The sequence below is a fragment of the Bradyrhizobium sp. PSBB068 genome (assembly GCA_016839165.1).
Lineage (GTDB): Bacteria > Pseudomonadota > Alphaproteobacteria > Rhizobiales > Xanthobacteraceae > Bradyrhizobium.
Genome location: CP069300.1, coordinates 2,453,162 through 2,914,534 on the forward strand (window position 1 = coordinate 2,453,162; position 461,373 = coordinate 2,914,534).

At 63.8% G+C, this 461,373-nt stretch carries 407 protein-coding genes, 1 tRNA gene and 4 pseudogenes (2 of these 412 only partly in view); 239 read left to right on the forward strand and 173 right to left on the reverse strand.

Features of this window, described 5'->3' with window-relative positions; translation table 11 throughout:
- Positions 1–576, reverse strand: partial view of a serine hydrolase gene (locus JQ507_11300; GenBank protein QRI72011.1) — the start only. Its footprint begins 627 nt before the window's first position; only the first 576 of its 1,203 coding nucleotides appear in the window; the start codon lies at positions 574–576; its stop codon lies beyond the left edge, outside the window.
- A gap of 233 nt (positions 577–809) precedes the next feature.
- Between JQ507_11300 and JQ507_11305 the strand changes: the two genes are divergently transcribed.
- On the forward strand, positions 810–1,484 hold the full coding sequence (locus JQ507_11305; GenBank protein QRI72012.1) for a response regulator transcription factor: 675 nt from the start codon (positions 810–812) through the stop codon (positions 1,482–1,484).
- A gap of 97 nt (positions 1,485–1,581) precedes the next feature.
- Here JQ507_11305 and JQ507_11310 read toward each other — a convergent pair.
- Positions 1,582–2,538, reverse strand: a pseudogene (locus JQ507_11310) (IS30 family transposase).
- Between the two features lie 387 nt (positions 2,539–2,925).
- Between JQ507_11310 and JQ507_11315 the strand changes: the two are divergent.
- From JQ507_11315 to JQ507_11360, 10 genes are all read left to right on the forward strand, one after another.
- Entirely contained in the window at positions 2,926–4,503 is a 1,578-nt protein-coding gene (locus tag JQ507_11315; GenBank protein QRI72013.1) for a gamma-glutamyltransferase family protein, read from the forward strand.
- 172 nt (positions 4,504–4,675) lie between these two features.
- Positions 4,676–6,343, forward strand: coding sequence for an amidohydrolase (locus JQ507_11320; GenBank protein ID QRI72014.1), 1,668 nt, complete (start codon positions 4,676–4,678; stop codon positions 6,341–6,343).
- Entirely contained in the window at positions 6,343–7,431 is a 1,089-nt protein-coding gene (locus JQ507_11325; GenBank protein QRI72015.1) for a GTP-binding protein, read from the forward strand. Before JQ507_11320 ends, JQ507_11325 begins: the two co-directional genes overlap by 1 nt.
- 131 nt (positions 7,432–7,562) lie before the next feature.
- The gene (locus tag JQ507_11330; protein ID QRI73295.1) at positions 7,563–8,786 is read left to right on the forward strand and encodes an ABC transporter substrate-binding protein; all 1,224 of its coding nucleotides are present in this window, start codon (positions 7,563–7,565) and stop codon (positions 8,784–8,786) included.
- Between the two features lies 1 nt (position 8,787).
- A complete protein-coding gene (locus JQ507_11335) occupies positions 8,788–9,519 on the forward strand; it encodes an ABC transporter ATP-binding protein (protein QRI72016.1) in 732 nt (243 codons plus the stop codon).
- Positions 9,506–10,204, forward strand: coding sequence for an ABC transporter ATP-binding protein (locus tag JQ507_11340; protein ID QRI72017.1), 699 nt, complete (start codon positions 9,506–9,508; stop codon positions 10,202–10,204). The genes JQ507_11335 and JQ507_11340 overlap by 14 nt, the downstream gene beginning before the upstream one ends.
- A 30-nt stretch (positions 10,205–10,234) precedes the next feature.
- On the forward strand, positions 10,235–11,101 hold the full coding sequence (locus JQ507_11345) for a branched-chain amino acid ABC transporter permease (protein ID QRI72018.1): 867 nt from the start codon (positions 10,235–10,237) through the stop codon (positions 11,099–11,101).
- A complete protein-coding gene (locus tag JQ507_11350) occupies positions 11,098–12,126 on the forward strand; it encodes a branched-chain amino acid ABC transporter permease (GenBank protein ID QRI72019.1) in 1,029 nt (342 codons plus the stop codon). The genes JQ507_11345 and JQ507_11350 overlap by 4 nt, the downstream gene beginning before the upstream one ends.
- Before the next feature lie 65 nt (positions 12,127–12,191).
- The gene (locus JQ507_11355; protein QRI72020.1) at positions 12,192–14,198 is read left to right on the forward strand and encodes a tyramine oxidase; all 2,007 of its coding nucleotides are present in this window, start codon (positions 12,192–12,194) and stop codon (positions 14,196–14,198) included.
- Positions 14,195–14,512, forward strand: coding sequence for a hypothetical protein (locus JQ507_11360; GenBank protein QRI72021.1), 318 nt, complete (start codon positions 14,195–14,197; stop codon positions 14,510–14,512). The genes JQ507_11355 and JQ507_11360 overlap by 4 nt, the downstream gene beginning before the upstream one ends.
- Here JQ507_11360 and JQ507_11365 read toward each other — a convergent pair.
- Genes JQ507_11365 through JQ507_11375 form a run of 3 tightly spaced genes read right to left on the reverse strand, consistent with a single transcriptional unit; the run spans position 14,498 to position 17,787 of the window.
- Positions 14,498–15,850 carry an aminotransferase class III-fold pyridoxal phosphate-dependent enzyme gene (locus tag JQ507_11365; protein ID QRI72022.1) on the reverse strand — a complete coding sequence of 451 codons (1,353 nt, stop codon included), beginning with the start codon at positions 15,848–15,850 and terminating at the stop codon, positions 14,498–14,500. The genes JQ507_11360 and JQ507_11365 overlap by 15 nt on opposite strands.
- 12 nt (positions 15,851–15,862) lie before the next feature.
- Positions 15,863–16,528, reverse strand: a complete 666-nt coding sequence (locus tag JQ507_11370; GenBank protein ID QRI72023.1) for an HAD-IA family hydrolase — start codon at positions 16,526–16,528, stop codon at positions 15,863–15,865.
- Complete coding sequence (locus JQ507_11375; GenBank protein ID QRI72024.1) at positions 16,525–17,787, reverse strand: Tm-1-like ATP-binding domain-containing protein; 1,263 nt, start codon at positions 17,785–17,787, stop codon at positions 16,525–16,527. Before JQ507_11375 ends, JQ507_11370 begins: the two co-directional genes overlap by 4 nt.
- 214 nt (positions 17,788–18,001) lie before the next feature.
- On the opposite strand from JQ507_11375, the gene JQ507_11380 reads away from it, so the two are divergent.
- The 5 genes from JQ507_11380 (at position 18,002) to JQ507_11400 (ending at position 22,836) form a co-directional block, all read left to right on the forward strand.
- Positions 18,002–19,486, forward strand: coding sequence for an aldehyde dehydrogenase (locus tag JQ507_11380; GenBank protein QRI72025.1), 1,485 nt, complete (start codon positions 18,002–18,004; stop codon positions 19,484–19,486).
- Positions 19,483–20,871: an aminotransferase class III-fold pyridoxal phosphate-dependent enzyme gene (locus JQ507_11385; GenBank protein QRI72026.1), complete on the forward strand. Its 1,389-nt coding sequence runs from the start codon at positions 19,483–19,485 to the stop codon at positions 20,869–20,871. Before JQ507_11380 ends, JQ507_11385 begins: the two co-directional genes overlap by 4 nt.
- The gene (locus JQ507_11390; GenBank protein ID QRI72027.1) at positions 20,871–21,668 is read left to right on the forward strand and encodes an SDR family oxidoreductase; all 798 of its coding nucleotides are present in this window, start codon (positions 20,871–20,873) and stop codon (positions 21,666–21,668) included. Before JQ507_11385 ends, JQ507_11390 begins: the two co-directional genes overlap by 1 nt.
- Positions 21,669–21,721: 53 nt before the next feature.
- The gene (locus JQ507_11395) at positions 21,722–22,492 is read left to right on the forward strand and encodes an SDR family oxidoreductase (protein ID QRI72028.1); all 771 of its coding nucleotides are present in this window, start codon (positions 21,722–21,724) and stop codon (positions 22,490–22,492) included.
- Between the two features lie 83 nt (positions 22,493–22,575).
- The gene (locus tag JQ507_11400; protein QRI72029.1) at positions 22,576–22,836 is read left to right on the forward strand and encodes a hypothetical protein; all 261 of its coding nucleotides are present in this window, start codon (positions 22,576–22,578) and stop codon (positions 22,834–22,836) included.
- A 66-nt stretch (positions 22,837–22,902) separates the two neighbouring features.
- On the opposite strand, the gene JQ507_11405 is transcribed toward JQ507_11400, so the two are convergent.
- Positions 22,903–23,274, reverse strand: a complete 372-nt coding sequence (locus JQ507_11405; GenBank protein ID QRI72030.1) for a hypothetical protein — start codon at positions 23,272–23,274, stop codon at positions 22,903–22,905.
- A 172-nt stretch (positions 23,275–23,446) separates the two neighbouring features.
- Here JQ507_11405 and JQ507_11410 point away from each other — a divergent pair, with 172 nt between their 5' ends.
- From JQ507_11410 to JQ507_11420, 3 genes are all read left to right on the forward strand, one after another.
- Entirely contained in the window at positions 23,447–24,163 is a 717-nt protein-coding gene (locus tag JQ507_11410) for a hypothetical protein (GenBank protein QRI72031.1), read from the forward strand.
- A gap of 171 nt (positions 24,164–24,334) precedes the next feature.
- Positions 24,335–24,892, forward strand: a complete 558-nt coding sequence (locus tag JQ507_11415; GenBank protein ID QRI73296.1) for a hypothetical protein — start codon at positions 24,335–24,337, stop codon at positions 24,890–24,892.
- Positions 24,893–25,395: 503 nt separating this feature from the next.
- Entirely contained in the window at positions 25,396–30,195 is a 4,800-nt protein-coding gene (locus tag JQ507_11420; GenBank protein ID QRI72032.1) for a VCBS domain-containing protein, read from the forward strand.
- An 84-nt stretch (positions 30,196–30,279) separates the two neighbouring features.
- Here the strand turns inward: JQ507_11420 and JQ507_11425 are convergent, their stop codons facing one another.
- From JQ507_11425 to JQ507_11445, 5 genes are all read right to left on the reverse strand, one after another.
- The gene (locus JQ507_11425; protein QRI72033.1) at positions 30,280–31,293 is read right to left on the reverse strand and encodes a transglutaminase-like cysteine peptidase; all 1,014 of its coding nucleotides are present in this window, start codon (positions 31,291–31,293) and stop codon (positions 30,280–30,282) included.
- Between the two features lie 220 nt (positions 31,294–31,513).
- Positions 31,514–32,764, reverse strand: a complete 1,251-nt coding sequence (locus JQ507_11430) for an HlyD family type I secretion periplasmic adaptor subunit (protein QRI72034.1) — start codon at positions 32,762–32,764, stop codon at positions 31,514–31,516.
- 12 nt (positions 32,765–32,776) lie between these two features.
- Entirely contained in the window at positions 32,777–34,930 is a 2,154-nt protein-coding gene (locus JQ507_11435) for a type I secretion system permease/ATPase (protein ID QRI72035.1), read from the reverse strand.
- A gap of 262 nt (positions 34,931–35,192) precedes the next feature.
- Complete coding sequence (locus tag JQ507_11440; protein QRI73297.1) at positions 35,193–36,911, reverse strand: TolC family outer membrane protein; 1,719 nt, start codon at positions 36,909–36,911, stop codon at positions 35,193–35,195.
- Between the two features lie 587 nt (positions 36,912–37,498).
- A complete protein-coding gene (locus JQ507_11445) occupies positions 37,499–38,035 on the reverse strand; it encodes an NYN domain-containing protein (GenBank protein ID QRI72036.1) in 537 nt (178 codons plus the stop codon).
- 855 nt (positions 38,036–38,890) lie between these two features.
- On the opposite strand from JQ507_11445, the gene JQ507_11450 reads away from it, so the two are divergent.
- Positions 38,891–39,184, forward strand: a complete 294-nt coding sequence (locus tag JQ507_11450) for a hypothetical protein (GenBank protein ID QRI72037.1) — start codon at positions 38,891–38,893, stop codon at positions 39,182–39,184.
- A 211-nt stretch (positions 39,185–39,395) separates the two neighbouring features.
- On the opposite strand, the gene JQ507_11455 is transcribed toward JQ507_11450, so the two are convergent.
- Positions 39,396–39,662, reverse strand: coding sequence for a hypothetical protein (locus JQ507_11455; GenBank protein ID QRI72038.1), 267 nt, complete (start codon positions 39,660–39,662; stop codon positions 39,396–39,398).
- A gap of 320 nt (positions 39,663–39,982) precedes the next feature.
- Here JQ507_11455 and dinB point away from each other — a divergent pair, with 320 nt between their 5' ends.
- From dinB to JQ507_11485, 6 genes are all read left to right on the forward strand, one after another.
- Positions 39,983–41,230 carry a DNA polymerase IV gene (gene dinB, locus JQ507_11460; protein ID QRI72039.1) on the forward strand — a complete coding sequence of 416 codons (1,248 nt, stop codon included), beginning with the start codon at positions 39,983–39,985 and terminating at the stop codon, positions 41,228–41,230.
- Between the two features lie 114 nt (positions 41,231–41,344).
- Positions 41,345–41,554: a hypothetical protein gene (locus tag JQ507_11465; GenBank protein ID QRI72040.1), complete on the forward strand. Its 210-nt coding sequence runs from the start codon at positions 41,345–41,347 to the stop codon at positions 41,552–41,554.
- Between the two features lie 406 nt (positions 41,555–41,960).
- Positions 41,961–42,296 carry a hypothetical protein gene (locus JQ507_11470; protein ID QRI72041.1) on the forward strand — a complete coding sequence of 112 codons (336 nt, stop codon included), beginning with the start codon at positions 41,961–41,963 and terminating at the stop codon, positions 42,294–42,296.
- Between the two features lie 424 nt (positions 42,297–42,720).
- The gene (locus JQ507_11475) at positions 42,721–42,939 is read left to right on the forward strand and encodes a hypothetical protein (protein QRI72042.1); all 219 of its coding nucleotides are present in this window, start codon (positions 42,721–42,723) and stop codon (positions 42,937–42,939) included.
- A 679-nt stretch (positions 42,940–43,618) separates the two neighbouring features.
- A complete protein-coding gene (locus JQ507_11480; GenBank protein QRI72043.1) occupies positions 43,619–44,401 on the forward strand; it encodes a hypothetical protein in 783 nt (260 codons plus the stop codon).
- A gap of 510 nt (positions 44,402–44,911) precedes the next feature.
- The gene (locus JQ507_11485) at positions 44,912–45,118 is read left to right on the forward strand and encodes a hypothetical protein (protein QRI72044.1); all 207 of its coding nucleotides are present in this window, start codon (positions 44,912–44,914) and stop codon (positions 45,116–45,118) included.
- A gap of 231 nt (positions 45,119–45,349) precedes the next feature.
- On the opposite strand, the gene JQ507_11490 is transcribed toward JQ507_11485, so the two are convergent.
- Positions 45,350–45,538, reverse strand: a complete 189-nt coding sequence (locus JQ507_11490) for a hypothetical protein (GenBank protein QRI72045.1) — start codon at positions 45,536–45,538, stop codon at positions 45,350–45,352.
- A gap of 425 nt (positions 45,539–45,963) precedes the next feature.
- Positions 45,964–46,083 (reverse strand): annotated as a pseudogene (locus JQ507_11495) (hypothetical protein).
- A gap of 546 nt (positions 46,084–46,629) precedes the next feature.
- On the opposite strand from JQ507_11495, the gene JQ507_11500 reads away from it, so the two are divergent.
- Positions 46,630–49,404, forward strand: coding sequence for a hypothetical protein (locus JQ507_11500; GenBank protein QRI72046.1), 2,775 nt, complete (start codon positions 46,630–46,632; stop codon positions 49,402–49,404).
- A gap of 133 nt (positions 49,405–49,537) precedes the next feature.
- On the opposite strand, the gene JQ507_11505 is transcribed toward JQ507_11500, so the two are convergent.
- Positions 49,538–50,920: a polysaccharide biosynthesis/export family protein gene (locus tag JQ507_11505; GenBank protein QRI72047.1), complete on the reverse strand. Its 1,383-nt coding sequence runs from the start codon at positions 50,918–50,920 to the stop codon at positions 49,538–49,540.
- A 643-nt stretch (positions 50,921–51,563) separates the two neighbouring features.
- Between JQ507_11505 and JQ507_11510 the strand changes: the two genes are divergently transcribed.
- The 5 genes from JQ507_11510 (at position 51,564) to JQ507_11530 (ending at position 58,651) form a co-directional block, all read left to right on the forward strand.
- Positions 51,564–52,637 carry a hypothetical protein gene (locus tag JQ507_11510; GenBank protein ID QRI72048.1) on the forward strand — a complete coding sequence of 358 codons (1,074 nt, stop codon included), beginning with the start codon at positions 51,564–51,566 and terminating at the stop codon, positions 52,635–52,637.
- Positions 52,638–52,761: 124 nt separating this feature from the next.
- The gene (locus JQ507_11515) at positions 52,762–54,105 is read left to right on the forward strand and encodes an O-antigen ligase family protein (protein QRI72049.1); all 1,344 of its coding nucleotides are present in this window, start codon (positions 52,762–52,764) and stop codon (positions 54,103–54,105) included.
- 507 nt (positions 54,106–54,612) lie between these two features.
- Complete coding sequence (locus JQ507_11520) at positions 54,613–55,377, forward strand: FkbM family methyltransferase (protein QRI72050.1); 765 nt, start codon at positions 54,613–54,615, stop codon at positions 55,375–55,377.
- A 303-nt stretch (positions 55,378–55,680) separates the two neighbouring features.
- Complete coding sequence (locus JQ507_11525) at positions 55,681–56,904, forward strand: glycosyltransferase (protein ID QRI72051.1); 1,224 nt, start codon at positions 55,681–55,683, stop codon at positions 56,902–56,904.
- A gap of 292 nt (positions 56,905–57,196) precedes the next feature.
- Positions 57,197–58,651 (forward strand): oligosaccharide flippase family protein, encoded by a 1,455-nt coding sequence (locus JQ507_11530; GenBank protein QRI72052.1) that lies wholly within the window; start codon positions 57,197–57,199, stop codon positions 58,649–58,651.
- Positions 58,652–58,718: 67 nt separating this feature from the next.
- Here the strand turns inward: JQ507_11530 and JQ507_11535 are convergent, their stop codons facing one another.
- Positions 58,719–59,981: a beta-lactamase family protein gene (locus JQ507_11535; GenBank protein QRI72053.1), complete on the reverse strand. Its 1,263-nt coding sequence runs from the start codon at positions 59,979–59,981 to the stop codon at positions 58,719–58,721.
- 423 nt (positions 59,982–60,404) lie between these two features.
- Between JQ507_11535 and JQ507_11540 the strand changes: the two genes are divergently transcribed.
- The 3 genes from JQ507_11540 (at position 60,405) to JQ507_11550 (ending at position 63,859) form a co-directional block, all read left to right on the forward strand.
- The gene (locus JQ507_11540; GenBank protein ID QRI72054.1) at positions 60,405–61,292 is read left to right on the forward strand and encodes a hypothetical protein; all 888 of its coding nucleotides are present in this window, start codon (positions 60,405–60,407) and stop codon (positions 61,290–61,292) included.
- A 150-nt stretch (positions 61,293–61,442) separates the two neighbouring features.
- Entirely contained in the window at positions 61,443–62,600 is a 1,158-nt protein-coding gene (locus JQ507_11545) for a glycosyltransferase family 4 protein (protein ID QRI72055.1), read from the forward strand.
- Positions 62,601–62,950: 350 nt separating this feature from the next.
- Complete coding sequence (locus JQ507_11550; GenBank protein QRI72056.1) at positions 62,951–63,859, forward strand: heparin lyase I family protein; 909 nt, start codon at positions 62,951–62,953, stop codon at positions 63,857–63,859.
- Between the two features lie 195 nt (positions 63,860–64,054).
- Here JQ507_11550 and JQ507_11555 read toward each other — a convergent pair whose 3' ends face one another.
- From JQ507_11555 to JQ507_11565, 3 genes are all read right to left on the reverse strand, one after another.
- Positions 64,055–65,314, reverse strand: a complete 1,260-nt coding sequence (locus JQ507_11555; GenBank protein ID QRI72057.1) for a glycosyltransferase family 4 protein — start codon at positions 65,312–65,314, stop codon at positions 64,055–64,057.
- A complete protein-coding gene (locus JQ507_11560; GenBank protein QRI72058.1) occupies positions 65,295–66,557 on the reverse strand; it encodes a nucleotide sugar dehydrogenase in 1,263 nt (420 codons plus the stop codon). Before JQ507_11560 ends, JQ507_11555 begins: the two co-directional genes overlap by 20 nt.
- Positions 66,558–66,936: 379 nt before the next feature.
- Positions 66,937–68,697, reverse strand: coding sequence for a hypothetical protein (locus tag JQ507_11565; protein ID QRI72059.1), 1,761 nt, complete (start codon positions 68,695–68,697; stop codon positions 66,937–66,939).
- Positions 68,698–69,384: 687 nt separating this feature from the next.
- On the opposite strand from JQ507_11565, the gene JQ507_11570 reads away from it, so the two are divergent.
- The 7 genes from JQ507_11570 (at position 69,385) to JQ507_11600 (ending at position 76,473) form a co-directional block, all read left to right on the forward strand.
- A complete protein-coding gene (locus tag JQ507_11570) occupies positions 69,385–70,533 on the forward strand; it encodes a Gfo/Idh/MocA family oxidoreductase (GenBank protein QRI72060.1) in 1,149 nt (382 codons plus the stop codon).
- Positions 70,520–71,179, forward strand: coding sequence for a sugar transferase (locus JQ507_11575; protein QRI72061.1), 660 nt, complete (start codon positions 70,520–70,522; stop codon positions 71,177–71,179). Before JQ507_11570 ends, JQ507_11575 begins: the two co-directional genes overlap by 14 nt.
- Positions 71,180–71,196: 17 nt before the next feature.
- Positions 71,197–72,384, forward strand: coding sequence for a DegT/DnrJ/EryC1/StrS family aminotransferase (locus JQ507_11580; protein QRI72062.1), 1,188 nt, complete (start codon positions 71,197–71,199; stop codon positions 72,382–72,384).
- A 2-nt stretch (positions 72,385–72,386) separates the two neighbouring features.
- Entirely contained in the window at positions 72,387–73,145 is a 759-nt protein-coding gene (locus JQ507_11585) for a hypothetical protein (protein ID QRI72063.1), read from the forward strand.
- Between the two features lie 94 nt (positions 73,146–73,239).
- Positions 73,240–74,157 (forward strand): glycosyltransferase family 4 protein, encoded by a 918-nt coding sequence (locus JQ507_11590; protein ID QRI72064.1) that lies wholly within the window; start codon positions 73,240–73,242, stop codon positions 74,155–74,157.
- Positions 74,158–74,278: 121 nt separating this feature from the next.
- The gene (locus tag JQ507_11595) at positions 74,279–75,259 is read left to right on the forward strand and encodes a polysaccharide deacetylase family protein (GenBank protein QRI73298.1); all 981 of its coding nucleotides are present in this window, start codon (positions 74,279–74,281) and stop codon (positions 75,257–75,259) included.
- Positions 75,260–75,321: 62 nt separating this feature from the next.
- Positions 75,322–76,473 (forward strand): glycosyltransferase, encoded by a 1,152-nt coding sequence (locus JQ507_11600; GenBank protein QRI72065.1) that lies wholly within the window; start codon positions 75,322–75,324, stop codon positions 76,471–76,473.
- Between the two features lie 27 nt (positions 76,474–76,500).
- On the opposite strand, the gene asnB (JQ507_11605) is transcribed toward JQ507_11600, so the two are convergent.
- Together asnB (JQ507_11605) and JQ507_11610 are read right to left on the reverse strand one after the other, a co-directional pair.
- The gene (gene asnB / locus JQ507_11605; protein ID QRI73299.1) at positions 76,501–78,414 is read right to left on the reverse strand and encodes an asparagine synthase (glutamine-hydrolyzing); all 1,914 of its coding nucleotides are present in this window, start codon (positions 78,412–78,414) and stop codon (positions 76,501–76,503) included.
- A 191-nt stretch (positions 78,415–78,605) separates the two neighbouring features.
- Positions 78,606–78,980, reverse strand: a complete 375-nt coding sequence (locus JQ507_11610; protein ID QRI72066.1) for a hypothetical protein — start codon at positions 78,978–78,980, stop codon at positions 78,606–78,608.
- A 278-nt stretch (positions 78,981–79,258) separates the two neighbouring features.
- On the opposite strand from JQ507_11610, the gene JQ507_11615 reads away from it, so the two are divergent.
- The 4 genes from JQ507_11615 to asnB (JQ507_11630) all read left to right on the forward strand — a co-directional run bounded on the left by JQ507_11615 (position 79,259) and on the right by asnB (JQ507_11630) (position 87,909).
- Positions 79,259–81,061 carry a heparin lyase I family protein gene (locus JQ507_11615; GenBank protein QRI72067.1) on the forward strand — a complete coding sequence of 601 codons (1,803 nt, stop codon included), beginning with the start codon at positions 79,259–79,261 and terminating at the stop codon, positions 81,059–81,061.
- Between the two features lie 500 nt (positions 81,062–81,561).
- Positions 81,562–84,312 carry a type I secretion system permease/ATPase gene (locus tag JQ507_11620; GenBank protein QRI72068.1) on the forward strand — a complete coding sequence of 917 codons (2,751 nt, stop codon included), beginning with the start codon at positions 81,562–81,564 and terminating at the stop codon, positions 84,310–84,312.
- Entirely contained in the window at positions 84,299–85,723 is a 1,425-nt protein-coding gene (locus JQ507_11625) for an HlyD family type I secretion periplasmic adaptor subunit (protein ID QRI72069.1), read from the forward strand. Before JQ507_11620 ends, JQ507_11625 begins: the two co-directional genes overlap by 14 nt.
- Before the next feature lie 518 nt (positions 85,724–86,241).
- Positions 86,242–87,909 carry an asparagine synthase B gene (gene asnB / locus JQ507_11630; protein QRI72070.1) on the forward strand — a complete coding sequence of 556 codons (1,668 nt, stop codon included), beginning with the start codon at positions 86,242–86,244 and terminating at the stop codon, positions 87,907–87,909.
- Between the two features lie 46 nt (positions 87,910–87,955).
- Here the strand turns inward: asnB (JQ507_11630) and JQ507_11635 are convergent, their stop codons facing one another.
- A complete protein-coding gene (locus JQ507_11635; GenBank protein ID QRI72071.1) occupies positions 87,956–89,122 on the reverse strand; it encodes a GNAT family N-acetyltransferase in 1,167 nt (388 codons plus the stop codon).
- 1,540 nt (positions 89,123–90,662) lie between these two features.
- Here JQ507_11635 and JQ507_11640 point away from each other — a divergent pair.
- Positions 90,663–91,922, forward strand: coding sequence for a heparin lyase I family protein (locus JQ507_11640; protein ID QRI72072.1), 1,260 nt, complete (start codon positions 90,663–90,665; stop codon positions 91,920–91,922).
- Positions 91,923–93,033: 1,111 nt separating this feature from the next.
- Here JQ507_11640 and galE read toward each other — a convergent pair.
- Both galE and JQ507_11650 read right to left on the reverse strand, forming a co-directional pair.
- Complete coding sequence (gene galE / locus JQ507_11645) at positions 93,034–94,044, reverse strand: UDP-glucose 4-epimerase GalE (GenBank protein QRI72073.1); 1,011 nt, start codon at positions 94,042–94,044, stop codon at positions 93,034–93,036.
- Between the two features lie 200 nt (positions 94,045–94,244).
- Positions 94,245–95,165 (reverse strand): response regulator transcription factor, encoded by a 921-nt coding sequence (locus JQ507_11650; protein QRI72074.1) that lies wholly within the window; start codon positions 95,163–95,165, stop codon positions 94,245–94,247.
- A gap of 517 nt (positions 95,166–95,682) precedes the next feature.
- Between JQ507_11650 and JQ507_11655 the strand changes: the two genes are divergently transcribed.
- The 5 genes from JQ507_11655 to JQ507_11675 all read left to right on the forward strand — a co-directional run bounded on the left by JQ507_11655 (position 95,683) and on the right by JQ507_11675 (position 101,951).
- Positions 95,683–96,288, forward strand: a complete 606-nt coding sequence (locus tag JQ507_11655) for a response regulator transcription factor (GenBank protein QRI73300.1) — start codon at positions 95,683–95,685, stop codon at positions 96,286–96,288.
- 337 nt (positions 96,289–96,625) lie between these two features.
- Positions 96,626–97,426 (forward strand): 4'-phosphopantetheinyl transferase superfamily protein, encoded by an 801-nt coding sequence (locus tag JQ507_11660; protein ID QRI72075.1) that lies wholly within the window; start codon positions 96,626–96,628, stop codon positions 97,424–97,426.
- Between the two features lie 148 nt (positions 97,427–97,574).
- On the forward strand, positions 97,575–98,576 hold the full coding sequence (locus JQ507_11665; protein QRI72076.1) for a thioesterase: 1,002 nt from the start codon (positions 97,575–97,577) through the stop codon (positions 98,574–98,576).
- 26 nt (positions 98,577–98,602) lie between these two features.
- A complete protein-coding gene (locus tag JQ507_11670; protein ID QRI72077.1) occupies positions 98,603–100,594 on the forward strand; it encodes a non-ribosomal peptide synthetase in 1,992 nt (663 codons plus the stop codon).
- Between the two features lie 187 nt (positions 100,595–100,781).
- Positions 100,782–101,951, forward strand: a complete 1,170-nt coding sequence (locus tag JQ507_11675) for an acyl-CoA dehydrogenase family protein (GenBank protein ID QRI73301.1) — start codon at positions 100,782–100,784, stop codon at positions 101,949–101,951.
- Positions 101,952–102,060: 109 nt separating this feature from the next.
- Here the strand turns inward: JQ507_11675 and JQ507_11680 are convergent, their stop codons facing one another.
- Positions 102,061–102,294 carry a hypothetical protein gene (locus JQ507_11680; GenBank protein QRI72078.1) on the reverse strand — a complete coding sequence of 78 codons (234 nt, stop codon included), beginning with the start codon at positions 102,292–102,294 and terminating at the stop codon, positions 102,061–102,063.
- A 655-nt stretch (positions 102,295–102,949) separates the two neighbouring features.
- Here JQ507_11680 and JQ507_11685 point away from each other — a divergent pair.
- The 5 genes from JQ507_11685 to JQ507_11705 are packed head-to-tail and all read left to right on the forward strand — an operon-like array spanning position 102,950 to position 108,105.
- Complete coding sequence (locus tag JQ507_11685) at positions 102,950–103,900, forward strand: oxidoreductase (GenBank protein QRI72079.1); 951 nt, start codon at positions 102,950–102,952, stop codon at positions 103,898–103,900.
- 18 nt (positions 103,901–103,918) lie between these two features.
- Positions 103,919–105,259 carry a Rieske 2Fe-2S domain-containing protein gene (locus tag JQ507_11690; protein ID QRI72080.1) on the forward strand — a complete coding sequence of 447 codons (1,341 nt, stop codon included), beginning with the start codon at positions 103,919–103,921 and terminating at the stop codon, positions 105,257–105,259.
- A complete protein-coding gene (locus tag JQ507_11695; GenBank protein QRI72081.1) occupies positions 105,256–105,732 on the forward strand; it encodes an aromatic-ring-hydroxylating dioxygenase subunit beta in 477 nt (158 codons plus the stop codon). The genes JQ507_11690 and JQ507_11695 overlap by 4 nt, the downstream gene beginning before the upstream one ends.
- Before the next feature lie 7 nt (positions 105,733–105,739).
- Positions 105,740–107,356 carry an ATP-dependent acyl-CoA ligase gene (locus JQ507_11700; GenBank protein QRI72082.1) on the forward strand — a complete coding sequence of 539 codons (1,617 nt, stop codon included), beginning with the start codon at positions 105,740–105,742 and terminating at the stop codon, positions 107,354–107,356.
- Positions 107,357–107,376: 20 nt separating this feature from the next.
- A complete protein-coding gene (locus tag JQ507_11705) occupies positions 107,377–108,105 on the forward strand; it encodes an SDR family oxidoreductase (GenBank protein ID QRI72083.1) in 729 nt (242 codons plus the stop codon).
- 1 nt (position 108,106) lies between these two features.
- Here JQ507_11705 and JQ507_11710 read toward each other — a convergent pair whose 3' ends face one another.
- The 4 genes from JQ507_11710 to JQ507_11725 are packed head-to-tail and all read right to left on the reverse strand — an operon-like array spanning position 108,107 to position 112,832.
- Positions 108,107–108,589: a winged helix-turn-helix transcriptional regulator gene (locus tag JQ507_11710; protein QRI72084.1), complete on the reverse strand. Its 483-nt coding sequence runs from the start codon at positions 108,587–108,589 to the stop codon at positions 108,107–108,109.
- On the reverse strand, positions 108,589–109,086 hold the full coding sequence (locus tag JQ507_11715) for a MarR family transcriptional regulator (GenBank protein ID QRI72085.1): 498 nt from the start codon (positions 109,084–109,086) through the stop codon (positions 108,589–108,591). Before JQ507_11715 ends, JQ507_11710 begins: the two co-directional genes overlap by 1 nt.
- Positions 109,083–110,648 carry an indolepyruvate oxidoreductase subunit beta family protein gene (locus JQ507_11720; GenBank protein ID QRI72086.1) on the reverse strand — a complete coding sequence of 522 codons (1,566 nt, stop codon included), beginning with the start codon at positions 110,646–110,648 and terminating at the stop codon, positions 109,083–109,085. The genes JQ507_11715 and JQ507_11720 overlap by 4 nt, the downstream gene beginning before the upstream one ends.
- Before the next feature lie 24 nt (positions 110,649–110,672).
- Entirely contained in the window at positions 110,673–112,832 is a 2,160-nt protein-coding gene (locus tag JQ507_11725) for an indolepyruvate ferredoxin oxidoreductase subunit alpha (GenBank protein ID QRI72087.1), read from the reverse strand.
- Positions 112,833–113,264: 432 nt separating this feature from the next.
- Between JQ507_11725 and JQ507_11730 the strand changes: the two genes are divergently transcribed.
- Genes JQ507_11730 through JQ507_11745 form a run of 4 tightly spaced genes read left to right on the forward strand, consistent with a single transcriptional unit; the run spans position 113,265 to position 116,459 of the window.
- Complete coding sequence (locus JQ507_11730) at positions 113,265–114,371, forward strand: cupin domain-containing protein (GenBank protein ID QRI72088.1); 1,107 nt, start codon at positions 113,265–113,267, stop codon at positions 114,369–114,371.
- Between the two features lie 44 nt (positions 114,372–114,415).
- Entirely contained in the window at positions 114,416–115,324 is a 909-nt protein-coding gene (locus tag JQ507_11735) for a fumarylacetoacetate hydrolase family protein (GenBank protein ID QRI72089.1), read from the forward strand.
- Positions 115,324–115,755: an acyl-CoA thioesterase gene (locus tag JQ507_11740; protein ID QRI72090.1), complete on the forward strand. Its 432-nt coding sequence runs from the start codon at positions 115,324–115,326 to the stop codon at positions 115,753–115,755. The genes JQ507_11735 and JQ507_11740 overlap by 1 nt, the downstream gene beginning before the upstream one ends.
- Positions 115,752–116,459: a hypothetical protein gene (locus tag JQ507_11745; GenBank protein QRI72091.1), complete on the forward strand. Its 708-nt coding sequence runs from the start codon at positions 115,752–115,754 to the stop codon at positions 116,457–116,459. The genes JQ507_11740 and JQ507_11745 overlap by 4 nt, the downstream gene beginning before the upstream one ends.
- Positions 116,460–116,710: 251 nt before the next feature.
- On the opposite strand, the gene JQ507_11750 is transcribed toward JQ507_11745, so the two are convergent.
- Positions 116,711–117,343, reverse strand: a complete 633-nt coding sequence (locus JQ507_11750; protein ID QRI72092.1) for a TetR/AcrR family transcriptional regulator — start codon at positions 117,341–117,343, stop codon at positions 116,711–116,713.
- Between the two features lie 121 nt (positions 117,344–117,464).
- Here JQ507_11750 and JQ507_11755 point away from each other — a divergent pair, with 121 nt between their 5' ends.
- A complete protein-coding gene (locus JQ507_11755; GenBank protein QRI72093.1) occupies positions 117,465–118,439 on the forward strand; it encodes an SDR family NAD(P)-dependent oxidoreductase in 975 nt (324 codons plus the stop codon).
- 221 nt (positions 118,440–118,660) lie between these two features.
- On the opposite strand, the gene JQ507_11760 is transcribed toward JQ507_11755, so the two are convergent.
- Both JQ507_11760 and JQ507_11765 read right to left on the reverse strand, forming a co-directional pair.
- The gene (locus tag JQ507_11760) at positions 118,661–119,404 is read right to left on the reverse strand and encodes an L-2-amino-thiazoline-4-carboxylic acid hydrolase (protein QRI72094.1); all 744 of its coding nucleotides are present in this window, start codon (positions 119,402–119,404) and stop codon (positions 118,661–118,663) included.
- Positions 119,405–119,451: 47 nt separating this feature from the next.
- Complete coding sequence (locus tag JQ507_11765; protein QRI72095.1) at positions 119,452–119,844, reverse strand: RidA family protein; 393 nt, start codon at positions 119,842–119,844, stop codon at positions 119,452–119,454.
- A gap of 128 nt (positions 119,845–119,972) precedes the next feature.
- On the opposite strand from JQ507_11765, the gene JQ507_11770 reads away from it, so the two are divergent.
- Positions 119,973–120,587: a LysR family transcriptional regulator gene (locus JQ507_11770; protein ID QRI72096.1), complete on the forward strand. Its 615-nt coding sequence runs from the start codon at positions 119,973–119,975 to the stop codon at positions 120,585–120,587.
- A gap of 130 nt (positions 120,588–120,717) precedes the next feature.
- On the opposite strand, the gene JQ507_11775 is transcribed toward JQ507_11770, so the two are convergent.
- From JQ507_11775 to JQ507_11790, 4 genes are read right to left on the reverse strand one after another with little or no spacing between them, the layout of a single operon-like run.
- On the reverse strand, positions 120,718–121,431 hold the full coding sequence (locus tag JQ507_11775; GenBank protein QRI72097.1) for an ABC transporter ATP-binding protein: 714 nt from the start codon (positions 121,429–121,431) through the stop codon (positions 120,718–120,720).
- Positions 121,428–123,197, reverse strand: a complete 1,770-nt coding sequence (locus JQ507_11780; GenBank protein ID QRI72098.1) for a branched-chain amino acid ABC transporter ATP-binding protein/permease — start codon at positions 123,195–123,197, stop codon at positions 121,428–121,430. The genes JQ507_11775 and JQ507_11780 overlap by 4 nt, the downstream gene beginning before the upstream one ends.
- Positions 123,194–124,237, reverse strand: coding sequence for a branched-chain amino acid ABC transporter permease (locus tag JQ507_11785; GenBank protein QRI72099.1), 1,044 nt, complete (start codon positions 124,235–124,237; stop codon positions 123,194–123,196). The genes JQ507_11780 and JQ507_11785 overlap by 4 nt, the downstream gene beginning before the upstream one ends.
- Positions 124,238–124,280: 43 nt before the next feature.
- Positions 124,281–125,432, reverse strand: coding sequence for an ABC transporter substrate-binding protein (locus tag JQ507_11790; GenBank protein ID QRI72100.1), 1,152 nt, complete (start codon positions 125,430–125,432; stop codon positions 124,281–124,283).
- A 223-nt stretch (positions 125,433–125,655) separates the two neighbouring features.
- On the opposite strand from JQ507_11790, the gene JQ507_11795 reads away from it, so the two are divergent.
- The 7 genes from JQ507_11795 to JQ507_11825 all read left to right on the forward strand — a co-directional run bounded on the left by JQ507_11795 (position 125,656) and on the right by JQ507_11825 (position 131,763).
- The gene (locus tag JQ507_11795; GenBank protein QRI72101.1) at positions 125,656–125,976 is read left to right on the forward strand and encodes a hypothetical protein; all 321 of its coding nucleotides are present in this window, start codon (positions 125,656–125,658) and stop codon (positions 125,974–125,976) included.
- A gap of 81 nt (positions 125,977–126,057) precedes the next feature.
- Positions 126,058–126,840, forward strand: a complete 783-nt coding sequence (locus tag JQ507_11800) for a hypothetical protein (protein ID QRI72102.1) — start codon at positions 126,058–126,060, stop codon at positions 126,838–126,840.
- A gap of 29 nt (positions 126,841–126,869) precedes the next feature.
- Entirely contained in the window at positions 126,870–127,295 is a 426-nt protein-coding gene (locus tag JQ507_11805) for an organic hydroperoxide resistance protein (protein ID QRI73302.1), read from the forward strand.
- Positions 127,296–127,319: 24 nt separating this feature from the next.
- On the forward strand, positions 127,320–128,498 hold the full coding sequence (locus JQ507_11810; GenBank protein ID QRI72103.1) for a thiolase family protein: 1,179 nt from the start codon (positions 127,320–127,322) through the stop codon (positions 128,496–128,498).
- The gene (locus JQ507_11815) at positions 128,495–129,736 is read left to right on the forward strand and encodes an SDR family NAD(P)-dependent oxidoreductase (GenBank protein ID QRI72104.1); all 1,242 of its coding nucleotides are present in this window, start codon (positions 128,495–128,497) and stop codon (positions 129,734–129,736) included. Before JQ507_11810 ends, JQ507_11815 begins: the two co-directional genes overlap by 4 nt.
- A gap of 29 nt (positions 129,737–129,765) precedes the next feature.
- Positions 129,766–130,548 carry a cyclase family protein gene (locus JQ507_11820; protein QRI72105.1) on the forward strand — a complete coding sequence of 261 codons (783 nt, stop codon included), beginning with the start codon at positions 129,766–129,768 and terminating at the stop codon, positions 130,546–130,548.
- Between the two features lie 57 nt (positions 130,549–130,605).
- Positions 130,606–131,763 (forward strand): ABC transporter substrate-binding protein, encoded by a 1,158-nt coding sequence (locus JQ507_11825; protein ID QRI72106.1) that lies wholly within the window; start codon positions 130,606–130,608, stop codon positions 131,761–131,763.
- A gap of 58 nt (positions 131,764–131,821) precedes the next feature.
- Here JQ507_11825 and JQ507_11830 read toward each other — a convergent pair whose 3' ends face one another.
- From JQ507_11830 to JQ507_11845, 4 genes are all read right to left on the reverse strand, one after another.
- On the reverse strand, positions 131,822–132,328 hold the full coding sequence (locus JQ507_11830) for a MarR family transcriptional regulator (protein QRI72107.1): 507 nt from the start codon (positions 132,326–132,328) through the stop codon (positions 131,822–131,824).
- A gap of 313 nt (positions 132,329–132,641) precedes the next feature.
- Positions 132,642–133,982: an LLM class flavin-dependent oxidoreductase gene (locus tag JQ507_11835; protein QRI72108.1), complete on the reverse strand. Its 1,341-nt coding sequence runs from the start codon at positions 133,980–133,982 to the stop codon at positions 132,642–132,644.
- Positions 133,983–134,007: 25 nt separating this feature from the next.
- Positions 134,008–134,832 carry a methyltransferase domain-containing protein gene (locus JQ507_11840; protein ID QRI72109.1) on the reverse strand — a complete coding sequence of 275 codons (825 nt, stop codon included), beginning with the start codon at positions 134,830–134,832 and terminating at the stop codon, positions 134,008–134,010.
- A gap of 18 nt (positions 134,833–134,850) precedes the next feature.
- Positions 134,851–135,222, reverse strand: coding sequence for a hypothetical protein (locus tag JQ507_11845; protein ID QRI72110.1), 372 nt, complete (start codon positions 135,220–135,222; stop codon positions 134,851–134,853).
- On the opposite strand from JQ507_11845, the gene JQ507_11850 reads away from it, so the two are divergent.
- From JQ507_11850 to JQ507_11870, 5 genes are all read left to right on the forward strand, one after another.
- Complete coding sequence (locus JQ507_11850) at positions 135,221–136,657, forward strand: SidA/IucD/PvdA family monooxygenase (protein ID QRI72111.1); 1,437 nt, start codon at positions 135,221–135,223, stop codon at positions 136,655–136,657. The two genes, JQ507_11845 and JQ507_11850, sit on opposite strands and share 2 nt — an antisense overlap.
- A gap of 93 nt (positions 136,658–136,750) precedes the next feature.
- The gene (locus JQ507_11855) at positions 136,751–137,680 is read left to right on the forward strand and encodes a TauD/TfdA family dioxygenase (protein ID QRI72112.1); all 930 of its coding nucleotides are present in this window, start codon (positions 136,751–136,753) and stop codon (positions 137,678–137,680) included.
- 24 nt (positions 137,681–137,704) lie between these two features.
- Positions 137,705–138,760, forward strand: a complete 1,056-nt coding sequence (locus JQ507_11860) for an ABC transporter substrate-binding protein (GenBank protein ID QRI72113.1) — start codon at positions 137,705–137,707, stop codon at positions 138,758–138,760.
- On the forward strand, positions 138,757–139,617 hold the full coding sequence (locus JQ507_11865; GenBank protein QRI72114.1) for an ABC transporter ATP-binding protein: 861 nt from the start codon (positions 138,757–138,759) through the stop codon (positions 139,615–139,617). Before JQ507_11860 ends, JQ507_11865 begins: the two co-directional genes overlap by 4 nt.
- The gene (locus tag JQ507_11870) at positions 139,610–140,476 is read left to right on the forward strand and encodes an ABC transporter permease (GenBank protein ID QRI72115.1); all 867 of its coding nucleotides are present in this window, start codon (positions 139,610–139,612) and stop codon (positions 140,474–140,476) included. Before JQ507_11865 ends, JQ507_11870 begins: the two co-directional genes overlap by 8 nt.
- 3 nt (positions 140,477–140,479) lie before the next feature.
- Here JQ507_11870 and JQ507_11875 read toward each other — a convergent pair whose 3' ends face one another.
- The 6 genes from JQ507_11875 to JQ507_11900 are packed head-to-tail and all read right to left on the reverse strand — an operon-like array spanning position 140,480 to position 145,868.
- Positions 140,480–141,427, reverse strand: coding sequence for a serine acetyltransferase (locus JQ507_11875; protein QRI72116.1), 948 nt, complete (start codon positions 141,425–141,427; stop codon positions 140,480–140,482).
- 17 nt (positions 141,428–141,444) lie between these two features.
- Positions 141,445–142,017, reverse strand: a complete 573-nt coding sequence (locus JQ507_11880) for a flavin reductase family protein (protein ID QRI72117.1) — start codon at positions 142,015–142,017, stop codon at positions 141,445–141,447.
- Positions 142,018–142,053: 36 nt separating this feature from the next.
- Positions 142,054–143,283, reverse strand: a complete 1,230-nt coding sequence (locus JQ507_11885) for an acyl-CoA dehydrogenase family protein (protein ID QRI72118.1) — start codon at positions 143,281–143,283, stop codon at positions 142,054–142,056.
- Positions 143,284–143,320: 37 nt separating this feature from the next.
- Positions 143,321–144,322 (reverse strand): NrtA/SsuA/CpmA family ABC transporter substrate-binding protein, encoded by a 1,002-nt coding sequence (locus JQ507_11890; GenBank protein ID QRI72119.1) that lies wholly within the window; start codon positions 144,320–144,322, stop codon positions 143,321–143,323.
- A gap of 17 nt (positions 144,323–144,339) precedes the next feature.
- A complete protein-coding gene (locus JQ507_11895; GenBank protein QRI72120.1) occupies positions 144,340–145,065 on the reverse strand; it encodes an ABC transporter ATP-binding protein in 726 nt (241 codons plus the stop codon).
- Entirely contained in the window at positions 145,062–145,868 is an 807-nt protein-coding gene (locus tag JQ507_11900) for an ABC transporter permease subunit (protein QRI73303.1), read from the reverse strand. The genes JQ507_11895 and JQ507_11900 overlap by 4 nt, the downstream gene beginning before the upstream one ends.
- A 363-nt stretch (positions 145,869–146,231) precedes the next feature.
- Between JQ507_11900 and JQ507_11905 the strand changes: the two genes are divergently transcribed.
- Positions 146,232–147,323, forward strand: coding sequence for an LLM class flavin-dependent oxidoreductase (locus JQ507_11905; GenBank protein ID QRI72121.1), 1,092 nt, complete (start codon positions 146,232–146,234; stop codon positions 147,321–147,323).
- Positions 147,324–147,328: 5 nt separating this feature from the next.
- Here JQ507_11905 and JQ507_11910 read toward each other — a convergent pair whose 3' ends face one another.
- Positions 147,329–148,666 (reverse strand): LLM class flavin-dependent oxidoreductase, encoded by a 1,338-nt coding sequence (locus tag JQ507_11910; GenBank protein ID QRI73304.1) that lies wholly within the window; start codon positions 148,664–148,666, stop codon positions 147,329–147,331.
- 311 nt (positions 148,667–148,977) lie between these two features.
- Here JQ507_11910 and JQ507_11915 point away from each other — a divergent pair, with 311 nt between their 5' ends.
- Genes JQ507_11915 through JQ507_11940 form a run of 6 tightly spaced genes read left to right on the forward strand, consistent with a single transcriptional unit; the run spans position 148,978 to position 154,380 of the window.
- Positions 148,978–150,606 (forward strand): FAD-binding protein, encoded by a 1,629-nt coding sequence (locus JQ507_11915; protein QRI72122.1) that lies wholly within the window; start codon positions 148,978–148,980, stop codon positions 150,604–150,606.
- Positions 150,603–150,923: a ferredoxin family protein gene (locus tag JQ507_11920; GenBank protein ID QRI72123.1), complete on the forward strand. Its 321-nt coding sequence runs from the start codon at positions 150,603–150,605 to the stop codon at positions 150,921–150,923. Before JQ507_11915 ends, JQ507_11920 begins: the two co-directional genes overlap by 4 nt.
- Before the next feature lie 45 nt (positions 150,924–150,968).
- Positions 150,969–152,090 carry a methionine ABC transporter ATP-binding protein gene (locus JQ507_11925; protein ID QRI72124.1) on the forward strand — a complete coding sequence of 374 codons (1,122 nt, stop codon included), beginning with the start codon at positions 150,969–150,971 and terminating at the stop codon, positions 152,088–152,090.
- Entirely contained in the window at positions 152,080–152,745 is a 666-nt protein-coding gene (locus tag JQ507_11930) for an ABC transporter permease (protein QRI72125.1), read from the forward strand. Before JQ507_11925 ends, JQ507_11930 begins: the two co-directional genes overlap by 11 nt.
- Before the next feature lie 47 nt (positions 152,746–152,792).
- Complete coding sequence (locus tag JQ507_11935) at positions 152,793–153,575, forward strand: MetQ/NlpA family ABC transporter substrate-binding protein (GenBank protein QRI72126.1); 783 nt, start codon at positions 152,793–152,795, stop codon at positions 153,573–153,575.
- Positions 153,576–153,603: 28 nt separating this feature from the next.
- Entirely contained in the window at positions 153,604–154,380 is a 777-nt protein-coding gene (locus JQ507_11940) for a MetQ/NlpA family ABC transporter substrate-binding protein (GenBank protein QRI72127.1), read from the forward strand.
- A 38-nt stretch (positions 154,381–154,418) separates the two neighbouring features.
- Here the strand turns inward: JQ507_11940 and JQ507_11945 are convergent, their stop codons facing one another.
- On the reverse strand, positions 154,419–155,822 hold the full coding sequence (locus JQ507_11945; GenBank protein ID QRI72128.1) for an LLM class flavin-dependent oxidoreductase: 1,404 nt from the start codon (positions 155,820–155,822) through the stop codon (positions 154,419–154,421).
- Between the two features lie 416 nt (positions 155,823–156,238).
- Between JQ507_11945 and JQ507_11950 the strand changes: the two genes are divergently transcribed.
- Positions 156,239–157,561 (forward strand): PLP-dependent transferase, encoded by a 1,323-nt coding sequence (locus JQ507_11950; protein QRI72129.1) that lies wholly within the window; start codon positions 156,239–156,241, stop codon positions 157,559–157,561.
- Between the two features lie 33 nt (positions 157,562–157,594).
- Positions 157,595–158,422 carry a MetQ/NlpA family ABC transporter substrate-binding protein gene (locus tag JQ507_11955; GenBank protein ID QRI72130.1) on the forward strand — a complete coding sequence of 276 codons (828 nt, stop codon included), beginning with the start codon at positions 157,595–157,597 and terminating at the stop codon, positions 158,420–158,422.
- Here the strand turns inward: JQ507_11955 and JQ507_11960 are convergent.
- On the reverse strand, positions 158,419–159,804 hold the full coding sequence (locus tag JQ507_11960; GenBank protein QRI72131.1) for an FAD-dependent oxidoreductase: 1,386 nt from the start codon (positions 159,802–159,804) through the stop codon (positions 158,419–158,421). The two genes, JQ507_11955 and JQ507_11960, sit on opposite strands and share 4 nt — an antisense overlap.
- A gap of 1,308 nt (positions 159,805–161,112) precedes the next feature.
- Here JQ507_11960 and JQ507_11965 point away from each other — a divergent pair.
- Positions 161,113–161,307 carry a hypothetical protein gene (locus tag JQ507_11965; GenBank protein ID QRI72132.1) on the forward strand — a complete coding sequence of 65 codons (195 nt, stop codon included), beginning with the start codon at positions 161,113–161,115 and terminating at the stop codon, positions 161,305–161,307.
- 349 nt (positions 161,308–161,656) lie between these two features.
- On the opposite strand, the gene JQ507_11970 is transcribed toward JQ507_11965, so the two are convergent.
- A complete protein-coding gene (locus JQ507_11970; GenBank protein QRI72133.1) occupies positions 161,657–162,565 on the reverse strand; it encodes a LysR family transcriptional regulator in 909 nt (302 codons plus the stop codon).
- Positions 162,566–162,837: 272 nt separating this feature from the next.
- Between JQ507_11970 and JQ507_11975 the strand changes: the two genes are divergently transcribed.
- From JQ507_11975 to JQ507_12015, 9 genes are read left to right on the forward strand one after another with little or no spacing between them, the layout of a single operon-like run.
- Entirely contained in the window at positions 162,838–163,872 is a 1,035-nt protein-coding gene (locus tag JQ507_11975; GenBank protein QRI72134.1) for an ABC transporter substrate-binding protein, read from the forward strand.
- A gap of 27 nt (positions 163,873–163,899) precedes the next feature.
- Entirely contained in the window at positions 163,900–164,940 is a 1,041-nt protein-coding gene (locus tag JQ507_11980) for an ABC transporter ATP-binding protein (protein ID QRI72135.1), read from the forward strand.
- Positions 164,937–165,812: an ABC transporter permease gene (locus JQ507_11985; protein QRI72136.1), complete on the forward strand. Its 876-nt coding sequence runs from the start codon at positions 164,937–164,939 to the stop codon at positions 165,810–165,812. The genes JQ507_11980 and JQ507_11985 overlap by 4 nt, the downstream gene beginning before the upstream one ends.
- On the forward strand, positions 165,809–166,615 hold the full coding sequence (locus tag JQ507_11990; GenBank protein QRI72137.1) for an ABC transporter permease: 807 nt from the start codon (positions 165,809–165,811) through the stop codon (positions 166,613–166,615). The genes JQ507_11985 and JQ507_11990 overlap by 4 nt, the downstream gene beginning before the upstream one ends.
- Before the next feature lie 8 nt (positions 166,616–166,623).
- On the forward strand, positions 166,624–167,760 hold the full coding sequence (locus tag JQ507_11995; GenBank protein ID QRI72138.1) for an FAD-binding oxidoreductase: 1,137 nt from the start codon (positions 166,624–166,626) through the stop codon (positions 167,758–167,760).
- A 22-nt stretch (positions 167,761–167,782) separates the two neighbouring features.
- Positions 167,783–168,079 (forward strand): (2Fe-2S)-binding protein, encoded by a 297-nt coding sequence (locus tag JQ507_12000; GenBank protein ID QRI72139.1) that lies wholly within the window; start codon positions 167,783–167,785, stop codon positions 168,077–168,079.
- Positions 168,076–169,494, forward strand: a complete 1,419-nt coding sequence (locus tag JQ507_12005; protein ID QRI72140.1) for an FAD-dependent oxidoreductase — start codon at positions 168,076–168,078, stop codon at positions 169,492–169,494. The genes JQ507_12000 and JQ507_12005 overlap by 4 nt, the downstream gene beginning before the upstream one ends.
- On the forward strand, positions 169,491–170,612 hold the full coding sequence (locus tag JQ507_12010; GenBank protein ID QRI72141.1) for an FAD-binding oxidoreductase: 1,122 nt from the start codon (positions 169,491–169,493) through the stop codon (positions 170,610–170,612). Before JQ507_12005 ends, JQ507_12010 begins: the two co-directional genes overlap by 4 nt.
- A 12-nt stretch (positions 170,613–170,624) precedes the next feature.
- Positions 170,625–170,972, forward strand: a complete 348-nt coding sequence (locus tag JQ507_12015; protein ID QRI72142.1) for a RidA family protein — start codon at positions 170,625–170,627, stop codon at positions 170,970–170,972.
- A 142-nt stretch (positions 170,973–171,114) separates the two neighbouring features.
- Here JQ507_12015 and JQ507_12020 read toward each other — a convergent pair whose 3' ends face one another.
- The 21 genes from JQ507_12020 to JQ507_12120 all read right to left on the reverse strand — a co-directional run bounded on the left by JQ507_12020 (position 171,115) and on the right by JQ507_12120 (position 195,413).
- Positions 171,115–173,487: a xanthine dehydrogenase family protein gene (locus JQ507_12020; GenBank protein QRI72143.1), complete on the reverse strand. Its 2,373-nt coding sequence runs from the start codon at positions 173,485–173,487 to the stop codon at positions 171,115–171,117.
- A 15-nt stretch (positions 173,488–173,502) separates the two neighbouring features.
- The gene (locus tag JQ507_12025; protein QRI72144.1) at positions 173,503–173,961 is read right to left on the reverse strand and encodes a (2Fe-2S)-binding protein; all 459 of its coding nucleotides are present in this window, start codon (positions 173,959–173,961) and stop codon (positions 173,503–173,505) included.
- Between the two features lie 16 nt (positions 173,962–173,977).
- A complete protein-coding gene (locus tag JQ507_12030; protein ID QRI73305.1) occupies positions 173,978–174,865 on the reverse strand; it encodes an FAD binding domain-containing protein in 888 nt (295 codons plus the stop codon).
- Positions 174,865–175,878: an ABC transporter permease gene (locus tag JQ507_12035; GenBank protein QRI72145.1), complete on the reverse strand. Its 1,014-nt coding sequence runs from the start codon at positions 175,876–175,878 to the stop codon at positions 174,865–174,867. The genes JQ507_12030 and JQ507_12035 overlap by 1 nt, the downstream gene beginning before the upstream one ends.
- Complete coding sequence (locus tag JQ507_12040; protein ID QRI72146.1) at positions 175,871–176,887, reverse strand: ABC transporter permease; 1,017 nt, start codon at positions 176,885–176,887, stop codon at positions 175,871–175,873. The genes JQ507_12035 and JQ507_12040 overlap by 8 nt, the downstream gene beginning before the upstream one ends.
- Complete coding sequence (locus tag JQ507_12045; GenBank protein ID QRI72147.1) at positions 176,884–178,422, reverse strand: sugar ABC transporter ATP-binding protein; 1,539 nt, start codon at positions 178,420–178,422, stop codon at positions 176,884–176,886. Before JQ507_12045 ends, JQ507_12040 begins: the two co-directional genes overlap by 4 nt.
- 60 nt (positions 178,423–178,482) lie before the next feature.
- Positions 178,483–179,589 (reverse strand): TMAO reductase system periplasmic protein TorT, encoded by a 1,107-nt coding sequence (gene torT, locus JQ507_12050; protein ID QRI72148.1) that lies wholly within the window; start codon positions 179,587–179,589, stop codon positions 178,483–178,485.
- A gap of 96 nt (positions 179,590–179,685) precedes the next feature.
- Entirely contained in the window at positions 179,686–181,647 is a 1,962-nt protein-coding gene (locus tag JQ507_12055) for a hydantoinase B/oxoprolinase family protein (protein ID QRI72149.1), read from the reverse strand.
- 3 nt (positions 181,648–181,650) lie between these two features.
- On the reverse strand, positions 181,651–183,675 hold the full coding sequence (locus tag JQ507_12060) for a hydantoinase/oxoprolinase family protein (GenBank protein QRI73306.1): 2,025 nt from the start codon (positions 183,673–183,675) through the stop codon (positions 181,651–181,653).
- Positions 183,676–184,065: 390 nt separating this feature from the next.
- On the reverse strand, positions 184,066–185,025 hold the full coding sequence (locus tag JQ507_12065; protein QRI72150.1) for a helix-turn-helix domain-containing protein: 960 nt from the start codon (positions 185,023–185,025) through the stop codon (positions 184,066–184,068).
- Positions 185,026–185,131: 106 nt separating this feature from the next.
- Positions 185,132–186,097, reverse strand: a complete 966-nt coding sequence (locus JQ507_12070) for a LysR family transcriptional regulator (protein QRI72151.1) — start codon at positions 186,095–186,097, stop codon at positions 185,132–185,134.
- Positions 186,098–186,305: 208 nt separating this feature from the next.
- Positions 186,306–187,283: a biotin-dependent carboxyltransferase gene (locus JQ507_12075; GenBank protein QRI72152.1), complete on the reverse strand. Its 978-nt coding sequence runs from the start codon at positions 187,281–187,283 to the stop codon at positions 186,306–186,308.
- Positions 187,273–188,148 carry an allophanate hydrolase subunit 1 gene (locus tag JQ507_12080; protein QRI72153.1) on the reverse strand — a complete coding sequence of 292 codons (876 nt, stop codon included), beginning with the start codon at positions 188,146–188,148 and terminating at the stop codon, positions 187,273–187,275. Before JQ507_12080 ends, JQ507_12075 begins: the two co-directional genes overlap by 11 nt.
- Before the next feature lie 43 nt (positions 188,149–188,191).
- Positions 188,192–189,592, reverse strand: a complete 1,401-nt coding sequence (locus JQ507_12085) for an acetyl-CoA carboxylase biotin carboxylase subunit (GenBank protein ID QRI72154.1) — start codon at positions 189,590–189,592, stop codon at positions 188,192–188,194.
- 12 nt (positions 189,593–189,604) lie between these two features.
- Complete coding sequence (locus tag JQ507_12090) at positions 189,605–189,847, reverse strand: biotin carboxyl carrier domain-containing protein (protein QRI72155.1); 243 nt, start codon at positions 189,845–189,847, stop codon at positions 189,605–189,607.
- A 41-nt stretch (positions 189,848–189,888) separates the two neighbouring features.
- Positions 189,889–190,617, reverse strand: coding sequence for a 5-oxoprolinase subunit PxpA (gene pxpA / locus JQ507_12095; protein QRI72156.1), 729 nt, complete (start codon positions 190,615–190,617; stop codon positions 189,889–189,891).
- Between the two features lie 91 nt (positions 190,618–190,708).
- Positions 190,709–191,890, reverse strand: a complete 1,182-nt coding sequence (locus JQ507_12100; protein ID QRI73307.1) for an ABC transporter substrate-binding protein — start codon at positions 191,888–191,890, stop codon at positions 190,709–190,711.
- Between the two features lie 37 nt (positions 191,891–191,927).
- Positions 191,928–193,001, reverse strand: a complete 1,074-nt coding sequence (locus JQ507_12105; GenBank protein ID QRI72157.1) for a branched-chain amino acid ABC transporter permease — start codon at positions 192,999–193,001, stop codon at positions 191,928–191,930.
- Between the two features lie 3 nt (positions 193,002–193,004).
- The gene (locus JQ507_12110; GenBank protein QRI73308.1) at positions 193,005–193,910 is read right to left on the reverse strand and encodes a branched-chain amino acid ABC transporter permease; all 906 of its coding nucleotides are present in this window, start codon (positions 193,908–193,910) and stop codon (positions 193,005–193,007) included.
- Positions 193,911–193,920: 10 nt separating this feature from the next.
- Positions 193,921–194,643, reverse strand: coding sequence for an ABC transporter ATP-binding protein (locus JQ507_12115; GenBank protein ID QRI72158.1), 723 nt, complete (start codon positions 194,641–194,643; stop codon positions 193,921–193,923).
- A complete protein-coding gene (locus JQ507_12120; protein ID QRI72159.1) occupies positions 194,640–195,413 on the reverse strand; it encodes an ABC transporter ATP-binding protein in 774 nt (257 codons plus the stop codon). The genes JQ507_12115 and JQ507_12120 overlap by 4 nt, the downstream gene beginning before the upstream one ends.
- A 100-nt stretch (positions 195,414–195,513) precedes the next feature.
- Here JQ507_12120 and JQ507_12125 point away from each other — a divergent pair, with 100 nt between their 5' ends.
- Positions 195,514–196,434, forward strand: a complete 921-nt coding sequence (locus JQ507_12125) for a LysR family transcriptional regulator (GenBank protein ID QRI72160.1) — start codon at positions 195,514–195,516, stop codon at positions 196,432–196,434.
- Here the strand turns inward: JQ507_12125 and JQ507_12130 are convergent, their stop codons facing one another.
- Positions 196,435–197,292 (reverse strand): LysR family transcriptional regulator, encoded by an 858-nt coding sequence (locus tag JQ507_12130; GenBank protein ID QRI72161.1) that lies wholly within the window; start codon positions 197,290–197,292, stop codon positions 196,435–196,437. It lies immediately after the preceding gene.
- A gap of 138 nt (positions 197,293–197,430) precedes the next feature.
- On the opposite strand from JQ507_12130, the gene JQ507_12135 reads away from it, so the two are divergent.
- From JQ507_12135 to dusA, 7 genes are all read left to right on the forward strand, one after another.
- Positions 197,431–198,615: an ABC transporter ATP-binding protein gene (locus JQ507_12135; protein ID QRI72162.1), complete on the forward strand. Its 1,185-nt coding sequence runs from the start codon at positions 197,431–197,433 to the stop codon at positions 198,613–198,615.
- Between the two features lies 1 nt (position 198,616).
- Positions 198,617–199,555 (forward strand): sugar ABC transporter permease, encoded by a 939-nt coding sequence (locus tag JQ507_12140; protein ID QRI72163.1) that lies wholly within the window; start codon positions 198,617–198,619, stop codon positions 199,553–199,555.
- 161 nt (positions 199,556–199,716) lie between these two features.
- Entirely contained in the window at positions 199,717–200,532 is an 816-nt protein-coding gene (locus JQ507_12145; GenBank protein QRI73309.1) for a carbohydrate ABC transporter permease, read from the forward strand.
- Between the two features lie 112 nt (positions 200,533–200,644).
- Positions 200,645–201,910, forward strand: coding sequence for an extracellular solute-binding protein (locus tag JQ507_12150; protein ID QRI72164.1), 1,266 nt, complete (start codon positions 200,645–200,647; stop codon positions 201,908–201,910).
- A 69-nt stretch (positions 201,911–201,979) separates the two neighbouring features.
- Complete coding sequence (locus JQ507_12155) at positions 201,980–202,825, forward strand: phosphodiesterase (protein QRI72165.1); 846 nt, start codon at positions 201,980–201,982, stop codon at positions 202,823–202,825.
- The gene (locus JQ507_12160; GenBank protein ID QRI72166.1) at positions 202,822–203,592 is read left to right on the forward strand and encodes an HAD hydrolase-like protein; all 771 of its coding nucleotides are present in this window, start codon (positions 202,822–202,824) and stop codon (positions 203,590–203,592) included. The genes JQ507_12155 and JQ507_12160 overlap by 4 nt, the downstream gene beginning before the upstream one ends.
- 287 nt (positions 203,593–203,879) lie before the next feature.
- Complete coding sequence (gene dusA, locus JQ507_12165; GenBank protein ID QRI73310.1) at positions 203,880–204,839, forward strand: tRNA dihydrouridine(20/20a) synthase DusA; 960 nt, start codon at positions 203,880–203,882, stop codon at positions 204,837–204,839.
- A 9-nt stretch (positions 204,840–204,848) separates the two neighbouring features.
- On the opposite strand, the gene JQ507_12170 is transcribed toward dusA, so the two are convergent.
- The 5 genes from JQ507_12170 to JQ507_12190 form a co-directional block, all read right to left on the reverse strand.
- Positions 204,849–205,745, reverse strand: coding sequence for a LysR family transcriptional regulator (locus JQ507_12170; protein QRI73311.1), 897 nt, complete (start codon positions 205,743–205,745; stop codon positions 204,849–204,851).
- 189 nt (positions 205,746–205,934) lie between these two features.
- The gene (locus tag JQ507_12175) at positions 205,935–207,113 is read right to left on the reverse strand and encodes a mandelate racemase (GenBank protein QRI72167.1); all 1,179 of its coding nucleotides are present in this window, start codon (positions 207,111–207,113) and stop codon (positions 205,935–205,937) included.
- A 64-nt stretch (positions 207,114–207,177) separates the two neighbouring features.
- A complete protein-coding gene (locus tag JQ507_12180) occupies positions 207,178–208,047 on the reverse strand; it encodes an intradiol ring-cleavage dioxygenase (GenBank protein QRI72168.1) in 870 nt (289 codons plus the stop codon).
- A 71-nt stretch (positions 208,048–208,118) separates the two neighbouring features.
- Entirely contained in the window at positions 208,119–208,643 is a 525-nt protein-coding gene (locus JQ507_12185; protein ID QRI72169.1) for a flavin reductase family protein, read from the reverse strand.
- On the reverse strand, positions 208,640–209,206 hold the full coding sequence (locus JQ507_12190; protein ID QRI73312.1) for an FAD synthetase: 567 nt from the start codon (positions 209,204–209,206) through the stop codon (positions 208,640–208,642). Before JQ507_12190 ends, JQ507_12185 begins: the two co-directional genes overlap by 4 nt.
- Before the next feature lie 314 nt (positions 209,207–209,520).
- On the opposite strand from JQ507_12190, the gene JQ507_12195 reads away from it, so the two are divergent.
- Together JQ507_12195 and catC are read left to right on the forward strand one after the other, a co-directional pair.
- Positions 209,521–211,098 (forward strand): Pyoverdin chromophore biosynthetic protein pvcC, encoded by a 1,578-nt coding sequence (locus JQ507_12195; GenBank protein QRI72170.1) that lies wholly within the window; start codon positions 209,521–209,523, stop codon positions 211,096–211,098.
- 89 nt (positions 211,099–211,187) lie between these two features.
- Positions 211,188–211,478 carry a muconolactone Delta-isomerase gene (catC, locus tag JQ507_12200; GenBank protein ID QRI73313.1) on the forward strand — a complete coding sequence of 97 codons (291 nt, stop codon included), beginning with the start codon at positions 211,188–211,190 and terminating at the stop codon, positions 211,476–211,478.
- A gap of 39 nt (positions 211,479–211,517) precedes the next feature.
- Here catC and JQ507_12205 read toward each other — a convergent pair whose 3' ends face one another.
- The 5 genes from JQ507_12205 to JQ507_12225 form a co-directional block, all read right to left on the reverse strand.
- Entirely contained in the window at positions 211,518–212,108 is a 591-nt protein-coding gene (locus tag JQ507_12205; protein ID QRI72171.1) for a TIGR02281 family clan AA aspartic protease, read from the reverse strand.
- A gap of 25 nt (positions 212,109–212,133) precedes the next feature.
- A complete protein-coding gene (locus tag JQ507_12210) occupies positions 212,134–212,337 on the reverse strand; it encodes a DUF1289 domain-containing protein (protein QRI72172.1) in 204 nt (67 codons plus the stop codon).
- 154 nt (positions 212,338–212,491) lie between these two features.
- On the reverse strand, positions 212,492–214,096 hold the full coding sequence (locus JQ507_12215; GenBank protein ID QRI72173.1) for a two-component sensor histidine kinase: 1,605 nt from the start codon (positions 214,094–214,096) through the stop codon (positions 212,492–212,494).
- Positions 214,097–214,254: 158 nt separating this feature from the next.
- On the reverse strand, positions 214,255–215,697 hold the full coding sequence (locus JQ507_12220; protein QRI72174.1) for an L-lactate permease: 1,443 nt from the start codon (positions 215,695–215,697) through the stop codon (positions 214,255–214,257).
- A 160-nt stretch (positions 215,698–215,857) separates the two neighbouring features.
- Complete coding sequence (locus JQ507_12225; protein QRI72175.1) at positions 215,858–216,730, reverse strand: NAD(P)-dependent oxidoreductase; 873 nt, start codon at positions 216,728–216,730, stop codon at positions 215,858–215,860.
- Between the two features lie 202 nt (positions 216,731–216,932).
- On the opposite strand from JQ507_12225, the gene JQ507_12230 reads away from it, so the two are divergent.
- The 5 genes from JQ507_12230 to JQ507_12250 all read left to right on the forward strand — a co-directional run bounded on the left by JQ507_12230 (position 216,933) and on the right by JQ507_12250 (position 221,769).
- Positions 216,933–217,370, forward strand: coding sequence for a VOC family protein (locus tag JQ507_12230; GenBank protein ID QRI72176.1), 438 nt, complete (start codon positions 216,933–216,935; stop codon positions 217,368–217,370).
- A gap of 109 nt (positions 217,371–217,479) precedes the next feature.
- The gene (locus tag JQ507_12235; protein ID QRI72177.1) at positions 217,480–218,613 is read left to right on the forward strand and encodes an Mrp/NBP35 family ATP-binding protein; all 1,134 of its coding nucleotides are present in this window, start codon (positions 217,480–217,482) and stop codon (positions 218,611–218,613) included.
- 189 nt (positions 218,614–218,802) lie between these two features.
- Positions 218,803–219,036: a hypothetical protein gene (locus JQ507_12240; GenBank protein ID QRI72178.1), complete on the forward strand. Its 234-nt coding sequence runs from the start codon at positions 218,803–218,805 to the stop codon at positions 219,034–219,036.
- A 308-nt stretch (positions 219,037–219,344) separates the two neighbouring features.
- The gene (locus JQ507_12245) at positions 219,345–220,433 is read left to right on the forward strand and encodes a TRAP transporter substrate-binding protein (GenBank protein ID QRI72179.1); all 1,089 of its coding nucleotides are present in this window, start codon (positions 219,345–219,347) and stop codon (positions 220,431–220,433) included.
- A 247-nt stretch (positions 220,434–220,680) separates the two neighbouring features.
- Positions 220,681–221,769 carry a TRAP transporter substrate-binding protein gene (locus JQ507_12250; protein QRI72180.1) on the forward strand — a complete coding sequence of 363 codons (1,089 nt, stop codon included), beginning with the start codon at positions 220,681–220,683 and terminating at the stop codon, positions 221,767–221,769.
- 65 nt (positions 221,770–221,834) lie between these two features.
- Here JQ507_12250 and JQ507_12255 read toward each other — a convergent pair whose 3' ends face one another.
- The 6 genes from JQ507_12255 to JQ507_12280 all read right to left on the reverse strand — a co-directional run bounded on the left by JQ507_12255 (position 221,835) and on the right by JQ507_12280 (position 228,935).
- A complete protein-coding gene (locus JQ507_12255) occupies positions 221,835–222,137 on the reverse strand; it encodes a hypothetical protein (protein QRI72181.1) in 303 nt (100 codons plus the stop codon).
- Positions 222,138–222,207: 70 nt separating this feature from the next.
- Complete coding sequence (locus tag JQ507_12260) at positions 222,208–222,540, reverse strand: hypothetical protein (GenBank protein ID QRI72182.1); 333 nt, start codon at positions 222,538–222,540, stop codon at positions 222,208–222,210.
- A 61-nt stretch (positions 222,541–222,601) separates the two neighbouring features.
- Positions 222,602–222,802: a hypothetical protein gene (locus tag JQ507_12265; GenBank protein ID QRI72183.1), complete on the reverse strand. Its 201-nt coding sequence runs from the start codon at positions 222,800–222,802 to the stop codon at positions 222,602–222,604.
- Between the two features lie 39 nt (positions 222,803–222,841).
- A complete protein-coding gene (locus JQ507_12270) occupies positions 222,842–224,404 on the reverse strand; it encodes an efflux transporter outer membrane subunit (protein QRI72184.1) in 1,563 nt (520 codons plus the stop codon).
- 33 nt (positions 224,405–224,437) lie between these two features.
- Positions 224,438–227,686: an efflux RND transporter permease subunit gene (locus tag JQ507_12275; GenBank protein QRI72185.1), complete on the reverse strand. Its 3,249-nt coding sequence runs from the start codon at positions 227,684–227,686 to the stop codon at positions 224,438–224,440.
- 58 nt (positions 227,687–227,744) lie between these two features.
- Complete coding sequence (locus tag JQ507_12280; GenBank protein QRI72186.1) at positions 227,745–228,935, reverse strand: efflux RND transporter periplasmic adaptor subunit; 1,191 nt, start codon at positions 228,933–228,935, stop codon at positions 227,745–227,747.
- 403 nt (positions 228,936–229,338) lie between these two features.
- Between JQ507_12280 and JQ507_12285 the strand changes: the two genes are divergently transcribed.
- Together JQ507_12285 and JQ507_12290 are read left to right on the forward strand one after the other, a co-directional pair.
- Complete coding sequence (locus tag JQ507_12285) at positions 229,339–230,013, forward strand: response regulator transcription factor (protein ID QRI72187.1); 675 nt, start codon at positions 229,339–229,341, stop codon at positions 230,011–230,013.
- A gap of 2 nt (positions 230,014–230,015) precedes the next feature.
- Positions 230,016–231,350, forward strand: a complete 1,335-nt coding sequence (locus tag JQ507_12290) for a HAMP domain-containing histidine kinase (protein ID QRI72188.1) — start codon at positions 230,016–230,018, stop codon at positions 231,348–231,350.
- A gap of 52 nt (positions 231,351–231,402) precedes the next feature.
- Here the strand turns inward: JQ507_12290 and JQ507_12295 are convergent, their stop codons facing one another.
- The 6 genes from JQ507_12295 to JQ507_12320 form a co-directional block, all read right to left on the reverse strand.
- Positions 231,403–232,692, reverse strand: a complete 1,290-nt coding sequence (locus JQ507_12295) for a M20/M25/M40 family metallo-hydrolase (GenBank protein ID QRI72189.1) — start codon at positions 232,690–232,692, stop codon at positions 231,403–231,405.
- 120 nt (positions 232,693–232,812) lie between these two features.
- Positions 232,813–234,417, reverse strand: a complete 1,605-nt coding sequence (locus JQ507_12300) for a TRAP transporter large permease subunit (GenBank protein ID QRI72190.1) — start codon at positions 234,415–234,417, stop codon at positions 232,813–232,815.
- Positions 234,414–234,953: a TRAP transporter small permease subunit gene (locus tag JQ507_12305; protein QRI72191.1), complete on the reverse strand. Its 540-nt coding sequence runs from the start codon at positions 234,951–234,953 to the stop codon at positions 234,414–234,416. Before JQ507_12305 ends, JQ507_12300 begins: the two co-directional genes overlap by 4 nt.
- A 346-nt stretch (positions 234,954–235,299) precedes the next feature.
- The gene (moaA, locus tag JQ507_12310) at positions 235,300–236,334 is read right to left on the reverse strand and encodes a GTP 3',8-cyclase MoaA (protein QRI72192.1); all 1,035 of its coding nucleotides are present in this window, start codon (positions 236,332–236,334) and stop codon (positions 235,300–235,302) included.
- A 243-nt stretch (positions 236,335–236,577) separates the two neighbouring features.
- On the reverse strand, positions 236,578–237,042 hold the full coding sequence (locus JQ507_12315) for a hypothetical protein (protein ID QRI72193.1): 465 nt from the start codon (positions 237,040–237,042) through the stop codon (positions 236,578–236,580).
- 160 nt (positions 237,043–237,202) lie between these two features.
- Positions 237,203–237,883 carry an HAD hydrolase-like protein gene (locus JQ507_12320; GenBank protein ID QRI72194.1) on the reverse strand — a complete coding sequence of 227 codons (681 nt, stop codon included), beginning with the start codon at positions 237,881–237,883 and terminating at the stop codon, positions 237,203–237,205.
- 208 nt (positions 237,884–238,091) lie between these two features.
- Between JQ507_12320 and rpiA the strand changes: the two genes are divergently transcribed.
- The 4 genes from rpiA to JQ507_12340 all read left to right on the forward strand — a co-directional run bounded on the left by rpiA (position 238,092) and on the right by JQ507_12340 (position 241,354).
- Positions 238,092–238,790, forward strand: coding sequence for a ribose-5-phosphate isomerase RpiA (gene rpiA, locus JQ507_12325; protein ID QRI72195.1), 699 nt, complete (start codon positions 238,092–238,094; stop codon positions 238,788–238,790).
- 23 nt (positions 238,791–238,813) lie between these two features.
- Positions 238,814–239,347, forward strand: a complete 534-nt coding sequence (locus tag JQ507_12330; GenBank protein ID QRI72196.1) for a DUF2059 domain-containing protein — start codon at positions 238,814–238,816, stop codon at positions 239,345–239,347.
- A 65-nt stretch (positions 239,348–239,412) separates the two neighbouring features.
- A complete protein-coding gene (gor, locus tag JQ507_12335; protein ID QRI72197.1) occupies positions 239,413–240,798 on the forward strand; it encodes a glutathione-disulfide reductase in 1,386 nt (461 codons plus the stop codon).
- Between the two features lie 364 nt (positions 240,799–241,162).
- Positions 241,163–241,354 (forward strand): DUF2934 domain-containing protein, encoded by a 192-nt coding sequence (locus JQ507_12340; protein ID QRI72198.1) that lies wholly within the window; start codon positions 241,163–241,165, stop codon positions 241,352–241,354.
- Positions 241,355–241,424: 70 nt separating this feature from the next.
- Here the strand turns inward: JQ507_12340 and pstB are convergent, their stop codons facing one another.
- Positions 241,425–242,219, reverse strand: coding sequence for a phosphate ABC transporter ATP-binding protein (gene pstB, locus JQ507_12345; GenBank protein QRI73314.1), 795 nt, complete (start codon positions 242,217–242,219; stop codon positions 241,425–241,427).
- A 201-nt stretch (positions 242,220–242,420) separates the two neighbouring features.
- Here pstB and JQ507_12350 point away from each other — a divergent pair, with 201 nt between their 5' ends.
- Positions 242,421–242,774 carry a cupin domain-containing protein gene (locus JQ507_12350; GenBank protein QRI72199.1) on the forward strand — a complete coding sequence of 118 codons (354 nt, stop codon included), beginning with the start codon at positions 242,421–242,423 and terminating at the stop codon, positions 242,772–242,774.
- A gap of 77 nt (positions 242,775–242,851) precedes the next feature.
- Here JQ507_12350 and JQ507_12355 read toward each other — a convergent pair whose 3' ends face one another.
- The 3 genes from JQ507_12355 to JQ507_12365 form a co-directional block, all read right to left on the reverse strand.
- Positions 242,852–243,406, reverse strand: coding sequence for a hypothetical protein (locus JQ507_12355; protein ID QRI72200.1), 555 nt, complete (start codon positions 243,404–243,406; stop codon positions 242,852–242,854).
- Between the two features lie 72 nt (positions 243,407–243,478).
- A complete protein-coding gene (locus JQ507_12360; GenBank protein QRI72201.1) occupies positions 243,479–244,189 on the reverse strand; it encodes a hypothetical protein in 711 nt (236 codons plus the stop codon).
- A gap of 1,084 nt (positions 244,190–245,273) precedes the next feature.
- Entirely contained in the window at positions 245,274–246,200 is a 927-nt protein-coding gene (locus JQ507_12365; GenBank protein ID QRI72202.1) for an alpha/beta fold hydrolase, read from the reverse strand.
- A gap of 151 nt (positions 246,201–246,351) precedes the next feature.
- Between JQ507_12365 and JQ507_12370 the strand changes: the two genes are divergently transcribed.
- The 4 genes from JQ507_12370 to JQ507_12385 all read left to right on the forward strand — a co-directional run bounded on the left by JQ507_12370 (position 246,352) and on the right by JQ507_12385 (position 251,120).
- Positions 246,352–247,740: a 3-deoxy-7-phosphoheptulonate synthase class II gene (locus tag JQ507_12370; protein ID QRI72203.1), complete on the forward strand. Its 1,389-nt coding sequence runs from the start codon at positions 246,352–246,354 to the stop codon at positions 247,738–247,740.
- Between the two features lie 42 nt (positions 247,741–247,782).
- Positions 247,783–248,136: a diacylglycerol kinase gene (locus JQ507_12375; GenBank protein QRI72204.1), complete on the forward strand. Its 354-nt coding sequence runs from the start codon at positions 247,783–247,785 to the stop codon at positions 248,134–248,136.
- A 2-nt stretch (positions 248,137–248,138) separates the two neighbouring features.
- Positions 248,139–249,284 (forward strand): FAD-dependent oxidoreductase, encoded by a 1,146-nt coding sequence (locus JQ507_12380; GenBank protein ID QRI72205.1) that lies wholly within the window; start codon positions 248,139–248,141, stop codon positions 249,282–249,284.
- An 84-nt stretch (positions 249,285–249,368) separates the two neighbouring features.
- The gene (locus JQ507_12385) at positions 249,369–251,120 is read left to right on the forward strand and encodes an NAD+ synthase (protein QRI72206.1); all 1,752 of its coding nucleotides are present in this window, start codon (positions 249,369–249,371) and stop codon (positions 251,118–251,120) included.
- A 3-nt stretch (positions 251,121–251,123) separates the two neighbouring features.
- Here JQ507_12385 and JQ507_12390 read toward each other — a convergent pair whose 3' ends face one another.
- The gene (locus tag JQ507_12390) at positions 251,124–252,290 is read right to left on the reverse strand and encodes a DUF2865 domain-containing protein (GenBank protein ID QRI72207.1); all 1,167 of its coding nucleotides are present in this window, start codon (positions 252,288–252,290) and stop codon (positions 251,124–251,126) included.
- 139 nt (positions 252,291–252,429) lie between these two features.
- Complete coding sequence (locus tag JQ507_12395; GenBank protein ID QRI72208.1) at positions 252,430–252,738, reverse strand: hypothetical protein; 309 nt, start codon at positions 252,736–252,738, stop codon at positions 252,430–252,432.
- 295 nt (positions 252,739–253,033) lie between these two features.
- Between JQ507_12395 and JQ507_12400 the strand changes: the two genes are divergently transcribed.
- The 4 genes from JQ507_12400 to JQ507_12415 all read left to right on the forward strand — a co-directional run bounded on the left by JQ507_12400 (position 253,034) and on the right by JQ507_12415 (position 257,047).
- Positions 253,034–254,449, forward strand: a complete 1,416-nt coding sequence (locus tag JQ507_12400) for a cysteine--tRNA ligase (protein QRI72209.1) — start codon at positions 253,034–253,036, stop codon at positions 254,447–254,449.
- Entirely contained in the window at positions 254,446–254,952 is a 507-nt protein-coding gene (locus JQ507_12405) for a GNAT family N-acetyltransferase (protein QRI72210.1), read from the forward strand. Before JQ507_12400 ends, JQ507_12405 begins: the two co-directional genes overlap by 4 nt.
- On the forward strand, positions 254,949–256,547 hold the full coding sequence (locus tag JQ507_12410; protein QRI72211.1) for a citramalate synthase: 1,599 nt from the start codon (positions 254,949–254,951) through the stop codon (positions 256,545–256,547). Before JQ507_12405 ends, JQ507_12410 begins: the two co-directional genes overlap by 4 nt.
- Before the next feature lie 122 nt (positions 256,548–256,669).
- Positions 256,670–257,047, forward strand: a complete 378-nt coding sequence (locus tag JQ507_12415) for a VOC family protein (protein ID QRI72212.1) — start codon at positions 256,670–256,672, stop codon at positions 257,045–257,047.
- Positions 257,048–257,208: 161 nt separating this feature from the next.
- Here JQ507_12415 and JQ507_12420 read toward each other — a convergent pair whose 3' ends face one another.
- Positions 257,209–257,814 (reverse strand): TIGR00730 family Rossman fold protein, encoded by a 606-nt coding sequence (locus tag JQ507_12420; GenBank protein ID QRI72213.1) that lies wholly within the window; start codon positions 257,812–257,814, stop codon positions 257,209–257,211.
- Positions 257,815–258,048: 234 nt separating this feature from the next.
- Here JQ507_12420 and JQ507_12425 point away from each other — a divergent pair, with 234 nt between their 5' ends.
- The 5 genes from JQ507_12425 to JQ507_12445 all read left to right on the forward strand — a co-directional run bounded on the left by JQ507_12425 (position 258,049) and on the right by JQ507_12445 (position 264,306).
- Positions 258,049–260,016, forward strand: coding sequence for an ABC transporter ATP-binding protein/permease (locus JQ507_12425; GenBank protein QRI72214.1), 1,968 nt, complete (start codon positions 258,049–258,051; stop codon positions 260,014–260,016).
- Positions 260,017–260,069: 53 nt separating this feature from the next.
- Positions 260,070–260,768, forward strand: a complete 699-nt coding sequence (locus tag JQ507_12430) for a phosphatidylserine decarboxylase (GenBank protein ID QRI72215.1) — start codon at positions 260,070–260,072, stop codon at positions 260,766–260,768.
- A 77-nt stretch (positions 260,769–260,845) separates the two neighbouring features.
- Positions 260,846–261,727, forward strand: a complete 882-nt coding sequence (pssA, locus tag JQ507_12435) for a CDP-diacylglycerol--serine O-phosphatidyltransferase (protein QRI72216.1) — start codon at positions 260,846–260,848, stop codon at positions 261,725–261,727.
- 239 nt (positions 261,728–261,966) lie between these two features.
- A complete protein-coding gene (locus tag JQ507_12440) occupies positions 261,967–263,295 on the forward strand; it encodes an IS1182 family transposase (GenBank protein QRI72217.1) in 1,329 nt (442 codons plus the stop codon).
- Between the two features lie 291 nt (positions 263,296–263,586).
- Complete coding sequence (locus JQ507_12445; protein ID QRI72218.1) at positions 263,587–264,306, forward strand: RraA family protein; 720 nt, start codon at positions 263,587–263,589, stop codon at positions 264,304–264,306.
- A gap of 60 nt (positions 264,307–264,366) precedes the next feature.
- On the opposite strand, the gene JQ507_12450 is transcribed toward JQ507_12445, so the two are convergent.
- Positions 264,367–264,987: a TerC family protein gene (locus tag JQ507_12450; GenBank protein ID QRI72219.1), complete on the reverse strand. Its 621-nt coding sequence runs from the start codon at positions 264,985–264,987 to the stop codon at positions 264,367–264,369.
- A gap of 172 nt (positions 264,988–265,159) precedes the next feature.
- Positions 265,160–265,452, reverse strand: a pseudogene (locus JQ507_12455) (hypothetical protein).
- A 292-nt stretch (positions 265,453–265,744) separates the two neighbouring features.
- Here JQ507_12455 and JQ507_12460 point away from each other — a divergent pair.
- On the forward strand, positions 265,745–266,572 hold the full coding sequence (locus JQ507_12460; GenBank protein QRI72220.1) for an SDR family NAD(P)-dependent oxidoreductase: 828 nt from the start codon (positions 265,745–265,747) through the stop codon (positions 266,570–266,572).
- Here JQ507_12460 and JQ507_12465 read toward each other — a convergent pair.
- Positions 266,550–267,992 carry a PLP-dependent aminotransferase family protein gene (locus tag JQ507_12465; GenBank protein QRI72221.1) on the reverse strand — a complete coding sequence of 481 codons (1,443 nt, stop codon included), beginning with the start codon at positions 267,990–267,992 and terminating at the stop codon, positions 266,550–266,552. The two genes, JQ507_12460 and JQ507_12465, sit on opposite strands and share 23 nt — an antisense overlap.
- 89 nt (positions 267,993–268,081) lie before the next feature.
- Here JQ507_12465 and JQ507_12470 point away from each other — a divergent pair, with 89 nt between their 5' ends.
- Together JQ507_12470 and JQ507_12475 are read left to right on the forward strand one after the other, a co-directional pair.
- Positions 268,082–268,504, forward strand: a complete 423-nt coding sequence (locus JQ507_12470) for a cupin domain-containing protein (protein ID QRI72222.1) — start codon at positions 268,082–268,084, stop codon at positions 268,502–268,504.
- Complete coding sequence (locus JQ507_12475; GenBank protein ID QRI72223.1) at positions 268,501–268,968, forward strand: carboxymuconolactone decarboxylase family protein; 468 nt, start codon at positions 268,501–268,503, stop codon at positions 268,966–268,968. Before JQ507_12470 ends, JQ507_12475 begins: the two co-directional genes overlap by 4 nt.
- A gap of 49 nt (positions 268,969–269,017) precedes the next feature.
- Here the strand turns inward: JQ507_12475 and JQ507_12480 are convergent, their stop codons facing one another.
- The 6 genes from JQ507_12480 to JQ507_12505 all read right to left on the reverse strand — a co-directional run bounded on the left by JQ507_12480 (position 269,018) and on the right by JQ507_12505 (position 274,400).
- Positions 269,018–269,878 carry a DMT family transporter gene (locus JQ507_12480; protein QRI72224.1) on the reverse strand — a complete coding sequence of 287 codons (861 nt, stop codon included), beginning with the start codon at positions 269,876–269,878 and terminating at the stop codon, positions 269,018–269,020.
- Between the two features lie 68 nt (positions 269,879–269,946).
- The gene (locus tag JQ507_12485; protein QRI72225.1) at positions 269,947–270,561 is read right to left on the reverse strand and encodes a TetR/AcrR family transcriptional regulator; all 615 of its coding nucleotides are present in this window, start codon (positions 270,559–270,561) and stop codon (positions 269,947–269,949) included.
- 245 nt (positions 270,562–270,806) lie between these two features.
- Positions 270,807–271,355 carry a GrpB family protein gene (locus JQ507_12490; GenBank protein QRI72226.1) on the reverse strand — a complete coding sequence of 183 codons (549 nt, stop codon included), beginning with the start codon at positions 271,353–271,355 and terminating at the stop codon, positions 270,807–270,809.
- 58 nt (positions 271,356–271,413) lie between these two features.
- The gene (locus JQ507_12495) at positions 271,414–272,010 is read right to left on the reverse strand and encodes a DUF2889 domain-containing protein (protein QRI72227.1); all 597 of its coding nucleotides are present in this window, start codon (positions 272,008–272,010) and stop codon (positions 271,414–271,416) included.
- Positions 272,011–272,116: 106 nt separating this feature from the next.
- A complete protein-coding gene (locus JQ507_12500) occupies positions 272,117–273,673 on the reverse strand; it encodes a long-chain fatty acid--CoA ligase (protein QRI72228.1) in 1,557 nt (518 codons plus the stop codon).
- Positions 273,603–274,400 carry a TetR family transcriptional regulator gene (locus JQ507_12505; GenBank protein QRI72229.1) on the reverse strand — a complete coding sequence of 266 codons (798 nt, stop codon included), beginning with the start codon at positions 274,398–274,400 and terminating at the stop codon, positions 273,603–273,605. Before JQ507_12505 ends, JQ507_12500 begins: the two co-directional genes overlap by 71 nt.
- A gap of 110 nt (positions 274,401–274,510) precedes the next feature.
- Here JQ507_12505 and JQ507_12510 point away from each other — a divergent pair, with 110 nt between their 5' ends.
- Genes JQ507_12510 through JQ507_12530 form a run of 5 tightly spaced genes read left to right on the forward strand, consistent with a single transcriptional unit; the run spans position 274,511 to position 278,533 of the window.
- On the forward strand, positions 274,511–275,695 hold the full coding sequence (locus JQ507_12510; GenBank protein ID QRI72230.1) for a lipid-transfer protein: 1,185 nt from the start codon (positions 274,511–274,513) through the stop codon (positions 275,693–275,695).
- Between the two features lie 8 nt (positions 275,696–275,703).
- Positions 275,704–276,135, forward strand: coding sequence for a MaoC family dehydratase N-terminal domain-containing protein (locus JQ507_12515; protein QRI72231.1), 432 nt, complete (start codon positions 275,704–275,706; stop codon positions 276,133–276,135).
- Positions 276,132–276,539, forward strand: coding sequence for a MaoC family dehydratase (locus JQ507_12520; GenBank protein QRI72232.1), 408 nt, complete (start codon positions 276,132–276,134; stop codon positions 276,537–276,539). Before JQ507_12515 ends, JQ507_12520 begins: the two co-directional genes overlap by 4 nt.
- An 8-nt stretch (positions 276,540–276,547) precedes the next feature.
- A complete protein-coding gene (locus tag JQ507_12525; protein ID QRI72233.1) occupies positions 276,548–277,375 on the forward strand; it encodes an SDR family oxidoreductase in 828 nt (275 codons plus the stop codon).
- A gap of 12 nt (positions 277,376–277,387) precedes the next feature.
- Complete coding sequence (locus tag JQ507_12530; protein QRI72234.1) at positions 277,388–278,533, forward strand: acyl-CoA dehydrogenase family protein; 1,146 nt, start codon at positions 277,388–277,390, stop codon at positions 278,531–278,533.
- 23 nt (positions 278,534–278,556) lie between these two features.
- On the opposite strand, the gene JQ507_12535 is transcribed toward JQ507_12530, so the two are convergent.
- Complete coding sequence (locus JQ507_12535) at positions 278,557–280,047, reverse strand: PAS domain-containing protein (protein ID QRI72235.1); 1,491 nt, start codon at positions 280,045–280,047, stop codon at positions 278,557–278,559.
- Positions 280,048–280,904: 857 nt separating this feature from the next.
- Here JQ507_12535 and JQ507_12540 point away from each other — a divergent pair.
- Both JQ507_12540 and JQ507_12545 read left to right on the forward strand, forming a co-directional pair.
- Positions 280,905–282,560, forward strand: a complete 1,656-nt coding sequence (locus JQ507_12540; GenBank protein QRI72236.1) for a thiamine pyrophosphate-binding protein — start codon at positions 280,905–280,907, stop codon at positions 282,558–282,560.
- Between the two features lie 62 nt (positions 282,561–282,622).
- Positions 282,623–283,894: an FAD-dependent oxidoreductase gene (locus JQ507_12545; protein QRI72237.1), complete on the forward strand. Its 1,272-nt coding sequence runs from the start codon at positions 282,623–282,625 to the stop codon at positions 283,892–283,894.
- Positions 283,895–283,903: 9 nt separating this feature from the next.
- Here JQ507_12545 and JQ507_12550 read toward each other — a convergent pair whose 3' ends face one another.
- From JQ507_12550 to JQ507_12560, 3 genes are all read right to left on the reverse strand, one after another.
- Positions 283,904–284,137, reverse strand: a complete 234-nt coding sequence (locus JQ507_12550; GenBank protein QRI72238.1) for a hypothetical protein — start codon at positions 284,135–284,137, stop codon at positions 283,904–283,906.
- 225 nt (positions 284,138–284,362) lie between these two features.
- Entirely contained in the window at positions 284,363–284,557 is a 195-nt protein-coding gene (locus JQ507_12555) for a hypothetical protein (protein ID QRI72239.1), read from the reverse strand.
- A 746-nt stretch (positions 284,558–285,303) separates the two neighbouring features.
- Positions 285,304–286,191: an alpha/beta fold hydrolase gene (locus tag JQ507_12560; protein QRI72240.1), complete on the reverse strand. Its 888-nt coding sequence runs from the start codon at positions 286,189–286,191 to the stop codon at positions 285,304–285,306.
- Between the two features lie 124 nt (positions 286,192–286,315).
- Here JQ507_12560 and JQ507_12565 point away from each other — a divergent pair, with 124 nt between their 5' ends.
- Entirely contained in the window at positions 286,316–286,978 is a 663-nt protein-coding gene (locus tag JQ507_12565) for an enoyl-CoA hydratase/isomerase family protein (protein QRI72241.1), read from the forward strand.
- A gap of 27 nt (positions 286,979–287,005) precedes the next feature.
- Here JQ507_12565 and JQ507_12570 read toward each other — a convergent pair whose 3' ends face one another.
- A complete protein-coding gene (locus JQ507_12570) occupies positions 287,006–287,983 on the reverse strand; it encodes an NADPH:quinone oxidoreductase family protein (GenBank protein ID QRI72242.1) in 978 nt (325 codons plus the stop codon).
- A 274-nt stretch (positions 287,984–288,257) separates the two neighbouring features.
- Here JQ507_12570 and JQ507_12575 point away from each other — a divergent pair, with 274 nt between their 5' ends.
- The 7 genes from JQ507_12575 (at position 288,258) to JQ507_12605 (ending at position 296,765) form a co-directional block, all read left to right on the forward strand.
- A complete protein-coding gene (locus JQ507_12575; GenBank protein ID QRI72243.1) occupies positions 288,258–289,031 on the forward strand; it encodes a MotA/TolQ/ExbB proton channel family protein in 774 nt (257 codons plus the stop codon).
- A gap of 44 nt (positions 289,032–289,075) precedes the next feature.
- Positions 289,076–289,906 carry a flagellar motor protein MotB gene (locus tag JQ507_12580; GenBank protein QRI72244.1) on the forward strand — a complete coding sequence of 277 codons (831 nt, stop codon included), beginning with the start codon at positions 289,076–289,078 and terminating at the stop codon, positions 289,904–289,906.
- Between the two features lie 113 nt (positions 289,907–290,019).
- Positions 290,020–291,924, forward strand: coding sequence for a potassium transporter Kup (locus JQ507_12585; protein QRI72245.1), 1,905 nt, complete (start codon positions 290,020–290,022; stop codon positions 291,922–291,924).
- Between the two features lie 154 nt (positions 291,925–292,078).
- Positions 292,079–294,004: a potassium transporter Kup gene (locus JQ507_12590; GenBank protein QRI72246.1), complete on the forward strand. Its 1,926-nt coding sequence runs from the start codon at positions 292,079–292,081 to the stop codon at positions 294,002–294,004.
- A 137-nt stretch (positions 294,005–294,141) separates the two neighbouring features.
- Entirely contained in the window at positions 294,142–294,471 is a 330-nt protein-coding gene (locus JQ507_12595; GenBank protein QRI72247.1) for a rhodanese-like domain-containing protein, read from the forward strand.
- An 8-nt stretch (positions 294,472–294,479) separates the two neighbouring features.
- Positions 294,480–295,649: an aminotransferase gene (locus tag JQ507_12600; protein ID QRI72248.1), complete on the forward strand. Its 1,170-nt coding sequence runs from the start codon at positions 294,480–294,482 to the stop codon at positions 295,647–295,649.
- 6 nt (positions 295,650–295,655) lie between these two features.
- Positions 295,656–296,765, forward strand: a complete 1,110-nt coding sequence (locus JQ507_12605) for a polyamine ABC transporter substrate-binding protein (protein ID QRI72249.1) — start codon at positions 295,656–295,658, stop codon at positions 296,763–296,765.
- A gap of 30 nt (positions 296,766–296,795) precedes the next feature.
- On the opposite strand, the gene JQ507_12610 is transcribed toward JQ507_12605, so the two are convergent.
- The 7 genes from JQ507_12610 to JQ507_12640 all read right to left on the reverse strand — a co-directional run bounded on the left by JQ507_12610 (position 296,796) and on the right by JQ507_12640 (position 302,613).
- The gene (locus JQ507_12610) at positions 296,796–297,731 is read right to left on the reverse strand and encodes a lipid A biosynthesis lauroyl acyltransferase (GenBank protein ID QRI72250.1); all 936 of its coding nucleotides are present in this window, start codon (positions 297,729–297,731) and stop codon (positions 296,796–296,798) included.
- Positions 297,732–297,748: 17 nt separating this feature from the next.
- Positions 297,749–299,026, reverse strand: a complete 1,278-nt coding sequence (locus tag JQ507_12615) for a beta-ketoacyl-ACP synthase (GenBank protein ID QRI72251.1) — start codon at positions 299,024–299,026, stop codon at positions 297,749–297,751.
- Between the two features lie 117 nt (positions 299,027–299,143).
- Complete coding sequence (locus JQ507_12620) at positions 299,144–300,328, reverse strand: beta-ketoacyl-ACP synthase (GenBank protein QRI72252.1); 1,185 nt, start codon at positions 300,326–300,328, stop codon at positions 299,144–299,146.
- A complete protein-coding gene (locus JQ507_12625) occupies positions 300,321–300,797 on the reverse strand; it encodes a beta-hydroxyacyl-ACP dehydratase (GenBank protein ID QRI72253.1) in 477 nt (158 codons plus the stop codon). Before JQ507_12625 ends, JQ507_12620 begins: the two co-directional genes overlap by 8 nt.
- A 9-nt stretch (positions 300,798–300,806) precedes the next feature.
- Complete coding sequence (locus tag JQ507_12630; GenBank protein ID QRI72254.1) at positions 300,807–301,106, reverse strand: acyl carrier protein; 300 nt, start codon at positions 301,104–301,106, stop codon at positions 300,807–300,809.
- 182 nt (positions 301,107–301,288) lie between these two features.
- Complete coding sequence (locus tag JQ507_12635) at positions 301,289–301,645, reverse strand: hypothetical protein (protein QRI73315.1); 357 nt, start codon at positions 301,643–301,645, stop codon at positions 301,289–301,291.
- Positions 301,646–301,731: 86 nt separating this feature from the next.
- Entirely contained in the window at positions 301,732–302,613 is an 882-nt protein-coding gene (locus tag JQ507_12640; protein ID QRI72255.1) for a potassium transporter, read from the reverse strand.
- Positions 302,614–302,700: 87 nt separating this feature from the next.
- Between JQ507_12640 and JQ507_12645 the strand changes: the two genes are divergently transcribed.
- Positions 302,701–303,327: a chromosome partitioning protein ParB gene (locus tag JQ507_12645; GenBank protein ID QRI72256.1), complete on the forward strand. Its 627-nt coding sequence runs from the start codon at positions 302,701–302,703 to the stop codon at positions 303,325–303,327.
- On the opposite strand, the gene JQ507_12650 is transcribed toward JQ507_12645, so the two are convergent.
- From JQ507_12650 to JQ507_12660, 3 genes are all read right to left on the reverse strand, one after another.
- Complete coding sequence (locus tag JQ507_12650) at positions 303,288–303,800, reverse strand: MgtC/SapB family protein (GenBank protein ID QRI72257.1); 513 nt, start codon at positions 303,798–303,800, stop codon at positions 303,288–303,290. The genes JQ507_12645 and JQ507_12650 overlap by 40 nt on opposite strands.
- A gap of 8 nt (positions 303,801–303,808) precedes the next feature.
- Positions 303,809–304,387, reverse strand: a complete 579-nt coding sequence (locus JQ507_12655; GenBank protein ID QRI72258.1) for a peroxidase-related enzyme — start codon at positions 304,385–304,387, stop codon at positions 303,809–303,811.
- 98 nt (positions 304,388–304,485) lie between these two features.
- Positions 304,486–306,330, reverse strand: coding sequence for an ATP-binding protein (locus tag JQ507_12660; GenBank protein ID QRI72259.1), 1,845 nt, complete (start codon positions 306,328–306,330; stop codon positions 304,486–304,488).
- 279 nt (positions 306,331–306,609) lie between these two features.
- Between JQ507_12660 and JQ507_12665 the strand changes: the two genes are divergently transcribed.
- From JQ507_12665 to ggt, 9 genes are all read left to right on the forward strand, one after another.
- The gene (locus JQ507_12665) at positions 306,610–308,520 is read left to right on the forward strand and encodes an EAL domain-containing protein (protein ID QRI72260.1); all 1,911 of its coding nucleotides are present in this window, start codon (positions 306,610–306,612) and stop codon (positions 308,518–308,520) included.
- Positions 308,521–308,604: 84 nt separating this feature from the next.
- Positions 308,605–308,793 (forward strand): hypothetical protein, encoded by a 189-nt coding sequence (locus tag JQ507_12670; protein QRI72261.1) that lies wholly within the window; start codon positions 308,605–308,607, stop codon positions 308,791–308,793.
- Positions 308,794–308,945: 152 nt separating this feature from the next.
- Positions 308,946–309,914, forward strand: a complete 969-nt coding sequence (locus tag JQ507_12675) for a catechol 2,3-dioxygenase (protein QRI72262.1) — start codon at positions 308,946–308,948, stop codon at positions 309,912–309,914.
- 89 nt (positions 309,915–310,003) lie between these two features.
- Entirely contained in the window at positions 310,004–310,474 is a 471-nt protein-coding gene (locus JQ507_12680) for a DUF1801 domain-containing protein (GenBank protein ID QRI72263.1), read from the forward strand.
- A gap of 222 nt (positions 310,475–310,696) precedes the next feature.
- The gene (gene soxC, locus JQ507_12685; GenBank protein ID QRI72264.1) at positions 310,697–311,974 is read left to right on the forward strand and encodes a sulfite dehydrogenase; all 1,278 of its coding nucleotides are present in this window, start codon (positions 310,697–310,699) and stop codon (positions 311,972–311,974) included.
- Complete coding sequence (locus JQ507_12690) at positions 311,961–312,500, forward strand: cytochrome c (GenBank protein QRI72265.1); 540 nt, start codon at positions 311,961–311,963, stop codon at positions 312,498–312,500. The genes soxC and JQ507_12690 overlap by 14 nt, the downstream gene beginning before the upstream one ends.
- 133 nt (positions 312,501–312,633) lie before the next feature.
- On the forward strand, positions 312,634–312,945 hold the full coding sequence (locus JQ507_12695; GenBank protein ID QRI72266.1) for a BA14K family protein: 312 nt from the start codon (positions 312,634–312,636) through the stop codon (positions 312,943–312,945).
- 148 nt (positions 312,946–313,093) lie between these two features.
- Positions 313,094–314,593, forward strand: a complete 1,500-nt coding sequence (locus JQ507_12700) for an amino acid permease (GenBank protein ID QRI73316.1) — start codon at positions 313,094–313,096, stop codon at positions 314,591–314,593.
- 85 nt (positions 314,594–314,678) lie between these two features.
- Complete coding sequence (gene ggt / locus JQ507_12705; protein QRI72267.1) at positions 314,679–316,415, forward strand: gamma-glutamyltransferase; 1,737 nt, start codon at positions 314,679–314,681, stop codon at positions 316,413–316,415.
- 61 nt (positions 316,416–316,476) lie between these two features.
- On the opposite strand, the gene JQ507_12710 is transcribed toward ggt, so the two are convergent.
- Complete coding sequence (locus JQ507_12710) at positions 316,477–316,827, reverse strand: hypothetical protein (protein ID QRI72268.1); 351 nt, start codon at positions 316,825–316,827, stop codon at positions 316,477–316,479.
- Positions 316,828–317,381: 554 nt separating this feature from the next.
- Between JQ507_12710 and JQ507_12715 the strand changes: the two genes are divergently transcribed.
- From JQ507_12715 to JQ507_12725, 3 genes are all read left to right on the forward strand, one after another.
- Positions 317,382–319,877, forward strand: coding sequence for a penicillin-binding protein 1A (locus JQ507_12715; protein ID QRI72269.1), 2,496 nt, complete (start codon positions 317,382–317,384; stop codon positions 319,875–319,877).
- Between the two features lie 157 nt (positions 319,878–320,034).
- Positions 320,035–320,108 (forward strand) — tRNA-Gln (locus tag JQ507_12720).
- A gap of 46 nt (positions 320,109–320,154) precedes the next feature.
- Complete coding sequence (locus tag JQ507_12725; GenBank protein ID QRI72270.1) at positions 320,155–320,430, forward strand: hypothetical protein; 276 nt, start codon at positions 320,155–320,157, stop codon at positions 320,428–320,430.
- Between the two features lie 363 nt (positions 320,431–320,793).
- Here JQ507_12725 and JQ507_12730 read toward each other — a convergent pair whose 3' ends face one another.
- Positions 320,794–322,680: a hypothetical protein gene (locus JQ507_12730; GenBank protein QRI73317.1), complete on the reverse strand. Its 1,887-nt coding sequence runs from the start codon at positions 322,678–322,680 to the stop codon at positions 320,794–320,796.
- Between the two features lie 697 nt (positions 322,681–323,377).
- Here JQ507_12730 and JQ507_12735 point away from each other — a divergent pair.
- Positions 323,378–324,943, forward strand: a complete 1,566-nt coding sequence (locus JQ507_12735) for a hypothetical protein (GenBank protein QRI72271.1) — start codon at positions 323,378–323,380, stop codon at positions 324,941–324,943.
- A gap of 207 nt (positions 324,944–325,150) precedes the next feature.
- Here JQ507_12735 and JQ507_12740 read toward each other — a convergent pair whose 3' ends face one another.
- Together JQ507_12740 and JQ507_12745 are read right to left on the reverse strand one after the other, a co-directional pair.
- The gene (locus tag JQ507_12740) at positions 325,151–326,035 is read right to left on the reverse strand and encodes a tail fiber protein (GenBank protein QRI72272.1); all 885 of its coding nucleotides are present in this window, start codon (positions 326,033–326,035) and stop codon (positions 325,151–325,153) included.
- Between the two features lie 122 nt (positions 326,036–326,157).
- On the reverse strand, positions 326,158–328,548 hold the full coding sequence (locus tag JQ507_12745) for a hypothetical protein (protein QRI72273.1): 2,391 nt from the start codon (positions 328,546–328,548) through the stop codon (positions 326,158–326,160).
- 1,529 nt (positions 328,549–330,077) lie between these two features.
- On the opposite strand from JQ507_12745, the gene JQ507_12750 reads away from it, so the two are divergent.
- Together JQ507_12750 and JQ507_12755 are read left to right on the forward strand one after the other, a co-directional pair.
- A complete protein-coding gene (locus JQ507_12750) occupies positions 330,078–330,677 on the forward strand; it encodes a transposase (GenBank protein QRI72274.1) in 600 nt (199 codons plus the stop codon).
- Between the two features lie 32 nt (positions 330,678–330,709).
- Positions 330,710–331,210: a hypothetical protein gene (locus tag JQ507_12755; GenBank protein QRI72275.1), complete on the forward strand. Its 501-nt coding sequence runs from the start codon at positions 330,710–330,712 to the stop codon at positions 331,208–331,210.
- Between the two features lie 327 nt (positions 331,211–331,537).
- Here JQ507_12755 and JQ507_12760 read toward each other — a convergent pair whose 3' ends face one another.
- Together JQ507_12760 and JQ507_12765 are read right to left on the reverse strand one after the other, a co-directional pair.
- Complete coding sequence (locus tag JQ507_12760; GenBank protein ID QRI72276.1) at positions 331,538–331,795, reverse strand: hypothetical protein; 258 nt, start codon at positions 331,793–331,795, stop codon at positions 331,538–331,540.
- 4 nt (positions 331,796–331,799) lie between these two features.
- The gene (locus JQ507_12765) at positions 331,800–332,504 is read right to left on the reverse strand and encodes a recombinase family protein (GenBank protein QRI72277.1); all 705 of its coding nucleotides are present in this window, start codon (positions 332,502–332,504) and stop codon (positions 331,800–331,802) included.
- Between the two features lie 243 nt (positions 332,505–332,747).
- On the opposite strand from JQ507_12765, the gene JQ507_12770 reads away from it, so the two are divergent.
- The 4 genes from JQ507_12770 to JQ507_12785 all read left to right on the forward strand — a co-directional run bounded on the left by JQ507_12770 (position 332,748) and on the right by JQ507_12785 (position 337,015).
- The gene (locus JQ507_12770) at positions 332,748–334,127 is read left to right on the forward strand and encodes a putative DNA binding domain-containing protein (protein ID QRI72278.1); all 1,380 of its coding nucleotides are present in this window, start codon (positions 332,748–332,750) and stop codon (positions 334,125–334,127) included.
- Between the two features lie 52 nt (positions 334,128–334,179).
- The gene (locus JQ507_12775) at positions 334,180–335,559 is read left to right on the forward strand and encodes a hypothetical protein (protein QRI72279.1); all 1,380 of its coding nucleotides are present in this window, start codon (positions 334,180–334,182) and stop codon (positions 335,557–335,559) included.
- A gap of 10 nt (positions 335,560–335,569) precedes the next feature.
- On the forward strand, positions 335,570–336,319 hold the full coding sequence (locus tag JQ507_12780) for a hypothetical protein (GenBank protein ID QRI72280.1): 750 nt from the start codon (positions 335,570–335,572) through the stop codon (positions 336,317–336,319).
- A gap of 111 nt (positions 336,320–336,430) precedes the next feature.
- The gene (locus JQ507_12785; GenBank protein ID QRI72281.1) at positions 336,431–337,015 is read left to right on the forward strand and encodes a hypothetical protein; all 585 of its coding nucleotides are present in this window, start codon (positions 336,431–336,433) and stop codon (positions 337,013–337,015) included.
- Here the strand turns inward: JQ507_12785 and JQ507_12790 are convergent.
- Positions 336,993–338,330, reverse strand: coding sequence for a tyrosine-type recombinase/integrase (locus JQ507_12790; protein ID QRI72282.1), 1,338 nt, complete (start codon positions 338,328–338,330; stop codon positions 336,993–336,995). The genes JQ507_12785 and JQ507_12790 overlap by 23 nt on opposite strands.
- Positions 338,331–338,621: 291 nt before the next feature.
- Between JQ507_12790 and JQ507_12795 the strand changes: the two genes are divergently transcribed.
- On the forward strand, positions 338,622–339,029 hold the full coding sequence (locus JQ507_12795) for a GNAT family N-acetyltransferase (GenBank protein QRI72283.1): 408 nt from the start codon (positions 338,622–338,624) through the stop codon (positions 339,027–339,029).
- A 21-nt stretch (positions 339,030–339,050) separates the two neighbouring features.
- Here JQ507_12795 and JQ507_12800 read toward each other — a convergent pair whose 3' ends face one another.
- From JQ507_12800 to JQ507_12810, 3 genes are read right to left on the reverse strand one after another with little or no spacing between them, the layout of a single operon-like run.
- Positions 339,051–339,611 carry an invasion associated locus B family protein gene (locus JQ507_12800; GenBank protein ID QRI72284.1) on the reverse strand — a complete coding sequence of 187 codons (561 nt, stop codon included), beginning with the start codon at positions 339,609–339,611 and terminating at the stop codon, positions 339,051–339,053.
- A 57-nt stretch (positions 339,612–339,668) separates the two neighbouring features.
- Entirely contained in the window at positions 339,669–342,815 is a 3,147-nt protein-coding gene (locus JQ507_12805) for a multidrug efflux RND transporter permease subunit (protein QRI72285.1), read from the reverse strand.
- A complete protein-coding gene (locus JQ507_12810; GenBank protein ID QRI72286.1) occupies positions 342,812–343,984 on the reverse strand; it encodes an efflux RND transporter periplasmic adaptor subunit in 1,173 nt (390 codons plus the stop codon). Before JQ507_12810 ends, JQ507_12805 begins: the two co-directional genes overlap by 4 nt.
- 182 nt (positions 343,985–344,166) lie before the next feature.
- Here JQ507_12810 and JQ507_12815 point away from each other — a divergent pair, with 182 nt between their 5' ends.
- Positions 344,167–344,628, forward strand: a complete 462-nt coding sequence (locus tag JQ507_12815; GenBank protein QRI72287.1) for a MarR family transcriptional regulator — start codon at positions 344,167–344,169, stop codon at positions 344,626–344,628.
- Positions 344,629–344,755: 127 nt separating this feature from the next.
- Entirely contained in the window at positions 344,756–344,995 is a 240-nt protein-coding gene (locus JQ507_12820) for a hypothetical protein (GenBank protein ID QRI72288.1), read from the forward strand.
- A gap of 93 nt (positions 344,996–345,088) precedes the next feature.
- On the opposite strand, the gene JQ507_12825 is transcribed toward JQ507_12820, so the two are convergent.
- Positions 345,089–345,334 (reverse strand): hypothetical protein, encoded by a 246-nt coding sequence (locus JQ507_12825; protein ID QRI73654.1) that lies wholly within the window; start codon positions 345,332–345,334, stop codon positions 345,089–345,091.
- Here JQ507_12825 and JQ507_12830 point away from each other — a divergent pair.
- From JQ507_12830 to JQ507_12850, 5 genes are read left to right on the forward strand one after another with little or no spacing between them, the layout of a single operon-like run.
- Positions 345,255–347,807: a TonB-dependent receptor gene (locus tag JQ507_12830; GenBank protein QRI72289.1), complete on the forward strand. Its 2,553-nt coding sequence runs from the start codon at positions 345,255–345,257 to the stop codon at positions 347,805–347,807. The two genes, JQ507_12825 and JQ507_12830, sit on opposite strands and share 80 nt — an antisense overlap.
- Positions 347,808–347,827: 20 nt before the next feature.
- Positions 347,828–348,517 carry a Fe2+-dependent dioxygenase gene (locus JQ507_12835; GenBank protein ID QRI72290.1) on the forward strand — a complete coding sequence of 230 codons (690 nt, stop codon included), beginning with the start codon at positions 347,828–347,830 and terminating at the stop codon, positions 348,515–348,517.
- A 3-nt stretch (positions 348,518–348,520) separates the two neighbouring features.
- Positions 348,521–349,564 (forward strand): tonB-system energizer ExbB, encoded by a 1,044-nt coding sequence (gene exbB / locus JQ507_12840; protein QRI72291.1) that lies wholly within the window; start codon positions 348,521–348,523, stop codon positions 349,562–349,564.
- 3 nt (positions 349,565–349,567) lie between these two features.
- Entirely contained in the window at positions 349,568–350,032 is a 465-nt protein-coding gene (exbD, locus tag JQ507_12845; GenBank protein ID QRI72292.1) for a TonB system transport protein ExbD, read from the forward strand.
- A gap of 12 nt (positions 350,033–350,044) precedes the next feature.
- Positions 350,045–350,839 carry a TonB family protein gene (locus JQ507_12850; protein QRI72293.1) on the forward strand — a complete coding sequence of 265 codons (795 nt, stop codon included), beginning with the start codon at positions 350,045–350,047 and terminating at the stop codon, positions 350,837–350,839.
- 47 nt (positions 350,840–350,886) lie between these two features.
- On the opposite strand, the gene JQ507_12855 is transcribed toward JQ507_12850, so the two are convergent.
- Complete coding sequence (locus tag JQ507_12855) at positions 350,887–351,642, reverse strand: MBL fold metallo-hydrolase (protein QRI72294.1); 756 nt, start codon at positions 351,640–351,642, stop codon at positions 350,887–350,889.
- Between the two features lie 48 nt (positions 351,643–351,690).
- Complete coding sequence (locus tag JQ507_12860) at positions 351,691–352,680, reverse strand: DMT family transporter (GenBank protein ID QRI72295.1); 990 nt, start codon at positions 352,678–352,680, stop codon at positions 351,691–351,693.
- A 76-nt stretch (positions 352,681–352,756) separates the two neighbouring features.
- Between JQ507_12860 and ftrA the strand changes: the two genes are divergently transcribed.
- Positions 352,757–353,818 (forward strand): transcriptional regulator FtrA, encoded by a 1,062-nt coding sequence (gene ftrA, locus JQ507_12865; GenBank protein QRI72296.1) that lies wholly within the window; start codon positions 352,757–352,759, stop codon positions 353,816–353,818.
- 27 nt (positions 353,819–353,845) lie between these two features.
- On the opposite strand, the gene JQ507_12870 is transcribed toward ftrA, so the two are convergent.
- From JQ507_12870 to JQ507_12885, 4 genes are all read right to left on the reverse strand, one after another.
- Positions 353,846–355,081, reverse strand: a complete 1,236-nt coding sequence (locus JQ507_12870; GenBank protein ID QRI72297.1) for an ABC transporter substrate-binding protein — start codon at positions 355,079–355,081, stop codon at positions 353,846–353,848.
- A gap of 197 nt (positions 355,082–355,278) precedes the next feature.
- Complete coding sequence (locus JQ507_12875; GenBank protein QRI73318.1) at positions 355,279–355,686, reverse strand: hypothetical protein; 408 nt, start codon at positions 355,684–355,686, stop codon at positions 355,279–355,281.
- Positions 355,687–355,788: 102 nt separating this feature from the next.
- Entirely contained in the window at positions 355,789–356,469 is a 681-nt protein-coding gene (locus JQ507_12880; GenBank protein QRI72298.1) for a site-2 protease family protein, read from the reverse strand.
- An 86-nt stretch (positions 356,470–356,555) separates the two neighbouring features.
- On the reverse strand, positions 356,556–357,470 hold the full coding sequence (locus JQ507_12885; GenBank protein ID QRI72299.1) for a DMT family transporter: 915 nt from the start codon (positions 357,468–357,470) through the stop codon (positions 356,556–356,558).
- 93 nt (positions 357,471–357,563) lie between these two features.
- Here JQ507_12885 and JQ507_12890 point away from each other — a divergent pair, with 93 nt between their 5' ends.
- Positions 357,564–358,427 (forward strand): LysR family transcriptional regulator, encoded by an 864-nt coding sequence (locus tag JQ507_12890; GenBank protein QRI72300.1) that lies wholly within the window; start codon positions 357,564–357,566, stop codon positions 358,425–358,427.
- Here the strand turns inward: JQ507_12890 and JQ507_12895 are convergent.
- The 4 genes from JQ507_12895 to JQ507_12910 all read right to left on the reverse strand — a co-directional run bounded on the left by JQ507_12895 (position 358,424) and on the right by JQ507_12910 (position 363,131).
- Entirely contained in the window at positions 358,424–359,170 is a 747-nt protein-coding gene (locus tag JQ507_12895) for an SDR family oxidoreductase (GenBank protein ID QRI72301.1), read from the reverse strand. The genes JQ507_12890 and JQ507_12895 overlap by 4 nt on opposite strands.
- Before the next feature lie 22 nt (positions 359,171–359,192).
- Positions 359,193–359,924, reverse strand: coding sequence for an SDR family oxidoreductase (locus JQ507_12900; protein ID QRI72302.1), 732 nt, complete (start codon positions 359,922–359,924; stop codon positions 359,193–359,195).
- Positions 359,925–360,052: 128 nt separating this feature from the next.
- Positions 360,053–361,891, reverse strand: a complete 1,839-nt coding sequence (locus JQ507_12905) for a dihydroxy-acid dehydratase family protein (GenBank protein QRI72303.1) — start codon at positions 361,889–361,891, stop codon at positions 360,053–360,055.
- A 211-nt stretch (positions 361,892–362,102) separates the two neighbouring features.
- Positions 362,103–363,131, reverse strand: coding sequence for a LacI family DNA-binding transcriptional regulator (locus JQ507_12910; GenBank protein ID QRI72304.1), 1,029 nt, complete (start codon positions 363,129–363,131; stop codon positions 362,103–362,105).
- Positions 363,132–363,337: 206 nt separating this feature from the next.
- Here JQ507_12910 and ugpC point away from each other — a divergent pair, with 206 nt between their 5' ends.
- From ugpC to JQ507_12985, 15 genes are all read left to right on the forward strand, one after another.
- A complete protein-coding gene (gene ugpC / locus JQ507_12915) occupies positions 363,338–364,405 on the forward strand; it encodes a sn-glycerol-3-phosphate ABC transporter ATP-binding protein UgpC (protein QRI72305.1) in 1,068 nt (355 codons plus the stop codon).
- A 119-nt stretch (positions 364,406–364,524) separates the two neighbouring features.
- Complete coding sequence (locus JQ507_12920) at positions 364,525–365,847, forward strand: ABC transporter substrate-binding protein (protein QRI72306.1); 1,323 nt, start codon at positions 364,525–364,527, stop codon at positions 365,845–365,847.
- Positions 365,848–365,954: 107 nt separating this feature from the next.
- Positions 365,955–366,914 (forward strand): sugar ABC transporter permease, encoded by a 960-nt coding sequence (locus JQ507_12925; protein QRI72307.1) that lies wholly within the window; start codon positions 365,955–365,957, stop codon positions 366,912–366,914.
- Positions 366,907–367,812: a carbohydrate ABC transporter permease gene (locus JQ507_12930; protein QRI72308.1), complete on the forward strand. Its 906-nt coding sequence runs from the start codon at positions 366,907–366,909 to the stop codon at positions 367,810–367,812. The genes JQ507_12925 and JQ507_12930 overlap by 8 nt, the downstream gene beginning before the upstream one ends.
- A gap of 45 nt (positions 367,813–367,857) precedes the next feature.
- A complete protein-coding gene (locus JQ507_12935) occupies positions 367,858–368,844 on the forward strand; it encodes an SDR family oxidoreductase (protein ID QRI72309.1) in 987 nt (328 codons plus the stop codon).
- 24 nt (positions 368,845–368,868) lie between these two features.
- Complete coding sequence (locus tag JQ507_12940) at positions 368,869–369,825, forward strand: sugar kinase (GenBank protein ID QRI72310.1); 957 nt, start codon at positions 368,869–368,871, stop codon at positions 369,823–369,825.
- Positions 369,822–370,472 (forward strand): bifunctional 4-hydroxy-2-oxoglutarate aldolase/2-dehydro-3-deoxy-phosphogluconate aldolase, encoded by a 651-nt coding sequence (gene eda, locus JQ507_12945; protein QRI72311.1) that lies wholly within the window; start codon positions 369,822–369,824, stop codon positions 370,470–370,472. The genes JQ507_12940 and eda overlap by 4 nt, the downstream gene beginning before the upstream one ends.
- A 44-nt stretch (positions 370,473–370,516) precedes the next feature.
- On the forward strand, positions 370,517–371,689 hold the full coding sequence (locus tag JQ507_12950; protein ID QRI72312.1) for an acetyl-CoA acetyltransferase: 1,173 nt from the start codon (positions 370,517–370,519) through the stop codon (positions 371,687–371,689).
- Positions 371,690–371,707: 18 nt separating this feature from the next.
- Positions 371,708–373,243, forward strand: a complete 1,536-nt coding sequence (locus JQ507_12955; GenBank protein QRI72313.1) for an AMP-binding protein — start codon at positions 371,708–371,710, stop codon at positions 373,241–373,243.
- An 82-nt stretch (positions 373,244–373,325) separates the two neighbouring features.
- Positions 373,326–373,526, forward strand: coding sequence for a hypothetical protein (locus tag JQ507_12960; protein QRI73319.1), 201 nt, complete (start codon positions 373,326–373,328; stop codon positions 373,524–373,526).
- 131 nt (positions 373,527–373,657) lie between these two features.
- A complete protein-coding gene (locus JQ507_12965; GenBank protein ID QRI72314.1) occupies positions 373,658–374,857 on the forward strand; it encodes a CoA transferase in 1,200 nt (399 codons plus the stop codon).
- Between the two features lie 11 nt (positions 374,858–374,868).
- Positions 374,869–376,035 (forward strand): acyl-CoA/acyl-ACP dehydrogenase, encoded by a 1,167-nt coding sequence (locus JQ507_12970; protein QRI72315.1) that lies wholly within the window; start codon positions 374,869–374,871, stop codon positions 376,033–376,035.
- A 141-nt stretch (positions 376,036–376,176) separates the two neighbouring features.
- On the forward strand, positions 376,177–377,313 hold the full coding sequence (locus JQ507_12975) for a thiolase family protein (GenBank protein QRI72316.1): 1,137 nt from the start codon (positions 376,177–376,179) through the stop codon (positions 377,311–377,313).
- Positions 377,310–377,669, forward strand: coding sequence for an OB-fold domain-containing protein (locus JQ507_12980; protein QRI72317.1), 360 nt, complete (start codon positions 377,310–377,312; stop codon positions 377,667–377,669). Before JQ507_12975 ends, JQ507_12980 begins: the two co-directional genes overlap by 4 nt.
- Before the next feature lie 417 nt (positions 377,670–378,086).
- Positions 378,087–378,614 carry a carboxymuconolactone decarboxylase family protein gene (locus JQ507_12985; protein ID QRI72318.1) on the forward strand — a complete coding sequence of 176 codons (528 nt, stop codon included), beginning with the start codon at positions 378,087–378,089 and terminating at the stop codon, positions 378,612–378,614.
- 49 nt (positions 378,615–378,663) lie between these two features.
- Here the strand turns inward: JQ507_12985 and glsA are convergent, their stop codons facing one another.
- Together glsA and JQ507_12995 are read right to left on the reverse strand one after the other, a co-directional pair.
- Positions 378,664–380,523 (reverse strand): glutaminase A, encoded by a 1,860-nt coding sequence (gene glsA / locus JQ507_12990; GenBank protein QRI72319.1) that lies wholly within the window; start codon positions 380,521–380,523, stop codon positions 378,664–378,666.
- A 282-nt stretch (positions 380,524–380,805) separates the two neighbouring features.
- Complete coding sequence (locus JQ507_12995; GenBank protein QRI72320.1) at positions 380,806–381,027, reverse strand: acetyl-CoA carboxylase biotin carboxyl carrier protein subunit; 222 nt, start codon at positions 381,025–381,027, stop codon at positions 380,806–380,808.
- A gap of 130 nt (positions 381,028–381,157) precedes the next feature.
- On the opposite strand from JQ507_12995, the gene JQ507_13000 reads away from it, so the two are divergent.
- Together JQ507_13000 and JQ507_13005 are read left to right on the forward strand one after the other, a co-directional pair.
- The gene (locus JQ507_13000) at positions 381,158–382,132 is read left to right on the forward strand and encodes an IclR family transcriptional regulator (protein QRI72321.1); all 975 of its coding nucleotides are present in this window, start codon (positions 381,158–381,160) and stop codon (positions 382,130–382,132) included.
- Complete coding sequence (locus tag JQ507_13005; protein ID QRI72322.1) at positions 382,062–383,621, forward strand: methylmalonyl-CoA carboxyltransferase; 1,560 nt, start codon at positions 382,062–382,064, stop codon at positions 383,619–383,621. Before JQ507_13000 ends, JQ507_13005 begins: the two co-directional genes overlap by 71 nt.
- A gap of 9 nt (positions 383,622–383,630) precedes the next feature.
- Here the strand turns inward: JQ507_13005 and JQ507_13010 are convergent, their stop codons facing one another.
- Positions 383,631–384,794: a patatin-like phospholipase family protein gene (locus JQ507_13010; GenBank protein ID QRI72323.1), complete on the reverse strand. Its 1,164-nt coding sequence runs from the start codon at positions 384,792–384,794 to the stop codon at positions 383,631–383,633.
- Positions 384,795–385,054: 260 nt separating this feature from the next.
- On the opposite strand from JQ507_13010, the gene JQ507_13015 reads away from it, so the two are divergent.
- Positions 385,055–385,840 carry an acetoacetate decarboxylase gene (locus tag JQ507_13015; GenBank protein ID QRI72324.1) on the forward strand — a complete coding sequence of 262 codons (786 nt, stop codon included), beginning with the start codon at positions 385,055–385,057 and terminating at the stop codon, positions 385,838–385,840.
- Between the two features lie 16 nt (positions 385,841–385,856).
- Here JQ507_13015 and JQ507_13020 read toward each other — a convergent pair whose 3' ends face one another.
- The 4 genes from JQ507_13020 to JQ507_13035 all read right to left on the reverse strand — a co-directional run bounded on the left by JQ507_13020 (position 385,857) and on the right by JQ507_13035 (position 389,895).
- Positions 385,857–387,161, reverse strand: a complete 1,305-nt coding sequence (locus JQ507_13020; protein ID QRI72325.1) for an MFS transporter — start codon at positions 387,159–387,161, stop codon at positions 385,857–385,859.
- 218 nt (positions 387,162–387,379) lie between these two features.
- Positions 387,380–388,576, reverse strand: a complete 1,197-nt coding sequence (locus tag JQ507_13025; GenBank protein QRI72326.1) for an acetyl-CoA C-acyltransferase — start codon at positions 388,574–388,576, stop codon at positions 387,380–387,382.
- A 529-nt stretch (positions 388,577–389,105) separates the two neighbouring features.
- A complete protein-coding gene (locus JQ507_13030; GenBank protein QRI72327.1) occupies positions 389,106–389,615 on the reverse strand; it encodes a ParB N-terminal domain-containing protein in 510 nt (169 codons plus the stop codon).
- A 112-nt stretch (positions 389,616–389,727) separates the two neighbouring features.
- Positions 389,728–389,895: a hypothetical protein gene (locus tag JQ507_13035; protein ID QRI72328.1), complete on the reverse strand. Its 168-nt coding sequence runs from the start codon at positions 389,893–389,895 to the stop codon at positions 389,728–389,730.
- A gap of 265 nt (positions 389,896–390,160) precedes the next feature.
- On the opposite strand from JQ507_13035, the gene JQ507_13040 reads away from it, so the two are divergent.
- A complete protein-coding gene (locus tag JQ507_13040) occupies positions 390,161–391,420 on the forward strand; it encodes an MFS transporter (protein ID QRI72329.1) in 1,260 nt (419 codons plus the stop codon).
- 254 nt (positions 391,421–391,674) lie between these two features.
- On the opposite strand, the gene JQ507_13045 is transcribed toward JQ507_13040, so the two are convergent.
- The gene (locus JQ507_13045; protein QRI72330.1) at positions 391,675–393,954 is read right to left on the reverse strand and encodes an FdhF/YdeP family oxidoreductase; all 2,280 of its coding nucleotides are present in this window, start codon (positions 393,952–393,954) and stop codon (positions 391,675–391,677) included.
- Positions 393,955–394,357: 403 nt separating this feature from the next.
- Between JQ507_13045 and JQ507_13050 the strand changes: the two genes are divergently transcribed.
- Complete coding sequence (locus tag JQ507_13050; protein QRI72331.1) at positions 394,358–395,941, forward strand: hypothetical protein; 1,584 nt, start codon at positions 394,358–394,360, stop codon at positions 395,939–395,941.
- A gap of 72 nt (positions 395,942–396,013) precedes the next feature.
- On the opposite strand, the gene JQ507_13055 is transcribed toward JQ507_13050, so the two are convergent.
- On the reverse strand, positions 396,014–396,784 hold the full coding sequence (locus JQ507_13055; GenBank protein ID QRI72332.1) for an enoyl-CoA hydratase/isomerase family protein: 771 nt from the start codon (positions 396,782–396,784) through the stop codon (positions 396,014–396,016).
- 130 nt (positions 396,785–396,914) lie between these two features.
- On the opposite strand from JQ507_13055, the gene JQ507_13060 reads away from it, so the two are divergent.
- Both JQ507_13060 and JQ507_13065 read left to right on the forward strand, forming a co-directional pair.
- Positions 396,915–397,466, forward strand: coding sequence for a PaaI family thioesterase (locus tag JQ507_13060; protein QRI72333.1), 552 nt, complete (start codon positions 396,915–396,917; stop codon positions 397,464–397,466).
- Between the two features lie 60 nt (positions 397,467–397,526).
- Positions 397,527–398,138: a TetR/AcrR family transcriptional regulator gene (locus JQ507_13065; GenBank protein QRI72334.1), complete on the forward strand. Its 612-nt coding sequence runs from the start codon at positions 397,527–397,529 to the stop codon at positions 398,136–398,138.
- Positions 398,139–398,174: 36 nt separating this feature from the next.
- Here the strand turns inward: JQ507_13065 and JQ507_13070 are convergent, their stop codons facing one another.
- Both JQ507_13070 and JQ507_13075 read right to left on the reverse strand, forming a co-directional pair.
- Complete coding sequence (locus JQ507_13070; GenBank protein ID QRI72335.1) at positions 398,175–399,467, reverse strand: IS4 family transposase; 1,293 nt, start codon at positions 399,465–399,467, stop codon at positions 398,175–398,177.
- Positions 399,468–399,667: 200 nt separating this feature from the next.
- Positions 399,668–400,582, reverse strand: a complete 915-nt coding sequence (locus tag JQ507_13075) for a LysR family transcriptional regulator (protein ID QRI72336.1) — start codon at positions 400,580–400,582, stop codon at positions 399,668–399,670.
- A 119-nt stretch (positions 400,583–400,701) separates the two neighbouring features.
- Between JQ507_13075 and JQ507_13080 the strand changes: the two genes are divergently transcribed.
- The 9 genes from JQ507_13080 (at position 400,702) to JQ507_13120 (ending at position 410,789) form a co-directional block, all read left to right on the forward strand.
- Positions 400,702–402,198: a CoA-acylating methylmalonate-semialdehyde dehydrogenase gene (locus JQ507_13080; GenBank protein QRI72337.1), complete on the forward strand. Its 1,497-nt coding sequence runs from the start codon at positions 400,702–400,704 to the stop codon at positions 402,196–402,198.
- A gap of 184 nt (positions 402,199–402,382) precedes the next feature.
- Positions 402,383–403,528, forward strand: a complete 1,146-nt coding sequence (locus tag JQ507_13085; protein QRI72338.1) for an isobutyryl-CoA dehydrogenase — start codon at positions 402,383–402,385, stop codon at positions 403,526–403,528.
- Positions 403,525–404,604 carry an enoyl-CoA hydratase/isomerase family protein gene (locus tag JQ507_13090; protein ID QRI72339.1) on the forward strand — a complete coding sequence of 360 codons (1,080 nt, stop codon included), beginning with the start codon at positions 403,525–403,527 and terminating at the stop codon, positions 404,602–404,604. The genes JQ507_13085 and JQ507_13090 overlap by 4 nt, the downstream gene beginning before the upstream one ends.
- Before the next feature lie 25 nt (positions 404,605–404,629).
- Complete coding sequence (gene mmsB, locus JQ507_13095) at positions 404,630–405,517, forward strand: 3-hydroxyisobutyrate dehydrogenase (GenBank protein ID QRI72340.1); 888 nt, start codon at positions 404,630–404,632, stop codon at positions 405,515–405,517.
- Between the two features lie 101 nt (positions 405,518–405,618).
- Positions 405,619–407,343, forward strand: a complete 1,725-nt coding sequence (locus tag JQ507_13100; protein QRI72341.1) for an AMP-binding protein — start codon at positions 405,619–405,621, stop codon at positions 407,341–407,343.
- 11 nt (positions 407,344–407,354) lie between these two features.
- Positions 407,355–407,834 (forward strand): MaoC family dehydratase, encoded by a 480-nt coding sequence (locus tag JQ507_13105; protein ID QRI72342.1) that lies wholly within the window; start codon positions 407,355–407,357, stop codon positions 407,832–407,834.
- A gap of 244 nt (positions 407,835–408,078) precedes the next feature.
- Positions 408,079–408,225 carry a hypothetical protein gene (locus tag JQ507_13110; GenBank protein QRI72343.1) on the forward strand — a complete coding sequence of 49 codons (147 nt, stop codon included), beginning with the start codon at positions 408,079–408,081 and terminating at the stop codon, positions 408,223–408,225.
- Positions 408,226–408,491: 266 nt separating this feature from the next.
- Positions 408,492–409,409 (forward strand): SDR family NAD(P)-dependent oxidoreductase, encoded by a 918-nt coding sequence (locus tag JQ507_13115; protein ID QRI72344.1) that lies wholly within the window; start codon positions 408,492–408,494, stop codon positions 409,407–409,409.
- A gap of 138 nt (positions 409,410–409,547) precedes the next feature.
- Positions 409,548–410,789, forward strand: a complete 1,242-nt coding sequence (locus JQ507_13120; GenBank protein ID QRI72345.1) for a TIGR03862 family flavoprotein — start codon at positions 409,548–409,550, stop codon at positions 410,787–410,789.
- 87 nt (positions 410,790–410,876) lie between these two features.
- On the opposite strand, the gene JQ507_13125 is transcribed toward JQ507_13120, so the two are convergent.
- On the reverse strand, positions 410,877–412,094 hold the full coding sequence (locus JQ507_13125) for an MFS transporter (protein ID QRI72346.1): 1,218 nt from the start codon (positions 412,092–412,094) through the stop codon (positions 410,877–410,879).
- Positions 412,095–412,187: 93 nt separating this feature from the next.
- Between JQ507_13125 and JQ507_13130 the strand changes: the two genes are divergently transcribed.
- On the forward strand, positions 412,188–413,090 hold the full coding sequence (locus tag JQ507_13130) for a LysR family transcriptional regulator (GenBank protein ID QRI72347.1): 903 nt from the start codon (positions 412,188–412,190) through the stop codon (positions 413,088–413,090).
- Here the strand turns inward: JQ507_13130 and JQ507_13135 are convergent.
- The 3 genes from JQ507_13135 to JQ507_13145 form a co-directional block, all read right to left on the reverse strand.
- Positions 413,087–414,166: an alanine racemase gene (locus JQ507_13135; GenBank protein ID QRI72348.1), complete on the reverse strand. Its 1,080-nt coding sequence runs from the start codon at positions 414,164–414,166 to the stop codon at positions 413,087–413,089. The genes JQ507_13130 and JQ507_13135 overlap by 4 nt on opposite strands.
- Before the next feature lie 112 nt (positions 414,167–414,278).
- Complete coding sequence (locus JQ507_13140; protein ID QRI72349.1) at positions 414,279–416,096, reverse strand: ABC-F family ATP-binding cassette domain-containing protein; 1,818 nt, start codon at positions 416,094–416,096, stop codon at positions 414,279–414,281.
- Positions 416,097–416,100: 4 nt separating this feature from the next.
- Entirely contained in the window at positions 416,101–416,601 is a 501-nt protein-coding gene (locus JQ507_13145; GenBank protein QRI72350.1) for a YaiI/YqxD family protein, read from the reverse strand.
- Positions 416,602–416,735: 134 nt separating this feature from the next.
- Here JQ507_13145 and JQ507_13150 point away from each other — a divergent pair, with 134 nt between their 5' ends.
- Both JQ507_13150 and JQ507_13155 read left to right on the forward strand, forming a co-directional pair.
- On the forward strand, positions 416,736–417,539 hold the full coding sequence (locus JQ507_13150; protein QRI72351.1) for a hypothetical protein: 804 nt from the start codon (positions 416,736–416,738) through the stop codon (positions 417,537–417,539).
- Positions 417,540–418,148 carry a 2-hydroxychromene-2-carboxylate isomerase gene (locus JQ507_13155; GenBank protein ID QRI72352.1) on the forward strand — a complete coding sequence of 203 codons (609 nt, stop codon included), beginning with the start codon at positions 417,540–417,542 and terminating at the stop codon, positions 418,146–418,148.
- A 191-nt stretch (positions 418,149–418,339) separates the two neighbouring features.
- Here JQ507_13155 and JQ507_13160 read toward each other — a convergent pair whose 3' ends face one another.
- The gene (locus tag JQ507_13160; GenBank protein ID QRI72353.1) at positions 418,340–420,712 is read right to left on the reverse strand and encodes a xanthine dehydrogenase family protein molybdopterin-binding subunit; all 2,373 of its coding nucleotides are present in this window, start codon (positions 420,710–420,712) and stop codon (positions 418,340–418,342) included.
- Positions 420,713–420,919: 207 nt separating this feature from the next.
- Here JQ507_13160 and JQ507_13165 point away from each other — a divergent pair, with 207 nt between their 5' ends.
- Complete coding sequence (locus tag JQ507_13165) at positions 420,920–421,966, forward strand: Ppx/GppA family phosphatase (protein QRI72354.1); 1,047 nt, start codon at positions 420,920–420,922, stop codon at positions 421,964–421,966.
- 33 nt (positions 421,967–421,999) lie between these two features.
- The gene (locus tag JQ507_13170) at positions 422,000–422,701 is read left to right on the forward strand and encodes an RlmE family RNA methyltransferase (GenBank protein QRI72355.1); all 702 of its coding nucleotides are present in this window, start codon (positions 422,000–422,002) and stop codon (positions 422,699–422,701) included.
- 75 nt (positions 422,702–422,776) lie between these two features.
- Here the strand turns inward: JQ507_13170 and JQ507_13175 are convergent, their stop codons facing one another.
- Complete coding sequence (locus tag JQ507_13175) at positions 422,777–424,264, reverse strand: DHA2 family efflux MFS transporter permease subunit (GenBank protein ID QRI72356.1); 1,488 nt, start codon at positions 424,262–424,264, stop codon at positions 422,777–422,779.
- Positions 424,265–424,501: 237 nt separating this feature from the next.
- Between JQ507_13175 and JQ507_13180 the strand changes: the two genes are divergently transcribed.
- The 4 genes from JQ507_13180 (at position 424,502) to JQ507_13195 (ending at position 428,138) form a co-directional block, all read left to right on the forward strand.
- Positions 424,502–424,753 (forward strand): hypothetical protein, encoded by a 252-nt coding sequence (locus JQ507_13180; GenBank protein ID QRI72357.1) that lies wholly within the window; start codon positions 424,502–424,504, stop codon positions 424,751–424,753.
- A gap of 181 nt (positions 424,754–424,934) precedes the next feature.
- Positions 424,935–426,425 carry an IMP dehydrogenase gene (gene guaB / locus JQ507_13185; GenBank protein QRI72358.1) on the forward strand — a complete coding sequence of 497 codons (1,491 nt, stop codon included), beginning with the start codon at positions 424,935–424,937 and terminating at the stop codon, positions 426,423–426,425.
- Between the two features lie 293 nt (positions 426,426–426,718).
- A complete protein-coding gene (locus tag JQ507_13190; protein ID QRI72359.1) occupies positions 426,719–427,741 on the forward strand; it encodes an NADP-dependent oxidoreductase in 1,023 nt (340 codons plus the stop codon).
- 142 nt (positions 427,742–427,883) lie between these two features.
- Positions 427,884–428,138, forward strand: coding sequence for a hypothetical protein (locus tag JQ507_13195; GenBank protein ID QRI72360.1), 255 nt, complete (start codon positions 427,884–427,886; stop codon positions 428,136–428,138).
- 9 nt (positions 428,139–428,147) lie between these two features.
- Here JQ507_13195 and JQ507_13200 read toward each other — a convergent pair whose 3' ends face one another.
- On the reverse strand, positions 428,148–428,987 hold the full coding sequence (locus tag JQ507_13200; GenBank protein QRI72361.1) for a metallophosphoesterase: 840 nt from the start codon (positions 428,985–428,987) through the stop codon (positions 428,148–428,150).
- A 492-nt stretch (positions 428,988–429,479) separates the two neighbouring features.
- Here JQ507_13200 and JQ507_13205 point away from each other — a divergent pair, with 492 nt between their 5' ends.
- Together JQ507_13205 and JQ507_13210 are read left to right on the forward strand one after the other, a co-directional pair.
- Positions 429,480–429,890 (forward strand): MAPEG family protein, encoded by a 411-nt coding sequence (locus tag JQ507_13205; GenBank protein QRI73320.1) that lies wholly within the window; start codon positions 429,480–429,482, stop codon positions 429,888–429,890.
- A gap of 22 nt (positions 429,891–429,912) precedes the next feature.
- Positions 429,913–431,211, forward strand: a complete 1,299-nt coding sequence (locus JQ507_13210; GenBank protein QRI72362.1) for an RsmB/NOP family class I SAM-dependent RNA methyltransferase — start codon at positions 429,913–429,915, stop codon at positions 431,209–431,211.
- Positions 431,212–431,320: 109 nt separating this feature from the next.
- On the opposite strand, the gene JQ507_13215 is transcribed toward JQ507_13210, so the two are convergent.
- Entirely contained in the window at positions 431,321–432,571 is a 1,251-nt protein-coding gene (locus tag JQ507_13215; GenBank protein ID QRI72363.1) for an MFS transporter, read from the reverse strand.
- A gap of 113 nt (positions 432,572–432,684) precedes the next feature.
- On the opposite strand from JQ507_13215, the gene JQ507_13220 reads away from it, so the two are divergent.
- A complete protein-coding gene (locus JQ507_13220; GenBank protein ID QRI72364.1) occupies positions 432,685–433,137 on the forward strand; it encodes a helix-turn-helix transcriptional regulator in 453 nt (150 codons plus the stop codon).
- Between the two features lie 136 nt (positions 433,138–433,273).
- On the opposite strand, the gene JQ507_13225 is transcribed toward JQ507_13220, so the two are convergent.
- Complete coding sequence (locus JQ507_13225; GenBank protein QRI72365.1) at positions 433,274–433,645, reverse strand: nuclear transport factor 2 family protein; 372 nt, start codon at positions 433,643–433,645, stop codon at positions 433,274–433,276.
- A 138-nt stretch (positions 433,646–433,783) separates the two neighbouring features.
- Between JQ507_13225 and guaA the strand changes: the two genes are divergently transcribed.
- The 3 genes from guaA to JQ507_13240 all read left to right on the forward strand — a co-directional run bounded on the left by guaA (position 433,784) and on the right by JQ507_13240 (position 437,850).
- Entirely contained in the window at positions 433,784–435,382 is a 1,599-nt protein-coding gene (guaA, locus tag JQ507_13230; protein ID QRI73321.1) for a glutamine-hydrolyzing GMP synthase, read from the forward strand.
- 61 nt (positions 435,383–435,443) lie between these two features.
- Complete coding sequence (locus JQ507_13235; GenBank protein QRI72366.1) at positions 435,444–437,096, forward strand: RNA-directed DNA polymerase; 1,653 nt, start codon at positions 435,444–435,446, stop codon at positions 437,094–437,096.
- Entirely contained in the window at positions 437,029–437,850 is an 822-nt protein-coding gene (locus JQ507_13240) for a hypothetical protein (GenBank protein QRI72367.1), read from the forward strand. Before JQ507_13235 ends, JQ507_13240 begins: the two co-directional genes overlap by 68 nt.
- Positions 437,851–437,947: 97 nt before the next feature.
- Here JQ507_13240 and JQ507_13245 read toward each other — a convergent pair whose 3' ends face one another.
- Positions 437,948–438,511, reverse strand: a complete 564-nt coding sequence (locus JQ507_13245) for a TetR/AcrR family transcriptional regulator (GenBank protein ID QRI72368.1) — start codon at positions 438,509–438,511, stop codon at positions 437,948–437,950.
- Between the two features lie 114 nt (positions 438,512–438,625).
- On the opposite strand from JQ507_13245, the gene JQ507_13250 reads away from it, so the two are divergent.
- Entirely contained in the window at positions 438,626–439,282 is a 657-nt protein-coding gene (locus JQ507_13250; protein ID QRI72369.1) for a glutathione S-transferase, read from the forward strand.
- A 758-nt stretch (positions 439,283–440,040) separates the two neighbouring features.
- Here JQ507_13250 and JQ507_13255 read toward each other — a convergent pair.
- The 3 genes from JQ507_13255 to JQ507_13265 are packed head-to-tail and all read right to left on the reverse strand — an operon-like array spanning position 440,041 to position 443,140.
- Entirely contained in the window at positions 440,041–440,694 is a 654-nt protein-coding gene (locus JQ507_13255) for a hypothetical protein (GenBank protein ID QRI72370.1), read from the reverse strand.
- Positions 440,695–440,748: 54 nt separating this feature from the next.
- On the reverse strand, positions 440,749–441,960 hold the full coding sequence (locus JQ507_13260) for an ABC transporter substrate-binding protein (protein ID QRI72371.1): 1,212 nt from the start codon (positions 441,958–441,960) through the stop codon (positions 440,749–440,751).
- Between the two features lie 40 nt (positions 441,961–442,000).
- Entirely contained in the window at positions 442,001–443,140 is a 1,140-nt protein-coding gene (locus JQ507_13265; protein QRI72372.1) for an acyl-CoA dehydrogenase family protein, read from the reverse strand.
- Between the two features lie 81 nt (positions 443,141–443,221).
- Here JQ507_13265 and JQ507_13270 point away from each other — a divergent pair, with 81 nt between their 5' ends.
- Genes JQ507_13270 through JQ507_13285 form a run of 4 tightly spaced genes read left to right on the forward strand, consistent with a single transcriptional unit; the run spans position 443,222 to position 448,404 of the window.
- Complete coding sequence (locus JQ507_13270) at positions 443,222–444,088, forward strand: FadR family transcriptional regulator (GenBank protein QRI72373.1); 867 nt, start codon at positions 443,222–443,224, stop codon at positions 444,086–444,088.
- 43 nt (positions 444,089–444,131) lie between these two features.
- Positions 444,132–444,953 carry an enoyl-CoA hydratase/isomerase family protein gene (locus JQ507_13275; GenBank protein ID QRI72374.1) on the forward strand — a complete coding sequence of 274 codons (822 nt, stop codon included), beginning with the start codon at positions 444,132–444,134 and terminating at the stop codon, positions 444,951–444,953.
- 9 nt (positions 444,954–444,962) lie between these two features.
- The gene (locus JQ507_13280) at positions 444,963–447,200 is read left to right on the forward strand and encodes an acyl-CoA dehydrogenase (protein QRI72375.1); all 2,238 of its coding nucleotides are present in this window, start codon (positions 444,963–444,965) and stop codon (positions 447,198–447,200) included.
- Between the two features lie 10 nt (positions 447,201–447,210).
- Complete coding sequence (locus JQ507_13285) at positions 447,211–448,404, forward strand: CoA transferase (protein QRI72376.1); 1,194 nt, start codon at positions 447,211–447,213, stop codon at positions 448,402–448,404.
- 6 nt (positions 448,405–448,410) lie between these two features.
- On the opposite strand, the gene JQ507_13290 is transcribed toward JQ507_13285, so the two are convergent.
- Complete coding sequence (locus tag JQ507_13290; protein QRI72377.1) at positions 448,411–448,905, reverse strand: MarR family transcriptional regulator; 495 nt, start codon at positions 448,903–448,905, stop codon at positions 448,411–448,413.
- 196 nt (positions 448,906–449,101) lie between these two features.
- On the opposite strand from JQ507_13290, the gene JQ507_13295 reads away from it, so the two are divergent.
- From JQ507_13295 to JQ507_13320, 6 genes and pseudogenes are all read left to right on the forward strand, one after another.
- The gene (locus tag JQ507_13295; GenBank protein QRI72378.1) at positions 449,102–449,425 is read left to right on the forward strand and encodes a hypothetical protein; all 324 of its coding nucleotides are present in this window, start codon (positions 449,102–449,104) and stop codon (positions 449,423–449,425) included.
- 12 nt (positions 449,426–449,437) lie between these two features.
- Positions 449,438–450,757 carry a Rieske 2Fe-2S domain-containing protein gene (locus JQ507_13300; GenBank protein ID QRI72379.1) on the forward strand — a complete coding sequence of 440 codons (1,320 nt, stop codon included), beginning with the start codon at positions 449,438–449,440 and terminating at the stop codon, positions 450,755–450,757.
- Positions 450,754–451,719, forward strand: a complete 966-nt coding sequence (locus JQ507_13305; protein ID QRI72380.1) for an oxidoreductase — start codon at positions 450,754–450,756, stop codon at positions 451,717–451,719. The genes JQ507_13300 and JQ507_13305 overlap by 4 nt, the downstream gene beginning before the upstream one ends.
- Before the next feature lie 29 nt (positions 451,720–451,748).
- The gene (locus JQ507_13310; GenBank protein ID QRI72381.1) at positions 451,749–452,972 is read left to right on the forward strand and encodes an ABC transporter substrate-binding protein; all 1,224 of its coding nucleotides are present in this window, start codon (positions 451,749–451,751) and stop codon (positions 452,970–452,972) included.
- 54 nt (positions 452,973–453,026) lie between these two features.
- The gene (locus JQ507_13315) at positions 453,027–454,322 is read left to right on the forward strand and encodes a CoA transferase (GenBank protein ID QRI72382.1); all 1,296 of its coding nucleotides are present in this window, start codon (positions 453,027–453,029) and stop codon (positions 454,320–454,322) included.
- A pseudogene (locus tag JQ507_13320) lies at positions 454,319–454,873 on the forward strand (acetyl-CoA acetyltransferase). The gene JQ507_13315 and the pseudogene JQ507_13320 overlap by 4 nt, the downstream one beginning before the upstream one ends.
- 205 nt (positions 454,874–455,078) lie before the next feature.
- Here the strand turns inward: JQ507_13320 and JQ507_13325 are convergent.
- Positions 455,079–457,943 (reverse strand): winged helix-turn-helix domain-containing protein, encoded by a 2,865-nt coding sequence (locus JQ507_13325; GenBank protein ID QRI72383.1) that lies wholly within the window; start codon positions 457,941–457,943, stop codon positions 455,079–455,081.
- Between the two features lie 77 nt (positions 457,944–458,020).
- Positions 458,021–458,452, reverse strand: a complete 432-nt coding sequence (locus JQ507_13330) for a hypothetical protein (protein ID QRI72384.1) — start codon at positions 458,450–458,452, stop codon at positions 458,021–458,023.
- A gap of 200 nt (positions 458,453–458,652) precedes the next feature.
- Here JQ507_13330 and JQ507_13335 point away from each other — a divergent pair, with 200 nt between their 5' ends.
- The 5 genes in view from JQ507_13335 to JQ507_13355 are tightly spaced (at most 60 nt apart) and all read left to right on the forward strand, a layout consistent with a single transcriptional unit that may run on beyond the window.
- Positions 458,653–459,477 (forward strand): alpha/beta hydrolase, encoded by an 825-nt coding sequence (locus JQ507_13335; protein QRI72385.1) that lies wholly within the window; start codon positions 458,653–458,655, stop codon positions 459,475–459,477.
- A 22-nt stretch (positions 459,478–459,499) separates the two neighbouring features.
- Positions 459,500–460,009 (forward strand): hypothetical protein, encoded by a 510-nt coding sequence (locus tag JQ507_13340; protein QRI72386.1) that lies wholly within the window; start codon positions 459,500–459,502, stop codon positions 460,007–460,009.
- Between the two features lie 60 nt (positions 460,010–460,069).
- Positions 460,070–460,720 carry a hydrolase gene (locus JQ507_13345; protein QRI73322.1) on the forward strand — a complete coding sequence of 217 codons (651 nt, stop codon included), beginning with the start codon at positions 460,070–460,072 and terminating at the stop codon, positions 460,718–460,720.
- A 27-nt stretch (positions 460,721–460,747) separates the two neighbouring features.
- The gene (locus JQ507_13350; GenBank protein ID QRI72387.1) at positions 460,748–461,032 is read left to right on the forward strand and encodes a XapX domain-containing protein; all 285 of its coding nucleotides are present in this window, start codon (positions 460,748–460,750) and stop codon (positions 461,030–461,032) included.
- Positions 460,930–461,373, forward strand: the 5' end (the start) of a protein-coding gene (locus tag JQ507_13355; protein QRI72388.1) for an amidohydrolase. Its footprint extends 1,533 nt past the window's final position; the window shows 444 of its 1,977 coding nt (coding positions 1–444); it begins with the start codon at positions 460,930–460,932; its stop codon lies beyond the right edge, outside the window. Before JQ507_13350 ends, JQ507_13355 begins: the two co-directional genes overlap by 103 nt.

A 461,373-nucleotide genomic window follows, 5' to 3' on the forward strand; every position in this document is an offset into this window, starting at 1 on the left:
CGGCTCCCAGCCGGTGGAGCGGCGGTAGTTCACGACGTCACCGTCGCGCGCCATGTAATCCTCTTCGAACCGGATGCCGACGCTCATGTCGAGCAGATGCCGCACCGTGCAGCTGCCGCCATAGACCGATCCTTCCATCTCCGGGATATAGCGCGTCACCGGCGCGTCGGGATCGAGCATGCCGCGATCGGCCAGGATGCCGCCAAGCGTTCCGGCGACCGATTTGCTGACGGAGAAAATGAGGTGCGGGGTGTCAGGTGTCAGGCCATGCGCGTACCATTCGAACACGACCTGTCCGCGATGCGACACCACGATGCCGTCGGTATGGCTGGCGCGCAGCGCCTGACCGACGCCGATCGTCTCGCTGCGCGGGTCAGCGAAGCCGATGTCGTCGAGATGGCGGGGCGCAAAGGACAGCGGCGCCGGCGTCTGGGCGCGCGCGATGTTTGCGGTGGGCAGCAGCTCGCGAACGTTGCGAAATCCCCACTCGCTGAACGGATGCTGACGCCAGTTGGCGAGCGTGACTTGTTGGTCGGCCGCCGAGGGGAAGGCGGCCATGATGCGACGCGAATTCATTCTTGATCCAGCAATGATATCGGAAGATGTCTGAAGGTTCCGCATGCGCCGCGCCGCTCGCAATCAACCGGATGGTGGAGGGGCCGTCGGGTTACTCCGGCGTAACCGTTTCGAGGATTGTGCGTGGTGCCGGTTTGGCCCGCAAATTGCTTGACTACGCCCTGCGTCTGCCCCAGCGTGCCGGGCATGCGACGCGCAGACGTTCGCCATCGGGAAACATCGGGAGGTAGGTCATGATCGCGCTTCTGGGCCGACCGGATCCGGCGACCACGCAGGCCATTCAGTTCGCGCGAGGCATTCTCGAGGGTTCCGCGACCGCGTTCTACGAGGTCGACGGTAATTTGACCCTCAACCGCTTCGTGCTGAGCAGCAACGTCCCGCCGAGCTTCCACGATCAGTATCTGGCCGGCATGAACCGGCTCGATCCGCTGCATCCGCGCTCTGCCAGCAACCGGCCGATCGCCAGGCTGAGCATCGCCCTCGACCAATGCGCCTCCCAGGAGGCTGCGACCTATCGCGCCTTCGCCGGCCAGTGCGGCGTCGCCGACATGATCGAGTTCTTCTTCCGCCGCAACGACCGCATCGTCGCCGGAATGAGCGTGCTCTGGGCGCCGGGCTGTGCGATCCCCGACGGCAGCATGCATATTGCCGAGAAGATCCACGACTATCTCGAGTTCAACCTGACCAGTCGCCTGTCATCCAGTTCCGATGAGCCGGCGCGTTACGGCCTGACCTCGCGCGAGATGGAAGTCGTCGAGCTCCTTGGCTGCGGCCGGACCAATCGCGAGATCGGCGAGTGCCTGAACATCGGGCTCGCGACGGTGAAGACGCACCTGATCCATATCTTCGAGAAGCTCGGCGTCGAGACCCGCTCGGCCGTGGTGGCGATGATGTCGCGGCCGCATTGAGGGGCGCGGGCTGTAGATTGTAAGTCCGTGGCCTTCCAGCACGTCGTCCCGGCGCAGGCCGGGAGGTGGATTCACACTCGAAGTGCAACACTTGAGCAGCAAAGACCTCTGCCGGGGTCCTGAAGTCAAGGCATTTGCGCGGGGTGTTGTTGTAGGCGGCGATGGACTTGCGCAGGCGGCGGGTTGGCAGCTTTTCGAGGTCGGTGTTGCGCGGGATGAAGCGGCGCATGCGGCCGATGGCGTTCTCGATGCCCCCTTTTTGCCAGGGGGCGTGGGGATCGCAGAAGTACGTCTTGATCAAGAGGCTTTGCAAGGCAAGGTGAGATGCGAACTCGGTGCCGTTGTCGAAGGTGACGGTCTGGCGGATCGGCTGTGGCAGGACCTCGAACAGGCGTACGAGATGGTGAGCGACGCCGGAGGCGAGCTTGCTTGCGAGGGGGACGCCGAGCAACAGGCGGGAGGTGCGCTCATGCACGGCCAGGATCTGCTGACCGTATTTGGAGAACATCATGAGGTCGGCCTCCCAATGGCCCGGGGTCTTGCGATCGGCGACCTCGACGGGGCGCAGATCCAGCGAAACACGGCCTTCGATGAAGCTTGCGGGACTGCCGCCCCGCTTGCCGCGGCGACCGCGCTTGCTCTTGCCGCGCGGCAGGTAGCGCCGCCAGCTGAAGTCCGAGGTGCGGGTGAGCTGGGCATAAATGAAGCGGTAGATGCTCTCATAGGAGATCACCTTGCGGCCGTGCTCGCGAGCCAGCCGGCCGGCGACCTGCTCGGGCGACCAGCCCCGGCCAAGACGTTCCAACACCGCACGGCGCAGGCCGGCCTCCCGTTCGAGGCGAGAGCCCGTCCAGCGCCGCGCTCGCATCTGTTGCTGGGCATAGCTGGGCTTGTAGCCGACCTGAACGCCAGAATTACGGTTCAGCTCCCGAGAGATCGTTGATGGCGGGCGATCCAAAGCTGCCGCGATTTGCCGGATCGAGCTGCCACCGGCCGAAAGCCTGGCAATCTCGCATCGCTCCTCCAGGGAGAGCTGCTTGTAAGTCCGCCCCATGGCAACACCTCCAGTTGGAAGTGTTGCACTTCGTTTGTGAACTCAGGGGACCCATTGCCACCGTTGCTGATTGAGGCGCGTTGCTGGACTGACGAGTCCCGTTCACAACACCTGCTGCGGCGTATGGGTCCCGGCCTGCGCCGGGACGACGGCGAGTGTGTTGCCGATCTGTGAGTCAAAATAGGAATTATTGACGGTGCGGCGCCTGTAGGATGGGGTGCCCGTCCTACAACTCCGTTACGGGTGCCGATCGAGTCGCCTCCACCCGATCCACCGTTAGGTGGATTGCCGCTACGGCACGCCCGAGACGAAATTTCTCCGTAGGACCGGTGTCGTTTTCGACAATGTTGGCGAGCGGCTGCCGCTCGCAACATCAGAGGAAGCGACATGCGTGATTTCATGGCCATCGGCCGTTCGGTGGCGGTTGCGGAGCGCGGCATGGCCGCGACCTCGCATCCGCAGGCAACGCTTGCCGCGGTCGAGATGCTGAAGGCCGGCGGCAATGCCGTCGATGCCGCGGTGGCGGCGGTCGCGGTGCAGGGCGTGGTCGAGCCGCAGATGACCGGGATCGGCGGCGACTGCTTCGCACTCTATTCGCCGAAGGCCGGCGCGCCGATCGCGCTCAACGGTTCCGGCCGCACACCTGCCGGCACCGACGCCGGAAAATATTCCGGAAGCGGCGCCCGCGACATTCCGCCGACCGCGCCCGAGGCTGTGACCGTGCCCGGCGCGATCGATGCATGGTGCCGGCTGGTCGCCGATCACGGCAGCAAGCCGCTGGAGGAGATCTTCCGGCCGGCGATCGCGGCTGCCGAGCAGGGCTTCTGCGTCACGCCGCGCGTTGCCGAGGATTGGCGCCGCTTCCGGGCGCGGATCGAGATCGACGGCAACGCGGCGGCCCAGTTCCTTCCCGGCGGCAAGGTGCCTGAGGTTGGCGACATCCGTACGCAACCTGCGCTCGGCCGGACCCTGCGCCGGATCGCGCAGCACGGCCGCGACGCGTTCTACGCGGGCGAGGCCGCCGACGAGATGGTGAATATCTTGCGTGGCCTCGGCGGCGCCCACCACGGCGACGATTTCGCGGCGCACGCCTCGGATTATGTGCAGCCGATCTCGGCGCGCTACCATGACCATGACGTCGTCGAGTGTCCGCCGAACGGGCAGGGCCTCGCCGCGCTGATGATCCTGCGCACGCTCGCAGGCTTCGATGTCGGCGCCCTCGCGCAAGTCGATCGCATTCATCTGCTCGCCGAAGCGACCAAGGCGGCCTACCGCGCGCGCGACGCCTTCTTTTGCGATCCCGGCACCAGCAAGGTCGATCCGGCTGCATTCCTCGCCGAGGACCATATCGGCCTGATCCGCAGCAAGATCGACATGAGCCGTGCGTCCGCGCCCGCGACCTGGGACGATATCGAGCACCGCGACACCGTCTATGTCACGGTGGTCGATCGCGACCTCAACGCCGTCTCGCTGATCAACTCGCTGTTCTATCCGTTCGGCAGCGGCATCTACGCGCCGAAATCGGGTATCCTGCTGCACAACCGCGGCTGGAGCTTCCGCGCGAGGCCCGGGCACCTCAATTCACTCGGACCCCGCAAGCGTCCGATGCACACGATCATCCCCGGCCTGGTACGCAAGGACGGCAAGACCGTGATGTCGTTCGGGGTGATGGGCGGGCACTACCAGGCCGCGGGCCATGCCAATCTGCTGTCGAACGTCTTCGACCTGAAGATGGACATCCAGGCGGCGGCCGAGGCGCCGCGCTCCTTTGCCTTCGACGGCGCGCTGTCGTTGGAGACCACGATATCACCCGATATCCGCGACGAGCTGCGCGCCCGTGGCCACGATGCGCGATTCTCCGAGGAGCCGATCGGCGGCTGCCAGGCGATCCGCATCGACCATGCGCGCGGTGTCCTGCTCGGCGCCTCAGACCATCGCAAGGACGGTCTGGCGCTGGGATTCTAGAGCGCCGCCGCTTCCCCGCATTGCGGGAGGCGGCGAGCATCCACCGGACGGTGGATTGTTCCAAATGCCGACATGCCGAACGGTTGGCGTCACGCTGGTGTCGTGCGCGGTTCGGCCGCTGTGCACCGCACAGTGAGCGCTCCAGGCTTTCCCAATCGAGAAGTTGATCCGCATGACCAGGACATTCGCCGACACGGTCTTCCGCAACGGTCGGATCTACACGTCGAACCGAGGGCAGCCTTGGGTGGCCTGCGCGGCGGTCAAGGCCGGCCGGTTCATCGCGGTCGGCGAGGAGCGCGACGTCGCATCGCTGATCGGCGAGGGGACCGCAACCGTCGATCTCGGCGGGCGGATGGCGATGCCGGGAATCGTCGACATCCACAATCACATCATGATGGGCGGGCAGGCCGATCTCTACGAGCTGCGCTTCTCCAACGCCGACAGCGTGCCGAGGATCGCCGAGACCCTGCATAAGGCGGCCTCGGCTGCTGCGCCCGGCGCCTGGATCGTCGGCGGCCAGTTCGGCAACAATCTGCTGAACGAGATGAACACCGCGGAATCCTGCGCGCTGCTCGACGCGGCATGCCTCGGCCATCCCGTCGTGTTGCGCGACGACACCTATCACAATCGCTGGGCGAGCTCGGCGGCGCTGCGGCTTGCCGGCGTGCAGGCCGATACCGACGATCCGACCGACGGCGAGATCGGCCGCGACCTCAAGACCGGGACGCTGACCGGGATCATGATCGAGGCCGCCTCGGGCCTGGTCGAGCGGGCGCTGGCGGCGTCCGGTCACTACACGCCGGAGATGGACCGCGCCGCGGTGGCGCGCTCGATCTCGGTGCTGAACTCTTACGGTGTCACCGCTTTCATCGACGCCGCCAGCATGCAGCCGATCATGGCGGCGCTGAAGGGCCTCGACGATCGGGGCGAGCTCACCGCCTGGGCGGTCTGCGCGATGCCGGTGGTTGAGCCGGGCTTCATGTTCGGCAAGGCCGGCGAGGAGCTGTTTGCGCTGCGCGAAGACTATCGCGGCGCGCATGTGAAGCCGGACTACGTCAAGGTGTTCCTCGACGGCGTGCCGGGTGCCAAGACTGCCGCCTTCCATGAGCCCTATCTGGCCGATCCCGTGCGTGGCTGCTGTTTCCGCGGCGCGACGATGCTGACCGTGCCGGACCTGATCCGCTGGCTCGGGCGATGCGAGAAGCTCGGCCTTGCCGCCAAGATCCATTGCGCTGGAGATGCCGCGGTGACGCAGGCGCTCGATGCCATCGATGTCGTGCGCAGCTTCAACGGCCCGACCAACCTGATTCACCAGATCGCTCATGCGAGCTACATCGCGCCTGACGACATCAGGCGCTTCGCCGAGCTCGGCGTTGCCGCCGACCTGTCACCGATCATCTGGTATCCGACCATCTTCCTTGAGGCGCACAAGGCCGCGATGGGCGAGGAGCGGGCGCAGCGCTTCTGGCCGAACAAGGATTTGAAGGAGGCCGGCGCGCTGATGGCCGGCGGCTCGGACTGGCCTGTCATCCCGATCCCCGATCCCTGGCAAGGCATCGAGGGCATGGTGACACGGCAAAACCCGACCGGGGACTTTCCCGGCAAGTCGCTGTGGGCGGAGCAGGCGCTCGATCTCAAGACCGTGATCGACATCTACACCATCGATGCCGCGCGCGCGGCCGGCCTTGGCCAGTCGATCGGCTCGATCGAGGTCGGCAAGTCGGCCGACCTGATCGTGCTCGACCAGATGATCTTCGACGTCCCGCCGGATCAGCTCGCCGACACGCGGGTCGAGATGACCTTCTTCGAAGGCCGCAGGGTCTACGAACGGGGCGAGTGATGACAGCATCGGATCATATCCCGGTCACGGTGCTGACCGGCTTCCTCGGCAGCGGCAAGACCACGGTGCTGAACCATCTGCTGCGCCAGAAGGAACTCAATGGCGTCGTCGCCATCATCAACGAGTTCGGCGAGGTGGCGCTGGATCACCTGCTGGTCGAGAGCAGCGAGGACAGGCTGGCGCTGCTCGACAATGGCTGCATCTGCTGTTCAGTGCGCGAGGATCTGATCGAGACGTTGGCCGATCTCGCCGCGCGCCGCGCTGCCGGTACGATCCCGCCGTTTCACCGCGTGCTGGTCGAGACCACCGGGCTCGCCGATCCCGTGCCGGTGCTGCACACGCTGATGACCGCGCCCGATATTCTCAGTCGCTACCGGATCGACGGCGTGGTCGCGACCGTCGATGCCGTCAACGGCGTACACACCCTTGCCGCGCATGGCGAGGCGATCAGGCAGGTTGCGGTCGCCGACCGGTTGCTGGTGACCAAGATCGATCTTGCCGCCGATGACGCTTTGGCGCGGCTCGACGCGCAACTCGCGGCGATCAATCCGGTCGCCGCGCGCCACCAGATCCGCAATGGAATGGTCGATCCGGCGAAGGTCCTCGACGCCGGGCTGTTCGATCCGTCGGCCCGGTCCGGCGACGTGGTGCGCTGGTTCGATCTGGCAGCGCAGGCGGCGAACGAACCGCATCATCGCGCCGATCACGATTGCCATGGGGCAGATTGCGGCCATCACAGCCATCACGCGCACGATGCCGGCGTGTCGTCCTACAGCCTGATCATCGACGAGCCGATCGGGCGCGAGGCATTCGCGCGCTGGCTCGATTATGTCGCGGCGCTCAAGGGTGAGGACCTGCTACGCTTCAAGGCGCTCGTGCATGTCGCCGAGCAGCCGGATGCGCCCATGGTGGTGCATGGCGTGCAGCATGTGTTCCATCCGCCGATCACGCTTGCCGGCTGGCCTTCAGCCGACCGGCGCTCGCGGCTTGTCTTCATCGTGCGCGGCATCCCGCGCCAGATCATCGAGAACACCTTGTGCAAGTTTGCCGCGGTGAGCCGTGCGGCGATTCAACGATCTGCGGCTTGAGACGAGACGTAGTTCAGACAATTGTTTCAGGGGAGAGGGACATGACCGAGAATTCAAAGACGACAGCGTCCGGCCGGCTCGACCGGCGCACGCTGCTGAAGGCGGCCGGCGCCACCGGACTGGCGTCGGCGATGAACGTGCCGCTGGTGAACATCGCGCGGGCCGCCGGCAACACCCTCAAGATCGGCTGGGTCGGGTGCCTCTCGGGCGTCCGCGCGCAGTTCGCCGAACCCGATCCCTGGATCCACGAGCGCATCAAGGCGCGGCTGAAGGACGGCCTGAAGATCGGCGGCAAGACCTATCAGGTCGAGCTGGTGTTCAAGGACAATCAATCCGATCCGAACCGCTCGTCGGTGATCGCGAGTGAATTGGTGCTGCGTGAAAAGTGCGACTTGATCCTGATCGAGGACGGCGACGCCCAGCCGCCGGTGCAGGAGCTCGCCGACGCGCGCGGCATTCCGACGATCTCGACCCAGGTGCCGTGGCAGGGCTGGATGTTCCCGCGCAAGTCGACGCCGGACAAGGGCTTTCCCTACAGCTATCACTTCTTCTGGGGAGCCGACGACGTCGCCAGGAACTTCCTCGGCATGTGGCAGTCGGTCGAGACCAACAAGAAGGTCGGCACGCTCTACATCGACAATCCGCCGGGCCAGGCATTCTCCGATCCGAAGCTCGGGCTGCCGGCCGGCATCTCGGGGGCCGGCTATCAGGAATTCTCGGCCGGCAAATTCCAGATCGCGACCGACGATTTCACCAACCAGATTGCGCTGTTCAAGAACAACGGCGTCGACATCGTCTCCGGCTTCACCTTCAGCAATCACTGGGTGACGCTGTGGAACCAGGCCGCGCAGGCCGGCTTCAAGCCGCAGATCTGCACGGTGGCGGCGGCCTTCCTGTTCCCGGCCGCGGTGAACGCGCTCGGCGATCGCGGCGACGGCATGTCGACCGAGGTGTGGTGGACGCCGGCCTATCCGTTCAAGTCGTCGCTGACCGGCCAGAGCGCTGCCGAACTCGCTGCCGAGTGGGAGAAGACCACCGGCAAGCAGTGGACCCAGCCGATCGGCTATGCCCACGCGCTGTGGGAGGTCGGCCTCGCGGCGCTGCAGAACAGCGATCCGAAGGACAAGAACTCGCTGCGCGATGCGATCGCCGGCCTCGACATGGAGACCGTGGTCGGTCGGGTCAAGTTCAAGGACAGCCCGATCAAGAATGTCGCGGTGACCTCGCTGTCGGGCGGGCAATGGCGCAAGACCAAGGGCGGAAAGTCGAAATACGAGCTCCTGATCGTGCACAACGGCACCGCGCCGTTCATCCCGAAGCAGGCCGATCTCCAGCTGCTCTCCAAGCTGGCCTGAGATGGCACCGCTTCTGCGCGTCAGCGGGCTGTCGAAGCGCTTCGGCGAGATCGTGGTCGCCGACGCCGTCAGCTTCGAGCTGGCGCGCGGCGAATGCCTTGGCGTGATCGGCCCGAACGGCGCCGGCAAGAGCTCGCTGCTCAACCTGGTCGTCGGCCTGCTCACGGCCGACGGCGGTTCGATCATGCTGGATGACAAGGAGATCACAGGGCTGCCGCCGCACCAAAGGGCACGAATGGGGCTCGGGCGCGCGTTCCAGATCCCGCAGCCGTTTCCGCATCTGTCGGTCTATGAGAACGCGCTGGTCGCCGCATCCTACGGCGCCGGCCTGTACGGCGAGGCGGCATCGAGCTGGACCATGGAAGTGCTGCAGCGGACCGGGCTCGACGCCAAGGCCGACAAGCTCGCCGGCGCCTTGCCGCTGATCGACCGCAAGCGGCTGGAATTCGCCAAGGCGCTGGCCTCGAAGCCGAAGCTGATTCTGCTCGACGAGATCGCCGCCGGTCTCACCGAGCCCGAGGTCGAGCGACTCGTTGCCATCATTAAGTCGGTCAAGGCCGATCACGCCATGATCTGGATCGAACACATTCCGCATGCGCTGCGCGCGGTGTCGGATCGTATCTTGGTGCTCGATTTCGGCCGCAAGGTGCTCGAGGGGCCGCCGGCGGAGGTGATGGACAGCGCCGTGGTACGCGAGATCTACATGGGATTGAAGGCCGATGGCGTTGCTTGATGTGAACGGCCTCGAGATATTCTACGGCGATCTCCAGGCCGTGTTCGACATGAACTTCACCGTCGCCGACGGCGAGGCGGTGGCGCTGGTCGGCGCCAACGGCGCCGGCAAGTCAACCTTCTTGAAGGCACTGGTCGGGCTCAACGAGGAGCGGCGCGGGGCCGTGCATTTCGACGGTATCGACATCTCGCAGGTGCCGGCCGAGCAGGTGTCGCGGCTCGGGCTCATCATGGTGCCCGAGGGCCGCCTGCTGTTCGACTCGCTGACCATCGAGGAGAACCTGCTGATGGGCAGCGTCAACCGTCGCAAGGGCAGCTGGACCCTGCGGCGGGTGTTCGACCTGTTCCCGATCCTGGAAGAGCGGCGGCGGATGTTTCCGGGTCAGCTCTCCGGCGGCCAGCAGCAGATGGCGGCGATCGGTCGCGCGCTGATGTCGAATCCGCGGCTCTTGCTGTGCGACGAGATATCTCTCGGGCTTGCTCCCGTCGTGGTCGAGCAGATCTATCGCTCGTTCGCCGACATCCGCCGCGAGGGCACCGCGGTCGTGCTGGTCGAGCAGGACGTCAAGCGCGCGCTCGCGACCTCCGAGCGGATCTATTGCCTGTTGAAGGGGCGGGTGTCGTTGACTGGCCCGGCGCAGGGGTTGCAGCCGGAGCAGCTGACGCACGCCTATTTCGGAAACTAGCCAGGAAACTAGCCAAGGTTGGCAACCAACATGATCTGGGTTGAGACATTGATCAACGGGGCCCTGCTGGGCGGGCTCTACGCGCTGCTCGGCATCGGGCTCGCGCTGGTGTTCGGCGTGATGCGCGTCGTCAACATCGCGCATGGCGAATTCATGGTGCTGAGCGCGTTCTGCGCCGTGCTGCTGTCCAACCTGTTTCCGCAGGTGTCGCCGCTGCTGATGCTGATCCCGGTGATCGCGCTGTCCTTTGCAGTCGGATGGCTGTACCAGGCCGCCATCGTCAACCGGGTCGTGACATCGCCCGATCCGCTGTCGCCGCTGCTGCTGACCTTTGGCGTCTCGGTGATCCTGCGCAACGTGATGGTCGAGGTCTTCGGCGCCGACGTGCGCAGCCTGCAGGTCGGCGAGCTCTCGCGCGCCAGCCTCGAAATCGCCGGCCTCAACATCGGCATCATGCCGCTGCTGACCCTGGTGCTTGCGGCGTTGTTGTTCATGGCGTTGCAACTGGTGCTGCGCCACACCGAGTTCGGCCGCATCGTGCGCGCCACCGCCGACCGCCGCGACATCGTCCGGCTGTCCGGGGTCAAGCCGGACCGGGTCTATAACTACGTCATGGGCCTGTCGCTCGCACTCGGCGCGATCGGCGGCGTCTTGCTCGCGGTGCGCTCGAGCTTCACGCCGTTCTCGGGCGCCGAGCGGCTCTTGATCGCCTTCGAGGTCGTGGTGCTCGGCGGGCTCGGCTCGTTCTGGGGCGCGCTGCTCGGCGGCATCGCACTCGGCATGGCGCAGCTGATCGGGCTGAAGATCGATCCGAATGCCGGGCTGCTCTACGCGCACCTGCTGTTCTTCATCATGCTGCTGATCCGCCCGTCGGGTCTCGTGTCGAGCAGGGTGTGATGCCGATGCCGACACGGACACTTCTCCTGACCTCTACCGTAGTGCTCGTCGCACTCATTGCCGGTGCGCCCTTCGTGCTGAACGAGGGCTTCCTGCGGCTCGCGACCGAGTGCCTGCTGCTGCTGACCATGGCGCAGATGTGGAACCTGCTGGCGGGCTATGCCGGGCTGGTCTCGCTCGGCCACCAGGTGTTCATCGCCTTCGGTGCCTATGCGCTGTTCCTGACCTCGGGCTGGCTCGAGGTGACCCCGATCTGGGTGCTGCCGGTGGCGCCGCTGGTGGCCGCGGCCGTCGCCGCGATCATCGCCTTTCCGCTGTTCCGGCTGCGCGACGCCTATTTCTCGATCGCGATGTGGGTGTTCGCCGAGATCATCGGCGCGTTCACCATGAAGTCGCAGGCGGTCGGCGGCACCTCCGGCGTGCCGCTCGCCACCAGCAAGCTGATCGATTTCGACTGGTTCGAGCCGACGATGTTCTGGCTCGCCGGCGGCCTGACGCTGGTCACCATCGCGGCGCTCTACAAGATGATGACCTCGAGCTTCGGGCTCGGGCTGATGAGCGTTCGCGACAACGATCTTGCCGCGATGAGCGTCGGCGTCGACGTCCGCCACAACCGCTTCATCGCCTTCGTGCTGTCGGCGGCCGGATGCGGGCTGGCCGGTGCGCTCAGCTTCATGGGCAATCTGTTCATCGCGCCGCTGGCGGCGTTCGACGTCAACTGGTCGGTCTATATGATGTTCATCGTGATCATCGGCGGTATCGGCACGCTCGAAGGCCCGATTCTCGGCGTCATCATTTTCTTCGGTTTGCGCGAGTTGATGACCGGGCCGCTTGGCCTGTCCGGCGGCTGGTATCTGGTCGGCCTCGGCATCATTGCAGTCGTCGTGATGATCGTGGCGCCGCGCGGCATCTGGCCGGCGCTGCGCGACCGCCTCGGCGTGCGGCTGCTCGATGTCCATCGCGCCGCGCCGCGCCCGGCCAGAGCGACCATCCCGCCGGTCGTGTCGGAACGGGTTACCGGATGAGGCAGGCCTTCACGCCGTCACCATTGCTTGTATTCTGGTCGTTCTGGCTTTGAGTGGAGGGCGTGATGGCTCTGATATTCCGGCGTGGCGGATGGGCATTGGCAGGCCTGGTTGCGGCGACACTGGTGACGCCGGCAAAGGCCGAGCGCAGGATGTGGCCGCAGGCCGCCGCGACACACCCGATGGATGGGCTGACGACGGACGAAATCCGATCGGTCTCCGAAATCCTCCGCGGCGCCGGCAGGCTCGACGATGCGGCGCGCGTCGTCTCGATGACGGTCGAAGAGGATCCCAAGGACGAGGTACGGGCGTGGAAGCCCGGACAGCCCTTCGCACGCCGGGCGCACGCGACCCTGCTGAGCAGCGGGCACCTCTACGAGGCGCATATCGACCTCGCCGGGCGCAGCCTGGTCGGCTGGGATGAGGTCAGCGATCATGAGGCAGCGCTGACCATCGACGAGTTGATGTCCGCAGGCGATCTGCCGAAGCAGGACCCGCGCTGGATCGCCGCGATGGCCAAGCGCGGCATCACCGACTTCAAGAATGTGCTGTGCCTGCCGCTGACGGTCGGGCCGGTGAGCGACCCGGCCCTGAAGGGCCGCCGCCTGCTCAACGTGCCCTGCGTCGACACCACGGGCGCCGGCAACAATCTCTGGGGCAAGCCGATCGAGAACCTGGTCGCCCAGGTCGATCTCAAGAGCAGGACCGTGCTGTCGGTGACCGATCTTGGCGTGGTGGCGCCGCCGCCGCTGACGCCATCGCACGCCTACGCCGACTCCGGAAAATACCGCAAGCCGCCGAAGCCGATCGAGATCATGGCGCCCGAGGGCAGCAACGTGAAGGTGGAGGGCGGCCAGGTCCACTGGGACAATTGGTCGTTCCATGTCCGTCTTGAGCCGCGTGTCGGCGCGGTGCTGTCGCTGATCCGCTATGACGACCACGGCTCGTTGCGCGACATCGCCTATCAGATCTCCGCGAGCGAGATGTTCGTGCCCTATATGGATCCGGCACCGACCTGGTCGTTTCGCGCCTATATGGACATCGGCGAATACGGCTTTGGCGTGCTCTCCAGTGAATTGCAGCGCGGCGTGGATTGTCCCGAGGGCGCACACTATCTTGATCTGACAATATCGGACACCAAGGGCGCGCCTGTCGTCTCCAAGGGCGCGGTCTGCATCTTCGAACGCCCGACCGGCGATCCGATCTGGCGCCACAGCGAGCTGCTCAACAACACCGCCGAGGTGCGGCCGAACAACGAGCTGGTGGTGCGGATGGCGCCGGTGGTCGGCAACTACGACTACCTGGTTGACTACGTGTTCGACCGTGCCGGCAATATCGATGTCCGGCTCGGCGCCTACGGCATCGACGCGACCAAGGGCGTGGCGAGCAAGACTCTGAGCGATCCGACGGCCGCGCAGGATACCGCCTACGGAACGCTGGTGGACGAGCGATTGCTGGCGGTCAATCACGATCACTACATGACGTTCCGGATCGACATGGACGTCGACGGTACCGCGAACCGACTGGTCGAGGATCGCTTCAGCGTCCGCCGGCTCGACGAGGGCCAACGCAAGAGCCTGTGGCAGGTCGACACCAAACCGGTCGCGACCGAAGGGCCGGTCACGACGCCGCTGAGCGCCGCGCAATTCAGGATCGAGAGCACGGGCAAGACTAACAAACAGGGCTACCGCACCAGCTATCAGCTGATGCCCGGCCATTCCGACGTCTCGCTGCTCGCCAAGGACGATCCGATCCAGTTGCGCGCCGGCTTCAGCGCCTACACGCTATGGACCTCGGCCTACGCCAGGGACGAGCGCTACGCCGCCGGCATGTATCCGAACGAGAACCCCGACGTCGATGGACTGCCGAAATGGACCTCGGCAAAGAGGCCGATCGAGGATCGCGACCTCGTGCTGTGGTACACGGTCGGCTTCCGTCACGTGCCGCGTGCCGAGGATTGGCCTGTCATGCCCGGCCTCTGGCATGGCTTCCGGCTGCGCCCGTTCAACTTCTTCGATCGCAATCCCGCGCTCGACGTGCCGCCGATTGTGAACGCCAGGGAGAGCAAATGAGAGGCCACGCGCATCGCCTGGGCGCGATGGCCGGCGCGCTGCTGGCGTTGCTGGCCGCCCAGTCGGCCGTGCGCAGTGCGGTGGCCGAAAGCGGCGCTGATGATGCGTCCTTGCTCTATCTGAGCAGCGGCGACTGGGAGCGGCAATCCACGCCGCGCAAGGTCGCGCTCGCTGCCGACTTCATGCGGATCTTCTGCACCGATCAAAGGATGTCGGCGGCATCGCTCGCCGACTGCCTCGACCGCGACAAAGCCGACGGCACGCCGTTCGAGCGCGCCATGGCCTGCGTCAGCGCGCTGTCAGCCGGCCGCTGAGAGGCCGGCGTCGATCCCGTCAGCGATCGCCTTGACGTCCAGTGAGGTGAGGATGAGGGGAGGGGACAGGATGAGGTTGTTGCCGGAGACACGCAGCATCACGCCGGCTTCGTAGGCGGCACCCGCGACCTTCGCCATGGTTTTCTTGTCGGCCGGCTTCTTGCTGTCGCGATCGGCGACCAGCTCGAGCGCGGCCATCAGACCCTTGCCCCTGACGTCGCCGACCAGAGCGTGCTTGGCCTTGAGCGCGGCCAGCGCCTGCGCAAGATCCTTACCGCGCGCGGCGGCATTCTCGTCGAGCTTGAGGCGGCGGGTCTCGGCGAGCGCCGCAATGCCTGCAGCGCAGCCGACCGGATGGCCCGAATAGGTATAGCCATGGCCGATCGAGCCGAATGTCGTCGTGTCGGCCTCGAAGGCATCCGCAACGGCTTCGCCGATCAGCGTCGCGCCGAGCGGGAAGTAGCCCGAGGTGATCGCCTTGGCCATCGTCATCATGTCGGGCTTCACGCCCCACAGCCGCGAGCCGGACCACGCGCCGGTGCGTCCAAAACCGGTGACGACCTCGTCCGCGATCATCAGGATGCCGTGACGGTCACAGATCTCGCGCACGAGCTTCATGAAACTGTCCGGTGGCACGATCACGCCGCCGGCTCCCAGCACCGGCTCCATGATGAAGGCCGCGATGGTGTCGGCGCCCTGGAACGCGATCTCCTCCTCCATCGCCGCCGCGCAGAGCTGCGCGAGCTTTGCGGGGTCGGTTTCGTTGAAGGGATTGCGATAGGTCGACGGCGCCGGGATGTGGAACACGCCGGGCAGCATCGGCTCATAGTTGCGGCGGAAGTTGGCGTTGCCGTTGACGGATGCGCCGCCGAAATGGGTGCCGTGATAGCCCTTCTTCAGCGCCAGGAATTTGGTGCGGTCGGCCTGGCCCTTGATCTTCCAGTATTGCCGGGAAAGCCGCAGCGCAGTCTCGACCGAGTCAGATCCGCCCGAGGTGAAGAAGGCGCGTACCATGCCTTCCGGCTTGAACCATTCGGTGAGCTCGTAGGCGAGCTCGATCGAGGGACCGCTGGAGGTGCCGCGGAATCCCGAATAGTACGGCAGCGCGCCGAGCTGTTCGGTGATTGCCTGCTTGATCGGATCGCAGCTGTAGCCGAGGTTGACGTTCCACAGGCCACCGACGGCATCGATCACGGTCTTGCCGTCGATGTCGGTGACGTGGACGCCTTCGCCCTTCATCACGATCCGTGGCGGCTGCGCCCGCATCTCGGCGGGGTGGGCCATCGGGTGCCAGATCGGCTTGGCGTTGTTCTCAACCAGGAAGTTTCTGTCGCGCATGATCGTTCTCTGTTACTCGAATTGCAGCCCGAAATGCCGCAGCGCCTCGCTGTAGGACGCAGCCGGGTTGCGTACGTCGAACAGCACCGTGCGCATGTTGCAGGCCGCGGCGCCCGCGATGTTGCGGCGCTGGTCGTCGACGAAGACGCAATTGTCTGCCTCCAGGGCCAGTTCGTCCAGCACGGTTTGGTAGGCGCGAGGGTCCGGTTTCAGGATCCCGGTATGGGTCGCGTCGACGATGGCATCGAAGCGCTCCAAAATGGAAAGCCGGGTGCGGAAATCGGCACCGTAGAACAGGTCGAGTTCGTTGGAGAGGATGGCGAGCCGTAACCCGGCGTCGGCGGCGAGATTGATCGCGCGCGCCGCCTCGGGGCGGATCACGGTTTCGGGATCGGCGCCGCGTGCGCGTTTCACGAAGGTTTCCATGTCGTGCCAGTCTTCTCCGACCATCCGCCCGACCTCGCGGCTGCGGGTCAGCCAGTAGTCGCGCTCGGAAATCTCGCCGCGCTGCATCGACGTCCAGAGCGGATCGCTGTCGGGCGCGAACGGGCCGAGCCATTTCAGCGTGCATGGTGCGAGCCCGAGTGCGCGCTCGGTCAGGTCGTGGGTCTCGAACAGGGTCTTGGAGATGACGCCCCCGAAGTCGAGCACCAGTGCCTGGGCAAGCGGCCGTGTCATGCGGCCACCGTCGCGCGGCCCGCCGGGACGATGCCGGCCGCGACCCATCGATCGAAGATCGCAAGCACCGTTTCGTTGAATGCCGTGCTGTTGATGTGGTCCTTGATCTCGTGCAGCTCGACCGGTGGCCGGACCGCCGACCGCATGGCGTCGACAAAGGCGGCGAGGGCGTCGGGGTCGTGCAGGGCCTCGCCCTCACGGTCCCATTGCTGGATGCCGCCGGCCGGCAGCACGAAGGCGACCGGCGCGCTGGCGCGGGACAGTTTGTCGGCGATCGCGCCCGCGATCCGGCGGCGATCGTCGGCGCCCGAGGTCGCAGACGCGAGCAGCCGGTTATGCGCGTGGAACGGACGATCCGACAATTCGCTCGGGACCCCAAGCCATGCCGGGAAATCCACCATGTCGATCGCGCCGGGAGCGACGATCTGCGGAATACCCGCTTTGCCTGCATTCTCCAGCCGGTCTGCACCGGAATTGACCACCGAGCCCGTCAGCTGATTGGCGACTTCCTGCAGACTGAGATCCAGCACCGCGGCGAAGCCGCCTTGAGCTGCGATCGACTCCATCGCGCGGCCGCCCATGCCGGTGGTGTGGAAGACGACGACCTCGTAGCCGCGCTGTTCGAGCTGCGGCTTCAGCTCCACCATGTAGCGCAGGCAGCTCTTGCCGAGCGAGGTGATCGCGACCAGCGGCCGATCCTTGCGCGGCTTGATCGCGCTCTTCGCTGCGCCGACGATGGCGCCGCAGGCCTGCGACAGCACCGCTGTGCAGGTGCCGTTGAGGCCGTAGAGCCCGCCGGCCCACAGGATCATCATCAGATCGGCGGCGATGCGCTCGGGCGGGATCAGGTGCGAAAATGCGACCGTCGAGACGATCAGCTTCGGCAGGCCGAGCGGCAGCGCCTGCGCGACGTCGAGCGCAAGGTCGGTGCCCATCGTGCCGCCGATCGCGATCACGCCGTCGATGGCGTCGCGCGCCGCGAGCTCGCGTGCGAGATTTGCGGCGCCAGTCGCCATCAGCGACATCGCGGAGTTTTCGTCGCCGCTCGATGCGATCGCAGCGATCGTGGTCTCGGCGGCGGCCGCCACCGCGTGCTTGTCATGTGCGGGCTGGTACGGCGGATCGCCGAGCACGCTGATGTCCATCATGATCGTTCTGCCGCCGGCGCGCGCGATGCACTCGCTCATGAACAGCAATTCGTCGGCCTTGGTGTCTCCAGTACCGATCAGAAGGATGCGGGGCTGCGTGATCTCGGACATGACCTTCGGCTCGCCGGCTGGCGTAGGGATGGTGACAACCGGTTTGCATAGCGCAGGCGGAGCGCTCGGCCATCGTGGGATCACGCTATGGGGATGGGCCCGGCGGCGACATCCACCTATCGGTTGATTGCTGGCAAAGCCTTGATTTGGCGAGGATTGCACCATGTAAGCAGGCCCACCGAGGGGGCTGCTCCGCCAGCACACAACGAGCCGCATGCAGCAAGCCCAGATCGATCGATTGAGGTCGGCCGCCATTCCGGTCCAGCAACTCTTTGTCGGCGGCCGACCAGAGCCGGCGCTCAGCGAGCAGCGGCTCGACGTCGTGTCGCCGATCGATGGCGAAGTGCTGACCACGATCGTCGACGGCAACGCCGCCGATATCGACCGCGCGGTGAAGCAGGCGCGGCTGGTGTTCGAACAAGGAAGCTGGTCGCGCGCGGCGCCCGCGCAGCGCAAGAAGGTGCTGCTGCGGTTCGCCGAGCTGATCGAGCAGCACGCGCTCGAGATCGCGGTGCTCGGGGTGCGCGACAACGGCACCGAGATCGGCATGGCCTACAAGGCCGAGCCGCTGTCGGCGGCCGGCAGCATCCGTTACTACGCCGAGGCGATCGACAAGGTGTATGGCGAGATCGCACCGACCTCAGGTGACGTGCTTGGCCTCGTGCATCGCGAGCCGCTCGGCGTGGTCGGCGTGATCGTGCCATGGAATTTCCCGCTGATGATCGGGGCGTGGAAGATCGGCCCCGCGCTTGCCGCCGGAAATTCGGTCGTGGTCAAGCCGCCGGAGCTCGCCTCGCTGACGCTGCTGCGGCTCGCCGAGCTGGCGGCGGAGGCGGGCTTGCCGGACGGCGTGCTCAACGTCGTCACCGGTCGCGGCGCATCGGCTGGCGAGGCGCTGGCGCTGCATATGGATGTCGATGCGTTGGCGTTCACCGGCTCGGGTGCGGTCGGCCGGCGTCTGCTGGAATGTTCGGCGCGGTCGAACCTGAAGCGCGTTCACCTCGAGCTCGGCGGCAAGTCGCCCAATATCGTCTTCGCCGACGTGCCTGATATCAGGCATGCGGCCAAGGTCTCGGCCAACGGCATCTTCCGCAACTCGGGTCAGGTCTGCGTGGCCGGCTCGCGGCTGCTGGTGCAGTCTGCGATCTATGACCGCTTCATGGCCGAGCTGCTCGACGCCACCGCCGGGCTCCGCGTCGGTGATCCCCTCGATCTGACCTCCGATATCGGCGCCGTCGCGAGCAAGGCGCAGCTACGCAAGAATCTCGACGCCGTCGCCCGCGCCGAAGCGCAGGGCGCGAAGCGGCTGATCGGCGGCGAGCAGATCCGCGTCGACAGCGGCGGCAATTTCATGGCGCCTGCGATCTTCGCCGAAGTGACGCCGGCGATGGAGGTGTGGCGCGAGGAAGTATTCGGGCCGGTGCTGTCGGTCACGCGGTTCGACGGCGAGGAAGATGCTGTCGCGTTGGCCAATGCGACGCCCTACGGGCTTGCATCGGCGGTGTGGACGGGCGCTCTGTCGACCGCGCATCGCATGGTGCGCGCGGTGAGGGCGGGCGTCGTTCACGTCAACGCCTATGGCGGCGCTGACATCACGGTGCCGCTCGGCGGCTTCAAGCAATCCGGCTTCGGACGCGACAAGTCGCTGCACGCGCTCGACGCCTATACCGACCTCAAGACCGCCTGGATCGCGCTATGACATCTCTGGCTGCCGAACGCGCCGGCGTTCTGAACCGATTGCTCGATGCCGAGCAGGAACGCTTTCGCACGCTGCACCCGCGATCGGCAGCGGCATGGCAGGAAGGCCGTCAGCATTACCTCTATGGCGGTCCGTCGCACTGGATGCGGCGCTGGGCCGGCGGCTTCCCGGTCTATGCCGCGGAGGCGCAGGGCGCGCATATCAGGGATATCGACGGCCGCGACTACATCGATTTCTGCCTCGGCGACACCGGCGGCATGTGCGGGCACGCGCCGGAGGCAGTGACGGAAGCCGCGCTCGCGCAGCTCAAGCGTGGCGCGACCATGATGCTGCCGACCGAGGATAGTCTCTGGGTCGGCGCCGAGCTGTCGCGCCGCTTCGGTCCGAAATACTGGACCCTGACGACGTCGGCGACCGATGCCAACCGCGCGGCGATCCGCCTCTCGCGCATGATTACCGGCCGGCGCAAGGTGCTGGTGTTCTCCGGCTGCTATCATGGCGGCGTCGAGGAGGCACATGTCGAGATCCGCGATGGTCGGGTCGGCCTGCGCAATATGATCCATCCCAACGGCATCGATCATGACGCCGTGAGCCGGGTGGTCGAGTTCAACGACGTCGCGGCACTCGAGGCGGCACTGGCGCAGGGCGACGTCGCCTGCGTGCTGACCGAGCCGCTGATGACGAATTTCGGCATGATCCCGGTCGATCCTGGTTTTCACGAGACGTTGCGCGACCTGACCTGGCGCGCTGGCACTGTCCTCATCATCGACGAGACCCACACGCTGTCCTGCGGACCGGGCGGTTACACGGCGAGCCACGGGCTCGAGCCCGACATCTTCGTCGCCGGCAAGGCGATCGCGGGCGGCATCCCCGCCGGCGTGTTCGGCCTCAGCCAGCAAATCGCCGAGCGGCTTTGGAAGCTCGTGCCCCACGTCAATCCGCGCCAGCGCCAGTCTGCGCATCTCGGCTTCGGCGGCACGCTCGCCGGCAACGCGTTGACGGTCGCCACCATGCGTGCGGTGCTTGAGAAGGTGCTGACATCGGCGAATTACGCGCGGATGATCGGAACCGCGACCTGGCTTGCGCAGGAAGCGCGCCGGCTGATCGAGGCGGCAGGTCTACCCTGGCATGTCACGCAGATCGGCGCGCGCGCCGAGATCATGTTCATGCCGCAGCCGCCGCGCAGCGGCGCCGACGTCATTGCCGGCCGGCAGCCAGATCTCGAGACCCTGCTGCATGCGTTCTACATGAACGAAGGCATTCTGGTGACGCCGTTCCACACCATGCTGCTGATGTGTCCGGCAACGTCGGCGCGGGACGTCGACAAGCACACCGCGGTGTTCGCGCAGTTCATTGAGTTGCTGCGCAAAGCGGGAGCCATCTGATGCAGTCACGTCCGTTCAGCCTTGACGGCCGGGTCGCCATCGTCACCGGCGGGGGCAGGGGGATCGGCGCCGCCATCGTGACGCGGCTCGCGCAGGCCGGTGCGACCGTGGTGATCGCCAACCGCACGGCTGACGTGGCCGAGGCGCTGGCGCGCGGGCTGGCGGCCGATGGACGGACGGCGCATTGCGTTCCGTTCGAGAGGCTCGATCGCAGCAGCCTGCGTGCAATGGTCGACGATATCGCCGCCAGATACGGCCGGCTCGATATCGTCGTGCACAATGCCGGCGGCTGTCCGTGGGCCTCGCTGGACGAACTCGATGAGGCCAAGCTCGACGAGACACTGAGGCTCAACCTGAGCGCCGGCATCTGGCTCGCCCAGGCCGCAATTCCGCACATGCGCGCCAACGGTTTTGGACGCATCCTCGTTACGTCCTCGGTATCGGCGCGCGTCACGATGGGCGGCGGCGCCCATTACTCGGCGGCGAAGGCCGGCGTCAACGCGTTTATCCGCGGTGCCGCTTTCGAGCTGGCCCGCGACGGCATCACGGTCAATGGCGTCGAAGCCGGCTTCATCGAGAAGCCGGGCCGCGGCACGATGAGCGCACCGGAAAACAAGGCCAAACTCGAGCGCTTCATTCCGATGGGACGCATGGGGAGCGCGGACGACATCGCTTGCGCGATGCTCTACCTCGCTTCGACCGAGGCCAGATACGTCACCGGACAGACCATCGTCGTTGACGGCGGCTCGACGCTGCCGGAGACCGGGTTTGCCGTCGAACGGCAGTGGGGAATCTAGATGAGCATGATCGTTTCGGAGAACCGGTTTCCACTTTTCCGGATCATGCCCTGATGCCGCGGCTGGACGGAAAGACGGCGCTGGTGACGGGCGCAGCCACCGGGATCGGCCGCGCCACGGCTTCGCTGCTGGCGTTGAGCGGCGCCCGGGTCGTGCTGTTCGGCCTCGGTGACGCCGAGCTTCAGGCGGCCGCCGCGGAGTGCGGCGGGCAGGCGGTCGACGGTGATGTCACGCGGGCGGACGATGTTGCCAAAGCCGTGGCTGCGTGCGGCGCCTGGCTCGACATCGTCGTCAACGCCGCCGGCCTGATCGTGCCGGATCAGCCCGCAAGCGTCTCCGACGAGGTCTGGGCCAGGACGCTCGATGTCAACCTTACCGGCACGATGCGCGTCTGCCGCGCATCCCTGCCGCTGCTCAGCCAGCGCGGCGGCGCGATCGTGAACATCGCCTCGGTGGCCGCGTTCAACGCCAGTCCGGATAGTGCAAGCTACGCTGCCAGCAAGGCGGCGGTCGTAGCCTACACGCGCTCGCTTGCCTACGCCCACGGCGCCGACGGCATCCGCGCCAACGCCGTGGCGCCCGGCTGGGTGCGGACGCCGATGAGCGCTTATGAAATGCAACTGCTCGCGGACCAGAACGGCACCACCGCCGAGACCGAGTTTCGCAGTGTCGAACGGCGGATCGCGCTCGGGCGAATGGCCGAGCCCGCCGAGATCGCGGCATGCTGCCTGTTCCTCGCCTCCGACGAGGCATCGTTCGTCACCGGGGCGGTCCTAGTCGCCGACGGCGGCGGCCGCTCGCCGACGCAGAACCGTGCGGTCTAGGCGGCACAGTCTAGCCGGCACCTTGATAAGGATTGGCGGATTTGGCACTCTCGCGCCGTCACGTCGTTCGATCGAGGGGCGTTATGAGCAAGTCATTTTCCGTGATCATTGCTGCGGCCGCTTCAATCGTCGTCCTGTCTTCGACGGCGGCCCGATGCGGCGACTATCCGTTTGGTGATCCGCCATACCGGCTGGACTACGTGCAGGAGCCGCAGATCGAGCAGGGCTGCTGGAAGTGGAACTGGCAACTCTACCAGTGGCAGGATTACTGCCCGGTCTACGTCCATCCGAAGGCGTATATGTACTCGCGATCGTCGCGCGTCGTGCTCCACACCAAGGGGTGAGGAACGACTTCGCGACTTGAAGAGCTCTGCGTCACGCCAATCGAAGCGACGCAGAGCGCGTGCGCCTTACGAGCGCGCGATGCTGCAGGCGACCCGGTGCTTGCCGAAATTGAGCAGCGCATTCTCCTGGAAGCCGTCCAGCCAGATGCCGCGGCCGGCATAGCGATAACCGACGCCCATCGGAACGAGCCGCACATGCACGCCGCCGCGGCCGGTGAGCAGCGAGGCCGTGACCACTTCGCCCTCGACCGACACTGCGCGCGGGCACAGCGGATAATGATGGCCGTTGTCACAGGTGAAGACGATCTCGGTGCAGGTGCCGACCGGTGCTTTCGTCACCAGGCCGAGGTCCGCGGCCGCTGCCGGCCGGGAATTGCCTGACAGCGTTGCACCCAAGGCCAAAATGCCTGCAACCATGTAGCCAAACCGAATACGCATCAGCGCCCCCTCGTTCAGCGATAGGCAAAGTAATTGAGCAAAAAATCTCGGGCTAAATGAGCAAAGAAAACCTCGAAGGTCAAACCTCTCCAGCCGGAGCGAGCGGCGGATAGGGCGCGATGGCTTGGGGATTGCGCGTTGGGTGTTGCAAGTTTGCTGCAGTGGAACGGAATTGCGCTGGAGACTGTCCGGCTGCGACAACGTGCCTTTGCTGGCCACAATTGGCTTGCAAGTGGTGAGGGGTATTTCAGTCGTTTTCGCAGCGACTGCTTCACGCGCCGGGCCGTATCGCATCGCGAACGGATTGCTGCGAACGTCGGGGGTGGGAATGAACTTCCGTGGTGCCATTGTAGGTTCGCTATTCACCTTGATGATCGTCCCCGCGTCGTCGCCGATGGCTGTCGCGCAGACGCCATCTCCGCAACCGGTCGATGGCCGGACGGCGGCGGCTCAGCCCGCGCAAGCGGAACAGCTGTTCTCCGGCCCGAGCTTTCGCAAGGGCTTGTGGCGCTTCATCCGGACGCTCGACGTCGTCAAGAGCGCGAACAGGAATTTCAGGTACCGGGTGGTCAATGCGGAAACGACGCGCTGCGTCGACCCGACCTTCGCCATGAAGGCCACCTTCTCGCCAGAACCGGTCGGAAGCTGCGTCTCTGACAAGCCTGAGAAGATCGGCAATCAATACACCTTCGGGCACCGCTGCGACTACATGGGCGCGGTCAGCACCGTGATCACCGTGCGCAGCGACGAGGCGTATACCGAGCTGAACGAGGTCAGCATCGGCGAGCATCCAAGGACCGATATGGTGGTCGCGACGAGGATCGGCGACTGCGATGATGGCGGCGCCGCCAACTCCGATAAATCAGCCACAGGGCGTCTGCAGCACTAGCTCGTGATCGCCTGCCTCGCGCTGGTCGAGCATTTGGCTGCGAAGATCCCCGACCAAAAGGGCGAGCATTTACTCGACCTTAACGCGAGTTGTTCTGGAATGAAGTGAGGTTGGGCGTGGTTCAAGTGAAGTCACGCGATGCGCAGCGTACAGCCGATCGGGGTTCAACGAATGACTTCGCGTGAAGGCTTCGGGCAGTCGAAGGTCTTCGCCTGCGTGCTTGGCGCCGCGATCGCGCTTTCAGTGTCCGTGCTCGGCTCCCATCGCGCTGTGGCAGATGAGAGCTTCCGCGGGCCAACCTTCCGAAAAGGGATGTGGCGCTTCGTGCGGACGCTGGAGCTCGTCTCGCCCACGAATGTCCGGCAGAAGCTGCTCGAGCGTGAGATGCTGCGCTGTGTCGACCCGACCCAGTCGATGAAGGCGACTTTCTCGTCGCCCTCGATCGGAGACTGCCATTCGTCGAGGCCGGAGAAGATCAGTAACCGATACGTCTTCTCCAATCGCTGCGACTACATGGGGCCGGTCAGCACCGTCATAACGGTTCTGAGCGACGAGGCGTATACCGAGGTCAACGAACTCCACGGCCAGGCGCCGAGGATGGAGCGGGTGGTCGCCCGCCGGATCAGCGATTGCCACGAGGATCGGGCACAGCTCGGCCAGCCGGCCACCGGACCGCGCCAGGTCTTGCACGATGTGGAGCAGGAGACGACAGACGGCGAGCCGTTCTAGGTGGTGTTCAGGCGTGGGTGGCTTGCTGCCGACGCGCCTGTTCGACGGACGGGTGGCGCGACCAGCCGGATGGTTGGCAGAGGCGCCGACGTACAGTCAGGTAACACGTTGAGATAAATGCTGATTTTGGTGTCGAGGTTGGCGAGCCGCCGGCACTTGGCATTCGACCGTGGTTGCCGAGGGGACCGGTTGTTGTGGAGCTTGCGCGGCCGCCGCGCCGAAACAGATGCAAATCAAAACGGCGGCACACGCCTGAACAATCACGCGCATCGACCGCTCCAAATCGCCGATCAGGATGAACAGAGCCGGGCAAATACTGCCTTGCGACCAAGTCGCGGGCTAAGCCGTTGTTCTTGCAGCTGCGGCCTGTCCGATCTTTACTACAGTCGCAGCGAAAGCATTGATTAACCAAATACATTTCTTGACCGAGGGGAGGGTTAACAATAGCCTAAAGCTTAATTTTTCTACAATTTTTCCTTTAATCGTATTTTGCGGAGTTGATAATGCAGGGTTCGTTTCAGGTCGCTCAGGCTACCGGCACCGGCAATTCCACCAATTCAGCTCCCGTACGAATTTACACACTGACGAAGCCGCTGACCGATCAGGCGGTCGTCATCAATCTTGGCTACGACCAGAAGGTGAAGGTCGACTTCTCGGCGATCGCCAAGGAGAAGATCACGCTGGTTCATGTCGGCGACAAGCTGATCATCCTGTTCGACAACCAGTCGACCATCACGGTTGAGCCGTTCTTCGACTCCCGCGCGGATGGGAACGTCACGATCGAGATGGCGCCCGGTCGCGACGTCTCGGTGCAGGAGTTTGCAGGTCTGTTTCCGATCGGCACCGACTCCTCCGTGCTGCCGGCGGCCGACAATGGCGGCAACTCGAACGGCAACGCGCAGGCGAGCGGCGCGAATTTCAGCCCGTTTACGATTGATGCGCTGGATCCCGTGGGGACCAACGTATTGGCTGGGCCGGAACCGCTGCCGAATTTTGTGACCCCGCCGCAGACTGGGCCCTTCGTGCTGCAGCAACCGGCCGTGGTTGCGCCGACGATCGTGGTCAATTCGATCGCCAGTCTCACGCTGAGTGAGGCAAACCTGACGGCGGCGACCAACGGCGTCGATGGCTCGACACACAACCTGGCGCTGACGCATGTGACGGGCAACTTTGCCGTCGACTTCGCCGACAAGGCGGGCAGCACGGGCATTAGCTCGGTGAGCTACGCGCTCTCCATTCCTGCCAACGGCACGCTATCCGGCCTGATCGATTCACAGTCGCACCAGAACGATGTGCTGGTGCAGGTCAACGCCACGACGATCGAAGGGCACGTCGGTAGCGCGACCGGTGCGCTGGCTTTCACGATTTCAGTGAATCCGGCGACGGGTGTGGTGACTTTCACCGAGGACCGTGCGGTCGACAATAATGCGGGACCCGTCAGCTTGGCGGCCGGAACTGTGACGCTGACGCAGACGGTCGTGGACAGTGACGGTGGCAAGGCGTCTGCAAGCGTCGATCTAGGGCCGAAGCTGTCGATCAGCGACGATCATCCGACGGCGAGCCCGGACACCGCGACGGCGCAGGACGGCGGCCCGGCAGTGACGGTGCTGACCGGTAACGTCGCGAGCGTGATAGGGAACGATTTGTCGGGCGCCGATACGCCGATCAACGTCACGGCGGTGGTTGCGACCAGCAACGGCAATCTTGCCGGCACGGTCGGAACGGCGCTGACCGGCGAGTTCGGCAAGCTAACGCTGAACGCGGACGGCACCTTTAGCTACACGGCGAACCACAACGTGCTGGTCGGCTCGAAGGACGTGTTCACCTACACGGTCACGGACGATGACGGCACGACGTCGAGCACGACGCTGACGATCACGATCGCAGCGGGTCAGGGCCCGGTGGCGGGCGGCGATTCCTCGCTGTCGGTGAACGAGAGCGCGCTGGCGCCGAACGGCTCGGGCGCGCATCTGACCCCGGACGGCGCGACGACGCAGGTGTCGTTCACGGCGGGGGCGGACGACCTCCATGTGACGCTGAACGCAAGCGCGCTGACCACGCTGCTGGCCGGCTTCCCCAATCTGGTCTGGACCACCGCGGCCGGCGGCCAGGAGATCGTCGGCACGCAGAACGGCGTCACGGTGGTGAAGTTCGACATCACGGCGGGTGCGACGATTGCGGCCGGGACCACCGGCCAGGTGACGGTGACGGAGACGCTGCTTGCGGCGATCCAGGGCGAAGGCTCGAAGTCGCCGGACCTCGGCACGCTGAACGTGGTGGCGACCGACACGCTGAACGGCGGCTCGGTGACCGACCACATCACCGCCAACGTGGTCGACGATCATCCGACGGCGAACCCGGACACTGCGACGGCGCAGGACGGCGGTCCGGCGGTGACGGTGCTGACCGGCAACGTCGCGAGCGTGATGGCGAACGATGTGTCGGGCGCGGATACGCCGATCAACGTCACGGCGGTGGTTGCGACCAGCAACGGCAATCTTGCCGGCACGGTCGGAACGGCGCTGACCGGCGAGTTCGGCAAGCTGACGCTGAACGCGGACGGCACCTTCAGCTACACGGCGAACCACAACGTGCTGGTCGGCTCGAAGGACGTGTTCACCTACACGATCACGGACGATGACGGCACGACGTCGAGCACGACGCTGACGATCACGATCGCAGCGGGTCAGGGCCCGGTGGCGGGCAGCGATTCCTCGCTGTCGGTGAACGAGAGCGCGCTGGCGCCGAACGGCTCGGGCGTGCATCTGACCCCGGACGTCGCGACGACCCAGGTGTCGTTCACGGCCGGGGCGGACGACCTCCATGTGACACTGAACGCGAGCGCGCTGACGACGCTGCTGGCCGGCTTCCCCAACCTGGTGTGGACCACCGCGGCCGGCGGCCAGGAGATCGTCGGCACGCAGAACGGCGTCACGGTGGTGAAGTTCGACATCACGGCGGGTGCGACGATTGCGGCCGGGACCTCCGGCCAGGTGACGGTGACGGAGACGCTGCTTGCGGCGATCCAGGGTGAAGGCTCGAAGTCGCCGGACCTCGGCACGCTGAACGTGGTGGCGACCGACACGCTGAACGGCGGCTCGGTGACCGACCACATCACCGCCAACGTGGTCGACGATCATCCGACGGCGAACCCGGACACTGCGACGGCGCAGGACGGCGGTCCGGCGGTGACGGTGCTGACCGGCAACGTCGCGAGCGTGATGGCGAACGATGTGTCGGGCGCGGATACGCCGATCAACGTCACGGCGGTGGTTGCGACCAGCAACGGCAATCTTGCCGGCACGGTCGGAACGGCGCTGACCGGCGAGTTCGGCAAGCTGACGCTGAACGCGGACGGCACCTTCAGCTACACGGCGAACCACAACGTGCTGGTCGGCTCGAAGGACGTGTTCACCTACACGATCACGGACGATGACGGCACGACGTCGAGCACGACGCTGACGATCACGATCGCAGCGGGCCAGGTCCCGGTGGCGGGCAGCGATTCCTCGCTGTCGGTGAACGAGAGCGCGCTGGCGCCGAACGGCTCGGGCGCGCATCTGACCCCGGACGTCGCGACGACCCAGGTGTCGTTCACGGCCGGGGCGGACGACCTCCATGTGACGCTGAACGCAAGCGCGCTGACGACGCTGCTGGCCGGCTTCCCCAACCTGGTGTGGACCACCGCGGCCGGCGGCCAGGAGATCGTCGGCACGCAGAACGGCGTCACGGTGGTGAAGTTCGACATCACGGCGGGTGCGACGATTGCGGCCGGGACCACCGGCCAGGTGACGGTGACGGAGACGCTGGTTGCGGCGATCCAGGGCGAAGGCTCGAAGTCGCCGGACCTCGGCACGCTGAACGTGGTGGCGACCGACACGCTGAACGGCGGCTCGGTGACCGACCACATCACCGCCAATGTGGTCGACGACAAGCCGATCTGGACGTCGGCAGACCACGGAGTGATCGCCAATGTGGCGGGCATCAGCGTAACGGGAGGTCTGCAATTCGTAACTGGCGCGGATGGTCTGGGATTGATCTATTTCACGGGCGTATCCACGGATCCGCTACATCCTACTGCGACGACGATCCAATCGGGGGGATTTGCGGTCTCGGAGTATGTTGACGCAAATGGCGTCCTTCACGGTGTCGCCAATGGGGCGGAAGTCTTCAAGGTCGTGCTCGATCCGACAACGTCGACTTACACGTTCTACCTGGAGCATGCGCTCGATTCATATACGCCGCTGGCCGTCAATCCGGCCAAGCTAGGTGGTTCCGGGCCGGTTTGGTATGCCACATTGGCAGACACGAGCGGCAATCCCGTCACCATATTGACGGGCTACCACACAACCCCATTTTTCGACGTCAATAGCTGGTTCAACGAAACCCACGACACGCTGAATTTTTTCCAGCTGAGCCAGGACACCGTCAAGGCAAGTTCGACAGGCGAGGGTGTCCACAGCAACGTCTTCGACGCCGGCGACTTCATGCGCTTCGATTTTGGAAGTGTCGGTGACAACAGCCATGGCGATACCTGGATCTACGGTACAGCATTTGGTGCTCCGGCCGTTGCAACGGGAAATCAGATCTCATTCTCCGTCAAAACCCTTGGCGGTGGTCCGTCCATTATCGATTATGTCGTGCACAGCATCGATGGCACGGTGACTCACGGCGTTTACAATTCGTCGACCGATGGGGCCGGCTTTACGGCGAACGGACACGGAAATATCGACTACGTGGAAATGTATGAAGTTTGCGGCAAGTCCAAGATTCTGTTGGCTGGAATTACGGAGCTCGTCAACAATGGTCAAACCGACGTTCCCTTCACTGTGGGCGTCAAAGACGGCGACGGAGATATCGCTTCGGGGTCCTTCGATGTGAACGTGAACGGCGGAACGACTCTTTCGGGGACCGCCGGCAACGATGTCATCGTCGCCGGAGCGACCAATGAAACGCTTACTGGTAACGGTGGCAACGACAAGTTCGTTCTCAATCTCGCCGCCCACTTTACCATTAGTGATTTCAACAGCGGCGACTTGGTCCTCCTCGACGTGAGCGGTCTAAGCCTCCCGGCGGGCGCCTCAAATCCTCTTACGGCGAGCCAGTTCACGACATCGGCAGCCACGGGCGGGACCGAGAACAACGCGACCGCCTGGAACGAGAGTGGAAGCGCGAACAAGTTCTTCTTCAACAATGCGACGCATGAGCTCTGGTACTCGGCAAATGGCACGGGCTCCGACAAGGTGGACCTCGCACATCTGAGCACGGGCGTGCCGGCGGCCGCGAACATTCACATTTTCTAGGCGAGGCCTGCAGCAAAAGCGAAAATCCGCGGAGACTACTCCGCGGATTTTTTTCGCGATCGGATTTGCGTTGCTCGCGCGCCGCTACATCAGCACGGGCAGGAAGCCCGGGAGCGGGTCTGCGGCCTCGATCGGCTCCGCACCGCTCCATTCGCCGTCAGCCGCGTTGGCGGCCGCCGGCGCGGCATCGAACTCGTCGTTGAGCGGGAGCCGCTTGGCGTAGGGCGCCGCAAGCAGCTGGACGCCGCGCTCGTTGATCGCAAACATCGGCGTGAAGTTGGCGACCTCGCCGTTGTCGACCAGTTCGGAGCGGCGGCTGTCCAGGATCAGCCAATGGCCGTCCAGGCGCGCCGCCAGCACGGCATGATCCTGGCGGATGGCACGATCGCGGCCCAGCACCAGGCGCAGCTCTTCGCGCGGAACGCCGGCTTCGATCAGCGCGATGTATTTCGCGATCGCGTAGTCTTCGCAATCGCCCTTGCCGGTGGCAAAGGTGGCGAGCGGCGCGGTCCAGCGATCGGCTTCGCCAAACTGTGCAAAGTCGCTCACATAGCGGATCGCCTGGTTGACCGCGCGGTTGGCCTCGTCCAGCCGCTCGCGTCCGGACTTGGCCTTGACCGCCTTGATCAGGCGAAGGAATTGCGCGGCATTGGGCGGACAGGTGGTCGCGTTCTCGCGGCATTGCTCGCGGACGGTCTGCTCCCTGGCGAGGTCGGCCTCGAGGCCGCGCCATTTGCGCCACACGCCGTTCTCCGGTGCGCGAAAGCTGAACAGGCCGAACGGCTCGGTGCCATCAGGCGCAGGTGGATTCGCCGCCGGCAACGCGTCACTCGCCGTGTTGAGGGGCGTGAGCGAGGCGGTGCGAATGGCGTTCGGGCCACGGCCGCGCTGCAGGTCGAGCTTGGCCAGGACGTCGGTGATGGTGAAGAAGGTGGCGGGCGGGCGGTTCGATGCGGCATCCGAGGCCGGCGCGAGCTCGCTGGCGGGGGTGCCGAGAGAAAGCTCGTCCGCAGCAAATGCGGACGGTACGACGCAAAGGCTCAATGAAAATGCAGCCACGGCCATGACCGCTGACGAAGCAAACTTCAGCGACTTCATATGACGCCCCAAATGTCGGGGACCGTCAACGTCCGTGCGTCGATCTGCGTCCCCGCTGTTATCGGGACGCAGACTGGCGCTTTGGCGGCTTAAGCTGAGTTAAGTGGAGCGGGCCGTACCCTGGATTGTCGGGAAGGCGGTCAATCCGGGGTTTGCCGGTTCGTTCGAACTTGAACGACCTGATGTCACGATCGGTTAACCACGTACCTTGAGGCTCCGATCAGCGTTCGCGCAGGGCTTCATCACGCAGCAGGCGGGCGGGCTTCATGATGTAGTCCAGCACGGATTTCTCGCCGGTCAGCACTTCGACCGTGGTCACCATGCCCGGAATGATCGGCAGCGGATGCTGCTCGGTGCCGAGGTGGTTCTTCTCGGTGCGCACCATGACCCGATAGAAGGTCTCGTGACGTTCGCTCTGCTCCGCCTTGTCGTCGACGATGGTGTCGGCGCTGATGCGCTCGACCTTGCCCTTCAGCGATCCATAGACCGAGGAATCATAGGCGCTGATCTTCACCACCGCGTCCTGGTTCGGACGGATAAAGGCGATGTCCTGCGGACGAATCCGGCCTTCGACCAGCAGCGTGTCGTCCAGCGGCACGATATCCATGAGATTGGCGCCGGGCGCCACGACGGCGCCGATGGTGCTGACGTTCAGCTTGTTGACGATGCCGTGGACCGGCGCCTTCAGGTCGGTGCGGCGCACCCTGTCCTGGGCGGACTTGATGTTCTCGTCGAGCACGGCGAGGTCGCCGCGCGATTTGGCGAGATCCTCGTCGGCCTGGGAACGGAACGACGTGGTGATGGTCGCGATCTTCGACTGCGCCTCGGCCAACTGGCCCTTCATCTCGGTCGCCTGCCGGTCAAGCCGCAGCATCTCGATCTCGGGCACCACCTTCTGCTCGTAAAGCTTCCGCGTCAGGGTCTGCTCGCGTTCAAGCAGCTTAAGGGAGCCGGTGAGGCGAGTGACCTGTTGATTGAGGACGTCGATGTCCTGCGCGACCTTCTGAGACCGCATTTTGAACACGCTGGCCTCGGTCGCGACCGCGGCAGGAACCATTTTGTCGAGATCGTCCGGAAAGGCGATCTCGGTCCGTCCGCGTGCCTCGGCCTCGAGGCGGGCCACCCGCGCCGCCATCGCCGCACGGCGTTCGCGGATTTCGCCGAACTCGGAGGCGAATTTCGTGTCGTCGATGCGCATCAGGGACTGGCCCTGCTGGACGATGTCACCCTCCCGGATCAGGATGTCGCCGACGATGCCACCTTCGAGCGATTGGACGACCTGCATTTGCCGCGACGGCACGACGCGGCCGTTGCCGCGCTTGACCTCGTCCAGCACGGCAAAATGAGCCCAGATCAGGAACGTCGCGAGCAGCGCGCAGGACGTCCACAACAGCAAGCGGGAGGTGCGGGGCGTGCGCAGCAGCGCCGCAGACCGGATATCATTTGCAAACGCAAAATCGGAAGACGGCATAATACTCGCTCGCTATGCGGATTTCGGCTGGATCGTGTTCTCCGGCGCCGGAGCCGTCGACGCCGGCTTGCCCTGGAGAAGGGCGAGCACCTTGTCGCGCGGACCGTCGGCCACCAGGCGGCCGTTGTCGAACAGCAGCAGTCGATCGACCATATTCAGCAATGACAGACGATGGGTCGAGATGATGATGGTCATGCGCTCGTCGCGCAGCCCTTTGAGTCGCTCGAGGAATTCCTGCTCGCTGCGAATATCGAAGTGGGCGGTCGGCTCGTCGAGGAAGAGCACGCGCGGCTTTCGGATCAGCACGCGCGCCAGTCCGATCGCCTGCTTCTGGCCGCCCGACAGACTGCGGCCGCCTTCCGAGATCGGCATGTCGTAGCCCATCGGATGGCCGGCGATGAAGCTCTCGACACCCGAGAGCCGCGCGGCGAGCAGGATTTCCTCGTCGGTCGCTTCCGGCTTGCCGAGGGCGATGTTGTCGCGCAGCTTGCCGTAGAACAGGTCGGTGTCCTGCATCGCAAAGCCGATGCCGGCGCGCAGGTCCGCAGGATCGTATTGGCGCGAGTCGACGCCGTCGACCAGGATGCGGCCTTCCTTCGGCTCGTAGAATCCGAGCAGCAACCTGCCGACCGTGGTCTTGCCGGACCCAATCCGGCCGATGATGCCGACTCTTTCTCCGGCCTGGATCTTGAAGCTGACCTTTTCGAGCGCGTTGCCCGGCGCTTTGGGGTAGGCGAACGTCACGTTCTCGAACGCGACGTTGCCGTCGTCGATCCGTCTAGCGACATAGGATCGGGTCGGCGATCGTTCCCGCTCGATCGACATGATGCGGTCGATTGCCTTGAGCGACGTCAGCGTCTGCGTTCCCTTGGTGATCACGGACGCGATGCCGGCGATCGGCGCCAGGACGCGGCCGGCCAGCATGTTTGCGGCGACCAGCGCGCCGACGCTCAGCTTGCCGTCGAGGATCAGGAAGATGCCGACGACGACGAGCAGCAGGCTCGTGATCTGCTGGGCGGTGCTCGCGCTGGTCAGCGACATCGACGACCAGAAGTGAACGTCCTCTCCGGATCTGGCGGTCGCCGCGACCGAACGCTCCCACAAGGTCTGCATCCGCGCCTCGGCGCCGGTTGCGCGGACGGTTTCCAGGCTGGACAGCGACTCGACGAGCACGCCGTGCCGGGCGGCGGATTCGGCCTGCAGGCGCTTCATCGCGCGATCGAGCGGGCGCTGCAGCAGGAAGCCGACCAGCATGACGAGCGGGAGCATGATCAGCGGGATCCAGGCCAGCGGTCCGGCGATCATGAACAGCACCCCGACGAACAGGATGGCAAACAGCAGGTCAGTCGCCGAAACCACGCTTCCGGACGTGAAGAATTCGCGCACCGAGTCGAAGTCGCGGAGCTGGTTGGCCACGATGCCGACCGAGCTCGGCCGCTGCGCCATCTTCACCGACATCACATGCTCGAAGATGTTGGCAGCGAGCACGACGTCGATGGTCTTGCCGGTCACGTCTATCATGCGGCTGCGGACCATGCGGAAGATGAAATCGAACACGATGCCGAGCCCCATGCCGATCGAGAGGGCGATCAGGGAGGGGATTGCCCCGTTGGGGATGACGCGGTCGTAGACGCTCATCGTAAACAGCGGCATCGCCAGAGCGAGGACGTTGGTCAGAAGGGCGGCGATCGCGATGTGCCCATAGCTGCGCCAATGCGCCTTCACCACCGACCAGAACCAATGGTTCCTGGGAATGTCGCCTGCGGCGGCGGTGCGCGCATCGGCCTGTGCTGCGCTTCTCACCAGGAACGCGTAGCCGGTGTAGTCGGCGGCAAGCGAAGCGATGTCGGTGGCGCGTGGGGCGTTCGGCGTCGTCGGATCGACGATCCTGATCGTCTTGCCCGCTGCGTCCACGCCGAGAAGGATAAGCGCGGAGCCGTTCTTTAGAATCAGGACGGCCGGCAGGACCAGGGCGGGAATGTCGGAAATGTCGCGCTTGATGGCCTCGGTCTCCAGACCCGCGCGTCTTGCCGCGCGATCGTAGAGCGAAACGGACAGACGCCCGTCCGTGATCGGAAGTCCGCCGAGCAGCGCCTCGCGGCTCACGGCGCGGCCATGATGAGCCGCAAGATAAGTCAACGATGCGGTGAGGGGATCGTCGCCCATTGCGGGCCGTCGACTTGTCGCGGCAGGTTTTGAAATTGGGTCATCCGGCGAGGGGCGGACGGCGTCTGCCGCCGCGCTGGGGATTCGAAATGACAACTGAAACCTCGACAACCAAAATGGAAATGCAGCAATCGCATTCGATGATTTCGGGGGTAGGCTACAACAAATGGCGAACAAAATCAGCGAAACATGCTTTAAGTATTAATACGGGAATCGAAAGGGCCCCGTTCGGGGCCCTTCGTCCTGATCCTGGTTGGCGGATCTATTGCACCGAACTCGGGAAGGCCGACAGCAGCCAGTGGGGCTTCGTCGACGCATAGGAACTCGCATTCGCCGCGTCCGACGGGTCCGCGTAAATGACATTCGGGCCGTCCGCAGCGCTCTTTTGCTGCTGCATCCATTCCGAGGAGCCGGGCACGGAAGCGATCGTGGTCGAGCCGGTGAACCGGTCAGCGAAACCGACATCCTTCGGCTGGGCCGCCGCATAGCCCTCCTTGTAGCCCCTGGCAGGGCGAACCGAGCCGGCCGGCGCCGGAACGGCGACATGCACCGGCTCAGGGCCGGTTTGCGGCAGGTTCACGCGAAGGGTCGGGAACGAGTAGCGCGGCAGGCCGATCGACAGCATGTCGGTGGGTGCCGCGTCGACCGGCGGCGGAGCCTTCAGATACTCGATCAAGGTGCCCATCGCGGCGAGCAGCTGGTAGTCGGCGAAAACGACGACGCTGCGCGCGGAGGTGAGCGAGACCGACGCGTTGAAGAACTGGTTCTGCGCGTTCAAGAGATCGATCAGGGAGCGCTGGCCGAGCTCGTATTCCTTCTGGAAGGCCGCGATGGTCTTGCGGTCCGCTTCGAGCTGCCGCGTCAGGGCCGCGATGCGCGTGGCCGTAATCGTACGGGCATTCCACGCCTTGTCGATCGATTCATAGGCATCACGCTGCAAGCGCGCGTGGCGCATGGTGGCTTCGGTATAGCGCTCGGCCTTCTCCGACCTGTTCCAGGCATCCTGGCCGCCGCGGAAGATGTCCCAGGACATCACCACCTTGCCACTATAGTCCTCGTGCGTAATGGCGGGAGTTCCGGTGGCCGCCACGTAGGGGAAGGAGTTGTCGTAGTGGGTCGCCCGTCCCTCGAGATAGAATTTCGGGCCAAACGTTCCGTCGGTCGCCTTGAATGCGTGCTTGGCGGCGTCGGCGTCGGACTGCGCCGCTGCAATCGTCGAATTGAACCGCAGCGTGGTCGCCAGCGCTTCGTCGCGGCTGTGTGGCAAGCCGCCGAGCGGGGCGGGGAAGCGAAGGTTGGTCGGCTCGAGACCGACGACCTTGCGGTACTTCGCCCTCGCGTCATCGAGGCTGCGCTGGAATTCGGCGAGGGCCGCGCGGGCGCTCTCGACGCGCTCGCGGGCCTGCTCGAGGTCGCCTTCGCCGGACCGGCCGCCCGAGAAGCGGGAGTTGACGTTCGCGAAGATTTTTTCGTGGTTGGCGACGTTCTGCTGGGCGAGGCTCACGAGCCGCATGTAGCGCACGACGTCCATGTAACCTTCGGCGGCGTCGAGGGCCAGCAGCTCGGTTCTTTCCTTGACGCGGGAGGCCGCAGCATTCACCCGCGCGGTCTGGCGCCAGACGTCATAGATCGAGGAGAAGCCGTCCCAGAGCAGCTGACGCACGACCACCGATTCCTGGCTGCCATTGCGCCACGGTCCCGAACCCACCGTCGGTGCCGACTGAATGGACGGGGTGATGAAGCCCGGCGGTTGATCGAATTTTTCCGGTCCATAGCTGGCGTCGATGCGCACCTGCGGCAGCAGCGTGCTCTGAGTCTGTCTCAGCTCGCTTTCCGTCGCGCGCCGGTTGGCAGACGCTTCACCCACGCCGGGATTGGTCAGCATTGCCTGGCGCAACGCATCGTTGATGGAGAAAAGCTCGGCATTTGCTGGCGTCGCCGCCAGGCAGAGGCACGCAATCACCGTGTACGCCGACCTCATAATTCCGTCCCTACTCAAAAAAAATATTACGTATAATCTGGATGACGCTAACAGCGGACGGTTCCGCAACCTATGATATTTCGGCCACACCGTCGCCTTAAGTGGGGCAGAGCGATCGGGCGCCGGTGACCGGAACACCGAGCATTTTTATTAAAATTCAACGGTTTATTCGCGCTCCAGGGATCGTTTCGGTTGGTGCCGGCGAGCGACAACGTCGGTCGGAACAATCAAGATCGGTTAAATTCGCCCTAACGGCCAGCCACCACCTCCTGCTGGCGGCAGGTTGCCAGGTAGGTTGCAACGAAGGGCGTCGCCTCGGCATCGGGTTGCGCGCCTGCGAGGTGGCTGGTCAACCCGTAGAGCGACTTGCTGGAAAAATAGAACCGGAAGATCTCGGCCCGTGGACTCGTCCAACCTGGTCGCAAAGATCGATGCAGCAGTACGGCGGGCGGCCGCAGTTGCGTCGCCCGAGAATACCGATGTCTCCGCGCGGCCTGCGCAACTCGGTGATCTACGGACGCGGCCGGCCGCGTCGCGCGCTCTGCCAGCGCGAGCCCCGCGGGCGACGCCGGAAGGCGCTGGCGACCTCACTCCGGCGCAATCGGATGAGCCGGTCGCTCGATCGACGGCCTGAGGCTGTCGAGATCGACGAACACGTCAGCGTGCCTGCGAAGCTCATCGGCGATCATGGGAGGTTTCGTTCGAATGCTGGAAACGACGGTGACGCGTACGCCCATCCGCCTGACGGCCTCGACGACGGCTCGCAAGTCACCATCGCCGGAGAACAGGAACGCATGGTCGATGCGGTGCGCGATTTCCAACGCGTCGATCGCGAGCTCGATACCGATGCTGCGCTTCATACGCCGCCGCCCGTCGCCGTCGTCATGCTGCTTGGCCGACTTTCGTCGGACCGCGTATCCGTTGTAGTCGAGCCAATCCACCAGCGGCCGAAGGCTGCTGAACTCGTCGTCGTCCCTCACGACAGTGTAGAAATAGGCGCGGACGATTTGGCCATGCCTGCCGAACTCCACGAGCAGTCGTCGGAAGTCGACCTCGAAGCCGAGGCTCTTGACGGTGGTGTGGAGATTCGCACCGTCGATGAAGAGTGCAATACGATCGGTCATCTCAAGTCCCCATGAGGCCCGGATCAGCTGTTGTACGTTTTGGTTCTAAAATTCCTCGAGCGCATGATGGGGGAGCGCTCTCATCGAAATGGCCGATCCTAGAACATGGAACCCGTGGGGACGAAGCGGAAATTTTTGACAGCGCCGATACGTTCTGTCCCGGCACATGTCGATCCGATGGCGGCGGGCCGATTTTCACTAAGGGCAACCCGATCGTGCGCGTGTTGATAAGACGCCGGTCGATGCGGCGGGGCCGCACGCCACCTGCAAAAGCACGACGGCTTGCGACGAGGAATTTCCTGCTATCGCCTCGGTCGGCACGGCTGCACCGACTACATCCGCGTGGCTCGGATAGCGCACGCAACGGTGCGGCGGGCGGCTGACGAACTGTCGAGCCGCTGCCCACAAGGTGATCATTGCGCCACGAACAAGACTACATCTAAATTGATTGCCGCGTACCGGCGCTATTTCGCGCCGATGCAATATTTCGAGATACCACTTTTTTGCACACACGATTTTTGCGGATGCGAGCTTCGGATCGCTCGTCTTGGACGGCCACCGACAGCAACAGGAGCCGATGGCGCGGTGATCACGCCGCGCTCATGGCGACGGCTGTGGGGGCGGGGTGCGCGCGCGACGGCAGGCTTGCGGTGACCGACGTGCGCGCGATGCCGGGTCGCCCTTGCGCTCTGCGGCCTGCTGTCTTGTTGTGAGGCCGCTCGCCAAGCCGTTGAAGGGGAGGCGGAACAGGCAACGGCAACGGCGTCCGAAACGGTCAGCCTGAACGGCGCGCTCGCGGAATGCCGCAGCGGCTTTCCGGATCAGATCGCGCAAGCGGTGGCGCGGGCCTCGTGCATGATCAAGGCGATCGGCCGCGTCCGGCCGCTGTTGCAGTTTCCCGAATGGCTCGATCGGGAAGACGCGCTGCGCAAGTCGTTGGCCGAGCAGGTTCAAGCAAGAACGATGTCCCTGCTCGAGCGAAACGTCCAGATCCAGAAGCTTCATTCGCAGTTCCTCGACGAAGAGCGCAGCAGGTTATCAACTGCGCCGGCCGACGCGAGCAAGCCGCCGGCGGCGGTCACGCAATGGCGACAATTCAACCCGGAGGGGTGTGGCCGGCTCGGAGGCGACGCCGCGACCTGTTATTGAAAAGTGCGATTTTCGGCGATTGCCGGGTGGCACCCATCGGTCCGAGTCGATGATGATCGACAGCGAGGGTCAGAAAGCATGCAGTCAAGCGGCAACTCGCTTCAGGTGAGCAACGAGACGGGGCCAGGCGTGAATGCCAGGCGCAGCGATTACCTTCGGCCCTGGCTGCCGCTCCTGCTCGCTGCCACTGCCTATCGTCCGCCCGCGCGGCTTAGAGAAATTCCCGAAGCCTGGAGAGCTCGATCACATGCTCGGGCGATAGCACATCGGGCACGAGGGGAGGCTGCGACCTGGTCCGGATCTCGTAGAGGTGTCGGGTCTTCTCCGGTTTGCCCATGAAGTCCCGGATGCATTGGTCGAGCGTTCCGTTGACGATCATATAGGGCGCGCGATCCTCTCGCCTGGAATTGCCGAGAGAAGGCCATTTGTAGAGGTAGGCCGCGGCCTGGAAGTCCACCTGATGAGAGTGGTCGGTCATGACAGGATATCTACCCGAAAAAGCGCGTTCGTCAAAGCAAGCCCGGCCGTTGGGTGCGACGCGATGCGCGAGCCGTGCGTCGTCGCGCTTGGACGCCGCGCGATCTGCAGCAGGCAACTCCTTCGACATCGCGCGAGCCGAGACGTGTCGAAATGGAGCGTGCGCCGACACCCGCTGACGAAACGGCTTCGCTTGGGACGCGAGCGCCCGCGATAAATTCCGGCTTGATCGGGCTTTAAGTATGTTCTTGTTTTGTTCTTACAGCTGTCGTAGAGTCCAGGGACCGGCAATCTTGCTCGGGTCAGGGTTGACGGATCGAGATGGCAGAAGCGGCCACCATCCTTCACGCCGACCTGGACGCGTTTTACGCGTCGGTCGAGCAGCTGCTCGAACCGTCGCTGCAAGGCAAGCCGATCGCGGTCGGTGGCGGAGTTGTGCTTGCAGCATCCTATGAGGCCAAGGCTTTCGGGGTGCACGGCGGCATGTCGGGACGGGAAGCTCGCCGGCTCTGCCCGCAGCTCATTTTCGTCGGTGGCCACTTCAGCGATTACCAACGGCTGGGTGACGCGGCCATCAAGGTGATCGGCGACTTCACGCCGCTTGTCGAGCGCATCTCGATCGACGAGGCGTTTGCCGACGTTGCCGGCTGCACGCATCTGTTCGGAGCGCCCGCCGAAATAGCCGCGGCGATCCGGCGGCGCGTGCGCACCGAGCTCGGCCTTGCGATCTCGGTCGGCGTCGCCCGCACCAAGCACCTCGCGAAGATCGCCTCCCAGGTCGCCAAGCCCGATGGACTTGTCGTCGTTGATCCCGACGCCGAGCTCGGCTTCCTGCATGAATTGCCGGTCGAATTGATGTGGGGAGTAGGGCCCGTCACCAGGACGCGGCTGGACGCGATCGGCGTCGCGACGATCGGCCAGCTCGCCGAATTGTCGGAGCGGACGCTGACCCGGCTGCTGGGTCCTGCGGCGGGCGAGAAGCTGGCTGCGCTGGCCTGGAATCGCGATCCGCGACAACTCAAACCGCATCGGCGCGCACGCTCGGCAGGAGCACAATCGGCGCTTGGCCGCAAGCCCGCGAGCGAACACGTCATCCGGCCGACGCTGCTTCATCTCGCCGACCGCGTCGCCACGCGGCTGCGGGCAAAATCCCGGCCCGGACGAACCGTGACGGTGCGCGTGCGTTTCGCCGACCTGAAGTCGGTGACGCGCTCGATGACGCTCGATGCGCCGGTGTGCACGACAGTGATCCTGGCCCGGCTTGCAGAGAGGCTGGTGCGCACAGCGCTTGCCGATCACCCCGGCGAGAAGTTCATTTCGCTGCTGGCGATTTCGGTGTCGCATCTCGAGGAGCATTGGGACCTTGCGCTCGAGCTGCCGCTCGGATTGGCCGATGAAGCGCTGCGCCCTGGAAGCCCGGCAGGGATGGCGCGCTGGGCGGCGGACCGTGCCATCGACAAGGTCCGCGACCGCTTTGGCTGGGATGTGATCGGATACGGTTCGGCAGCGCTGGAGGTCGTTCGCTCGGTGCCCGACGACTTTCGCAAGCTGGCCGAGAAGGATCTTTAGCTCTCCGTCGAATCACCGGTTCGTCATCGCATTAAGAAACGGCAATTTGGAATCGCGGGCTTGTGAGTGGCGGCCGGGCGCGCCCGGCCTATCCTCGGGATGCGGAGGACAGCCATGAAGTTCAGCGCCGAACTGATCCAGACGATGCGCGATGCGCTAGACACGGTGATGGCAAGCGTGCCGGCCGATCAATCTGTGTTCGGTCTCAAGGCGGCCGTCGCCGAGTGCATCTTGCGGACGGCGGCTCACGGCCAGACATCGTTCGACGGGCTCGTGACGTCAGCATCCGATCGACTTCAGTCGATCATTGCGATGCTGACCTAGGGCATGATGAATCTTGGATCGAATCGCTGTGGTGGCCACGTGTTCGCTTCATCTCTTCCCGTCGGGGACAGGTCGATTTGCGAAGCGCCTACGATGAACCGATGCCGTCCCTGGCGATCCTGGTGAGAGCTTCGTATCCGGACGGCGTCAGGTGCAGGAGGTCGCTCTTGTAGTTGGCACACGGCGTGGTCCGCCCGCATGCGATGTTGGAGGCATCGATCGTCCTGATTCCGAGTTCCCGGCTTCTTCGGCTTAGTTCGGAATTGACCGATCCAATATTCTCGGCTGCGCCGCCGGCGCGCCGGTTGAGTATTCCTCGCGGCTGATCTCGTTTTCGGGTGTTAGGCTGGGACGCGGAGAGACGTATCCGATCTACATCGGGTCGGACTCATCGGTCCGCGGCCTGATGGTGAACTCAGCAGCCTGCAAAAGCGTGCTGTCGATCGACGGAGACAGAACCTTCTACAAGAACTTGCGTCTCAAGCCCTATCATCCGACCAATTTTGAGGCGCGGCTCATTCCGATTTGCCGGCCAATTCGGGACCATCAAGGCATGGTGAGGTTGTCCCTGACAAGCCAGAATGTTCCCATGAGCGATGTCACGCATCATAGCTCGGGGGACGAGAACGACGAAGGCTTCATCGAAGTTGCCGATCTCGTCGTCGAGCGAGGCTACGACCTCGTGACTTACACGACCACGCGGCCCGCCGATCCGGCTTCGATCAAATGGATGCCCGATTGAGGCGCGATTTGATGAGGCGGTCGACCCGTTCGAACTGCTATTTGAGTCTTGACCGAACCTGAGCCCGCCCGTGTCGCCACGACGAGCATTGCTCGCTATACTCCGGGCCTTAGCCGATCAATGGTTTGCCGCGCCGCTAAAGCGCGATGAAATTGGGTTGAATCGTCATCGGGCTTTAGCTCCTTGTTTGAGCATGATCTTTTCGGAAAACCGCTTCGCACTTTTCCGGATCATGCTCTAGGCGCCCGCGTTGAAAGTCGATGGATAAGTCGATCAGCCGCTTTGGCTGACAATGTCCTTCCGCTGTAGAATCATGCTGATTCGAAAGCGGTCTTCATATGACATTCCGAGCCCTCCACATTGGCCATGACGCCTACAAGCTCGAGGCCGCAACGGCCGCTCGTCGGCGCGGCTGGTGGCGACAATGACGTCGGGCTATTGGGAATTCCGCTCCAAGGGCGGCACGTTTCGGATCGTGCCGCTCAATGGCCGATTTCACTTCTTCTTTGAGGAGGAGGATTTCGGGTCCTATCACTCGGCGGTGGCTGCGCTCGAAGGCCTCCTCGGAGGTTATTCCCATTATCCGGCGACTCGCGGCCTGCCGTTTGAAGTCCCCGAGTGGACGTTTGTTAGGATGGGATGAAGACGGTTATGGCTACGGGCTTCCGGGTCATTTGATTGCGCGGTGTGTTGACACGCGACGATCCCGTAGGACACGACTACAGAAGGCTCAGGATGTCGTGTGCCGGGTGAGCCTGTCGCCGGCGCGGCCGCCCGCGAGTGCGAGGTACGGACCGAGAGTTTCCGTTCCGGGCCGTTAAACGGATCTATCGCTTTTCATAGGTGACTCAGCCCGTTTGCCTCGCTCGATGAAGCGCTCTCGAAGGCGGAGGCATGCACGCGGGGACGACGCGATCTTGCACCGGGGCGCGCCCGTTCAGCCAGAGAACCTGACCTACCGCCTGCGGCAAAGCGCAGGCCTATCATGCTCGGCGAAGTAACGACCCATGCGACCGGATCGCAGTCGATGCCTGGCGCATGCTCTTGGAGCACAAGCAGACTTGCACGAAGTTGGAGCGGACCAAGTTAAGGAACTCTTCCAGGCGATGATGACCGAGCCGGCAGAGCCGTTCAGTGTCGGACTAATGCCCCTTGCAGTCCACGCGGGCTCAAGCGCATCGGACCGCTTCCCTGCTTGCCTAAGCTGCAGTAGGCTATCCGCCCTCTCATTTGCGCATTTTAATGGACTGCTCAGTCGGGGCTGTTGATGCCCTTGGCTCTGTTCTTAGTCGGATCATATTGTGTTTGTTTCGGAGCACCAAATGGACTCCACGCTGGATAACAAGGTTGCGGAAGCGCCGCTCGCGAGCTTGGAGGAGCAGCTTTCGAACCTCGCGCGCGAAGCGGGAGTCAGCCCCTCGAGTCCAACGACCAGTGTGAAAGAGCCTCGCGCGCTGCGGGCAATGATTCATCGATTGAGAGATCGGCGGTACCCGGTCTCAGTCGGTTTGGTGTTGCTGGCATCCATTGCGGGCGGAATTTGGTGGTGGTCCTCGGTTGGTACAGCAGTCGTACCCTCCTCAAACCCCACACCTCTCACACAGGTCCCGCCGAAAGACGTTGCGCCAACTGCCGTCGTGGTTTCCCCCGATCTGGCACAGCAGCTCCAACCGATGGAGCGCGATCTTGCCTCCTTGAGGCAAGCGGTTGAACAGCTACAGCTGAGGCAAGAACAACTGGCCCGCGACAATGATAGCCTGGCAAGACAACTCGCGGCAGGGCGAGCGGAAATAGCGCGCAACAACAATGCTATCGACCAGATCAAGACTGTCCAAATTCAGATGGCGCAGGAAAGCAAGACCGTCACCGAGCGGCTCAGCGCAAGCCAGGAACAACTGGCCCGTCTGATCGCGAACGCTTCAGCGCCAATGGTGGCGCCCGAAGAGCCTGGGCAGACGTCAGACCAACCAAACGTAACCTTCGACGTACCCGTGCCGCGTCCGCGGCCGACCAATGTTGCCCAGACGCACAAGCCAATACGCTCCCCGGCGCGGCCGCATGCGAACAAACCACAACCTGCGGCATGGCCGTGGTCAGCGCGCTGATCTGCGCCGCCGCCGCCGCTTCATGAAGCACCAGACTGCCGTGTCGCCGTCGACCTGGATCGCGAAGTAAGCTCCGTTCTGGTGGGAGTGCGAATAGCCCGTCGGAGAACAAGCGGAAGCCGCTGCCGGAAAGCAGCACGATATCGGTTAACTGAATTCCAGTTCTGAACCGCCTGAATGCCATCTCTGCGGGAGATGCGGCATTGCTTCCTGGTCCAATCTTTGCCAACGCCGCCATACATCTCGTCCTGGGCCGCGCTGCTCGATTGTGCGTCAAGGAATTGTCTCCCTGACGTCATCCAGAGTCGTAGCCGGCAATGCTATTTTGCTGGCGTGTCGTTGCCTTGGCCGCCATGGCGGCGCGTCGCGATCAGCCGCAGGAGTAGCTTATGGGCACGCGCCTTGCAGTGTGAGCGCTACTGGGATTTTCAGTGTCCCAGTTCAGGAATAGGCCGTCACCCGGTGTGCATTTTTTTGAGACCGGTGGCTCGATCAATTAGGAGATAATCTTTGAACCACACGCCGCCGCTAACGGCCAGATTCCTCGTTCGAAGAGGAACCACTGACTGGATGGTTTACGACAGAGAACTCAAGGGGCCAGCGCAGCTCGAAAAATACGGCAGCTTCGCTGAGAAGCTGACCAAGGAGCGGGCGGAACTCGTGAAGCAATCATTGACGGACGCGCTCCCGACCAATGCGCCCAATCCTCGCCGGTGATGGACCATTGTTGAACAAAGAAGGAACAAATGACATCCGTGTTACCTAATAAGGTATAGGAACAGAGTTGGGCAACGTGAACAAGGTGCGGCGAAGTAACGGCGCATCGGTGAGGGAAAACTTCGGCCGCAGCGGAATTCAACTTCGGTAGCAGGGCATTGAGCGAGGCATCGCTTGGCGGCTGCGACGGAACGACCCGGGAATGGCGGTCTGGCGCAGGAAGCAGCCTCTTCAGATCGCCTTTGAGGTGCCAAGTACGAGGGCATCCGCCCTCAGCCTCTGGATCGCCGTCTGTTCTTCCGTGAGGCGCCTTTCGACGAACTGCCGCTCCTCTTCGGTCAGGTTGCCATTGAGCAATCGGCGATAGCGCTGGACGTTGTTGCCGTAGACTTTCAGGCGCATCAACTGCTCGTCGGTCATCTTGATCTCCATGCGGGACCGGAAATAGGTGAGAGCCTTTCGGTCGTGATTCTAAAACCGAAAGGGTTCCCGCAATATCAAGTGGACGTCTTGGTCCGCTTCTTGCGGTACGATCAAAGTCGGGCAATGAACAATTTACTTCCGCTGCAATGAAGCGAGCACCGAATAATTACTCTGCTTTGCAAGAGGCCGGCCAGAAATTCCGAGGTACGCTGTCGAACACGGAGTTTGGTTAAGGCTATGGCAGAGCCGCCCGACATCGCGATGAACTCCAGCAACCACCATTTGCCTTCCTAACATGCCGTTCTGGATACCATCTCATGCGCATCCCTTCCTGTAGAAGCTCACGCCATTAAGGCCGATCGCGGCATCGCGGCTCAGATACGGATTGGCCGGCGGCAAGCCGGCACTGAATGCCCATCTGATCAGCTGCGCCGGTAGTCGTCCTCGATGCGGATGATGTCGTCCTCGGCGAGATAGATGCCGGTCTTCACCTCGATCAGTTCGAGTTGGATCTTGCCGGGATTTTCGAGCCGGTGCGCTGCGCGGCGCTTCTCGCGTGAGGTGATGCTCCGGCTATTGCGGCGTCAGGTCGCGGCAGGCAGGCATACTCCGGAAGGAGTAGGTGGGCTCCTCCATGGGGGGAAATAGCGCGCGCGGGCGAACTGCACGAAACTACGACGAAATTTCGGATCGGCGAAGGCAGAGCCCGATGGGTAAAGTGATCGTAGCAGTGGCACGGACCGCAAAGGGCGGGTTACGCCCGTCACGTTGTAATGGCGGCGCCGGTGCTCACGAACATACCGCGGTTTAGCGTGGATGCGCTGGCGCAAGCTGCGGCGTCTCGTCAGTTACGGCGAGAGCGACAGCCGGAGCCGCAAGTGACGATGAATGCCAGCACGATCGGCCCCGCGGAGGCTTACTCGAGGGCGCGCCGAGGTAGGGCACCCAATGTCGCACCTCGCCAGATCGCGTCGCCATACGAAAGGTGATTGCGGATGGATCGGACGGTTCTCCTCGACAATGAAGTAGGCCCTCCCTGCGAAACCGCGGGCGCGTCGCCGCGACGCCTGCTCAGGGGAGCACGGCCCGTGCTCTTGTGGACGACGACCGTCGCCGTGTTCGCAACCGCGTGGGCACCCGTTGCGACACTGGCGGAGACCGATCCCGTGCGTCTTGCGGCGGATACGCGGCAAGCCGTGGCTCTTCGCGATCTCAATTCTGCTGCAGCGGCGGAGGACGGCGAGTCCAAAGCCGCGCCGCGGGACGGAGGCGATAACAAACGGTCGGTGCTGATCGTGCAGGGAGCGAGCGCCCAGAGTGGGCTTGCCTCGGAGGAACCCAATTGGGGTGAGAGCCTGTCCTGCGATCTCTCAACTGCAAGGCTCGATATCGGCCTGTTGCAGCGGATCGAGCTGGAGCGCGGGCGGGCGGAGATGTTGGAGCAGGGTCTTGCCGCGGCTCGTCACGACCTCGAAGTCCAGACTGCCTTGGCCACGAAGGCCGTCGAAAATGCTGCCCTAGTGAAGCAGGACGTACAGGGTATCGCGGAGCTGCAGGATGCGCTGCAACGCGCGCGTGAGAGGGCAGGAACGCTGGAACAGGATCTCGCGGCGGCGCGGCGCGATCTCAAGATCCGGACTGCGCCGGCGGCACAAACAGGAGAGGAAGAATCGCGGCCGGAGCCAGCCAGGGAGGGCGGCGCAGCCGAGACAAGACAACCGCCCGCAATGGCCGGCATGCCGGCAGGCGGCTTTTCGTTGACGCGCAGTGCAATCCTGGCCTACGAGGCCCAAGCCCGCGCGTTTGGAGGAGAGCTTGTCGAACTCGGACAAGCTGCTGCGAGCGATACCGGGTTGCCTCGCTACCCGGAGCGGTTCGCAAGTCTCGAGCAGGATCTCGCGGTCGCGCGAGGTGAACTCGAGACACAGACCACAGTTGCGGCTAAAGCGAGCGAGGAGGCGTCCCGCCTCAGGCAATCGGGGGAGAGAGACGCAGCCGACTTGCAGCAGGAACGCGAGCAATCTGCGCGGCTGCAGCGGGATATAGCGACGGCGCGGCGTGATCTGGAGATCCAGACAGCACTGGCAACGAAAGCGAGCGAGGAAGCGTCCCGGCTGAAGGCAGCGGGAGAGAGCGGCGCAGCACAGCTGGAGGTATCCCTGCAGCGGGAACGCGACCGGTCTGCGCGGCTAGATCAGGATCTCGCGGCGACGCGGCGTGATCTGGAGATTCAGACTGCGCTTGCGACGAAAGCCGCGGGTGAGAGCGGAACGCCGGACCTGCGAAAGGAGGAAGAGAGGTCCGCCCAGCTGGAGCAGGATCTCGCTGCGACACGGCGTGATCTGGCGACCCAGACTGCGTTGGCGGCAAGGGCGGGCGAGGAAGTCTCGCGTCAGAAGCTGTCGATGGAAGCTGTGGCTGTCGATCTGAGGCAATCGCGCGCAAAGGCCGACGCGCTCGCACAGGAGCTCTCTCAGGCGCGTAGTTCGATCTACGCACACGAGGCGCAGGCCCTCAAGGCTGGCGAAGAAGTGGCGGAGCTGAGGCGGGCGGCTGAAGGCAGCGCGACCTCAGCTCACAAAGCCTCGCCGGACGAGCTCAGCCAATTGGCTCGGCTGGAGCAGGATCTTGCAGCGGCCCGCAATGATGTCGAGGCCCAGGCCGCACTGGCGGCGAAGGCAAGCGACGAAGCAGCTCGATTGAAACGGGAGAGGGAGAACGGCGCGGCAGAGGCGCAGAACCTGCTGCAAGCGGCACGTCAGCGCGCTGACCGGCTGGAGCAGGATCTGGTGGCCGCGCGACGTGATGCCGAGAGCAAGACCGCGCTGGTGACGCAGGCAAGCCAGGAAGCCACCCGGCTGCAAGTCGCAGGCAAGAGCACTGCCGCAGACCTGCAAAAAGAGCGCGAGCGATCCGCACGGCTGGAGCAGGATTTGGCGACGGCACGACGCGATGTCGAGAGTAAGACCGCGCTGGTGACGCAAGCAGGCGAGCAAACATCCCGACTGCAAGCAGCAGGCAAGAGCGCCGCTGCTGACCTGCAAAAGGAGCGCGAGCGATCCGCGCGGCTGGAGCAGGATCTGGCGGCAGCGCGGCGCGACGTCGAGTCCAAGACTGCGCTGGTAACCAAAGCAGCCGAGGATCTGTCCCGGCTGACATCGGCAGGGAAGAGCGGCCTGGCGGATCTGCAAAAGGAGCGTGAGCGGTCCGAGCGGCTGGAACAGGACCTCGCGGCAGCGCGTCGCGAGAGTGAAGCCCAGACGGCGAGGGCCGCAAAGGCAAGCCAGGAAGTCTTGCAGCAGAAACAGATAGTAGAAGCCGGTGCTGCCGAGTTGAGGCAGTTGCGCGCCGAAAGCGCTGACGTAAAGGCGCAGAACCTCTTCCTGTCGCGGAGCGCGATCCAGGCGTATGAGGCGCAGGGGCGCAAAGGACTTGGCGCTGCGCCAGACGTCTTGACGACCGGCTCGCCCGGCCCGGACAAGTCCACCTCGATCGGAGCGGCCGCCACTCCGGTAGCAGAGCCGGCACCCCTGGCGCCTGCACGCGCCGTCGCTCAGCCTGCTTCCGAGCAAGTGGCGGACGCTGCAGGGTTGGTCGCGCGCGCGAGTTTCCTACTCCGGCAGGGCGATGTCGGTGCGGCGCGGCTTGTGCTTGAGCGCGCCGTCGAGATGGGCAGCGCCCAGGCGAGCTTCGCGCTGGCGGAAACCTACGATCCGCTGGTTCTCGCGAAATGGGGAACCTACGGCACGCGCGGCGATGCGAGCAAAGCGAGAACCTTGTACGCCAAGGCAGATGCCGCAGGAATCAAGGAAGCGAAAACTCGGCTGGACGCACTGCATCGCTTACAGACACACGCCAATTAAAGCATGATCCGGAAACGTGCGAAGCGGTTTTCCGAAAAGATCATGCTCAAACGATGAACTACAGCGCGATGGCGATTCAACCCAATCTCATCGCGCTTTAGTCTCGCGGGCTTGACCGACCGGGCCGACCTCATCACCTGGTGCCGGCCGAAGCCGCATCAGCTTCGGTCACGGCAGTTCGGCCCGTCGCCGATGAGGGACTCAAACCGCTTAGCTTTCGGGAAGGGACGTCCGGAAGGTCCTGGTATCGCAAGGAAACCTCGACGGTGTCGCCTGGTTGCAACTCGGTGTCCTCGCTCGCGGCAATCTGTTCCGGCCCGTTCTCACCCTTTCTGAAAATGGTAATGTCCGGCTTGCTGCCCGCGCCTCGCACGAGCTGCGATCGAACCATCGCAGTGTACTGAATCTTCTCACCCACGGCCTGCAGTCTCTCGCGAACCTGGTTAAGCCTCAAGCTCGTGTCCTGCAGCTCACGTAGCAGGTCAAGTCGCCGCTGATCATCGAGCTTTGTCAGCCTTCTGACCAGATCATCCTGCTGCTTCTTGACTTGCAGCAGCTGTGCTGAAGTCTGCAACTTCCTGGTTGACGACAGTAAGACCGCCCGACGTGCATCCGTGACGCGCGGGCTGGTCAAGGTTCCTCTGGCGAACATGTCTTGCGCTTTTTGCAGTTCGTCCTGGTCCGACTGAAATCCTTCTTCTTCCCTTTTCTGTTGCTCGGACAGCACGCGTACTTCATCGTCTCCCTGCCGAACACCGCGCTGGATGAAGTCCTTCTCCTGCTGATAGTCACTCTGCTTAACCTTCAAATACTCAGTTTCGGCATTGAAGATTTCTGAAATCGCCGATCGAGCTATCGGCGAGTCCTTCGCAGCATTTGGAACGATCTGGGGCGCCTCTCCGAGTTCCGTCTTGATACGCCACAGGCGCGCCTGCTCTTTGGCGAGTTCAGTCCAAAGCGACCCGTACTCGGCCCTCAGGTCCGCCAGATCAAGATACGGATTGTTCATTCTGACATGCATGATGTCGTAACCGCTCGCCACAGCTATGAGTTGGCGTGCGGTGATGGCCGGAAGGTAAGGGTACTGGCCAGGCTTCGATACGTCGCCATTGATGTATATCGGCCTGTAGTCCGCTACGGTCGCCGTGATTTCATCTGCATCGATCACGATGACACTTTCGCGCCCTTCAGGACTTCTCTGCCGAAACACCTTGTTCGCCAGTGCGGCGCCGATCTTGGTTCGGATCTGCGGCAAGCTCAGGCCCGCTACCTGAAGCACACCGACGAGCGGCAGTGCAATATTCCCGTCCGTCTGGACAGCTGCACGGGATCGCAACTCCGGCACGCCAGCCGCCGCGACCTCCAGGACGTCTCCGACATTGACGAGATACTCGGCCTTTGCTTGTGCCACCGAAATCGTCAAGCCGAGGACCGCCAAGCCCCATTTGATGTAACCGCCGAGGCCGTTGCCGATGATACTGGCTCTGAAACACTTGCGCGGTGCGTAGTTCGGCATGACGGCAACTTTCTCTACGACCTGGTCATCAGGGTGAAACGCTCGGAATCCGCGGCGTACCAACATGTCAACATCGCTGACGCTCGGGTCACCATCGAGACGGCCGGATCGGCAAAACGGAGGTTCTTTCCCTCAATTGCTGGGAAACAGGGCTACCCGCCCATTTCTCGATTGATCGGCCCTGTTGATCGACAATTTGAAGTTGCATCGGACCCACTGGGATGTGCGAACGAGTGGATTGCCGCTCGAATTTAGTCCGGTAGTGCCGCGGCTCAATGGACCATCGTAATTACCCATTTATTGCCTTTCCCAACCTGTGACCCGGAATGTACTGATTCAGTGGGAAATGAGCGGTTGGATCGTAGCGTCCATGAACGAAGCGTTCTTGATCAATTTGCCGGCCTCCGCCAACCCTCCGGCGTGTCCGGTCTATGGCCGTTTGGCGAATTCAGCGGATACCGGCACATTTCGCGGCCACCATCTGTCAAAAGTTGGTGCGGCGACCACACGTCAATCTGCTGTGCTTTCCGCTGACCGTGCGTCCTTCGGTGAGTGCCCTTGGGCCATTTGACCTCACCTCTGCAGCAGAATTCAAATTATCAACGCTGGTACGAAGATGTTGCAGAATACAACGGATAATTGGGTGAATCGGGAGAATCCGCCGCCGCCGGAATTTCGTCCTACGCCGGTCATTTCCCTGCTGGCGGTGGTAACCTTCGTACGGCGACGCCTGTTGACCATAGGGCTGGGATGTTGCGCAGCGCTTGGCGTTGCCATGCTCTACCTCGTCATGGCGGTACCCACGTTTACTGCCAAGGCGCAACTTATCGTAGACTCGAAGGCGACGCCCGGAGACGTAGCGGCAGTCGCAACGATCGTTGAAAGTCAGATCGGAATCATAAAGTCTGAGAGCATTGCGAGCGCCGTGATCGAGAAGCTCGGTCTCGCAGAGAGCCCGGAATTTGCGGGCGGTCAGGGTAACAGCATTCTATCCGTATCGCGTCTGCTCGGCTGGACCAGACCGGAAGGCTCAGGTAGCGCGATGCGCTACGCCGTTGAATCGTTCGGACAAAGGCTTTCCGCCAAGCGCGTGGGCCCTACCTATCTCGTCGAACTCACCTTCGATTCCAGAGATCCTGATCGGGCAGCGCAGATCCTGAACGCCGTCGCGGAAAAGTATATTACTCATCAAATGGACCAGGGCGGCTCGTTGCAAGACGAGACGTGGGTCCGGGATCGACTGAACGGATTGAGCATACAAGCGTCAGCTGCGCAAAAGGCACTCGAGGACTTCAGAAGCAGAAAAGATGCTTCGGATTCCGCTGTCAGTATGGACAGACTGGTCGCTGCTGCGGAATCATCCAAAAGCGCTTATGATAGTTTTCGCCACATGCTGCGCAGGCTGGAGGCTACGCGACAACAGTCAACGCCAGTGTTTGCCGCGAGTCTCATTACGCAGGCTTTGCCTCCCCTGAGGGCCGCTTCGCCAAAGCCTAAGAGTGTGCTTGGAATAGCGATCGTTGGCGGGCTGCTTCTTGGCCTCGCCTTCGCCGTGGCGCAGGATCTGATCGATGGCCACATGCGCTTCGGTGCGTGGGACCTCTTGCGCGCACACGATGATAGAGCCGAGTGGCCTGTCTCGGACACAGTTCGACCGGATCATCAATCTGAAACATCGGCAAAGACCAGGCCGGTACGTCTTACCGGTTCGGGGTGAGCGTGGAGTTGCCGTTTTCAACGCTCGGGACAATTTGGTTTCGACGGCGGTCGGGTAGGCGCCATCGGGCGATCAGCAGTCGCGCGCTCGAGTTCGGTTGCGCCGGAGGGCAAGGAGCCGGCCCGTGACCAACGTTGCGGTAAGATATGGCGGCCGAACGCCCTACCATCGGGCGCAGGCGGATTCGCTCGGCCAAAGTGCAAAATGGCTCTTTCTGGCGATCGTTTTCATATTGCCGTTTCAACGCGTGCCGTTCGTCAATACGAACCTGCTCGGCATACAAGGCTGCAAGCCCTTCAACCTGCTGTCGGCGGGAGTCTTGGTCTATCTGCTATTCCAAGTCCCGCTCCTGTCAGCGAGCGACAGGATCGAGCGGACGTCCATTCGCGTTCTTTTGCTATACTTCGTCACCTTTGCCATCGCTTTCGCTAGATCAATCCCAAATGCCCCTCTGCTTCATGATCGCCTCCCGGACGTGTTTCCAGAGTCCTATCTGGATTACATCATGTCCTATGGCATGGTTCCGGCGTTCTACATTTTGCCGTTTCTGTTCATTTTGAAGCGATGTCGTTCATTTTCTGAGATTGAGACAGTCGTCGACGCAATCTGCGTTTCAATTCTGCTCTTGTCGGCTAGTTTCATCCTCGTCGCTCTCATGAATCCATCTGCCGCACTTTCAGGGCGCGCCTCCGTCAACGCGCTATGCGAATCCTACTTCGGCATCCACTACAATACGATGGGCACGATATACATCTGCACGGCGCCTTTGTTGCTGTACAAAGCGCTTACTCGCAGCTCACTCTGGATAGTGCCCGTCGCCTTGTCGCTTTTGGGGCTCCTTCTGCTCTCGTCGCGTAGCGCGCTTCTGACCGTTGTCGGCACTTATGTTCTGATCCTGCTTTACAAGCGCAAATTCGCCGTCCTGGCGGTCGGCGCGGCGATGGTTGCCATCGCATCCGTGCTCTGGATCGCGCCAACTGTGGTCGCCATCTTTTCCATTGGTTTCGACGGGTCCTCGGAGGTGTCGGCTGATGAATTGCTCACTGGCCGCGTAGATTTCATTTGGATACCGCTGCTCAATGAGTGGACGAGTGATCTCGGCCTGTTTCTGTTCGGCGCGGGACGGTCCGGAATAATAACCAGCGAAGCTTGGTACTCGGGGACGCTGATACAGGCTACTCATGCGCACAACGCGATTATCGATTTCTTTCTCGACTGCGGAGCGATCGCTACCGGCATTCTTCTGGTTCTTATGTGCGTCGGGATATCGACCGCTTGGCGCGTCGGCCGACGGTTGCATAACGACCTGTATTGGGCCTTGTTTGCGTGCATCGTCGGCTATGGAATAAGCATGTTCACTGAGCGGGAGGTATTTCCATCGTTCGAGAACATGTACCTGTTCCTTCTCATCGCGATGATGGTCAATCTGGCACGCTTATCCTCGCGCGCAGGCCATACCTCGGCATGAGCTGCTGACCATCGCAATCTCTACTGTTACCACGCCGACGCTGATGCAATAGCGGGGGCGTGGACCATCTGCGCGATTGTTGCCGTGGCTCGTGCCGCAAACGCGGCCGCAAGCCAGTGGGGGTAACTCCAGTTCCCCATACCTGAACGAAGTGGCGTTCTTGAAACGGAGCGATTGAGCCCGCTTAATGGGGATATTTCACCGTGTTGAGTTCTCGTGTTTTGATGGATTCCAAATGACTATGTTCGGGCGGGAGATAGCGGTTCGCAACAGCTCGATCGAAGTCTGGAGCCAGCGTGCCCGTGACGAGGAGACCGTGCCGACCCGCTTCGTCGGTCGCCCCGGTTGTAAGCCCAATGCGATCCGCCAAACGTCGCCGTCTCACGAATTCATCGCGCACGGCGATAGGTCCTACGCTTCGGATGGAGTTCCGTCCGAGTGCGGGCAGAAGGGCTTCGATGGAATGCACCGTCGCTTGATCAAGCCGGGCGAGCAGGGAGCGCTCCGATGATGGGCTCGCTCAAGCGTATCACGCAGCGCCTGCTCATCGGCGCGCTCGGGTTTGAAAACTATCTCTTCTTCGTTGCCCAAATGCGCATCGCCACGATCAAGGCGTTCCGTTATGAAGCCGACTTCCTGTACTTTCTTAGCATGGTGCCGGACGACGGCGTGATCCTTGATATCGGCGCCAATATCGGAGTGACGGCTTACTTCCTGGCGGCCGCGAAGCCTGGCTCCCGCGTTCATGCGTTCGAGCCGGGGCCTGAGAACTTCAAGAGTCTGACGCGCGTGGTCGCGCGGCACACGCTCGCGAACGTGACAGTTCACGAGTGCGGCCTGGGCCGTCAGGCTGCGGAGCTTCCCATGATCATGCCCGTGATCGGCGGTATTAAACGTCACGCACTATGTCAGGTCGACGACGGGCATTCCGAATACAAGGATGGCATCCGCTTCCGGATCAAGATAGAGGCGCTGGATGGCGTTCCGGACCTCAAGACGCGCACGGACGTGCACGCGATCAAGATCGATGTCGAGGAGTTCGAGGCCGAGGTCCTGAAAGGAGGCATGGAGCTGATACGGCGCTGCCGGCCGCTGATCTTCTGCGAGATATGGAAGCCCAAGAACCGCGATGAGATTCGTACGCTGTTCGAAGGCGAGCGCTATCGGATGTACGGTTATGAGCACGGCGTGCTCAAGCCTGCAGGCTCTGGTATCAAGAACTTCACGGGAAATTTCTTCATTATCCCCGACGAATGTCCGCTGCCCCAATAGAGGTCGCGCCACCGTTCCGATGCCCGGCATGTACTGTGCCGGCTATGCGTGAGCCGCCGGTTGCAGCCTGTTCTGGCGTGCGCCGGCCGTCGATGCCAAAGTACTACTCACGAAGAGCAACGGAGCGAGGCGGAACGTTTCCATTGGGAGCGTCACCCGCCGTTGCGCCGGACTGCCAAATGAGCTCAAATCGGCTTGAAAAGCTCGGCTCCACTGGATGGATGAAGGGGCCGAGCCAATGGTCTGGTCGCATCATGCTGCGCCTGAGTCCGCTCTACTGCAGTCGAAAGTCAATGAATTGTCGTGACGCGCATCCTGGTCGTAACGCATAAGCCGCTCGCAAGCCTAACCAATGGCCATGACCTCCGCGTGTGGCACTTGTGTCGCGAACTGGCGAAGCAGCATGAACTCTACCTTTTGACGGTGAACCTTGGTTCGACGGATGAATCGAGCGGCGGTCTGGTCGGCTTGTCCGATGTGTTCCAAGAGATCGTTGAAACGCCGAAGTTTCCGACTCACAGGCCCTCGCTGAAGCGGCACTTCCGTCGAAATGACTCGGACTATTACTCGCTTTCCTATCCCCATCACCTTTCAGCGATCACCAAATCCATCGCTGACTTCTGCGAAGAGCACAGTATCACTCATATGATCGTCTTCTGCCTGGTGCTTGCGGAGTTCGTCCGTCCGTTCTCGAGCGATAAGAAGATACTCTTTGATCTCATCGACAGTGAAGTTCTAACGCTGACCAGACAGATACAGTTCTTTCCGCCGTGGCCCGCGCAACTGCGATCGCGCCTGGACGCGCACGTGATGCGCGCGCGCCGTGCAAGGGCGGAGGCCTGTTTGCCCCATTGGTTCAATCATGTCACAACGGTCAATGAAGCAGATTCCGATACCGTATGCAGGCTGTCTGGCAGATCTGCGAACGTCAGCACCGTGCCGAACGGGGTCTCGCCCGACCTGGCAGAGACATTTGAGTCAAATGCGCGTGTCGCCAAGCGGAGGGGAGTGGCATTCTGGGGCAATCTTGCCTTCAAGCCGAACCGCGACGCGGTTCGTTTTTTCTACCAGGACGTCTATCGACCGTACCTGGCTCCAGCTGGAATTGAGTGGTGCGTAGTGGGCAAAGATGCGGAAGGGTGGCTTCTGGAGGCTGCAAGGCGAGACGACGGTATTCGCCTCACTGGGTTTGTCGACGATATCTGTTCAGTGCTCGCTGAGTATCCGATAATGGTAAATCCAATGCGAATTGGCAGTGGATTGAAGAACAAGGTACTTGAGGCATTTGCCATGGGGTTGGCCGTGGTTTCAACGGGAGTAGGCATCGAGGCGCTTGGCAAGGCGCGCGAAGGCGTCGACTACGTGCGCGCCGACGATCCCGAGAAAGTCGCGACTGCGATCAAGTTGCTCATTGAAGACGAAGGCCGTCGACACTCCATGATCCAGAGCGCCCGAAAGGTGATGCTGGAGCATTATACCTGGAGCAGGGTCGCTCGTGACCTCGATGCGCTCGTGGGCTCATTGTGAGTGCCGCGACAGGTTCGTCCATGATTTACAGGTTCGTCCATGATTTGATGTCGGTTGGCGCTGCCGTCTGACGAGGTGCACTCAAACTGGTCTTGCGAGACTGATGAGAAGTGGTTCGAGAGAGGTGCACTGTGAGCAAGCTCATTGTCATCAAGTCCTTGTTCGCTTGATCCGTTGTTTTTCAGTCCTGCGGTTCCGGAGTTCGTCGGTGAGTTATGATCGCTTTTTTGCAAGCTATGCGGGCCGCCGTTCGAGCGTTCGGCGGTCGATGCTATCGCGAGGTCGCTGATCCATGGCATCGATACTGCGTCAAGGAATTGCACTCTCGGCTGCGCAATACACCGAACAGGTGATCATGCTATTGACGCCGGTCGTTCTGGTGCGAACGATTGGTCCAACAGCGTTCGGTGAATACCGGCTGTTCTGGCTACTCGTAACGACGGTGGCCCTGTTGTTCTCCTTCAACATGCCCCGCAGCCTGCTTTTCTTCTTTGTTCGGCTGGGTCCGGAGGCGCGGCGGGTTTACGTCGGGCAGACGGTCTTGTTCCTGCTGGCCACAACGATGATTGCGGTGCTACTGGTTTTTGCCTTCGGTTTTGCCCTTCCATCGGGTATGAGAGATCTGCTGCAGGCTCACGGAGCGCTACTAGCGATTTTTCTATTCGTCTGGAATCTGGGCTTATTGTTGGACGTGTTGCCCAACGCCGTAGGGCAGATCCGCTGGCAGGCGCAAGCCATCCTGGCTTCATCCGTGCTGAGGGCCGCGCTGATCATTTCAGCGGCCGTCGTGTTCCATCGATTTGAAGAGGTGCTCATCGCAGCCTTGATTGCCGCTGCCGTGCGCGTAGGGCTTCTGGCTGTCTTTATCGTACGGCATTGCGGTATCCGACTGTTTCCGATCGAGAAAGAGCAGTTGCGCGTACAGCTTCGCTACGCCCTCCCGTTCGGTGTGGCCGGTCTGCTGTGGAGCGTACGGAAGCAGGCGGAACTATGGATTGTCGCAGCGATGTTTTCATCAGGCATGTTCGGCATCTTTTCAATAGCGACGACGTTGCTCATGCCGTTCGAAGTGTTGAGAGGTGGGCTGGGGAATCTGCTCCTGCCAAAGATGAGTCATTTCCATTCATTGGGTCGCCACGAAGAGCTGTTGCGCCTGAACAACCAAGGCAACGTTATCATCAGTGCGGTCATGTTCCCCGCCATCGCGGCATTGTTCGTCTTTGCCGACGAAGTCATTCAGTTGCTGTTTACGAAGGAGTACGTGAGTGGCTCTCCCGTGCTGCGGATCTATCTGATTCAAACGTTGATCTCGACTGAGATCACCACGCTGCTCAACGTGTTCGGACAGGGCTCGGCCAACATGCGTTATGAAGCTGCGATCCTGCCCTTTGCCCTGTTAACGAGCCTGGCCGGCGTCTGGTATTACGGTTTGCCGGGGGCGGCGATCGGGTCGGTACTAACAACCTTCGTTGTGTATGTGTTCTTTCTGAGAAGACTTTCCCAGGTGATGAGCATTCCGATCGCAAAGTTGCAGGATTGGAAGAACCTTGGGCTGATTTTGGTTGCATCGGTGTTGGCGGCAATGCTGGTGCGGCTTTCGGTTGATTTGCTGCAGCCGCCGGTTCCGGTTGCTGCGCTGGTTGGGCCGGCCGCGGTTCTGGTGTGTTATGCGGCTATGTTGTTTGTGACCGGATACTATCGGACCCTGGCGGAGGTTCGGCGAGAATGGGGAGTTCTCGGCGCGTGACGCAACGCGATCGCGGAAGAAGCCGGCGCGAGTTGGTAGAGCTCCATGGCGGGACGATGGTCATTCGTCAGTGCGCCATCGGCCAATCGTATTCGGCTGCAATGCTCCGCATGATTTCGTTAGCCAGCTGGCCGCCTTGATCTCCGTTCGTCATGATAACAGCGCCATCTCCGTTTTCGAACATGGTCATCAAACTGACGAACCCATCGTTGACGCCCGCATGCAGGAACCGTCGATGCGGTGCGACCCCAACAACGATGGGACCAAGTCCATAGTTGCCAAGGCCGGGCGTGAGCATTTGGAGAGTCATGGCCTGGGACAGCACGGACGTATCTCGGCCGCTCCAGGCGCGGACCACGCCCAGCGCGAATTGCGCAACGTCCGTTGGCGTCGTCCACAACCCTGCGGCAGCCAGTTCGGGATAGATATGCGGGCCTCCCGGCACCGGCGCTCCCGCCGCTCGGTAGGGCGTTGCGGCCAGTGGAGCGTCATTTATGGGTAGCGGTTGGAGAAAGCTGCTGTGCGTCATTCCGAACGGCTTGAGGACAAGCTCGTCAAGTAGTTTTGGGAACGGTGTCCCGGTTACGTCGATGAGCAGTTGTTGCACGATCGTGTACCCGCCGCTGGAGTACTCGAATTTTGTTCCGGGCTCGTGATCCACGACAATGGGGGCGGTGTTTACAGGCGCCGTTCCGCCGCTCGTCAGCGTCGCTGTGGGCTGGCCCGTCCGTCGCGCAAGGAAGTTTGGTTCGCGCTCATAGTACGACGCGCCATTGAGAACGTCGACGAGCGATGGAATTGGTGCGCCTACGGGATATCCCGGAAAGTAGGGGACAGTTATGCCAGCCGAATGGTTCAGCAGTCTTCGAAGTGTGACCTGGGTTCGATCAGTGAACGAGTTAACGGGAATCTTCCAGCTTTTAAGGGAGCGATTGACGTCGCCATCGAGATCGAGAGTTCCGGCCTGAGCTAACGCGAGCGCTGCTACAGCGGTAACGACTTTGCTGATTGAGGCTGCCTGGAACAGCGTTTCAGGAAGCACAGGCGGACCACCAATGGTGGCAACCCCGAACCCGCGGGCCTCGATGACGCCGTCATGAACCACGGCGATGCTGACGCCGGGAACGTGCAGTTCGTCCATCCGATCTGCAAGTTTCATCGGAGACTCGCTTGCGGTGGCAGCCCGCAGTCCATTCACGATACGCTGCAGGCGCTGCTCGAAGTCGCCGGTGCGCCCTGGGAGTGCGCCGTCTCGTGCGAGCGAAGCCGGGAGGGTTGCGATGCTTGCTGCGATGACGAGCAAGGCGATGCGGCCGACGTTGGGAATCATCGACGTGGAGCTCCACGGGCGGCCAATGGATTGGGCCAGGCGAGCATATCTAGCAAGAACACGGTACCCCGGGTAGGGATGGCGTCAACCGTTGAAACCGCCGCCGCTGCCGGCGCACTCTGCTGCCCGTGCGCGCCTACAATCCGTGCCAAGCCAAGATCTCCTCCAGACGATTGCTGAGCTCCCAAAGCTCCCCTGGTCGGGGCACATTTGGAGCCGGCCGGTCTGGATTCCAGCAGCGATCGAGAATGGGTAATCCGAAAGGGTCGAGCCGCGTATCGATGCAAAAGATTATGCTTGTGGGCATGGCGACGCGGCGAAACTCGAGCTCTTGCGGATTGTTGACGACCAGGAGAAGTGGACGTTCAATCGATAGAATTCGAGCGACCCTGAGAGAAGCGAGCCGGGCGGAGGGTACAATACATGGCGGTTCTGATGCGCTTCTCCGGAGATCTTGGGGGCGGCGTGACTTTGAATGCAAGGGACTTTCTGACGGAAGGTGATGTCTTTACGCAGACACAGGAAGCAGCGTTCTTCGCCTCAATTCGTCTGCGCAATGGCACCTACAAGACCACCGATCATCATCGCCTCGATGATCTCAATGAGATGGTTATCGGTGAGTGGAAGAAACTCGGCAGCAAGCCGAGCCAGATCATGGACGTAGGCGTATCGTCGGGGATTTCGTCGCTCGAATGGGCGGATGCTCTGACGCGTGCCGGCGTCGAGGCGAAGATCCTGGCGAGCGATCTGTGCATGCGCGGGAGCCTTTTGCGCCTGTTGCCGGGATATGATGTTCTTCTCGATCGTGATGGCAGGGTGCTTCAGCACATCGTCGCCAATCGTCCGGTGCGCTGGTATCTGAATGGTCCGCGGGACTTTCTGAAGGGCACCGGATTCGTGGTTGCCGCGCTCAACGCACTTGCAGGCGCGCTCCTGCCTCTCGCCAACGCGAGGGGGGAGGCGAAGGACATACTCCTGGTGAACCCGCATGCCCGCGACGACGCACGTCTGAGCTTTGCCGACGATGACATTCTGGCGCCGAACCCGGCGCAACTGCGCCGCCGGTTCAACGCGATCCGCGTGTCAAATCTGCTCAATCATGGTTATTTCAACGATGCGCAGTTGCTCGGCGCTGTCGGCAATCTCAGGGATCGCCTAGTCGGTGCCGGCTCGTTCCTCATCGTGAATCGAACACTCGCAGACGGCACCAATCACGGCACGCTCTTCCGGCTCAACGACGCGAACGAATTCGAGGCGGTGGCCAGGCTACGGGAGGGGAGTGAGATTGAAAGTATCGTGTTGGCAGCTTGACGCGAGACGATCGAACTTCTTGATGAAGGCAAGGCTCGCTCTTTGGCTGCACAAACTGAGAAGCCATACACCTTGCGTTCACGGGCAATGCCGCGTTCATGTCGCCGAGCTTCTTTTCATGGAACGGGCCCATTAAGAACGGGGTGTTGAGTGCGTATTCTCTCGATGGACTTTTCCATTCCTTATCTGATGAGAGATGAGAACTATCCGATTGGCGGGTGGGCGATCGAGCTCGCAGTGTGGCTTCGCGCGCTTGAGAACGCCGGCCATGACACTGCTGTGCTCACCTGGAAGGGCGCGCTGGAGCACGTGGGTTCGGGACAGCAAATCAAGCTTATCGAAACTTACGATCCCGCCCGCGGCATTCGGGTCGCGAAGTATTTCTATTCATATATTCCGAAAGTATTGGCGGCTGCCCGCAGCTATCGCCCGGATGTTCTGGTGCAAGGCGTATGTGGGATACATACTGCCATGATGGCGTTCGTGGCGGACCAACTAAGGGTGCCGTTCGTTTATCGCGTTGTAAGCGACATAGATGTCGACGAGCGATGTAAGGCTCTCCTTCCATCCTATGAATGGATATCCTATTCGTGGGCCAGGCATCGCACCGCCGGGTTTCTCTGTCAGAATGAGTATCAGCGCGGAAAGTTGGCAGCGCTCTTTCCGGGCAAGCCAGTGCACGTTCTCCACAATCCGTTTGCTGTAGCAGAGGATGCGGCTGCCCCTCTGCCGCGCACGAAGCGTGGATACGTTGCCTGGCTCGGTGTCTTCCGCTATCCGAAGAACTTGCCTCTGCTGTTCCGGATTGCTCAGGCCCTGCCGGCCGTCAACTTCCGCGTGGCGGGGATGACGTCACCGAACACTGATCAATCGACGCTGGACGCCGTGAATGGTTTGCGTCAGCTGCCGAACGTTGAATTGGTTGGCTATGTCAGGCGAGCGGACGTCCAGCGCTTTCTGTCAGAAGCAACGATGCTCCTCTGTACGTCGGATTTCGAGGGATTCTCGAACGCGTTTCTGGAGGCGCTCGCCGTAGGTGCCCCCATCGTGACGCGTCGGCATGTTGATCCGGACTCGATTGTCGAGCGTCATATGCTGGGTGCATCGGTCGAAGACGAGTTGGAGCTTTCCAATTCCGTGAGTGCGATTTGGAATATGGACGCGGGTGAATACGACGCACTCAGCCGGCGATGTCAGATCTACGTCAAGGCCAATCACTCCCCGGCGGTAAAGACGCACGAGTTGATGGCGGCTTTGACGCCTCTTGTCGCCGGGTCAAAAGGCTCGGGCGCGACTGTTCTGAACTGAGCGGCTCGCTCGTTGCGCATCCAGATTGGGGACGAGTAAACCAGGACGCCGTGCGGTGAGCCGTTCAGCTGAATCCGGCCGGCGGTTCTGCGTCCGGCGTCAACAAGCGCCACAGGGGCCTTATCGGCACAACAGCCATCGAACGCTCTGGTGGCATGGTCCGCTAGCAGGCATGTGCGCTTAGCTGCGCTTCTGGGCGCAGCGATCATTTCTTTGGAACTCGCGCCCGGCGGTAGTCCTTATTTTCCGTCGATTGAATCCGGTGAAAAATTGCGTCGAGAATTGAATAGGTTACCTTTGGATGTGACGACGTGCATTTTATGACAGTAGCTGGTCGAATAGGGATAGCAATGAAGATAGTCTTGCCCTTCATCTTTGCGCTGACTGGGAGTGTGGCAAATATCGCTGGTGGATCGACGGCGCTTGGCGCCGATGCTAGTGATCAGAGGAAGCTGTTGGCTGAGGGGCCGTCCGCCGCTATTGACACTGTTGCTGGCGCCAACGGGAGTACGGCTAGTACAAGAACAGCTGCTCCGTCGATCACGTCGTTCTCCGGCAAGCCGCGAACCCGCTTTCAGATCGGCGAGGATGCCTACGGCGTTCACGTTGCTGACCAGAGCTACAGTCTGACCAATCCTGCTCCTCAAACCCTGCGCTTCGAGGTCCACAAGGGCGACTATGCCTGGTACGACAGCGCGTCTGTCGATCGTGCCGAGATCAATTCCGCGGTGACCTATCCTGCCGGCACGCCCATCACGCTTACCTACCAGTTCATGGTGGAGGCGAACGGCAGCAACGGAGCGTTCGTGAACAGCGCGACCGGCTGGTTCATCGTCGGACAGTGGCACAACGACGACGACGCCTCGGGTGTGGGAACCTCACCTCCGGTCGCGCTGAATATGCAAGGCGATCACCTGCAGGTGCTCGTACGCTACTGTCCGCCCGGCAAGAGCCCGAGCAACGGTGCGGGCTTCGTCGTCACCAAGACGCTCTGGACCGACCCGACCCCGGTCGTGACCGGCCAGTATCACGACGTGAAAGTGCAGGCCCGATTCTCGAATGATGCCACTGGTTACCTGAAAGTCTGGATCGATGCGGCACCGGTCGTGAACTACAGCGGACCGCTAGGCTATGGGGTCGGCACCAATTGGGGATACGGAATTTATCGGTCGTCGGCGCCCGAGATTGCTGCCGTCAATTATCGGCGTTTGACGATAACGAGCGGCTCGTTAACGCCCATATCGTCAGGGCAGCCATGACCCGCGCTGCGCAGCGTCACTGCGGCTCAGCTCCCGAGCCCGGACCGATGTGGCCTGCCGAGCGGAGCCGGTCTGCCAGTCGCCTTGGCGTACCCGCGCAAAGCGGCCACTTCGGCGATACTCAGGTGGTCTGAACTATGGGCATTCTGCGACGGGGATCACGCGTCAGCTGAAGCGCGGAGAGAACAAGTTTCCCTATTTGCCCCTCAGCTTGAATACCTTTTCATAAGCGGCCAGAAGCTTCGTCGATGCGTGATGCCAGGCGAGTTCGCCATTAATTCTGCTCTGACCGAATGCGCCCATGGCTTCGCGCCGCGCCGGATCTTCCAAAAGCTCCAGTATTTTATCGCCGAACTCGGCGGTGTCCGCATTCTGGACATACAACGATGCCTCTCCTGCGGAAAAGCGGCCTTCCGTGAGATCAAACTGGACGATGGGCTTGCCCAACGTCATGTACTCCATGATTTTGTGCATCGTCGATTTGTCGTTCATCGAACTGGGGCGGTCCGGATTTACACAGACGTCCGCCGTCGACAGAATTGTGAATAGCGTATCGTCATCGACCCGGCCCGTGAACGTGACCACATCGTCCAGTTCTAGCGCCACTGCGAGCTTCTTGAGCTCCTCCAATTCGCGTCCGCCTCCGACGATCACGAACTGGATATCATCGCGGTTCCGAATGCTGCGGATGTGCTTGATTGAATCCAGCAGCAGGTCGAGCCCCTCCTGTCTCGCGATAACACCGACATATCCGACGAGATACTTGCGCCCCTTCTTCCAGGCGGGGTCGGGTGGAAGCGAGCGAACGCGGGAAACATTCGGAGCGGAGCGGACAACGAACACGCGATCGGGGCTCATTCGGCCCCGCTCGATCGCAATCGAGCGATACGATTGGTTGGTCGCGATCGATACGTCCGCCAATGCGAACGTAACGCGTTCAAGCAGAACCATGACGCGCCAAAGAAAACCACGACGTCCAAATTTCGCCTCGTAGAGCTCAGGATTGACGTCGTGCTGATCGAAAACAAAGGACTTTCCGAACAGAAACTTATGAAATGCACCAACCAGGAAGATGAGATCGGGCGGATTGCACGCATGGATCACATCAAATCCGCGCGTGGCCAGAATTCTCACGCTCAACACGAATTCCCAGAACAGCGCCACGCTGTACTCGACCGCATAACCCAGCACCCCACGGCCTTCTTCAGGCATCCAGTGGCGATAGACTGCGATTCCCTCGAGCATCTCGAACGAGGCCGTTGCGCCCGGTCCCTTGGGACAGATCACGGACACCTCGTAGCCATGCCGCGCCAACGTGCTCGCTTCCGACCATACCCGGCCGTCGAACGGTACTGGAAGATTTTCGACGATAATCAGCACTCGGCCACAAACCGAGCCAACGCTCGCCAATTCGGATTCGCGCGTAACGGCGTCGTCACGAGAGAGTGTTGACATCAATTACCCGCTTTGCATTCAGCGCCATTTGTTTCGCCCACCCTCTGGTATCAATGACAAGGTCGAACAGCTCCGATTCAGCGGTCGATTTCGGGATCAGCAGTTTGCGGAGCGCGGGCAAATTGGAGAACGCGTAGCCAAGGTTCTGCCCCAGCAGTTTCGATGGCTCGACATGTGGATCGTAGATCGACAGGCCGATATGCAAGCGGAGGAATTTGCGAGCCAGGTCGATATTGGGGCTCTCGCGAAGATCGTCGCTGTTCTCCTTGAACGCGAGCCCCAGCATAAGCACCCGTCCGCCGGGTTGAACCGCCTTTAGGCAATTCTCAAACAGGAAATTCTTGTGCTCATCGTTCGACCTGAGTACCGAGTCCACGAGCCAGGTATGCGCGCCAACGTCGCTTGCGATGTACTGGAGCGCGCGAACGTCCTTTGGCAAGCATGAACCGCCGAATGCGCCGCCCGGCCTCAAATAGTAGGGTGAGATGTTGAGCTTGGTGTCAGAAACGAAAATCTTGTGAACGGTGGTCGCGCTAATGCCGAGCTTGTCGCAAACGCGACCGACTTCGTTGGCAAAGGCAATCTTGACTGCGTGAAACGAATTGTCGACGAATTTGGTCATCTCCGCCGTACGATAGGTCGTGTAGAACACCGGCACCGCGATGTTCGCGTTCAATTCGTCGAGGACCGTGCACCGTTCCCCGTCTCTCGTTCCGATCACGATCTTCGGTGGATTGAAGAAATCCTCTATCGCCACCGACTCGCGCAAGAATTCGGGATTGTAGACGACCTCGATGAGGTCGATCCTGCCGTTCAACGTGCTCTCGAAGATCGGAAGGACCAGATCCTCGATTGTGCCGGGCCGCATGGTGGAACGAAATACGACGGTTAACGTCGTCGTGCGCGTGGGCCCGATGAGGTCCGCGATCTGATGGGAGACTTCAGCGACAAAGCTCATGTTGTGGGATCCGTCCGGCGCGCTTGGCGTTCCCACGCACACTATTGCCAATGTGCAGCTGTCGAGCTGCCCGCTCGCGTCCTTCGTTGCACTCAGCAAGCGCTTTCTGACGGCGGACTCCACAAGTTGATCGAGGCCGGGTTCCGTGATTGGCGATTTCCCCGAGTTGACGATCGCGACCTTTTCATCGCTGATGTCGACGCCGATGACTTCGTGGCCTTGCCTGGCGAGGCAGGCGGCTGTCGTCATGCCCACGTAACCCAGTCCGAACACGGCTATTTTCATTTTTATCCATCACGCTGACCAGGTTGCGTTGGCAACACCGGCGGCTGCTTAGGGGTTGGCTGCAAGGTCGACGGTTTCGTTCAGGGGTGGTCTGCGAACCCGCGCCCTGGATGGGTGTCAGGCATCCGCAATTCCCTCCAAAGTGCGCGAGGTCTCTAACTTGGGATCACAATAACGAGGACTTCAAACCTGTGCCCAATTGTATGCGTTTAGGCCGGCGGAGCGCCTACTTTTTCGGGCTACCTATTCCGATTGCGGCAGGAGAAGGCGGACCGGAAAGGCTTCGTCATGATTGCGATGGAAGTTGATTGATTGTGAGCATCGCTGAGCGATCAGCCGGCCCGGAGCGGCTGGATAGGTCTCTTTGGTTCGTCTCCGGCTAGGCGCGAATGCGAAGCAGGTAGCCGTAATTGTCACGAAGTTCGGATAGATATCGCCGAATGGCCACCCCGAACCGGTATCGGATCGGTTCTGAAGCCGGCGAGGCATCCAGCTGTTCGTGATAAACGCACCGTATGTCCGCAGAGCCGCCGGGAGGGACATCAATCATCAGTCGAACATGTCCATCGATGTATTCGTACGCGACCATGCCTTGGTTGACTTGGACGCCCTTCAAGTAAGCGGCCTGCGGTTCTTGTTTCATGATCCAGACCCGTCGCGTCATCGCCCCGCTGTTCTCGAAGAGGAGTCGTTCGGCCAGCATCTTTACGACGGTTGCGTTGCCGTTGGATTGAATGCTGTAGCTGTGGCAAACGGCATCCTCGAGCGGGCGCCAGCGGAGTTTCCATCGCAAGGATGCGAGCTGCCGGAGAAATGCCGCCAGTTCGCTACCGTGGCCGCGGAGAAGGTCGTGATGCCCGGCAATAAAGCACGGCTTGCCCAGGAGTCCGTCAAACGCGAAGTTTTCGACGCCGTGGTGCATGTATCGTCGGGTATAAATTGGGAAGCTCCCATACCTGACGATGGCAACACTCCAGAGATCTGCGAGTGTCGTTTCGTTCAGCGCGTCATCGGCTGGTGCGACCTCTGTGTTAACGGCCGCGACGAAGCCATTTCGCTTGAGCGCCGAGGCCGCCTCAGGCGAGAATGCCCCTTGCGGGAAAACCATCACGTTTTCGTGGTCGAGCGCAGTCCTGTCGCGAAGGGCCTGCATCCGAAGTCGCGCGGTCTTCAGCTTTCGGTCGAGCTCCTCAGGTGAGCGGGCTGCAAATTCACCACGTGTGTGATCGCAGCCGTGCACGCAGACGGACAGTTTCCCACTGCTTTTCTGGAAGGCGGCAACAGTGTCGCGATTTGTTCGTCGCCAGTTCCATGGAATAAAGGCGATGGTCGTTGCGAATGTCAGTTTGTCAGCCAGCTGCAGCAGTTCGCTAAAATCGAGGAGACCGTACCGTGGCCACAGAGGCGGATCGTCAATGATCAGGCAAGCGCTTGTCTCTGCGGTCGTCGCGCAAACGCCGCGGAACGCCCACTTCAGATACATGACAATTGGTACCGCGCCGGCGAAGCATTTCTTCACATCAAAATACGTTGCGGTGCGTTCGTGAATGTCCACCATCGCCGGGGAAGAGCCGGCAAAGAAGCGGACACCGGAATATGTGAACCCGACAAACAGGTCGCCCTCGGGAGCACCCACGATGCTCTGCACGTTGCCATTATGAATGACGAGCGCGGTATCGGCGGCGGCGCGCTCCACTTGGATCTGTAGTCCCGACATTGGGCCGCAGATTTCGGGAAGAGCATCGGTGACCGATACGGTCATTGGGGACTGGCCAGAGCCGCGGATCTCCGCCTCGGGGTCTCCAGTGATCTGGCGCAACAGAGCCCTGCAGGGATCTGCGGCTTGAAATCCATAAACGAAGATCGAACTGGCCGCTGCCAGCCAGGCCGGAAGCGCCTCTGTCTTGCAGCGCTGCAGGACTTGGGCGAGACAGGGCGCGGAAGCGAGGATAGAGAACTGCGGATGGCCTGCTGTCAGCGCGGCTGCATGGTTACCGTCCGCTTCGGCGACTGTCAGCGCCGTCCATGGAATTTCAAAGAAATCGAGAATTGCCGCCAGGTTGCAATCATTGGGCGATGGTACGTCGCCGCGGAGCAGGAGTGCGATCGAGGAGCCTTTGTCCATAGCGTCAATGTTCATCCGGGGGGCCTCATCTCTTGGTAAGGCCGTCAGGCCTTCCGGAGATCATTCGTGCCCCCGCGCTTCTGCAGCAGTTTTGAGGAGTCCTATACGAAGGGGCGCCACGTTTCCACCGAAGGACAGATGCGCAATGGTCGCTCCGGCCAACTAATCCGCGGTAGGCGATAGGACGACCTTGTCATGATCCGATCTGGCCCCTCGTGGTGGGGCGATTTGTGAATCCCGACGTGAGCGTGGATTTTCATTCGCAGCGCTGACATTTGGCGCGAGCCCTGCCTCGGGCACAAGACGATCCCCCGGGGTGCCGCAGACGAATCAGGACGTCAGGCATTCCCGCAGGCCTGATGCGAGGACGGCCAGGTGCTGTTGATCTCTGTCCGAACTCGCCAGCCGGCATTGAAAGCCGAAAAGGCGATGCATTACAACGCGGTGCGCCAACTCTTTGACGCACCCGGTCCGGCCATTGCGCAACGTGCGAAGCTCTCCGGCTCCCGCTGCAAGGGCGGGGGTACCCCCGATGGGCGTGGGTCATAATCCGTGTTCTACAGCGGCGCGCGCGCTCAACCGGCTATCCTGCTCGAACGCACGCTAAGGCCTTCAAACAGGGAGCCATCATGGCGAGATAACCGTGCTCGTAAGGATACTGACGTTCACCATTGCTTTCCTCTGGCGTGATCGTGGCAAAACATGTCGAAACAATTATTTTCCAAACTCGTTCATACTCACAACCAGGCCGCCGGCGCGGAAATTTTGACCGCAAAAGCCGAGCCATCGCTCGCAGTCATCGGTTGCGGCTACTGGGGCGCAAAGCACATCCGCGTTGGCCACGATATCGGCGCAAGAGTGTCGATGGCCGTCGACATGGGCTCTGACAGGCTGGAATACATCAAGTCACAGTATCCCTCTGTCGCTGTTGCGCGTGATATCGACGCGATCCTGAATAACTCTTCCATCGACGGCGTGATTATCGCCACCCCCGCCGTGACGCACTTTGAGATGGCGCGGGCCGCGCTCCAGGCCGGAAAGCACGTGCTCGTCGAGAAGCCGTTGGCCATGACGAGCGCGCATTGTCGCGAACTGATTGCGATAGCCGAGGAGCGGGAGCGTGTGCTGATGGTTGGGCACACGTTCGAGTATCACCCGGCGGTGAGTGTCATGCGTCAAATGATCCGGAGCGGCTCTCTCGGCGAACTCTACTACATCGACTCGCGGCGCCTGAATCTCGGTCTCTACCGGCCCGATGCCAACGTCCTGTGGGACTTGGCGCCACACGACCTTTCCATCATCTTCTTCCTGCTCGAGGAAGCCGCGCAGAACATCGGCGCCTGGGGCTGCGCGCACGTCTTGCCGGAAGTTGAGGATGTTGTTTACGCAAAGTTGGGCTTCAAGAGCGGACCGACCGCCCATGTGCACGTTTCGTGGTTGGACCCCGTCAAGGTGCGCCAGGTCACGGTCGTCGGAAGCGATGCGATGCTGGTGTTCGACGACGTGGAGCCGTCGGAGAAGGTGCGCGTCTATCAGAAGCGCTTCAGGCCGCGGATCAACGGCGACTCGTACGCCGACTTCCAGTCAGCCTATCATCATGGCGACGTACATATCCCCGCGATATCGAGCAGCGAGCCGCTAAAGCTCGAGTTGCTCGATTTTGTCAACGCGATCAAGACTGGCGCACAGCCCGTTGCGAGCGGTGCACATGGCCTGCGGGTTGTCGAAGCGCTCGAAGCTGCATCGGAGTGTCTACGGCTCAACCAGGAGCACCGTGTCGGCGCGACACATCAACCGGCGTTTTTGCGGCGGAACGCGTCGGCGGGGGCCGCCGAAATTGTCGTTGGATGAAGCCGTGCGATGGAAGGCGATCCCGCGGGAATTCGTTAAGCGGGTGCTGGACATTGCGGTCAGCATCACCGCGATCCTGATACTCGCCCCTGTACTTGTCGCGGTCTGGGTGGCGATCCGCCTCGACAGTCCCGGGCCGGCGTTCTTTTGCCAACGCCGGGTCGGGCTGGGCGAGAAGCGGTTCAATTGCTTCAAGTTCCGGACGCTACGTCATGAGGCCGACGAGAACGTCCATCGCGACGCCATTCGGCGGGCTTGGGCGAAGGAGGTTCTCTCGAACGACCCCAATGCCCCCTACAAGCTGACAGATGATCCCCGAGTGACGCGTGTGGGGCGGTTGCTGAGGCGAACCAGTATCGACGAGCTACCGCAACTCCTCAACGTACTGCGAGGCGAAATGAGCATTGTCGGTCCACGGCCAGCGATTCCCTATGAACTTGAGTACTTCCGCGAATGGCATCACAGACGTCATCTCGTGAAGCCCGGCATCACCGGACTTTGTCAGGTTCGTGGCCGCGGTCGACTCTGCCCGGAGGCGATGCTCGAGATGGATGTCGAATATGCGATGAACTGGACCCTGTGGACCGACCTGAAGTTAATTGCTCTGACAGTTCCCGCGGTGCTGCGGGGCCACGGCGCTCGATAGGTTCTCAAGTAACAGAGATGGAATCTGGTGAGGTGCGAATAATGAAAATTCCGTTCGTAGATCTCAAGGCACAATATGCGACGCTGAAGGATGAGGTAGCCGACGCAATTCGGGGCGTGCTCGAGTCCGCGCAATTCATCGGTGGCGAGGCAGTTGCTTCGTTCGAAAGAGACTTTGCCGCGTATTGCCAGGTGCCCTATGCGCGCGGCGTGGCAAGCGGAACGGACGCGATTCATCTGGCGCTGCGGGCCTTGGGTGTTGGCCATGGTGACGAGGTGATTACGACCGCTCATACTTTCATCGCCACCGCCGCCGCCATCGTAGCGACGGGAGCGCAGCCGGTTTTCGTCGATATCGATCCCGATACCCACACGATCGATCCGAGGATGATCGAGCGGGCCCTGACAAGCCGCACGAAGGCGATCGTTGCAGTTCACCTCTTTGGCCAGCCCGCGGACATGGGTCCGATCAAGGACCTCGCACGACGGCGCGGTCTGTTTGTAATTGAAGACGCTGCCCAGGCGCATGGAGCCGAGTATCAGGGGATCCGAACCGGGGCGCTCGGCGATGTCGCCTGTTTTTCGTTTTACCCGGGGAAGAATCTCGGAGCATACGGTGATGGAGGAGCGGTCACCACCAACAGCGCAGCGATCGCCGAGCGGATCGAACGATTGCGCGACCATGGTCGAACCACGCACTACAACCACGCCGAGGTCGGGTTCAACAGCCGGCTCGATGCTCTTCAGGCCGCAGTTCTGCAAGTCAAGCTCCGGCGTCTGGATGAGTGGAACGACCACCGGCGGCGTGCTGCGGAATGGTACACTGCGGAGTTGACGCACGCGAGCGTCGGGACGCCGTTCGTCCGAAAGGGATCCACCCACGTCTACCATTTGTACGTGATCACGACCAACGAGCGGGACGCAATGCGCAATAGGCTCGACGAGGTCGGCGTGGCGAGCGGAATCCACTATCCGTTGCCGCTCCACCTACAGCCTGCGTTTGCTTATCTCGGCTACAAGCAGGGCGATTTGCCGTGCTGCGAAGCGATGGCTGCGCAATCATTGTCTCTTCCCATGTTCCCGGAGCTCACGCGCGACCAGGTGCGCGATATCACTGCGATTGTGCGTGCTGTTGCCGATCGGAAAAGCCATAGGGAACCGCAGCGGAAGCCCGTCGCGATGCACGCGGATGGCGGGAAGGTGTGACGATGAACCGAATTAGTGCACGGGCGGTGGTCGAGACCGAGGCGATCGGTGCGGACGTGACGATCGCAGAGTTCGCCGTGGTGCGGTCTGATGTTACGATCGGCAATAGGGTTGTCATTCATCCGCATGTCGTGATCGAGAGTGGGGTGAGAGTAGGGGACAACGTCGAGATTTTCCCGGGTGCCTATATCGGAAAAGTACCCAAGGGGGCCGGCGCGTTGTCGCGGGCCCCGCAGTTTGAAGCATGGATCGATATCGGCGCCGATTGTTCGATTGGACCGCACGCAGTTATCTTCTACGACGTCTCGCTCGGCGCGGGGACCCTGATCGGTGACGGTGCCTCGATCCGTGAACAGTCGCGCATAGGCTCGAAGACGATTGTCGGGCGTTACGTTACGGTCAATTACAACACGCAGATCGGCGATCGCGTACGGGTGCAGGATCATACCTGGCTGGCCGGCAATATGACGATTGAAGACGACGTGTTCATATCGGGCTGCGTCGGCACTTCGAACGACAACGCGATCGGCAGGAACGGTTACGACGGTTCGCCGATGCTTGGGCCCACTATCGCGCGTGGCGCGGCGATCGGCGTGGGTGCCAATCTCCTGCCGGGCGTCAGAGTCGGGATCGGCGCTATGGTCGGCGCCGGCGCCGTAGTGACAAAGGACGTTCCTGACGGTGTGCTCGTGACGGGCGTCCCTGCGGAGATCCGACGAAAGCTCAACGGGGGTGGCAGCAAAGACCAAGTGACTCGATGACGGTTCGTGCCAAAGCGTCGAGGGAGCAATCGTGAGGATCCTCTGTGTCACCAACATGTATCCGAGCCCGGAGAGGCCGGGATCCGGCGCTTTCGTGTATCAGCAAGTACAGCAGCTGCGCCGGTTCGGGCACTCGGTCGACGTTGTCAATATCGTCGGTTCGCAGTCCAAGCTGAACTATCTGAAGGGCATCTTTGACGTCATCCGAAGGACGAGTGCGACGCGATACGACATCGTCCACGCGCACTATGGTTACTCGGCCTATCCCGCAATGTTTCGGTTGCGGGCGCCACTCGTCATCACGCTGCACGGGACCGACGTGCTCGGGAATATCTTCGAGCGGCTGGCCACGCGGGTCGTGTCGCATTTCGCCGATGCCATTATCGTCGTGTCTGAGGAGATGCGGAAGCGGATTCCCGGAATCGTGATTCCCTGCGGGGTCAACCTTGGCGCATTCAAGCCGTACGATCGCGACGAAGCGCGCGCGCGGCTGCGATGGCCTAAAGACAAATTTATCGTCCTGTTTCCGTTTGATCCGACACGCCCTGAGAAGAGATATGATCTGGCGCGGGCGTCGGTCGACCGGCTGGTGCAGAATGGCGTCGACGCGGAGTTGATGACGGTCATCAACGTGCCGAACGAAGAGATGCCCTGGTACTACAGCGGGGCAAACGCCCTGCTTCTGAGCTCAGACTATGAAGGGTCACCGACTTCAATCAAGGAAGCTCTTGCGTGCAATCTTCCGGTGGTGTCGACCAGGGTCGGTGACGTCCACGAACAGTTAAATGGCATCGCGGGAACGTGGATATGTCCACCGGATGCCGCCACGATAGCGCGCAGCCTTCGAGCGGCGTTTGACTGGTCGCAGAACGGCGAGTTTCAGGGGCGTGCGGCGGTGGCGAAATACGACCAGGCGCTGACCGTGGAACGAATTGTCGGGGTATACACCGACGTCCTCTCGAACTTCAGGGCAAGAGGGGTAGGCCGGCGTTTGCTGCGGAGCGGAGGATAGCAATGGGCGTCGTGGAGAAAGCGCCGTCGCAAGCGGCATGGTTTCGGCTAGCGGAGAGGCGCCAGTCCCGCTTTTACGGTGAGTTAGAGTGAAGCAGGCTCTTGCGGACAGCATGATCGAAATGGCCCGTCGGTCCGGCCTGTTGCCGGCCTTCCGCAAGATCTTTGCGGGCCGGGCGGCTATCGTCATGTTCCACGAGATCCAGCAAGATAGCCGCTCGGAATTGATGACAGGGACGTCAGTCGGCCTCTTTGAATATTCGCTCAATTGGCTGCGGCAAGAAGGATGGGAGATTGTCAGTCTTGAAGCATGCATCGAGCGGTTGGCTACGAATGCCGGGACGGGCCGCTATGCGGTGCTTACCTTTGACGATGGCTATCGAGACAATGTCGTGACCGCGCTTCCAATTCTGGAGCGATACAACGCTCCGTTCACGATCTACGTTCCCACTGGCGCTCTGAAACGGACGTTGCAGGCGTGGTGGCTGGGTTTGCGCGAAATGTTTCGTTCTGGAGACACAGTGACGATCGACGCGATGGACATGCGATTCCATTGCCCCCGGTTGCGCGAAAAGATGTCGGGTCTGAATGAGGTTACGGATTGGATTCATCAAGATTATCGCCGGATCGCAATGCTTGCCCCGACGTTCAGCAAGGCGGGCTTGTCATTGTCGGCCCTGAATGAGGCGTACTTTCTGGATGAGCGCGAGCTTCAAAGCCTGGCGCGGCATCCTCTCGTGTCGATTGGCGGGCACACTGACTCGCATGCCGCCCTATCGTGCCTGGATATTCAGTCCGCACGGGCCGAAATGGCAGATAACCGCTCCTATCTGGAGCGATTGCTGCAGCGTCCGGTGCGGCACTTTGCTTATCCCTACGGTGACTCCAAAGCATGTGGCCCCAGGGAAGCGCAGCTTGCAAGGGACATCGGGTTTTCAACCGCAGTGACAACCCGGCACGGGCAGTTGTCTGGTCTCAAGTCAGATCATTTTGCGCTTCCTCGTCTCGGCGTCGGGGGGCAATTCGATACGACGGCCAGGTTCGAGGCGCGGATCAGCGGCGTCCAGTCGGCCGCTCACATGCTGCTGGGGTCCCAACGTTGAATGTAGCGCTGAATCACTCACCGCGAGGTGGACTGAAGCAGTTCACTCGAGAGGGCGCTGAGATGCGCATACTGCATGTTATCGAACGTCTTGCCCCGGGAGGGAAAGAACGACAAGTCGTAGAACTGCTGAAGGGGCTTGCCGCTCACCGTGACGTAAGGTCATTCGTAGCTGTTGTGGACCAGGACGAGGTTAACCTCGAGATTGACCGCGAACACGCGGAAGTCATTCAGCTCAATCGGAGAGGCAAGAAGGATTGGCGCCTTTTCAAGACGTTGTACGAGCTCGTCTCCGACCTGAAGATAGATATCATCCACTCGTGGGGCTCGATGAGCTCCGTCTATGCGACGCCGGTTGCCAAGGTGTGCGGTACGGCCTTCGTAAATGGGTTTGTGCGAGACGCGCCCTCGCATATGTCGCTGTGGAGAAAAGGCTACCTGAGAGTCAAGCTGACGATCCCGTTTTCGGACGTCGTTGTTGCCAATTCTCGTGCGGGGCTGGCTGCCTACGGTATTCCCGAGCGCAAAGGTCTCTGCATCTACAACGGATTCAGTCCTGAAAGGGTGTCCGGCCTAAAGGATAAGACCGAGCTTCGCAGCACTCTGGAGATTGTGACGCCCCACATTGTCGGGATGGTCGCCAACTTCACGCCCAGAAAGGACTATGAAACCTTCGTCGAGATGGCACGCCGGGTCTGCGATCTAAGGGACGACGTCACCTTCTTGGCCATCGGTAGCGGTGAAACGCTGCAGCGGGTGCGCGATAGCATCCCGACTGAACATTCGCTGCGCATCAAGCTTCTGGGGCGGCGGAACGACGTCGAGAGCATTGCCAATCTCTTCACTGTTGGTGTTCTCACCACCAATAGCCGTTTACACGGAGAGGGAATTTCCAACGCGATAACCGAATGCATGGCGTTGGGTAAGCCGGTTGTGGCAACAAACGATGGGGGCACTTCTGAATTGGTCCTGGACGGTCAGACCGGATATCTTGTGCCGAGCCATGACGTCGGCGCCTTGACCGATCGCGTGCTCGAACTCCTCGGCAACGCTGAACTCGCCGATCAATTGGGTGCCGCAGGACGCCGGCGCGTCGAGACGGAATTCTCGCTGGACGCGATGTGTAGCGCGTATCTCTGCCTTTACCGGAAACTGGCGGGCAGGAGAGCGCGCGCGACATGGCAAGGTGGGACTACGAGCGATGTAGTCGATTGATCGTTTGGACCGGTTTTCCGGGGGCGTTCAAATCGGCTCCCGAACGGAATGCCTCGCTCGAGTTTCCAGACTTGACGGCCTGAAGGCTCGCAGGAATAGCTCCAGGTTTGCCAGAGACCAAAGCACCTTTTCGTGGTTTTGACGGCGGGCGAGATGCTCGTTGACCAGCTGCCGCAAGACATCCCTGTTGCAGAACGATGCCACACGCGCGCCATCACTGACCAGCAGATCGGAGATAAATTCGCGATAGGGACCGCGAAACCACTCCTCAATTGGCACGCGAAAGCCGATCTTCTTGCGCGTCAGAATCCCCGGTGGAAGAGTGTGCTGCATCGCTGCTCGCAGGACTGACTTGCCGCCGCTGCGACCGACCAGGAAATTGTCCGGAAACCGCGCGACAAGTTTGGCGAGACTGGTGTCCATGAACGGCATCCTGCCCTCAATTGAACCTGCCATCATCATTCGGTCAGCGCGTTCGAGGAGGTTGTCGGGTAACCACGACGTCTGATCGAAGAACAGCGTGCGCCGCACATTCGACCCGATGCCGATCGAAAACGGATGGGAATCCGGCAGCGCTACGGGCAGGGGACGTCCGATAATCCGGTTCCTTTCGCCAAGGGAAACTCCGCCGAACCAGAGTTGCATCCGGCTCGGCCAATCCCGCTCGCCCGCCGCGGTCGTCACGATCTTGGCGCGGCGCATATCGTACGGCAGCGCGCGCATTGCGGGCGATATGATGCGGTCATGAATCGCCTGGGGAACCAGTCGCTGGTAGAGCTCGATCCATTGTTCGGCACGGTGCTTGGGATAGCCGCCCAGAAGTTCGTCTGCGCCTTCTCCGGTAAGGACCATTTTCACCTTGCTCGCCGCCATATGCGACAGCATCATAACCGGAATATCGGCCGGTTCGGCCGCAGGTGCGCCGCGACGCAGAATTGCGGTCGGCCAGCTCTTCAAGAAGTCGTGCGGCTCCAGCACGATTTCCTCGTGATCGGTGTCAAATTGACGGGCGATGGTACGGGCGTGATCAAGCTCCGAGTAGCTGGCTTCACGAAAGCCGACTGAGAAGGTGCGCACGCGCTCAGAGCTATGGCGGACCATGGCCGCGACAACCGCAGATGAGTCGATGCCGCCGGACAAGTAGGCTCCGAACGCAACGTCACTGCGCATGCGAATGCGCACGGCATCGTCGAACGTCGCCTTGAACATCCGGACTGCCTCGTTGAAGTCCGTGATGTCGGGCTCTGCCGACGCTAGCGGTGGTATGAAATACCGGGTGATGTTTGTCCGGCCTTCGCGCCATACCAGGTGGCAGCCGGGGGGAAGCTTGCGCACGGCTTGAAAGAATGTCCTGGGGCCGGGCACATATCGATTGAGGAGATAATGCTCGACGGCATGCGGGTCGATCGAGGTATTCATGCCCGGGAATTGGAGGAGCGGCTCGATCTCCGATGCGAACAATAGGCCTGCGTTCTCGGCTATGAACAGCGGCTTCTTGCCGAACGGGTCGCGCGCCAGGACGAGCTGTTGGGCCCTCGCATCCCACAATCCGAAAGCGAACATGCCGCGGAAGCGTTTGATCGAATCGACCCCCCAAGCGCGGTAGGCTTCGATCAGAACTTCGGTATCGGAGGATGTGCGAAAGGTGTGACCGAGCGAGTTAAGCTCCTCGCGCAGCTCGATGTAGTTATAGAGCTCTCCGTTGAAGACGAGCCCGATCGAGCCGTCGGCGCTCCACATCGGCTGGGCTCCGCCCTCGAGATCGATGATCGAGAGACGCCTGTGCCCCAAGCTGACTTGATAGCGCTGGTCGGCAGTGTCGCTCTGCCGGTAACCCGCGCCGTCAGGGCCCCTATGCTTCATCAGGTTGGTGAGGCGGACAAGAGTGTCGTAGTCTTGCCGGTGCTCTCCCCGGAGTACCCAGCCAAAAATCCCGCACATGACTCCTGCCAGTTTCTTCCGTGCTGACAGTGCTGGAGCCACGGACGACCATCAAGGAGGAAGGCGGATTAATCCTTCCAGGGTTGCGTCATCGTGTCCTCTCGACTTCCTCGAGAGGCGTGCGCGCGCCCTGGGTGAAATTGCCAGGGGTCGCTGTGCGGTCGGGCGCCGACGGCTGAAGCTTGTTCGGTTCAGCAGCTGATGGTGCAGACAGCTTGGTGGCCCGTTGAAAATGTGCCCACCGAAAGCGTCAGTGCGCCGTATGAGATCGGTGCATGCCCAATCGGTGTCCGCGGCCATTCAAGAATCCTCGCGCGGCGCTCATGGGTGTCGAGGATGATCTTGACGTAGGAGAACCTGTCCACGGCAGCGATCGAGTTGATTGCCTCAATGGGCGCAGTTCGCGACCGCTCCGTTATCCGTAATTCTCCGTACTCGATCGCTGCGTTGCTTGCCGCGCGACCTCGATCATTCGTGATGGCGAGCGCCAACATTGACGCTATCGGTTGAAAACTTTTTTGCGCCCCTACGGCGACGGCGCTGAATTCGACAGCGACGGCAAGCATATGCTCCAGGCGCTGTTGTTTGGACGCTTCAAACTACAGCCAAGCTGGGTAACTCTTTTTTGCCATACTCCCTGATTAACCAGCGGGCTCTGCAGTTGGGGATGGGCGATTCGCACTGCATCGGAATGTGCACGCAGTAGATCCTGTGAGGCATCGAAATCCGCTCGTGGCGCAAGGCGTTGCGAGTGCGTGGTATGTCGCGCGCCTTCGCGCCGCGGCCGTAAATTCCCTTGTAAGCGTCAAAGAGAAGCAATCTCTGCGACCGATGGAGGCCTGAATTGGATACGACCGGGACAATCACATCGTTTTCTTCCGCACCGATGACAAGGTTCAATATCGGTGGTGACAGCTACGGAGTTCAGGATGCGAGCACGAGCTATGCCCTGACCAATCCCGACCCGCAAACCCTGCGCTTCGAAGTGCAGCAGGGCGATCATGCCTGGTACGATGACTCATCTGTCGATCGCTCCGAGGTGTCGGGCGCGACCAACATTCCGGGCAGCACGCCCATTGCGTTGAATTATCAGTTCATGGTGGAGCCGAATGGCCCTAACGGGACATTTGTGAATACGGCAACCGGCTGGTTCATCGTTGGACAAATGCACAATGATGACTGGGCCAGCGGAGTAGGCACCTCGCCGCCGTTCGCGATCCAGCTGGATGGCAATCATCTACAGGTTGTCGCCAGATATGTCGCCCCTGGTCTCGATCCCAGCAATGGCGCCGGCAACGTGCAGATGCTCACGCTCTGGACCGACCCCAATCCGATTCAGGCGGGCGTGTATAACAACATTCAGATCCAGGCCGATGTCTCGAACACCGGTGGCGGGTATTTGAAGGTCTCGATCAACGGGACCCAGGTCGTGAATTACAATGGCCCGTTGGGCTATGGCGTCGACACCAATTGGGAATACGGAATCTATCGGTCGTCGGCCCCCGAGACCGTTGCCGTCGATTACCGAAACATGACGCTACTGACGGGGGCGGCGGCCACTGCCTCGTCACCGTCGACGACGCCGACGCAGCCGACCACGCCGACCACCCCCACCGTCGCGCCGACGGTGACACAGGCCTCCGCTTCGCCGGGGACCGGAACCGAGCATGTCGGCGATGTTGTCACCTTTACGCTCGCTTTTAGCGAAGCCGTGACCGTCGCAGGTACGCCGACGCTGTCGCTCAACGATGGCGCAGGAGCCACCTATGTTGGCGGCTCCGGGACAAATACGCTCACCTTCCAGACGAAAGTCGCGTCGACTGATACGAATACTTCGGCACTTGCGATCACCGGGGTCAATCTTGCGAGCGGTGCGAGCATCAAGGATTCCGGGGGGCTTGCCGCTGATCTCTCGGGCGCGGTGAAGACATTCTCCGGTCTGCAGATCTCGAACACGCCGATCATGCCAACGCAGCCAACCACACCGACGACGCCGACAACTCCGACGACGCCGGTGGTGACCGCGCCGGTGCTCTCCATCGCGGACCACGCGCTCTGGGTGGCTGGCAGGGGCGGCCACGTCAGCCTGGGGACGACGGTGTCGACGACCGATCCCAACGACAGCGTCAGTCTGAACATCAAAGGGCTGCCGAGATATGAGACGATCACGACCGGCGATGGCACCACGTTCAGGGGCAGCAACATCACTCTGAGCGCAGCGCAGGTTGCCAGCGGACTGACGCTGACGTCGCACTACAGGGGCAGTCAACATCCGGTCGCGAACCTCACACTGACTGCGACCGCGAAGGACCCGGTTACCGGCGCAGTGGCTTCCTCGGCGACACAGACCATCAAAGTCACGGATCCGCTGCCGTCTACCGGCACCGGGAGCACGGCACACCACGGCCATGGGCTGCACCACCACCTAGGGTCAGGCCGCAGCACGCTGGCAGCTACCGTGCCGCAGACAACCTCTTCGGCGAATTACGAAACGGCCAAAGGGTCCCAAGCAAACCACAGCTTCGCGCTGCTGAACCAATATTTGGCTGGTGGCTCCGGTCGGGTCGACGGCGGTCAGATCGCGGAAGCCGTGTCGAACGGTGCCGCCTGGACGCAGAACGCGTTCCTGACGAAGCCGCATCACTAACGTACTGCCGCACCCGGGCACTGGACGCCCGGGTGCGGCACCGCCAATTTTGGGGACGCCGCACGGCAAAATTGGTCGGTCGGTAGCCGCGAAGGGGAGATCGAAAAACCAATCCACAACGGACGGTTGCCGGCCGTCGTCGTTTGGCGGACAATCGCCGAAGGGATTCCGATTCGATACTTCATTGAGAGCGTAAAACGCCTGAGTTCAGGTCAGTTTTCGGGCACAACTTGCGTGTGTATGAATCCACAATTCGAAAGTTTTTTCGCCATTTTTGCTCGTTAACCAACCTGCTCAGCCTGTCGGGGGGGCAATTCAAAATATCCCGTCGCGCTGAAATCTCCTCGCGGTTCGAGGCCTTAACGCTCTGATGATTGCTTGCGCCGTTTTGGCTGCGAGCACGCGTATGTCGCGTATCTTCGGATAGGCGTCATTGGAATTCCATGTGCATGCAAAGGACCACAAACGCTGGCGGTAGCCGCGAGGGGTAGAGTAACGAAATGGCGATCCAGAACGGAAATGCCCACGCAGCTCCAGATCTGGGGCTTCGAGCGCTGGCTCTGTTCCTGCGCTTTCATGGCGTGAACACCGAGCCTGATCAACTCCGCGATCACTGCGGAGAGGATGGGATAGGCATCCGCGCAATGCTGCGTTGTGCGCGCGAATTTGGGGTCAAAGTCCGCGCGACGACGATGGATTGGTCGCGGCTGACGGGCATCCAGCTGCCTGGAATCGCCTCGCTCCGTGACGGCGGATTTTTGCTTCTAGGAAAAATCGAGGATCAGGTTGCGCTTGTGCTGCACCCGACCTCGTCGCATCCGCGACGAATGACGCGCGCGGAATTTGAAGCGATCTGGGATGGCGGTTTGATCTCGCCTGGCTCACCGAGCTTCGCTCATCTCGCACTTCATGCAATTGGCGACATCCGCGCGCGCGGCGTTGAGCTGGGTAGCAGCCTGTTGCGCCGCGCGGGCGACGTGCTGGTCGGGGCCCGCGACGGCCTGGTGCGGATCCGCGATACAATCTCGACGAAGGCGCCCGGCGCCCTGATGTGGGCGCGCTTTGTTGCTCGCGGCGATACTGCCGACGAGGCCGCGGATATCGGATCTCCGGCTGCAGACGTCGGTTTCGAAGACGGCGATGAATCCGGGCTGATTGCGCTCGCGATCTTGCTGCGTTGCCATGGAATCGCTGCCGATCCCGGCCAAATCCACCACCGGGTGGGGGCGACGCGCCTCGGCGTTACCGAAATCCTGCGCTGTGCCAAAGAGTTTGGGCTCAAGGCAAAGGTGCAGAGGACGAACTGGAACAGGCTTGCGGTCACGCCGCTGCCGGGAATTGCGCTGCTGCGCGACGGCAGCTTCCTGATCCTCGGCAAGGTTATCGACGACAAGCTTCTCATTCAGCGCCCGCTGTCTCCGCGCCCCGAATCCATCACCCAGGCGCAACTCGAGGCGATCTGGGACGGCGGCATCATTCTGATGGCCCGGCGTACCAGCCTGACCGATCTCGCGCGGCGTTTCGATATCTCCTGGTTCGTGGGCGCCATGCAGAAGTATCGCCGCCTGCTCGGCGAGGTGCTGGCGGCGTCGTTCTTCCTTCAGATATTCGCCGTTGTCTCACCGCTGTTCTTCCAGGTGGTCATCGACAAGGTGCTCGTGCACCGAAGCATGAGCACGCTCGACGTTCTGGTCATCGGCCTTGTCGTGCTGACGGTGCTCGAGGCCGTTCTCGAGACGCTGCGCGTCTATGTGTTCGCGCATACGACAAACCGTATCGACGTCGAGCTCGGGGCCAGACTGTTCCGTCACCTGATGGCACTGCCGATTGCCTATTTTCAGACCCGCCGCGTCGGCGATTCGGTGGCCCGGGTCCGCGAGCTGGAGAACATCCGCCAGTTCCTGACAAGCTCGGCGCTCACGCTGGTCATCGACCTTCTCTTCACGGTCGTCTTCCTTGTCGTGATGTTCTATTACTCGACGACGTTGACCTGGATCGTGCTCGCGTCCTTCCCGTTCTACATCGGTATCTCCGCGGGAGCCACGCCGCTGTTCCGCGCGCGCCTCGATGAGAAATTCAATCGCGGCTCCGAGAACCAAGCCTTCCTGGTCGAGAGCGTGACCGGCGTTGAGACGCTCAAGGCGATGGCGGTCGAGCCCCAGATGCAGCGCCGCTGGGAGGAGCAACTCGCCGGCTATGTGGCCGCAAGCTTCCGCGTGCTCAGCCTGAACAACACGGCGAGCCAGGCGGTCCAGATGATCAACAAGCTGGTCATCGCTGCGACCCTTTACTTCGGCGCCCGGTTGGTCATCAGCGGCGACCTGACCGTCGGCGAGCTCGTCGCGTTCAACATGCTTGCGGCGCGCGTGAGCACGCCGGTGCTGCGCCTCGCACAGGTCTGGCAGGACTTTCACCAGGCGCGTGTCTCGATCGATCGCCTCGGCGACATCCTGAACACCATTCCAGAGCCGAGCTTCACCCCGGCCCGCGCCGCTCTGCCGCCGATCCGCGGCCACGTGAAGTTCGAGCACGCGACCTTCCGCTACCGCATCGACGGGCCCGAGGTGCTGCATGACGTGTCGTTCAGCGTGGAGCCGGGCCAGGTCATCGGCATCGTGGGCTCGTCTGGCTCAGGCAAGAGCACCATCACCAAGCTGATCCAGCGTCTCTATGTTCCGGAGAGCGGACGCGTCCTGGTCGATGGCGTCGATCTCGCAATGGTCGACCTGAGCTGGCTGCGGCGCCAGATCGGCGTCGTGCTGCAGGAAAATGTGCTTTTCAATTGCACGATTCGCGACAATATCGCATTGGCTGATCCGGCCATGCCGATGGAGCGCGTTATCGAGGCGGCAATGCTGGCCGGTGCACACGACTTCATCCTGGAATTGCCCGAGGGTTACGACACCGTCGTGGGCGAGCGCGGCAGCAGCCTGTCTGGCGGACAGCGCCAGCGTATTGCAATCGCGCGCGCACTGATCACCGATCCGCGCATCCTGATCCTCGACGAGGCGACCAGCGCACTGGATTACGAAAGTGAACGCGCGATCCAGCAGAACATGAGGCGGATTTCCGCCGGAAGGACCGTGTTCGTCATCGCTCATCGGCTGTCGACGGTCCGCAATGCGAGCCGGATCATCACGCTGGAGCATGGCCGCATCGTCGAAGACGGCAGCCACGATGAACTGATCCGCAGCAACGGGCGTTACGCGAACCTTCACTATCTCCAGGCCGGTATTCATGACCTCCGCTAGCCGCAATGTTGTCTCGTTTCCGAGGCGCGAGCCTCGCCGTCGCCAGCACGAAATCGCGTTCTTGCCGGCGGCGCTTGAGATCACTGAAACGCCGCCGTCGCCGGTCGGCCGCGCGATAGGGGCGACCATCATCGCGGCGTTCTGCATCGCGCTGGTATGGGCGACGCTTGGCAGTGTCGACATCGTCGCCACCGCGACCGGCAAGATCGTGCCGGGCGGGCGCACCAAGCTGATCCAGCCGTTCGAGACGGGCGTTGTCCGCGCCATCCAGGTCCGCGACGGCCAGACCGTGAAGGCCGGCGACGTTCTGATCGAACTCGACCCGACGATGACGGAAGCCGATCAGGAGCGCCAAAAAGGCGATCTGCTTGCGGCCGAGCTCGAGGTCGCGCGATTGCAGGCCGCGCTCGCAGCCGATCCGCTCGCCGCCTTCCGTGCTCCGCCCAACGCCAGCCCCGCCGAGATCGAGATGCATCGCCAGTTCTTGATCAGCCAGCGCGCCGAGCAAGATGCCAAGCTTTCCGAAATCGAACGACAGCAAGGTCAGAAGGAGGCGGAGCGGGCAACCACGTCGGCAAGCGTTGCCAAGCTGGAAGCAACAATCCCCGTGCTGCAGGAACGGGTCGATATCCGCAAGGGCCTCGTCGAAAAGGCACTGGCCTCCAAGGTTGTCTACCTCTCCGAATATCAGGACCTGGTTGCCATGCAGCAGGATCTCGTGCTGCAAAAGAGCCGGTTGCGCGAAGCCGACGCGGCGATGGCGCTGCTGAAGGAAACAAGGGACAAGACTGTCGCGGAGTACCGCCGCGCGACCTACGATGCACTTGCAAAGGCCGAGCAGAAGGTTGCGAGCGCGGCGCAGGAGGTGGTCAAGGCGGATCGGCGCACGAAGCTGCAGCGTTTGACCGCGCCTGTCGATGGCGTCGTGCAGCAGCTTGCCGTTCACACGGTGGGCGGCGTGGTGACGCCGGCTCAGGCGCTCGCAGTAGTGGTCCCGAGCGAGAGCCAGCTCGAGATCGAGGCCATGCTCTCCAACCGCGATATCGGATTCGTCCATCCGGGGCAGGCGGCGGAGATCAAGGTCGATACCTTCAACTTCACGCGCTACGGACTGCTTCACGGTGACGTGCTCAGCGTGTCGACGGATGCCATTGCGCGCGACAGGACGCAGGGGTCGAACGACCGCGCGTCAGGCGCCACGCTGAGCAGCAGCGAGCCGAAAGGTCAGGAGCTCGAATATGCCGCGCGCGTTTCACTCGACCGGACTCACATGCAAGTGGAGGACAAGGTCGTCAAGCTCGGTCCGGGCATGGCGGTGACGGTCGAGATCAAGACCGGTACGCGCAGGATCATCAGCTACCTGCTTTCGCCGCTGGCGAGATACAAGCAGGAAGCGCTGCGGGAACGGTAGGAAGCCGTCTTTCTTCGGCGCGCCCTCGGAGCACCGCAACTGGCGCCACGCGGGCCCAAAAGGCGATGTTGGAAAGGCCGGGATCGATCGTATCACGATCCCGGTCGGGCATCAGCGCAGAGGGTGGCGCAGCCCTAAGGCAACAGCTGTTGGGATCGCCGCTGAACGGCTGGCGTAGCGCGCTTTGGCCTGCGGATGATCGAGTCAAGGCCCGATCCGCCGTCCAGCGGATCACTGGATCGGTTGGGCGCCCGCCTGACGTGCGGACACGGCACGAGGCCGCCGCCAACAATCTCGACGCCGGGACGTTCGTCAGCTGCGCCCGTCGCGCACCGGTCCCGCCGTCGATCCGAGGGCGCAACACGGGGCCTATCCCGGAGCCTCTCAACGCATTCTGGTTACTTCGGATTGTGCGCTGTTCAGCTGGCGAATTCAATGTCACTGTTTAGGCATTGCGGTTCAAGGCGAGCGCTGATTGTCGTGACGTAGATCAGCCGGCATACGGAAGGGTTATCACCTTGTGCGGCTTCGTCGGCATATTCGAATTTACGGAATCGTTTGAATCGGCACGCAGCCGCGCGCTGGAGATGGCAAAGACGGTTAGACACCGCGGGCCGGACTGGAGTGGCGTCTATTCCAGCGAACGCGCAATGCTCGCGCACGAACGCCTTTCCATCGTCGATGTTGAGCACGGCGCCCAGCCCCTTCTCGACGTTACCGCGGGTCGGGCGTTGGCTGTGAACGGAGAGATCTACAATCATGTCGCATTGCGCGACGCCCTGAACCGGCCGCACGCCTGGAAAACGAAGTCGGACTGCGAGATTATCCTGTATCTCTATGACGAGTACGGACCAGCCTTGTGCAATATGCTGAGTGGCATTTTTGCGTTCGCTCTCTTCGACGAACGTACCGGCGACTTCTTCGTCGCCCGAGACCACCTCGGAATAGTGCCGCTTTATATTGGATGGAGCGAGGACGGCGCAACATACGTCGCCAGCGAAATGAAAGCTCTCGATCGCGTGTGCGAGACGATTCAGGAGTTTGCGCCGGGACACTACTATAACGGCAAAACCCGCGAATTCGTCAGGTGGTATGATCCGGAATGGGCGCATGCATTGCCAACCAGGAAGGTGGTGTTGCACGAGCTTCGGACTTCGCTCGAAGCCGCAGTCAAGCAGCAGATGATGTGCGATGTGCCTTACGGGGTACTTATTTCTGGTGGGCTCGACTCGTCCCTCATCGCAGCCCTCGCAGCACGGCACCGCTTCAAGCGGATCGAGTCTGGGGAGACCGAGGAGGCCTGGTGGCCAAGATTGCACTCGTTCTCCGTGGGTTTGGAAAATTCACCCGACATGATGTATGCGCGAAAGGTGGCGGCTCACATCGACACCGTCCATCATGAAATTGTTTTCACCGTACAGGACGGACTGGACGCGTTGCCCGATGTCATCCGGCACCTGGAAACCTTCGATGTCACCACCATTCGTGCCGGCACGCCGATGTATTTGATGGCGCGCAAGATCAAGGCGATGGGCATCAAGATGGTGTTGTCTGGCGAAGGCGCTGACGAGGTATTCGGCGGGTATCTCTACTTCCATATGGCGCCATCGGCAGAGGAATTCCACGAGGAGACTGTTCGAAAGCTCTTTGCGCTGAGCAGGTACGATTGCTGTCGCGCGAACAAGGCGACGGCTGCTTGGGGAGTCGAAGCCCGTGTGCCCTTCCTGGACAAGGAATTCCTGGATTACGCAATGTCGATCGACCCTGCCGAAAAAATGTGCCCCGGTGCGAAGATCGAAAAGGGCATATTGCGGGAAGCTTTTGCCGACCTGTTGCCGCAGGAGATCTTGTGGCGTCAAAAGGAACAGTTTTCAGACGGAGTGGGGTACAGCTGGATTGAGTGCTTGCGGAATCACGCCGAGAGCAAAGTCTCGGATCAGATGCTCGCAGAGGCGGGGAGGCGGTTTCCGCTGCAAACGCCGACCTCGAAGGAAGGATACTTCTATCGGACCATATTCGACGGCATTTTCAAGAATCCGACAGCCTGCCTGACTGTCCCCGTCGGTCCCTCGATCGCGTGTTCCTCGCCGACCGCATTTCTCTGGTCTCAGCAGTTTGCGAGTATGGATGATCCGTCTGGAAGGGCCGTGAAAGGCGTGCACATTCAGGCCATTGATACCATGTGAGCAGTTTGCGTGTCCGGTGGTTCGGCAGGCGGCAGCGGCCGATAGCTCAATTTGCATTTGCTGATCCGAATAGCCGCAGCTTCTTTCTTGGGAGGTTCGTCGCGATCGTTCGCAGCGTCCGTTTGGCTTCGCGGAGCTTCGCCTCGATATGGCGTTCCGGACCGTCCCTGCTTATTGCGACCCACTTCATCGCATACTCGCTATTCGCCAGATGTGCCTTGTGCCCGGCGCCACCAGCCAGGAAGTCGTAGCCGCGCTCCCCGCGTGAGATACTCTCCTCGATAGCCAGCACATGGCTCACCAGCCCGGGCTTGAGGCGGCCATCGCTCTCATAGAGAAAGCCGCTTTGGTAGTTCAGGACGCGGCCGTCATGCACGAAATTGTAGACGACCCCGATGGTCTGGCCGCCAACCAACGTCCGCGAGATGCGGACCGCTCCTGTGGGAACTCCGCGCGCGATTAACTCCTCATGGAACGGACGAAAGCCCGGATTGGCGAAAGCCCCCTTGCGTCCCCATCGCGATCGATGAAAGTCGCTCAGTAGATCGAACGCAGCCAGGGCGTCCGTTGTTGTCTCCATGATCCGGAATTCAAGGGGACCTCGTTCGGCATACAGCCTCATTGCACGGCTCACCGCCTGGCGAGTGCTGCGGCCGAGCGTGGCCCGGTAATCCTTCTTCTGCTGACGGGCCTTGGCGTAATCAACCCATAAGGCCGTATCGGCCTGCTTCACCTCGCTGACGAGCCCGGCCCGGCCGGCGGCGCCGCAAGCGGCCAACTCGAGATCTGCATCAATTCCGGAAAGCACCAACTGATCCGCGCGGCGCAAGCGGGAGGTCAGCGCGTCGAGACCTGCCGGAATAATGGTGTCCGGTTGCTCCGCGAGAATACTGTTGCACTCGATGAACAATCGGTCAAAACGGGTATCTCCGGATTCATTGAGCAGCCAACGTGCCCGCGCATGCGGCCCAAGGCTCCAGACTCTCCGCCGGCAGATGATCGCCAACCCAACGATCTTGCCCGACGATCGTGCGACGAGAACGTGCGGTTGCGTGCCATCCGGAATATGCCGCAGCCAAGTGCCGATCCAGAGCCAGGACAAAAAGAACGAGTGAGTGGCCCGAGCTTCAAGCTCCTTCCACGCGGTCTCAAGCCAGGCAACGTTCTCGAGGGCCTCTAGGCTGACATCGGTGACCGCATCGGGCATGCTCATTCCCGTTCAACGCCGGAAGGCTGCAAATGCGCGTTGATGGACGAACAAGGATCGTGCTGCATTGATCGCAAGTAGTGCCATGATGGGTGGTCCGGCCTGGTCACACACGTCCTTGTGGCGGCCTCGCCGTATGGCGTCTCTGACCGTCGCCTCGGCGGAGGCGGATGGCGGAATTATATCTGGAATTCGACCCCTGTGCGGACCCTTACTGATTACCTACGGTGGCTTCACGCGACTTGATTGCCTTTAGCACGACCGCGCTGAGTTGGTGCTGTGATCGGCCCCGGGCTCTCGGCGGGCGCCAGAGCTCCCGCCCGGCGCCTGATGGGGCAATTCCAGGCCGGTTTCCGCCGCTTAATTGGGCATCAGTCCCGGCGAGGACAGCTTTCCGCTTAGGTGCGCACCTGCCTCGGCGTGTCGAGCGAGCCTTATCAACGCCTCCTTGGCGGCGCACGGGGCCAGTCCCGCGGCCTCGTTCCGCAGCTCTCTAGCCCGCTCTGCGAGTCGCGCTTCGAGGGTGTCCCTCAGAACAACGTGTCGGCGTAATTGTCCCATGCGTTTTCCCTCGTCGGGGCCCCACCCGGAACTTTGGATCCCAAGCATTAATCGTGCGTAAAGATTCCCCTGAAGGGGGTGTCTGGGCCGCCAAGACGGCGCGAAGAGGGCGCCAAATAGGACAAATTGCGAATTGCTGGCGAAGGCAACCTTTGTGGAATGGCCCAAGGGGACATCGAGATTCGCTCGGCGACCCGAGCCGGCGGTCATTCCGGGACGGGAAGTTGTCGTTTTCCACCGGTTAGAGCGCCACCCGCGCCTGTGGTGACCTGCGATGTGCGTCGGACGGTCTGGTTCGTCACAGAGAGTGTGTCGATCTCGCAACGTCTCAATAGTTCCGCTGTGCACCTGACGTGTTTGGGCTTCAATGCGTTGCGAATTCATTGTCTAATGACGTCGGACCTTCGGCGGCGATTTTTATTTCCAAGACGTTTATTTTAGATCGGGTCTAAGAGGTCGCTGTCAGCGCCAGCGGCCTCTTCGTTTTGCTTCATTGGATTGCGAGGACCCATCCGATGCCGATACAGGTGTGGGCTATTGCCGCTTCGATCGGCTGGACCGCTGTCGTGGGTACGTTGCTTCTCCACATGATTTTCAGCCCCGGCTAATTTGACGAAGCTGCGATGTGGTGCCGGCCGAGCGATATGGAGCCTCTTCGCCAATCGCGGAATTTCAGCGGTAGCGCCAGGCATATGAGGGCAGGCATGTGGTCGTCGGCGCCGCCGGTTGGCCTCTTCTAATTGTCGCCATGCCAGCTCATTTTTTTCGCCATACTCTCTCATTAACGAATCAAGTCCAGGCGGTCGGGGGCAATCCCGCTGCATCGGAATGTTCGCGGTCGAGGACTGCGATGGCATCCGAAGTTCGTTCGCAGCGCCGAGCGTAGCGAACGCGTACTGTGTCGCGTGCCATCGCGACGTGTGTCAGTGGAATTCCCTTGTAAGCGTCAAAGAGAAGCAATCTCTGCGACCGATGGAGGCCTGAATTGGATACGACCGGGACAATCACATCGTTTTCTTCCGCACCGATGACAAGGTTCAATATCGGTGGTGACAGCTACGGAGTTCAGGATGCGAGCACGAGCTATGCCCTGACCAATCCTGACTCGCAAACCCTGCGCTTCGAAGTGCAGCAGGGCGATAATGCCTGGTACGACAGCTCATCTGTCGATCGCTCCGAGGTTTCAGCTGCCGACAACATTCCCGGCAGCACGCCTATCGCCTTGAATTATCAGTTCATGGTGGAGCCGAATGGCCCTAACGGGTCGTTTGTGAATACGGCAACTGGCTGGTTCATCGTCGGGCAAATGCACAATGATGACAATGCCAGTGGTGTGGGCACCTCGCCGCCGTTCGCGATCCAGCTGGATGGCAATCATCTGCAGGTTGTCGCCAGATATGTCGCCCCTGGTCTCGATCCCAGCAATGGCGCCGGCAACGTGCAGATGCTCACGCTCTGGACCGACCCCAATCCGATTCAGGCGGGCGTGTATAACAACGTTCAGATCCAGGCCGATGTCTCGAACACCGGTGGCGGGTATTTGAAGGTCTCGATCAACGGGACCCAGGTCGTGGATTACAGCGGCCCGTTGGGATATGGGGTCGGCACCAATTGGGAATACGGAATTTATCGGTCGACGGCACCCGAGACCGTTGCCGTCGATTACCGAAACATGACGCTAGTGACGGGGGCGGCGGCCACTGCCTCGTCGTCGTCGCCGCCGACGCTGCCGACCACGCCGACTGACCCGACCACCACGACCACCACGACCACGGTCACCACCCCAACTACGGTCACCAGCCCGACCATCGTCTCGCAGACGGGTACACAGGACACCACTTCGCCGGCGGCCGCGACAGTCGCCCCGGCGGCGACCGCCACAACGACCGACCCGAGTGTCCTGGGCGCCATGGGAGGCGCCATGGGACTCGCCATGGGACTGGCGCCGACATCGCCGTCCAGTTGGTCGCCGCAAGCGGCTGCCCCAGACACAGGAAGTTGGGCAGGGCTGGATTTTTCGCGTTTTGGATTTGACACCAGCACGCTGGCCACCGCCGCGCCGCAGGTGCCCACTTGGTGGGGAGATCAGGGCACGGCCGCCGCGTCTCAGGCAGACAACAGCTTTGCGCTGCTGAACCAGTATCTGGCCGGTAGCTCCGGTGGGGGCGATGGCGGCATGATTGCAGTTGCCATGAGTGGCTCGGCTTGGACGCAGAACCCGGTCCTGACCAAGCCTCAGAGCTAAAGCGCTCCCGGGCCGCGCGGGGTTCGTCCGGGCCAGGCCTGTCCTCGTCAGGCCTGTCCTCGTCAGGCCTGGCCTCCCTGCACGACAGCCTGGGCGAGCAGGCGGTATTCGGTGTGACGGATTCGCATGCAAAATCCGCGCTCATGGCTTTGGAGCCAGGCGTGATCTTCCGCGAACTGCGAGCCGCCGCGATAGTCGGCCGGTCGCACGTTGTCCTGGCAAAGCATTGGTCGTTGATCTTCTCGACGTAGCTCCGGTCATCCGGGAGACCGCTTCGAGTATATTGCGATATCGAGTCCGGCGATCTGATGCTCGACGCAGCTATAGAGAGGCGAGCGTGCTCGCCGAGGGCTGGGAGCACAACGTTTGCCGGCAACTTTTTCGAGCGCCGTCGTGCCGCGTTGTTGGACGTGTTCAGCGCAGATCTTCGATTACCAAAATGAGTACCGCATATTAGGTCCAGCAAAACTTCCCGAAAGCGGTCAAACCTCGCTGTTGACCTTGAGACCTGTGAGCATTGCTGGAGAGCCCTGTGGGTCGGTTGACTATCATCGCGCTTGCGCTCGCCATCGCGGGGCTTCTGAGCGGCGGCATCTATTCGGTGTCGAGTTCGGGCCTCAGCACCGCAATCGTCATCAATCGCTTCACCGGTGCGGCGTGGTCTTGCAGCGTCACTTGCGAACCCATCGAGACACGGCGGAATTCAAAATGACTCACTTTCCCTTGACGCGCTCATGGTTTGCGTCGCCAAACATGCGGGATTGATTTCGCGTTTGCGAAAAAGCTCATTCTTAGCCCGATCAAGAAGCAGGTTATGGCTCGGGCCGATCGTCAGAAGGGCATAGCCGCGCCTGCGGCGGTCGCTGGCTCATTTTGCTACCGGACGGGCACTTCCCGAACACTTTGTTTGCGGCCACTGGCGACCTCCGTAAGGGGCCGGCGACGGCCGGTCAGTCCTTCGACAGGACCGGTGACCGGGTTTCCCCAACCAGGGCCGCTGACCGCGCGCCGCGGCTCGCACGGGACCCGCGGCCTACCAGTCGCTGCAACGCGCCAGGAGGAGGCGGAGACCTACCGAACTCTGGCTGACCCGCTGGTTGGCTCTCGCCGTCTAGCTGCTGCGATAGCCACTCGGATTCTGCGCTTGCCAGCGCCAATGATCTGCACACATTTGGGTGAGCGATCGCTTGGATGTCCAACCCAGCAGATTCTTTGCGAGCGTCGGGTCCGCGTAGCAGGTTGCGACATCACCGACCCTGCGTTGGTCAATCACATACGGAACCGGACGGCCGCTCACGGCCTCAAAGGTTTTGACGACCTCCAGGACACTGCTGCCGTTTCCTGTTCCGAGATTGACGGTCAGAACGCCGGGCTGTTTCAGCTCGCTCAAGGCGCTCAGATGTCCGGATGCAAGATCGACGACATGAATGAAGTCGCGGATGCCGGTGCCATCCGGAGTATCGTAGTCATTTCCCCAAACGTGCAGCTTCTCACGTCGCCCGATGGCCACTTGCGCCACAAGTGGCAACAAGTTGTTGGGTACGCCGAGAGGATCTTCTCCGATAAGTCCGCTTTCGTGCGCGCCAACCGGATTGAAGTAGCGCAGGATGGCGATCCGCCAGTCGCCGTCGGATCCATGGAGATCTCTCAATATCTCTTCGACAAAATACTTGGTGCGGCCGTACGGATTTATGGCTCCTACAGGATGCTTCTCGTCCAGCGGCAGGTACGCGGGCGTGCCGTAAACCGTTGCGGACGAACTGAAGACCAGCGTTTTCACATCGGCGCGCGACATCGCCGACACCAGCCGCATCGTCCCGACGACGTTGTTTTCGTAATACGTCATGGGTTGAGTGCTGGACTCGCCGACCGCCTTGAGCCCGGCGAGGTGAATGACCGCGGTCACGCCGTGCGTGCGCAGGATCTCGTAGATCGCCTCCTCATTGCAGATATCGACATGCCGGAACACGAGCGATCGCCCGCAGATGGTCTGTACTCGATCGAGAGATGCGCGATTGCTGTTGCAGAGATTGTCGACCGCAACGACATCCAGCCCGGAATCGAGCAGGGCGACCGCGATATGGGACCCGATATAGCCGGCACCTCCGGTCAACAGGATCATTCTGATTCCATTCCGCATCTGCGCGGTCAATTCGCACCGCGGGCGAAAATCATTCCGGCAAGCCTTCGCAATGGCCGCAAGTCGTGCGGCCAGCACCGATGGCACTGACCGCCGTGTGTGATGGCACCGCACCCGTCAAGATGGCACAGCTTCCAGCTCGAGATCCGGCCGAGCGTCCCGCTGAGCAACCAGATTAACGGCTATTTTCGCAGTCGGATCGCGCCATCGGCCTTCGAGCCAATATCGTTGCGGACGTGACCGTTTGTGAGAGGCACTTCGAAGTAGTTTACCGTATGGTCGATTGCACCGAGCGGCCCGCGCCGGCCTGTCCTCGCGATTTTAGGAAGCTCTCTCTTCGGTGGGAGGAGGCGCTCGGTTGCGTCGGCGGTCGGGTGCGCCGTCCTGTTGGTTGGCCAGGTTGCGGGTCGATGGTTCAACCCCCAGATCGCCGCCTGTGTTCTGTTTTGAACACGAATCTTGCGAAGGATCGCCTTGATGTGAACCTTCACCGTGGCTTCAGCGATATTGATCTTGCGTGCGATGCACTTGTTGGAATCGCCCTCGATCAGGCACTGGAGAATTGAGATTTCTCGCGGCGAAAGCTGTTGTGCGAGCCTGCTATCGGAGTTTGCGACGGCATCACTATCGTCGACGCGTGCAAAGGCATCGTCCGCATCGCGCCTTTCGACATCGAGAGCCGACGCCAGGAAGTCGGTCGGAAACACTGTCCCGCCCATCATGACCAGCTCGATGGACTTGATGAATGCATCGCAGTTCATCACATCGATGAAATAGCCGGTGGCGCCGGCCCGGAATGCAGCCGTCAAGTCGCTCAGACAATAGTGATCTGTGACAACGGCAACGCGTCCGTCCGCGTGACTGCGCTTGAAACACTCGATTTGCTCGATCGCAGCGCCGAAATCGCCGCCGCTGTGAACAAGCAGGAACAGCGCCGGACAGACCGGAGCATCCCCGACATTCTCTTTGCCAGGCAAATCGCCCACATCGGCTATTGAGGGAAACACTTGAAAATTTTCGGAATTCAGAATTCTAGCGAGACCTTCCTTCCGAAGACTATTTTCACCACCAAGAACAATAGGAAAAGAATATTGTCGTCTCATGGAACTCTCCTGGACGCAAAAAAATACACAATAGGCTCGTCGGTTAACCCGACTCGCTTCTTCATTGGCTTGCCAAGCCAAAACGGCGACGCATTGAAATTGCTTCTTCAGGTTCCGGTCGCTCGACCAAAATCTGGGGCGAAAAAAGCCCTGAGCATGCGTCAAAAGATTGACTAATATTAAATGCTAATCCCCAATATCCCTATATACTATTGGTTATAGATGTTATGTCGTCCGGCGTATTGAAGCCCGTATTTTGACGGGCGTGATTTTTCGCACACTCGTCGAACGGCATTCGCTTTGAGTGAGATAGATTTTGATACGATTTAAGATTGCATGGAACTCCGGATCGTAAATTCGGCGTGCTCGCGACAACAAGATCCTGCTGCAAAGCCCCGATCAAAATAGCCTGCGAGTGATATTGCCGGGCGCGCCGAGCCGAACTGGAGGGACTGAGGATTGGCCAAAAATGCATTTCAGTCGTGTGGTAATTGCTAGCAGATATCCAGTTTTTTTGTTGGGTCTGAACTGCCTGCTAGAAGCAGAACGTGACTTCGGGGTTGCAGCTCGATGCACCGATAGCGCGAGCTGTTTCAAGGCAATTCGGGCCCTTGTACCCGACATTGCCATTTTGGACATATCGATGCCTGACATTTTTGGGCAGGCTTTGCTCGATATCGCAAATTCCCGGACCCCAGCTGTTCGGCTCGTGTTCCTCGCAACGTCCGTTGAGGATCGCGACCTCACCATGATGGCGGAAGTGGGCGCCTTTGGCGTGATCCGGCATGACGAGGAGCCTCAAGCTCTTCTGCAGACATTGCGGCAGGTCGCGGACGGCCAGAGAATGCTGCGTGCACCCTCGAGCAAGGTAGCCATCCCTTCCGGGCAGCCCGCGATCGCGGAAAGGCACCTTGCCGCGCTGACGGACCGCGAGCGTCAGATCATGCGCCTGGTATCGGAGGGATTATCAAACAAGGAGATTGGCCGTCGTTTGAAGGTAACTGACGGCACAATCAAGGTTCATCTCCACCACATTTTTCGCAAGCTTGAGATCGGTAACAGGACAACTCTCGCGGCGCTCGCTGTCTCATCCGCTGCGCCAGGCGGCCCCCCAACCGATTAACGCGCAAGCCTTGGACCGAGGACAATATCAACCGACGCGACGCTCGGGTGCGCAGTGTATTGGTCGCGCCGTGACGGGAAGCGTCTCGAGGGTGATTTGCCCTGGCGAGACAGTGCGCGAACTCGATCAGCGGAACAGTCAGGCGGGAAGCTAAAGCTGACGAATGTCAGCGTGCCTAGGTCTTTTGATGTAGCCCATTCATACATCTAAATAGCCAACACGCCTCCTTGTTTTCGCGCTTACGTGATTGCTTAATCGAGGAAATCCGCGTCAATGGGCGCTGCTCCAGAATGAATGCTCCGATGCGCATGAGCGCTCCTCCGATCGGAATCCACGTATGACGTCTGACTGCTGTCCCGAGCTCGACCTCATCCGATTTTCTCGCGCGGGCAGGGACGGTGGTCCTCGGTCGGGGTCTCGATCGCTGCAGCTCGCCGGATTCGGCGCCAGTCAGGCCCGTGTTGAGCAAGCACCGTTCTTTCCGACCCTTTTCGATAGGGCAGTCGAGCCGAAGGCCGAGATCACGATCCCGGTTCTCGAAGATGATGGTTTGGAGGTTGTCGCATACGAGCTCGATGTGGAGCAGGCTGTCATTGACGACATGGACGTCTTCCTCAGCGAAGCGGAACGTCGGCGCGCGGAGCGATTGAAGTCGGACCGGCAGCGCCGCCGATTTGTTGCTTCCCGCGGACAGCTGCGCCGGATCCTCGCTTCCAGACTGGGAATCTCGCCGTCCGATGTCGAACTGGAATATGGACAGCAGGGTAAGCCTCACCTCTCACACCGCATGCCTTCTCGCAACCTGCGCTTCAGCGTCTCTCGATCCCAAGACGTGGCGGTGATCGCCCTCTCGACCGGGCAGGAGGTCGGAGTGGACATCGAGGCAGTTCTCCCCATCCCCGAAGCGGACGATATAGCCGCGCTGTGCTTTTCCGCCTCCGACTACGAGTCTTATGCCGCCCTCGGCCCGGACGACCGGCTGGAAGGCTTCTTCCGGCGCTGGACCCGGCTGGAGGCTATCTCCAAGGGCCTGGGATTCGGCTTGGGATACCCCGGCTCTTCGGACGAGGAGGATTGGGTTGTCCGAAGCTTCGTACCTAAAACGGGGTATCTCGGGTGTGTGGTTGTCCGGAAATGAATGGTCGTTCGGACCGGAGTTTCCGCGATGTAATCATTCACCGAGGATAGCGAGCGGCTCGACCAATTGTTGGAGAGTACGCCAGCTCAACCCAACCACGATTGTTCGAGATACCTCGCGGTCCCAGTCGAGAACACGGGAATAGCCTATGCAAGCGCACGTGACGCAGTTTTCGGAACTGCTCGCAGACCTCGCGGTCAAGGACATCAAGGTCTGGGTCGAGGGCGATCGGCTGCGGTGCAGCGCCCCGGCTGGCGCGATGACGGCGGAGCTTCGCGATCAATTGAAGGGGCGCAAGGGTGAGATTATCGCCTTTCTGAACATGGCCACCGCCGCGGCCACGCAACAGCCTGCAATCATTCCCTTGCAGCCGCGCGGAACACGCACACCGATCTACGCTGTGCCGGGGCATGTCGGCGCACCCTTCTCGTTCTCGGACCTGTCGAAGCACCTGGGCGGCGATCAACCGTTCTACGCACTTCAACCGCCTGGCTTCGACGGGCAGAGCGAGCCGATGGACCGCGTCGAAGATATTGCCGAGTACTTCGCTCGCCAGATCGTTCAGCATCAGCCGGTCGGTCCGTACATCATCGCTGGATACTGCTCCGGCGGTCCAACAGCCTTCGAGTTGGCCAAAATCCTCGCAGAACGCGGAGCGGAAGTTTCGTGGGTCGCTCTCTTTGGTCCTCTTCACCCCGTCACCCATCAGGAATGGCTGCGCTTGCTGTACTTCACTGCCTGGGGGACGATCCGATCGGTCCGGAGATCGAGTGCGAAGTTGCCGACATTTGGCGCTCGTCTCCGATATTTCGGCAGTCGCCTTCGCGAGCGCGCCCTCGTGCCCCTGGTTCGCAAGGAGCCTGTCACGACGGATCCGGTGCTGGCCAGCAGAGCTCTGCTCAAATCCACGGCGATGGCGGCATTTCGGCGATACACTCCCACACCGTACTCAGGTCGAGTCTGCATATTCCTTCCGAACAAGGCCTGGTTGCGATCGGGCGCAGCGCCTCATCGATGGCGGCTCGTGGCGCCCGATGCCGAATTTTATTTCGGCCCCGACGACTGCGACGAAGTCTCCATGCTGGAAGAGCCTGACGCTCCTGCCGTCGCAGAGCTCTATCGCCGGGCAACTCGGAAGCTCGGAGATTGACGTGATCCGTTTTCCAAACTTGCGGGATGGGAGCACATTTCATGAATGAAGTCCTACCGATCGTGGCGGAGAGCGTGGCGCTTCCTCCTCTCCAAGATGCCGATCATCGGGCGCTGGTCGTCGAGTACAACGCCACCTCGGCGCGCTACCCATCGGACAGGACAATCATCGATCTCTTCCATGATCAAGTGACGCTCAGTCCCGATGCCGAAGCGATCCGCTTCGGCGATGCAATGCTGACATACCGGCAGCTCGACGAACGCTCCAACCAGATGGCCGCGCATCTGGCCTCAAAGGGTGCGGGGCCGGGTCGGATCATTGTTGTCTTCATGGAACACTCCATCGAAGTCGTTGTCGCGATCCTGGGCGTTCTCAAGGCGGGTGCAGCCTATGTGCCGATTGATGCAGCGACGCCGAACGGGCGTATAGCTACAATCCTGAAGGACATTTCCAGCGGGACCGGCGGGCAGACGCCGGTGGCGATCACTCAGGCGCATCTGCAATCTGCCATCTCGCCGAATCTTGCCGATGTTTTCGTGCTCGATGCCGATTTCGGCTCGATTTTGAATCAGCCGGCCTCGGCCCGGCCGTCCGCCGCCACGTCGGACGGCGTCGCCTACATCATCTTCACCTCAGGCTCGACCGGCACTCCCAAGGGCGTCGAAATCGAGCACCGCAGCCTCGTGAACTACATCTGGTGGGCCGCGCGGGTGTACAGTTCAGGCCAACCGCTCGCTTGGCCACTTTTCTCATCTCTTGCTTTCGATCTGACCGTCACGACCCTCTTTGCGCCGCTCATCACGGGCGGCCGGATCGTGGTCTATCTTGGCGATCCGGGCGTGAAGAACATGGTCGTGCTCAAGGTGGTCGACGACAATGCCGTCGATATCATCAAGCTGACACCGGCGCATCTCGCCATGATCCGCGATCGCAATCTTGAGGCCACGAGACTACGCAAGTTCATCGTAGGCGGCGAGGACTTCAAGACCGAGTTGGCTCGCGATATCACGAAAGCGATCCCTCATCCCGTTGAGATCTACAACGAGTACGGACCAACCGAAGCCACAGTGGGCTGCATGATTCATCGGTTTGACGTGGACCGGGATCGCTCCGCATCGGTGCCGATTGGCGTTCCGGCCGCCAATGCGGGAATTTACGTCCTCAACAAGGAATATCAGCCGACCGGCCCCAACGTCGTCGGTGAGATGTTCATCGCCGGTGATGGTCTCGCGAGAGGTTACTTTAATCGCCCGGATCTGACCGAGGAGCGTTTCCGCACGGCTACAGATCCCAGAGATGGCTTTTCGAGGCTACGGCTGTACAAGACCGGCGATCTTGCCCGCTGGAACGCGGAAGGGCGCTTGGAATTTCTCGGCCGCGCGGATCATCAGGTGAAGGTCGGTGGCACGCGGATCGAGCTGGGCGAGATCGAAGCGCGGCTTCTCAAGCAGCCTCACGTTCAGGATTGTGCCGTCGTTGCCATCTCCACTCCGGTGGAAAATACCGAAGAAGGCGCAATCACCCGACTTGTAGCCTACTATGTCTCCTCGAAGCCTCTGACGGTGGCGGAGCTGCGCGCCTACCTTGCCGAAGAACTCCTGGAGTCCATGATTCCGACGCACTTTGTCTGCCTCGAGCGGATGCCGCTCACGTCCAACGGCAAGATCGACCGCTCCTCGCTTCCCGAGCCGACGGCGGACAGCATTCAGCCGGCACACGAGTTCGCTGCCCCGTCAACAGAGACCGAGAAGACTCTCGCCGCCCTGTGGTGCAGTCTGCTCAAGGTCAAGTCGATTGGACGTCACGACAACTTCTTCGACCTGGGCGGGGAGTCCCTCCTGGTCGTGAGAGCGGTGGCGCGCATGCGAAAGATGTTCGGCGTCGACGTGCAGCTTCGCAACCTGTTCGAGCGCCCGACCGTGGCCGAACTGGCGGAAGTGATCGACGGGATGCGCTGGGTGGCCGATTCCAGGGCTTCTTCACTTTCGGGCGGGCCGCGCGAGGAAATCGAACTCTAAGGCATGATCCGGAAAAGTGCGAAGCGGTTTTCCGAAAAGATCATGCCTAAGCAAGAATCCAAAGCGCGATGACGGTTCAACCTGATCTCATCGCGCTTTGATCGATTGGATGGGCCGCAATGGTCTTAAGCGCGCCGATGCGGCTCGGACCTCGAGCGTTGGACTGATAGCGGAGCGGGCTAAGATGATGGACAAAGCTTGGGTAGCGGCGCAAGGACCGGAGCTGCCTTGGGCGGCGGCGGAATATGAGCTCTTACGGGACCAGGTCCGGCGCTTTGTCGAGGAGGAAATCAAGCCCTGTGCAGATCGCTGGGAAGAGGAGGGCGGCGTTCCGCGTCCGGTCCTGCGCCGCATGGGCGAACTTGGCTTCTTTGGTATCCGCTATCCCGCCGAGTACGGTGGCGCCGAGATGGACGCGGTCGCATCGACGGTCTTCGCAGAGGAACTTGGGCGCTCGACCTTTGGCGGCGCCGCAGACGCAATGCTGGTCCATGCCGATATGGCTTCCAGTTACGTCTTTCACGATGGGACAAAATCCCAACGGGCTCGCTGGATGCCGGGCATTGTGAGCGGTGAGGTCATCACCGCGATTGCAATCACGGAGCCGGACGCAGGCTCGGACGTGAAGGCCATCCGCACCCGCGCGCGCCGAGACGGCGACTCCTACGTGCTCGATGGCACAAAGCTGTACATCACGAACGGCGTCTATGCGGACCTCTACTGTGTTGCCGCCACGACTGATCCCTCGGCAGGTAGCAACGGGATCACGATGTTCCTCGTCGAGAAGGGCACGCCAGGCTTCAGCGTAGCTCGCGAGCTGGACAAGCTCGGCTGGCGCTCCTCCGATACGGCCGAGCTCGTCTTCGACGGTTGCCGCATTCCTGCCGAGAACGTGCTCGGCGCGGAGGGACAAGGCTTCTACTCCATCATGCGCAACTTGCAGAACGAGCGCCTTGTCCTTGCCGCACTGGCGATCGGGATGGCCGAGGCGGCGATCGACATGACCCTCACATACCTGAAAACGCGCCGCGCGTTCGGGAGTGTCCTTTGGGACATGCAGGCGATCCGTCATCGTCTTGCGATGCTTTCTGCGAAGGTAGAGGCAAGTCGCGCGTTTCTCTATGCCACCGCTTGGCGCATGGCGGCGGACGACGATTGCCTGCGTGAGATATCGATGTTGAAGGCCATCTGCGGCGAGCTCGTCAACGAGGTGGCGTATGCGTGCGTCCAGTTCCACGGAGCCATGGGCGTCATGCGGGAGAGTGCGATTGAGCGCATATCGCGCGACGCCCGCGTCCTCTCCATTGCCGGGGGCGCGACGGAGGTGATGCTGGAGGTGGTCGCCTCCATGTCGTGAGCCTGACGCGGGTTCGCACTGCCTACAGCAGGGCTTCTGACCCAACAGGTGTCTAAATTAGCTGATCAATCAACCTGACATCCCAGGTGACGTCTGCGGCGTGGCGGTCCTAGATGTCGCCGAGCCACCGGCCGATTTCTCTTGATCCGACGACGCGTTTTGGCTGGTGCGGGTTGATTGTTCCGGCCGAAAGGCTCTTGACACGGTGGTCCTGCGCCAACGTCCTGGTGAACTGCTTTGCTTCCTGTTCGGATTTGAAAGTCGCAGTCCTGCGCGCATTCCTGTCGGGTGGAGCGTCGCGTTGATCAACGAAGGAGACATACCAGACGTGGTCTTGCGTCATGTGGCGACCTCCAGATAGAGTCTGGGTGCGAAAACAAGCTGTGCCAACCTAAGCGAGCCGGAGGCCGGGTTCGCGGACAGGGGAGGAAAATACGGCTTCCGTCCGAGGTGTCCCTAAGGGTCTTTCTAAGTAATTCTTCTGAGCAGTAGGTTTCAGGTCGTCCGGTGCAAGATGATGTGAGGTCCGACTGACTACAGCCTCCACGCCGATGGCCTCCTTTGTCGTACTGCTGGGTGGATGGTCCGAGCGCTGCCTCGGTTCTGGGTGATCGGCGGTGCGCTGACTGCTGACACGTCAATGCAATGAATGTCAGCCTTTCGAAGCGTGCTTGTCGGAAAAGCGGAAGCGATATTCATCCGGAATTCGCGCGTCCACTCCCATTCTCCAAATTACAAAGTCGGCGGCGTCCACGACGTGCCGGCACGCATGGTCGATCGCCTTGGTGGACGACCGGCCTCGACTTCGACAGTCTCCAACTCGGCCGGTTTGCCGGCCCGCGGTGCGATAACCCGCACGGTCGGCGGCCGGCTTGCCGTCCGTGGCGGATCACGCCCTCAAGCCGCGCGCCCCTACGGCAAGATCGGGATTCTGACGATTGACAGCCAATTATTACATGTATAAAAATATGCAAATTCATATAATATGAGATGCCCGAATGGACGCGCATCCGCTGAAGCTCAGAGTGCAGTCGGTCGTTGCGGAGACGCCGGTCATTCGCAGCGTTGTGTTCGGCGTGGAGGGCGGTGCCGTGCCGCAATGGCAAGCGGGCGCCCACATCCGCGTGTTGCTGCCGGGCGGAGGAGACCGGCCGTATTCGCTGATGGCGCTGCCGGACTTGCCCACGGGCGCCGTTGCGCTGGGGGTGCTGCGCGAAGAGGCGTCGACCGGTGGGTCGCAGTTCATGCATGCCCTTCAGGTCGGCGACGTCGTCAGCGCGACCGCGCCGGTCAACAATTTCGCGCTTCATGAGGGAACCGCACCGGCGTTGCTGTTTGCCGGCGGCATCGGCATCACGCCGATCCTATCGATGGCGGCCGAGCTGAAGGCGCAGGGAACGCGCTATCGCCTGCATTATGCTGGGCGAATGCCGGGGTTGCTGGCGTTCCTGCCGCAATTGCAGGCGATGTGTTCAGACGGTTTGGCGGTTCACTACGACAGCGACGAGTCCCGTCTCGATATCCCGGCAGCGCTTGGCGATGCGCCGGCGGACGCTCATGTCTATGTCTGCGGACCGGCCGGCCTGATTGACGCGGTGAAGGCGGCGGCCCTCGCCAGGGGCATTCCGGCAGACCGCATCCATTTCGAGCTGTTCAAGGCGCAGCAGCCCGGCATCCCGAACGCACCGTTCGAGGTCGAGCTCAGGTCGACCGGGCAGGTCGTGACGGTCGCGGCCGATCAGAGCATCATCCAGGCGCTGGAAGCGGCCGGGTTCGACGTGCTCTACGACTGCCAGCGCGGTGATTGCGGCATCTGCCAGTGCGGCGTGATCGCGGGCGTGCCCGATCATCGCGACGTCATTCTCAGCGACGACGAGAAAGCGTCCAACAAGGTCATGCAGATTTGCGTGTCGCGTGCGAAATCGGAACGGCTGGTGTTGGATCTCTGAGCGGAGGCAAGGGGCGCCATGACGAAATACGGAAAGAATGCCCGCGCGATCGGCGGGCTGGTGCGCGAGGCCGAGGTGCATCGCGACGTCTATGTCGATCCCGAGATCTTCGATCTCGAGATGGAGCATCTGTTTCCCAACAGCTGGATCTATGTCGGGCATGGCAGCCAGCTTTCGAAGGCGGGCGATTTCATCACCGCCAATGTCGGCCGGCAGCCGGTGGTGGCGAGCCGCCATACCGACGGCTCGATCCACCTGTTCTACAATCGCTGTCCGCACAAGGGCGTCAAGATCGCCTCCGAGCCGTGCGGCAACACCGGAAAGTTCTTCCGCTGCCCCTATCATGCCTGGTCGTTCAAGACCGACGGCTCGCTGCTGGCGATCCCGCTGAAGAAGGGCTACGAGGGCACCGGCTTCACCGACACAAAGGCGAATGACGGGCTGTCGCGGATCAGGAATGTCGTCGTCTACCGCGATTTCATTTTCGCACGCCTGAGCGAAACCGGCGTCGCCTTCGAAGACTATTTCGGCGAAAGCCTCTCGACCATCGACAACATGGTCGACCGCTCGCCGGAGGGGAAGCTCGCCGTCGAGGCCGCGCCGATCCGCTACATGCACACCTGCAATTGGAAGATGCTGGTCGAGAACCAGACCGACACCTGCCATCCGATGGTGGCGCATGAGAGTTCGGCCGGCACCGCCATCAAGGTCTGGCAGCGCGAGCAAGGCGACTCCAAGGAAACGCCGATGGCGGTGCAGCTCTATGGGCCGTTCATGAGCCCGTACGAGTTCTACGAGCAGAGCGGCATCCGGATCTGGCCCAACGGCCATGGCCATACCGGCGTCGCCAACTCCATCCATTCGAACTATTCTGACATCGAGGGCTATCTCGGACAGATGGTCGCGGCCTATGGCGAGAAGCGGGCCCACGAGATTCTCGGCGAGGTCCGGCACAACACGGTCTATTTCCCGAACATCATGGTCAAGGGCGCGGTGCAAATCCTGCGCAACTTCATCCCGATCGCAGTGGACCGGACGCTGGTCGAGAGCTGGGTCTATCGCCTGGTCGGCGCGCCCGACAAGCTCTACGAGCGCGCGCTGATGTACAACCGCTTCATCAACGCGCCGACCTCGATCGTCGGGCACGACGATCTCGAAATGTATGAGCGCGCGCAGGAAGGGTTGAAAACCAACGGCAATCAGTGGGTCAATCTGCGCCGGCTCTACGAGAGCGGCGAGGAGGCTGATGTCACCGCGGTCATCAACGGCACGTCGGAGCGCCAGATGCGGAACCAGTTTCATGCCTGGGCCAAGTTCATGACCATGGACATGGTCGAGCCCGTTGAGGCCGCGGAATGATCAGCGAACAGACCATCACCGATTTCATCTATCGGGAAGCCGAGCTGCTCGACACGATGCAGTGGCAGGCCTGGCTCGACCTGTTTCACCCCGAGGGGCGCTACTGGATGCCGCTGGAATGGCAGCAGCAGGATCCTGTGTTGCAGCCCTCGCTGATGTACGAAGACCTGCTGCTGATGAAAGTGCGTATCGAGCGGCTGGCCGGCGAGCGCACCTTCAGTCAGAAGCCGAAGAGCCGCTGCCATCATCTGCTGCAGGCGCCGCAGATCGTGGCCTGCGATCCGGCGGCCGGCTTGTTCAAGGCACGGACGTCCTTTCTCTACACTGAGACGCGCGGCGACGCGCTGGAACGCTTTTCGGGATGGGCGTCGCACGATCTCGTGCAAATCGGCGACGGCCTCAAGATCAGGCTCAAGCGCATCGATCTCGTGAATTTCGACGCGCCGTTCGGCAATATCCAGCTTTTCATGTGAGTGCGTCTTGACCACAGCGACCACAGTCTATGCCCGCTTCCGCGAGACCGCGCTCCGCCGCGGCGAAGCCGGTTTTCTCAACGTGCTGCCCGAGACCGCGGACATCTACGGCATCGCGGCCGAAGAGATTTCGTATGGCGCCATGCTCGAGCGGGTCGAGCGCTGGCGCGCGGCGTTTGCGAGCCGCGGCTATGGTGCGGGCCATCGGGTCGGGCTTCTGCTGCAGAACCGGCCGGTCTTCATCGAGCTGTGGTTCGCGTTGAACGCGCTCGGCGTCTCCGTGGTGCCGATCAACCCCGATCTGCGGGTCAGCGAGCTCGAATACATCATCGCGCATTCCGAGATGAATGCCGCCTTCGTCCTCGCCAAACGGCGCGAGGAGGTCGAGACCGCGGCGCGCCAGGCCGGCCGGCCGATTCCGGTTGTGACGGATGACGGCGATGTTCCGGCCCCGTTCGGCGGCGCGCGGCCGGCGAACGCCGGCGACGGCGCGAGCCAATGCGCGCTGCTCTATACGTCGGGGACGACGGGCCAGCCCAAGGGCTGCGTGCTCACCAACACCTATTTCCTGTATTCCGGAGACTGGTATCGCGACGTCGGTGGGCTGATCGATCTCGGGCGCGACGGCGAGCGCATGATCACGCCGTTGCCGCTGTTCCACATGAATGCGATGGCGGTGTCGGTCATGGCGATGCTGTCGGTCGGCGGCAGCCTGACGATGCTCGACCGCTTCCATCCACGCAGCTGGTGGCAATCGGTGCGCGACAGCCGGGCGACCTGCCTGCATTATCTCGGCGTCATGCCCTCGATGCTGATGAGCGCGCCGCCGAGCAATGAAGATCGCGCGCACACCGTACGGTTCGGCTTCGGCGCCGGCGTCGACAAGCTGCTGCACGCGCCGTTCGAGGAACGCTTCGGCTTCCCGCTGCTCGAGGCCTGGGCGATGACCGAGACCGGAAGCGGCGGCGTGATCGCCGCCAATGCCGAGCCGCGCAAGGTCGGCACCAGCTGTTTCGGCCGGCCGGCGCCCGAGGTCGAGGTGCGGATCGTCGACGACGGCGACAACGATGCGGCGGTGGGAGCGCCGGGCGAGCTCCTGGTGCGGCGGGCAGGGGCCGATCCCCGCTACGGCTTCTTCAGGGAGTACCTGAAGAACCCGGAGGCCACCGCCGAGGCCTGGCAGGGCGGCTGGCTGCATACCGGCGATATCGTGTCGCGCGATGCGGATGGCGATCTGCATTTCGTCGATCGCAAGAAGAACGTGATCCGCCGCTCCGGCGAGAACATTGCCGCGGTCGAGGTCGAATCCGTTCTCAACCGTCTTCCCGCGATCCGACAGGCCGCGGTCGCCGCGACGCCCGACCAGGTGCGCGGCGACGAGGTCGCGGCGGTCATCATCGCGGAGCAGCCGGGCGCGGACCGCGCACTCGCCGAGGAGATCGTGCGCTGGAGCCTGGAGCAGATGGCCTATTACAAGGCGCCGGGCTGGATCTGTTTCGTCGAAGAACTGCCGCTGACCGCGACCGAGAAGATCCAGCGCGGCGGATTGAAGGATGTCGTCGCGAAGCTGATGCGCGAGGGCGCGTTCTTCGACCTTCGCGACCTCAAGCGGCGGCAGGAATGACGCATGGCAGGGAGCCGATCATGAGCCAGACCCGCACCACATTGATCACCGGAGGCAATTCCGGGATCGGGGAGGCACTGGCGAAGAAGCTCGTCGGCGAAGGACAGCGGGTGGTCTCGGTCGGGCTCGAGAAGCCCGCGTGGACGCACGGTCTGCTCACCGCCTATCGCGCGGACCTCGCCAGCCTGGCGGAGACGCGGGCCATCGCCGAGGAGATCTGCCGGGATCATGCGGTCGACTGCCTCGTGCACAATGCCGGCATCATCCTGCCGAACCTTTTGCCCGATGCGAAGCCGGAGGACATCCTGACGCTGGCGCAGTTGCACCTGGGCGCACCGATGCTACTGACCCAGGCGGCGATGGAGGGGATGCGGTCGCGGCGGTTCGGCCGGATCGTGTTCGTGAGCTCGCGCGCCGCGATGGGCGCGGTTACGCGCTCGGCCTATTCGGCGACCAAGGCCGGCGTGCACGGCATGGCGCGGACCTGGGCGCTGGAGCTGGCGTCGAGTGGGATCACGGTCAACGTGGTCGCGCCGGGCCCGATCCTGACCGACAATTTCTGGGGCATCGTCCCGAAAGGCTCCGAGCAGCAGGACAGGATGGCGCACAACGTTCCGGTCGGGCGGCTCGGCACCCGCGAGGACGTCGCGCATGCGATCAGCTTCTTCCTCGACGAGCGCTCGGACTTCGTCACCGGCCAGGTGCTCTATGTCTGCGGCGGCACCAGCCTCGTCGGCCTCGGCCCCTGAATCAGATCTGGTTCTGGCGGATGTTCTCGACCATCTTGGCCAGCACGCGGGCGCAGACCTCGATCTCGTCGGGGTCGATACCGACGGTCAGGCGGTCGTAATTGTTCTCCATGATCGGCCAGATCTTGCGCAGCAGGGCCTCGCCGTCCGCCGTCAATCCGACGACGCGGCGGCGCTGGTCTTCTTCCGCGATCTCGCGCTTGACGAGGCCCGATGTCACCATCGACTCGACCATGCGGCTCGCGGTCGACTGCTCGGTCACGGCCAGCACGGCGATCTCGTTGACGGTCAGGGTCTTGTAGATGAACAGCACCGACAGCGTGCGGAACACGACGTTGTTGATGTTGTGCTCGCTGAGATCGCGGTTCTGATCCAGGTTCCAGCGATTGGCGAGCCGGTTGAACAGATAGGGAATGTAGCTTTGCAGCTGGTCCCGCGTCCGCGGTGGACCGGATTTCCATCTGCTCCTGGAGTCTTTGGCCATTATGTCTTGCGACCCTGCTTCTTGCCTTCGCTGCCGAGTTTCGAGGAGAGCGACCGCAGCATCGACAGTGCCGCCTCCAGCTCCCGCGCTGGGATGCCTTCGAGCCGTTCGCTCAGGTGCCTCTTATGCACGTCGGCGGCCTTCCTGAACAGGGCCGCGCCCTTCGGCGTCAGGCGCACGATGAACGAGCGGCGGTCCTCGCTCGACATTTCCTTGCTGATCAGGTCATCAGCCAGCAGGCGCTGCACCAGGCCCGAGACGTTGCCACCGGACACTTTCAGGTTCTGCGACAATTGCCCAAGCGCGAGGCCATCTGGGTAACGATCGAGTTGCGCCAGCACGTCGAATTTTGCCAGCGACAAGCCGAACTCCGAGCTCAGCATGGAATTCAGCGACGAAAACAGCTCGCCATGCAGCGACAGCAGTTGCAGCCAAAGCCGGGTTTCGACCTGGCCGAAGATGGGAGCCGTGCTCTCCTTGAGGGCCGACGACGTCATGCGAAGCTCTTGATGGTCTGGATCACGCCGTCGAGTTCCTTGCCGGCGCTGTCCTTCAGCGCGGCTTCGCGCAGCCGGCGCGCCCAGTCGGCGGCATCGTCGCGCGGCGCGACCAGCTTGATCGCGGCCAGCGTCTTGTCGAATTTCGACAGGCCGCGGCTGTGGGTGTCGGAATAGCCCTTGACCAGGCGCCGGCATTGCAGGATCTCGACGCCCAATTGATAGTTCGCTTGCACGGCCTCTGTCGCGGCCTTGAGCCATTCGTCCCGGTGCGCCGTCTCGACGGCGTGGCGCAGCGAGCGGCGGCGCATGCCGCGCAGTCCGCCGACGACATAGAGCGCGACGAACCAGGGCAGCGAGTAGGTCTTGACCCGGCGTCCCTTGTTGACGCGGCGGTCGAGCCAGCCGAGCAGACGCGGCCTGGCGCTGAGCCAGCGGCCAAATCCCGCCGGCAGCATGCCCATCACCTCTTCCATGCGGGGGTGCATGAACTCGGTGGTCTGCAGCACCTGGTCCCCGGACAAGTCGAGCTCGCCCTCGATCCGCGCGCGGCGGGCCGATCGGGTCTTGAGGTCGGCCACGCGGATGACGTCGTCATAGGTCATGGCGTTGGCGAGATATTTTGCGGCGGCCTGGGTGAAGGCAAAATTTCGCCCGGCGCCGCCGGCGTTGCGATCGGCGGCGTGCAGCGTGCCGAGGATGTCGAGATATTCGCCGCCATAGGCGACGTCCTGGAAATCGACGACTTTCTTCAGCCCGGCGCGGCCGATGGCGTGTGCGGCCGCGGGCAGTTCCTGCGTCAGCCGGGCGGCGAGGCCGGCAAGACGGGGATCCAGAGCAGCCGGAGAGGAGGGCGTCTTGGCAGCCTCCGATTGTGGGGGTGCCGTCGGCTCCGGAGACTTCGACTGTACCCGGTCAAAGGCCGCGTCGAACGCGCGGATGCTGGCCTGCGCGCCTTTCTCACCGGCGCGGATCACGTCGAGATAGCTCTCGCGGCTGAAGCTCAGCACGCCGGCGCCTGCAAGCGCGCCGAACATGGCGGCCGAGATCACGCTGCCGTTGGCGATCGCCAGCGCATTCATGTCGAAGATGATCTCGGTCTTGGCGGCAATCCCGATGGCGCCGATCACTGCGCCCTGGTCGGCGATGCCGTTGCCCGGCGCGATCTTCTCGCCGATCGCAAAGGTCCGGTGATTGGAGGCGATCAGCGTGGTGCGGTCCGGCGTCACCAGGCCGCGCAGGATCGAGCGGCCGGCCTCCATGAACTCCGCCGCCATCACCACGTCGACGTCGCCGGGCGTCGGCATCAGCGACAGGATCGGCTTGCGGCCGTCGAGCGGCGGCATCGCCTCGATGTAGTAGATCGTGGCGCCGGTGCGCTGGGCGACGCCGGGCACCGAGGTCGATTGCGCGACCCAGCCATGGTTCTCGGCGAGCTGGACGATCCAGTCGGTGAGGACGCCGCCGCCCTGGCCGCCCATCGCGACGATCGCGATCGAGATCGGCCGCTCGGTCGCATCACCCGCGGCAGGAAGCGCCAACTGGACCGTTTCGTCTCTCATGCCCAGTCTCTCATGCCCAAAATCTCATGCCAAGGCCTCGAACTCCGGCCGCCGGCGATCGCGCCGCCGTTGCAGCCAGCCGATCACGGCCATCGCGACCTTTGATTTGAACCTGTCCCAGCCGGTCGGATTGTGAATGACGTCGGCGCGATAGAACGAGGGACACAGCACGGCCGCGTCCGCGACCTCGCCGCAATTGCCGCAGCCGACGCAGGAATTGTCGATTGCCGCAACGGGATCGTCGCGCAGGGGATCGTCGAGTTGCTTGACCGAGAGCGAGGGGCAGCCGGAGAGGCGGATGCAGGCGTGGTCGCCGGTGCAGACATCCTCGTCGACGCCGAACCGTTCCTTGACGGTGCGAACCCCGTCCTTGATCGCCTGGCTGATCTGCGGCTTCACGCGGCGCTGCTTATTCAGCATGCATTCGGAGGAGGCGACGATGACCTTCGGCCCTTGCTCCCTGGTCGTCAGCGCCTCCTTCAGCGTGTCGCGCATCCGGCCGACATCGTAGGTGCGATCGATCTGCCGCACCCACTGGCCGCCGATGCCCTTCACGGCCTGCACGATCGAGTTGTTGGTGTTGCGCCGCTTGCTCACCGCGCGCGACGACAGGATGTCCTGACCGCCGGTCGCCGAGGTGTAGTAATTGTCGACGATGACGAACACGCCGTCATGCTTGTTGAACACGGCGTTGCCGATGCCGCTGGTCAGCCCGTTGTGCCAGAAGCCGCCGTCGCCCATCACGGCGATCGAGCGCTTGTCGGCCTTGACGTTGAAGGCCGAGGTCGAGGCCGGGCCGAGGCCGAAGCCCATCGTCGTCGCGCCGATGTTGAAGGGCGGCAGGATCGAGAACAAATGACAGCCGATGTCGGCGGAGACATGGTGCTCACCGAGCTCGCTCTCGACCAGCTTCATGGCGGCGAAGATCGGCCGCTCCGGACAGCCGGTGCAAAGCCCGGGCGGCCGCGCCGGCACGACCTGCTTCAGCTTCTCGACCTCGGGATGGCTGAGCACGGAGCTCGCGTCCGGCGCCGGCGGCCGGTTGCCGAGCAGCCGCGGCTCGGTCTTCTCGAGGAATTCTCTGATACCCCCGAGCAGCACCTGCGCGGTGTAATCGCCGCCCATCGGCAGCACGTCCTTGCCATGGACGCGGGCCTGGATATCGCGGCGGCGCAGCACCGTGTTGATCGCCTGCTCCAGATATTCCGGCTGGCCTTCCTCGACGATCAGCACGGCGTCCTTGTCGAGGCAGAACTCGGCGACCTCGGTGTCGATCACCGGGTAGGTGACGTTCATGACGTAAAGCGGAATCTGGGTGTTGCCATAGGCATCCGACAGCCCGAGATATTGCAGCGCGCGGATGACGTTGTTGTACATCCCGCCCTGCATGATGATGCCGACCTTGCCCTGCTTCGGCCCCATCCATTCATTCAGCTTGTTGTCCCTGACGAAGTTGATGGCCGCGGGCAGCCGTGTCTTGATCTTCTCCTGCTCATGCTCGTAGGCCGCCGGCGGCAGCACGATGCGGCCGACGTCGCGCTTCGGATTGTTCAGGGCGTCCTTGATGGTGTGGGCCGGCTTGACATTGTCCTTGCAGGCAAAGCTTCCATGCATGTGGCAGGCGCGGACGCGCACCTCCAGCATGACAGGGGTGTTCGAGACTTCCGAGAGCTCAAAGCCCTTCTCGATCAGATTGACGATGCATTCATGGTCAGGGCGCGGATCGAGTAGCCAGATCTGCGATTTCATCGCAAAGGCATGGGTGCGCTCCTGCATGATCGAGGAGCCTTCGCCGTAATCCTCGCCGACGATGATCATGGTGCCGCCAGTGACGCCGCCGGACGCGAGATTGGCGAGGGCATCGGAGGCGACATTGGTGCCGACCGTCGATTTCCACGCCACCGCACCGCGCAGCGGATACATCACCGAGGCCGACAGCATCGCCGCCGCCGCCGCTTCATTGGCGGAGCTCTGGAACACGACGCCGAGATCGTCGAGCACGTCCTTGGCGTCGGCCAGCACGTCCATCAGATGCGAGATCGGCGAGCCCTGATAGCCGCCGACATAGGCGACGCCGGATTGCAGCAGCGCCTTGGTGATGGCGAGGATGCCTTCGCCGCGGAAGGTGTCGCCGTCGCCGAGCCGGAGATCCTCGACTTCACGAGCAAAAGACCGTTCAGCCATTGCACCCTCCAGAAATATGCGATAGCATACGTTTACATGTAAAGTAAGTCAACGCTGCGAGTGCCGTCGGACTTTGCGGATCGTCTGCTCCGGACGGCGATGATGAGCCAGCGACAGGGTAGGGCCAATGCTGAAGCTGCCGCGCTTTAGAGCCGCCGCCGTCCAGGCGAGCTTCACATCAATTCCAGCCAGGGTGGAATGATGGGGCGCGTCGGTCCATCGGCACCACGACACGCGAACCCTCCTCACCGTCGTCCTGGCGAAGGCCAGGACCCATTACCACGAAAGCTCATCGTTGTGCGACGCTGGGGCCACGATCCCGTTCACAATCGAATGCGGTGGTTATGGGTCCTGGCTTTCGCCAGGACGACAGCGGGGATGTGGCGACGGGACTGCATGAGACAGGACGTCACGAGATAGGAGTCGGACAGCATGGGCGAGAACATCATCGGCCGGGCCAATGTCGAGGATACTCCGGAGCTCAAGGCCTACTACAAGGACCTCGAGAAGTTCGAGGCCGGCGCGCTGTGGACGGTCGCCAACAAGATCGAGCCGTGGCAGCCGCAGTCGGCGTCCGTTCCCGTGCTCTGGCGCTACGGCGATCTGCGTGAGCACGTGCTGCGCTCGGTGGAACTGGTCTCGCCGGAGAAGGCGGGACGGCGCGTGATCTACCTCAACAATCCGGGTCGCCGCGATGTGTCGGCCGCGGTCGGCTGGCTCTATTCGGGCTTGCAGGTCATGCACCCCGGCGAGGTGGCCTCCGCCCATGCACACTCGGCCTCTGCGCTGCGCTTCATCATGGAAGGAGCGGGCGCCTACACTATTGTCGATGGCCACAAGATGACGCTCGGCGCGCGGGATTTCGTGCTGACGCCGAACGGCACCTGGCATGAGCATGGCGTCGAGGCGAACGGCTCGGTCTGCATCTGGCAGGATGGGCTCGACATTCCGCTCGTCAATGCGCTGGAGGCCAATTTCTTCGTCGTGCACCCGAAGATCCAGCAGGAGGAGTCCGGCTATCCGGTCGACGACATGACCAAGACCTGGGGCAATCCCGGCCTTCGGCCGGCGGGCTCGCGCTGGTCGAACGGCTATTCGCCGATGTTCAAATATGAGTGGGAGCCGACCTACGAGTCGCTGCTGAAATATGCCGCCGCGACCGGAGGATCGCCCTATGACGGCATCCTGATGAACTACGTCAATCCGATCACCGGCGGCCATGTGATGCAGACCATCGGCGCCAGCATGCAGATGCTGCGGCCGGGCGAGAAGTCCAGGTCGCATCGCCACACCGGAAGCTTCGTCTACCAGGTCGCCAAGGGGCACGGCTATTCCGTGATCGGCGGTCAGCGGTTCGAGTGGCAGGAGCGCGACATCTTCTGCGTTCCGTCCTGGGCCTGGCATGAGCACGGCAACGCCTCGGAAAGCGAGGACGCCTGCCTGTTCTGCTTCAACGATCTGCCCGTGATCGAGGGGCTAGGCCTCTACCGGGAAGAGGCCTATGGCGACAATGCCGGCCATCAGCCGGTCGCGGCCTGACATTCTTGCGCAGAACTCAACCCGCATAACCGGATCAAGCTTTCATGCGTCTTGTCACCTACACCTTGGGCTCCAGCGGCGCCCGCCTCGGGGTCGTCGTCAACGGATTGGTCGTCGATGTCGCGCGCCTCGGCGCGTCACGCGGCGTTGCCTGGCCGGCCGACATGCTGTCCTTCATCGATAACGCCGTCACGCTGCTGCCGGCGTTGAAGCAATGCCTGGACAACGCCAACGGCAGCCTGCCGGCCGGTGCAGCCGTTCCGATCGAGGATGTGAAGCTGCAGGCGCCGATCCCGCGCCCGCGCAAGAACATCTTCGGCATCGGGCTCAACTACCGGGCGCATGTCGCGGAGTCCGCCAAGAGTCTCGATACCGACAAGGATCTGCCGAAGCAGCCGGTCGTGTTCTCCAAGCCGCCGACCTCCGTGATCGGGCCGGGCGCGGCGATCCAGCACAATGCCGGCATGACCCAGCAGCTCGACTGGGAGGTCGAGCTCGCCGTCATCATCGGCAAGACCGCGACCCGCATCCCGGTCGAGAAGGCGATGGATCACGTGTTCGGCTATTCGGTCATGATCGACATTTCCGCGCGCGACAATCGCCGTGCCGGGCAGTGGATCTTCTCCAAGGGCATGGACACCTACGCGCCGTTCGGCCCCTGCATCGTGACCGCGGACGAGATTCCCGATCCGCATGATCTCAGGCTCTGGCTGACCAAGAACGGCGTCATAAAGCAGGACTCCAACACCAAATACATGATCTTCGACATTCCGGCTTTGATCGCCGACATCTCGTCCGGCATGACGCTCGAGCCGGGCGACATCATCGCGACCGGAACGCCCGAAGGCGTCGGCGCCGGCATGAGCCCGCAGGAATGGCTGTGGCCCGGCGACGTCGTCGAGGCCGGCGTCGATGGCGTTGGCGTCATCCGGCACCCGGTCGTCGCGATCTGATGACGTCGTTCTCGTTCGATCGCGAGTTGAGGTTCGGCGACTGTGATCCGTCGGGGATCGCTTATTTTCCGTCCTACCTCAACATTCTCAACGGCGTGGTCGAGGAGTTCTGGTCGACCATCGGGTTCTGCTGGCCGGAGCTGATCACGATCCGGAAGATCGGGACGCCGACGGTGCATCTGACTTGCGACTTTTCACGGCCGTCGAAGTTCGGCGACCGCCTGACATTCGGCCTGCGCATCGTCAAGATCGGCCGTGCGTCGCTGCATCTGTCGCATGTGGTCACGGGCGCAGATGGCCTGCGCTGGCGCGCCCGCCAGATCCTCGCGGCCACGTCGCTGGTCGATCATCACGCGATTCCGTGGCCCGACGACGTTCGCGCCGCGCTCATGTCGCATCTGCAGGCCGGCGCGGAGGCGGCGGCATCATGATCTCGCTGTTCATGACGTTCTCCGATCCGACAGGCGATCGGCGAATTGATGCGGACGATCTCGCGGCCGCGGCTGCCGTGGTGGGGTCGGTTCCGGGGATGGCGGAGGGCCTGCTGTTCACGCCGCTGGAGCAATCGGTCGATCATCCCTACAAGGCCGACGGGGCCGGGCCGGTCTTTGCGCTGTTGCTACGCTTTCCGAACCTGTTTGCGTGCGAGGCCGCGATCGATCGCGGCGGCGTGCTCGCTGCTCTTGCGGCGGCTCGCGGGTTGCCGAGCCTTGCCGGATTGGACGTGACGCACCAGGCGATGGTGACGCGCGCCTTTCCGGTCGACGACGCCGCGCATGCGAGCGGCACGGTGACGCCGTGCAGCTATCTGGTGCATTATCCCGGGCCGGCCGACGACATGAATGCCTGGAACTTGCATTATTTGGAGCATCATCCGTCGATCATGCGGACCTTCCCGGACGTGCGCCAGATCGAGATCTACACGCGCATCGATTGGGTCGATCGGTTGCCGTCGCAGCGGGTCGAGTACATGCAGCGCAACAGGCTGATGTTCGACAGCCCGCAGGCCCTTGCGCGCGCGTTGGGCTCCGACGTGATCAAGCGGATGCGCGCCGACTTCGTCCAGTTTCCGCCGTTCGCGGGCGGCAACAAGCATTTTCCGATGCTGACGAGGGTGGTGCGGCCCATCGCATGATGGCATCGAGGCTGGTTGCGAGCCGCGCTGGAGATGCGCTCTTTGACTTAGGCCGTGAACCATAAATCTGCCAACGCACGGCTTGCCAAAGTCCGCTATGCCTCGATAGCAGACCAAATTCTGCAGCTCAGCTAAATGACGCGAAGGGCCACAAGCGGAAGTGAAGTGACACGCAATCCACTCTGTGACGCTGGCCGACATTGTTCAATCAGTGCCGGATGAAATCTGATCGATATCCGCACCATCAAGCCTCAACGTTCGGGCGCCGCACTTCCATGCCGCACAAGGAGGACAAGATCGGCTGCTTCCTCGGCGTCTTTTAGGAGCGTCTTGCGCGGCGTGCCTATCAGCGCACGCATGGTAAGGCCACGAGCAATATCCGTGACTTGGATCGCGCGTTCGGCCGCAGGAAAGTCGGACGGGATTTCGCCCGCGCTGATCGCGTCCCGGAAACGATCTTGCACCAGCGCCTTGCCGCCCGCGGCCGCCTTTTGCAGGAACTTCCGGACCTCATCATCATCCACAAGCGGCGCGACGCAAATAAGAAGGCAGCCCCGGGCGGACCCCTTCTCGGTCGCACTTTCGACGGCATACCTAAGAAAGCCCGCGATCGAGTCGTGAAGATTCTGTGGCGAGTGGAGCGCGTTAGCAGCGCGAGCGCCCTTTGCCTCGGCATACGCCTTAAGGACACGCAAGAATATCGCCCGCTTGTCGCCGAAGACGGCATACAGGCTCGGCCGTCCCACGCCCATCCCGGCGACGAGATCGTCGATGGTCACGCCGTCATAGCCCTTCGACCAGAACACTTGCGTCGCCTTTTTCAGCGCGTCGATCTCGTTGAAGCTGCGCGGACGTCCCCGTGGCTTGGTGGTATTCTGAAACATATAGTTCAAAAATCTTTGACTGCGACCTTTGGTTCGGCAATATATAACTAAATAGTTCAAAAATGACAAGGCGGCCTTAACTCGGGGCTCCTTCGACTCCAACCCTTTCAAGGAGATGCCCATGAAACGTTCGATCGCTCTCGTCACCGGCGCCACGTCCGGGCTCGGTTATGCGGCGGCCCGGTTGCTCGCCGCCAAGGGCTACAGCGAGGTCATTGTCACCGGGCGCAGCCTGGCCCAGATCAAGGATACGGCCGCTCAGCTCGCGGTGGAGACCAAAAGGCCGGTCTTCACGCCGCTGGAGCTTGATCTGAACGACCCGGTCAACGTTCACTCCGCGGTCGCCGCGCTAGTCAAGCAAGGCAGGCCGGTTGATTTCCTACTGCTCAATGCCGGTATGGTTCCTGGCAAGGCGCGCGTGATCACTGCGGCGGGCATCGAGGCTTCTCAGGCCCCGCTCATTGGCCATCATCAACTGACCGTTGGGTTGCTCAATGCCAACTTGCTGAGTCCCGACGCCCGGATCGTCATCGCGGGTGCAGAACCTGCCCGCGGGGGCGTACCCATGTTCAAATACACCGATCTGCCTGCCTTTGCAGCCGAGTACAACCGGGGTGACAAAACCGCAGCTGTTGAAGCCCTGATCCGCAACGGGCCGAACGTGAGGTATGTGCCCAACAATGCGTATGCCGACGCGAAGCTCATTGTTGCTTGGTGGGTCGCTGCGCTGGCACGCCGGCTACCCTCCGGCACGGCCGTGTACGCTGTCTCGCCCGGTGCGGCGAACGCCACCAACGTGGCGCGAAACGCTGGCCCGTTGTTGAAGTATATGATGATTCCAATCGTGAACCTCATTCCCGGCATGAATCAGACGCCGGAGACAGCGGCCAGTCGCTTCATCCAGGCATCGGAGTTCGGAACCGACGCGTCGGGGCTATTCTTTGCCTCAGCCAAAGGGAAGTTCTCAGGTCCAATCGAGGTGCAGAGTGAGCCACACCTCCACGATCGCGCCAGCCAGGAAGCCGCGTGGCAAGCCGTCGTCAAGGTCTCCGGCGCCGACTTGTCTCGCCCCGCATCCTTAAGCGCGGTGTCCTGACGGAGCGCCAGTCGCGGCTGAACGGATACCTGTAACCAAAAACAGCACGCAATCGCGCGGCTACGATACAGCCCCGACAACCTACGCCAGAAAGACATCAGCAAATCGAGAGAGGCGATGTCGCCGTCGCTGTTGCTGCGCGATGAACAGTCACCGCCTTGTAGGTGACTGATTTCCGCTTTGGGTCATTCGCGACTGGGGCGAGCCGGCAGCGGGTCCGGTCACGTCCGCTGCGCCGCCGAAAGCGGAAGGCAATTCAGAGCATTAGCGACGTCGTGACGGGGGCGAAGCCGCGAGAATCGAAAATTGCAGTGGCTCGCGCCGCCGGCCAATGTCTGCGTTCTTTCCAGGCGGATGCCGCGCGTCGCATAGGCGTCGAAATCAAGCCCGCAAATGTTCGGCAGGATTTCCTTGTCTCCATGGCGAGCCGCGAATTTGCAAAAGCCGCAAGCCTTGTAATTGATGCCGAATTCAAACTCGTCGCCCGGGCCCGGTTCGACGAAATCGTAGACAAAATCTTCCGGAAACTCCTTCTGGTGGCTTTCCGCCGCGCTTTCTATCGCCTGTTCGCGCAGCAAGGCCTGATTCTCGGGCGACATGAATTGACGCCCTGAGGCAAGGCGCTCCGCCTCAGGCTCGGTGAGCAATTGCGCCTTGTAGGTCTCCCGTTCGATTTCGCCGATCACGGAAACCGGCACGCCGTGCCGGCGGAGCACCCGGCTGATGGCCATGAAGCCCGTGAGGCGCATGAAGAAATCGGTCATCCGACTTGCGGTGCCGCCGACATAGGGCATTTGGGTGAGCATGATCTGGAATTCGTCCGTCGCTTCCTGTCGAATTCGATCGATCTCGGTCAGATGCTCGCGCTCGCACAACATCGCTTCGGCAAGGTCGAGGCGATGGCGCATGGCGGCCTCCATCGCGCCGCGATGCTGCTCGTAAAACGGATGGATGATCTCAGTCATTTGACACCTGACATAGTTGGATATTCGCGACGTCGAGGAAGCTGGTTTCACTCGGCGGCGATCGCCTCGATCTCCAGCAACCATTTGCTGTCGACGGTCTCGGCGATGATGACCGTCAGCGCGGGCTGATGCTCGCCGAGCATTTTGCGACGAATGGTGCGGTTGGCCACGAGCTGATCCCGATCGGTCAGGAACGTGGTGATCTTGACCAGATGCTCGACGCCAAGGCCTGCGGCGGCGAGCACTTCCATCACATTGCGCCAGGCTTGCTCGCATTGGGCTTCAAAGTCCTCGGGCACGGTGCCGTCTGATCTCTCGGGCACCTGGCCGCTGATGAAGAGCAGGCGGCGGTGCTGGGTCAGTTCGAGTCCCATGCAGTACCCGCCGGCGGGAGGGTGGACCGTTGCGGGATTGTGGCTGACGATGTGAGTTGAGGGCATAGCGCGTCTCCGGTTTGCGGCGTGACCGTATCCGGCGGTGTCGCCGCGGCACAAAGCATGTTTGCTGCGGTTCAGCGCAAGAAAATCTATTGCAAGGCCACCGCCTGTCGGTGTCAAACTCCCGCGCGATGACCTACGCCCTTCCACCCCTCAACGCGCTCCGCGCCTTCGAGGCCGCCGCGCGGCACCTCAGCTTCAAACTGGCCGCGCACGAGCTGCACGTGACGCCTGCCGCCGTGGGGCAGCAGGTGAAAGCGCTGGAGGCGCGCCTCGGCGTGCAGTTGTTCGAGCGGTTGCACAAGCAGCTGATCCTGACCGCGGCCGGGCAGGCCTATTTGCCCGGGGTCTCCGACGGCTTTCGCCATATCGCGGATGCGACCTCGCAATTGAAACCGGCAGCTGCGGTGCTGCTGCAATTGGGGGTCCATGGCAGCTTCGACCTGCGCCGCCTCAAACTGGCGGAGTTTCGCGGCGCGCATCTCGACATCGGCTTGCAGGTGCTGCAGCCCGCCGGCTTGCACGAGTTGGCGGAGGGCAAGGTCGACCTGCTGATCGCCCGCGGCCTTGGCCACCATCCGGGTCATCGCTGCGACCGGCTCAACCAGGGATCCGGCTTGGGTGATTGGCTGATTGCGCCTGAAGGCACCGCAGATTGTCCCGAGATCGTCAGCTTCCGCGAATGGCTGCGCGCCGTGCTGGTCGAGAAGCCGCTCGCAAACCGCCGCCCTCGTCTGGTCGGATAGCGGACCTGCGCTGCGATGGTGGTAGTACACCCCTGATTTGCCCGACGTGTCAAGTCGATTTCGTAAAAAACGAATTCGTCCCCGGCACCCGCCGGCGACTGTGCATGGGGTTGTTTTCGATATTTTTGTGTCAGTGCCCGCCGAGGTAGGCCGTGATCAGCCGGGGATCGTGGATCAGGTCCTTGGCAGGGCCGGACTGCACGATCTCGCCGGTCTCCAGCACGTAGCCGTAATCGGCGGTCTCGAGCGCGGCGCGGGCGTTCTGCTCGACCAGCAGGATCGACACGCCGAGGTCGCGGAGCGAGGCGATGGTGCGGAAGATCTCGCGCACGATCAGCGGCGCGAGGCCGAGGCTGGGCTCGTCGAGCATCAGCAGCGCGGGCTTTGCCATCAGCGCGCGTCCCAGCGCGAGCATCTGGCGCTCGCCGCCGGAGAGCGTGCCGGCGGCCTGGCGTTGTCGCTCCTTCAGGCGGGGAAAGCGATCATAGACCTCGTCGAGCGTCTTCTGCACGCCGGAGCGGTCGCGCAGGCTGTAGGAGCCGAGCAGGAGGTTGTCGGCAACCGACATGTCGGAGAACAGCTCGCGCTTCTCCGGAACCAGGCAGAGCCGGCGCTCGACGCGATCCTCGACGGACATCTTCCGGATGTCGCTGCCGCGGAACACCATGCTGCCGCGCGATGCGAGCAGGCCGATCGCGGCCATCAGCAGCGTGGTCTTGCCGGCGCCGTTCGGGCCGATCACGGTGACGATCTGTCCTTCGTCGACCGACAGCGAGACGTTGCGAACGGCCTCGACGTTGTCGTAGCAGACGGTGACGCCGGTCATGGACAACATCTGGCTCACGCGACGCCTCCGAGATAGGCCTCTTGCACCCGCTCGTCGCTGCGGATCGCGCTCGGGACGCCCTCGCAGAGCTTGGAGCCGAAGTCGAGCACCACGATGCGGTCGACCAGCGACATCACGAACTCCATGTCGTGCTCGACGATCAGGATGGTCAGGTGATCCGCCCGCAGCGAGCGGAGCAGCTCCGCCAGTCGCAGCTTTTCCTGGCGGCGCAGGCCGGCCGCCGGCTCGTCCAGCACAAGGAGCGCGGGATCGGCGGCGAGGGCGCGCGCGATCTCCAGGATGCGCTGGTTGCCGAGCGGAAGATTGCCCGCGAGCTCGAATGGCTTGTCGCCGAGCCCGACGCGCTCGAGCTGCAGCAGCGCTTCGTGCCGGACGCTGGCTTCCTCGCGCCGATTGAGACGAAACGCGCCGGCGAACAGGCCGCTGCTGGTTCGGCTGTAGGTGCCGAGCATGACGTTCTCCAGCAGGCTCATGCGCGGCCGCAGCTTGACATGCTGGAAGGTCCGGGCGACGCCGGCCCTGGCGATGCGGGACTGCGGATCGCGCGCGATCGAGCGTCCGGCGAAGGAGATCTCGCCCTTGCTGACCCGCAGCGCGCCGGTCAGGCAGTTGAACATCGTGCTCTTGCCGGCGCCGTTCGGGCCGATCACGGCGAGGATTTCGCCTGATCTCACCTCGAAGCTGACATTGTTGACCGCAATGAGGCCGCCGAACCGGCGCTCGGCGCCATCGACCTTCAGAAGCAGCTCGCCCGGTGTCGGCTGCGGACGGCGCGGCAGCGGCGGCGCGGGCTGCGGCCGCTCGCGCCTGATCTTCGGCAGATAGCGTGCGATCGAGGGCACGATGCCCTGCCGCGCCCATTGCAGGAACAGGATGAACAGTGCCGAGAAGGCGACGATCTCGAGTTGCCCGGACGCGCCCTTGGCGATCAGCGGCAGATAATCCTGCACGCTGTTCTTGAGCAGCGTGACGATGGCGGCGCCGACGACCCCGCCGAGCAGGCTGCCGGCGCCGCCGACCATCGTCATCATCAGATATTCGATGCCCATGCCGGCATCGAACGGACCCGGGCTGATGAAGCGGCTCATATGCGCGTAGAGCCAGCCGGAGAGCGAGGCCAGGAATGCCGCGATCACGAAGGTCACGAGCTTGATCCGGAACGCGTTGATGCCGAGGCTCTCGACCAGCGTGTTGCCGCCGCGCAGCGCCCGCATGGCGCGGCCGAGCCGCGAGTCCAGGAGATTGTAGCCGAGCAGGAGCACCAGGGCGACGATGCCCCAGATCAGGTAATAGATCTGTGCGCTGGAGACCAGCGCGAACGAGCCGAGGCTGATCGGCGGGATCGACGAGATGCCGTTGAAGCGGCCGAGCCCATCGACATTGCCGAACAGGAAGCCGATCGCAAGGCCCCATGCCACGGTCGACAGCGACAGGAAATGGCCCTGCAGGCGCAAGGTGACGACGCCGAGGATGGTCGCGACACCGCAGGTCAGGACCACGCCAAGCAGCAGGCCGAGCCAGGGCGATTGCCCGTTCAGGGCCGAGACCCATGCCGTCGCATAGGCCGCGATGCCGACGAACGCGGCCTGTCCGAACGACACGATGCCGCCGACGCCGGTGAGCAGCGCAAGGCCAATGGCGACCAGCGAATAGATGCCGATATAATTCATCAGCGTGACGCTGAACGGGCTCAGGACAAAGGGTGCGAGTGCGAGGCACGCCAGTGCCGCTGCCGCCGCGAGCCTAACGTGAACGCGCGTCATTCCTCGATCTCCTCCTCGGAATGCAGCGAGGCGAGGGATCGCCAGATCAGGATCGGGATCAGCAGCGAGAACACGATCACGTCTTTCAGCGCGCTGCTCTGGAACGACGCGAAGCTTTCGAGTATGCCGACCCCCACCGCACCGATCGCGGCGCCGGGATAGCTGGTCATGCCGCCGACGATGGCGCCGACGAACGCCTTGAGGCCGATCAGGAAGCCGGAATCGTAGAACACGGTATTGACCGGCGCGATCAGGATCCCGGATACGCCGGCCATCAGCGAGCCCAGCAGATAGGCGATGGTGCCGGCCCGCGCCGGCCGGATCCCCATCAGACGCGAGCCGGTGCGGTTCACCGCGGTGGCGCGCAGCGATTTGCCGACCAGCGTGAAGTCGAAGAACAGATAGAGCAGGCCGCTGAACACCAGCGCGGCGATCACGATCAGCATGGTCTGGCCCGAAATCAGGACGCCGGCGAACTCGGTGGAGAACGACGTCAGCGGCTCGGTCCGGACGCCTTCCGGGCCGAAGAACAGCAGGCCGAGACCAACCAGCGCGAAATGCAGCGCCACGGAGACCGTCAGCAGCAGCAGCACCGTGCCGTCGGCGATCGGGCGGAACACGATCCGGTCGAGGAGAGGGGCGATCGGCGTGATCAGCATCAACGCGAGTACCAGCCGGACGGCGAGCGGCGGGTCCATGCGCATGGTGAGCCAGGCGATGCCGACTACTGCTGAGGGAATGGCGAGATAGAACAGCAATGCGCGCGGCAGCAGGCGGCTGTCGCCGCTCCGAATGAGCGAAATGATCTCGATCAGGGTCGCAAGGCACGCCAGCACCACGACCAGCGCACCGGTCCCCGGAAAACGCTTGGCATCGAGGGCCGCAAGCGTCAGTGCGGTGAAGGCGGCGATGTCGCCGAACGGAATGAAGATGACCCGCGTCACCGTGAAGATGAGCACAGTGCCGATCGCCACCAGCGCGTAGACTGCACCGGTGGCGATCCCGTCGATTGCAAGGATGGCCGCGATATCGCTCGTCATGGAGACGCCGTTCCCCCGTTCTGGCTGCCGGCCATCTTTTTGCCTACGGCGCGTACTTCCAGGCGCCGCCGGTCAGGCGGACCACGACCAGCGAGCGCTCGTCGACGCCGGTCACCGCGCCGGGCTTGAAGTTGTAGACGGCATGCACGCCGGGCAGCTCCTTGGTGCTGAGGATGGAATCGCGCAGCGCGGTGCGGAATTCCGCGGTGCCGGGTTTTGCGGTCTTCAGCGCCCGCTCGGCGGCGTTGGCGAAGATCAGCCAGGCGTCGAAGGAGTAGGCGGAGAACCCGTCGGTGGTCGGAATGTTGTGGGTCTTCTGGTAGACCGCGCGGAAGTCGAGCGCGATCTTCTTGGCGAAGTGCTCATCCGGAAGCTGCTCGGCCACGATCACGGGGCCGGCGGAGACCTGGATGCCCTCGGCGGCCTTGCCGCCCACGGTGACGAAGTCCGGATTGATCAGCGCCACGGTGCCGTAGGTATTGCCCTTGAAGCCGCGTTCGGAGAGCGTGATGAGCGGCAGGGCGCCCTGCGTGCCGGAGCCACCGATCAGCACCGCGTCGGGACGTGCGGCCATGACCTTCAGGATCTGCGCGGTCACCGAGGTATCGGTGCGCGCATAGCGCTCGTTGGTCTGCACCTTGATGTCGTCGACGGGCTCGGCGGCCTTGGCGCCGTTGTAGACGAGATCGCCCCAGGCATCGGAGAAACCGATATAGCCGATGTTCTTCATGCCGTCGCGCTTCATCCGGTCCGCGACGATCTTGACGAGCAGCGAAGCCGGCTGCGGCACCGCGACGACCCATTGCTCCGGCGAGTCCGGAAGCTTGCCGAGAGGCGAGATCGCGATCATCGGCACCTTCAATTCGCTGGCGACGGCGGCCATCGCGATGGTCGAGGGGGTCGTTGCGGTGCCGATCAGGAGGTCGACCTTCTCTTCCTCGACCAGCTTGCGCGCGTTGCGCGTCGCGGCCGACGGGTCGGAGCCGTCGTCGAGCTGGATCAGGCGGATGGTCTCGTCGTTGATCGTCTTCTTGTATTCATAGGCGGCATTGATGCCGCGCCCATAGGGGATGCCGATCGACGCGCCGTTGCCGCTCAGCGAGGTGACGAAGCCGATCGTGATATCGGCCTGCGCCGCCGGTGCCGCGAAGACGCCGGCGACGAGTGCGAGTAAACCCAGGGTCTTCTGCCGCATTTGCGTTGTCCTCCGTTGATGCTGGGTGCGAATGTCTGCAAGCCGGGCAGGTAGCCGAGCCGCGAACGAACCGATTGAAGGCATTGCTGTAGCGCCAGACGCCGGGCGCGCCGAGAGGGAATTTCGCTCGGCCGGGCGTCAGCGGCCATGGCGAGGCGTGCCGCTCAAATAGCGGGCGGGGCGATTGCAGTCCGCGGGCATCTGTCGAAGCAAAGGAAGACGAATGCCACAGCCGCGCTGCGCGACCGGCGATGCTGCTGCCGGCCATTGCGGCCCGACGCTAGTCCACGCGATTGAGTTTCTCAAAATCGGTGCCCTGCAACATCATCGACATGACCACCGGCAGCGGCCGATGGTCGATTACTTAAAGCCTAAAGTATTCTCAGTGGCGTCGTCAACACGTGTCACGGGGCTGTCAGAAAAAAATGTTGCTGCATACAATTTCGTCCGCGCGCGCCATTTCCTTCATTGCTTTGTCCCGAAAAACAGGCCTCCCGGCTGCGGTGGAGCGGTCGCCTCGGCGGGCTCCGCCGCGCGCATTTGACGCGTCAATTAGTTTATGGTTGAAATATCTGCGTCGGCAGGCCGACGGCCGATGCTCCTGTCACCGTCGAGGAGAAGGGCGATGCGCATCTTCTGGCAGAGTTTCGTCGATGCGAGCGTGAACGCGCCCTATATGGCGCGGCTGTCGGAGTATCTCAACAACATCGCCGCACCCGGCACCACGGTTCAGGTCGAGGGCATTTCACCGCCGGATCGCGAATTCGGCCGGCTCGCCGAACTGCGCTGCGCGGTCCAGGCCATCGACAACGGCATCGCGGCGGAAGAGAGCGGGTTCGACGCCTTCGTGATGGGCCACTTCCAGGATCCCGGGCTTTACGAGCTCCGCTCGACGCTCGACATCCCCGTGGTCGGGACCGGCGAGGCGACGTTGCTTGCGGCCTCGCAACTCGGCCGGCGCCTCGGCCTCGTGACGCTCGATCCGGTCTTCGAGGTCTGGCACTACGAGCAGGCCGAACGCTACGGCCTCGGTGATCGCGTCGTCCACGTGACCGGCCTCGGTTGCAAGCCGGAGGATTTCGCAGCTGCGTTCGCGGGCGATCAGGCGGCTCATGCCCGGATGATCGAGGATTTTCTGGCCTGCGCCTTGCCGCTGGTGGAGCGCGGCGCCGACGTGGTGATCCCCGCCGGCGTGCTGCCAGGACTATTGATCGGGCGGGAGCGCGGCCTGAAGGTCGGCCACGCACCGGTCGTGAACTGTGCTGCGGTGGCATTGAAGAGCGCCGAGATGTGGGTGCAGCTCAGGCAGCTCAACGGCACCGAGCCGAGCCGCGGGCCGAGCTTCAAGCGCGCCAGTGCGCTCGCCCGCGACGATTTCCGGGCGATGCTCGCGCGCAACAAGCGCTAACGCCGATCAGTTCTGGAGAACGAGCCATGATGAGACCCGAGAAGATCCTCTACGAGACCGAGGTGACCGCTATGGGCGGCCGCGACGGCAAGGCCGCAAGTGCCGACGGCCTGCTGTCGGTGTCGCTGTCCGTGCCGAAATCGCTGGGCGGACCCGGCGGCGAGGGGACCAACCCGGAGCAGCTCTTTGCGGCTGGCTATGCCGCGTGCTTTCTCGGCGCGGTCAAGCTCGTGGCGCGCACCAGGAAGATCACGCCCTCGGCCGAGACGTCCGTCGTCGCGAGGGTTGCGATGGGACCGGTTCCTGTCGGCTATGCGCTCTCGGTCGAACTGAAGGTCAGTCTGCCCGGCGTCGAGAAGGCGGTGGCGGAGGAGATCGTCGCAGGCGCGCACGAGCGCTGCCCCTATTCGAATGCAACTCGTGGCAATATCGACGTGAAGCTGACGGTGATCTGAGACGGCAGGCAAGGCAGGCGGCTGGTGACAAATTCGCTGCGCACACCGTATGACGGCATCGTGATGGCGGCTCCCGTCACGATCCCCTATGCGCGCTATTCCATCGAGAGCGCGCAATGGTGGATCGGACGCGCGCTGAGTGCGCTGGTCGCGAAGGCCGGCATCAAGACATCCGACATCGACGGCCTCTGTGTGTCCAGCTTCACCATGGGGCTCGACAGCGGGATCGGACTGACGCAGCATTTCGGGCTGTGCGTCAGATGGCTCGACACCATCCCACTCGGCGGCGCCAGCGCCATCGCGGCATTGCGGAAGGCGGCGCGCGCGGTGCAGGTGCGCGATGCCGACATCGTGGCTTGCGTCGCCGGCGATACCAATCACGTCGATTCCTTCCGCCTGACGCTCGAGAATTTCTCGCGCTTCAACCAGGACGCGGTTTATCCTTATGGCGCAGGCGGCGCCAATGCGAGCTTCGCGCTGATCGCGCGCAACTATATGCGGACCTATGGCGTTACGCGGGAGGACGTCGGCCGGATCGCGGTCGCTCAGCGCGCCAATGCGCTGCGCAACCCGCATGCGCTGATGAAGACGCCGTTGACGATCGAGCAGTATCTGGCGGCGCGTCCGATTTCCGATCCCATTCATCTGTTCGATTGCGTGATGCCCTGCGCCGGGGCCGAGGCCTTCCTCGTGATGCGGGACGAGACCGCGGCATCGCTCGGCCTGCCGGCCGCGCGATTGCTGTCGACCATCGAACGGCACAACGCCTTCGCCGACGATCCGATGCAGGTGCGCGGCGGCTGGGCGATGGATATCAGCGAGCTCTACGCGATGGCCGGTGTGAAGCCTGACGATCTCGATGTCGTGCAGACCTATGATGACTATCCGGTCATCACGATGATGCAGTTCGAGGATCTCGGATTCTGCAACAAGGGTGAGGGCGCGGCCTTCGTGCGTCAGCACGATCTGACTGTTGACGGCGACTTCCCGCACAACACCTCCGGCGGTCAGCTCTCTGCCGGGCAGGCCGGCGCCGCCGGCGCCTATCTCGGGCTGGTCGAAGGCTTGCGTCAGGTGCTAGGCGAAGCCGGTCCGACGCAGGTCAAGGATGCAAGGCTCGCTCTCGCCTCCGGCTTCGGTATGATCAACTATGACCGTGGCCTGGCCTCCGGTGCCGCGATCTTTGCGGGGCCTGCGCGATGATCGATCCGATTGAGCCACCCCGGCGCAAGAACCCGCTGCTGCGGATGCGGCTTCCCGCGTCGCCGCCGCGGCCGCGCAGCCGGACGTCGCACGGGTTCACGCGCGCTGCCGCCGAAGGACGCTTCATGCTGCAGCGCTGCGAGGCTTGCGGCGCCTTCGCCTATCCGGCGCGCGAGGCATGTCCCGCCTGCCTGTCGGCTGATCTGACCTTCGTCGATGCGCCGCGCCGCGGTGTGCTGCTGGCCGAAACCACGGCCCGGGTACCAAGCGACGTCTATTTCCGCGAGCGGGCGCCCTGGCGCATCGGTCTCGTCAAGATGGATTGCGGTCCGACCATGGTGGCGCATCTGCATGCCGACTGTGCCGAGGGCGCGCCCGTGCTGATGTCGTTTCAGCTCGACAAGAGCGGCCAGGCAGTGGCTTTTGCCCGACCCGAGGAGGAGACGCTCAACATGGCAGACGACCGGCAGTGGCGGGAAATGACGGCCGATCCGAAATTCCGCCGCGTGCTCGTGACCAACGGCCGCAGTCTGATCGGCCAGGAGGCCGTTGCGGCGCTGAAGGCCGCGGGCGCGAAGACGGTGTTCGTCGGCGTTTCCGAACCATGGCGACCTTTCGCAGGCGAACAGCTGTTGCGCGGGCAGGCGGGGATCGAGATCGTGACGCTCGACGCGGCCGACGAAAAGTCAACGACTGACCTCGCGGCCGACATTGGCGGCAAGGTCGACATCCTCATCAACACGACGGAATATGTGCGGCCCGGTGGCCTTCTCGACCGCAGGGGCACGGGCATCGCGCGGGATGAGATCGACCAGGCCTATCTCGGCTTCATCAACCTTGCGCAGGCCTTCGGTCCCGCGATGCGGATGCGGGGAGCCGATGGCATCAACAGCAGCGCCGCCTGGGTCAATATCCTGTCGGTCTATGCGCTGGCGAACTGGCCCGCTTTCGGCGCCTACTCGGCGTCGCAAGCCGCCTGCCTTTCGCTGTCGCACTGTCTTCGCGCGGAGCTTCGGCCCGGCGGCGTCAAGGTGATGAACCTGTTCACGGGACCGGTCGATACCGAGTGGTTCCAGACCGTGCCGCCGCCCAAGGTCGCGCCGCGCGCCGTTGCGCAGGCGATCGTGTCCGGGCTCAGGGGTGGGCTCGAGGAGATCTATGTCGGGGACGTCGCCGAGGAGATCAGGCAGCGTCTTGCCGCCAATCCGAAAGCGCTCGAGCGCGAGCTCGATAGATAAAATCAGGATTTCAACGGGAGGACGTCACAATGCAAGGCAAGAATCTCCTGGAGCTCGCAGGTGCGATTTCGTCAGGCGCGGTGCGGGTCGTCGATCTGACCTTCACGCTCAGTCCGGATTTCCCGGTCATTGTTCTGCCGCCGGAATTTGGCCAGGCGGCTCCGGTCCGGATCCAGGAGATATCGCGCTATGACGGTCGCGGTCCGGCCTGGTACTGGAACAATGTGACGTTCGGCGAGCACACCGGCACGCATTTCGACGCGCCGATCCACTGGTTCACCGGGAAGGACCTGCCGAACAATTCGGTCGACACGATGCCTGCCAAGGACATGATCGCGCCGGCTTGCGTGATCGACTGCTCGGCGGGCGCGGCGCAGGATCCGGATTTCCTGCTCACCGTGCCGCTCGTCGAGGCCTGGGAGGCGAAGCACGGACGGATTCCCGCGCGGCACTGGGTGCTGTTGCGGACCGACTGGTCGAAGAAGGGCTGGCGCGACTACGCCAACCTCAGGGATGACGGCGCACACACGCCGGGGCCGAATCCGGCCGTCATGAAATGGTTGGTGGAGGAGCGCGGCATCATCGGCTTCGGCACCGAGACGATCGGTACCGACGCAGGGCAGGCCGGCCATTTCGAGCCGCCTTATCCGGCGCATCACTTCCTGCATGGCGCCGGCCGGTATGGCCTGCAGTGCCTCTGCAACCTCGATCAGCTTCCTCCCACCGGTGCCGTCATCGTGGCGTCGCCCCTGAAGATCCAGAACGGCTCCGGCAGCCCGCTGCGCGTGATCGCATTGGTTTCCGCGAGCTGAAGCGAGCGGATGGCGCTTGCCCGAAACAAGAAACGCAAATCAAGAAGGACAGGTGCCATGATCTCGATGAAGACCCTGCTGGCCTTGGCCGCGTTGCTTGTCGCCGTTCCGCAGGCCGGGCAGGCCGAGATCCTCGTCGGCTTCGTCACCGGCCTGAGCGGGCCGGTGTCGTCGATCGGGATTCCCAATGCAAAGGGGATCGCGGCCGGCGAGGCCTATGTCGGCGAAGTCGGCGGTGAGAAGCTCCGCGTCATTCAGCTCGACGACGCCTCCGATCCCACGGCGTCGGCGCGCAACGCGCGCAAGCTCGTCGAACAGGAGAAGGTCGACATCCTGATCGGCACGTCCGGCGCGCCGCAGACGCTGGCGATGGCGACCGCCGCGATCGAGCTGAAGATTCCGATGATCGCCGTGTCGCCGATCGCGCCGGTGCCATCAGGCGAAGGCGGGCCCTGGGTGGTGCAGACGCCACAACCGACGCCGCTTCTGGTCCAGGGCATCGTCGATCACATGAAGGCGCGGGGGTTGAAGACCGTTGCGTTCATCGGCTTCTCCGACGCCTTCGGCGACCTGATGTACGACTCGCTGTCGCAAAGCGCCAAGGCGGCCGACATCAAGGTCATCGCCAACGAGCGCTACGCCCGGTCGGATTCGTCGGTGACCGCCCAGGTGCTGCGCGCGTTGGCGGCGCGGCCCGACGCCATCATGCTCGGCGGCACGGGCACGCCGGGTGCCTTGCCGGTGATCGCTCTGTCCGAACGCGGATACAAGGGGCCGCTCTACGGCAACCACGGGCTCATCAGCGCCGACTTCCTGCGGCTCGCCGGCAAGGCCGCCAACGGAATCATCTGCCCGACCGGGCCGGTGACCGCGGCGGAGCAGCTTCCGGCCGGCAATCCGATCCAGAAGGTTGCGCTGGATTTCCGCACCGCCTTCGAGAAGGCGAATGGCGAGGCGCCGACCGACTCGTTCTCGTCCTATGCCTTCGACGGCTGGCTGGTGTTCGTCGATGCGGCCAAGCGCGCGATGGCAACGGGCGCCAAGCCGGGCTCGTCGGAATTCCGCGCCGCGCTTCGCCAGGCGCTGTTCACCACCAAGGAGCTGGCCGGGACGCAGGGCGTCTACACTTACACGCCGGCGGATCGACACGGCGTCGATGCTCGCGCGCGGATCCTGGTTCAGATCGAGGACGGAAAGTACAGGCTGCTGCCCTGATTGAACTGCGGGAGTGTGTCGGAGGGCGTTCGGCTGTGGTGTGAATTACAGTGCCGGCTTACGGCTTCTGCATCGCGTCCCTGACGGCGCCCTTGAGCTCGTCGAGCTCGCGGGTCAGGCCATCGAGCCGGTCGGCCGGAACCCTTGCCAGCAGCTCGGCCAGCCACGAGCCATGGCTCTTGGCCATGCGCCTGAAGGCTTTGCGGCCTTCGACGGTCATGCAAACGATCTGCACGCGCCGGTCGAGGTTTGAAGGCGTGCGGGTGATGAAGCCGTCCTCGACCAGCCGATCAACGATCGGCGTCAGGTTTCCCGCAGAGACCATCAGCCGCTTCGGCAGCTCTCCCAGCACCAATCCGCTCGGCTCGCGGTCAAGCTGGGCCAGGACGTCGAAGCGCGGCATCGTGAAGTCGAATTCCTCGCGGAACCGGCGCCGCAGCTCGCCCTCGATCAGGGTCGTGCAGGCGAGCAGCCGAAGCCAAAGCCGTGTCTGAGCCCTGTACTCGGCCTCCTGATCACCTCCGTTCCTGGGTGAAACAGGCGGGGACTCCTTCGCGACTGCCAAATCAAATCTCCTGCAGCACCCGGCCCGTTGAAGGTGACGGTCTCGATGACGCCCGGAAGATAGTTCGTGCCAAAAGTAAATTCAAGGCTCGTTCAGGGGGCACGGATCGGCGTCGGGGTGTAGGGATTTTGCGGCGGGTTTCGTGCCGGAAGGCAATCTCCGCAATATTCCGATGAATGCTCCGGCGATCTCCGGCAGGTACGGATGTTTTATGTTTAAAATAAAAGGCGAATGTCGCTGTCTACGACGCCGGGTGCTGGACCCGGCGCGGAGATGATCGCCGCCCGCGGCGCGGGCGGCTCAGGGGACGCGATCAGGCGATCGCCTGGATGGCGTTGGAGTAAAGGCTCGCCGGTCGGGTCAAGCCGTAATGGTCGCGCAGCGTCGTGCCCTCGTAGTCGTGGCGGAACAGGCCCCGCTTGCGCAGGATCGGCACGACCTGCTCGGCGAAGAGATCGAAGCCGCCGGGTAGCCAGGGCGGCATGACATTGAAGCCGTCGGCCGCGCCGTTCTCGAACCAGGTCTGGATGTTGTCGGCGATCTTCTCCGGCGGGCCCGCGATCACCCAATGGCCGCGCGCGCCGGCGAGGCGCTGCACCAGCTGGCGAATCGTCGGCTTCTCGCGATCGACGATATCGACCACCAGCTTGAACCGGCTGGCGACGCCGCGGGCGCTGTCGGTGTCGATCAGATGGCGGGGGAAGGGGCCGTCGAGGTCGAAACCGGAGAGATCGAGGCCAATCATCTGGCGAAGCTGGGCCAGCGAATATTCCGGCTGGATCAGTTCGTTGAACTCGTCCTGCAGCCGATCTGCCTCGAGCTGTGAACTGGCGATGAACGGGCTGATGCCGGGCAGGATCTTGATCTGATCGCGACCACGGTCGAATGCACGGGCCTGACGCTTGATGTCGGTGTAGAACTCCTGCGCGCTCGACAGGGTCTGGTGGGCGGTGAAGATCGCTTCCGCAAAGCGCGCCGCGAAGGCGCGGCCGTCGTCGGACGAGCCGGCTTGCACATAGACCGGTCGTCCCTGCGGCGTTCGCGAAACGTTGAGCGGGCCGCGGACGCGAAAGTGCTTTCCGACGTGGTTGATGGCATGGATCCTGGCGGTGTCGGCGAAGACGCCGGACGCGGGATCATTGACCAGCGCATCGTCTTCCCAGCTGTCCCACAGCCGCGTGATGACGTCGAGATATTCGCGCGCCCGCTCGTAACGCTCGTGATGCGGCGGATGTTCGGGCAGCCCGAAATTCTGCGCTGCCTGCGGCGAGCTCGTCGTGACGATGTTCCAGCCGGCGCGGCCGCGGCTGAGGTGATCCAGCGAGGCGAACAGGCGCGCCAGATTGTAGGGTTCGGTATAGGTCGTCGATGCCGTCGCGATCAGGCCGATGCGCTTGGTGGCGGATGCGATCGCGGTGAGCAGGGTGATCGGCTCGAGCCGGAACCGCGCGGCGTGCCGGACATTCTCGGCCAGTGCCGGGCCGTCGGCGAAGAACACCGCGTCGAACTTGTGCGCCTCGGCGCGTTGCGCGAGCTCCTGATAATAGGTGACGTCGAGCAGGCGGCTTGGGGTCGAGGCCTTGTACCGCCAGGCCGCCTCGTGGTGGCCGTCCGGATAGATGAAGAAGTTGAGAGAAAGCTGTCGTTTGCTCATGGCGGCACTCGCGGGGGATGATCGGTCAGTTGGCGGTCGGCGCCTTGCGCACGAACGCGAAGCGAAGGTAGCGCTCGAGCGACAGGCCTTCCGGTGTACGCTTGTCCTCGACAAGCCGGGCGAACGCCTGCCGCACCAAGCTGCGTTCGGCCGGAGAGAAGGCTTCGAGAAAGTTTCCGAAGGCGCTTGCTTCCGACCAGCGCAGCAGCGAGTCGGCATTGTCATGGATGTCGACCAGCGCGCGCAGTTCGCTGCGGTAGTCAGTGAAGCCGTTGGCCGCGAACAGCGCGCTGAGCTCCTCGTCGGTCGATCCGAGCACGGGGTTGGAATCCTGACGGCGATCGCCAAGACCTGCTTCGGCGATGGCCTGGCTGAGCAGCACGCGGGATTGATGCGGCCGGGATGGATCCTGCACGTTCAGTCCAAGGCGGCCGCCCGGCTTCAGCACGCGATGGATTTCCTGCAGGGCGGCGTCTTTGTCGGCAATCCAGTGAAACACGCTGTTGAGATAGACCGCGTCGAACTGGGCGTCAGCGAAGCGTGAGAGTTCCTCCGCACGGCCGGTGTCGAACTGGAGATTGTCGGCCTGCCGCAGCCGAGCGATCTCGATACGGCCGGCAAGCGGATCGATGCCGATCACGCGGCCGTCCGGGCCGACCAGTCCGGCGACGAATTCCGCGAGCCGCCCGGTGCCGGTTCCGATGTCGAGCACATGCTCGCCGGACCGGATCGCCAGCGGCCCGATCAGGAACTTGCCGTGACGGAACTGAACCAATCCAGCTTCATCATAGGAGCGGGCGAGCTCCGGTGTGTCGTGCTCAAGGCTGATGGCGCCTGCGGATTGCGGCATTCGATCCGTCCATTTGCTTCACGGCAAAGCGCCGACATTCGGCGCGAGCGTTGCCGCGGACTCTACGTCGGCGCCTGTGAAATGAATTTGCGTTGTTGCGCGAACGCCGAGCATGAACCTTACGAGGAGATCGCCGATCGGAGACGAGTGCGCTCGCAATGACGGCGAAAGCGGCGGCGTGAGGCCGCTACGCACGTCGATTGCTCGATTTTGCGCGTTGCAAAGCGCGCGAGACGATCGACCGGATCGCGATCGTCGCAAATATTCCCGCAGGCGCGTCGCGGACGAAGCGAACATTGCTCGCCGTCGAAAACAAAGCTGGATTCCTTTCATTGACTGAACCTCGATCGCTTTTACGATTTGCAACGTCAAAGCGAGGTTCTGCACCATGCCGCAATCCGATCCCGACAGCGTTGCCCGCGAGGCGCTTCGCCTGATCGGTCCCGATCCGCAAAACTGGGTACCCGAGCGCGAGGGGATCGATCACAACGTGGTCGTGGTTGGCGGCGGGCAATCCGGCTCCGCCTTTGCCTTTGCGCTTCGGCGCGCCGGGATCGGCAAGGTTTCGGTGATCGATGCCGCGGCGGACGGCACCAAAGCAGGCGTCTGGCTGACCAGCGCGCGCATGCACAAGCTGCGGACGCCGAAGTCGTTGCCGGGACCGGAGCTCGGCTTGCCGGGGCTCGGCTTCCAGGCCTGGTACGAAGCGCGCCATGGAGCGGCCGCCTATGACGCGCTCGATCGCATCCCGCGGCTCGATTGGGCGGCCTATCTCGACTGGTACCGCAAGGTTACCGGTGGTGCGGTTCGCTACGGCACGCGGCTGGTTCGCATCGAACCGGCGGACGGGCATTTGCGACTGCACCTGGAGCGGAACGGGGCGGCTGTGATCGAGAGCACGCGGAAGCTGGTGCTCGCGACCGGCTTCGCCGGTAGCGGCGGCGCGTCCGTGCCGGAGGTCCTCCAAGAGCTGCCGAAACGGTTCTACGCGCATACTTCCGAGGCGATCGACTTCAGGAGCCTGCGCGGCCGCTCCATCGCCGTGATCGGCAGCGCCGCATCGGCGTTCGATGCGGCGGCGGTTGCGCTCGAGGCAGGCGCGAGGGATGTGCATCTGTTCGCGCGGCGCGAGACCTTGGCCTCATTGCCGGTGATCCGGATCCGCGGCTACCCAGGTGCCTATGACAATTACGGCGCGCTGCCGGACGCCGTGCGCTGGCACCAGGCGATCCGGTTCCGGCAAGCCGGCTCGACCCCGCCGCCGGATGCGATCTCGCGCGCGGTGTCCTTCCCTAATTTCCATCTGCACCTCGGGGCGCCCTGGACCTCGGCACGATTGCAGGGCGTACGTCCGGTCGCGGAAACGCCGCATGGTGAATTCGGCTTCGACTTTGCGATCGCGGGCACCGGCTATGCGGTGAGCCTCGGCGCGCAAGCCGAGCTGCGCGACTTCGCCGACGACATCCTGTTGTGGCGCGATCGTTTTGCGCCGCCCGCGGACCAGCGCGACGAGACGCTGGCGGCCTATCCCTATCTCGGGTCCGGGCATGAATATCTGGAGAAGGTGCCGGGGCGCGCGCCGTACCTCAGGGATATCCACGTCTTCAATCCGGCGGCGTTCGTCAGCTTCGGCCTCCCGGTTGGCGATGTGCCGAGCTTCAAGCGCGATATTCCGGCGATCGTTGCCCGCATCAGCCGCGATCTGTTCCTGGCGGATCTCGCCTCCCATGAAGCCCGCATCAGCGGAACGATAGCCGAGGATTTCGCGCCGGAGCTCTATGCGTCGGCGGTCTGGCGGCCGCCGGAGCACGTCGCGGCCGAGTAAGACGCACGACAGCGTCATCAGTCTCCGCCGTCGCTCCCGCGACCGGCGCACGGCGGAGCTTTGTTCTGGGGATCGCAAGGTGAGAACGGGATCATGAGCAGCACCACGACCATCGACAACGCCATTCCGCGCGCCGACATCATCAAGCGGGCGGCCCGGCTTGGCGCCGAGATCAAGAACATCAGGCTGTCGGGCGATTTGTCCGACGAGGTCGTCCGCGCGATCAACCAGGTGCTGCTCGAGCACAAGGTGATTTTCTTCCGGGATCAAGGCCACCTCGACGACGCGGAGCAGGAGCGCTTTGCGGTGCGGCTCGGCAAGCTCGTGCCGCATCCGACGGTCGGCGCGATCAACGGTACGTCGTCAATCCTGGAACTGGATTCGGGTCGTGGCGGCGGCCGCGCCGACCAGTGGCACACCGATGTGACGTTCGTTGACGCCTATCCGAAAATCTCGGTGCTGCGCGGCGTCGTGATCCCGCCCTATGGCGGCGACACCGTGTGGTCGAACACGGCAGCGGCCTATCTGGACCTGCCGGCGCCGCTGCGCAAGCTCGCCGACGAGCTCTGGGCGGTGCACAGCAATGCCTATGATTATGCCGTCAAGTCGCGTGCCACCGAGGCGGACAGGAAGCATTTCGACGAGGTGTTCACCGGCACGATCTACGAGACCGAGCATCCGGTGGTGCGGGTCCATCCCGAGACCGGCGAGCGTACGCTCGTGCTCGGCAATTTCGTGCAGCGGTTCGTCGGCCTGCCGAAATATGACGGCCAGAAGCTGTTCGATCTATTCCAGTCGCACATTACCGCACCCGAGAACACCGTGCGCTGGAACTGGCAGACCGGGGACGTCGCGATCTGGGACAACCGCGCGACGCAGCACTACGCAGTCAATGACTACGGCGATCAGCATCGCGTGGTCCGCCGCGCCACCATCGATGGCGACGTGCCGCTCAGCGTCGACGGCCGTCGCAGCGTGACCCGCATCAAGTCGTCGAAGCCGCAGGCCGCGAAAGCCGCCTGAGCATCTCATCGATTGGAGCAGCAGATGAACGCCATCATTCGATTTGTTCGCGCGCGGCGCGCCGCCGCGCGCCGGGTTGCGCGGCTCCTGCTCGCAGGCGCCTTCGCAGTGGGCCTCGCAGCGCCGGCCCTCGCCGAGCCGCCGCTCGAGAAGACCGAGATCCGCTATCAGGGCTGGGCCGGGCAGGTGACGTTCACCGAGCTCGCGGAAGACCTCGGCTATCTTGCGCCGCTCAAGCTGAAATGGGTCGGCAACACCATCAGCGGTCCGCAGGACATCCAGACCGTTGTCACCGGCGATACCGACATCGGCGGCGCCTTCTATGGCGCCATCCTCAAGCTGATCGCGGCGAAAGCGCCGATCAAGGCGGTGGTCGGCTACTACGGCTCCGACGCCAACACCTATTACGCCTACTTCGTGAAGGACGACAGCCCGATCAAGGGCGCGCGCGACCTGATCGGCAAGAAGGTCGCCGTGAACACGCTCGGCGCCCATCTCGAATTCGTGCTGCGCGAATATCTCGCGCGCAACGGGCTCAGCGCCGGCGAGGCGAAGCAGGTCACGCTGGTCGCGATTCCGCCGGTTTCCGGCGAGCAGGCATTGCGGCAGGGCCAGGTCGAGGTCAGCGCGCTCAGCGGCGTGCTGCGCGACAAGGCGCTGGAACGCGGCGGGATCCGTTCGCTGTTCAACGATACCGACCTGTTCGGCCAGTTCACCGGCGGCGCGTATGTGCTGCGGGACAGGTTCATCAAAGACAACCCCAATGCCGCGCGGAAACTGGTCGAGGGCATCTCGCGCGCCATTGAGTGGGCGCAGACCACGCCGCCGGAGCAGGTGCGGGCGCGCTTCGAGAGGATCATCGCGGAGCGCAAGCGCAACGAGGATGCCTCCTCGATCAAGTACTGGAAGAGCACCGGCGTCGCGTCTAAGGGCGGGGTGATCTCGGATGCCGAACTGCAGGTCTGGATCGACTGGCTGGTCAAGGACGGTCTGCTCAAGCCGGGGCAGATCAAGGCCTCGGACACCTACACCAACGAGTTCAACTATTACCGTCCCGGCAAGACGGCGGAGGCACGATGAGCGCGGTCAAGATCCGCTTCGAGCAGGTCCGCAAGGAGTTCGTGACGCGCGGTGAGGGCGGTCGCCCCGCGGGCCGCTTCACCGCGCTGGAAGACATCACGCTCGACGTTCGTTCCGGCGAATTCCTGGCCCTGGTCGGCCCGAGCGGCTGCGGAAAATCGACCTTGCTCGATCTGCTCGGCGGCCTGACGACACCGACCAGCGGCCGCATCCAGCTCGACGGCCGCCCGATTACGGGGCCCGGCCGCGATCGCGGCATCGTGTTCCAGCAATATGCGCTGTTCCCCTGGCGCACCGCTGCGCAGAACGTCGAGTTCGGGCTCGACATCGCGGGCCTCAAGGCCAGGCAGCGGCACGAGATTGCGGAGCATTTTCTCGACCTCGTCGGCCTGTCCGGCTTTGCCGACCGCTATCCGCACGAGCTCTCCGGCGGCATGAAGCAGCGCGTCGCGATCGCACGCAGCCTCGCCTACGATCCGGAAGTGCTGCTGATGGACGAGCCGTTCGCGGCACTAGACGCCCAGACCCGCGAGACGCTGCAGGGCGAACTGCTGCGGATCTGGCGCGCGACCGGCAAGACCATCGTCTTCATCACCCACGGCATCGACGAAGCCGTCGTGCTCGGCCAGCGGGTCGCGGTGATGACGTCGCGCCCGGGCCGGATCAAGCAGGTCATCGACATTCCCGAGGTGCTGCGCAGCGAGGCCGAAGACGTCAGGGCGTTGCCGGAATTCGGTGAGGTGCGGCACGAAGTCTGGAGCCTGCTCCGCGAAGAGGTGCAGAAGGCGCAACAACTGGCTGGCGGGGTCGCCGCGCGTCGCCTCGAGCGCGAGGTGAAAGAGGTTGCCCATGTCTAGCCTTGAGATCTCGCCGTTGCTCGGACCGGCGCGCGGGCGCGGCGAGCCGCTGTCCGCTGCGCGGAGACGGGCACCGGTCGTGAAGGGCCTCCGCACCGTGCTACGGAAATCGGCCGGCCTTGGCCGCCGCTCATTGCTGCTGGTCATGCTGCTCGCGCTGTGGGAGGCGGCGCCGAGGCTCGCCCTGATCGATCCGGTATTCCTGCCGCCGTTCTCGGAGGTGATCTCTGCCGGCTGGCAGCTCGCGCAGACCGGCGAGCTCTATGACGACGTATCGGCCAGCCTGCTCCGTGCCCTGGGCGGGTTTCTGATCTCGGTTGTCTTGATCGTGCCGCTTGGCCTTGCGGTCGGCTGGTACACCCGCCTCGGCGATCTGCTGAACCAGTTCATCGAGATCTGCCGCAACACCGCGCCGCTGGCACTGCTGCCGGTGTTCATTCTGCTGCTCGGGATCGGCGAGCTCTCCAAGATCACGATGGTGATCTACAGCTGCGCCTGGCCGCTGCTGCTCAACACCATCGCGGCGGTGAAGCAGGTCGATCCGCTCCTGATCAAGTCGGCGCGAACGATGGGCGCGTCTCCGCAGCAGCTGTTCCGCAAGGTGATCCTGCCGGCGGCGCTGCCCACCATCTTCGTCGGCATCCGCCTCGCCAGCGCTTCGGCGATGCTCGTCCTTGTCGCGTCCGAAATGGTCGGCGCCAAGGCCGGCCTCGGCTATCTCATCATCAACAGCCAATACAGCTTCCTGATCCCGCAGATGTATTTCGGCATCCTCGGGATCACCGTGATCGGCCTCGTGTTCAACGCCGTGCTCGAGGCGCTGGAACGGCGCTTCATGCGGTGGAAGCCCGCGGCGTAAGCGTCAGCCCGGCCTATTGCGGACGGTGGCCTGGGTGACCACGCTGTTCGGTGGCACGTCCTTGGTCAGCCAGACATTGCCGCCGATGGTGGAGCCCCGGCCGATCGTGATGCGGCCGAGGATGGTGGCGCCGGCGTAGATGACGACGTCATCCTCCACGATCGGATGGCGGGCGTCACCCTTGATGACGCTGCCTTCGTCGTCGGTTGGAAAATGCCGCGCGCCGAGGGTGACGGCCTGATAGATGCGGACATTGTTGCCGATGATGGCGGTTTCCCCGATCACGACCCCGGTGCCGTGATCGATGAAGAAGCCGGAGCCGACGCTGGCGCCCGGATGGATGTCGATCCCGGTTCGCGCATGGGCGATCTCCGACATCAGGCGGGCGATCAGCCGTGCCCCGAGGCGATACAGCAGATGTGCCAGGCGATGGTGGATGACCGCGGTCATGCCGGGATAGCCGATCAGGATCTCCGGAAAGTTCCGTGCGGCAGGATCACCGACGAAGGCCGCGCGCAGATCGTTGATCAGAAGCCCTCGGACATCAGGCAGTTGCGATGCAAAGGCACGCGTCAGCTCGACGGCCTCCTCGCGTTCGAAACCCGGTTCGAGCTCGTCGCCGACGAACAGCGCACCGCGATGGATCTCCGCGCTGAGCGAATCCAGCGCGATGCTCAACTTGTTGCCGACGAAATAGTCGATGTTCTCGCCGTCGAGGTCCGATTGGCCGTAATGCCGCGGAAACAGAGCTTCGGTGAGACCGTCGAGGATCGCCTCGAGCGTATCGCGCGATGGCGCGCGCCGTGCCTCGCCGTCTTGCCGGATGCTGTGGGTCTGTTCCCTGGAGACCCGCAACTCGGCCACGATGCGGTCGAGCTGCCAGCGGCCCGGTGGCGTTCCTGCCGCACCGATCGGTGAGAGTGGGGACTGCGGAGGGGTTTCGCGCTTCATGGTGAGCTCTCCTTGTCCTATCGGACATGCGCCAGGGGAATGCTGACCTCGGCCAGAAGATCGAGATCGGCTTCGTGATCGATCTGGACGTACTGTCCGTTCCAGTAGGTGAGCCCGGACAGCCGGTGCGACAGCTCCATGCTGGCGAGGCGGCCCACGATGATGCCATGGGAATGCCGCTCGATGATCTCTTCGACCTGGCATTCGACCATCGCCAGAGAGCGGCTGAGCAGCGGCACGCCCGACGAGCCATGACTCCAGTCGATGCCTTCGAAGCGCTCCCGGCCCGTCAGCCGGCCGTTGCTGAAGCGCTCCGCCAGCACCTGCTGGTCGGAGCCCAGGATATTGACGCCGAACAGCCGGTGACGCGCGATCGGGGCAAAGGACGACGCCTGGCGGTTGATGCTCACCAACAGCCGTGGCGGCGCCGCGCTGAGCGAGGTCAGCGAGGTGACGGTCATGCCCGTGATGTCTTCGCCGAGGCCGGCGGTGATGATGCAAACGCCGCCGGCAAGGCGGCGCATGATCAGACGGAACTGGCGCTCGATCTCGTCATCGGCGTCGACGAGATGGATATCCGGCTTGCTCATCAGGTTTCTCCCTTTCTCGCTGCACCGGACAGTCGTTCAGAAGAAGCCCTTCGCCGGCAGTGGCGTGCCGCTGATCTCGAATTGGCCGATCGAGCGGGCCTTGAAAGTGTTCGGATTGTGCGAGGCGAGCGTGCGTGCGTTGCGCCAATGTCGGTCGAAATTGGTCGCCTTCTTGGTGGCCGAGGCGCCGCCGACATCGAACAGCAGGCTGCCGCTCCGGATCGCGAATTCGTCCGCGACGATCTTGGCCTTGGCGGACAGCAGTGCCGCCCGGTGGGCGGCATCGCCGGCATTGGCATCGCCGGCGTCGAACGCATCGGTCGCGACGTCGAGCGCTTCCGCCGCCGCCAGCACGACGGTTTCGGCCGCGAACGCGCCGCTCGCGATCTGGCCGACGGTTTGTTGCAGCAGCGGGTCGTCGACCGGCGTTTCGCTCGGTGCGTAGTAGAAGGTCCGCTTGCGGGAGCGCACCAGCGCCGCGGCGTCACGCAGGATCGCGCGCGAAATGCCGGCATTGATGGCGGTCAGGAACAACTGCGCGAACGTGTTCGAGTAGGGGATGCCGTAGCCGGCGTCGGGCGCATCGAACACCACCTCCTGGCGCTTGACGCGCACATTGCGGAAATGGCTGGTGCCGGTCGCGGTCAGCCGCTGGCCGAGGCCATCCCAATCGTCGACCAGCTCGATGCCTTCGCGATTGACGGGAATGAGCACCGCCGCATTGGTGGCTGAGGCATCTGCCGTGCGCACCAGGACGTAGTCCGAGTAGAGCGTGCCGGTGCTGTAATATTTGGTGCCGTTGAGCAGATAGTCGTCGCCATCCGCCGTCAGCGTCGTGTTCGGCGTGACGTTTCCGACTTTCGGCGTGTCGAGTTCGGTGGCCGCGAGGCCGATGATCGCGCCGTCGGCGACAGCTTTCTGCCACTGCCGGTGCTGGTCGTTCTTCGGCTGGCGCACCAGGCGTTCCACCACGCTGAAATGGTTGCGCAGGATGTGCGCGACATTGGCGTCGGCCTCGCCGAGGCGGATCACGACCTCGAACAGCGCGCGGATCGACACGCCCGCGCCGCCGGCCTCGATCGGAAGCCGCAGCGCGCCGAGCCGCGCCTTGCGGATCAGGTCGACCTCCGCGAAGGGCAGCACACGCTCGCGCTCGCGCTCGCCGGCGCCCTCGGCAATGCGGCCGAGCAGTGCGTCGATGTCAGGCGAATGACTGTGAAGCAGGTCGGATGACGCCAGCGCGGCGGCGGGGACAGGTTTGTTCATTGGTTTCACCCAAAGCGACGTTGGTTGACGATTTCGATCAGAGCTGCGCGAGATGGTCGGTGACCTTGACCGGTTCGGGCAACACCTTGCGTGCCACCAGCCAGTCGGCCGCCCGCTGCAACTCGGACAGGAATTTTTCGTCGTTGACCGGGAAGTAGCGATACTTGCGATCCAGCGCGACGAACTGGTCGCGGACCTGGTCGCTGTATTTGCCGGCCTTCTGCGCGATGTATTCGGCGGCCTTGCTGTTGTCGGAAATCCACTTGCCCTCGGCGCGGAAGGCGTCGTTGACGGCGCGCACCAGCGCGGGGTTCTCGGTCGCGAACTTCCTGGTGGTCAGGTACGAGGTGTAATCGATCTGGAAATCCAGATCGCGACCCTCGAGGAAGATGTCGTGCGCCTTGTATTCGAGCCGGGCAATGTCGACGCCGGGGCTCCACATCGACCAGGCATCGACCTTGCCGGAGGCCAGCGCCGGCGCGGCGTCCGGCGGATTGAGATAGACGAACTTCACGGCGGCGCGATCGACCTTGTGCTTCTCGAGAGCGGCAACGAGCAGGAACTCGCCGAGGCCGGATCGGTTCACCGCAACCGATTTGCCGACCAGGTCCTCGATCTTGTTGATGCCGGAATCGTCCCTGGCAATGATCGCGGTGGTGCGTGGCTCGTAGACCACGAACTGGGTGAAGACGAGCGGGGAGCCGGCAATGATGGCGGCGAGCGCCGGCGTCGTGCTGCCGCCGAAGCTGAAATCCGCGCTGCCGCCGGTGACCGCCTGCAATGTCGGGGCATGGTTGGGGAACGGACCCAGCCATTCGACCTTGATGCCGTCCTTGGCAAGGAGCTTCTCGAACTCGCCGCGTTCCTTGGCGATCAAATTAAGGCCGCTGAGGCCCCAGGTGAGACGGACGGTGTCGGTGACGCGGCCGGTGGCCGACTGCGCGGCATCCGTGAAGTTGAAGCCGGCGAGGGCGCCGATGCCGAACGCGGCACCGCCGAGGAAACCGCGGCGGGAAGGCTTTGTGATTGAGCGAGACATAGCTGTCCTTCGAAAGTCTAGGCGGGGATGGGGTGAGCGGCGCCGACACCGAGCTCAGCGAGCAGGTCGGTGCGCGCGATCGATGCTCGGCCACGACCGGCCGTGCGATGCTCGAACGCGATCCGGCCGTCGCGCATCACCAGGATGCGGTCAGCGAGCGCGATCGCCTCGTCGACATCGTGAGTCACCAGGAGAACGCCGGGCCGATGGGTGGCGACCAGCTCGCGGACGAGGTCGTGCATGCGGATGCGGGTCAGCGCATCGAGTGCGGCGAAGGGTTCGTCGAGCAGCAGGAGTTCAGGCTCCTGCACCAGCGCGCGGGCCAGGGCGACGCGCTGTGCCTGCCCGCCGGACAGGTTCCGCGGCCAGTCGTCGAGCCGGTCGCCGAGGCCGACTTCGGCGAGCGCCGTCGCGGCGCGATCGCGCGGATTGCTGACCTGCAAGCCGAGCGCAACGTTGCGCCACAGGCTGTCCCACGGCAGCAGTCGGTGCTCCTGGAACACGACCGCGGGCCGCCGGGGCGCTGCGATGCGTCCGCCGTCGACCGGATCGAGTCCGGCGAGCGCGCGCAGCAGCGTGGTCTTGCCGCAACCGCTCTCGCCGAGCAGGGCGACGAACTCGCCGCGCTCGATGCGCAGATTGAGGTTTTCGATCACGATACGATTGCCGTAGGCGCGGCGGAGATTTGTCACCACCACGGCCGGCGAGGCCGCGGTAAGGGCAGGGACGACGTGCAGGGTCATCGCGCGCTCCCGTAGTTCGGATGCCAGGCCAACAGCCGCCGCTCGAGAGTTCGCGCGATGCCGTCCGCGGCAACCCCGATCAGCGCGTAGATGACGATCGTCAGCACGATCACATCGGTGCGCAGGAACTCACGTGCATCCATCGCAAGGAAGCCGATGCCGGATTGGGCACCGATGGTTTCGGCCACCACCAGCGCCAGCCATGCGGTGGCGAGCGCGTAGCGTACGCCGGTCAGGATCGAGGGCAATGCGCCCGGCAGAACGATCCGGCGGATCAGCTCCAGCGTGCCGAGGCCCTGGACCCGGCCGAGCTCGACCAGCTTCGGATCGACCTGCCGGATTCCCAGCGTGGTGTTGATGTAGATCGGAAAGGTGACGCCGAGCGCGACGAGGAAGATCTTTTCGGCTTCACCAACGCCGAGCCAGACGATGACCAGCGGCAGCGCGGCGAGGAATGGAATGGCGCGGATCATCTGGACGCTGCGGTCGATCGCGGCCTCGGCGATCCGCGAGAAGCCGACCAGGGTGCCGAGCGCGAAGCCGACGGTGCCACCGATCGCGAAACCCGCGGCTGCCCGCAACAGGCTGATGCCGAGGTCGTTCAGCAGACTTCCGGAGGCCACCAGCTTGAATGCGGTCCGCACGACTTTGCTCGGGGCCGGCAGCACCTGCGGCGACAGCCATCCGGCCTGTGCCAGGAGCTCCCAGACGACGAGCAGCGCGACCGGTGCAAGCCATGACAGGAGCTGCAAGCCGCGACGGCCGATTTCGAACCGGCGCGCCGGTGCAGAGGCGGCGACAATGTCGTCCCGCGATGTGGTGTCGAAGGCAACCGGCGAAGCGGTTTGTTCGAGGTTGCTCAAGATGAATTCGTCCTGTTTCACCGCTGCGCGCGATCGTCCGTGATCGTGCGTGGCGCATGTCGTCGCTCACGCGATCGGCCTGGTGTTGCCGTCTCGCATGAAGCACTCGTTGATACACTCAAACTGTCCCACGATTTTTTGCCAACAGAAATAGAGCGGTTTTTCAATTGTCGTTCGTTCCGGAGTGTTTCTCGGTTATCCGCATGCAGGACACGGCAAGGAAAATCTTTTGATCCGCGGCTGCTTGATCTCACGTGCTACCCGGCGCGACAACGACGTGAAGAGTCGCAGGAGAGACAGCAAATGACGACACGACCGCTCCGCTTTGGCATCTGGGCGCTGGTGCATGGTTCTCGCGCCGCCTATCAGGATCCCGAAGAGCCCTATGATGCGTCCTGGGAACGCAATCGTGACCTCGTGCTCGCGGCGGAACGGCTCGGCTACGACTCGACGCTGATTGCGCAGCACACGATCAATCCGCATCAGGAAGACCTCGATCAGCTCGAAGCGTGGAGTGCGGCAGCGGCGCTTGCGGCGCTGACCAGCCGGATCGAGATCATCGCGGCAATCAAGCCCTATCTCTATCATCCGGTCGTGCTCGCCAAGCTCGCGCTCGGCATCGAGAACATCAGTCGCGGCCGGTTTGCGATCAATCTGGTCAATGCCTGGAATCGTCCCGAGCTCGACAAGGCCGGCATCGGCTTCGCCGAGCACGACGCCCGCTACGCTTACGGACGCGAGTGGATTACGGTGGTGTCACGCCTGATGCAGGGCGAGCGGCTGACTTACAAGGGCGAGCATTTCGACGTGCAGGATTATGCGCTGCGGCCCTCCAGTCTCTATCGGTCGCGGCCGGTGATCTATGTCGGCGGCGAATCGGAGCCGGCGCGGGCGCTGGTCGCCGATCACGGCGATGTCTGGTTCATCAACGGCCAGCCGCTCGACGATGTCGCCGGCTTGATCGCCGATGTTGCGAGCCGGTCGCGAGCGGGCGCGCCGCTGCGCTTCGGCCTGTCCGCCTTTGTCGTTGCGCGCGAGACACAGGCCGAGGCTCAAGCCGCGTATGAGCGGCTGCTCGCCCTGTCGAAGAAGGATGCGCCGATCAAGGCGATCCAGAAGCAGAACACCGACCCAAAGGTCGTGATGATGCAGACCATGCAGAAGTCGGCGCGGGTCGGCAGCAATGGCGGGACCGCCGCGGGGCTGGTCGGCAGCTACGAGGAAGTGGCGACTCGGATCAAGGCGTTTCACGCTGCCGGCATCGAGTTGTTCATGCTGCAGTTCCAGCCGTTCGAGGCCGAGATGGAGCGCTTTGCAAGGGAGGTCATCCCGCGCGTCCGCGAATGGGCGCCGGTTGCGACCGCCGGCGCTCCGGCCCACGCGGTTGCGCGGTGATTGCGTCAGGCGCTGGCGGAGGCCACCTCCCGACGCGCGAAGCGGCTCACCGGGCGCGGCAATCCTAGATGATCGCGCAGGGTGGTGCCGGCGTAGTCGCGTCGGAACAGCCCGCGCTGTTGCAGGATCGGCACCACTGTGTCGACGAAGACCTCGAGCCCCGTCGGCAGCACGTCCGGCATCAGGTTGAATCCGTCGGCGGCGCCCGCCTTGAACCAGGCCTCGATGTCGTCGGCGATCTGCTCCGGGGTGCCGACGATGATCCGGTGGCCGACGCCGCCGCCGAGTGCGCGCAGCAACTGGCGGACCGTGAGATTGCCGCGCCGGGCCAGCGCCACGGTTCCCTGAAACATGGTGTGATTGGCATTGGCCGGCAGCGGCAGATCCGGCAGCGGCTTGTCGAGCTCGAGAATGGCCGGATCGACCTGCAAAGTGCCGGCAAGCCGGGCAAGGCTGTATTCGATCGGAACCAGCTCCCAGAGCTCATCCTGGCGCCGCTTGGCTTCGGCCTCGGTGCTGCCGATGACGGTGGCGAGTCCCGGCAGGATCACGATGGAATCACCGCTGCGGCCATAAGCTGCGGCGCGCGTCCGCAGATCGCGTGCGTAGGCCGCGCCTTCGTCGATGGTCTGCGCCAGCGTGAACACGGCTTCGGCCTGTGCGGCGGCGAGGTCGCGGCCGTCGCTGGAGCCGCCGGCCTGCACCGTGACCGGGCGTCCCTGCGGCGAACGCGGGACGTTGAGCGGACCGGCGACGCTGTAATGCGCGCCGCGATGCGCGATCGGATGCACTTTCGAAGTGTCGACGAAGCGTGCGGTCGCCTTGTCCCCGACAAAGGCGTCGTCCTCCCAGCTGTCCCACAGCGCATGCACGACCTCGGCGAACTCCTTGGCGCGGTCGTAGCGCGCCTTGTGCTCCAGCACATTGGCGAGGCCGAAATTGCGGCTCGCCGCGGCGTCGGCGGTGGTCACCGCATTCCAGCCGGCCCGGCCGCCGCTCGCCAGATCCAGCGTCGCGAAGCGGCGGGCGATGTTGTAGGGCTCGTTGTAGGTCGTCGACGCGGTCGCGATCAGGCCGATATGGGTCGTGGCCGCCGCGACTGTGGCGAGCACGATGGTCGGCTCCATCGACATGAACGAGCGATAGTCGATGCGGTCGGTGATCGCCGGCGTGTCGGCGAGGAAGATGGCGTCGAGCTTGCCGCGCTCGGCGATTCTCGCCACGCGCACGTAGTGGCCGACGTCAAAGCAGGCGCGGGGATCGCTGTCCGGCAATCGCCACGCCGACGCATAGACGCCGGAATGCAGCAGGTTCACATTGAGGTGGAGTTGACGATGGGACATGGCGGCCATGGGCTTGGATGCTCTCCGTCACGAGATATCGCCCTGGCGCGTAAGAGGAAATGAGCGGCGGCCACCCGCGTGCAAAAAGAAATATTCGCCTCTGTTGAAGTTCCCGGCGCATCGTCGGGTGCCGGAGCTGACGGCAGACATGAAACATCCGTCGTGCGGCAATACAAATCTTCTTCGGCTGCGGATGCCGGGGAAAACTTCGTCCAACTCTGCACAAATATCTGCAATTGCCTGCAGTGCTTGCTCGCGCAACGATGTTGCCGAGATGCGGGCCGCGTTCGAGTCCGCCGGAGACATGAAGCATGACGATCCAGCCCAACCGCGCCGAGCGGGTGCATGCACCGACCGGATCGGTGGAGTTCGACGCCGACGTCCTGGTGCTGGGCGGCGGCCCGGCGGGGACCTGGGCTGCGGTCAGTGCCGCCGAGCGCGGCGCGCGCGTGGTGCTGGCCGACAAGGGCTTTTGCGGCACATCGGGCGCGACCGCCGCGGCCGGAACCGGCGTCTGGTATGTCGATCCCGATCCGGCGCTGCGCGAGGCAGCGATGGCCAACCGCGAGAAGCTCGGCGGTCATCTGCAGGATCGCCGCTGGATGGCGCGCGTGCTTGACCGCACCTATCAGCAAAGCAATCGCCTGGCCGATTGGGGCTATCCCTATCCGGTCGACGACAGCGGCAAGTCGCAGCGCAACTCGCTGCAGGGCCCGGAATATATGCGCCTGATGCGCAAGCGCACCAAGCAGGCCGGCGTCACCATCCTCGATCACAGCCCGGCGCTGGAATTGCTGGTGGACGACGCCGGGGCGGTCGCCGGTGCGAGCGGCGTGCGCCGGCAGAAGGACGATCGCTGGACGGTTCGCGCCAAGGCCGTCGTGATCGCGACCGGCGGCTGCGCATTCCTGAGCAAGACGCTCGGATCGAACGTACTGACCGGCGACGGTTACCTGATGGCCGCGGAGGTCGGTGCCGAGTTCAGCAGCATGGAGTTTTCCAACCCCTATGCGATCTCGGCAGCGTTCGGCTCGGTCACCAAGACGCTGTTCTACGGCTGGGCGACCTTCACTCATGATGACGGCAGCGTCGTTCCCGGCGCGGCGTCGAAGGGCGGACGGTCGGCGATCGCACGCGCGTTGCTTGAGGGGCCGGTCTATGCCCGGCTCGACAAGGCCGATGACGATGTGCAGCGGCAGATGCGCGTCTCGCAGCCGAACTTCTTCCTGCCGTTCGACCGCACCGGCATCGATCCATTCAACGATCGCTTTCCGATCACCTTGCGCCTGGAAGGGACGGTCCGCGGTACCGGCGGTCTGCGCATCGTGGATGACAGCTGCGCCACCAGCGTGGCCGGGCTCTATGCGGCCGGGGACGCGGCGACACGCGAACTGATCTGCGGCGGCTTCACCGGCGGAGGCAGCCATAACGCGGCCTGGGCGATGTCGTCGGGCAGCTGGGCGGGGCAGGGTGCCGCCGACTACGCCCGACAATTCGGTCCGACAGGCCGGCGGAAGCTGTCGCCATCGGGAACGATCGCGTTTCGCAGCCGGTCGCGGCGGGCGTTCGAGCCGGCTGCCTTGGCGAAGGCGGTCCAGAGAGAAGTGTTCCCGTATGAGCTGAACTATTTCCGGGAGGCTTCGCGGCTTGAGGGGGCGCTGGCGCGGCTCGATGGGGCCTGGCTCGACGTCTCGGAGGCGGACGCCGCCTCCAGGGCCGATCTGTTGCGGGCCCGCGAAGGCGCCGCGATGCTGGCAACCGCGCGGCTGATGTATCGCAGCGCGCTGGCGCGCCAGGAAAGCCGCGGCATGCATCGCCGCGACGATTTCCCCGAGCAGGACGATCGCCAGCGGCATTACGTGACGAGCGGCGGCCTCGACGAGGTCTGGACCTCGGTCCGGCCGCATGCGGACGCGGCCTATGCGGAGGCTGCGGAATGATCGAAGTCATCGATGCCGCCAGTTGCACGTCCTGCGACATCTGCGTCAACGTCTGCCCGACCAACGTGTTCGACAAGACCGACGGAGTTCCGGTGATTGCCCGGCAGAGCGATTGCCAGACCTGCTTTCTCTGCGAGCTTTACTGTCCCGAGGATGCGCTCTATGTATCGCCTTTCGCCGATCAGGCCCAGGCGATCGACCTCGTCGCGCTCAGGCAAACCGACGCGATGGGGAGCTATCGGCGGGCTGTCGGCTGGACCGACGGTACGCGGGATCGCCGCGGCGACGACCGCAGTTACCTTCTCTTTGGTCATTGAGTCCGCGACTCCGACCGACCAAAGCCATTCGAATTGGACGACTGAATGAACGTGCATCAATCGCTGACGGCGGTGCAACCCGTCGAGACGCCGCCTATCGCATCTGCTCCGATCGAGCGCGATACGATGGTGCGGTTCGAGTCCGTTTCGAAGATCTATCCGGCCTACCGCGATAAGCCGAGCGTGCAGGCGCTGGCCGGAATCGACTTTGCCATACCGCGCGGATCGATCACCGGCGTGATCGGTCGCTCCGGCGCCGGAAAATCGAGCCTGGTGCGGCTGATCAACGGGCTGGAGAAGCCGTCGGCCGGACGGGTCGTCGTCGACGGCCGCGACATCTCAGGGCTTGCCGGCCGCGAGCTGCGGCTGGCGCAGCGCTCGATCGGCATGATCTTCCAGCATTTCAACCTGCTGTCGTCACGCACGGCGGCGGACAATATCGCCTTGCCGCTCGAGATCGCCGGCTGGTCGAGAGCCGAGATCGCGGCCCGCGTGGAGGAACTGCTGGAGCTCGTCGGCATCGCCGACAAATACGACCGCTATCCGTCCGAACTGTCCGGCGGCCAGAAGCAGCGCATCGGCATCGCCCGTGCGCTGGCGACGCGGCCGAATGTGCTGCTCTCGGATGAGGCGACCTCGGCGCTCGATCCGCAGACCACCCGTGCGATCCTCGACCTGCTTGCCAACATCAATCGCGAGCTCGGCGTGACGATCGTCCTGATCACCCACGAAATGTCGGTGGTGCGGCAGCTTGCCAAGGAGGTCGTGGTGATCGACGCCGGCGAGATTGTCGAGCGCGGCCATGTTGCCGACATCTTCACCCATCCCAGCCATCCGGTCACGCAGGCCTTCCTTTCGGAAGTGGTCGGCGACAGCGTTCCGGTATCGCTGGCGAGCCGCCTGGTGGCACAACCGATCGCCGGCGGACGGGCCGTCATCCGCCTGCAGGTCCGCGGCAGCGATGCCGGCGATACGATTGTTGCGCGGCTGGCGCGCGAGCTGTCGATCGACGTCGCGCTGCTGTCGGCGCGGATCGACGAGATCGGCGGCCAGCACGTCGGTTCGTTGACGATCGGCATTCCCGGCGGCGAGGCCGCGGTCAAGCAGGCCGTGGCCTATCTGTCTCAGCACAACTTCCCGGTGGAGCGGCTCGGCTATGTCGCGTGAACTCATCAATCTGATCATCCAGGCGACCGGCGAGAGCCTGTTCATGGTGTCGGTCGCCGCATTGCTCGCGACCGTCTTCGGTCTGCCGATCGGGATCTTCCTGGCAACCAGCCGCAAGGGGGAGCTGTTCGCGGCGCCCGCCGTCAACAGCATCCTCGGGATGGTTGTGAACGCGACCCGCTCGACGCCGTTCATCATCCTGGTCGTTGCGATCATTCCGTTCACGCGCCTGATCGCGGGCACCTCGATCGGCTCGGGCGCGGCGATCGTGCCGCTGACCATCGCGGCGACGCCGTTCATTGCGCGCCTGGTCGAGGGCGCGATCCGCGAAGTCGATGGCGGCCTGATCGAAACGGCATCGTCGTTCGGCGCCAGTCCGCTGCAGATCGTGTTCAAGGTGTTGATCCCGGAGGCGTTGCCCGGTCTGGTGCTGGCCTTGACGCTCGCGGTCGTCAGCCTGCTCGGCTACTCCGCGATGGTCGGTGCCGTCGGCGGCGGCGGCCTCGGCGATCTCGGCATCCGCTACGGCTATCAGCGCTTCATGCCGGAGATGATGCTGGCCGTCGTCGTGGTGCTGATCGCGCTGGTGCAGACCGTGCAGACCGCCGGCGATTATCTGGCGCGCCGGGTCAATCGCCGGCTGCGTCATCGCTGACGCATCACCACTACGCCACCTGTTTTGCCTATCTCACGGAGACCAAGATGTCGTTTCGTTCTGTTGTCACGCTCGCGAGCGCCCTCGCTGTCTGGTCGGCAGCGGCCGCCGCTGAAACGATCAAGATCGGCGTGACGCCGGGCCCGCACGCCCAGATTCTCGAGGCAGTGAAGCCGATCGCCGCAAAGGGCGGGCTCGACATCCAGCTCATCGAGTTCTCCGACTATGTCGTGCCCAATGCCGCGCTCGATGCCGGCGATATCCAGGCCAATTCGTTCCAGAACCAGCCTTATCTCGACAACCAGAAGGCCGATCGTGGCTACAAGATCGAGTCGGTAGGGCTGACGGTCAACTTTCCGATCGGCGTCTATTCGAAGAAGCACAAGGCCTGGGCCGATATTCCCGATGGCGGCAAGGTCTCGATCCCGAACGATCCGACCAATGGCGGCCGTGTGCTGTTGCTGCTGCGTGACAAGGGCGTGATCAAGCTGAAGGATGGGGTCGGCTTCAAGCCGTCGGTCGTCGACATCACGGAAAATCCCAAGAAGCTCAGATTCGTCGAGGTCGACGCAGCCCAGGCGCCTCGCGCGCTGGACGATGTCGATGCCGCCGCGATCAACACCAACTATGCGACCCAGGCCGGACTCGATCCCGTGAAGGACCCGATCCTGCGTGAGGATCCGAAGGGGCCGTACGTCAATCTGATCGCGGTGCGCAGCACCGACAAGGACAAGCCGTGGGTCAAGACCCTGGTGGACAGCTACCGCTCGCCGGAGGTCAAGGAGTTCGTCCTGACCAAGTTCAAGGGCGCGGTGCTGCCGAGCTGGTAACGGCCGATCCTGCGGCTAGGAGACATTCATGCGCATCTTGCTGGCCGCAATCGCTGCGGCGACTCTCTTGATCGGCCCGGGCAGGGCCGAGACCATCCGGGTCGGCGTGACAGCCGGCCCGCACGCCGAGGTCCTCGACGTCGTGAAGAAGGTGGCCGCCGGCCATGGACTCGATATCAAGGTCGTGGAGTTCACCGACTATGTGATTCCGAACCAGGCCTTGGCGCTGAAAGATATCGAGGCGAATTCGTTCCAGCACGAGCCGTATCTGAAGAACCAGATCTCCAAGACCGGGTGGAAGATCGTCAAGGTCGCCAACACGATTGCGTCGCCACAGGGCGTCTACTCGCTGAAGTACAAGAAGCTCACCGACCTGCCGGAAGGGGCGCGGGTGGCGATCGCCAACGATCCGTCCAACGGCGCGCGGGGCCTGATGATCCTCGCCCTTCACGGGATCATCAAGCTGAAGGATCCGAGTAGCGTCGCTTCGACGATCGCTGACATCACCGACAACCCCAGGAAGCTGCGCTTCGTCGAGCTGGACGCTGCACAGCTGCCGCGGTCGCTGCAGGATGTCGACCTGGTGTCGATCAACAACAACTACGCGGTTCAGGCCGGCCTCAATCCCGCCGCGGATGCCATCGCGCGCGAGGCGGCGGACGGTCCGTGGGTCAACATCATTGCGGTGCGCGAAGAGGACAAGGACAAGCCCTGGGTCAAGCAGCTCGTCGATGCCTATCACTCCGACGAAGTGAAGGCGTTCCTCGACAAGCGCTTCAAGGGCACCTACATCGCGACCTGGTAAGGCGCGGCTGACGAGCCGCCGATGGACTGCCGTGCAATTTACTCGGCGGCGTCGGCGTGGCCGGCCTTGGCGGGCGCGCGGCGATAGCCCGCGCCCGGATGCGTGACGTGAAGCCGCGGCCCGCGTCCGGGGAATAGCTTCTCGCGCAGCGTGCCCTCGCGGTATGCGGTCTTGTAGACGCCGCGCGATTGCAGCTCCGGCACCACCAGATCGACAAATCCATCGAGTGATTCCGGTGCGACCAGACGGAACAGATTGAAGCCGTCGATGTCGGTTTCATCCGCCCAGTTGATCAACTCGTCCGCGACATCCTGGGGTGAACCGACCACGAAGGGCGAACGCGCGCCGATCCGGCTGAGGGTCGCGAGGTCGCCGACCCTGACCGGGCGATCGCTCCGCACCGTGAAATTCTCGACCATCGACTGGATCGCGTTGCTCTCGACATATTGCACGGCCTGGTCGGGGCGATAGGTCGAGAAGTCGATCCCGGTCCAGCCGGAGAGCAGGGCGAGTTGTCCGGTCTGGTCGACATGCGCTGCGTACTCCGCGAGCAGATCGTTGGCCTCCGCACGCGTCGGGGCGACGATGACGGTCGCGCCTGCAAACAAGCGGATATCGTAGGGATCGCGGCCGAATTCCTTTGCCGCATCCCTGATGTCGCGAACGGCGCGGGCGAGGATCGGCCTGGTTTGGCCGTTGAGGAAGATCGCCTCCGCATGTCGCGCCGCGAAGGCGCGACCGCGCTTCGAGGTTCCGGCCTGATACAACAGCGGCGTACGCTGCGGCGACGGCTCCGCCAGATGAATGCCGTCGACCTTGTAGTGACGCCCATCATGCCGGACAGGGTGGATCCTGGACGGGTCCGTGAAGATGCGCGCGGCACGGTCGCGGCGGACGGCGCCGTCCTCCCAGCTGCCTTCCCACAATTGATAGGTCGCCGCGAGGAATTCCTCGGCCGCCTCGTAGCGCTCGTCATGTGCCCGGTTCGCGTCGAGCCCCATTCCGCGTGCGCCGCTGTCGAGATAGCCGGTGACGATGTTCCAGGCGATCCGCCCGCCGGTGAGGTGATCGAGCGTCGAGAAGCGCCGGGCGAACTGGTACGGATGCTCGTAGGTGAGGTTGGACGTGATGCCGAAGCCGAGATGCTTCGTCACCAGCGCCATGGCCGAAACAAGCAGGGTCGGCTCGGCGTTCGGCAGCTGCACTGCATGGCGCAGCGCGGTCTCGGGGCTGTTGTCATAGACGTCATAGACGCCGAACACGTCGGCCAGGAAAATGCCGTCGAGCAGGCCGCGCTCCGCCGTCCTCGCATAGTTCACCCAGTAGTCCAACGAATTGTAGTCGAGCGATGTGTCGCGCGGATGCGACCACAGCCCGGCCCAATTGTGACTCGGGGCCATCATGTTGAAGGCGTTGAAGCGGAGTTCGCGGGATCTGGCCATCGACCTGGTTCGTCTCGTTAAGAAGTTGTCCGTCAGGTCTATCATCTCGGCGGCGCGACTTGATTTTGAAATGCCTGGGGAGCGGGTGAAAATCCTGCTGCGCCTTGGTCAGACGTAGAACGTTTCCTTTCGCGGTTCGGTTCGCGTCGCCCCGCAACGCGTGAATCCGAGCGGAAATCGCGGTTCGCAATGCACCCGCAGGGACGATCTGTGATCGGCCGGCGTCGGTTGCCGTCGCGTCGCACACAAAAAAAATCGATTGCGAGCTCCACGTCGCCCGAAAGATTCCAGATGCGTCATCAGGTTGTGACAGCACGCCCATCGCTATTTTTCCGGACATCTCGACAGCGACAAAGCGGCTGCGCATCCTTTGCCGACTTGTCACGCTGGGATCACGAACTTCAGGAGATTTCGAAATGCCGGTCGAAACCAAGAACGTCGAGACGCTCGCTTTGCACGGCGGTTCCTATCGTTCGGATCCGACAACCGGCGCGGTCGCCGTGCCGATCTACCAGACGACGTCATTCCAGTTCGAGAATGCCGACCACGCATCGCGGCTGTTCGCGCTTGAGGCGATCGGCCAGATCTACACGCGGATCAAGAATCCGACCGCCGATGCGTTCGAGGAGAGGTTGGCGGCGCTCGAGGGCGGTGCTGCGGCGCTGGCCGTCGCATCGGGGCAGACCGCCTCGGCCTTTGCCATTTTCAACATCGCGCAAGCCGGCGACAACATCGTGTCCTCGACTGATCTCTATGGCGGAACCTGGACGTTGCTGTCGCAGACCCTGAAGCAGTTCGGCATAGAAGTCCGCTTCGTCGATCCTGCCGACCCGGAGAATTTCCGCCGTGCCACCGATGCGAAGACCAGGGCCTATTTCGCCGAGACGCTGCCCAACCCGAAGCTCAACGTGTTTCCGATCAAGGAGGTCGCCGACATCGGCCGCTCGCTCGGCGTGCCTCTGATCCTCGACAACACGGCAGCCCCGATCATCGCCCGGCCGTTCGAGCACGGCGCCGCGGTCGTGGTCTATTCGACGACGAAATACATCGGCGGCCACGGCACGTCGATCGGCGGCGCGATCATCGACGGTGGCAATTTCGACTGGGCGGCTCACGCCGAGCGCTTCCCGTTGCTGACCCAGCCGGACGAGGCCTATCACGGCGCGGTCTGGACCGAGGCGGCCAAGCCGTTCGGTCCGATCGCCTATATTCTGCGCGCCCGGGTCAAGCTGCTGCGCGACCTCGGCGCCGCGATCGCGCCGCAAAATGCCTTCCAGTTCATCCAGGGCATCGAGACGTTGCCGCTGCGGATTCGGCAGCACAACGAGAATGCAATCAAGGTTGCCGACTTCCTCGCCAAGCACCCGTCGATCTCGACGGTGATCTTCCCGGGCCTGCAGAGCGGAGAGAACCGGCGCCGCGCCGACGCCTATCTGAAGGGCGGTTACGGCGCGCTGGTCGGCTTCGAGCTCAAGGGCGGTGTCGAGGCCGGTCGCCGCTTCATCGATGCGCTGAAACTGTTCTACCACGTCGCCAATATCGGTGACGCGCGGTCGCTGGCGATCCATCCGGCGTCCACCACTCATCAGCAGCTCAGCGCCCAGGAACAGCTCGCCGCCGGTGTGACGCCCGGCTACGTCAGGCTGTCGGTCGGGATCGAGCATCCCGACGATATCCTGGCCGATCTCATCCAGGCGCTGGCGCAGGCGGATGCAGGCAGCACCCGCAAGGCGGCCTGATCGGAAACTCCAACAAGAAACGGACTTGAGACGATGAAGAGACTTTTGCGTCTGGCGCAGGCGCTCGGCCTGTCGCTGGCCTTGACCGGCGCGGCCTTGACTGAAGCAGCCTTGACTGGAGTAGCCCTGGCCGACGAGCCACTGAAGATCGCGACCAGCGCCGGGCCGGTCGGACAGCTGGCCGCGTTTGCGGCGAAGCTTGCCAAGGACAAGGGGCAGGACGTCAAGATCGTCGAGTTGTCGGATTGGGTGGCGCTCAACGAGGTCGTCAACAGCGGCGATGTCGACGCCAATCTGTTCCAGCATGCGACCTATCTTGCGCTGCAGAACAAGCAACGCGGATTCAACCTGGTGCAGGTCGACAAGGTCGGCGTGATCGCGCCGGTCGGGCTGTTCTCGAAGAAGATCAAGTCGCTCGACGAGATCAAATCCGGCGACAGCGTCGCGATCCCGAATGAGCCGCTGAACGGCGCGCGCGGCCTGATCCTGCTCGAGCGTGCGGGGCTGATCAAGCTGGCGCCCGGCAAGGGCTTTGCGGTGAGCCGGTTCGATATCGTCGACAATCCGAAGAATCTGAAGATCGTCGAGCTCGATCCGGCGCAGACCTATCGCTCGCTCGACGACGTCAGCCTCGCGCTCGTCAACGTCACCTATCTGATCCCGGCGGGCGGTGATCCGAAGTCGGCGCTGATCATCGATCGGACCGTGGACGATGGATTGGTGTTGCGCTTCACGGCACGGCCGGACAAAAAGGACGACCCGCGCCTGAGGGCCTTCATCCAGGTCTTCAACTCGCCTGAGGTCAAGCAGTTCATCGAGGAGAAGCTGCCGGCGTTCATACCGGCCGGCTTCAGCAGCTAGACCTGCTCCAGCTGAGTCCGATGCTCGCCGGTTGCCTCGGCGAGCCGGGCGGCGAGTGCGGCACATTGGTTTCGAATGTCGGGAATCGCAATGATCTCCCAGAACGCGGCGCGCGTCAGCGGACCCACCGCGAACAGGGTGCGCGAAGGCGCGCCGTCGCAGCCGATGATCGCGCAGTTGCGGTCGGTCTCGATCCCGATGCAGAGCGGGTCGACGCGCGCCAGGCCGCGGTCGAACAGGGCGCGTACTGCCGGATTGGGCGTCGCGCGAGGATCCTTGACGATACCGGTGCAATCGACGACGGCGCCGACCTGCGTGCTGACGATCCGCGTATCGCCGCGCCGGCGGTAGTGGACCCGGGCTCCGTCGTCGTTCGGCGCGACGCTGATGACCTTGGCGGCCATCAGGTCGAGCTGTCCGGCATGGATCGCCTGAATCACGCGGGCTTCGACCTCCGGCGCCATCCGATGGCGATGCACATCCCACCAGGCGCGTGCGTGCTCGACGAAGCGGCGCTTGGACGGTGGCGGAAGCTCGTGCCAGAGCCGCTGGGTGTACGGTCGCAGGCCGTCGATCACGCTGCGCCAGTCGCCGCCCTCGGCTACGCTGCGGTCGATGCGGAGGCGAAGCCAGCGCAGCAGGCTGCTGATACTTGCGCCGAATGGGATCTCGGCTTCCTCTATGCGCTGCGCGTCGACGCGCCGGTGTGGTTTTGCGAGCAGGCCGCGCCGCGACATCGCGATGATCGGCCCGCGATGCCCGTCGCGCAGCAGCGACAGGACATAGTCGACCATGGTCAACCCCGTGCCAAGCAGCAGGACGGTGGCATCGGCATCGATCGGCGCGGCCGATGGCGGCGCCCACGGATCGGCATAGCCCGCACGGCTGGCGCGCATGTCGTGCCCGGTCGCGAGGACGACGGTATCGCCCATCAATGACTGGCCATCCGCGAGTGTGACAGTCACGCCGGCATGGCCTTCGCTGATATCGACACAGATGCCGCGCACGATCGACAAGCGTTCGACATCCGCCGGATCGGATGTCTGCTGTTCGAGCAAGCTCGCTATGTAGTCGCCGTAGATGCGCCGGGGCACGAAGCAATAGGGATCCGGGCACAGCGATACATCAAGCTCGCGCGAGGTGAGCCAGCGCCAGAAATGATCCGGTTGGTCCGGCAGCGCGCTCATGTTCGCGACGCGCACATTGAGCAAATGATCGGAATTTCCGGTGTGATAGGCGATGCCGCGGCCGATGTCCGGGCGCTGCTCGATCAGCGTGACGCAAAGACGGCGGATCGGTTGGTGCAGCAACTGGTAGGCCAGCAGGACGCCGCTGGCGCCGCCGCCGATAATGATGACATGTCGGCCATCGGTACGCGTCATGCCGTCGCTCCATCGATCAGCCGGTCACGCCGGACGCGCAATGCCAGCAGTTCACGCTATCTGAACGCATGCCGATACGGGGCGTCAGGATGCGTGGAGTGCTGACGCGCAAGTCTCGACAGAGCCACCCGCTGCACCCAGCGGGGTCGATACGGGGAGAATGCAGTTAGCCGTGCGGACCGAACAGGAAGATCTCGTAGAGGTCGTCGCGCCTCTCGGTTGCATTCGGTCTCGCATGGTTCCGGCGCCACGCTTGGAACCGCTGACCGATGCGACCGAAAATCTGAAGCCAAGAAGATGCTCGCCGCATAGAACCTCCTTCGCGCGCAGTACGCGGCGAAGAATAACACGGCTTTTCCATGCCCGAGAACGAATGTCAGCGGTCATAGCAACTTTGAAAATAACAGTGCGCATTGAGCGTACCTGCAAATCAGTAATTTTATCGACGAAGCCATCGAGAAAAAATCATTCCCCGTTGCAGCCGACGTGGGCAGGTGGTTTGAAACGGGGGGAGGTGCGCTCAGCCCTCAGGCAGCCCGGCGGCGACCATGAGCTGCACCACGTGGTCTGCAGCCGCGAGAAAGGCCGGGCTCGCGTTCTCGCGGGCGATCTTTGCAGCCTGGGCAGGGCATCTTCGTAATGGCCCAACAGCGTGCAGGCCCAGCCGGCGCCGAGCGAAACGGGTGTGGCGTGCGCGGGAACGGAAACCGGCTGCGACAATGTTATTTGGGACACGTCCGAGCGAGCGCTGAGCTCCTACGACTGCCTACTGCAACTTGAAGGAGAAGGGTCACACCATGGACAGCAGACGAACCGATTTTGGAAAGCAGCACAAGCCCGCCGAAAGCTCTCGCGATATTCTCAACGCGGACCTCAGTGAAGAAGAACTATCGAGAGTATCAGGCGGTCGCGTGGGATCGGCGTGCGCCACTGGGGAGCACATCAAGAAAGCCGTCCTCACTTGTTGAGGGCGGAGGCTGACATCCGCTGGGCCGCGGTCTCGGCCCGGTAGAAGCGGCTGCCAAATCCATCGTCGGTCTCAAACTTCTGCAGCGGTTTTGTCCTGTCAAGAAAGAGCGCGAGTCCGTTTCCGTTGGCGGACCCGCGGTTTCGCGTTCGGATACGCCGGACTGGAAGAGAAGAGGCAGGCGGCTAGTCCGGAGACGAGATGTTGCTGTCTGCTTAGTGATGCGGATCACGGCAAGAACGAACCGAGGAGCTCATTCTGCCGACCACCCTTGGAGGGGCGCTCCCTCACTTGGCAAACAGGAGACGAACCTGGATACACACACCAGAAATGACCTCTGCTTGCTTACCGACGAAGAACTTGACGTCGTTACGGGTAGCCAGCAGCTCTACGCACATGAGTTTGCCGGTGCCGTGAACCGTCTGACGGGTCTGCGGCCAGGCGAGCCCTCCATCGTGTCAAACGACCCGATGCTGGGTTCCGTGCCGCTGGGTAGTCTTTTCTTCTATGGATCCACCGAAAACAATTTGCCGTGAGCAGAGACGCCGGCGCATAACGCGATCTCGTTTGCGTGCGGGAGGCGGCTTGGATCACTCCCTCGGCCGAGCTTGGCCCTCTTACATCGCGCTTTCTTGAATGGATGAAGGGAGATCAGCGATGGTCCATACCGCTTCTTGCCGCGCGGCGACCAGACTATTTTCGCGGAAATTGGAGATGCTTTGCCGCCGTGTTCGATCTGCGCTGGCTGGAAGAGCCGAGCCGTGCCGATCGGCCTCGCGAACAGGGGGAAGCACGCGGGGGCGTCCACCCGCTACCAAAGACCACGGTCTTGCACGCCAAACCGCGCCGTTACTCCGGAAGTGCCGAGTGCAATAAAAAATCCTCCTAGTGGAGCAGGCTATCCAATTCGTTGAGCGATCGTCGCACAGTCTCGACCAGGTCCAAAGCCACCGGCGAGGGGCTCCGCTGGGCAGGAAAAACCGCTGCAAACTGGAAGTCGATCCGTGGCAGGAAGCGGCGCACGACAACGCCGCGTGTCGCGAACTCCTGCGCGGTGAAAGGATCACAAAGCGCGACGCCGAGCCCGGACGACACCATGCCGCACATGATTTCCGACAAGGCGGTCTCGACCCGCAGCACGCGACGGATCTCGTCGCGTTGAAAGATCTGGTCGATCAGATGCCGGCCGGCCGATCCGGCCGAGAGTGAGATGAACGTTTCTCCCTCGAAATCGCGAGACTGCAGAACCTCCTTTGCCGCGAGGTGATGACCGGTAGGGAGAACCGCGACGCGTGGCAAGGCCGGGAGACGCATGCTTGGCAAGGCTGAATGGGCGATCGGAAGCTCGGCGAAGCCGATGTCGCACTGATTGTTCAACACCCAATCGATGACGATCGGTGAGATCACGCCGAAGAAGGCAAGGTTGAGGTTGGGTCGCTGCTTGAGGAAATGTCCGGCGAGCCGCGGCAGGTAACCATTCGAGAGCGCCGGCAATGCGGCGATCCGCAGTGTGCCGGTGCGACGGCTGCGGATCTCCTCGGCTGCTGCGGTGATGCGTTCCAGGCCGACGAAGGAGCGTTCGACCTCGGTATAGAGCGCGATGGCGGCGGCGGTCGGCACCAGCCCGGTGCCGCGCCGCTCGAACAACTCCATCTTCAACAGCGCCTGGAAGTCGCGCAGCAACCGGCTCACCGCGGGCTGCGTCACCGCCATCAGCTTCGCCGCTTCAGTGACGCCGCCGGACAGCATCGTCGCCCTGAAGGCCTCGACCTGTCGCGGGTTGATCCGCGGCATCTCGCATCCCTTTCATAACATTCAAGCATACAGATGGTGCCATTATTCATTGGACGATGGAAGGGTTGATTGCGATCTTTTTCATCAGCGCTGGAGACAGCCCGTTTTTTCGGCAGATGGGAGGGATTCAAAGCCCTCTCGCTAATGACGATACCCGTGGAGCAGGGGCCGGAGCCCTGGTCGGACGGAATTGGCGCCGATCGAATGCGGATGGCTCTGGCCGGTGCGGCCCGCCGGCACGTCACCCCATCCCGGAACTGGAGATCGGTCACATGAAGAATCTCAGCCTTCTGACAGCGGTTGGCATCGCGGCACTCACCGCGATCCCGTCGGTCGCCATCGCCCAGCAGAAAACGCTCTACGTCGCCGGCTATGGCGGCTCGTTCGAGAAGACCATCCGCGAACAGGTGATCCCGGGCTTTGAGAAGGAGAATGGCGTCAAGGTCGAATACGTCGCCGGCAACTCGACCGACACGCTGGCAAAGCTCCAGGCCCAGAAGGGCAACCAGCAGATCGACGTTGTCATCGTCGACGACGGCCCGATGTATCAGGCGATCCAGCTCGGCTTCTGTGGCAAGCTCGACGGCCTTCCCGCCGATCTCTACGACACCGCCCGCTTCAAGGATGATCGCGCCGTGGCGATCGGCATCGTCGCGACCGGCCTGATGTACAACACCAAGGCCTTTGCGGAGAAGGGCTGGGCGCCGCCGACCTCCTGGAATGATCTGAAGGATCCGAAATACCAGAAGCAGCTCGTCGTTCCGCCGATCAACAACACCTACGGCCTGGAGGCGTTGCTGATGCTTGCGAAGATGAACGGCGGCAGCGAGGCCAATGTCGATGCCGGTTTCAAGATCTTCAAGAACGACATCAATCCGAACGTGCTCGCCTACGAGCCGTCGCCGGGCAAGATGACTGAGTTGTTCCAGTCCGGCCAGGCCGTCATCGCCGTATGGGGCTCGGGACGCGTGCAGAGCTTCGCCAATACCGGCTTCCCCGTCGACTTCGTCTATCCGAAGGAAGGCGCGGCGACGCTGCTGACCACCGCCTGTCCGATCGCCAAGCCCAACGCCTCGCCGCTCGCCTCGAGCTTCGTCAAGGTGCTGCTCGATCCGAAGATCCAGCTCGTGATGCTGAAGGACTACGGCTATGGGCCGGTGCTGAAATCGCTCGTGATATCGCCGGAACTCGGCAAGATGGCCCCGATCGGCGAGCGTGCGGCGAAGCTTTACAATCCGGACTGGACCGTGATCAACGACAAGCGCGAGGAGTGGACCAAGCGCTGGAATCGCGAGGTCGAGCGCTGATCTGATCGCCGCACCGGAGTCAGTGTTATGGCCTATCTCGAGCTCGATCGTGTCGCCAAGCAGTTCGGCGCGCAGACTGTCGTCGACGACTTCAGTCTCGCCGTCGCGAAGGGGGAGTTCATCTCCTTCCTTGGCCCCTCCGGCTGCGGCAAGACCACGACCCTGCAGATGATCGCAGGCTTCCTCGACCCGACGCGCGGCGCGATCCGGCTCGAGGGCAACGACCTGAACGCCGTGCACCCGGCGAGGCGAGGGCTCGGCATCGTGTTCCAGAGCTATGCGCTGTTTCCGCATATGACCGCGGCGGAGAACGTCGGATTCGGTCTGGAGATGCGGAACGTGGCGCGGACCGAGCGGGCCGAACGGGTCCGTGCCGCGCTCGCGATGGTCGGCCTCGCGGGTTATGAAGAGCGCCATCCGCGCCGCATGTCCGGCGGCCAGCAGCAGCGCGTGGCGCTGGCGCGTGCACTGGTGATCCGGCCGAGCGTGCTGCTGCTCGACGAGCCGCTGTCGAACCTCGACGCCAAGCTGCGCGAGGAGATGCAGATCGAGCTGCGCCAGATCCAGCGCACGCTCGGCACCACGACGATCCTGGTCACCCACGACCAGAACGAGGCCATGTCGCTGTCTGACCGTATCGTCGTGATGAGCCAGGGCCGCATCGAACAGATCGGCACGCCGCAGGAGACCTATGAGCGGCCGGCCTCGGCGTTCGTCTCGCAATTCCTCGGCAAGACCAACGACTTTGCCGCGACGATCGACCGGACCAGCACGCCCGCGCGACTGCTCGCGGGCTCGTGGAGCGCGCCGGCGCCTGCCGGGCTCAGCGGTCCCGTGACGATCAGCATTCGTCCCGAACGGATCGGATTCGGCGACACGGGCCTCTGCGCAAAAATCGTCACGCGCATTTTCCAGGGCAATCACTGGCTGTTCCAGTGCGAGAGCGAATGCGGCCCGGCGATCGTGATCCGCCAGAATGACGGCCAGACCCAGCCTGCCGAAGGCGACGCGGTCCGTCTTGCCTGGCGGCCGGAGGACATGAGTGCGCGCGCCGGAGCTGCTGCATGAGGACGGCTACGGAGCAACCCAGCGCACGCGCACCCTGGGCGCTGACGGCGCCGGCCCTGATGCTGTTCGTCGGCGTGCTCTTGATTCCGCTGGCGATGACCGTGCTGCTGTCGTTCCACGACTGGGGCCAGTACAAGGGCGTCGAGCCGGTCTTCATCCTGAAGAACTGGCACGAGATCGTGAGCGATCCGTACTATGCCGAGATGTTCTGGCGGACCTTTCGCATCGCGATCCTGACCACCTTGCTCACAGCCGTGCTCGGCGCGCCAGAGGCCTACATCCTCAACCGCATGAGTGGGCGCTGGAAGAGCTTCTTTCTGCTCGTCATTCTCGGCCCGCTGTTGATCTCCGTGGTGGCGCGCACGCTCGGCTGGGCGCTGCTGTTCGGCGGCAACAACGGGGTGGTCAACAAGCTGCTGATGTCGCTCGGGCTGATCAGCACACCGATTCCCTTCATGTTCACCGAAACCGGCATGGTCGTCGCGCTTGCGCATGTGATGATGCCATTCATGGTGCTCTCGGTGTGGGCCGCGCTGCAGCGGCTCGATCCACAGATCGAAAACGCCGCGATGTCGCTCGGTGCCGGTTCCCTCACCATCGTTCGCCGCATCATCATGCCGCAGATCATGCCCGGCGTGTTGTCGGGCGCCATCATCGTGTTCTCGCTCTCGGCAAGCGCCTTCGCAACGCCGGCGATCATCGGCGGACGCCGGCTCAAGGTCGCGGCGACGCTCGCCTATGACGAGTTTCTGAACACGCTGAACTGGCCGCTGGGGGCTGCCGTCGCCACGCTGCTGCTGGTCGCGTTGGTGCTGATCGTCGTCGGCAGCAACGCGCTGATCGAGCGCCGCTATGCCGAGGTGTTCCGATGAGACAGAACGGCCCGCTGGCGCTGATCTTCCACGCCATCTTCGTGATCGTGATGGTGGCACCGATCCTCGTCGTCTGCCTCGTCGCCTTCACGCCGGAGGGCTTCCTGTCGCTGCCGACGGGCGGCCTCTCGCTGCGCTGGTTCCGCGCCATCGCGAACTATCCGGAATTCATCCACGCCTTCTGGGTCAGCCTCGGCCTCGGCGCACTGTCCTCGTTCGTGGCGCTGCTGTTCGCGGTGCCGGCGGCGCTCGCGATCGCGCGCTATCGCTTCCGCGGCCGCGATGCGCTCGCGGCGCTGTTCCTGTCGCCGCTGATGATCCCGCATGTCGTGCTCGGCATCGCCTTCCTCCGCTTCTTCACTTCGGTCGGAATGGGCGGCAGCTTCGCGGCGCTGATCATCGCGCATGTCGTCATCGTGTTTCCGTTCGCGCTGCGGCTGACGCTGGCGGCCGCCACCGGCATGGATCTCTCGGTTGAAATGGCGGCGGTCTCGCTTGGCGCCGGCGGTTGGACGCTGTTCCGCCGCGTCACGCTGCCGCTGATCCTGCCCGGCGTGATCAGCGGCTGGGCGCTCGCCTTCATCCAGTCATTCGACGACCTGACCATGACCGTCTTTCTTGCCGCGCCGGGCACCGAGACCTTGCCGGTGCGCATGTTCCTCTACATCCAGGACAACATCGATCCGCTGGTGACGTCGGTGTCGGCCTGCGTGATCGCAATCACCATGACCGCCCTCATTCTGCTCGACCGCTTCTACGGGCTCGACCGCGTGCTCGCCGGCAAGAGCGATACGGGACGATAGGAGAACTCATGTCCGGAGATTATGACGTCGCCATCGTCGGCGGCGGACTGCTCGGCTCCGCCATCGCCTGGGGACTGGGCCGGCTCGGCAAGTCGGTCGCGGTGCTCGACGAGGGCGATATTGCCAAACGCGCATCGCGCGCCAACTTCGCGCTGGTCTGGGTGCAGAGCAAGGGCTTGGGCATGCCGGCCTATACGGTCTGGACGGTTCGGGCGTCGGAGGCGTGGGGCAGGCTCGCCTCGGAGCTGAGGCAGCAGACCGGCCTCGACGTTTGCCTGCAGCAGAACGGCGGCTTTCACCTGACGCTCGGCGAGGACGAGTTCGGGCAGCGCGCCGATCTCGTCAAGCGGATGCACAACCAGGTGGGCGCCGCCGACTACAGGATGCAGATGATGCCGGCGTCCGAGGTGAAGAAGGCGCTGCCGCTGATCGGGCCGGACGTGTCGGGCGGCAGCTATTGTCCACACGACGGCCACGTCAATTCGCTGCGCACGTTTCGTGCGTTCCACACCGGCTTCAAGGCCTTCGGCGTCGATTATTTTCCGGAGCGGCCGGTCTCGGCGATCTCCAAACGTGGCGGCGAATTCCGGCTGACGACGCCGCAAGGCGAGCTGCGTGCCGCCAAGGTCGTGCTGGCCGCGGGCAATGCCAACCAGACGCTCGCGCCGATGGTCGGTCTCCATGCGCCGATGGGCCCGACCCGCGGTCAGATCGTCGTGACCGAGCGCACCATGCCGTTCCTGCCGCACCCGCTGACCACGATCCGCCAGACCGACGAGGGCACCGTGATGATCGGGGACAGCAGGGAGGAGGAACTCGACGATCGCACGCTCAAGCATTCGATCAGCGCGGTGATGGCCGATCGCGCGCAGCGCATGTTTCCGCATCTGGCGCGGCTCAACGTGGTCAGGAGCTGGGCCGGCATCCGCGTCATGCCGCAGGACGGCTTTCCGATCTACGATCAGTCGGAGAGCCATCCCGGCGCCTTCGTGGCCTGCTGCCATTCCGGCGTCACGCTCGCCTCCAATCACGCCTTCGACGTGGCGCGCATGGTTGCCCAGGGCGCGCTTGAGCCCGAACTGGTCGGCGCCTTCTCGGCCCGCCGCTTCGGCGGCAACGGCGCGGCAAACCACAGCGGCTACTAGAGACCTCGAGAAAGAGCATCCCATGTTCAAACGTTCCGACCAGGACCAGCGACCGTTGGTGCAGATTTTCGTGGACGGCGTTGCCGTCGCAGCGCGCCAGGGCGACACCGTCTCCGCGGCCTTGTTGGCCTCCGGACGCGACGTGCGCCGCTCGACCGCGGTCAACGGCACGCCACGTCTGCCCTACTGCATGATGGGCGTGTGCTTCGATTGCCTCGTCACCATCGACGGCGTCGGCAACCGTCAGGGCTGCCTCGTGCCGGTTGCAGCGGACATGCAGATCGAGATTCAGAAGGGCAAGCGGGAGATCGGAAAATGACCAAGGGCCCCAAGCGCGAAGCCTACGATGTTGTAGTGATCGGAGCCGGACCTGCCGGGCTTGCCGCGGCTGTGACGTCTGCCGGAGCCGGCCTGTCGACGCTGCTGCTCGACGAGAATATCGGCCCCGGCGGCCAAGTGTATCGCGCCATCGCCTCGACGCCCGTGACGGAGCGCGGTCAGCTCGGCGCCGATTACTGGGCGGGCGCCGATCTCGTGCAGGCACTGCGCGCGAGCAGCGCCGAGGTCATCCAGCGCGCGACGGTCTGGAGCCTCGATCGCAACCTCGAGATCGGCATCTCGGTCGGCGGCGCCTCGGCCTTCGTCAAGGCTTCTCGCGTGATCCTCGCGACCGGCGCGCTGGAGCGGCCGTTTCCAATTCCCGGCTGGACGCTGCCCGGTGTGATGACCGCCGGCGCGGCGCAGACCATGCTGAAATCGTCGGCGTTGGTGCCGGACGGCCCAACTGTGATCGCGGGGCAGGGGCCGCTGCTGTGGCTGCTGGCAGCACAGATCCTGCGTCTCGGGGGCCGCATCGACTGCATTCTCGACACCACTGCGCGCGGCAATTATCTTGCTGCCCTGCCGCACGCCTTCGGGTTCCTGACCTCGCCCTATTTCGCCAAGGGTCTCGCGATGATGCGCGAGGTGCGGGCGAAGGTCCGGGTGGTATCCGGCGTCACTGAACTCGCTGCAGCCGGCGATGGCCGGCTCGCGAGCGTGAGCTATGTCGCGGGCGGCAAGCGCGAGTCCCTTGCCACGGATCTGCTGCTCTTGCACCAGGGCGTCGTGCCCAACGTCAATCTCGCGATGGCGGCTGGCGCCGAGCATCGCTGGGACGAGCTGCAATTGTGCTGGGCGCCGGTGCTCGATGCCAATGGCGCGTCGTCGGTCCCCGGCATCGCGATCGCGGGTGACGGCGCCGGCATCGGCGGTGCGGGAGCGGCCGAGGTTCGCGGCCGGATTGCGGCGCGCGCTGCCGTGGAGTCGTTGGCGCCGGCCGCTGCCGCCGGATTGCCGCCGATGGCGGCGTTGCGTGCCGATCTCGCCAAGGCCGAACGCGGCCGGGCCTTCCTCGACACGCTGTTTCGCCCGGCGCCGCAGTTCCGGCTTCCCGCGGGCGACACCATCGTGTGCCGTTGCGAGGAGGTGAGCGCGAAGGACATTCTCGACGCGGTAGCGATCGGCGCGACTGGTCCCAATCAGCTCAAGGCCTATCGCCGCACCGGCATGGGGCCGTGTCAGGGCCGGCTTTGCGGCCTCACCGTCACCGAGTTGATGGCGCAGGCGCGTGGCAAGAGCCCGCAGGAGATCGGCTATTATCGGCTGCGCGCGCCGGTCAAGCCGATCACGCTCGCCGAACTCGCCTCCGTCGCGAAGACGGAGGCCGACGTCAAGGCGGTGGTGCGCGGATGACCATAGGCGCGGACGCGATCGTCGTCGGCGGCGGCATCCACGGATGCTCGACCGCGCTGCATCTGTGCCTCGCCGGCATAAAGCCGGTGCTGATCGAAAAAGACTATGCCGGCCGGCATGCCTCGGGCGTCAATGCCGGCGGCGTGCGCCAGCTCGCGCGGCACATTCCCGAGATTCCACTTTCCATCCGTTCGATGGGAATCTGGGAGAGGATCAGCGAGCTTGTCGATGATGATTGCAGTTTCGAGAGCCACGGTCAGGTCCTCGTTGCGGAGAATGACGACGAACTGGCGACTTGCCGCGCGCGCGTTGCGGAGCTCAATGCGCTCGGCTTCACCCACGAGGAACTGATTGGCGTGGCCGAGCTGCGGCGGCTGGTGCCGGCTGTCGCCGACAGCTGTCCCGGCGGTGTGGTCTCGCGCCGCGACGGCGCGGCCAACCCGGCGCAGACGACCACGGCATTTCGCCGCAAGGCCGAGCGGCTCGGTGCCATCGTGCGCGAAGGCGTAGCCGCCACCAACATCCGGCAGAGCGACGGCCTCTGGCATGTCGATGCCGGTGCCGACAGCTACGCCGCTCCTGTGCTGGTCAATGCGGCCGGCGCCTGGGCAGGGCGGATCGCCGCTGATCTTGGCGAGCCGGTGCCGGTCGAGACCGTCGCGCCGATGCTGATGATCACCTCGCGCGTGCCGCATTTCATCGATCCCGTCGTGATCCTGCGCGGCCGCAAGCTGTCGTTCAAACAGTTTTCAAACGGTACCGTGTTGATCGGCGGTGGACATCTGGCGACACCCGACCAGGATCGCAACGAGACGGTGCTGGACTGGAAGGGCCTCGCGATCAGCGCGCGCACGGTGTTCGAGCTGTTTCCGGTGATGCGCGATGCGTCGATCGTGCGGGCCTGGGCCGGCATCGAGGCGAGGACGAAGGACGACCTCCCGGTGTTCGGGCCGAGCGCCCTGCACAAGGGGCTTTATCACCAGTTCGGCTTCTCGCTGCACGGCTTCCAGCTCGGCCCCGGCGCCGGCGCCGTGATGGCGGAGCTGATCACCAACGGTGGCACCCAGACCCGGATCGGCGATCTCGGCATCGATCGCTTCCATCCTTCAACGCTCTAACGAGAGGACATCATGAGCATCACCCGTAACATCCGTACGCCCATCATGCATCGCGCGGTCGAAGCGAACGGCTTCGTTTTTCTGGGAGGGACCATCGCCGACGACACCAGCGTCTCGATGGGCGAGCAGACCCGCAGCATCCTCGGCAAGATCGCAGGCTATTTGAAAGAGGCAGGAACCGACACGACGCGCGTCGTCAGTGCCTCGATCTTCGTCACCGACCTTGCCAAGAAGAAGGAGATGGATCAGGTCTGGACCGAATTCTTTGGCGACAACCTGCCGGCACGCGCCACCGTCGGCGTGGCCGATCTCGGTGGCGGTGCGCTGATAGAGGTCGTGGTGACCGCGCTCAAAGGCTGAGCTGAACGACAGCTTGCTGCTGTCGAGCTGCAAATCCGTCGAAGAAGGCAATCGGGGTCTTGCACCAGGCTATCAGCTTGGCGCAAGGGCCGGTTGGCGATCATTTTTTGCTTAGGTTCAAGCGGTTTGCTGTGGCCCATTCCTATTTGCTGCCTTCGGACTTCCCGTGAGGACGGATCAAATTGTCCGACCATGTCTCGGCAATGTGGGGAAGAGACAGATCGCGCTTCCGCTCGAGCAGAAGCTCGAGGACGCGCGGCGGCGTCAATGGCAGCTCCTGGATGCGTTTTCCGGTGGCGTTTGCGACCGCGCACGCAACGGCCGCTCCGACATTGAGGATCGGCACCTCGCCGGCCCCTTTGGTCCCGAGCGGTCCGATTGACGGCGCGCCCTCGTAGAGGCTGATTTCGACCGGCACGACATCGAGCGCCAGCGGAACGCGATAGGTTTCGAAACCGTTCTGGCAGACCCGGCCGTTGTCGCCGATCGTGACTTCTTCGTGCAACGCATAACCCAGCCCCTGCACGACTCCGCCCTGGATCTGGCCGTGGATCGCGCGCGGGTTCAGCGCGCGGCCGACGTCCTGGACGACGCGATAGCTGAGCACCTCGACATGTCCGGTTTCCGGATCGACGGCGACCTCGCAGTCGTGGACTGCGAAGACGGGGATGTCGATCGCGTCGATGAAATGTCCGGCCACGCAGCCGGGCATCGCCGGCACGCCGGCGCCGGTGAAGGCGCCGGTGCCGGAGACCGGGCCACCCAGCGCTTGGGCGCGGGTCGCGACCTCCGTGACGGTGCGACCGGAGCCCGGCGCGCCGGCGATCTCGATCCGCCCATCGCGCATGACGAGATCATCGGGCGCAGCCTCGATCATCTCGGAAGCGACCTTCAGCAGCTTGGTGCGCACCTCCTGCGCTGCCGACAGGCTCGCCGCGCCGAGCGAGACGGTGGTGCGGCCGCCGCCGACGCCGACGTCATAGCCAGCCGCATCGGTATCGGCCGCGCGGACGATCACATGCTCGGGCGTGATGCCGAGCGTGCTGGCGACGATCTGCGGCAGGCTCTGCATCATCGAGCCGGAGCCGATTTCAACGCCAGACGTGACCAGCGTCGCCGTGCCGTCGGCGTTCATGTTCACCGTCGCGGCCGACGGGCCGACGAACACGAACCAGGTGCCGACGGTGGTCGCGCGTCCATAGAGCCGGCCGTCACTGCGCGCCGGCGGCGGCGCTGCCGCATCGCGCAGCGTATCCATCCGCTCGAGCATCGGGCCGAGCACATTGCCCTCGAACCTTTGGCCGGTGGCGCCGAGATCGCGGTCGCCGAGCACGTTGCGGCGGCGGAAGGCGAGCGGATCCATTCCGATCCGCGCTGCGATCTCGTCGGTGTGCCGCTCGAGTGCAAATGTGTTGTAGACGCCGTTGCAGCATCGGAACGCGCCGTTCGGCGCCGTGTTGGTGTAGACCGCGCGCGAGACCATGCGCACGCTGCCGAGCTTGTAATTGCCGCCAAGCGTGTGCGAAGTCATGGTGGTCAGGAAGATCTGCTCGCCGCCATAGGCGCCGCAATCCATCAGGACGACCGCCTCGCGACCCACGATGTCGCCCTCGCGCGTCACCGCCGAGCGGATGCGGATATCGGCGTTCTCGCGGAACAGGCAGGTGAGCATCTCCTCTTCGCGCGAATTGACGAGACGCACCGGCCGGCCGCTGGCGCGGGCGAGCAGGGCGGCGAACGGTTCAACCGCCAGGTCGAATTTGAGACCGAAGCCGCCGCCGACCGGCGGCACGGTGACGCGGACATGCGACGCCGGCACGCCAAGCAGGCGCGCGGTCGCGTTGCGGACACTCCAGGGAACCTGTGTCGAGGTCTCGATATGGAAGCGCCCGTCTTCATAGCTTGCGACCACCGCACGCGGCTCGAAGGCGACATGGTTCTGCCGGCCGACCCGAAAGCAGCTTTCGACGATCTCGACGTCAGGCCGGGCAAACGCGGCATCGACGTCGCCGCGAACCACGGTCGCTTGCCAGGCGACGTTGCCGCCGCGTGCGCTGCCTTCGAGCAAGACCTCATAGCTGCGCCAGTCCGGATGAATCAGCGGCGCGCCCGATGCAAGTGCATCCGCCATGGTCAGGACGGCTGGGACCGGCTCGATCTCCACCTCGATTGCCGCGAGCGCGGCCTGCGCCTGCGCCAGCGTGACGGCTGCGACCGCGGCGAGCGGTTCGCCGTCGTAGCGGATGACGTCGCGGGCGAAAAGCGGATGATCCGCGATGCCGATCCCGATCATGCCGGGTGCATCGGCCGCCGTCACGATGGCGCGCACCCCCGGCATGCGGGCTGCTCTGGAGGTATCGAGACGAATGATCCGCCCCGCAGGCACGGAGGCGCGCAGCACCGCCGCATGCAGCATGCCCGGCAGATACCGATCGATGGTGTAGCGCGTGCGGCCGCGCAGCTTGTCGGCCGCATCACGCCGGCGCAGATCCATCGTTGCGGAAACGTCGGACATCCCTGCGCCTCCCGATCAAGCCGTGGCCAGGGCGAGCAATGTCGCCTCGACGATGCGTTCATAGCCGGTGCAACGGCAGATGTTCCCGGTCAGCGCCGCCCGTATATCGTCACGGGTTGCATCCGGCCGGGTCGTCAGGAGGTGCGTCAAGGTCACCACCATGCCGGGGAAGCACATGCCGCATTGCACGGCGTCGCTCGCCTCGAGCGCGGCCTGGATGCGGTTCAGCTGGCCCTGCGGCGTAAGGCCTTCGACTGTTCGGGTCTCGCGGCCATCGGCCAGCGCAACGGGCAGCAGGCACGAAGGCGTGGGCTCGCCATCGACCAGCACCATGCAGGCGCCGCAAAAGCCCTCGCGACAGACCGGCTTCGCACCGGTCAGATGCATCTCCTCGCGGAGGACATCGACCAGTGGCGTCGCAGGGGCTGCAGCGGAGATGAGGCGATCGCCGTTCACGGTCAAATTGAATCCCATGTCGATCCCCGCAAGTTCAGGAGCCGAGCGCCGCGATCGCAGCGCGGCGGACGAGGCCGGGCAGCACGCTGACGCGATACCAAGCGGGCGCATCGACGCCGTCGCGGCCGGCGAATTCGTCAGTCAGTTCGGCCGCGGTCCGCGCCGCTTCTAAAGCGTCGAGCGGACGTCCGAGCAGCGCCGCTTCTAGCCGCGGCCATCGTCGCGCGGCTGCTTCGACCGAGCCGACCGCGATCCGCGCGGCCCGGACACGGCTCGCCGCATCGAGGCTGACCGAAAGGCTGACGATGGCGACCGGATAGTCGCCCGACCTGCGCAGCGGCAGCCGGACATGGGCCGTCTTACGCTCGCTTCGGGGCAGGATGATCCGTGTCACCAGGCGACCGGGCACGAGCGTCGAGCGGATCTTGAGGAAATCCGTCAGGCTCAGGTGCTCGCAACCGTCGCGGCCCGAGATCTCGACATCGGCATCGAGACAGAGCAGCGCCGGCACGCAATCCGCCGCGGCGAAGTCCGATGCCGCGAGATTGCCGCCGATCGTCGCCATCGTGCGGATCGCCGGGTTGGCAGAGCGGCCGGCGGCCGCGGCGAGGCCGGCAAAGTCCGGCATGCCGGCCAAGGCTGCCGCAAGCGCCGCGTGCGTGACGGCCGCACCGATCTCGACTGCGTCGCTGTCGATCCGTATTGCGGTCAGCTCGGCGATCCTTCCGATCGCGACATAATGGGGCCTGAGCGGCGCGTGCCGGATCGGAGATCGCATGATCCATGTGCCGCCGGCCAGGGGAGAGCCCGCGGCGCCATAGTCGCTCAGCGCATCGCGTGCGGCGGCGAGCGAGGGTGCGACATAGATCGACGTCGACGCATCGCGCGCCCCGATCCCGTTCTGGATGAGAGTGCCTGACATCATGGGCGCCGCTCCTGCCGCAGGCGATCCAGCAGGACGCCGATGATGACGATCGCGCCGAGCACGACCATCTGGACGTATCCATCGATCCGGGTGAGGTTCATGCCGTTGGACAGAATGGTGATGAACAGGGCGCCGAGCACCGCGGTGCCGACGCCGCCGCGCCCGCCGGCGAGGCTGGTTCCGCCGACCACGGCGCCGGCGATCGCCTGCAGCGACAGCGCGCCGCCGAGATTCGGCTCGCCCGATCCGGTCCGCGCCGTCATCATGATCGCGCCGAGCGCGGCAAGCGCGGAGCACAGCACATAGGTCGCGACCAGAATGCGTTTCACCGGCAGGCCGGCGACCGCTGCAGCGCGCGGATTGGTGCCGATCAGATAGAGCGAGCGGCCGAACACCGTGCGCGCCAGCAGCAAGTGCAGCCCGACGCCGACGGCGAAGGTGATCGCGATCGCCGCCGGCACGCCGAAGATGCTGCCGCTGTAGAAGATCTGCGAGAACGGCGCCGGCACGCCCTGAACCGGCCGTCCGGACGAAAGCGTGGTCGCGATCCCGATCGCGATGTTGTAACTGCCCAGCGTCGCGACGAACGGATTGACCCCGAGCAGCGCGACGACCACGCCGTTGAACAGGCCGCATGCGATGCCGAGCGCGAAGCCGGCCGCGAGCCCCGTGAGCAGCGCGGCGGTCGTGCCATGGCCCGACGCGGTGACGCCTGCCATCGCGAGCGCAGTGCCGACGCTGACCATCGACACCGTCGGGCCAAGGGCGAGATCGAAGCCGCGCGTCAGGATGACCACCGTCTGCGCCATCGCGAACAGCGCCAGGTAGCTGGTCTGTTGTGCGATGTTGAGCAGGTTGGCTGGGTACAGCACGCCATGGTCGACGGCGGCGAAGCCGAGCAACAGCACGGCCAACGCGACCGGAAGCACCGCGCTCCAGAGCCGGCGGCCCAGCGTCAGCTGTGGGCGGTCGGTGTCCTTGGCGGCAACGGTCAATTCGAGGTCAGACACGCGGCGTGCTCCGTCGGCTGAGTTCATCGAGCGCTACGGCGGCAACCATGATGACGCCGAGGAACACCGGCTGAAGCCGCGAGTCGACGTGCAGGAGGTTGAGCGCGTTGCCGAGGATGGTCAGGAACAGTGCGCTGACGGCGACGATCTCGATGCGTCCGACGCCGCCGCGCAGGCTGACGCCGCCGATCACAGCGGCGGCGATCGATTGCAGCATCATTCGGTCGCCGCCGAAGCTGGCTTGTCCGGAACCGACCTGCGCCGTCAGCAGAATGCCGGTCAATGCCGCAAGGACGCTCGAGACGACGTAGGTGCCGACGATATGACGCTGGATCGTTACGCCCGACACCACGGCAGCATCGACATTGCCGCCGATCGCGTAGACGTAACGGCCGAACAGCGTGCGTCGCTGTGCAAACACCATCACCAGGATCACGATCAGCGCGACATGGGCGGCGGTCGGCAGGCCGAACGCCTGGCCGCGACCGAAGCTTTTCACGAAGATCTCGGGCATGCCGTAGACCGGGATGCCGTTTGTGATCATGAGGCCGACGCCGGCGGTCGCGGACATCGTGCCCAGCGTCACCACGAAGCCGGAGACCTTCAGCTTTGCCACGCAGAAGCCATTGATGAGCCCGACCACGACGCCGCAACCGAGCCCGGCCACGATCCCGCTGGCGATGATGAGGACGTTGGCGCCGGGAAAGGCGGCCGCGGTGACCGCCATGGTCTTTGCGGTGACGACGCTTGCCAAAGCGACGACCGCGCCGACCGAAAGATCGAAGCCGCCCGCGATGATAACAAGGGCCTGGCCGCAGGCGACGATTGCCAGCAGCGAAGCGTTGCGCAGGATGTTGAGGACGTTGGTGATGCCGTAGAACTGCGCATCGACGGCCGACATGCCGGCGACCAGCAGCACTAGCAGAGCCGGCAGCAGCCCGATTCGGCCTGCGATCGATTGGAGGCTGATCGCGTCCCGCGGCGCTGTGCCGACCAGGGCCGAGTTCATGCGACCTCCGCGGTGAGATGTTCGCGGAAGAAGCTCGAAAGCACATTCTGCTCGGTTTTTTCAGTACCGGTCAGCTCGGCGGCGATGCGGCCCTGATGCATGACGTAAAGCCGGTTCGACAGCGCCAGCACCTCGGGCAATTCGGAAGACACCACGATCACGGCGGCGCCGGCCTCGACGAGGCGTTTCATGAACTCGTAGACCTCGAGCTTGGCACCGACGTCGATGCCGACGCTCGGCTCGTCGAACAGGAACACGGTCAACTCGCGCGTCAACGCGCGCCCCAGCATCACCTTCTGGCGGTTGCCGCCCGACAGGGCGCCGGCGCTGCGTTCGATGTTCGGCGGCCTGAGCTGCAGCTGCTGCATGATGCCCGCGATGGTCACGCGCTCGGCGGCCTGCCGTATTATGCCGAAGCGGGCGAAGGCCGGCAGGTCGAGCCCGGTCATCGACGCGTTCTCGCGGATCGGACGCGACAGCGCGAGCCCTTCGGCGATCCGGTTGGCAGGGAAGTAGGCGACGCCGCGCTTCAGGCTGTGTCTCGCGGTTGGAGATTCGTAAGGCGCACCGCCGATCCGAATCGTTCCGGTCGACGTGCGCTCGATGCCGTAGATCGCGCGGATCAGCTCCGACTTGCCGCAGCCGACCAGGCCCGCGATGCCGGTGATCTCGCCTGACCGGGCATGGAAATTGACGTCTCTCACGCTGCCATCGGCGAGCGTCAGGTTTTCGACGTCGACCATCACTCGGTCCGGCTGGTGGGCGATGGCGGGGAAGAGCAGGTCGATGGTCCGGCCGGTCATCAGTTCCACCAGCTCGCCATCGGTTGAGGTCGCGGCGTCGAGGGTCCGGATGTGACGGCCGTCGCGCAGCACCGTCACGCGGTCGGCCAGCGCGCGGATTTCGCGCATGCGATGCGAGACGTAGATCAGCCCGACATTCTGGCTCTTCAGGCGCGCGATCAGCTCAAACAGCCGTCCGGTCTCGCGCTCGGTCAATGACGCGGTCGGCTCGTCGAGGATCAAAAGGCGGACACGGCCGAGCAGGGCCTTGGCGATCTCGGCCATCTGCTGATGCGCGCGGGACAGGTCATCGATCCGCCGCGCGGGATCGAGATCGAAACCGAGCTCGTCGATCAGCGCCTTAGCGCGCTTGCGCATCTCGCGCGAATGCAGCACGCCGCCGCGCGTGATCTCGCGGCCGAGAAACAGGTTCTCTTCCACGGTGAGGCTCGGGATCAGCGAGAACTCCTGAAACACCGGACTGATACCGATCTCGCGCGCCCGCTGCGGCGTCAGGCGGTGGATCTCCTCGCCGCCGAAATGGAAGGTGCCTTCGTCGGGTGGAAAGGTGCCCGAGACCACATTGATCAGGGTCGATTTGCCGGCGCCGTTCTCGCCGAACAGGACGTGAAGCTCGCCGGCACGGACATCGAGGTCGACGCGGTCGAGCGCCCGGACGCCGGTGAATCGCTTCGATATCCCGCGCAACTGAAGCAGGGGTGCGGGCGGCTCTGGATCGATCTCGACGTTCATCCGCGTCTCCGTGGCCGTGAGCAGGCAGGCGGGAGCCGGCTCCCGCCCGTATCGATCGGCCTACTTGGCCTTGACCGAATAGACCGGCGTCCAGCTTGCGGGCGCCAGCACGAGATCCATCTGCAATTTCGGCACGGTGGTCTTGTCGATGACGGTGGCCACCGGCTGGACCAGGCTCATGACCGGCTTCTTCTCGATGAGACGCACGGCCTGGTCGATCGCGATCGCGCCTTCGCCGACGGGATATTGCGTTGCGAAGGCGAGGATGTCGCCGCGGTTCAGCGCGTCGAGCATGGCCTGGTTCTCGTAGGACGACACGATCTTCAGGTCGCTGCGGCCGGCCTCGGCAACGGCGCCGATGGCGGCTTCCGCGGTGGGGGCGGTGCCCCAGATCACGTTCATGGCGGGATAGGCCTGCAGCGCGTCCTGGATGAGCTGAAGCTGCGCGGCGACGCCGGAGTCGCCGAACTTTTCAGCCAGGATCTTGGCGTTCGGGTTCTTGGCGATCGCCTTCTTGAAGCCCTCGTTGAACGACTCTGCCCAGCCTGAGCCGGCCGGACCGGGGAACGTAACGATATTGAGCTTATCGCCGGGCTTGGCCTGCGCCAGCAGACCGTCGCCGGTGACCTCGCCCATCGCGACGAAGTCGACATAATTGGCCGCGGGCAGCGCGTTGGGCGGCAGCGGATTGGTGACGCCGACCACCGGCACGCCTTTGGTTTTGGCTTCCTCGAACTTCTTGCTGAGGCCCGCGCCGGAGATGGCGCCGACGATGATCGCATCCGGTCCGCTTGCCATGCAGTCGTCGAACTGCGACAGCTGCTTGGGCAGGTTCTCGTAACCGCCGGCCTCGTAGAGGTTCATGTTGACGTTCATCGCCTCGGCCTGCTTCACGATGCCGTAGGCGACGGCGACCCAGAAGCTGTCCTTCATGTGGGGAAACAGCACGCACAGCTTGTAGGGCTTCTCGGCCTTCGGCAGCGGTGTGTAGTCGGCGGGCTTCGGCGTGCCGGATGACGCATCGTAGACCTTCATCGGAAACCACGGCGTCTCGGTCCCCGCCGCCGCCGGAGTGGCGGCGCCGGCAAGGGCGAGGGCGGCGGCGATGCCGAGCACGGAGCGGATTGGCCACAGCCGGTTGGAAGAAAGGCACGTCGAGATCGTCATAGCGCAATCCTCATGGTTTGAATGAAAGTGAAGGGCGACGGCTTCTCGTCCTTTTCTGCCGCACGGGCCGCGCCGGCGGCGCGGCTGCCGTGACGATCAGCCGGCTTTCCACATCGCGACCGAGCGCCGCTCGAACGCTTCGCGGAACTGGCGGGTGGACTCGGCAAGCAGCGCGCCGGTGCCCCAGTCGAGGATCACCGCGTGGCTGCGGATCACGTCGAACGCGTTGAGCTCACCGCTGCGGTAGCGCTGCGCGACCAACTCCGGATCGAGCCGGACATTGGCGACGCGCTCGGCGCGGATCTTCGTGCGCAGCGCCGCGGTCGCGACCTTGTCGACTTCATAATTGCAGAGTTCGGCGTCGATAGTGTGAACCACGACGCCATAGTCCTTGGCGGCGCGCTCGACCGAGATATAGTCGTCCTTGATGTCCTCGATCACGAGGTTCGGATCGCGCTCTAAGGGATCGCCGAAACCGCCGCCGCCGGCGGTCGGACGCGAAAACAAGTCGCCTTCGCCGATCGGGACGTCCGAGAAGATCGAGCCGAGCCGCTCCTCTGCGGTGCTGCCGGCGCGCTTCAGGGTCAGGCCGTGCGGCATCGACGGCAAGCCGCCCTCGATGCCCCACACGATGGCGCGCTCGCGGTCGCAGATGTAGGAGATCACGGTCTTCTCGGCCTGCAGCATCCGCGACGTCTTCACCACGCCCGCGCCGCCACGCCATTTGCCGGGACCGGGCGAGTCGGTGAGAATCTCGCATTCGGTGGTCAGGATCGGGTTGGCGCGCTCCTGGCCTTCGACCGGCTGCGACATCAATCCGGTGCCGAAGCAAGCGGTCGTGACGTTGCTGCCGTCCTTGCCGTTGCGTCCGCCCCAGCCGCCGGGCAGCCAGTCGTAGAACATGAAGATCGGCTTGTCGGGGCTGCGGGCGTCGAGCCCGCCGGTCAGCAGATATTCGAGGTTGAAGGCGCAGGCGAGCGCGCGCTCGGGCATCAACTTCGACCACATTTCGTAGATCGAGTTCATGATCTTCTCGAACGGCATCAGGAAGCCCGTCACCGCGATCGGCCATTTGGCATCGACGATCGAGCCTTCGGGGGCGATGATGTCGAAGCAGCGGTAGAAGCCGGAATTGAGCGGCAGGTCGGGGAAGAAGGTCTTCATGCCGGCCGCAACCGCCGAGAACGTGGCGCCGAACGCCGAGTTGTAGATCGATCCGATGGTCGGATGGCTGCCGGTGAAGTCGTAGATCGCGCGGTCGCCCTTGATCGTCATCTTGATGCGGATCGGGATCATGCCTTCGCCGCCGGCCGGATCGCGGTCGATATAGTCGACGGTTTCCCATTCGCCGTCAGGAAGCGCTGCGATGCGCTGCCGGGCCGAGCGCTCGACATAGTCCTGCACGGCGGCAAGTCCGGTCTCGACCGTGTCGCGGCCGTATTTGCCGACCAGGCGCAGGATCTCGCGTTCGCAGACCGCAGTGGCTTCGGCCTGCGCCTGGATGTCGCCGATGATCGAGGCCGGGTCACGGGTGTTGGAGGCGATCAGATGCGCAACGTCCTTGCGCAGGCCGTTCTTGTCGAACAGGCGGACCGGTGTGATGCGCAGGCCCTCGCGGAACATCTCGCGGGCGGCGACGTCGAACGATCCCGGCACGCTGCCGCCGACGTCCGACCAGTGTCCGTTGGACTGGCTGAAGGCGATGATCTTGCCGTCGGCGAAGATCGGGCGGATCAGCCGCACGTCGGAGAAGTGCGTGCCGCCGGCATAGGGATCGTTGATCGCAAAGACATCGCCCTCATGCATGTCACCTTCGAAATGGCGCATCACGTCCTTGCAGGTGAAATGCAGCGTGCCGACGTGGACAGCGATATCCTGGTTGCCTTGCGCCGCGCATTCGCCGTTGGCGTCATGCAGCGCGCTGGAGAAGTCGCGGTTGTAGATGACGAACGAGTAGCAGGTCCTTAGGACCTGCTCGCCCATCTGGTCGACGCTGGTGATGAAGGAATTCTTCAGGACCTCGAAGGTCACGGGATCGAGCGGGAGGGCCGTGGCCATGGTTCACTCCTTCACGCGGATGATGATGTTGAGATATTTGTCGACCTCGGCGCTGGCGCCGGGCGGCACGACGGTCGTGGCATCGAGCTGCTCGATGATCGCGGGGCCTTGGAAGGAGAAACCGCAGGGCAGGTCGGCGCGCCGATAGACGGGCGTATCGAGCCCGCTGCCTTCGAACCACACCCTGCGGTGGCCAACCGGCGCGGGGCTAACACCGGTCGGCGCGTGAACGGCAAATTCGGCCTTCGGAACCACACCGACCGCCTTCAGATTGAGGCGGAAGAAGCTCACCGGTGCGCTGTCGCGGCGGAAATTGTATTCGCGCTGGTGCTCGGCGTGGAAGCTCTGCACCAGGTCGGCGATCGCGCCGATCGGCTGCGGCGCGTTCACCGCGAGCGAACGCCACTGGCCGCGATACATCATGTCGATCGAGCGCTGCAGCACGATGTCCTGCTGCGCGACGCCCTCATGGATGAGGCGCGCGAGCGCGGCTTTCTCGAGCTCGGCGAACTGTGCTTCGATCTCGGTCGCGTCGGCGTCGGCGGCGTCGACCATGCAGCTCTGCGAGAAATCGTGCTGCATGTCGACGAGCAGGCATCCGAGCGCGGAGGTCACGCCGGGATTCGGCGGCACGATCACGACGGGAATTGCCAGCTCGCGCGCGACGTCGACCCCGTGCAGGGCGCCGGCGCCGCCGAACGCCACCAGCGCGAAGTCGCGCGGATCGTAGCCACGGCTGATCGAGATCAGCCGCACAGCATCCGACATGTTGGCATTGGCGACCTTGACGATCGCGTCGGCGGCCTCGTGCAGGCCGAGGCCGAACGGTTTTGCAACGCCGTCTTCGACCGCCTGCTCGGCCAATGCGGGGTCGAGCTTGACCTTGCCGCCGGCGAGATCGGTCCCGAGGCGGCCCAGCGTCACATTGGCGTCGGTGTTGGTCGGCTGCGTGTTGCCATTGCCATAGCAGGCCGGTCCCGGGTGGGCGCCGGCCGATTGCGGGCCGTTGCGCAGGGAGCCGGCCGGGTCGGTCCAGGCCAGCGAGCCGCCGCCGGCGCCGATCGTGAGCACCTCGATCGAAGCGAAGCGGATCGGATAGCCGAATTCGATGTGCCAGTCCTTGGTGACGCGCGAGTGGCCTTCATAGGCGAGCGACACGTCGGTGGACGTACCGCCCATGTCGAGGCCGATCGAATTGGGAAAGCCGCAGAGGCCGGCGATATAGCGGCTGGCGATGGCGCCCGCAGCGATACCGGAGCCGGCGAGGCGGGCCGCAAAATCCTTGACGCTCGCCGGCGTCATCACGCCACCGCCGGTGTGCAGCAGCAGGAGATCGCGGGTGTAGCCCTCGCGGGCGAGGCGCTCGCCGAGCCGGCTCGTGTAGTTGACGACGACCGGGCTCACCACGGCGTTGGCAACCGTGGTCGAGAACCGTTCATGCTCGAAGATCTCGGGAAGCACTTGCGAGGAGATCGACACCGGAATGTCGGGCATCTCCGCCAGCAGGATGTCGCGCATGGCGCGCTCATTGGCCCCGTTGAGATAGGCGTTCATGAAGCAGACCGCGACTGCGGCAACGCCACGACGCTTGAGGATGCGCGCCACCGCGCGCGCGGCTTCGACGTCGAGCGGTTCGATCACCTTGCCCCCGGCATCGACGCGCTCGGGCACGGTCAGGCGGTCCCGCCGTGGCACATAGGGCCGCACGACGTCCTTGTAGGTGTCCCAGAGATCTTCCTTGTTGGCGCGCCGGATCTCGATGACGTCGCGGAACCCCTTGGTCGTCACCACGGCGGTGCGGGGCAGTCGGCGCGTAATCAGCGCGTTGGTGGCAACCGTCGTGCCGTGCGAGAACAGCGCCACCCTGGACAGATCGATCCCGGCCTTGGACACGCCGCCCATGATCCCTTCGATCGGATCGCGCGTGGAGGAGGTCTTCTCGATGCGGATGAGACCGGTCGTCTCGTCCATGATGCAGATGTCGGTAAACGTGCCCCCGACGTCGACAGCCACACGAAGGTCCTGCACCATGCGTCTTCCTTTCGAACAAGCGTTTCGCCGATCTTAGGCAGAGCGGCGGCTTGCCTTCTTGACGCTGAGCGCAGGAAGATTTGTGCGAGAGAGCGTACCCGCATGGGGCGGGGCTGTCGCATATCGCCCGCCTCCGCAGGGGCGTACTGCAAAACGTCGAAAACAACCCCATGCAAAGGAGCCGGCGGCGCGCCGGCATTCGCCCGGCTTGACATGTCGGGCAAATCAGTCGTGTTATTCTATTATTCCGAAACTATGCAGGCGGCTTACACCCGCTATGGGACCTGGCCGTAACCATATGCGATGCCCTGCACGGGGGCATACCTGCCCGGACCGGCGGCGGGCCGACCAGGGAACATCACACCGGTGGCGTTATCGATGCCGTCGTCAGGCGTTGGCGGCGCGCGAGGTGGCGCGGGCCTCGCTGGGTGTGCAGCCGAACCGGCTCCGGTAGTTGCGGCTGAATTGCGCCTGGTCGGCAAAGCCCCATTGATAGGCGATTTCCGAGATGCTCTTGCGGCAGCTCGCATCGCGCAGCAGGGCGTCGCACATTGCCAGCCGCTGGTTGCGGATATGGGCGCAGACGGTCAGACCCTCGCCTTCGAAGATCTGGTGCAGATAGCGCAGCGAAATGCCGCAGCCATCAGCGATCATCTGCGGCGTCAGCCGCATGTCGTCGAGGTGGCTACGGATGAACTGCTCGCAGCGCAGCAGATGGCCGTTGCGCACCGAGGAGGAGTGGCCGGTGAGCACGCGGTCGTCGGATTCGATGGCCATCGCAAGCAGCTCGATGAGGTGCTTGCCCATCATCGCGCGAGCCGTCTCGTCCATTTCCTCGATCCGCTCGGCGGAGAGCCGCAACGTGTCGACGAACAGCGCGCCGACGCTGCGGCTGGCGTCGAATTGCAGCGTGGCGAGGCGTTCGGGCCGTGTGATGCGCCCGCGCAGCACAGCGCTCGGGATTTTCAGGCACCACAGCGCCGTCGGATCCTGATGGCTGAATTCGTAGGGCAGGTGGCTGCGCTCGATCAGGAATGCGCCGGGCCTGCAGTGCACCACCTTGCCGTCCTGCTCGAAGCGGATTTCGGCGAGTTCGGGCACCGTGATCAGGAAGGATTCCTCCCGCTCGCTCAGGAGATGCCGCTCATGGCGCTTGTACAGCAGGCCATTGGCGATGTTTCGCGAGACCGAGAGGGGACCCATCGACCAGGCGCCGAGGCGCGCATCGAACTCGCGCCTGCTCGGGAAGCGCAGGTCGAGCGAGTAGTAAGTCTTCGAGACGACCTCCTGCCAGTACTGGCGGCGGCTCTGCAACGGGATGTCGTTGGTCGTGTAGGTGACTTGCATGTCTCACTCCCCGCCGCCGGCTGTGCCTCCGGTCGTCGTGTCCCCGGCCAAAGTTTGGCGAGGACAGCCGGACGGCGTCAAGTCGAATAAAACGGAAACAGATGTTCTAGATTTCGATCGCCTCCTCGGCCTGGTGCCGCTGATCCATGCTGACGGGGGGCCGCCCCGGCCCGACGCCGGCGACCGCGAAGCGCATGAAATCGCGGAACGCCATCGCTGCTTCCGACGGCTTGGTGTCGCGCCGCCAGGCCAGACCGATATCCATGCTGGGCACCTCGTCCTCGATGACGCGGGTCTCGATCCGCTGTCCCTCCAGCGACCAGGGCCGGTAGATCAGGTCGGAGAGGATGGCGATCCCCATGCCGCCTGCGACCATGGAGCGCACGGCTTCGACCGAGGAGGTGCGGAAGATCGTGTTCGGTTCGAGCGAGGCGTTGCTCCAGTAGCGCATCGAGGTGTGCTTGGCCTCGTCGACGGTGAGCATGACGTAGGGATAGGCTGCGATGTCGGCGAGATGGACCCGCTCAGTGCGGGTCAGCGGATGCTCTGGCGCAAGCCACAGGCGGCGCGGCGATCGCAGCAGCGTCTCGCTCGTCAGCATGGCATTGTCGCGCAGGTTCGAGACCAGCATCACAGCGAGATCGAGCGCGCCGTCGACGAGCGCGCGTTCCAGCACGTCGCGCGGCGCCTCGAACAGCTCGATCGTGATGCCGGGAAAGCTGGCCTGGAACCGCTTCTGGTGACGCGGCAGGAAATAGCCCGACACGGTATAGGTGACGCCGATGCGGATCGTGCCGAACAGTGGTCCCGCCGATATCTGCGTGTTGCGCACCGCCTCGGCGACGGCGGCGAGGATCTGACGGCCCTGGGACAGGAAGCGGCTGCCCTCCATCGTTACGGTGACGCCGTTCGGCGCGCGTTCCAGCAGGCGCGCGCAGACGGTCGCCTCGAGCTGCTGAATCGCCGCGGTGACTGCGGATTGCGAGACGTTGAGGTCGATCGCCGCCTGGCTGATGCGCCCGGTCTCGGCGGCGGCGACGAAGTAGCGGATCTGTTTCAGAGAAACGGACATCGCGGTTGTTCCGATGTTGCCTAACTCATGAGCGTGTTTCTCAGCCCAGCGGTATTCTTTGCAACTCTCGTGCCGACAAGCCGAGAGCGCGCGGCGGCGCCGATTCCGGACCTGAGAGGCCGCAACCGACGGCCTGAAGCGCAGGACGTGATCACGCGGTCACCGATCGGTGACCGCGGTCTTGGCGGACAGGGCAGGTTACCGGCGACTATGCCAATGCGCTGTGCAGCCTGCCGAGCAACTCCGAGCGGCTTTTGCGCGCCGCAAGCGCCTCCTTCATATCGACCTTGACGAACTTCACCGGCGTGTTGGGCTGCAGCTGGCCGATTAGGTCCATGTCCGCGGCGATGACGGTCCCGACCATGAAGTAGCCGCCGCCGGAGACTGCATCACGATGCAGCACGATCGGCTCGGTGCCGCCGGGAACCTGGATCGACCCGTAGGGATAGCAGGCATCGGTGATATTGGACGGGTCGGAACCGGCGCCGAACGGCGGTTCGCGTGGAACGAATTCGAGCGGCTTCCCGCCCTTGAAGCGGTAGCCGATCCGGTCCGCCTCCGGTGCGACCTTCCAGGTGTCAGAGAAGAAGCCGTTGCCGGCCGCCTCGGTGATGCGGTGCCAGTAGAGGCCGGGCATCGCGCGCAGTTCCGTCGGCATTCCCGCCGGTTGCCCGCGCAACTCCCTGGCGACGCTGCGTCCGTCCTTGCCTGTCGCGGCGGCATGGCCGATGGGCAATTCGTCGCCGGCCTCGAGCTTGCGGCCCTTGAATCCGCCAAGCGCGCCGAGCGCGTAGGTCGAGCGCGAGCCGAGAACGACGGGCACATCAATACCGCCGGCGACTGCGATGTAGCCGCGTGCGCCCTGCTTGAGGAAATCGAAGGATAAGATCTGGCCGCGCCTCACCTTGAAGCTGGTCCAGGTCTCGCGCGGCTCGCCGTCGAGTTTCGGCGGCAGCTCCGCGCCGGTGATCGCGACGATGGTATCCTCGGTGAATTCAAGCTCCGGTCCCATGAACACGGCTTCGAGCACGGCTGCACCCGCCTCATTACCGACCAGGAGATTGGCGGCCGCGAGCGCGTGACGGTCCATGCCGCCGGAGAGCGGGATGCCGATGTGATAATAGCCCGGACGCCCGAGATCCTGGACGGTGGTCGCTAGACCCGGCTTCAAAACCTTAACGGCCATGGAGAACTCCATCGAGCTTGGCGTTGTAGGCGTCAACGTCGCGGTTGAACTCGGTCAGCGAGAACGAGACGTCGCGGATCACGGGCGCAAAGCGGCCGGCGTCGACGTCGGCGACCGCGGCGTCATAGGCCGCCCGGTCGATCGGCTTCCACTTCACGATGTCGCCCGGTCTGAACAGGCACATGAAGTCGCGCAAATAGCTGATGTTCTGGTTGGGATCGTAGATCGGCATCGGCGTGATGCCGAACATCTGGTAGCCGCCGGCGCCGCGCACCGAGTAGATGCAGCTGAAGCAGCCGCCATGCCCGACGGTGAGTTTCGGCGTGTCGGTACGCGGGCGCAGATATTTCGGGGCCTGAAGCTGCCGCTTGCGCTCGACCATCTGGTAGAGGAAGGGCAGTCCGGCGACGAAGCCGACCATCGAGACGAACCAGGGCGCGCTGGAATGCGCCTTGATGAAGGCGTCGACGCTCTCGAGGCCGTTGATCCGGGCGGCGTACTCGAGATCGGTCCCGTTTGGATCCTGATGACGCTCGCGGAAGCGCATCAGGGTCTCGTGCGTCCAGGGATCATTGTAAAGCACGGGAATCTCGATGATCCGCGTCTTGATCACCGGCTCCGATTTCTCCGATGCGGAATCCAGCCGCTTCAGCTCGGTGAGGAGATCGTCGGGCTTGATCTGGTCGGGATCGAACTTGACCTGATAGGACGCGTTTGCCGGGCAGATCTCGGTGACGCCCTTGATCTTCGCGTCGCGCACCGCATTGGTGATGAAGAGGCTCTTGAAAAAGGCCTCGAGCGACATCGCTTCGCCGACCTCGGCGAAGATGTGCTCGTCGCCGCCGAAGGAAAATCGGGTTTGCATGACTAGCGGCCTCCTGTTGCTGACGGGGCGGATTCTCTTGCCATCATGGCGCGACCTTCACGGTCGATGGCGGTTGAGCGGTGGCAAGGCCGGCGGCATGGGACTCCAGCCACGGTTCGAGCCATGCCGTATGGAAGCGTCCGGCCTTGACGTCGGCGTCGCGCGCCAGCGCCTGGTGCAGGGGCTTTGTCGTGAAAATGCCCTCGACGTTGAGCTCGGCCAGCGCGCGTTCGAGCCGCCTGATGGCGCTCGGCCGATCCTTGTCGTGCACGATCAGCTTGCCGAGCAGGCTGTCGTAGAACGGCGGCACCGTGTAGCCCTGATAGAGCATGCTGTCGAAGCGCACGCCGTCACCACCGGGGACGCACAGCGCGTTCACCGTACCCGGATTGGGCAGGAAATTCCTGGCGGGATCCTCGGCGTTGATGCGAACCTCGATCGAATGGCCGCTGACGCGCACTTCGTCCTGACGGATGCGCAACGGCTCGCCGCCGGCGATTCGGATCATCTCGCGCACGAGGTCGATGCCGGTGACCATTTCCGTGACGGGATGTTCGACCTGAATGCGGGTGTTCATCTCCAGGAAATAGAACTCGCCGGTCCTGTCATCATAGAGATATTCGAGTGTCCCGGCGCCGCGGTAGTTGACCGCCTTGGCGAGCGCCACGGCCGAGGTGCAGAGTTTCTCACGTACGGCCTGGGTGAGCGAGGGTGAGGGGGCCTCTTCCCAGACCTTCTGGCGGCGACGCTGCAGCGAGCATTCGCGCTCGAAGCAATGGATCACGTCGCGTCCATCGCCGAGCACCTGGACCTCGATGTGCCGCGCGCCTTCGACGAGTTTCTCGACATAGAGCCCGCCGTCGCCGAAGGCCGCGAGCGCCTCGGCCTGCGCCTGCGGCATCAGATGATGAAACTCCTCGGCAGACCGCGCGATGCGAATGCCGCGTCCGCCGCCGCCGGCTGCGGCCTTGATCATGACAGGGAAGCCGGTTTTCCCGACCAGCGCGAATGCCGCCTCCGCCGACTCCAGCCGCCCTTCGCTGCCAGGCACCGTCGGCACGCCGGCCGCCGCGGCGGCCTCGCGCGCCGCGACCTTGTCTCCCATCAGGCGGATCGATTGCGCGGTCGGGCCGACGAAGATCAATCCGGCCGCTTCGACGGCGGCTGCGAACTCGGCATTCTCCGCAAGGAAGCCGTAGCCGGGATGGATCGCATCGGCACCGCTGCTCTGTGCCGCGGCGAGGATCGCTGCCTGGTTGAGATAGGATTTCGACGCCTGCGGCGGACCGATATCGACCGCTTCGTCGGCGAGCCGGACCGCGAGCGAGTCCTTGTCGGCCTTGCTGTGGACCTGAACGGTCACAATGCCGAGATCGCGCGCGGCGCGGATGATGCGCACCGCGATCTCGCCGCGATTGGCTATGAGGAGCTTCTTGATCGCCATGGCCGGGTGCGCTCAAACGTCGATTTCGGCGATCGGCTGGCCGGCCATCACGGCATCCTCGTTCTCGGCCAGGAAGCGAACGATCTTGCCGGCAGCGCCGGCCTTCACCTCATTGAATGATTTCATCACCTCGATGAGCCCGATCGTGTCGCTCTCCGCAACGACGTCGCCGTCGTTCTTGTAGACCGGCTTGTCGGGTGCGGGCTTGCGGTAGAAGATGCCCGGGAGTGGCGAGAAGATCTGCTGGGTGGCCATGGTTTCCTCTTTGAGAATCTTTGCTTCGTTGCCGCGACGGCTCAGCGCGCGGTGAGATAGGGGCGGACTGCTTCGCGAACGGCCTCTGCGATGGCGACCGCATTCGGCGTGTCGGAATGAATGCAGATCGAATCGGCGCCGACCATGATGTCATTTCCCGCTACCGTGCGCGTCTTGCCTTCGTTGACGGCCCTTGCGCACCGGCTTGCGGCATCGACCGGATCCTTGGCCTCGTGCTCGCGTGTGATGATCAGGCTGCCGTCGCCATTGTAGTCGAGGTCGGCATAATATTCGGCGACGAAAGCGTGGCCGCGCCGCTCGTAGACCTGCTGGTGCAGCGTTCCCTTCATGCCGAGCAGCGGCACCTTGTAGACGTCGGCGGCGTCAGCCACGGCCTCAGCGATCTCCTCGTTGCGCGCGGCCATGCCGTAGAGCGCGCCATGCGGCTTGATGTGATTGAGCGGCATGCCCTCGGCGTCGAGGAACGCCTTGAGCGCGCCGATCTGATAGAGCAGGCAGTTGCCGAGCTCCTCGCGGCTGATCTTCATCTCGCGGCGGCCAAAGCCCTGCAGATCCGGCAGCGAGGGGTGCGCGCCGACCTTGACGCCGAACTGCTTGGCGAGCTGCACGGTCTTGCGCATGTGATTGAAGTCGGAGGCATGAAAGCCGCACGCGACGTTCGCGACGTCGATATGGGGCATCAATGCCTTGTCGTCGCCCATTTTGTAGAGGCCGTAGGCCTCGCCCATGTCGCAGTTGATCACGACCATCTCCTGATTTCCTTCCAGCAGGCTTTATAAAGGACCGGCGGCGAGGCCGCCCTGCGTGCGTCCAGCGCACCCAGAGCGGCGTGTTGCCGGGTTACTTGGACACCAGATAGTCCAGCGGGATCTTCTCCGAGATCGTCCACTGGTCGATCACCTTCGGCTTGCCGGCCTCGGTGTCGACGATCAGGTAACGGCCCTGGTTCTGGTGGTGGATGTCCTTGGTGAAGGTGCGCGGCCCGAACAGCGTGGGCTCGTTGTTCATCTTCTCGAGTTCGGCCACGACCGCCGCTGCATCGGTCGACTTGGCCCGCTCGACCGCCTTGGCCCAGACGTCGATCAGCACATAGCCCGGATAGACGTACTGGCTGGACGGGTCACCGCCGGTGACCTCCTTGTACTTCTTGTTGAACTCGTTGACCTTGGCGTTCGGATCGTCGCCGTAGACCGAGCCCTGAACCGGAACGTAGAAGTTCGACAGATCCGGAACGGCGTTCATCCAGTAGCTGCCGTCGACGCCCGAGCCGTTGAGGATCATCGACTTGATGCCGGCGGCGCGGATCTGCTTGATGGCGGAGACGGCGCCCGGCATCATCGTGCACAGCATGATGGCGTCGGGTTCCTTCGGCAGGCTCTTGATGCGCGTGATCTGCGAAGCGATCGAGGCGTCGTCGTTCTTGAAGGTGTCGCTGCCGACCAGCTTGGCCTCCTTCAGGCGCGGCAGCATCCAGTCGAAACCGTCGCAGATACCCTTGTTGTAGACGGTCCAGCTGTCGAGCAGCCGATAGAAGCTGCGCGCGTTCTTCTTGGTATACGCCCATTCCGACATCGTCGCGCCCTGCACCGGCGCCAGCACCGAGGCCGAGAACGAGAACGGGCCGACGCCGGGAATTCCGGCCTTGATCGATTCGGCGCAGAGGAAGAACGAAACCTTGCCGGCAGCCTGCGCCTGCAGCGCCGCGGGCGCGCCGAAATCGTAGTCGCAGGACACGATCACGAGGTCGGCGCCCTGGTCGAGCACCGCAAGGCCGGCCTTGGCGCCTTCGGCCTGGTCGGTCTTGGTGTCGGCAAACACCGGCTTGAGCTTCTTGCCGAGCAGGCCGCCGGCCTTGTTGATCTCGTCGATCCGGATCAGCGCCGCGTCCTGCGCCGGCTTGTCATAAGCCTGCATGAATCCGGATGCCGCGGTCGCAAAACCGACCACGATCTCGTCGGCCGCCCGGGCCGGTGCGATCCAGAGCGTGGATGCTCCGGCCAGGATGCCGAGTAATGTCGTCAAGCGCATATGCCACTCCTCCAATTTTGCAAAACGAGCGTTAGTGCAGTTCCTTCAATGCGGTCTGGACCGGCCGGGCCACGCGCCGCTGCAGCGGCCAGCGGCGCCAGGAGAACTCCCGGTTGCGGGTCAACCCGGTCGGCAGGTACATCAGGATCACGATGGTGATGATGCCGATCGCGATCTCCTGGGCGCCGTTCGGCAAGCCGACGGTGTGCCCGCCGAGGCTGATGCCTTTCTCGAGATCGCGGAACAGCTCGATCAGCAGCGAGATCGCGACCACGCCCGAGACCGCGCCGCTGAGGCTGTACATGCCGCCGACCACCAGCATCGACAGCGTGATGAAGGTGGTCCGCAGATAGAATGCGCCGGGATTGACGATGCTCAGGAAGTGCGCGTAGAGCGCGCCGGCGAGCCCGATGATGAAGGCGCTGACGACGAAGGCGATCAGCCGCTCGCGGACGATGTCGATGCCTGAGGCGCTGGCGGCGACTGCCTCGTCGCGGGTAGCGCGCAGCGCCAGTCCCGAGCGCGAGATCGCGTAGAGATAGGCGATCGCGATCGCCGCGGCGCCGCCGATCCATCCGGTCCAGACGTTCATGGTGGGCGGAATGCCGACGATCGAGCCTTGCCCACCCGTCACCGAATCCCAGTTCGAATAGACATTGTTGATGACGCCGAGCAGGCCGAAGGTCGCGATCGAGGCGGCGATGCCCGACAGGCGCATGATGACGCGCCCGACGATCAGGGCAAACAATGCGGCGAATACCCCGGAGATCGGCGTTGCTACCCACATCGGCAGCTGCGCATGAAGCAGCCACGTCGGGAGGCCCTTGAGCGTGATCGATTTCATGACCGGCGGAATCGTGAGCCAGGCGGTCGTGTAGGCGCCGAGGCACATGAAGCTGATATGGCCGAACGACAGCAGGCCCGAATTGCCGACGAAGACGTAGAGACCGACCACCACCATGATGTTGATGAACATCTCGACCACGGTGCGGTTGAACGCCCGGCTGCCGAACTGATAGGAGAGGGCGGCGATGATGAGCAGCGCCACGATCAGCACGATCGGCGTGATGATCGTTTGCCGGATGACGGACGGCCGCTGCGACATCGATCAGACCCTCTGCTTGGCGGATTTCGGTGCGAACAGCCCTTGCGGCCGCACCAGAAGGACGACGATGACGGCGCCGTAGACGAACGCGTCGCGGAACACGCGGGCATCGTGCGGCAGGGTCGCCTGGAACACGACGCTGGCCGCACCGATCAGGAAACCGGCGGCAACGGCGCCGGGAATGCTGCCGAGGCCGCCGATCACGGTCGCGATGAACGCGATCAGCATCACGTTGGCGCCCATGCCGATGTCGGCGGTGCCGGAATTGGTCGCCAGGATCAGGCCGATCGCCGCCGCCAGCATGCCGCTGATGGCGAAGGCCAGCAGGATCACGCCGTTGGCGCGGACCCCGAGCATGCGCGCCATGGTGAAATTATCGGCCGCCGCGCGCATCTCCAGCCCGTAGCGGGTGCGCTTGAGGAACAGGACGAGGATCACCAGCACGGTCAGCGTGATGATGATGGTCACGACCTGCAGCATCGGAATATGCGCGCCGAGGAATTCGACCGGCAGGCCGAGGCTCGGCCACAGCGTGATCGACTTCGGCCGGCTGGAAAACAGCATCAGCAGCAGATGCCGGATGACGAAGCCGAGCGCAAAGGACGCGATCATCATCGTCGCCGGGTTGGCGTTGCGGAAGCGGCGGAAGACGACGATTTCAGACAGGATCGACAGCGCGGCGCCGGTCAGCAGCAGCAGCGGGATCAGGAGATAGAACGGCAGCTGGCCGGCAAACACCACCGCCGCCGCATCGATCGACGGCCACAGCATGGCGAACACGCAAAAGGCGATGAAATCGCCATGGGCGAAGTTGACCAGCCGCATCACGCCGAAGATCAGGGCGATGCCGAGCGCGCCGAGGGCATAGAGGCTGCCGAGGCTCAGCGCGTCGAAGATGATCTGGAGCAGCTCGCGCATCTCAGTGATCTCCGAAGCCGAAATAGCTTTGCTTCAGGCGATCGTCCCGGACCAGGTCGGCGGCGGGGCCCTCGAGCACGATGCGACCGCCGCGGATCAGGACCATCCGCCCGCCCGTCATCATGGCGCGCGTCGAACTCTGCTCGACGATCAGGAGGGTGAGCTTGCGCAGTGCCCGCAGCCGCAGCAGGATCTCGTAGACCTGGTCGATGATCTTCGGCGCGAGGCCGAGCGACGGCTCGTCGATGGCCATGATGCGGGGCGCGGCCATCAGCGCGCGGCCGATCACCAGCATCTGCTGCTGGCCGCCGGAGAGCATGCCCGCCGGGGTGTGGCGGCGCTCGGCCAGCATCGGGAATTCCTGGTAGATCTGATCGAGGTCGTCGGCGATTGTCCTGCGGTCGGCGCGCATACCGGTGCCGACCTTCAGGTTCTCCTCGATCGTCAACGCGCCGAAGACGTTGCGTCCCTCCGGCACCAGCGAGAACCCGCGCCGGGCGATGTCCTCGGGCGCGGCGCCGGCGATCCCTGCGCCATCGATCATGATGGAGCCGGAGCGCGGCGGCACGACGCCTGCGATGGCGCTCAGCAGCGTCGACTTGCCGGCGCCGTTCGGGCCGGTCACGAACAGGATTTCGCCTTCCTCGACCGTCAATGTCACGCCGCGGAGCGCCGTGAGGCGCCCATAGCTTACCGTGATGTCGTCGACGACGAGCGCGGTCATGACGCGACGGCCGCTTCGGCTGCGACCGATGGAAGCAGCTCGTCGCGCTGCGTGCCCATATAGGCATGCCGCACCGCATCGCTGTCGCGGATCTGGGCGGGCGGGCCGACTTCGATGACCTCGCCGGAGTCGAGCACGAAGATGCGTTCGCAGAGTTCGAGCACGAGGCCGATATTGTGCTCGATCAGCAGCACGCCGACATTGAGCTCGACCGCGATGCGGCGGATGATCGCGGCGAGTTCGTGGCTCTCGTGTTCGGACATGCCGGCCGCCGGTTCGTCGAGCAACAGATAGCGCGGCGTGCCCATGATGGCGCGGCCGATCGCGACGCGACGCTCGTCCGTATAGGGCAGCGCGCCGGCGATGGTGTTGGCGAGGTGCGAAATGCCGAGCCAGGCCATGACCCGTTCGGCCTCGCCGATTGCGTCGGGCCGGCTCTGGCCGAGGCCGACGCCGGTCACTTCCAGGTTGTCCACCACAGGCAGGTCGCGGAAAAGTCGGCCTGACTGAAAGGTTCGCGCCACGCCTTTGCGTCGCAGCATGTGCGCTGCAATGCCGTTGAGCGTTTCGCCTTCCAACACGACGGTGCCGGTGCCGACCGGCTGGAATCCGGTCAGTACGTTAATAAGGGTGGTTTTGCCGGCCCCATTGGGGCCGATCAGTCCTGCGATACGCCCCCGCGGCACGGTCAGTGTAACGTTGGACAGCGCTTTCAGGCCTTCGAATTGGACGCTGACACCGCGAGCGACCAACTCCAAACCATCAGACATCATCCCAACGCCTTCTCACCCGGAACCGACGGATTGATTTTTCCGTTCCGTCGCGGGATTGTAAAATTCGAAATATCGTTCACTGATATCGGAATTTTTTATGTCTCTGACGTTTCGTCAGGTCCGGCATTTCATCGCGACGGCAGAGAGCGGCCGCGTTTCGGCGGCTGCGGCGGCTTTGAACGTGACGCAGTCGGCGGTCACCTCGTCGATCAAGGCGCTCGAGGCTGAGCTCGGCCGCAAATTGTTCGATCGCCATTCCAACGGCGTGACGCTGACATTCGACGGCCATGAGTTCCTGCAGCGCGCCCGCGCGATCGAGGCGAGCGTGTCGGATGCGACAAGGGGGCCGCATCGCTGGGGAACGCAGGTCGACGGCACCGTCGACGTGGCGGTGAGCTACACCGTTGCCGGATATTTCCTGCCGCCGCTGCTGACGCGGTTCTGGCGGACCTTTCCGGGCATCACGGTCCGGCTGCACGAGTTTCAACGTGATGCGATCGAGCAGAGCCTGATCAGCGGCAGCGTCGATGCAGCCATCATGTTGATCGCGAACCTGCATGACCGGCACTCGATCCGCTCGCGGCTGCTGCTGCGCTCACCGCGCCGCTTGTGGACCTGCGTCAATCATCCGCTGCTGCGCAAGGACAGCGTCAAGCTGGCGGACCTGGCGAGCGAGCCGTATTTGATGCTGACCGTCGATGAGGCCGAACGCTCCGCGATGCGCTACTGGCAGCACACGACGCACGTTCCGAACGTCATCTTCCGTACCCTTTCGGTTGAGGCGGTTCGCAGCATGGTCGCGACCGGTATGGGAATCACCATCCTTTCGGACATGGTCTACCGTCCCTGGTCGCTCGAAGGTCATCGCATTGATCTGAAGACGCTCGATGACGACGTCCACACCATGGACGTCGGGCTTGCCTGGAAAGGCAAGACGAAGCTGTCCGCGGCCGCTCGCGCGTTCTGCGAATTTGTCGCCCACTCATATCCCGGATCTGATCCGGTCCAATTCGACTAGCTAGATTTGAATGGCCTGAAACGCTCTGACGAGCGGGCTTGCGCGTCCCGTCAGGTGAAAGACGTGTTCGGGATGACTCTGCTCAAAGTCGACCACACGAAGCTTGCGGATGCCGTCCTTGCGGCTTGAGCCGAACTCCCACATGAAGCCGATCCCGAGGCCGTTCGCGACGGCTTCATGGACGCCGTCCCGAGTGTCGAGAACCATGGTCGGCCTTGGTGCCAAGCCACTGCTGCGAAAGCCCCGGTCCACGACCCGCTGTGTAGAAGAGGTCGCGGTTCTGAAAATAAGCGGATGGCGTACCAGTTCGCTGCAGCTCGTTTGCGTGAGCTGGGCCAGCGGGGCGTCCTCTGCGACGATGGCGACCACGTCCTGCTTGACGCAGATTCTGCGCAGGAACCGGCCGTCATCGGGCACGTTGGGCAGCACGCCGACATCGACACGCTGCTCCACGACGGCTGCGATGATGTTGGCCCATGACCCCAGCTCGACCTGAACCTGGACGCCCGGAAATCGGCGGCGGAACTCTCGGATCAGCGCCATGCCGGGCATCGAATTCCCGAGCCCGATCTGAAATGTTCCGATTTCCAAGTTGGCGTGCTGCTTCAGTAGCTTCAGCGCCTCGGTTTCGCAGCGTTCGGATTCCGCCGTCAGCCGATACAACTCCGCGCACAAGGCTGTCGGTGCGATCGCTCGTCCGCGGCGTTCGAACAGCGTAATGTTTGCTTCCCGCTCGATGTCACGCACTGACTGCGTGATCGCCGGCTGCGATAGACCCAGTTTTTTCGCGGCGGCGGAGAAGCTTCCGGTCTCGAGGACCGCATTGAACGCGCGAACCCTCGCGCTCGTCAGCAACATCTCGATTCGTCCTGGATATATCCGACATGCGTCGTTACCCCGCATGCGCAAACATAAGCTTAGGTTATGAATGTAACAGCTTTGTTGCATTGGAGCGCCAGAACCGTCTGCGGAAAAATCGTTGCGACGGAAGCTCACATGGCCGCGATCAGTTTGCGTAATATCGAAAAGGCCTTCGGCCCGACCAAGGTGCTTGGGGACGTTGGCCTCAACGTTGCCGACGGAGAATTCGTATCCCTGGTCGGGCCGTCAGGCTGCGGCAAATCGACCCTGCTGCGCATCATCGCGGGGCTGGAGGATCCGTGCAGCGGAGATGTACTGATCGACGGCAGGAACGTTGCCGGCATCAGGCCGAGCGCCCGCGATCTCGCGATGGTGTTCCAGTCTTATGCCCTCTACCCGCATCTTTCGGTCGAGCGCAACATGATGACGCCGCTGTTGTTGCGCGATCTTTCGCTGCTCGAGCGGCTGCCCTTGCTGGGACGTTTGTCGCCCGCGCGCGGAAGGAAGCTCCGGTCGATCCAAGCAGCCGTCAAAGAGACGGCGCGCACCTTGAAGATCGAGCAATTGCTGCAGCGGAAACCGGGGCAGCTCTCCGGTGGACAGCGGCAACGCGTTGCGCTCGGCCGGGCGATGGTTCGCAAGCCGGTCGCCTTTCTCATGGACGAACCGCTATCCAACCTCGACGCGGCATTGCGGGTCCATATGCGGGCCGAACTGGCCGAGCTTCATCGCGCGCTGGGCGCGACCTTCATCTACGTGACGCACGATCAGGCCGAAGCCCTGACGATGTCGAACCGCATCGCCGTCATGATGGGAGGCAACATTCTGCAGGTTGCAACTCCCGAAGATATCTACGACGAGCCGTGCGATCTCAGGGTGGCGGAGTTCATCGGCAGTCCGAAGATCAACACGCTGCCGGCGACGGCGGACGCCGACGGGCATATCGCCGTGTTCGGTCGGATCCTGCCGCAGCGCCTTGTCGGCACGCCTGGAGCCGTCACGGTGGCAGTGCGGCCCGAACATCTGCGGATCGGCGCCGGCGATTGCGACCAAGGGCTGGACGCCCGGATTATCTATAAGGAAAACCTGGGAGCGGATGTCTTCGTTCATGCCGCTCTCGGCGGCGGGATCACCGATGTCGAGCACCGCGTGATCGTGCGTTCATCACCCGAGACGGCGCGGTCCCTTGCGGTCGGGACGGCAGTGCAGCTGCACCTCGATCCGGCAAGGATTTTGGTGTTCGGCGCCGACAAGGGGCGCCTGCCGCTCCGCGAAACTGCCGCGGTCCGCGATCGGTCTCCGGTCATGGCGGGGGCGTGAGATGGCGTCCACGTCGTCCGCGGCTCGTCATGCAGGCCGGATCTTCGTAGCTCCCGCGTTGGCGCTGATGGTCGTAATCCTGCTGCTGCCGATCGTCGGCGTCGCGCTGCTGTCATTGACGGACTACGGCCTGGGCGGTGACGGCCCGCGCTGGGTCGGCATCGACAACTTCGTCAAGATATTCACTCAGACGCGCTACATGAGCATGTTTGGCGCAACGCTGACCTACGTCTTGACGGTCACGCCGCTATCGATCGGCCTGGGCCTCGGCGCCGCGCTGCTGATCCACTCGCTGCGCTGGGGCGGCGCATTCTACAAGACCGTGTTCTTCCTGCCCGTGATGGCAACGCTCATGGCGATGTCGGTGGTGTGGAGCTTCGCGCTTCACCCCACGCTCGGAATCGTCAACAGCACGCTGGCGTCCTTCTGCGGCGCCGATTGGCTCCATGCCTGGCCATGGTTCGATCGCGGCTGTCGCAGTGGCTTCCCGCTTTGGCTGGGCGATAGATCCTACGCGATCTGGACCGTCTGTTTCGTCGGGGTCTGGCAGGGATTCGGATTCAACATGGTGCTGTTTCTCGCCGGCCTGACCTCGGTGCCGCCCGAGCTCTATCAGGCGGCAGAGATGGACGGCGCGCGGACTGCATGGGACCGATTCCGCCTGGTGACGTGGCCGATGCTGGCGCCGACGACGGTGTTCGTCGTGACCATCACGGTGATCCGCTCGTTCCAGGTCTTCGACATCGTCGAGGGATTTTACGACCAGGGGGCCGGCCCCTCCCGCAGCGCCTACGTCATCCTGTTCGCGATGTTCGAGAAGGGCATCCGCGAGAACCTGATCGGGATCGGCGCGGCCATCGCCGTGATTTTCCTGGCCTTCGTGCTGATCGCGACGACGATTCAGAAATATGTGATCGAGAGGAAGGCGCACTACGCATGACCGTCCATCGCTTCTCCGCAACGGAATGCCTCAAACACGCCCTGCTCATGCTCGGAGCCCTGATCGTCGCGTTGCCGTTCTACGTGATGCTGTCGACGTCGCTGAAGTCGCCGGGCGAGATCGAGCGCAATGAGGGAGGCTTCTTCGGCTCGCAAGCGCCGATGGTCGACGAGTTCTGCGTCAAGCGCAACGAGCCGGGCCGGACGGCGATCGAGCAGGCCACGCGAGCCAATCCGGATCTCGACACGGCGGCCGTCCGCGCCAAGCTCTCGGCTGCGCTGCGCGAGCACTGCACGGAGCGACCGGTGATCTTCAACTACGCATCGGCGTTCAAGGAGGCCCCGCTGCTGCGCTACCTCCTGAACGGCGTCATCGTGACGGCGTCCATCTTTGTTCTCCAGGTCATCATCGCGTTGCCCGCCGCCTACGCCCTGGCCAAGCTCAAATTCTGGGGCAGAGATGCAGTCTTCGGCCTGGTCCTGTTCTGCCTGCTGATTCCCGTGCATGCCATCGCGCTGCCGCTTTACATTATGCTCGCCAAGCTTGGCCTGACAAACAGTTACGCGGCCCTGATCGTGCCCTGGACGATCTCCGTGTTCGGCATCTTCCTGATGCGGCAGTTCTTCATGACGGTGCCCGACGATCTCATCGATGCGGCACGCATGGACGGCATGAGCGAGTTCTCGATCATCTGGAAGGTCATGCTGCCGACGGCGGTACCGGCGCTGCTCGCCTTCGCGATCTTCTCCATCGTCGCGCATTGGAACGACTATTTCTGGCCGAAGGTCGTCGTGACGGGCGATCGCAACCTGTTCACGCCGCCGCTCGGGCTGCACGAATTTCGCGGCGGCGGCGACGGAAGCCTCTACGGACCGATGATGGCCAGTGCCACCGTCATCGTCGCGCCCCTGATCGTCGCATTCCTGCTCGCGCAGCGGCGGTTCATCGAAGGAATTACGCTGTCTGGCATGAAATAGCCCTGCAGCATCGCAATCTCCGCGATCCCGCGGAAGAGAAGAAGGGGAGGTCCGGGCTCGAGCGTCAATCCGGCTGAACCTCCCTTCGACCACCACCATATGGAGAATGACCTTGAAACGCCTTCTCGCCACTGCCGCGCTGCTCGCGCTCGGATTGTCGTCAGGTGCGAACGCCGAAGAAAAGACCGTCGTCGAGTTCGGCTACACCTACTCATATCTGTTCGACGTCACGTTCCAGAAGATACTGCCGAAATTCTACGCGCAGCACCCGGACATCGAGATCAAGATGCGCGCCGCCTACAAGGATTACGAGGACGGCACCAACACGATCCTTCGCGAGGCGGCCTCCGGCGGTCTCCCCGATGTGACGATCCAGGGCCTCAATCGGCAGGCGATCCTGGTCGAGAAGGGGATCGCCAAATCGCTGGAGCCGTATATCGCGAAAGAACCTGATTTCGCCAAGGACGGTTACCACAAGGCGATGCTCGATCTCGGCACCTCGAACGGAGCGGTCTACGGGCTTCCGTTCGCGATTTCGCTGCCGGTCAGCTATTACAACATGGACATGATGGCCAAGGCCGGCATCACCAAGGCCGATCAACTGCCGAAGACATGGGACGATGTGGTGGGTCTCTGCGGCAAGCTGCAGTCGGCCGGCGTGAAGACTCCGCTGTTCTGGACCTGGAACATCACCGGCAACTGGTTCCTGCAAACCCTGATGTGGTCGCAGGGCGATTCGCTCATGAAGAACGGCAGGTTCAATCTCGCCAGCAATGCCGGCCTGACAGCCCTGGAGACGATGAAGAAGATCTTCCGGGGCTGCAACATGCCGAACTATTCGCTCGCTGATGCGCAGAAATCGTTCGCCGCTGGCCAGATCGCGATGTACTTCACCTCGACCTCGGAATTGGGCGCGATCGAACGGTCCAAGGGCGAATGGAAGCTGGTTACCCATGAATTCCCGGGCATCGATGCTGCGGGACCGAAGGGGCTGCCGGCCGGCGGCAATGCGGCGCTGCTGGTCACGACGTCAACTGATGCGAAGAAGGTCGAGGCGTCTTGGAAGTGGCTGAAGTTCATCACGTCAGGCGAAGGTGCGGCTGACGTGGCGCGCACGACCGGCTACATGCCGCCGAACAAGGCTGCGAACGAGCTGATCCTGTCCGATTTCTACAAGCAGAACCCGAACAAGGAGACGGCGGTCCGTCAGCTGCCACTGCTGCGCGAATGGCAGCCCTATCCCGGCGCGAACGGCCTTGCGGTGACGCAGGTCATCTACGACGGCATCGAGTCCATCGTGGTGGGACGCGCCAACGACATGCCGGCCCTGCAGCGCGAGTTGCAGGAGGAGGTCACCGAGCTTCTTGCCAAGAAGTGAAATCGATCGGGGCGGATGCGCGAATGCCGCGTCCGCCCCCCGAACGAAAACCCTATGGAGGCTCTTTCGATGAGCGACCAGGCGCTCGAATTCGTCATACTCACCGACTGCCATTTCGGCCCGCCGGGCCAGAGGTTCTACGGCCTCGATCCGCGAGAGCGCCTGGAAGCGGCCATCGAGGTCGTCAACCGGGATCATGCAAGGGTTGATTTCGTGATCTTCGCGGGCGATCTCACCGACCTCGGGCAACGGGAGGCCTACGAAAATTTTGCCGGTGCCGTTACGAAGCTGCAGGTTCCGCCGATCCTGATGCTCGGCAATCACGACAGGCGGGGTCCGTTCAGGAGCGTGTTCCCGAATGCCGATGACGACGGAAACGGATTCGTCCAGGCGCTGCGCGTCTTCCCGGCCGCAAGCATCTTGACGCTCGATACGCTCGACGAGGATGGGCGTACCCATGTCGGCATCCTGTGCGGACGTCGGTTGGCGTTTCTCGAGCGCGCGCTACGCGAGGCACCTGCGGATCGTCCGCTGCTGTTGTTCCAGCATCATCACAGCGGCAAGGTCGGCTTGCGATCGATGGATCGCTACAATGTGCGCAACGCCGACGAACAATGGGAGACGTTCGAGCGCGCCGGCCGCCGACCGGATGCGATGTTCCACGGCCACATCCATCGGCCTGTTTTCGGGCTGTGGCGGGGCGTGCCCTATCATGTGCAGCGCTCGATCATGCATCAGGTCGGTTTCGACCTCGAGACCGAGGACAAGATTCCCGGCTCGCTCGAGCCGCCCGATTTTGCCCTGGTCCGCGTGTCGGGCGACGGTCTGACCGTCCATCATCGGCAGTTCCTCTACGACGGCCCTTCATATTGGCTGCACGACCGGGCTGCGGTGGAAGGCCGCTTCGTCGAATGAGGGTTCGGCTCGATCACTTCAAGGCCATCCTCTGCGATATCGACGGATGTCTGATTGCGGGAGACACGGCGTTGCCAGGCGCATCCGAACTGGTGTCCCGGTTCGGAGACCGGCTGATCGCGATCTCCAACAATTCGACGGATACGCCGGAAACGCTGGCGGCGCGTCTTGCTCGGCTTGGTCTTGCGTTACCTGCGGATCGGATCGTCCTCGCGGGCGCGACCGCGATCGACGAGATCGCGATGGCGTCACCCGAAGCCAGGCTGGCGCTGATCGGCTCTGCGACGCTGGCCGCTCGAGCCTCGATGAGAGGATTGGTTCTCACCGACCGGGACGCGGATTTCGCGTTGCTGACCCGCGACGTCGACTTCACCTATGAGCGTCTTGAAAGGTTGGTGCGCCTGCTGAGCGCCGGCACCGAACTGATCGTCGCCAACATCGATGCTACTCACCCTGCCGCGGACGGAGGTCTTGTCCCGGAAACAGGAGCTCTCCTCGGTGCCGTCAAAACCTGCTTGCCTGGTCTGAGGTACCGGGCGATCGGAAAGCCGGAGGAGGCGCTGTTCAGAGCTGCGTTGCTGAAGGCGGGCGTTGAATCCTGCGAGGCGATCGTGATCGGCGACAATCCTGAAACCGACGGGGAGGGCGCGCGGCGCCTTGGGATAGCCTTTGCAGGAATTGGCAATGGCTCCGCTCGGAATATTGCCGAGTTGATGCTCAGAAATGACGCGCTTGGAAACGCCCGTGCCAGTGAGCGCGACCTATAGCGTTCGATATGCATAGCAAGTAGGGCAAAGCGGAGTCCGGAAGACGAGCCCGATTGACTGCATTTAACGGAACGGCCCTACGCAACGGTTCCGGGCCTGCGCGAAGGGCAACCAGCTGGTCAACGGCGATGGCAATTCGTGTGCTCTACGTGTGCAATGAGAGGTCAAAACAGGTACAAACGTGTGCAATTTGGGCTAGTTTGGAGTGCACACGTTCGTGCTTCATCCCATTGAAAGTGTAAGGTAAATAATTGGAATCGCAAGACTATCTCTTTTCCGTGGCTCCGATGATGGACTGGACCGACCGGCATTGCAGGGTCTTCCATCGCCTGATGTCGCGGCGGGCGCGGCTCTATACGGAGATGCTGACCACCGGTGCCGTGATCCACGGCGACCGGGCGCGATTGCTCGGCTTCGATGCCAGCGAGCATCCGGTGGCGCTGCAGCTCGGCGGTTCCGATCCGCGCGACCTCGCGACCGCCGCGAAGATCGGCGAGGATTTCGGCTATGACGAGATCAACCTCAATGTCGGCTGCCCGTCGGACCGGGTGAAGGACGGCCGGTTCGGCGCCTGCCTGATGGCGGAGCCTGCGCTGGTCGCCGAAGGCGTTGCGGCGATGAAGCGCGCGGTGAAAATCCCTGTCACTGTGAAATGCCGGATCGGCATCGACGACCAGGATCCGGAAGTCGCTCTCGATACGCTGGCGCGCGGCGTGATTGCCGCAGGCGCGGATGCGCTCGTCGTGCATGCGCGCAAGGCCTGGCTCAACGGGTTGTCGCCGAAGGAGAACCGCGACATCCCGCCGCTCGACTACGATCGCGTCTATCGTCTCAAGGCGGCGTTGCCGCACGTGCCCATCACCATCAACGGCGGCATCAAGAGTATTGCCGAGGCGAAGCAGCATCTGGCGCATGTCGATGGCGTGATGCTGGGGCGGGCAGCCTATCAGGAGCCGTGGCGGCTGCTCACGGTCGATTCCGAGCTGTTCGGTGAAACGCCGCCACATGCGACGATGAAGGACGTGTTCGCGGCGATGCTGCCCTATATCGAGCGGCAACTGGCTGAAGGCACGCGGCTGCATTCGATCACGCGCCATTTCGTCGGCGCCTTCCATGGCGTTCCCGGCGCGCGGGCGTTCCGCAGGCACCTCGCGGAGAACGGCGTGCGGCCGGGCGCCGGTGTCAACGTGCTGCGCGACGCGATCGCGCTGGTTGACGATCGCGCACGCGCAGCCGTGGCGGCCTGACGCGACAAACTACGGCTTGCGCTGACGCCGCACGACCTCCTGTGCGACCTTGAGGAAATTGAACAGGTGCGGCATCCGGTTGTCGCGCCGGTAGTTCAGCGACAGCGCGGTGCCCGGATTGTGTCCCTCATAAGCGCGGTAGGCGACGCCGGGGCGTTCGGCCTGCGAGACTGATTTCGGCACCAACGCAATGCCGACGCCGACCGACACCAGGCTGATCGCGGTCTGATAGTCCTGCGCCAGCACCTGCGATCTCGGAATGAAGCCCTCTTCGAGGCAGATGTTGAGAATGTGGTCGGCGAAGCTCGGGCGCGGCTTGCGCGGGTAGAGCACGAAGGTCTCGGCCTTCAGCGCCGCCAGCCGCGGGACCTGCTGCTCGAGCAAGGGCGAGGTGTCGGACAGCGCGAGGATCAACGGCTCCTGCAGCAGCGGCTCCGATTTCAATTCCTCGTCGTCGAGCGAGGGGCGGGCAACGGCGATATCGATCTCACGCTGGATCACCGCGCGCTTCTGCTCGGCATTGTTCATCGCCGAGAGCGCAAGCTCGACGTCGGGATAGGCCGAACGGAACGCCTTGATCACGTTGGGCAGCACGCCGTAGGTCGCCGATCCGACGAAGGCGACGCGCAGGTGACCCGAAAAGCCTTCGCCGATCCGCTTGATCTCGCGGTGGGTGCGGTCGAGCCGCTCCAGCACGTCGCGGGCACGTTCCAGCAGAACGCTACCGGCCTGGGTCAGCCGGATCTGGCTGCGGCTCCGGTCGATCAGGATGACGCCGAGATCGCTTTCCAGCTGCGCGATCTGCCGGCTCAGCGGCGGCTGGGCGATCGCGAGCCGCGATGCGGCACGGCCGAAATGCAATTCCTCGGCGACCGCGACGAAATAGACCAGTCGCCTGAGATCCATGACATCGTCGCGCTCGGTCACGGGAGCTAGCCGGACGTTCGGCCACGCGCTTCAAGAGAAGCTGCCGGGAAGGCTGGCCGGGTTTGGTGCCGTGTGGTCATCAGCGCGCGTTCGAGACGATGGTTTCTGCGCGAAGACTGGGCGTGGGTCCCCGGATTGTCAATTGTCCGCGGGGACGACGTCATCGGACTAGTCCTCGCGAGCGAAGGCACGGATCTTGTCCTCGTCGACCTCGACGCCGAGACCCGGGCCATCAGGGACGCAGATCTCGAACGCGTCGAATTTGATCGGGTTGACGACCAGGTCCTCCACGAGAATCCGCGGACCGAAATGCTCGGTGCCCCATTCGAGCTTGGGCAGGGTCGCGAAGGCGGCGAGATGCGCGGCCGCGCCGATGCTGCTCTCCAGCAGGCAGCCGCCGTAGAGTTCGAGGCCATGCGCGCCGGCGACCGCGGCCGCACGCTTCATTTCAAACAGGCCACCGCTCTTCACGAGCTTCAGCGAATAGACACTGCCGCAGCCCATCGTCGCGACGCGGGCAATTTCCTCCTTGGTGAAGGCCGCTTCGTCGACCAGCAACGGGATCGAGGTGCGCGCCGCGACCCGCGCCATGGCTTCGAGCTGTAGCGCCGAGACCGGTTGCTCGATCAGGGCGACGTCCAGCTCCTCCAGCGCCGGCAGGAAGCGGATACATTCGGCCTCGGTCCAACCCTGATTGACATCGACGATCAGCCGCACCTCGTCGCCGAGGCCGGCGCGCAGCGCCTGCAGCCGCCTCAGATCGGCCTGGGGCCGGTCGAATCCGAACTTGATCTTGAACTGACGGTGTTCGCGGCGCCGCAGCTTCTCCTTGGCTTCCTCCAACTCCTGGCTGCTGTCACCCGAGGCCAGCGCCCAGATCACCTCCATCCGCTCGCGCACGGCGCCGCCGAGCAGCGCGCTGGCGGGAAGGCCGAGCGTCTTGCCGGCGGCATCAAGCAGGGCGGATTCGATCGCGCCCTTGGCGGCGAAATTGCGGGTCGCGGCCTTGCTCATGCGCAAGCCATTGGCCTCGAAGGCGAGGGCCGGCTGTCCCAGCAGGGCCGGCGCCAGATAATTCGTCACCGCAGCCTTAATCGATTCCACGCTCTCCTCGGCCCAGCGCGGCCCGCCGAGCGTCGAGGCTTCGCCGATCCCCGTGACGCCGTTGTCGAGCAGCACGCGCACCAGCACGTAACCCTGATGCGTGACTTCCGTGTTCGAGAGCTTGTGCCGCCGGCGCGTCGGCGCTTCCACGATGGTGGCGCGGATGCTGCGGATCGCAGTGTCCTTGGCGGCAGCCTGCACGTGCTCCACGGGCTCGGCGATTTCAATCACGGCACGGCTCATATGTCCTCACAGGTCAGATCAGAATGAACCCCGCCAGGCTCTGCCTGGCGGGGCGGAATGCGCATCACTCGGCCGCGACGAGCCGTTCGACGGCCGCCTTCTTGAGCTTGAAGTCGAACTCGAGCACGAGGTCGGTGTCGGCGCCGGCCGGCGCCTTGGCGAACTTGCCGATCAGGCTCTGCTTCACGGCGAACACCGAGTCGTTGTCGAGATATTTGGTCTCGGAATCGTAGATCTGCGAGATCAGCGATTGATAGCCGTCCTTGGAGAGCATGAAGTGGATGTGGCCGGGACGCCAGGGATGGTGACCCATGTACTTCAACAGCTCGCCGCCGGCGCCGTCATAGGGGATCGGGTAGGGCTCGGGGCGCAGCGCCACGAAGGCGTATTCACCGTTGGCATCGGTGGTGAAGCGTCCGCGCAGATTGTAGGCCGGCTGCTCCGGGTCCTGCAGATCGTAGAGCCCGTTCGGCGCATCTTCCCAGACATCGATGGTGACGCCCTCGATCGGCCGTCCTGCGGTGTCGCTGATGCGCCCGCTGACCTTCACGGTCTGCGCGTTGTCGAACGTCTTCTTGATGATCGAGGCGCCCTTCGGCAGCACCGGCGGATTCTCCCGGTAGAACGGCCCGAGCACGGTGGATTCGCTCTCGCCGTCGGTGACCCGGTGGTCGAGCATGTCGACCAGCACCTCGACGCCGAGAATGTCAGCAATCAGGATGAACTCGTTGCGCTTCTCGTCCGAGATGTCGCCGGCGCGGCGCAGGAATTCACAAGCCGCGAACCATTCGGCAAAGGTCAGGTCGACCTCCTTGCAGAACGCGTGCATGTGACGGATCAGGCTGGTCATGATCTGGCGGTTGCGGTCCGGGATATCCGGCGAGAGCGCCGCGATCACGTGGTCGGTGATGGTGTCCTTGTTGACGTTCAGCATGGTCGTTTCCTCCTTTTCTTGCAGTTTGATCAAGCTTGCATTCCCGTTTTCGGGAATTTCGGCTGGTCGATTCACCAGACAAATTCGTAGGCCGCATTCTCCAGCATCGCGGGGGCGGGGTGCGGGTCGGCAAGGCTGCCGAACCGGCCGCGAAAGAACAGCAGCGGTCGCGTGCTCTGCTGCAGTGCCATCTCGCGGACATGGCCGAGGAAGATGGTGTGGTCGCCGGCGATGATCTCGTCGGCGAGATCGGTGACGAAGTACGCCGCCGCGTTGGCGATGACCGGCAGGTCGTTGCGGCGCTCGAACACGTCGCGGAGGTCGAGCTTCGGCTTGCCGGCGAAATGCCAGGCGAGATCCTCCATGCCCTCGGCAAGCACGCTGACCGCGAAGCGGCCGGTGCTCTGGATGTTGCGAAGCATCTTCGCGCTCTTGGCGATCGAGATCGCGACCAGAGGCGGATCGAGCGAGACCGACATGAAGGCATTGGCCGTCATGCCGTGATCGCGTCCCTCGCAATGCGTCGTGATGATGGTGACGCCGGTGCCGAACTGGCCGCAGGCGTTGCGCAGCTCACGCGGATCGATGGTGCTCATTGGTTTGCGACCTCGAATTGGGCCAAACGGGATCGAATGGCGCGCGGCGCGGTCACGATATCCTTCCAGTTCTCCAGCGCCGCCGCGGCGGCCGCAAGACCGGATCGCCGCAGGCTCCGGATCCGGCTGCTGGAGACGATCTCGCCATTGCCGCAGCGCACCGGCGGCAGGATGCGCGTGTTGAAGTGCTGCCGGAGCAGCTGCGCGGTGCCGCCCTTGCAGGACCCGAAGCGGAAATCCTCGCCGACGATCAGTTCGCATGGCCGCAGGAGCTGCAACTCGGCGAGGAAATCGGCCGCGCTGCGGCTGACGTAGATCTGGTTGAAGTCCGCGACGACGACATGGTCGGGCGTAAATGTTGCGATGCGATCGAGCTTCTCGTCGAGCGAGATCAGTGCCTCGGCCTGGCCGAAATACACCTTTGGCGGCGGATCGAAAGTGTAGACCACGGCCGGGACACCGCGGCGCTGCGCTGCCGCAATGGTCTGCCGAAGCAGTTCCTGATGGCCGCGATGGACGCCGTCGAACGCGCCGATGGTGACGACGCTGGCGTCGAGGGCCAATTCCCCATCGCGATGGAAAGCGACAGCGCTGCTGTCAAAACCCTTGCCCATGGTTCGCTCCCTCTGCCGTGCTGTGCATTGTGCATGGTCAGCTGCGGCGCTGCGTCCGCTGGACGATCTTGGCGTCCGGTCGGTGCACCCAAGTCATAGCGCGAGCCGCGGCGGCCGGCGCGGTATGGTGTGATACCTTTCGCCGGCTCCGGGTGAGCGCGTAGCTTTTCCTCCGATGTCACGCCGACCAAGAGCGTGACGGGATTGTCCAGGCCAATGCGGCGACGTCCGCCGGTCGAGCGACACAAGCGGAGGAGAAACCCATGACGACAGCAGCAGCTCTGCGGGCCGACGCGCCTGCGTCGACAACCAGCGTCTATACCGGTGCGGAATTCCTGGACAGCATCCAGGACGGCCGCGAAATCTACATCTATGGCGAGCGCGTCAAGAACGTCACCCAGCATCCCGCGTTCCGCAATTCGGCCCGGATGGTGGCGCGCTGGTACGACCGCTTCCACGAGAAGAAGGATCAGATCGGCGTTCTCACCGATACCGGCTCGGGACAGATCACCCATCCGTTCTTCCTCGGCTCGAAAACGGCCGACGACCTTGTGCGGGGCCGCGATGCGATCGCCGAATTGCAGAAGGTCGCGTATGGCTGGATGGGCCGCTCGCCGGACTACAAGGCGGCATTCCTCGGCACGCTCGGTGCGAATTCGGGCTTCTACGGCGAATATGCCGGCAACGCCAAGAAGTGGTATTCACGAACCCAGGAGCGGCTCGACTTCTGGAATCATGCCATCGTCAATCCGCCGATCGATCGCGATCGCGCCATCGAGGAGGTGCGCGACGTCTTCATGCATGTCGAGAAGGAAACCGACGCGGGCCTGATCGTGTCCGGCGCGAAGGTGGTCGCAACCGGCTCGGCGCTGACGCACTACAATTTCATCGCCCATTACGGCATCCCGATCAAGGACAAGTCGTTCGCGCTGATCTTCACCGCGCCGATGGATGCCAAGGGCATCAAGCTGATCGCGCGCTCGTCCTACGAATTCACGGCGGCCGCGACCGGCTCGCCGTTCGACTATCCATTGTCGAGCCGCTTCGACGAGAACGATTCGATCCTCGTGTTCGACAAGGTGCTGGTGCCCTGGGAGAACGTCTTCATCTATGGCGACGTCGACAAGATCAACCAGTTCTTCCCGGCGTCAGGCTTCATCCCGCGCTTCACGCTGCACGGTGTGACACGGCTTGCCGTCAAGCTCGACTTCATCGCCGGCCTGTTCTCGATGGCGGTGGAGGCGACCGGCTCGAAGGATTTCCGCGGCGTGCAGACCGCGGTCGGCGAGGTCATCGCCTGGCGCAATTTGTTCCACGGCATTGCCGACGCGATGGTGAAATCGCCGATCGCCTGGCAGGGCACCGAGGGCTACAATCTGCCTAACCTGAACTACGGGCTGGCCTATCGTGTGTTCGCGCCGATGGCCTATCCGCGGATCAAGGAATTGATCGAGCGCCATGTCGCGAGCGGCCTGATCTATCTGCCGTCGAGTTCGGCCGACCTCGAGAGCGAGGCGATTCGGCCCTATCTCGACCGCTTCGTGCGCGGCTCCAACGGCTATGCGGCGATCGACCGGATCAAGCTGCTCAAGCTGCTGTGGGACGCGATGGGCTCCGAGTTCGGCGGCCGGCACGAGCTCTACGAGCGCAACTATGCCGGCAATTACGAGAATCTGCGCGTCGAGACGTTGATGGCCGCGAGCGCCACCGGCGATCTCGGCGCCATGCAGGATTTCGTTCGCAACTGCATGAGCGACTACGACGTCTCGGGTTGGACGGCGAAGGACCTCGTCAATCCCGACGACATCAATCTCGTCAGCCGCGGTCTGGTACAGGGCTGACGACAAGGCTGACGATCTGGTAAGACAAATCGATGAGCCGCCGCGATTGCGCGGCGGCTCCATTATTTCTGCAAAGTGAGCCCATCGCCATGCTATTCCACGTCGAAATGGATGTACGGATTCCGCACGACATCGCAGCCGAAAAGGTCGACGCGCTGAAGCAGGCCGAACGCGTCCGCGCCATGGAGCTACAGCGCACGGGGGCATGGCGCCATCTATGGCGGGTGGCCGGACGCTACGCCAATGTCAGCATCTTCGACGTATCGGGCGCGCAGGAGTTGCACGACATCCTGTCCAGCCTGCCGCTGTTTCCCTTCATGGAAATCCAGGTCACGCCGCTGTGCCGGCATCCGTCCTCGATCCGCGACGACGACCGGTAGCACAAGCTTGTATGCGTGACTGAGGTCGGCGCGTGCGTCCTAGTCGATCGCCGTGCGCGGACGCCGGTGGCGGCTCGAGGTGCTGATGCTGCCGGTGACGTCGGGGTAGCCGGTGAGGGACAGCGTGTCGGAGCGGACACCCCAGCTCTCCAGCCGGTCGAGGAAGCTCATGCCGAGCAGGTTGGTCTTCATCTGCCCGCGCTGCACCACCAGCGCCGGCACCGATTTCTCGACCAGCTTGCCGACCGCGAGACGATCGAGCGTCAGCCGCGCCGCCTTGGTGTGGCCGCCGGCGGTCTCCAGGTCGACATTGTAGTCCAGCATGTCGGTCGGCAGCCCGATCGCCTTGGCGGTTTCCCAGGTCAGGACGACAGAGGTCGCCCCGGTGTCGATCACCATCGGCGCGCTGACGCCGTTGATCTTGGCGCGGAACGCGAACTCGCCGCCCTGGCTGCGCGCGATCTGCACCGCGGGGGCGGAGGTGGAGCTGGGGGCTGCGGCGGCGACGGTGCGGCCGAAGATCTGGGTCAGGTTCTCCCTGGCGCGCGCGATCTGATCGGGATCGCCATAGGCGACGACCGCGCCGGCGGTCGCCATCAGCAGCAGGATGACGAGGAGGATGCGGGTCATGCTGCGCCCCCGCTCGCGGCGGCGGTCAGGCGCGCTTCGGGCGCGGCTCCATGCGCTCGAGCCCGGCATCGGCCATGCGCGCCGGCAAAGTCGACATCACCGACAGCCGCTCCGCGCGATCCATCTTGTGCCAGCGCGCGATCTCCGGAAGCGTGCGACCGCAGCCGAAGCAGAGCTTCGTCCTGGGTTCCATCATGCAGACTGCGATACACGGCGTTTCTGAGCTCATGCTGCAACTGTTGAACCGTTTCGGCCGCTGGTGCAAGTCGCTCGAAACGGGATGCGCCATCACGCCCCGGCTCCTTGTCGCGAGCATGGTCTCGGCGCGAACGCCTTGCATTTGTTGGCAACGAAACCCTAGTCACGATTGTCCGCGACATGTTCTACAATCCGGTGCCGGCACTCATGATCGACTTGCGGCGCACACGCTTCCGGTCGGCGCCCATCGTGGGCTCGGCGGGCTCCGGCTGCACCGGCGGCGCTTCTTCCGTCATCGGCGCCAGTGCGCTCATCACCCGTTCCGGCGGCAAGGTCACGATCACCTCGGTACCGATGCGCAGCTTCGATTTCAGCGTGAAGGTGCCGCCATGCATGTCGATCAGGCTCTTCGCGATCGGCAGCCCAAGGCCGGCACCCTGTTCCGCCGACTTGATCGAGTTGGAGCCCTGGCCGAACGAGGCCAGCACGACCGGGATCTCGTCCTCGGCGATGCCGCTGCCGGTGTCCTTGACGCTCAGATATTGCCCGCCCGACGCGGTCCAGCCGACCTTCAGCCAGATCTCGCCGCCCTGCGGCGTGAACTTGATCGAGTTGGAGAGCAGATTGAGCACGACCTGGCGGATGGCGCGCTCGTCGCCCCATATCCTCGGCATGCCGTGCTCGAACACTTCGTGGATGGTGATGCCGCGGCTGGAGGCGCGCAGCTTCAGCAAATGGTGGCAGTCGGCGACAACATGCACCAGCGCCACGGCCTCTTCGTTCAGCTCGTACCGGCCGGCCTCGATGCGCGACAGATCGAGGATCTCGTTGATGAGGTTGAGCAGGTGCACGCCGGAATTATGGATGTCGGCGGAGTATTCCTTATAGACGGGCACCGCATGCGCGCCAAAGATCTCGCTTTTCATCACCTCGGAGAAGCCGAGGATGGCATTGAGCGGCGTGCGCAGTTCATGGCTCATCTGGGCCAGGAAGCGCGACTTGGCGACGTTGGCGGACTCGGCGCGGTGCCGGGCCTCGTCTGATATCGCCTTGGCCTGTTCCAGTTCGCCGATCAGCGCGTCCTTTTCGGCACGGGCCTCCAGGGTCGCAAGCGTGGTCGAATGCAGGCGGTGCGCCAGCAGGGCGAAATAGCCCTCGGCGGCAAGCGCCAGCAGCGCCAGCACGTAATTGTCGAACGCGCCGTTGAGCACGAGGTCGAGCGCGATCCCGACCGTGACCGGAACGGTCGCCGCGAGCGCTGCGATCGGCAGGCTCGCCGCCAGCATGCTGGAGACCGCGATCACCAGCGGCATCAGGAACATCATCAGCGTGTTGGAAGCGAGATCGCGCCCGGCGGGGTGGATCAGGATCGCGGTCCAGCACAGACCGTAGAGCAGGTCGAGCAGCACGAAGCGCGTCCGCCATTTGCGCGTCACCGCGACCGAAGTCGGCTCGGCGAGGAAGCGGGAGCAGTTGCGAATGATCAGGAGATGGACACAGAGGATGCCGACCGTCCAGGCGCCGGCCACGATCGGCTTCATCCAGAGGCCGAACAGCACGCCGGTTGCCACCACGAGCAGCATCACGACATAGGACGCCGAGATCCGGGTCTGGGCGTATTGGCGGAGCAGTTCGGCGTCGAACGCCGGGCGGGTTCCACTGGTTGACGTTAACCGATCCCGCGCCTCACGCACCCGCTGCGCAGCGACGCGCCGGCTGTTCACCGGCGCTGCCACCTGAGGTCCTGCCGGAAGCGCTACAACTTCAGGCTTTTCTGCGGGATTACTCATAAACAACACAAATCCTGCCCGCGTACCGCGCGGGCCTTTTGCATTGTCTATCTGTGACGCCAAATCATTAAGCGATGACTTAAAGAGCTAAAGAAAACCGTTAACCGGAGGTTAAATTAACTTTTGCGCCGGGCTTGCACTGGTGCGCCGATGACGCATCAGTGCACCAGCAACAGCGCTGCGGCGCCGACCAGAATTGCGAGCGGAACCGCACCGAGCGGCCAGCCCCGCAAGTACACGGTGCGCTCAAGGTCGGGCTTCCCGACCAGCGCACAGCCGACTGCGACCCGCACCGGCGACAGCATGGTCAGGGCCGCGGCGGCAGTGTTCTGGATCGCGCCGAGCCAGGGCAGGCTGAGCGCAGCATCCCTTGCGAGCGCGATCTGGGCGGGCATCAGGAGGCCATTGGCGGCGTTGCTGCTGCCGGTCAGAAATCCGAACGCTGCGGCAAACAGCGGTGTTGCGAGAACGGCGAGCGGGCCAAGTCCCGACCTCAGGCCCGTTGCGAGACCATCGGCGAGGCCGGACGTCGCCATCACCTGCGCCATCGCAAGGAAGCAGCCGATGGTCAGGATCGGCTTGCGGCCACGGGTCCATGCGCGTGCGAGCGCAAGCACCGCCGGCCGCCGCATCGCGATCGCCGTGGCGAGGCCGACCACCAGCAGCCATGAGCCTGGATGCAGCAGCGGGAACCAGGCCGGGCCGTCGGCAAAAGGCTTTACCGCGAGCGCAAGGCGGAGCCATTCGTTCACCGGCGTGATCGCACGCGTCGCCATCAGCACCGCGATCAGCGCGACATAGGGCAGTCCGACGCGAAGCGCTGACCGCCATTGCTCGCGATCGGGCCGGCCGTTCATCAGAAATCGTGCGACGATCAGTGGTCCCAGCGCTGCCAGTGCTGCCACCTCCGGACCGAACACCGCATTGGCGGCGACCAGCAATCCGGCCGCCGCGGCCGTGCACAGCGCCTCGCCGACGAAATCGAGCGCCGTGCCGGGGACCTTGGCGAGGGCGGCGATGCGCCAGAACAGACAGAGCCAGGCGATCAGAAGCGGCGCGGTGAGCAGGGCGCTGTGCACGCCGAGGTCGGTCGGCGCAATCCCGGAGAGCTGCGCGCCGACGATCGTACCGTTGGCCATTGCGCCCCACGACACCATCATCTGGCTGAACAGCCCGAACAGGATGGCGTGGAGCGGCGCGAGTCCGATGCCGTTGAGCATCGGCGCAATCGTGACCTGGCCAACGCCGAAGCCGGTCGCCCCCTCTGCGAACGGGCCGATCAGAAAGCACGTGGTGTAGAGCTGTTTGCGACGCCGTTCCGGAGCGACCGGTGCCGGATCGTCTGCCGCGCCATGCTCCGAGATCACCTCGCGGAAGAATAATCCGCCAAGAATGACGGCGCCGACGAGCAACGCCAGCCATCCACCGTGAGCGATCGCGCCGAGCGCATCGCGCGCACCAAACGGATGCGGTGGCGCCACCATTGCGACGATGAGCGAGGTCACGAGACCGAACAGCCCCACCGTGGTGGAGGACGCGCGTCCCGTGGCAATCAGCGCCGCGACGACGACGAACGGGAGCGACCACACCAGGTATTCCAAGGTCGTCTCGCTTTCCTCACGGGCTTCCGGCGTCGACGGCGAGTTTCAAACCGCCGCTACTTCTAGCCGCCAGCAGCCGTCGAGGGTGCGGAATTTGCGAGACGCCGCCGCATGGCAGGTGACCCGCCTGCGCGGGTCACCGTGGCCGCGTGCCGAGGCCTTAGCGCTGCAAGCGAGCGAGCAGGCTCGACGTATCCCAGCGCTTGCCGCCCATCTTCTCGACCTCGGCATAAAACTGGTCGACCAGCGCGGTTGTGGGCAGGGTGGCGCCGTTGCGGCGGGCTTCCGCCAGCGCGATCGAGAGGTCCTTGCGCATCCACTCGACGGCGAAGCCGAAATCGTACTTGCCCTCGTTCATGGTCTTGTAGCGGTTTTCCATCTGCCAGGACTGCGCCGCGCCCTTCGAGATCGTCTCGATCACGGCGGCGACGTCGAGGCCGCTCTTCTTGGCGAAGTGGATGCCCTCGGAGAGGCCCTGCACCAGGCCGGCGATGCAGATCTGGTTGACCATTTTTGTCAGTTGGCCGGCGCCTGCCGGTCCGAGCAATTTGCACATCCGCGCGTAGGCGCCGGTAATGATCGGCTCGGCGCCGGCATAGGCGTCCTCGCTGCCGCCACACATCACCGTCAGCACGCCGTTCTCGGCGCCGGCCTGGCCGCCGGACACCGGCGCATCGACGAACTTGAAGCCGGCCTTGGTGGCGGCGGCATCGAGTTCGCGGGCCACCTCGGCGGAAGCGGTGGTGTGATCGACGAACGTCGCGCCTTTCTTCATGCCGGCGAAGGCGCCGTCGGGGCCGATCGTGACCGAGCGCAGGTCATTGTCGTTGCCGACGCAGCACATCACGAAGTCCTGACCTTCGGCCGCGGCCTTCGGCGTGGCTGCGGTCTTGCCGCCGAACTTGTCGGCCCATTCCTTCGCCTTCGCCGCGGTCCGGTTGTACACGGTGACCTCATGGCCGCCCTTTTTCACGAGGTGTCCCGCCATCGGGAAGCCCATTACGCCGAGACCGAGAAAAGCGACTTTAGCCATGTCTGATACCTTGTGATTTGCCGTGGTGATCGCCCCGCAAGACCGCCGGAAAACGTCGCGCCGGGCAGGGCATTCCGTCCATGGAAGGAGCCGCACCATACCCCCTGCGCAGCGGAGGGCAACGGGTTCGTTGGATGGCAGGCCCCGGTTTTGTGCTAGGATCGGGCTACCTAAGAACCTCACAAAAAAGGGAGTGTCTCGCATGGGCATGAGCGTCGGTGTGCTCGATCATTTCAATATACGGACCCGGAATCTCGCCGCCACGGTGCGGTTCTATGAGGACGTTCTGGGCCTGGAAAAGGGCGCCCGCCCGAACTTCGCGTTCCCCGGTGCGTGGATGTACAGCGAAGGCAAGGCTGTCGTGCATCTGGTCGACATCTCCGCGACCGACGAGGCGCAGAAGCCGGATTCGGGCGTCGTCCATCACGTCGCCTTTGCCAGCCAGGGCTTTGACGGGATGCGGAAGCGGCTGCAGTCCAAGGGTATGGAATTCGACTCACGCCAGGTTCCCGGCGGCGACCTCTGGCAGATCTTCGTGAACGACCCCAACGGGGTCATGATCGAGCTGAATTACGAGGCCGCCAAGGAAGGCGGCGCCGCGGCACCGGCCGAGCGGCGGGACGACGTCGGAGCGAGGTAGCCTTTTGCGCTGCAACGCTCTATTGGGTCGTCTCTTGGGCACGGTCCGGGAAAGTACGAAGCGGTTTTCCGAACAAGACCATGCCCGCTAGAAGCCCAGGAGATGCGCGGTGAGCGTGACGCAGCAACAGGTTCTCGATTGCCTTGCCAAGGTGATGTCGCCCCGCGGCGTCCCCTTGACCAACGCCAATGTGCTGTCGGCGATCACGGTCACCGACGGCAAGGTGTTCTTCTCGATCAACGTCGATGCCGCGGAAGCCCGCGCTTGGGAGAGCGTTCGCGCGCAGGCCGAGAATGCCGTGCGCGCCATGCCCGGCGTCAGCGTCGCGATGATCGCGCTGACCGCGGAGCGCAAGGCGGGCGGCGGCGCGGCACCCGCGCCGCGGCCGGCCGGCGGCGTCCAGCCGGCGTCAGCGCACCGCCATCCGCACCCCCCTGGCGCGCAATCACCGATGGCGCGCCAGGCCGAGATCCCCGGCATCTCCGCCGTCATCGCGGTGGCCTCCGGCAAGGGCGGGGTCGGCAAGTCGACCACGGCGCTCAACCTCGCGCTCGGCCTGCGCGACCTCGGCCTGCGCGTCGGGCTGCTCGATGCCGACATCTACGGCCCGTCGGTGCCGCGGCTGACCGGCATCCGCGAGAAGCCGCAGCTCAACGACGACAAGAAGATGATTCCGCTGGCGCGCTTCGGCCTGTCGATCATGTCGATCGGCTTCCTCGTGGAGGAAGACACCGCGATGATCTGGCGCGGGCCGATGGTGATGTCGGCGATCACCCAGATGCTGCGCGACGTGGCCTGGGGCACGCTCGACGTGCTGGTCGTCGACATGCCGCCGGGCACCGGCGATGCCCAGCTCACGCTGGCGCAGAACGTCCCGCTCAAGGGCGCCGTCATCATCTCGACGCCGCAGGACCTCTCGCTGATCGACGCGCGGCGCGGTCTGGCGATGTTCAAGAAGGTCAACGTGCCGGTGCTCGGCATCGTCGAGAACATGAGCTATTTCCAGTGCCCGCATTGCGGCACGCGCTCGGACATCTTCGGCCATGGCGGCGCCCGCCACGAGGCCGAGAAGCTCGGGGTGCCGTTCCTCGGCGAAATCCCCCTGCACATCGCCATCCGCACCGCCTCCGATTCCGGCAACCCGGTGGTCGAGAGCGAACCGGACGGCCCGCACGCGGCGATCTACCGCGCGATCGGCGGCAAGGTCCGCGAGCAGCTGCAAGGCGTGATCGCCGCCGCCTGAGCCCGCGCTGGTGTTCCGGCGCGCCGCGGCGGGCTTTCTTCACAGGCCTGTCGCCCCGCGGCGATTGCTGAATCGGTTCCGGCCTGTATGTTTGTGCTGCACTGGCCGAATCATACCGTCTTTCGATCAATTGAAGGCGGCCAGGGATGAAGCCGAAACCGCGGGAAGGGTCGTGGAGCGACCATCGACATGGCAGCGTCACGCGAAGCAGACAAAGAGCGCAAGCATCTGACGCGGGAGAAGCGCGAAGAGGCCTCCCGGGTGGCGTTCAACGTTGCGAAGAAGTCCGACTCCATCGGCGAAGCCGCGGCGACGATCGCGAAGATGTATGGTGTCAGCAAGACAACCGCGCAAAGCTGGATCCGGCGTGGGCGGCATTTGGCCGACAAGGCCAAGAAATCGCGGGAGACGACGCGGCGCTGATTGCCACGGTCACCCGGAGGTTGAGAAACAACCGGACGGCCCGCACGCGGCGATTTACCGCGCGGTCGGCGGCAGGGTCCGCGACCAGCGGCAAGGTGTCGGCGCGGCGGCCTGAGCCTGCAATTTCCAGCAGATTCCCGCGTCATCAGACTTTCGTTTAATTGGCGCGGTCATGCCATTGTCGCGTTTCCGTGAGGCCGCCTTCCGTGTTAAAGGGCCGATCAGAGCGCCTCGGCTGGACGTGCTAGCGTCCTGCCGGAGAATTGCTTGCGATCACTGGGAAACGCCCCTCAAGGAGAAGCCTTACGATGAAGCGTCGTGATTTTTTGAAAGTTTCTGCGGCCGGTGCTGCCGCGACGGCGGTTGCCGCGCCGGCGATCGCGCAGTCCTCGCCTGAAATCAAGTGGCGCCTGACCTCGAGCTTCCCGAAGTCGCTGGACACCATCTATGGCGGTGCCGATCAGGTGGCGAAGTATGTCGCCGAAATGACCGACAACAAGTTCCAGATCCAGGTGTTCGCGGCGGGTGAAATCGTCCCCGGGCTGCAGGCGCTGGACGCGACGTCGAACGGCACGGTCGAGATGTGCCACACCGTGTCTTACTACTATGTCGGCAAGGACCCGACCTTTGCGATCTACGCGTCGGTGCCGTTCGGCCTCAACGCGCGCATGCAGAATTCCTGGTGGTACCAGGGCGGCGGCGAGGCGCTCGGCAACGAGTTCTTCAAGAAGTTCGGTGTGATCGGATTCCCCTGCGGCAACACCGGCACCCAGATGGGCGGCTGGTTCCGCAAGGAGATCAAGACCGTCGCCGATCTCTCCGGCCTCAAATTCCGCATCGGCGGCATTGCCGGCCAGGTGCTGCAGAAGGTCGGCGTGGTGCCGCAGCAGCTCGCCGGCGGCGACATCTATCCGGCGCTGGAAAAGGGCACGATCGACGCTGCCGAGTGGGTCGGTCCCTATGACGACGAGAAGCTCGGCTTCCAGAAGGTCGCCAAGTACTACTACTACCCGGGCTTCTGGGAAGGCGGCCCGACCGTGCACGCCTACTGCAACCTCGAAAAGTGGAATGCGCTGCCGAAGAACTACCAGGCGATCCTGACCAACGCGACCGCCAACGCCAACAGCTGGATGGCTGCGCGCTACGACATGCAGAATCCTTCGGCGCTGAAGCGGCTGGTCGCCAGCGGCACGCAGCTGCGTCCGTTCACCAACGAGGTGCTCGAGGCCTGCCTCAAGGCGACCAACGAGCTGTGGGGTGAAATCTCGGCCAAGAACGCCGACTTCAAGAAGTCGATCGATGCCATGCAGGCATACCGTTCCGACCAGTATCTGTGGTGGCAGGTTGCCGAGTACACCTTCGACAGCTTCATGATCCGCTCGCGCACCCGCGGCTGACGGCGTTTCGGGCGTTCGCGAGACGCGAACGCGCCAAAAAGCTTCGACTTAAGTAGCCCGGCCCCCGCAAGGGGGCCGGGTTTTTTGCGTCTGGCATTCGCCCGGGGGATGTTCCATGCTCGCTGCCGAAGCCTCGGCACGAAGGCGGCGCGCGATCGGTCACCGGTCATGACGGCAAAGAAAAGCAGCGCGACGAGCGCAAGCAGTCGACGCTCGGACAACACAATCACACAGGGCGGGATTCAAAATGAAGCGAAGAGATTTCATCAAGGTCACGGGCCTCAGTGTCGCGGGCGCGGCAACAGTCGCAGCTCCCGCGATCGCGCAGTCGATGCCGGAGCTCAAATGGCGGCTGACGACGAGCTGGCCGAAATCGCTCGACACGCTGCATGGCGGTGCGGAGCTGATGGCCAAGGCGGTCGGTGAGGCCACCGACAACAAGTTCCAGATCCAGACCTTTGCCGCCGGCGAGATCGTGCCGGGCCTGCAGGTGCTCGACGCCGTGCAGAACGGCACGGTCGAGATGGGGCACACCGCGCCCTATTATTATTTCGGCAAGGACCCGACCTTCACCTTCGGCTCGTCGGTGCCGTTCGGGCCCAACATGCGCCTCAACCAGGCCTGGTTCATGCTGGGCGGCGGCAAGGAGCTGCTCAACGAGTTCTACAAGAGCTACAACGTCACCTCGCTGCTCGCGGGCAACACCGGCTGCCAGATGGGCGGTTGGTTCCGCAAGGAGATCAACAGCGTCGACGACCTCAAGGGCCTCAAATTCCGGATCGGCGGCTTTGCCGGAAGGGTGATGCAGAAGCTCGGCGCGGTGCCGCAGCAGCTCGCCGGCGGCGACATCTATCCGGCGCTGGAAAAAGGCACCATTGACGCGGCCGAGTGGGTCGGTCCCTACGACGACGAGAAGCTCGGCTTCTACAAGGTCGCGCCGAACTATTACTTCCCCGGCTGGTGGGAGGGCGGCCCGATGCTGGTTGCGATGATCAACCTCGACAAATGGAACGCGCTGCCGAAATACTATCAGCACGTCCTCGAGCAGGCCGGCCATCTCGCCAACAACTGGATGATGGCCCGCTACGATCAGGCCAACCCGGTCGCGCTGAAGAAGCTGCTCGCGGTCGGTACCAAGCTGCGCCCGTTCCCGTCTGCGGTGATGGAGGCCTCCTTCAAGGCCGCCAAGGAGCTGCATGCCGAGGTCGCGGCGGGCAATGCCAACTTCAAGAAGGTCTATGATTCGCTGACGTCGTTCTCCAACAACGGCTATCAGTGGTTCCAGGTCGCTGAAGTCGGTTACGACAATTTCATGGCGCGGCACTCTCAGGTCTGACGCCGCGCCTCTTCAGCGCGTGCAGAGATCCCATCGGGCATTGGCGGCCGACAACGGCGCGGCCGTCAATAACCGAACCCGTCCAGCGAGCTGCACCTCAACCGGTAAGTGTCGCCCCGTCTGGGCGACGACTTCTGCCATGGGACATTGTTGAACAGCGTTCTTACGAATTGCGGTCCGCTCGCCGGGGTGACCTCCAGCGTCACTTTCACAAGCCAGTATCCGATCGTAGCGTAAGGTAGCTCTTCGGCGTGCAGGACTCTCACCGTGCAATCGTCGGGGTTGGTGCGGGACGCCTCGGCGTTCGACAGGGCACCCAGGCACAGCGCTGCCGTCAACGGCACGACGCCCAAGGCAGCGCTTTTCATGGTGCGGTTCCTTCACAAGGCGTTGGCCTGAGGCGGGAGCGGGCGGCTGTCACCGGTGCGATCCCGTCGATCAAAATGGAAACGGGAATGCGCGCACCCGATCGCGGCTCTCGAAGCTCAATCCGGTGGCCGGTCCGGTGCGGTAATGACCGTTGTAGTGCCCCCCGCCGGGGCAGTAGTTCGGATCGAGGCGCGCTTGATCGTCGATCCCATGGCGAGAGCTTCGCTGCCGGTAGCGCGTCTGCCAGCAACGGCAGTCCTGGTCGCAGGCGAGCCGCACTTGAACGGTGCTCGCAGGAGGTTGCGACCACAGCGTTGTGACGTGAACGGGCACAGCGCGGACCTCCGATGCCATGACGGCGATCGCCGCAACGATGAGAAGCAGGGGCGTCGTGCGTTTCATATTGGTCTCATCGGGCCGATCAGCTGATGTCCGGGTGCCAACTCAATTGCCGAAGCATGCGCTACTTCTTCGGCGCTTGCTTTGGCGGCGCTGGTGGAGGCGTTGGTGCGTTGCCCTGCGGAGCCGGAACCACCGGGTTCTTCTGGGCGGTTGGCCCGCCGAGATTGCTCGGCTTTTTCGGGCCGCCGACAGCGCTCTGTGCGGCCGCGGATCCCGCCGAGATCGCAAGCAGGATTGCCGCCAAAGTGAGCATGTTTTTCATTCGCCGACTCCTCCAGTTGGGACCTTGCGTTCCGCCCGGTCAGCGGGCCGCAGGCCGGTTTTCGCTGACCTGCTGCGCGGTGGTGGTGGGCGCGTCCTCGAGGGCGCATTTGCGCCAGTCGTCGGACGCGCAGTTGGTGGGCCAACCGCCGCCGAGCGCCATGAACAGGGCGGCGGTGTCCGACAGACGGGTCGCCTGGGCCTGGACGCGGACCACCGCGGCGTTCAGGTAGACTTGCTGGGCATTGAGCACGACCACCTGGTTGACCTGTCCGAGCGCAAGCTGCTTCTGAATGATGTCGAGACTGGCCTTTGCGGCGAGTTCGGCCTTGACCGCAGCCTGCAACGCGCGGGCGTCGGCCTGCAGGCTTCGCAGGGCGTCGGCGACGTTCTGCATCGCCGTGATGACGGCCTGACGATAGAGCGCGTCGGCCTGGTCCACCGCGGCCTCGGCGGCCTTCTGCTTGTGGTAAAGCGTCAGGCCATCGAAGATCGGCTGGGTCGCGCTCGCCGCGATGGCGTAGAAGCTGGTTCCCGGCGTGAACAATTCGGCCAGGGTGAAGGCGGTGGTTCCGGCATTTCCTGATATCGTGATGTTGGGCAGCCGCGCCGCGATCGCGACGCCGATCTGGGCGTTCGCCGAATGCAGCAGCGCCTCCGCGGCCCTGACGTCCGGACGCTGGCGGATCACCTTGCTCGGCAGGCTCACCGGCAGGTTTGCTGGGAGCGTGAGGCGGTCGAGCGTAAACTTTTGCAGGATCTCGTCAGCCGAGAACTGCCCGGCCAGCGACGTCAGCAGGTCGCGCTGAACCGCGAGCTGCTTTTCGAGCGGCGGCAGCAGCTGCTCGGACTGCGCCAGCGCGGCTTCCTGCGCCAGCACGTCGACCTGGGCGGCGCCGCCTGCGTTGAACTGGTTCTTGACGATCTCCAGAATGCCGCGTTCGATCTTCACGACGCGCTGGATCGCTCCGATCTGGCCGCGGAGCGATGCTTCCTGGATCGCCGCGGTGACGACGTTGGCCGTCAGCGTGAGGTAGGCCGCTTCCAGCTGGAACAGTTGCTGCTCGGAGATCGCATCAAGGCTCTCGACCGCGCGAACATTCTGGCCCCAGATGTCCGGCACGAAACTGACGTTCAGTTGCGCGGTGTGAAGCGAGAATACCGACGGGGACTGGCCGCCCGGGCCCGAACTCGACGCGCCGGAAATCTGCTGCTGGGAGGGCGTGTAGTTTGCACCGATCTGCGGGAAGAACAGCCCGCGCTGGGCCAGCGCGTTGTATTGCGCGATCCTGATCGCCGCTTCGGCCGACTGCAGGGAAGGGTTGTGCTCGACTGACATCTTGATCAGCTCGTCGAGCGGCTTCGACCGGAACGCCGTCCACCACCGCAGCGACACGTCCTCTCCGTTGACGAAATGCTGCTTCGGCACGCTGGGGCCCGCGGTATTGGCGCTGGGGGAAGCGAGCTTCTCGGCCGTAAAGCGTTCGACGTCCGGAGCGGCCGGCGGCGCGAAATTCGGGCCGACGGCGCAGCTCGCCAGCATGAGGGCTCCGGCCGCTACCGCCAGCGCGCGCATGGGGAAGGCGGCTGCGTGGCGAGACATTCTTGCGCTGAGGGCGTGCATGACTGGGCGCCTCTAATGCGCTGCTTCGGGCGGCGCCGCGGCAGCCGTCTCGTCGGGCGAAGCAACGCGCTCGCGCGACAGGAATATCTTGCGCAACGCCGGTGCGACGATCAAGAGCAATAGCGGACCGATGAACATGCCGCCGACTACGACCGTCGCAAGCGGCCGTTGCACCTGACTGCCGATACCATGCGACAGCGCGGCCGGGAACAGGCCTACGCCAGCAGACAGCGCGGTCATCAGCATCGGCCGCATGCGTTGCTCGGCGCCGTTGAACACCGCCTCCGCGATGCTCATGCCCGAGGCCCGCAACTCGCGGAAATAGGTGATGTTGAGGATGCCGTCCATGACCGCGACGCCGAACAGCGAGATGAAGCCGATCGCGGCCGAGATCGAGAAATCGAGCCCGGCGAGGTACAGCGCGATCAGGCCGCCGCCGACCGCGAATGGAATGCCGGCCAGCGCCAGCAGGCTGTCGCGCAGCGAGTTGAACAGGCTGTAGAGCAGCACGAAGATCAGCAGCAGTGTCACCGGCACCACGATCAACAAGCGCGCCTTGGCGGCCTCGAGATTGTCGAACTCGCCGGACCAGATCATCCGGTAACCGGCCGGAAGCTGCACGGCCTCGGCGACGCGCCTCTGCGCCTCCGCCACCGTGCTGCCGAGATCGCGGCCGCGCACGCTGAACTTGATCGGGATATAGCGCTGGCTGCGCTCGCGATAGATGAACGACGCGCCGGTATCGAGCGAGATGTCGGCGAGTTCGCTCAAGGGAATATAGGCGTTGCTGCCGGATGGCGTCTGGTAGGCCACCTTGATCTCGCGCACCTCGTCGATGCTCTGGCGGAACTTCGGATCGAGCCGTACCACCACGCCGAACTGCCGGTCACCCTCGAGCACCGTCGTCGCACTGGTGCCGCCGAGCGCGGCCTGGACCACGGTCGTGACATCGCCGGTATTGAGACCGTAGCGCGCGGTCTTCTCCCTGTTGACCTTGATGTTGAGGTTGGGCTGCCCGACCAGGTGGAAGACGCCGAGGTCGGCAACGCCGCGGATCTTGGCCATCTCCTGCGCGACCTTGCCCGCGAGCTGTTCGAGCACTGCAAGGTTCGGACCTATGATCTTGACTGAGTTCGCACCCTTGACGCCCGAGAGCGCCTCCTCGACGTTGTCCTGGATGTATTGCGAGAAGTTGAAGGTGACGCCGGGCAGTTCCTCGTCGAATTCCTTCTGCAGCTCCTCGGTGAGCTTTTCCTTGGTCAGGCCAGGCGGCCATTGGTCGAACGGCTTGATCGGCGCGAACAGCTCGACATTGGAGAAAGCCGACGCGTCGCTGCCATTGTCGGGACGGCCATGCTGCGACACCACGGTGATGATCTCGGGGTGGCGCAGCAGGATCTCGCGCATCTTGCGCGTCGGCTCGGTACCGGCATCGAGCGACATGGTCGGTGGCATCGAGGCGCGGATCCAGAAATTGCCTTCCTCGAGCGCGGGCAGGAACTCGCTGCCGAGCCGGCTTGCGGCAAGGCCGCTCAGTCCGAGGAAGATGATGCCGGCGGCAACCGCGACCCTCAGATGCGACAGCGACCAGCGCAGCACCGGCGTGTAGGCCTGACGCAGCGACCGCACGATGACGGTCTCGGTCTCTTCGATATGCTTCGGCAGCAGCAGCGAGGCCAGCACCGGCGTCACGGTGAAGGTTGCCAGCAGAGCACCTGCGAGCGCGTAGCCATAGGTGCGCGCCATCGGTCCGAAGATCTGGCCTTCGACGCCCTGCATGGTGAACAGCGGCACGAACGCGGTGACAGTGATGGCTGCGGTGAAGAACACCGCCTTGTCGACCTGCAATGCGCTGACGAAGATCATGCGCAGCCGTTCGGTCCAGCCTGGCGCGGGCTGGCCGCTGGGCGACGTGGTCGGATCGGTCCCCCAATAGCCCTGTGCAAGGTGTTGCAGCACGCGGAGCCGGTTCTCGGGCGCGGACTGGAAGTTGCGGAATATGTTCTCCATCATGATGACGGCGGAATCGACGATGATGCCGAAATCGACCGCACCGAGCGACAGCAGGTTGGCGTCCTCGCCCTGCAGCACCAGGATGATGATGGCGAAGAACAGCGCGAACGGGATGTTGGCGCTGACGATCAGCGCGCTGCGCAGATCGCCGAGGAAGACCCACTGGATCACGAAAACCAGAAGGCAGCCGAACACCAAATTATGCAGCACGGTATGCGTCGTGACGCTGACCAGCGAGGTGCGATCGTAGTAGGGCGCGATCTTGACGCCGGGAGGCAAGGTGCCGTCGCTGTTGATCTTGGTGACTTCCTCCTCGACCTTGGGGACAATGTCGTTGGTGTGCTGCGTGCGTCCCATGACGACGATCGCTGCCGCGACGTCGTCGTCCCTGTCCTTTCCTGCGATGCCGAGCCGCGGCACGTAGCCGACCGACACCTTGGCGACGTCCTTGATCTGGATCGGCAACCCGTTCGACTGGGTCAACACGACGTTCTCGATGTCCCGGACCCGGTAGCCTTTGGTGACGTCGTCTTCGCCGCCGGAATTGATCAGGCCGATGCCGCGGATGTTGACGGATTGCTGGCCGATCGCGATTTCGCGGCCACCGACGTTGATGTTGGCGTTACCGAGCGCGCTGATCAGCTGCGGCACGGTGATGTTGTAAGCCTCGAGCTTCTCGAGGTCGGCATCGACGTTGAACTGCTTGGTCGTGCCGCCCCATGAGTTGATCTGCACCACGCCCGGTATCGTCATCAGCCGGCGGGCGACGACATAGTCCTGCAAGGTCCTGAGGTTGGTCAGGCCGAAATTCGGCGGGCCGACGAGCTGGTAGCGAAAAATCTCGCCGACCAGGCTCGATTGCTGGATTTGCGGGATCTGATTGCCGGGAAGCTGGACGTTCTGCGTGAGGTTGTTGGTGGCCTGCGAGAGCGCGAAATAGTAGTCGACGCCGTATTTGAAGGTGACCCGCACGAACGACAGGCCGTAGAACGAGGTCGAGCGGATGTTGACGACGCCCGGCGTCGAGTACAGCCCGACCTCCATCGGGATCGTATAATACTTCTCCATCTCCTCGGCGGAGAGGCCGGCGGCCTGTGCCGTGATCTCGAGGATGACCGGCGCCGGGTTCGGATAGGCCTCGATGTTCAGCTTGTAGAACGCGGCGATGCCGGCGGCACAAAACACGGCAAGGCTGAGCACGATGACGGCGCTTCGTGTCAGGCCAAACTGGAGGATGCTCTTGATCACTGGACTACTGCACTTGGTCTTGAACGATGGACGGCGCGGTTGATCTCGGCGGCCACGGCTAGCCTGTGGCCGCGTTGGCAAACTTGTTGCTGAGGAACACCGCGCCGGTGGAGGCGATCTTCTCGCCGGCGGCAACGCCGTCGAGGATCTGACGCCAGCCGTCCTGCTCCATTCCGATCTTCACCGACCGTCGATCGAACCGTCGGCCATCAGTCGTGACCCACACTGTCATCGTTCCGTCACCCTCGCGGACGATGGCCTCGAGCGGCACGCTGACCGACATCTTCGGCGGCTCGGTCTCGATGGTGAAGCTCGCGAGCATGCCGGCGCGCAGCTTGTGCTGGGGATCCTCGATCACCGAACGCACCAGCTGGCGGTGCGAGTTCGGATCGATGTTGAGGCCGAGCGTCGTCACCCGGCCGCGAAACACCTCGCCTGGATAGGCCGGCACCCGCACCTCGACCGGCTGGCCGATCCGATAAGATGGCGCGTCGGTTTCGATCACGTTGGCCACCATCCACATCGTCGAGATGTCGGCCAGCGAGTAGGGGGCCGGCGCGTTGCCGGGCTGCACGTAGAGGCCGGGCGCGGCATTGCGCGCGATGATTCGGCCCGAAATCGTGCTTGGAACGACCAGGATGGAGTCGACCTTGCGATCGGCGACGATGCGATCGATCTCGGCATCGGTCTTGCCGAACAAGCGGACTGCGTCTCGTCCGGCCTTGAAATTGCCTTCGGCGGTCTGCTGATCCGACGTGGCCTGATCGACGTCCTTCTGCGCGCCGCCGCCGGTCTTGAGCAGCTGCTTGACCCGCGCGAGCGTTCTCGTCTGCAGCTCGAGCACGCCGGCCGACGCAAGCAGTCCGGATTCGGCCTGAAGCAGGTCCGGGCTGTCGATGGTGAACAGCGCATCGCCCTTCTTCACTTCGTCGCCGACGTTGAAGAACGTATCGACGATCCGTCCCGGATTCGGCGTGAACGCCTGCACCAGCATGTTCTGATTAAAGTCGATCGAGCCGACCGCATTCTTCAGCGTCTTGAAGGAGCGCTGTTCGGCGGGCATGATCTTGAAGTTGGCGGCCTGCTTGTCGGTCAGGACGACATATTGCTGCTCGATGTTGACGTCAGGCGCCGTGTTGGTCGGCGCAGCCGCCTTGACACTCTCGACGCCGCTGGTTCGCACCAGCAGCCATGCGCCCGCCAGCAGTCCAGCCAGCAGGGGCAGCGCAAAGTAACCCGCATACTTCATCCGAAATGACATCGTCCGCCCGATTCGCCGAGATTGGAGAGGCCGCACAAGAACCCGAAACCTAACCGCATCGCGGACAGGAATGTTGGTCTCGACGGGGCCAGGAACCTGTTATCAGGACCAGCTTACGCCAGCCTTACACTGCTTTGCACAAACCTCGCATGCGACTAACGAATTTCCGTTGCAGCATAGGCGGTTTTATCTATTTTTTGTAGGCGCGGGCCGGTCCGCCCATAGAAAAAACATAGCCGGTTTCGCGTGTCTGGGGCGGTCTGCGGACATGCGCGGCATTTGCACGATGCTGGTGCCCGCGAAGTGGTCTGTTCCGGTATTTCGGGAATGGCTGGCCTATTGCAATCGGGTGTGCGAACAGGCGCGCTTTGGTGAAGACAGGAATGCTGCGATGCGCCTTTTGATCGTCGAGGACAATGTCGAGCTCTCGAGACTGCTCGCCAGCGGGTTGATGGCGGCGGGCTATGAGTCCGACATCGTCAACAGCGTCGCCGAAGCGCGCGATGCGCTGCGCAGCGTCAGTTATGCTGCCATGATCCTCGATCTCGGTCTGCCCGACGGCGATGGCCTGTCGGTGCTGTCGGAGCTGCGCCGCAGGAGCGACCCGCTGCCGGTCCTGGTGCTGACAGCGCGCAACGGGCTGCAGGATCGGGTCAATGGCCTGCGCAGCGGCGCGGACGATTATCTGGCGAAGCCGTTCGCGCTGGAGGAGCTGGTGGCGCGGCTCGAAGCCATTCTGCGGCGGCCCGGCCAACTGCTCGGCTCGTCGCTCAAGCTCGCCAATCTTGTCTACGACACCGAGAGCAAGCAGGTGTTCGTCGACGGTGCGCCGCACGTCTTCTCCGCGCGTGAGACATCCGTGCTGGAGATCCTGCTGCGGCGGCAGGGCCGGGTGGTGCCGAAGAAGAACGTCGAGGACCACATCTTCGGTCTGTCGGGCGAGGTCGCCTCGAATGCCGTCGAGGTCTATGTGTCGCGCCTGCGCAAGCTGCTGACCGAGCACCGCGCCAGGGTCATCATCCACACCATTCGCGGCGTCGGCTATTTGATGGCGGAGGAAAAATAGGGGTGTTCCGCTTCACGTCGCTGACCTCGCGGATCGTGTTCCTGCACATCGTGGCGGTCGCGGTCGCTGCGATCTTCCTGCCGCTGCTGCTGCTGTGGCTGTTGAATTCGGAGATCAACCATCTGCATAGCGAGGCGATGCGCGACCAAGCCGCCGATCTCGGCGAGAACCTCGCGGTCGATGCCGCCGGCAAGGTGCAGCTCAACCTGCCGGACAGCCTGAGGGGGCTGTATTCCGACGCGTATGGCCGCTACCGCTACGATATCTACGATGCGGACGATCATCTGCTGTTCTCGTCGCATCGCGAGCCGCCGCGGCCGCCCGCCTCGGCCAACCGGATTTCCGGCGCCAGCGTCACCAAGGTGCTCGGCGGCGAGACGCTGCGCATCCAGGTCGCCGAGGACTTGTCGCATCGCGACGTCATCATCGACGACATCGTCTCCAACTTCTTCCGGCGGGTCGGCTGGATCACCATCCCGATTCTCCTGATTCTGCTTGCGACCGACATCCTGATCTTCCGCCGCGCCGTGGTTCCGCTGTTGCGGGCATCGGAGGAGGCCAGGACCATCGGGCCGGCCAGGACCGGCGTCCGGCTGCCGACGAAGGGGATTCCGAGCGAGATCCTGCCGCTGGTGACCGCTGTCAACCAGGCCTTCGACCGTCTGGAGGAAGGGTTTCATGTGCAGCGCCAGTTCACGGCCGATGCCGCACATCAGCTGCGCACCCCGCTCGCGATCCTGAGGACTCGGATCGAGACGCTGGATGCGAGCAAGGGGACCAGGGAGCTGCATGCCGACATCGAGAGCATGAGCCGTATCGTCAGTCAGCTGCTCGAGATCGCCGAGCTCGATACGCTGGTGCTGGACCCCGGCGAGACCGCGGACCTGCGCGCGGTGTGCGCCGAGGTGGTCGGCTCGATCGCGCCCTACGCGCTGGCGCAGCAGAAGGACATCGCGCTGCGCGGCACCGACGGTCCGGTGCGGGTCAAGGGCAATGCCGAGATGCTGCAGCGGGCGATCTTCAATCTGGCGGAGAACGCCATCAAATACACCGCCGACGCTACGTCAGTCGATGTCGAGGTGCACGAGGACGGCTCGGTGCAGGTGCGCGACTGCGGGCCCGGCATCGCGCCTGCCGAGCAGGGCCTGGTGTTCCAGCGCTTCTGGCGTGGCGATCGGCAGCGCCACCGCACGGATGGTGCGGGGCTCGGACTCTCGATCGTCCGGGGCGTGGTCGACGATCACGACGCGACGATCAAGGTCGAGAACCTGCCATCCGGCGGTGCCCAGTTCACGCTGAGCTTTCATCTCGCCAAGGCCGAGCCGGCGACCGCGTGACCGGCTCACCGGTTTTCGGCGGCAGCCCGGCCGGGTCGCCGACCGTGCCGCTTTACTTCACCTTGCCGTCGGACAGGTCCATGATCATCCGCGTGGTCAGGTACAGGCGCGGCACGATGCTGTTGAGCTGGACGTATTCGGCATCGTTGGAGTGCGCGCCGAAGCCGGACAGGCCCATGCCTTCGACCACGGCCCCCTTGGTCTTGAGGGCGGCAAAGGCGGCGTCGGTGCCGCCGCCGGTGGCCCTTTCGGCGACGTTCATCGACAGGCCCAGTTCCTGATAGATCGCCTTGCCGTGGCCGGCCACGTTGCGCGAGGCGTCGTTGGCTTCGAGCGGCGGGCGGCGCACCTCGAACTTCACGTCCACCTTGGAGTCGGGCAGCAGGCGGTTCTTGATCTTGTCCTGCAGGGCCTTCTCGAGCTCGTCGAAATCCGCGACCTTGAGCGCGCGTGCGTCGGCCTGGGCGGTGGCTTCGGCGGGGATCACGTTGCGGTTGGTGCCGGACTTCGACACCGTCCAGTTCAGCTTCAGGCCCTGCTCGGGCTTGGACAGGTCCTTCATCTGCAGCACCTGGTGCGACAGCTCGTAGAGCGCATTCACGCCGCCCTCGGGCCTGGCGCCTGCGTGCGACGACTTGCCGTGCACCGTGAGATAGGCCGAGCCGATGCCGCTGGTGGCGAGGCGGAGCGTGCCGCTGGCGTCGCTGCCCTCGAACGAGAATACGGCGTCCTGCTCCGCGGCGGTGCGGGTGATGGTTGAGCGCCAGCCGGGCGAGGAGATCTCCTCGTCGCCGTTGATCAGCACCGTGAGCGTGCCGTAGTCCTTGAAGTTCAGCTTCTGCAGCAGCGCCACGGTGTGGATGATGGTGGCGACGCCCTGCTTGTCGTCGGCGATGCCGAGTCCATAGGCCTTGTCGCCGTCGATGCGGAAGGGTTGATCCTTCAGCATGCCCTTGAGATAGACCGTGTCCATGTGCGCGATCAGCATGATCTTCGCGCTGCCCGTGCCCTTGAAGACGGCCCGCACGGCCGGGCCGATCTTCTCGGGCGTGTCGTCGAGGCGATAGATGTCGGTGGTCTGCAGGATGTCCACCGCGCCGCCGAGCTGCTTGAGCTCCGCAGCGATGCGCGCGGCGATCTGGTTGAGGCCGTCGAGGTCCTTGCTGCCGGATTCGATCTGCACGAGGTCGCGCAGGGTGTCGAGCAGCGGCTGCTGCTCCTGCTGTGCCAGCGCGCGAATGTCGGCTGCCGGCGCTGCCTGCGCCGTGGTGGCGGCAAGCGCCAGGCCGAGGGATGCGATGAGCGGGCGGACGAACGAGCGGGTGGAACGCGATTGGGGCATGGGCGGCGATCTGTGGGTTCGAGGACGATCCGGATCCCCGTCTTCACAGGCCGCGCCGCCGCCGTCAACCATCGCGGCCCGCCTCGCGGAAGCGAGGCGCGCCGCAGGGGCTGACGCCGGCTATTGCTTCGGCTGGCCGAAATCGAGCGGCGGCAACTCGATCTGCGGCACCTCGATCTTGACCTTGTTGAGGTCGACGTCGAGCGGCTTGTCGAGCAGGCCGGTGACCACCACCGGGAACGCGATGACAAGCGCCACCATGATCGCCTGCAGCCCGATCCAGGGCATCGCGCCCCAGTAGATGTCCGAGCTCTTCACTTCCTTCGGCGCCACGCCGCGCAGATAGAACAGCGCGAAGCCGAACGGCGGATGCAGGAACGAGGTCTGCATGTTGACGCAGAGCATCACGCCGAACCAGATCAGCGCCGCATCCGGGCCGACCACCGGCGCCAGCACCTTCTGCGCGATCGGGGCGATCATCGGCAGGATGATGAAGGCGATCTCGAAAAAGTCGAGGAAGAACGCCAGGAAGAAGATGAAGATGTTGATGAAGATCAGGAAGCCCCAGACGCCGCCCGGCAGCGAGGTCAGCATGTGCTCCAGCCAAACCCCGCCGGACACACCGAGGAACACCACCGAGAAGCAGGTCGAACCGATCAGGATGAAGGTGACCATGCAGGTGATGCGCATGGTGGTCTCGTAGCCCTGCTTGATCAGGTCGCGCAGGTCAGGGATCTTCACCGCCTCGAGGCAGATCCAGACCACCGCGAGATAGGTGATCGCGAAGGCGAGCCTGAAGATCAGGTTCTCGCTGAACAGCATCGCGATGATGGTGCCGATGCCGCCGGCGATCACGCCTGCTATCAGCACCTTGCGGCCGGTCGCGCTGAAGTCCTTGTGGTGGATCGCAGCGAGCACGATGGCGCCGACCGCACCCATTGCGCCGGCTTCGGTCGGGGTCGCAAGGCCCATCATCATGGTGCCGAGCACGACGAAGATCAGCACCGCTGACGGGATGATGCCGAGCAGGCACTTCTTCCACAGCGCCCAGCCGGTCAAGGTGCGGGCCTCGATCGGCACCGCGGGCACGTGGCTCGGCTTGAAGATGCCGAGCAGGAAGGTGTAGCCGGCGAACAGCAGGATCTGGAACACGGACGGGCCCCAGGCGCCGAGATACATGTCGCCGACCGACTTGCCGAGCTGGTCGGCGAGCACGATCAGCACCAGCGAGGGCGGAACGAGTTGGGTGATGGTGCCGGAGGCGGCGAGCACGCCGGTGATGTAGCGGATGTTGTAGCCGTAGCGGATCATCACCGGCATCGAGATCAGCGCCATGGCGATCACCTGCGCCGCCACCGTGCCGGTGATGGCGCCGAGGATGAAGCCGACGATGATCACGGAATAGCCGAGGCCGCCGCGGATCGGGCCGAACAGCTGGCCCATCGAATCCAGCATGTCCTCGGCCAGCCCGCATCTCTCCAATATCGCGCCCATGAAGGTGAAGAACGGGATCGCGAGCAGCAGCTCGTTGGACAGCACGCTGCCGAAGATGCGGCCCGGAATCGCCTGCAGGAAGTTGAGGTCGAAGAAGCCGAGATAGATCGACAGGAACCCGAACGACAGGCCGACCGCGGCGAGCGTGAACGCCACCGGATAGCCGATCAGCATCGCAACGATCAGGCCGCCGAACATCAGCGGCGGCATCATCTCCAACGTGATCGTCATTGCGTCGGCCTCTCATACTTCGCGTCGATGGTCACATAGCCCTGCAGCGCGGCGATCCGCTTGATCACCTCTGAGACGCCTTGCAACGCAAGCATCACGAAGCCGGACGGGATAACGAACTTGATCGGCCAGCGCAGCAGGCCGCCGGCATTGCCGCTCATCTCGCCGACCGCATAAGCCTGGTAGAAGAACGGCCAGGACAGGTAGGCGAGCAGCAGGCAGGCCGGAATCAGGAAGAACAGCGTGCCGATCAGGTCGAGCCAGAGCTGGCCGCGTTCGGACAGCATCAGATAAAGGATCTCGACGCGGACATGCTCATTGCGCTTGAAGGTGTAGGAGGCGCCGAACATCACGAGGATCGCGAACATGTACCACTGCGCCTCGAGCCAGCCGTTCGAGGAGTAGCTGAACGCGTAGCGGATCATGGCATTGCCGGCGCTGACCAGGCAGGCGATCAGCACGAGCAGGTTGCAGATGGTGCCGATCTTCTCATTGAGGCGGTCGATGGCCTGACTTAGTGCCAACATTGGGCGCATCACGATCTCCGCGGTCGCGCGATCTGCGCACCGAATATCTTTCAAGCATCATCCGGCCGCCGCGCGCATGCGCGCGGAGCACGGCTCACTTTCAGGAGCAGTTGCAAGCGTTCGTCCTCCCCCGAAATCCGCTTCCGCCGTCTTTAGGTGCTCTTGGCTGCCGGATCGTCGGCTGGAGCCGACGGGAGGCAGCGGCCTATCCGGCCGGGCAAGCGTGAAAGCCGGGGCACCAAATCAGCGCCGTGTAGCGCCGTCAATCGGAAAATGGGCAAATTGACGGCACGGCAAACCGTTGTCCCGCCTTGGAAATCGGAGGACGACGCAGGCGTCGGCGCAGGGTTTTGAACTAGCCGCCTGTCACGCTCATGTGGCGGCTGACGCTCGGGCGGTTGTGGCGGCGGTCGATGATGAAATCGTGCCCCTTCGGCTTCAGTCCGATGGCCCGGTCGATCGCCGCCGACAGCAGATCATCGTCCGGCGAGCTGCGCAGCGGCCGGCGCAGGTCGGAGGCGTCCTCATGGCCGAGGCAGGTGTGCAGCGTGCCGGTGCAAGTGATCCGCACCCGGTTGCAGGATTCGCAGAAATTGTGGGTCATCGGCGTGATGAAGCCGAGCTTGCCGCCGGTCTCGGTGACCCGGACATAGCGGGCAGGGCCGCCGGTGTCGTCGGCGAGGTCGGTCAGCGTGTAGTGCTTCTCGAGCCGCGCGCGCAGCAGCGACAGCGGCACATATTGATCGATGCGGCCTTCGCCGATGTCGCCCATCGGCATCACCTCGATCAGCGTCAAGCCCATTGCCTTGCCATGCGCCCATTCCATCAGCGCGGGAATCTCGTCCTCGTTCAAGTTCTTCAGCGCGACCGCGTTGATCTTGACCGCGAGCCCGGCCGATCGCGCCGCCTCGATGCCCGACAGCACCTTGTCGATGTCGCCCCAGCGGGTGATGCTCCGGAATTTTACGGGATCGAGCGTGTCGAGGGAGACGTTGACGCGGCGCACGCCGCAATCGGCCAGCTCCTGCGCGAAGCGCGCGAGCTGCGAGCCGTTGGTGGTCAGCGTCAGTTCGTCGAGCGCGCCCGTCGTCAGATGGCGTGACAGCGAACGCACCAGGCCCATCACATTGCGGCGGACCAGCGGCTCGCCGCCGGTGAGGCGGATCTTGCGCACGCCCTTGGCGACGAAGGCGGAGCAGAGCCGGTCGAGCTCCTCCAGCGTCAAGAGATCGGCCTTCGGCAGGAAGGTCATGTCTTCCGACATGCAATAGAAGCAGCGCAGGTCGCAGCGGTCGGTGACGGAGACACGCAGGTAACGGATGGTCCGGCCGAACGGGTCGGTCATCGGACGGAACAGCGTGTCGGGATGCGCCTGCGTGGATCCGTTCATTCAGCTCGAGCCTTGCAATCTGTCGCTGCGGGCCAAGCCGTGGCCGGCCCGCACGCACAATCTATGCATGTTGGCACAGCGTCACAATGCGTTCCAAGGGATGATCCGCAACCTGCAATGCGAATTGCAAAGTGATAGGCGAGGTAGATCGCGCGATGCATGATCGCAATCGCCGATGTGTCTCGACGAAAACCAAAACCCGGCCTTGGGCCGGGTTCTTTGTGCAGTGCGCAATGCTGCGTGCTAGCGCGTCGGAGCCGCCGCAGCCGGCGGCGCCGCGTCAGGCGCAGCGGCGGGGGCCGCAGCGGCAGCCGGCTTCGGCTTCTTCTTTTTCGGCCGCATCCCCTTGTGCGCGCGCGGCGGCGGGCCGGCGGGCTGCAGCTCGGCGAACACCGGGCTGGGATCGAGCGCGGTGGTGGCCGGGCTCGCGAAGTCGCCCGGCGAGCGGGTCACCGTAACCGGCACCGTCGCCGGTTGGAACTTCGGCATGTTGAAGGTGACGGTGAAGTTGCTCTCCGGCGTCGGGATCGACACGGAGCAGGGCGTTTTGCAGCCCGGTCCGATCGACGTCACGGCGTCGGCGCCTTGCGGATTCGAATCCAGCTGCACCTGCATTGGCGGTGGCGCGGACTTGAACGAATCCAATGAGAAGGAGGAGCAGCCGGCCAGGCTCAGCCCGGCGGCCGCAATTACGATGATACGACGCATGATCCACACTCTACTGCGGCAATCAGCCACAATCCCCGGCCCGACCATAGGAGCGTCGGAACAGAGGCGCAACAGGGCGAGGCCTGTTCGTTAAAGGATGGTTAATGAAAAAATCGCATGGCAAAACATTGCCAAGCGATATCAGTGTGTTGCGAAAAACTTATGTCGCGATGAGGCTGGCGATGGCGTCCGGCAGATCGCGCATATGGCTGATCAGCCGGTCCGGCTTCAGCTCGGTCATCGGGACGTCGGTATAGCCGAAATCGACCCCGATCACCGGGACGTTGGCGCGCCGGGCGACCCCGACGTCGGGGCCGGCATCGCCGACCATGATCGCGCCGGGCAGCCGGCCGCCGGCACGGGCCACCGTCTCGCGCAGGAACGCCGGATCCGGCTTGGCGATCCCGAACGTGTCCTGGCCGCAGATGGCGGCAAAGCGCGGCGTCAGGTCGAGCCTGTCGAGCAACAGCTTCGACAGCCACTCCAGCTTGTTGGTGCAGACCGCCAAGCGATGGCCCTTCGATGCGAGCCGGTCGAGCGCGGCCTCGAGCCCGTCGAACGGACGCGAGCCGTCGGCGATGTGCTCGGCGTAGAAGTCGATGAAATCCCTGGTCAGGCGATCGAGCTCACCGATGCTGACCACGCGGCCTTCCACTTCGAGCCCGCGCTCGAGCAGCTTGCGCGCGCCGGCGCCGATCATGTTGCGGGCGGCTGACAGCGGCACCGGCCGCAGACCTTCGCGGTCGAGCACGTGGTTCAGTGCGCTGATCAGGTCGGGCGCGGTGTCGACCAGCGTGCCGTCGAGATCGAACACGATGATGGGGGGAGAGGCGGCGGACATCACGCATTTCGCTATCGGGCTGCGCACCGCGATGCAAGAGCAGATGCGGCCGGAGAGCGGTTTTCGGCGATTTTGGCCGTGATCGATGCCGTTTCGTCCAGAAGACCGGTCCGGATGGCGCTGTTCCTGCCGGTGAATCGAGGCTAGATATGCGCCCGCTGGGCGGCCGATGGCGTGCCCGGAATCGACAACCGGGGGCTATCGGCACGTGGACATGGACGCACTGAAACGCCAGGCGGCGGCGCGCGCGCTCGAAGAGGTGCGCGACGGCATGAAACTCGGGCTCGGCACCGGGTCGACCGCCAAGCATTTCGTCGAGCTGCTCGGCGAGAAGGTCCGCGCCGGCATGAAGGTGATCGGCGTGCCGACCTCGGAGGCGACCCGGGCGGACGCGATCCGCTGCGGCGTGCCGCTGACCACGCTCGACGAGATCGACCATCTCGACCTCACCATCGACGGCGCCGACGAGATCGACCCCGCGCTCAATCTGATCAAGGGCGGCGGCGGCGCGCTGCTGCGCGAGAAGATCGTGGCCGCCGCCAGTGATCGCATGATCGTGATCGCCGACGACAGCAAATGGGTCGACGTGCTCGGCCGCTTTCCGCTGCCGATCGAGGTGATCCCGTTCGGGCTCGCCGCCACCCAGGCCGCGCTGGCGCGAGCGTTCGGTGAGGCCGGCGTGTCCGGCCAAATGGTCATCCGCAAGGGCAAGGACGGTCACGTTTTTGTCACCGATGGCGGCCACTGGATCGTCGATGCCCATCTCGGCCGGATCGGCGACCCGCCGCGTCTTGCGGGTCTGCTCAGCGTCATTCCGGGCGTGGTCGAACACGGCCTGTTCATCGGGCTTGGCAGCGTCGCCGTTCTGGCCGGCGCGCAGGGAATTCGGGTTGTTGAACGGCGATAGCGCCGCAAGCAAGGAGACTTGGAATGAAGCGTTTTTCGGGACTTTTGTCGGCGGCGGCCCTGGCTGCTGGACTGGCGCTGGCGGCCGCACCGGCCATGGCGCAGCAGCAGCTGCCTCCGATGCCCAAGGTCAAGCAGTCGACGCCCGCGGCGATCGCGGCTGCCAAGGAAATCCTGACCATGAAGAACGTGGCGGTGATGTACTCCGGCGCCGTTCCGGGGATCATCGAGAAGACCAAGACCGGTCTGTTGCAGCAGTACCTGAACTACCAGAAGGATCTCGACGAGGTCGCGGTGATCGTCGCCAAGCAGTTCGCCGGCGGTGAGAAGGAGATCGGCGAGGGCATGGCGCAGATCTACGCCGCCGAGTTCACCGAGCAGGAGCTGAAGGATCTCGTGACGTTCTACAAGACCCCGCTCGGCCAGAAGCTTTTGACCGCGGAGCCCACTGCAATCAACGGCTCGCTGCAATATATGCAGCAATGGGCCCAGCAGTTCGGCGTGATCGTCGCCGGCCAGTTCAAGGCCGAGATGAAGAAGCGCGGCAAGGATATCTAAAGGATATCTAAGCGCGCTTGTCACCTCGCCCCGCTTGCGGGGCGAGGGCGAAGAAAGAGGTTGCCATGGCCGAGTTCGACGTCGACCTGTTTGTCATCGGTGGTGGTTCGGGCGGCGTTCGTGCTGCCCGCATCGCCGCCAATTACGGCGCGAAGGTCATGGTCGCCGAAGAGTACCGGATGGGCGGCACCTGCGTGATCCGCGGCTGCGTGCCGAAGAAGCTGTTCGTGATCGGCAGCCATGTCCACCAGGAGATTGAGGACGCCGCCGGCTTCGGCTGGAACATCGGCCAGATCTCGTTCGACTGGGCAACCCTGGTCGCCAACAAGGACAAGGAGATCGCCCGGCTCGAGGCCGCCTACACCACCAATGTCGAGAAGTCCGGCGCGCGGATCGTAAAGACCCGCGCGGTGCTGGAGGATGCCCACACCATCCGCCTCGCCACCGGCGAGAAGGTGACAGCAAAGTACATCCTGATCGCCACCGGCGGTGCGCCCAACCATGGCCCGGCGGTGCCCGGCATCGAGCATGTGATCTCCTCCAACGAGGCGTTTCATCTCAAGGAGCTGCCGAAGCGGATCGTGATCCAGGGCGGCGGTTACATCGCGCTGGAATTCGCCGGCATCTTCGCCGGCTTCGGCTCCGACGTCACGGTGGTCTACCGCGGCGACAACATCCTGCGCGGCTTCGACGAGGACGTGCGCAAGCATGTCCGCGCCGAGATGGAGAAGCGCGGCATCACCATCATCACCGGCTGCACGGTGACCAAGGTCGACAAGCACGGCCGTGATTTCACGACGCATCTGTCGAGCGGTTCAAGCATCGCCTCCGACCAGGTGATGTTCGCGATCGGCCGCCATCCCAATATCGCAGGTCTCGGGCTCGAAGCTGCCGGCGTCGCCATCAATCCCGCCAATGGCGGCATCCAGGTCGACGGCTGGTCGAAGACCTCGGTCGACAACATCTATGCGGTCGGCGACGTCACCCACCGCGCCAACCTGACCCCGGTCGCGATCCGCGAGGGCCATGCCTTTGCCGACACCGTATTCGGCAAGCGCCCGGTTCAGGTCGATCACGCGACGATCCCGACCGCGGTGTTCTCGCAGCCCGAGGTCGGCACCGTCGGCCTGACGGAGCAAGAGGCGCGGGCGCAGTTTTCCCACGTCGACATCTACAAGACCGATTTCCGCCCGATCAAGGCGACGATGTCCGGCCGCGATACCCGCGTGCTGATGAAGCTCGTGGTCGACGGCGCGAGCGACCGCGTGCTCGGCTGCCACATCGTCGGCGATGCCGCCGCCGAGATCACCCAGGCGGTCGCGATCGCGGTGAAGATGAAGGCGACCAAGGCTGATTTCGACGCCACCATCGCGCTGCATCCGACCGCGTCCGAAGAGCTGGTGACGATGCGCACCCCGACCGCGCGCCACGTCCGCCAGGCGGCGGAGTAGGGCCGCTCGGCCGAGGCACTCTCCCGATGCGGGTTTGCGTGAAGAAAACGCGTCACATCCCGCATTGATGGCTGGGAACTGGGAACGCGCCCTGCCTGACAGCGCAACGCCGCCCGCTTAAAATACCTGCGAGCGGCGCTGTCTCTAGCCCCAGGAGGGTCGTGGCAAAATCCTGATGAGGATAGGTCTGCGGCAAGCGCGCATCGGTTTCATACCTCTGAAGGGGTAGGCTTGCCGCCGCGGCGATTGTGCACAGCATGGGTACGCAATTGGCCGCGCGCCATCTCGCACGCCTTGGAACCTTGCGCTATGCTGGCAGTTCCACTCTCAAACAGTTTGATGTCTCAAATTGAGGGAGCCGCCCATGACAGGTCCCACCGAGCAGGAAATTCGGACCCGCGCCTATGAGCTGTGGAAGGACGCCGGCGAGCCGCCAGGCCAGATGGATCAGCTCTGGTACAAGGCCGAACGGGAACTGCTGGCGCGCAAGGCCGCCAACGGCAACGGTGAAGCGCACGGCGAATTGAACGGCCATCAGCCGACGAGATATCAATAGGCATTGGCACGAGACACACCAGGCGAGTCCCGGATGATGCCGGGGTTCGCGATTTTCGGTTGATGCGCCGTCAACCGAATCTTCCGGTGATGAAGCGCTCGGTCTGCTTGTATTTGGGGCTGACGAAGATGTCGCCCACGGTGCCGAACTCGACGAGTTCCCCGAGATACATGAAGCCGGCGAAGTCGGACACCCGAGCCGCCTGCTGCAAATTGTGCGTCACGATGATGATGGCGTGATCCCGCTTCAGTTCGTCGATCGTCTGCTCGATCTTGGCCGAGGAGATCGGATCGATCGCCGAGCAGGGCTCGTCGAGCAGGAGCACGTCCGGGCCGGTTGCGATGACGCGCGCAATGCTCAGCCGCTGCTGCTGGCCACCCGACAAGTCGAACCCGTAACGCGTCAGATTGTCCTTCACCTCGTCCCACAGCGCGGCGCGGCGCAACGCCTGTTCGACGAGAACGTCCATCTCGGCGTCGCTGACCTTGCGCTGCAGTCTGATGCCGAACGCGATGTTGTCGTAGATGGTGGTCGGAAACGGCGTCGGCTTCTGGAACACCATGCCGATCCGCGCGCGCAACTGATACACATCGATCTTGCTGAGGATGTCCTCGCCGTCGAACAGGATTTCGCCTTCGGCACGCTGACCGGGGTAGAGGTCGTGCATCCGGTTCAGCACGCGCAGCAGCGTCGACTTTCCGCAGCCGGACGGACCCATGAAGGCTGTCACGCGCTTGTCATAGATCGGTGCCGAGACATTGCGGAGCGCCTGGCTGCCGTCCTCGTAGAAGAAATTCAGGTTCTTGATCCTGATCTTCTCGGTGGTCGCGGTCACGGTGGGCTTGCTGTTGACGATCGCGGCCATCGCCTGCCGCGCGGCTGCTTCGCGGTCGGACTCGGAGCCGATCGGTACAAAGTTCGTCGTGTACAGCATCAGCCGTCCCCCTCAGCATTGACATCGGCTATATCGATAGCCGGGGCGGTCCAGCGCGCGTTGATGCTGATCAAGGCGCGGCGCCGGCCTCGATCCACTCCCGCCATTGTCATTCCGAGCCTGGAGGCACCAGTGCACGACCCGATCGATCTCGCCGAAAAGCTGTCCACGTTCTCCGATCACTGGTCGCCGCGCACCGTGGCGCAGTTCAACGCCTGCGACGTCATGGTGGTGAAGGTGCAGGGCGCGTTCGTCTGGCACAAGCACGACGATACCGACGACTTCTTTCTTGTCTTGAAGGGCGTGCTCGACATCGAACTGCGCGACCGCACCGTGACGCTGAAGCCAGGCCAGATGTACATCGTGCCGAAAGGCGTCGAGCACCGCCCCGTCGCGCGGGAGGAGGCGCATCTGTTGCTGATCGAGCCGACCGGGACGGCGAACACGGGTGATGCGGCGACGGCGGCGGCGAGGAAGGTGGTGTGAAGCCTGCAACGCCCACAGGAGCCGAATACTGGAAGGCCGAGAAAGCGGACAAGAATGAGCCCAGCTGCGATTGCTTCCTAATCAGGCAAGAACTCGGAGGCAATTTTCGAGAGCAGCAGAGATAATTTTGCCGCGTCATTGCGTACTGAAACGAGGTCAGAAACCGGTCGCTTCTTTCTGATGTCTCGGGTGCGCACCGCGATGGCTTCGTTTTCCTTCGATCGCCGATGCTTCGCGCCGTTCGGAGCAACGTCAAGCATCCACATATTTCCGATCGGTGTGGCAAAAATCGCGTGAACGAAGTCGTTTCTTCCCTTAGTCGTGCTCTCAACTAAACTGAAAGCTTCTTCGGCGGTTTCTAAAATCGACCGATCGCGGCATTTCGCGCGAAGCACTTCGATCCATACCCTTGCGTTCGTATGGATGCTACTTGACGCTAACATTGTACGCGCTGTTTCTATTGGCAAATCCAAAACATAGTGCAGCGTATGGACGAGCAGATGTTCGCATTGTCCTTGAATCGCGCACAATTCTCCAAGCGCCTGCAGTTCCGAGCCAGCAAGCGGAATGCGAAATGCAGGTGCAAGGCGTTCCCGGCGCGCTATTTTGGCAGATCGCTGCGTTGACCGCATCGAAGGTATTGTCTCCCAATTACCAAATAAGCGGCGTTGCTATTGGCTTACGGACAAACGTCGAGCAGCACATTAGTGCGCCTTAACGAGCGGTATCGGATAGAAGGGGATGATAGCTGCGATAGGGATATCTCGAGCAACATATTTCGCGGCGGGATTTTTCCTCAGGAACTCCGCACGCTCCTCTTCATACCCTTGCTTGTCTCGTTGGCAATCTCCGTCACCACAATTCCAGTGATGGCAGGGACCGCGATTTTGAAGCGTCAAACCGGTTTGGCCCTTATATGGACGCACCACAAAACAGAACTTGGTTAGACGTTCGGCGGTCTCCGCGAATTGATCATTGTACCTCGCAATTCCATACACGAAGAAGTCAGCACGCTGGTCAGCCATATCTTCAAGAGTCTTGTTAATCAGCGAAATCGCGTCAACGGCCACTTTGCCGTGTGGGCCGATGAAGTAATCGGTCACGGTTGGATAGGCTTCCCTCGATTGCTTTCTTAGTTCTCCAGGATCATCGGGGCTGTCGGGCAATACAGGCACTGAGAATGATACTGCAGATGTCACGGTCATATTTTTGGTGGGCGTACTACCTGTGTTCTCCAAAATCGTCTGAAAGGTCCAGTAGCCCGGAAGGTCTTGGGATGCTGCTAGGCCTGTCGCGATGATGAAAGGCCGTTGGACCGCCGTGAACGCTTCGCGGGTCGTGCTGTCAGTTTTAAGCAATGCCCTCCACTGTATGTACCCAACGACGGTTGTGATGATGGCGACGATTGCGAGCACGGCGGTCCATATTACCAACCATCGAGTTAGCCGTAGGTTGGCCTCCGCAATTGCATCAACGGTAGCAACGCTATCCGAGGAGGCACTAGACTGCGAAGACAAGACTTGATTGGAAACCGGAAGAATTCTGCTCTCGTCCGCGGTGTGGGGGCTTGTGTTCTTCGGTTGCGTCGTCGGCCTCAGTTTGCCGCGCCTCTTTCCCATTTCCTTCGCGTCCTCCGCCCCATGCCCCGTGATCATACTCGAAATTTTGCAGACAACCTTCAGCAGTACAGCCGTTCTTCCACATGCGTGGAAATCAGGACGACGCCAGTTCGACAAAATAGAATTGTGCAGATTCTGAAGTGCGACTTATCATCTTTTTGCACCAAAGCACCAAATTCCCTAACCCAAACAAAGCGATCACCCCTGTCCAGTCCGGACGCGGAAAATATTCCGCTTGGCGTTTGACCCAACTCAGATGTTCAATGTGCGCGTCTCACCCGATCGAGGGGCGCTGCGCATCGTCAGGAGTGTTGCGGTGGGATGCGGTGGACGCCGAGGTCACGAGAGACGACGCGTGACGGAAGCGGACGGTGAAGTCGTGTGGTCCTGACGCCCAAGTGGCAGGTGTCTCGTCGCATTGCGCGGTGCGCGTTGCGAAGGCGGTGACAAACAAGCCAAGTCTCGCCGGGGAGAGCACGAAGTAAGCCGTAACCCATCGCGCAGGGAAAGCCGGGTTGTTCCCGGTTACACCTGTGGTCCTACCTCCCGCGTTTTTCACTACGCGGGACCCATGGGTGCGATCGGCACCCGGCTTTCCCTGCGCCCTCTGATTCAGAGCGGCGGAACGAAGAGCAAGGCTCGGGCAAAGATGTCGCGAGAACGCGGATGCGTGGCTCACCAATCGCGCCACATACCGACTGTCGTCCCGGCGCAGGCCGGGACCCACAACCACGAATGGCTGTTGTCACACGATGTCGGAACGACGAGTCCCTTCAACAATGTCTGCTGCGGCGTATGGGTCCCGGCCTGCGCCGGGACGACAATTGCGGGCGTACTCAAATCGATCACATCGCTGGAACGACAGCGGAGCGTGTGGCGCTTACCCCTCCGCCTCGAGCCACTCCGCGGCGCCGCGCCACAGCGCGTCGCGGTGTTCGCTGCGGAAGAAGCCGAAATGACCGATCTTCGGCACGCCGGCGTCCGCGGGGCTGATCGCGATGATCTCGGGCGTGATCGACGTGAAGGCGGAGCACAGCAGTTCGACCGCGGGACGCGTCGCCCAGGTGTCGTCGGTGATGGTGAGGGCGCGGAGCTTGCCCTTGAACTTCGGAAAATTTTCGCGCGCGGCAAGCGCAGGGTCGTCGAGCAGATAGCGCTCGCGCATCACCCAGCTGCGCCATTGCTCGAACACGCCGCGCGGCAGGTCCATGCCGAGGCCGGCCCAGGCGGGCACATAGCCGAGTGTGCGCGCCAATGGCAGGCCGATGCCGTTCATGAAGGCGACGACGCGGTAGCGCTCGGGCGAGGCCACCAGCTTCCAATGCGCGGCCTGCGAAGCGATCAGCAGCGCGCGCGGGATCTCGGCGTTGTTGGGCAACAGCCCGAGTGCCTGGCCGCCGAAGGAGTGGCCGACATAGGCAAACGGCAGGTCGCGGTAGCGCTCGCGCATCCAGCGCACGGCGGCGGTTGCGTCGAGCGCGGCCCAGTCCGCCATCGTGGCCTTGAAGCCGGCCAGCGACTTCGGCTTGTTCAGGCCGGTCGCGGCCATCGGCCTGCTATCGCCGGTGCCGCGGTAGTCGTAGGTGAGGACCGCCGCGCCGCGGCGGGCCAGGTAGCCGGCAAAACCGCGATAGACCTTGCGCGGCACCGCGGTCGCCGAGTTGATCAGGACGGCGTGGCGCTTCTTGGCCCGGGGCAGGAACAGCGTCGCGGCGAGCGGATAGCCGTCCGCCGCCGGCACGACGATGTCGTCGCTAAAAACGTCGTCCAGCGCGGCGGCGGCCACGGCGATTTCCCCGGCATTCATGCTATGCTCTACCAAATGCGAATTCGGATTTTCTTGCAAGGGCTTGACGGAATTGCAGGAATCCTTCTAGCGGGAGACCGGCGCCCTGTGTATAAGCCGGGCTTTCGTATGCCCGCGATTAAGTCGCGGTTTTTGCTCAGGAGTTGACCTCATGTCCGAGCGGTGGACACCCGATAGCTGGCGCGCCAAGAAGGTGCTGCAGGTGCCCGATTATCCCGATGCCAAGGCATTGGCCGATGTCGAGGCCCAGCTGGCGACCTTTCCGCCGCTGGTGTTCGCGGGCGAGGCGCGCAGCCTGAAGAAGGCGCTGGGCCGGGTCGCGGGCGGCGAGGCCTTCCTGCTGCAGGGCGGCGACTGCGCCGAGAGCTTTGCCGAGCACGGCGCCAACAACATCCGCGACTTCTTCCGTGTGCTGCTGCAGATGGCCGTGGTCATGACCTATGCCGGCGCGCTGCCGGTGGTGAAGGTCGGCCGCATCGCCGGGCAGTTCGCCAAACCGCGTTCGTCGCCGACCGAGAAGCAGGGCGACGTCGAGCTGCCGAGCTATCGCGGCGACATCGTCAACGACATCGCCTTCACGCCGGAAGCGCGTGTTCCCGATCCGCAGCGCCAGCTGATGGCCTATCGGCAATCGGCGGCGACGCTGAACCTGCTGCGCGCGTTTGCGACCGGTGGCTTCGCCAATCTCGGCAGCGTTCATCAATGGATGCTCGGCTTCCTGAAGGACTCGCCGCAGTCCCGCCGCTACAAGGAGCTCGCCGACCGCATCTCGGACGCGCTGAACTTCATGCGCGCCTGCGGCCTCGACCTCGAGAGCCATCCGGAGCTCCGCGCCACCGATTTCTACACCAGCCACGAGGCGTTGCTGCTCGGCTACGAGCAGGCGATGACGCGGATCGATTCCACCACCGGCGACTGGTACGCGACATCAGGCCACATGATCTGGATCGGCGACCGCACCCGGCAGCTCGACCACGGCCATGTCGAATATTTCCGCGGCATCAAGAACCCGATCGGCCTGAAATGCGGCCCGTCGCTGAAGCCGGACGAGCTCTTGAAGCTGATCGACGTGCTCAATCCCGACAACGAGCCGGGACGCCTGACGCTGATCAACCGGTTCGGCGCCGACAAGGTCGGCGATCATCTGCCCGGCCTGATCCGCGCCGTGCAGCGCGAGGGCCGCGTCGTGGTCTGGTCGTGCGATCCGATGCACGGCAACACCATCACCTCGACCTCGGGCTACAAGACGCGGCCGTTCGACCGCGTGCTGTCGGAGGTGAAATCGTTCTTCCAGATCCATGCGGCCGAGGGCACCCATGCCGGCGGCGTGCATCTGGAGATGACCGGGCAGGATGTCACCGAATGCATCGGCGGCGCGCGCGCCATCACTGATGAGGATCTCAACGACCGCTATCACACGGTCTGCGATCCCCGTCTCAACGCCGAACAGTCGATCGACATGGCCTTCCTGATCGCCGAGCTCCTGAAGCAGGAGCGCGCCGGCAAGGTCAAGCCGATGCCGGCCGCCGCGGGGTTGTGACTTGGGGCAGGTGACTTGGGTAGCTGACTTGAGGGCAGTGACTTGCTGAGGTTCTGGCGAGCCACCATCAACTCGCGCAACGGGCTGGCATTCGCCATCCGCTCGGAGCAGGCGATCCGCGAGGAGGTCGTGGCGCTGGCGCTGTCGGTGCCGCTGGCCTGGCTGGTCGGCGCCACCGTGATGCGTCGGGTCGAACTGGTCGCGACCGTGGTGCTGGTGCTGGTCATCGAGCTGCTCAACACCGCGATCGAGAAGCTCGCCGACCGCCTGACCATGGATCACGATCCGCAGATCGGGCGGGTCAAGGATATGGGCTCCGCCGCCGTCGGCGTCGCGCTCGCCATGGCCGGCCTGTTCTGGCTGTTCGCCCTCGCCGAGCGCATGGGTGCGTTTTAACCGTGACCGTGAATAAGCCGATCAAGCTTGCGGTGATCGGACGAGGTCTGATCGGGTCGGCGGCTGCGCGACATCTGAGCAAGATGGGCCACGAGGTTGCGCTGATCGGGCCCGGTGAGCCGGCCGATTTTCCGCGCCATGACGGCGTGTTCGGCAGTCACTATGATGAAGGCCGCATCACGCGGACCTACGATCCGCAAGCCTTCTGGCGGCAGATGAACCGCGCGGCGATTGCGCGCTACGGCGAGATTGCTGCGGAAAGCGGTGTCGATTTCTACCGGGAAGCCGGCGCGCTTCACGTCGGCAACAGCGAAACCACCGATGTCGCGTCGGTTGGCCAGGTCTGCGCCGACGAGGCGATCGGGTGTGAGGCCTATCGGGATGCGGCGCTCGCCGAGCGGTTTCCGTTTCTGCAATCAACCTCCGGCATGCTGGGCTATTTCGAGCCGCGCAATGCCGGATATATCAGCCCGCGGCGCCTGGTGCGGGCGCAGGCGATCGCGGCGGAGCACGCGGGCGCGCGGATCATCGACGAAGCTGCGCTCGGGATTTCGGAAACCGCTTCCGGTGTGACGATCCGGACGCGATCGGGCAACCTCGAGGCCGAGCGTGTGCTGGTTGCCGCCGGCGGGCATACCCAATCGCTGCTGGGCCGATCGTTGGGTGTTACGGTCTATGCGCGTACCGCGGCGCTGTTCCGGCTCGATCGGGCGGAAGTCGAACGCCTGGCCGGCATGCCGTCGATGCGCTGTCTCGGGCCGAAGGGCGATAACCCCTATATCCTGCCGCCGATCCCGTATCCGGACGGCCAGACCTGGTTGAAGCTCGGCGGCGATCCGGTCGATCGTCCGCTCGGCAGCGAGGCCGACATCAAGGACTGGTTCCGGTCGGGCGGTTCGGTCGACGTCGCGGATCACCTGCAAGCACAGATCCTCGATCGCATTCGCGACCTCGAGTTCGAGGAGCGCCGCGTCGTGCCCTGCATGACCAGCTTCGGCGACACCGGCTTGCCGCTGATCGGACCGCTGTCGGAGCGGGTCACCGTCGCATTCTGCTGCTACGGCAAGAGCGCGAAATGTTCGGATGAACTGGGCCGGTTGGGTGCTCTGGCGCTGCTCGGCGAGGTGAGGGCGGAGCTTGCACCCTGACGAGGGATGCCAGTGCGATTTCTGCAATCGCACCATGACCGGACGACCATTGAAGTTTGCCCTTGTGCGGGACAACATAAAGCTATGAGCGAACAACAGATCAAGATCACCCTGGCGCAACTCAATCCGACGGTCGGTGACGTCACCGGCAACGCCGCGAAAGCGCGTGCCGCGCGCGAGAAAGCCAAGGCCGACGGCGCCGACCTCGTGGTGTTGTCGGAGCTGTTCCTCGCCGGCTATCCGCCGGAGGACCTGGTGCTCAAGCCGGCGTTCCAGTCGGCCTGCCGCGCGGCGGTCGAGGAGTTGGCGCGCGAGACCAAAGACGGCGGCCCGGCCATGCTGATCGGCACGCCGTGGGTCGAGGACGGCAAGCTCTACAATGCCTGCGCGCTGCTCGACGGCGGACGCATCGCCGCGCTGCGCTTCAAGGCCAATCTGCCGAATTACGGCGTGTTCGACGAGAAGCGGCTGTTCGCGCGCGGCCCCGCGCCGGGCCCGGTGACGGTGCGCGGCGTGCGCATCGGCGTGCCGATCTGCGAGGATATCTGGCTCGAGGAGTCCGAGGACTACGAGAACGTCGTCGAATGTCTGGCCGAGACCGGCGCCGAGATTCTCGTGGTGCCGAACGGCTCGCCCTATGCCCGTGACAAGGCCGATCTCCGTCTGTCGATCGTCGTGGCGCGGGTCACCGAGAGCGGGCTGCCGCTGATCTATTTGAACGAAGTCGGCGGCCAGGACGAGTTGATCTTCGATGGCGCCTCGTTCGCGCTGAATGCCGATCTGTCGGTGGCGGCGCAGCTGCCGGCGTTCGAGGAGAACATCACGACGCTGACCTGGCGTAAGACCGCGGACGGCTGGCGCTGCTCCGGGCCGAGCACGGCGCAACTCGAGGGCGACAAGGCCGATTACGCTGCCTGCGTGCTCGGCCTGCGCGATTATGTCCGCAAGAACGGATTTCCCGGCGTGCTGCTCGGCGTTTCTGGCGGCATCGATTCGGCGCTGTGCGCGGCGATCGCGGTCGATGCTCTCGGCGCCGACAAGGTGCGCGGCGTGATGCTGCCGTTCCGCTACACCGCGCAGGTCTCGCTCGACGATGCCGCCAAGCTCGCCGCCGCGCTCGGCATCCGCTACGAGATCCTGCCGATCGCCGACGCCGTGAACGGCTTCGAGAAGATCCTGGCGCCGGTGTTTGCCGGCATGGAGCGCGACATCACCGAGGAGAATCTGCAGGCGCGCGCCCGCGGCACGCTGTTGATGGCGATCTCCAACAAGACCGGCGCCATGGTGGTGACCACCGGCAACAAGTCGGAGATGTCGGTCGGCTACGCCACGCTGTACGGCGACATGAATGGCGGCTTCAACCCGATCAAGGACATCTACAAGACCGAGGTGTTCCGCCTGTCCAGCCTGCGTAATGGCTGGAAGCCGGATGGTGCGCTCGGCCCGTCGGGTGAGGTGATCCCGGTCAACATCATCATCCGGCCGCCGACCGCGGAGTTGCGCGAGAACCAGACCGATCAGGATTCGCTGCCGCCCTACGACGTGCTGGATGCGATCCTCGAACGTCTCGTGGAGCGCGAGGAGCCGCTTGCGACCATCATCGCAGCCGGCTTCGACCGCGATGTGGTGACCCGCGTCGATCGCCTGCTCAACATCGCCGAATACAAGAGGCGGCAGGCCGCGCCCGGGGTGAAGGTGACGCGGAAGAACTTCGGCCGCGACCGCCGCTATCCGATCACCAACCGCTTCCGCGATTTCGGCAAGGCCTTGCCGGAGCCCGACGAGAAGCTGGTGACGCGCACCTCGCGTGCGTCGGCGGAGGCGTTCGAGGGGTAAATCCTACTGCTTCTTCTGCTGGATGAAGGTCGGGCCGACCGTGCGGATCTGGCCGTCGCTCGCGGGCGCGGCCGGCGCCGTGGTGGCGTCAGCGGCGGCAGGCTGCTGTTGAGCTGTCGCTGCCGGCACGCCCTTCTTGCCGGCGGCAGCCTTGGTCTGGGCGCGCTGCTGCATCTTCCGCGCGCTCTCCTCGGTGACGATGATGTCGCCCTGCTGCGCAGCCGCCGACTGGTCGTCGACCGCCTTCAACGCCTCGGCCCAGCTCTGGCCGGCCGCCCTGCACGAGCAGGACGGATTGAACTCGGTGCGGTACTTGAAGGCGTTCGGCAGCGACGAGTAGGACTGGCCGCTGATCGAGACCGCCTGGTTGATGTCTTCGCCGGGATTACGGTAGGCGAACAGGCTGGCCTCCGCGGCCGGGCACTGCGCCTTGCAGACCTGCTCGTCGGCGGCAAAGCGCGCCTGCGTGGTTGCGAACGAGATCGGGAAATAGGCGCCGTCGCAGGTGCGGACGCAGACGGTGCGGAAGGTGCCGGACTGTCCGGCATATTGCGCGTCGGGCGGGGGCAGCGGATTGCCGGGATTGCCGCCACCGCCGCCGCCGAACAGGTTCTCGATGAAATTGCCGGGGCCGCGCGCAGCCGCCGCGGCGTATTGCGGGCCGCAATTGTTCTGCGCCAGCGCGGTCAAGACCGAGCGGCGCTGGTTCTCGCGGTCGGCGCCGCCGAGGCCGCCGGTGCGCAGCCGCTCGAGATTGGCGGTCATCTGGTCGAGATTGGCGCGCATCTGCTGGATCTGGTTGTTGACCGGACCGCACTGCGCCGAATTGTTGTTGAACAGAGACAAGAACCCGGAGCTGTCGCAGCCCATGCGCCGCGCCTGCGCCGTCACCCGATCGAGCTCGCCCTGCTGCCGGGTTGCCGCATCCTGGTAGCGGCGGATCTGCTCGTCCCGTGCCGGATCGCCGCTGCCGCCGCCGCGATCGATCGCCGCCAGCTGGCCCTCGAGCCGCGCGCACATCGGGTTGGCCTGCGGCGCGCCTTGCGGAGCCGGGCCGGGCGGACCCGGGGGGACCTGCGCCAAGGCATGCGTCGCGGGCAGGGCGATGCCGGCCAGCAGGGCGCAAGTCAAAAACCAGCGGAAGAAGCGAGAACGGGAGCTATTGGGCATATCCGGCCATTAGAACGACGCCGCGCGGCGAGCAACGCCAAGCGCAGGCAAGGCCGTGCAATAGCCTTTTCTCGGGGCAGCGTCACGTCGTTTCCGGGGCGCCGGTGTGGCAATAACCCCGTTTATCCAGCGGCTTGGCTCAGCGCTGGCAGGTGATGGCGACGTATTCGCCGCAGCTATTGCCGGTGCATTTGGCGTTCGCGGCATGCGGAACCGCGCCGGTGATCTCGTCGGGATCGACGCGGCGGTAATTGCTCGCCTGCGCAAAATCGCGTGAGCGGCAGTAGGCGCGGGCGGCGGAGGCGCCGCAACGGTCGCCGCGGGCGATGCACTGGTCGATGCCGTAGCCGTCGGCCTCGTTAGCGATGATGAAAACCCGGCTGTCGGCCAGCGCGGCCGAGGCGACAAGGACAAACGTGCAGGCAATCAATGCTGAAATGGGCCGCATGGTGCACCGATGATATGGCGGGGAATCCGCTGGCCCTCCCGTACGCTCAATTCCTTAATAATGATTAACCATGAAGGCGTTGGCGTGATTTCGGTAGAGGGCGGGCCGCAAATCACCCGAAAACAGCCCCTTGACGCGATAAGGGGGCCGTGAGAGATGGTGGAACCATGAACGGCCACCTCGCCATCTGCAGCATTTGCCGCGAGATTATGAGCTAGCGATTCGCTGGCTGAGGCCGTCTTTTCTCAATCGCCTGAGAATCACCGGACGCCTCGCCGCGAGGAACAGGTGATCCATGGATTTGCGCCTCTACGATACGCTGACCCGGGAGAAGCGGCCCCTCGTGCCGCTCGATGCCAACAATGTCCGCATGTATGCCTGCGGACCGACGGTCTACGACTTCGCCCATATCGGCAACGGCCGCGCGGCCATTGTCTTCGACGTGCTGTTCCGCGTGCTGGGCCATCGCTATGGCGCCGATCACGTCACCTATGTCCGCAACATCACCGACGTCGACGACAAGATCAACGTCCGCGCCGCGCGGGACTATCCCGGCGTGCCGCTGAACGAGGCGATCCGCAAGGTTACCGAGCTGACCTATCAGCAGTACCAGGACGACGTCACGGCGCTCGGCTGCTTGGCCCCGACGGTGCAGCCGCGCGCGACCGAGCACATCCCGGAGATGCGCGCGATCATCGAGAAGCTGGTCGCCGGCGGCTTCGCCTATGTCGCCGAGGATCATGTGCTGTTCTCGCCGCAGGCGATGAACGCGGCCAATTCGGTGCTGCCGCGCTACGGCTCGCTGTCGAAGCGCTCGCTCGACGAGATGATCGCCGGCGCCCGCGTCGACGTCGCGCCCTACAAGCGCGACAACACCGACTTCGTGCTCTGGAAGCCGTCGAAGCCGGGCGAGCCGTCCTGGCCGTCGCCGGCCGGCATTGCGGTCGAGGGCCGGCCAGGCTGGCACATCGAGTGCTCGGCGATGGCCTGGAAGCATCTCGGCGAGAAGTTCGACATTCATGGCGGCGGCATCGATCTGGTGTTCCCGCACCATGAGAACGAGCTCGCCCAGACTTGCTGCGCGTTCCACACCGACCGTATGGCCAATGTCTGGATGCACAACGGCTTCCTGCAGATCGAGAGCGAGAAGATGTCGAAGTCGCTCGGCAACTTCTTCACGATCCGCGATCTCCTGGCCGATTGGCCCGGCGAGGTGCTGCGGCTCAGCATGCTCAAGACGCATTATCGTTCGCCGCTCGACTGGACGCTGAAGAGCGCGGAAGAGAGCGCGAAGACGCTCGACGACTGGTACGCGGTTGCGGCCGATGCCGAGCCCGGCGCGCCGTCGCAGGCCATGGTCGAGGCGCTCTACGACGATCTCAACACGGCGCAGGCGATGGCCGTGCTGCATGGCCTGCGCAGCGCATCGTCGAGCAGCGAGCAGAGTCGCAGGGAATTTGCCGGCTCGCTGCGGTTGCTCGGTTTCCTGTCCGAGAGCGCGGCGGCCTGGGAGGGCCGCAAGCGGCAAGCGAGCGGCGTCGATGCGGCGGCCGTCGAGGCGCTGATCGCCGAGCGCACGGCGGCGCGGGCGCGGAAGGATTTCAAGGAGTCGGACCGGATCCGTGATCAGCTCGCCGCGATGGGGGTGGCGATCAAGGATGGCAAGGACGCCGACGGCAAACCAGTGACCACCTGGGAGGTCGCGCGATGAGCCGCTCCGCACCCGCGTTGCGCCCCTATCTGCCTGATGACGCGCCGTTGCTGGCGGCGATCTTCGCGGCCTCGATCATGGACCTGACCGGCGACGATTACAGCGAGGCGCAGCAGGAAGCTTGGGCGGCGGCTGCCGACGACGAGGCAGCGTTCGGCAAGAAGCTTGCCGGCCAGCTGACGCTGATTGCGACGTTGCAGGGCGCGCCTGTCGGCTTCGCCTCGCTGAAGGGCGCCGATCACATCGACATGCTCTATGTGCATCCGAGTGCGGTCGGGCAGGGTGTCGGTGCCGCGCTGTGCGATGCATTGGAAAAGATCGCAAGCGCCCGCGGCACCAAGATCCTGAAGGTCGATGTCAGCGACACCGCGCTCGAATTCTTCCGCAAGCGCGGCTATGTCGCACAGCAGCGCAATTCGGTCACCATCGGCGACGAGTGGCTCGCCAACACCACGATGCAGAAGACGCTCGACGGCGTCGCCGCGCCCGGAGGGCACGCATGAGCCGCGAGCGCCTCTATCTGTTCGACACCACGCTGCGCGACGGCGCGCAGACCAACGGCGTCGACTTCACGCTGCAGGACAAGCAGGTGATCGCGGGCATGCTCGACGCGCTCGGCATCGACTATGTCGAGGGCGGTTATCCCGGCGCCAATCCGACCGATACCGAGTTCTTCAGCAGGAAGCCCGCGTTCGATCATGCGCGCTTCACCGCGTTCGGCATGACGCGGCGGCCGGGCCGCTCGGCCTCGAACGATCCGGGGCTCGCCGGCATCCTCGAGGCCAAGGCGGACGCGATCTGCTTCGTCGCAAAATCCTCCGCCTACCAGGTCCGGGTTGCGCTCGAGACCACCAATGAGGAGAATCTCGCCTCGATCCGCGACAGCGTCGCGGCCGCCAAGGCGATCGGCCGCGAGGTGATGGTCGACTGCGAGCATTTCTTCGACGGCTACAAGGAGAACCGCGACTATGCGCTCGCCTGCGCGACGGCGGCCTATCAGGCCGGCGCGCGCTGGGTGGTGCTGTGCGACACCAATGGCGGCACCATGCCGCATGAGATCGAAACCATCGTTGCTGATGTCGTCACGCAGGTGCCCGGCGCTCACGTCGGCATCCACGCCCATAACGACACCGAGCAGGCGGTCGCCAACTCGCTCGCCGCGGTGCGTGCCGGCGCGCGGCAGATCCAGGGCACGCTCAATGGCCTTGGTGAGCGCTGCGGCAATGCCAATCTCTGCTCGCTGATCCCGACCCTGAAGCTGAAGCAGGAGTTCGCCGAGAAGTTCGAGATCGGCGTCACCACCGAGAAGATGGCGACGCTGATGAAGGTGTCGCGCACGCTCGACGACATGCTGAACCGCGCGCCGAACCGTCACGCGGCCTATGTCGGCGAGAGCGCTTTCGTGACCAAGACCGGAATCCATGCCTCGGCTGTCATGAAGGATCCGCAGACCTATGAGCATGTGCTTCCGGAGACTGTCGGCAACCACCGCAAGGTGCTGGTCTCGGATCAGGCCGGTCGTTCCAACGTGATGGCCGAGCTCGACCGCGCCGGCATCGTTTACGACAAGACCGACCCGCGGCTGACGCGGCTGGTCGAGGAGTTGAAGGAGCGCGAGGCCGCGGGGTTCGCCTATGAATCCGCCAACGCATCCTTCGATTTGCTGGCGCGCCGCACGCTCGGCAAGGTACCGGAATATTTTAAGGTCGAGCAGTTCGACGTCAATGTCGAGCAGCGCTACAACGCCAACGGCCAGCGTGTGACCGTGGCGCTCGCGGTGGTGAAGGTCGATGTCGACGGCGAGCATCTGATCTCGGCCGCCGAAGGCAATGGCCCGGTCAATGCGCTCGACGTCGCGCTGCGCAAGGACCTCGGCAAGTACCAGAAGTACATCGATGGCCTGAAGCTGATCGACTACCGCGTGCGTATCCTCAATGGCGGCACCGAGGCGGTCACGCGGGTTCTGATCGAAAGCGAGGACGAGACCGGCGAGAGCTGGACCACGGTCGGCGTCTCGCCCAATATCATCGACGCCTCGTTCCAGGCGCTGATGGATTCGGTGTTCTACAAGCTGGTGAAGTCGGGCGCGCCGGCGTGAGTGAACGACAAACAACGCACAGCCGTCATTGCGAGGAGCGATAGCGGCGAAGTAATCCATGCCTCCACGTGCGGCGCGATGGATTGCTTCGTCTCGTTCGCAATGACGAGGGAGAACGGCACATGATCGACCACGTCTCCGTCGGCGTCCGCGATCTCGAGCGCGCGGCGCGGTTCTACGAGCCGACGCTGGCCGCGCTCGGCCTGAACCGTCTCGTCACGCGGCCGGCGACGATCGGCTTCGGCAAGGCCTATCCCGAATTCTGGATCAATCTGCGCGCCACGATGGCGCACGTCGCACATGAGAGCGGCACCCATATCTGCCTGCGTGCGAAGACCACCACTGAAGTCGATGCCTTCCACGCCGCCGCGCTGGCCTCCGGCGGCCTGTCCGATGGCCCGCCCGGCCTGCGTCCGCACGACCGCGTGCGCTACTATGCGGCTTTCGTGCTCGACCCCGACGGCAACCGGATCGAGGCGGTGACGTTTCCGAGCGCGTGAGCGAGGCTGAACCCGTCGTCCTGAGGTGCGAGCCTTGCGGCGCAATTGCGCCGCTGGGCGAGCCTCGAAGGGCGAACGGCCGCCAGCCGGGCCGTGCATGCTTCGAGACGCGCGTTCCGCGCTCCTCAGCATGACGGGAACAATTTAGCGCGTTCGAGCGATCACAGCCGCCGTGCCACTTCGGGGGCCAGCTCCTTCGCGGCGGCCGGCTTGCCGGCTACTGCGGAACGCAGCCGCGGCAGGATGTCGTCGACACGGTCGGCCATCAGGACGTTGATCGGCAATGTCGGGCGGATGAACTCCGTCGTGCGCATATGGCTCAAGAGCGAGAGCAGGGGCTCCCAGAAGTTGTCGATATTGGCGAGCAGGATCGGCTTGGAGTGACGGCCGAGCTGCTGCCAGGTCAGCTGCTCGACCAGTTCCTCCAGCGTGCCGATGCCGCCGGGCAGCGCAACGAACGCATCAGAGTGCTCGAACATCAGGCGCTTGCGCTCGTGCATGTCGGGCGTGACGATCATCTCCTGGACCGAGGTCAGCGCATTCTCGCGCGCCCGCAGGAACTCCGGGATGATGCCGGTCACCGAGCCGCCATGGTCGAGCGTGGACTTTGCGACCGCGCCCATCAGGCCGATCGAGCCGCCGCCATAGACCAGGCGCACGTTGTTTTCGGCAAAGGCCTTGCCGAGCGCGACGGCAGCTTCAACGAAGCGGGGATTGTTACCGGGGCCGGAGCCGCAATAAACACAGACGGTCTTGATTTGGTTCATACGTTCCTTGTGGCACTGCAGCGTAAACAGGGTCAAGACTCCCATATGGGGATTGAGAGCCAAAAAATCCCGTAAATTCCCGCGAATCGCGAACAATTTTCGTCATAAGCCTGTACGCCGCGTTCAAACGATCTATATGACGGGCACAATGGCAAATCGTGGAAAAGATGTGGCAGCGCGCCGGCGCGCCATGACGGCGAGAGCGGGATCCTGATGGTGCCGCCGCAACAGAGGATGACCGCTGGCGGAGAGCCCACGGCCGCGACGACGCCCGCCGAGAAGGGCACGCTGGTCGGGACCCTGGTTCATCTCTGGCCCTACATCTGGCCGGGCGATCGCGCCGATCTGAAGATGCGCGTGATCTGGTCGGTGGTGCTGCTGCTGTTCGCCAAGCTCGCGACGCTGTCGGTGCCGTTCACCTTCAAATGGGCGATCGATGCGCTGAACGGCGCGGGCTCGGCTCCGGTCGAGTCGTCGAACTGGGTGCTGTGGCTGATCGCCTCGCCGGTGCTGATGACGATCAGCTATGGCGCGGTGCGCGTCATCATGGCTGTGCTGACGCAGTGGCGCGACGGCATCTTCGCCCGCGTTGCGATGCATGCGGTGCGGCGGCTCGCCTACATCACCTTCGTCCACATGCACGAGCTGTCGCTGCGCTTCCATCTGGAGCGCAAGACCGGCGGCCTGACTCGCGTGCTGGAGCGCGGCCGCTCCGGCATCGAGACCATCGTGCGGATGGTGATCCTGCAGCTGATCCCGACCATCGTCGAGGTCACGCTGCTGGCGGCGGTCTTGCTCTGGCAGTTCGACTGGCGCTACGTGCTCGCGGTGCTGATCACGGTCGTGGTGTTCATGCACTACACCTACGTCGCGACCGAGTGGCGGATCGAGATCCGCCGCAAGATGAACGATTCCGACACCGAGGCGAACACCAAGGCGATCGACTCGCTGCTCAACTACGAGACGGTGAAGTATTTCGGCGCCGAGGAGCGCGAGGCGAGGCGCTACGACCGCTCGATGGAGCGCTACGAGCAAGCCAGCGTGAAGACCTATACTTCGCTCGCCGTGCTCAACACCGGGCAGGCGATCATCTTCACCGCCGGCCTCACCGCGACCATGCTGATGTGCGCGTTCGGCATCCGCAACGGCACCCACACGGTCGGCGATTTCGTGCTGATCAACTCGATGATGATCCAGCTCTATCAGCCGCTGAACTTCATGGGCATGGTGTATCGCGAGATCAAGCAGGCGATCATCGACATCGAGAAGATGTTCGACGTGCTGGCGCGCGATCCCGAGGTGAAGGACGTGCCGGGCGCCAAGCCGCTCGCGGTGTCCGCCGGCAGCGTGCGCTTCGAGGATGTCCGGTTCGCCTACGAGCCCGATCGGCAAATCTTGAAAGGCTTGAGTTTCGAGGTGCCGGCCGGCAAGACGGTTGCGATCGTCGGTCCGTCCGGTGCCGGCAAGTCGACGATCTCCCGGCTCTTGTTCCGGCTCTACGACGTATCGAGCGGCCGCATCCTGATCGATGGCCAGGACATCAAGACCGTGACCCAGGCCTCGCTGCGACAGGCGATCGGCATGGTGCCGCAGGACACCGTGCTGTTCAACGACACCATCCGCTACAACATCCGCTACGGCCGCTGGGATGCCGGTGACGACGAGGTGGAGGAGGCGGCGCGCCTTGCGCAGATCGACGGCTTCATCCGGATGTCGCCGCAGGGTTACGAGACCCAGGTCGGCGAGCGCGGCCTGAAGCTCTCCGGCGGCGAGAAGCAGCGCGTCGCGATCGCGCGCACCGTCTTGAAGGCACCGCCGATCCTGGTGCTGGACGAGGCGACCTCCGCGCTCGACAGCCACACCGAGGCCGAAATCCAGGGCGCGCTGGAGCGGGTGTCGCGCAACCGCACCTCGCTGGTGATCGCGCACCGGCTGTCGACCATCGTCGGCGCCGATGAGATCATCGTGCTGGACCAGGGCCGGATCGCCGAGCGCGGCACCCACGCGCGGCTTTTGGCCGCCGACGGCCTCTACGCCAGCATGTGGAACCGGCAGCGCGAGGCCGAGGAGGCCCGCGAACGGCTCGCCCAGGTCGATGACGACGGCACGGCGCCGAATCGCCTGCCGCCGGCGGTCACTGAATCCTCACAGGATTCCAGCCCCGTTGCGGGTGAGAAGCCCTTGCCGACCGCCGCGGAATAGTCGATCTAGGGCGTCTCCCGCCAACCGGGGCGGGGAAACCCAAGCGAGTTCTGATGTCGATCGCCAATTCCATCCGCGCGCAGATCCCGCCGATCCACCCCGAGGGCTACCCCTTCATTGGCGGGTTCGCCCTTGCGAGCCTGATCCTGTTCTGGATCTGGACCCCGCTCGGCTGGATCGGGACGCTGCTCACGGTGTGGTGCGCGCTGTTCTTCCGCGATCCCGTGCGGGTGACGCCGCTGCGCGACGGCATCGTGGTGTCGCCGGCCGATGGCCGCGTCTCCATGGTGGTACAGGCGCTGCCGCCGGCCGAGCTCGGCCTTGGCGACAAGCCGCTGCCGCGGGTTTCGGTGTTCATGAGCGTGTTCAACTGCCATGTGAACCGCAGCCCGGTGGCCGGCCGCATCGACCGCATCGCCTACCGGCCGGGGGCCTTCATCAATGCCGAGCTCGACAAGGCGAGCGAGGACAATGAGCGCAATTCGCTGGTCATCTCCAGCTCAAACGGGCGGATCGGCGTGGTCCAGATCGCGGGCCTCGTGGCGCGCCGCATCGTCTGTTTCGTCAAGGAGGGGCAGTCGATCGGTGCCGGCGAGCGTTTCGGCCTGATCCGCTTCGGCTCGCGTCTCGACGTCTATTTGCCCGAGGGCACCAAGGCGCTGGTCTCCGAAGGCCAGACCGCGGTGGCGGGCGAGACGATCCTGGCGGATTTCCGCGGCGCCGATCCGGGCCGCACCTACCGCGCCGATTAACGCTGTTTCGGCCGGTTGATCAGCCGGTTCCCGTGCCGATGGCGGAGCGGGGCCATGCTTGCTATATTTATCGGACCATGACGCCATTCGATAACAATTCCAGCGAGCTTCGCCGCCGCCGGTTCCGCCCGATCCCGGTGCGGATGCTGGTGCCGAACATGATCACGCTGCTGGCGATCTGCGCCGGCCTCACCGCGATCCGGCTGTCGACGGAAGGGCGGATGGAGCTGGCGGTCGCCGCCATCGTGTTCGCCGCCATCCTCGACGGCATCGACGGCCGCGTCGCCCGCATGATCAAGGGCCAGTCGAAATTCGGCGCCGAGCTCGACAGCCTCGCCGACTTCGTCAATTTCGGCGTAGCGCCGGGCCTGATCCTGTATTTCTGGCAGCTGCATGAACTCAACAACGGCGGCTGGATCGCCGCGATGGTGTTTGCGATCTCCGGCGGCCTGCGCCTGGCGCGCTTCAATGCCTCGATCGACGACCCGAACAAGCCGGCCTTCGCTGCCAATTATTTCACCGGCGTGCCGGCGCCGGCCGGTGCGATCACCGTGCTGCTGCCGATCTATCTCGCCTTCCTCGGCGTGCCGATGCCGCCGTCGACGTTGACGGCATTCTACACGCTGCTGATCGCCTTCCTGATGGTGTCGCGGCTGCCGGTGTTCTCCGGCAAGACCGTGAAGATGCGCGTGCCGCCGGAGATGGTGTTGCCGGTGTTCGTGTCGGTGGTGTTCTTCGTCGCGCTGCTGATCGGGTATCCCTGGCACATCCTGTCGGCGGGCTCGGTGGCCTATCTAATCAGCCTGCCCTGGGGCTGGAAGTCCTACCGCGACCAGGAGCGCCAGCTTGCGGCGCAGACGCGAGGTGCCGGCGCGCCGGCACCTGCCGCTGCTGCTCCTTACGTAGCGCCGGTCGCGGATAGCGACGACCATGACGACCGTCCGACCCATCTGCATTAAAGCGCGCCCATTGATTGACCCGTCATCCCCGCGCAAAGGCTTCGCCTTTGTCGCTGGACGTGCGAGCGCAGCGAGCCTCGAAGGATGCACGGTCACCAGCGGGGCCGTCGACCCTTCGAAGGCGGCTGAAGAAGCGGCCACCTCAGAGCGTGTGAATTTTTGTGGCTTGGGCGAAAGATGTAGCGGGAGGGATGGGGGATGTGATTCCCTGCAATCGCTGAATTGCGGGAGAGCGGGAGATGGCTGAAGACCAGCTGTTTGGAGAACTGCCGGAGCAGCCGAAGCCGCAAACTGATGCGGCGCCAGCGGGTTTGCCGCGTCTGCGCGAGCCGCAGCGCGATCAGATTGAACTGCGGGCGGTGGATATCGATAGCCTGATCGGGGAAGATCATCCGGCGCGGGTGATCTGGTGCTATGTCGACGGGCTCGAGCTGCGCGAGCTTGAAGATCGGATCAAGGCGCGGGGCGAGAGGCCGGGTCATCCGGCGACGTCGCCACGGCTTTTGCTGGCACTGTGGCTCTATGCGACCAGCGACGGGGTAGGAAGCGCTCGCGCCCTGGAGCGGCTGTGCGAGAGCCACGATGTCTATCGCTGGCTGTGTGGCGGGGTCTCGGTGAACTACCATACGCTGGCGGACTTCCGGGTCGGATGCGCCGATCTGCTCGATCGGCTGCTCGCCGAACATCTTGCGGCCTTGGCGGAGGTGGGCCTGGTCGACCTCAGCCAGCTGGCGCAGGACGGCGTGCGGATCCGGGCGAGCGCCGGGGCCGCCTCGTTCCGGCGAGAACAGACACTCGATCACCATTTGGAGACCGCGCAGACGATCGTGGCGGAGCTCAAACGCGAGGTCGAGGCGCGCTCCGATGCCAGCAACCAGCGCATCAAGGCGGCCAAGGAGCGAGCGGCGCGTGAGCGCACCGAACGCCTGAAGGCAGCGCAGGCCGCGCTCGCCGAGATCAAGCGGCAGCGCCAGGCGCGCGAAGACAAGCGCAACAACGGCAAGACGCCGAAGGAGCCGCGCGCCTCTACGACGGACCCCGACGCCCGCGTCATGAAGATGGCCGGCGGCGGCTTCCGGCCAGGATACAATGTGCAGGTGGCGAGCGCGGCCGGCGAGCAGATCGTGGCCGGGCTCGACGTGACCAATATTGGTTCCGATCGCGGCCTCATGCAGCCAATGCTAGATCGCTTGCGCGCGCGGACCGGCCGCCTTCCGGGCCGCCATCTCGTTGATGGCGGCTTTGGCAGTGCCGAGGACATCGAGTGGGCGCATGATCAAGGGGTTGAGGTCTATTGTCCGCCCACGCAATCCAAGCACGGTACCGATCCCTACCTGCCGCGGCGCGGCGACGGCCCGGGCGTGTTGGCTTGGCGGGCACGGATGGCAAGCGAGCCGGGCAAGGCCCAGTACAAGCTCCGATCGATCTGCGAGTGCATCCACGCTCGATGGCGCAACTGGGGCCTGCGGCAACTCACCGTACGCGGCCTTGAAAAGGTCCGTGCCGTCGCGCTCTGGTTCGTCCTCACCAACAACGTCTTACAAGGGCATCGGCTCTACAGCGCTTAAACACCACATCGGCCACCCGGCCGCAGCTGCGCAAAAAACCAAACCCACCCGACCTACAGACGTAAAAGGCAAAACCCGAAAGCTTCACAAGCTGTCAGGGTGACGGTGATAGAGTGGGCTTCACTCCCGCAAATATCAGCCATGAGCGTGCCTCGGTTGGGTTCGCCTCTGATCTCGGCTATAGGCTGGGACGGCCCGCTCGAGCATGATCCGGAAAAGTGGAAACCGGTTTTCCGAAGAGATCATGCTCAAACAAAGAAATCCGACGCCAATAATCAGGAGAGAAACGCCGTGACGACATCCGCTTCCGCCCCGCTGCCTGCTTCCGTCCTCGAGGCGTTGGCGCGCTACGACACGCCGACGATCTGCAACGCGATGGAGATCGTGGCGCCCGAGCGGCGTCTGATCGGCTACACCGTGAAGCCGCTGGTCTGCCCGTTCCCGACGCTGCCGCCGATCGTCGGCTATGCGCGCACGGTTGCGATCCGCTCGGTGCTGAAATCCGGGCTCTCGGCCGAGGAGCAGTCGAAGCGCCGCATCGACTATTACGAATATGTCGGCACCGGCTTCGGACCGCGTATCTCCGTCATCCAGGACATCGACGGGCCCGACGTCGGCTACGGCGCGTTCTGGGGCGAGGTGCAGAGCGCCGTGCACAAGGCGCTCGGCTGCCTCGGCGTCATCACCGACGGCTCGATCCGCGACATCCCGCAATGGGCGCCGGGCTTCCAGGCGCTGGCCGGTTCGATCGGCCCGTCGCACGCCTGGGTGCACGCCGAGAGTTTTGGCGGCGAGGTCCGCGTCGCCGGCATGACGGTGCGCTCCGACGACCTGATCCACGCCGACAGCCACGGCGCGATCGTGATCCCCTATGACGTCGCGGCCAAGCTGCCGGAGGCCGCCGAGCTGTGCGGCCGCCGCGAGACCCCGATCCTCGACATCGCGCGCAGCAAGGACTTTTCCCTCGAGAAGCTGAAGGACGCGCTGAAGCGTTCGTCGGAAATCCACTGACGCATCGCGCGTTATCGATATGCGGAGCGGCGGGCCTGAAGACCCGCCGTTTTGCTTTCGTCAGGCCGGCGCGACCTTGGCGATCTCGTTGGCGCCGCGAATGGTCATGTCGACGGCGACATAGAGGATCACGGCGAGGCCGAGATAGGCGATCCAGCGGTGGTTCTGCAGGAGCCGCGCGATGAAGGTGGCGGCCGCGCCCATCATCGCGATCGAGAGCGCAAGGCCGAACACCAGCACGATCGGCTGCTCGCGCGCCGCGCCGGCAACCGCCAGCACGTTGTCGAGCGACATCGAGACGTCGGCGACGATGATCTGGGTCGTGGCCTGCCAGAGCGTCTTGCGCTGGCCGGCCGCGCCGTCGGCTGTGTGTTCGGCCGCGGTCCTGTGCGCGCTGGCGCGCAGCTCCCGCCACATCTTCCAGCACACCCACAGCAAGAGGATGCCGCCGGCCAACAGCAGGCCGACGATCTGCATCAACTGCGTTGTGAGCAGCGCGAACACGATGCGCAACAGCGTCGCGGCGCCGATGCCGATCAGGATCGCCTTGCCGCGTTGCTTTGCCTGCAGGCCGGCCGCGGCAAGGCCGATCACCACGGCATTGTCGCCGGCCAGCACGAGGTCGATGACGACGACTTGCAGCAAAGCGCTGAGCGCGTCGAGTGAGAATAGTTCGGACATGGATCATCCCCCTGAGGTCGGGGAGTGGACCGTTCGACGAAGCCGGATGCGTTCGTCATCCGACGGCAAATCCGCCGCGACGGTGTCGCGTCGCGGGTCGAGGCAGGGCCACTCCAACTGAGTTCCAGTCCGACATCGCAGCTTGTGGCTGCCAGAGGGGCCCGGCCTGGGATTACGGTCGTGATGCTGGACGAAACGCCGCCTGTTCTTCGAAGAACAGCGCCGCTTGGTCCGGCTCGCCGAGGATCGCCGCTGCACACCCCATAAAGGTGAACGCACCGGCGAATCCCACAGCGTGAGGTTCGCCGCGCTTGCGCGCACGCGGATCACGCGCGCCGCAAGCGCGGCCATGGCTGCCTCAGCGAACAACACGAGGCTGAGCGCGGGCAGCACGAGTGCGGGCTCAACCAGACGCAGCGTCAGGACGATCGGCAGCGCTGACAGCACCGCGAACAGCAGGAGCATGCCGAACGGCTCCCGCGAGGGAGTTTTCCGCACGATCCGGTCTGGAATGGTCGAGGACATTCCGATCCTGACTTGGTCGTTCGTGTCGAGACTATCAGAATGCATTCACGTTGACGCGCGGCGCGGCGCCGCGCGACGGCAGGCCGCGCGACAGGCTGTACGCCGGGCGGCCATGGCAGCGCTGTGGGCGGTCCATTTCGGCCGTTCCGGCGCTGGCGGCGCCATGGCAAAGTCCGTGCCGCGCATTTATCTTTGCTGGCAGCACTGGGCGAACGATCGAAGGGCGATTGCGATGAATATGGCAGGCAAGACCGTGCTGATCACCGGTTCCACCGATGGCGTCGGCCGGTACGTGGCGATGAAGCTGGCGGCTGCCGGCGCCCGGGTCCTGATCCATGGCCGCGATACCAAGCGGGCGCAGGCCCTTGCCGACGAGATCAAGCGGGTCAGTGGCCGCGAGCCGATGTTCTATCAGGCCGATCTGTCCTCGCTCGCCGAGGTCCGCGAGTTTGCCCAGCTGGTGCTCGACGACCAGGAGCGCCTCGACGTGCTGGTCAGCAATGCCGGTATCGGCTCGCAGAACGAGGGCCCGGCGCGGCAGACCAGCAAGGATGGCCACGAGCTGCGCTTCGCGGTGAATTACCTCGCCGGCTTCCTGCTTGCGCATCTGCTGTTGCCGCGGCTGAAGGCGAGTGCCCCGGCGCGCATCGTCAACGTCGCCTCGCTCGGCCAGCACCCGATCGATTTCGGCGACGTGATGATCACCAGGAACTACAGCGGCGGCCGCGCCTATGCGCAGAGCAAGCTGTCGCAGATCATGTTCACCATCGATCTCGCCGAGCAGTTGCAGGGCTCCGGCGTCACCGTCAATTCGCTGCATCCGGCGACCTACATGAACACCACGATGGTGCGCGCCAGCGGCGCGACGCCGATCTCGACCGTGGAGCAGGGCGGCGACGCCATCCTGCGCCTGGTCCAGGACGACGACGTCGCCGACAAGAGCGGGCTGTTCTTCGACGGCAAGCGCGAGGCCCGCGCCCATGCGCAGGCCTATGATGCCGAGGCGCGCCAGCGGCTGCGGGCGCTGAGCCTCGCGCTCACGGGCCTGCGGACTTCCTGACCTGGCGCGGGGCTGGCGCGGCTTCGGCGTGGATCGCCTCGAACAGACGCTTGCAGGCAGCAGGAACGCCGCGATCGGGCACGGTCGCAATGCCGAGCAGCAGGCCGGGTTGCGCGCGCTTCGGTGAGAGATACCAGGGCGAGAGCGGGGCAGGCGCCAGCCCGTGCGCCAGCACCTGCCGCGCGATTTCGACATCCCCGGCCTGGTCCGGCAGCGTCAGCATCACAGCAAGTCCCGCGACCCGCACGTCGTTGCTCCACGGACGCAGCGCAGATGTCAGGGCGTCGCGGTTGTCGCAATAGGCTTGCTTGGTGCGTCGGAGGTGGCGGATGTAGTGGCCATCGCGCATGAACTCCGCGGTCGAAAGCTGCACGGCCGGTCCGGGGGCCGGGACGAGGCAGGTCGCGACATCGGCGAACTCCGCGGCCAATGGCTCGGGCGCAACCAGGAAGCCGAGCCGCAGCGTCGGCGAGATGGTCTTGCTGAATGAGCCGAGATGGATCACGCGGCCGGTGCGATCGAGCGAGGCGAGCGCCGGCGCGGCGCGGCCGTCGAGCTGCAACTCGCCGAGATAGTCGTCCTCGATGATCCAGCCGCCGGTCTGCGTGGCCCAGTCGAGCAGCTGCGCGCGGCGCGCCGCCGACAATGGCGGGCCGAGCGGCGCCTGCTGTCCCGGCGTCACGACTGCGAGCGCCGCATCGGGGGCGTGTTTGAGGCCATGGTCGACGTCGATGCCGTTGCCGTCGACGGGGACTGCGACCAGCTCCAGCCGGGCGAGCTCGAGCCCCTTTCGGGTCAATGGAAATCCCGGGTCTTCCATCCATGCGCGGCGGCCTTCGAGGCCGAGCACGCGCAGCGCGAGGCCAAGTCCGCCGCTGAAGCCTGACGTGACGACGATCTGCGCCGGCGAGCATTCCACGCCGCGCGCGATCGCAAGATGCGCCGCGATCTCACGCCGCAGTTCGAGCTCGCCGCGCGGATCGCCATAGCGGCTCACCGCGCTCAGCTCTGCTCGCACGGCGCGCGCGCGGATTCGTGCCAGCAGCTTTGCGGGGAGGGAGTCCTGCGCGGGAACGCCCATCCGGAAGTGTCCCTGGCCGGTCAGGTCATGAAACATCTCCACGACCGATCCGGGAGCGACCGGCGCGTCGGGCTTGGCGGCCTTTCCTGGACGCCTCGCGACGCTGGTGCCATTCGCCTTCGACGACACGATGTGCTGGGTGTCCGACAATCTGTCGTAGGCCGCCCGCACCGTACCGCGGGCGACGCCGAGCTGCGCGGCGAGGTCGAGCCACGACGGCAACCGTGCGCCCGGCACCAGCACGCCATTGTCGATCGCCGTCACGATCGCCTTGCGGATCTGCTCGGAGAGCGGCGTTTTGGCCGAGCGGTCGAGCGCGATGGGAAGCGGCTTTGGCATGGCCCGTGGTACACCAATTCGGTTCATTCTTGGTGCTTCTTTTCAGGCCTCCATGCCCGCATCTATCCGGCAGCAATGGAGGCGATCAGATGAAGATCCTACTGCCGGTTATTCTGGCCTGCGCGGTGCTTGCGACCGCGGCGAGAGCGGAAACGGTGACGCCGAAGTTCGAGCACGTGATCACGAACATTCCCGGCAAGTCGCTGGTCACGGCCGAGGTCGACTTCCCGCCTGGCGATCCGTCGGCGCCGCACCGTCATGCCAAATCCGCCTTCCTGTATGTCTATGTCCTGCAGGGCGCGATCGAGAGCCAGGTCGAGGGCGAGGCCGCGCCGCATGTCTATCGCGCCGGCGACAGCTTCTTCGAGGCGCCCGGCGCGCATCACGTGATCGGACGCAATGCCAGCAGCACCGAGCCCGCGAAGCTGCTTGCCGTCTTCGTCGTCGACAGCAACGACAAGGCGCTGACCGTCTACGACCAGGCAGAGCAAAAGCAAGGGCACAAGCAGTGAGCATGCGCATCGACTACAACAAGGCGGCCCCTGCGGGCATCAAGGCGCTCGGTGGCGTCTATGGCTATCTCACCCAATGCGGACTGTCCGCGCAGCTGATCGAGCTGGTCTATCTGCGCATCTCGCAGATCAACGGCTGCGCCTATTGCCTCGACATGCATACGCGCTCGCTGCGGAAGATGGGCGTCAAGATCGAGAAGCTCGCGCTGCTGCAGGTCTGGCACGAGGCGGAGGCGCTGTTCGACGCCGAGGAGCGCGCGGCGCTGGCCTGGGCCGAAACCGTCACCCGGGTGGCGCAGACCGCGATCCCGGACCAGGACTATCAGGCGGCGCGTGCCGTGTTCAACGAAAAGCAGCTGGTCGACCTGACCATCGCGATCGGCCTGATGAACACCTACAACCGGATCGCGATCGGTTTCCGTAACCCGCCGCAAGCCGTCGTCGAGCATTCCGCCGCGGCGTGAATGCCGACCGGGGCCGAATCCGGCAGTCGCGACAGTGCGGCTTCCGGATTCAAACCGGCCTTGCGCTCGGCCTGAATTGCGTGAGGGCAACGCCGGAAATCGCGAGCAGCCCCCCGACGATCAGCTTCGGGGTCATGCTGTCGCCAAGGAACATGACGCTCGAAATCAGTGCGAACACCGGAAGCAGCAGGCCGAACGGCGCGACGCGGCCCATCGAGCAACGGGCGATCAGCCAGAACCAGAGGCCAAACCCGGCAATTCCTCCGACGAAAATTGTATAGGCGAGTGCCAGCCAGCCACGATGATCCGCCGTGACAAGGCTCGCCGCTTGTCCATGTTCAAGGAGCAACGACATCAACGTGACCTGCGGTACCGTGAGCAGCGAGAACCACCCCATCAACATCAGGGGATCAAAAGGGCCGTAGCGTTTCGTCAGGACGTTCGACACCGCGAACGCGAAGGCTGCCCCGACCACGAGCAGCAACGGAAGGGCGTTTGCCGAGAGCCCAGGCCCTGCTGCCAGCACGACCACACCGACGAATGCAAGCACCACGCCGGCGGAAGCAGTCAGAGACGGCCTCTCCGCAAGCAGTGGCCAAGCCAACAGGACGGTGAACGGCGGAGCGAGTTGATACGCGACGGCCGATAGGCTTCCCGAGCCGAGCCCAAGGCCGACATAGAACAGCCCGAAGTTTAGCCCGCCAAGGAAAACCGAAATAGCTGCGACAGGGCCGAACTGTTGACGTGTCGGCCTTTTGACGAATGGAATAAGCAGTAGCGCGATAGCCAGGAAGCGCAGTGCGAGGAAGAAGAGAGGCGGAAATTCCATGACGCCCACCTTGATGGCCACGAACTGATAGCCCCAGAGCAGGGGAACGAGCACAGCGCAGACGATCTGGATCGCAGACATAGCTTCCTTCTTTCACGACCGATCGGTCTATATATCGGCGCGCCAATAAGAGGCGTCGATGTGTCGACTTACCTGATGAAGCGCTCGAGAAAAGCGTCAACGGTGGCTTGCGAAATGATCCGTGTCGGCGCCGTTTTACCAACCACCCGCAGCCCCTCGACGAAACAGACGAGAATTCGGGCGGCACTTGAAGGTTCGACGCCGTCGGCCAGCTTGCCCGCCATTTTTGCCCGGGAAAGCGCATCTGCCACCCTGGCCTCCATGTCTCTGAAAAAGCCCGCGATGCGACGATCAACGTCGGCATCACGGCCAGCCAGTTCCATGGTGGTGGCTACCAACAGGCATCCGCGTCGGCCATTGGCACCGCTGTTGCGCTCGACATAGCCGGCAAGGTAGGCCCGCAGGCCGGCGACCGGCTCCCTGCGCGGGTCGAATTCGGCGTCCATCCGTGTCAGGGCATCGGCAATGTAGCGATCGAGCGCGCGCAGGAACAGCGAGTGCTTGTCGCCGAATGCGGCGTAGAGACTGCCGCGCGAGAGCTTCGTCGCACGAAGCAGGTCCGGCAGCGCCGTGGCGTGATAGCCGCGCGACCAGAACACATTCATTGCGCGTTCGACGGCGGCTTCGACGTCGAAACTCCGGGGGCGGCCACGGGGCGGCGGTACAGCGATCTGGCGGCTCATTGTTGATATATAGACTAATTGGTCTATAAATTGCAAGGGCGTTGCAAGAGGGAGAGCCCGGCCAACACGGTCACCAGCCCGGCCGCCTGCAGCTTGGCGCCGGCCGTATGTTCGCTCATGCGGACGACTACGTGAGCGCGACGCGGATCAACCCATTGCGATGCATGGCTGCATGGCACGGCGGCTGATCGCGAGGACCCATGTCCGGTGATGAGCGTGCACCCGTGCGGGGGACCACTTGTGCTTCAATCGCGTACCGCTCGGTGCCACGCCCGAGCTTTTGCCGTCGTCTCCTCGACGAACGCGGTTTTTCCGTTTCGATATGCCCCGATGTCGTCCTTTGACGAAGCGGCAAGCTCGCGCTTGATATCTGCGTAGGCGCGGGCTGCCTCGGGGTGTGCGCGAAGATAGTCGCGAAACACCACCAGTGCCTCCCATCGCGGATGCGATAGCTCCATCACATGCATGTGGTGCGTCCAGGGACCTGGCGGCCCCTTGCGGAAGAACAACTCGCGGGGGAGCCATGACGCGTATTCCGGCATGCAGATATAGCCGAGTGCCTCGAGCGGTGTCATGCAGCGCTGCCGGGCCTGTTCAAGGTTAGGGACACCAACCAAGAGGTCGATGATCGGCTTCGACGGGAGGCCTGGAACGGCAGTGCTGCCGACATGCTCAATGGCCAACGCGAATGGCGCGAGTGCCTGCGCGATCCGCGCGCGCTCCTGCGCGAACAGTGCGGGCCAGCTGGGGTCATAGTCGGAGACGACGATCGACCCGGCGCCGTACTTCTCCACGCTCACCTCCTGATCGTCCTTCTCGCAGACTATCACCCGGGCGGCGGCGATGCTTCGCTCAGGACCCCTGCTTCACCTCGATGGGCTTCGTCGCGAACTGCGGAAATGTCTCGGCCACGACGGGGCCGTCCAGCCGCCACGAATAGCAGCCGCCGACGAAGAATGGCGGCTCGGTGGCATCGCGCTGATGATCGAGCGAGTCGCGGCCCTTCGGGTTCTTGCCTGCGGTCGCGGTCTGGAACAGCGTCGTCACCGCGGGACCCAGCAGCTCGGCGAGATGGGTGCAGGTCTCCAGTCTGCCGATCTTGCGGCGCACCAGCTCGCGCCAGCCCTTGCCTATGCGTTCGCCGACCAGCCGCTGCAAAATCCCTTCGACGTCGAGGCAGGACGGGTAGGGCGTCGAGGCCATATTGGTGCCGGTCTCACGGATCGTGAAACTGTCGTCGACCGCGAGACGCAGCCTGATGTCGTGCACGGGATCGTCGGGTTGTTGCAGGCCGCGATGCCTGTCCTGTCGTGCATAGGGCTTGGTGTCGACCAGCCGCGCCTCGACTTCCCACAGCCCGTCGTCGCGGAGATAGCCGAGACATTCGACGGAGCGGCGGTGCATCAGGCGGCGGGGCTTGCCGTCGGCGTTGGTATCAGGTGCGGACATCGGAACTCGCTGGATTGGATCTAGAAACGATCCAATCGGCCGCGTGCCTCGATGTCAACGCATGCTGTCGGCGCGGCCCTATGCAGTGCGTAGGGCGGGTCAGGCGTCAGCTCACCCGCCGCTCGCGGTTCTCCCAATACGGCTTGCGCAGCTCGCGCTTCAGGATCTTGCCGGCGCCGGAGAGCGGCAGCGCCGTTGCGGTGATGTCGACGCTACGCGGGCATTTGTAGCCGGCGATCAACGTGTGGCAGTGCGCCATCAGCTCTTCCGGCGTGGCGCTGGCGCCGCTCTTCATCACCACGACGGCGTGAACCTGCTCGCCCCAGCGCTCGCTCGGAATGCCGATCACGGCGCACTGCGCCACGCTCGGGTGCTGGGCGAGAGCGTTCTCGACTTCGGCCGAATAGACGTTCTCGCCGCCGGAGATGATCATGTCCTTGACCCGGTCGACGACGTAAACGAAGCCGTCCGCATCCATGTAGCCGCCGTCCCCGGTGTGCATCCAGCCGTCGATCACGGCGCGCGCGGTCTCCTCCGGCCGTTCCCGATAGCCCATCATCACCATGTCACCGCGCACCGCGATCTCGCCGACGGTGCCCGTCGGCACGACCTTGTCCTCCGCATCGACGATCTTGACCTCGGCGCCGAGCGTGGCACGGCCGGCGCCGCGATGCCGGCCCTTGGCGCGGCCGTCGCCGATATGCTCCTTCCAGTGCAGCAGGGTTGCGATCGGCGACAGCTCGGTCATGCCGTAGGCTTGCGTGAACTCGACATGCGGCAACGCCTTCATCGCGCGCATCAGCACCGCGTCGCTGATCACCGAGGCGCCGTAGGCGATCCGCTTCAGCGACGACAGGTCGTAATTCGCGAGTGTCGGGTGATCGACGAACATCTGGATCATGGTCGGCACCAGCAGCACGTCGGTGACGCGCTCCTTCTGCACGGCAGCGGCGACGCCGTCGGGCGTAAAGCCCTGGATCACGACATTGGAGCCGCCCGACAACAGCACTGAATACATCGCCGCGCCGTTGGCGAGATGGAACATCGGCGCCGCGTGCAGGTAGATCGTGCTGCTGGGCCACAGGCCTTCGCCGAGGGCGTTGAGCGCATTGGCCATCAGGTTGCCGTGGCTCAGCATCACGCCCTTGGAGCGGCCGGTGGTGCCGCCGGTGTAGAAGATGCCGGCGAGATCGTCGCGGGTGCGCATCGCATCCGGAATCGGTTCGCTGCGCGTGATCAGCGTCTCATAGTTCTCCATGCCTTCAGGCGTTTCGCCCTCGTCGGCATAGATCAGCGTCAGACCGGGGATCGCGTCCGCGAGCGTCGCGCCGACCGCCGCGAACGCCTTGTCGACGAACAGGATCGTGGCGCGGCAGTCGCGCAGCGCGTCCTCGTTCTCGATCGGAGACCAGCGGATGTTGAGCGGCACGATCACGGCGCCGGCCCAGCCGACTGCCAGATAGAGCTCGAGATAGCGGTCGGAGTTCAGCGACAGGATTGCGACGCGGTCGCCATTCGCTGCGCCGAGCGCGCGGATGCCGGAGGCGAGGCGGGCGACGCGGGTGCCGACCTCGCGCCAGTTGCGGCGTCGCTCACCGCAGACGACCGCGAGGCCGTTTGGATTGACCTGCAGCGCGCGCCGCAGCCCGTGTGTGATGTTCACTCTGATTCTCCCTTGGTGTGTTTCCCTTGCGAGGCGGTTTGTCCGCCTTCTCTGCAGCCGGAACGGCTGCTTTCTGCGCTGTCTTGCGCGTTGCCGTCGTGGCAATCCCCTCGGTGAGGCGGATCGCGAATTCCTCGGCGACGGCGCGTCCGGTCATCGCGCCGCCGGGCTGGAACCAGTGTCCGATCCAGTTCAGCGAGCCCGCAATCGCGAACGCCGCGAGCTTCGGATCGCAGTGTTTCACCGAACCGTCCTCGACGCCACCAGCGATATAGTCGCGGAAGGCGCGATCGATCCGCCGCTTGGCGGTCTGCACGATCTTGCGGTTGTTCTCGCTGAGATCGCGGAGGTCGAACCTGACCAGGCTCTTGCCGTAGTCCTCGGTCATCAGCTCGGCATAGCGGACGATCAGCTTGCGCAGCTTGTCGAGCCCCGAGCCGCCGGCGGCCGAGGTCTCGGCGATGCAGTCGTCGACCAGCTCATTGCCGATCGACCAGCATTCGTAGAGGATCTCGTCCTTGCTGCGGAAGTAATTGTAGAGCGCCGGCTTGGTGATGTTGAGCCGTCTGGCGACCTCGTTCAGCGTGGCGCGATGGTAGCCCTGTTCCAGGAACAGCGCGACGGCCGTGCGCAGCACCGCCTCGCGCTTCTCATCGCGGGCGCGGCGCCGGCTCTCGAAGGGCAGCCAGGGGGACTGGCTGGAGGAGGGGATGTGACCGTCGTCCATCTCTTGAAGCCGGTGTCGTGAAGCCGATGCCGCATTGACTTTGCGTGATGTCCCGTATATTACCCATGGGTAATAAATAGTCCAGTGGGTAATTTTAGGGAGGACACGTGATGGCGTCACGCACCTATGTTGCCGGGGTCGGCATGATCCCGTTCGTCAAGCCCGGCGCCAATGCGCCGTATCATGTGATGGGCGCCGAGGCCGCGAAGCTCGCGCTCGCCGACGCCGGCCTCGACTACGGCAAGGTGCAGCAGGCGTATGTCGGCTACGTCTACGGCGACTCCACCTGCGGCCAGCGCGCGCTCTATCCGGTCGGCATGACCGGCATCCCGATCGTCAACGTCAACAACAATTGCTCGACCGGCTCGACCGCGCTGTTCCTGGCGCGGCAGGCGATCGAGTCCGGTGCGGCCGATTGCGTGATGGCGCTCGGCTTCGAGCAGATGAAGCCCGGCGCGCTCGGCGCCGTGTTCACCGACCGCCCCAGCGCGTTCGACGATTTCGACGCTGCGGCCGACAGACTGGTCGATGCGCCCGGCGTGCCGCTGGCGCTGCGCTATTTCGGCGGCGCGGGTCTCAGCCACATGAAGAAATACGGCACGCCGCTCTCGGCGTTCGCGAAAGTCCGCGCCAAGGCGAGCCGCCATGCCAGGAACAATCCGCTGGCGTTGTTCCGCAAGGAGGTCACCGCCGACGACGTGATGAACGACCAGGTGATCTGGCCGGGCGTGATGACGCGGCTGATGGCATGCCCGCCGACCTGCGGCGGCGCCGCCGCGATCCTGGTCTCGGAGAAATTCGCCGACCAGCACGGCCTCAACAAGCAGGTGCGCATCGCGGCGCAGGCGATGACGACCGACACGCCGTCGACCTTCGGCGCCTCCGACATGATGCAGGTGGTCGGCTACGACATGGCGCGCGATGCCGCGAGTAAGGTCTATGAAGCCGCCGGCATCGGACCTGCGGACCTCGACGTGGTCGAGCTGCACGACTGCTTCGCGCATAACGAGCTGATCACCTATGAAGGGCTCGGCCTGTGCGGCGAGGGCGAGGCCGCCAAGTTCATCGACGATGGCGACAACAGCTATGGCGGCCGGATCGTCACCAATCCGTCCGGCGGCCTGCTGTCGAAGGGCCATCCGCTCGGCGCCACCGGGCTTGCGCAATGCTACGAGCTGACCCGGCAGCTGCGCGGCACCGCGGCGGCGACGCAGGTGGAGGGCGCGCGGCTCGGCCTGCAGCACAATCTCGGTCTCGGCGGCGCCTGCGTCGTCACGCTCTACGAACGTGCCTGAGGCCGCCCATGGTCGATCAATCCGCCGTCGGGCGTGCATTCAAGCCGGTGACCGCGCGCGTCGAGCCGGGACGCCTGCGCTTCTTCCTCGATACGCTCGGCGAGACCAACCCGGTCTACCGTAATGGGGCGGCGGCGCCGGTGCCGCCGACCTATCTGTTCTGCCTCGAGATGATGGACGCGCCTGACCCGTTCGAGTTCCTGACCGCACTCGGCATCGATCTCGCCCGGGTGCTGCATGGCGAGCAGCGCTTCGATTATCACGCGCCCGTCGTGGTCGGCGACACCCTGACGTTCCGCCCAAGCGTCACGAGCGTGACCGACAAGAAGGGCGGGGCGATGACGCTGATCGTGGTCGATACACCGGTCACCAACCAGAACGGCGTCCATGTCGCCGATGTCTCGCGCACCATCGTGGTGCGCAATGCGAGGCCGTCATGAGCAGCAGCGTTCCCGCGGTCGGCGATGTCATCGTCCACAAGGAGTTTCCGCCGATCACCCGGCATCGCCTCGCGCTGTATTGCGGCGCTTCCGGCGACCACAACCCGATCCATGTCGACATCGACTTCGCCAAGGCGGCCGGGTTTCCCGACGTGTTCGCGCACGGCATGCTCGTGATGGGTTATCTCGGCCAGGCGCTGACCGATGCGGTCGCCCCCTCGCGGATCCGCTCGTTCTCGACCCGCTTTGCCGCGATCACCCAGCTCGGCGCGCAGCTGACCTGCGAAGGCATGGTGACCGAGTTGATCGAGCAGGGCGGTGAGCAGCGCGCGAAACTCGCGCTCACCACCAAGGACCAGCACGGCGAGATCAAGCTCGCCGGCGAAGCGATCATCGCGCTTTAGGAGAGATCATGTCGAAACTGCAAGGAAAGGTCGCGCTCGTCTCCGGCTCTGGCCGTGGCATCGGGCGGGCGATTGCGCTGAAGCTTGCGAGCGAGGGCGCGCGCGTCGTGGTCAATGACCTCGATGCCGAGCCGGGCAACGCGGTCGTCGCCGAGATCAAGGCCATGGGCGGCGAAGCGATCGCGGTCAATGGCAGCGTGACCGAGGCCGGCTTCGCCGATCGTTTCGTAGGCCGCGCCATCGAGCAGTTCGGCGGCCTCGACATCATCGTCAACAATGCCGGCTACACCTGGGACTCGACGATCCAGAAGATGACCGACGAGCAGTTCCAGGCGATGCTCGACGTCCATCTGGTCGCCCCGTTCCGCATCATGCGCGCGGCATCCGAGCCGATCCGGGTGCTGGCGAAGAAGGAGGCGGAAGCGGGCCGCGAGGTGTTCCGCAAGGTCGTCAACATCTCCTCGATCGCCGGTCTCTACGGCAATGCCGGTCAGGCGAGCTATTCATCCGCAAAGGCGTCGCTGATCGGGCTGACCCGCACCATGTGCAAGGAGTGGGGCCGCTACAAGGTCAACGTCAATTGCGTGGCGTTCGGCCTGATCAACACCCGCCTGACCCAGCCGATCGAGACCCAGCAGAAGACCATCGACGTCGCGGGCCGCGACATCAAGGTCGGGGTGCAGCCGCAGATGCTGGAGGCGATGGGCCGGATGATCCCGCTCGGCCGCGGCGGCACGCCGGAAGAGGCGGCGGACGCGGTCTATCTGTTCTGCAGCCCGGAATCGAACTACATCAGCGGTCAGGTGATCGTCGCCGGCGGCGGTCTGCTCATCTGATACGGGGATAACATGCACTACCGATCGTCCTGGATGACCGAGGAGCTGGACACCTTCCGTGACCAGTTCCGCAAATTCCTCGCCAAGGACCTGGCGCCGCATGCCGAAAAATGGCGCGCGCAGAAGCTGGTCGACCGCTCGGCCTGGCGCGCGCTCGGCGAGATGGGTGCATTGCTGCCGAGCGTGCCCGAGGCCTATGGCGGCCTCGGGACCACCTTCGCCTATGACGCGGCGGTGCTCGATGACCTCGAGAGCACCGTGCCGGAACTGACCACCGGCGTCTCCGTGCACAGCGCGATCGTCGCGCACTACATCCTCAACTACGGCTCGGAAGAGCAGAAGCGGCGCTGGCTGCCCAAGATGGCGTCGGGCGAGATGGTCGGCGCCATCGCGATGACCGAGCCCGGCACCGGCTCAGACCTGCAGGCCGTCAAGACCACGGCGAAGAAGCAGGGCAATGCTTACGTCATCAATGGCCAGAAGACGTTCATCACCAACGGCCAGGCCGCCGATCTCGTGATCGTGGTGGCGCGCACCGGCGCACCCGGCGCCAAGGGCATCTCATTGATCGTCGTCGAAACAGCCGGCGCGGAGGGCTATCGCCGCGGCCGCAACCTCGACAAGATCGGCCTGCACGCCTCCGACACCTCGGAGCTGTTCTTCGACAATGTCACGGTGCCGCCGGAGAACCTGCTCGGCAATGAGGAGGGCAACGGCTTCGCGCAGCTGATGCAGCAATTGCCGCAGGAGCGGCTGTCGCTCGCGATCGGCGCGGTCGCCTCGATGGAGCGCGCGGTCAAGATCACCGCCGACTACACCAAGGCGCGCACCGCGTTCGGCAAGCCGCTGATCGAGTTCCAGAACACCGCCTTCACGCTCGCCGAGCGCAAGACCGAGGCGATGATCGCCCGGGTCTTCGTCGACTGGTGCGTCGAGCGGCTGATCGCCGGCGACCTCGACACGGTCACCGCTTCGATGGCGAAATGGTGGTGCTCGCAGAAGCAGGTCGAGACCGCCGACGAATGCCTGCAGCTGCACGGCGGCTACGGCTACATGCAGGAATACCCGATCTCGCGGATGTTCATCGATTCCCGCATCCAGAAGATCTATGGCGGCACCAACGAGATCATGAAGGTCCTGATCGCGCGCTCGCTGTAGGCAAGCGCGCGATCTCGGCGGCGTTACATCGCCCGCACGTTCTTGAGGAACTTGTCGACCTGGACTTCCAGCTCGGAGGCGTTGCTGGCGACTTCTCCGGAGGCCGCGAGCACGTTCTCGGCGGCCTTGCTGGCATCGTCGATCGCCTTGGTGGTTCCGTTGATGTTCGCGGTGACCTCCTTGGTGGCCGCGGCCTGCTCCTCGACGGCGCTGGCGATCACGGTTGAGATCTCGCTGATCTGGACGATGACCTGCGAGATCGCCTTCAGCGCCGTGGCGGTGTTGCCGGTTGCGGTCTGCATCTCGTTGATCTGTGCCGAGATGTCCTCGGTGGCCTTGCCGGTCTGGTTGGCCAGCGCCTTGACCTCGGATGCGACCACGGCAAAGCCGCGTCCGGCCTCGCCGGCGCGCGCGGACTCGATCGTTGCGTTGAGCGCGAGCAGATTGGTCTGACCGGCGATCTGGTTGATCAGCGCGACGACGTCGCCGATCTTCTGCGCCATGGTCACGAGGCCTGCGACTAACTTGTCGGATTTCTCCGCTTCCTCGACCGCCATGCGGGCGATGCGGCTCGCCTCGGTCACCTGGCGGCTGATTTCGTTGACGGATGAGGAGAGCTCTTCGGAGGCGGACGCTGCACTCGCCGAACGCTGATTGACGAATTCGGCGGTCGTGGTCAGTGATCGGGCGGTGCCCTGCATCTGCGTCGAGGCCGATGACAGCATCCCGGCAAGACCCTTCACGTCCCTCTCGAAATCGTCGGCCAGCTTGATATTGCCGGTCACCACCGACCAGCTCAGCATCGCGCCGGTGTAGTTGCCGCGCTTGTCCATCAGCCCGGAGACCCTGAGGTCGAGCGTTTCCGGGCCGAGCTTGATCTTGGCCGCATGCGGCAGGTTCTTGGGATCGCCGATGATGCGGCGCTGATGCGCCGGGTTCTTGTGGAAGATATCGAACGAGTTGCCGAGGATCTGGTCCGGCCGCACCGGAAGCAGATGCTTCACGGTGTCGAGCGTCTTGAGGCTGGTCTGGTTGATGTAGGTGATGTTGAAGTCGGTGTCGCACATCATGATGTTGATCGGCATGTTGTCGAGCATCTGCAACAGCCGTTCGGTCTGGGTTTCGAGCCGCGCCTTCTCGGTCGCGAGCTCCCAGGTCAGCATCGGCCCCGAGTAGCGGCCGCGCGAATTGGTCATCGCCGTCACAGTGAGATCGAGCGTCTCGCCGCCGATGGTGATGCGGGCCTTGTGCGGCAGGTTCTTCGGATCGGACAATAACCGGCGCTGATGCTGCGGGTTCTTGTGAAAGATATCGATCGACTGACCGATCAGCGCGTCGACCTTCACCGGCAGCACATGCTCGATCTTCTTCAGATTCTGCCGCGTCGACTCGTTGATGTAGGTGATCCTGAAATCGCCCAGCTCGCAGAGCATGATGCTGATCGGCATGTCGTCGAACAGGCGGTAAGAATTGTCTGATGTAACTGCACTTGCAACGCTCTTGATTCCCAGCATCGAGTCCTCCGCAAGTTGAATGGGGTTACGACAGGTCGCACGAAGCCGCACGTCCCGCCGCGGCAGGGTGTGCAATGTGCGCAATGCATGTGCTGATTTTCGATGGAACCGTATGTGATTCGAGTTCGATCAAGAAGCGTATGCAATGTGCCGTGCGCGATGGCACAAGGCTGATTGCGCGATGCACGCGACGAGCGCAGTCGAATTCTGCGAGAAAGGCGACGATCTGCGGCGAAATTCGCGCGAACCAGCCCCGCAGCTGCCGAGCGGTTGCTTGCCGCACCGTAATCGTACGGTAGTGCGCGTGACCCGCACTATGTTCGTCAGCGTGCACATTGGCATTTTCTGCATATGGAAGCAGCCACACGCGCGTTGCAAGACGTCGGCATGGCGCGGCCGCCGAGCGCGTGTTCGATGTTGACGACATCGATCGGCGGATCACTTCACCGCGCACGCCCTGTCAGGCTGGCGCCGCCGCGCGATCACCACGACGCTGTGTCCACCGACGATGGGCCGGCTTCAGAATGCACCGGGAGGTTGTTGTCGGGCAGGGCGCGTTGCGCGATGGAGCCGGTGGCCCGCAGCGTGATATCCGTCCGTATGAGGTCGGCGGCGGGGCTCGGCAACCGGACGCGGTGGTCCTGCGCTCCGGCCGTGCCGCGGCGATCCCTGCGGCGATCGTCTGCTCTGCGGAAATCGACGATGGAATAGCGTTGCCCATTGCCTATCGCATGGCTTGACGTCGCTGCGGCCTCGCGACGCGGCTTCGGCCTTGCACCAAATTTCGGTCTATCATACCCCCGTGGGACGACGATCCGCGCGACGCCAAGGCGCGCCAATGCCCGCAGGGAGCCCTCATGACCAGAAGCAATGCCCGCACCGGAGGCCAGATCCTGATCGACCAGCTGGTCGCGCAGGGCGTGGAGCGCGTCACCTGCGTGCCGGGCGAGAGCTATCTGGCGGCGCTCGATGCGCTGCATGACAGCGCGATCGACGTCATGATCTGCCGCGCCGAGGGTGGCGCGGCGATGATGGCGGAAGCCTACGGCAAGCTCACCGGACGTCCGGGCATCTGCTTCGTCACCCGCGGCCCCGGCTCGACCAATGCCGCGCATGGCGTGCACATCGCGATGCAGGATTCCACCCCGATGATCCTGTTCGTCGGCCAGGTCGATACCGGGATGCGCGAGCGCGAGGCGTTCCAGGAGCTCGACTACAAGGCGGTGTTCGGCACCATGGCGAAATGGGCCGTCGAGATCGATCGTCCCGACCGCATTCCCGAGTTGGTCGCACGTGCCTTCCGCGTCGCGTTGCAGGGGCGGCCCGGTCCGGTGGTGATCTCGCTGCCGGAGAACATGCTGACCGAAACCGCAGCCGTCGCCGACGCGCCGAAGGTCGTGCCCGCGGCCACCTGGCCGGCGCCGGCCGATCTCGAGCGTCTCGGCGCGCTGCTCGCATCGGCCAAGGCGCCGATCGTGGTGCTCGGCGGTTCTGCCTGGACCGCAGAGGCGGCGAAAGGCATTGCGCGCTTTGCCGAGCGTTTTGATCTCCCGGTCGCGACCTCGTTCCGTCGCGCTTCGCTGATCGACGCCGACCACTCGCGCTATGCCGGCGATCTCGGCATCGGCCCGAGCCCGAAGCTCAGGGATCGCATCACCGGTGCCGACGTCATTCTCCTGATCGGCGGCCGCATGTCGGAGATGCCGTCATCGTCCTATACGCTGCTCGACATTCCCACACCGAGCCAGCAGCTGGTCCATGTCCATCCCGGCTCCGAGGAGCTCGGTCGGGTCTACCAGCCGGCGCTGGCGATCCAGGCGACGCCCGCAGCCTTCGCCTCCGCTGTCGAGACCATGAAGCCATCGGCCACGCCGGCCTGGAAGGGCGAGGCGGCGAAGGCGCACACGGATTATCTGGCCTGGACCGACAAGCCGCGCGAGCTGCCGGGCAATTTCCAATACGGCGAGGTCGTGACCTGGCTGCGCGATCGTTTGCCGAAGGATGCGATTGTCTGCAACGGCGCCGGCAATTATGCGGGCTGGATCCATCGCCACCATCGCTTCCACAGTTTCGCGGCCCAGCTCGCGCCGACCTCGGGCTCGATGGGCTATGGCGTGCCGGCGGCTGTGATGGCCAAGCGGCAGCATCCGGATCGCGTCGTCGTCGCGTTCGCCGGCGACGGTTGCTTCCTGATGAACGGGCAGGAGTTCGCCACCGCCGTGCAGTACGACGCGCCGCTGATCGTCGTCGTCATCGATAACGCGCAATATGGCACCATCCGCATGCATCAGGAGCGCGACTATCCCGGCCGCGTCGTCGGCACCCAGCTCAAGAATCCGGATTTTGCACTCTACGCCAAGGCGTTCGGCGGCCATGGCGAGCGGGTCGAGCGCACCGAGGATTTCGCGCCCGCCTTCGAGCGCGCGCTGGCCTCCGGCAAGCCCGCGATCCTGCACTGCCTGGTCGACCAGCGCGCGCTGTCGGTCGGCAAGGATTTTGTGCCACAGGCATGATCCGGAAAAGTGCGTAGCGGTTTTCCGAGCAAGATCATGCCCAAGAGAAAGGCCTCGCGCTAATGGCTCCGTCCACCGGCCGTCACGTCGCGATCATCGGCGCCGGTGCGGTCGGCGTGATCAGTGCCATCGAAGCGCTGCGCACGGGCCATCGCGTCACGCTGATTGATCCCGGCGAGCCCGGCGGTCAGCAGGCCGCGAGCTATGGCAATGCCGGCTGGCTGTCGTCGCATTCGGTGATCCCGCCGGCCGAACCCGGCACCTGGAAGAAGGTGCCGGGTTATTTGATGGACCCGCTCGGGCCGCTCGCGATCCGCTGGTCGTATCTGCCGAAGGCTTTGCCGTGGCTGGTCAAATATCTGCTGTCGAGCTGGACCGAGGCGCAGGTCGAGGCCACCGCGCGGGCGATGCGCAATCTGCTGAAGGACGCTCCGCTGCTGCACCGGCAGCTCGCCGAGGAAGCCGGCGTCCCCGAGTTGATCGAACGGCGCGGCGTGATGCATGTGTTTCCGTCGCGCGCGCCTTTCGACAAGGATCTCGGCTGGCGCATCCGCAAGCGCGTCGGCATCGAATGGCTGGAGCTCGACGAAAACGAGATGCGCCAGCGCGAGCCCGATCTGCATCCGCGCTACAAGTTCGGGGTCGTGGTCGAGGAGGCGGGCCGCTGCCGCGATCCCGGCGCCTATGTCGCGGCGCTCGCTGCGCACGCGATCGCGCACGGTGCCGCGCGCGTGGCTGCCAAGGCAACCGGCCTCAGGCTTGCGGGCGACAGGCTGGTCGCCGTGGTCAGCGAGAGCGGCGAGATCGCCTGCGATGCGGCAGTCGTTGCCGCCGGCGCGCGCTCCAAGCAGCTGACCGCATCGATCGGCGATCGGCTGCCGCTGGAAACCGAGCGCGGCTATCACGTCATGATCGAGAATCCGGAATCCGGACCGCGCAATTCGATGATGGCCTCGGATGCAAAGATGGTCGTCAACTGGACCGACAAGGGCCTGCGCGCCGCCGGCACGGTCGAGATCGCCGGGCTCGACGCCGAGCCGAACTGGCAGCGCGCCGAGATCCTGCGCGAGCATCTGTTCAGCATGTTCCCGAAGCTGCCGCGGGATATCCCGCCATCGCGGATCAAGACCTGGTTCGGCCACCGCCCGAGCATGCCCGACGGGCGTCCTTGCATTGGCCATGCCAGTGCGACGCGCGACGTGGTCTACGCCTTCGGCCACGGCCATGTCGGCCTGGTCGGCTCGGCCCGCACCGGCCGGCTGGTCGCGCAGCTGCTGAGCGGCCAGCCGCCGGAGATTCCGCTAGCACCGTTCGCGCCTGCGCGATTTCTGTAAGAGGAAACCTCAGCTGTCGCCGGCCCAGGCGGTGATCGCCGCCGGCGCGATCACACGCCTTGGCATATGCGGGTTGATCGTGCCGGCGCTGATGTCCTGCGTCTGAACCAGCAGGCTGCGCGCGAATGCCTTGGCATCCTGCTCGGATGCGAAGGTGCGGGTCTGGCGCGCGAAGCGATGGTGCCCGGCGTCGGGATTCCTCATCGCGAACGAGACGTACCAGATGGCCTTGTCCGTCTTCATTGCGCGTCTCTGGCGGCGCTGGTCCGCCCGCGCGAGCGGGACGCGTTGCTGAATGCTGGTTGTGCAAATTGTGCCAAACGAAAGGGTCCTGAAGCGTAACAGATGCCGCCCAAATAGCACCCGGCGGAGAAGTATACCAACACGAAGCCGGACGCGATGGCTCAACCGACGGGCGAAATGACAATGCGCCGCGGTGCCGTTGGTTCCCGCGACCCGCTGCGGCTTTCATGTGCCGTCGCGCAAGCCGTCCTGGCGTGCCGCGGCGATGGCCTTTTCAACCTCCGCCGCGAGCGCCGCGAGATGCTCGGCGAGCTTGGCGAACAGTTCGCGCTTCTGGATGTCCGTGGTGAGGTCGCGGATCAGGGCGCACTCCGCAGCATCGGTGCGAAGCTTTTCAAGATGCGTCAGCATGTCCTGCATTTTCCACCCGCCACCGTTTTCGGCAAACGGTAGGGAGCACGAAGCCCGCCGACAATAACGTGTGATATTTGCCGCCGGCATCCGACGAAGCAGATCCCGCCTTCGTCATTCCGGGGCTCGCCGTAGGCGAGAACCCGGAATCCGTTGGGACGCAGGTTCTGTGGATGAATGGATTCCGGGCTCGCGCCAGGAGGTGCGCCCCGGAATGACGAAGGAATGGATTGGCCTCCTGCCGCTGAGTTGCCCGACGAGGCAATTGAGTGGAAACGCGTCAAGTCCCCACGCGTAAAATATTTCGCTTTATCAGAAGTGCAACTTAGTGTACGGTCTGCTCGTCTCACCCGATCGAGGGGCGCTTCGCGATCGTCACGAACGCGGGTCGAGATGCGGTGGACGCCGAATGCGCAACTGACGAGTGCGCATGAGGCGGACGGTGAAGTCGTGTGGTCCTGACGCCCTCATGGCAGGTGTCTCTTCACATCGCGCGGTGCGCGTGGCGAAGACGGTGACAACAAAGCCTGGTCTCGCCGGGGAGAGCACGTATAAGCCGCAGCCCATCGCGCAGGGAAAGCCGGGTTGTTTCCGGTTACACCTGTGGTCCTACCCCCGAGCTTCTACCCATTTGCTCGGGGCCCATGGGTGCGATCGGCACCCGGCTTTCCCTGCGCCCTCTGCTCAATTGAGGGCGAAACGACGAGCAAAACCTCGGGCAAATCATGTCGCGAGAACGCGGATATTTGTGCGCTTCAGCGCATCGGACCAAAGCTCTTCAGCGCCTCCACGACGATGACTTCGCCAGCTTCCTGCACGAAATGTCCGGCATCGGGCAGTTCGAGCGGCGGCGGACAGTTTCGGATCACCTGCCGCAGCCCGTTCATCACCGGCGGCCCGAGCACCGGGTCCTTCATACCGACCGCCATGAAGCTCTGTCCGCTCCACTGCTGCGACCAGAAGTCCCGCGCGCGCCGGGACAGCGCCGCGCCGCCGGCATCGGGCCGGTCCGGCACCAGGTTGGGAAAGCGTCGGACGCCGGCCTTGTACCGCTGGTCCGGATAGGGGGCGGCATAGGCGGCGGCCTGCTTGTCTGCGAGACCGGGGACTGCGCGCTGCATCAACGCCGCGATGTCCATGTCCGGGCTGCGATTGGAGAAGGCCCGCCACGCAAGAAAGCCCTCGCCGAGCGGCGCGTCGCCGGTGCCGAGCATCGTATTCATCACCAGCAGTCGATCGAAGCGATCCGCCATGTCCATCGGTATCGTTAGTCCGATCAGCCCTCCCCAATCCTGGCACACCAGCATGACGCGGCGCAGGTCGAGCGCCTCGATCAAGGACATCACCGAGGATCGATGGAAATCGAAGGTGTAGACGTCTTCGTCGACGGGCTTGTCGGAGCGGCCGAAGCCGAACAAGTCCGGCGCCAGGACGCGCAAGCCCGCGGCCAGAAACGCCGGGATCATGTTGCGATAGAGGTAGGCCCAGGTCGGCTGGCCGTGCAGACAGAGCGCCACCGGGGCGGTCTTCGGTCCCTCGTCGAGATAGTGCATACGCAGCGCGCCGATCTCCACGTAGCGCGGCGCGAAGGCAAATCCGGGAAGTTCGGCGAAGCGCTCGTCCGGTGTTCGAAGCAGCTGCATGTGTCTCCCTTTCTACTCGACGTTCGGTCGCGTGAGCTTTCCCATGATAGTCTATCATAAGTCATGATGGCCAATCGGAGATGAAATGACTGTCGTCACATCAAGGACCGGCGAAACGCTGCTCTTGACCATCGATCGGCCGCCGGTCAACGCGCTCGATCTCGACGCGATCGCGTCGCTTGAGCAGGCATTTGCCGCGGCTGCCGCGGACGGCCCGGCGAACGGCGTAGTGCTCACCGGCGCCGGTCAGGTGTTCTCGGCGGGGGTCGATACGCGGGCATTTGCGCGCTACGCGCGCGAGCAGCGCCATGCCATGGTGCGCGCGATCACGCGCATGCTCGCGCGCCTGCTGGCGATTCCTGTTCCCGTCGTGGCGGCAGTCAATGGCCATGCGCTAGGCGGCGGCTTCGTGCTCATGCTGGGATGCGACTATCGTCTCGCGGTCGACAGCGCGGCCGCAAAGCTCGGCATGACCGAGGCGCAGGCCGGCATCCCGTTCCCGGTGGGGCCCCTCGAAGTGATGCGCCATGAGCTTTCGCCGGAATTGTTGCGCCGTCTGACGCTGACGAGCGCCGTGCTCGACACGCGCCAGTGCCTCGATCAGCGGATCATTGATGCGGTTTGCGCGGGGGCAGACCTGCAAGCCGGATCGATCGCTGCGGCAAGGAGCCTTGCCGCTCAGCCGGGATTTCGTACGGTGAAGCGGCAAATCCGCGGCCAGCTTGCTGCGCGCCTCGAGGAGTTGGCCTTGAGCGGGCAGGATGCGTTTCTCTCATCGTTCGACTGACCAGACGCAATGCCTGCCGTGGTTCGTCTAGCCGATCCGCACCACCATCTTGCCGAGCGCGGCACGGGTCTGCATCGTCGTGAATGCCGCGCGGAAATCGTCGAACGCGAACACCTTGCCGACAACGGGGGGCAATCGGCCCTCGTTCAGCCACGCCGACAATTGCGTCATCACGCGCGCCTGCGCTTCGGGCTCACGGCGCGCGATCTGGGCGGCGTCGACGCCGATAAGGATACCGCCTTTCAGGAGCGGCAGATTGAACGGCAGAGCGGGGATCTGGCCGGCGGCAAAGCCGACCACGACATGGCGCCCATTCCAGGCGATCGAGCGGAACGCCTGCAGCGAGACCTCGCCGCCGACCGGATCGAAGATCACGTCGGGGCCATGGCCGCCGGTTGCGTCCTTCAGCGCGTCGCGCCATTCGGGCTTGGTGTAGTCGACCACGGCGTCGGCGCCGAAGCTTGCGGCGAAGTTGCGCTTCTCCTCGGTCGAGGCCGCGGCGACGACGCGCGCGCCGAGCAGCTTGCCGACCTGGATCGCGGCGACACCGGTGCCGCCGGCGGCGCCCAGCACCAGCAGCTGCTCGCCGGCTTTGAGCGCGCCGCGCTCGGCGAGCGCATACAATGCTGTGAGATAGTTGGTGCGGAAGGCAGCCGCGGCTTCCATCGACAATCCGTCCGGCATGATCTCGACGGCGGCGGGCGGCACCACGATGTGTTCGGCCAGCGCGCCCGAGCGCGCCGCGCCCATCACCCGCATGCCCGGCGCGATACCGGTGACATCGCTCGCGACCGCATCGACCACGCCTGCGAATTCAGCGCCGGGTGTGAAGGGCAGGGCATCCTTGGTCTGGTAGCGGCCCTCGACCTTCAGCCCATCGACGAAGCCGATGCTCGCGGCGTGGACCCGGACTCGGATCTGTCCGGCGGCGGGGTCAGGGGTTGCGATCTCCTTCAGCCCGATCCGATCGATGGGTGCATATTGCTCGACGACGACCGCCTTCATCCTGTCCTGCTCGCTGGTTGGTTTCCTCTGGCAGAAGCTATCTCATGTCCGTTGTTCTACGGGGAGGCCTTTTGCGCATGGCGCGGCGGCGGTCCGGGCAGAAAGCCAACATCTTCAACGACATCGCGAAATTGCCGGCGTTTACCCGTTGTTATCCCTACCAAATTCGGTAACGCGTCCTTAAGCGCATTAACGTTAGGGTTTTTCCACGCGGCCCGCCCCGGGGCTGCGCGCCGTCCAGGACAGGCGGGTTGCGTTCGCGTTGGAGTTTTTCATGGATATCATGACAGGCGCCGGGCTGCTGGCCGGCATCATCGTCATCGCGGTGATGATGTTCATGGGCGGCGACCTGCACATGTTCATTTCCGAGCATGCCATGATCATCATCTTCGGCGGTTCGATCGCGGCGACGATGATCCGCTTTCCGCTCGGCGTGATGCTGCATGGTCTGCCGCTCGGCGCCAAGTTCGCCTTCACGATGAGCCGGCTGTCGGCGCGCGACCTCGTCGAGGAGCTCGCCCGCATCGCCGAGATCGCCCGCAAGCAGGGCCCGGTCGGCCTGGAAAAGGTCGAGACCGACGAGCCGTTCCTCGCCAAGGGCATCCGCTATGTCGCCGACGGCTACGATCTCGAATTCATCCGCGACAATCTGGAACGCGACCGCGACAATTTCCTGATGCACCTCGACGAGGGCAGCAAGATCTATCGCGCGATCGGCGACTGCGCGCCCGCGTTCGGCATGATCGGCACGCTGATCGGCATGGTGCAGATGTTCGCCAACATGACCGACCCCTCCAAGCTCGGCCCGTTCATGGCGACCGCGTTGCTCGCGACGCTGTACGGCGCGCTGGTCGCCAACCTGTTCTGCCTGCCGATCGCCGACAAGCTGCACGGCAAGCTGCTCGACGAGGAGACCAACCGCACGCTGATCATCGACGGCATCCTGATGATCCGCGATTCCAAGAGCCCGGCGCTGGTGCGCGAGATGCTGCTGGCCTATCTGCCGGAGAAGCATCGCCACGAGGAAGGCGAGCCGGTTCCGGCCTGATCGGCCGGCGCTTTCGGGAAACGCAGCCGGAAAAAAACGCGACAATGGCCAAGAAAAAACGCGGCGACGCTCACGGTGGAGGTCACGGCTGGTTCGTGACCTTCGCGGACCTGATGGGCCTGATGATGAGCTTCTTCGTGATGCTCGTCGCGTTCTCGACCATGGACAACAACAAGCTGAAGATCGTCGCGGGCTCGATGCGCGACGCCTTCGGCGTGCAGACCACTGTGCGCTACTCCGGCATCGTCGAGTCCGACGGCCTGCCGACCCGGCCGAAGCTGAAGAATGTCGAGCACATCTCGCCGGAAGATTCCTCGGCCAATCCGACGCCGGACGAAAAGGAGCGCAGCCAGCTCAACGGCGCGCGGCTGAAGATCGACCGCGAATTCGCGCTCGCCTCCGCTTCGTTGCGGCAGGCGCTGCAGGACATGCCGGAGCTGACCGAGATCTCCAAGAACATCATGTTCGAGGAGACCAAGGAGGGCCTCAACCTCGAGATCGTCGATCAGGACGGCCGCTCGATGTTCGCCGACGGTTCCAGGGAGCCGTATGAGCGCACCCGCCGGCTGATCCAGAAGCTTGCCGCGCCGTTGAAGGCGACGCCGCTGCGGGTCGCGATCGTGGGGCATACAGCCGCAGGCTTCGTGCCGGCGCGCAGCGATTACGACGCCTTCGACCTGTCCGCCGACCGCGCCAACGCGGTGCGGCAGATCCTGGAGCGGGAAGGCCTGCCGCCGTCGCACGTCTTCGCGGTTTCCGGCAAGGCAGACGGCCAGCCGCTGTTTCCCGACGATCCGACGCTGCCGGCGAACCGTCGCGTGACCATCACGTTGATGCGGGAAAATCCGCCACTGCCGCCGGATCTGAAGCCGTAGCCGCAAATACGATGCTACCGTCAAGCTAGCCGTGTTGGTTGGTTGACAGGCGGTACGGAAGCGTCGATAGCCGCGCGGATCAAAATCAACCGACCGGGCGTTCCAACCTCGCTATGGCTGTCAGCGTCTCATCCACCGAGGCCCAGGAGGGGCGCGGCAGAGCCACCTCCAGCTTCTGGGCTCTGACGCTGGGCAGCATCGGGGTGGTGTTCGGCGACATCGGAACTTCGCCGCTCTATGCATTCCGCGAGGCGGTCGGTGGCGCCGCGCACGGCCAGCCGGTCACCCGCATCATGGTGTTGGGGGTGCTCAGCCTGATCCTGTGGGCGCTGTTCACCGTCGTCACCGCCAAATACGTGCTGCTGTTGCTACGCGCCGACAACAACGGCGAAGGCGGCACGCTCTCGCTGATGGCGCTCGGTCAGCGCGCGATCGGGCGGCGCAGCTGGCCGCTGCTCGCGCTCGGTGTGGTCGGCGCCTCGATGTTCATCGGCGATTCCATGATCACGCCGGCGATCTCGGTGCTGTCGGCGGTCGAAGGCCTCAAGCTCGCCACGCCGCATCTCGAGCACTATGTGGTGCCGCTGACGATCCTGATCCTGGTCGTGTTGTTCTCGGTGCAGCGCACCGGCACCGCCCGCGTCGCCTCCGCGTTCGGACCTGTGATGGTGCTGTGGTTCGCCTCGCTCGCGACGATGGGGCTGGCCCACATCATGGACGAGCCCTCGGTGCTGGCGGCGATCAATCCCTATTACGCGCTCCAGTTCCTGCTGACCCACGGCACCGTCGGCCTGGTGACGCTGGGCGCGGTGTTCCTCGCTGTGACCGGCGGCGAGGCGCTGTACGCCGATCTCGGGCATTTCGGCCGCAAGCCGATCCAGTCCGGCTGGCTGTTCTTCGTGCTGCCCTCGCTGTTGCTGAACTATTTCGGGCAGGGCGCGCTGGTGCTGTCCGATCCCGCCGCGATCGAGAACTCGTTCTACCGCATGGTGCCGGAGGTGCTGCTGCTGCCGCTGGTCGGGCTTGCCACTGCGGCGACGGTGATCGCGAGCCAGGCGGTCATCACCGGCGCCTATTCGCTGATCAGCCAAGCGGTGCAGCTCGGGCTGCTGCCGCGCTTCGAGGTCCGCTACACCTCGGAGACCCATGCCGGGCAGATCTATCTGCCGCGCGTCAACCGGCTGCTGCTGATCGGCGTGCTGCTGCTGGTGCTGCTGTTCCGCACCTCGAGCGGGCTCGCCTCGGCCTACGGGATCGCGGTCTCGACCACGATGGTCGCCGACGGCATCATGGGCTTCATCGTGATCTGGAAGCTGTGGAACTGGCGCGTGGCGTCGGCCGCGGCTTTGATCCTGCCGTTCGTGATCGTCGACATGACCTTCTTCAGCGCCAATCTGCTGAAGCTGTTCGAGGGCGCCTGGGTGCCGCTATTGTTCGGCGTCGTGATGGCGACGATGATCTGGACCTGGCGCCGGGGCGCTGCGATCCTGATCGCCAAGACCCGGCGCATCGAGGTGCCGCTGCGCGACCTGATCCACAGTCTGGAGAAGCGGCCGCCGCATATCGTCAAGGGCACCGCGGTGTTCCTGACCAGCGACCCCAGCTTCGTGCCGACCGCGCTGCTGCACAATCTCAAGCACAACAAGGTGCTGCACGAGCACAACGTGATCCTGACCATCGAGACCGCGCCGACGCCGCGCGTCGACATTTCCGAGCGCGTCAACATGGAGAAGGTCAGCGACAAGTTCACCGCGGTGCGGCTGCGCTTCGGCTACATGGAATCGCCGAACGTACCGAAGGCGCTCGCGGTCGCGCGCAAGCTCGGCTGGCAGTTCGACATCATGTCGACCTCCTTCTTCGTGTCGCGCCGTTCGCTGAAGCCGTCGGCGCAGTCCGGCATGCCGCAGTGGCAGGACCACCTGTTCATCGCGATGAGCCGCTCCGCCAACGATGCGACCGACTATTTCCAGATCCCGACCGGCCGGGTGGTTGAAGTCGGTACCCAGGTAACTATTTGAGCAAACAGCGAATTCCGGCGTTGAAAAGCCGTGATCTATGCGTGATACGCATAGTGGAGGCCTGAATCCGTGCTAACCTATGCATTCCTGCCGGGAGTATAGGCCTGCATCCGGGCATTGTGCGGTGCGGCAAAAGACAGAGGCGCAGCTTCCCATGTCATCCGAGAGTGCGATCACCGCGGCGGAAACGCCCGCGGCAAATGGCCATGGCGAGGCGCATTCAACCGCCACCTTCAAGGCGCTGATGCTCGGCAGCATCGGCGTCGTCTATGGCGACATCGGCACCAGCCCGCTGTACGCGCTGCGCGAAGCCGTCGTCGCGGCGGCCGGCGGCGAGGGCGGTGTGACGATTCATGCGGTGCTCGGCGTGGTGTCGCTGATCCTGTGGGCGCTGGTCGTGGTGGTGACGCTGAAATACGTCGTGATCCTCCTGCGCGCCGACAATAATGGCGAGGGCGGGACGCTGGCGCTGATGGCGCTGGCGCAGCGCGCGGCCACTAGAGGGGGCGCTGCCATCGTGCTGCTCGGCATCATCAGCGGCGCGCTGTTCTACGGCGATGCCGTGATCACGCCGGCGCTCTCGGTGCTGTCCGCAATCGAAGGCATCAAGCTCGTCACCTCGACATTCGATCCCTATGTCGTCCCGCTCACGGTCGTGATCCTGGTCGCCCTGTTCGCGGTGCAGTCGCGCGGCACCGCACGCGTCGCGGCCTTCTTCGGCCCGGTGATGTGCGTCTGGTTCGCCGTGATCGCGATCGCGGCGCTGCCGCAGATCGTGCGGCATCCCGAGGTGCTCCACGCGCTCAACCCGATCCTTGCGGTGTCGTTCATGCTGCATCACGGCGTGATCGGTTTCATCACGCTCGGTGCCGTGTTCCTCGCGGTGACCGGTGCGGAGGCGCTCTATGCCGACCTCGGCCATTTCGGCAAACGCCCGATCCAGACCGCTTGGCTGTTCATCGTGCTCCCGTCGCTGGCGCTCAACTATCTCGGGCAGGGTGCGCTCTTGATCGGCGATCCCAAGGGGATCGAGAATCCGTTCTTCCTGATGTTCCCGGATTGGGCGCTGATCCCGATGGTTGCGCTCGCGACCATGGCGACCGTGATCGCGAGCCAGGCGGTCATCACCGGCGCCTATTCGCTGACCCGCCAGGCGATCCAGCTCGGCCTGTTGCCGCGGTTCGAAATCCGCCACACCTCGGAAGCGCATTCCGGCCAGATCTACATGCCGCGCATCAACCGCTTCCTGTTCATCGCGGTCATCGTGCTGGTGCTGATGTTCCGCTCGTCGAGCGCGCTGGCGTCGGCCTACGGCATCTCGGTGACCGGCACCATGGTGGTGACGGCGATGATGGGCTTCGTGGTGATCTGGCGGGTCTGGAAATGGTCACCGATCGCCGCCGCCGCGCTGGTTGCGCCGTTCCTCTTCCTCGACATCACCTTCCTGGCCGCCAACCTGCTCAAGGTGTTCGAGGGCGGTTGGGTACCGCTGGCGCTCGGCGGGGCGATGATCGTGGTGATGTACACCTGGCGGCGCGGCAGCCGGCTGTTGTTCGAGAAGTCGCGCAAGCTTGAATTTCCGCTCGCCGATCTCGTCGCGATGCTCGAGAAGCGGCCGCCGCAGCGCGTGTCCGGCACCGCGGTGTTCCTGACCAGCGATCCCGTCAGCGCGCCGACCGCGCTGATGCACAGCCTCAAGCACTACAAGGTGCTGCACGAGAAGAACGTCATCCTCACCATCGAGACCGCGCCGACGCCGCGCATCGATCCGTCCGAGCGGGTGCGGATGGAGCAGCTGACCGAAACCTTCTCCAAGGTGACGCTGAAATTCGGCTTCATGGAGCAACCCAACGTGCCGAAGACGCTGGCGATCGCCCGCAAGCTCGGCTGGCAGTTCGACATCATGTCGACCTCGTTCTTCCTGTCCCGCCGTGCCCTGAAGCCGGCGGCGCATTCGGGCATGCCAAGCTGGCAGGATCATCTGTTCATCGCGCTGAGCCGGTCCTCGAACGACGCCACCGACTATTTCCAGATCCCGACCGGGCGGGTGGTCGAGGTCGGTACGCAAGTCACGATCTAGGGGGCACGACCCGGCATTTCCGCGCGACATCTAACCCGTTTCGGGCGCTTGATTTTCTCGACGCAAGGGGCGAGTTTGCGGCCCGGACCGGCGAGCCGCGCGACGCTCGCCAATCGGATAGTCGGGAGGATATTTCCGTGGCGGACCACAAGGTGGAAGATTTGTTTCCGGACGAGGTGTCGAAGGGCATAGCGGAGGGCCGCTATCTCCTGGTCGACGTCCGCGAGCCCAATGAGGTTGCCGTCGAGGCCTATCCCGATGGCGCCGTGGTGCCGCTGTCGACGTTCGATCCGGCGGCGATTCCCGATCCGCAAGGCAAGCAGGTGGTGTTCGCATGCCGCTCCGGCAAGCGCTCGGTGACCGCCTCGCTGGCTGCCCAGGCTGCAGGTCTGCCCTATGACAAGCATCTGGCGGGCGGCATCATCGGCTGGAAGGCGGCGGGCCTGCCGACCAAAACGGGCGGCTGATCCCCGACATGACCTCCATGAACAAGGTCTTCGCGGACCTTCCCGTCACCATCTTCGAGGCGATGTCGCAGGCTGCGCGCGACAACAACGCCATCAATCTCGGCCAGGGCTTTCCTGACGATCCCGGACCGGAGGACATCCGCCGGGCCGCCGCGGACGCGTCCATCAACGGCTACAACCAGTATCCGTCGATGATGGGCATCCCCGAGCTCCGTCAGGCGATCGCATCGCATTACGGCCATTGGCACGGGCTCAAGCTCGATCCGATGACCGAGGTGATGGTCACCTCGGGGGGCACCGAGGCGCTGACCTCCTCGATCCTCTCCTTGGTCGAGCCAGGAGACGAGGTGGTGTGCTTCCAGCCGGTCTACGATTCCTATCTGCCGATCATCCGCCAGGCCGGCGGCATTCCGCGCCTGCTGCGGCTCGAGCCGCCGGAGTGGCGGCTGAACGAGGAGATGCTGCGCAGCGTCTTCAACCACAAGACCAAGGCGGTGCTGTTCAACAATCCGCTCAACCCGGCGGCGGTGGTCTATCCTCGCGAGGACCTCGAACTGCTGGCGCGGTACTGCCAGGAGTTCGACGTCGTCGCGATCTGCGACGAGGTCTGGGAGCACGTCGTGTTCGACGGCCGCGAGCACATCCCGCTGATCACGATTCCGGGCATGCGCGATCGCACCATCAAGGTCGGCAGCGCCGGCAAGATCTTCTCGCTGACCGGATGGAAGATCGGCTTCGTCTGCGCCGCGCCGCCGCTGCTGCGCGTCGCTGCGAAGGTACACCAGTTCCTCACCTTCACGACGGCGCCCAATCTGCAGGCGGCGGTGGCGTACGGCCTCGGCAAGCCGGACGACTATTTCCTCGACATGCGCAAGGACATGGCGCGGAGCCGCGACCGTCTCACCAAAGGACTCGAGCGCATCGGCTTTCCGGTGCTGAAGTCGCAGGGGACCTACTTCCTCACCGTCGATCTGTCGCCGCTCGGGCTCAACGAGACCGATGCGGAATTCTGCTGGAGAATTGTAAGGGATTACAAGGTCGCGGCTATTCCGGTGTCGGCGTTTTACGAGCAGGATGCGGTGACGTCGGTGGTGCGGTTCTGTTTCGCCAAGAAGGATTCGACACTCGACACCGCGCTTGAGCGGTTGTCCGACGCCGTTCATCGTCGCAAGAGGTAGACCAGAATGCAGAAGCAGAACCGTCGTCTCGTCGGCCTCGTCGGTACGATCGCCTCGGCTCTGTTGTTCGCGGCGTCCGCCAGTGCGGAGGAGCGCACGGTCAACTTCTACAACTGGTCGAACTACATGGCGCCTGAAGTCCTCGAGGACTTCACGAGGGAAACCGGCATCAAGGTGGTCTACGATACGTTCGACGCCAACGAGACGCTGGAGACGCGACTGCTAGCGGGCAAGTCGGGCTACGACGTCGTGGTGCCGACCGGCTACTTCCTGCAGCGCCAGATCACTGCGAAGGTGTTCCTCAAGCTCGACAAGTCGAAGCTGCCGAACCTCGCCAATGCGTGGCCTGTCGTGACCGGGCAGCTCGCGACCTACGATCCCGGCAACAACTACGGCGCCAACTACATGTGGGGCACCACCGGCATCGGCTACAACGTCAAGATGGCGGAGAAGATCCTCGGGCCTGACGCGAAGATCGACAGCTGGGACATGGTGTTCAAGCCGGAGAACCTCGCCAAGTTCAAGGATTGCGGCATCCACATGCTGGACTCCGCCGACGACATCCTGCCGGCGGCGCTGAGCTATCTCGGCCTCGACCCGAATTCGACCAAGCAGGCTGACCTCGAGAAGGCCGCCGATCTCGTTACCAAGATCCGGCCCTATGTGCGCAAATTCCATTCGTCCGAATATCTCAGCGCATTAGCCTCAGGCGAGATCTGCTTCGTGGTCGGATGGTCCGGCGACATCATGCAGGCGCGCAGTCGGGCCGCGGAAGCCAAGTCCGGCGTCGAGATCGGCTACACGATCCCGAAAGAGGGCGCGCAGATGTTCTTCGACAATCTCGCGATCCCCGCAGATGCCAAGAACGTCGCGGAGGCCTATGAGCTGATCAACTACCTCTATCGTCCAGAGGTCGCGGCGAAGAATTCGAACTTCCTGTCCTACGCCAACGGCAATCTGGCGAGCCAGAAGCTGATCGATCCGAAGATCTTCAACGACAGGAACATCTATCCCGACGAGGCGATGCAGAAGAAGTTGTTCGTGATCACGGCACGCGATCCGGCGACGCAGCGAATCATCAACCGGCTGTGGACGCGCGTGAAGACCGGGAAGTGACGCGCCTTCGCGCGTTCCAATGCGAGGGCGTTACCGCCAGCGCCGGTGCAGCCAGAGCCATTGATCCGGATATTCGCGGACCCAGCCCTCGACGATGTCGGTGATCGCCTGCATCGTGCCCTGGATGTCGATCTGACCGGATGCATCGAACACCGGTTTGACTTCTTCGGTGACCTCGCCGCGGAAGCGGCCGTCGGGCAGGCGGATGATCCGCGTGCCGTGGATCGGGCAGTCGATCTGGCGGCGCAGCCGCGCCAACAGCGGATTCGCGGTGGTCTTGCGGCCGAAGAAGGTGACGGGAACGCCGTTGGTCAGATACTGGTCGACCAGCATCGCGACATGCTGGCCGTTCTTCAGCGCCTGCGCCAGCTTGAGCGGGGCGTCGCGGCCGGCCGGGACCAGCGTGCCCAAATTGACGGCGCGGATGCGCTCGATGGCGCGGTCGGCGGCTTCGATGTTCGGCCGCCTGAACAGGATGGTGGCGTCGAGGCCGTGCGCGGCGGCAGCAATAGGCGAGAGCTCCCAGTTTCCGAGATGCGCGGCGAAGAACAGTGCCGGTTTACCGTCATCGCGCAGTTGGTCGAACAACTGCTTGCTGCGCGCCGAGAATTCGACGCGGCCTGGCTTGTCGGGATTCCGGGGATCATGGTCCCAGATGCGGTCGATATGCGCGAATTCGGCGCCGATGCGTCCGAGGTTGTGCCAGACGCCGGTCAGGATCTCCTCGATTTCCTGCGGCGACTTCTCCGGGAAGGCGGCCGTGAGGTTCTCGCGGCCGATGCGATCCTCGCGCAGCCGCCGGCCGATGAAATGCGCCGCGTGGCCGAAGAACTTTGCGGTCTTCTCCGGATCGAAATAGCGCGTGGTGCGCAAGAGGCCGGTCGTCAGCGCGCCAATGGCAACGTTGGCCACAGGCTTTGCGGCGTCGCGCAGGTGCGCCCTGGTGCGAAGGAGCAGGCGTTTCATCTGATGAGGCGAGGGCGTTACGCCGGCTCGCGCGTCAGGATCAGCGAGGCGTTCTGCCCGCCGAACCCGAACGAGTTCGACATCACGGCGGTCACCTTGGCATCGCGCGCCTTGTTGCCGACCACGTCGAACGGGATCGCGGGATCCGGCACCTCGTAATTGATCGTCGGCGGGATCCGCTGATGCTCGAGCGTGAGCAGCGAGAAGATCGCCTCGACCGCACCGGCGGCGGAGATGGTGTGGCCGACCATCGACTTGTTCGACGACACCGGAATGTTTTTGGTGTGTTCGCCGAACACTGCCGAAGTGGCAAGATATTCCATCTTGTCGTTTTCCGGCGTCGAGGTGCCGTGCGCGTTGATGTGGTCGATCTGCTCAGGCTCCATGCCCGCGTCGGCAAGCGTCTTGCGCACGCAGCCGATCGCCGGCTTGCCGTCGGGCGCCGAGCGGGTGCGGTGGAATGAATCGGTCAGCTCGCCGCAGCCGGCGACGACGCCCAGGATGCGCGCGCCGCGGGCGATCGCGGCATCGTAGCTCTCCAGCACCAGCGCGCCGGCGCCTTCGGCCATCACGAAACCGTCGCGGTTCTTCGAGAACGGCTTGGAGGCGGCCTGCGGCGGGTCGTTCTGGGTCGAGAGGGCCGAGAGCAACGAGAACCGCACCATGGCTTCGGGATTGACCGAGCCGTCGGTGGCGATGCACAGCGTCGCATCGGTTTCGCCGCGGCGGATCGCCTCGACGCCGAGCTGGATCGCGGTCGCGCCGGAGGCGCAGGCCGTCGAGAGCGAGATCGGCGACCCCTTGGTGCCGAAGGTCTCGGCGAGGCTGAGCGCGACCGAGCCGAAGGTGAAGCGACGGTGGAAGTGCGCAAACTTGCCGCCGCTGCAGGTCGCCAGATATTCGATGATGCCAAAGTCCTTGGTCGGAACGTCGCGCGCGACCTCGAGCCGCTGCGGCCATTCGGTCTCGATCGGCGCGACCGCCAGGAACAGCGGGCCGGGGAAGTCGCCCTTGCTGCCGATGCCGGACTGCTCCAGTGCCTCTTCAGCCGCGATCTCGGCCAGACGCTGCGACAGGCTGGTCGAGGAGAAGGGGTCGACGGTGACGAAATCGACGGCGCCGGCCATCGTCGTCTTCATGCTGTCGAGCGGGAAGCGTGTCACGGTCTTGATGCCGGACTCACCTGCGGTGAGGCGCTTCCAATTGTCGGTCTTGCCGCCGCCGAGCGACGTCACGATTCCCATGCCGGTCACGACAACGATCGGTCGGCCGAATTTATCGCGTGGTGCTGTCATGGTGTCCCCGTCGGTGCTTGCGCCGGACTGAAAGCGCAATGAGAGTCATCGCGCCTCAATTGTTCATTTGAGCATGATATTTCCGGAAAACCGCGTCGCACTTTTCCGGAGCATGCTCTACCTGACGGCCTCGACCAGCGCCATGCCTTCGCCCTGCCAGTGGCCGACCCCCAATACGACAATCTGGGTTGGCGCTTCGGTCTTTTCAACCTCCAGCCCGGTCGGGTCGTTGGCCGGGTAGAGCGCGCCGCGCGAGATCGACAGGGCGGCCAGCGCGAGCCCGAGCGGGAACTGGGCCTCCATCGTGTGCCCAAACGTCGTTCCGGTGGCGCGCACCGCAAGGCCGGGATGCTGACCCAGGAACGCGCGCTCCTCGCTGGTCGCAGGCTCAGCGCCGGTCGCACCCGTGATCAGCATGGCGTTGTCGTTGCTGACGCCGAGCTGCGGCCACATCGCCCGCAGCGATTGCGTCACTGCGCCGGGCTGCTTGCGCTTGGCAAGGTCGGCGACCACCTTGGTCAGCTTGGCGTACGGCTTGGCGCCGCGCGCCTCGGCGTGCTCGCGCGACTCCATCACCAGGAATGCGCCGGCCGAGCCGATGGCGAAGCCCGGATGGTTCCTGCGGGCCCAGACCGGGGCGTATTGATCCTTGAGGGCGAAGTCGCCGAACGAATAGAGCATCAAGAGGTCGCCGCGATCGCCGTTATGCGCGGCACCGACCAGCGCGATGTCGCTCTGCCCGGCGCCGATCCGCGCGACCGCGATCCGCGCGGCGTCGATGCTCGAGGCCTCCTCGCCCATGAAGGTGCGCGATGTCCCGCACACGCCGTGAACGATCGCGATGTTGCCGGCGAGCAGATTGGAGAGCTGCGCCAGGAACAGCGTCGGGCGCAGCTCGTTCATCAGTTTTTCGTTGAGCAGGGCGGGCGGCAGCTTGCCCTGCGCATCGGCGTTCATGATCGCCAGGTCGACATTGAGGTCACGCTCGCCGCCGCCGGCTGCGATGATCATGTCCATCCGCGACAGGATTTCCTGATTGCCTTTGACGCCGGCGGAGTCGAGCGCCAGGCCGGCGGCATAGGTGCCGATGCGCTGCCACATTTCCATCTGACGCTGATCGCCCTTCTTCGGGATCTGGGCGTCGAAGCTGACGGGGGCGATCGGATGGATCACGTATGGCGCGAGGCGCTTCTCGTCGGCATTGACGCGCTTGGCGCCTAGCGCCTCCCAATGTGCATCCAGTCCCTCGCCGAGCGAGGAGAGCAGGCCGACGCCGGTGATCCAGACTTCCTTTTCAGCCATTACTCATCGCCTGCTGCGGAAACCCGATCTTGCTGGCCATGGCATCCATGTGCACGCGCAAGTGCGGGCTGGGGAAGGGGATATGACGGAAGGTCAGCTCGGCATTGCATTTGAGCTCCTTGCCGACGCGGACCTTCGCCGAGGTCACGGTGAAGCCTGAACCTTCATGCTCGATCTTGGCGTCGATCGTCAGGGTCGAGCCGGGGCTGACGAAGCCGCGCATCTTGGCTTCCTTGACCATGGCAAGGAAGGGCATGCGCTCGAATTTGGTCAGACCGAGGATCAGCCAGCCCGAGCTCTGCGCCATCGCTTCGGTGAGCAGCACGCCGGGCATGATCGGATAGCCCGGGAAATGCCCCGCGAACACCGAATGGCTGTCGGGCGGGACATCCGCCTCGACGACAATGGTCCTTGCGTCGAGGTTGAGGTCGACGATCCGATCGATCAGCTGAAAAGTCTCAAGCTGCATGACGGGTGATTACGAGGCTGAGCCCGTGCCCGCGTTCTTGGCCGCAACCAGCTCGTCGATGCGGTCGGCGAGATTCTGCAACACGAAGTACTGCTCCGTCGTGGCCTTGCCGTCGTTGACCTCCTGGGTCCACTTCTCGAGCGGCATCTTGATCCCGAAGGCCTTGTCGATAGCAAAGGCGATGTCCAGGAAGTCGAGGCTGTCGATCCCGAGGTCGTCGATCGCGTGGCTCTCCGGCTTGATCGTATCGCGCGGGATGTCGCAGGTCTCCGCGATAATGTTGGCGATCTGCTCGAATGTGGAGGACATCATTAAGCCTTTGATATATTGAAGGTAATTCCGGGTCGGCTCGGAGGAGGCGGGCGCGTTGCCCCGGAATGCCCTATTGCTGCTGCCAGGAGTCGTGTGCCCGTATATCGGAGCAGGGCCGTTAGTTCAATGGAGCTTGGCCGGCCGCGCGAGGACGGTTTTTGGGCACGGTTCCGGCCCGCCTAGCTGCGCGGCATCACCGTAATCTTGGCGCAATCCCGGCGGCCCATCAGCACGCAATCCTGGGTCTTGCGCAAATCGGCGATGCTCATGGCAAGCCAGATGCCGATCGCGGTGAGCGCCACGGTGAAGGCAAAGGCGGCGATGTTGGCGAGCATGCGCTGGCGGAAATCATCCGGCTCCTCGCGCGGCTTCTCGTAGCGGGAGAGGTCGTTGGCGACGGAAACAGGAGCGACGGAAGCCGGGCGGGTCGATCGGATCGGGTCCGCGCGCTTGCCGGGCGGCTGCGCCGAGGTGCGCGGCCGGAATTTGAGCACCACGTGCTCGTCATCCGAGGAAATTGGCCGCTGCGTCTTCACTGCTGTCAGTCCGGTCGCGTCGCCCTCATGTGTAGCATGTTCGGCGCGTTTCACACCTAAAATCTTGATACCCGCAGAGGTGGTATTCATGCTTCGATGGTCTCGTGGAACCGGCTGTAGTCGATCTTGAGACGGCCGTCGTCGGTGGCGCGCAGGATCTCGGCATAGCGATGCCCGAAGCGGATGTCGGAATGCTCGTAGGATTTTCGCGCGTGCACGGTTTGCGCTGCAACGTCGTCATAGCCCGATACGATGAGACCCAGCCCCGCGTTGATGGCTTCCAGGTCTTCCGCGTTGAGGCCGTACAGCGGACTGTCCTTGTCGATCACATGAAACAGGGTCCAGCTCAGTGCCAGGGCCGGGCTCTCGCTGCGCGCGAGCGGCAGCTCGAAGAACCGGCGATAGGCCATGCCTTCCTTGCTGAGGTCGTTCTTGAACAACCATAGCCGCGCGGTGGCGTTGGCGATGATGTTGTGCCGCTCGTTGGCCAAACGGATCATCAGCGTCCGCTCGCCCTCATGATCCGAGATCACCGGGTTGTCGGCGAACAGCAGGCGCGCACTCGGCCGCGAGAAGCGGGCGAAGATCAGCCCGGTCATCAGCGACATCGAAAAGATGCCGGTGAACAGCTCGATGGCGGCGATGAAGTGCCCGTAATGGGTCTGCGGGTGCATGTCGCCGTAGCCGGCGGTCGAGAGTGTTTCGATGCTGAAATAGAGGTAGTCGATATATTGGCCGTCAGGCACGTTGGCGATCGGATGATCGCCGAGCCAGTAGAACAGCGCGAACACGGCGTTGAAGGTGATGAACACCAATGCTGCACCGCCAATAAAGGCGGGCCAGGATGCCGTCATGCAGCGATGGCTGATGTCCGCCCAGAAACTGAGCTCCAGCCCCTCGGTCACGACCTCGCGGTTGCCGAGTCGGACCGTGCGTGCCTTCGCGCGTTCGCTTGCTCTCAAAGCCATCCCGCCGAACCGGCTCTTTCGCCTGCCTGTGACATCATGTCATAATGGAACCCATTCCGGAGTGCCGGTCAAACTGGAGTACAATTCATGGCCCATACGCGCGAGCCTTACGTCAAACCGGTCCCGATCCTGTCGCTGCGACCGACCCAGATGACGGTCGGCATGCAGGAGGTGAAGGAGAAGCGGAAGCGCTGGCGCGAGCACAGCTCGGACAAGAAACGCGCCGAACTGCTGGGCAAGCACATGATCCCGGTCGTCCATGGGCCCGACGATCGCTACTACGTGGTCGATCACCATCACATGGCGCGGGCGCTGCACGAGGAGGGCGTCAAGGACATCCTGGTCACCGTGATCGGTGACCTGACGATGGTCGAGCGCGACGTGTTCTGGGGCGTGATGGACAACAAGCGCTGGGTCTATCCATACAATTCGAAGGGCGAGCGCTGCCACTTCCGCGACATTCCGAAATCGATCAAGGACCTCAAGGACGATCCGTTCCGCAGCCTCGCCGGCGAGATGCGCCGGGCCGGCGGTTTCGCCAAGGACACGACGCCGTTCAGCGAATTCCTGTGGGCCGATTTCCTGCGCCGCCATATCCCGCGCAAGACGGTGGAGAACAATTTCGCCAAGGCGCTGGAGAAAGGTCTGGCGCTCGGCCGCGGCAAGGACGCGGTCTATTTGCCGGGCTGGTGCGGGCCGGCCTCCGACGACTGAGGCGGCACGGCCTCCGAATTGTGCGGATAGTCCTTGCCGCCGAGCGCGTGGTGCAGCCACCGCTCGGTCCGCCTGCCGAATGTCAGCAACAGGAATGCCAGCGCAAGCGCGGTGAGGGCGATCGGCCAGTGCCCGGCGCCGCAGACGATCCCGACGCATGCGGCGAAGAACGCGCACGCGGCACTGGTCAGGCCGTGGACCTGAGAGCGGTCGCCCTGACGCACGATCACGCCGGCGCCGAGGAAGCCGACGCCGGTCAGCACGCCCTGGATCACGCGGCTGACCGCATCGGTAAATTGTCCGGGCTGGACGGCGTGCAGGGCCAGCAGCACCACCGTGGCGGTCGAGAGGCTGACGAGGCCGAGCGTCTTCAGGCCGATCGGCTTGCCGCGCAGGTCGCGGTCGAGCCCGATCGCGCAGCCGGCAAGGGTGGCCGCGCCGAGGCGCAGGATGATCTCGCTCCAGTCTGCCAAGGCGCCCTCTACTTCGGTTGCCGGCCGAGCATGTAGAACTCGGGGTTCGGCCGCATGCCGGTGACGTTGGCAAGCCGGTTGGAGAGCGCGAAGAACGCTGCGACCGCGGCGATGTCCCACACGTCGTCGTCGCTGAAGCCATGGGCGGCGAGCGCGGCGAAGTCCGCCTCCGAGACCTCCTCGGCGGCGCGGCTCACCTTCATGGCGAAATCGAGCATGCCGCGCTGCCGCGGCGTGATGTCGGCCTTGCGGTAGTTGATCGCGATCTGGTCGGCGATCTCCGGGCTCTTGGCGCGGATGCGCAGGATCGCGCCGTGGGCGATCACGCAATATTGGCACTGGTTGGCGGCGCTGGTTGCGACCACGATCATCTCGCGCTCGGCCTTGGAGAGGCCGGAGTCCTTTTCCATCAGCGCATCGTGATAGGCAAAGAAGGCGCGAAACTCGTCGGGCCTGTAGGCCAGAGTGAGGAATACGTTCGGCACGAAGCCGGATTTTTCCTGCACCGCCAGGATGCGGGCGCGGATATCTTCGGGGAGCTTGTCGAGAGCGGGCGTCGGAAAGCGATTTGCGGTCGGCTGCGTCATGAGGTGGTTCCGGCATGCCGCATGGATGCGGCGTCACGGGAAACCATAGAGGATGACGGGTTAGGCGCAAGACGCATCGGCGCCCTGACGGAATGATGCTAGCGCAGCGGCTTCTTTAGCAGCGAGAAGCGATCCGGATCGAGGCCCAGCGACGGCTGCAGCATCGGCGCCTCGGCGGGCGCCATGGTGCGCGGCGCCTGCGGCGGAGCATTGAAGTTGGCATCGCCGCTCGGGCTGTCGCGATGCGAGGTGGCGCCTCGCCAGCGCTCCAGCACGGCGCTCACGAAATGCATGTCATGGCCGGCGGCGACCGACGGCACCGTCGCGATGGTGGCCTCGCCGCGCGGCAGCTGGTGCGGCGGCACCTCCTTGAAGCGCAGCCGGGTCGGCAGCGCGACGCCTTCGCCGAACGCCAGCACTTCGCGGGTGCCGAGCGAGGGCACGAACGACAGCAGATTGGCGGCGGCGTCCGACACCGCCGAGCGCAGCAGCGCCTGGTCGCGGTCGTTGGCAAGCCGCATCGTGAACAGCGTGTTGCATTGGGAGATGATGGTGGCGTCGAGTTCGGCCGGACGCTGGGTGATCAGGCCGAGATAGACGCCGTATTTACGGCCTTCCTTGGCGATGCGCGACACCGCCTTGCGGGTCGGCCCGAAGCCGATATTGCGGTCCGCGGAGGCATAGCGGTGCGCTTCCTCGCAGACGAACAGCATCGGCGAGACGCCATCGCTCCACAGCCCGAAGTCGAATGCCATGCGGCACAACACCGACACCACGGAATCGACGACCTCGGCCGGGAAGCCGGCGAGCTGCATGATGGTCATCGGCTTGCCGTTGGCGGGCAGGCGGAACAGATGGCTGATCACCTCGGCCATGGTATCGCCGCCGACATTGGCATTGTCGAACATGAAGGCGTAGCGCGGATCGTTGCGCACCGCGTCGATGCGCGAGATCAGTTTGTGATAGATGATGCGCGAGGAGCGGTTCTCGAGCTTGCCCATGCGCTCGTCGATCAGCGAGATCAGGTCGACGAGGCGATAGGGCACCGGCGTATCGACGGTGTAGCCGACCTGCTTCGGGTCGACGCGCTTCAGCCCGAGACCAACCCGGTCGGAGTTCTGGTACTGGGTGTAGATCCCCTTCGCCATCGGGATCACTTCGGCGAGGATGTCGAGCTCTTCGGGCACGCCGGGCCGGCCGCCGAACAGCACGTCGACGATCTCCTCGAAGTTGAACAGCCAGAACGGCAGCTTCAGGTTACGCGGATTGAGCACCTGCGCGCGCTCGCCGAAGCAGCGGCCGTATTCGTTGTGGACGTCGAGCAGGAAGATGCGCAAATTCGGCCGCGACTTCAGGATTTCGTTGAGCAGCAGCGACACGCCGGTCGATTTGCCGACGCCGGTCGAGCCGAGCACCGCGAAGTGCTTGGAGAGCATTTCCTCGACGTCGACATAGGCGATGACCGAACGATCCTGCTGCAACGTGCCGACATTTATCTGGTCCGAGCCGCTCGGCGCATAAACCGTACGCAGCTCCTGGTTGGTGATCAGGTCGGTGCTGTCGCCGATGGTCGGATAGTGGGTGACGCCGCGCTGGAATTTCGGACGGTCGCCGCCGAGGATTTCGCCGAGCAAATCGACCGAGGCGGTCGCCATGTATTCGTCGGACGCCGGCAGGTTCTCGCAGGTCACCTCGGTGATCATGGCGACGATGACCGAGCTCGCACAGCGGATGCTGACGAACCGGCCGACGGTCGCGCGCATTTCTGAAAGTTGCATCTGGCCGCCCGCCAGCAGCCCCACCCGAGCCTGCGAGCCGCGCACAGAGATCACACGTCCGAAAGGTGTCACAGTTGCAGCCTGGCTCGTTCTCGAAATCCAAATGTCCGGACCAATATGCCCGCCCGGGATTGGAAAAACCGTTAAATCGCTGGGGTTCGGCATCGGCTAAATCTACACCTTCCCGGTGACGATTTGTTTCTATCGTGCCGTGAGATTGTGCGCGGTCGGGCGCACCGGCGGCGAAATCGTCGCTTTCCGGCACAGCCGCGCTTGTTTCACGATTCATCCGTTAATGCGGCATTCACCATGTCGGAGGAGTGCATCGGCGGCTCCGTAGGTTTACGGAGGTTCGGCGCGAAGTGCTGCGTCGTGGCTCCAGGTATCGTGTAACCGATTGCTAACTGCGACTTGTAACGACCTTTCCATTTGTGCTGCGTAACGATGCCGCGCCCGGGAGAGATCAGCGTGCGCATCGAACACCGCAATTCAGGGAATGCCGATGTCGGCTCGACCAAGGGGCTGGCGTTCTGTGCCGGCCTGCTCGTCGGCAGCCTGCTCGGAAGCGCGACCGCGCAGTGGAGCGAACGCGAGGGCCTGCTGATGGCGGCGTTTGCGATCATGGCCGTGATCGTCTTCCTGCTGCTGAAGCGACATCAGATCTCGGACGAGCGGCTCGCCACCGAGCGTCGCAATCTCATGACCGCCGTGAACAACATTCCGCAGGGGCTCGTGCTCTACGATGCATCGGCGCGCATTATCATCTGCAACCGGCCCTACATCGATATGTTCGGGCTTTCGCCCGATGTGGCGAAGCCGGGCTGCACCATGCAGCGGCTGATCGCGCACCGGCAGGAGACCGGCTCGTTCGACGGCGACGTCGACGAGTTCTGCAACGCCATCATCCGCACTGTGAAGCTCGGCAAGGCGACCCGTCAGCTGACCGAGGCGCCGGGCGGGCGCGCGATCGAGATCGTCAACAAGCCGCTGCCGGGGGGCGGGTGGGTGGCGACCATCGAGGATGTCACCGAACGGACGCGCACCGAGAACAAGATCGCCTACATGGCGCACTATGATGCGCTCACCGATCTGCCCAATCGTGTGCTGTTTCGCCAGCGCCTCGAGCAGGCGCTGAGAGCGATCAGGCCGGATGACCAGCTCGCGGTCATGTATATCGATATCGACGAGTTCAAGGCCGTCAACGACGCGCTCGGCCATCAGATCGGCGACGAACTGCTCAGGGCCATCGCCGATCGTCTGCGCTCCTGCCTCGGGGAAACCGATGTCGCAGCGCGGCTCGGCGGCGACGAGTTTGCCGTGATCCAGACCGCGGTCCGTGATCAGACCCAGACCATGCAGCTGCTGGCCGCGATCTACCAGAGCATTCGCCAGCCGATCGATTGCAGCGGGCACCTGATCACGACCGACGCCAGCATCGGCATCGCGGTTGCGCCTACCGATGGGCTCGACCTCGATCAATTGCTGCGCAACGCCGACCTCGCGCTCTATGGCGCGAAGAGCGACGGCCGCCGCACCTACCGGTTCTTCGAGGCCGGCATGGACGCGCGCGCCAAGGCGCGGCGCAGTCTGGAGCTGGAGCTGCGCCAGGCCATCGTCGACGGCAGCTTCGAGCTGCACTATCAGCCGCTGCTTCACCTCGAGGACGGCAGGGTCAGCTGCTGCGAGGCGCTGCTGCGCTGGCGCCATCCCGAGCGCGGGACCATCTCGCCCGCGGACTTCGTCCCGGTCGCCGAGGATACCGGCCTGATCAACGATCTCGGGCACTGGGTGCTCAACACCGCGTGCCGGGAAGCCGTGAACTGGCCGGATCATATCCATGTTGCGGTCAACGTGTCGCCGATCCAGTTCAAGAGCCAGACGCTGGCGCTCAACGTCGCCGCCGCGCTGGCGGCGTCGGGACTCGCGCCCGCGCGGCTCGAGCTCGAGATCACCGAGGCCGTGCTGATCCGCGACGACGATGCCGCACTCGATATCCTGCATCAGCTGCGCGAGCTCGGCGTGCGCATCGCGCTCGACGATTTCGGCACCGGCTATTCGTCGCTGAGCTATCTGCAGCGCTTTCCGTTCGACAAGATCAAGATCGACCGCGCCTTCATCAAGGATCTTGCCGGAACCGGCGCGTCGTCCACGATCGTCCAGGCCGTCGTGAACATTGCCGCCGCGAGCGACATGACGACGACCGCGGAAGGTGTCGAGACCGAGCAGCAACGCAACATGCTTCGCATTCTCGGCTGCACCGAGATGCAGGGCTACCTGTTCAGCCGGCCGGTGCCGGATGTCGAAATCCGCAGGCTGCTGTCCGCGCATCGCGAGAAGGCCGTCTCGGTGGCCTGACCGCAGCTTCACTATGTGATTGCGGCCACGGAATGCCGCGCGGGTGCCCGCCATCTTGTCGAACCGCAACAAGAGGGCTCGGCCATGTACTATCTCGTGAATGCGCTTCTCGTTCTGGCAATCGCGTTCTTCTTCGTCCTGCCGATGACCGATCGCCGCACGGCGCGGATGAAGCTCTGCATGGTGTGCGCGCTCGCCGTCGCGCTGACCGTGTCGGCGACCATGTCCCGGCCGCGCGGCGGCGCGACGCCGGTGATGGCGGCCAAGGGCTAGATACGGATGCCGGCGCGCAACGCGGGCCGCGATTGTCGGCGCCAACTTAATTTGTTGACGGGACCTAATCCTTTGTACACTAGTACAAATCGATGCGCCGGCGCGAACCCGAGCGGAGCGACGTCGGTGGCCTCGTGTGAGGAGACCGTCCCATGCAGCCGGAACCGATCTTCGATCTTGCTCATCTCGGGCACATGGAGCTGCTGACGCCGAAACCGGACGAGAGCTTGACGTTCTTCGTCGATGTCATGGGCATGACGGTCAGCGGCCGAAAAGGCGACTCGGTCTATCTGCGCGGCTGGGACGATTATGAGCGCTATTCGCTGAAGCTGACTGCATCGAAAACCTCTGGCATGGAACACATGGCGTTCCGGACCCGCAGTCCGCAGGCGCTCGAGCGCCGCGTCGCCGCGCTGAAAGGCTCGGGCTTCGACATCGGCTGGATCGACGGCGACATGGGGCAGGGACCGGCCTTCCGCTGCCGCGATCCCGATGGCCACGTCATCGAGCTCTATTACGAGACGGAATGGTACGAGGCACCGGCCGGGCTAAAGCCTGCGTTGAAGAACCAGGCGCAGCGTTTTCCGGCGCGCGGTGTCAACGTCCGCCGGCTCGACCATCTCAACTGCCTCGCGGTCGACATCAAGGCCAATCGCCTGTTCTTCGAGACCTACCTCGGATGCCGCACCACCGAGCAGATCGTGCTCAACGACGGCACCGAAGCGGCGATGTGGATGACGATGTCGAACAAGAGCTACGACTTCGCCTATACGCGCGACCACTACGGCAAGCGCGGCCGCTTCCATCATGTTACGTATGCCCTGGACAGCCGCGAGGAGATCCTGCGCGCCGCGGATATTTTCCTCGAGCACGGGGTGCATATCGAGACCGGGCCGCACAAGCACGCGATCCAGCAGACCTTCTTCCTCTATGTCTATGAGCCCGGCGGCAACCGTGTCGAGGTCGCCAATGCCGGAGCCCGCCTGATCCTCGCGCCGGACTGGAAGCCGATCGTGTGGACCGAGGAGGAGCGCAAGAAGGGTCAGGCGTGGGGGTTGAAGACGATCGAGTCGTTCCACACCCACGGCACGCCGCCGGTGATCGACACGCACGGTCACTGACGACAATTTGGACGCGCGGTCATATGATCCGGGTCGAGAGGGCGCGCGCTGCGTCGCACGCGATGCGTGAGCCGGTGGGAGCAGGCACCATGGTTGGCAAGACGCCCAGGAAATCGGCGAAGAAAGCAAAGAAGGTGCCAGCGACGCGTGGGGCTGCAAAGCCGCGCCTGCTCGCAGGCGGCAATCCGCAGATCGCGAAGGGCGTTGGTGACGCGCCCGTGCAGGCCTATATCGCGGCGATGCCGGGGTGGAAGAGCGAGGTCGGGCGCAGGCTTGACGCGCTCATCGTGCGCACGATCCCCGGCGTGCACAAGGCGGTGAAGTGGAATTCGCCGCTTTACGGCATCGCAGGCGAAGGCTGGTTTCTCGGCATCCATGTCTTCACGCGCTACATCAAGGTGGCTTTTTTCCGCGGCTCGTCGCTGCGTCCCGTGCCGCCGGGCGAGTCGAAGCAGCAGCATACGCGCTATCTCGACATTCACGAGAACGACGAGCTCGACGAGGCCCAATTCACCGCCTGGGTGAAGCAAGCCAGTCGATTGCCCGGCGAACGGATGTGAGCGGCTGCGCAGGCAGAGGCCGCTGAGCATCGGTCGCCACGCGCGGTCGATCTCCATCGATGTCCCCGCCCTGGTCACCAATGCTGCTCGTCCCCGCATCCGCTCGCTCGAAGCGGTTGTCTGTCGTCGCGCGCCGTCGATGCAGCTCTGCGTGCCGGGCTATTGCCTCGCTCGTCGCGTTTGGTGTTAGGCTGTCCCTCGTAACGTCAGAGGAAAACGTCGATGAGCGAACACACGACGGACAAGCGCGTGCGAGAGGCGTCTCGCAGGCGATTCCTTCAGGCGGGTGCGGCACTGGCCGGAGGCTCCGCAATGGCGGGAGTTGCCGGTTCTCCTGCGCTTGCCGAACAGGGAAAGAATCTTCCGCCCAACGTGCCGGAATGGATGAAAGCGCCCGGCGAGGCGATGGGAAGCCAGCCTTACGGCACGCCCTCGGTTCACGAGAAAGGCGTCGTCAAGAACATCTCGAAGACGCTGCCACAATATATCTCCGCCTCGGGCCGGACGCCGTTGCAGGAGCTCGACGGCATCATTACGCCGAACGGCCTGTTCTATGAGCGTCACCACGGCGGCGTGCCGACCATCGATCCGGCCGAACACCGGCTGATGCTGCACGGCATGGTCGAGCGCCCGCTGGTGTTCACGATGGAGGACATCCGCCGCTTTCCGTCGCAGTCGCGCATCCATTTCCTCGAATGCTCCGGCAACCCGGTCTACACCAAGCCCTACGGGAAGACGGCGTCCGACCTCGTCGGCCTCTTGAGCTGCGCGGAATGGACCGGCGTGCCGCTGAAGACGGTGCTGGATGAGGCCGGCCTGCAGGCCGGCGCCAAGTGGATCGTCGCCGAAGGCGCCGATGTCGCCGCGCTGACGCGCTCGATCCCGATCGAGAAGTGCCTCGACGACGCCATGCTGGTCTACAGCCAGAACGGCGAGCGGCTGCGTCCCCAGCAGGGCTATCCGCTGCGCCTCTTGCTGCCCGGCTTCGAGGGCAACATGAATGTGAAGTGGCTGCGCCGGCTCAAGGTCACGGCCGAGCCGGCCTATTCGCGCGAGGAGACCTCGAAATACACCGACCCGATGCCCGACGGCACGTCGCGTGAATTCACCTTCTATATGGAAGCCAAGTCGATCATCACGCGGCCATCCGGCGGGCAGAAGCTGACCACGAAGGGTTTTCATGAGATCACCGGGATCGCCTGGAGCGGTCACGGCAAGGTCAAGAGCGTCGAGATTTCGCTCGACGAGGGCAAGAGCTGGCAGCAGGCGGAGCTCCAGGAACCGGTCCTGACGCGCGCGCTCACGCGCTTCCGCTTGCCCTGGCACTGGGACGGCACACCAGCGGTGATCCAGAGCCGCGCCATCGACGAGACCGGCTACGTGCAGCCGACGCTGGCGGAATTGGTGGCGGTGCGGGGCCTCAACTCATTCTACCACAACAACGCGATCTGGCCCTGGCGCATCGACGCAAATGGCGAGGTGACCAATGGCCAGGCGTAAGCTCAGTCCCGCGCTGCTGGTCGGCGCGCTTGCGATGCTCGCGGCTGCTGCGCAGGCCGAGGAGCGCTTTGGCATCGGACGTCCGGCAACGCCTGCCGAGATCGCCGGCTGGAACATCGATATCGGCCGCGACGGCTCCAACCTGCCGCCCGGCAGCGGAAGTGTCGAGCGCGGCCGCACCGTGTTCGCCGAGCAATGTGCGGCTTGCCACGGCGACAACGGGCAGGGCAGTGTCGGCGACCGTCTGGTCGGTGGACAGGGCACGCTGGCCAGCCCAAAACCGATCCGCACCGTCGGCAGCTACTGGCCGTATGCCTCGACGTTGTTCGACTACATTCGCCGTGCGATGCCGCAGAATGCGCCGCAGTCGCTGAGCAATGAGGACGTCTACGCGGTCTCCGCCTACATCCTCAGCCTCAACGGCGTCGTCCCCGCCAATGCCGTGCTCGACGCCAAGTCGCTCGCCGCCGTCAAGATGCCGAACCGCGATGGGTTCGTGTCCGACCCGCGGCCCGACGTGCGCTGAGCTGCGAGCCACGGCCGGCTCGCAGCATCGTGAGGCGGTGGCCCCTGTGCCCGGCAAGGCGCCGCCACCATATCGGCTTGGGGCGGCTCGGCCGGCCTTCGACATGTTTTGATTGATCGATGGGAGTGGTCGCATGTCCCGATTGAGGTCGGTTGCAGCCGCCATATTGCTCGCAGGAATGACGTTCTCGCCTGTCATTGCCCAGATTTCCGAGCCGGCCCTGCTCGAGTCACAATACCCCGGACGCAGCGCGCTGAACGGGGGCGCCCTGACGCCATGGGGTGAAGCCCAGCGGGCCGCGCAACACGGCGGCAACCCGGCGAACGCCTATGGCGCCATGCCCGCGGAGCCGCCCGTTGCCTCCTCTTGCACGCGCTACCGTTCATTCGATCCGGCGTCCGGCACTTTCCTCGGACGCGATGGTCGCCGCCATCGCTGCCAATAGGGCGCCGCACCACGCTTGGCAGTGGATAAGCGTGCCGGCTGCTGCCTCGCATGCGAACGACGGTGCCGTGAGCGCGTTATAGTTCCGCCGATCGTGTCGGGTCCCGCCGGACCCGGGCGGCGGAGGGCTATTTGACGTGACAGAGACCCTGGCCGGCTTCTGGGATCGAAAATCGACCTCCGAGCTGTTGCGGGAGGCGGCGCGCGCCGACGGCGACGCGGAGACGCCGGTTTTCAAGCGTTCGCTTTCGGCGCTGCAACTGGTTTCGCTTGGCATCGGCGGCATCATCGGTGCCGGCATCTTCGTGCTGACGGGGCACGCGGCTGCTGCGAATGCCGGTCCCGCGGTTACGCTCTCCTTCATGCTTGGCGCCGTCGCCTGCGCGTTCGCCGGATTGTGCTACGCCGAGATGTCGTCGACCGTACCGATCTGCGGCAGCGCCTATACTTACGCATATGCCACGCTCGGCGAATTGATCGCCTGGATCATCGGCTGGGACCTGATCCTCGAATATGCCGTCGGTGCGATCGCGGTCTCGGTCGGGTGGTCCGGCTATTTCGTCAGCTTCATGCGCGATTTCGGCATCAACCTGCCGCAGCAATTCACCTCGGCGCCGCTCGCCTACGACGTCAACACCGGCACCTGGTCGTCGACCGGGTCGGTCATCAACATCCCGGCGATGGCAATCATTGCTTTCGTCACCACGCTGCTGGTGGTCGGCATTCGCGAGTCCGCGCGCTTCACCGGATTCGTTGTCGTGGTGAAGCTTGTCGTGATCGCATTGTTTCTCGCCACTGCGGCGTCCTCGGTCTCGCTGGCGAACTGGGTGACGGCGAGCAATCCCGACGGCGCGCTGATCCCGCCGAATGCCGGTCCGGGCGTATTCGGCTGGTCTGGCGTGGTCCGCGGCGCGGCGGTGGTTTTCTTCGCCTATATCGGCTTCGATGCGATCTCGACCGCGGCGCAGGAGGCGAAGCGGCCGGAGCGCGACATGCCGATCGGCATCCTCGGCTCGCTCGTGATCTGCGCTGCGCTCTATGTTGCGGTTGGATTCGTGCTGACCGGCATCGTGCCGTATGACCGGCTCAGCGTGCCGGATCCGATCGCGGTCGGCATCGATGCTGTCGGCATCGGCTGGCTCGGTCCCTTCATCAAGCTCGGCATCCTGTTCGGGCTGACGTCGGTGATCCTCATCATGCTGCTGGCGCAGCCGCGGATCTTCCGCGCCATGGCGCATGACGGGTTGTTGCCGGGCTTTGCTGCGAAGATCCATCCGCGCTTCCAGACCCCCTATGTCTCGACCATCTTCGCCGGCACCGTCGCGGCCATTCTCGGCGGGCTGCTGCCGATCGGGCTGGTCGGCGAGCTCGTCTCGATCGGCACGCTGTTCGCATTCACCGTGGTGTCGATCGGAACGCTGGTGCTGCGCGTCCGCGATCCGGAGTTGCCGCGCCCGTTCAAGGCGCCGGCGATCTGGCTGGTGGCGCCGGCTGCCGCGGGAACCTCGCTGTTCCTGATGTTCGGCCTGCCGCTCGACACCTGGATACGGCTCGCGGTGTGGCTTGCGATCGGACTGGTGATCTATGCGGCCTATGGCAGACGCCACAGCCGGCTGCGGGTGGGCGGTGAGGCCAGCGCGGGCCTATAGTGTGCACGCGAGCGGCCTGCTAGGTTCGCGCGCCAAGGTCGCATCATAAGGCCGCGAGAGTCGGCGTAGGTCCCGGGAGGCTTCCATGCAAAATTCAACGTTGCGCGCGCGGAGGATCGTCGCCGCGGTGGTTTCGATCGGCGTCATCGCCGCTGCTCCCGCTCGCGCGGCATCGGTTGCCCCGGTCGCCGCCGAGAACGGCATGGTGGTCTCGGCGCAGCATCTCGCGACGGAGGTTGGCATCGAAGTGTTGAAGCGCGGCGGCAACGCGGTCGACGCGGCGGTTGCCGTCGGTTACGCGCTGGCCGTGGTCTATCCCGCCGCCGGCAATCTCGGTGGTGGCGGGTTCATGACCATCCAGCTGGCCGACGGCCGCAAGACCTTCCTCGATTTCCGGGAGACGGCGCCGAAGGGGGCCACCGCCAACATGTATCTCGACAAGGACGGCAACGTCATCGCCGGGCTGTCGACCAAGGGACATCTCGCCGTCGGCGTGCCGGGCTCGGTGGCCGGCATGGAATATGCGCGCGAGAAATACGGCACGATGAAGCGCGCGGACGTGATTGCGCCGGCCCTGCAACTCGCCGAGGACGGCTTCGTGCTGGATCAGGGTGACGTCAGCATGTTCCAGACCGCGACCAAGGATTTTGAGGACGATCCGGCGTCGGCCGCGATCTTTCTCAACAACGGCAAGCCGTTCCAGGTGGGCGAGCGGCTGGCGCAGCACGAGCTCGCCGAGACGCTGCGCGAGATCAGCAAGCGCGGTACCGACGGCTTCTACAGGGGTTGGGTGGGGGCAGCGATCGTCGCCTCGAACCAGGCCGGCAAGGGCCTGCTCACCCAGGAAGATCTCGACAATTACAAGGTTCGCGAGCTCGCGCCGGTCGAATGCGATTATCGCGGCTACCACGTGGTCTCGGCGCCGCCGCCAAGCTCGGGTGGCGTCGTGATCTGTGAGGTGCTGAACATCCTCGAGGGCTATCCGCTGAAGGAGCTTGGCTACCATTCCGCGCAGGCGGTGCATTACCAGATCGAGGCGATGCGCCATGCTTACGTCGATCGCAACAGCTACCTCGGCGACCCCGACTTCGTGAAGAATCCGCTCGAGCGCCTGCTCGACAAGACCTACGCCGCGAAGGTTCGCGCCGTGATCGACCCGGCCAAGGCCGGCGTGTCCAAGGACATCAAGCCGGGCGTGCCGCCGCACGAAGGCAGCAACACCACGCACTATTCGATCGCCGACAAGGACGGCAACGCGGTGTCGGTCACCTACACCCTCAACGATTGGTTCGGCGCCAAGGTGACCGCGGCCAAGACCGGCGTGCTGCTGAACGACGAGATGGACGACTTCACTGCCAAGATCGGTGTGCCGAATTTGTACGGTCTGGTGCAGGGTGAGGCCAATTCGATCGTCCCGGGCAAGAGGCCGCTGTCCTCGATGAGCCCGACCATCGTCATGAGGGACGGCAAGCCGGTCATGGTGGTGGGCACTCCGGGCGGCAGCCGCATTATCACGGCGGTGCTGCTGACAATGATCAACGCCATTGACTACGGCATGAACGCGCAGGAGGCCGTGGACATGCCGCGCTTCCACCAGCAATGGCTTCCGGAGGCGACCAATCTCGAGGACTTCACGCTGTCTCCGGATACGCGAAAAATCCTGGAAGGCATGGGTCACAAGTTCGGGCCGCCGCAGCCGGCCAACCATCTCGCGGTGATCATCATCGGAGCGCCGTCGCTGGACGGCAAGCCGGTCGGCAGTAACCGCTTCTATGGGGCGAACGATCCGCGCCGCAATTCGGGACTGGCCGGCGGCTACTGATTGCCGTTGGGCAATCGCGCGGCGGTGGCCGGGCAGGGCTGCCGCCCCGATCGAACTTGCCTCAGGCGACGGCGCTTGGCCTGCCGTCGTCATGACCGCTGGTCAAGAGCAGGCGCCGGCGGATCGCATCCTCGACCAGGGCCAGCGATTGCTTGGCTTCGCGTGCCTCGGCCTCGGCGGCCTGGGCACGATATTCGGCCGCATCGAGCTGCTCCTGCTGGGACTCGATACGCCGTCGCGCCTCCTCGAGTGCCCGGGACGCGTCCCTCAGCTTGCGCTCGGTGGCGGCGATGATTTCGAGCTGCGCCTGTTCGGCGGCCTCAGCGCGGGCTTCGCCGGCGCGGGCCCTGTCCTCGATGCTGCGGAACAGATCCGCGGCCTGATAGACGAGGTCCAAGGCCTCGGTGCCCATCGCCGATGTGGGTGGTTTCGGAAATCCAAGGACATTCGGGTCGGCCGTAAAAGGCCGCTTGAATCCGCGCAGTGCCATGCAAGTCAGCCCCTCGCGAGTCGCGTGTAGATCGACAACCTGCGGTAGTTATAGTTAATGGGTGGTTAATCGGATGGGCTCGCCGGCACTGTCCACCGGTTTCTGATGACCCGGTGCCCGGAACGGCAGCCGGGTAGTGCGGGCGACGGGCTGGGCCGGCGCTTTTCTTTCGCAGCGTGCGCTCGGCGCAAGCGCCGCGATCGGGGGGGGCCGCGCAGGTCGGACGAGACAGGCTCGAATCGAGCAGCGCCCGGTGCCGGGATCGATGCAGCCTCCGGAGTACCGCGAGGGCGGCAAGGTCCGCTGATTTGGCCGCGTGTGCGAGCGGCCCTCTATGGCATAAGTTTGACGCCTGGCCCGCTTTAATTCTCCCGTGTTGAATTGCAGGTCGTTGGAGCGACCGATATACCGGGCAGCCTAAGTGGCACGCAGCGCACTCAGAACGAGCGACGTATTCGCCACGGAAAATCTGGTCGATGAAATTTCTGTTGCGGTTCTTCGGGTTCCTGTTCACCGCGGGAACCATCATGTTCCTGGCCGGTCTGGCCGCGGTCGCAGGGCTGTTCTGGCATTTCTCCAAGGACCTGCCCGACTATTCGCAGCTCCAGAACTACGAGCCGCCGGTGATGACCCGCGTGCACGCGGCGGATGGGTCGCTGTTGGGCGAGTTCGCCAAGGAGCGCCGGCTCTATCTGCCGATCCAGGCGGTGCCGAAACTCGTGATCAACGCGTTCCTCGCAGCCGAGGACAAGAACTTCTACGAGCACGGCGGCATCGACTACACCGGCATGGCGCGCGCCGGCGTCTCCTATGTCCAGAACTTCGGTTCCAACCGCCGCCCGCAGGGGGCCTCCACGATCACCCAGCAGGTCGCCAAGAACTTCCTGCTGACCAACGAGGTGTCGTTCACCCGCAAGATCAAGGAAGCCCTGCTGGCGATGCGAATCGAGCGGGCCTATTCCAAGGACAAGATCCTCGAGCTCTATCTCAACGAAATCTACCTCGGCCTCGGCGCCTACGGCATCGCGGCCGCCTCGCTGGTCTATTTCGACAAGTCGGTGAACGAATTGACGGTTGCGGAGGCGGCCTATCTCGCGGCGCTGCCGAAGATGCCGGCCAGCCTGCATCCGGTGCGCAACCGTGCGCGCGCCATCGAGCGGCGCAACTACGTGATCGATCGTCTGCAGGAGAACGGCTGGATCACCGCGGCCGATGCCGACAAGGCGCGCAAGGACCCGCTCGCCGTCACCAACCGCAGCAATGGCGCGCACACCTTCGCCGGCGAATATTTCTCGGAAGAGGTCCGTCGCGACATCTTCGAGCGCTATGGCGAGAAGAAGCTTTATGAGGGCGGCCTGTCGGTGCGCACCACGCTCGACCCCAAGGTCCAGGTGATGGCGCGCAAGGCCATGGTGGCCGGGCTCGTGAACTATGACGAGCAGCAGGGCTATCGCGGCGCGATCCAGAAGCTCGACCTCGCCAGCGACTGGGGCGTGCCGCTCGCCGAGATCAAGTCGCTCTCGGACATCTCGCCGTGGCGGATGGCGGTGGTGCTGGAGAGCAACGACCAGTCGGCGCGGATCGGCTTCCAGCCCGGCCGCGAGCTCGGCGGCGCCATCAGCAAGCAGCGCGAGACCGGCATCGTCACGCTGGAAGGCGTGAAGTGGGCGAGGCTGTTGTCCGGCCCGTACAAGGGCAGGACGCCGACCTCGGTGGCGCAGGTGCTGCAGCCCGGCGACGTGATCTATGCCGATCCGCTGTTCAGCAAGGACGGCAAGGCCGTCGAGGGCCAGTACCGGCTGCGCCAGATCCCCGAACTGTCGGGCGCGATGGTGGCGATGGACCCGCACACCGGCCGTGTGCTGGCGATGGTCGGCGGCTTCTCGTTCGACCAGAGCCAGTTCAACCGCGCGACCCAGGCCTACCGGCAGCCCGGCTCGACCTTCAAGCCGATCGTCTATTCGACGGCGCTCGACAACGGCTATACCGGATCGACCATGATGATCGACGGGCCGATCGAGATCGATCAGGGACAGGGCAACATCTGGCGGCCGGAGAACTTCTCCACCGGCAAGTATCAGGGCCAGGTCACGCTGCGCAACGCGCTCCGCCTGTCGCTCAACACCGTGACCGTGCGCCTCGCGCAGGAAATCGGCATGCCTGTCATCGGCGAATATGCAAAACGCTTTGGCGTCTATGACGAGCTGCCGAACTATCTCGCCTATGCGCTCGGCGCCGGCGAGACCACGGTGATGCGGATGGCAACGGCCTATTCGATGATCGCCAATGGCGGCGTCCGCGTGAAGCCGACCCTGATCGACCGCATCCAGGACCGCTACGGCCACACCATCTTCCGGCACGATCAGCGCGAATGCCGCGGCTGCGACGCGCCGGAAGGCTGGAAGAGCCAGCCCGAGCCGCAGCTGGTCGACCGCCGCGAGCGGGTGCTCGACGCGATGACCGCCTACCAGATCACTTCGCTGATGGAGGGCGTGATTCAGGCCGGTACCGGCACCGCGCTGAAGGAGGTCGGCAAGCCGCTCGCCGGCAAGACCGGCACGTCGAACGAGGCCAAGGACCTCTGGTTCGTCGGCTTCTCGCCGGACCTCGTGGTCGGTCTCTATGTCGGCTACGACAAGCCGCGCTCGCTCGGCCGCAACGCGCAGGCCGGCCACACCGCGGCGCCGATCGCGCGCGACTTCCTGAAGCTCGCGCTGGCCGACAAGCCCGCCACCCCGTTCAAGCAGCCGGTCGGCATCCGGCTGGTCACGGTCGATGCCAAGACCGGCCTGCGCGCCACGCCTGGTCAGAACCGGGGCGTGGTGCTCGAAGCCTTCAAGCCGGGCCAGGCGCCGCCGTTCTATGATCCGACGCTGGTCGCCGGCACCGATGTGATCGATGGGACGCAGCAGCCCATCCCGGCGGACGCGGATCGGGCCGTGATGCGGTCTGGGACGGGCGGGCTGTACTGACCGTGATTTTACGCCGATCCTTCGCCATCAATGCTTGCCAAGCGTGGGACCAAGCGGGTAGAAGGTCGCTCTCGCGCGGGCGCTGATTTGGCAGGCGAACCCGCTGCACCGAGATGTCCAGTCATCCAGCTAAGCTGTTGATACCACGGACAATTCTTGGGGAATGGTGTAACGGTAGCACAACAGACTCTGACTCTGTTTGTCTTGGTTCGAATCCAGGTTCCCCAGCCAGTTTATTGGAAAGCCCATTTCCATCGTGAAATCAGGAGCTTACCGAATGGCCAAGAATCTCTACCCACCTAGCTCAACCACCCCGGTTTCAATCCCCTCCAAGCAGCAACTAGCCGACCTCGCGGCGTTGCTCGGCTTGATGCAGACAGCCTCCAAGCTCAGCCAGGAACTCGACACCATGGCCAATCAAGTCGGTGGGTCAGTGGAGAAGTTGGCCGAGCGCTTTGGGGTGCCGTTCTTTGAGGTCCACCAAGCCTATGCGCAGGAGCAACAGGCTCCGAAGAAGCGCAAGAGCGCCAAGAGCCCACGGGCCAAGCGCTGACTGCCAACAGTCGACCATCAAATAGCCGCTGAAAGGCTACGGACGGCATGGGGTCCTCGGGGTTTTCCGTGCCGCCTTCCCTCTTGCCCGATAGGATTAAGTGCACCTCTGAATGTAATTGGGCGTGGGGCTAGTCGCCTATGATGCCGTTGTTTGACCGAAAAGAGCCGGAAAAGCCCTTACTTGGGCGGCATTCGAGAAGCGCGCTCCAGGCAAGGCGATAATGGTCACCACGACACTACGATGCACAGCGAAGTGTGCATTATTATGTGAAGTGGCACACCATCAATGCATGACGTGGTTAGACCGAAAAGAACCGGCAAAGCCCTCGCTAAGAGGAGCTTCACCGGCTCAAGTCTTCCGTTAGGCAGCTTGGTGCTTCACAAGGAAGCTCTTAGCCCCTCGTCCTTTGCCTGAGACATATTCCACACGAAGCTCCATGAGAGCCCTGCTGGTGGCATGAGTGCCGTCACGGAGCACCGCACGGAGCTTTGAGAACCCAGCAGGCTTCAACGCCAACTCGCGCTGTATGGTGCTCAGAGGAATGCTGTCACCGGGGTCAGCATTGCGCATGAGCGTCAGCAAGGTTTGGTGGGAGCTACCCTCACGAGGCCGCTGCACCTTCGGCCCATCCATCTCGAATGACCACGGCACCACGTCGATACCCGGCATGTCTGCCAGAATATCGGTCAGGATGGCGTCACCCATGTTGTCGGCTGGAAGCACAATGAACACGTCAGCCGGATCACACCCTCCATGCTGGTCAACTACCTTGCGGCATCGGATGCGATTGATGGCCTGGATAATCTCCACCGACATTTGACGCTGCTGCATCAGTCGGCGGACGTTCGTGTATCCGTTCCACGTTGGAGACTTCAACCAAGCATCGTCCTGCACCCCCTGAAGAGCAAAGAACACGTTGGTAGGCCATATCAGGTCGCGATATGGCAGGCCGAACAGCACCGCCGTGTCGTAGTCCTTCCAATCATTGCGTCCGTCTACTGCTCCCCAATGGCCGAAGCCGATACGCTTGAAGGGGTGCTTGAACCTCTCCGCAGCGTGCTCGTAGTCCTTGTGGACGCATACAAACACGGACCTGTCAGCGCCTAACTGAGCTTCAAGGGTCTCCAGTAGGCGTGCATAGCGGGTTGCAAACGTCTTCTCCATTTTCGTCTTGCCGACGCCCTTAGCCCTCGCGACGTGCAGCGTCACGTTCCGGTAGTTGCGAGTACCCGCACAGACGGGTTCGATTCGCGCTCTGCCTTGGAAAAGCTCCCACAGGAAGTTCTGGCTTGCCGTCGCATCCAACACCACGGCACCGGGCACAGCATAGGAGACCGTCAGTGTGGAGGAGTTGAGCGAGTGATCCTTGCCAACGCGAGCATAGTAAGCCCATCGATCCGTTAGAGCCTGGGCGCTTATGAGTGTGTCATCCACCAGCTTGGTGATGTTTCGCTTCGTGTTGCCCTCCCTGATCCGTCGATCGTACTTCACCTTGCGCATGGCCTCTCTCAAGGGCTTCATGGCGGCTAGGGGAGCGCCCAATGCTTCACTGGCCCCGCCATCTTTCCACATGAGCTTCGCAGTGCCGTCGTTGGCCGCTTCGGCTTGGGCCTGACACACTAGCGCATCCTTGAGCGCTTCAATGACCCTGACTTGATCGGGGTAGGCCTTTGCTACGTCAAAGGGCACGCAACCAAGTACGAACTGAAGGTTCTCCAGCGTGACCTTGGTCTCCTCGACCACATTGGCTAACGCCTCATCCACGATAGTGAGAAGGCGCTGGCCTCCCTGCCAGTTAACGAGGCGTGACCATGAGGCACCGCCAAGGCTCTCAGCGGCGTTGATGAACGCTTGGTGCGTCACCACAAGCACGTCAAAGTGGCCGATATCGTTGGCATCCGTTCCGCTACTGGAATGGTGAGCAACCGCGAGCTCCGCACCAGCCATCATGTTGACCTGTGCAGCAAGGTCATTGGCCTGCTTAATCAGACGGGTCACGAGGAGCACACCAACAGGCTTGAGTTTGCCTTGCTCGTCTCGATTGCGCTTCGCCTGCATTGCCGAGTACAGACACGCCCCCTGGGTCTTACCGGACCCGGTAGGGGGCTGAAGGACCTTCCAGCGCGCATCACGTTCACTGATGTTATCTACAATTGACCATTCAAAGACGCTGCCCATGCTCTCCCAAAGAGAGCGTAAGGCCGCCGAGGACGGCATGTTGAGCGTCTGTGTCCAGTGATCGTTCATGGCGGACACGAACTCCAGCGGTGGCACGAGAGCATACTGCTCGTGCATACCGATAACGGTAGTCATGAGTTACTGACCTTGAGGTTTTGGGTTGACGACTGAAGGCACGAGGGCTCGTGAGTGCCGTTGGTGGCCTTGGTCGGCGGTATTGCGATCTGGTGAGGCTTCAAGGGGCTAATGCATCCCTCAAGCTCTTCACCATCCTCTTTAGAGGTTTCAGGGGTGTGTTTATTTGATCTGAGACGACATGGCTTCAGGAGCCTCTGAGGATTCCATGGAGTCGTTTTGAGCCCTTCAGGCTACTACCCAGCCTCCAGCCCTGAAAGCTCACCAGTGAGTCCCGCTACAAGCCTGAGCAGCATTCCGTACGGCACCCTCAGTCATCATCCTTAGGGTTTCTGAGGCCCTTGAGGGTATGGGGAGGTCGTCGCAGAGCATCGACGCCAACCAGCCTCAGAACGTGAATGTCACGGTAACTTGCGCTGACGGCCCAGGGCGGTGCTGATTTTGGGTGATCTGCCCGCTTTGGAGGGCAAAACCGGCACGAGACCCACAATTAGGGATGCCTGCTGGTGACTCAATGCGGCCTCCTGAGGAGCACTCGGATTCTTCTTTCTGCTTTCCGGTTCGTTCCAAGTTGTGCATACTACCAAATGCTATTTTAGGAAGATCATATATTTCCTTATTGGGTGCGATTGTGGAAATTGAAGGACTTCTCAAAGCGTTACCTACGGCTGCAACTAGTCCGTTTGCATTCATTGGATACGTTACGGTCGTCTTGGCTTGGCTATTGATCGCTTGGAGGGTTCAGCGAAATAAGAACCTGCTCGATGCCCTCGAAAAGATCCCGTCGGATCAACGACTATCAGCGCTACGTGCTGAGATGGGTAACATCGACCCTCCAAGCGGATTTACACCGGAACAATGGCTTAAGAGTCGAATCCACACCTACTATTTCTTAGCGTTTCTTGCGCTTTGTTTTTGCCTCACAATGATCGGCATAGTTGCCTATGTGCTGGCGCCCGAAAACCTGAGGGCAAAAACATCTTCGACTATTGATTTGTTCGCAGAGCCTGCGACGCGAGAAATCGACCGGCGTGAAGAATATCGTCTACGATATGTTGCTACGCGACTTGCCGACGGAACCAAAGACATTCGACCATCAATGCCGTATCTCGACAAAGTTGCTGCAAATCAAGAGGTGGTCGGAATCCAATATTGGTACGAGCCATTTAAGTGGGAGTATCCCAGCCTCTCTATAAAGATAGCGAATAATTCGCAATCAACTCTGCTGGTTTCAGAAATCCTCTTTGAGGTCGTTGCTGCTGAGGTTGACCTTACACCCATTCCCGTCATCCACGAGAACTTCTACAACATTGGTCATCTGCAAATCGTCAATGAGGGCTGGGGAAAGATGCTAGATCCTGCCCTTGAAATAGTCGACTGGAAGAAACCCGAGGTTGACCCGCGCGATATCGTTTTCAATTGGCGATTTGGCCTTGTGCAAGATGCTTGCAATGGTGCTAGTCCCGCAATGACGGCAAACATTCCGATCGCCCTGCAAGATGTTGATGACAGAGTGAATGTCGACGTGGAAAGGTTTGTCCCGAAGGATCTACAAGAAGAGCCTCTGATTTGCCTTAGAGGCACGCTCACCTACACAGCAGCTGGCAACAAAGCGCGAATTACGCTTCATTTCAGGAGTCTTGTTTCACGGTTCAATCCCGGACCGGGCGCTCCAGCCCCACCAAGTGCGACTTATGACTTGTTCTTGCCTTCAGGAAAAAGCGGATATGTCGCATCTGTGCCCGTGTCGCAGGAGATAAAGCCAGGCGCCACGGATCATTTTCTAATTCGATTGTCCTCCGACAAATCTGGTAAATTCACGTTGCGCTACCACGCGAGGGTTCTTTCAGATGTTGTCATCGGTGGCGAGACGGTGCAGATCAGCCTTCTGATTCCAAAGAGCGGCGCTTCAAGGGGCGAGTTAGATGCTAAGCACTTTCCGGAATTGCCACCCGCGCTGTGGGGTGGAATCGAACAAGCAAAGACCATCGTTCGAGTAGTTCAAAGTCCTGAAGACAAGTCCGATCTTCGTATATATTTGAACATCCCTTCCGAAAAGGTTGACTCCTGCGATAGCTATTACGATGCAATTATTGGACGATTGAAGGGAGGTCCATTTCCTCCAACTGTGTACCTAGCGCTCGTGGATTCTAAAGGTGTCATGTTTTGCACGTCCGGTACGCGAAATACTGGCTGAAGAAGGTACGGAGGCGGCCGGACCCGAGATGAGCCAAGCCGCCTGTCGCGTTGCCATGCGGATGAGTGCCTTAAGGCTGCTTCCACCAAAAGGCAGCAGCCCTGAGGGTCGCCAGACCGCCCGAACGACCTCCTAGGGAATAGTTGCGATGATCTTGGCTCTTCGCGTCTAACGAAGCTTGAAGAAGCTCGAAGCGTTTCGGGATGCTTATTGCACTCTGATGCAGGTTAGGACCGTTGCGGAATAGGGGCGTGCTTCGTTGGCATCGCCGGACGCTTGCGAAGTCACCGAGAAGGCGTGAACGTGGTTCGCACTGATGCCGCCGCTCTGTGCAGCGAAGTAATGCTGATGGTCCGTGTTAACCGCACTGATCGTAGCTGCGCCCGGAGCGTTGAGGGCGAAGGCGCCGCCACCAGTCCCGGAGCCGCCACCGTTCGCCGCCGCGTTCGAATTGTGCGTGTGCGTGGCGTTCTGGTTCATGGACCCTGTGTAGCCCGAGACATAGTGCGAGTGGTCATTGCTCTCGGAGCCGGTCGTGCCAGAGACACCGTGCGTGTGCGTGAGGTTCGTGGGGTTCTGCTTGTTACCAACGGCTCCAGAAAGCGTGCTGTTGTCACGATGACGGCGGAAGCGAGCCATTAGGCCTGGAAGATTAAACGTGGTGCTTCCATCGCCAGCGCCCCAAGTCGTGCCTATGATGCTGAAGAGATCGGCGTAGGTGGTACGAGACAGCGCTTGGCCGTCGCAAGCCAAGCAGCCAGGAGGCGGATTGGCACCAGCGTAGTCGAAAATCTCACCGATGAACTTCCCGCCAAGGAAAGTCCCTGAGCACGCGATGGTGCCTGCGGCGGAACGGTAGAAGCCCAACGAGGGCTCGCTGGTGAAGGTGAAGGCTGGAGCCGTAGCGGTACCATCATCAATGGATAGATGGCCGCCCTTGGCCGTCGTAAGGGGGCCTGTCGCGCCTGGGAAGGTCTGCTTCAGGGTGAGCTTGATGCCCCTCATGTGGTCGGCACCGTTGGTGACGCTGTCGGTTGGAGCTGGGTTGGTCGGGGAGAGGCTATCTACGAAGTTGAATGTCTCTAGGGCCATATTTCCGGGTTGGATTTCTTAGGTTCTTGATTGCAGCGCTGCTTCCGAGAGCGTTGGTGCGCTGATTGGTGCTTGATGTTGGATTGAGCAGGAAACGAGAGGAGCGGGGTGTACGCCCCGCCTTACTTTCTCGCGGGCTTGGTGCTCCACAGCCCCTTAATGACGTCGTCAGGGAGATGCTTCAGGATGGTCACCCCGTACTGTGGGAACTCCGTCATCATCTGATCGCGGACCTTCATGACGACTTCGGGGGTGTCAGAGCCCCAAAGTGCGCTGAGGTACTTGTGGAAGGCACCGCGCTCCCTGACGCTCTCCATGCTGTCTGAGATGCGGCGGTAGATATCCTCCTCAGCCTTGAGCCTTCGAACGGTGCCAGCGTGATACGCTTGCTCGTTGCGGATAGATTTCTGTCCAGCCTTGGCGTCCTCCAGGATGCTGTCCGCCGCTTCGGCAGCGTCCAGATGCCAGTAGGGGCTCTCAGGCAGCGCGAACGGCTCCGCACTGTTGGACCGGCTCTCCATGGCTGGACCGGTCGGAGCCTCGCTCGTGTCGGCTTCAGGGACCTCACGGAGCTTCTTCAGAGCGTTGGCGGCGCTGATAAGCTCGCTGGCCCTCTTGCCCATCGCAGGGTTACGCACCGCGTCCAGACCGCCAACACCATGGACCATTGGCGAAGCATCAGCTTCAGCTTCCGCTTGCTGCTGTCCAACGATCTTCCTACGAGCAGAGGCCATCAGCAGTGCGGACTTTACCTGCTCGTTAAGAGCGCTGGCGTCGATGCCGGAAGATGCAGGAGCAGGCTTGGCGTCCTGTGCCAGTTGACGGAGCAAGGGCATAGCGTGCTTGGTCGTCTGCTGTTGCTTCTGCCGCTGTAGCTTCTCAACGATCCTTCCAATACCCGGCTCCAGCACGTCGGGCATGAAGGGCTGAGGGGCTTCCGGGGTTGGCCCCCAAGGCTGTGTAGGCGTCGGACTGCTGGCCTGCTCGACCTTCGGACCGGTCGGGCTCTGATTGAGTGCGGTCGGGACACGGACATTGCCGCTGGTGTCACCGAACTTCTCCGCAAACGTCTTGGCAGGCGATGCGAGGCCAAGCGCCTTGTCCAGTGTCTTGAGACCTTTGTAAGCCACGACAGCACTAGCAAGGCCCCCAAGCGCTCCAGGGACGTGTGCAACAACGGCATCCAAGCCCACGCCACCGCTCGCCACCGCACCACCGCCAGCGAGGGCACTAAGCTTTCCTGCCTCCTTGGCGAACGGCCAAACGAGCCGCTTAGCGGCTTGATGCGTGCCACCAACGAACGTCCCGCTGTTCTGGTCGAAGTTGCCCATGTCAGTGAGCTTGCTGAGCGCCGTGGCCTGCCTGACGAGGGACGAGAGTTGTTCGTTGCCTTCCGCGTCTACCGCTGCGAGGTTCTTCTTGCTGAGCGCTTCACCGCGCTTGGCTGCGTCAATGGCGTTCGCCGCCTCTGTAGAGGCGTTGGACACACGCTTGGCAGCATCGCTCAACTCGCGGTTCACGTCCGACACAGCACGAGACGTGGCGTCGAATGACACCTTCGGGTCTGCGAGGTCTGAGCCACCAGCATTCTCAATGATGCGGTTGGCGGCCATCGTCGTATGTTCGTCCGAAGCCTGCCCACGCATCCGTGCGGAGGTTACGGTCTCCTTCGCCGCACGAGGCGCGGAGAATAGGCCACCGCCCAGAGCACCAAGCGCAAGAGCGCCCTTGGTCTCCTGGGCATCCATCGGCTGGTCAGTGCCTCGCTTGGCGAAGCCTTGGGACACGAGGTCCTGAGCGGCGTTGGTGCCGCCTTCGGTCGCCGCAGCCTTGACGACGTTGCCAGCGGCCTGAGCAGCGCCCTTGATGCCAGTCCCGGCGACCTTCGCTGGGTTGACGATGGCGTTGGAGCCCATCTTGTTGAGGGCACCCTGTACGAGCGTAGACTGCAAGCCCGTGAGCTTGTCTTCGGCCGTGGGCTCTGCGTTCGCGTCGCCTGTGCGCGCCTGGGCACGCTTCTCGGCTTCGTTGCCAGCCGTTCGGGCTCCGAAGGTCACTGCGTTGGCGAGGTACTGCCCCACGGGTCCAAAGCGCTTCGTGAGCAACTGGCCCGCAACGTCGAGAGCGAGGCCGGGAGCCTGTTCGACCATGGCGCGGGGAGCCTGCGACCAGTCGAGGCCCAGCGTGTGGTTGTCAGCGCCGTCAGCCGGATACATGAACGCTTCGGAAGCGGACTTATACTTCGGATTGGACTTCGCGGCGGTGCTGTCGAGGACAGCCTTGCCAGTGCTCGGGCTCAGGTAGTCCTTGATGGTCTTACCCACGCCCGACACAACGTCTGAAGTGCCCTGCGAGAGAGCACCCAGCATCGACGTGTCAGGCTTTGTATCGCCAGTCGTCTTGGCGATGTTCTGTGCGTGCCAGTCTTGCACGCCGGTTAGCGCTGATTGCTCATCGGGCGCTTCAACGACCATATGGCGGCCATCGGGTATTTGTATTGCGTAGGTTGGCATTCGTTCGTGTTCTTATTGGTTGGGCCTGGGAAGGTAAGGGGAGTACGTCCCGGCTGGTCTGCCTTGGACCATTTCGAGGGTGAAGCGAAAGGCCGCTGGGGTCTCCTTCATCTTCACTCGATGGTTAGTTGCTACCCAGCAGAATTGCCGAGCAAGGTAGCGGATATCATCAGCGCTCCATCCAGCTTCGAGCACTGCCGTTAGGCGGTCGATATCGAGCATGTCTCGGCACGCAGCGAGGATCGGCTTGTAGTCAGCAGGCACGTTCGGCTTTGTGGAGCGAGTGAGCTTTATGGCTGCTCGTGCAGCCCGTGCGCCCTCATTGGCCTTCCATCGCGCTTCATCAGCCGCTCGCTCCTCTGGACTGTAGTAGCGCCGTTGCGAGGCATCTTGAATGGCTATGCGGTACTTGAGGTCGCCGCCTCTGCCTGTGTATCGGCGTGCATCGGCTTCTATCGCGCTGGCGGTCCATCCCTGTCGGATAGCTTCGCCAAGCGTAAAACGCTCTTGGAGCGAGCGGCACACAGAACGCAGGAATGCAAACTCCTTACGCCTGCCTGCCGCAATAAGTGCAGTCATCTCTCTCGATTTCAGATTAGTGGTGGTATCTGCGCTGGGGCTCTTTGGGCTCGCTGCTTCAGGAAGCGACGGGCGAAGAAGTCGTGGTAGAGCGCCGAGTTAATGATGGCGATGAGGTCTCGTGGCTTCATCGCGTAGAAGGGCTTCTTGAAGTGCTTGCGAGCGAAAAGAGCTAGGTCGGTTTCTCGCCAGCCTGCATCAATGACGCTGGTGAGCTTCTGAAGCTCTACCGGGCTTTCACAGGCCCCATAGAATGCCCTGAAGGCTTTGCAGGTGTCGATGGCTCTGCCTCAGTGTTGCCGTCGCATGGTCTTGGCAACATCGACCATGATGAGGTCGGTGACGTTGTAAGGGGGCACGAAGCCCTCAATGAACTCGTGGAGCGCTCTGCCTTCCCGTATCACTGTTCGGAGCAGGCGGCGCTTTGCGTCGTCTTTGCAGGCTTTGAGGAGCGGAAGAAGCTCCAGAGCGCGTTCGGGCGATATCGTCGTATGCGTTGGGGTCTTCATTTCTGATGGTGGTGGGGGGCTGAAGGATGGCGGAGCACTTTCGGTGCGCGGAAGGGGGCTGCGTAAGCTCCCCTTGCCCTCGTGCTTATCGTCGCCTACTTTTCGGGTGTGACGCGCCGCTGTGAACAGCGCGCCACGAGCGCTAGGCGATTAGATCAGGTAGAGGGCGAGGCTTATCACTAGGCTTCGCCCTTTCCATTTCCACCGTAGACGGCGCGCCTCCCTGTATAGGCGTCCGACTAAATCGCTAACGCGCTGTGCTAATTGAATTTGCGCGGATAACGGCCTTAATCATCGAAGTGCCACGATTTGGCCCACAGGCAGGGAAGGCCCCCCTCCCTCTATAGGTACACTCTGAAACGGTGAACCGCCTGACAACATTGCCGAAAGTTGATCTTTTGGGCGCATTCGTATATACGAGACGAAACACTTAGAGGTCTTATGCGCGAGGAAGATTGCCGGGCTGCTCTGGAGGGAATTAGGTGGTCCAGTGGTCCCGTGTGTCCGCACTGCACCGCATCGGGCACCGCCATTACCTTGATAGGCGGGGCATCCCATCGTCCCGGCCTCTACCTGTGCTCAGAATGCAGACGGCAATTCACCGTCACCGTGGGCACACCGCTAGAGGGTTCTAAGCTTCCCCTTGCTGCCTGGGTTTCGGCGGCACACATGCTCAACAGATTGCCCCATGTCGTGACAGCGCGAGAGATCGAGCAGGCGTTAGGTGTGACGTACAAGACAGCGTGGCACATGGTGCAGAAGCTCTTGGGGGCTGTTGAGAGCTATAGAGGTCCCCTTCCATTCTTCGGTGCCACCGTTAGACAGCGGATTGAACCGCTGCTGCCTAAGAACAGGAACACCAAGAGCGCTTGGGCGCGAAGGCGTGCGAAGATCAATGCGGGCACGTACAAGGCTCCGCGAGTGCCTGTAGCCGTTGGGGCGCTGTCAGCCTTGAAGTTCTCACCGCCACCCAGCAAAGCTCATGTAGAGCGCACGGAGCGCTTCTTGCGATGGGTGCTGAGCAAGAGAGAAAGTAGATGAGTGCTTCTAGACGGCAAACGCCCGTGCCTATCATGACCGATGATGAACAGCGGTACATGGCCTTCGAGGGGCTTGTTCAGTGGGTGTCTAGCTCGATTGCGCAAGGCAAGCGCATTGCCGACGCTACCGCGACTATGAGCCCCTACAGACGCGAAGACTTCAGGTTGTTAGCGGCACAAGTGCGAACAGAGCATCACTACTTTGCCATCGCCGCCTACAAGGTTCTCGAACATCGTGAATGGGTTCGGGGCCTGGGTCTGTGCCCAAATGTGGATTTCTCAATGCTTGACCAATTCTCTGCTTCCGATATCCGCGATCTAAGGAACATGAGGGAGCACGTCGTGGACTACTTTAGGGGCGTCGGCCGCGACAAGCATCGTTGGTGGAAGGAGACGCCGGAGTTCAAAGCGGATGCCAGTGCATCGGCGGGAACCCACATCGGAGGTAGGCTAGACTGGAAGCAGTTTGCACTCGCCGCTGAGGCGCTTCTTCCAGCGTTGCTCGCGGAGCCGATACCTTACCCGCCCCGGTAGCGGTATCAGTTCGGAGGGACCCATTCTCACTGTCAGACGGAAGGAGGGGCCCTTTGCCATTCCGCGACGGCCCCGGGGGACCCAGAGCTTTCACGCGCCGCTTTGGTCGAACAACAACGGCGACTTTAGGTCCCATTTTTGAAGTCGCATTTGGCAAGAAATGGGCCAGTACGGACTGTCGCCAGGGACCCTAGAGGCCTCGAAGAGACAGCCAAGGGAAGCGAAGGGCAGCGAGAGAGCCAAGCGCTGCTTCGGAACGCATGAAGTCTTCATGCTCTCGCTAACGCTATCGGAAATCGGGCTGTTGCTTCCCGACAATGGGCCAAGCTATGCCGCAAGCGAGAGCGCTTGGCATAAAGCCGACACTGCCGCAAATGCCGCAGCGAACATGTTGAGGCGCGCAGCCTTCTTCATTGCGGTTTGGAAAGGCTCAAGCCCGTCGATGCCTTCGTAAGTCGATCTGACGACCGGGAGATTGACGAGCGCTGACGCAGCCCAAAGAATGGCAGCAAGCAATGCGAAGGCAGCACTAAGCCAGCTGAGACATTGAGCGCCGTGCGCTGTGATCCAATGATAGAGGACCATCTAATCACACCGCCCCTGGAATGCGATTGAGCAGCCGTGCCACGGCCGTAACGTGCCAAGAGCCCCCACGAGGCGCATTGATGCCCTGGTTGTTTAGCTCCTCAGTGATGCCACGGACGCTCGTGACGCCAGAGCGCTTGATGCCCTCAACGATGCCCTGAAGGTCCATTGCGCGCTGTGCGGCCTTCTCTTTGATCCTCGCCACTGCTTCAGCGTTGCCGGTCTGCTTGCCCCGGAGAGCGCGCGCGCCGTTGGGGTTGCCCAGCTTCACCCCTCTGGCCTTTACGGCGGCGAGAGCATTCTTGGTTCGCTCGCTAATCATCCCGCCTTCCAACTCCGCTACCGCTGCCATCTGGGTCAGCAGAAAGCGGCCCATCGGCCCAGGGGGGACGCTGGGCAGGTCGCAGAAAACCAAATCGACGCCAGAGTTCACAAGCGACCGCAGGAGGTCCACGTTGCGCGTCAGGCGATCCAGCTTCGCGAAGACGATCTTGGCCCCGATAGCCTTGGCGTGGGAGAGGGCGGCCGCCAGCTTGGGCCGGTCCGACTTCTTGCCGCTCTCGGTTTCCACGTACTCCGCCACCAGCGTCCAACGTCCCCCATTGAGGTAGGCATCGACTGCGGCGCGCTGAGCTTCAATGCCAAGTCCTGAACGACCCTGCCTATCGGTGCTGACCCGGAGGTAGGAGATAAATTTTCCACTGGCCATGGTCCAAACACCCTGAAACACATTTTGCTGTAACCGACGTTACATGAAAATGTGTACAACGCTCATAGGACTTTTTGAATCCCAGGGATTCCGATTTGCATGGCTGGCCTTCAACCGTTCGGGCTGTGGGAATTGGGGAGAGCACTCGCAATGGGTGTGCAATACCCCGCCTTGCACGTCGAATCACTATAATGGGGACCGCAAGCGAATCAGCGGGCAAGTAGAAATCGGTCGGGGTTCTGAATGGAGAAGCGCCAAATTACGAATGACGAAGCGGAGATCATCCTTTCCTACGATGAGAACCACTTCCGCGATTTGAAGGCAAAAGAAATTGCGCCTGCGAAGCTCTCGCGCGCCGTTTCCGCTTTCGCCAACACCGCAGGCGGGGAACTGTTCGTGGGCATTATGGAGCATGACGACGGTACGAGAACCTGGGCCGGATTCGGGGACATAGAAGCGGCAAACGGCTTAGTGCAAGTGCTTGAGGCACTTTCGCCAATGGGCAATCTCTATTCAGCGCAGTTCTTGAGCGCGACAGGTAAGGAGGGACTCGTTCTTCATCTGGCTGTCCGCAAGACGCGCGAGGTCATTAGCGCAACCGACGGCACGGCCTACGTCAGGAGAGGCGCGCAAAACTTGCCCGTCACAGGAGAGGATGCGCTGAAACGTCTCCATCTCGACAAAGGGCTTTCGACGTTTGAGGACGATACCGTTAACGTACCTAGCGACACGATTACCAATTCAGTTACGACGCTTGAGTTTGTCCTGTTACAGGTTCCGAGTGCGGAGCCGGATGCTTGGCTGAAGTCGCAGTTCGTTCTTACGAATGATAAGCCCACCGTCGCTGGAGTGCTGTTGTTTGCGGACGAGCCGCAGGCCGCATTACCGAAACGAAGCGCCATCAAAGTGTTTCGCTATGCCACCAGGGAGGAGGGAGTAGACCGAGAAACGCTCGCATTTGATCCTCTCAGCATAGAAGGTCCGATCTACGATCTAATATCGAAGGCCGTTTCTACAACGAAGGAGATCGTTCAAGGCATCAAACGCGTGGGCGAAGCTGGGTTGGAAGAAGTCAGCTATCCAGACGAGACTCTGCACGAGATCATAACTAACGCTGTGCTCCACCGGGACTACAGCCACCAAACCGATGTTCAAATACGCATCTATGATGATCGAATTGAGGTTGAGAGCCCCGGCCGCTTTCCTGGACACATTACAGCAGCCAATGTCCTTACAGAGCAATTCGCACGCAACCCGAAGCTGGTGCGCCTGATCAACAAATTCCCAGATCCTCCTAATAAGGACGTGGGGGAGGGTCTAAACACTGCTTTCGCGGCTATGCGGCGCATAAGATTGAAGGAACCAGAGATTGCTGAAGGCGCGAACTCAGTGACAGTCTTCATTCGCCATGAGCGCCTATCGTCGCCTGCTTCGATGGTCATGGAATATCTTGAGACCAATCCGACCATTACCAACGAAATCGGGCGCGGCATCACGGGCTTGAGGCGAGACGTCCAGATGAAAGATATCTTCGTCCTATTGAGAAAGAAGGGGGTGCTGGAGCAAGTTCCTGGAAAGCGAGGCCGAGCCACAGCGTGGAGGAAGGTGCAGCCTCCCAGCTAGCGCGCGCATCAATACGGCGGATGATGACGATGGCAGCAGGGAGGCTCGCGAAGTGTCAAATGACAAGCGTTTATTGTTCGGCAGTGATTTTGGTACGGGCGAAAGCGCGCTTCATTTCTTAAGCAACCAGAATTTCCATGAGGCAAGCCTGATCGTTTGGCAGCCCTCGACAGCGTTCGGCGAAGTTCATCCACAGCAGCACGGGCGCGCCGTGGCCTCTTTGGACACTGCAATGCTTCTTTCAGATAGGTTGTCTTCCCTTGCTGATTGGATAAGGCAAGGTCACACGCTCATACTGATCGGACACGCTCCCCTCAAATACAATTTTCAAGACCCGCAGTCAGGCCGTGTCGTTCCTGTGCCGTTAGAAGGGCATCCTCCGCTTGATGAGATTGAATTCAAAAGCGCTGGCGGTACTCGCATCGAGTATTGTGGTCCAGCGTCCGCTTCGAACCTGTTCAAGCCCCACTTACCACTCCTCAAGTACGATGTGGTAATTGGCGGAGAGGGCTTGGCGCCTCTTCTGCGAGTGGCGCTTGGAGGGCGAGGAGAGCCGCAAATTGTTCGTGGCTATCGTCGCTATGGAGGCGGACTTATCGTTTATTTGCCCAAAGTAGTCGTGGGCGCTCAGACCGCTGCCTTCATAGACGATGTTTCGCAGCTTCCTGGAATGCTCGCACCCTCACCGACAGAAGTTCCTCACTGGATTGATCGATATCAATCAACAGGCGATAAGGAGCTATTCGCCAAAGTTGCAGCTTTAACAAGCCGTCTCGAAGAGTTACAGAGCCAGTTGAACGTTCAGCAAGGCCTCATCCAGAGTTCGCGTGACCTGAAGAAGCTGATTTTTGATACCGGCACTGGGTTTGCTGAGGCCGTTGCCGACGCCCTAGAAGAACTTGGATTGTCCGTTGTTGAAGGCCCACACCCTCGTGCAGACCTCCTCGCATCGGACGGAGCGCGATATGCGGCTGTCGAGGCTAAGGGTATCGAGGGCACAACGAAGGAGAAGGATGTCCGAGAGGTTGCCCAGTGGATGGCCGAAGTGGATAGCGCTCTGGCGGACGACGGTGACGACAACGACCCTGACTTGGCTCGGTACGTAACGCAACTGGCTAAGTTACCGATCCAACGAGACGGAAGTGACTGCAAGGGCCTTCTGATTATGGGCACCTATCGTAAGCTTCCGTTGTCGGAACGAGACTCGCCAAGCTTCACGGAGCCGGTTGTCCGAGTGATAGAGCGGGCGGATATTTGCGCGCTAACAGGAGCGCAATTGCTGGGGCTTGTCTTGCAGTCGCGGGAAAATCCCGCTTTGAAACCGATCATACTTAAGGAGCTTTTCGAGACACGAGGGGTCCTCGCGCGCGCATCTAGTTGGGACGAGTTCTTAGCGAAAGTAGCACCTGAAAACGCGGTTAAGGACGGTTAGGAGCCAATTCATGCCCCGCGTAGTTCCCTCGCAAGTCGCTTCTTTTATCGATCAAGCGTTCGAGAGCGATGCCGTCGGCGTCAGTCACAACACGGCAGGGATGTTTTCAGCGCTTGTGCGCCTGGTTGAGGAGATTCCTCAAGAGTTGCTCACCTTGGGGGCATCCGACTACGATGATCTAATTTGCGGAATGGAGGCGATACGAAGCAGCGTCACTTTCTGGCAGCAGAAGGGAGTAGGTTCTATCGGAGCACCCACGGTAGTTAATCGGAGAGCGCTGAATCTAATTCACTCAGCCTTGCTCAAGTGCCCGGATGAAATTCCGTCGCCCTCTACCGCAGACTTGGCGTTCATTGAAGACGCAGAGCTCAAAGATAGCATACGGCTAGACATCAGCACGGCCACCAGCGCGTTTCACAACGGTGAGTGGAAGGCCGCAACAGTGTTGGCTGGCTCGGCCGCCGAAGCATTGCTTCTGTGGGCAATCACGGATTCGTCCGAGCTACAAACCTTGCCATCACCTCCGAAGGGTGCGCCAGATCGGTGGGGTCTTGGTGACTACATCGGCGTAGCCGAAACACTTTCCCTCATCGACGCCGATACTGCGAAACAGGCTACATTGGCGAAGAATTTCCGAAACCTTGTGCATCCCGGGCGCGCGCAGCGGTTGGGCGAGAGCTGCGACCGCGCGACGGCTTTAACCGCGCTGGCCGCGTTGGAGCACATTGTACGGGACCTGATTAGACGACCCGCTCCTTAATCAGGCAATCAAATGCTCCTGCACTTAGTCTGCAAAATCCTACATTAGGCGAGGTCTGCATCTCGTGCGAACGTGCGCAACAGAGCCGTGGAAGGCTCCGGAGGTAGCGCGATGGCTGACAAGAAGTTCAAATGCGTCCCGTTTGTAACGGAGGTTATGACCGCGCGCTATCCGAGGCTGTCGGAGCCTGACACCCAGGGCGAGTACGCTGACGGCAAGTACAAGACGGAAGCGACTGCTGGCAGCGACTACACCGAGCGCTTGCAGGATGAAATCCAAAGGGTCGCGGAGGCCAACTTCCCTCGTAAGAAGCACGTACACGTTCCGTGGAGGGACACGAGGGAGGGCGAGATTGCCTTCATCTTCAAGTCTCCGAAGATGCGGCCGGAGCTTAGCGATGCCAAGGGCAATCCTCTTGTGGCTGGCATTGTCATCCATGGAGGCTCGCTTATTCGCCTTTCGGGCGTCATCGCTGCTTGGGAGAAAGGGGCCAAGCGGGGCGTTTCGCTGTGGCCAGATGCCGTGCGCGTCATAAAGCTCGCTGACGGCGCTGAAGCCGCGCGGGTTGATGATCCCGAAGGCATCCCCAGCGGCGCGCAGGCGTTCGGGCCTCCTGAAGACGGCTTTGACGGGGCTGCATACGCCCAGTGGTGCAATCGCCTTGATTGCCCGTTCAATCGGCGTCAGGCACCGTAGCTGAAGCCATCGCTTTCATCACTTCGGTTCCGTAGTCCACCTTTTCAATAGCCTTCCGTAAGTTCACAAGGTCTCCCTTGGAGTAGTGGCCATAGGTCATGCTTCCCTTACGGCTATGTCCTACGAGTAGCTTGACGGTGCTCTCAGGCACCTCCAGCCCTTCCATACGTGTGATGAAGGTATGCCGCAGGGCGTGGAAGTCCTGCTTATCTCCAGTGACCCCCGCCTGATCTCTGAACCGGCCATACGCCTTGCTGATGTACCAGGAGCGTTTGTCGTCTGGTCCGCCCGGCTCAAGACCTGCGAACAGATACTCATCCTTGTCCTTCTGGCGGCGCTCTATGATGCCCACGGCTAGGGGATGGACAGGTATCTCACGTTTGGCCGCGCGCGTTTTGCCGCTGGTGATGACCAACCAATATCCATCCTCGCGCTTGTGAACGTCAGAGCGCTTCAAGGCGCACAACTCCTCCAAGCGCGCGCCATGCAGTAAGGCGAGCCTAAGAAGGTCGCTAAGGACCTGGGCGAACTTGGGTGTGCTGTAGCGGCCTTTGAGGAGCTTCAAAAGCGCGTCCTCACTGAGGCGCTTGCGGTCAGGCTCCTGCTTCTTGCCAAGTTGCTGGCCGAGCCAAGGATTGTCCCCGGCCACCCCACGGCCTTTTAGCCAACGCCAGAGAGAGGAGAGGGAGGAGACGTGCCGTCTGGCGGTAGCGCGGGCAAAGCCGGAGGTGTTCATAAGGTCTGTGACGTATTCCCCCGCCTTCTTCCGGGTCACCTCCTCAATGGACACGCTGTCGCTGGCCCAGCCCATAAAGCGCTTAATGGTGCTCTCGTGCTGCGCCTTCGTTTGGCCCGCGTGCTGGACCTCAGCCAGCCAGAGGGGGTACTGGTCCTTCAGCAGCGTGGCTTGACCTGTGGCAGCGTTGTAGAAGCGCGCAGCGGCCTCTGAGCCATCCTTGTCGAGTATCTCGCGCGCCTTAGCCTTCAGCCGGTCAAGCTCTTCTTCGTATTCGTTCCACTCGTGGTCCTCTTCGTCCTCGTGCCACACGTTCTTGGAGCTTTCGAGCGCTTGGCGGAACTCGGCCGCCAGCCGGGACAGCTTCGCATCCTCATCGCTGGCGCCTTTAGCCAGTTCAGCAATCCGCCGATGGAAGTCAGCAACATAGAAGTGCTTGCGCTTGTTCGCTTCAGCAAGGCTGTCGGTGCCCAGAGACTTTTTGAAGCGCTTCCGGCCTGCCTTCGCCTGTAGCGGCTTAGGTACCTCCACCACGACCGAATATGTGTTGTACTGCTTGACGAGATACTTCCGGTCCATTGGGCAAACCACCTAGCTGACCCACCTAGACTTATTGGCGAAAACATCTATAAACAAGCCATTCTAGGGCTTCCGCGACGTTCTGGCAGAGTATCCAGGTTCCCCAGCCAATCTGCCACAGCGGCGAAGCCATACCCCAAAATTCCGATGATCGCCCGCGGCCACCAGCTCCCGATGGTGACGCCGGTCGTGACAAGACAGCAGCCCACGGCATCGAGGCTGGATTAGCCCGGCGTAATCCACCATGGTCTCGCGCGTGAGGTCCTGGGTGTTGCGACAGAGGTTTGGGTGATGGACGAAATTCTTTATGCGCGCGAGGCGTCGATCGGCGTCGACGAGTTCATCGAGGTGTTGCGCCAATCGGGCCTCGGCGAGCGGCGTCCGCTCGCGGATACCGAGCGGATGGCGCGGATGATCGCCAATGCCAACCTGATCGTGACGGCGCGCAAGGCGCACCAACTCGTCGGCGTCTCGCGCGCGCTGACCGATTTCGCCTATTGCTGCTATTTGTCCGACCTTGCGGTCGATCGCCAGTATCAGGGGCATGGCATCGGCAAGCGCCTGATCGCGGAAACGCGGCGCTTCGCCGGACCTGAATCGATGTGCCTGTTGCTGTCGGCGCCTGACTCGATCGGCTTCTACAAGACCATCGGCATGCCGCAGCCCGACAATGCGTTTCTCTACAAGCGCGAGCGATAGCAGGCGGCGATCCGCGCCGCGCTATTTGATCTTGTCGTAGACCGTCGCGAAGTCGGCGAGCGGCATCGGGATCGAGATGGTCTCCTTGCCGAGATTCTGGAACGAGACCTTGAGCTGCTTGCCCGATTTCAGCTGGGTCAGGACATCGGCGGCGATCGGCGCATTGATGTAGCAGCCGCGCGCCTCGCAGGTCTGGATCGGCACGTCGACCGCCTTGCCGTCGTCGACCTGCAGCTTGGCACCGACGGGCAGGTTCAGGCCGAGCGGAAGCTGGATCAGCGCAACCGGGGCACGGGTGTCGCCGGGAACGCGGATGTTGACCAGCACGATGAGCTGGCCGGTCTTGCTGAGAACAGCGGTCTGCTCCATCGCGCATTCGAGCGGCGCATCGCGGCTCGCGCTGGTGCAGCGCGCGACCCAGCCGGCATTGTTGCCGGATGCATCGCCTTGCGGCGCGGCGGGCGCAGCTACGGGAGCCGGGGCGGGCACCGTCTTGCCCTTGGGCGTCTGGGCGTGGCCAAGGCCGGCTGCGCCGAACGCGGTGAACAGGACGACGAGAAGCGACTTTGCGACAATCTTCACGATACCGGCTCCGAAATGAACATCTTCGGATGTGCCGGTATGGAGGCAAATGTCAAGTCACTCGGCGGCCTGCTTGACCGATCGGTCCTCGCCATCGTCGGCATCGTGGCCGGCGCGCGGCGAGCGGCCCCAGTTCGCAAACGCGTTGGAGAGCCGGTCGAGATAGAGATAGACGACGGGCGTCGTGAACAGCGTCAGCGCCTGGCTGACGATCAGGCCGCCGACCATGGCGTAGCCGAGCGGCTGGCGGATTTCGGAGCCGGTGCCGGTGCCGAGCATCAGCGGGACGCCGCCGAGCATAGCGGCCATCGTCGTCATCATGATCGGGCGGAAGCGGAGCAGCGCGGCCTGACGAATCGCCGCCACCGGCTCCATGTGCTGATCGCGCTCGGCGGCGATCGCGAAGTCGACCATCATGATGCCGTTCTTCTTCACGATGCCGATCAAGAGGATGATGCCGATCAGCGCGATCAGCGAGAAGTCGAAGCCCGCGGCCATCAGGATCGCCAGCGCGCCGACGCCGGCCGACGGCAGCGTCGACAGGATGGTGATCGGGTGGATGTAGCTCTCGTAGAGGATACCCAGGATCAGATAGACGACCACGAGCGCCGCCAGGATCAGCAGCGGCACGGTCGACAGCGATTGCTGGAACGCCTGCGCGGTGCCCTGGAAGCTCGAGCTCAGCGTCGCCGGCGCGCCGAGGTCGACCATGGCCTTCTGCACCGCATCGGTCGCCTGGCCGAGCGCGACACCCTGCGCCAGGTTGAACGAAATGGTGATCGCCGGGAACTGACCCTGATGGCTGATCGACAGCGGCCGCACCGGCGTGCTGGTCCACTTCGCAAAGGTCGACAGCGGCACCTGTTCGCCGGTCAGCGGCGACTTGATGTAGATGTTGTTCAGCGTGTCGATCGCGCCCTGCAGCTCCGGCAGCACCTCGAGGATGACGTGGTAGCTGTTGAGCTGGGTGAAGTACTGCGTCACCTGGCGCTGGCCGAACGCGTCATAGAGCGTGTCGTCGATCAGCTGCGGCTGGATGCCGTAGCGCGAGGCGGTGTCGCGGTTGATCTTCAGCTCGACCGTGGTGCCGTTGGTCTGCTGGTCGGTGGCGACGTCGCGCAGCTGCGGCAGCGTCTGCATCTTGGCCAGGATTTTCGGCGCCCATTGATTCAGCTCGGCAAGATCGGCGTCCTGCAGCGTGAATTCGAACTGGGTCCGGGTCGGTCGGCCGCCGAGGCGGACGTCCTGCGCCGCCTGCATGAACAGCCGGGCGCCCTGGACCTTCTCCAGCTTCGGCCGCAGCCGGGCAATGATCTGCTGCGCATTGGCGTCGCGCTCGTTAAGCGGCTTGAGCGTGATGAACATCGTGCCGTTATTGCCGGCGCGGCCGCTGCCGCCGATCGCCATCGCCACCGTCGCGACGGCGGGATCCTGCATCACGATCTTGCCGAGCTCCTCCTGCTTCCGCTTCATGTCGGCGAAGGAGATGTCCTGGTTGGCTTCCGAGGTCGCGGAGATCAGGCCGACGTCCTGCTGCGGGAAGAAGCCCTTCGGAATGACCACGAACAGGTAGATCGACAGCGCCAGCGTGCCGAAGAAGATCATCAGCGTGGTGAACTTCCAGCGCAGCGCGAGGTCGAGCCCGCTCCGATAGCCGCGCAGCATCGCGTCGAAGCCGCGTTCGCTGAGCTGGTAGAAGCGGCCGTGCCTCTCCTCGTCGTGGGCGCGCAGGAAGCGCGAGGCCATCATCGGGGTCAGCGTCAGCGACACGAACATCGAGACGAAGATCGTCATCGCCAGCACGACAGCGAATTCGCGGAACAGGCGGCCGATGATGCCGCCCATCAGCAGCAACGGGATCAGCACCGCGACCAGCGAGATGCTGATCGACACGATGGTGAAGCCGATTTCCTGCGACCCCTTGAAGGCGGCGGCCATCGGCTTCTCGCCCTCTTCGATGTAGCGGCTGATGTTCTCCAGCATCACGATGGCGTCGTCGACCACGAAGCCGACCGCGATCGTCAGCGCCATCAGCGACAGATTGTCGAGCGTGTAGCCGAACACCCACATCAGCGCGCAGGCGCCGAGCAACGCCAATGGCACCGTGACGGTCGGGATCACCGTGGCCCAGAAGCTGCGCAGGAAGACGAAGATCACCATCACGACCAGGAAAATGGTCAGGAGCAGGGTGAACTGGACATCCTCTACCGCGGCGCGGATCGTGGTGGTGCGATCGGAGATGACATCGATCTTGATCGCCGGCGGGATCGCCGCGACCAGTCGCGGCAGCGTCGCCTTGATCTTGTCGACGGTGTCGATGACGTTGGCGCCGGGCTGCTTGAAGACGACGAGGAACACGCCGCGCTTGCCGTTGGCCCAGGCAGCCTGCTTGGCATCCTCCGGTCCGGTGACGGCCTGGCCGATGTCGCGGATCCGCAGCGGCCCGCCGTTGCGATAGGCGATGATGACGTCGTTCCAGGGGTCTGCGGTGAGCAGCTGGTCGTTGGCGTAGATGGTGTAGGCGCGGGTGGCGCCGTCGATATTGCCCTTCGGGCTGTCGACGGTCGCGATGTTGATCGCGGCGCGGACGTCCTCCAGCGAAAGGCCTTTCGCGACCAGCTTGGCCGGGTCGATCTGGACGCGGACCGACGGCTTCTGCTGGCCGCCGATGACGACCTGCGCGACGCCGGAGATCTGGCTGATCTGCTGGGCCAGCTGGGCGTCGACGGCATCGCTCACGGTCGTCAGCGGCAGCGTGTCCGAGGTCGCCGACAGCAGCATGATCGGCGAGTCGGCCGGGTTGACCTTGCGATAGGTCGGCGGCGAGGGGAGGGTCTTCGGCAGCTGGCCGCTGGCGGCGTTGATCGCGGCCTGCACGTCGTTGGCCGCGCCGTCGATCGAGCGGTTGAGGTCGAACTGGATGGTGACCGCCGCAGTGCCGAGATAACTCGTCGAAGTCATCTGCGCGATGCCGGGGATCTGCGCGAACTGGCGTTCCAGCGGCTGGGCCACCGAGGTCGCCATCGTCTCCGGGCTTGCGCCGGGCAGGGACGCGGTGATCTGGATGGTGGGGAAGTCGACTTGCGGCAGCGGCGCGACCGGAAGCAGGGGGTAGGCAACGAGGCCGACGAACAGGATGCCCGCCATCAGCAGCGAGGTGCCGATGGGAAAGCGAATGAATGGTGCGGAAATTCCGGCGCTCATTCCTGCGTAACCTTCGACTGGGACTGGTCAGAGCTCGCCACCGCCGTCGTCACCAGGGTTCCCGGCGAGACCTTGTACTGGCCCGCGGTGATCACCTGCTGTCCCGGCGACAGGCCCTCGTCGATCACCGATTTGCCGTCGATCGATTGGGTCACCTTGATCTTGCGCAGCTCGGCCTTGTTCTCCTGATTGACAGAATATGCGTACAGGCCTTCGGTGCCATGTTGCACCGCATCATCCGGCACGACGGTGGCATCCTTCAATGTGCGGACCAGAAGCCGGGTCGAGACCGACTGGCCGGGCCACAGCGCACGGTCCTTATTATCAAACACCGCTTTCAGCCGGACAGTCCCGCTTGTCGTGTCGACCTGATTGTTGATCAGCGCGAGGGTTCCGGTCGAGAGCACCCGCTTGCCGTCGGTGGTCAGGGCAATGGTCTTGGGCGGCGCCACGGCCAGCGCCGCCTTGATATCGGGCAGCTGGTCCTCCGGCGCGGTGAAGATCACCGTGATCGGCTCGATCTGGGTGATCGTCACGATGCCGGTCTGGGCCGAGGCATTGACGATGTTGCCGATATCGACCAGCCGCAGGCCGACGATGCCGTCGATCGGTGACTTCACGGTGGTGTAGTCGACCTGGGTCTGCGCGTTGAAGATGGCGGCTTCGTCGGCCGCGATCTGCGCCGTGAGCTGGGCCACGGTGGAGCGCTGGGTGTCGAGCTGCTGGCGGGTCGCGAACTCGCCGAGCTTGGTGTAGCGCTGCAAATCGAGGTTGGCGTTGGCGAGGTTGGCTTCGTCTTGGGCCTTCTTGGCCTTGGCCTGGTCGAGCGTCGCCTGATAGGGCCGCGGGTCGATCTCGACCAGCGTGTCGCCAGCCTTGACGAACTGGCCTTCCTTGAAAGCGATCTTGGTGATCTGGCCGTCGACCCGGGTGCGGACCTGGACGGTGTTGAACGCCTGCACTGTGCCGAGACCGGTCAGGTAGACCGGGAAGTCTGCCTTTTCGACCGGCGAGATCTTGACCGGAACAGCCGGGCGCTGCTGGGCGGCACGCTTCTGCGAGGCCTCAGCGGCCAGCTTGTTGTCGGAATATTTTTGCCAGCCGAAATAACCGGCGGCGCCAACCGCAGCGATCACAAGAACCCAACCGATGGTGCGTGACTTGGACATGCGGACTCTTGGGTTCGACGAAACGATAAAGGGTGATCGAAACGGCTCTCAGAGCTTGCGGATATAATATGCGTGCACTTAATGTGTAAACACACCAAGGCTTGAGAATCCTAAACATTTGGAAAGGTTTAGGTCAGAAACGAGCAGAAATATTCCGTCTGGGAAACGCACCGAGGACCCCTATGTCGCTCGATCTCAAACGCCAGTTCATCGCGCAGCTCGTCGAGAGCTCGAGGCTGCTGCGCAACTATATCGATCATCGCGCCAAGGCGCGAGGGACCACGCGTGCCCAATGGATCGTTCTGTTCCGGTTGCGCGAGCAGGAGGGGCTTTCCCAGGTCGATCTCGCCGACGTCCTCGAATTGCAGCCGATCTCGTTGGTGCGGCTGCTTGACCGCCTGGTCGAGCACGGCCTGCTCGAACGCCGCCCCGACCCCAGGGATCGCCGCGCCAATCGCCTGTTCCTGACCAGGACCGGGCGCCGCCTGGTCGACGATCTCGACAGTCTGCGCGACGCGATCGCAGGCGACATACTGCGCGACGTATCGGACAGGCATATCGAGAGTGGCCTCGCCACGCTTCGCGAGGTCAAGGATCGCATCAAGGCGCTCGGTGAGGGCGCGGAGCACATCGCCGCGAAATAGCGCGCGTCTCGTTGCTCGCGGACCTGCCCTCGATTCGTTCAGCTGTCGCAGCTTGCGCGACGCGGTTGAATCGCCGCGGGATGTCGTTCATATCGCGCAGCGACAATGCGAGAGGATGAGGGCAGCGATGGATGAGTTGAACGGGCGCATGATGGCATGCCAGATCCTGGTCACCGGATTGATCGCGCGCGTCGCCAACGAGCAGCGTGATCCGCTGCGCTTTCTCTCCGACTTCCGCGACGAGATCAAAGCGGTCGTCGACGGTGTCAATATCGCCGGCCTCGAGAACAGCGACCGCGTGCGGCAGGTCGCGCAGCGGACCATCGACGAGCTGTTCTCGCTGATGAAGCCGCCAGGCGGCGAGTGATCGCGGAGTGGAATTCGTCGGCAGCGCGAAAGCTCGCCGACGGCGCGCCGGCAACAGTTTAGAACGATTATTAGAACGCTTAAAAACTAGAGTTTAGAACGATTTCAAACCACAAATTAGAATCCCTTTGAACTGGGGCGATTCAAGCAAACTGTGGCGCTGATCGCATTGATAAAAAAACTCACGCTCGATAACCGAAAGAGACAGTTCGTCGCACCGTGATTTCGCGACGAACGTGCTTTTTGGGGGCGTGGAAGAAATGAGCAATGTGAGGGCGCCGAGATCGCTGCGCTTCGATGCGGTGGTCGGTTCTGCCGATGGTACGGGATATTCAGCCACGAAGGTCTCCGCAGTCGCGAGCTTGATCGCGGTGGCGTCGTTTTCGGGAGCCGAGGCGCAGCAATCCACCCTTCCGCCGGTGAATGTCGATGCACCTGTGGCTCGCCCGCGGCCCGTTCGCTCGAAGCCCACGTCGGATCAGGTCCGCGCCCGCGACGCGCTGCGCCGCGCCGCGCGCCGCAGCAACCAGCAGGCCCAGCAGGCGCCGGTGCCGTTTCCCAATGCCGGCGGTCTTGCCGCCGACCGCGATCGCTACGCGGATCCGGCCGCGCCGTACAAGGGCGACCGTTTGCAGGCATCCGGCAAGTTTCCCGAACCGATCCTGAACACGCCGAAGACGGTCACGGTGCTGACCAAGGACATTCTCGAAGACAAGAACGCGACCTCGCTGAAGTCCGCGATCCTGTCGACGGCCGGCGTTACGCTCGGCACGGGCGAGGGCGGCAACGCGTTCGGCGACCGCTTCTTCATCCGCGGCTTCGATGCGCGCAATGATGTCTTCATCGACGGCGTGCGCGACGCCGGCGTCAGTGTCCGCGAGAACTTCTTCACCGAGCAGGTCGAGATCCTGCGTGGCCCGGGCTCGACGTTTGCAGGCCGCGGCACCACCGGCGGTGCGATCAACATCGTCACCAAGCAGGCGACGACGGAGAACAGCTTCTACAACATGGACACCTCGTTCGGCACCGATCGCACCAAGCGGGTGACGCTCGATGTCAACCAGGTGATCAGCCCGACGCTGGCGATCCGCGCCGGCGGCTTGTTCCAGGATGCCGGCGTTGCCGGCCGCAGCTATGTCACCGACAATCGCGATGGCGCGTTCGTCGCCGGAACGTGGAAGCCGGTCGATGCGGTGAAGATCACCGGCAACTACATCCATACCGAGCTCACCGGCATCCCGGACTTCGGCGTGCCCTACTACCGGCCGAGCACCGCGAGCACGGCCGGTGGCCCGTTCCCGGATTTCGGCGTCAACCGCAACAATTTCTACGGCTTCGTCAATCGCGACTTCTTCAGGACCGGGCAGGACATCGGCACGATCAACGCCGAGGTGCAGGTCACGCCGGACCTCGTGATCAGCAACAAGATCCGGGAATCGCGCTCGACCCAGAACTACATCGGCACGCTGCCGGAATCGCCGGCGTTGGCCAATCCGCTGTCGGCCTCGACATTGACCGCGAATCCGCAGAGCCGTTACCAGGTCACCGACGTGTTCGCCAATCAGACCGAAGCGACCTACAAGTTCAACGACGGCGCCGGCTTCAAGCACACAGCGCTGGCCGGCTTCGAGTATGACAACGAAAGGTCCTCGATCGACAAGTATCTTGGTCTGAACTCCGAAGCGTTGCCGGGCGGGTTCAGCGGCGGCGGATCGCTCGCCGGCGTCAGCGTGTTCAATCCGCAATACACGAACATTCCGTTCTCGGTTCCGTCGGGACTGTCCGGGCTGCCAACCAAACTCACCATCGACACCAAGAGTGTCTATGTCATGGACAGCGCCAATTACAACGATCTCGTGATCCTCAACGGCGGCGTCCGCTATGACGATTACAACATCAAGACCAGCGGCTATGGCACGGTCAATGGTGTTGCCGGCGTCTTCGGTCAGCAGCAGCAAGACTACGGCATGCCGAACTTCAACCTCGGTCTGACACTCAAGCCGTTGCCGAACGGGAGCGTCTATGCCGCCTATGCCACGTCATCCAACCCGGTCGGCGCGGAGTTTGACGGTTCGAGCATCCAGTATGGTGGCCTCGCGCCGGTTCTCAATGGCAATCCAAGCCAGATCTTCGGGCCGGAAAAGAACAAGGCGATTGAAGTCGGCACCAAGTGGGAGTTGTTCGATCGCCATCTGCTGGTGACCGCTGCGCTGTTCCAGACCGAGAAGGAGAACGCGCGCGAATCCATGAACGTCACGGCGGCGACCGCAACCGCCGCATGTCCTTATCCGGCCGGTACGACCGGAAGCGTCTCCTGCATCAGCGCCGGCGCGGCCTATCGCATCCGCGGCATCGATCTCGGAGTGGGTGGCAAGATCACCGACAAGTGGAGCATGTTCGGCGGTCTGGTGCTGATGCAGTCGGAGGTGACCAAATCGAATATTCCGCCGGCGAACACAGCTCTGTACACCACGAATGTCGGCTTGCCGCTTTCCAACGTGGCGCATCAGTCGTTCAGCATGCTGACGAAGTATCAGCTCACCGACATTTGGGAGCTTGGCGGGCAGGCGGTGTATCGCTCCAAGGTCTATGGCGGCACCTTCCTTGCCGCCAACCAGGGCACCTCGATCCCGAGCTATTGGCGCTTCGACGCCTTTGCCGAGGCGAAGATCGACAAGCATTGGACCGTGAAGCTGTTCGTCAACAACATCTTCGACAAGCGCTACTACGACGCGTTGTACCAGAGCGCGGCACCGTTCGTGCTCGAGGCACCGGGGCGCGCCGCGTATCTGGTCGTGTCGGCGCGTTACTGACGGAGGCCTCGCGGCACAAGATGCTGGTCTGCATTCCCAACGTATTGAGCAAGGCTGATGTGGCGGATTTCCGCCGCATTATGGAGCAAGCCGAATGGGAAGACGGCCGCTCGACCGCGGGGGCTGCCTCCGCGATGGTCAAGCGCAACGAGCAGTTGCCGCCCGACAGCGAGGTCGCGCGGCAGCTCGGCAACCGCATCCTGTCGGCGCTGTCGGCGAGCCCGCGTTTCATCTCGGCGGCGATCCCGCTCCGAATCTTTCCGCCCTTGTTCAACCGCTACGCTGCAAGCGACGGGCATCATTTCGGCCTACACGTCGACAATGCGGTACGGGGCGACAGGCTGACAGGCCTGCGGATCCGCACCGACTTGTCGGTCACGCTGTTTTTATCGGAGCCGGAAGAGTACGATGGCGGCGAGCTGGTCATCGAAGACCTCTACGGATCGCATGAAATCAAGCTGCCGGCGGGCGATCTCGTGGTTTATCCTGCTTCCAGCTTGCATCTGGTCACGCCTGTCACGCGGGGAATGCGGGTAGCGTCTTTTTTCTGGCTGCAGAGCATGGTACGGGATGCCCACGCGCGCAGCCTGATCTTTGATCTCGATACTGCGATCCAGGCCCTGGTTGAGCGGCTGGGCCGCGATGACCCCGAAACGGTCAAATTGACCGGGATTTATCACAACCTGATCCGTCACTGGGCTGAAGTGTAACTGATGATGACATTCAAGTTCCCCGCTGCATCCGCCCTGGTCGCCTCGCTGGCGGTGCTGATGCTGGCCGTGCCGTGCTCGGCGCAGCAGCAAACGGCGCCTGCCGCGCAGCCCGCGCCCGTGACCCGGGCCCAGCCTGCGGCCGCGGCTCAACCGCAGGCGGCCCAGCCTGTGGCGGCTGTCCCGACCGCGCCGGTTGCGGCGCCGCAAGCGCAGGCGGCGCCGACGCCCGCCGCGGCTCCGGCTCCAGCACCGGCAGCGCTCGATGCGTCGCCGGCCGCGCCCGCGGGCGGCGACGGCAAGGTGCTGAAATCGACCAGCACCGGCCTGCACGAATTGTCGCCGTGGAACATGTTCATGAACGCCGACATCATCGTGAAGGCGGTGATGCTCGGTCTCGCGTTCGCATCGCTCGTGACCTGGACGGTGTTCATCGCCAAGACGATCGAGCTGACCGTCGCACAGAGCAAGCTGCGCGGCGCGCTCGCCAAGATCGCTGAATCGCGGTCGCTCGCCGAGGCGCAGTTCGCGCTCGGCGCCAAGGGCACCGTGCTGTCCGCGTTCATTGCTGCCGCGATGCGTGAAGGACGTCTGTCGGCGGGCATCTCCAGCGACAGCGGCATCAAGGAGCGCGCGGCGTCGAGCTTTGCCGAGATCGTGCGCGCCGAAGCGCGCAAGATCCGCGTCGGCATGGGCCTGCTCGCGAGCATCGGCGCGACGTCACCCTTCGTCGGCCTGTTCGGCACGGTCTGGGGCATCATGAACAGCTTCATCGGCATCTCGAAGTCGCAGACGACGAACCTTGCCGTGGTGGCGCCGGGTATCGCGGAGGCGCTGCTTGCAACGGCGATCGGCCTCGTCGCGGCGATCCCCGCGGTCATCATCTACAACCATTTTTCGCGGCTCACGAAGGTCTATCTCGAGCTCGTCAACCGCGCCTCGGGCGCCGCGGGACGGCTGCTGTCGCGTGATCTCGATCGCACCCATGGCAGCATACCCGGCGACGTTCCGCGCAACGCGCATGCACGCGCCGCCGCGGCGGAGTAGGCGATGGCAGTCTCGATCTCAGAGAACGACGGCGACGACGATTTCGCGGAATCCCACGAGATCAACGTCACGCCGTTCATCGACGTGATGCTGGTGCTGCTGATCATCTTCATGGTGGCGGCTCCGCTCTCGACCGTCGATCTGCCGATCGATCTGCCGACCTCCAGCGCGACGCCGCAGAAGAAGCCTGACAAACCGACCTATCTCAGCATCAAGCCGGACCTGACGCTAGCGATCGGGGAGAACGCGGTGAAGCGGGCCGACCTGATCAATTCGCTGGATGCGGTGCCCGACATGAACCGGGACAAATACGTGTTCCTTCGCGCCGATCGCATGGTGCCCTATGGCGAGCTGATGGGCGTCATGGAATTGTTGCGCGCCGGCGGCTACACGCATGTGAAGCTGGTCACGCTCGAGGGCGTACCGGGCGCGCCCGCGGCCCAGCAGGCCGAGCCGGCCAAACCCTGACGGCGAGCAGAGATGTCCACCAATCCCGATCTCGATCTGCGGACGTCGAAGCGGCTCTGGGTGATCGCCGCGGTGACGGCGGTCGGGCTGCACCTCGGCGGTGCGGCGCTGGCGCTGGCGAATTTGCGCAGCGATGACGGCGACGAGGGACTTGGCGCCGCCGGCGCGGAGTACGCGGTCGAGCTTGCCTCCGCGACGGACGAGGATAATCCGGCGCCCCCTGGACCGGAGGACCGAGCGCAGGAAGCGTCGCCGGAAATGACCCAGCAGAAGGCGGAGGTCAAGGAGACCGACCTTCCGCAGGCCAAGCCGACCGAGACTGAGGACGCCGACCGCCTCGTCACGGAAGACAACAGCAAGAAGCCGAAGGAGGACGAGGCGCAGGTCGCCAAGGTTCAGACCGAGACGAGCGAAGCCGCCGAGAAGCACATCGACCAATCGCCCACCAAGCTAGAAGACGCGACGCGTCAGTCGGAGACCACCAAGGCGCCCAATCCCGGGATCGGCAAGGACAAGTTCGCGCTGACGGCCAAATGGGGCAAGAAGATCAGCGCCTATTTCGACCTGCACAAGAAGTTCCCGGAGAACAGGTCCAAGGATGCCAAGGTGAAGTTGGCCCTTGTGATCAACCGCGTTGGCAAGGTGTTGTCCGTTGCCGTGATGGAATCATCGGGTGATGCCGCCTATGACGACGCGGCGGTCTCGACGGTGCATCGTTCCAATCCGGTGCCACCGCCGCCGGCGGACCTGCGCGACGATCAGTTCTCCTTCAGCCTCGACTTCAAGTTCAGCAAGCCGAAGAAGTAGCCAGCCAAGGCGCGCGACCAGCGGTAGCCGGGGATCTCGTACGCGGGTCAGAACCGATCGAACGCGAGCACCTCGCCGTCGTCGGGAATACGCAACCGGGCAGCCGGAATGCCGCGTGATCGAGCGTATTGCCGGAGATCGGCGCGACTGACGGTCGCATGATCGAGTGCATCGAGATGCGTTGCGACGACGATGGCGTGGGGAGCCGCCTCGCATACGGCAACCGCCTGCTCGGCATCCATCGCGATCGGATCGCCTTCCCACAATGCGCCGCAAGGATGGATGACAATGATATCGGGCGCGGTGCTTCTGATCGTTTCCTCGACCGCCGGATAGAGGACCGTGTCGCCCGACCAGTACAGGGTCGGCTCGCCAGGCGCTTCCAGGCTGAAGCCGATGACCGAACCCATCTTCTCGACGACCGGACCATTGCCGTGACGGGCGTCGCGCCGCAGCAGCCTGATGCCGCGCCAATCGATCCGGTCTGCGAGTGGTATGACGTCCTCGAACCCAAACGATCGGATCTTGTCCTCGTCGCCGGGCTGGCAGACCAGCGGCAGATGCTTCGGCACCAAGGATTTGGCGAGGGGATCGAAATGATCGGAATGCAGGTGCGAAACGATGACAAGCTCGACGCCATCCAGGATGTCGTCGATGGGGATCGGCAGATCCACCAGCGGATTGAGTGACCGCCCGCCGATCGACGGCCGGCTGTGCTTCGGTGCAAGGAAGGGATCGACCAGTATCGTCCGGTCAGCGACCCTGAGCTTCAACGTCGCGTTACGCACCAGTTGCAGTCTCATTGAGCGTCTCCTTCGGGGTTCGATCGCTGCGCAAATCCGGCGACTTCGTCACGCGCGGAGCCGCAGGTAGAGATTGTTCAGGATCAAGGCGACGCCGGTCATGCATGCGCCTGCGATCTGGATCCGCGTCGGGACGACGCCGGCGATCGCCGAGACGGTGAATGCGGTGATCGGCACGACGTCCATGAAGAGCACGCCGTTGAGCGGCGTCAGGATCTTGTTGCCGAGATTCCAGCACAGCACGCCGACGACACTGGCAATCAGGCTCATGTAGAGCAGGTGCGGAACAATGAAGAGCAGATCGGCGGGGCCCGGCAGCGCGATCACCCGCGTCAGGGCGAGGATCGCGTTGATCGCGACGATCGTGGTCAGGCCGAGCGACATCGTCATGGTGGTGTATTTGAGCGCCGACCATCTTGCGAAGCGCGCCGCGCTGAAGGTGTAAATCAGCCAAAAGATCATTCCGAGCACGATCAGCGCGTTGGCCGAATAGTTCTGCGGTTCGCGCAGCAGCCCGCCGACGTCTCCCTTGGTGATGACGAGCGCGACGCCGCCGAACGACAGCAGCACCAGCAGCATCGTCACGAGCGGCGGAAGAACCCGGCGGACCACTGAGATGATGAGGATGCCGAGCAACGGCTGCGTGGCGGCCATGATCGATGTCGTCAACGCTCCGTCGCGTCCAGCCAGTTGCTGGCCGAGAAACACCAGGAAGCCGAAGCCGGCGAACCCGACCGAGCCCAGCAGCCAGGCGAGCGCGATCGGCTCGCCTTGCAGGTCCAGCGCATTTGGCCCCTCCGTGATCCTGAGCAGCACGAGCGAGACGGCCGCCGCGATCAGATAACGCAGGGATGTGAAGGTGAAGGGATCGACGCGGGTGAGCGCACTTGCCATCACGGGAAACATCAACCCGAACGAGACTGACGCTGCGAGGCAATACAAGGTCCCCTTGAGATACACGCCTTGCGCGGCCCGGTGCTTCCCGTGTTCGAGGGAGGACGCCGACGGTCCCGGCGACGACGTTGCAGTGTTGGTCATGATTTCTCCAGGCATGTCGGTTCGATTGCGAGGCTCGACCATGCGTGCGGGAAGCCGTTCTTGACCATTGGCACGAATGACATATATCGTGAATATCGTGCCAAGATCGCGACATACGAAGCCGGCAGGTGATGGCGGGGCCCGGCGGGATCGTTCCCGCGACAGGGTGGTCGCGGTGCTGGCCTATGACGGCGTCAATGCCTTCGAGCTCGGCATGGCGCTCGAGGTGTTTGGCTTGCCGAACATGAGACCGGACTGGTACCGGGTCGCGGTTTGCGCGGAGCGGCCCGGGGTGCCGCTCACGGCCGGGGCCGGCGTCAAGATCGTCGCCGATGCCGACTTCTCGTTCCTGTCGCAAGCGGGCACGATCATCGTGCCGGGTTGGCAGGATATCGAGGCATCACCGCCCGAGGCGGTGCTCGCTGCGCTTCGCCGTGCGCATGCGCGCGGCGTCCGCATCGCATCGATCTGTTCCGGCGTGTTCGTGCTCGCCGGCGCCGGACTGCTGGAGGGACGACGCGTCGCGGCGCATTGGGCTCATGCCGAGCCGCTGGTGCGCCGGCATCCTTCGCTGCGGGTCGATGCCAGGGTTCTCTACGTCGATGACGGGGACATCATGAGTTCGGCCGGGCGGGCCGCCGGACTCGATCTCTGCATCCATATCGTGCGCAAGGATTTCGGGCCCGAGATCGCCAATGATGTCGCGCGGCGCCTGGTGATCCCAGCGCATCGCGAGGGCGGGCAGGCGCAGTTCATTCCAAATCCGGTGGTCCTTGCCGAGGGCGATCCTCTCGCCGAGCTCTGCGCATGGATGCGGAGGAATCTGGATCGCGACCTGACGATCGAGAGCCTGGCGGGCAGGGCCCGCATGAGCCGGCGAACCTTCATTCGGCGCTTCGAGGCGGCAACCGGCATGTCACCGGGCGAATGGGTGCTGCAGGAGCGCATGACACAGGCACGAGATCTGCTGGAAGCCACCGCCATGTCGGTCGAGGACGTCGCGACCGCGGTTGGTTTCGGCACGGCGGATGCGCTGCGCCACCATTTTCGGACCCGCCTCGACACCAGTCCGATGCGCTATCGGCTGGACTTCGCCCCCAAGGCAAGACAGCCGCACAGGGCAGGCCAGCGAAGCTGACCCGCCCTGTACGGGGATGACGGCGCCTCAGCTCTTCTTCACCAGCGGGCAGGCACTCTTCTCGAGCGGCAGGAAGGCTTCATCCGCCGGGATCGTCGCCATCAGCTTGTAATAGTCCCACGGATATTTCGACTCCGATGGCTTCTTCACCTCGAACAGATAGGCGGGATGGATCTTGCGGCCGTCGACGCGGATCGAACCCTTGCCGAACAAGGGATCGTCGGTCGGCAACTCCTTCATCTTGGCGACGACAGCGCGGCCGTCATGCGGATTGCCGCCGAGCGCCTCCAATGCCTTGAAATAGTGGATCAGTGACGAATAGACGCCGGCCTGCACCATGGTCGGCGGGTTCTTCTTGAACCGCTCCATGAAGCGTTTGGTGAAGGCGCGGGTCTGATCATTCATGTCCCAGTAGAATGTCTCGGTGAAGTTCAGGCCCTGCGCAACGTTGAGGCCGAGCGCGTTGATGTCGGTGATGAACAGCAGCATGCCGGCAAGCCGCTGGCCGCCCGAGACGATGCCGAATTCGGCGGCCTGCTTGATCGCGTTGGTGGTGTCGCCGCCGGCATTGGCAAGGCCGACAATCTTGGCCTTCGAGCTCTGTGCCTGCAGCAGGAAGGACGAGAAGTCCGCGTTGTTGAGCGGATGCTTGACGCTGCCGAGCACCTTGCCGCCATTCGCGGTGACGACCGCCGAAGTGTCGCGCTCGAGCGCCTGGCCGAACGCATAGTCCGCGGTGAGGAAGAACCAGGTGTCGCCGCCGGATTTCACCAGCGCCTTGCCGGTGCCGTTGGCGAGCATGTAGGTGTCGTAGACCCAGTGCACCGTGTTCGGCGAGCATTGCGTGCCCGTGAGGTCGGACGAGGCGGAGCCCGAGTTCAAATTGACGACGTTCTTGTCCTTGGCGAGGTTGGCGATCGCGAGGCCGACATTGGAGGCTGCGAGATCGACGAACACGTCGACCTTCTCGACGTCGATCCATTGCTTGCCGATGTTGACGGCGACATCGGGCTTGTTCTGGTGGTCGGCCGAGATCAGGTCGATCTTCCAGCCTTTCGCCAGCAACCCGGAGTCCTCGATGGCCATCTGCGCCGCCACCGTCGAGCCGGGTCCGCCGATGTCCTGATAGAGACCGGACTGGTCGCCGAGGGCGCCGACCTTGGCGACCTTGTCCATCGTCTGCGCCGACGCACCGCCGGCGAAAACCAGGCTCGTGGTCATGACCAAGGCTGTCGTAGCCAAGGCTGCAATGGAACGCTTCATCTTCCCTCCAGTATGATTTTGTTCTTTTGGTTCCGCATTATGCCCGGCATCGGGCGCATCGCCTAGGGCGCGGGTTCGATCGATCGCGCGTGATATTCCACGCCGCGGCGATTGGATGGCCGGATGTGCGCGGCGCGATGCCGCGGCATCGGCGTGTCGCTCAAGAAAGCCCGGAATGAGATGAAGCGTGGACGGCGCTATTTCCAGTAGTAGCGGATCGCGACGTAAACCACGACGAGACAGGCGAAGATCAGCGCCACCGGCATCGGACGCTTGGCGTTCGGGCCGGAGGTGGTCGTCTTCTTGGCGGGCAGGCGGCGGAACGCGGTGACGTTGCCGGTGTCGGCGACCGGTTCGCGCGTGCGCGCCGGGACCTCCGGCGCCTTGCCGGCGCCGCCCATCTCCGCATAGTAGGTGCGATACATCTCCTGGATCGTCGCCTCGCTGGCCTCGGCGTCGCTCATCTGTTCCAGCAGCTTCTTGTGGATCGCCAGGAAATTCTGCGCCTCAGGCGGCAGGGCGGAGGCGCCGTTCAGCTTGGCCATCATCTTCCAGGTTGCAAAGTCAGCTCGCGCGCGGGTGTCGGCGCGTCGTGCAATCAGCATATCGGCAGCTTTGATCACCATGGCCTCGAAGCGTTCCTGTCCCTGCGCACGCCCGGGAAGATTGGGTTCCGGTTTTCCGATCGGGTCATGCGCAAATCAAAGCTATGTGTTTCCGGTGATGAGGAGAAGGGCGTTGATTACATAGCCGGTCAGAGTTCGCAGTATCGTTGAAATAACATCAAGATTTAGGCCGATCTGCCTGCCGATCACCGGCAGCAGGATCAAGAGTCCGATCAGAATCAGCATGCCGTAAGGCTCCAGCCGGGCGAGCGGGATCGCCAGCGGTCGCGGCAGCAGCCCGACCGCGACCCTTCCGCCGTCCAGCGGCGGGATCGGCATCATGTTGAAGATCGCGAGCACGATGTTGATCAGGAACGCGTTTTTCAAATTGTCCGCGGTCCATTTTGCCGCATCTGCGGGAACCAATGGCAGCGCGTGGAATGCCAGCGCCGCTGCCATCGCCAGCAGGATGTTGGTGACCGGGCCGGCCAGCGCCACCCAGACCATGTCGAGCTTGGGATGGTTGAGCTTGCGGAAATTCACCGGCACCGGCTTGGCGTAGCCGAACAGGAACGGCGAATGCGCGAACAGCAGCATCGCCGGCAGGATCAGCGTGCCGAATGGGTCGATATGCTTCAGCGGGTTGAAGCTGACCCGGCCGAGCTTCCAGGCGGTGTCGTCGCCGAGCCGGTGCGCGACAAAGCCGTGCGCCGCCTCATGAAACGTGATGGCGATGACCAGCGGCAGCACCCAGACGGAGACGTCGTAAAGCGAAATGTTCAATGGCGTGCCGCCTCGGATTCGCAGGGACCCGAGGTCAGGCTAGCACGGATTTGCTGAAGTCTTGGCTGGCGAGCGTTGCCCGCAGATCAGTGCGCGTCGGGTGCGACCGCGGGTCCGGTCGCGTGTGCCCGTTGCGGCTGGGTGGTCGCGATCCAGATTCCGGCGAACACGGTGACGATGCCGGCCATCAGATTCCAGCTCAGCGGCTCGCCGAGCAGGGCTGCGCCGACCAGCGAGGCTGCAATCGGATTGACGGTGACCGAGATCGCCACCCGGGTCGGCGTCGTCCGTTCCAGCGCGAACGCCCACAGATAGAAAGTCAGCGCCGCGCCGAAAGCACCGAGATAGGTCGCGCCGAACCATTGCGGCGCGCCGAACTCCGCGACCGGCGCAAAGCTGCCGCGCAGCAGCGAGGCCGTTATCAGGACCACTGCACCAGCCGCCATGGCGAGCGTCGTGAACGGGATCGGGCCGGAGCGACGGATGAAGGGTTTCGACCAGATGCTGTAGAGCGCCATGCACAGCGCGGCCGCGACCATCAACAGATCGCCGCGCCAGGCATCCGGTGGTGCCGTGGCGAGGCCGGAGAGCAGCGCCATCGCGACGCCGAGGATCGTGACCAGGACGCCTACGGTCTTGCGCGCGGTGAGCGGCTCGATGCCGAGCGCCGCGCCGACCAGCATGGTCAGCAGCGGCAGGGTCGAGAGCGCGAGTGCGCCGCGCGCCGCGGTCGTGAAGATCAGCGAGGCGTTGAACAGGATCGGAAACGCCGCGAAGAACAGCAGGCCGAGGCCGGCGACGCCGGGCCAGTCGCGCCGCGGCGGCCAGCTTCCACGATGCAGCAGCGCCAGCGGCAGCAGCAGCAGCACGCCGATGCCGAAACGGAATGCGCCGATCGCCAGCGGATCGATCGCGCCGACCAGGAACCGCGTCGCCCCGATCGAGGTTCCACCGATCGCACTCGACAGCACCGCAGCCAGCACCCCCCAGATTTCGCCCATCCCGCTCGATCCCCCTGTTTTGCTTGCGCAATCTAGGGACGAGGGCATAATCATGGAATGGAATATATTTGATCGAGCAAATCACATATCGTTATGAGCACCCTGGACCCGGATCTCCTGCAGGCCTTTGTCGCGGTGGCGGACCATCGCTCCTTCACCCGCGCGGCATCGGCGCTGGACCGGACCCAATCCGCCGTCAGCATGCAGGTGAAGCGGCTGGAAGAACGGCTGCAGGCCGAGCTGTTTCACCGCAGCACCTCCAGCGTCGACCTCAGTGCGGCCGGCGAAGGGCTGCTCGGTTATGCCCGCCGGATTCTCAGCCTCAACGCCGAGGCGATCGGCCGGGTGCGCGCGCACGGCACCGACGGGCGGGTCCGTCTTGGCGTGATGGACGACTACGGGACCTTGATCGTGCCGCCGCTGCTCAAGGATTTCACCGCCAACTATCCGCTGATCCATGTCGAGATGGAGACCGGGCTGACGTCGTCGATGACGGACCGGCTCGGCGAAGCCTACGACCTCGTGATCGCGATGCACCCCGAGGGGCGCGGCGAGGGCGAGTTGCTGCGCACCGAGCAGGCGGTGTGGGCCGCCAGCGCGGCGCATCGTGTCGAGCAGCTCGATCCGCTGCCGGTCGCGCTGTATCCGCAGGGCTGCCTGTTCAGGGCCTGGGCGATGCAGGCACTCGACGAGGCCGACCGGCCGTGGCGGCTCGCCTTTGTCAGCCACAGCCTGGCCGCGGTCGAGGCGATTGCGGCACAGGGCCTTGCGGTGACCGTGGTCAAGTCGGGCACGTTTCCGCCTGCGCTGCGGCGCCTGACGTCGCGCGACGGCTTGCCGCGACTGCCGCGTGCGGAGATCCGGCTGCACCGCGCGCGAGACCTGTCGCGCGCGGCATCACTATTGGCAGATCACCTGGTCGCCGCGCTCCGCCAGCAAGCGAAGCGCGCGAGTTAGTACGTCGCGCGGCCGCCGGAGATGTCGAACACCGCGCCGGTCGAGAACGCGCAGTCTTCCGATGCCAGCCAGGCCACCATCGCGGCCAGCTCCTCGACCTGGACGAAGCGGGCTTTCGGAATCTTCGACAGCATGAAGTCGATATGCGCTTGCGTCATCTGGTCGAAGATCGCGGTCTTCGCCGCAGCCGGCGTCACCGCGTTGACCAGGATGTCGTGCTGGGCGAGCTCCTTGCCGAGCGATTTGGTCAGCGCGATCAGGCCGGCCTTCGACGACGAATAATGCGCGGCGTTCGGATTGCCTTCCTTGCCGGCGATCGAGGCGATGTTGACGATGCGGCCGTACTTCTGGCCGATCATGGTCGGCACGACCGCCTTGCAACAGATGAAGGGACCCTCGAGATTGATGCGCATCACCCGGCGCCAGTCGTCGAGATCGGTTTCCCAGACCGGCTTGTTGGCGCCGGTGATGCCGGCGTTGTTGACGAGGATGTCGATCTTGCCGAATGCCCTGAGCGTCTGATCGCGCGCGGCGTCGACCGCGGCGGGATCGGCGACGTCGGTCTTGATCGCGATCACGTTCTCGCCGATCGCCCGCGCGGTCTTCTCCGCCAGCGGCTGGTCGAAATCCCAGATTGCGACCTTGGCGCCGGATGCGACGAAGCGCTCGGTAATGGCGCGGCCGAACCCCTGCGCACCGCCGGTGACCACGGCGCAGCGGCCGTCGAGATCGATCTTGTTCATGCTGAATGCCTTTGCGTGCCTGTCAGAGCATGAAGCCGCCGTCGACGACCATGTCGACACCGGTGGTGAAGGCGGCTTCGTCACTCGCAAGATACACCGCCATGGCTGCGATCTCCTCGGCGGTGCCGAGCCGGCCCATCTTCTGGCGGGCGACGAACTTCTCGCGTCCGTCCGGGCCGGCGGCAGCCGCGCGCTCCAGCATCGAGGGCGTCTCGACGGTGCCGGGACAGATCGCGTTGCAGCGGATGCCCTGGGTGATGAAGTCGAGCGCGACCGCGCGCGTGAGCAGCGAAACCGCCGCCTTCGACGCGCTGTAGACGTAGCGATTGGCCGGCGGCCGCAACGCCGCGCAGGACGAAATGTTGACGATGTTGCCGCCGCCGCCTGCCAGCATCGCAGGCAGAAACGCCTTGATGGTTCGGTGCATGGATTTGACGTTGAGATCGAACGAGAAGTCGAAGTCTTCGTCGGAGCACTCCAGAATGGTGCCGTGATGCACGAAGCCAGCAGCATTGAGCAGGATGTCGATCTTGCCAACGCGCTTGGCGAAGCTGTTGACGTCGGCCGTGCTGCGAACGTCGAGCCGCGCGGTCTCGGCGATGCCGTCCTTGCCCAGCGTGGCGATGCCGCTCTCATTGATGTCGGTGGCGATCACGGTCGCGCCTTCGCGCGCGAATGCGATCGCGCATGCGCGCCCGATGCCGGCCGCCGCGGCGGTGACCACGGCGCGTTTGCCCTTCAGTCTGTCTGACATTTGTCTCTCTCCCGGTTTCTCGGGTCATTCCGGGACGCGCGCAGCGCGGGCCCGGAATCCATACTCCCGATCGTGGTTATGGATTCCGGGGTCAGCCCTGCGGGCTGCCCCGGAATGACGGTGATGCTCTAGTGATTGTCCCGCGCCACGCCGACCTTGCCGGCAATGTCGTGGTAACGTGTCGCGAGCTCGAGGCAGGCGCCGGTGGCGTGCTGGCCGACGGTCTGGCGGTAGAGCTCCTGCCACGGCGTCTGGTTGGCCGGGTGCGGGAAGCCGCCCTTGGCCTTCAGCTCGGCGCGGCGGGTGCGCAGCTCATCTTCCGAGGTCATGATGTTGGCGCTGCCCTTGTTGAGGTCGATGCGCACCTTGTCGCCGCTCCTCAGGATCGCGAGCCCGCCATCGGCGGCGGCCTCCGGCGAGGCGTTGAGGATCGAGGGCGAGCCCGAGGTGCCGGACTGCCGGCCGTCGCCGATGCAGGGCAGGGACAGGATGCCGCGTTTGATCAGCGCGGCCGGCGGCTGCATGTTCACCACTTCGGCGCCGCCGGGATAGCCGATCGGGCCGGTGCCGCGAATGAACAGGATGCAGTGCTCGTCGATGTCGAGCGCGGGATCCTCGATCCGCGCGTGATAATCCTCCGGGCCCTCGAACACGACGGCGCGGCCCTCGAAGGCGTTGAGGTCCTTCGGGTTGGACAGATAACGGTCGCGGAATTCCTTCGAGATCACGCTGGTCTTCATGATCGCGGAATCAAACAGATTGCCGCGCAGCACGATGAAGCCGGCGTCCTTCACCAGCGGCTTGTCGTAGCCCCAGATCACGTCGCCATCGGGCTGCGGCGCTTCCTTGCAATTCTCACCCATGGTGCGGCCGTTGACGGTGAGGGCGCCTTCATGGATGCGCTTGTGCTTGATCAGCTCGCGCACGACAGACGGTACGCCGCCGGCGCGGTGGTACTCCTCGCCGAGATAGAAGCCGGCCGGCTGCATGTTCACCAGCAGCGGAATGTCATGTCCGTATTTCTGCCAGTCGTCGATCGACAGCTCGACGCCGACATGGCGCGCCAGCGCATTGATGTGGATCGGCGCGTTGGTCGAACCGCCGATCGCGGAGTTGACCACGATGCAGTTCTCGAACGCTTCGCGGGTCAGGAAGTCCGACGGCTTGAGGTCTTCCCAGACCATGTCGACGATGCGCTTGCCGGTCTCGTAGGCGATCTGGCCACGCTCGCGATAGGGCGCCGGGATCGCCGCGCAGCCCGGCAGCGAGAAGCCGAGTGCCTCGGCCAGCGAGTTCATCGTGGAGGCGGTGCCCATCGTGTTGCAGTGGCCGACCGAGGGCGCCGAGGAGGCCACGATCTCGAGGAACTGCTCATAGTCGATCTCGCCCGCGGCGAGCCGCTCGCGCGCCTTCCACACCACGGTGCCGGAGCCGGTGCGCTGGCCTTCGTGCCAGCCATTCAGCATCGGGCCGCCCGACAGCACGATCGCCGGCAGGTTCACGGTCGCAGCCGCCATCATGCAGGCCGGCGTGGTCTTGTCGCAGCCGGTGGTCAGCACCACGCCATCGAGCGGATAGCCGAACAGGATCTCGACGAGGCCGAGATAGGCGAGGTTGCGGTCGAGCGCCGCGGTCGGGCGCTTGCCGGTCTCCTGGATCGGATGGGTCGGAAACTCCATCGCGATGCCGCCGGTGGCGCGGATGCCCTCGCGAACGCGGTGGGCGAGCTCGAGGTGATGCCGGTTGCAGGGCGACAGGTCATTGCCGGTCTGTGCGATGCCGATGATAGGCTTGCCCGACTGCAATTCCTCGCGGGTCAGGCCGTAATTGAGGTAGCGCTCGAGATAGAGCGCGGTCATGCCCGGATTGTGCGGGTTGTCGAACCATTCCTGCGAGCGGAGCCGGCGGCCCTTGCCCTTTGTGGTCTCGCCTGCGGCGCTGTGCCCGTTGGTGTGGGGTTTTGTCATTGGTCTCTCCCGCAATGCAAATCTTGCTGGGCCCATTCAAGGGCTCTGGTTCAACGTTGTTCTACCTTGCGCAAATCGTCGGGCATTACAAACCCAGGCGATCACGCACAGGTGTTTCGATGGATGGATTGGACCTTAGTTGAAGGCGCTTGGTTGCGCTATCATTTTGTCATTTTTCGCGTCCTTGTGACGGGCTGGTATCGGGTGGATGTCAGCTGCGTCGCGCCGAGCTTTGCCGTTCCATGACACTGAAGCCGAGATCGACGACGGACTCAGTGGGGCGGCGGCCTTCCAGCGTCTCCAGCACCATCATGGCAGCGTTTCTGCCCATTTCGTAGCGATTGGTGCGCACGCTGCTCAGCGTCGGCTCGCTCGAGGCCATGAATTCGAGGTCGTTGAAGCCGACGATCGCCATCTGCTCCGGCACCGTCATGTGGCGGCGCTTGCATTCGAACAGCGCGCCGAGCGCCAAGTCGTCATTGACGCAGAACACCGCGTCGATGTCGGGTGCCTGGGCGAGCAGGTCGGCAAACAGCGTCCCGCCCAGCGTCACCGAGGTCGGTATCGCCGTGGTGACGATGAGCTGCGGATCGAACAGCGCGGCGTCCGTCATCGCGGCGCGATAGCCGTCGAGCCGCCGCTGCACCCGCGGATCCATTCGCGCGCCGAGGAAGCCGATGCGCCGGTAGCCCTGCGCAAGGAGGTGGGCGATCGCAGCTTTTGCTGCGTCAAAGTGCGAGAATCCGATCATCATGTCGATCGGCGAGGGGCCGACCTCCATGATCTGCACGATCGGGCAGTCCACGGCCTCCATGACGCGGTGGGAATCGGCGGTCTGGTTGATGCCGGTAATGATCAGCCCAGCCGGCTTCTGTGCCAGAAATAGACGCAGCAGGCGCTCTTCCTGCAGGATGCTGTAGCGGGTGTTGGCGAGCTGAATGCTGTAGCGGCTGCCGTCGAGCGCGTCATAGATGCCGCGCAGTACGTCGGCGAACACGTTGTTGGTGAGCGACGGGATCAGGACACCGATCACCTCGGTACGCTGCGACGCAAGCGCGCGTGCCGCGAGATTGGGCACGTAACCGAGTTCTTTTGCCGCACTCTCGACCCGGGCGCGCTTGCCGGCCGAAAGCGCGTCCGGATTCCTGAAGAAGCGCGAGGCCGTAATCGGACTGACGCCGGCGAGCTTCGCGACTTCGGCGAGCCGGATCTTGCCAGGCGTGATGCGCTTTCGGGCCATTTGCCGCTCATATCACGACGTTCGTCGCAGACAAACCGATATTGACAGCGCTACCAAGCGATTGCTAATCCAACGATTGCCAAAACCGGATAAACTGCGGACAATATCGTCAGTCCAACAGAGCCGCGCGCCCAGCGTGGCCGGAACAAAACAGAGCGGTGGCGGCACTCGTCGTACGTCGTCGGTAACTTGAGGGAGGGAAGTGGATGTCGTCGGTCCAGATTCGCGACGTGCGCAAGTCGTTCGGCAATTTTGAAGTCCTGCACGGCGTGTCGATCCCGATCGAGGACGGCGAGTTCGTCGTGCTGGTCGGCCCTTCAGGTTGCGGCAAGTCGACCCTGCTGCGCATGCTGGCGGGACTCGAGAACATCACCTCAGGAACGATCTCGATCGGCGATCGCGTCGTCAACAATGTCCAGCCCAAAGAGCGCGACATTGCGATGGTGTTCCAGAACTACGCGCTTTATCCGCACATGACGGTCGCCGACAATATGGGCTTCTCGTTGAAGCTGCGCGGCGCCAAGCCCGAGGAAATCTCGACCGGCGTCAAGCGCGCGGCGGAAATCCTCGCTTTGACCCCGCTGCTTGAGCGCTATCCGCGGCAACTCTCCGGCGGCCAGCGCCAGCGTGTTGCAATGGGCCGCGCCATCGTGCGCGATCCGCAGGTGTTCCTGTTCGACGAGCCGCTGTCGAACCTCGACGCCAAGCTGCGCGTCGCGATGCGCACCGAGATCAAGGAACTGCACCAGCGGCTGAAGACCACGACGGTCTACGTCACCCACGACCAGATCGAGGCCATGACCATGGCCGACAAAATCGTGGTGATGCATGACGGCATCGTCGAGCAGATGGGCTCGCCGCTCGAGCTCTACGACAGGCCCGCGAACCAGTTCGTGGCCGGTTTCATCGGCTCGCCGGCAATGAACTTCCTCAAGGGCAATGTCAAGGTCAACGGCGCCGCCTATTTCGAGGGACCGAACGGCGTCAAGCTGCCGCTGAAATCCGCGCCGGCCAATTCCGACGGCAAGCCGGCGGTGTACGGCGTTCGGCCCGAGCATTTCACCATCGCCGATGACGGCGCCGAGGCAGAGATCGTGGTGGTCGAGCCGACCGGATCGGAGACGCAGGTGTTCGCCAAGCTCGGCGGCGAGCAGGTCGTCGCGGTGTTCCGCGAGCGCCATCTGTTCAATCCCGGCGACAAGGTCCGGCTCAAGCCGGATCCGGCGCTGGTCCATCTGTTCGACGATGGTACCGGCAAGCGGCTGAACAGCTGAGCGATGCCGCGCCAGCACGCAGCGTCAGCGCATCCTGGTGACGAGACTATCGGCCTGCCGTTTTTCGGCGGGGCATGCGACGTCTGAAACGACAACCAAAAAACGGGAGAAAATTGCCAATGTCGATTTTTAGTACGGACCGCCGTTCGCTGCTCAAGGGCGGTGCGACCATGCTGGCTGCCGCGGCGACGATGTCGAGCGATCAGCTGCTCGGCTATGCCAAGGCCTGGGCGCAGACTTCGCAGTGGAAGCCGGAGCCGGGCGCCAAGATCAACCTGCTGCGCTGGAAGCGCTTCGTGGAAGCCGAGGACGTGGCCTTCATGAAGATCGTCGACGCGTTCCAGAAGGCCAACAACGTCACGATCAACGTCTCCAACGAATCCTACGACGACATCCAGCCGAAGGCCTCGGTGGCGGCCAATACGGGGCAGGGCCTCGACATGGTCTGGGGCCTCTATTCGCTGCCCTTCCTGTTCCCGAGCAAGTGCGTCGACGTCACCGACGTCGCCGACTATCTCGGCAAGAAGTGCGGCGGCTGGGCCGATTCCGGCAAGGCGTACGGCATGCTGAACGGCAAGTGGATCGGCATTCCGGTCGCGGCCACCGGCGGCCTCGTCAACTATCGGGTCGCGGCCATGGAGAAGGCCGGCCACAAGGAATTCCCGAAGGACCTCGCCGGCTTTGCCGATCTGGTGAAGGGCATGAACAAGAACGGTACCCCGGCCGGCATGGCGCTCGGCCACGCCTCGGGCGACGCCAATGGCTGGCTGCACTGGGCGCTCTGGGCGCATGGCGGCAAGCTGATCGACAAGGACAACAAGGTCGTCGTCAACTCGCCGGAGACAGCGAAGTCGCTCGAATACGTCAAGGGCCTTTACGACAATTTCGTGCCGGGCACCGCGTCATGGAACGACAGCTCCAACAACAAAGCGTTCCTGGCCGGGCAGCTGCATCTGACCGTCAACGGCATTTCAATCTATGTCACGGCGAAGAAGGAAAATCCGCAGATCGCCGAGGACATGAACCACGCCCATCTGCCGGCCGGGCTCGACGGTAAGACGCGCGAGTTGCATCTCGGCTTCCCGATCCTGATCTTCAGTTTCTCGAAATATCCGCAGACCTGCAAGGCGTTCACGGCCTTTATGCTGGAGCCGGATCAGTTCAATCCGTGGATCGAGGCGGCGCAGGGTTACCTGTCGCACTTCCTGCTCGGCTACGACAAGAACCCGGTCTGGACCGCGGATCCGAAGACGACGCCGTATCAAAGCGTGGCGCAGACCGCGTCGACCCCGGCAGGCGAGGCGCAGATGAGCGAGAACGCCGCGGCTGCGATCGCCGATTTCGTCGTGGTCGACATGTTTGCGAACTATTGCACCGGTCGCGAGGATGTGAAGACCGCGATGGCTTCGGCCGAGCGCGCGGCCAAGCGTATCTTCCGCTGAGCGACGGCCGGCGCTGCAAAGCGCCGGTGATCGGAATTGCAGCAAACGGAAGCGACACCCGGTCTGGATTGGCCGGGTGTCGCTGTCCGGTTTGGAGTTGAGAGCGAATGAGCACTGTCCAGACATCAATGCCGGCGCGCGCTGCCGCAACGGGTGAGCCGTCGGCATGGTCGCGGCTCAAGGGAAACCGCAATTGGGCGGCGTTCTGGTTCATGCTGCCGACGGCGGCATTCCTGATCCTGTTCCTGGCTTATCCTCTCGGCCTTGGCGTCTGGATGAGCTTCACCGACGAGCGCATCGGGCGCGCCGGAGCCTTTATCGGTGTCGAGAATTACCAGTGGCTGTGGGACGACTCGATCTTCTGGCTGTCGGTGTTCAACACCCTGCTTTACACGCTGATCGCAAGCGCCATCAAATTCGCGATCGGACTCTATCTCGCGCTGCTGTTGAACCGGCACATGCCGTTCAAGGCGGTGATCCGCTCGATCGTGCTGATCCCGTTCATCGTGCCGACCGTGCTGTCGGCGATCGCGTTCTGGTGGATCTACGATTCGCAGTTCTCGATCATCTCTTGGTCGCTGATCAAGCTCGGACTGATCCACAGCAACATCAACTTCCTCGGCGACACGGAGTGGGCGCGGGCGAGCGTGATCTTCGCCAACGTCTGGCGTGGCGTTCCGTTTGTCGCGATCACGCTGCTGGCCGGCCTGCAGACGGTCTCGCCATCGCTTTATGAGGCCGCCACGCTCGACGGTGCCACCGGCTGGCAGCGCTTTCGCTTCATCACTTATCCGCTGCTGACCCCGATCATCGCCGTGGTGATGACCTTCTCGGTGCTATTCACCTTCACCGATTTCCAGTTGATCTGGGCATTGACCCGCGGCGGCCCGGTCAACGCCACGCATCTGATGGCGACGCTGAGCTATCAACGCGGCATCATCAGCGGGCGGCTCGGCGAGGGCGCCGCGATCGCCACCGCGATGATTCCCTTCCTGGTGGCGGCCATCGCCATCTCCTGGTTCGGAATGCAGCGCCGCAAATGGCAGCAAGGATCGAGCAATGACTGATTCAACCTTGCAATCGAAGGCCGTGACCAACACCGGCGATGCCACCGAAGGCATGAACTATCTGGAGTCGCTGCCGCGACGCCTCGTTACGCTCTATTTGCCGCTGTTCATCATCCTCGTGGTGCTGCTGTTCCCGTTCTATTGGATGGTGCTGACGTCGATCAAGCCGGACGAGCAGCTCATCGACATGGACAAGTTCAACCCGTTCTGGGTGATCCATCCGACCTTCAAGCACATCAGCAAGCTGCTGTTCGAAACCCAGTATCCGCGCTGGCTTTGGAACACGATGTATGTCGCTGTCGGCGCGACCTTCCTTTCCATCGTCGCCAGCGTGCTGTCGGCCTACGCGATCACGCGGCTGCGCTTCAAGGGTGCGGAGGCCGTTGGTGTCCTGATCTTCTTCGCTTATCTGGTGCCGCCATCGATCCTGTTCATCCCGCTGGCGTCGGTGATCCAGGCCTACGGGCTGTTCGATTCGCCGCTGTCGTTGATCCTGGTCTATCCGACGCTGCTGATCCCGTTCTCGACCTGGCTCCTGATGGGTTACTTCAAGACCATCCCCTATGAGCTGGAAGAGTGCGCATTGATCGACGGCGCGTCGCGCTGGCAGATCCTGGTCAAGATCATCGTGCCGTTGGCGATCCCGGGCCTGATCTCCGCTTTCATATTCTCGTTCACGCTATGCTGGAACGAGTTCATCTATGCGCTGACATTCCTGCAATCGACACCGAACAAGACGGTTCCGGTCGCGATCGTCAACGAGTTCGTCGATGGCGACATCTACAAATGGGGCTCGTTGATGGCCGGAGCGCTGGTCGGCTCGTTGCCGCTGGTTATTCTTTACGCGTTCTTCGTTGAGCATTATGTGTCGGCCATGACGGGCGCCGTGAAGGAATAACGCGCCCACTCTGGACCGTGGAAGAACAAGAAAAGGAGACGCGTCGTGCACATTCTGATCCTGGGTGCCGCCGGCATGGTCGGTCGCAAGCTCACCGAACGCCTGCTGCGTGAGGGCCGTCTCGGCAAGCAGGACATCAGCAAGATGACCTTGCAGGACGTGGTCGCGCCGGCCAAGCCCGCGAATGCCGCGATCCCGGTCAATGTCGTCGCATCCGACTTCGCTAATGCCGGCGCTGCTGCGCCGCTGATCGCCGAGCGCCCCGACGTGATCTTCCATCTCGCCGCGATCGTCTCGGGCGAGGCGGAGGCGGAGTTCGACAAGGGCTACCGGATCAATCTCGACGGCACCCGCTACCTGATCGACGCGATCCGCGCCGTCGGCGGCGGCTATAAGCCGCGGCTGGTGTTCACCTCCTCGATCGCGGTGTTCGGCGCCCCGTTCCCTGAGAAGATCGGCGACGAGTTCTTTCACACGCCGCTGACCAGCTATGGCACGCAGAAGTCGATCTGCGAGCTCCTGATCAACGACTATACCCGCAAGGGTCTGCTCGACGGGATATCCATCCGCCTGCCGACGATCTGCGTGCGCCCGGGCAAGCCGAACAAGGCGGCGTCCGGCTTCTTCTCCAACATCATCCGCGAACCGCTGGCGGGCGAGGAGGCGGTCCTGCCGGTGTCCGAGGACGTTCGGCACTGGCACGCCTCGCCGAAATCGGCGGTCGGATTCCTGGTCCATGCCGGCACCATGGACCTCAACGCGATGGGACCGCGGCGCAATCTCAGCATGCCCGGGATGTCCGTCTCCGTCGGCGAGCAGATCGCAGCGCTGGAGCGGGTGGCCGGCAAGAACGTCACCGCGCGGATCAAGCGGGTGCCCGATCCGACCATCATCAGCATCGTCTCTGGCTGGCCGCGCGATTTCGCCACCGAGCGCGCGCTGAAGCTCGGCTTCACCACCGCCGAGAAGACCTTCGACGACATCATCCGCATCCACATCGAGGACGAGCTCGGCGGCAAGTTTGCTGCTTAGCTCCGCAGGCGCACGGGTCTTGCTATGACCAGGGTTGCCAGCATCGGCGAATGCATGATCGAGCTGCGTCAGGCGACGGGCGGCCAGCCCGGCGGGCTGTATTCGCGCTCCTATGGCGGCGACACGCTGAACACCGCGGTCTATCTGTCGCGGCTCGGCGTCCACATCGACTATATCACGGCGCTCGGCGACGACGGGCTCAGTGATGAGATGATCGCCGGCTGGGCGGCGGAAGGCATCGGCACCAAGCATGTCGCGCGATTGGCAGGCAAGCTGCCCGGGCTCTATCTGATCCAGACCGACGACAAGGGCGAGCGGCGCTTCTTCCACTGGCGCGATAGCGCCGCCGCCCGTGAGCTGATGGACCTTCCGGAGACGGACGACATCCTGAACTCGCTCGCGACCTACGATATCGTCTATCTCTCCGCGATCACGCTCTCGATCCTGCGCGAGGACGGGCGCGAGCGGCTGATGGCTGCGCTGAAGCGGGCGCGGCTCCTGGGCACGCGTTTCGCATTCGACACCAATTTCCGCGCCCGCGGCTGGCCGGACCTGGGCGTCGCGCGAAGCGTCTTCAGCAGCGCATTCGACACCGCCGATATCGTGCTGGCGTCGACCGAAGACCTCGCACCGCTCTATCCCGGCGAGAGCAACACGGCGCTGCTCGCCGGCATTTCGAGCCCCGAGGTGGTGCTCAAGCTTGCCGAGCCCGCCTGCATCGTGCGCTCCGCTACCGGGACGACCGAGGTGAGGGCGGAGCCGCTCATCAAGCCGGTGGTTGACACCACGGCGGCCGGCGACAGTTTTGCCGCAGCCTACCTTGCTGCGCGGCTCGGTGGCGCCGAGCCCGCAGAGGCGGCGCGCGCCGGTCATCGTCTGGCCGGTGTCGTGGTGTGCTATCCCGGCGCGATCATTCCACGCTACGCCATGCCGCCGAAGAAGGCGCCTCGTCCCCCACCATCCCGCAAGGCCTCGCAATGACAACGACATCGAAGCAGGACCAGATCGCCGAGCTGATCCGCCGGGCCACCGTGATCCCGGTGCTGACCATCGAGCGGGTCGAGGACGCCGTCCCGCTCGCCAGGGCGCTGGTCGCCGGCGGCGTGCGCACGCTCGAGGTGACGCTGCGTACGCCGGTCGCGGCCGATGCGGCCAAAGCCATCATCGCCGAGGTGCCCGACGCGGTGGTCGGGATCGGCACCATCCTCAATGCCGGTGATCTGGCGCGCGCCGAGGCGCTCGGCGCCAAATTCGGCATCAGCCCGGGCGCGACGCCCGAGCTGCTGAAGGCGGTGGCTGCCAGCCGGCTGCCGTTCGCGCCGGGGATCGCGACCGCGTCCGAGCTCATGCAGGCGCTGGCGCACGGCTTCGACGTCGTCAAATTCTTCCCGGCCGAGCAGGCCGGCGGTATCAAGGCACTGCGGGCCTTGGCCGGTCCATTCCCGAATGTCAGGGTCTGCCCGACCGGCGGCATTGGCGAGGCCAATGCGGCGACCTGGCTTGCCGAGGCCAACGTGCTCGCGGTCGGCGGCTCCTGGCTGTGCCCGGCGGCCGATATCCGCGCCGGCAACTGGGCGGGCATAACCGCCATGTGCGCCAAGGCGATGAAAACGCTGAAAGCCGGCTGAAGATACGCTACATAACTCCCGAACAGGAACAGGGAGATACGGCCATGACAGCAGCCAGCATTGTGGGTTGGGCGCACACGCCATTCGGCAAGTTCGACGTGGAGACCGTCGAAAGCCTCGTCGTCAAGGTCGCCAATGAGGCGCTGGCCGATGCCGGCATTGCCGCATCCGATGTCGACGAGATCATGCTCGGCCATTTCAACGCCGGCTTCTCGCCGCAGGATTTCACGGCCTCGCTGGTGCTGCAGGCCAATCCGGCGCTGCGCTTCAAGCCGACGACGCGGGTCGAGAACGCCTGCGCCACCGGTTCGGCCGCCGTGCACCAGGGCATTCGCGCCATCGAGGCGGGTGCCGCCAAGATCGTGCTGGTCGTCGGCGTCGAGCAGATGACCAAGACGCCGGGCCCTGAGATTGGCAAGAACCTGTTGAAGGCGTCGTATCTGCCCGAGGACGGCGATACGGTCGGCGGTTTCGCCGGGGTGTTCGGCAAGATCGCGCAGTCCTATTTCCAGAAATACGGCGACCAGTCGGACGCGCTGGCGATGATCGCGGCGAAGAACCACAAGAACGGCGTCGCCAATCCCTATGCGCAGATGCGCAAGGATTTCGGCTTCGAGTTCTGCCGCGCCGAGAGCGAGAAGAACCCCTATGTCGCCGGACCCTTGAAGCGCACCGACTGCTCGCTGGTGTCGGACGGCGCCGCCGCGCTGGTGCTGACCGACGCCGAGACCGCCAGGAGCATGGGCAAGGCGGTGAACATCCGCGCCACTGCGCATGCGCAGGATTTCCTGCCGATGTCCAAGCGCGACATCCTGCAGTTCGAAGGCTGCACCGTTGCGTGGCAGCGCGCGCTGGACAAGGCCGGCCTGCAACTCTCCGATCTGTCCTTCGTCGAGACCCACGATTGCTTCACGGTCGCCGAACTGATCGAATATGAAGCGATGGGCCTGACGCCGAAGGGGCAGGGTGCGCGCGCCATCAAGGAAGGTTGGACCCAGAAGGACGGCAAGCTGCCGGTCAATCCATCCGGCGGCCTCAAGGCCAAGGGCCATCCGATCGGCGCCACCGGCGTTTCGATGCATGTGATGAGCGCGATGCAGCTCGCCGGCCAGGCGCCGGAGGGCATGCAGCTCAAGAACCCGCAAATCGGCGGCATCTTCAACATGGGCGGTGCTGCGGTCGCCAATTACGTCTCGATCCTCGAGCCGGCCAAGTAGCTTGACCGGCCAAGTAGCTTGAACATTGCCGAATGGCTGGCGGCGACGGCGCGGGCACGCCCCGATGCGCCGGCGCTGCTGACCGGCTTCGATCTCGACGCCGATTACGCGACCTTCGCCCGCCGCGCCGCCTCGATCGGGGCGGCGCTGGCGCACGATCATGGTATTGCCGCCGGCGACCGCGTCGCGTTGTTTGCGTCGAACTGCACGCAATATCTCGAATGCCTCTACGGCATCTGGTGGATCGGCGCCGTCGCGATCCCGATCAACGCCAAGCTGCACGGCCGCGAGGCGGCGTGGATCTGCGGCAATGGTGGCGCGAGGCTTGCTTTCGTGTCCGATGACACGATCGACGCACTGACCGAAGCCCGGGACGATTGCCCCGCCGCCATGACCCTGCTGTCGGTCGACAGCGACGCGTACAGGGCGATGCGAAGGGGCGAGGGCGCGCCCGCGCCGCTGCCGCGCGAAAGCAACGATCTCGCCTGGCTGTTCTATACGTCGGGCACGACAGGCCGCCCCAAGGGCGTGATGCTCAGCCACGGCAATCTGCTTGCGATGTCGCTGTGCTATCTCGCCGACGTTGACCAAGCGACGCCGAACGACGCCTCGCTCTATGCCGCGCCGATTTCGCATGGCGCAGGCCTCTATAATTTCCCGCATGTCCGCATGGGCGGCCGCCACGTCGTTCCTGAAACCGGCGGCTTCGATCCGGACGAGGTGCTCAACCTCGGCCGCCAGCTCGACAATGTCGTGATGTTTGCAGCGCCCACCATGGTGCGCCGGCTGGTCGATGCCGCCAGGAAGCGCGGCGAGAACGGCGAAGGGCTGCGCACCATCATCTATGGCGGCGGCCCGATGTACACCGTCGACATCAGGGATGCGATGGCGACGATGGGCCCGCGCTTCGTGCAGATCTACGGCCAGGGCGAGTCGCCGATGACCATCACGGCGCTGTCGCGTGACTGGCATCGCGCCAGCGATCATCCGCGCTATCTCGAACGGCTGGCGTCGGTGGGGACCGCGCAGAGCGTCGTCACCGTCCGCATCACCGACAAGGACGGCACGCCGCTGCCCGCCGGCGAGACCGGCGAGATCGAGGTCAAGGGTTTGACCGTGATGCTCGGCTACTGGAACAACCCGAAGGCCAATGCCGAGACGCTGAGGGACGGCTGGCTGCGCACCGGCGACGTCGGCCGGCTCGACGCCGACGGCTTCCTGACGCTGTCGGACCGCTCCAAGGACGTCATCATCTCCGGCGGCACCAACATCTATCCGCGCGAGGTCGAGGAAGCGCTGCTGACGCATCCCGACGTCCGCGAAGTCTCGGCGATCAGCGTGCCGGATCCGGAATGGGGCGAGATCGTCGTCGCCTGCGTCGTGCTGGAGGATGGTGTCACCGCCGACGACGGCAGGCTCGACGCGCACTGCCTTGCCTCGATCGCCCGCTTCAAGCGGCCGAAACGCTACGTCTATCTCGATGCCCTGCCGAAGAACAATTACGGCAAGGTGCTGAAGACCGCGCTGCGGGAGATGATGGCCAAGCAGGCGTAAATCGCCCGGCGCGGCGTCGCGGGGGGATAGGCCGATGCGTCCAGTCGCGCTAAGCTTGGAACAGGCTTCGGAGACTGCACCCATGGGAAACGAGAGCTTTCTGTCGCTGTCGGAACTGAATGACCGGATCGCGATCCTGCGCGACAATATCCGGCAGTTGATCGAACAGGCCGCCGGCGCTGCCGGCGCCGAAGTCGAGGAGCGCATCGCCGAACGGCTTGAACAGCAGAATGAGGAGCTGGAAAGGCTCCTGAAGGCGCGCGACGCGCTGCCGGGGCAATAGTCCGCAGGACGGATTAACGAGACATCGCGCCGCCGCCGCGCATACGCCCATACGCCCGGCGCAGCTTGATCTCGGCAAAGACCTCCCGTTACTAGGCTTCAATCCAGAACAGCCGGGGAGCGAGCAGCACGATGGGACCATTGCAGGGTATCAAGGTCGTCGACATGACGACCGTGCTGATGGGACCCTACGCCACGCAGATGCTCGGCGATTACGGCGCCGATGTCATCAAGGTGGAATCGCCCGACGGCGACGTGACGCGGCAGATCGGTCCGACCCGGCATCCCGGCATGGGCCCGGTGTTCCTCAATACCAACCGCAGCAAGCGTTCGGTCTGCCTCGACCTGAAGAAGCCCGCGGGCCGCGAGGCCGTGCTGCGGCTGATCGCGAAGGCCGACGTGCTGGTCTACAACGTGCGCCCGCAGGCGATGGCGCGGCTGCAGCTCGACTACGACGTCGTCGCCAAGGTCAATCCGCGGCTGATCTATGCCGGCGTGTTCGGCTTCGGCCAGGACGGGCCGTATGCCGCAAAGCCCGCCTATGACGATCTGATCCAGGGCGCCACAGCGCTGCCGGCGCTGATGGCGCAGACCTCGGACGGCGTGCCGCGCTACGTGCCGAACGCGCTGGTCGACCGCATCGTCGGTCTCACCGCGGTCGGCGCGATCTGCGCGAGCCTCGTGCATCGCGACCGCACCGGGCAAGGCCAGCGCGTCGACATTCCGATGTTCGAGACCATGGCCGGCTTCGTCATGGGCGACCACATGGGGGGGCTTACTTACGATCCGCCGCTCGACAAGGGCGGCTATGCCCGCCACCTCTCGCCGGACCGGCGGCCCTACAAGACGCTGGACGGCTACATCTGCGTCATCGTCTACAACGACAAGCAGTGGGAGAACTTCTTTAAGGCGACCGGCCGCGACGATCTGCGCAGCGACCCGAAATTCGCGACCTTCGCCGGCCGCGCCACCAACATCGACGTGGTCTACGCCGAGCTCGCGCGCATCCTTGAGACCAAGACCACCGCCGAATGGAACGCAATCCTCGAGCAGGCCGACGTGCCTGTGATGCCGATGCACGATCTCGAGAGCCTGCTCGAGGACCCGCATATGGTCGCAACCGGTGTCTTCCCCGTGATCGATCATCCGACCGAGGGCCGCATCCGCAGCATGACGCCGTCGGCACGCTGGTCGGAGACCAAGGTGGAGCCGAGCCGGTTGGCGCCGCGGCTCGGCGAGCATAGCGTGGAGATCCTGCAGGAGGCAGGTTTCTCGACCGAGGAGATCGCGGCGATGCTGCGCGAAGGCGCCGCCAGAGCGGCGCAGGCATAGGAGCACGACAGATGGACTTCGCACTCTCCGCCAACCAGGAATCGATCCGCGACGCGGTGGCAAAAATCTGCTCGCGCTTTGACGAAGCCTATTGGCTGAAGAAGGACAAGGAGGGCGGCTATCCGGCCGACTTCCACCGTGCGCTGGCCGATGCCGGTTGGCTCGGCATCTGCATACCCGAGGAGTATGGCGGCTCCGGGCTCGGCATTACCGACGCCGCGATCATGATGCGCACGATCTCCGAATCTGGCGCGGGCATGTCCGGCGCGTCAGCCGTGCACATGAACGTGTTCGGGCTCAATCCTGTCGTGGTGTTCGGCACCAAGGAACAGTGCCAGCGCATGCTGCCGCCGATCATCGACGGCCGCGACAAGTCCTGCTTTGCCGTCACCGAGCCCAACACCGGCCTCAACACCACGCAGCTCAAGACCCGCGCCGTGCGGCAGGGCGACAAATACATCGTCAACGGTCAGAAGGTGTGGATCTCGACCGCGCAGGTCGCCAACAAGATTCTGCTGCTCGCCCGCACCACGCCGCTGGAGGAGGTGCGCAGCCCGACCCACGGCCTCAGCCTGTTCTACACCGATTTCGACCGCAAGCGGGTCACCGTGCACGAGATCGAGAAGATGGGCCGCAAGCCGGTCGATTCCAACGAGCTGTTCTTCGAGAATTTCGAGATCCCGGTCGAGGACCGCATCGGCGAAGAGGGGCGTGGCTTCGAATACATCCTGCACGGCATGAACCCCGAGCGCATCCTGATCGCGGCCGAAGCGGTCGGGCTCGGCCAGATCGCGCTGAAGCGGGCGTCGGACTACGCCAAGGGCCGCATCGTGTTCAACCGCCCGATCGGCATGAACCAGGCGATCCAGCATCCACTGGCGAAGTGCTGGATGGAGCTCGAGGCGGCCTGGTTGATGGTGCTGCGCGCCGGCTGGCAGTATGACCAGAACCTGCCGTGCGGCCCCGCGGCGAACTCGGCGAAATATCTCGCGGCGGAAGCCGGCTTCCACGCCTGCGAGCAGGCGGTGATGACCCATGGCGGCTTCGGCTATGCCAAGGAGTACCACGTCGAGCGCTACTTGCGGGAATCGCTGATCCCGCGCATCGCGCCGATCAGCCCGCAACTCATCCTCAGCTTCATCGGTGAGAAGGTGCTCGGCCTTCCGAAGTCGTATTGAGATGATGAACCAATTTCTCCACTCGTCATTCCGGGACGCGCGTAGCGCGGGCCCGGAATCCATACTCACGATGGTGGTTATGGATTCCGGGCTCGCCGCTTCGCGTCGCCCCGGAATGACGATGGAGAGGGTGGAGACAAAATGAGCTTCGTCACCGGCGTCGGCCTCACCTCCTACGGCAAGCATGAGGGCCTGTCCTCGCTCGACCTGATGAGCAAGGCGGCCGAGCTTGCGATCGCGGATGCCGGGCTGAAGCGCGCCGAGATCGACGGCATCCTGTGCGGCTACTCCACGGTGTCGCCGCACATCATGCTGGCGACCGTATTCGCCGAGCATTTCGGCATCCGCCCGTCCTATGCCCATGCCGTCCAGGTCGGCGGCGCCACCGGGCTTGCCATGACCATGCTGGCGCATCAACTCGTCGATGCCGGCGTGGCGAAGCACGTGCTGGTGGTCGGCGGCGAGAACCGGCTGACCGGGCAGAGCCGCGACGCCTCGATCCAGGCGCTGGCCCAGGTCGGGCATCCCGACTACGAGGTCACGCTGGGGCCGACGATCCCGGCCTATTACGGCCTGGTCGCGACGCGCTACATGCATGAATATGGCCTCACGCAGGAAGACCTTGCCGAGTTCGCCGTCTTGATGCGCAAGCATGCGCTGACCCATCCCGGCGCCCAGTTCCACGAGCCGATCACGGTCGCCGACGTGATGGCCTCCAAGCCGGTGGCGATGCCGCTCAAGCTGCTCGACTGCTGTCCGGTCTCGGACGGCGGCGCCGCCTGCGTGATCAGCCGCGAGCCGACCGGCGACCGGCGGGTCCGCGTCCGCGGCTGCGCCCAGGCGCACACCCATCAGCACGTCACGGCCGCGCCCGCGCTGAGCGAGCTCGGCGCCGAGATTTCGATCGCGAAGGCGAAGGCCGCGTCTGGCGTTGCGATTTCGGACGTGCGCTACGCCGCGGTCTACGACAGCTTCACGATCACGCTCGCGATGCTGCTGGAGGACCTCGGCCTCGCCGGACGCGGCGAGGCGGCGGCGCGGGTGCGTGCCGGCTATTTCAACGGGGACGGCGAGATGCCGCTCAACACCCATGGCGGCCTGCTCAGCTACGGCCATTGCGGCGTCGGCGGCGCGATGGCGCATCTCGTCGAAACCCATCTGCAGATGACCGGGCGCGCCGACAATCGTCAGGTGCGGGACGCCTCGGTCGCGCTGCTGCACGGGGACGGCGGCGTGCTGTCGTCGCATGTCAGCATGTTCCTGGAGCGCGTGCGATGAGTGAACCGATTGCTGACTGGACCAAGGGTGCGGAAACCATCGTCTATCAGACCTGCAACGCCTGCGGTGCGCGACAATATTTCCGCCGCAGCTTCTGCGCGGCTTGCGGCTCGTCCGATCTCAGGGAGCATCGCGCGAGCGGGGCAGGGACGGTGTATGCGACCTCGCTGGTCTGCCGGGCCGCGACGCCGGAGACCCGGGCGCATGTGCCCTACAACATCGTGCTGGTCGATACCGACGAGGGCTTTCGCATGATGGCCCATGGCGACAATGACCTCGCCATCGGCGACAAGGTTTTGGCGCGCTTCACGCCGTTCGCGGGACGGCTGGTTCCATATTTCGCAAAGACGAAATGAGGGGCTGAACGATCCAGTCAGAACGCGAAACCAGGCTGAATTGGTTCGCTCCCGCCCCCCAGTTGCGGATACTATCGCCAGTAAAGCAACAAGCTGGCGATGACGAGCATCGCCGTCACCGCCAGCATTTGCGCAAGCGCTTCCGAGGCCGCCCTCTTGGTGGCTTCCTTCATGCGTTTTCCCCTAGACTTGGGCGTGACTCATCGTTGCGCCGCGAGCGCGCAGGACGGCCAGATTTTTCTACTCGGAACACCCCGCGTCGAGCATTCGCTCTGATGAGTCCCCACTCAGCGAATATCGACTGTGGCAGGGTTGTCTTTGAATGCGGCGGCAATTTGACTCGCGCGTGTTGCTCCTGCGACGGAGGCCCGTTACTGTTTCGGAACCCGACAGAAACGACAAGATCAAGGTTAGGAAATGGCCCGTATCGACTATTCCGATCCCGCGAAGGCAAGCCCGCGCACCCGCGAGATCCTCGACAAGAACCGCAACGCCAATATCTTCCGCATGATGGCGCACTCGCCGAGCTACTTTGAGCAGTACTGCCGGCTCGGCGGCGCGATCCGGCACAAGGGTGAGCTCGATCCGATCGTGCGCGAGCTTGCCATCACGCGCACCGGCATTCTCTGCGAGGCGCCTTACGAGATCGTCGCGCACAAGCGCATCGGCAAGAATGTCGGCGTGACCGACGAGCAGAACGCAGCGCTCGACGACTGGCAGTCCGCGACCTGCTTCGACGAGGTGCAGCGCGCCGCGCTCGCCTTCACCGACGAGATCGTCAAGCTGAAGAAGCCGACCGACGTGACCTTCAAGGCGATCGCGGCGAAGCTGACGCCGGCCGCCTTGATCGAGCTGCAGCTCTCGGTCGGTTTCTACATCATGACGTCGAAATTCCTGGAGACGTTCGAGATCGACATGCAGCCGGTAACGGAAGTGGTGAGCTGATCCTTGCTTCGCCTCTCCCCGCAAGGGCGGTGCGAGGAAGCAGAAAGACCTACCCCGACGTCAGCAGATCGACCTTCGCGTTCGCCACGATCAGCCGCTCGGCGAGGATCTGCGCGAGGTTGCGCATGATCCGCTCGCCGGCACGCGGATGCTGCTCCCGGAAGCGCTCGAAATCCGCAATCGACACTTCATAGGCGGTCGCCGACATGTCGGCCACCACGTCGGCCGAGCGCTTCGGCTCCAGCAGCGCCATCTCGCCGAACGCCATGCCGGCGGTCAGCGTTGCGAGCCGAATGCCGTCGGGCAGGGTGACGTGGACCACGCCGCTGCGCAGAAAGAACAGTGAGGCTGCCTCGGTGCCCGCGGTGACGATCTTTTCATTCGGCCGGTAGGTCCTGACCGCGCAGAGCAAGGCGAGATCGGCGATCTCAGCTTCGCTCAATCCGGCAAGCAGCGGCTGCTCGGCAAGCTCCGTGGTCTCGAGGAAATCGATCGAGCCGCCATAGCGGTAGACGATCTGGTCTTCCGCCCACTCAATCGCGGTGTCGAGCAGGTAGAAATCCCTGATATTGCCGAGCCGGTTGGTCCATTCGCTGATCGTGGTCCATTCGCGTGAGGTTCGCTTGATGCCGGACAGGATCACGGTGACGCCGAGCTCGGCCAGCTCCTGGAAGGCCTCTGAAACCAGCCTGGCGCCGGCGCGCGTCGTCGCGGTGACGCGGCGCAGGTCGAAGATCACGAACTCCGGCCGCGGGCTGCCGGCGAGGCGGCGCGAGACATAGTCGACGTTGGAGAGCGACAGCGTGCCGACCAGTTCGATCACGCGCACCTCTTGGAAGTGCCTGGCCAGGATCTCCTGTTCCTGCGGCCGCCGCACCCGGCGAGACGGGTTCTTGCCGATATTGTAGTCGGCGATGATGCTGTGGCGGGCGTCGTCGCTGCGGTTCAGCATGTGCAGGTCGTAATGCGCCGACAGCGTCTTGCAGACCTTGATGCCGCGTACGCTGTTGCCGTGCTTGTCGAGCTTCGGCGAGTAGCTGCCGAGTCCGAGCCGCGCCGGCAGCGCCGCCAGGATGCCGCCGCCGACGCCGCTCTTGGCGGGGATGCCGACGCGGTAGATCCATTCGCCGGCGAAGTCGTACATGCCCGACGAGGTCATCACCGACAGCGTGCGCGCGATCGCGTAGGGCGTCACCACCTGTTCGCCGGTCAGCGGGTTGATGCCGCGGTTGGCGAGCGTCGCGGCCATCACGGCGGTGTCGCGCGCGGTGACGAGGATGGCGCATTGCCGGAAATAGACGTCGAGCACCGCAGGCACGTTCTCGGCGATCACGCTGTTGGTGCGCAGGAGATAGCCGATCGCCCGGTTGCGGTCGCCGGTGGCGCTCTCGGAGGCGTAGACCGCCTCGTCGACGTCGAGCTCGCGGCCGGCAAAGCGGCCGAGCGCGTGGCGGATATAGTCGAACGCGCCGTCGCCCTTGTCGGCATGGAGCAGGCCGGAGCAGGCGATCGCGCCGGCATTGACCATCGCATTGAACGGATGGTTGTCGGCATTGAGCCGGATCGAATTGAAGGGGTCGCCGGACGGTTCGACGCCGATCACGCTCTCCACCCGCTCGGCGCCCAGGGTGTCGAGCGCCAGCGCGAACACGAAGGGCTTCGACATCGACTGGATGGTGAAGGGCACGCGGGTGTCGCCGACCTCGTATACATGGCCGTCGAGCGTCGCCAGGCTGATGCCAAAATGGGCAGGATCGGCCTTGCCGAGCTCCGGGATGTAGTCGGCAACCGCACCGCCGGTCTCGGTGAGGAACTCTGCGTAACAAGTGTGCAGAAACCGGAGCAGCGGCGGCTGCGAGTGGGCCCAGTTGACGGTGCTGGCGGTGACGGGAGGAGGCGATCGTTTCATCGCCTGCTGTTGTGCAACGCAATCAAGGCGCGCGCAACCGAGCGCGCGTCGGTGTCAGCTGTGAATAGCCCGGGCCGCCGCGAACCGACGGTTGTCGATTTTCGAACAGACGTTCACAAAACGAGCGGTTGCTCGGATTTTGTCTCATCATACGAAACTTTTTGACGAGGAATGTTTCGAAAGCGAAACGGCATGCGACGCCGCTGCGACTCCCGGAGGAACCGCCGTCGAGGATATGCCATTTGGGAATTTGGTCCGCGCGGGATGGCGGGACCGCCGCCGTCAAGTCTCCACGATCGCGATTGCCTGGCCTTCGGCGATGACATCGTCGATCTTGACCAGAATCGTCTTGATTTTGCCTGCTGTCGTCGATGTGACCGGAATCTCCATCTTCATCGCCTCGACGAACGCAATCTCGTCGCCATTGCCGATGCTGTTGCCGGCTTCAACAGGAAGCGCGCAAACGCGCCCGGCAACTTCGGTCACAACCTTGATCTCTGGCATTCCACTCTCCGATACCGTCTTGCGGAAATTTCATCCGGCGAACGGCTTTTTGTTGTGGCGGCAGATTGCCTGAGGTAGCTTCATCTGCAAGTGGAATTTTATTCCGCAAGACGGAATGGAGCCAAACAAGATGGGACGGCGCTCGGAACGGCTTAGCCGGCAGGGAATGCTCGCCAGCGAGACTGGCGATAGCGATGTCATCCAGGTGGTGTCGCGCGCGTTTGATGTACTGCGGTGTTTCGAGGGGCATGAAGCCCGGCTCGGCAATCTCGAAATCTCGAACCGTTGCGGCCTGCCGCGTTCGACGGTGTCGCGCTTGACGCACACCCTGACGCGGATGGGACAACTCGTCTATCTGCCGCGTGATCAGAAATATCGCATCGGACCGAGCGCGGTTGCGATGAGCACCTCGATGATGAAGGGGCTGCAGCTTCGCAATCTGATCCGGCTGCGTTTGCAGGATGTCGCCGATCAGTTGCCCGGCACGGTGGGCTTCGTGATCCCCGACCGCTTTCAGCTGGTCTATCTGGAGTTCGCCCGCGCCGCGAATGCGCTCGGGCTGCACGAAGCCACCGGCAGCCGCATCTCGATGGCAACCACCGCCGCCGGCCATGCCTATACCGCGGCGCTCGATCCCGCGGTCGGTGATGCGCTGATCGCAGAGATGGAAGGCGAACTGCCCGAGAGCGCCAAGATGCTGACGCCGCGCATCGCGGCCAATCGCCGGCATCTGCAGGAGCACGGCTACGTCGTCGCCTGCGGCCTGTGGAGCCCGCACATCAACGGCGTCGCGGTGCCGCTGTGGTCGCCGCAATACCAGACCTATGTGGTCGCCACGATCGGCCTGTTGTCGGCGATGTATGACGAGGCGCGGCTGCATCGCGAGGTCGCGCCGCAGATGGTCGACCTCGCCGCCGCGCTCGGCAGCCTGCTCGAAGGCGCCGACGGCGACATCTTCAGCAATCGGATCGAGCGCAAGGCGCTTCCGGTGACCACCCATAACAACAACAAAATCATCAAGACGGAGGCAATGAATGAACTGGAAGCCGGAACTCGACGACCTCGCCCGGCGCGAAGCGTTCGCGCGGGAGATGGGAGGCGTTGACAAGGTCAAGCGGCAGCGCGACCAGGGCCGGCTCACGGTTCGTGAGCGCATCGACAAGCTCGTCGACCAGAACAGCTTCCACGAAGTCGGTGCCATCTCCGGCATCGCCGAATACGACGAGAGCAACGAGCTCAAGCACCTGACGCCGGCGAACTGCGTGTTCGGCCGCGCCAGGGTCGACGGCCGCACCGTGGTGGTGGTCGGCGACGATTTCACCGTGCGCGGCGGCTCGGCCGATGCATCGATCTCCGCCAAGCCGCTGATGGCGGAGGAGATGGCGCATGACTTCCGCCTGCCGATCGTCCGCGTGATCGAAGGCTCGGGCGGCGGCGGTTCGGTGAAGACGATCGAAACCAGGGGCGCCGCCAATCTGCCCGGCGGTGTCGGCGGTACGCGCTGGTACTGGTACACGACCGCCAATCTGGCTCGGGTGCCGGTGGTCGGTCTCGGCCTCGGCTCGGTCGCGGGCCTGGGTGCCGCGCGCCTTGCGGCCACGCACTACTCTGTCATGACCAAGAACTCCGCGATGTTCGTTGCCGGCCCGCCGGTGGTGAAGCGGCTCGGTCAGGACCTGACCAAGCAGGAGCTCGGCGGCGCCGACATCCAGACCCGGGCCGGCGCGATCGACCAGGCCGTCGAGACCGAGGAGGAGGCGTTCGACTATGCGCGGCGCTTCCTGTCCTATCTGCCGGCGTCGGTCTACGATCTGCCGCCGACCATTCCCTGTACCGACGATCCGGAGCGCGCCGAGGAGTCGCTGCTGACAGCCGTGCCGCGCAACCGCCGGCAGGTCTACAAGATGCGGCCGATCATCGAGGCCGTGGTCGACAAGGGCTCGTTCTTCGAGGTCGCCGCCAATTTCGGCCGGCCTGTCATCACCGGCCTGGCGCGGATCGAGGGCAGGGCGGTGCTGCTGCTCGCCAGCGATCCGTTCCACTACGGCGGCTCGTGGACTTCGGACGCGTGTCAGAAGGTGGTTCGCTGGGTCGACTTCGCCGAGACCTTCCATCTGCCTGTGGTCTATCTGATGGACTGCCCCGGCTTCATGATCGGGCTGGAGGCGGAGAAATCCGCCACCATCCGCCACGGCGTGCGGGCGATGGCCGCGGTCAACCAGAGCACCGTGCCGTGGTGCACCATCATCATCCGCAACGCCTTTGGTGTTGCCGGCGTGGTGCATCAGCCGGCCAACCGGTTCTCGATGCGCTATGCCTGGCCATCGGCCTACTGGGGCTCGCTGCCGCTCGAGGGCGGCATCGAGGCGGCCTATCGTGCCGAGATCGACGCGGCCGCCGATCCCGCCGCCAAGCTGCGCGAGATCGAGGACCGCCTCAACAAGCTGCGCTCGCCGTTCCGCTCGGCCGAGAAGTTCTGGGTCGAGGAGGTGATCGACCCGCGCAAGACGCGTTCGCTGCTCTGTGAGTTCGCGCGCCTCGCCGAGCCGATCCGCAAGGCCGGCCCGCCGAGCAACATGTCGACGCGACCATAGGGCCGCTTCCTACTCGCTCTCGCGATGCACGTCGTGGATCACGATGCCCATGCCGTTCTCGGGCATCTTGATCCAGTCGCGCCGCTTCAGCGAGCGCTTGGTGTCCTCGTGTCCGCTGGCCCAGTGCTCGCGCATCGAGGTGCCCGAAAACTCGTGGTCCTTGGCGTCGCCCTCATAGGCCTTCTGCTGATAGATCAGTTGCAGCAGCGTGATTCCCGGCAACCGGCTATTCGCCTTCTTGAGCTGGCGCTCTTCTTCCGACAAATGGTCGTCGGGGATCTTCGATAACGCATTGTGCAGGGCGGTGCGCAGATTGTAGGTCTTGCGGTAGACGTCGGTGTTGTAGCGGGTGCGCGACGAATACATGATGTCCTTGTGGCGGGCCATCACGTCCTGGATGTCGCGCGGCAGCGCGCCGCGCGCCGAGAACAGGTCGACCTGGAACACCAGCGAATTGGCATTGTCCTCCTGGTCGAGCAGATGCTGCAGCGGCGTGTTGGAGACGATGCCACCATCCCAGAAATGATCGGTGCCGACCTTCACCATCGGCAGTGCCGGCGGCAACGCGCCGCTCGCCATGATGTGCTCGGGGATGATCTCGTCATGGGCATTGTCGAAATAGATGAAATTGCCGGACAGCACGTTCACCGCGCCGACCGCAAAGCGCATCTTCTTGGAATTGATGCGGTCGAAGTCGACCAGCTCGAGCAGCGATTCCCGCAACGGCGTGGTGTCGTAATAGCTGGTCGCGGTGCGCGCACCGGCCGGGCTGAGCCACGGATTGGTCTGATGCGGGGTGAAGAAGCCGGGCTGTCCGAGCGTCGTCGTCATCCATGAGCTGGTAAGATTGCGCGCCTTGCGGAAGATGTCGCCGTCCGGCGTATAGTGCCAGATCTTGCGGCTGGTGATGCGGTCCCAGAACGTGTGCAGCCGCTCCAGCCGCTTCGCAGGAGGGTTGCCGGCGATGATCGCCGAGTTGATCGCGCCGATCGACACGCCGCAGACCCAGTCGGGCTCGATGTTGCATTCGTGCAGCGCCTGGTAGACGCCGGCCTGATAGGCACCCAGCGCGCCGCCGCCCTGCAGAACCAGCGCCACGCGATCGCATCCTTCGGGACGCCAGCCCGGCGTCGCGTGATCGATATCGTCGTAATGAGGGGTACGCGCGTCCATATCAGAAACTCCAAAGAATTCGCGGCGAGAATTCAGGGCGGCGATGACGCCCTGATGACAGATGAGGCGCCCGCGCGCGGCGCATCCGCCATGCCTGCCTGCATGGTTAGCAACGGGCTCCGCAGCGAGACGTGCTCAGGTATGCGCAACCGAGGTCACGCTGGCGTAACAGAGGTCACGCACCTGACGGAAATCCCTCATATCGCTGTCAATCTCGGCCATTAGCTTTCACGCAATGTTTGCAAACAGGGGGTCATGCGATGCGCAGGGAAGATCTGCTCAAGCTTCCGTCGATGCCGGCTGCCGGTCCGAGCTATCCCGCTGGCCCTTACCGCTTCATCGATCGCGAATTCCTCGTCATCACCTATGAGACCGATCCGGAATTGATCCGTGCCGGCCTGCCTGAGCCGCTGGAGCCGATCGAACAGTCGATCGTGCACTACGAATGGATCAAGATGCCCGACAGCTCCGGCTTCGGCAGCTACACCGAGTCCGGTCTCGTGATCCCCGCGCGACTGCATGGCGAAGAGGTCAACTTCGTCTGCCAGATGTATCTCGACGATGATCCGCCGATCGCGGCCGGTCGCGAGATCTGGGGTTTTCCGAAGAAATACGCCCATCCAAAGCTCGAGATCGTCAAGGACACGCTGACCGGCACGCTGGAATATGCCGGCCAGCTCGTCGCGATGGGCACGATGGGCTACAAGCACGAGAGCATGGCGGGCAACGGCGACGTCACCCGCGCCACGCTGTCGAAGACGCAAGTTAATCTGAAGATGATCCCGGGCGTCGATGGTCATCTCGAAATCTGTCAGCTGGTCGCGATCAACCTGACCGACATCGTCGTCAAGGGCTCCTGGATCGGGCCGGGCCGGCTGCATCTCGTGCCGCATGTCAACGCGCCGGTCGCGGATTTCCCGGTCAAGCGCGTCATCGGCGCGCATCACTATATCGCCGACCTGACGCTGCCGTTCGGCCGCGTCGTGCACGACTACAACAAGGAAGCCGCCGAGGCGGCCGCGCCGACCGGCCTCGCTGCGGAGTAAGCGCGCCGCGCCCGCATCAGGCAGCGGCCGGCTTCGGCTCGGCCGCCGGCTTCGGTTGCGGCCGCGCGATCGCCAGCGTGATCAGCGCAGCGCAGACGCATAGCGCGCCGGCGATGAAGAACGCCGGCAGATAGCTGGAATAGACCGTGCGCGATACGCCGGCGCCGAATGCGGCCGCGCCGGCGCCGAGCTGGTGGCCGGCGAAGATCCAGCCGAACACCAGGTTGGCGCGCTCGGCGCCGAACCGCTGCGCGGTGAGGCGCACCGTCGGCGGCACGGTTGCGATCCAGTCGAGCCCGTAGAACATCGCGAACAGCGACAGGCCGTAGAAGGTGAAATCGGAGTACGGCAGGTACAGCAGCGACAGGCCGCGCAGGCCGTAATACCAGAACAGCAGATAGCGGTTGTCGTAGCGGTCCGACAGCCAGCCCGAGATGATGGTGCCGAAGAAATCGAAGATGCCCATCGCGGCGAGCAGGCTCGCGGCCTGCACCTGCGGGATGCCGAAATCGAGACACATCGGGATCAGGTGAACCTGGACCAGGCCGTTGGTCGAGGCGCCGCAGACGAAGAACGTCGCGAACAGGATCCAGAACACCGACGATTTCGAGGACTCGCGCAGCGTGCCGAGCGCGGCCGCCATGATCGGCGCATTGGCCGGCGGCGGCGCGGGGAGGGGCGCGGTGCCGTTGTCGCCGAACGGGCGCAGGCCGACGTCGCTCGGCCGGTCGCGCATCAGCATCAGCACCGCGAAGGCGGCGACGCCGAGCATGACGCAGACGAATCCAAGCGCGACGCGCCAGCCATAGCGCTCCGTGATGGTGGCGAGCAGCGGCAGGAAGGCGAGCTGCCCGGTCGCGACGCTCGCGGTGAGCATGCCGATCACGAGGCCCCGCCGCGCCACGAACCAGCGCGTGGCAATGGTTGCGCCGAGCACCAGCGCCGTCATGCCGGTGCCGATCCCGATCACCACGCCCCACAGCAGGATGAGCTGCCAGACCTGCGTCATCGCCAGCGAGGTGACGAGGCCGGAGACCACGATCAGCTGCGCTGCCAACGTCACGTTGCGCAGGCCGTAGCGGTTCATCAGCGCGGCGGCGAACGGCGCCATCAGCCCGAACAGGATGAAGCGGATCGACAGCGCCGAGGAGATTTCCGCGGTGGACCAGCCGAACTCCTTCTGCAGGGGCACGATGAAGACGCCGGGCGCGCCGACGGTGCCGGCCGAGATCAGCGCGGCGAGGAAGGTCACGGCGACCATCACCCAGCCATAATGGATGTTGCGGCGGGCGAGAGCGGAAGCGAGCCAGTTCGAGATCATTGTGGTCCGGATCAAATGCAATGAGGGTCTATTCGTGATGCGCAATATGGCACAGCGCGGCTATGTCTAAAATGGCGAAGTTCCCTCGTTTTCGGACATAGGCACGAACGGCCTCGCCGCGTCATTGCGAGCAAAGCGAAGCAATCCATCGATCCGCATGCGCGGACGCACGGATTGCTTCGTCGCTATCGCTCCTCGCAATGACGGATGCTGTCGCTTCAGTGCGTCACCCGCTCGACCGCGATCGCGGTGGCTTCGCCGCCGCCGATGCACAGCGCAGCGACGCCGCGCTTCAGGTTCTGCGCCTCCAGCGCGTGCAGCAGCGTCACGATCAGCCGCGCGCCGGTGGCGCCGATCGGATGGCCGAGCGCGCAGGCGCCGCCATTGATGTTCAACCGGTCGCGCGGAATTCTGAGGTCGCGCTGCGCCGCCATCGCGACCACCGCGAACGCCTCGTTGATCTCGAACAGGTCGACATCGCCGACGCTCCAGCCGATCTTGTCGAGCAGTTTTCTGATCGCCGGGATCGGCGCGGTCGTGAACCACTGCGGTTCATCGCTGTGGGTGGCGTGGCCCTTGATCTCGGCCAGCACGGGCAGGCCGTCGCGGTCGGCAAGCGAGCGTTTCGCCAGGATCAGCGCCGCAGCGCCGTCGGCATTGGCCGAGGAGGCCGCCGGCGTGATGGTGCCGTTAGCGCGGAACGCCGGCTTAAGGCCAGGGATTTTGGCCGGATCGACCTTCAGCGGGTGCTCGTCATTGGCGATGATGCGCGGACCGGCCTTCTCGCTGAGCGTGATCGGCGCGATCTCGGCCTTGAAGGCGCCGCTCTCGACCGCCTTGCGGGCGCGGCTCAGCGTCTCCATCGCGTAGGTGTCCTGGTCGGCGCGGGTGAACTGGTAGGCTTCCGCAGTGGCCTCGCCGAAATCGCCCATCGAGCGGCCGGTCTCATAGGCGTCCTCGAGCCCGTCCATCATCATGTGGTCGATGATGCGATCGTGGCCGGCGCGATAGCCGCCGCGGGCCTTCTGCAACAGATACGGCGCGTTGCTCATGCTCTCCATGCCGCCGGACAGCACGATCTCGGCAGAGCCCGCCTTGATGATGTCATGGGCCAGCATGGTCGCCTTCATGCCCGAGCCGCAGACCTTGTTGACGGTGGTGGCGCCGGCGGCATCGGGAAGCCTGGCGCCGCGCGCGGCTTGGCGGGCAGGCGCCTGACCCTGGCCGGCGGGCAGCACATTGCCCATGAAAACCTCGTCGATCCGCTCGGGCGCGAGCTTTGCGCGCTCCAGCGCCGCTCCGATCACATGCGAGCCGAGCTTGTGGGCGGCGAGCGGCGTGAGCTCGCCCATGAAGCGGCCGAGCGGGGTACGGGCGGCGGAAAGGATGACGACGGGATCGGCGCTGGATGCCATGGCGGAACTCCGTTCAATGCGCGGAATCTGATCAGATTATGTTTATCATATAATGCGATGCAAAAAATGCAACTGCGGCTCCCATGACAAAATGTCGTGTTCGCATGAATTGATGCGGGGATTTTTCACCCCGATCTCCGCTGTCGTCCTGGCGAAAGCCAGGACCCATAATCACAGGGCTGTGTTGTGGAGTGGGCTGCGGCCCCAGGGTCGCACGGCAATTCGCATTGGTGGTGATGGGTCCCGGCCTTCGCCGGGACGACGATGTGGATGGTTCTCGATTCAAGATGTCGAACAGGTGGTGTCATCACCCGCGAAAGCGAAGGCGGGTGATCCAGTATTCCAGAGACGGTTGTGCTTGAGCCGAGAGGCCGCGGCGTACTGGATCGCCCGGTGACGGGTGTAGGAGGTAATAAGATTGCCTCCACGCGTCGTCACTGCGAAGGGCGCGCTGCGGTGGGCTGGGCTGCCTAAATGAGCGCAGGGGCGCCTAGGCGCCGGAGCGTGGCCGGCACATACGGGCCGGCCATCAATAGCGGCCACCGTCGCGCTTTTGCTGCGTGAGCCATTCCGACAGGGTTTTCGTTTTCGGTGCTGGATCGCGGGACGGGCTTCGTCCAATGTTGCCGGAACGCGTCGACCGAAGCTCGATCGATTCAGTTTTCATGGTTGCAGCCGCGGATGCGGTCGATCTATCCGCAGCTTCCTTTTCGAGGCGCAGCTTCTTCAACCGCGCCATCTTGTCCCGCTCTGCCTCGGTTTCAGCCGTGTCGGATAGCAGCGCCTTGTGGTGAGCAGCCTCTGCCGAACCCAGCACGCCGATAATCGTGGTCTCGCCCAGCGCCTTGCAGGCCTCGAGCCGATGCAATCCCTCGAGCAAGACGAGCCGGCTCTCATCCGGCCGAACGAGGATCGGAACTTGTTGCCCAATTTCCAGAATGCTGGCCGCTATCTCTTGAACGACCTCAAGCCTGAGGGTCTTCCTTTTCTTCAAGGGAACGTAGATCTGATCGATTGGAAGGCTTTCCGGGCCAGGCACGCTGTCACTTCCTCCTCAGGGGCGATCCAAAACAGGTTCAAGGATGCAGCGCTACGCCGTGGCTGGAACCTTGTAAATCGGAGCGGGGGCCTCAAGCGCTCGACTTCATGCCCTAATCCGACCGCCAGGCGCCGAGCAAGAATCGCCGCTTCGGCGCGGAGCCTGCCTGCTTCTGCATGTCGGGCAGATCGACGGCATAACGCTTCATCGCTAGCCGGATTGCGATCCCGATGATCACAAAGGGCGTCACGTAGATCGCGAAAACTTCGAAGGCCGTCATGGTGTCCTCCGCGGTCTCGGACAGGCATTGTAGCACATCATCGCACGGGGCGGAGCAGACGGATGCTCCGGCAGCGCGTGCCGGTGGGCAGTGCAACACGCCGCTACCACCGCGCATGGCCGCATGCGGCGGCTTCGATTGACACGGACACCGTCGGCGTTACGTTCCGGAACAGGGAATTTTCCCAAGAGAATCAACATCCGCAATCAAGACCCAGAAGAACCAAGAAAAGGGCAGGACACGCCGTGACACGCGTCATCGCGTCGTGAGCGGGACCACGCGGACCTCCGCGCTCGCACCGTTTCGCATCCGCAGCTATCGCTTCCAATGGCCGTCCGATCTGCTCACTTCCTGGGCGTTCGAGGTCGAGACGCTGGTGCTCGGCTGGTACATCATGGTCGAGACCGGCTCGGTGCTGCTGCTGACCGTGCTGGCCTCGCTGCAATATGTCGGCACGCTGGTGGCGCCCGTCGTCGGCATGATCGGCGATCGGATGGGGCATCGCGATCTCCTTGCCGTGATGCGCTTTGCCTATACGGCGCTGGCCGGAACCATCATGACGCTGGCGCTGACCGGGCACCTGGCGCCGGTGAACGTCATGATCATCGTCGCGATCATGGGGCTGATCCGCCCGTCGGACCTCGGCGTGCGCGGCGCGCTGCTTGCCGACATCATGCCGCCCGAGCAACTGGTCGGCGCCATCAGCCTGGCGCGCACCACGCAGGACTCGGCACGCATCGCCGGCGCCTTGACCGGGGCGGGATTGTTCGCCGCACTAGGCATCGGCTATGTCTATGTCGGGATCGCCGGTTTCTATTTCATTGCCGCCATCCTGATGCTGTGCATGAGCCGGCCGAAGTCGCACGGCGCTGTCGATCAGTCCGATATCGACCTGCCGGGCTCGAAACTGCTGCGCGACCTCAAGGAGGGCATCGTATATGCCTGGAGCGGCCCGGGCATGCGCGCCGCGCTCTGCGTCGCCTTCCTCGCCAACCTCACCGCGTTTCCGCTGACCAACGGTCTGTTGCCCTATGTCGCGCGCGACATCTTCCACACCGACCAGACCGGCCTCGGCTATCTCTCCGCGAGCTTTGCGGTCGGCTCGCTGATCGGCTCGATCACGCTCAGCATGGCCGGCGGCGTGCGCATCGCGCGGCTGCTGATCGGCGCGACGCTCGCCTGGTACGCGATGCTGCTGGTGTTCGTCGAGCTCCGCACCATGCCGGTGGCGATGGCGTGCCTGGTGCTCGCCGGCATCGCGCAGAGCATGTCGATGATCTCGGCCGCGGTGATGCTGATGCGCAATGCCAGCGCACATCTGCGCGGCCGCGTCATGGGCGTGCGCATGATGGTGATTTACGGCCTGCCGCTCGGCCTGCTCGCGGCCGGCAGCCTGATCGATCTGATCGGCTACACCGCGACCGGCACGCTGCTCGCCGCCGCCGGCTTCATCGCGATGCTGGCGATCGCCGTGCACTGGCGGGCCGATCTCTGGCCGGTGCATGCGCCGGCGAATGCGAGGTGAGGGATGAAGCGAAGCGATTCCGGGGAATTAGTTCCGCATGTCGCTGCGCTCATGCGGGCTACAAGATAGCTCACGAAGTGAAGCGATGATCACTGGTAAAGACATCGTCAAGTACATCATCTGGGTGAGCTTTGTTCTAACGATTCTCGCCCTTTGCGTGACGTTCTTGCCGCGCGCAGGCCACCCCCAAACACCAAAGAGCGCTTGGCATTTGTAGCCCGGATGGAGCGAACGGCGATCCGGCGCGGAGCCGCTCACGCTGCCTGCGCGGCCCGGCGAATGTGAACCGGCACCGACTTGTACGACGGCGTGCCGCTCTCCTTGTCCTGGTAGTCGAGCGGCACCAGGCCGTTGGCTTCTGGATAATAGGCGGCGACCGAGCCGCGGGCGATGTCGTAGACGATCGCGGTCAAGGTCAAGCGCCGTGGCGCGCCCGAGGGCAGCGCGGTCTCGATCTCGACGAGATCGCCATGGGCGAGGCCGCGCGCGGAGAGGTCGGCCTCGTTCGCGAACAGCACGTCGCGCCGGCCGAACACGCCGCGATAGCGGTCGTTCAGGCCGTAGATCGTGGTGTTGTACTGGTCGTGGCTGCGGATGGTGGCGAGCTTGAGGACTGACTTGTCCGCCAGCACCGGATCCTCTTCGAGGTCGTCGAAGATCAGGAATTCGGCCTTGCCTGACGGCGTGGTCCATTTGCGCTCGGTCGGCGGCAGCGGCAGGCGGAAGCCGCCGGGAGTGCGGATGCGCGCGTTGTAATCCTTGAAGTCAGGGAAGACGCCCTCGATGGCGTCGCGGATGCGGTCGTAGTCGGCGATCAGCTCGGCCCACGGCACCTTGGTCGCCGGCAGGGTCGCCATCGCGATGCCGGCAATGATCGCCGATTCCGACAGCAGATCTTCGGAGGCCGGGGTGAGCTTGCCGCGCGAGGCGTGTACCATCGACATCGAATCCTCGACCGTGACGACCTGCGGGCCCGAGGCCTGGATGTCGCGCTCGGTGCGGCCCAGCACCGGCAGGATGATCGACTGCTTGCCGACCAGAAGATGCGAGCGATTCAGCTTGGTGCCAAGATGCACGGCAAGCTCAAGCTTGCGCATCGCGGCCGTGCAGCGTTCCGGGTCGGGCAAAGCGATGGCAAAATTGCCGCCGAGGCAGACCAACACCTTCGATCGACCGTCGTCGATCGCCTCCATCGCGGCGACCGCGTCATGGCCGTGATGGCGCGGCGGCTTGAAGCCGAAGGTGCGCTCGATGCCCTCGAACATCGGGATGTTGGGCTTCTCGGTGATGCCGACGGTGCGGTTGCCCTGCACGTTGGAGTGGCCGCGCAGCGGGCAGATGCCGGCGCCCGGCTTGCCGTAATTGCCCTTCAAGAGCAGCAGGTTTGCGATCTGCTGCACATTGTCGGTGCCGCGCATGTGCTGGGTGATGCCCATGCCGTAGGTGACGATGGTGGCGTTGGATTTTGCATACGCGACCGCGACCTCACCGAGCTGCGCGCGGCTGAAGCCGGAGACGGTCTCGATCGCCTCCCAGGGCGTCGCACGCAGGTCGGCCGCGAACGCCTCGAAGCCGTTGGTGTGCTCGGCGATGAAGGCGTGGTCGAGCACGTCTTTCGTCGCGTCATCCTTCTCGATCAGTGCCTTCATGACGCCCTTCAGCACCGCGGCGTCGGCCCCGACCTTCGGCTGGTAGTAGGTCGAGGCGATCCGCGTCGAGCCGAGCGTCGCCATCTCGATCGGGTCCTGCGGATCGGCGAAGCGCTCCAGCGCGCGTTCGCGCAAGGGATTGAACACGATGATCGGCACGCCGCGGCGCGACACCTCCCACAAGGTGCCCATCATGCGCGGATGGTTGGTGCCGGGGTTGTGGCCCATCGCGATGATCAGCTCGCAATGGTCGAAATCGTCCAGCGACACCGTGCCCTTGCCGATGCCGATCGATTGCGGCAGCCCGACGCTGGTCGCCTCGTGGCACATGTTGGAGCAGTCCGGAAAATTGTTGCTGCCGTATTCGCGCGCGAAGATCTGGAACAGGAAGGCAGCCTCGTTGGAGGCGCGGCCGGAGGTGTAGAACTCGGCCATGTTGGGATCCGGCAGCGCGCGCAGGCTCTCGCCGATCCGCGCGAAGGCGTTCTCCCAGCTGATCGGCTGGTAGGTGTCGCTTGCGGCGTCATAGGCGAGGGGCTGGGTCAGGCGGCCCTCGTTCTCCAGATGGAAATCGGTCCAGCCGAGCAGTTCGGTCACGGTGTGCGCGGCAAAGAACTCCGGCGTGACGCGCTTGCTGGTCGCCTCCCAGGTCACGGCCTTGGCGCCGTTCTCGCAGAACTGGAAGGTGGAGGTGTGCTCCTTGTCGGGCCAGGCGCAGCCCGGGCAGTCGAAGCCATCGGGCTTGTTGGTCCGCAGCAGCGTGATCGGCGCCTCGACCAGATCCATCTGGGTGCGAACCGCCTCGGCGGTTGCCTTGAGGGCGCCCCATCCGCCGGCGGGAGCATCATAGGGGCGGATACCGGGAACGTCGCGCTTTTGGACCATATGTCCTCCTGCTGCTCTTGAGTTCTGACCCGTGCGTTTGTCCCCGAAGCGATTGCTTGTTTTGCGACACCTGCGCGCTTCGATCGACGTTCTCGATCTGAAACAGCCGTCTCGTGGAGGAGGTTAGACTAGTCAGCCAGAGCTTGCGGTCAACAGTCTGTCAGACGCGTAGCCCGGGTTGGAGCCAACAGGTCGCGCGAAGGCGCGCCCGATCAACTCTACTAGACTGCTTTTCGAAGACCAGAGTCCACCAGCGTTAGCTGTGGAGGAGATCCCGGCGTCACATATCTGTTGACGCCCGGTGTTAGGACCGGCTTGCACCGCCCGGCATTTTCCGCGGGGTGCTCTCCGCATTGCCTGATCTATCGAATTGCTCCTCCCCCGACAAAAAAGGCTCAGCTCCATGACGCGCTTGCTCTTTGGCACTGCCGCTGCCGGTGTCCTGCTTGCGGCCGCATCGTCCGCCCATGCCGGCTCCACGCTCTCATACGTTCCGGACAGCCTGACACAATCCGTGATCGAACACGGACCGTGGACGCTGCATCAGTCCGGACATCATTTTCATCACGACGCTTCCGGCATCGTGCCGCCGGGCACGCTCACGCCGCCCTACAATCCGGCCCTCTATGGGACGCCTTATGCCGGCTATTGCTCGGCGAACGGCGAGACCACGATCAATCACGGCAAGAGCGTGATGCAGCCGTACTATTTTCCGTTCGTTCGCCGTCGCGGCGCGGTCCTTGAAGGCCTGTTCGACTATCGCCCGCGCAATGAACAGGAGGCGACGGTCGCTGCGATCTCGACGGATTGGGGCGCGACCTGGCAGTTCAGGGGCAAGGCGCTGGCGCTCAACCCCTACTGCCCGTGGGATGCGACCGATCCGGACAACCAGAACGTCAACGTCAACGGCGTGAAGACGGCGTACGGCTCGTCGAGCGCAAATGCCGGCGACAACGGGCTTGGCCACGCCTTCGTGCTGTCCGTGAAGGGCAAGCAACGCGTCTATCATCTCAACCGCGCCGATGGTCACATCGACAGCGATCAGCTCGTGGTCCATCCGCTGCATCGCGGCGAGGACTTCTCGCTGTTCGGACTTCCGGAACTCGGATTTGTCAGCCCGCTTGGGTCCGGCGGCTATCCCAAGCTCGAGGCTACGGCGGGTGCGACCACCGGCCTGATCGATCCCGACGCGATTCTCGGCGCCGTGCACATGGGCGAGAAGACCGCCGTCGTCTACGTCTCCAAGAACCTCACCCCCGGCGACAAGGGCTTCCCGGCCAACCAGGTGTGCCCGTCAACGCCGGCCTTCGCGCTGACCAACCTCGTCAACAAGAAGCCGCGGAAGGCCAACCATGACGTGATCACGATTCGTGTTGCAACGACGACTGATGGCGTGAACTTCACCGACGCCGGCCCGGCGACCGGCCTCAACGACCAGACCACGGTTGCGCTGAACGGCATTCGCTGGCTCGGCAGCGGCAGCATCCTGCGCATTCACGACGGGCGCTTCGGCATGTTCTTCGGCGCCGGAAACTGCCTGGACAACGACTCCGATGGCTTCCACTTCATCGGCTACGCCGAAACCGACAATCCGGTTCGCGGCGCCGGCGATCTCCTGAAGTGGCACGTGGTCAACGGCTTCGACAATCCGATCCTGTCCACCGACAAGGTCGTCGATCCCGCCGGCCCGCGGCCGTATCCGCTGAATGCGCCGCTCGTGAACGTTCATGGCGCAGATGCGCTGACGGCCGCGCAAGTCGCGCCCTTCGTACCGCCGGGCGAGGGCTACACCTCGAACTTCTTCAGCGGCCGGGTCTACGATCCGCAGGCGGTGCTGACCGACGAGCGGACCGTGACGATCGTGTTCGCCGGCTACAACACGCCGCAGCCGAGCAACAATCTCGGTGACTACCGGTCGATCGGCCGGTTCCAGCTTGGCGTCCGACCCGGCTACTTCATGCCGCCCTTCGTCGAGTCCGAGGACTGAGGCGCGCGGAAATCCAGACTGACAAGGACGCGGATCGAAGTTTGGACGGCTCGATCCGCGTCTTCCTATTTGCTATTTCTTGCGATCGAGAAACCCCTGCAGCAGCCGCTGCGGCTCGCCGGTCAGGAAAGACTTTCCGAACACGCCGACGCTGAGGTTCACGGACTCGGTCAGCGGCAGCTCTTCCCACTGCCGCAGCAGGTCCTTCTGGATGCGCAGCGCTTCGGGGCCGCATTCCAGCAGCGCTTTCACGGTGTGCTCGACGGCCTCATCGAGACCGCCGGGTTTTGCCACTGTGTCGATGAGACCCCAGGACAGCGCGGTCGGGGCGTCGATGTTCTCGGCGGTCATCATCAGCCAGCGGGCGCGGCCCCAGCCGATCAGCCGCGGCAGCAGCGCCGCATGAATCACCGAGGGGATGCCGACCCTGACCTCGGGCATGCCGAACATCGCGTCATGCGCCGCGACGCGGACGTCGCAGGCGGCCGCGACCTCGAGCCCGCCACCGAGGCACCAGCCGGGCAGGCGGGCGATGACAGGCGCCGGAAACTTCCGCACGGCCTCGCAGAGGTCGCGCAGGCGGCTGATGAAGCCTTCGGCGGACTTCTGATCGAGCGTCGCCATCTCCTTGATGTCGGCGCCGCCGATCATGCTGCGCTCGCTTTCGCCGGCCAGGATCACCGCGCGGATGCTGTGGTCGGCGGCCAGATGCTCGAAACCTTCGCGCACGCCGTTGGTCACGGCTGAGCTCACGATGTTCAGCTTGCCGGCGTTGCAGATGGTGAGGCGGACGACGCCTCTGCTGTCGCGGTCGATGCCGCAGTGGGGATTGAGCATGTCCATGGAATGGTTCCGGCGCAGGAATTGATCGCGCCATGTCCCGGACAAAGCAGGTCCCTGTCAAGCATCGGTGGCTGTTGCGCTGGCGAACGCAGATATATAGAATTATACACGTCATATAAAAGGAGCCAACATGACCGCCGGCGAGACATCAGACCTTCATTCCCCCGAGTTGACGCGCACGCGCGTGGTGGAATGGCAGGCGCCTGGGCCGGTGGCAAAGGCGGCGATGCCGATGTCCGGCATCGAGGCGATGCGTGCGATCCGCGACGGCGTGTTACCGCCGCCGCCGATGGCCAGGCTGATCGGCTTCCGCGTGGCCGTAGTCGAGGAGGGGTGGATCGTGATGGAGCTCGAGCCGCATGAGAGCCTGGAAAACACCATCGGCCTGCTGCACGGGGCGACCGCCGCGGCGCTGCTCGACACCGCGATGGGCTGTGCGATCTCCACCGTGCTGCCGGCGGGCCAGACCTCGGTCACGCTCGACCTCAAGCTGACCTATCTGCGCCCGCTCTCGGTCCGCTCGGGAACCATCTCGGCCGAGGGCAAGGTGATCAAGCTCGGCCGCCAGACCAGCTACACCGAGGGCTTCGTCCGCGACGGCAGGGGCAGTCTTGCGGTGCACGCGACTGCGACATTCTCGATGCTCGGCGGGGAACCCAAAGCGGCTGATAACGCGAAATAACTGCAGCATTCCCGGCGCAAAACTGCTATTATATGATTAGAAACATTCCAAGAGATCGGCATGCGCTATTCGAAAGAACACAAGCAGGAGACCCACGCGCGAATCGTGAAGAAGGCCGCGACGCGGCTGCGTGAGAAGGGCGCCCACGGCATCGGCGTCGCCGACCTGATGAAGGACGCCGGGCTGACCCATGGCGGCTTCTACGCGCATTTCGACTCGCGCGAGGCGCTGGTGATCGAGGCGTTCAACTATGCGATGGACCGCGCCACCGAGCGCTGGCGCAAGGTCACCGCTGAGGTAGCGCCGGAGAAGCGGCTTTCGACCATTGTCGACGGCTATCTGTCGGCGACCCATCGCGACGACCCCGGCCAGGGCTGCGCGGTGCCGGCGCTCGGCGCCGAGATCGCCCGCGAAAGCCCGAAGACCCGCAAGGCCTTCGCGCTCAAGCTCGACCAGATGATCGACATGATCGCCGACCAGATCCAGGACGTGCCGCGCAAGACCGCGCGCAAGCAGGCGATGGCGGCGCTGGCCACTATGATGGGCACCATCGTGATGTCGCGGATCGCGGGCAATGGCGAGATGTCCGACGAGATCCTGAGCGCGGGCCGCGAGGCGACGCTGGGACGCGCCGCTGCGGCGAAGGCACCTGCGAAGAAGAAGGTGAATTAGGCAATTCGCTTCCCCAACGTCGTCCCGGCGAAGGCCCTAGGGCATGCACAGATCTCTGAGGGACCATCCAGCGGCTGCGGCGTGGAAGTATTGCAGGCCGTGTTTCATAGTGATGGGGCCCGGCGGTTTGGACGATGGATAGCCGTCCCAGCCGCCGAGCCGGCCGATAATCCAGGCGGCCCAAGCGAGGCTGTCAGGCGGGTGCGGGTTTCTCAGCCGCTTGCTTTGGGCTTCGAGGTTGCGATTGAGGGCGGCAAGTGTAGCGACTTCCCCAGCATTGAAGGCAATTCGGACAGACTGGTTGTCGCGACCATCGCGCGCCTGCACAAGCTGAAGGGAGATGACTGCCGCCTTGGCCGCGATCGCGACCAGCTTGAGAAGCCGCTCGGCGGTCCCGATCTGACTGTCTTCGAGCTTGAGGCCTTGTGTCTTCAAGATGCGGAAGAACTGCTCGATCAGCCACCGCCGCTTGTACCATTCGATAATGCGCCAGGCCTCTTCTGCATTCGTCACCGGATGCGTGGTGAGCAGCCGCCAGTGCAGCGGCTCGATCCCGGCCTGCGGCTCGATCTCGCGCACATCGACCAGGATCAAGGGTAGGCTTTTCGGCAGATGGCGCAGGAACTTGGTTTGCGGTCGGGCCAGTTCGACGGCGCCGAAGCGCAGATCGAGAAGCGCAGCCCGCTCAGGCCGTTGTGCTCGCGCAGGCAATACGATGGTCCGTTGTTCGATGCTGGTCATGGCCTCGCTGGCCGCATACAGGCCACAGCCATCCGCCAGCTTGCGATCATGCATGCTCCGGGCAATGACGTGGAACTGGTGTTCTGCGGCGCAGGCGTAGAGCGCGAAGATGTCGCTCTCGCGGTCGCCCAGCATGGTCACCATCGCAGCCTTCGCCAACAGCGGCTTGGCTGCCAGAGCGGTCGCGATCCAGCGTTGCGATTCTTTGTCCTTCAGATCGCGATTGTCGTGCGAGACGGTGCGGCGGCCCTGGCGGGTCCAGATCTCGCCGTGCAACAGGCCAAGGCAGCAGCCGCTTTCCGCGTCTGCGGCCAGCATCGGGTGCAGCAACACCCCGCGGGTGTTGCCATGACCGATCTCGCCCAAGCCACGCCGGTTTTGTGCCTTGGTGGCAAAATTGATCTCGCTGGTATCCTGGATCGCCAGCACATGGCGGCCTTCGGCCGCCATTACCGTACCATCGCTCCAGCTTTCGATTATCCGCGTCGTCGTCACCTTGGCATTGCCGAGAAAGCGGTTGAAGCGCACCTCCCGGGCACGCATGCCTCCTGCCAGCCGTCGCAGGCAGACATCCTTGCCCGCGACCATGCATTCGACGAGCGCCGCCCCCCTTTATCGAGGCGGAGATCCCCGAACCGACCTAATGACCAGTCAATTTGCGCCAGCATGTCGACACCTCCGCCAAAGCCGAAGTGCCGCAATATGAATCACACGAAATACCGATTCGGGAATCCCCACCCAACTAGATGTGTGCATGCCCTAGGGCGTTCGCCGGGACGACGGAGAGATTACACCCCGCTGAACAGCGCGCGTTCGGCTTCCACCGTCTCGTAGATGTAGTCCGCCACCGCGCGGATGCGGGCGAGGTCCTTGCTGTCGGCGTGCATCAGGAGCCAGAAGGTGCGGGAGATCCGCACCTCGTCGGGCAGCACCGGCTGCAGTTCGGGATGGGCTGATGCCATGAAGTGCGGCAGCACGGCGATGCCGAAGCCGGCGATGGTGGCGTTGAGCTGCGCGATCAGGTTGGCACTGCGGAATTTCGCGGAGATCTTCGGCGAGACCTGCGGCAGATAGTCCAGTTCCGGCGTGAACAGCAGCTCCTCGATGTAACCGACGAAGCGGTGCCGCGGCAGGTCGGCACGCGCGGCGATCACAGGCGCCTGCGCCAGATAGGCGGGTGCGGCATAAAGCCCGAGCGTGTAGTCCAGAAGCTTGCGGCCGACGATGCGGCCTTCCTTCGGCATGGTCAGGCTGATCGCGATATCGGCCTCGCGCTTGGAGAGCGAGAACAGCCGCGCGGTGGCGACGAGTTGCAGGTCGAGATCGGGATACCGCTCGGTGAACTTGACCAGCCGCGAGGCCAGGAAGTGACTGCCGAAGCCGTCGGGCGCGCCGATCCGCACCGTGCCGGTGAGATGCGCGCGCGAGCCGCCGACCGCCTCCTGGTTGGCCACGATGGTGGATTCCATCGCCTCGGCGCTGTCGGCGACGCGCTGGCCCGCCTCGGTCAGCAGGTAGCCGGTTTTGCGCCGATCAAACAGTTTTGCGGAGAGGTGGCGCTCCAGCCGGTCGACACGCCGGATCACTGTGGCATGATCGACACCGAGCTGCTTGGCGGCAGCCGAAACCGACCCGCCGCGCACGATGGCAAGCACGAAACGGAAGTCGTCCCAGTCGATTGTGTCGCTGCCTTGATCCTGCATTACCGCACATCTATGGTGCAATTTATCGGACTTGAATCCTATAAAATGCAGGGTCATAGGGTTTGTAAAGCGATCTCGCCGCGCGGAGCGGCGATTCACGTCTCCAAGGGAGGATATTCATGCGCTCGATCGGACATTTCATCGGTGGCAAGGAGGTCAAGGGCACCTCGGGCCGTACGGCCGACGTCTTCGAGCCGATGACCGGCGACGTCCAGGCCAAGGTGGCGCTGGCCTCCAAGGCCGAGGTCCGTGCCGCGGTCGAGAACGCCCGCGCCGCGCAGGGCGAATGGGCCGCCACCAACCCGCAGCGCCGCGCCCGCGTCATGATGAAGTTCGTCGAGCTGGTGCAGCGCGACTACGACAAGCTCGCCGAGCTTTTGGCGCGCGAGCATGGCAAGACCGTTCCCGACGCCAAGGGCGACATCCAGCGCGGCCTCGAGGTCGCCGAGTTCGCCTGCGGCATCCCGCATCTGATGAAGGGCGAGTACACCGAGGGCGCTGGTCCCGGCATCGACATCTACTCGATGCGTCAACCCCTGGGAGTGGTCGCCGGCATCACGCCGTTCAACTTCCCGGCGATGATCCCGATGTGGAAGTTCGCGCCTGCGATCGCCTGCGGCAATGCCTTCATCCTGAAGCCGTCCGAACGCGATCCCGGCGTGCCGATGGCGCTGGCCCAGTTGATGATCGAAGCGGGGCTGCCGGCCGGCATCCTCAACGTCGTCAACGGCGACAAGGAGGCGGTCGACGCCATCCTCGACGATCCCGACGTCAAGGCGATCGGCTTCGTCGGCTCGACGCCCATTGCCCAGTACATCTATGAGCGCGCCGCGCAGACCGGCAAGCGTTGCCAGTGCTTCGGCGGCGCCAAGAACCACGCCATCATCATGCCCGACGCCGACATGGACCAGGCGGTCGATGCGCTGATCGGTGCCGGCTACGGCTCGGCCGGCGAGCGCTGCATGGCGGTGTCGGTTGCGGTCCCCGTCGGCAAGACCACCGCCGACCGGCTGATGGAAAAGCTGATCCCGCGCGTCGAGTCGCTCAAGATCGGCACCTCGGTCGATCCGTCGGCCGACTACGGTCCGCTGGTGACCCGCGAGGCGGTCGAGAAGGTCAAGAGCTACATCGACATCGGCGTCAAGGAAGGCGCCACGCTCGCGGTCGACGGCCGCGGCTTCAAGATGCAGGGCTACGAGAACGGCTTCTACCTCGGTGGTTCGCTGTTCGACAACGTCACCAAGGACATGCGGATCTACAAGGAAGAGATCTTCGGCCCGGTGCTCTCGGTGGTGCGCGCCAAGGACTATCACGAGGCGCTGGCGCTGCCGTCCGACCACGACTACGGCAACGGCGTTGCGATCTTCACCCGCGACGGCGACGCCGCGCGCGACTTCGCGGCCAAGGTCAATGTCGGCATGGTCGGCGTCAACGTGCCGATCCCGGTGCCGATCGCCTACTATACGTTCGGCGGCTGGAAGAAGTCGGGCTTCGGCGATCTCAACCAGCACGGTCCAGACTCGGTCCGCTTCTACACCAAGACCAAGACGGTGACCTCGCGCTGGCCGTCCGGCGTCAAGGACGGTGCGGAGTTCTCGATCCCGACGATGAAGTGACGCGAGATTGGAGTGAGCTTCGGCAGCATCGGCAAATCACCTCTCCCTGTGGGAGAGGTCGGCGCGAAGCGCCGGGTGAGGGGGCACGGTCTCTCGTTAGAGCAGCACACCCTCACCCGATTTGCTGCGCAAATCGACCTCTCCCCGGTGGGGAGCGGTGACCTCAGCGTGCGGGGGCATTGAGATGCAGTTCGCTCTCAACGAGGACCAGATCGCGGTTCGCGACATGGCGCGGGCGTTTGCGGCGGAAAAGATCGCGCCCCACGCGCTCGAATGGGACGAGACGAAGCACTTTCCCGTGGATGTGATGCGCGAGGCCGCAGGCCTCGGCATCGGCGGCATCTATATCAAGGACGATGTCGGCGGCTCGGCGATGACGCGGTTCGACGCCGCGCTGATCTTCGAGGCGCTGGCGACCGGGTGCCCGACCACGTCGGCCTTCATCTCGATCCACAACATGGCGTCCTGGATGATCGATGCCTATGGCAACGACACCCAGCGCCACAAATGGCTGCCCAAGCTCTGCACTATGGAGCTGATCGCGAGCTACTGCCTGACCGAGCCGGGCGCCGGCTCGGACGCTGCGGCGCTGCGCACCCGCGCGGTGCGCGACGGCGATCACTACGTGCTCAACGGCCAGAAGCAGTTCATTTCGGGCGCCGGCAGCACCGACCTTCTGGTGGCGATGGTGCGCACCGGCGGCGACGGCCCCGGCGGCGTCTCGACGGTCGTGATCGACGGCAAGACGCCGGGCGTTTCGTTCGGCAATAACGAACGCAAGATGGGCCGGAACGCGCAGCCGACCCGCGCTGTCATTTTCGAGAATGCCCGCGTGCCGGTCGCAAACCGGCTCGGCGAGGAGGGCATCGGCTTCAAGATCGCGATGGCCGGCCTCGATGGCGGCCGGCTCAACATCGCGGCGTGCTCGCTCGGCGGCGCGCAGGCGGCGCTCGACAAGGCGCTGGCTTACATGAAGGACCGCAAGGCCTTTGGAAAACGGCTCGACGAATTCCAGGCGCTGCAGTTCAAGATCGCCGACATGGCGACCGAGCTCGAAGCCGCACGCACCTTCCTGTGGCGCGCGGCGGCGGCGCTCGATCGCAAGGATCCGGACGCCTCGATGTTGTGCGCGATGGCGAAGCGCTTCGGCACCGATGTCGGTTTCGAGGTCGCCAACCAGGCGCTGCAGCTGCATGGCGGTTACGGTTACCTCAGCGAATACGGCGTCGAGAAGATCGTGCGCGATCTGCGCGTGCACCAGATCCTCGAAGGCACCAATGAAATCATGCGGCTGATCGTGTCGCGCAAGTTGATCGAGGGCGCGCGATGAACGATGTGGCCGCGGAAGGCGATCTGATCGCACGCAAGGAAGGGGCGGCCGGCATCATCCGGCTCAACCGGCCGAAGGCGATCAATGCCGTGACGCTGGAGATGTTCCACGACATCGACAGGGCGCTCGACGCGTTCGAAGCCGATCCCGAGGTCGCGGTCATCTTGCTGGAAGGCGCCGGCGAGCGCGGCCTGTGTGCCGGCGGCGACATCCGGGCGCTCTGGGAAAGCTCGAAGGTCAAGGGTGATCTCGGCAAGATCCTGTGGCGCGACGAGTACATCCTCAACGCACGGATCAAGAAATTTCCAAAACCCTATGTTGCGTTCATGGACGGCATCGTGATGGGCGGCGGCGTCGGGTTGTCGGCGCACGGCAGCCACCGCGTGGTGACCGAGCGGACGAAACTCGCGATGCCCGAGGTTGGGCTCGGCTTCTTCCCCGATGTCGGCGGCACATATCTGCTGTCGCGCTCGCCCGGCGAGATCGGCACCTATTTTGGTCTCACCGGCACCACGATGAATGGGCCCGATGCGATCTACGCGAAGTTTGCCGATGCCGTGGTGCCGAGCGCAAAGCTCCCAGCGCTGCGCGAGGCGCTGACCAAGGTCGCACCACGCAGCAGTTCGGCTGAGATCGACCGGCTGATCGCGGGCTTTGCGACCGGCGAAAAATCCGGCCCCGTTGCTGCGATGCAGGCCAAAATCGACGGCTGGTTCGCGCGCGGCCGGATGGAGGACATCGTCGCCGCACTGACGGCCGACGGATCGGACCTGGCGCAGGCCACGCTGAAGACGCTCGGCGAAAAATCGCCGCGCGGCATGGTGGTGACGCTAAAACTACTGCGGCTGGCGCGGGCGACCGCGACGCTGGAAGAGTGCCTGGTGCGCGAATATCGCGCGGCGCTCGAAGTGTTCGCCAGCGACGATTTCCGCGAGGGCGTGCGCGCCGCGGTGATCGACAAGGACCGCAATCCGAAATGGTCGCCGCCTGAGATCGAGGACGTGACGGCGGAGATGCTAGCGCCTTACTTCGCCGAGATCGGCGCCGATGAACTGAAATTCCCTGACAGCAAATAGAAACGTCGCAAGCGGAGGACTTCCCATGGCAAACGTCGCATTCATCGGGCTCGGCAATATGGGCGGGCCGATGGCGGCCAATCTGGTCAAGGCCGGCCACAAGGTGACCGCGTTCGATCTGGTCGCAGCGTCCCGCGATCAGGCCAAGAGCGATGGCGCCGCGATCGCCGAGAGCGGCGTTGGCGCGGTGAAGGGCGCCGACGTCGTGATCACCATGCTGCCTGCCGGCAAGCATGTGCTCGGCGTCTGGAACGAAGTGCTTCCCGCCATGAGCAAGGGCGCGCTGATCATCGACTGCTCGACCATCGACGTCGAAAGCGCCAAGCAGGCGCACGCGCTCGCGGCCAAGCACGGCATGGCTTCGGTCGATGCGCCGGTCTCCGGCGGCACCGGCGGCGCCAAGGGCGCGACGCTGACCTTCATGTGCGGCGGCGAGGCGAAGGCGTTCGCGGCGGCCCAGCCGATGCTGGCCAACATGGGCAAGAAGATCGTGCATTGCGGCGCCGGCGGCGCAGGACAGGCGGCCAAGATCTGCAACAACATGATCCTCGGCATTTCCATGATCGCGGTCGGCGAGGCCTTTGTGCTGGCCGAAAAGCTCGGCCTCTCGCACCAGGCGCTGTTCGACGTCGCCTCGACCTCGTCGGGGCAGTGCTGGTCGCTGACCACCTATTGCCCGGTTCCCGGCCCGGTGCCGACCTCGCCGGCGAACAACGACTACAAGCCGGGCTTCGCCTCCAATTTGATGGTGAAGGATCTGACGCTGGCGCAGGACGCCGCCAATGCCGCCGGCGCGGTGACGCCGCTCGGCAAGCACGCGCAGGAGCTCTACAAGACCTTCGACGCCTCGGGCCACGGCGGGGTCGACTTTTCCGGAATTATCCAGCACGTTCGCAGCCTCGCTGGAAAGTAATTATATTGCGTCATCCTTCGAGACGCCGCGCATAGCGCGGCTCCTCCAGCGACAACGCGAAGCGTTGCGCGGGATGACGACAGCGGATGTGGAGAAGCCGGATGACCACATTTCAGGACGCACGTGCCTTTCTGCTCAAGCATCGCACCGACTACGACGCGGCGGTGAAGGGATTCCGCTGGCCGGATCCAGTGCCGTTCAACTGGGCGCTGGACTGGTTCGACGCGGAGCTCGCGCACAATGCCGACAGCCGCGACCGGCCGGCGCTGTGGATCGTCGATGCCGCCAGCGGCAACGAGACGAAACGGTCCTTCGCCGAGCTGTCGCGCCGTTCCAATCAGGTTGCAAATTTCCTGCGTGCGCAGGGGCTGAAGCGCGGCGATCATCTGTTGCTGCTGCTCGGCAATGTCGTCCCGCTGTGGGAGACCATGCTGGCGGCAATGAAGCTCGGCGTCGTCGTGATTCCCGCGACCACGCTTTTGACTGCGGATGAGTTGCGCGACCGGCTGGATCGCGGCAAAGCCAAGGCGGTGGTTGCCACCCAGGATCAGGTCGCGAAGTTCGCAGGGCTCGGCGCCGGCAATCTCTCGCGCATCGTGGTCGGCGCGACGCAGACCCACGAGGGTTGGTTGCCGTTCGAGGATGCGGCGAAGCAGTCGGATGCCTTCACACCCGACGGCCCGACCAGGGCCGACGACCCGATGCTGCTCTATTTCACCTCGGGTACCACGGCAAAACCAAAGCTGGTGCGGCACAGCCAGCGCAGCTATCCGGTCGGCCATCTCTCGACCATGTATTGGATCGGGCTGCAGCCTGGCGACGTCCATCTCAACATTTCGTCGCCCGGCTGGGCCAAGCACGCCTGGAGCTGCTTCTTCGCGCCGTGGAATGCCGGCGCCACGATCTTCATCGCCAATCAGCCGCGCTTCGAGGCGAAAGGGTTGCTCTCGATCATCGGCCGCTGCGGGGTCACCACGCTGTGCGCGCCGCCGACGGTGTGGCGGATGTTCATCCAGGAAGACCTTGCGAGCTTCAAGGTTTCGCTGCGCGAGGTCTGCGGCGCCGGCGAGCCGCTCAATCCCGAGATCATCGACCAGGTCAAATCGGCCTGGGGCCTGACCATCCGCGACGGTTACGGCCAGACCGAGACCACGGCGCTGGCCGGCAACTCGCCGGGGCAGAAGGTCAAGATCGGCTCGATGGGCCGGCCGCTGCCCGGCTATCGCGTGCAGGTCACCGACAGTGACGGCCACGCAGCCAAGGAAGGCGAGGTGACCTTGCTGCTCGGCACTGAGCGGCCGGCCGGTCTGATGCAGGGCTATCAGGGCGACGACGGCAAGCTGATTGGTACGGACGGCGAGATCTATCGCAGCGGCGACGTCGTGTTCACCGATGACGAGGGCTATCTCACCTTCGTCGGCCGCACCGACGACGTGTTCAAGTCATCCGATTACCGCATCTCGCCGTTCGAGCTCGAGAGCGTGCTGCTGGAGCACGATGCGGTGGCGGAAGCTGCCGTGGTGCCGAGCCCGGACCCGATCCGGCTCGCGGTCCCCAAGGCCTATGTGCTGCTGGTCTCCGGTGTCGAGCGCAGCCCGGAGACGGCGCTGTCGATCTTCAAACATTTGCACACGCGGCTCGCACCGTTTAAACGCATCCGCAAGATCGAGCTGGTCACCGAACTGCCCAAGACGATTTCGGGAAAAATCCGCCGGGTGCAGTTGCGCCGGCTCGAACATGACGATGCGAGAGACGATGCGTTGCGCGGAGCCGAGTTCCGCGAGGAAGAATTTCCGGAGCTGCAGAAAGTGCGGACCTCCGGTTAGGAGGTCAGCCAATGAATGAAGTCTGGAAGAAGCCGCCGGTGTCGCTGGAAACCTACCAGGGCATGGTCGGCAAGGAGATCGGTGTCTCTTCGTGGCACCTGCTCGATCAGGGGCGCATCAATACCTACGCCGACGTGATCGAGGATCACCAGTTCATCCATGTCGATCCCGAACGCGCCAAGACGGAGACCGCCTTCGGCACCACGATTGCGCACGGCTTCCTTACGATGTCGCTGCTGTCAATCATGTCCTACGAGGTGATGCCGGTGCTCGAAGGCACCGCGATGGGCGTCAATTACGGTTTCGACAAGCTGCGCTTCATCTCGCCGGTCCGCTCGGGCAAGCGTGTTCGCGGCCGCTTCCTGCTCGCCGAAGCCACGCTGCGCAAGCCGAAGGAACTGCTGTCGCGCACTAACGTTACGGTCGAGATCGAGGGCGAGGAGAAGCCCGCGCTGGTCGCGGACTGGCTCGGCCTGATCTATTTCAGCTAGAGCGTTTTCCAGCGAAGTGGATACCGGTTCGCGCGAAGAAAACGCGTCCCAACAAGAAGCGGGAGCCCCGTTCCGACTTAATCGGAACGGAAAGGGCTCCAGCAAAAGGTTGAGTAGCTCCACCTTTCCCGCAAGCGGGAGAGGTGGAGCGAGCCCGCCTGGCTAGAAGTAGCGCATTGACGGCTTTGATTCCCGGTGTCCATCATGCTCCCGTTTGGGCGGTGCGGTCCCGGGAGTGGCAGCCATGGTGCAGAACATCGTCGCCGGACTTGTCGTCGTCGCGTTGCTTGTGATCGGCTCGATCAGCTACGCGCAGGAACATCACGAGTGCTGGAGCGGGCATCTGCTCAAGAGCCTGAAGCCCTGCGGGTCGATGACCCCCGACGTCTAGCGCGTCAAGTGGTCGGCTCTGCTACCCCCGGCCGGGCTTGACCCGGCCATCCATCGCTGCTCAAAAGTCTCTAACCTTTTCATGCCGTTCGGGCGCACACCCTCTCCCCTTGTGGGAGAGAGTGGCGAAATCGAGCGGAGCGAGATGAAGCCGGGTGAGGGTCTCTCTCCGCGCGCTCATCCGTGGAGAGAACCCCTCATCCGGCGCGCTACGCGCGCCACCTTCTCCCACAAGGGGAGAAGGAAGTCAGAGCAGGAATGACAAGCATGGCAATCAGGTTTGACGGACGCGTCGCTATCGTCACCGGCGCGGGCAATGGTCTTGGGCGGGCGCATGCGCTGGGGCTCGCCAGCCGCGGCGCCAAGGTCGTGGTCAACGATTTCGGCGGCGCGCGCGACGGCACCGGCGGCTCACTGTCGCCGGCCGAGACCGTGGTCGAGGAGATCCGGAAAGCGGGCGGCACCGCGATGGCCGACGGCGCCGACGTCTCGAACTTCGAGCAGGTCACCGCGATGGTCGAGCGCGCCACCAAGGAGTGGGGCAGCGTCGATCTGCTCTGCGCCAATGCCGGCATCCTGCGCGACAAGTCGTTCACCAAGCTCGAGGTCGCCGACTGGGACAAGGTGCTCGGCGTGCATCTCACCGGCACCTTCTACTGCTGCAAGGCGGTGTGGGCCGGCATGCGCGAGCGCAATTACGGCCGCATCGTGCTGACGACCTCGTCGTCGGGCCTGTTCGGCAATTTCGGCCAGGCCAATTACGGCGCAGCGAAGGCCGGCATGGTCGGCCTGATGAACGTGCTCGCCGAAGAGGGCCGCAAGAACAACATCAAGGTCAACACCATCTCGCCGACCGCGGCGACCCGCATGACCGAGGAACTGCTGCCGCCGCAGGCGCTTCAGCTGATGAAGCCGGAGGCGATCACGCCGGCGGTGGAGTTCCTGCTTAGCGAAGATGCGCCGACCCGCACCATTATAGGCGCCGGCGCCGGCTCGTTCGCGGTGATCCGCGTGCTGGAGACCGAAGGCGTCAACCTGCCGCAGTCCGAATGGACGCCGGACGGTGTCGCCGCGCACTTCAAGGACATCAGCGACATGTCGACCGCGAAGGCGCTGCAGGGCGCGTTCGAGCAGACGCAGAAATACGTCGCCCAGGCCGCCGCGCGGGCCGGGATCAAGCTCTAACCGTCATTCCGGGGCTCGCGAAGCGAGAGCCCGGAATCCGTACTCACGATCGTGGTTATGGATTCCGGGTCTGGTGCTTCGCACCATCCCGGAATGACCTCTTTTGTTGTGGCGCCGAGCCGGGTCTAAACTCTCGCCATGTCATCATCCTCCGCCCAACACGTCGCCATCATCGGAGCCGGCCCCGCCGGCCTGATGGCGGCGGAGGTGCTTGCGGCTGGCGGTGCAGAGGTCACCGTCTACGACGCGATGCCGTCGGCGGGGCGCAAGTTCCTGATGGCCGGGCGAGGCGGGCTCAATCTCACCCACTCCGAGCCGCTGCCGGATTTCCTTGCGCGCTATCGCGAGGCGATGCCGCACCTGAAGGCCGCGGTCGAGGCGTTTCCACCTGATAGCTTGCGCGCGTGGAGCGATGTTCTGGGGCAGCCGACGTTCGTCGGCACCAGCGGCCGCGTCTTCCCGCAAGCATTCAAGGCTTCGCCCTTGCTGCGCGCCTGGCTGCGGCGGCTCGATGCCGCGGGCGTCGGATTCGCATTCCGGCATCGCTGGATCGGATGGGATGCGCAGGGCGCGCTGCTGTTCGAGACCCCCGACGGAGAGCGCGCGGTTAGGGCTGACGCGACCGTGCTGGCGCTCGGCGGCGCCAGCTGGCCGCGGCTCGGTTCGGATGGCGCCTGGGCTGATATCCTTGCGGCGAAGGGGATTGCCCTTGCCCCGATGCGACCGGCCAATTCCGGCTTCACCGTCGCGTGGTCGAATATCTTCCGCGACCGGTTTGAGGGGCAGCCGCTCAAGGGCGTCGCCCTCACGATCGGTTCGCACACCGCGCGCGGCGAGGCAGTCGTCACCCGCACGGGCATCGAAGGCGGCGCTATCTACGCGCTGTCGGCGGACTTGCGCGAGGCGGTGCTGGGTATCGGGCAGGCAACGCTGACGATCGCGCTGCGACCGGACCTCGACGCCGCGGCGCTGACCACCCGCCTGTCCGGGACCCGCGGCAAGCAGTCGCTCGCGAATTTCCTGCGCAAGGCGGCGCAACTCTCTCCTGTCGGCATCGGGCTGATGCAGGAGGCGGCGATTGCATCCGGCCGGCCATTGCCATCGTTCTCGCCGGCAGAGCTCGCGCGGCTGATCAACGCGGTTCCGGTTCAGCTCACGGGCGTCGCGCCGATCGCGCGCGCGATCTCGAGCGCCGGCGGTATCAGGTTCGACGAGCTCGACGCGCATTTCATGCTGCGCCAGCTGCCCGGCGTTTTTGCCGCCGGCGAGATGCTCGACTGGGAGGCACCGACCGGCGGTTATCTGTTGCAGGCGTCGTTCGCGACGGGGATGGCGGCAGGGAAGGGCGCGTTGAATTGGTTGAACACGACGAAATCGTAGGATGGGTAGAGCGAAGCGAAACCCATCAACTTCTCTCCGAATGGAGGGATGATGGGTTTCGCTGCGCTCTACCCATCCCGCGCCTGCTCACTCCGAACCTGTCTTCGTCGCGATGTCGGTGATGAACCCGAGCATACCGAACGTTGCCGCGACCGCGCAGACCGCCGTCCATCCACCAAAACTCCATGCCGCAGATGCCGTTGCCGCGCCGACCGCACCGCCGATGAAGAACAGCGCCACGAACAGGCCGTTGATCCGGCCGCGCGCCTCGGGCTGCAGCAGATTGACGGCGCGGCGGCCGAGCGTCTGATCGGTGGTGATGCCGAAATCGAGCAGCACGGCGCCGACACCAAGCAGGGAGAGGGCAGCGACCCGCGACTCGATCATGCCGGCCCAGGCGCAGAGCGCGAGTGCACCGGCGATGAGAAGGTGCGAGACAATCAGCAGCGGCCGCGCGAAGCCCCTGTCCCCCCAGCGCCCGGCGATCGGGGTCGCTGCCGCCCCCGCGACGCCGATCAGCGCGAACAGCGCTATTCCCCTGGCATCGAGCTTGAACGGCGCATCCGGCAGGCGCAGCGCCACCGCGGCCCAGAACGCGGTGAAGGATGCCATCACCAGCGCCGCGGTCCATGATCGGACGCGCAGCACCGGCTCGTCGCGCAGCAATTTGGGAAATGAGCGCAGGAGCGCTCCGTAGCTGACTTTTGCCGCCGGCTGCAAGGTCGGCAGATAGCGCGCCAACGCGCCGGCGAGCACCGTCATCAGCACGGCCGAGGTGACATAATAGCCGCGCCAGTTCCAACTGTCCGCGATCAGGCTCGCCGCCGGCCGTGACAGCAGGATGCCGATCATCAAGCCGCTCATCACGTCGCCGATCGCTTGTCCGCGGCGCTCCGGCGGCACCATCGACGCCACCAGCGGCACCACCATCTGGATCGCTGCGCAGGACGCACCGAGGATGAAGGTGGCAGCGAGCAGGATCACCGGCGTCGGGGCCATCGCGGTGCCGATCGCGGCGACGATGGCGCAGGCCAGCGTGCGCAGGATCAGCCGTCTGTTCTCGACCAGGTCGACCAGCGGCACCAGCAGCAACAGCCCGAGCGCGTAGCCGAGCAGGGTCAACGTCGAGATCAGGCCCGCCTGCAGCTCGGTCATGCCGAGCGAGCGGCCGATCAGGCCGACCAGGATCTGCGGGGCAAACAAATTGGTGACGACGGTGCCGGTGGTGATGGCGCCGATCCAGATCAGGGGACGCACCGAGGTGGCGCGCGCCGTGGAGAGTTTGGTGGCTTCGGAAATGGTCATGGGACCTCGCGGGGAAGTGGCGAGGCCCCCTTTAGGGGATCGGGATAATATGCTACAATTCAAATAAGATAATGAAGAATATGCGAGATTGTTATGAACACCCATGACCTCGTGGCGTTCGTCGCCGTGGTGGAGACCGGATCGATCGTCGCGGCGTCCGCGCGGCTGAACCTGACCCAACCCGGCGTGACACGGCGGATCCAGAATCTGGAGGAGATGCTGGGCGCGCAGCTGCTCGACCGGCTGTCGAAGCCGCTGAAGCCGACGGCTGCGGGCATCGAGGCCTATGAACAGGGTCGCCGTCTGCTGCGCATGCTCGACGACCTCAAATCGGGCGTCGCCAGTGACGGCGTGGTGCGCGGCGAGTTCAGGCTCGGCCTGACGCCGTATTTGTCGGAGGCGGGGTTGGCGGGTCCGCTCGATGCGGTGCGCGCGGAGTTTCCCGCCCTCGCAGTGCGCGTCGTTGCGGGCCTCTCGCCGCACCAGGTCGACGCGGTCTCACGCAACGAGCTGGACGCGGCGGCGATCTGCATTCCGGACGGTGCCGTGCCGCCGGCGGACCTGGCCGCCGACGATCTCGGCGCGCAGCCGGTCATCTTCGTCGTCGCACGCGACATCAAGCTGCCGAAATCCGCCGACCTCGAATGGCTGTCGCGCATGGGATGGGTGATGAACCAGGACGGTTGCGGCTTCCGCCAAACGTTGAAGCGCCAGTTCGAAGCCGCGCATCTGCCGTTCAACGTCGCGGTCGAGGCGCTCGATAGTGAGCTGCGGCTGTCGCTGGTCGCGCGCGGGCTCGGCATCGGCGTCGTGACGCCGGTCGCGCTGAAGCGGAGCGCGCTCCGTAGCCGGCTTAAGGTGGTCAGGATCGAAGGGTTCGATGCCGCGGTGCGCGCCTGGATCGTGCACCGCCCGCCCGCCGGCCGCCTGACGCGGCCGATCGAGGTGTTTCGCGATGCGCTGGATCGGGAGTTGCAGGCGCTGATCCGCGCCTAGCGCAGCTTGCCCCTTGCCGTCACCGGCAACGCGCCGATGATTTCGTCGCCGCGCACCATCACGACCTCGTCCATCATGTTGACGACGACGCAGACATGATTGGGCACGACCCGCACGACGTCGCCGACATTCGGCCGGGTGTTGCTGCGGGAGAGGTCGAGGAAGCCATGCTCCTCGGCGAAGCGCGCGATCTTGGCCTCGGGATGTTCGAGGATCAGGCCGTGGCCTTCGAGCCCACCGGTGTCCGAGGTCAGCGTCTTGGAGCCGGCATCGAGGATACCGCGCTCGGGGCCGGCGCGGCTGACCACGGTGGAATAGATATGCAGCGCGCAATCGTCCCAGGTCGCGACGCCGGCCGCGACCTGCATGCGGTCGTTGTAGATGTAGGTGCCGAAGCGGTGCTCGGTGCCACCCTTCAGTTTGCCGAGATTGACGAGGTTCGGCGTGCCACCGGTCGAGACGATGGCCGCATCGAGGCCGTGGGCGCGCACGCCGGCCAGCGCCTCGTCGTAGAATTTCTGCGCGTCGGCCCAGCCGGTCTCGGTCGGGTACAGCATGAAGCCCGCGAAGCTCAGGCCCGTGGAGGCCGCGATCTCGCGCGCCAGCGCGATCGCCTCGGCCGGGGTCTCGACGCCAGCGCGCTTGCGCCCGGTGTCGCATTCGACCACGACCGAGAGTGGGCGACCGGAGGCGGCGGCTGCCTTCGGCAGATCGCCGACCACGACGGAATTATCCGCGGCGACGGTGACGTTGGCCTTGCCTTGCAGCGCACCGAGCCGCGCCATTTTCTCGTCGCCGAGCAGATTGTAGCTGATCAGGATGTCGTCGATGCCGCTATCGGCCATGATCTCGGCCTCGCCGAGCTTCTGGCAGGTGATGCCCTTGGCGCCAGCCTTGATCTGCAACTGCGCCAGCATCGGGTTCTTGTGCGTCTTGATGTGCGGCCGGTTGGCGATGCCGGCCTCGTCGCAGGCCTTCTGGATCCGCGCGATGTTGCGCTCGACCCGGTCCATGTCGATCACGGCGCAGGGCGTGCCGTATTCCCTGGCGATCTTGGCGGCGAGGGGCGTGGTCATGGTCTGTCCTTTTTCTCCGGCCTCGTAGGATGGGTAGAGCGAAGCGAAACCCATCGTCTTTAATCCGCGCGGAAGCAGGATGGGTTTCGCTGCGCTCTACCCATCCTACACTTTACGCCTGTTCGATTTCTTCGCGCAGCACTTCGAGTTCGAGCCAGCGGTCCTCGGCGGCGGCGAGCTCGTCCTGCGCCTTGGCGATCGCCGCTGAAGCTGCGTCGAATTTCTTGCGATCCTTCGCATAGAGATCGGGATCGTCGAGCAGCTTCTGCTGCTTTGCGATCTCGGCGTGCAACTTGTCGATCGTCTTCGGCAGCGTCTCCAGCGCGTGCTTCTCGTTGAAGCTCAGCCGGCGTCTCGGTGCCGCCTCGGGCGCTGCGGCCCTGGCTTCCTTCTTCTCTTCAGTCGCGGCGTCCGCCTTCACCGCCTCGCGCTTCACGTCGGCGCCGCGCTGCGCCAGCATGTCGGAGTAGCCGCCGGCATATTCGATCCAGCGGCCCTGGCCTTCGGGCACGATCACCGAGGTCACGACGCGGTCGAGGAAGTCGCGGTCATGGCTGATCAGGATCACCGTGCCCTCGTAATCGCCGAGCATGTCCTCGAGCACGTCGAGGGTTTCGAGATCGAGGTCGTTGGTCGGCTCGTCCAGGATCAGGAGGTTCGACGGTTTTGCCAATGCGCGGGCCAGCATCAGGCGGCCGCGCTCGCCGCCGGAGAGCGCCTCGAGCGGCGTGCCGCGCTGCTCCTGCGCGAACAGGAAGTCCTTCATGTAGCCGATGACGTGCTTCGACTTGTCGCCGACCATCACGTGATCGCCGCGGCCGCCGGTCAGGGCTTCGGCCAGTGTCAGCTTCGGATCGAGGCTCTCGCGATGCTGGTCGAGCGTCGCCATCTCGATATTGGCCCCGAGCCGCACCGAGCCGGAATCGGGCGGATCGTTGCCGATCAAGAGATGCACCAGCGTGGTCTTGCCGGCGCCGTTGGGACCTACGATGCCGACGCGGTCGCCGCGCTGGATCCGGGTCGAGAAGGTATCGACGATCTTGCGCTCGCCAAAGGCCTTCGCGATGCTCTTGGCCTCGATCACCAGGCGGCCGGATTTATCGGCCTCGGCGGCGGCGAGGATGGCATTGCCGGTGGCGCCGCGATAGTTGCGGCGCTGGTCGCGCAGCGCATGCAGATTGCCGAGACGCTTGACGTTGCGCTTGCGGCGGCCGGAGACGCCGTAGCGCAGCCAGTGCTCCTCGTTGACGATCTTGCGGTCGAGCTTGTGCTGCTCGCGCTCTTCCTCGGCCAGCACCTCGTCGCGCCATTCCTCGAAGGCGCCGAAGCCGCGCTCGATCTGCCTGATCCGACCGCGGTCGAGCCAGGCGGTGGTGCGCGACAGGTTGGTCAGGAAGCGGCGGTCATGGCTGATCAGCACCAGCGCGCAGCGGCGGCTTTCCAGCTCGCCTTCGAGCCATTCGATGGTCGGCAGGTCGAGATGGTTGGTCGGCTCGTCGAGCAGCAGGATGTCGGGCGAGGGCGCCAGCACCCGCGCCAGCGCCGCGCGGCGCGCCTCGCCGCCGGAGACATGCGCCGGGTCTTCCTCACCGGTCAGGCCGAGTTGCTCGAGCAGGTAGCGCGCCTGGTAGTGGTCGTCGCCGGGGCCAAGGCCGGCCTCGACATAGGCCAGCGTCGTCTTGTGCTCGCCGAAGTCCGGCTCCTGCGGCAGATAGCGGATGGTGGCGCCGGGCTGCACGAAGCGGCTGCCGGCGTCGGGCTCAACGAGGCCGGCCGCGATTCGCAGCAAGGTCGATTTGCCGGAGCCGTTGCGGCCGATCAGGCAGACGCGCTCGCCCGCGGAGACCGACAACTCGACGCCTGACAGCAGCGGCGTGCCGCCGAAGGTCAGGCTGATGTCCTTGAGCTGGATGAGAGGAGGCGGAGCCATCGCGCTAACCCTGCTGGTTCGTCGTCGCCTGCTCGGCGCGGCGGCGCTGGATGCGGCGGATGGTCTGGTCGAGCGTCGACAGGAAGGTCGAGCGGTCGCGCGGGGAGTAGGATTTCGGCCCGCCGGTGATCTCGCCGGACGAGCGCAGATCGGTCATCAGATTGCGCACGGCGAGCGTCATGCCGATCGACTGTTCCGTAAACGGTTTTCCATTTGGCGCGATCACATCGGCGCCGGCCTTCACGCAGCGGCTCGCCAGCGGAATGTCCGCGGTGATGACCACGTCGCCCTGATGCGCGCGTTCGGCGATCCAGTCGTCGGCCGCGTCCATGCCGGAACCGGCGGCGATGCGCTCGATCAGGGGATCCTGCGGCACGCGGATGAAATTGCCCGCGACCACGCTGACCGGCACGCCGAGCCGGATCGCGACGCGATAGATTTCGTCCTTCACCGGACAGGCGTCGGCGTCGACATAGATGCGGGTCAAGGCAGGGGTTTCAGTCATCGATTCCGGGTTCGCAGGCACGGCCTGCGTGTACTCCATGATGCGGAAAATTGCGAGCAAAACGAGAGGCTTGTCACGCTGCCCGGTTCGACTACGATTGCCTCCGAAAAACAACCGAAATAAGGGGAAACCCGATGTCTTCGACGACGCCTGTGCAGACCTACCGCGTCTCGGCCTACAACACCTCGAAACTGTCAGAGAACAAGATCCACGACGACGCGGTGGCGCGGAAATTCGGCTTTTCCGGTGGCCTGGTGCCCGGCGTCGATGTGATGGCCTACATGATGCATCTGCCGGTCGAGAAATGGGGCCGCGATTTCCTCGAACGCGGCCTGATCGAGGCGCGCTTCGTCAAACCGGTCTATGACGGCGAGATCGCCGAATTGACCGGCCGGGAGACCGGCAATGGGCTCACGATCGAGCTCTTCAGCCGCGGCGAGCTTTGCGCGACCGGCACCGCTTCGCTGCCGGCATCGGCGCCGTCATTTGTGCTCGACGACTATAAGCAGGTCGCAGCCGTTGCCGAGCGCAGGCCGGTCAGCGCGTCGTCCTACGAAGAGGGCAAATGGCTCGGCGTGATCCCGCGCGACTGGTCCGGCGATGCGGCGAAGGAGTATCTCGCCGACATCAGGGAGACCGACCCGATCTATCTGCGCGAAGGCCTCGGCCATCCCGGCCTGCTGCCACGGGTGATGAACAAGGTCTTGGTCGACAATGCGATCCTCGGACCTTGGATCCATGTCGGCACCCGCATGCAGCTGTTGTCGGCGGGCAAGATCGGCGACGAGCTGACGGCGCGCGCCAAGGTCATCGGCAATTACGACAAGAAGGGCCACCGCTTCGTCGAGCTCGATGCCCTGGTGCTGGGCAGCGGCATCCCGCTCGCGCATTGCTGGCACATCGCGATCACCCAGCCGCGCGAACAGGCGGCGGCGTAGATGTCGGTCATCATCGACTATTATCTGTCGCTCAACTCGCCCTGGACATTCATGGGCAGCGCACCGTTTGCCGAGATCGCGCGGCGCCATAGCGCGACCGTCAACGCCAAGCCCTGCAAGTTCGGTCCGATCTTCGAGCAGACCGGTGGCTTGCCGCTGCCAAAGCGCTCACCGCAGCGGCAGGCCTACCGCCTGGTGGAGCTGAGGCGCTGGCGCGAGTTGCGGGGCATTCCGCTCAACATCGAGCCCAAGCATTTCCCGAGCGACGACCTTGCGGCGGCGCGTCTTGTGATTGCTGCCGCCCTGCAGGGCAAGGATGCCCACCGCCTCTCGCTGGAATTCGGCCGCGCCATCTGGGAGCGCGAGGAGGCGCTCTCCGACGCGGATGTCATGTCGGCCGCCGCGCAACGTGCCGGGCTGGACGCCGCGGCCCTGCGCGCAGGCGCTCCGCCGGATGCCGAGCTTGACCGGCTCTACGAGCAGAACACGCAGGATGCGCTGAAAGCCGGCGTCTTCGGCGCGCCGAGCTACGTGCTGCCGTCCGGCGAGATTTTCTGGGGGCAGGACCGGCTGGAGTTCCTGGAACGCGCACTGAAGGCGTTGGCTTGATCGGACCCGAGCGGGCGACGAGGTAGGGTAGGGGCGAACCCCATCCACAGGTACAATTGTCATACCCCGCGCATGCGGGGTATCCAGTACGCCGCGGCTTCTCGGTTCTATCGCTGACGTCTCTGGAATACTGGATCACCCGCTTTAGCTTTCGCGGGTGATGACAATGGTGGGTGAGGCGAAACGCCGCCTTACGCCGCGTTCGCCTTGGCATCCTGGATCGCGCGCCAGACTTTTTCCGGCGTCAGCGGCATGTTGATGTGCTTGATGCCGTACTCCGACAGCGCGTCGACCACCGCGTTGACGACGCAGACGAGGCTGCCGGCACAGCCGGCTTCGCCGCAGCCCTTGGTGCCGAGTGGGTTGGATTTCGCCGGCGAGGGATGATCGCCGACCTCCATGGGCGGCACATCGCCGGCGCGCGGCAACGCGTAATCCATGAACGAGCCGGTGATCGGCTGGCCGGAGGCGTCGTAGCTGACTTCCTCCATCAGCGCCTGGCCGATGCCCTGCGCGACGCCGCCGTGCAGCTGGCCGGCGACGATCATCGGATTGACCACGACGCCGAAATCATTGACCGCGGAGTAGCGCACGATCCGCGTCACGCCGGTGTCGGGATCGATCTCGACCTCGGCGACGTGGCAGCCGTTCGGGAAGGTCGAGGCGGTCTCCTTGGTGGCGTGATCGACGTCGAGCGTGTCAGGCGCGCCCTCGGGCATCTTGCCGGCGCGCATCCGCTCGGCGAGCTCCATGATGCCGATCGAGCGATCGGTGCCGGCGATGGTGAAGCGGCCCTGGCCGAACTCGATGTCGGCCTCGGAGGCCTCCAGCATGTGCGCGGCCGCCTTCTTGCCCTTCTCGACGACGAGCGCGGAGGCCTCGACGATCGCCTGGCCGGTTGCGGTGATCGAGCGCGAACCGCCGGTGCCGTTGCCGAACCGAACCAGATCGCTGTCGCCCTGTTCGAGCGTGATGTTCTCGAAGGGCACGCCGAGCTGGTCGGACAGCACCTGCGCGAACGGCGTGGCGTGGCCTTGGCCGTAATCAAGCGTGCCGGTGGTGAGCTTCACCGAGCCGTCCGGCTCGAAGGTGATCTTGCCGAGCTCGCCCGACGGCGGCGCGGTGACTTCGAGATAGGAGCCGACGGCGATGCCGCGCAGCTTGCCGTTCTTCCTGCTTTCCTTCTTGCGCTTGGCGAAGTTCTCGTAGTCGGAGATCTCCAGCGCCTTCTGGAACACGCCGGCGAAATCGCCGCTGTCATAGGTGACGCCTGATGCCGCCGGGAACGGCAGCTGCGACGGCTTGATGAAGTTGCGCTTGCGCAAGGTGACGCGGCTGATGCCCATCTCGTCGGCAGCGGCATCGATCAGCCGCTCCATGTAATAGTTCGCCTCGGGCCGGCCGGCGCCGCGATAGGCGCCCATCAACGTGGTGTTGGTCAAGACCGTCTTGATGTCGACGCCGAGCAGCGGCGTGCGATACACGCTGGCGAGGTTCTTGCCGGTGTTGAGCGACAGCGGGCCGGGCGCGACGCCTGTGATGTAGGCGCCGAGATTGCCGTAGCCGGACAGCCGCACCGCAAGGAACTTGCCCTCGGCATCGAGCGCGAGCTCGGCATGGATCAGCTGTGCGCGGCCCTGGCTGTCGGAGAGGAAGCTGGTCGAGCGTTCGTCGAGCCACTTCACCGGACGGCCGAGCTCGCGCGCCGCATGCGCGATGCAGGTGTATTCGGGATAGCTGAGGTTCTTCATCCCGAACGAGCCGCCGACATTGCCGGTGAGGATGCGGACCTTATCGGCAGGCACGTTGAGCAGACGCGCCATGATCGCCTTGTTGCCGGAGACGCCCTGGGTCGGCACTTGCAGCGTGAAGCGCTCGGTCTTTTTGTCGTAATGCGCCAGCGCGACGCGCGGCTCCATCGAGACCACGGCGACGCGGGTGTTGACGATGTCGAGTTTTGTCACATGCGCGGCGGCAGCGAACGCTGCCTCGATCTTGGCGGTGTCGCCATAGTGATAGTCGAGCGCGACGTTATTCGGGATGTTGTCGTAGAGTTGCGGCGCGCCGGGCTTCGACGCCTCGGCGGCGTCGGTCACCGCCGGCAGCGGCTCGATGTCGACCTCGACCGCCTCGGCCGCATCGCGCGCCTGCGCCGCGGTCTCCGCGACCACGAAGGCCACGGGATCGCCGACGAAGCGCACCTTGTCGGTCGCGAGCGCCGGGCGGTTGGTCTGCAGCAGCGGGGAGCCGTCGCGGTTCTTCAGCGGCAGGCCGCAGGTGAAGGGCTTGTAGCCGGCGGCGGCAAGGTCGGCGCCGGTCCAGACGCCGAGCACGCCCGGCATCGCCTTGGCGGCTTCGGTGTCGATCCCCTTGATCAATCCGTGGGCATGGGAGGAGCGGACCATCCAGCAGATGGCCTGGCCGGGCAGGGAGAAATCGTCGGTGTATCTGCCCTTGCCCCGCACCAGGGTGTCGTCCTCCTTTCGTCGAACGGGCTGTCCGACACCATATTTTTGCAGTGCGATAGCGTTGTCGAGAGAGGCGGGCGGCGTATGATCTTGCATCGAAAATGACCTGAAATGCCCGGATTTGCTGGAGTTTGGGGGCGCAGACGAGATAACGCACGCCCCCCTTAACGACAACGCCCGATTGGGCATGGACCCAATGTGAACGGAGTTTGCGCAGGGCTCTGACGCTGCTAAAGTTTCCGTGAACGACAATTATTCGGCGGGCCCCAGGGATCGCCCCTGGGGCGCTGCGGAAAGACAGTTTTGATGAACGACCATGTGCGGCTTTGCGACGGCCCTCCGGCCAGCGAAGCCCCGTCAGGGTTGGTTGCGGCAGCCGCGGAAAGTGGCGTCTACGCCGCGCTCGACCTTGGCACCAATAATTGCCGGCTCTTGATTGCCTGTCCCACTGGCGACGGGTTCCGCGTGGTCGACTCCTTCTCGCGGATCATCCGGCTCGGCGAAGGCATCGCCGCGACCGGCTCGATCAGCGAGGCTGCGATCGAGCGCGCCATTGCTGCGCTCGCCATTTGCAGCGACAAGATCCGCTATCGCAAGGCGCGCCGGCTACGGCTGATCGCCACCGAGGCCTGCCGCGCCGCCGGCAACGCCGAAAGCTTTCGCGCGCGCGTCGCGGCCGAGACCGGCATCGAGCTCGAGGTGATCGATCGCGAAACCGAGGCGACGCTCGCCGTGATCGGCTGCTCGCCGCTGCTCGACCCGAAGGGCCGGGGCGCCATCCTGTTCGACATCGGCGGCGGCTCGACCGAGCTGGTGCGGATCGAGCGCGATCCCGCCGCGCCCGATGCGCCGCCGCGCATCAAGGCGTGGATGTCGATCCCGCTCGGCGTCGTGACGCTGGCCGAGCATTTCGGCGGCAAGAATGTCACCAGGGATTTGTATGCGCAGATGATCGACGAGGTCGCGCGGCATGTCGCGCCGTTCGCGGCCGAGCATGGCCGGGATCTGCGCGACATGCACATGCTCGGCACCTCGGGCACCGTCACGACGCTCGCCGGCGTTTTCCTCAACCTGTCGCGCTACGACCGCCGCCGCATCGACGGCATCTGGATGAATGATTGCGACGTCACTGCGACGATCCAGAAGCTGCTCGGCATGAGCTACGAGGCGCGCGTCAACAACAGCTGCATCAGTGTCGAGCGGGCCGACCTCGTGCTCGCCGGCTGCGCCATCCTCGACGCGATCCGCAACGCGTTCCCGATGCCGCGGCTCCGGGTCGCCGATCGCGGCCTGCGCGAGGGCATGCTGGTCGAGATGATGCGCGAGGACGGCGCGCTGCGGGCGTGCTAGAACACGCCCAATCACACCAATCCAAGAAAGATCATGGCGAAAGACACCACCGGGCGGCTGCACGTCACGGTCAAGAGCGGCGGCAAGCGAAAGCTGTCGTCAAAACTCTGGCTCGAGCGCCAGCTCAACGATCCCTATGTCGCCAAGGCCAAGGCGATGGGCTACCGCTCGCGCGCGGCGTTCAAGCTGCTCGAGATCGACGACAAATACCGCCTGCTCAAGCCGGGCATGACCGTCGTCGACCTCGGTGCCGCGCCCGGCGGCTGGAGCCAGATCGCGGCCAAGCGAACCGGGGCCGCCGACGGCAAGGGCAAGGTGGTCGCGATCGACTTGCTGGAGATGGGCGAGATTCCCGGGGTGACGTTCGCGCAGCTCGACTTCCTCGACCACGACGCGCCGGAAAAGCTGATCGCGATGATGGGCGGCCGCGCCGATTTCGTGATGTCCGATATGGCCGCCAACACCACCGGCCACCGCAAGACCGACCAGCTGCGCATCATCGGCCTGGTCGAGACCGCCGCGCATTTCGCCGGCGAGGTGCTCAATCCCGGCGGCACGTTCCTGGCAAAAGTGTTCCAGAGCGGCGCCGATGCCGAGCTGGTGGCGCAGCTGAAGCGCGACTTTGCAGCCGTGCGTCACGTCAAGCCGGCGGCGAGCCGCCAGGATTCGTCGGAGCGCTACGTGCTGGCGACGGGGTTTCGGGGACAGCAGCAGCCGTCATTGCGAGGAGCGTAGCGGAGCGGCAATCCATCGTTCCGCAGACGTGGGGGCATGGCTTGCTTCGCTCCGCTCGCAATGACGGGACTGAAACTACCCCAGCCGCTGATCCCTCGCGTTCTGGGTGTTCTCGGTCGCCGTCTTGACGGCGTCGGCGGCGGCGCGCTTCTCGGCGCCCTTGCGGCTCGAGATGTCGATCGGCTTGCGGCCGGAGATTTCGCTGCCGGCGTCGGCCGGCATCTGCCAGAAGAACCAGGCCGATGCCGCCGAGATCAACGACACCACGATGAAGGCCGGCGCGAACACGTCGGCGGAGAGTTCGGTCTGGTGATGCAGCGCCAGCGTGGTTTCAACTGAGAACGCGCCGACCGCGACGCCCGCTGACACTGCGAGCTGCTGGTTGACGCTGACGAGGGTGGTGGCGCGGCTCATCTGCGGCGCCTCGACCTCGGCATAAGCGACCGTGTTGATCGCGGTGAATTGCAGCGAGCGGAAGAAGCCGCCGACCACCAGGATGGTGAAGATCAGCATCAGCGGCGTCGAGATCGTGAACAGCGCGCAGGCGGCGAGGAAGGCCGAACTGACCACGGCGTTGACCGTCATCATGTTGCGGAAGCCGAATGCCTTGATGATGCGGGCCGCCAGCGTCTTCATGCCCATGGCGCCGACCGCGGAGGCGAACGTCACGAGGCCGGACTGGAACGGCGACAGGCCGAAGCCGACCTGCATCAACAGCGGCAGCAGGAACGGCAGTGCGCCGATGCCGAGCCGGAACATGAAGCCGCCGACGATCGAGGCGCGCATCGTCGGCAGCCGCAGCAGGCCGAAATCGAGCACCGGCGAACCGGTGCGCCGCGCATGCAGGACATAGAGCGTCATCGAGATCGAGCCCACCCCGACCAAGGCGGCGACGATCGGCCAGGGCAGGAGATTGAGGCCTGCGACCGACAGCCCGAAGGCGATGCCGGCAAGGCCGATGCCGGCCAGCACCAGTCCCATCAGGTCGAAACGCTCGGGGTCTTCGCTCTTGATCGGGTCGATATATTTCAGCGCCAGGAAGATGCCGAGCAGCCCGATCGGGATGTTGATCAGGAAGATCCAGTGCCAGGAGAAATAGGTGGTGATGAAGCCGCCGAGCGGCGGCCCGATCACCGGCCCGATCAGCGCGGGGACCGTGACCCAGGCCATCGCATTGACCAGCGCGCTCTTGTCGACCGAGCGCAACAGCACCAATCGCCCAACCGGCGTCATCATCGCGCCGCCGAGGCCCTGCAGGATGCGGGCGAACACGAAATCGGTCACCGAGGACGACAGCGCGCAGCCGATCGAGCCCAGCATGAACACGGCGACCGCGCCGGCGAACACGATTCGGGCGCCGAAGCGGTCGGCGGTCCAGCCGCTCGCCGGGATGAACACCGCGAGCGACAGCAGATAGGACGTGATCGCGAGCTTGAGCGTCAGGGGGCTGGTGCCGATATCGGCGGCGATCGCCGGCAGCGAGGTCGCAATCACCGTGGAGTCCATGTTTTCCATGAACAGGGCAGTGGCCACGATGAGCGGGATCAGGCGTTGTTTGTTCATCAAAACAGGACAGCTGTGCTGAAAATGCGGGCGAGGGGGCCATATCATCCTGCCTCCGGCCACGCTATTGCGGAACCCGGTAAACCACCTAAATCCTGCGTGACGCTGGTATGCATCCGCCAGCGCTCGAGCACCGTTCCGACAGGGTCTGAACGGTGCTCTGGATTCATATTTTGACGCGTTTTCGTCACGCGAACCGGTAACCACTTCGCTCGAAAACGCTCTGGAAGGTTTGCCGTGATCTACGTCCTCGCCGCTCTGCTGCCGCCGATCGGGCTGCTCCTGAACGGACAGCCGTTTTCGGCCATCTTCAACCTGGTTCTGATCGTGTTTTGCGCGATTTTCGGACTGTTTTTCCACGTCTTGCTGCTGGTCCCGTCGGCCCATGCGGTGATCGCGGTCCACATGAAGCGGGAAGACCGGCGCCACCGCGAGATGGTCGAGGCGATCCGCCGCCACGGGCCGCCGCCGGGTTACAGGGTCCCCTGACCAGGTTCCTAAAAAGCCTGTGCATGGCTGGCAAACACTTTGATTCGTCATGCCGCCATGCTATCGACCAGCGTCAACCCCACCGATGGGCACCGATTCGACGGTGACGCAGCAAGCGTCGCCGCAGGCGGCGTTCATCCGTAAGACCATTGCGGCCGCGGCCGCAGATAAGGAGTTGGCAATGGCCACGGGATTTCCGGCTATCCGAGAAGCCTTCACGTTCGACGATGTGCTTCTGAAGCCCGGTCTGTCCGACGTCCTTCCCTCGGAAGTCGATATCCGCTCGCGAGTCACCCGCGCGATCTCGCTCAACATCCCGATCATGGCGTCCGCAATGGACACCGTCACCGAAGCGCGCATGGCGATCGCCATGGCGCAGGCAGGCGGCCTCGGCGTCATCCACCGCAACTTCGATCCGGACGGGCAGGCCGCCCAGGTGCGGCAGGTCAAGAAGTTCGAATCCGGCATGGTGGTCAATCCGCTGACCATCGGCCCCGACGCCACGCTTGCCGATGCGCTGGCGCTGATGAAGGAGAACGGCATCTCCGGCATTCCGGTGGTCACAGGTAGCGCCAAGAACGTGCCGGGCAAGCTGGTGGGCATTCTGACCAACCGGGACGTGCGGTTCGCCAGCGATCCCCGCCAGAAGGTCTCGGAGCTGATGACGCACGAGAACCTCGTGACCGTGCGCGAGGGCGTCGGCCAGGACGAGGCCAAGCGGATGCTGCACCAGCATCGCATCGAGAAGCTTCTGGTCGTCGACGACCAGTATCGCTGCGTCGGCCTGATCACCGTGAAAGACATCGAGAAGGCGGTCGCCCATCCGCTGGCCTGCAAGGACGCACAGGGCCGGCTGCGCGTCGCCGCCGCCACTACGGTCGGCGAGACCGGCTATGAGCGCACCGAGCGCCTGATCGATGCCGGGGTCGATGTTGTCGTGGTCGACACCGCGCATGGTCACTCGCGCCATGTGCTCAACGCCGTCAACCGCATCAAGCGGCTCTCCAACGCCGTGCAGGTCGTCGCCGGCAATGTGGCCACCGAAGGCGGTGCGCAGGCCCTGATCGATGCCGGCGCCGACTGCATCAAGGTCGGCATCGGGCCGGGCTCGATCTGCACCACGCGCATCGTCGCCGGCGTCGGCGTGCCGCAGCTCACCGCGATCATGGATGCGGTGGCGGCGGCGAAGAAGGCTGACGTCCCCGTGATCGCCGACGGCGGCATCAAATATTCCGGCGACCTCGCCAAGGCGCTCGCCGCCGGCGCCGACATCGCGATGGTCGGCTCGCTGCTCGCCGGCACCGACGAGACGCCCGGCGAAGTCTTCCTTTGGCAGGGCCGCTCCTACAAGGCCTATCGCGGCATGGGCTCGGTCGGCGCGATGGCGCGCGGCTCGGCCGACCGCTACTTCCAGCAGGACATCAAGGACACGCTGAAGCTCGTGCCCGAAGGCATCGAGGGCCAGGTGCCCTACAAGGGGCCGGTCGGCAACGTGATGCACCAGCTCGCCGGCGGCCTCCGCGCGGCGATGGGCTATGTCGGCGCCAAGGACATCAAGGACTTCCACGACAAGGCCGAGTTCGTCCGCATCACCGGCGCCGGCCTGCGCGAGAGCCACGTCCACGATGTCACCATCACCCGCGAAGCCCCGAACTATCCGGGCGGGGTTTAGAAACCACCGTCGTCATTCCGGGGCTCGCGAAGCGAGCGCCCGGAATCCATCGGGCGGCACCGTTGGTGGATGAATGGATTCCGGGCTCGTGCTTCGCACGCCCTCAGATGCGCAATTGCGCATCGGGGAATGACGACTTGAGAGTCGGCGCCACCGTTTTCGGCATGACGCCCGTCATTTCAAACAACATTTCAAACAGTTCGACGCGAAAGAACAAAATCCGTCTCCCTTGCGGGGAGGCGGATTGCATGCCTACGTGTGCGCCACGAACCAATCACCTCAAGAGGAAAATCATGTCCCAAGGAAAGCGCATCGTTCTGGCCTCGCGTCCGCATGGCGAGCCCACGCCGGCCAATTTCAGGCTCGAGGACTACACGCCGCCGACGCCGGGCGCGGGTGAGGTTCTGCTGCGCACCATCTGGCTGTCGCTGGATCCCTATATGCGCGGCCGCATGGCCGACGGTCCGTCCTATGCCGCGCCGGTGCCGGTCGGCGGGGTGATGGAAGGCGGCACTGTGAGCGAGGTGATCGCGTCCAACAATCCCGCCTTCGCCAAGGGCGATATCGTGCTGTCGCGCGCGGGCTGGCAGACCCATGTGCTGTCCGACGGCAAGGGGCTCGCCAAGATCGATTCGAAGATCGCGCCGATTTCGACCGCGGTCGGCGTGCTCGGCATGCCCGGCATGACCGCCTATACGGGCCTGCTCGAGATCGGCAAGCCGCAGCCGGGCGAGACGGTGGTGGTTGCTGGTGCCTCCGGTGCGGTCGGATCGGCGGTCGGCCAGATCGCGAAGATCAAAGGCGCGCGCGCGATCGGCATCGCCGGCGGCAAGGACAAGTGCGCCTACGTCAAGAACGAGCTCGGCTTCGACGAGTGCCTCGACCATCGCGATCCCAATCTCGCCGCCAAGCTGAAGGAAGCCTGCCCGAAGGGCATCGACGTCTATTTCGAGAATGTCGGCGGTGCAGTGTTCGACGCGGTGTTTCCGCTGCTGAATGCGTTCGCGCGCATCCCGGTCTGCGGCCTGATCGCGCATTACAACGACACCGAGGCGCACGCGCCGAAATGGGCCGGCGCGATGATGCGCAACATCCTGACCAAGCGGCTGACCTTCCGCGGCTTCATCGTCAGCGACTTCGCCGCCATGCATGGCGACTTCCTACGCGACATGTCGCAATGGGTCCGCGAGGGCAAGGTCAAGTACAAGGAGTTCGTGACTGAGGGGCTGGACAGCGCGCCGGAGGCCTTCATCGGCCTGCTCAAGGGCGCCAATTTCGGCAAGCAGCTTGTGCGGGTCGGGCCCGATAAGGCCTGAGCAAGGGCCCCTCAGCTCTCATTCCGCGCAACAAAGTATCAAAAACGCCACATTGGCGAGCTTTTGGGGGCCTTTCGGCCCCCATTTGCTTGACGGAGACCCGGAGCAGTTGATTCAATATGGCTATATTTCAGGTGTAGCCATGGTTTTTGAAGCGATTGTTTTCGGGGTCATCGTCCTCGCCGTCGGCTATTGGGCGACGATGTTCGTCATGGGCCGCCGCGACGACGTGTTGCATGGAAAATTCGTCGAGGAGGAGCCGGCCGCCGAGCCGGCGCGCCCCACGCCATACATGCGTCGCGCGCGGACCGCGCCGGCTGCGCCGCAGCCAAACAAGGAATCGCTTCAGGCGTTGCTCACCGTCATCAAGCGGGACCTGCACGACGCCGCGCGATAGCCACGCAGCTCAGGCAGCCGGCTGCTTGCCGAACAGCGTATCCAGGTCGACATCGACCTGGCCCTTGGCCCTGACGTGGCGCACCTCGAAGCCATCGGGCTGGAAGCGGTACTCGACGAGACCGACTTCCTTGATGCCGATTACTTCCTGCCGCGCATCTGAAATGATGAAGCCGGCCGAGGGCGCCCAGACGTGCCTGACATGCTCGAACGTGTAGTCGCGGCGCTGGTGCACATGGCCGCTGCCGACCAGGCGCCAGTCGACCTTGCCGAACATCTCGATCAGGCGGCGGCGCGCCGGCTGCGGCACGAAGCGGATCGCGGTCTCGACGCGCTCGGCATCGTTGGGGACGTCGAGATACAGCGGCTTGTGCACGAACAGCGCGACCGGCCGGCCGACAGCCTTGTCGAGCGCGCCCGCGAGCCAGTCGAATTGCTCGGCCTCGCTGTCGAGCCCGGTGTTCATGATCAGCGAATTGAGGCCGATGAAGCACCAGCCGGCGGCGTCGAAATGCCAGCGGTCTTCGCCGAGCACCGAGTTGAAGGCGCGGCGCGTCTCCTCGGTCGGCAACTGCGCAGGCGTGGGGCCGACCGCGGTCGGATTGTCGCCGATGTCGTGATTGCCGGGCAGATAGAGGCAATCGACCGGCAGCGCGTTGTGCAGCTCCCTGGCGAACGTCATGTCGTCGCGGCTGGTCGGCCCGTCGAACGAGACGTCGCCGGAGTTGAGCACGAGATCGGGCCGCGTCGCATCGATATGCTCGCTGACGCGATGAAAGTTGTCGACGAGCGGCTTGAAGCGGCTCGCGAGGTGGGTGTCGGAGATCTGGGTCAGGCGAAACTGGGACATGCATCGCTCCTTTTGGCCGGAGCATAGGTCGGCGCGAAGTCGGAACGATGACGATTTCGTCGTGTTATTCGCTGCTCTGTTTGATGTGTTGTTTGATGTCTTGTTTGAAGAGTCTGGTTTGAAGCGTTGGCGTTGCCGCTAGATCGCGAGCTGCATGATCGAGGGCGTTGGCAGGGCAGGCGGAACCATGCCGAGCCTGCCATCCGCCGAATCATCGAACCAGCCGATGCCGGGGTCGATCGCCTTCAGCGCCGAGGTGAGGAGATCGCCGAGCGTCGCCGCCGCCAGCGCCCTACCGTCCGGGATCGGGGGATGATGCGCATCGCGTCATCGCAGAGGAACTGAAACCGCCATTGGTCCCGGGAGTTGGCCATCCGGGCTCGGATCATGGTTCAACGGGTTACCGCGTACGCTTCATTGTCAGGGGCGCGCGCGGCGGCTAAGAGGGCGGCCGGGCGCCCGCGGCTGAGGGAGATTTTGGTGTCGGTTCAAATGGTTCTATTGCCGGTCTTCATCCAGATTGGGCTGACCTTCGCGCTGCTGTTCGGGATGGCGACGCTGCGCACGCGGACGCTGGCGAGCGGCGAGACCAAGATGCGGGACATCGCGCTGCGCGAGCCGAACTGGCCGGCCCGCGCCACCCAGTTTGCCAACTGCTTTGCCAACCAGTTCGAGCTGCCGGTGCTGTTCTATGTCCTGATCGCCATTGCGTTGCCGCTGCGCCGTGCCGATCTGTTCATCGTGCTGATGTCCTGGGTGTTCGTGGTGACGCGGTTTGCCCATGCCGGCGTGTTCGTCACCTCCAACGACGTGCGGCCGCGCTCGCTCGCCTGGTTCGCCGGCGTGCTGGTGCTGGCGGCGATGTGGCTGTATTTCGCGCTCAAGCTCCTGCTGCTGATCTGATGCGCCCAACCGAAAGAGAACGATGACTCCCGCTGCCCGGCTTTCCGCCGCGATCGAATTGATCGCCACCATCGACGCACAGCGCATTCCCGCGGCGAAAGCGCTGAAGGAATGGGGCACCGCGCACCGTTATGCCGGCTCCGGCGATCGCGCCGCGATCTCCGGCCTGATCTGGGACGTGCTGCGCCGGCAAGCCTCCGCGGCCTGGCTGATGCAGGACGACAGCGCCCGCGCGCGCGTGCTCGGCATGCTCAAGCTCGAACGCGGCATGGATGTCCCGACGATCTCGGCGCTGTGCGACGGCGGCCGCTTTGCGCCGGATCCGCTGACCCCGACTGAAGAGGCCGCATTGGCCTCGCGTACCCTCAGCGACGCGCCGGCCCATGTCGCGGGCGATTATCCGGACTGGCTTGATCCGCATCTGGCAAAGGTGTTCGGCGACGACCGCGTAGCGGAGGCGACCGCGATGGCCAGCCGCGCGCCACTCGATCTGCGCGTCAACACCCTTAAGGGCAAGCGCGAGAAGGTGCTGCCGCGGCTGTCGCATCTCGGCGCCAGGGAAACGCCGTGGTCGCCGCTCGGCCTGCGCATCGAGCTCGGCGCCGATGCGCGCAATCCCGGCATCCATGCCGAGGAGGATTTCATCAAGGGCGCCATCGAGGTGCAGGACGAGGGCTCGCAGCTCGCCGCGCTGTTCGCGGCGGCCAAGCCCGGCGAGCAGGTGATCGATCTCTGCGCCGGCGCCGGCGGCAAGACGCTGGCGATCGCAGCTCAGATGCAGGGCAAGGGCCGGCTGATCGCGACCGACAGCGACAAGCGCCAGCTCGCGCCGATCCATGAGCGGCTGTCGCGCGCCGGCGTGCACAATTGCGACGTCCGCACGCCGCGCGGAGAGGAGGAGGTGCTGTCCGACATCAAGGCGTCCGCCGACCTCGTGTTGATCGACGCGCCGTGCACCGGCACCGGCACCTGGCGTCGCAATCCCGACGCCAAATGGCGGATGCGCCCCGGCGCTCTCGAGGTGCGGCTGAAGGACCAGGCCGAGGTGCTCGAGCGCGCGGTGCCGCTGGTGAAGGCCGGCGGCCGCATCGCCTACATCACCTGCTCGGTGCTGGCGGAGGAGAACGGCGAACAGGTCAAGGCGTTCATCGCGCGGCATCCGGAGTTTTCGGTCCAGCCGCCGGAGCAGACCGCATCGGTGCTGTGGGACAAGGCCGAGGTATTCACCGAGGCCGCGTTGCTGTCGGCCGAAGGCCTGCTGATGACCCCGCGCCGCACCGGCACGGACGGGTTCTTCGTCGCGGTGCTGAAGAAGGCGTAAGGCTCTCTCCGCCGTCATTGCGAGGAGCGTAGCGAGGAAGCAATCCATGCCTCCGCACATGCGGTGCGATGGATTGCTTCGCCCCGCTCGCAATGACGGATAACCCACCCTACGCTTCGGAGCACGCACCCACAGGCGCCGGCGTCCTGCTCACCACGATCACCCAGTACAGCAGCGCAACCGCGCTGATCGCAGCACCCAGCACGCAGACGCCGAGCCAGCCCGCGGCCGCATAGACGATGGTGGAGGCGATCGCGCCGAGCCCGCTGCCGATCGAATAGAACATCATGTAGACGCCGATCAGGCGGCTCGACGCCTCAGGACGGGTAGCGACGATCAGGCTCTGGTTGGTGACATGGATCGCCTGCACCGCGAAGTCGATCATGACCACGCCGACCAGCACCAGCCATAGCGACGTGTTGAGGCAGGCGATCGGCGCCCAGCCGGCGAGCATCAGCAGCAGCGATAGTCCGGTGGTGCGCTGGCCCCAGCCGCGATCGGCGAGACGGCCGGAATTGCGCGCCGCCAGCGCGCCGGCGAGGCCGGCGATCCCTAGCATCCCGATCGTAGTGTGCGAGAGCGACAGCGGCGGTGCCGCCAGCGGCAGCACGATCGAGCTCCAGAACGCGCTGAAGCTCGCGAATGCCAGCAGCGCGAACACCGCGCGTTCGCGCAGCACCGGTTCCTCGGCGAACAGCGCGGCGGTCGAGCGCAACAGCTTGGTGTAAGACGAGCCGGCCAGCGGCTGCGGCGCATGCCGGGGCAGGGCACGCGCGAGCAGCGCCGCCATCACCAGCATCAGCGCCGCCGAGATCAGGTAGACCATGCGCCAGCCGCCGAGATCGGCCAGCGTGCCCGAGGCGAAGCGGGCGAGCAGGATCCCGGAGACGACGCCGCTCTGGATGGTGCCGATGGTCTGTCCGCGCTCGGCCGGCGCGGCCAGCGTCGCGGCGAACGCCACGATCACCTGGATGACGACGGCGAGCAGCCCGACCAGCGCCATCCCGCCGAACAGCACGACGGCGTTCGGCGCGGTGCCGACGACGACGAGCGCGACCGCCGACAGAGCGATCTGGCCGACGATCAGCTTGCGTCGGTCCCAGAGGTCGCCGAGCGGGACGATCAGCATCAGTCCGAAGGCGAGGCCGATCTGGGTCAGCGTCACCACGATGCCGATCGCGGCCGGCGTGATGCCGAGATCCCGCGCCATGGTGTCGAGCAGCGGCTGCGCGGAATAGATGTTGGCTACGCTCAGACCGCAGGCGATGGCGAACAGCAGCACGATCGCGGGGGAAAGTCGGGTTTTGGCCATATCGCCGGACGTTCCCGGTCCGGCCGTCGTTGCATCCTGGGTGATCATTGCACATCCGCTCCACATTCCAATCTGGTCTCATAATGAGACCAGTTGCGTCGCGCGCTGTCTAGTCCTATTTTGAGACCAGTTCGGAATCGTGATCGAGGAGGAAGGACGCGATGAAGCGGACCGGATTCGCCAAGGCGGACTGCCCGGTGGCGCGCGCACTGGACGCGATCGGCGACTGGTGGTCGCTGTTGATCGTGCGCGACGCGTTCGACGGCCTGCGCCGGTTCGGCGACTTCCAGAAGAATCTCGGCATCGCCAAGGGCATGCTGACGACGCGGCTGCGCACGCTGGTCGAACTGGGCGTGCTCGAGCAGGTCGCAGCGTCCGACGGCAGCGCCTATCAGGAATACGCGCTGACGAAGCGGGGCCACGACCTGTTCCCGGTCGTGGTGGGTCTGCGGCAATGGGGCGAGGCGCATCTCTATGCGCGCGGTGAGCCGCATTCGGTGCTGCTGGACCAGGCCGGGCAGGCGGTCGGGCAACTGGTGCTGCCGTCGAAGAGCGGCAAACCGCTGGGCTGGGCGGATACGAAGGTGAGGAAGGTTGCAGGGCGCAGGCGGTGAGTGCCGGCGCCGGAGCGCAGCGACGAAGCAATCCATCGCTCCGCATATGCGGATAGATGGATCGCTACGCGGAGCCTGTCATCCGGCGGCGCTGCGCGCCGACCGGGTGGCTCGCAATGACGGTGGTGAGACCGGCCTAATGCACCAGATGGTTCGCCGAACCCTGCCTGATCTTGCCCTGATCATCGAGCCGCAGATACTCGCAGATCTTGTTGCCGCGTTCGTTCTGGTAGAACACCACGACGCTGTCGGGCGAGACATAGAGATCGATCAGCTCGAAATGCAGCTCGGGCAGTTTCGCCAGCGCTGCGCTCCAATAGGCCCGCAGCTCCGCCTTGCCGCGCACGGTGCCTGAGGCGCCGAAGCCGAACGCCGGAATCCGGTCCGAAGTCATCTCGGTATCATCGGAATACATCGCCAGCACGCGCTCGAGGTCCCGCGCGTTCCAGGCGGCGATCCAGTCGTGGCCGAGGGCCAAGAGGCGGGACGGGTCGTGAAAATCGGGCATCGGTTTCCTCCTTGATTGCTTATGGTCAAATTAGGTCAATAATACTGACCTATATCGATTTGTCCATGCCCAAAGAAGAATGTGGGCGCAACGCTGGCCGCGGTTGCGGGGGCGGGCGCCGTCGCGTATCTGCTTGCCATGACAGCCCAGCACACAGACCGTGAATCGTCGGCGCCCTCCGTGGCCTCGGCGCATGACAAGATTCTGATTGTCGATTTCGGCAGTCAGGTGACGCAACTGATCGCCCGCCGCGTCCGCGAGATGGGCGTCTATTCCGAGATCGTGCCGTTCCAGAAGGCGGAGGCCGCCTTCAACGAGATGAAGCCGAAGGCGGTGATCCTCTCCGGCGGCCCCGAGTCCGTTCACGAGACCGGCTCGCCGCGCGCCCCGCAGTTGATCTTCGAATCCGGCGTTCCCGTGCTCGGCATCTGCTACGGCCAGATGACCTTGGCGGCCCAGCTCGGCGGCGAGGTCGAGGGCGGGCATCACCGCGAATTCGGCCGCGCCGATGTCGAGGTGAAGACCGACAGCCAGCTGTTCGACGGCATCTGGAACCACGGCGAGAAGCACCAGGTGTGGATGAGCCATGGCGACCGCATCACCAAAATGCCGCCCGGCTTTTCCGTCGCCGGCACCTCGCCGAACGCGCCGTTCGCGATCATCCAGGACGAGAAGCGGAAGTATTACGGCCTGATGTTCCACCCCGAGGTGGTGCACACGCCCGACGGCGCAAAACTCCTGCGCAACTTCGTCCGCAAGGTCGCGGGGCTCTCCGGCGACTGGACCATGCGCGCCTTCCGCGAGGAAGCGATCGAGAAGATCCGCGCCCAGGTGGGCACCGGCAAGGTGATCTGCGGCCTGTCCGGCGGCGTCGATTCCGCGGTCGCGGCGGTCCTGATCCACGAGGCGATCGGTGATCAGCTCACCTGCGTGTTCGTCGATCACGGCCTGCTGCGTCTCGACGAGGCCAAGACCGTCGTCGACCTGTTCCGCAACCACTACAACATCCCGCTGGTCCATGTGGACGCGTCGAAAGAGTTTCTCGGCGAGCTCGCAGGGGTCACCGACCCCGAGGTGAAGCGCAAGACCATCGGGCGCCTGTTCATCGACGTGTTCGAGGCGGAAGCCAAGAAGATTGGCGGTGCCGCGTTCCTGGCGCAGGGCACGCTCTATCCTGATGTGATCGAGAGCGTCTCCTTCACCGGTGGCCCCTCGGTGACCATCAAGTCGCACCACAATGTCGGCGGCCTTCCTGATCGCATGAACATGAAGCTGGTCGAGCCCTTGCGCGAATTGTTCAAGGACGAGGTGCGCGTGCTCGGCCGCGAGCTCGGCCTGCCCGAAGTCTTCGTCGGCCGCCACCCGTTCCCCGGTCCTGGCCTCGCCATCCGCTGTCCCGGCGACATCACCAGAGAGAAGCTCGACATCCTGCGCAACGCCGACGCCGTCTATATCGACCAGATCCGCAAGCACGGCCTCTATGACGCGATCTGGCAGGCCTTCGCCGTGCTGCTGCCGGTCAAGACCGTCGGCGTCATGGGCGACGGCCGCACCTACGAATACGTCGTCGGCCTGCGCGCCGTCACCTCGACCGACGGCATGACCGCCGACTTCTACCAGTTCGACATGAAGTTTCTGGCCGAGACCGCGACGCGCATCATCAACGAGGTGAAGGGCGTGAACCGGGTGGTGTACGACGTGACGTCGAAGCCGCCGGGGACGATTGAGTGGGAGTGAAGTTACGAAGAACGAAAAGCCGAAAGATACCTTGAATTAGCTGTGGGCCGGTTGCTCTCGCATGAGTGAAGTAAAGCTTGATCATTTTCGGCGGGCCGTCGCTGATATATCTGCGCATGGCGACAACGATACTCTTCCGTTCGATGTAGACAATTGGTTCATCGCCCAGTGTCCGGAAGATTTGGCCAACCTGGCGTTCGAGTGGAGCAACCGGGTAGCCAAAGTAGACAAGAAAACGGCCAAGCGCCTTATCGAAGAATTGCCGGTCTTCTCAGAACGGTTGCTGGTGCCGACTGGTTCGGCAGGCTTTCGGATTACTACTAAGATTCATCCCTTTTGGAACGTCTATTTTAATGGCCTGGGAATTGCCATTGCTGAGGCCTTGGAGCCCAAACGTAGCAGCCGCGTGCATTCCTATAGGTTCGTTCCCTCCGGCGACTCCTTGTTCAATCGCGATTCATCGTGGCGTGCATTTCGACAAGCAACCATCGACGAATGCCCAGAAGCATCGAGTGGGGCCGTAGTCGTCCAAACCGACATATCGAGCTTCTATGAGCATGTTTCGCATCATAGGCTTGAGAACTTGATCGATGACCTGTTCGGCCCGTCATCCAACCTGGCAGTTCAGATTGACAGGTTTCTGAGCAAGTTTGCAGCTGGCCGATCCTTTGGCTTACCTGTCGGCGGGCAATGCTCGCGAGTACTCGCTGAACTTCTGCTGACATCGATAGACAGTACCCTTACCGTCGAAGGAATAGCTTGGCGGCGATACGTTGACGATTTTGTGCTGATTACGGCCAATCAATCGGAGGCCTATCGTGCACTTTCTATCCTGTCGCACGCTCTTGCAGACTATGGCCTCACTCTCAATAGAACCAAAACCATTATTTTGACGGCGAAGCACTATGTCGATTACGTTGAGACGCAGCTCGGAACCTCCGACGATCAAGCGAACAGGCTGGCTGAGATTGATCTAAAGTTTGATCCTTACTCCGATACGCGAGATTCCGATTACGACGAACTGAGGGAGATCGTCGAGGGGTTGGATGTTCGGGCGCTGCTGGACAACGAGCTCCATAAAGCGCAGCCAGACACATTTCTGGTCACTCAAATCGGAAGAACTCTAACGTTACACGAGCCGAGTGCAGCGTTCCATCTCTGCAGGACACTGCTCTCTCCGGGTAATCTTCACTCATTTCGGGCCTCGTGGGCCACCATAATGAGAGGTGTCGCATCGATCTGCGCCGATTCTCGTTTTGTCGAGATTCATGGCGCGGTTGATCGCCTTCTGGACTCAGTTCCTACACACTCGCCACACTTGTTGAGTGCGGAAGTTAGTTGCCTTCATTATTTGCGGGCACTGCGCTTTCGACGGACGGACGAGCGTGCAGCGTTCGTCCTCAAGATGCACGACTCCACGAAGTCAGAGACGGTGAAGCGCGGGTGTCTCGATTGCTGGCGCCTTTGGAAGGAGAGAACGATCTTCACAAGGGAACGAAACCGGTGGAACTCGTTAAGTACCGAGGAGCAGCGGATGCTTTGGTTCGCTGCAGCCCAGTTTGGCGACGAGGGATCTAAATTCCGTAGCCAAGTGAAGAAAAGTGTCCTTAACGGTTGGAGGCTGGGATTCGAGCGCGGTAGTGACCGTGAGCAAACGTTTGCTGTGCTTTATAGCAATTGGGCGGAAGGCGATCACCATGCGCCTGCCAATTAGAGATCCCAGGACAATTGCTCGCGACATCTCGGGTGTTTTCGACGCTCTGTTCCCGCAGCTCGCGCAAGGGGTAGTCGCCAGTTTCAATCGCGGGGCTATTCCTATCGACGGATGCGAACCCGTTTCTCAAGAGTTGGTAGAAGCCACAAGTGTCCAACGGGCTATGCTATTTGAAACAGCTGTCGCAGCTGCCGAGCAACTGATCGAAGGAGGGTCGGCGGTCGATTGGGATTTGTGCCTAGGTACAGCGGTGGCGCGCCAGAAAGCACATTTTGACGCCAAGCTTCCGCAATCGCTGACCAGTGTCGACAAGGAGGTGTCGCTCCATGTGGCGAGGAATTTGATTGCGGCCTTTCGGCAACTTCGAGCTTCAAGTGGCACCGAGGCTCTTGTGCGTGGCCCGCGTATTCCGGGTTTTCAATGGGTGGCCTCTAGTGTGGGTGACTTTTCCATTGGAAGAGCGCTAATTGAGGTGAAGTGCACGAACAAGCACTTCATATCTTCCGACTACCGCCAGATCCTAATGTACTGGCTTCTCAGCTATTGTGCGGCGCTTGAGACTGGTGCCACGGAATGGGCGGACGGGGTCTTGGTGAATCCTCGTCTGAATCGAGTGGTTCGGTTCTCATTTAATGGTCTTATTCCAATCGTCGGAGCGGGAAAATCAAAAGTCGAACTAGTAGAATTGTTTTCGACCATGTTGGGAACCCGTGTCCCCCTTACGCCTCGCGGGCATGCTGACGGGCCAGGCTAACAAGCGTAGCCCGGATGAGCGTAGCGATATCCGGGGCTCTTTCACTCGCGTCGTGGTCTCCCGCATATCGCTGCGCTCATGCGAGCTACACGGCTAGCTACGCCGGCAGCAGCCCGGCGGCGCGATAGTTGTCGATCAAGGAGTCGTAGAGCGAAATATCGGAGCGGCTTCTGGCCATCAGCTGCGCGCCGGCGACGGCAGCGAAGATGGCGCGGGCGCGCTGTTCGCTCTTTCTTGCACTGACGAGGCGCGCCGCCACCAGCAGCTTGCTCAGCCACGCCACGTTGACGTCGGCAAAGGTCTGGACCTCCTGCTTCACCGCGTCCGGCAGGTCGTCGACCTCCGCGGACATGAAGCTGCACAAGCACATGCGATTGTCGTTCTCGAGCGCCTTGCGAAACACCTCGGGATATCGGCGCAGGCAGCGGACCGGATCCGCGGTTTCCGCCAGCATCGCCTCGAGTTGGGCGGCGGTGTCCTCCCAGTAGCGCCGCGCGACGGCTGCGCCGAGATCGGCCTTGCTCGGGAAATGGTGATAGATGCTGGCGGCCTTGATCCCGACCTCGGCGGCGAGATCGCGGAAATTCAAGCCGCCATAGCCGCGCGCCTGCGCAGTTCGCTTTGCTGCCGCCAAGATGGCCTCCCGAGCGCTTGAACCCACGTCGTCCTCTCACTGCTTCGTTATCTACCAAGTGACAGGTAGGGCTTGACCGGCCGGATGTGAAGTACTCATATCGAACCTACCAAGTGGCAGGTAGACAAACTGGAGTTTATGATGAAGATCTACGATTGGCCGACCGGCCCATATCCGGCCCGCGTTCGCATCGCCCTGGCCGAGAAGAACCTGCGGTCGCAGGTGCAGTTCGTCCTGGTCGATCTCTACAAGGGCGAGCACAAGAAGCCGGAATTCCTCGCCAAGAACTACTCGGGCACGCTGCCGGTGCTCGAACTCGACGACGGGACCTTCATCGGCGAATGCTCTGCCATTACCGAGTACCTTGATGCGCTCGATGGCGCGCCGACGCTGACCGGCAGGACGCCGCGCGAAAAGGGCGTGATCCACATGATGAGCAAGCGCGCCGAACTGGAGCTGCTCGACCCCATCAGCGTCTATTTCCACCACGCCACGCCGGGCCTTGGGCCGCATGTCGAGATCTATCAGAACCCCGAATGGGGCTTCCGTCAGCGCGACAAGGCGCTCAGGGGGATGCGCTACTTCGACGGCATTCTGCAAAGCCAGCCGTTCGTCGCGGGCGAGGCGTTCACGATGGCCGATATCACCGTCATCGGCGGCCTGATCTTCGCCGGACTCCTGAAGGTGCCGGTGCCTGAGGAGTGCGAGGCTCTTTCGGCGTGGTACGCGATGATGCAGGAGCGTCCCAGCGTCGAGAACCGGATCACGATGTCCGAACCGGACATGGCATCTGGTTGAATGGCATCTGGCTGAGCGGAGACTGCACACGTCCGCTCTTGCGAGGCCTGCGCGAGGGCGGATCGGCAAGCATCCCAAGCCTGGCCCGGATGAGCCAACGGGTCGCGCGAACGATCACATTCAAACGGCTCACCGGCTATACCCCGACCGATTGGCGTCGTCGCACGCGTTCACAGCACACGTGGGGTTCGACTAGCGGACGCAGCTCCGGAACGGCGCGGCGATGTCCGAGCATTCGCGTGTCATGTGCCTATTCGACGCGCCTCTCTCTTCCCCCGTCATTCCGGGCTCGCCGAAGGCGAGAGCCCGGAATCCATCGGGCCGCATAACTCGTGGATCAATGGATTCCGGGCTCTCGCTTCGCGAGCCCCGGAATGACGGCGGGGGACCAGCCCCTTCGGTCACAAAATCGTTGCTTCCGATTTTCGGAATTTAACTTGACGCCGCACCCAACTCAGCTGTTCAATATGCGCGTCTCACCCGACACGAGGGGCGGATCGCGATCGTCACGAACGCGGGTCGAGATGCGGTGGACGCTGAATGCGCGACTGACGAGTGCGCGTGAGGCGGACGGCGAAGTCGTGTGGTCCTGACGCCCTCATGGCAGGTGTCTCTTCACATTGCGCAGGTCGCGCGTGGCGAAGACGGTGACAAGCAAGCCAAGTCTCGCCGGGGAGAGCACGAAGTAAGCCGTAGCCCATCGCGCAGGGAAAGCCGGGTTGTTTCCGGTTACACCTGTGGTCCTACCCCCGTGCTTTCTACCTTTTGCACGGGGCCCATGGGTGCGATCGGCACCCGGCTTTCCCTGCGCCCTCTGTGAGAGGAGGGCGGAACGATGCACAAAGCTCGGACCGATCATGTCGCGAGATCGCGAATGCTTGCGCTGTTTGAAATGTGAATGGCTGTGGCCGGTGCGGAGGGTGCAGTGGCGGGCTACGCTGGCGCCAACCCGCGCTACGAAGCGCTCCGCCCGCCGCCGGACGAGCTAGCGCGGACGTGCTGATTTTGCGCCCCCACATGCAAAGGCTGGATGGCTCAAAGCCGAACTGCCGCGGTCGATGGGTTTCCTCGTCCTCGATTTCGTCCACTCCGACGGAATTGCCCGTCGGATCCTTGAACGCGATGAAAGCCTTGACCTTGCGGAGCGCGCATTCGTCGGGCCTGCCGGCATGGACGGCATGGCCGAGCGCATCTAGCGTTGCGCCGGCGACGTTGAGCTTGTCCGCATCTTCGACTTCGAAGGCGACGGCTTGGTCCTGCGGATCGCCCTCGAAATAGCAGAGCGTGTGCGCCCGATCGTCGGAACGCAGATAGAGCACTTGCTTGGCCTGCTCGCCGACCTGCAGGCCGAGGCTTCTGGTGGCAAAGCTTCGCGCGTCCTCGAGGGTGAGGTAGACATTGGGGCGAGGCACGGAGTGCTCTGAAATGGTCGGCCGCGAATTCCGCGATGGCTCTCGTAATCTGGTCTAATCAGCAGAGAGAGGCTCGCCAGTCAGGTTCCAGCTTGCTCCGTCAAACGTCGCGATCCGCAGGGTCCTGAATGGCGTGTAGTCTTCCGACCTGGTGCTGATCGCGACGCCCGGGAGCATCATCGGCAAACGCTCGCCTTTCATCGAGGTGGCCTGCTTGATGAGGTTTTCGCGGGTCAGGTCGTCGCCGCATTTGCGCAACGCCATCTCGACGGCGTGAACATTCATGTAGGCAACGAGCACGGAGTAATCGTCCGGATTGGCCGAAGGTGCGTAGGTCTTCAGGAAATCCTTGTAGGCCTTGACCTCGTCGTCATTGGCCCAGGCCGGGTCGCCCGGCTGCTTGAGGAATTGCGTGGTGACGAGGCCCTTCGACGCTTCGAGGCCGGCGGGCTTCAGGATGGTTTCGACCGATGCCGTCGAGCCGCCGATCACGTGCAAGGGCTTCCAGCCGAGCTCGTAGACCTTGCGGATCGATTGCGCGGCTGCCTTCGACGACGACTGCTCGATCAGCGTGTCGACGCCGGCGGCCTTGAGCTGAACGATCTGCGAGTCGATCGTCGGGTCGGCGAGTTCGTAGGAGGCCTGGGCGACGATCAGCTCGGCCTTTGGACCGAGGCCGGCGCGGAGGCCCCTGAGATAGTCCTTGCCGTAGTCGTCATTCTGATACAGCACGCCGATTCTGGCGTCGGGCTTTGCGGTCAGGATGTACTTGGCGACGACGCGGCCCTCGGTCTCGAAGTCCGGATAGAGCGGGATCGTCCACGGGAAGGTTTTGGGATCGTTGAAACGCCGTCCACCGGCCGTAATGAACAGCTGCGGCACCTGCTTGCCGTTGAGGTATTTCTGGATCGCGACGTTCGGCGCGGTGCCGATCGTGCCAACCTCGGCCAGGACGCCGACGTCCTCGATCAACTTGCGTGACTGCTCGACGGCCTTCGGCGCGCTGTAGGCATTGTCGAGCTGGGTGAAGTTGATCTTGCGGCCGTTGATGCCGCCCTTCGCGTTCAGCATCTCGAAATAGCCGACCACGGCGCGCCCGGCGCCGGCGCCGAAGGCGGAGGCCGGGCCGCTGAGCGGCGTCGACTGGCCGAGCTTGATCTCGGTATCGCTGGCGCCGGGACCATAGGCCTTCTGGGCGTAGGCAGGCGCCGCCAGCAGGGCCGACAGCGCAATAGCCGCAAACGCCCGGTCGATGAGGTGGTTCAAGGTCGTTCTCCCCTTAATTCGTTTCTTATTGGAATCTGCGTCAGCGCAGCAACTCGCGGGCGATCACCACGCGCTGGATCTGGTTGGTGCCCTCGAAAATCTGGGTCAGCTTGGCGTCGCGCATCATGCGCTCGACCGGATAGTCCATGGTGTAGCCGTAGCCGCCGAAGATCTGGACCGCGTCGGTCGTGACCTTCATTGCCATGTCGCTGCCGACGCATTTCGCCATGCTGGCAAGCACGTTGAGCCGCTTCCAGTCGCCGGCATCGCCGGCGCGGGCGCATTCGTAGACCAGCGCGCGCGCCGCCTCGATCTGCATTGCCATGTCGGCGAGCATGAACTGCACGCCCTGGAATTCGGCGATCGGCTGCTTGAACTGCTTGCGCTCCTTGGCGTAGGCGATGCAGGCATCGAGCGCACCCTGCGCGAGGCCGACCGACTGGGCGCCGATGGTCGGCCGGTTGAGGTCGAGCGCGCGCATCGATGCGCGAAAACCCTTGCCTTCCTCGCCGACGAGATTTTCGGCCGGGACCCTGACATTGTCGAAGAAGATCGGGGTATTGGGGGCGCCGCGAAAGCCCATCTTGCGCTCGTGGCGACCGAACGTGATGCCAGGCATTGTCTTCGGCTCGACGATGAAGGCGCTGATGCCGTCGGCGCCGGCGCCGTCACTGGTCCGCGCCATCACCACGATGTAGTCGGCGACGACACCGTAGCTGCACCATTGCTTGCGGCCGTTGAGGATGTAGCTGTCGCCGTCCCTGCGGGCGCGGGTGTTGAGCGCGGCGACGTCGGAGCCGGCCTGCGGCTCGGAGATCGCGATCGCCGTGACCACGCCGCCCTTGGCGATGATCGGCAGGTATCTCCGGCGCTGCTCCTCCGAGCCGAAATGCAGCAGCGGCATGATGAACATGGTGTTGAGCGCCGCGATCGAGGCGCAGGCCGGCGAGACCTTCGAGATCTCCTCGCGCGCAATGCAGGCCATGGTCAGATTGCCGTTCGGGCCGTCGTAACGCTCCGGCACCCAGAGCTGCATCAATCCCATCTCGCCGAACAGCTTGACCAGCTCCAGCGGAAAGCGGTCGGTCTCGTCGATCTCGGCGGCGATCGGCGCTACGTGCCTGGCGACCATCCTGCGCACGTTGTCGCGGAACGCGACCTGCTCCTCGGAAAAACTCATACGGGCTCCCCGTCGTTTTCTTTGCCGGAAGCCAAGAAAGGGGCTTCCATTGAATGGGTGATCCATTTAATAATTCACCGCATGAGCACCAAGTCAAGCCCTCGCGCGCCGCAGCGCTCCCGTGCCGCCTCGCCGAACCGGCGGGAGCGAACCTCCGATCTCCGTGCCGCCGGAGCGTCGGCCGCGCCGACTTTCAAGCCGATCCACACCAGGCGGACGTTCGAGGAGATCTGCGAGCGCATCCGCGAGCAGCTGGCGCTCGGCGTGCTGAAGCCCGGCGACAAGCTGCCGGCCGAGCGCGAGCTGGCGCAGCAGCTCGGCGTCAGCCGCAACGTCCTGCGCGAGGCGCTGCGCAGCCTCGAAATGGCCGGCGTTCTGAAGCTGCAGAAGGGCGTCAAGGGCGGCGCCTTCATCCAGCAGGGCGACACCCGCCGCATGAACGAGGTGATGCGGGACATGCTGAGCCTCGGGACGATTTCCGTGCGGGAATTGTCGGAGGCGCGGGTCCATGTGCTCGACCTCGTGGTGCAGCTCGCCTGCGCGAACGCGCGCCGGGCCGACCTCGATGCGCTGGAAGCCAATATCGAGCGGACCGAGCTCGCCACCAAAGAAGGCAGGCTGCTCGATCGGGTCGAGTGCTCGCGGGAATTCTACAAGCTGCTGGCGGCGTCGACCGGCAACAAGGTGATCGCGATGATCGTCGACTCGGTCACTGAGATCCACATGCGCTTCGTCTATGCCAAGGTCGCCTCCAGCGGTGTCGCGATGGCGCGACTGGCGGAGAAGCGGCGTCAGTTCCTGGCGGCGCTGAGCGAACGAAACGTGGCGCTGGCGAGCCGGCTGCTGCGGTCGCACCTGGAATCCGTGCAGCGGATGCTGGAGCAGGACCCGGGAGCGATGTCGCTCCACGTCGCATTGGCGGACGTGCAGCCGGGGATGCTTCGATAGCCCGGGCGCCCAAAGATATCACAAAATCCAAGCAGCAATAACAATGGAGGTAAACGTGTCCAACTACGCCAAGTATGAATGCCTGACGGTCGAGGTCGCCGACAAGGTGGCGACCGTGACCTTGAACCGGCCGCAGGCGCGCAATGCCATCAACCAGAAACTGATCCGCGAACTGCGCACGATCTGGGACGACCTCGCCGACGATCACGCCGTCAATGTCGTGGTGCTGACCGGCGCCGGTGACTTCTTCAGCGTCGGCGGCGACGTGAAGGCGATGTCGGAGCGGCCCGGCGGCGACGTGCTCGAAGAGGGCGAGGTCCATGATCCGATGATCAGCCGGCGCGGCGTCACGCGCCAGCTCGAGCTCGACAAGCCGATCATCGCGGCGATCAACGGCGACGCCATCGGCCTGGCGGCCACGCATGCGCTGCTCTGCGACATCACCGTGATGGCCGAGGACGCGCGGATCGGCGACACCCACGTCTCCCGCGTCGGCCTGGTCGCAGGCGACGGCGGCACCGTGATCTGGCCGCTTCTGATCGGCATCAACAAGGCCAAGGAATTCCTGATCCGCGGCACGCTCCTGAAGGGCAACGAGGCGGAGCGGATCGGGCTGGTCAATCATGTCGCGCCGCGCGCGGAGGTGCTGGCCAAGGCCCGTGCGATCGCGATCGAGCTCGCCAACGGTCCGACCTGGGCCATTCGCTGGACCAAGCTGTCGATCAACCAGATCGTCAAGGAGCGCGTCAACATGCTGCTGGAAGCCTCGATGGCGCTGGAGCAGGTGACGTTCGAGACGGCCGACCACAAGGAAGCGACGATGTCGTTCAAGGAAAAGCGCAAGCCCAGGTTCGGCCAGGGCTAGGCCGGCGTGATGACGGCGACCGAACAGCCGGACGATGACGTCACGGCGATGCTGCGGGATTCCTTGCGTGGATTCCTCGATGAGCATTGGCGTCCGCGTGGCGCGATGGCGTCGTCTTCGCCGGACGAGATATCGGCGATCTGGCGCAAGCTGGTCGGGCAGGGCGTAGCCGCCCTCGGGGCGCAGGGGGATGAAGGCGGCCTTGCCGAAATCCTCGTCGTCATGGCCGAGCTTGGCCGGGCCGGATGTCCGGCGCCGATGTGGTCGGCGGCGCTGGCCAACCTTGCGATTTCCGGATCGCAGAGCGACGTCGTGACCGATCTGCTGGCGCGGCTGCATTCCGGGAAGGCGATTGTTGCCTTCTCGTTCGGTGCGCTGGATCCCGATCGCGGCACCGGCTCGATCGAGGTCGCGATCAACGCGGCAACGGGCGTGCTCCGCTGCGTCGAGGCGGCGGGAAGTGCCACGCACCTCCTGGTCGCGCTGGATCGGGCTCATCTTGCGCTGATCGAGCTCGGCCGTCCCGGTGTCGAATGCGTTGCGACCCGTGCGATGGGGGCGTGGGGGCTCTACGAGATCCGGCTGAACGCGGCGCCGCTCACACGGATTGCCGGAGGCGGCGTCGACCTCGACGAGCTCCGCATCAAGGGCAAGGCGATGTTGACCGCGCGCGCTTACGGTGCTGCGCGGCGCGCGTTCGAGCTGGCCGTCGACTACGCCAGGGAGCGACACCAGTTCGGGCAGCCGATCGGCAAGTTCCAGGCGATCCAGCACAAGCTGGCAAATTGCCTGATCGCGCTCGAAGGCGTCAGGCTGATCCTCGATCACACCGCCAGATTGCATGATGGCGGCGATGCCGACTGGCGATATTTTGCCGATTGCGCGTCGGCGTTCTCCGGCAGTGCGCTGCGGCAGGTCGCGCTCGAGACGCAGCACACGTTCGGGGCGATCGGCTATGCCGAGGAGCACGAAGCGCCAATCCATTTCAAGCGCGTGCACCTCGATACGATCGCACTTGGTGGTGCGTCCGATGCGAAGCGCAGGTTGGCCGCTCGCCTCCTGGATGCGGGCGGCGCTGGGCTGCCGCAATACGACCTCGGGACTGCCGGAAACGCGTATCGTGAGCAGGTCCGGCGCTGGCTCGCGGAGAACTGGTCGGGACAACGGAAGGATGCGTTTGATCAGAAGCCGTTCACCAAGCGCGAATTCGATGCCGGCTTCGCCCGCGATATCGGCGAGACCGGGTGGATCGGCCTCGGCTGGCCGGAACGGTTCGGCGGCCAGGCACGCTCCCCCCTCGAGCAGATCGCGTTCATGGAGACGATGGAGCAGGCCGAGGCGCCGCGGATCGGCGCCGCGATCCAGGCCAATGCGCTGATGATGTTCGGCACGCCGGAACAACAGCAGCAGTACCTTCCGGCGATTTTGCGCGGCGAGGCCATGCACGGCATGGGTTACAGCGAGCCGCAGGCGGGGTCCGACCTTGCGGCGTTGCGCACCAGCGCTGTGAGGGATGGCGATCACTGGCTGATCAACGGCCAGAAGATCTGGACCACCACCTGGTGGGGGAAATACATGTTCCTCGCGGCGCGGACCGACAAGGACGCCAAGCCGCCGCACGCCGGCATCAGCATGTTCATCGTGCCGATGGATGCGCCGGGCATCACGATCCGGCCGTCTGCCACGATGTACGACGGCACCTTCGCCAACATCTTCTACGACAATGTCCGCATTCCCGCCGAGAACCTGGTCGGCGAGGTCAATGACGGCTGGAAGGTGCTGACCGGCGCGCTCGCGTTCGAGCGCGGCTTGGTCGGTGGCGGCATCGTCCTGAAGGTTGCGCACGCCTTCGAGCAATTGCGCGCGCATGTAATGGCGGGGGAAGGCGATCAGTCGCTGGCCGGCGAACCGATCGTCCGCGACAGGATGGCGACGCTGGCCTCGGAGATCGAGATCGGCCGTCTCTTGATGATGCATTGCGCCGAGCTTGCCGCCGGTGGCGTGACTCCGCCGGAATATGGCGCGATCAGCAAGGTGTTCTCAGGCGAACTGATGGAACGCTTCGGCGAGGCTGCGCTCGATATCCTCGGCATGCGCGCCGCGCTGTCCGAGCAGATGCCGGGCGCGATCGACAACGGCCGCTTTGAGCAGAACCTGCGGCATTCGCTGATGTGGGTCATCAGCATCGGGACCAACGAAATCCAGCGCAGCCTGATCGCGCAACGCGCGCTCGGGCTGCCGAGATAGGAGAGATCGGATGCAGAAGGATGGCGACCGGGCGCCGCTCGCCGGGGTGCGTGTGCTGGATTTTTCCATCATGGTGGCGGGGCCGTATTGCGCGCGGCTGCTGGCGGACGTCGGCGCGGAGGTCATCAAGATCGAGCCGCCGGAGGGCGACGACATGCGACTGCGGACGCCGCTGCGTGACGGCCACAGCACCTATTTTGGCCAGCTCAATGCCGGCAAGCGCAGCCTGGCGCTGGACCTGAAGAACGCCGACGCCATCAAGCTGGTGCATCGCATGGTCGCGGAGGCGGACATTCTCGTCGAGAATTTTCGTCCTGGTGTCATGGAGCGGCTCGGCCTTGGCTATGAGGCGTTACGCGAGATCAACCCGCGGCTGATCTATTGCTCGATCTCGGGCTATGGCCAGTCAGGTCCCGCTGCCGAGCGGGCGGCTTATGCGATGATCGTGCATGCCGAGAGTGGATTCGATACCTCGCTGATGCGCTATGCCGGCGACCGCGAGCGGCCCGCGGCGGGAGCGATCTTCGTCGCCGATATCCTCGGCGGCATTTTCGGCTATTCCGCGATCCAGACTGCGATGGTCCAGCGTGTGCGCACCGGCGAAGGGCAGCGCGTCGATGTGGCCTTGATGGACTGCATGCTGAACCTGCTTGTCTACGAGCTTCAGGAAGCGCAATTCCCGATCCGAGCGCCGCGTCCGACCTATGGGCCGGTCCGCACCCGCGATGGCGATATCCTGATCGCCCCGGTGACGCCGCGCAATTTTGCCGCGCTCTGCGAGGTCACCGGGCAGGAAGAGCTGGCGAACGATCCGCGTTTTGCGAGCATTCCGGCGCGCGGAGCCAATTGGTCCGCCATGATGCAGGTGATCGAGAAGTGGACGGAGCGTCACACCGCCGCCGAATGCATCGCGGCGCTCGATCGCGCCGGTGTGCCTTGCGCCGAATATCGGGCGCCGGGTGCGGCGCTGACCGATCCCCATCTGCGTCAACGGGGCGTATTCGGGACGGTCACGGATGGTGCCGGCGACTTCGTCGGCGTCAGCGCGCCATGGCAGATGTCGGGCGCCGATACGCCGATCGGCAGTCACGTGCCTGGCATCGGCGCACAGCGCGATGACGTGCTGTCGCAGATTCTGGGACTGTCGCCCGATGCCATCGCGACACTTGCCGCTGCGGGGACGTTTGGGAAGCCTGCGGCCTAAGCGGGCTCAACGATCGGACGGAGCGTCCGGCGGCGGAGCCTTCGCGATCGCGAGCAGGCATTTCATGAAATGCGCGCGGTCCTCCTTGCGCAAGGGAGCCAGCATGATCTCTTGCAGCTGGGCGGCGGCCGGGATCACGGCCAGCAGCGCTTCCTCACCCTTGGCGGTGATCTGCACCTGGAGCGAGCGGCGGTCGTCGGGATTGTCCTTCTTCGCGACCAGCCGGCGCGCCACCATCCGCTTCAGCATTTCGCTCAGCGTATTGCGGTCGCAACTGATCCGGTCCGCCAATACGGAGGGGGTGAGCGGACCCAACTGATACAGCGCCATCAGCACGCCGAACTGCCGCGGCGTGATGTCGCTCTGCCGCGTCATGCTTTGATAGAGTCCGTCGTAGCGGGCCTCCAGCAGCCGCAGCAGAAATCCGACGCCGCCTTCGAGTTGCCAGTCGCGCGCAACGTCTGCGGCCGAGCTGGTCTTCTTTGCCCTGTCGGCTGCCATGCCGTTGTTCGACCCCGATTTCACGAATTCGCGTTAGCCGTTAGCAGCTTGGCCTGACGTCCTCAACCCTGCGATCAATCGCACCCGGGCCTGTTCCCGGAGCGGCGCAATGGTTTTCGGCCCTTGTCAGCCATCCGGCCATGTAGTACGTATACGTATCAAATAGACGCGAAGACGTCGTTCAGGGAGGTTGCCGTTGGAGCTGCGCGAGCTGCTGTCGATTCCCTATCTGCTCGAGGCCGAGGCGGGCGAGACCGAACCGGGACATTGGCGGATTCGTCTCGCCTATCCGGAGCTTCCGGGATGCACGGCCGAGGCGGCCGTCGTCGAGGATGCCCTCAGGGCGCTCGAGCGGCGGCGCATCGAGCTGATCGTGGGCCTGGTGGAGGAGGGCAAGCAACCTCCCGTTCCACGCCAGCCGCTCGCCGCATCCGATCCGCTTTGGACCGCACAGGATCTCGGGTTGTCCGACCGCGTCGCCGCACTTCTCGGCGCAACGGCCCCGACAGCACGCAATTGAAGGAGACAAACCATGCTCTCGCGCGAAGACAATGAACGCCTGGTAAGGGTCGGCAAAGGCACGCCGCTCGGCGATCTGTTTCGGCTGTACTGGATTCCGTTCCTGCCGTCGGCGGATCTCGCCAAGGACGGACAGCCCAGGCGCATCCGTTTGCTCGGCGAGGATCTGGTCGCTTTCCGTGACACCGAAGGTCGCGTCGGGCTGGTCGACCAGGCCTGTCCGCATCGCGGCGCGCCGCTGATCTTCGCACGAAACGAGGATTGCGGGCTGCGCTGCGTCTATCACGGCTGGAAGTTCGACGTCACCGGCGCGGTGACGGACATGCCGGCGGAGCCGGTACGCAGCCGCCTCAAGGAGCGGGTGCGGATCAAGGCCTATCCCTGCAAGGAGCGCAACGGAATGATCTGGACCTATATGGGGCCCGACCAGGTCGAGCTTCCGCCCTTGCCGAACCTCGAATGGAATCTGGTGCCGGCCGAGCAGGTGCACATCTCGGTGCGCGTGCAGGAGTGCAACTGGTTGCAGGCGGTCGAGGGCGAGATCGACTCCGCGCACGCGCCATTGCTGCACGGGCGGCTCGACGCGCAGGGCACCACCAACGCCTGGATCCAGAAGCGCGACCTGCGGCCGACCTTCGAATGCATCAAGCAGGACTTCGGCATGAGCATCGCCGCGCGGCGCAACTACGACGCCAACACGCTGTACTGGCGGGTCAACCAGTTCATGCTGCCGTTCTATACGCTGGTGCCTCCACTATCACCGTTCCCCGACCTGAGCGGGCATGCCTGGGTGCCGATCGACGATGAGAACACGCTCTGCATCATGTTCTCCTATCATCCGTCGGAACCGCTGCTGGAGAAAACCCGGCAAGTGTTCGCGGAGGGGCACAAGGGCCGCGAAAGCGGCCACGCCAGCCGGCATGCGCTGGTGCAGCATCCGGTGACGGTGCCGTATGCCGGCTACTGGACCAAATACAATCCGCAGAACGGTTTCCAGTTCGACTACGAGGCGCAGCGGACCACCTGGTTCTCGGGCCTGCCGGGGCTCTGGGTGCAGGACGGCGCCTGTCAGAGCGGCGTCTCGCCGATCTTCGACCGCACCAAGGAGACGCTCTGCTCCAGCGATACCGGCATCGCGATGACGCGGCGCTTCATTCTGGAGGCGCTCGGTGCCTATCGCGATCACGCGATCAAGCCAAAGGGAGTCTCGGACCCCGACGTGTTCATGGTGCGGGCGGTGTCGCTGCGGCTGCCGCCGGAGGATTCCTGGGTCGATGTCGGAGCGCCGTTCATGCGGGCGAAGCTCGGCGCCGATTTCGGGTACGAGCTGTGAGCGCATCCGGCCATACGGCCGACACGCAGCAGGTGCTGGTCAAGCGCATCGGCTACGAGGCCGAGCGGATCAATTCCTATGAACTGATCGGACGGGCCGGCAGCGAGCTTGCCCCGTTCACGGCCGGCAGCCATATCGACCTGCATCTGCCGAACGGCATGATCCGCAGCTACTCGCTGATCAACGATCAGCGCGAGCGGCATCGCTATGTCATCGCGGTGCACAGGGATGCCGAGAGCCGTGGCGGCTCGAGCCTTGTTCACGACGCTATCAGGGTGGGGGACGTCATGACGATCTCCATGCCGCGCAATAACTTCGCGCTTCATGAAGAGGCCGAGCACTCGGTCCTGATCGCTGGCGGGATCGGCATCACGCCGCTGCTGTCAATGATCCGGCGCCTGGAAGCGCTTGGGCGCCGCTGGGAGCTGTTCTACGCCGCGAGGACGCGTGCCGCGGCCGCATTTCTCGACGAGCTCGGCGCGTATCGATCGAGGGTACATCTCGATTTCGACGACGAGCGAGCGGGACGCGTGTTCGATCTCCCGGCAATCGTCGGGAGCGCACTGGCGCACACGCATCTCTACTGCTGCGGACCGGTGCCGATGCTCGCGGCATTCGAGGCGGCGACGGCCGGTCGCCTGGCCGATCATGTGCATGTCGAATATTTCAAGGCGCGGGAAGCGCCGGCAACTGAAGGCGGCTTCGAGGTCAGGCTCGCGCGAAGCAATCGGACCGTTGCGGTCGAGGCCGGAAAGACCATACTCGACGCGTTGCTGGATGCCGGCATTGCCGCGAACTACGCCTGCACCGAAGGCGTCTGCGGCACCTGCGAGACGCGCGTGCTCGACGGCTTACCCGACCATCGCGATCAGTTTCTCAGCCAAGAGGAGCAGGCGGCAAACAAGAGCGTGATGATCTGCTGCTCGGGCGCGAAGTCCCGCACGCTGGTGCTCGATCTCTGAAAACAACAACACAGGATGGGTGGAAACAAGTGAACTATCTCTCTCGCATTCTCGCGTTGTCGCTGCTGGCCGCCTGCGCGGCCTCTCCGGCATCGGCGGACGCCGCGCGCTCTCTGAAGATCGGCGTACTCAACGACGCGTCCGGCCCTTATTCGGACAATGCCGGTGAGGGGTCTGTGACGGCGGCCAAGATGGCGGCCGAGGATTTCATGCGGCTGCACCCGGACTTCAGGGTCGAGATCGTATCGGCCGACCACCAGAACAAGGCAGACGTCGGCGCCGCGATCGCGCGGCGCTGGATCGGTCAGGAGAAGGTCGATGCGGTCGCCGACGTGCCGAACTCGGCCGTCGGGCTCGCCGTCAACGAGGTCGTGCGCGGCACCAAGGCGGCGCTGATCGCATCGAGCGCGGCTTCCTCCGACCTGACCGGCAAATACTGCTCGCCGAACACGATCCAGTGGACCTTCGATACCTGGGCGGCCTCGCACACGATCGGCGCCTATCTGGTACGGCACGGCGGCACGAAATGGTATTTCATCGCCACCGACAATGCGCTCGGCAAATCGATGGTGCGCGACGGGACGGCGGTGATCGGCGCCGGCGGCGGCAGCGTTCTCGGATCGGTCAATGTGCCGATCAACAACGCGGACTATGCGTCGTTCATCCTGCAGGCCGACGGTTCCGGCGCCGACGTGATCGCGTTCGCCACTGCGGGCGGCGACACCGTCAGCCTGATCAAGCAATCCGCAGAGTTCGGGCTGAAGCAGAGCGGGCGGATCTTCGCGGCGCTGCTGACCACCACCAACGATGTCGAGTCCAGCGGGCTCGCGGTCGGGGAGGGGCTGATCATCACCCAGCCGTTCTATTGGGATCTCAACGATGCCAGCCGCGCCTGGTCGGCCAGGTTTAGCGAGCGGCAGCACGGGCAGTCGCCGACAGCATTTCATGCCGGCGTCTATTCCTCGGTGCTGGCCTATCTGAATGCGGCGCAGGCCGTCGGAACCAATGATGCGCAGGCGGTGATCCGCAAGCTGAAGGAGAACCCGATCGATGACGCCTTGTTCGGGCCGGTCGTGGTGCGCGCGGACGGCCGCGCCATCCACAACATGTACATCTTCAAGGCGAAGAGCCCGAATGCGTCGAAGAGCAAATGGGATCTGCTCGAGCAGGTCGGCGTGCTCGCGGGCCCGGAGGCGTTTCGGCCGCTCGACCAGGGCGGTTGCTCCCTCGTCGAGCCACCGAAGAGCAATTGACGACGACGGCCGCGAACGCCGATCAACCTTTCTCAAGACGTACGGATGTCTCACATGCTGGATCAGCTGGAAGCCGAATTTCCCGAGCACACGCCTCGTCCGGCCGGCGCGCCGAGGGCGCTTGAGGGAATCCGGGTGATCGATTTTTCGCACTTCATCGCGGGTCCGTTCGCAACCATGATCCTGGCCGACATGGGCGCTGAGGTGATCAAGGTCGAGGCGCCTGGCCGGGGCGACGATCTGCGCCGGTATCCTCCGCTGCATCCCGATCTCAGGCACGGTGCGCCGTTCCTCTGGACCAACCGTAACAAGCGCAGTGTTGCCCTCGATCTCAAGTCCCCGGAAGGTCTGGAGGTTGCCCGTGAGCTGATCGCGACGGCGGATGTCCTGGTCGAGAATTTTTCGGCGAGCGTGATGGCGCGGCTCGGGCTCGACTACGAGAGTTGCCGCCAGATCAAACCCGAGATCATCTACTGCTCGGTGTCCGCCTATGGCCGTGACGGGGCGTTCTCCGACCGGCTCGGCTTCGATCCGATTGCGCAGGTCGAGAGCGGCTTCGTGTCAATGAACGGCTATGCCGACCGGGAGGGTGTGCGGGCCCTATCGCCGGTGATGGACATCAGCACCGCGATGATGGCCAGCAATGCGATCCTCGGCGCGTTGTTCGCGCGCGAGCGCAGCGGGCAGGGCCAAGCCATCGAGGTGTCGCTGTTCGAGAATGCCGTCCTGATGACCGGCTACGCGACGATGCAGTCGCTGTTCAATAATGCGGATCCAAGGCGAAGCGGCAACACCAGCCCGGACACCTGTCCGTCTGGCGTGTTCCTGGCGAGCGATTGTTCGTTCTATATCAACTGCGGCAATGACAAGATCTTTCATCGCCTGATGGCGCAGGTGCTCGAGCGTGAAGATCTTGCGGCGGCTGAGATCTACGCAACCGGCCCCGATCGAATCCGCCGGCGCGAGGAACTGTTCGCAATTCTCGGCGATGCCTTCGCCCGGCAGCCCTGGTCGCACTGGCAGGCGCGGATGCGGGCGGCTGGCGTGCCCTGCGGCCAGGTGCGGAGCGTCACCGAGGCGATCCGCTCGCCGGAGGCAAGGGAGCGCGGGATCGTCACAAGGATCCCGCACGAGACGGTGGGCTGGGTGCCGAATGTCAACCTGCCGATCCGCTATTCGCGGACGCCGATCGTCGATCCCGTCGCGGCGCCGGCCGTCGGCCAGCATACCGAAGACGTGCTGCGTGAGCTGCTCGGCTATGACGACGCGCGCATTGCGCAGCTGGCGGCGGGCGGTGCTTTCGGCAGCCAGCCATCGCGAGAGGCGGTCAAGGAGGATACCAAACCGTGACGGTGCGCGCGTGACGCGAGCGGACGCTGCGGGGCCGGGTCGCGGTCATCGGGATCGGCGAGACCGACTATTATCGCCATGGCGCGTCTCCCGATCCGGAGTTCAAGCTGGCGCTGAAAACCATTCTGGCGGCGTGCGCGGATGCCGGGCTCGATCCCCGCGAGATCGACGGGTTCTCCTCCTACAGCGACGATCGCAGCGAGGCGTCGCGGTTGGCCGCGGCGCTGGGCACGCGCCAATTGCGCACGGCGACGATGCAATGGGGTGGCGGCGGCGGTGGATGCTGCGCGGCGGTTGCCCACGCGGCGGCCTCGATCGTCGTGGGCCTGGCGGATTGTGTCGTGGTGTTCCGCTCGCTGGCGCAGGGCCAGTATGGGCGGTTCGGGCAGGCGGCTGGCATCCACACCGTTTCGGGCGAACGATCCTATTTGATGCCTTACGGTGTGCTGGCGCCGCCGCAGCGGTTTGCGATGCGGGTGCAGCGCTACATGCACGAGCATGGCGTTCGGCAGGAGGCATTGCGTGCGATCGCGCTCGCCTCCTATCACCATGAGGTCGGCCAGTTCCGCAACGGATTGCGGCAAGTCGTGGTGTCGACTCCGGACTGTGCTTCAGGAGCGCTGCGCTTTCCGTATGTGGATGCGCCTGCGGTCGGTGAAGATTGTATTCGACCGCGCGATTCGCCGAAGGAAGTGACAATCGATCGATGAGAAAGCGTGCGGCCGACGATCAATCTGGCATCGGCCCGTTGTCGGCCTAACCGTGCGCGCCGCTGCCACCCATTTCGTCGAGCAAGGCTTTGGCCCGTCGGTACGGCGTGGTACCAAATCCCTCGGCGAATTTCCCGAGGGCATCATCGAGCCTTGCCGAGGCTTCGCCGATCCTGCCTTGATGGCGAAGCATTTCGGCCAAACTCTCCGTCGCTTTGAGCTCGTGGCCGAGAGCTCCCTGATATTGCGAGATAGCGATCGCTTCGCGAAAGTGGCGTTCCGCCGCTTCTGATTTGATTCCCTCGAGCGAGAGCAAAGTCGTGCCGTGGATGCGAAGTGCATCAGGTAGCTGCCAGAGCGCTTCGGTCGCCCTTATTCTATCGAGCGATTCCGCCGACACCAGAACCGCTTCTTCTGGACGGTCGTCAGCCGCGAGAACTTCCGCCAGGCGCCCGAGGAACGGGACTGCAACATTTCCATAGCGTACGTCGCCCAACTTCGACACCGCCTCTCGCAATTGTCGCTCCGCCAAGCGGAATTCTCCCTTAAGAAACAGCAGCCTGCCCTCAAACCCAATGGCCGAAAGCAGGTAGCTTTGGATGTCGTTGTCCTGCGCGACCTGCTTCATTCTATGAATTGCGATCTCGGCAAGCTGTAGCTCCTCCAGTCTGAGGAAAAGGTTGCAGCCACACCAGCTGAGAGCCTGGCAGATCGATGCCGGATTTCCGGTTTCCTCCGCGTCTTCATGCGCGGCCACACAGGCACGTACAGTCTGATCAAACCGCCCCTCGCACCAATGGACGCCCGCTATCACGCATTGCGCGTAGACCGAGTGGTTCAAGCCCCAACGGGCGATCTGCGAAGCATCGGTATGGGTCTGGAAATAGACATGGGCTTCGCGTGCGAGCTTCATAGCGTCCGGATACTGAGCGCCAAAATAGAGCGATGCGCTCTTGACGCTCTTCATCATCGCGAGTGCCGTCGGCTCTTTGACGTCGGCGACGAGCCGCTCGATCCTCGTCATTCCTTCCAGAGCGCCTTTGAGGTCGCCACGCCGATGCATGAACAGGATGAGACCAAGGCGGCCCCTGAGCTCCCACGCCACGTCGCCCAGGCTTCTCGCGATGTCGATCGCGCGGTTCAGAGCATCACGCGATTGGCCTGTCATGCCTTCGGTGTACATCACGGCGAGACCGAAGGCAGCCTTTAACAACATCTCGTCCCGCTCGGCATCGACGCCCGGTTCGAGCGTGTCGATTGCGTTGGTCGTCCAGGCGACACACTCCGTAAGAAGCGAGTTTTCCAGCCACACCGGCACGGCTGCGGCAGCAAGCGCGACGCCCAATCGTCTATCGCCATTGGGCGAGAAAGCCCAGCTCAGAATGCCACGAACGTTGTCGAGTTCGTGCACCGCGTCCCGAGCGGTTTGCACCTGGTGTGGTCCCAAGGCGCACTTTCGAAGCATTTCCGTCACGCAGGACGCCAGCCGCGTTGCGAGCGTGCCTCGCTCCGATTGATCGATCAGTTTGGCGAGCGCGAACGCCTTCGTAATTTCCAACAATCGAAATCTGGCAATGGAAGAGCCGATGTCGACAGAGACAAGCGATTTGCAGACCAGATCGGCCAGAATGGATGCCGTATCCGCATCGCTTGTTGCGGGAATGATGCTTACTGCGGCCTCAAGCGTGAAGCTGCCGGCGAAAATTCCCAGGCATCGGAAGATGTATCGCTCGCTTTCGCTGAGCAGTTGATAACTCCATTCGAGCGCCGTCGCGATGGTGCGGTGCCGCTCGGACGTTCCCCGATGCGTGTCACCGAGCAAATGCATGCGGTCGTCGATCCTCGCCGCCAGCCCCTGGACGCCGAATGCATCTACGCGCGCGGCGGCAACCTCGATCGCCAGCGGGTTTCCGTCCAGTTCGCGGCAGATCTGTGCCGCGAAGACTGCGTTGGTGTCCGTAAGTTCGAAATCATTGACGATGGCAGCTGCACGCTCGACGAACAATTGGATCGCCGGATAGCTGAGCGCCTCGTTCGGGCCGAGTGATCTGGTCGCAGGGGGCACATCCAGGGAAGGGAGCCGGTAGACTTGCTCGCCCTCGATACGCAGCGTTTCGCGGCTCGTCGTGAGGATCTTGATCCCGCTCGCGCTGCGGAGCAGTTCGCCGATCGCAGCCGCGACGCCGTCGATCAGATGCTCGCAATTGTCGAAAACCAGGAGCAGGTTCTTGTAGCGCACGGCCGCGGCAAGACCGGACAGAGTGTCGCTGGAGCGGATATCCACGGGAAGGGCGGAAGCAAGCGCGCTTGGAATCAACGAAGGGCTGGCGACGGAGCTCAGATCAACAAGCCAGACCCCGTGGCTGAACTCAGTCAGGAGCGTTTCGGCCAGCCGCAGTGCAACCGAAGTCTTGCCGATTCCGGGCGGGCCAACAATGCTCAGGAGGCGATTGCCTTCCAGCTTGCGCTGCATCGATTCCAGTGCATCCGCTCGTCCGACGAGGCGGATCAGCTGCGCCGGGAGGTTGTGCGTCGGGCGATTGATCGGTGAGCTCGCGATGGGAGTGTCCGTCTCGACCAACTTGATAGGCGCCACGAAGCGATAGCCCTTTCCCGGGCTGTTCACGATGTACTGGTTCGCCGTGTCGTCTTCGCCCAGCGCGCGGCGCAGGGCGGCGACCTGCACCGTCAGATTCGCCTCGACTACAAAAGTATCGGGCCAGGCGATGGCAATGAGATCGTTCTTGCTTACCAGCTCGCCCGCACGCTCGACGAGCGCGATCAGGATTTCGATCGCCTTGCCGCCCAATCGGACGACGCGCTCGCCCTCGTGGAGTACACGTGTGGAGGTCGACAGGCGGAAGGGCCCGAAGAGGAACGTACGTTCTGGGCGGTCTTTGGCAGCAGGCATTCTTTAGGCCGTCGGTAGCATGGAGTACCCCCATACGCTGCAGAAGGGAGTCTGTCCAATGGTCCGGGATCGGCTCGTTATCGCCCCCCGTCGCCCTGGATCTGGACGGTTACGGCCTGCCGGCGCGCCAGGATCGCCGTCATGGCGATACGCTCGGCTTCGAGCGTCGAGAGGGTTGCCAATTCGACGGCCGTCGCCGCCAGTTGTTCGATTAGATCCGCCCGAGCGTGAAGCTGTGAGGTCTGTCGCTTGCTCACCCACCTCGACACCGTCTCGGATGAGAGCGCCATCTCTCGATCGAGGCCGCCGGCGAGAGCTTCTCGAAGGATATTCGTTCGCTCCGCCGAATCCTTCGCCGTCGCGCGTAGCTCGTCTAGCCGGCCGGAAAATTCCACGTGGTGGGCGGCCTTACTTTCAGAGAAGAGCCGGTTGATGTTGTTGAGGCTTGCCTGCAAGCGAAGCAAGTGCAGGCGCAGATCCTCACCGAACTGAGCCAGATTGCCGTTCATCGCTTCCGCACACGTTTGAGACGACCAAGTCTCCCGCGACGGATCATCGCGGCCAAATAAAAATTTCCAAAAACTAGACGAAAGGATGATGTGGCTTCGGCCAAACGTCGCGAGGGGGTTTTTGGAACGATTTATTCGCCACGTGGGCGCGCCACGACTAACGATCGTCGAGACCGTCAAGGGCGGATTGGGGACCGACGATGCCGACCATCAAGACCAACGATCAGGTCGAAATCTTTTACAAGGACTGGGGTTCGGGGCAACCAATCGTATTCAGCCACGGCTGGCCGCTGTCGTCGGACGACTGGGACGCCCAGATGCTGTTCTTCCTCAGCCACGGCTATCGCGTCATCGCCCATGATCGCCGTGGTCACGGCCGGTCGACCCAGGTCGCTGACGGTCACGACATGGATCACTATGCGGATGATCTCGCTGCATTGACGTCGCATCTGGATCTGAAGAACGCCATCCATGTCGGGCACTCCACCGGCGGTGGAGAGGTCGTGCGTTACCTGGCTCGTCATGGCGAGAGCAGGGCTGCCAAGGCGGTCATGATCGCGGCCGTCCCGCCGCTGATGGTGAAGACGCAGGAAAATCCGGGCGGCCTCCCGAAAGAGGTTTTCGACAACTTCCAGGCGCAGGTCGCCGCCAATCGCTCGCAGTTCTACCGCGACGTCGCGGCGGGACCGTTCTACGGCTACAACCGGTCCGGCGCCAGGCCTTCAGAGGCCGTTATCCAGAACTGGTGGCGTCAAGGCATGATGGGAGGCGCGAAAGCTCACTACGATGGCATCGTCGCGTTCTCGCAAACGGACTTCACCGAGGATCTCAAGAAGATCAACGTCCCTGTGCTCGTCATGCACGGCGACGACGACCAGATCGTGCCTTACGCGGGCTCGGGGCCGCTCTCGGCCAGGCTTCTCAAGAACGGAACGTTGAAGACATACGCGGGCTTCCCGCACGGCATGCCGACGACCGAGGCGGCGACCATCAACGCCGACATGCTCGCATTCTTCAAAGCCTGATCGAAAACCCGGGAGTTTCGAAGTGACCTGGGGCATTCCGACGTCTATCTTCCTCCAAATCCACGTCGCGCTGAGCTTGATCGGCATTCTGACCGGCCTTGTGACGGTGCTTGGAATGATCGGTGGCCGCTATCTCGGGGGCTGGACCGCAATCTTCCTGGCGACGACCTTGTTGACGGGCGTGACCGGATTTCCGCTGGCGCCGTTCGGTCTGGATCCGCCACGGATCGTGGGGGCGATCTTGCTTTGCCTGCTCATTGCCGCGGGCGCTGGCCTCTATCTGTTTGCGCTCCGCGGCGCGTGGTGTTCGGTTTATGTGATTTGCGCCGTTGCCGCGCTCTATCTCAACGTCTTCGTGGCAATCGCGCAGTCGTTCCAAAAGATCACGATCTTGCATGCTTTGGCACCAACGCAAAGCGAACCGCCTTTCGCGGTCGCGCAAGTCGCCGGGCTCGTCCTCTTCGGCGTTCTCGGCTTCCTCGCCTGGCGACGCTTCCCATCATCTGGCGCGACCATCGCCTCGCTGACCTGAGCGTCAGCGAGGCGGCGAGCCCCAACCAAACCTTCCAAACGAAAAGGAGCCATCATGTCGATCAATGCCAAAGCGACTCCCGGAAAAGGGCTGCTCAGTCCCAGCAATCACGCTCTGATCCTGATCGATTTTCAGTCTCAGATGTCGTTCGCAACCAAGTCGATCGACGCGGTCAATCTTCGCACCAATGCTGCGCTGATCTCGGAAGCCGCGGCCGGCTTCAAGGTGCCCGCCATTCTCACGACGGTTGCCGAAAAGAGCTTCTCCGGGCCGATGTTCGGCGAGATCGTTTCGGCCTTTGGCGGCCAGAAGATGATCGACCGCACCTCCATGAATACCTGGGAAGACGAAAATGTCATCAAGGAGGTCAACCGGATCGGCAAGAACCGCCTGGTGTTTGCCGGCCTCTGGACTTCGGTTTGCATCGTTGGACCGACGCTGTCCGCGCTCGACCAGGGATTTGAGGTCTATGCCATCGCGGACGCCTGCGGTGATGTCTCAACGGAAGCCCATGAACGCGCCATGGAGCGCATGATTCAGGCGGGCGTCCGGCCGATGACGTCGTTGCAGTATCTGCTCGAACTGCAACGAGACTGGGCGCGAACCGAAACCTACGAGATGACCACAGGGATCGCGAAGCGGCACGGCGGCGCCTACGGCCTCGGCATCATTTACGCCAAGTCCATGTTCGGTGCGTCGGAAGGACATTAAGGCGACGCACGCCGGGGAGCGAGCTACATGAGAATCTACCTGTTGTCGCTTGGTGCAGGCCTCCTGGTCGGCGTCATCTACAGTCTTCTCAACGTGCGCTCCCCGGCGCCACCCTTGGTGGCGCTGGTCGGATTGCTCGGCATTCTAGCCGGTGAGCAGATCGTGCCCGTCGCCAGGCAGATGATGACGGGCGAAGGCCTTGCGGCTGCATGGCGGCAAGCGAAGTGCGCGCCTCACATGTTCGGAATGCTGCCCGGGCGGCACGCCGGCGAGGGCAAGGCTACCACGGACACCGCGGAGAAGACCTCATGAGCGCTCCTGACACGATTTTCCATAGCGGTCTCTTCACGACGCTTGATCGATCGAATCCGACTGCGAGCGCGGTTGCGATTAAGGACGGCCTGTTCACCGCCGTGGGGCGCGATCATGACGTCATGAAGCTTGCCGGTCCGGAAACAAGGATTATCGACCTCAAGGGGCGCCGTGTTCTGCCCGGGCTGATCGACAATCATCTCCATATCATCCGGGGCGGCCTCAACTTCAACATGGAGCTGCGCTGGGACGGTGTTCGGTCGCTCGCCGACGCGATGTCCATGCTTAAGAGGCAGGTCGCGATCACGCCACCGCCGCAATGGGTGCGGGTCGTCGGTGGG

Coding starts and splice junctions, on each gene's coding strand:
- JQ507_11750 (QRI72092.1), bottom strand. CDS start 117,343: ATGTTTCAGAATACCACCAAGCCACGGGGACGTCCGCGCAGCTTCAAC.
- JQ507_12630 (QRI72254.1), bottom strand. CDS start 301,106: ATGTCCTCCACATTCGAGCAGATCGCCAACATTATCGCGGAGACCTGC.
- JQ507_12895 (QRI72301.1), bottom strand. CDS start 359,170: ATGAACAAGATCGATCTCGACGGCCGCTGCGCCGTGGTCACCGGCGGT.
- glsA (QRI72319.1), bottom strand. CDS start 380,523: ATGAAACGATCGCCTCCTCCCGTCACCGCCAGCACCGTCAACTGGGCC.
- JQ507_13060 (QRI72333.1), top strand. CDS start 396,915: ATGACCGCCGGCGAGACATCAGACCTTCATTCCCCCGAGTTGACGCGC.
- JQ507_13090 (QRI72339.1), top strand. CDS start 403,525: ATGAACGATGTGGCCGCGGAAGGCGATCTGATCGCACGCAAGGAAGGG.
- JQ507_11705 (QRI72083.1), top strand. CDS start 107,377: ATGAGCCAGACCCGCACCACATTGATCACCGGAGGCAATTCCGGGATC.
- JQ507_12815 (QRI72287.1), top strand. CDS start 344,167: ATGTCGCTCGATCTCAAACGCCAGTTCATCGCGCAGCTCGTCGAGAGC.
- JQ507_11560 (QRI72058.1), bottom strand. CDS start 66,557: ATGAAAATAGCCGTGTTCGGACTGGGTTACGTGGGCATGACGACAGCC.
- JQ507_13050 (QRI72331.1), top strand. CDS start 394,358: ATGACGCGCTTGCTCTTTGGCACTGCCGCTGCCGGTGTCCTGCTTGCG.
- JQ507_12835 (QRI72290.1), top strand. CDS start 347,828: ATGCTGGTCTGCATTCCCAACGTATTGAGCAAGGCTGATGTGGCGGAT.
- JQ507_13145 (QRI72350.1), bottom strand. CDS start 416,601: ATGACTGAAACCCCTGCCTTGACCCGCATCTATGTCGACGCCGACGCC.
- JQ507_11625 (QRI72069.1), top strand. CDS start 84,299: ATGACCTCCGCTAGCCGCAATGTTGTCTCGTTTCCGAGGCGCGAGCCT.
- JQ507_11395 (QRI72028.1), top strand. CDS start 21,722: ATGCCGCGGCTGGACGGAAAGACGGCGCTGGTGACGGGCGCAGCCACC.
- JQ507_12910 (QRI72304.1), bottom strand. CDS start 363,131: ATGGCCCGAAAGCGCATCACGCCTGGCAAGATCCGGCTCGCCGAAGTC.
- JQ507_12030 (QRI73305.1), bottom strand. CDS start 174,865: ATGTCAGGCACTCTCATCCAGAACGGGATCGGGGCGCGCGATGCGTCG.
- JQ507_11595 (QRI73298.1), top strand. CDS start 74,279: ATGGCCCGTCGGTCCGGCCTGTTGCCGGCCTTCCGCAAGATCTTTGCG.
- JQ507_13075 (QRI72336.1), bottom strand. CDS start 400,582: ATGCAGGATCAAGGCAGCGACACAATCGACTGGGACGACTTCCGTTTC.
- JQ507_13140 (QRI72349.1), bottom strand. CDS start 416,096: ATGGCTCCGCCTCCTCTCATCCAGCTCAAGGACATCAGCCTGACCTTC.
- JQ507_12120 (QRI72159.1), bottom strand. CDS start 195,413: ATGTCTGATGGTTTGGAGTTGGTCGCTCGCGGTGTCAGCGTCCAATTC.
- JQ507_13070 (QRI72335.1), bottom strand. CDS start 399,467: ATGGTCGCGGGCAAGGATGTCTGCCTGCGACGGCTGGCAGGAGGCATG.
- JQ507_11580 (QRI72062.1), top strand. CDS start 71,197: ATGGAATCTGGTGAGGTGCGAATAATGAAAATTCCGTTCGTAGATCTC.
- JQ507_11995 (QRI72138.1), top strand. CDS start 166,624: ATGTCCGGAGATTATGACGTCGCCATCGTCGGCGGCGGACTGCTCGGC.
- JQ507_12270 (QRI72184.1), bottom strand. CDS start 224,404: ATGTCTCGCCACGCAGCCGCCTTCCCCATGCGCGCGCTGGCGGTAGCG.
- JQ507_11850 (QRI72111.1), top strand. CDS start 135,221: ATGCCGCAATCCGATCCCGACAGCGTTGCCCGCGAGGCGCTTCGCCTG.
- JQ507_12970 (QRI72315.1), top strand. CDS start 374,869: ATGGACTTCGCACTCTCCGCCAACCAGGAATCGATCCGCGACGCGGTG.
- JQ507_12975 (QRI72316.1), top strand. CDS start 376,177: ATGAGCTTCGTCACCGGCGTCGGCCTCACCTCCTACGGCAAGCATGAG.
- JQ507_12010 (QRI72141.1), top strand. CDS start 169,491: ATGACCATAGGCGCGGACGCGATCGTCGTCGGCGGCGGCATCCACGGA.
- JQ507_13195 (QRI72360.1), top strand. CDS start 427,884: ATGGTTTTTGAAGCGATTGTTTTCGGGGTCATCGTCCTCGCCGTCGGC.
- JQ507_11535 (QRI72053.1), bottom strand. CDS start 59,981: ATGATTCCCAACGTCGGCCGCATCGCCTTGCTCGTCATCGCAGCAAGC.
- JQ507_12495 (QRI72227.1), bottom strand. CDS start 272,010: ATGTCCGCACCTGATACCAACGCCGACGGCAAGCCCCGCCGCCTGATG.
- JQ507_13220 (QRI72364.1), top strand. CDS start 432,685: ATGAAGCGGACCGGATTCGCCAAGGCGGACTGCCCGGTGGCGCGCGCA.
- JQ507_12145 (QRI73309.1), top strand. CDS start 199,717: ATGGTCGACGAGTTCTGCGTCAAGCGCAACGAGCCGGGCCGGACGGCG.
- JQ507_12425 (QRI72214.1), top strand. CDS start 258,049: ATGACCGCTGGCGGAGAGCCCACGGCCGCGACGACGCCCGCCGAGAAG.
- JQ507_12670 (QRI72261.1), top strand. CDS start 308,605: ATGTACTATCTCGTGAATGCGCTTCTCGTTCTGGCAATCGCGTTCTTC.
- JQ507_12255 (QRI72181.1), bottom strand. CDS start 222,137: ATGAAAAGCGCTGCCTTGGGCGTCGTGCCGTTGACGGCAGCGCTGTGC.
- JQ507_12395 (QRI72208.1), bottom strand. CDS start 252,738: ATGCGGCCCATTTCAGCATTGATTGCCTGCACGTTTGTCCTTGTCGCC.
- JQ507_12000 (QRI72139.1), top strand. CDS start 167,783: ATGTTCAAACGTTCCGACCAGGACCAGCGACCGTTGGTGCAGATTTTC.
- JQ507_13290 (QRI72377.1), bottom strand. CDS start 448,905: ATGGCAGCCGACAGGGCAAAGAAGACCAGCTCGGCCGCAGACGTTGCG.
- JQ507_12075 (QRI72152.1), bottom strand. CDS start 187,283: ATGGCCGTTAAGGTTTTGAAGCCGGGTCTAGCGACCACCGTCCAGGAT.
- JQ507_12620 (QRI72252.1), bottom strand. CDS start 300,328: ATGGCTGAAAAGGAAGTCTGGATCACCGGCGTCGGCCTGCTCTCCTCG.
- JQ507_13105 (QRI72342.1), top strand. CDS start 407,355: ATGAATGAAGTCTGGAAGAAGCCGCCGGTGTCGCTGGAAACCTACCAG.
- JQ507_12080 (QRI72153.1), bottom strand. CDS start 188,148: ATGCAAACCCGATTTTCCTTCGGCGGCGACGAGCACATCTTCGCCGAG.
- JQ507_11725 (QRI72087.1), bottom strand. CDS start 112,832: ATGGCTGAACGGTCTTTTGCTCGTGAAGTCGAGGATCTCCGGCTCGGC.
- JQ507_12585 (QRI72245.1), top strand. CDS start 290,020: ATGGCTGTCAGCGTCTCATCCACCGAGGCCCAGGAGGGGCGCGGCAGA.
- JQ507_13280 (QRI72375.1), top strand. CDS start 444,963: ATGACGGCGACCGAACAGCCGGACGATGACGTCACGGCGATGCTGCGG.
- JQ507_12985 (QRI72318.1), top strand. CDS start 378,087: ATGGCCCGTATCGACTATTCCGATCCCGCGAAGGCAAGCCCGCGCACC.
- JQ507_12615 (QRI72251.1), bottom strand. CDS start 299,026: ATGACAGCACCACGCGATAAATTCGGCCGACCGATCGTTGTCGTGACC.
- JQ507_13270 (QRI72373.1), top strand. CDS start 443,222: ATGAGCACCAAGTCAAGCCCTCGCGCGCCGCAGCGCTCCCGTGCCGCC.
- JQ507_12645 (QRI72256.1), top strand. CDS start 302,701: ATGGCCCATACGCGCGAGCCTTACGTCAAACCGGTCCCGATCCTGTCG.
- JQ507_11450 (QRI72037.1), top strand. CDS start 38,891: ATGATCAAGGCGATCGGCCGCGTCCGGCCGCTGTTGCAGTTTCCCGAA.
- JQ507_12665 (QRI72260.1), top strand. CDS start 306,610: ATGCCGCGCCCGGGAGAGATCAGCGTGCGCATCGAACACCGCAATTCA.
- JQ507_12555 (QRI72239.1), bottom strand. CDS start 284,557: ATGCAGGACATGCTGACGCATCTTGAAAAGCTTCGCACCGATGCTGCG.
- JQ507_12055 (QRI72149.1), bottom strand. CDS start 181,647: ATGGCCACGGCCCTCCCGCTCGATCCCGTGACCTTCGAGGTCCTGAAG.
- JQ507_13025 (QRI72326.1), bottom strand. CDS start 388,576: ATGGCATCCAGCGCCGATCCCGTCGTCATCCTTTCCGCCGCCCGTACC.
- JQ507_12085 (QRI72154.1), bottom strand. CDS start 189,592: ATGGCGATCAAGAAGCTCCTCATAGCCAATCGCGGCGAGATCGCGGTG.
- JQ507_12925 (QRI72307.1), top strand. CDS start 365,955: ATGAGCACTGTCCAGACATCAATGCCGGCGCGCGCTGCCGCAACGGGT.
- galE (QRI72073.1), bottom strand. CDS start 94,044: ATGATCCTGTTGACCGGAGGTGCCGGCTATATCGGGTCCCATATCGCG.
- JQ507_12180 (QRI72168.1), bottom strand. CDS start 208,047: ATGCTGAACGTCAACAAGGACACCATCACCGACCACGTGATCGCGGCG.
- JQ507_11680 (QRI72078.1), bottom strand. CDS start 102,294: ATGACGCAAGACCACGTCTGGTATGTCTCCTTCGTTGATCAACGCGAC.
- JQ507_12305 (QRI72191.1), bottom strand. CDS start 234,953: ATGCGCCCAATGTTGGCACTAAGTCAGGCCATCGACCGCCTCAATGAG.
- JQ507_11635 (QRI72071.1), bottom strand. CDS start 89,122: ATGAGCATGCCCGATGCGGTCACCGATGTCAGCCTAGAGGCCCTCGAG.
- JQ507_11670 (QRI72077.1), top strand. CDS start 98,603: ATGGGAGCACATTTCATGAATGAAGTCCTACCGATCGTGGCGGAGAGC.
- JQ507_13170 (QRI72355.1), top strand. CDS start 422,000: ATGGCGAAAGACACCACCGGGCGGCTGCACGTCACGGTCAAGAGCGGC.
- dinB (QRI72039.1), top strand. CDS start 39,983: ATGGCAGAAGCGGCCACCATCCTTCACGCCGACCTGGACGCGTTTTAC.
- ftrA (QRI72296.1), top strand. CDS start 352,757: ATGACATATATCGTGAATATCGTGCCAAGATCGCGACATACGAAGCCG.
- JQ507_11955 (QRI72130.1), top strand. CDS start 157,595: ATGAAGAGACTTTTGCGTCTGGCGCAGGCGCTCGGCCTGTCGCTGGCC.
- JQ507_11970 (QRI72133.1), bottom strand. CDS start 162,565: ATGCCGCGGATCAACCCGCGACAGGTCGAGGCCTTCAGGGCGACGATG.
- JQ507_13215 (QRI72363.1), bottom strand. CDS start 432,571: ATGATCACCCAGGATGCAACGACGGCCGGACCGGGAACGTCCGGCGAT.
- JQ507_13160 (QRI72353.1), bottom strand. CDS start 420,712: ATGCAAGATCATACGCCGCCCGCCTCTCTCGACAACGCTATCGCACTG.
- JQ507_12515 (QRI72231.1), top strand. CDS start 275,704: ATGGTCGATCAATCCGCCGTCGGGCGTGCATTCAAGCCGGTGACCGCG.
- JQ507_12465 (QRI72221.1), bottom strand. CDS start 267,992: ATGCCAAAGCCGCTTCCCATCGCGCTCGACCGCTCGGCCAAAACGCCG.
- JQ507_11835 (QRI72108.1), bottom strand. CDS start 133,982: ATGAGCAAACGACAGCTTTCTCTCAACTTCTTCATCTATCCGGACGGC.
- JQ507_11840 (QRI72109.1), bottom strand. CDS start 134,832: ATGCCGCAATCCGCAGGCGCCATCAGCCTTGAGCACGACACACCGGAG.
- JQ507_11600 (QRI72065.1), top strand. CDS start 75,322: ATGCGCATACTGCATGTTATCGAACGTCTTGCCCCGGGAGGGAAAGAA.
- JQ507_12315 (QRI72193.1), bottom strand. CDS start 237,042: ATGCGTCGTATCATCGTAATTGCGGCCGCCGGGCTGAGCCTGGCCGGC.
- pstB (QRI73314.1), bottom strand. CDS start 242,219: ATGGCCGCGATCGTCAACAGCAAGCCCACCGTGACCGCGACCACCGAG.
- JQ507_13055 (QRI72332.1), bottom strand. CDS start 396,784: ATGGACATGCTCAATCCCCACTGCGGCATCGACCGCGACAGCAGAGGC.
- JQ507_11820 (QRI72105.1), top strand. CDS start 129,766: ATGCAAGGCAAGAATCTCCTGGAGCTCGCAGGTGCGATTTCGTCAGGC.
- JQ507_12850 (QRI72293.1), top strand. CDS start 350,045: ATGTCCACCAATCCCGATCTCGATCTGCGGACGTCGAAGCGGCTCTGG.
- JQ507_12185 (QRI72169.1), bottom strand. CDS start 208,643: ATGAGCACCATCGATCCGCGTGAGCTGCGCAACGCCTGCGGCCAGTTC.
- JQ507_11975 (QRI72134.1), top strand. CDS start 162,838: ATGAAGAATCTCAGCCTTCTGACAGCGGTTGGCATCGCGGCACTCACC.
- JQ507_12855 (QRI72294.1), bottom strand. CDS start 351,642: ATGAGACTGCAACTGGTGCGTAACGCGACGTTGAAGCTCAGGGTCGCT.
- JQ507_13015 (QRI72324.1), top strand. CDS start 385,055: ATGCGCAGGGAAGATCTGCTCAAGCTTCCGTCGATGCCGGCTGCCGGT.
- JQ507_12680 (QRI72263.1), top strand. CDS start 310,004: ATGGTTGGCAAGACGCCCAGGAAATCGGCGAAGAAAGCAAAGAAGGTG.
- JQ507_13300 (QRI72379.1), top strand. CDS start 449,438: ATGCTCTCGCGCGAAGACAATGAACGCCTGGTAAGGGTCGGCAAAGGC.
- JQ507_11685 (QRI72079.1), top strand. CDS start 102,950: ATGGACGCGCATCCGCTGAAGCTCAGAGTGCAGTCGGTCGTTGCGGAG.
- JQ507_12715 (QRI72269.1), top strand. CDS start 317,382: ATGAAATTTCTGTTGCGGTTCTTCGGGTTCCTGTTCACCGCGGGAACC.
- JQ507_11730 (QRI72088.1), top strand. CDS start 113,265: ATGGGCGAGAACATCATCGGCCGGGCCAATGTCGAGGATACTCCGGAG.
- JQ507_11455 (QRI72038.1), bottom strand. CDS start 39,662: ATGACCGACCACTCTCATCAGGTGGACTTCCAGGCCGCGGCCTACCTC.
- JQ507_11555 (QRI72057.1), bottom strand. CDS start 65,314: ATGTCAACACTCTCTCGTGACGACGCCGTTACGCGCGAATCCGAATTG.
- JQ507_11805 (QRI73302.1), top strand. CDS start 126,870: ATGAGACCCGAGAAGATCCTCTACGAGACCGAGGTGACCGCTATGGGC.
- JQ507_12260 (QRI72182.1), bottom strand. CDS start 222,540: ATGAAACGCACGACGCCCCTGCTTCTCATCGTTGCGGCGATCGCCGTC.
- JQ507_12940 (QRI72310.1), top strand. CDS start 368,869: ATGACCAGGGTTGCCAGCATCGGCGAATGCATGATCGAGCTGCGTCAG.
- JQ507_11690 (QRI72080.1), top strand. CDS start 103,919: ATGACGAAATACGGAAAGAATGCCCGCGCGATCGGCGGGCTGGTGCGC.
- JQ507_12785 (QRI72281.1), top strand. CDS start 336,431: ATGGCTGACAAGAAGTTCAAATGCGTCCCGTTTGTAACGGAGGTTATG.
- JQ507_11660 (QRI72075.1), top strand. CDS start 96,626: ATGACGTCTGACTGCTGTCCCGAGCTCGACCTCATCCGATTTTCTCGC.
- catC (QRI73313.1), top strand. CDS start 211,188: ATGCTATTCCACGTCGAAATGGATGTACGGATTCCGCACGACATCGCA.
- JQ507_11795 (QRI72101.1), top strand. CDS start 125,656: ATGCCACAGCCGCGCTGCGCGACCGGCGATGCTGCTGCCGGCCATTGC.
- JQ507_12760 (QRI72276.1), bottom strand. CDS start 331,795: ATGGTCCTCTATCATTGGATCACAGCGCACGGCGCTCAATGTCTCAGC.
- exbB (QRI72291.1), top strand. CDS start 348,521: ATGATGACATTCAAGTTCCCCGCTGCATCCGCCCTGGTCGCCTCGCTG.
- gor (QRI72197.1), top strand. CDS start 239,413: ATGGCCGAGTTCGACGTCGACCTGTTTGTCATCGGTGGTGGTTCGGGC.
- JQ507_11345 (QRI72018.1), top strand. CDS start 10,235: ATGATCTGGGTTGAGACATTGATCAACGGGGCCCTGCTGGGCGGGCTC.
- JQ507_13335 (QRI72385.1), top strand. CDS start 458,653: ATGCCGACCATCAAGACCAACGATCAGGTCGAAATCTTTTACAAGGAC.
- JQ507_13110 (QRI72343.1), top strand. CDS start 408,079: ATGGTGCAGAACATCGTCGCCGGACTTGTCGTCGTCGCGTTGCTTGTG.
- JQ507_11845 (QRI72110.1), bottom strand. CDS start 135,222: ATGGTGCAGAACCTCGCTTTGACGTTGCAAATCGTAAAAGCGATCGAG.
- JQ507_13155 (QRI72352.1), top strand. CDS start 417,540: ATGTCGGTCATCATCGACTATTATCTGTCGCTCAACTCGCCCTGGACA.
- JQ507_13250 (QRI72369.1), top strand. CDS start 438,626: ATGAAGATCTACGATTGGCCGACCGGCCCATATCCGGCCCGCGTTCGC.
- JQ507_11935 (QRI72126.1), top strand. CDS start 152,793: ATGTCGTTTCGTTCTGTTGTCACGCTCGCGAGCGCCCTCGCTGTCTGG.
- JQ507_12390 (QRI72207.1), bottom strand. CDS start 252,290: ATGCCCAATAGCTCCCGTTCTCGCTTCTTCCGCTGGTTTTTGACTTGC.
- JQ507_11950 (QRI72129.1), top strand. CDS start 156,239: ATGCCGGTCGAAACCAAGAACGTCGAGACGCTCGCTTTGCACGGCGGT.
- JQ507_11860 (QRI72113.1), top strand. CDS start 137,705: ATGAACGCCATCATTCGATTTGTTCGCGCGCGGCGCGCCGCCGCGCGC.
- JQ507_11880 (QRI72117.1), bottom strand. CDS start 142,017: ATGAGCAAGCCGGATATCCATCTCGTCGACGCCGATGACGAGATCGAG.
- JQ507_12025 (QRI72144.1), bottom strand. CDS start 173,961: ATGGGATTCAATTTGACCGTGAACGGCGATCGCCTCATCTCCGCTGCA.
- guaB (QRI72358.1), top strand. CDS start 424,935: ATGGCCACGGGATTTCCGGCTATCCGAGAAGCCTTCACGTTCGACGAT.
- JQ507_13285 (QRI72376.1), top strand. CDS start 447,211: ATGCAGAAGGATGGCGACCGGGCGCCGCTCGCCGGGGTGCGTGTGCTG.
- JQ507_12870 (QRI72297.1), bottom strand. CDS start 355,081: ATGAAGCGTTCCATTGCAGCCTTGGCTACGACAGCCTTGGTCATGACC.
- JQ507_11715 (QRI72085.1), bottom strand. CDS start 109,086: ATGACGTCGTCGGCCCTCAAGGAGAGCACGGCTCCCATCTTCGGCCAG.
- JQ507_11755 (QRI72093.1), top strand. CDS start 117,465: ATGAAACGTTCGATCGCTCTCGTCACCGGCGCCACGTCCGGGCTCGGT.
- JQ507_13045 (QRI72330.1), bottom strand. CDS start 393,954: ATGGTCCAAAAGCGCGACGTTCCCGGTATCCGCCCCTATGATGCTCCC.
- JQ507_13080 (QRI72337.1), top strand. CDS start 400,702: ATGCGCTCGATCGGACATTTCATCGGTGGCAAGGAGGTCAAGGGCACC.
- JQ507_11380 (QRI72025.1), top strand. CDS start 18,002: ATGCAGCAAGCCCAGATCGATCGATTGAGGTCGGCCGCCATTCCGGTC.
- JQ507_11620 (QRI72068.1), top strand. CDS start 81,562: ATGGCGATCCAGAACGGAAATGCCCACGCAGCTCCAGATCTGGGGCTT.
- JQ507_11905 (QRI72121.1), top strand. CDS start 146,232: ATGACGACACGACCGCTCCGCTTTGGCATCTGGGCGCTGGTGCATGGT.
- JQ507_11945 (QRI72128.1), bottom strand. CDS start 155,822: ATGGCCAGATCCCGCGAACTCCGCTTCAACGCCTTCAACATGATGGCC.
- JQ507_11610 (QRI72066.1), bottom strand. CDS start 78,980: ATGCTTGCCGTCGCTGTCGAATTCAGCGCCGTCGCCGTAGGGGCGCAA.
- JQ507_12520 (QRI72232.1), top strand. CDS start 276,132: ATGAGCAGCAGCGTTCCCGCGGTCGGCGATGTCATCGTCCACAAGGAG.
- JQ507_13350 (QRI72387.1), top strand. CDS start 460,748: ATGAGAATCTACCTGTTGTCGCTTGGTGCAGGCCTCCTGGTCGGCGTC.
- JQ507_11305 (QRI72012.1), top strand. CDS start 810: ATGATCGCGCTTCTGGGCCGACCGGATCCGGCGACCACGCAGGCCATT.
- JQ507_12485 (QRI72225.1), bottom strand. CDS start 270,561: ATGAGCCGCCAGATCGCTGTACCGCCGCCCCGTGGCCGCCCCCGGAGT.
- JQ507_11785 (QRI72099.1), bottom strand. CDS start 124,237: ATGACGAGCGATATCGCGGCCATCCTTGCAATCGACGGGATCGCCACC.
- JQ507_12160 (QRI72166.1), top strand. CDS start 202,822: ATGAGGGTTCGGCTCGATCACTTCAAGGCCATCCTCTGCGATATCGAC.
- JQ507_13010 (QRI72323.1), bottom strand. CDS start 384,794: ATGGACGCGCGTACCCCTCATTACGACGATATCGATCACGCGACGCCG.
- JQ507_12660 (QRI72259.1), bottom strand. CDS start 306,330: ATGCCGAACCCCAGCGATTTAACGGTTTTTCCAATCCCGGGCGGGCAT.
- JQ507_13205 (QRI73320.1), top strand. CDS start 429,480: ATGGTTCTATTGCCGGTCTTCATCCAGATTGGGCTGACCTTCGCGCTG.
- JQ507_11875 (QRI72116.1), bottom strand. CDS start 141,427: ATGAAGCGCGAAACCCCTCCGCAGTCCCCACTCTCACCGATCGGTGCG.
- JQ507_12430 (QRI72215.1), top strand. CDS start 260,070: ATGTCGATCGCCAATTCCATCCGCGCGCAGATCCCGCCGATCCACCCC.
- soxC (QRI72264.1), top strand. CDS start 310,697: ATGAGCGAACACACGACGGACAAGCGCGTGCGAGAGGCGTCTCGCAGG.
- JQ507_11720 (QRI72086.1), bottom strand. CDS start 110,648: ATGAGAGACGAAACGGTCCAGTTGGCGCTTCCTGCCGCGGGTGATGCG.
- JQ507_13330 (QRI72384.1), bottom strand. CDS start 458,452: ATGAACGGCAATCTGGCTCAGTTCGGTGAGGATCTGCGCCTGCACTTG.
- JQ507_12005 (QRI72140.1), top strand. CDS start 168,076: ATGACCAAGGGCCCCAAGCGCGAAGCCTACGATGTTGTAGTGATCGGA.
- JQ507_13115 (QRI72344.1), top strand. CDS start 408,492: ATGGCAATCAGGTTTGACGGACGCGTCGCTATCGTCACCGGCGCGGGC.
- moaA (QRI72192.1), bottom strand. CDS start 236,334: ATGAACGGATCCACGCAGGCGCATCCCGACACGCTGTTCCGTCCGATG.
- JQ507_11770 (QRI72096.1), top strand. CDS start 119,973: ATGACCTACGCCCTTCCACCCCTCAACGCGCTCCGCGCCTTCGAGGCC.
- JQ507_12440 (QRI72217.1), top strand. CDS start 261,967: ATGGCTGAAGACCAGCTGTTTGGAGAACTGCCGGAGCAGCCGAAGCCG.
- JQ507_11870 (QRI72115.1), top strand. CDS start 139,610: ATGTCTAGCCTTGAGATCTCGCCGTTGCTCGGACCGGCGCGCGGGCGC.
- JQ507_13035 (QRI72328.1), bottom strand. CDS start 389,895: ATGACGGCCTTCGAAGTTTTCGCGATCTACGTGACGCCCTTTGTGATC.
- JQ507_11505 (QRI72047.1), bottom strand. CDS start 50,920: ATGCCGAACTACGCACCGCGCAAGTGTTTCAGAGCCAGTATCATCGGC.
- JQ507_12365 (QRI72202.1), bottom strand. CDS start 246,200: ATGAATGCCGGGGAAATCGCCGTGGCCGCCGCCGCGCTGGACGACGTT.
- ggt (QRI72267.1), top strand. CDS start 314,679: ATGCAAAATTCAACGTTGCGCGCGCGGAGGATCGTCGCCGCGGTGGTT.
- JQ507_11825 (QRI72106.1), top strand. CDS start 130,606: ATGATCTCGATGAAGACCCTGCTGGCCTTGGCCGCGTTGCTTGTCGCC.
- JQ507_12965 (QRI72314.1), top strand. CDS start 373,658: ATGGGACCATTGCAGGGTATCAAGGTCGTCGACATGACGACCGTGCTG.
- JQ507_12860 (QRI72295.1), bottom strand. CDS start 352,680: ATGACCAACACTGCAACGTCGTCGCCGGGACCGTCGGCGTCCTCCCTC.
- JQ507_13325 (QRI72383.1), bottom strand. CDS start 457,943: ATGCCTGCTGCCAAAGACCGCCCAGAACGTACGTTCCTCTTCGGGCCC.
- JQ507_11365 (QRI72022.1), bottom strand. CDS start 15,850: ATGCGCGACAGAAACTTCCTGGTTGAGAACAACGCCAAGCCGATCTGG.
- JQ507_11400 (QRI72029.1), top strand. CDS start 22,576: ATGAGCAAGTCATTTTCCGTGATCATTGCTGCGGCCGCTTCAATCGTC.
- JQ507_13000 (QRI72321.1), top strand. CDS start 381,158: ATGGGACGGCGCTCGGAACGGCTTAGCCGGCAGGGAATGCTCGCCAGC.
- JQ507_11585 (QRI72063.1), top strand. CDS start 72,387: ATGAACCGAATTAGTGCACGGGCGGTGGTCGAGACCGAGGCGATCGGT.
- JQ507_12600 (QRI72248.1), top strand. CDS start 294,480: ATGACCTCCATGAACAAGGTCTTCGCGGACCTTCCCGTCACCATCTTC.
- eda (QRI72311.1), top strand. CDS start 369,822: ATGACAACGACATCGAAGCAGGACCAGATCGCCGAGCTGATCCGCCGG.
- JQ507_11570 (QRI72060.1), top strand. CDS start 69,385: ATGTCGAAACAATTATTTTCCAAACTCGTTCATACTCACAACCAGGCC.
- ugpC (QRI72305.1), top strand. CDS start 363,338: ATGTCGTCGGTCCAGATTCGCGACGTGCGCAAGTCGTTCGGCAATTTT.
- JQ507_12545 (QRI72237.1), top strand. CDS start 282,623: ATGGCTCCGTCCACCGGCCGTCACGTCGCGATCATCGGCGCCGGTGCG.
- JQ507_11695 (QRI72081.1), top strand. CDS start 105,256: ATGATCAGCGAACAGACCATCACCGATTTCATCTATCGGGAAGCCGAG.
- JQ507_12195 (QRI72170.1), top strand. CDS start 209,521: ATGACGACAGCAGCAGCTCTGCGGGCCGACGCGCCTGCGTCGACAACC.
- JQ507_12980 (QRI72317.1), top strand. CDS start 377,310: ATGAGTGAACCGATTGCTGACTGGACCAAGGGTGCGGAAACCATCGTC.
- JQ507_11855 (QRI72112.1), top strand. CDS start 136,751: ATGAGCAGCACCACGACCATCGACAACGCCATTCCGCGCGCCGACATC.
- JQ507_12355 (QRI72200.1), bottom strand. CDS start 243,406: ATGCGGTCAACGCAGCGATCTGCCAAAATAGCGCGCCGGGAACGCCTT.
- JQ507_13175 (QRI72356.1), bottom strand. CDS start 424,264: ATGAACAAACAACGCCTGATCCCGCTCATCGTGGCCACTGCCCTGTTC.
- JQ507_12155 (QRI72165.1), top strand. CDS start 201,980: ATGAGCGACCAGGCGCTCGAATTCGTCATACTCACCGACTGCCATTTC.
- JQ507_12640 (QRI72255.1), bottom strand. CDS start 302,613: ATGGCTTTGAGAGCAAGCGAACGCGCGAAGGCACGCACGGTCCGACTC.
- JQ507_12900 (QRI72302.1), bottom strand. CDS start 359,924: ATGTCAGACAGACTGAAGGGCAAACGCGCCGTGGTCACCGCCGCGGCG.
- JQ507_13275 (QRI72374.1), top strand. CDS start 444,132: ATGGAGGTAAACGTGTCCAACTACGCCAAGTATGAATGCCTGACGGTC.
- JQ507_11745 (QRI72091.1), top strand. CDS start 115,752: ATGATCTCGCTGTTCATGACGTTCTCCGATCCGACAGGCGATCGGCGA.
- JQ507_12625 (QRI72253.1), bottom strand. CDS start 300,797: ATGCAGCTTGAGACTTTTCAGCTGATCGATCGGATCGTCGACCTCAAC.
- JQ507_12890 (QRI72300.1), top strand. CDS start 357,564: ATGAGCACCCTGGACCCGGATCTCCTGCAGGCCTTTGTCGCGGTGGCG.
- JQ507_11890 (QRI72119.1), bottom strand. CDS start 144,322: ATGTCTCGCTCAATCACAAAGCCTTCCCGCCGCGGTTTCCTCGGCGGT.
- JQ507_12885 (QRI72299.1), bottom strand. CDS start 357,470: ATGGGCGAAATCTGGGGGGTGCTGGCTGCGGTGCTGTCGAGTGCGATC.
- JQ507_11565 (QRI72059.1), bottom strand. CDS start 68,697: ATGAACATTGACGCTATGGACAAAGGCTCCTCGATCGCACTCCTGCTC.
- JQ507_12550 (QRI72238.1), bottom strand. CDS start 284,137: ATGAAGACGGACAAGGCCATCTGGTACGTCTCGTTCGCGATGAGGAAT.
- JQ507_12045 (QRI72147.1), bottom strand. CDS start 178,422: ATGAACGTCGAGATCGATCCAGAGCCGCCCGCACCCCTGCTTCAGTTG.
- JQ507_12655 (QRI72258.1), bottom strand. CDS start 304,387: ATGACGCAGCCGACCGCAAATCGCTTTCCGACGCCCGCTCTCGACAAG.
- JQ507_13135 (QRI72348.1), bottom strand. CDS start 414,166: ATGACCACGCCCCTCGCCGCCAAGATCGCCAGGGAATACGGCACGCCC.
- JQ507_11520 (QRI72050.1), top strand. CDS start 54,613: ATGATGGGCTCGCTCAAGCGTATCACGCAGCGCCTGCTCATCGGCGCG.
- JQ507_12400 (QRI72209.1), top strand. CDS start 253,034: ATGGATTTGCGCCTCTACGATACGCTGACCCGGGAGAAGCGGCCCCTC.
- JQ507_12245 (QRI72179.1), top strand. CDS start 219,345: ATGAAGCGTCGTGATTTTTTGAAAGTTTCTGCGGCCGGTGCTGCCGCG.
- JQ507_11440 (QRI73297.1), bottom strand. CDS start 36,911: ATGAGGTCGGCGTACACGGTGATTGCGTGCCTCTGCCTGGCGGCGACG.
- JQ507_12770 (QRI72278.1), top strand. CDS start 332,748: ATGGAGAAGCGCCAAATTACGAATGACGAAGCGGAGATCATCCTTTCC.
- JQ507_11425 (QRI72033.1), bottom strand. CDS start 31,293: ATGAAGTCGCTGAAGTTTGCTTCGTCAGCGGTCATGGCCGTGGCTGCA.
- JQ507_12295 (QRI72189.1), bottom strand. CDS start 232,692: ATGCCCCAATCGCGTTCCACCCGCTCGTTCGTCCGCCCGCTCATCGCA.
- JQ507_11325 (QRI72015.1), top strand. CDS start 6,343: ATGACAGCATCGGATCATATCCCGGTCACGGTGCTGACCGGCTTCCTC.
- JQ507_12820 (QRI72288.1), top strand. CDS start 344,756: ATGGATGAGTTGAACGGGCGCATGATGGCATGCCAGATCCTGGTCACC.
- asnB (QRI73299.1), bottom strand. CDS start 78,414: ATGTGCGGGATTTTTGGCTGGGTACTCCGGGGAGAGCACCGGCAAGAC.
- JQ507_12470 (QRI72222.1), top strand. CDS start 268,082: ATGAAGATCCTACTGCCGGTTATTCTGGCCTGCGCGGTGCTTGCGACC.
- JQ507_12125 (QRI72160.1), top strand. CDS start 195,514: ATGTCTCTGACGTTTCGTCAGGTCCGGCATTTCATCGCGACGGCAGAG.
- JQ507_11800 (QRI72102.1), top strand. CDS start 126,058: ATGCGCATCTTCTGGCAGAGTTTCGTCGATGCGAGCGTGAACGCGCCC.
- JQ507_12560 (QRI72240.1), bottom strand. CDS start 286,191: ATGCAGCTGCTTCGAACACCGGACGAGCGCTTCGCCGAACTTCCCGGA.
- JQ507_12730 (QRI73317.1), bottom strand. CDS start 322,680: ATGAACGATCACTGGACACAGACGCTCAACATGCCGTCCTCGGCGGCC.
- JQ507_12230 (QRI72176.1), top strand. CDS start 216,933: ATGGGCATGAGCGTCGGTGTGCTCGATCATTTCAATATACGGACCCGG.
- JQ507_11470 (QRI72041.1), top strand. CDS start 41,961: ATGGTGAACTCAGCAGCCTGCAAAAGCGTGCTGTCGATCGACGGAGAC.
- JQ507_13020 (QRI72325.1), bottom strand. CDS start 387,161: ATGATCTCGAACTGGCTCGCTTCCGCTCTCGCCCGCCGCAACATCCAT.
- dusA (QRI73310.1), top strand. CDS start 203,880: ATGATGGACTGGACCGACCGGCATTGCAGGGTCTTCCATCGCCTGATG.
- JQ507_12170 (QRI73311.1), bottom strand. CDS start 205,745: ATGGATCTCAGGCGACTGGTCTATTTCGTCGCGGTCGCCGAGGAATTG.
- JQ507_12415 (QRI72212.1), top strand. CDS start 256,670: ATGATCGACCACGTCTCCGTCGGCGTCCGCGATCTCGAGCGCGCGGCG.
- JQ507_11360 (QRI72021.1), top strand. CDS start 14,195: ATGAGAGGCCACGCGCATCGCCTGGGCGCGATGGCCGGCGCGCTGCTG.
- JQ507_11740 (QRI72090.1), top strand. CDS start 115,324: ATGACGTCGTTCTCGTTCGATCGCGAGTTGAGGTTCGGCGACTGTGAT.
- JQ507_12175 (QRI72167.1), bottom strand. CDS start 207,113: ATGAGCCGTGCCGTGATTGAAATCGCCGAGCCCGTGGAGCACGTGCAG.
- JQ507_12140 (QRI72163.1), top strand. CDS start 198,617: ATGGCGTCCACGTCGTCCGCGGCTCGTCATGCAGGCCGGATCTTCGTA.
- JQ507_12280 (QRI72186.1), bottom strand. CDS start 228,935: ATGAAGTATGCGGGTTACTTTGCGCTGCCCCTGCTGGCTGGACTGCTG.
- JQ507_12065 (QRI72150.1), bottom strand. CDS start 185,025: ATGCAAGTCACCTACACGACCAACGACATCCCGTTGCAGAGCCGCCGC.
- JQ507_12695 (QRI72266.1), top strand. CDS start 312,634: ATGTCCCGATTGAGGTCGGTTGCAGCCGCCATATTGCTCGCAGGAATG.
- JQ507_11475 (QRI72042.1), top strand. CDS start 42,721: ATGACGTCGGGCTATTGGGAATTCCGCTCCAAGGGCGGCACGTTTCGG.
- JQ507_13065 (QRI72334.1), top strand. CDS start 397,527: ATGCGCTATTCGAAAGAACACAAGCAGGAGACCCACGCGCGAATCGTG.
- JQ507_13130 (QRI72347.1), top strand. CDS start 412,188: ATGAACACCCATGACCTCGTGGCGTTCGTCGCCGTGGTGGAGACCGGA.
- JQ507_12420 (QRI72213.1), bottom strand. CDS start 257,814: ATGAACCAAATCAAGACCGTCTGTGTTTATTGCGGCTCCGGCCCCGGT.
- JQ507_12995 (QRI72320.1), bottom strand. CDS start 381,027: ATGCCAGAGATCAAGGTTGTGACCGAAGTTGCCGGGCGCGTTTGCGCG.
- JQ507_12575 (QRI72243.1), top strand. CDS start 288,258: ATGGATATCATGACAGGCGCCGGGCTGCTGGCCGGCATCATCGTCATC.
- JQ507_12805 (QRI72285.1), bottom strand. CDS start 342,815: ATGAGCGCCGGAATTTCCGCACCATTCATTCGCTTTCCCATCGGCACC.
- JQ507_11815 (QRI72104.1), top strand. CDS start 128,495: ATGATCGATCCGATTGAGCCACCCCGGCGCAAGAACCCGCTGCTGCGG.
- JQ507_13120 (QRI72345.1), top strand. CDS start 409,548: ATGTCATCATCCTCCGCCCAACACGTCGCCATCATCGGAGCCGGCCCC.
- JQ507_11910 (QRI73304.1), bottom strand. CDS start 148,666: ATGTCCCATCGTCAACTCCACCTCAATGTGAACCTGCTGCATTCCGGC.
- JQ507_11415 (QRI73296.1), top strand. CDS start 24,335: ATGACTTCGCGTGAAGGCTTCGGGCAGTCGAAGGTCTTCGCCTGCGTG.
- JQ507_11980 (QRI72135.1), top strand. CDS start 163,900: ATGGCCTATCTCGAGCTCGATCGTGTCGCCAAGCAGTTCGGCGCGCAG.
- pssA (QRI72216.1), top strand. CDS start 260,846: ATGACGCCATTCGATAACAATTCCAGCGAGCTTCGCCGCCGCCGGTTC.
- JQ507_11665 (QRI72076.1), top strand. CDS start 97,575: ATGCAAGCGCACGTGACGCAGTTTTCGGAACTGCTCGCAGACCTCGCG.
- JQ507_11885 (QRI72118.1), bottom strand. CDS start 143,283: ATGAACAAACCTGTCCCCGCCGCCGCGCTGGCGTCATCCGACCTGCTT.
- JQ507_12810 (QRI72286.1), bottom strand. CDS start 343,984: ATGTCCAAGTCACGCACCATCGGTTGGGTTCTTGTGATCGCTGCGGTT.
- JQ507_11335 (QRI72016.1), top strand. CDS start 8,788: ATGGCACCGCTTCTGCGCGTCAGCGGGCTGTCGAAGCGCTTCGGCGAG.
- JQ507_11765 (QRI72095.1), bottom strand. CDS start 119,844: ATGCCCTCAACTCACATCGTCAGCCACAATCCCGCAACGGTCCACCCT.
- JQ507_12265 (QRI72183.1), bottom strand. CDS start 222,802: ATGAAAAACATGCTCACTTTGGCGGCAATCCTGCTTGCGATCTCGGCG.
- JQ507_11790 (QRI72100.1), bottom strand. CDS start 125,432: ATGCGGCAGAAGACCCTGGGTTTACTCGCACTCGTCGCCGGCGTCTTC.
- JQ507_12115 (QRI72158.1), bottom strand. CDS start 194,643: ATGACCGCGCTCGTCGTCGACGACATCACGGTAAGCTATGGGCGCCTC.
- JQ507_11925 (QRI72124.1), top strand. CDS start 150,969: ATGAACGTGCATCAATCGCTGACGGCGGTGCAACCCGTCGAGACGCCG.
- JQ507_12740 (QRI72272.1), bottom strand. CDS start 326,035: ATGGCCCTAGAGACATTCAACTTCGTAGATAGCCTCTCCCCGACCAAC.
- JQ507_11320 (QRI72014.1), top strand. CDS start 4,676: ATGACCAGGACATTCGCCGACACGGTCTTCCGCAACGGTCGGATCTAC.
- JQ507_11985 (QRI72136.1), top strand. CDS start 164,937: ATGAGGACGGCTACGGAGCAACCCAGCGCACGCGCACCCTGGGCGCTG.
- JQ507_12015 (QRI72142.1), top strand. CDS start 170,625: ATGAGCATCACCCGTAACATCCGTACGCCCATCATGCATCGCGCGGTC.
- JQ507_11330 (QRI73295.1), top strand. CDS start 7,563: ATGAACGTGCCGCTGGTGAACATCGCGCGGGCCGCCGGCAACACCCTC.
- JQ507_12675 (QRI72262.1), top strand. CDS start 308,946: ATGCAGCCGGAACCGATCTTCGATCTTGCTCATCTCGGGCACATGGAG.
- JQ507_11530 (QRI72052.1), top strand. CDS start 57,197: ATGGCATCGATACTGCGTCAAGGAATTGCACTCTCGGCTGCGCAATAC.
- JQ507_11735 (QRI72089.1), top strand. CDS start 114,416: ATGCGTCTTGTCACCTACACCTTGGGCTCCAGCGGCGCCCGCCTCGGG.
- JQ507_11990 (QRI72137.1), top strand. CDS start 165,809: ATGAGACAGAACGGCCCGCTGGCGCTGATCTTCCACGCCATCTTCGTG.
- JQ507_12795 (QRI72283.1), top strand. CDS start 338,622: ATGGACGAAATTCTTTATGCGCGCGAGGCGTCGATCGGCGTCGACGAG.
- JQ507_11445 (QRI72036.1), bottom strand. CDS start 38,035: ATGACCGATCGTATTGCACTCTTCATCGACGGTGCGAATCTCCACACC.
- JQ507_12875 (QRI73318.1), bottom strand. CDS start 355,686: ATGCTGATTGCACGACGCGCCGACACCCGCGCGCGAGCTGACTTTGCA.
- JQ507_13315 (QRI72382.1), top strand. CDS start 453,027: ATGCTGGATCAGCTGGAAGCCGAATTTCCCGAGCACACGCCTCGTCCG.
- JQ507_12215 (QRI72173.1), bottom strand. CDS start 214,096: ATGAGTAATCCCGCAGAAAAGCCTGAAGTTGTAGCGCTTCCGGCAGGA.
- JQ507_11370 (QRI72023.1), bottom strand. CDS start 16,528: ATGACACGGCCGCTTGCCCAGGCACTGGTGCTCGACTTCGGGGGCGTC.
- JQ507_12040 (QRI72146.1), bottom strand. CDS start 176,887: ATGAACTCGGCCCTGGTCGGCACAGCGCCGCGGGACGCGATCAGCCTC.
- JQ507_11650 (QRI72074.1), bottom strand. CDS start 95,165: ATGAGACGACAATATTCTTTTCCTATTGTTCTTGGTGGTGAAAATAGT.
- JQ507_11490 (QRI72045.1), bottom strand. CDS start 45,538: ATGACCGACGAGCAGTTGATGCGCCTGAAAGTCTACGGCAACAACGTC.
- pxpA (QRI72156.1), bottom strand. CDS start 190,617: ATGGTCGTGATCAACTGCGACATGGGCGAGGCCTACGGCCTCTACAAA.
- JQ507_12320 (QRI72194.1), bottom strand. CDS start 237,883: ATGTCCGCCGCCTCTCCCCCCATCATCGTGTTCGATCTCGACGGCACG.
- JQ507_12205 (QRI72171.1), bottom strand. CDS start 212,108: ATGACCCGCATCCTCCTCGTCATCCTGCTGCTGATGGCGACCGCCGGC.
- JQ507_12590 (QRI72246.1), top strand. CDS start 292,079: ATGTCATCCGAGAGTGCGATCACCGCGGCGGAAACGCCCGCGGCAAAT.
- JQ507_11340 (QRI72017.1), top strand. CDS start 9,506: ATGGCGTTGCTTGATGTGAACGGCCTCGAGATATTCTACGGCGATCTC.
- guaA (QRI73321.1), top strand. CDS start 433,784: ATGACAGCCCAGCACACAGACCGTGAATCGTCGGCGCCCTCCGTGGCC.
- JQ507_11355 (QRI72020.1), top strand. CDS start 12,192: ATGGCTCTGATATTCCGGCGTGGCGGATGGGCATTGGCAGGCCTGGTT.
- JQ507_11480 (QRI72043.1), top strand. CDS start 43,619: ATGGACTCCACGCTGGATAACAAGGTTGCGGAAGCGCCGCTCGCGAGC.
- JQ507_12460 (QRI72220.1), top strand. CDS start 265,745: ATGAATATGGCAGGCAAGACCGTGCTGATCACCGGTTCCACCGATGGC.
- JQ507_12960 (QRI73319.1), top strand. CDS start 373,326: ATGGGAAACGAGAGCTTTCTGTCGCTGTCGGAACTGAATGACCGGATC.
- JQ507_12750 (QRI72274.1), top strand. CDS start 330,078: ATGCGCGAGGAAGATTGCCGGGCTGCTCTGGAGGGAATTAGGTGGTCC.
- JQ507_12930 (QRI72308.1), top strand. CDS start 366,907: ATGACTGATTCAACCTTGCAATCGAAGGCCGTGACCAACACCGGCGAT.
- JQ507_12225 (QRI72175.1), bottom strand. CDS start 216,730: ATGGCTAAAGTCGCTTTTCTCGGTCTCGGCGTAATGGGCTTCCCGATG.
- JQ507_11550 (QRI72056.1), top strand. CDS start 62,951: ATGAAGATAGTCTTGCCCTTCATCTTTGCGCTGACTGGGAGTGTGGCA.
- JQ507_12405 (QRI72210.1), top strand. CDS start 254,446: ATGAGCCGCTCCGCACCCGCGTTGCGCCCCTATCTGCCTGATGACGCG.
- JQ507_12370 (QRI72203.1), top strand. CDS start 246,352: ATGTCCGAGCGGTGGACACCCGATAGCTGGCGCGCCAAGAAGGTGCTG.
- JQ507_11760 (QRI72094.1), bottom strand. CDS start 119,404: ATGACTGAGATCATCCATCCGTTTTACGAGCAGCATCGCGGCGCGATG.
- JQ507_12330 (QRI72196.1), top strand. CDS start 238,814: ATGAAGCGTTTTTCGGGACTTTTGTCGGCGGCGGCCCTGGCTGCTGGA.
- JQ507_12540 (QRI72236.1), top strand. CDS start 280,905: ATGACCAGAAGCAATGCCCGCACCGGAGGCCAGATCCTGATCGACCAG.
- JQ507_13235 (QRI72366.1), top strand. CDS start 435,444: ATGAGTGAAGTAAAGCTTGATCATTTTCGGCGGGCCGTCGCTGATATA.
- JQ507_11780 (QRI72098.1), bottom strand. CDS start 123,197: ATGACGCGCGTTCACGTTAGGCTCGCGGCGGCAGCGGCACTGGCGTGC.
- JQ507_11920 (QRI72123.1), top strand. CDS start 150,603: ATGATCGAAGTCATCGATGCCGCCAGTTGCACGTCCTGCGACATCTGC.
- JQ507_12070 (QRI72151.1), bottom strand. CDS start 186,097: ATGTCCGTTTCTCTGAAACAGATCCGCTACTTCGTCGCCGCCGCCGAG.
- JQ507_11420 (QRI72032.1), top strand. CDS start 25,396: ATGCAGGGTTCGTTTCAGGTCGCTCAGGCTACCGGCACCGGCAATTCC.
- JQ507_12285 (QRI72187.1), top strand. CDS start 229,339: ATGCGCCTTTTGATCGTCGAGGACAATGTCGAGCTCTCGAGACTGCTC.
- JQ507_12745 (QRI72273.1), bottom strand. CDS start 328,548: ATGCCAACCTACGCAATACAAATACCCGATGGCCGCCATATGGTCGTT.
- exbD (QRI72292.1), top strand. CDS start 349,568: ATGGCAGTCTCGATCTCAGAGAACGACGGCGACGACGATTTCGCGGAA.
- JQ507_11865 (QRI72114.1), top strand. CDS start 138,757: ATGAGCGCGGTCAAGATCCGCTTCGAGCAGGTCCGCAAGGAGTTCGTG.
- JQ507_12725 (QRI72270.1), top strand. CDS start 320,155: ATGGCCAAGAATCTCTACCCACCTAGCTCAACCACCCCGGTTTCAATC.
- JQ507_11675 (QRI73301.1), top strand. CDS start 100,782: ATGGACAAAGCTTGGGTAGCGGCGCAAGGACCGGAGCTGCCTTGGGCG.
- JQ507_12020 (QRI72143.1), bottom strand. CDS start 173,487: ATGTCCGACGTTTCCGCAACGATGGATCTGCGCCGGCGTGATGCGGCC.
- JQ507_12250 (QRI72180.1), top strand. CDS start 220,681: ATGAAGCGAAGAGATTTCATCAAGGTCACGGGCCTCAGTGTCGCGGGC.
- JQ507_11960 (QRI72131.1), bottom strand. CDS start 159,804: ATGACGCGTACCGATGGCCGACATGTCATCATTATCGGCGGCGGCGCC.
- JQ507_12340 (QRI72198.1), top strand. CDS start 241,163: ATGACAGGTCCCACCGAGCAGGAAATTCGGACCCGCGCCTATGAGCTG.
- JQ507_11930 (QRI72125.1), top strand. CDS start 152,080: ATGTCGCGTGAACTCATCAATCTGATCATCCAGGCGACCGGCGAGAGC.
- JQ507_11540 (QRI72054.1), top strand. CDS start 60,405: ATGGCGGTTCTGATGCGCTTCTCCGGAGATCTTGGGGGCGGCGTGACT.
- JQ507_12570 (QRI72242.1), bottom strand. CDS start 287,983: ATGAAGGCGGTCGTCGTCGAGCAATATGCACCCATCGATCGGATCGGG.
- JQ507_12905 (QRI72303.1), bottom strand. CDS start 361,891: ATGACAAAACCCCACACCAACGGGCACAGCGCCGCAGGCGAGACCACA.
- JQ507_12510 (QRI72230.1), top strand. CDS start 274,511: ATGGCGTCACGCACCTATGTTGCCGGGGTCGGCATGATCCCGTTCGTC.
- JQ507_12580 (QRI72244.1), top strand. CDS start 289,076: ATGGCCAAGAAAAAACGCGGCGACGCTCACGGTGGAGGTCACGGCTGG.
- JQ507_12135 (QRI72162.1), top strand. CDS start 197,431: ATGGCCGCGATCAGTTTGCGTAATATCGAAAAGGCCTTCGGCCCGACC.
- JQ507_12605 (QRI72249.1), top strand. CDS start 295,656: ATGCAGAAGCAGAACCGTCGTCTCGTCGGCCTCGTCGGTACGATCGCC.
- JQ507_11915 (QRI72122.1), top strand. CDS start 148,978: ATGACGATCCAGCCCAACCGCGCCGAGCGGGTGCATGCACCGACCGGA.
- JQ507_11385 (QRI72026.1), top strand. CDS start 19,483: ATGACATCTCTGGCTGCCGAACGCGCCGGCGTTCTGAACCGATTGCTC.
- JQ507_11430 (QRI72034.1), bottom strand. CDS start 32,764: ATGCCGTCTTCCGATTTTGCGTTTGCAAATGATATCCGGTCTGCGGCG.
- JQ507_13125 (QRI72346.1), bottom strand. CDS start 412,094: ATGACCATTTCCGAAGCCACCAAACTCTCCACGGCGCGCGCCACCTCG.
- JQ507_13085 (QRI72338.1), top strand. CDS start 402,383: ATGCAGTTCGCTCTCAACGAGGACCAGATCGCGGTTCGCGACATGGCG.
- JQ507_12780 (QRI72280.1), top strand. CDS start 335,570: ATGCCCCGCGTAGTTCCCTCGCAAGTCGCTTCTTTTATCGATCAAGCG.
- JQ507_12950 (QRI72312.1), top strand. CDS start 370,517: ATGACAGCAGCCAGCATTGTGGGTTGGGCGCACACGCCATTCGGCAAG.
- JQ507_12530 (QRI72234.1), top strand. CDS start 277,388: ATGCACTACCGATCGTCCTGGATGACCGAGGAGCTGGACACCTTCCGT.
- JQ507_12830 (QRI72289.1), top strand. CDS start 345,255: ATGAGCAATGTGAGGGCGCCGAGATCGCTGCGCTTCGATGCGGTGGTC.
- JQ507_11710 (QRI72084.1), bottom strand. CDS start 108,589: ATGGCCAAAGACTCCAGGAGCAGATGGAAATCCGGTCCACCGCGGACG.
- JQ507_12410 (QRI72211.1), top strand. CDS start 254,949: ATGAGCCGCGAGCGCCTCTATCTGTTCGACACCACGCTGCGCGACGGC.
- JQ507_13150 (QRI72351.1), top strand. CDS start 416,736: ATGTCTTCGACGACGCCTGTGCAGACCTACCGCGTCTCGGCCTACAAC.
- JQ507_12765 (QRI72277.1), bottom strand. CDS start 332,504: ATGGCCAGTGGAAAATTTATCTCCTACCTCCGGGTCAGCACCGATAGG.
- JQ507_11465 (QRI72040.1), top strand. CDS start 41,345: ATGAAGTTCAGCGCCGAACTGATCCAGACGATGCGCGATGCGCTAGAC.
- JQ507_12525 (QRI72233.1), top strand. CDS start 276,548: ATGTCGAAACTGCAAGGAAAGGTCGCGCTCGTCTCCGGCTCTGGCCGT.
- JQ507_12210 (QRI72172.1), bottom strand. CDS start 212,337: ATGAGCTCAGAAACGCCGTGTATCGCAGTCTGCATGATGGAACCCAGG.
- JQ507_13210 (QRI72362.1), top strand. CDS start 429,913: ATGACTCCCGCTGCCCGGCTTTCCGCCGCGATCGAATTGATCGCCACC.
- JQ507_11895 (QRI72120.1), bottom strand. CDS start 145,065: ATGACCCTGCACGTCGTCCCTGCCCTTACCGCGGCCTCGCCGGCCGTG.
- JQ507_12450 (QRI72219.1), bottom strand. CDS start 264,987: ATGTCCGAACTATTCTCACTCGACGCGCTCAGCGCTTTGCTGCAAGTC.
- JQ507_12480 (QRI72224.1), bottom strand. CDS start 269,878: ATGTCTGCGATCCAGATCGTCTGCGCTGTGCTCGTTCCCCTGCTCTGG.
- JQ507_12920 (QRI72306.1), top strand. CDS start 364,525: ATGTCGATTTTTAGTACGGACCGCCGTTCGCTGCTCAAGGGCGGTGCG.
- JQ507_13100 (QRI72341.1), top strand. CDS start 405,619: ATGACCACATTTCAGGACGCACGTGCCTTTCTGCTCAAGCATCGCACC.
- JQ507_12240 (QRI72178.1), top strand. CDS start 218,803: ATGGCAGCGTCACGCGAAGCAGACAAAGAGCGCAAGCATCTGACGCGG.
- JQ507_12610 (QRI72250.1), bottom strand. CDS start 297,731: ATGAAACGCCTGCTCCTTCGCACCAGGGCGCACCTGCGCGACGCCGCA.
- JQ507_11940 (QRI72127.1), top strand. CDS start 153,604: ATGCGCATCTTGCTGGCCGCAATCGCTGCGGCGACTCTCTTGATCGGC.
- JQ507_12130 (QRI72161.1), bottom strand. CDS start 197,292: ATGTTGCTGACGAGCGCGAGGGTTCGCGCGTTCAATGCGGTCCTCGAG.
- JQ507_12300 (QRI72190.1), bottom strand. CDS start 234,417: ATGACGATCACGTTGGAGATGATGCCGCCGCTGATGTTCGGCGGCCTG.
- JQ507_13225 (QRI72365.1), bottom strand. CDS start 433,645: ATGCCCGATTTTCACGACCCGTCCCGCCTCTTGGCCCTCGGCCACGAC.
- JQ507_12505 (QRI72229.1), bottom strand. CDS start 274,400: ATGGACGACGGTCACATCCCCTCCTCCAGCCAGTCCCCCTGGCTGCCC.
- torT (QRI72148.1), bottom strand. CDS start 179,589: ATGACGATCTCGACGTGCCTTTCTTCCAACCGGCTGTGGCCAATCCGC.
- JQ507_13190 (QRI72359.1), top strand. CDS start 426,719: ATGTCCCAAGGAAAGCGCATCGTTCTGGCCTCGCGTCCGCATGGCGAG.
- JQ507_13005 (QRI72322.1), top strand. CDS start 382,062: ATGAACTGGAAGCCGGAACTCGACGACCTCGCCCGGCGCGAAGCGTTC.
- JQ507_12535 (QRI72235.1), bottom strand. CDS start 280,047: ATGCTGGGAATCAAGAGCGTTGCAAGTGCAGTTACATCAGACAATTCT.
- JQ507_12090 (QRI72155.1), bottom strand. CDS start 189,847: ATGGCCACCCAGCAGATCTTCTCGCCACTCCCGGGCATCTTCTACCGC.
- mmsB (QRI72340.1), top strand. CDS start 404,630: ATGGCAAACGTCGCATTCATCGGGCTCGGCAATATGGGCGGGCCGATG.
- JQ507_11315 (QRI72013.1), top strand. CDS start 2,926: ATGCGTGATTTCATGGCCATCGGCCGTTCGGTGGCGGTTGCGGAGCGC.
- JQ507_13265 (QRI72372.1), bottom strand. CDS start 443,140: ATGAGTTTTTCCGAGGAGCAGGTCGCGTTCCGCGACAACGTGCGCAGG.
- JQ507_11390 (QRI72027.1), top strand. CDS start 20,871: ATGCAGTCACGTCCGTTCAGCCTTGACGGCCGGGTCGCCATCGTCACC.
- JQ507_12105 (QRI72157.1), bottom strand. CDS start 193,001: ATGTCGCAGCGGCCGTCCGTCATCCGGCAAACGATCATCACGCCGATC.
- JQ507_12385 (QRI72206.1), top strand. CDS start 249,369: ATGAGCGAACAACAGATCAAGATCACCCTGGCGCAACTCAATCCGACG.
- JQ507_13200 (QRI72361.1), bottom strand. CDS start 428,987: ATGTCCCAGTTTCGCCTGACCCAGATCTCCGACACCCACCTCGCGAGC.
- JQ507_11405 (QRI72030.1), bottom strand. CDS start 23,274: ATGCGTATTCGGTTTGGCTACATGGTTGCAGGCATTTTGGCCTTGGGT.
- JQ507_12755 (QRI72275.1), top strand. CDS start 330,710: ATGACCGATGATGAACAGCGGTACATGGCCTTCGAGGGGCTTGTTCAG.
- JQ507_12710 (QRI72268.1), bottom strand. CDS start 316,827: ATGGGCACCGAGGCCTTGGACCTCGTCTATCAGGCCGCGGATCTGTTC.
- JQ507_12690 (QRI72265.1), top strand. CDS start 311,961: ATGGCCAGGCGTAAGCTCAGTCCCGCGCTGCTGGTCGGCGCGCTTGCG.
- JQ507_12790 (QRI72282.1), bottom strand. CDS start 338,330: ATGGACCGGAAGTATCTCGTCAAGCAGTACAACACATATTCGGTCGTG.
- JQ507_11435 (QRI72035.1), bottom strand. CDS start 34,930: ATGGGCGACGATCCCCTCACCGCATCGTTGACTTATCTTGCGGCTCAT.
- JQ507_11375 (QRI72024.1), bottom strand. CDS start 17,787: ATGTCCGAGATCACGCAGCCCCGCATCCTTCTGATCGGTACTGGAGAC.